This window comes from Nocardia sp. CA-151230 (assembly GCF_050942175.1).
Lineage (GTDB): Bacteria > Actinomycetota > Actinomycetes > Mycobacteriales > Mycobacteriaceae > Nocardia.
On the sequence record NZ_CP192061.1, the window covers coordinates 6,812,928 to 7,274,300 of the forward strand.

General features: G+C 67.7%; 403 protein-coding genes, 4 tRNA genes, 1 other RNA gene, 11 pseudogenes and 1 riboswitch (1 of these 420 cut by a window edge). Of the genes and pseudogenes, 205 read left to right on the plus strand and 214 right to left on the minus strand.

Features of this window, described 5'->3' with window-relative positions; genetic code table 11:
* Positions 1-192 precede the first annotated feature (192 nt).
* On the minus strand, positions 193-543 hold the full coding sequence (locus tag ACQP1O_RS32145; RefSeq protein WP_433562133.1) for a hypothetical protein: 351 nt from the start codon (positions 541-543) through the stop codon (positions 193-195).
* A 1-nt stretch (position 544) separates the two neighbouring features.
* Here ACQP1O_RS32145 and ACQP1O_RS32150 point away from each other — a divergent pair, with 1 nt between their 5' ends.
* Positions 545-865, plus strand: a complete 321-nt coding sequence (locus ACQP1O_RS32150; protein ID WP_433562134.1) for a hypothetical protein — start codon at positions 545-547, stop codon at positions 863-865.
* Between the two features lie 715 nt (positions 866-1,580).
* On the plus strand, positions 1,581-2,819 hold the full coding sequence (locus ACQP1O_RS32155) for a hypothetical protein (RefSeq protein WP_433562135.1): 1,239 nt from the start codon (positions 1,581-1,583) through the stop codon (positions 2,817-2,819).
* A 224-nt stretch (positions 2,820-3,043) separates the two neighbouring features.
* On the opposite strand, the gene ACQP1O_RS32160 is transcribed toward ACQP1O_RS32155, so the two are convergent.
* The 3 genes from ACQP1O_RS32160 to ACQP1O_RS32170 form a co-directional block, all read right to left on the minus strand.
* The gene (locus ACQP1O_RS32160) at positions 3,044-6,058 is read right to left on the minus strand and encodes a bifunctional [glutamine synthetase] adenylyltransferase/[glutamine synthetase]-adenylyl-L-tyrosine phosphorylase (RefSeq protein ID WP_433562136.1); all 3,015 of its coding nucleotides are present in this window, start codon (positions 6,056-6,058) and stop codon (positions 3,044-3,046) included.
* 281 nt (positions 6,059-6,339) lie between these two features.
* The gene (locus tag ACQP1O_RS32165) at positions 6,340-7,680 is read right to left on the minus strand and encodes a glutamine synthetase family protein (RefSeq protein WP_433562137.1); all 1,341 of its coding nucleotides are present in this window, start codon (positions 7,678-7,680) and stop codon (positions 6,340-6,342) included.
* A gap of 73 nt (positions 7,681-7,753) precedes the next feature.
* Positions 7,754-9,280 carry an alpha/beta hydrolase gene (locus tag ACQP1O_RS32170; protein ID WP_433562138.1) on the minus strand — a complete coding sequence of 509 codons (1,527 nt, stop codon included), beginning with the start codon at positions 9,278-9,280 and terminating at the stop codon, positions 7,754-7,756.
* 301 nt (positions 9,281-9,581) lie between these two features.
* Between ACQP1O_RS32170 and ACQP1O_RS32175 the strand changes: the two genes are divergently transcribed.
* The 5 genes from ACQP1O_RS32175 to ACQP1O_RS32195 all read left to right on the plus strand — a co-directional run bounded on the left by ACQP1O_RS32175 (position 9,582) and on the right by ACQP1O_RS32195 (position 14,258).
* Positions 9,582-10,721, plus strand: a complete 1,140-nt coding sequence (locus ACQP1O_RS32175; RefSeq protein WP_433562139.1) for a S1C family serine protease — start codon at positions 9,582-9,584, stop codon at positions 10,719-10,721.
* A gap of 185 nt (positions 10,722-10,906) precedes the next feature.
* Entirely contained in the window at positions 10,907-11,764 is an 858-nt protein-coding gene (gene panB / locus ACQP1O_RS32180) for a 3-methyl-2-oxobutanoate hydroxymethyltransferase (RefSeq protein WP_433567866.1), read from the plus strand.
* Between the two features lie 167 nt (positions 11,765-11,931).
* A complete protein-coding gene (locus tag ACQP1O_RS32185; RefSeq protein ID WP_433562140.1) occupies positions 11,932-12,405 on the plus strand; it encodes a hypothetical protein in 474 nt (157 codons plus the stop codon).
* Positions 12,405-13,361, plus strand: a complete 957-nt coding sequence (gene pip / locus ACQP1O_RS32190) for a prolyl aminopeptidase (RefSeq protein ID WP_433562141.1) — start codon at positions 12,405-12,407, stop codon at positions 13,359-13,361. Before ACQP1O_RS32185 ends, pip begins: the two co-directional genes overlap by 1 nt.
* A complete protein-coding gene (locus ACQP1O_RS32195) occupies positions 13,362-14,258 on the plus strand; it encodes a CHAD domain-containing protein (RefSeq protein ID WP_433562142.1) in 897 nt (298 codons plus the stop codon).
* A 15-nt stretch (positions 14,259-14,273) separates the two neighbouring features.
* On the opposite strand, the gene ACQP1O_RS32200 is transcribed toward ACQP1O_RS32195, so the two are convergent.
* Positions 14,274-14,966, minus strand: a complete 693-nt coding sequence (locus tag ACQP1O_RS32200) for a TIGR00645 family protein (RefSeq protein WP_433562143.1) — start codon at positions 14,964-14,966, stop codon at positions 14,274-14,276.
* A gap of 123 nt (positions 14,967-15,089) precedes the next feature.
* Between ACQP1O_RS32200 and ACQP1O_RS32205 the strand changes: the two genes are divergently transcribed.
* Positions 15,090-16,007: a DUF4436 family protein gene (locus ACQP1O_RS32205; protein ID WP_433562144.1), complete on the plus strand. Its 918-nt coding sequence runs from the start codon at positions 15,090-15,092 to the stop codon at positions 16,005-16,007.
* A gap of 1 nt (position 16,008) precedes the next feature.
* Here ACQP1O_RS32205 and dgoD read toward each other — a convergent pair whose 3' ends face one another.
* Genes dgoD through ACQP1O_RS32245 form a run of 8 tightly spaced genes read right to left on the minus strand, consistent with a single transcriptional unit; the run spans position 16,009 to position 24,208 of the window.
* Positions 16,009-17,154: a galactonate dehydratase gene (gene dgoD / locus ACQP1O_RS32210; RefSeq protein WP_433562145.1), complete on the minus strand. Its 1,146-nt coding sequence runs from the start codon at positions 17,152-17,154 to the stop codon at positions 16,009-16,011.
* Complete coding sequence (locus tag ACQP1O_RS32215; RefSeq protein WP_433562146.1) at positions 17,151-17,906, minus strand: SDR family NAD(P)-dependent oxidoreductase; 756 nt, start codon at positions 17,904-17,906, stop codon at positions 17,151-17,153. The genes dgoD and ACQP1O_RS32215 overlap by 4 nt, the downstream gene beginning before the upstream one ends.
* A gap of 17 nt (positions 17,907-17,923) precedes the next feature.
* The gene (locus ACQP1O_RS32220) at positions 17,924-19,012 is read right to left on the minus strand and encodes a sugar kinase (RefSeq protein WP_433562147.1); all 1,089 of its coding nucleotides are present in this window, start codon (positions 19,010-19,012) and stop codon (positions 17,924-17,926) included.
* Positions 19,009-19,650, minus strand: coding sequence for a bifunctional 4-hydroxy-2-oxoglutarate aldolase/2-dehydro-3-deoxy-phosphogluconate aldolase (locus tag ACQP1O_RS32225; RefSeq protein WP_433562148.1), 642 nt, complete (start codon positions 19,648-19,650; stop codon positions 19,009-19,011). The genes ACQP1O_RS32220 and ACQP1O_RS32225 overlap by 4 nt, the downstream gene beginning before the upstream one ends.
* Positions 19,640-20,542, minus strand: coding sequence for an SMP-30/gluconolactonase/LRE family protein (locus ACQP1O_RS32230; RefSeq protein ID WP_433562149.1), 903 nt, complete (start codon positions 20,540-20,542; stop codon positions 19,640-19,642). The genes ACQP1O_RS32225 and ACQP1O_RS32230 overlap by 11 nt, the downstream gene beginning before the upstream one ends.
* A gap of 16 nt (positions 20,543-20,558) precedes the next feature.
* The gene (locus ACQP1O_RS32235) at positions 20,559-21,626 is read right to left on the minus strand and encodes an ABC transporter permease (protein ID WP_433562150.1); all 1,068 of its coding nucleotides are present in this window, start codon (positions 21,624-21,626) and stop codon (positions 20,559-20,561) included.
* A gap of 6 nt (positions 21,627-21,632) precedes the next feature.
* Complete coding sequence (locus tag ACQP1O_RS32240) at positions 21,633-23,168, minus strand: sugar ABC transporter ATP-binding protein (protein WP_433562151.1); 1,536 nt, start codon at positions 23,166-23,168, stop codon at positions 21,633-21,635.
* Entirely contained in the window at positions 23,159-24,208 is a 1,050-nt protein-coding gene (locus ACQP1O_RS32245) for a substrate-binding domain-containing protein (RefSeq protein ID WP_433562152.1), read from the minus strand. Before ACQP1O_RS32245 ends, ACQP1O_RS32240 begins: the two co-directional genes overlap by 10 nt.
* A 155-nt stretch (positions 24,209-24,363) precedes the next feature.
* Between ACQP1O_RS32245 and ACQP1O_RS32250 the strand changes: the two genes are divergently transcribed.
* Complete coding sequence (locus ACQP1O_RS32250; protein ID WP_433562153.1) at positions 24,364-25,611, plus strand: ROK family protein; 1,248 nt, start codon at positions 24,364-24,366, stop codon at positions 25,609-25,611.
* A 54-nt stretch (positions 25,612-25,665) separates the two neighbouring features.
* Here the strand turns inward: ACQP1O_RS32250 and ACQP1O_RS32255 are convergent, their stop codons facing one another.
* The 5 genes from ACQP1O_RS32255 to rnpB form a co-directional block, all read right to left on the minus strand.
* The gene (locus ACQP1O_RS32255) at positions 25,666-26,244 is read right to left on the minus strand and encodes a Uma2 family endonuclease (RefSeq protein ID WP_433562154.1); all 579 of its coding nucleotides are present in this window, start codon (positions 26,242-26,244) and stop codon (positions 25,666-25,668) included.
* A complete protein-coding gene (locus ACQP1O_RS32260; protein WP_433562155.1) occupies positions 26,241-27,731 on the minus strand; it encodes an RNB domain-containing ribonuclease in 1,491 nt (496 codons plus the stop codon). Before ACQP1O_RS32260 ends, ACQP1O_RS32255 begins: the two co-directional genes overlap by 4 nt.
* A 14-nt stretch (positions 27,732-27,745) precedes the next feature.
* Positions 27,746-28,072, minus strand: coding sequence for a hypothetical protein (locus tag ACQP1O_RS32265; RefSeq protein ID WP_354838327.1), 327 nt, complete (start codon positions 28,070-28,072; stop codon positions 27,746-27,748).
* Positions 28,073-28,500: 428 nt separating this feature from the next.
* Positions 28,501-29,469 carry an SPFH domain-containing protein gene (locus ACQP1O_RS32270; RefSeq protein ID WP_433562156.1) on the minus strand — a complete coding sequence of 323 codons (969 nt, stop codon included), beginning with the start codon at positions 29,467-29,469 and terminating at the stop codon, positions 28,501-28,503.
* 272 nt (positions 29,470-29,741) lie between these two features.
* Positions 29,742-30,172, minus strand: an RNA gene (gene rnpB, locus ACQP1O_RS32275) — RNase P RNA component class A.
* 30 nt (positions 30,173-30,202) lie between these two features.
* Between rnpB and ACQP1O_RS32280 the strand changes: the two genes are divergently transcribed.
* Complete coding sequence (locus tag ACQP1O_RS32280) at positions 30,203-31,090, plus strand: alpha/beta hydrolase (RefSeq protein ID WP_433562157.1); 888 nt, start codon at positions 30,203-30,205, stop codon at positions 31,088-31,090.
* A 28-nt stretch (positions 31,091-31,118) separates the two neighbouring features.
* On the opposite strand, the gene ACQP1O_RS32285 is transcribed toward ACQP1O_RS32280, so the two are convergent.
* The 4 genes from ACQP1O_RS32285 to cobC form a co-directional block, all read right to left on the minus strand.
* Entirely contained in the window at positions 31,119-32,312 is a 1,194-nt protein-coding gene (locus ACQP1O_RS32285) for a bifunctional RNase H/acid phosphatase (RefSeq protein ID WP_433567867.1), read from the minus strand.
* 149 nt (positions 32,313-32,461) lie between these two features.
* The gene (locus tag ACQP1O_RS32290) at positions 32,462-33,199 is read right to left on the minus strand and encodes a zinc ribbon domain-containing protein (protein WP_433567868.1); all 738 of its coding nucleotides are present in this window, start codon (positions 33,197-33,199) and stop codon (positions 32,462-32,464) included.
* Between the two features lie 208 nt (positions 33,200-33,407).
* The gene (locus ACQP1O_RS32295) at positions 33,408-34,538 is read right to left on the minus strand and encodes a Nif3-like dinuclear metal center hexameric protein (protein ID WP_433567869.1); all 1,131 of its coding nucleotides are present in this window, start codon (positions 34,536-34,538) and stop codon (positions 33,408-33,410) included.
* Positions 34,539-34,592: 54 nt separating this feature from the next.
* A complete protein-coding gene (gene cobC / locus ACQP1O_RS32300; protein ID WP_433562158.1) occupies positions 34,593-35,657 on the minus strand; it encodes an Rv2231c family pyridoxal phosphate-dependent protein CobC in 1,065 nt (354 codons plus the stop codon).
* Between the two features lie 44 nt (positions 35,658-35,701).
* Here cobC and ACQP1O_RS32305 point away from each other — a divergent pair, with 44 nt between their 5' ends.
* The 4 genes from ACQP1O_RS32305 (at position 35,702) to sigJ (ending at position 39,270) form a co-directional block, all read left to right on the plus strand.
* Positions 35,702-36,187 carry a low molecular weight protein-tyrosine-phosphatase gene (locus ACQP1O_RS32305; protein ID WP_433562159.1) on the plus strand — a complete coding sequence of 162 codons (486 nt, stop codon included), beginning with the start codon at positions 35,702-35,704 and terminating at the stop codon, positions 36,185-36,187.
* A 17-nt stretch (positions 36,188-36,204) separates the two neighbouring features.
* Entirely contained in the window at positions 36,205-37,161 is a 957-nt protein-coding gene (locus ACQP1O_RS32310) for an SURF1 family cytochrome oxidase biogenesis protein (protein ID WP_433567870.1), read from the plus strand.
* Between the two features lie 60 nt (positions 37,162-37,221).
* On the plus strand, positions 37,222-38,163 hold the full coding sequence (locus tag ACQP1O_RS32315) for a cobalamin biosynthesis protein (protein WP_433562160.1): 942 nt from the start codon (positions 37,222-37,224) through the stop codon (positions 38,161-38,163).
* Between the two features lie 141 nt (positions 38,164-38,304).
* Positions 38,305-39,270 carry an RNA polymerase sigma factor SigJ gene (gene sigJ / locus ACQP1O_RS32320; protein ID WP_433562161.1) on the plus strand — a complete coding sequence of 322 codons (966 nt, stop codon included), beginning with the start codon at positions 38,305-38,307 and terminating at the stop codon, positions 39,268-39,270.
* Positions 39,271-39,329: 59 nt separating this feature from the next.
* Here sigJ and ald read toward each other — a convergent pair whose 3' ends face one another.
* A complete protein-coding gene (gene ald, locus ACQP1O_RS32325) occupies positions 39,330-40,439 on the minus strand; it encodes an alanine dehydrogenase (RefSeq protein WP_433562162.1) in 1,110 nt (369 codons plus the stop codon).
* A 175-nt stretch (positions 40,440-40,614) separates the two neighbouring features.
* Entirely contained in the window at positions 40,615-41,409 is a 795-nt protein-coding gene (locus ACQP1O_RS32330; RefSeq protein WP_433562163.1) for an MBL fold metallo-hydrolase, read from the minus strand.
* 71 nt (positions 41,410-41,480) lie between these two features.
* On the opposite strand from ACQP1O_RS32330, the gene ACQP1O_RS32335 reads away from it, so the two are divergent.
* From ACQP1O_RS32335 to ACQP1O_RS32365, 7 genes are all read left to right on the plus strand, one after another.
* Positions 41,481-42,476: a GlxA family transcriptional regulator gene (locus ACQP1O_RS32335; protein WP_433562164.1), complete on the plus strand. Its 996-nt coding sequence runs from the start codon at positions 41,481-41,483 to the stop codon at positions 42,474-42,476.
* 68 nt (positions 42,477-42,544) lie between these two features.
* Positions 42,545-43,060, plus strand: a complete 516-nt coding sequence (locus ACQP1O_RS32340; protein ID WP_433562165.1) for a gamma carbonic anhydrase family protein — start codon at positions 42,545-42,547, stop codon at positions 43,058-43,060.
* Positions 43,061-43,201: 141 nt separating this feature from the next.
* Entirely contained in the window at positions 43,202-43,375 is a 174-nt protein-coding gene (locus tag ACQP1O_RS32345) for a hypothetical protein (RefSeq protein ID WP_433562166.1), read from the plus strand.
* A 142-nt stretch (positions 43,376-43,517) separates the two neighbouring features.
* On the plus strand, positions 43,518-44,150 hold the full coding sequence (locus tag ACQP1O_RS32350) for a TetR/AcrR family transcriptional regulator (protein WP_433562167.1): 633 nt from the start codon (positions 43,518-43,520) through the stop codon (positions 44,148-44,150).
* Between the two features lie 68 nt (positions 44,151-44,218).
* Positions 44,219-44,935: a SanA/YdcF family protein gene (locus ACQP1O_RS32355; RefSeq protein WP_433562168.1), complete on the plus strand. Its 717-nt coding sequence runs from the start codon at positions 44,219-44,221 to the stop codon at positions 44,933-44,935.
* A gap of 666 nt (positions 44,936-45,601) precedes the next feature.
* A complete protein-coding gene (locus ACQP1O_RS32360) occupies positions 45,602-47,236 on the plus strand; it encodes a CocE/NonD family hydrolase (RefSeq protein WP_433562169.1) in 1,635 nt (544 codons plus the stop codon).
* Positions 47,237-47,439: 203 nt separating this feature from the next.
* The gene (locus tag ACQP1O_RS32365; RefSeq protein ID WP_433562170.1) at positions 47,440-48,222 is read left to right on the plus strand and encodes a helix-turn-helix domain-containing protein; all 783 of its coding nucleotides are present in this window, start codon (positions 47,440-47,442) and stop codon (positions 48,220-48,222) included.
* A gap of 83 nt (positions 48,223-48,305) precedes the next feature.
* Here the strand turns inward: ACQP1O_RS32365 and gndA are convergent, their stop codons facing one another.
* Both gndA and ACQP1O_RS32375 read right to left on the minus strand, forming a co-directional pair.
* Positions 48,306-49,748 carry an NADP-dependent phosphogluconate dehydrogenase gene (gene gndA, locus ACQP1O_RS32370; RefSeq protein ID WP_433562171.1) on the minus strand — a complete coding sequence of 481 codons (1,443 nt, stop codon included), beginning with the start codon at positions 49,746-49,748 and terminating at the stop codon, positions 48,306-48,308.
* A gap of 143 nt (positions 49,749-49,891) precedes the next feature.
* Positions 49,892-50,836, minus strand: coding sequence for a LysR substrate-binding domain-containing protein (locus tag ACQP1O_RS32375; RefSeq protein WP_433562172.1), 945 nt, complete (start codon positions 50,834-50,836; stop codon positions 49,892-49,894).
* A gap of 272 nt (positions 50,837-51,108) precedes the next feature.
* Between ACQP1O_RS32375 and ACQP1O_RS32380 the strand changes: the two genes are divergently transcribed.
* Both ACQP1O_RS32380 and ACQP1O_RS32385 read left to right on the plus strand, forming a co-directional pair.
* Positions 51,109-51,885 (plus strand): C1 family peptidase, encoded by a 777-nt coding sequence (locus tag ACQP1O_RS32380; protein ID WP_433562173.1) that lies wholly within the window; start codon positions 51,109-51,111, stop codon positions 51,883-51,885.
* 106 nt (positions 51,886-51,991) lie between these two features.
* Positions 51,992-52,723, plus strand: coding sequence for a hypothetical protein (locus ACQP1O_RS32385; protein ID WP_433562174.1), 732 nt, complete (start codon positions 51,992-51,994; stop codon positions 52,721-52,723).
* A 24-nt stretch (positions 52,724-52,747) separates the two neighbouring features.
* Here the strand turns inward: ACQP1O_RS32385 and ACQP1O_RS32390 are convergent, their stop codons facing one another.
* The 3 genes from ACQP1O_RS32390 to ACQP1O_RS32400 form a co-directional block, all read right to left on the minus strand.
* Positions 52,748-54,433, minus strand: coding sequence for an alpha/beta fold hydrolase (locus ACQP1O_RS32390; protein WP_433562175.1), 1,686 nt, complete (start codon positions 54,431-54,433; stop codon positions 52,748-52,750).
* Between the two features lie 71 nt (positions 54,434-54,504).
* Positions 54,505-55,062, minus strand: a complete 558-nt coding sequence (locus tag ACQP1O_RS32395; RefSeq protein ID WP_433562176.1) for a TetR/AcrR family transcriptional regulator — start codon at positions 55,060-55,062, stop codon at positions 54,505-54,507.
* A gap of 493 nt (positions 55,063-55,555) precedes the next feature.
* Positions 55,556-56,161, minus strand: a complete 606-nt coding sequence (locus tag ACQP1O_RS32400) for a TetR/AcrR family transcriptional regulator (protein ID WP_433567871.1) — start codon at positions 56,159-56,161, stop codon at positions 55,556-55,558.
* A gap of 109 nt (positions 56,162-56,270) precedes the next feature.
* Between ACQP1O_RS32400 and ACQP1O_RS32405 the strand changes: the two genes are divergently transcribed.
* Positions 56,271-56,756, plus strand: coding sequence for a nitroreductase family deazaflavin-dependent oxidoreductase (locus tag ACQP1O_RS32405; protein WP_433562177.1), 486 nt, complete (start codon positions 56,271-56,273; stop codon positions 56,754-56,756).
* A gap of 13 nt (positions 56,757-56,769) precedes the next feature.
* Here the strand turns inward: ACQP1O_RS32405 and ACQP1O_RS32410 are convergent, their stop codons facing one another.
* A complete protein-coding gene (locus ACQP1O_RS32410) occupies positions 56,770-57,552 on the minus strand; it encodes a helix-turn-helix domain-containing protein (protein ID WP_433562178.1) in 783 nt (260 codons plus the stop codon).
* 452 nt (positions 57,553-58,004) lie between these two features.
* Between ACQP1O_RS32410 and ACQP1O_RS32415 the strand changes: the two genes are divergently transcribed.
* Positions 58,005-58,943, plus strand: a complete 939-nt coding sequence (locus tag ACQP1O_RS32415) for a cutinase family protein (RefSeq protein ID WP_433562179.1) — start codon at positions 58,005-58,007, stop codon at positions 58,941-58,943.
* Positions 58,944-59,160: 217 nt separating this feature from the next.
* Entirely contained in the window at positions 59,161-59,871 is a 711-nt protein-coding gene (locus ACQP1O_RS32420) for a hypothetical protein (protein ID WP_433562180.1), read from the plus strand.
* Positions 59,872-59,935: 64 nt separating this feature from the next.
* Here the strand turns inward: ACQP1O_RS32420 and ACQP1O_RS32425 are convergent, their stop codons facing one another.
* From ACQP1O_RS32425 to ACQP1O_RS32435, 3 genes are all read right to left on the minus strand, one after another.
* Entirely contained in the window at positions 59,936-61,417 is a 1,482-nt protein-coding gene (locus tag ACQP1O_RS32425) for a glyceraldehyde-3-phosphate dehydrogenase (protein ID WP_433562181.1), read from the minus strand.
* Positions 61,418-61,533: 116 nt separating this feature from the next.
* A complete protein-coding gene (locus tag ACQP1O_RS32430; RefSeq protein WP_433562182.1) occupies positions 61,534-62,346 on the minus strand; it encodes a DUF4253 domain-containing protein in 813 nt (270 codons plus the stop codon).
* 112 nt (positions 62,347-62,458) lie between these two features.
* Entirely contained in the window at positions 62,459-62,701 is a 243-nt protein-coding gene (locus ACQP1O_RS32435) for a hypothetical protein (RefSeq protein WP_433562183.1), read from the minus strand.
* 366 nt (positions 62,702-63,067) lie between these two features.
* Here ACQP1O_RS32435 and ACQP1O_RS32440 point away from each other — a divergent pair, with 366 nt between their 5' ends.
* Positions 63,068-63,679 carry a hypothetical protein gene (locus ACQP1O_RS32440; protein WP_433562184.1) on the plus strand — a complete coding sequence of 204 codons (612 nt, stop codon included), beginning with the start codon at positions 63,068-63,070 and terminating at the stop codon, positions 63,677-63,679.
* Positions 63,680-63,852: 173 nt separating this feature from the next.
* Here ACQP1O_RS32440 and ACQP1O_RS32445 read toward each other — a convergent pair whose 3' ends face one another.
* Together ACQP1O_RS32445 and ACQP1O_RS32450 are read right to left on the minus strand one after the other, a co-directional pair.
* A complete protein-coding gene (locus ACQP1O_RS32445) occupies positions 63,853-64,260 on the minus strand; it encodes a VOC family protein (protein WP_433562185.1) in 408 nt (135 codons plus the stop codon).
* Between the two features lie 75 nt (positions 64,261-64,335).
* A complete protein-coding gene (locus ACQP1O_RS32450; RefSeq protein ID WP_433562186.1) occupies positions 64,336-65,415 on the minus strand; it encodes a Gfo/Idh/MocA family protein in 1,080 nt (359 codons plus the stop codon).
* 114 nt (positions 65,416-65,529) lie between these two features.
* On the opposite strand from ACQP1O_RS32450, the gene ACQP1O_RS32455 reads away from it, so the two are divergent.
* The 4 genes from ACQP1O_RS32455 (at position 65,530) to ACQP1O_RS32470 (ending at position 68,649) form a co-directional block, all read left to right on the plus strand.
* Positions 65,530-66,117, plus strand: a complete 588-nt coding sequence (locus ACQP1O_RS32455; RefSeq protein ID WP_433562187.1) for a TetR/AcrR family transcriptional regulator — start codon at positions 65,530-65,532, stop codon at positions 66,115-66,117.
* Positions 66,118-66,491: 374 nt separating this feature from the next.
* Positions 66,492-67,415 (plus strand): hypothetical protein, encoded by a 924-nt coding sequence (locus ACQP1O_RS32460; protein ID WP_433562188.1) that lies wholly within the window; start codon positions 66,492-66,494, stop codon positions 67,413-67,415.
* 235 nt (positions 67,416-67,650) lie between these two features.
* Positions 67,651-68,220, plus strand: a complete 570-nt coding sequence (locus ACQP1O_RS32465; RefSeq protein ID WP_433562189.1) for a GNAT family N-acetyltransferase — start codon at positions 67,651-67,653, stop codon at positions 68,218-68,220.
* Positions 68,221-68,247: 27 nt separating this feature from the next.
* Positions 68,248-68,649 carry a hypothetical protein gene (locus tag ACQP1O_RS32470; protein WP_433562190.1) on the plus strand — a complete coding sequence of 134 codons (402 nt, stop codon included), beginning with the start codon at positions 68,248-68,250 and terminating at the stop codon, positions 68,647-68,649.
* A gap of 12 nt (positions 68,650-68,661) precedes the next feature.
* Here the strand turns inward: ACQP1O_RS32470 and ACQP1O_RS32475 are convergent, their stop codons facing one another.
* The 3 genes from ACQP1O_RS32475 to ACQP1O_RS32485 all read right to left on the minus strand — a co-directional run bounded on the left by ACQP1O_RS32475 (position 68,662) and on the right by ACQP1O_RS32485 (position 70,611).
* Positions 68,662-68,787 carry a hypothetical protein gene (locus tag ACQP1O_RS32475; protein WP_433562191.1) on the minus strand — a complete coding sequence of 42 codons (126 nt, stop codon included), beginning with the start codon at positions 68,785-68,787 and terminating at the stop codon, positions 68,662-68,664.
* Between the two features lie 182 nt (positions 68,788-68,969).
* On the minus strand, positions 68,970-70,172 hold the full coding sequence (locus tag ACQP1O_RS32480; protein ID WP_433562192.1) for a lipid-transfer protein: 1,203 nt from the start codon (positions 70,170-70,172) through the stop codon (positions 68,970-68,972).
* On the minus strand, positions 70,165-70,611 hold the full coding sequence (locus ACQP1O_RS32485; protein ID WP_354838229.1) for a Zn-ribbon domain-containing OB-fold protein: 447 nt from the start codon (positions 70,609-70,611) through the stop codon (positions 70,165-70,167). Before ACQP1O_RS32485 ends, ACQP1O_RS32480 begins: the two co-directional genes overlap by 8 nt.
* A gap of 132 nt (positions 70,612-70,743) precedes the next feature.
* On the opposite strand from ACQP1O_RS32485, the gene ACQP1O_RS32490 reads away from it, so the two are divergent.
* Together ACQP1O_RS32490 and ACQP1O_RS32495 are read left to right on the plus strand one after the other, a co-directional pair.
* The gene (locus ACQP1O_RS32490; RefSeq protein WP_433562193.1) at positions 70,744-71,529 is read left to right on the plus strand and encodes a GTP-binding protein; all 786 of its coding nucleotides are present in this window, start codon (positions 70,744-70,746) and stop codon (positions 71,527-71,529) included.
* A 715-nt stretch (positions 71,530-72,244) separates the two neighbouring features.
* On the plus strand, positions 72,245-72,853 hold the full coding sequence (locus ACQP1O_RS32495) for a hypothetical protein (protein WP_433562194.1): 609 nt from the start codon (positions 72,245-72,247) through the stop codon (positions 72,851-72,853).
* Positions 72,854-73,140: 287 nt separating this feature from the next.
* Here ACQP1O_RS32495 and ACQP1O_RS32500 read toward each other — a convergent pair whose 3' ends face one another.
* Both ACQP1O_RS32500 and ACQP1O_RS32505 read right to left on the minus strand, forming a co-directional pair.
* The gene (locus tag ACQP1O_RS32500) at positions 73,141-73,395 is read right to left on the minus strand and encodes a pentapeptide repeat-containing protein (RefSeq protein ID WP_433562195.1); all 255 of its coding nucleotides are present in this window, start codon (positions 73,393-73,395) and stop codon (positions 73,141-73,143) included.
* Positions 73,396-73,492: 97 nt separating this feature from the next.
* A complete protein-coding gene (locus tag ACQP1O_RS32505; protein WP_433562196.1) occupies positions 73,493-74,020 on the minus strand; it encodes a hypothetical protein in 528 nt (175 codons plus the stop codon).
* Between the two features lie 397 nt (positions 74,021-74,417).
* Between ACQP1O_RS32505 and ACQP1O_RS32510 the strand changes: the two genes are divergently transcribed.
* Both ACQP1O_RS32510 and ACQP1O_RS32515 read left to right on the plus strand, forming a co-directional pair.
* Positions 74,418-74,843 carry a VOC family protein gene (locus ACQP1O_RS32510; protein ID WP_433562197.1) on the plus strand — a complete coding sequence of 142 codons (426 nt, stop codon included), beginning with the start codon at positions 74,418-74,420 and terminating at the stop codon, positions 74,841-74,843.
* A 219-nt stretch (positions 74,844-75,062) separates the two neighbouring features.
* Positions 75,063-77,693, plus strand: coding sequence for a protein kinase domain-containing protein (locus ACQP1O_RS32515; RefSeq protein WP_433562198.1), 2,631 nt, complete (start codon positions 75,063-75,065; stop codon positions 77,691-77,693).
* Positions 77,694-78,096: 403 nt separating this feature from the next.
* On the opposite strand, the gene ACQP1O_RS32520 is transcribed toward ACQP1O_RS32515, so the two are convergent.
* The 4 genes from ACQP1O_RS32520 to ACQP1O_RS32535 all read right to left on the minus strand — a co-directional run bounded on the left by ACQP1O_RS32520 (position 78,097) and on the right by ACQP1O_RS32535 (position 79,946).
* Positions 78,097-78,168 (minus strand) — tRNA-Val (locus ACQP1O_RS32520).
* Positions 78,169-78,232: 64 nt separating this feature from the next.
* On the minus strand, positions 78,233-78,697 hold the full coding sequence (locus tag ACQP1O_RS32525) for a peroxiredoxin (protein WP_354838203.1): 465 nt from the start codon (positions 78,695-78,697) through the stop codon (positions 78,233-78,235).
* A gap of 108 nt (positions 78,698-78,805) precedes the next feature.
* Positions 78,806-79,228, minus strand: a complete 423-nt coding sequence (locus tag ACQP1O_RS32530) for a DUF3052 domain-containing protein (RefSeq protein ID WP_354838512.1) — start codon at positions 79,226-79,228, stop codon at positions 78,806-78,808.
* Between the two features lie 160 nt (positions 79,229-79,388).
* The gene (locus ACQP1O_RS32535) at positions 79,389-79,946 is read right to left on the minus strand and encodes a hypothetical protein (protein ID WP_433562199.1); all 558 of its coding nucleotides are present in this window, start codon (positions 79,944-79,946) and stop codon (positions 79,389-79,391) included.
* 243 nt (positions 79,947-80,189) lie between these two features.
* On the opposite strand from ACQP1O_RS32535, the gene aceE reads away from it, so the two are divergent.
* The 6 genes from aceE (at position 80,190) to ACQP1O_RS32565 (ending at position 88,712) form a co-directional block, all read left to right on the plus strand.
* Complete coding sequence (gene aceE, locus ACQP1O_RS32540; protein WP_433567872.1) at positions 80,190-83,057, plus strand: pyruvate dehydrogenase (acetyl-transferring), homodimeric type; 2,868 nt, start codon at positions 80,190-80,192, stop codon at positions 83,055-83,057.
* Between the two features lie 45 nt (positions 83,058-83,102).
* A complete protein-coding gene (locus ACQP1O_RS32545) occupies positions 83,103-84,404 on the plus strand; it encodes a PucR family transcriptional regulator (protein ID WP_433567873.1) in 1,302 nt (433 codons plus the stop codon).
* 127 nt (positions 84,405-84,531) lie between these two features.
* Positions 84,532-85,446 (plus strand): ACP S-malonyltransferase, encoded by a 915-nt coding sequence (locus ACQP1O_RS32550; protein ID WP_433562200.1) that lies wholly within the window; start codon positions 84,532-84,534, stop codon positions 85,444-85,446.
* 98 nt (positions 85,447-85,544) lie between these two features.
* The gene (acpM, locus tag ACQP1O_RS32555) at positions 85,545-85,850 is read left to right on the plus strand and encodes a meromycolate extension acyl carrier protein AcpM (RefSeq protein WP_033086997.1); all 306 of its coding nucleotides are present in this window, start codon (positions 85,545-85,547) and stop codon (positions 85,848-85,850) included.
* 11 nt (positions 85,851-85,861) lie between these two features.
* Positions 85,862-87,112, plus strand: a complete 1,251-nt coding sequence (locus tag ACQP1O_RS32560; RefSeq protein ID WP_433562201.1) for a KasA/KasB family beta-ketoacyl-ACP synthase — start codon at positions 85,862-85,864, stop codon at positions 87,110-87,112.
* 169 nt (positions 87,113-87,281) lie between these two features.
* A complete protein-coding gene (locus tag ACQP1O_RS32565; protein WP_433562202.1) occupies positions 87,282-88,712 on the plus strand; it encodes an acyl-CoA carboxylase subunit beta in 1,431 nt (476 codons plus the stop codon).
* A 79-nt stretch (positions 88,713-88,791) separates the two neighbouring features.
* On the opposite strand, the gene ACQP1O_RS32570 is transcribed toward ACQP1O_RS32565, so the two are convergent.
* The 5 genes from ACQP1O_RS32570 to ACQP1O_RS32590 all read right to left on the minus strand — a co-directional run bounded on the left by ACQP1O_RS32570 (position 88,792) and on the right by ACQP1O_RS32590 (position 93,924).
* Complete coding sequence (locus ACQP1O_RS32570) at positions 88,792-90,183, minus strand: FAD-binding oxidoreductase (RefSeq protein ID WP_433562203.1); 1,392 nt, start codon at positions 90,181-90,183, stop codon at positions 88,792-88,794.
* Between the two features lie 173 nt (positions 90,184-90,356).
* Positions 90,357-90,761 carry a hypothetical protein gene (locus ACQP1O_RS32575; protein WP_433562204.1) on the minus strand — a complete coding sequence of 135 codons (405 nt, stop codon included), beginning with the start codon at positions 90,759-90,761 and terminating at the stop codon, positions 90,357-90,359.
* 98 nt (positions 90,762-90,859) lie between these two features.
* Complete coding sequence (locus ACQP1O_RS32580) at positions 90,860-91,393, minus strand: DUF3145 domain-containing protein (RefSeq protein WP_433562205.1); 534 nt, start codon at positions 91,391-91,393, stop codon at positions 90,860-90,862.
* 121 nt (positions 91,394-91,514) lie between these two features.
* Positions 91,515-92,327, minus strand: coding sequence for a serine hydrolase domain-containing protein (locus ACQP1O_RS32585; protein WP_433562206.1), 813 nt, complete (start codon positions 92,325-92,327; stop codon positions 91,515-91,517).
* A 148-nt stretch (positions 92,328-92,475) separates the two neighbouring features.
* Positions 92,476-93,924: an amino acid permease gene (locus tag ACQP1O_RS32590; protein WP_433562207.1), complete on the minus strand. Its 1,449-nt coding sequence runs from the start codon at positions 93,922-93,924 to the stop codon at positions 92,476-92,478.
* Positions 93,925-94,086: 162 nt separating this feature from the next.
* Here ACQP1O_RS32590 and ACQP1O_RS32595 point away from each other — a divergent pair, with 162 nt between their 5' ends.
* Together ACQP1O_RS32595 and ACQP1O_RS32600 are read left to right on the plus strand one after the other, a co-directional pair.
* Complete coding sequence (locus tag ACQP1O_RS32595) at positions 94,087-95,277, plus strand: serine hydrolase domain-containing protein (protein WP_433562208.1); 1,191 nt, start codon at positions 94,087-94,089, stop codon at positions 95,275-95,277.
* A 32-nt stretch (positions 95,278-95,309) separates the two neighbouring features.
* Positions 95,310-96,302, plus strand: a pseudogene (locus tag ACQP1O_RS32600) (agmatine deiminase family protein); the annotation flags it as partial.
* Between the two features lie 22 nt (positions 96,303-96,324).
* On the opposite strand, the gene ACQP1O_RS32605 reads toward ACQP1O_RS32600, so the two are convergent.
* A complete protein-coding gene (locus ACQP1O_RS32605) occupies positions 96,325-97,389 on the minus strand; it encodes a phosphotransferase family protein (protein WP_433562209.1) in 1,065 nt (354 codons plus the stop codon).
* Between the two features lie 81 nt (positions 97,390-97,470).
* Between ACQP1O_RS32605 and pabB the strand changes: the two genes are divergently transcribed.
* Positions 97,471-99,603 (plus strand): aminodeoxychorismate synthase, encoded by a 2,133-nt coding sequence (gene pabB, locus ACQP1O_RS32610; protein ID WP_433562210.1) that lies wholly within the window; start codon positions 97,471-97,473, stop codon positions 99,601-99,603.
* 29 nt (positions 99,604-99,632) lie between these two features.
* Here pabB and ACQP1O_RS32615 read toward each other — a convergent pair whose 3' ends face one another.
* Positions 99,633-100,121, minus strand: coding sequence for a hypothetical protein (locus ACQP1O_RS32615; protein ID WP_433562211.1), 489 nt, complete (start codon positions 100,119-100,121; stop codon positions 99,633-99,635).
* 87 nt (positions 100,122-100,208) lie between these two features.
* Here ACQP1O_RS32615 and ACQP1O_RS32620 point away from each other — a divergent pair, with 87 nt between their 5' ends.
* Positions 100,209-101,819, plus strand: a complete 1,611-nt coding sequence (locus ACQP1O_RS32620; RefSeq protein WP_433562212.1) for an HNH endonuclease — start codon at positions 100,209-100,211, stop codon at positions 101,817-101,819.
* Between the two features lie 145 nt (positions 101,820-101,964).
* Entirely contained in the window at positions 101,965-102,747 is a 783-nt protein-coding gene (locus ACQP1O_RS32625) for an SDR family oxidoreductase (protein ID WP_433562213.1), read from the plus strand.
* Between the two features lie 6 nt (positions 102,748-102,753).
* Here the strand turns inward: ACQP1O_RS32625 and ACQP1O_RS32630 are convergent, their stop codons facing one another.
* Positions 102,754-103,512 carry a hypothetical protein gene (locus ACQP1O_RS32630; protein ID WP_433562214.1) on the minus strand — a complete coding sequence of 253 codons (759 nt, stop codon included), beginning with the start codon at positions 103,510-103,512 and terminating at the stop codon, positions 102,754-102,756.
* Between the two features lie 109 nt (positions 103,513-103,621).
* Between ACQP1O_RS32630 and ACQP1O_RS32635 the strand changes: the two genes are divergently transcribed.
* The 3 genes from ACQP1O_RS32635 (at position 103,622) to ACQP1O_RS32645 (ending at position 106,959) form a co-directional block, all read left to right on the plus strand.
* Complete coding sequence (locus ACQP1O_RS32635; RefSeq protein ID WP_433562215.1) at positions 103,622-104,863, plus strand: MFS transporter; 1,242 nt, start codon at positions 103,622-103,624, stop codon at positions 104,861-104,863.
* A gap of 4 nt (positions 104,864-104,867) precedes the next feature.
* On the plus strand, positions 104,868-105,233 hold the full coding sequence (locus ACQP1O_RS32640) for an ArsR/SmtB family transcription factor (protein ID WP_379378476.1): 366 nt from the start codon (positions 104,868-104,870) through the stop codon (positions 105,231-105,233).
* Positions 105,234-105,351: 118 nt separating this feature from the next.
* Entirely contained in the window at positions 105,352-106,959 is a 1,608-nt protein-coding gene (locus ACQP1O_RS32645; protein WP_433562216.1) for a flavin-containing monooxygenase, read from the plus strand.
* Positions 106,960-107,020: 61 nt separating this feature from the next.
* On the opposite strand, the gene ACQP1O_RS32650 is transcribed toward ACQP1O_RS32645, so the two are convergent.
* Both ACQP1O_RS32650 and ACQP1O_RS32655 read right to left on the minus strand, forming a co-directional pair.
* Positions 107,021-108,046, minus strand: a complete 1,026-nt coding sequence (locus ACQP1O_RS32650) for an alpha/beta hydrolase (RefSeq protein WP_433562217.1) — start codon at positions 108,044-108,046, stop codon at positions 107,021-107,023.
* 214 nt (positions 108,047-108,260) lie between these two features.
* On the minus strand, positions 108,261-109,298 hold the full coding sequence (locus ACQP1O_RS32655) for an alpha/beta hydrolase (protein WP_433562218.1): 1,038 nt from the start codon (positions 109,296-109,298) through the stop codon (positions 108,261-108,263).
* Between the two features lie 301 nt (positions 109,299-109,599).
* Between ACQP1O_RS32655 and ACQP1O_RS32660 the strand changes: the two genes are divergently transcribed.
* On the plus strand, positions 109,600-110,985 hold the full coding sequence (locus tag ACQP1O_RS32660) for a serine hydrolase domain-containing protein (RefSeq protein ID WP_433562219.1): 1,386 nt from the start codon (positions 109,600-109,602) through the stop codon (positions 110,983-110,985).
* A 116-nt stretch (positions 110,986-111,101) separates the two neighbouring features.
* Here ACQP1O_RS32660 and ACQP1O_RS32665 read toward each other — a convergent pair whose 3' ends face one another.
* The 3 genes from ACQP1O_RS32665 to ACQP1O_RS32675 all read right to left on the minus strand — a co-directional run bounded on the left by ACQP1O_RS32665 (position 111,102) and on the right by ACQP1O_RS32675 (position 118,436).
* Complete coding sequence (locus ACQP1O_RS32665; RefSeq protein ID WP_433562220.1) at positions 111,102-113,618, minus strand: FHA domain-containing protein; 2,517 nt, start codon at positions 113,616-113,618, stop codon at positions 111,102-111,104.
* 156 nt (positions 113,619-113,774) lie between these two features.
* A complete protein-coding gene (locus tag ACQP1O_RS32670) occupies positions 113,775-114,671 on the minus strand; it encodes a class I SAM-dependent methyltransferase (RefSeq protein WP_433562221.1) in 897 nt (298 codons plus the stop codon).
* A gap of 627 nt (positions 114,672-115,298) precedes the next feature.
* A complete protein-coding gene (locus tag ACQP1O_RS32675; protein WP_433562222.1) occupies positions 115,299-118,436 on the minus strand; it encodes an ATP-binding protein in 3,138 nt (1,045 codons plus the stop codon).
* A gap of 232 nt (positions 118,437-118,668) precedes the next feature.
* Here ACQP1O_RS32675 and ACQP1O_RS32680 point away from each other — a divergent pair, with 232 nt between their 5' ends.
* The gene (locus tag ACQP1O_RS32680) at positions 118,669-119,085 is read left to right on the plus strand and encodes a PaaI family thioesterase (protein ID WP_433562223.1); all 417 of its coding nucleotides are present in this window, start codon (positions 118,669-118,671) and stop codon (positions 119,083-119,085) included.
* 12 nt (positions 119,086-119,097) lie between these two features.
* On the opposite strand, the gene ACQP1O_RS32685 is transcribed toward ACQP1O_RS32680, so the two are convergent.
* Entirely contained in the window at positions 119,098-119,712 is a 615-nt protein-coding gene (locus tag ACQP1O_RS32685) for a TetR/AcrR family transcriptional regulator (protein WP_433562224.1), read from the minus strand.
* 98 nt (positions 119,713-119,810) lie between these two features.
* Here ACQP1O_RS32685 and ACQP1O_RS32690 point away from each other — a divergent pair, with 98 nt between their 5' ends.
* The 6 genes from ACQP1O_RS32690 to ACQP1O_RS32715 all read left to right on the plus strand — a co-directional run bounded on the left by ACQP1O_RS32690 (position 119,811) and on the right by ACQP1O_RS32715 (position 125,438).
* Positions 119,811-120,704 carry a metal-dependent hydrolase gene (locus tag ACQP1O_RS32690; protein WP_433562225.1) on the plus strand — a complete coding sequence of 298 codons (894 nt, stop codon included), beginning with the start codon at positions 119,811-119,813 and terminating at the stop codon, positions 120,702-120,704.
* The gene (locus tag ACQP1O_RS32695; protein WP_433562226.1) at positions 120,701-121,756 is read left to right on the plus strand and encodes a PDR/VanB family oxidoreductase; all 1,056 of its coding nucleotides are present in this window, start codon (positions 120,701-120,703) and stop codon (positions 121,754-121,756) included. The genes ACQP1O_RS32690 and ACQP1O_RS32695 overlap by 4 nt, the downstream gene beginning before the upstream one ends.
* A 15-nt stretch (positions 121,757-121,771) precedes the next feature.
* Positions 121,772-123,271, plus strand: a complete 1,500-nt coding sequence (locus ACQP1O_RS32700; protein ID WP_433562227.1) for a flavin-containing monooxygenase — start codon at positions 121,772-121,774, stop codon at positions 123,269-123,271.
* Positions 123,271-124,197 (plus strand): short-chain dehydrogenase/reductase, encoded by a 927-nt coding sequence (locus ACQP1O_RS32705; RefSeq protein ID WP_433562228.1) that lies wholly within the window; start codon positions 123,271-123,273, stop codon positions 124,195-124,197. Before ACQP1O_RS32700 ends, ACQP1O_RS32705 begins: the two co-directional genes overlap by 1 nt.
* 264 nt (positions 124,198-124,461) lie before the next feature.
* A complete protein-coding gene (locus ACQP1O_RS32710) occupies positions 124,462-124,851 on the plus strand; it encodes a peptidase inhibitor family I36 protein (protein WP_433562229.1) in 390 nt (129 codons plus the stop codon).
* Between the two features lie 143 nt (positions 124,852-124,994).
* The gene (locus tag ACQP1O_RS32715) at positions 124,995-125,438 is read left to right on the plus strand and encodes a hypothetical protein (RefSeq protein ID WP_433562230.1); all 444 of its coding nucleotides are present in this window, start codon (positions 124,995-124,997) and stop codon (positions 125,436-125,438) included.
* A gap of 278 nt (positions 125,439-125,716) precedes the next feature.
* Here ACQP1O_RS32715 and ACQP1O_RS32720 read toward each other — a convergent pair whose 3' ends face one another.
* Complete coding sequence (locus tag ACQP1O_RS32720) at positions 125,717-125,929, minus strand: DUF397 domain-containing protein (protein WP_433562231.1); 213 nt, start codon at positions 125,927-125,929, stop codon at positions 125,717-125,719.
* Positions 125,916-126,833: a helix-turn-helix domain-containing protein gene (locus tag ACQP1O_RS32725; protein WP_433562232.1), complete on the minus strand. Its 918-nt coding sequence runs from the start codon at positions 126,831-126,833 to the stop codon at positions 125,916-125,918. The genes ACQP1O_RS32720 and ACQP1O_RS32725 overlap by 14 nt, the downstream gene beginning before the upstream one ends.
* A gap of 183 nt (positions 126,834-127,016) precedes the next feature.
* Between ACQP1O_RS32725 and ACQP1O_RS32730 the strand changes: the two genes are divergently transcribed.
* Entirely contained in the window at positions 127,017-127,400 is a 384-nt protein-coding gene (locus ACQP1O_RS32730) for a hypothetical protein (RefSeq protein ID WP_433562233.1), read from the plus strand.
* Positions 127,401-127,437: 37 nt separating this feature from the next.
* Positions 127,438-127,707: a hypothetical protein gene (locus ACQP1O_RS32735; RefSeq protein WP_433562234.1), complete on the plus strand. Its 270-nt coding sequence runs from the start codon at positions 127,438-127,440 to the stop codon at positions 127,705-127,707.
* 43 nt (positions 127,708-127,750) lie between these two features.
* Here ACQP1O_RS32735 and ACQP1O_RS32740 read toward each other — a convergent pair whose 3' ends face one another.
* Positions 127,751-128,227 (minus strand): Fur family transcriptional regulator, encoded by a 477-nt coding sequence (locus ACQP1O_RS32740; protein ID WP_433562235.1) that lies wholly within the window; start codon positions 128,225-128,227, stop codon positions 127,751-127,753.
* Positions 128,228-128,346: 119 nt separating this feature from the next.
* On the opposite strand from ACQP1O_RS32740, the gene ACQP1O_RS32745 reads away from it, so the two are divergent.
* The 7 genes from ACQP1O_RS32745 to ACQP1O_RS32775 all read left to right on the plus strand — a co-directional run bounded on the left by ACQP1O_RS32745 (position 128,347) and on the right by ACQP1O_RS32775 (position 135,377).
* Complete coding sequence (locus tag ACQP1O_RS32745; protein ID WP_433567874.1) at positions 128,347-129,468, plus strand: HoxN/HupN/NixA family nickel/cobalt transporter; 1,122 nt, start codon at positions 128,347-128,349, stop codon at positions 129,466-129,468.
* 193 nt (positions 129,469-129,661) lie between these two features.
* The gene (locus ACQP1O_RS32750) at positions 129,662-130,486 is read left to right on the plus strand and encodes a MerR family transcriptional regulator (RefSeq protein WP_433562236.1); all 825 of its coding nucleotides are present in this window, start codon (positions 129,662-129,664) and stop codon (positions 130,484-130,486) included.
* Positions 130,487-130,734: 248 nt separating this feature from the next.
* Positions 130,735-131,664 (plus strand): serine hydrolase domain-containing protein, encoded by a 930-nt coding sequence (locus tag ACQP1O_RS32755; protein WP_433567875.1) that lies wholly within the window; start codon positions 130,735-130,737, stop codon positions 131,662-131,664.
* Positions 131,665-131,738: 74 nt separating this feature from the next.
* The gene (locus ACQP1O_RS32760) at positions 131,739-132,386 is read left to right on the plus strand and encodes a DedA family protein (protein ID WP_433562237.1); all 648 of its coding nucleotides are present in this window, start codon (positions 131,739-131,741) and stop codon (positions 132,384-132,386) included.
* 2 nt (positions 132,387-132,388) lie between these two features.
* Positions 132,389-133,480, plus strand: coding sequence for a sensor histidine kinase (locus ACQP1O_RS32765; protein WP_433567876.1), 1,092 nt, complete (start codon positions 132,389-132,391; stop codon positions 133,478-133,480).
* Positions 133,468-134,136 carry a response regulator gene (locus tag ACQP1O_RS32770; protein WP_433562238.1) on the plus strand — a complete coding sequence of 223 codons (669 nt, stop codon included), beginning with the start codon at positions 133,468-133,470 and terminating at the stop codon, positions 134,134-134,136. The genes ACQP1O_RS32765 and ACQP1O_RS32770 overlap by 13 nt, the downstream gene beginning before the upstream one ends.
* A gap of 158 nt (positions 134,137-134,294) precedes the next feature.
* Positions 134,295-135,377 carry a serine hydrolase domain-containing protein gene (locus tag ACQP1O_RS32775; RefSeq protein ID WP_433562239.1) on the plus strand — a complete coding sequence of 361 codons (1,083 nt, stop codon included), beginning with the start codon at positions 134,295-134,297 and terminating at the stop codon, positions 135,375-135,377.
* 146 nt (positions 135,378-135,523) lie between these two features.
* Here the strand turns inward: ACQP1O_RS32775 and ACQP1O_RS32780 are convergent, their stop codons facing one another.
* Entirely contained in the window at positions 135,524-135,727 is a 204-nt protein-coding gene (locus ACQP1O_RS32780; RefSeq protein WP_433562240.1) for a zinc transporter Slc39a7, read from the minus strand.
* 292 nt (positions 135,728-136,019) lie between these two features.
* Here ACQP1O_RS32780 and ACQP1O_RS32785 point away from each other — a divergent pair, with 292 nt between their 5' ends.
* The 5 genes from ACQP1O_RS32785 (at position 136,020) to ACQP1O_RS32805 (ending at position 143,389) form a co-directional block, all read left to right on the plus strand.
* Positions 136,020-136,787, plus strand: coding sequence for a class I SAM-dependent methyltransferase (locus ACQP1O_RS32785; RefSeq protein WP_433562241.1), 768 nt, complete (start codon positions 136,020-136,022; stop codon positions 136,785-136,787).
* 182 nt (positions 136,788-136,969) lie between these two features.
* Positions 136,970-137,187: riboswitch (cobalamin riboswitch) on the plus strand.
* A gap of 138 nt (positions 137,188-137,325) precedes the next feature.
* The gene (gene metE / locus ACQP1O_RS32790) at positions 137,326-139,584 is read left to right on the plus strand and encodes a 5-methyltetrahydropteroyltriglutamate--homocysteine S-methyltransferase (RefSeq protein WP_433562242.1); all 2,259 of its coding nucleotides are present in this window, start codon (positions 137,326-137,328) and stop codon (positions 139,582-139,584) included.
* 213 nt (positions 139,585-139,797) lie between these two features.
* Complete coding sequence (gene prpD, locus ACQP1O_RS32795) at positions 139,798-141,300, plus strand: 2-methylcitrate dehydratase PrpD (protein ID WP_433562243.1); 1,503 nt, start codon at positions 139,798-139,800, stop codon at positions 141,298-141,300.
* Positions 141,300-142,214, plus strand: a complete 915-nt coding sequence (gene prpB / locus ACQP1O_RS32800; protein ID WP_433562244.1) for a methylisocitrate lyase — start codon at positions 141,300-141,302, stop codon at positions 142,212-142,214. The genes prpD and prpB overlap by 1 nt, the downstream gene beginning before the upstream one ends.
* Positions 142,214-143,389, plus strand: coding sequence for a bifunctional 2-methylcitrate synthase/citrate synthase (locus ACQP1O_RS32805; protein ID WP_433562245.1), 1,176 nt, complete (start codon positions 142,214-142,216; stop codon positions 143,387-143,389). Before prpB ends, ACQP1O_RS32805 begins: the two co-directional genes overlap by 1 nt.
* Positions 143,390-143,428: 39 nt before the next feature.
* On the opposite strand, the gene ACQP1O_RS32810 is transcribed toward ACQP1O_RS32805, so the two are convergent.
* From ACQP1O_RS32810 to ACQP1O_RS32840, 7 genes are all read right to left on the minus strand, one after another.
* A complete protein-coding gene (locus ACQP1O_RS32810) occupies positions 143,429-143,953 on the minus strand; it encodes a hypothetical protein (RefSeq protein ID WP_433562246.1) in 525 nt (174 codons plus the stop codon).
* Between the two features lie 86 nt (positions 143,954-144,039).
* Positions 144,040-145,389 (minus strand): WS/DGAT/MGAT family O-acyltransferase, encoded by a 1,350-nt coding sequence (locus ACQP1O_RS32815; RefSeq protein WP_433562247.1) that lies wholly within the window; start codon positions 145,387-145,389, stop codon positions 144,040-144,042.
* The gene (locus ACQP1O_RS32820; RefSeq protein ID WP_433562248.1) at positions 145,386-146,264 is read right to left on the minus strand and encodes an SDR family NAD(P)-dependent oxidoreductase; all 879 of its coding nucleotides are present in this window, start codon (positions 146,262-146,264) and stop codon (positions 145,386-145,388) included. The genes ACQP1O_RS32815 and ACQP1O_RS32820 overlap by 4 nt, the downstream gene beginning before the upstream one ends.
* Before the next feature lie 117 nt (positions 146,265-146,381).
* On the minus strand, positions 146,382-147,797 hold the full coding sequence (locus ACQP1O_RS32825; protein ID WP_433562249.1) for a phytoene desaturase family protein: 1,416 nt from the start codon (positions 147,795-147,797) through the stop codon (positions 146,382-146,384).
* A complete protein-coding gene (locus tag ACQP1O_RS32830; RefSeq protein WP_433562250.1) occupies positions 147,794-149,509 on the minus strand; it encodes a DUF3556 domain-containing protein in 1,716 nt (571 codons plus the stop codon). Before ACQP1O_RS32830 ends, ACQP1O_RS32825 begins: the two co-directional genes overlap by 4 nt.
* A gap of 8 nt (positions 149,510-149,517) precedes the next feature.
* Positions 149,518-150,990 (minus strand): class I adenylate-forming enzyme family protein, encoded by a 1,473-nt coding sequence (locus tag ACQP1O_RS32835; RefSeq protein ID WP_433562251.1) that lies wholly within the window; start codon positions 150,988-150,990, stop codon positions 149,518-149,520.
* 131 nt (positions 150,991-151,121) lie between these two features.
* A complete protein-coding gene (locus ACQP1O_RS32840) occupies positions 151,122-152,372 on the minus strand; it encodes a PucR family transcriptional regulator (RefSeq protein WP_433562252.1) in 1,251 nt (416 codons plus the stop codon).
* 481 nt (positions 152,373-152,853) lie between these two features.
* Here ACQP1O_RS32840 and ACQP1O_RS32845 point away from each other — a divergent pair, with 481 nt between their 5' ends.
* A complete protein-coding gene (locus ACQP1O_RS32845; RefSeq protein WP_433562253.1) occupies positions 152,854-153,240 on the plus strand; it encodes a type II toxin-antitoxin system Phd/YefM family antitoxin in 387 nt (128 codons plus the stop codon).
* A gap of 83 nt (positions 153,241-153,323) precedes the next feature.
* On the opposite strand, the gene ACQP1O_RS32850 is transcribed toward ACQP1O_RS32845, so the two are convergent.
* From ACQP1O_RS32850 to ACQP1O_RS32870, 5 genes are all read right to left on the minus strand, one after another.
* Positions 153,324-155,213: a glycoside hydrolase family 5 protein gene (locus ACQP1O_RS32850; RefSeq protein ID WP_433562254.1), complete on the minus strand. Its 1,890-nt coding sequence runs from the start codon at positions 155,211-155,213 to the stop codon at positions 153,324-153,326.
* Between the two features lie 555 nt (positions 155,214-155,768).
* Positions 155,769-156,605, minus strand: coding sequence for a class I SAM-dependent methyltransferase (locus ACQP1O_RS32855; protein WP_433562255.1), 837 nt, complete (start codon positions 156,603-156,605; stop codon positions 155,769-155,771).
* 1,068 nt (positions 156,606-157,673) lie between these two features.
* Entirely contained in the window at positions 157,674-159,020 is a 1,347-nt protein-coding gene (locus ACQP1O_RS32860; protein ID WP_433562256.1) for a serine hydrolase domain-containing protein, read from the minus strand.
* 419 nt (positions 159,021-159,439) lie between these two features.
* Positions 159,440-159,513, minus strand: a tRNA-Ile gene (locus ACQP1O_RS32865).
* A gap of 72 nt (positions 159,514-159,585) precedes the next feature.
* Positions 159,586-159,963 carry a DUF4234 domain-containing protein gene (locus ACQP1O_RS32870; protein WP_433562257.1) on the minus strand — a complete coding sequence of 126 codons (378 nt, stop codon included), beginning with the start codon at positions 159,961-159,963 and terminating at the stop codon, positions 159,586-159,588.
* Between the two features lie 133 nt (positions 159,964-160,096).
* Here ACQP1O_RS32870 and ACQP1O_RS32875 point away from each other — a divergent pair, with 133 nt between their 5' ends.
* The 3 genes from ACQP1O_RS32875 to ACQP1O_RS32885 all read left to right on the plus strand — a co-directional run bounded on the left by ACQP1O_RS32875 (position 160,097) and on the right by ACQP1O_RS32885 (position 162,356).
* Positions 160,097-160,525 carry a nitroreductase/quinone reductase family protein gene (locus tag ACQP1O_RS32875; protein ID WP_433562258.1) on the plus strand — a complete coding sequence of 143 codons (429 nt, stop codon included), beginning with the start codon at positions 160,097-160,099 and terminating at the stop codon, positions 160,523-160,525.
* Positions 160,526-160,716: 191 nt separating this feature from the next.
* Entirely contained in the window at positions 160,717-161,763 is a 1,047-nt protein-coding gene (locus ACQP1O_RS32880; RefSeq protein WP_433562259.1) for a TerC/Alx family metal homeostasis membrane protein, read from the plus strand.
* A gap of 107 nt (positions 161,764-161,870) precedes the next feature.
* On the plus strand, positions 161,871-162,356 hold the full coding sequence (locus ACQP1O_RS32885; protein WP_433562260.1) for a hypothetical protein: 486 nt from the start codon (positions 161,871-161,873) through the stop codon (positions 162,354-162,356).
* Positions 162,357-162,798: 442 nt separating this feature from the next.
* Here the strand turns inward: ACQP1O_RS32885 and ACQP1O_RS32890 are convergent, their stop codons facing one another.
* The 7 genes from ACQP1O_RS32890 to ACQP1O_RS32920 all read right to left on the minus strand — a co-directional run bounded on the left by ACQP1O_RS32890 (position 162,799) and on the right by ACQP1O_RS32920 (position 171,473).
* Entirely contained in the window at positions 162,799-164,568 is a 1,770-nt protein-coding gene (locus ACQP1O_RS32890; protein ID WP_433567877.1) for an SDR family oxidoreductase, read from the minus strand.
* A 23-nt stretch (positions 164,569-164,591) separates the two neighbouring features.
* Positions 164,592-165,701 carry a PDR/VanB family oxidoreductase gene (locus tag ACQP1O_RS32895; RefSeq protein WP_433562261.1) on the minus strand — a complete coding sequence of 370 codons (1,110 nt, stop codon included), beginning with the start codon at positions 165,699-165,701 and terminating at the stop codon, positions 164,592-164,594.
* Entirely contained in the window at positions 165,698-166,603 is a 906-nt protein-coding gene (locus tag ACQP1O_RS32900) for a metal-dependent hydrolase (RefSeq protein WP_433562262.1), read from the minus strand. The genes ACQP1O_RS32895 and ACQP1O_RS32900 overlap by 4 nt, the downstream gene beginning before the upstream one ends.
* Before the next feature lie 174 nt (positions 166,604-166,777).
* Positions 166,778-168,733 carry an amino acid transporter gene (locus ACQP1O_RS32905; RefSeq protein WP_433562263.1) on the minus strand — a complete coding sequence of 652 codons (1,956 nt, stop codon included), beginning with the start codon at positions 168,731-168,733 and terminating at the stop codon, positions 166,778-166,780.
* A 125-nt stretch (positions 168,734-168,858) separates the two neighbouring features.
* Positions 168,859-169,650: an N-acetylmuramoyl-L-alanine amidase gene (locus ACQP1O_RS32910; protein WP_433562264.1), complete on the minus strand. Its 792-nt coding sequence runs from the start codon at positions 169,648-169,650 to the stop codon at positions 168,859-168,861.
* A 37-nt stretch (positions 169,651-169,687) separates the two neighbouring features.
* Entirely contained in the window at positions 169,688-170,107 is a 420-nt protein-coding gene (locus ACQP1O_RS32915) for a MarR family winged helix-turn-helix transcriptional regulator (protein WP_433562265.1), read from the minus strand.
* A complete protein-coding gene (locus ACQP1O_RS32920) occupies positions 170,097-171,473 on the minus strand; it encodes an MFS transporter (RefSeq protein ID WP_433562266.1) in 1,377 nt (458 codons plus the stop codon). Before ACQP1O_RS32920 ends, ACQP1O_RS32915 begins: the two co-directional genes overlap by 11 nt.
* 142 nt (positions 171,474-171,615) lie before the next feature.
* Here ACQP1O_RS32920 and ACQP1O_RS32925 point away from each other — a divergent pair, with 142 nt between their 5' ends.
* The gene (locus tag ACQP1O_RS32925) at positions 171,616-172,284 is read left to right on the plus strand and encodes a class I SAM-dependent methyltransferase (protein WP_433562267.1); all 669 of its coding nucleotides are present in this window, start codon (positions 171,616-171,618) and stop codon (positions 172,282-172,284) included.
* A 145-nt stretch (positions 172,285-172,429) separates the two neighbouring features.
* Here ACQP1O_RS32925 and ACQP1O_RS32930 read toward each other — a convergent pair whose 3' ends face one another.
* Entirely contained in the window at positions 172,430-173,185 is a 756-nt protein-coding gene (locus ACQP1O_RS32930; RefSeq protein ID WP_433562268.1) for a hypothetical protein, read from the minus strand.
* 56 nt (positions 173,186-173,241) lie between these two features.
* A complete protein-coding gene (locus ACQP1O_RS32935; RefSeq protein WP_433562269.1) occupies positions 173,242-174,231 on the minus strand; it encodes a zinc-binding dehydrogenase in 990 nt (329 codons plus the stop codon).
* Between the two features lie 287 nt (positions 174,232-174,518).
* Here ACQP1O_RS32935 and ACQP1O_RS32940 point away from each other — a divergent pair, with 287 nt between their 5' ends.
* From ACQP1O_RS32940 to ACQP1O_RS32970, 7 genes are all read left to right on the plus strand, one after another.
* Entirely contained in the window at positions 174,519-175,151 is a 633-nt protein-coding gene (locus tag ACQP1O_RS32940; protein WP_433562270.1) for a TMEM175 family protein, read from the plus strand.
* Positions 175,152-175,351: 200 nt separating this feature from the next.
* On the plus strand, positions 175,352-176,788 hold the full coding sequence (locus ACQP1O_RS32945) for a sensor histidine kinase (RefSeq protein WP_433562271.1): 1,437 nt from the start codon (positions 175,352-175,354) through the stop codon (positions 176,786-176,788).
* Positions 176,785-177,198: a roadblock/LC7 domain-containing protein gene (locus tag ACQP1O_RS32950; protein ID WP_433562272.1), complete on the plus strand. Its 414-nt coding sequence runs from the start codon at positions 176,785-176,787 to the stop codon at positions 177,196-177,198. The genes ACQP1O_RS32945 and ACQP1O_RS32950 overlap by 4 nt, the downstream gene beginning before the upstream one ends.
* Positions 177,195-177,548: a DUF742 domain-containing protein gene (locus ACQP1O_RS32955; RefSeq protein WP_364615320.1), complete on the plus strand. Its 354-nt coding sequence runs from the start codon at positions 177,195-177,197 to the stop codon at positions 177,546-177,548. Before ACQP1O_RS32950 ends, ACQP1O_RS32955 begins: the two co-directional genes overlap by 4 nt.
* Positions 177,549-177,624: 76 nt before the next feature.
* The gene (locus tag ACQP1O_RS32960; protein WP_433567878.1) at positions 177,625-178,170 is read left to right on the plus strand and encodes a GTP-binding protein; all 546 of its coding nucleotides are present in this window, start codon (positions 177,625-177,627) and stop codon (positions 178,168-178,170) included.
* A complete protein-coding gene (locus tag ACQP1O_RS32965; protein ID WP_433562273.1) occupies positions 178,167-179,429 on the plus strand; it encodes a cytochrome P450 in 1,263 nt (420 codons plus the stop codon). The genes ACQP1O_RS32960 and ACQP1O_RS32965 overlap by 4 nt, the downstream gene beginning before the upstream one ends.
* A gap of 35 nt (positions 179,430-179,464) precedes the next feature.
* Positions 179,465-180,652 carry a cytochrome P450 family protein gene (locus tag ACQP1O_RS32970; protein ID WP_433562274.1) on the plus strand — a complete coding sequence of 396 codons (1,188 nt, stop codon included), beginning with the start codon at positions 179,465-179,467 and terminating at the stop codon, positions 180,650-180,652.
* Positions 180,653-180,722: 70 nt separating this feature from the next.
* Here ACQP1O_RS32970 and ACQP1O_RS32975 read toward each other — a convergent pair whose 3' ends face one another.
* On the minus strand, positions 180,723-183,872 hold the full coding sequence (locus ACQP1O_RS32975; protein ID WP_433562275.1) for a ferritin-like domain-containing protein: 3,150 nt from the start codon (positions 183,870-183,872) through the stop codon (positions 180,723-180,725).
* A gap of 260 nt (positions 183,873-184,132) precedes the next feature.
* On the opposite strand from ACQP1O_RS32975, the gene ACQP1O_RS32980 reads away from it, so the two are divergent.
* Positions 184,133-184,396 carry a GlsB/YeaQ/YmgE family stress response membrane protein gene (locus ACQP1O_RS32980; protein WP_433562276.1) on the plus strand — a complete coding sequence of 88 codons (264 nt, stop codon included), beginning with the start codon at positions 184,133-184,135 and terminating at the stop codon, positions 184,394-184,396.
* A gap of 216 nt (positions 184,397-184,612) precedes the next feature.
* Here the strand turns inward: ACQP1O_RS32980 and ACQP1O_RS32985 are convergent, their stop codons facing one another.
* Entirely contained in the window at positions 184,613-186,115 is a 1,503-nt protein-coding gene (locus ACQP1O_RS32985; RefSeq protein WP_433562277.1) for a PucR family transcriptional regulator, read from the minus strand.
* Positions 186,116-186,238: 123 nt separating this feature from the next.
* Here ACQP1O_RS32985 and gabT point away from each other — a divergent pair, with 123 nt between their 5' ends.
* Together gabT and ACQP1O_RS32995 are read left to right on the plus strand one after the other, a co-directional pair.
* Entirely contained in the window at positions 186,239-187,582 is a 1,344-nt protein-coding gene (gabT, locus tag ACQP1O_RS32990; protein WP_433562278.1) for a 4-aminobutyrate--2-oxoglutarate transaminase, read from the plus strand.
* A 34-nt stretch (positions 187,583-187,616) separates the two neighbouring features.
* Positions 187,617-189,071 (plus strand): NAD-dependent succinate-semialdehyde dehydrogenase, encoded by a 1,455-nt coding sequence (locus ACQP1O_RS32995; protein WP_433562279.1) that lies wholly within the window; start codon positions 187,617-187,619, stop codon positions 189,069-189,071.
* 25 nt (positions 189,072-189,096) lie between these two features.
* On the opposite strand, the gene ACQP1O_RS33000 is transcribed toward ACQP1O_RS32995, so the two are convergent.
* Positions 189,097-190,074: a zinc-binding dehydrogenase gene (locus ACQP1O_RS33000; protein WP_433562280.1), complete on the minus strand. Its 978-nt coding sequence runs from the start codon at positions 190,072-190,074 to the stop codon at positions 189,097-189,099.
* A gap of 90 nt (positions 190,075-190,164) precedes the next feature.
* The gene (locus ACQP1O_RS33005; protein ID WP_433562281.1) at positions 190,165-190,755 is read right to left on the minus strand and encodes a TetR/AcrR family transcriptional regulator; all 591 of its coding nucleotides are present in this window, start codon (positions 190,753-190,755) and stop codon (positions 190,165-190,167) included.
* A gap of 172 nt (positions 190,756-190,927) precedes the next feature.
* On the opposite strand from ACQP1O_RS33005, the gene ACQP1O_RS33010 reads away from it, so the two are divergent.
* The gene (locus ACQP1O_RS33010) at positions 190,928-192,424 is read left to right on the plus strand and encodes a cytochrome P450 (RefSeq protein ID WP_433562282.1); all 1,497 of its coding nucleotides are present in this window, start codon (positions 190,928-190,930) and stop codon (positions 192,422-192,424) included.
* Positions 192,425-192,463: 39 nt separating this feature from the next.
* On the opposite strand, the pseudogene ACQP1O_RS33015 reads toward ACQP1O_RS33010, so the two are convergent.
* From ACQP1O_RS33015 to ACQP1O_RS33030, 4 genes and pseudogenes are all read right to left on the minus strand, one after another.
* A pseudogene (locus ACQP1O_RS33015) lies at positions 192,464-192,637 on the minus strand (helix-turn-helix domain-containing protein); the annotation flags it as partial.
* An 81-nt stretch (positions 192,638-192,718) separates the two neighbouring features.
* Positions 192,719-193,654, minus strand: a complete 936-nt coding sequence (locus tag ACQP1O_RS33020) for a ParB N-terminal domain-containing protein (RefSeq protein WP_433562283.1) — start codon at positions 193,652-193,654, stop codon at positions 192,719-192,721.
* A 309-nt stretch (positions 193,655-193,963) separates the two neighbouring features.
* Complete coding sequence (locus tag ACQP1O_RS33025) at positions 193,964-194,980, minus strand: GAF domain-containing protein (protein WP_433562284.1); 1,017 nt, start codon at positions 194,978-194,980, stop codon at positions 193,964-193,966.
* Positions 194,981-194,994: 14 nt separating this feature from the next.
* On the minus strand, positions 194,995-195,810 hold the full coding sequence (locus ACQP1O_RS33030; protein ID WP_433562285.1) for an SDR family NAD(P)-dependent oxidoreductase: 816 nt from the start codon (positions 195,808-195,810) through the stop codon (positions 194,995-194,997).
* A gap of 161 nt (positions 195,811-195,971) precedes the next feature.
* Between ACQP1O_RS33030 and ACQP1O_RS33035 the strand changes: the two genes are divergently transcribed.
* Together ACQP1O_RS33035 and ACQP1O_RS33040 are read left to right on the plus strand one after the other, a co-directional pair.
* Positions 195,972-196,424 carry a cupin domain-containing protein gene (locus tag ACQP1O_RS33035; RefSeq protein WP_433562286.1) on the plus strand — a complete coding sequence of 151 codons (453 nt, stop codon included), beginning with the start codon at positions 195,972-195,974 and terminating at the stop codon, positions 196,422-196,424.
* A gap of 318 nt (positions 196,425-196,742) precedes the next feature.
* Positions 196,743-196,829, plus strand: a complete 87-nt coding sequence (locus ACQP1O_RS33040; RefSeq protein WP_433567879.1) for a hypothetical protein — start codon at positions 196,743-196,745, stop codon at positions 196,827-196,829.
* A gap of 89 nt (positions 196,830-196,918) precedes the next feature.
* Here ACQP1O_RS33040 and ACQP1O_RS33045 read toward each other — a convergent pair whose 3' ends face one another.
* From ACQP1O_RS33045 to dndB, 5 genes are all read right to left on the minus strand, one after another.
* Positions 196,919-197,350, minus strand: a complete 432-nt coding sequence (locus tag ACQP1O_RS33045) for a TIGR03667 family PPOX class F420-dependent oxidoreductase (RefSeq protein WP_433562287.1) — start codon at positions 197,348-197,350, stop codon at positions 196,919-196,921.
* Between the two features lie 742 nt (positions 197,351-198,092).
* A complete protein-coding gene (gene dndE / locus ACQP1O_RS33050; RefSeq protein ID WP_433562288.1) occupies positions 198,093-198,485 on the minus strand; it encodes a DNA sulfur modification protein DndE in 393 nt (130 codons plus the stop codon).
* Complete coding sequence (gene dndD, locus ACQP1O_RS33055; protein WP_433562289.1) at positions 198,475-200,466, minus strand: DNA sulfur modification protein DndD; 1,992 nt, start codon at positions 200,464-200,466, stop codon at positions 198,475-198,477. The genes dndE and dndD overlap by 11 nt, the downstream gene beginning before the upstream one ends.
* Entirely contained in the window at positions 200,453-201,961 is a 1,509-nt protein-coding gene (gene dndC, locus ACQP1O_RS33060) for a DNA phosphorothioation system sulfurtransferase DndC (RefSeq protein ID WP_433562290.1), read from the minus strand. The genes dndD and dndC overlap by 14 nt, the downstream gene beginning before the upstream one ends.
* Positions 201,958-203,088 (minus strand): DNA sulfur modification protein DndB, encoded by a 1,131-nt coding sequence (dndB, locus tag ACQP1O_RS33065; protein WP_433562291.1) that lies wholly within the window; start codon positions 203,086-203,088, stop codon positions 201,958-201,960. Before dndB ends, dndC begins: the two co-directional genes overlap by 4 nt.
* A gap of 59 nt (positions 203,089-203,147) precedes the next feature.
* On the opposite strand from dndB, the gene dndA reads away from it, so the two are divergent.
* Positions 203,148-204,284, plus strand: coding sequence for a cysteine desulfurase DndA (gene dndA, locus ACQP1O_RS33070; protein ID WP_433562292.1), 1,137 nt, complete (start codon positions 203,148-203,150; stop codon positions 204,282-204,284).
* Positions 204,285-204,294: 10 nt separating this feature from the next.
* Here the strand turns inward: dndA and ACQP1O_RS33075 are convergent, their stop codons facing one another.
* The gene (locus tag ACQP1O_RS33075; RefSeq protein ID WP_433562293.1) at positions 204,295-205,728 is read right to left on the minus strand and encodes a DNA phosphorothioation-associated putative methyltransferase; all 1,434 of its coding nucleotides are present in this window, start codon (positions 205,726-205,728) and stop codon (positions 204,295-204,297) included.
* A gap of 1,110 nt (positions 205,729-206,838) precedes the next feature.
* On the opposite strand from ACQP1O_RS33075, the gene ACQP1O_RS33080 reads away from it, so the two are divergent.
* Both ACQP1O_RS33080 and ACQP1O_RS33085 read left to right on the plus strand, forming a co-directional pair.
* Positions 206,839-207,561, plus strand: coding sequence for a hypothetical protein (locus ACQP1O_RS33080; protein WP_433562294.1), 723 nt, complete (start codon positions 206,839-206,841; stop codon positions 207,559-207,561).
* A 96-nt stretch (positions 207,562-207,657) separates the two neighbouring features.
* On the plus strand, positions 207,658-209,808 hold the full coding sequence (locus ACQP1O_RS33085) for a hypothetical protein (protein WP_433562295.1): 2,151 nt from the start codon (positions 207,658-207,660) through the stop codon (positions 209,806-209,808).
* A 289-nt stretch (positions 209,809-210,097) separates the two neighbouring features.
* On the opposite strand, the gene ACQP1O_RS33090 is transcribed toward ACQP1O_RS33085, so the two are convergent.
* A complete protein-coding gene (locus ACQP1O_RS33090; RefSeq protein ID WP_433562296.1) occupies positions 210,098-210,352 on the minus strand; it encodes an IS3 family transposase in 255 nt (84 codons plus the stop codon).
* Positions 210,353-210,402: 50 nt separating this feature from the next.
* Positions 210,403-210,648 carry a transposase gene (locus tag ACQP1O_RS33095; RefSeq protein ID WP_433562297.1) on the minus strand — a complete coding sequence of 82 codons (246 nt, stop codon included), beginning with the start codon at positions 210,646-210,648 and terminating at the stop codon, positions 210,403-210,405.
* 119 nt (positions 210,649-210,767) lie between these two features.
* Here ACQP1O_RS33095 and ACQP1O_RS33100 point away from each other — a divergent pair, with 119 nt between their 5' ends.
* From ACQP1O_RS33100 to ACQP1O_RS33110, 3 genes are all read left to right on the plus strand, one after another.
* Positions 210,768-212,225, plus strand: a complete 1,458-nt coding sequence (locus tag ACQP1O_RS33100; protein ID WP_433562298.1) for a DNA sulfur modification protein DndB — start codon at positions 210,768-210,770, stop codon at positions 212,223-212,225.
* 63 nt (positions 212,226-212,288) lie between these two features.
* Positions 212,289-213,764 (plus strand): hypothetical protein, encoded by a 1,476-nt coding sequence (locus ACQP1O_RS33105; protein WP_433562299.1) that lies wholly within the window; start codon positions 212,289-212,291, stop codon positions 213,762-213,764.
* 36 nt (positions 213,765-213,800) lie between these two features.
* On the plus strand, positions 213,801-214,118 hold the full coding sequence (locus ACQP1O_RS33110) for a hypothetical protein (RefSeq protein WP_433562300.1): 318 nt from the start codon (positions 213,801-213,803) through the stop codon (positions 214,116-214,118).
* 187 nt (positions 214,119-214,305) lie between these two features.
* On the opposite strand, the gene ACQP1O_RS33115 is transcribed toward ACQP1O_RS33110, so the two are convergent.
* The 9 genes and pseudogenes from ACQP1O_RS33115 to ACQP1O_RS33155 form a co-directional block, all read right to left on the minus strand.
* Positions 214,306-215,157: a hypothetical protein gene (locus ACQP1O_RS33115; protein ID WP_433562301.1), complete on the minus strand. Its 852-nt coding sequence runs from the start codon at positions 215,155-215,157 to the stop codon at positions 214,306-214,308.
* An 883-nt stretch (positions 215,158-216,040) separates the two neighbouring features.
* Complete coding sequence (locus ACQP1O_RS33120; RefSeq protein WP_433562302.1) at positions 216,041-217,783, minus strand: ATP-binding protein; 1,743 nt, start codon at positions 217,781-217,783, stop codon at positions 216,041-216,043.
* Between the two features lie 119 nt (positions 217,784-217,902).
* Positions 217,903-218,379 (minus strand): hypothetical protein, encoded by a 477-nt coding sequence (locus ACQP1O_RS33125; RefSeq protein ID WP_433562303.1) that lies wholly within the window; start codon positions 218,377-218,379, stop codon positions 217,903-217,905.
* Positions 218,380-218,680: 301 nt separating this feature from the next.
* Positions 218,681-220,519: a hypothetical protein gene (locus ACQP1O_RS33130; RefSeq protein ID WP_433562304.1), complete on the minus strand. Its 1,839-nt coding sequence runs from the start codon at positions 220,517-220,519 to the stop codon at positions 218,681-218,683.
* 196 nt (positions 220,520-220,715) lie between these two features.
* On the minus strand, positions 220,716-221,312 hold the full coding sequence (locus ACQP1O_RS33135) for a MazG-like family protein (protein WP_433562305.1): 597 nt from the start codon (positions 221,310-221,312) through the stop codon (positions 220,716-220,718).
* Positions 221,313-221,393: 81 nt separating this feature from the next.
* Entirely contained in the window at positions 221,394-224,270 is a 2,877-nt protein-coding gene (locus ACQP1O_RS33140; protein ID WP_433562306.1) for an MrcB family domain-containing protein, read from the minus strand.
* Between the two features lie 190 nt (positions 224,271-224,460).
* Positions 224,461-225,601 (minus strand): annotated as a pseudogene (locus ACQP1O_RS33145) (IS3 family transposase).
* Between the two features lie 586 nt (positions 225,602-226,187).
* Positions 226,188-226,856, minus strand: a complete 669-nt coding sequence (locus ACQP1O_RS33150; RefSeq protein ID WP_433562307.1) for a YdcF family protein — start codon at positions 226,854-226,856, stop codon at positions 226,188-226,190.
* 11 nt (positions 226,857-226,867) lie between these two features.
* Positions 226,868-227,641 carry a GntR family transcriptional regulator gene (locus tag ACQP1O_RS33155; protein ID WP_433562308.1) on the minus strand — a complete coding sequence of 258 codons (774 nt, stop codon included), beginning with the start codon at positions 227,639-227,641 and terminating at the stop codon, positions 226,868-226,870.
* A 252-nt stretch (positions 227,642-227,893) separates the two neighbouring features.
* Between ACQP1O_RS33155 and ACQP1O_RS33160 the strand changes: the two genes are divergently transcribed.
* The 20 genes from ACQP1O_RS33160 to ACQP1O_RS33255 all read left to right on the plus strand — a co-directional run bounded on the left by ACQP1O_RS33160 (position 227,894) and on the right by ACQP1O_RS33255 (position 240,935).
* On the plus strand, positions 227,894-228,154 hold the full coding sequence (locus ACQP1O_RS33160; protein WP_433562309.1) for a hypothetical protein: 261 nt from the start codon (positions 227,894-227,896) through the stop codon (positions 228,152-228,154).
* Positions 228,155-228,302: 148 nt separating this feature from the next.
* Complete coding sequence (locus ACQP1O_RS33165; RefSeq protein ID WP_433562310.1) at positions 228,303-228,599, plus strand: hypothetical protein; 297 nt, start codon at positions 228,303-228,305, stop codon at positions 228,597-228,599.
* Positions 228,596-228,892, plus strand: a complete 297-nt coding sequence (locus ACQP1O_RS33170) for a hypothetical protein (RefSeq protein ID WP_433562311.1) — start codon at positions 228,596-228,598, stop codon at positions 228,890-228,892. The genes ACQP1O_RS33165 and ACQP1O_RS33170 overlap by 4 nt, the downstream gene beginning before the upstream one ends.
* Positions 228,889-229,386: a hypothetical protein gene (locus tag ACQP1O_RS33175; RefSeq protein ID WP_433562312.1), complete on the plus strand. Its 498-nt coding sequence runs from the start codon at positions 228,889-228,891 to the stop codon at positions 229,384-229,386. Before ACQP1O_RS33170 ends, ACQP1O_RS33175 begins: the two co-directional genes overlap by 4 nt.
* Positions 229,383-230,459, plus strand: coding sequence for a hypothetical protein (locus ACQP1O_RS33180; protein WP_433562313.1), 1,077 nt, complete (start codon positions 229,383-229,385; stop codon positions 230,457-230,459). Before ACQP1O_RS33175 ends, ACQP1O_RS33180 begins: the two co-directional genes overlap by 4 nt.
* Positions 230,456-232,477, plus strand: coding sequence for a hypothetical protein (locus ACQP1O_RS33185; RefSeq protein ID WP_433562314.1), 2,022 nt, complete (start codon positions 230,456-230,458; stop codon positions 232,475-232,477). The genes ACQP1O_RS33180 and ACQP1O_RS33185 overlap by 4 nt, the downstream gene beginning before the upstream one ends.
* Positions 232,478-232,512: 35 nt before the next feature.
* Positions 232,513-233,142, plus strand: a complete 630-nt coding sequence (locus ACQP1O_RS33190) for a hypothetical protein (RefSeq protein WP_433562315.1) — start codon at positions 232,513-232,515, stop codon at positions 233,140-233,142.
* Between the two features lie 30 nt (positions 233,143-233,172).
* The gene (locus ACQP1O_RS33195) at positions 233,173-233,796 is read left to right on the plus strand and encodes a hypothetical protein (RefSeq protein ID WP_433562316.1); all 624 of its coding nucleotides are present in this window, start codon (positions 233,173-233,175) and stop codon (positions 233,794-233,796) included.
* A gap of 6 nt (positions 233,797-233,802) precedes the next feature.
* Positions 233,803-234,171: a hypothetical protein gene (locus ACQP1O_RS33200; RefSeq protein ID WP_433562317.1), complete on the plus strand. Its 369-nt coding sequence runs from the start codon at positions 233,803-233,805 to the stop codon at positions 234,169-234,171.
* 36 nt (positions 234,172-234,207) lie between these two features.
* Positions 234,208-235,191, plus strand: coding sequence for a hypothetical protein (locus ACQP1O_RS33205; protein WP_433562318.1), 984 nt, complete (start codon positions 234,208-234,210; stop codon positions 235,189-235,191).
* 2 nt (positions 235,192-235,193) lie between these two features.
* Positions 235,194-235,574, plus strand: a complete 381-nt coding sequence (locus tag ACQP1O_RS33210; protein WP_433562319.1) for a hypothetical protein — start codon at positions 235,194-235,196, stop codon at positions 235,572-235,574.
* Between the two features lie 3 nt (positions 235,575-235,577).
* Positions 235,578-235,970, plus strand: coding sequence for a hypothetical protein (locus ACQP1O_RS33215; protein WP_433562320.1), 393 nt, complete (start codon positions 235,578-235,580; stop codon positions 235,968-235,970).
* Between the two features lie 26 nt (positions 235,971-235,996).
* Positions 235,997-236,428 carry a hypothetical protein gene (locus ACQP1O_RS33220; RefSeq protein WP_433562321.1) on the plus strand — a complete coding sequence of 144 codons (432 nt, stop codon included), beginning with the start codon at positions 235,997-235,999 and terminating at the stop codon, positions 236,426-236,428.
* A 6-nt stretch (positions 236,429-236,434) separates the two neighbouring features.
* Positions 236,435-237,427 (plus strand): toprim domain-containing protein, encoded by a 993-nt coding sequence (locus ACQP1O_RS33225; RefSeq protein ID WP_433562322.1) that lies wholly within the window; start codon positions 236,435-236,437, stop codon positions 237,425-237,427.
* Positions 237,428-237,469: 42 nt separating this feature from the next.
* A complete protein-coding gene (locus ACQP1O_RS33230) occupies positions 237,470-237,889 on the plus strand; it encodes a hypothetical protein (protein WP_433562323.1) in 420 nt (139 codons plus the stop codon).
* 2 nt (positions 237,890-237,891) lie between these two features.
* Complete coding sequence (locus ACQP1O_RS33235; RefSeq protein ID WP_433562324.1) at positions 237,892-238,107, plus strand: hypothetical protein; 216 nt, start codon at positions 237,892-237,894, stop codon at positions 238,105-238,107.
* Positions 238,107-238,346, plus strand: a complete 240-nt coding sequence (locus ACQP1O_RS33240; protein WP_433562325.1) for a hypothetical protein — start codon at positions 238,107-238,109, stop codon at positions 238,344-238,346. The genes ACQP1O_RS33235 and ACQP1O_RS33240 overlap by 1 nt, the downstream gene beginning before the upstream one ends.
* A 4-nt stretch (positions 238,347-238,350) precedes the next feature.
* Positions 238,351-239,241 carry a DUF2637 domain-containing protein gene (locus ACQP1O_RS33245; protein WP_433562326.1) on the plus strand — a complete coding sequence of 297 codons (891 nt, stop codon included), beginning with the start codon at positions 238,351-238,353 and terminating at the stop codon, positions 239,239-239,241.
* 37 nt (positions 239,242-239,278) lie between these two features.
* The gene (locus tag ACQP1O_RS33250; protein ID WP_433562327.1) at positions 239,279-239,551 is read left to right on the plus strand and encodes a hypothetical protein; all 273 of its coding nucleotides are present in this window, start codon (positions 239,279-239,281) and stop codon (positions 239,549-239,551) included.
* 295 nt (positions 239,552-239,846) lie between these two features.
* Positions 239,847-240,935, plus strand: coding sequence for a site-specific integrase (locus tag ACQP1O_RS33255; RefSeq protein WP_433562328.1), 1,089 nt, complete (start codon positions 239,847-239,849; stop codon positions 240,933-240,935).
* A 65-nt stretch (positions 240,936-241,000) separates the two neighbouring features.
* On the opposite strand, the gene ACQP1O_RS33260 is transcribed toward ACQP1O_RS33255, so the two are convergent.
* Positions 241,001-241,073 (minus strand) — tRNA-Asn (locus ACQP1O_RS33260).
* A gap of 176 nt (positions 241,074-241,249) precedes the next feature.
* Here ACQP1O_RS33260 and ACQP1O_RS33265 point away from each other — a divergent pair.
* A complete protein-coding gene (locus tag ACQP1O_RS33265) occupies positions 241,250-241,495 on the plus strand; it encodes a hypothetical protein (RefSeq protein ID WP_040863090.1) in 246 nt (81 codons plus the stop codon).
* 206 nt (positions 241,496-241,701) lie between these two features.
* Here the strand turns inward: ACQP1O_RS33265 and dnaG are convergent, their stop codons facing one another.
* The gene (gene dnaG, locus ACQP1O_RS33270) at positions 241,702-243,618 is read right to left on the minus strand and encodes a DNA primase (protein WP_433562329.1); all 1,917 of its coding nucleotides are present in this window, start codon (positions 243,616-243,618) and stop codon (positions 241,702-241,704) included.
* 207 nt (positions 243,619-243,825) lie between these two features.
* Here dnaG and ACQP1O_RS33275 point away from each other — a divergent pair, with 207 nt between their 5' ends.
* Genes ACQP1O_RS33275 through ACQP1O_RS33285 form a run of 3 tightly spaced genes read left to right on the plus strand, consistent with a single transcriptional unit; the run spans position 243,826 to position 245,672 of the window.
* Positions 243,826-244,416: an energy-coupling factor transporter transmembrane component T family protein gene (locus ACQP1O_RS33275; protein ID WP_433562330.1), complete on the plus strand. Its 591-nt coding sequence runs from the start codon at positions 243,826-243,828 to the stop codon at positions 244,414-244,416.
* Between the two features lie 33 nt (positions 244,417-244,449).
* Entirely contained in the window at positions 244,450-244,998 is a 549-nt protein-coding gene (locus ACQP1O_RS33280) for a biotin transporter BioY (RefSeq protein ID WP_433562331.1), read from the plus strand.
* Positions 244,995-245,672 carry an energy-coupling factor ABC transporter ATP-binding protein gene (locus ACQP1O_RS33285; RefSeq protein WP_433562332.1) on the plus strand — a complete coding sequence of 226 codons (678 nt, stop codon included), beginning with the start codon at positions 244,995-244,997 and terminating at the stop codon, positions 245,670-245,672. Before ACQP1O_RS33280 ends, ACQP1O_RS33285 begins: the two co-directional genes overlap by 4 nt.
* Before the next feature lie 51 nt (positions 245,673-245,723).
* Here the strand turns inward: ACQP1O_RS33285 and ACQP1O_RS33290 are convergent, their stop codons facing one another.
* From ACQP1O_RS33290 to ACQP1O_RS33305, 4 genes are all read right to left on the minus strand, one after another.
* Positions 245,724-246,428 (minus strand): HalD/BesD family halogenase, encoded by a 705-nt coding sequence (locus tag ACQP1O_RS33290; RefSeq protein WP_433562333.1) that lies wholly within the window; start codon positions 246,426-246,428, stop codon positions 245,724-245,726.
* Positions 246,429-246,457: 29 nt separating this feature from the next.
* Complete coding sequence (locus tag ACQP1O_RS33295; protein ID WP_433567880.1) at positions 246,458-247,726, minus strand: deoxyguanosinetriphosphate triphosphohydrolase; 1,269 nt, start codon at positions 247,724-247,726, stop codon at positions 246,458-246,460.
* Positions 247,727-247,729: 3 nt separating this feature from the next.
* Positions 247,730-248,308 (minus strand): YdcF family protein, encoded by a 579-nt coding sequence (locus ACQP1O_RS33300; RefSeq protein ID WP_433567881.1) that lies wholly within the window; start codon positions 248,306-248,308, stop codon positions 247,730-247,732.
* A gap of 119 nt (positions 248,309-248,427) precedes the next feature.
* Positions 248,428-249,123 (minus strand): MBL fold metallo-hydrolase, encoded by a 696-nt coding sequence (locus ACQP1O_RS33305; RefSeq protein ID WP_433562334.1) that lies wholly within the window; start codon positions 249,121-249,123, stop codon positions 248,428-248,430.
* Between the two features lie 61 nt (positions 249,124-249,184).
* On the opposite strand from ACQP1O_RS33305, the gene ACQP1O_RS33310 reads away from it, so the two are divergent.
* On the plus strand, positions 249,185-251,182 hold the full coding sequence (locus ACQP1O_RS33310) for a TPM domain-containing protein (RefSeq protein WP_433562335.1): 1,998 nt from the start codon (positions 249,185-249,187) through the stop codon (positions 251,180-251,182).
* A 72-nt stretch (positions 251,183-251,254) separates the two neighbouring features.
* Here ACQP1O_RS33310 and ACQP1O_RS33315 read toward each other — a convergent pair whose 3' ends face one another.
* The 8 genes from ACQP1O_RS33315 to ACQP1O_RS33350 form a co-directional block, all read right to left on the minus strand.
* Positions 251,255-251,860, minus strand: coding sequence for a response regulator (locus ACQP1O_RS33315; protein WP_433562336.1), 606 nt, complete (start codon positions 251,858-251,860; stop codon positions 251,255-251,257).
* Positions 251,857-252,993 (minus strand): sensor histidine kinase, encoded by a 1,137-nt coding sequence (locus ACQP1O_RS33320; RefSeq protein ID WP_433562337.1) that lies wholly within the window; start codon positions 252,991-252,993, stop codon positions 251,857-251,859. The genes ACQP1O_RS33315 and ACQP1O_RS33320 overlap by 4 nt, the downstream gene beginning before the upstream one ends.
* Before the next feature lie 181 nt (positions 252,994-253,174).
* Complete coding sequence (locus ACQP1O_RS33325; RefSeq protein WP_433562338.1) at positions 253,175-253,945, minus strand: ABC transporter permease; 771 nt, start codon at positions 253,943-253,945, stop codon at positions 253,175-253,177.
* Entirely contained in the window at positions 253,942-254,892 is a 951-nt protein-coding gene (locus ACQP1O_RS33330; RefSeq protein WP_433562339.1) for an ABC transporter ATP-binding protein, read from the minus strand. The genes ACQP1O_RS33325 and ACQP1O_RS33330 overlap by 4 nt, the downstream gene beginning before the upstream one ends.
* 91 nt (positions 254,893-254,983) lie before the next feature.
* Positions 254,984-256,423 (minus strand): molybdopterin-dependent oxidoreductase, encoded by a 1,440-nt coding sequence (locus tag ACQP1O_RS33335; protein WP_433562340.1) that lies wholly within the window; start codon positions 256,421-256,423, stop codon positions 254,984-254,986.
* A gap of 84 nt (positions 256,424-256,507) precedes the next feature.
* Positions 256,508-269,923 carry an amino acid adenylation domain-containing protein gene (locus ACQP1O_RS33340; protein WP_433562341.1) on the minus strand — a complete coding sequence of 4,472 codons (13,416 nt, stop codon included), beginning with the start codon at positions 269,921-269,923 and terminating at the stop codon, positions 256,508-256,510.
* A 9-nt stretch (positions 269,924-269,932) separates the two neighbouring features.
* Positions 269,933-270,643: a DUF6875 domain-containing protein gene (locus tag ACQP1O_RS33345; RefSeq protein WP_433562342.1), complete on the minus strand. Its 711-nt coding sequence runs from the start codon at positions 270,641-270,643 to the stop codon at positions 269,933-269,935.
* 191 nt (positions 270,644-270,834) lie between these two features.
* Positions 270,835-272,226: a glycine--tRNA ligase gene (locus ACQP1O_RS33350; protein ID WP_433562343.1), complete on the minus strand. Its 1,392-nt coding sequence runs from the start codon at positions 272,224-272,226 to the stop codon at positions 270,835-270,837.
* A 203-nt stretch (positions 272,227-272,429) separates the two neighbouring features.
* Here ACQP1O_RS33350 and ACQP1O_RS33355 point away from each other — a divergent pair, with 203 nt between their 5' ends.
* From ACQP1O_RS33355 to ACQP1O_RS33365, 3 genes are all read left to right on the plus strand, one after another.
* The gene (locus tag ACQP1O_RS33355) at positions 272,430-272,654 is read left to right on the plus strand and encodes a hypothetical protein (RefSeq protein ID WP_433562344.1); all 225 of its coding nucleotides are present in this window, start codon (positions 272,430-272,432) and stop codon (positions 272,652-272,654) included.
* Positions 272,655-272,734: 80 nt separating this feature from the next.
* Positions 272,735-273,130: an ArsR/SmtB family transcription factor gene (locus ACQP1O_RS33360; RefSeq protein WP_040861788.1), complete on the plus strand. Its 396-nt coding sequence runs from the start codon at positions 272,735-272,737 to the stop codon at positions 273,128-273,130.
* A 3-nt stretch (positions 273,131-273,133) separates the two neighbouring features.
* Entirely contained in the window at positions 273,134-273,544 is a 411-nt protein-coding gene (locus tag ACQP1O_RS33365) for a Fur family transcriptional regulator (RefSeq protein ID WP_354835448.1), read from the plus strand.
* Between the two features lie 70 nt (positions 273,545-273,614).
* Here the strand turns inward: ACQP1O_RS33365 and ACQP1O_RS33370 are convergent, their stop codons facing one another.
* Complete coding sequence (locus ACQP1O_RS33370) at positions 273,615-274,580, minus strand: hypothetical protein (RefSeq protein WP_433562345.1); 966 nt, start codon at positions 274,578-274,580, stop codon at positions 273,615-273,617.
* A 102-nt stretch (positions 274,581-274,682) separates the two neighbouring features.
* Here ACQP1O_RS33370 and ACQP1O_RS33375 point away from each other — a divergent pair, with 102 nt between their 5' ends.
* Complete coding sequence (locus tag ACQP1O_RS33375; protein WP_433562346.1) at positions 274,683-275,318, plus strand: TetR/AcrR family transcriptional regulator; 636 nt, start codon at positions 274,683-274,685, stop codon at positions 275,316-275,318.
* 116 nt (positions 275,319-275,434) lie between these two features.
* Here ACQP1O_RS33375 and ACQP1O_RS33380 read toward each other — a convergent pair whose 3' ends face one another.
* The 3 genes from ACQP1O_RS33380 to recO form a co-directional block, all read right to left on the minus strand.
* Positions 275,435-275,842, minus strand: a complete 408-nt coding sequence (locus ACQP1O_RS33380) for a hypothetical protein (RefSeq protein ID WP_364617732.1) — start codon at positions 275,840-275,842, stop codon at positions 275,435-275,437.
* Entirely contained in the window at positions 275,839-276,642 is an 804-nt protein-coding gene (locus ACQP1O_RS33385) for an isoprenyl transferase (protein WP_354835454.1), read from the minus strand. Before ACQP1O_RS33385 ends, ACQP1O_RS33380 begins: the two co-directional genes overlap by 4 nt.
* Before the next feature lie 246 nt (positions 276,643-276,888).
* Positions 276,889-277,680 (minus strand): DNA repair protein RecO, encoded by a 792-nt coding sequence (recO, locus tag ACQP1O_RS33390; RefSeq protein ID WP_433562347.1) that lies wholly within the window; start codon positions 277,678-277,680, stop codon positions 276,889-276,891.
* Between the two features lie 272 nt (positions 277,681-277,952).
* Here recO and ACQP1O_RS33395 point away from each other — a divergent pair, with 272 nt between their 5' ends.
* Positions 277,953-279,368 carry an amidase gene (locus ACQP1O_RS33395; protein WP_433562348.1) on the plus strand — a complete coding sequence of 472 codons (1,416 nt, stop codon included), beginning with the start codon at positions 277,953-277,955 and terminating at the stop codon, positions 279,366-279,368.
* 203 nt (positions 279,369-279,571) lie between these two features.
* Here ACQP1O_RS33395 and era read toward each other — a convergent pair whose 3' ends face one another.
* From era to hemW, 10 genes and pseudogenes are all read right to left on the minus strand, one after another.
* Positions 279,572-280,525: a GTPase Era gene (gene era, locus ACQP1O_RS33400; protein WP_433562349.1), complete on the minus strand. Its 954-nt coding sequence runs from the start codon at positions 280,523-280,525 to the stop codon at positions 279,572-279,574.
* A 149-nt stretch (positions 280,526-280,674) separates the two neighbouring features.
* A pseudogene (locus ACQP1O_RS33405) lies at positions 280,675-280,980 on the minus strand (cytidine deaminase); the annotation flags it as partial.
* Entirely contained in the window at positions 280,973-282,298 is a 1,326-nt protein-coding gene (locus ACQP1O_RS33410; protein WP_433562350.1) for a hemolysin family protein, read from the minus strand. The pseudogene ACQP1O_RS33405 and the gene ACQP1O_RS33410, both read right to left, overlap by 8 nt.
* On the minus strand, positions 282,295-282,852 hold the full coding sequence (gene ybeY, locus ACQP1O_RS33415; RefSeq protein WP_354835462.1) for an rRNA maturation RNase YbeY: 558 nt from the start codon (positions 282,850-282,852) through the stop codon (positions 282,295-282,297). The genes ACQP1O_RS33410 and ybeY overlap by 4 nt, the downstream gene beginning before the upstream one ends.
* A 22-nt stretch (positions 282,853-282,874) precedes the next feature.
* Positions 282,875-283,945 carry a PhoH family protein gene (locus ACQP1O_RS33420; protein WP_354835996.1) on the minus strand — a complete coding sequence of 357 codons (1,071 nt, stop codon included), beginning with the start codon at positions 283,943-283,945 and terminating at the stop codon, positions 282,875-282,877.
* A 211-nt stretch (positions 283,946-284,156) separates the two neighbouring features.
* Positions 284,157-284,897 carry a 16S rRNA (uracil(1498)-N(3))-methyltransferase gene (locus ACQP1O_RS33425; RefSeq protein WP_433562351.1) on the minus strand — a complete coding sequence of 247 codons (741 nt, stop codon included), beginning with the start codon at positions 284,895-284,897 and terminating at the stop codon, positions 284,157-284,159.
* 4 nt (positions 284,898-284,901) lie between these two features.
* Positions 284,902-286,056 (minus strand): molecular chaperone DnaJ, encoded by a 1,155-nt coding sequence (dnaJ, locus tag ACQP1O_RS33430; protein WP_433562352.1) that lies wholly within the window; start codon positions 286,054-286,056, stop codon positions 284,902-284,904.
* A gap of 36 nt (positions 286,057-286,092) precedes the next feature.
* Positions 286,093-287,136, minus strand: a complete 1,044-nt coding sequence (hrcA, locus tag ACQP1O_RS33435; protein WP_379399297.1) for a heat-inducible transcriptional repressor HrcA — start codon at positions 287,134-287,136, stop codon at positions 286,093-286,095.
* A 220-nt stretch (positions 287,137-287,356) separates the two neighbouring features.
* A complete protein-coding gene (locus ACQP1O_RS33440; protein ID WP_433562353.1) occupies positions 287,357-288,214 on the minus strand; it encodes a lipase family alpha/beta hydrolase in 858 nt (285 codons plus the stop codon).
* Between the two features lie 171 nt (positions 288,215-288,385).
* Positions 288,386-289,546, minus strand: coding sequence for a radical SAM family heme chaperone HemW (gene hemW, locus ACQP1O_RS33445; RefSeq protein WP_433567882.1), 1,161 nt, complete (start codon positions 289,544-289,546; stop codon positions 288,386-288,388).
* Between the two features lie 211 nt (positions 289,547-289,757).
* On the opposite strand from hemW, the gene ACQP1O_RS33450 reads away from it, so the two are divergent.
* The 7 genes from ACQP1O_RS33450 (at position 289,758) to ACQP1O_RS33480 (ending at position 296,609) form a co-directional block, all read left to right on the plus strand.
* A complete protein-coding gene (locus tag ACQP1O_RS33450; protein ID WP_433562354.1) occupies positions 289,758-290,621 on the plus strand; it encodes an immunity 49 family protein in 864 nt (287 codons plus the stop codon).
* Between the two features lie 165 nt (positions 290,622-290,786).
* A complete protein-coding gene (locus ACQP1O_RS33455) occupies positions 290,787-290,879 on the plus strand; it encodes an Ms4527A family Cys-rich leader peptide (RefSeq protein ID WP_354835468.1) in 93 nt (30 codons plus the stop codon).
* 121 nt (positions 290,880-291,000) lie between these two features.
* Entirely contained in the window at positions 291,001-292,791 is a 1,791-nt protein-coding gene (locus ACQP1O_RS33460) for a nitrite/sulfite reductase (RefSeq protein WP_433562355.1), read from the plus strand.
* Positions 292,792-292,806: 15 nt separating this feature from the next.
* Positions 292,807-293,517 carry a phosphoadenylyl-sulfate reductase gene (locus ACQP1O_RS33465; protein ID WP_433562356.1) on the plus strand — a complete coding sequence of 237 codons (711 nt, stop codon included), beginning with the start codon at positions 292,807-292,809 and terminating at the stop codon, positions 293,515-293,517.
* Positions 293,496-294,422 carry a sulfate adenylyltransferase subunit CysD gene (cysD, locus tag ACQP1O_RS33470; RefSeq protein WP_433562357.1) on the plus strand — a complete coding sequence of 309 codons (927 nt, stop codon included), beginning with the start codon at positions 293,496-293,498 and terminating at the stop codon, positions 294,420-294,422. Before ACQP1O_RS33465 ends, cysD begins: the two co-directional genes overlap by 22 nt.
* Positions 294,422-295,711, plus strand: coding sequence for a sulfate adenylyltransferase subunit 1 (locus ACQP1O_RS33475; RefSeq protein ID WP_433562358.1), 1,290 nt, complete (start codon positions 294,422-294,424; stop codon positions 295,709-295,711). Before cysD ends, ACQP1O_RS33475 begins: the two co-directional genes overlap by 1 nt.
* A gap of 76 nt (positions 295,712-295,787) precedes the next feature.
* The gene (locus tag ACQP1O_RS33480) at positions 295,788-296,609 is read left to right on the plus strand and encodes a sirohydrochlorin chelatase (RefSeq protein ID WP_433567883.1); all 822 of its coding nucleotides are present in this window, start codon (positions 295,788-295,790) and stop codon (positions 296,607-296,609) included.
* A gap of 15 nt (positions 296,610-296,624) precedes the next feature.
* Here the strand turns inward: ACQP1O_RS33480 and ACQP1O_RS33485 are convergent, their stop codons facing one another.
* The gene (locus ACQP1O_RS33485) at positions 296,625-297,332 is read right to left on the minus strand and encodes a TIGR00266 family protein (protein ID WP_433562359.1); all 708 of its coding nucleotides are present in this window, start codon (positions 297,330-297,332) and stop codon (positions 296,625-296,627) included.
* Between the two features lie 136 nt (positions 297,333-297,468).
* Here ACQP1O_RS33485 and ACQP1O_RS33490 point away from each other — a divergent pair, with 136 nt between their 5' ends.
* The 4 genes and pseudogenes from ACQP1O_RS33490 to ACQP1O_RS33505 form a co-directional block, all read left to right on the plus strand.
* Positions 297,469-298,035, plus strand: coding sequence for a hypothetical protein (locus ACQP1O_RS33490; protein WP_433562360.1), 567 nt, complete (start codon positions 297,469-297,471; stop codon positions 298,033-298,035).
* Positions 298,036-298,059: 24 nt separating this feature from the next.
* Positions 298,060-298,707, plus strand: coding sequence for an HAD family hydrolase (locus tag ACQP1O_RS33495; protein ID WP_433562361.1), 648 nt, complete (start codon positions 298,060-298,062; stop codon positions 298,705-298,707).
* Positions 298,708-298,823: 116 nt separating this feature from the next.
* On the plus strand, positions 298,824-299,588 hold the full coding sequence (locus tag ACQP1O_RS33500) for an SDR family NAD(P)-dependent oxidoreductase (protein ID WP_433562362.1): 765 nt from the start codon (positions 298,824-298,826) through the stop codon (positions 299,586-299,588).
* Positions 299,589-300,243: 655 nt separating this feature from the next.
* Positions 300,244-300,891: pseudogene (locus tag ACQP1O_RS33505) on the plus strand (hypothetical protein); the annotation flags it as partial.
* Positions 300,892-301,521: 630 nt separating this feature from the next.
* On the opposite strand, the pseudogene ACQP1O_RS33510 reads toward ACQP1O_RS33505, so the two are convergent.
* From ACQP1O_RS33510 to ACQP1O_RS33540, 7 genes and pseudogenes are all read right to left on the minus strand, one after another.
* Positions 301,522-302,484, minus strand: a pseudogene (locus tag ACQP1O_RS33510) (hypothetical protein); the annotation flags it as partial.
* Positions 302,485-303,058: 574 nt separating this feature from the next.
* Positions 303,059-304,642: an FAD-dependent oxidoreductase gene (locus ACQP1O_RS33515; protein ID WP_433562363.1), complete on the minus strand. Its 1,584-nt coding sequence runs from the start codon at positions 304,640-304,642 to the stop codon at positions 303,059-303,061.
* Positions 304,643-304,658: 16 nt separating this feature from the next.
* Positions 304,659-305,663 carry an AurF N-oxygenase family protein gene (locus tag ACQP1O_RS33520; RefSeq protein ID WP_433562364.1) on the minus strand — a complete coding sequence of 335 codons (1,005 nt, stop codon included), beginning with the start codon at positions 305,661-305,663 and terminating at the stop codon, positions 304,659-304,661.
* 157 nt (positions 305,664-305,820) lie between these two features.
* Positions 305,821-306,831, minus strand: a complete 1,011-nt coding sequence (locus ACQP1O_RS33525) for an Hsp70 family protein (RefSeq protein ID WP_433567884.1) — start codon at positions 306,829-306,831, stop codon at positions 305,821-305,823.
* 335 nt (positions 306,832-307,166) lie between these two features.
* Positions 307,167-308,897, minus strand: a complete 1,731-nt coding sequence (locus tag ACQP1O_RS33530; protein WP_433562365.1) for an N-acetylmuramoyl-L-alanine amidase — start codon at positions 308,895-308,897, stop codon at positions 307,167-307,169.
* Between the two features lie 366 nt (positions 308,898-309,263).
* On the minus strand, positions 309,264-309,725 hold the full coding sequence (locus ACQP1O_RS33535) for a ubiquinol-cytochrome c reductase iron-sulfur subunit (RefSeq protein WP_433562366.1): 462 nt from the start codon (positions 309,723-309,725) through the stop codon (positions 309,264-309,266).
* 133 nt (positions 309,726-309,858) lie between these two features.
* Positions 309,859-310,416 (minus strand): sigma-70 family RNA polymerase sigma factor, encoded by a 558-nt coding sequence (locus ACQP1O_RS33540; RefSeq protein WP_433562367.1) that lies wholly within the window; start codon positions 310,414-310,416, stop codon positions 309,859-309,861.
* A gap of 183 nt (positions 310,417-310,599) precedes the next feature.
* Between ACQP1O_RS33540 and ACQP1O_RS33545 the strand changes: the two genes are divergently transcribed.
* The 3 genes from ACQP1O_RS33545 to ACQP1O_RS33555 all read left to right on the plus strand — a co-directional run bounded on the left by ACQP1O_RS33545 (position 310,600) and on the right by ACQP1O_RS33555 (position 312,618).
* On the plus strand, positions 310,600-310,980 hold the full coding sequence (locus ACQP1O_RS33545; protein ID WP_433562368.1) for a hypothetical protein: 381 nt from the start codon (positions 310,600-310,602) through the stop codon (positions 310,978-310,980).
* A gap of 73 nt (positions 310,981-311,053) precedes the next feature.
* Entirely contained in the window at positions 311,054-311,803 is a 750-nt protein-coding gene (locus tag ACQP1O_RS33550; RefSeq protein WP_433562369.1) for an SDR family oxidoreductase, read from the plus strand.
* A 62-nt stretch (positions 311,804-311,865) separates the two neighbouring features.
* On the plus strand, positions 311,866-312,618 hold the full coding sequence (locus tag ACQP1O_RS33555; protein ID WP_433562370.1) for an alpha/beta fold hydrolase: 753 nt from the start codon (positions 311,866-311,868) through the stop codon (positions 312,616-312,618).
* A gap of 18 nt (positions 312,619-312,636) precedes the next feature.
* On the opposite strand, the gene ACQP1O_RS33560 is transcribed toward ACQP1O_RS33555, so the two are convergent.
* The 4 genes from ACQP1O_RS33560 to ACQP1O_RS33575 form a co-directional block, all read right to left on the minus strand.
* Complete coding sequence (locus ACQP1O_RS33560) at positions 312,637-314,010, minus strand: bifunctional lysylphosphatidylglycerol flippase/synthetase MprF (RefSeq protein WP_433562371.1); 1,374 nt, start codon at positions 314,008-314,010, stop codon at positions 312,637-312,639.
* A gap of 112 nt (positions 314,011-314,122) precedes the next feature.
* Complete coding sequence (locus tag ACQP1O_RS33565; protein ID WP_433562372.1) at positions 314,123-315,085, minus strand: DUF5996 family protein; 963 nt, start codon at positions 315,083-315,085, stop codon at positions 314,123-314,125.
* A gap of 28 nt (positions 315,086-315,113) precedes the next feature.
* A complete protein-coding gene (locus ACQP1O_RS33570) occupies positions 315,114-315,770 on the minus strand; it encodes an FMN reductase (RefSeq protein ID WP_433562373.1) in 657 nt (218 codons plus the stop codon).
* A gap of 8 nt (positions 315,771-315,778) precedes the next feature.
* On the minus strand, positions 315,779-316,912 hold the full coding sequence (locus ACQP1O_RS33575) for an LLM class flavin-dependent oxidoreductase (protein WP_433562374.1): 1,134 nt from the start codon (positions 316,910-316,912) through the stop codon (positions 315,779-315,781).
* A 306-nt stretch (positions 316,913-317,218) separates the two neighbouring features.
* On the opposite strand from ACQP1O_RS33575, the gene ACQP1O_RS33580 reads away from it, so the two are divergent.
* The 4 genes from ACQP1O_RS33580 (at position 317,219) to ACQP1O_RS33595 (ending at position 323,670) form a co-directional block, all read left to right on the plus strand.
* Complete coding sequence (locus tag ACQP1O_RS33580; protein ID WP_433562375.1) at positions 317,219-317,581, plus strand: hypothetical protein; 363 nt, start codon at positions 317,219-317,221, stop codon at positions 317,579-317,581.
* Between the two features lie 112 nt (positions 317,582-317,693).
* Entirely contained in the window at positions 317,694-321,182 is a 3,489-nt protein-coding gene (locus ACQP1O_RS33585) for an AfsR/SARP family transcriptional regulator (RefSeq protein WP_433562376.1), read from the plus strand.
* Between the two features lie 35 nt (positions 321,183-321,217).
* Positions 321,218-321,598, plus strand: coding sequence for a nuclear transport factor 2 family protein (locus tag ACQP1O_RS33590; protein WP_433562377.1), 381 nt, complete (start codon positions 321,218-321,220; stop codon positions 321,596-321,598).
* Positions 321,599-321,600: 2 nt separating this feature from the next.
* Entirely contained in the window at positions 321,601-323,670 is a 2,070-nt protein-coding gene (locus ACQP1O_RS33595) for an MMPL family transporter (protein ID WP_433562378.1), read from the plus strand.
* 547 nt (positions 323,671-324,217) lie between these two features.
* Here ACQP1O_RS33595 and ACQP1O_RS33600 read toward each other — a convergent pair.
* Positions 324,218-324,709 (minus strand): annotated as a pseudogene (locus tag ACQP1O_RS33600) (transposase family protein); the annotation flags it as partial.
* 226 nt (positions 324,710-324,935) lie between these two features.
* Here ACQP1O_RS33600 and ACQP1O_RS33605 point away from each other — a divergent pair.
* Both ACQP1O_RS33605 and ACQP1O_RS33610 read left to right on the plus strand, forming a co-directional pair.
* The gene (locus tag ACQP1O_RS33605) at positions 324,936-326,387 is read left to right on the plus strand and encodes a DUF222 domain-containing protein (protein WP_433562379.1); all 1,452 of its coding nucleotides are present in this window, start codon (positions 324,936-324,938) and stop codon (positions 326,385-326,387) included.
* Between the two features lie 1,285 nt (positions 326,388-327,672).
* On the plus strand, positions 327,673-329,124 hold the full coding sequence (locus ACQP1O_RS33610) for a DUF1254 domain-containing protein (RefSeq protein ID WP_433562380.1): 1,452 nt from the start codon (positions 327,673-327,675) through the stop codon (positions 329,122-329,124).
* 101 nt (positions 329,125-329,225) lie between these two features.
* Here the strand turns inward: ACQP1O_RS33610 and ACQP1O_RS33615 are convergent, their stop codons facing one another.
* The 3 genes from ACQP1O_RS33615 to ACQP1O_RS33625 are packed head-to-tail and all read right to left on the minus strand — an operon-like array spanning position 329,226 to position 332,638.
* The gene (locus tag ACQP1O_RS33615) at positions 329,226-330,338 is read right to left on the minus strand and encodes a zinc-binding dehydrogenase (RefSeq protein WP_433562381.1); all 1,113 of its coding nucleotides are present in this window, start codon (positions 330,336-330,338) and stop codon (positions 329,226-329,228) included.
* Positions 330,338-331,462, minus strand: a complete 1,125-nt coding sequence (locus ACQP1O_RS33620; protein ID WP_433562382.1) for an acyl-CoA dehydrogenase family protein — start codon at positions 331,460-331,462, stop codon at positions 330,338-330,340. The genes ACQP1O_RS33615 and ACQP1O_RS33620 overlap by 1 nt, the downstream gene beginning before the upstream one ends.
* Positions 331,463-331,471: 9 nt before the next feature.
* A complete protein-coding gene (locus tag ACQP1O_RS33625) occupies positions 331,472-332,638 on the minus strand; it encodes an acyl-CoA dehydrogenase family protein (protein WP_433562383.1) in 1,167 nt (388 codons plus the stop codon).
* A 126-nt stretch (positions 332,639-332,764) separates the two neighbouring features.
* Between ACQP1O_RS33625 and ACQP1O_RS33630 the strand changes: the two genes are divergently transcribed.
* Positions 332,765-333,718: a patatin-like phospholipase family protein gene (locus tag ACQP1O_RS33630; protein WP_433562384.1), complete on the plus strand. Its 954-nt coding sequence runs from the start codon at positions 332,765-332,767 to the stop codon at positions 333,716-333,718.
* The gene (locus ACQP1O_RS33635) at positions 333,715-334,299 is read left to right on the plus strand and encodes a QsdR family transcriptional regulator (protein ID WP_433562385.1); all 585 of its coding nucleotides are present in this window, start codon (positions 333,715-333,717) and stop codon (positions 334,297-334,299) included. Before ACQP1O_RS33630 ends, ACQP1O_RS33635 begins: the two co-directional genes overlap by 4 nt.
* A gap of 22 nt (positions 334,300-334,321) precedes the next feature.
* Here the strand turns inward: ACQP1O_RS33635 and ACQP1O_RS33640 are convergent, their stop codons facing one another.
* Entirely contained in the window at positions 334,322-335,476 is a 1,155-nt protein-coding gene (locus ACQP1O_RS33640; protein ID WP_433562386.1) for an alkaline phosphatase family protein, read from the minus strand.
* 37 nt (positions 335,477-335,513) lie between these two features.
* On the opposite strand from ACQP1O_RS33640, the gene ACQP1O_RS33645 reads away from it, so the two are divergent.
* The gene (locus ACQP1O_RS33645; RefSeq protein WP_433562387.1) at positions 335,514-336,116 is read left to right on the plus strand and encodes a GNAT family N-acetyltransferase; all 603 of its coding nucleotides are present in this window, start codon (positions 335,514-335,516) and stop codon (positions 336,114-336,116) included.
* A gap of 294 nt (positions 336,117-336,410) precedes the next feature.
* Here ACQP1O_RS33645 and ACQP1O_RS33650 read toward each other — a convergent pair.
* Positions 336,411-336,569 (minus strand): annotated as a pseudogene (locus tag ACQP1O_RS33650) (HAD-IC family P-type ATPase); the annotation flags it as partial.
* Positions 336,570-336,606: 37 nt separating this feature from the next.
* On the minus strand, positions 336,607-336,900 hold the full coding sequence (locus ACQP1O_RS33655; RefSeq protein ID WP_433562388.1) for a hypothetical protein: 294 nt from the start codon (positions 336,898-336,900) through the stop codon (positions 336,607-336,609).
* Positions 336,901-337,111: 211 nt separating this feature from the next.
* Here ACQP1O_RS33655 and ACQP1O_RS33660 point away from each other — a divergent pair, with 211 nt between their 5' ends.
* Genes ACQP1O_RS33660 through ACQP1O_RS33670 form a run of 3 tightly spaced genes read left to right on the plus strand, consistent with a single transcriptional unit; the run spans position 337,112 to position 339,851 of the window.
* Positions 337,112-337,465 carry a YciI family protein gene (locus ACQP1O_RS33660; RefSeq protein WP_433562389.1) on the plus strand — a complete coding sequence of 118 codons (354 nt, stop codon included), beginning with the start codon at positions 337,112-337,114 and terminating at the stop codon, positions 337,463-337,465.
* Entirely contained in the window at positions 337,462-338,694 is a 1,233-nt protein-coding gene (locus ACQP1O_RS33665; RefSeq protein ID WP_433562390.1) for an RNA polymerase sigma factor, read from the plus strand. The genes ACQP1O_RS33660 and ACQP1O_RS33665 overlap by 4 nt, the downstream gene beginning before the upstream one ends.
* 41 nt (positions 338,695-338,735) lie before the next feature.
* On the plus strand, positions 338,736-339,851 hold the full coding sequence (locus ACQP1O_RS33670; RefSeq protein WP_433562391.1) for an alpha/beta hydrolase family protein: 1,116 nt from the start codon (positions 338,736-338,738) through the stop codon (positions 339,849-339,851).
* A gap of 4 nt (positions 339,852-339,855) precedes the next feature.
* Here the strand turns inward: ACQP1O_RS33670 and ACQP1O_RS33675 are convergent, their stop codons facing one another.
* Positions 339,856-341,280: a DHA2 family efflux MFS transporter permease subunit gene (locus tag ACQP1O_RS33675; RefSeq protein WP_433562392.1), complete on the minus strand. Its 1,425-nt coding sequence runs from the start codon at positions 341,278-341,280 to the stop codon at positions 339,856-339,858.
* Between the two features lie 113 nt (positions 341,281-341,393).
* On the opposite strand from ACQP1O_RS33675, the gene ACQP1O_RS33680 reads away from it, so the two are divergent.
* Complete coding sequence (locus ACQP1O_RS33680; protein ID WP_433562393.1) at positions 341,394-342,053, plus strand: TetR/AcrR family transcriptional regulator; 660 nt, start codon at positions 341,394-341,396, stop codon at positions 342,051-342,053.
* 77 nt (positions 342,054-342,130) lie between these two features.
* Here ACQP1O_RS33680 and ACQP1O_RS33685 read toward each other — a convergent pair whose 3' ends face one another.
* From ACQP1O_RS33685 to ACQP1O_RS33700, 4 genes are all read right to left on the minus strand, one after another.
* A complete protein-coding gene (locus tag ACQP1O_RS33685; protein ID WP_433562394.1) occupies positions 342,131-342,502 on the minus strand; it encodes a hypothetical protein in 372 nt (123 codons plus the stop codon).
* Between the two features lie 95 nt (positions 342,503-342,597).
* On the minus strand, positions 342,598-343,065 hold the full coding sequence (locus tag ACQP1O_RS33690) for a hypothetical protein (protein ID WP_433562395.1): 468 nt from the start codon (positions 343,063-343,065) through the stop codon (positions 342,598-342,600).
* A gap of 82 nt (positions 343,066-343,147) precedes the next feature.
* Entirely contained in the window at positions 343,148-343,459 is a 312-nt protein-coding gene (locus ACQP1O_RS33695; RefSeq protein WP_354835563.1) for a hypothetical protein, read from the minus strand.
* A gap of 93 nt (positions 343,460-343,552) precedes the next feature.
* Positions 343,553-344,194 (minus strand): TetR/AcrR family transcriptional regulator, encoded by a 642-nt coding sequence (locus ACQP1O_RS33700; RefSeq protein ID WP_433562396.1) that lies wholly within the window; start codon positions 344,192-344,194, stop codon positions 343,553-343,555.
* A 109-nt stretch (positions 344,195-344,303) separates the two neighbouring features.
* Between ACQP1O_RS33700 and ACQP1O_RS33705 the strand changes: the two genes are divergently transcribed.
* Both ACQP1O_RS33705 and ACQP1O_RS33710 read left to right on the plus strand, forming a co-directional pair.
* Positions 344,304-345,026, plus strand: coding sequence for an SDR family NAD(P)-dependent oxidoreductase (locus tag ACQP1O_RS33705; protein ID WP_433562397.1), 723 nt, complete (start codon positions 344,304-344,306; stop codon positions 345,024-345,026).
* A gap of 144 nt (positions 345,027-345,170) precedes the next feature.
* A complete protein-coding gene (locus ACQP1O_RS33710) occupies positions 345,171-345,821 on the plus strand; it encodes a double zinc ribbon domain-containing protein (protein WP_433562398.1) in 651 nt (216 codons plus the stop codon).
* 7 nt (positions 345,822-345,828) lie between these two features.
* On the opposite strand, the gene ACQP1O_RS33715 is transcribed toward ACQP1O_RS33710, so the two are convergent.
* From ACQP1O_RS33715 to ACQP1O_RS33735, 5 genes are all read right to left on the minus strand, one after another.
* Entirely contained in the window at positions 345,829-347,139 is a 1,311-nt protein-coding gene (locus ACQP1O_RS33715) for a serine hydrolase domain-containing protein (protein ID WP_433562399.1), read from the minus strand.
* A 123-nt stretch (positions 347,140-347,262) separates the two neighbouring features.
* On the minus strand, positions 347,263-348,558 hold the full coding sequence (locus ACQP1O_RS33720) for a CHAT domain-containing protein (protein ID WP_433562400.1): 1,296 nt from the start codon (positions 348,556-348,558) through the stop codon (positions 347,263-347,265).
* Positions 348,555-350,120 (minus strand): tetratricopeptide repeat protein, encoded by a 1,566-nt coding sequence (locus ACQP1O_RS33725; RefSeq protein ID WP_433562401.1) that lies wholly within the window; start codon positions 350,118-350,120, stop codon positions 348,555-348,557. The genes ACQP1O_RS33720 and ACQP1O_RS33725 overlap by 4 nt, the downstream gene beginning before the upstream one ends.
* A 1-nt stretch (position 350,121) precedes the next feature.
* Complete coding sequence (locus ACQP1O_RS33730; protein ID WP_433562402.1) at positions 350,122-351,240, minus strand: hypothetical protein; 1,119 nt, start codon at positions 351,238-351,240, stop codon at positions 350,122-350,124.
* Positions 351,237-352,757 (minus strand): hypothetical protein, encoded by a 1,521-nt coding sequence (locus ACQP1O_RS33735; protein ID WP_433567885.1) that lies wholly within the window; start codon positions 352,755-352,757, stop codon positions 351,237-351,239. Before ACQP1O_RS33735 ends, ACQP1O_RS33730 begins: the two co-directional genes overlap by 4 nt.
* A 146-nt stretch (positions 352,758-352,903) precedes the next feature.
* Here ACQP1O_RS33735 and ACQP1O_RS33740 point away from each other — a divergent pair, with 146 nt between their 5' ends.
* Together ACQP1O_RS33740 and ACQP1O_RS33745 are read left to right on the plus strand one after the other, a co-directional pair.
* Positions 352,904-353,458: a lipoprotein LpqH gene (locus tag ACQP1O_RS33740; RefSeq protein ID WP_433562403.1), complete on the plus strand. Its 555-nt coding sequence runs from the start codon at positions 352,904-352,906 to the stop codon at positions 353,456-353,458.
* 104 nt (positions 353,459-353,562) lie between these two features.
* Entirely contained in the window at positions 353,563-354,351 is a 789-nt protein-coding gene (locus ACQP1O_RS33745) for a hypothetical protein (protein WP_433562404.1), read from the plus strand.
* A gap of 81 nt (positions 354,352-354,432) precedes the next feature.
* On the opposite strand, the gene ACQP1O_RS33750 is transcribed toward ACQP1O_RS33745, so the two are convergent.
* Together ACQP1O_RS33750 and ACQP1O_RS33755 are read right to left on the minus strand one after the other, a co-directional pair.
* Positions 354,433-354,999, minus strand: coding sequence for a YbhB/YbcL family Raf kinase inhibitor-like protein (locus tag ACQP1O_RS33750; RefSeq protein ID WP_433562405.1), 567 nt, complete (start codon positions 354,997-354,999; stop codon positions 354,433-354,435).
* A gap of 27 nt (positions 355,000-355,026) precedes the next feature.
* The gene (locus tag ACQP1O_RS33755; RefSeq protein WP_433562406.1) at positions 355,027-355,896 is read right to left on the minus strand and encodes an alpha/beta hydrolase family esterase; all 870 of its coding nucleotides are present in this window, start codon (positions 355,894-355,896) and stop codon (positions 355,027-355,029) included.
* Between the two features lie 381 nt (positions 355,897-356,277).
* On the opposite strand from ACQP1O_RS33755, the gene ACQP1O_RS33760 reads away from it, so the two are divergent.
* On the plus strand, positions 356,278-357,072 hold the full coding sequence (locus tag ACQP1O_RS33760; RefSeq protein ID WP_433562407.1) for an SAM-dependent methyltransferase: 795 nt from the start codon (positions 356,278-356,280) through the stop codon (positions 357,070-357,072).
* A gap of 40 nt (positions 357,073-357,112) precedes the next feature.
* Here ACQP1O_RS33760 and ACQP1O_RS33765 read toward each other — a convergent pair whose 3' ends face one another.
* Positions 357,113-358,246 (minus strand): CapA family protein, encoded by a 1,134-nt coding sequence (locus tag ACQP1O_RS33765; RefSeq protein ID WP_433562408.1) that lies wholly within the window; start codon positions 358,244-358,246, stop codon positions 357,113-357,115.
* A 312-nt stretch (positions 358,247-358,558) separates the two neighbouring features.
* On the opposite strand from ACQP1O_RS33765, the gene ACQP1O_RS33770 reads away from it, so the two are divergent.
* On the plus strand, positions 358,559-359,170 hold the full coding sequence (locus tag ACQP1O_RS33770; protein WP_433562409.1) for a YbhB/YbcL family Raf kinase inhibitor-like protein: 612 nt from the start codon (positions 358,559-358,561) through the stop codon (positions 359,168-359,170).
* Between the two features lie 647 nt (positions 359,171-359,817).
* On the opposite strand, the gene ACQP1O_RS33775 is transcribed toward ACQP1O_RS33770, so the two are convergent.
* Positions 359,818-360,636: a GNAT family N-acetyltransferase gene (locus ACQP1O_RS33775; protein WP_433562410.1), complete on the minus strand. Its 819-nt coding sequence runs from the start codon at positions 360,634-360,636 to the stop codon at positions 359,818-359,820.
* A gap of 176 nt (positions 360,637-360,812) precedes the next feature.
* Positions 360,813-361,640: a helix-turn-helix domain-containing protein gene (locus ACQP1O_RS33780; RefSeq protein ID WP_433562411.1), complete on the minus strand. Its 828-nt coding sequence runs from the start codon at positions 361,638-361,640 to the stop codon at positions 360,813-360,815.
* Positions 361,641-361,801: 161 nt separating this feature from the next.
* On the opposite strand from ACQP1O_RS33780, the gene ACQP1O_RS33785 reads away from it, so the two are divergent.
* Positions 361,802-362,236 (plus strand): DoxX family protein, encoded by a 435-nt coding sequence (locus tag ACQP1O_RS33785; protein WP_433562412.1) that lies wholly within the window; start codon positions 361,802-361,804, stop codon positions 362,234-362,236.
* A gap of 18 nt (positions 362,237-362,254) precedes the next feature.
* Here the strand turns inward: ACQP1O_RS33785 and ACQP1O_RS33790 are convergent, their stop codons facing one another.
* Entirely contained in the window at positions 362,255-363,244 is a 990-nt protein-coding gene (locus ACQP1O_RS33790) for a cyclase family protein (protein ID WP_433562413.1), read from the minus strand.
* A 90-nt stretch (positions 363,245-363,334) separates the two neighbouring features.
* Here ACQP1O_RS33790 and ACQP1O_RS33795 point away from each other — a divergent pair, with 90 nt between their 5' ends.
* The 4 genes from ACQP1O_RS33795 (at position 363,335) to ACQP1O_RS33810 (ending at position 365,891) form a co-directional block, all read left to right on the plus strand.
* Positions 363,335-363,769, plus strand: coding sequence for a T6SS immunity protein Tdi1 domain-containing protein (locus tag ACQP1O_RS33795; protein WP_433562414.1), 435 nt, complete (start codon positions 363,335-363,337; stop codon positions 363,767-363,769).
* Positions 363,770-363,891: 122 nt separating this feature from the next.
* Positions 363,892-365,049, plus strand: coding sequence for an alpha/beta hydrolase family protein (locus ACQP1O_RS33800; protein ID WP_433562415.1), 1,158 nt, complete (start codon positions 363,892-363,894; stop codon positions 365,047-365,049).
* A 75-nt stretch (positions 365,050-365,124) separates the two neighbouring features.
* Positions 365,125-365,472 (plus strand): DoxX family protein, encoded by a 348-nt coding sequence (locus ACQP1O_RS33805; RefSeq protein ID WP_433562416.1) that lies wholly within the window; start codon positions 365,125-365,127, stop codon positions 365,470-365,472.
* 26 nt (positions 365,473-365,498) lie between these two features.
* Positions 365,499-365,891 carry a nitroreductase/quinone reductase family protein gene (locus ACQP1O_RS33810; protein WP_433562417.1) on the plus strand — a complete coding sequence of 131 codons (393 nt, stop codon included), beginning with the start codon at positions 365,499-365,501 and terminating at the stop codon, positions 365,889-365,891.
* 9 nt (positions 365,892-365,900) lie between these two features.
* On the opposite strand, the gene hutU is transcribed toward ACQP1O_RS33810, so the two are convergent.
* Both hutU and hutH read right to left on the minus strand, forming a co-directional pair.
* Positions 365,901-367,550, minus strand: a complete 1,650-nt coding sequence (gene hutU, locus ACQP1O_RS33815; RefSeq protein ID WP_433562418.1) for a urocanate hydratase — start codon at positions 367,548-367,550, stop codon at positions 365,901-365,903.
* A complete protein-coding gene (gene hutH / locus ACQP1O_RS33820) occupies positions 367,547-369,091 on the minus strand; it encodes a histidine ammonia-lyase (RefSeq protein WP_433562419.1) in 1,545 nt (514 codons plus the stop codon). The genes hutU and hutH overlap by 4 nt, the downstream gene beginning before the upstream one ends.
* Positions 369,092-369,249: 158 nt before the next feature.
* On the opposite strand from hutH, the gene ACQP1O_RS33825 reads away from it, so the two are divergent.
* Positions 369,250-370,041, plus strand: coding sequence for an SAM-dependent methyltransferase (locus ACQP1O_RS33825; RefSeq protein ID WP_433562420.1), 792 nt, complete (start codon positions 369,250-369,252; stop codon positions 370,039-370,041).
* A gap of 30 nt (positions 370,042-370,071) precedes the next feature.
* On the opposite strand, the gene ACQP1O_RS33830 is transcribed toward ACQP1O_RS33825, so the two are convergent.
* Positions 370,072-371,112, minus strand: a complete 1,041-nt coding sequence (locus ACQP1O_RS33830) for a hypothetical protein (RefSeq protein WP_433562421.1) — start codon at positions 371,110-371,112, stop codon at positions 370,072-370,074.
* A gap of 157 nt (positions 371,113-371,269) precedes the next feature.
* Here ACQP1O_RS33830 and ACQP1O_RS33835 point away from each other — a divergent pair, with 157 nt between their 5' ends.
* Both ACQP1O_RS33835 and ACQP1O_RS33840 read left to right on the plus strand, forming a co-directional pair.
* The gene (locus ACQP1O_RS33835; protein ID WP_433562422.1) at positions 371,270-371,587 is read left to right on the plus strand and encodes a hypothetical protein; all 318 of its coding nucleotides are present in this window, start codon (positions 371,270-371,272) and stop codon (positions 371,585-371,587) included.
* A 1-nt stretch (position 371,588) separates the two neighbouring features.
* Complete coding sequence (locus tag ACQP1O_RS33840) at positions 371,589-372,605, plus strand: alpha/beta hydrolase (protein ID WP_433562423.1); 1,017 nt, start codon at positions 371,589-371,591, stop codon at positions 372,603-372,605.
* Positions 372,606-372,628: 23 nt separating this feature from the next.
* On the opposite strand, the gene ACQP1O_RS33845 is transcribed toward ACQP1O_RS33840, so the two are convergent.
* Positions 372,629-374,134, minus strand: a complete 1,506-nt coding sequence (locus ACQP1O_RS33845) for an MFS transporter (RefSeq protein ID WP_433562424.1) — start codon at positions 374,132-374,134, stop codon at positions 372,629-372,631.
* A 183-nt stretch (positions 374,135-374,317) separates the two neighbouring features.
* Between ACQP1O_RS33845 and ACQP1O_RS33850 the strand changes: the two genes are divergently transcribed.
* Positions 374,318-378,103: an arabinosyltransferase domain-containing protein gene (locus tag ACQP1O_RS33850; RefSeq protein ID WP_433562425.1), complete on the plus strand. Its 3,786-nt coding sequence runs from the start codon at positions 374,318-374,320 to the stop codon at positions 378,101-378,103.
* 195 nt (positions 378,104-378,298) lie between these two features.
* On the opposite strand, the gene ACQP1O_RS33855 is transcribed toward ACQP1O_RS33850, so the two are convergent.
* Positions 378,299-379,429 carry an alpha/beta hydrolase gene (locus ACQP1O_RS33855; protein WP_433562426.1) on the minus strand — a complete coding sequence of 377 codons (1,131 nt, stop codon included), beginning with the start codon at positions 379,427-379,429 and terminating at the stop codon, positions 378,299-378,301.
* Positions 379,430-379,712: 283 nt separating this feature from the next.
* On the opposite strand from ACQP1O_RS33855, the gene ACQP1O_RS33860 reads away from it, so the two are divergent.
* Positions 379,713-380,414, plus strand: coding sequence for a hypothetical protein (locus ACQP1O_RS33860; RefSeq protein ID WP_433562427.1), 702 nt, complete (start codon positions 379,713-379,715; stop codon positions 380,412-380,414).
* On the opposite strand, the gene ACQP1O_RS33865 is transcribed toward ACQP1O_RS33860, so the two are convergent.
* The 5 genes from ACQP1O_RS33865 to ACQP1O_RS33885 form a co-directional block, all read right to left on the minus strand.
* Positions 380,411-380,776 carry a hypothetical protein gene (locus ACQP1O_RS33865; RefSeq protein ID WP_433562428.1) on the minus strand — a complete coding sequence of 122 codons (366 nt, stop codon included), beginning with the start codon at positions 380,774-380,776 and terminating at the stop codon, positions 380,411-380,413. The genes ACQP1O_RS33860 and ACQP1O_RS33865 overlap by 4 nt on opposite strands.
* 117 nt (positions 380,777-380,893) lie before the next feature.
* Positions 380,894-381,433 (minus strand): TIGR00730 family Rossman fold protein, encoded by a 540-nt coding sequence (locus ACQP1O_RS33870; RefSeq protein ID WP_433562429.1) that lies wholly within the window; start codon positions 381,431-381,433, stop codon positions 380,894-380,896.
* Between the two features lie 48 nt (positions 381,434-381,481).
* Positions 381,482-381,829, minus strand: coding sequence for a nitroreductase/quinone reductase family protein (locus ACQP1O_RS33875; protein ID WP_433567886.1), 348 nt, complete (start codon positions 381,827-381,829; stop codon positions 381,482-381,484).
* A gap of 477 nt (positions 381,830-382,306) precedes the next feature.
* A complete protein-coding gene (locus ACQP1O_RS33880; RefSeq protein ID WP_433562430.1) occupies positions 382,307-383,503 on the minus strand; it encodes a glycosyltransferase 87 family protein in 1,197 nt (398 codons plus the stop codon).
* Positions 383,504-383,589: 86 nt separating this feature from the next.
* The gene (locus ACQP1O_RS33885; protein WP_433562431.1) at positions 383,590-384,222 is read right to left on the minus strand and encodes a TetR/AcrR family transcriptional regulator; all 633 of its coding nucleotides are present in this window, start codon (positions 384,220-384,222) and stop codon (positions 383,590-383,592) included.
* Positions 384,223-384,396: 174 nt separating this feature from the next.
* Between ACQP1O_RS33885 and ACQP1O_RS33890 the strand changes: the two genes are divergently transcribed.
* Both ACQP1O_RS33890 and ACQP1O_RS33895 read left to right on the plus strand, forming a co-directional pair.
* Positions 384,397-385,332, plus strand: coding sequence for a metal-dependent hydrolase (locus ACQP1O_RS33890; protein ID WP_433562432.1), 936 nt, complete (start codon positions 384,397-384,399; stop codon positions 385,330-385,332).
* Positions 385,332-386,471, plus strand: coding sequence for a hypothetical protein (locus ACQP1O_RS33895; RefSeq protein WP_433562433.1), 1,140 nt, complete (start codon positions 385,332-385,334; stop codon positions 386,469-386,471). The genes ACQP1O_RS33890 and ACQP1O_RS33895 overlap by 1 nt, the downstream gene beginning before the upstream one ends.
* Positions 386,472-386,505: 34 nt before the next feature.
* Here ACQP1O_RS33895 and ACQP1O_RS33900 read toward each other — a convergent pair whose 3' ends face one another.
* From ACQP1O_RS33900 to ACQP1O_RS33910, 3 genes are all read right to left on the minus strand, one after another.
* Positions 386,506-388,197, minus strand: a complete 1,692-nt coding sequence (locus ACQP1O_RS33900; protein WP_433562434.1) for a BTAD domain-containing putative transcriptional regulator — start codon at positions 388,195-388,197, stop codon at positions 386,506-386,508.
* A 186-nt stretch (positions 388,198-388,383) separates the two neighbouring features.
* A complete protein-coding gene (locus ACQP1O_RS33905; protein ID WP_433562435.1) occupies positions 388,384-389,406 on the minus strand; it encodes an AraC family transcriptional regulator ligand-binding domain-containing protein in 1,023 nt (340 codons plus the stop codon).
* Between the two features lie 185 nt (positions 389,407-389,591).
* Positions 389,592-390,401 carry an SAM-dependent methyltransferase gene (locus ACQP1O_RS33910; RefSeq protein WP_433562436.1) on the minus strand — a complete coding sequence of 270 codons (810 nt, stop codon included), beginning with the start codon at positions 390,399-390,401 and terminating at the stop codon, positions 389,592-389,594.
* A gap of 176 nt (positions 390,402-390,577) precedes the next feature.
* On the opposite strand from ACQP1O_RS33910, the gene ACQP1O_RS33915 reads away from it, so the two are divergent.
* Positions 390,578-391,144: a hypothetical protein gene (locus tag ACQP1O_RS33915; protein ID WP_433562437.1), complete on the plus strand. Its 567-nt coding sequence runs from the start codon at positions 390,578-390,580 to the stop codon at positions 391,142-391,144.
* Between the two features lie 494 nt (positions 391,145-391,638).
* On the opposite strand, the gene ACQP1O_RS33920 is transcribed toward ACQP1O_RS33915, so the two are convergent.
* Entirely contained in the window at positions 391,639-392,394 is a 756-nt protein-coding gene (locus ACQP1O_RS33920; RefSeq protein WP_433562438.1) for a Mut7-C RNAse domain-containing protein, read from the minus strand.
* A gap of 162 nt (positions 392,395-392,556) precedes the next feature.
* Between ACQP1O_RS33920 and ACQP1O_RS33925 the strand changes: the two genes are divergently transcribed.
* Both ACQP1O_RS33925 and bfr read left to right on the plus strand, forming a co-directional pair.
* Positions 392,557-392,748, plus strand: coding sequence for a (2Fe-2S)-binding protein (locus ACQP1O_RS33925; RefSeq protein ID WP_433562439.1), 192 nt, complete (start codon positions 392,557-392,559; stop codon positions 392,746-392,748).
* 57 nt (positions 392,749-392,805) lie between these two features.
* Positions 392,806-393,285, plus strand: a complete 480-nt coding sequence (gene bfr / locus ACQP1O_RS33930) for a bacterioferritin (RefSeq protein WP_433562440.1) — start codon at positions 392,806-392,808, stop codon at positions 393,283-393,285.
* 20 nt (positions 393,286-393,305) lie between these two features.
* Here the strand turns inward: bfr and ACQP1O_RS33935 are convergent.
* Positions 393,306-396,056 (minus strand): annotated as a pseudogene (locus ACQP1O_RS33935) (aminotransferase class I/II-fold pyridoxal phosphate-dependent enzyme); the annotation flags it as partial.
* Positions 396,057-396,346: 290 nt separating this feature from the next.
* Here ACQP1O_RS33935 and ACQP1O_RS33940 point away from each other — a divergent pair.
* Entirely contained in the window at positions 396,347-396,820 is a 474-nt protein-coding gene (locus ACQP1O_RS33940; protein WP_433562441.1) for a hypothetical protein, read from the plus strand.
* Between the two features lie 200 nt (positions 396,821-397,020).
* Here ACQP1O_RS33940 and ACQP1O_RS33945 read toward each other — a convergent pair whose 3' ends face one another.
* Positions 397,021-397,275 (minus strand): hypothetical protein, encoded by a 255-nt coding sequence (locus ACQP1O_RS33945; RefSeq protein ID WP_433562442.1) that lies wholly within the window; start codon positions 397,273-397,275, stop codon positions 397,021-397,023.
* Between the two features lie 648 nt (positions 397,276-397,923).
* Here ACQP1O_RS33945 and ACQP1O_RS33950 point away from each other — a divergent pair.
* Together ACQP1O_RS33950 and ACQP1O_RS33955 are read left to right on the plus strand one after the other, a co-directional pair.
* The gene (locus ACQP1O_RS33950; protein ID WP_433562443.1) at positions 397,924-398,808 is read left to right on the plus strand and encodes an NAD(P)-dependent oxidoreductase; all 885 of its coding nucleotides are present in this window, start codon (positions 397,924-397,926) and stop codon (positions 398,806-398,808) included.
* Positions 398,809-399,270: 462 nt separating this feature from the next.
* Positions 399,271-399,402 carry a hypothetical protein gene (locus ACQP1O_RS33955; protein ID WP_433562444.1) on the plus strand — a complete coding sequence of 44 codons (132 nt, stop codon included), beginning with the start codon at positions 399,271-399,273 and terminating at the stop codon, positions 399,400-399,402.
* 12 nt (positions 399,403-399,414) lie between these two features.
* Here ACQP1O_RS33955 and ACQP1O_RS33960 read toward each other — a convergent pair whose 3' ends face one another.
* Positions 399,415-400,722, minus strand: a complete 1,308-nt coding sequence (locus ACQP1O_RS33960) for an NtaA/DmoA family FMN-dependent monooxygenase (RefSeq protein WP_433562445.1) — start codon at positions 400,720-400,722, stop codon at positions 399,415-399,417.
* A gap of 397 nt (positions 400,723-401,119) precedes the next feature.
* Here ACQP1O_RS33960 and ACQP1O_RS33965 point away from each other — a divergent pair, with 397 nt between their 5' ends.
* Together ACQP1O_RS33965 and ACQP1O_RS33970 are read left to right on the plus strand one after the other, a co-directional pair.
* On the plus strand, positions 401,120-402,010 hold the full coding sequence (locus ACQP1O_RS33965; RefSeq protein ID WP_433562446.1) for a fumarylacetoacetate hydrolase family protein: 891 nt from the start codon (positions 401,120-401,122) through the stop codon (positions 402,008-402,010).
* A complete protein-coding gene (locus ACQP1O_RS33970; RefSeq protein WP_433562447.1) occupies positions 402,007-402,771 on the plus strand; it encodes an IclR family transcriptional regulator in 765 nt (254 codons plus the stop codon). The genes ACQP1O_RS33965 and ACQP1O_RS33970 overlap by 4 nt, the downstream gene beginning before the upstream one ends.
* A gap of 96 nt (positions 402,772-402,867) precedes the next feature.
* Here ACQP1O_RS33970 and ACQP1O_RS33975 read toward each other — a convergent pair whose 3' ends face one another.
* Positions 402,868-403,617 carry an SDR family NAD(P)-dependent oxidoreductase gene (locus tag ACQP1O_RS33975; RefSeq protein WP_433562448.1) on the minus strand — a complete coding sequence of 250 codons (750 nt, stop codon included), beginning with the start codon at positions 403,615-403,617 and terminating at the stop codon, positions 402,868-402,870.
* Positions 403,614-403,973: a nuclear transport factor 2 family protein gene (locus ACQP1O_RS33980; RefSeq protein WP_433562449.1), complete on the minus strand. Its 360-nt coding sequence runs from the start codon at positions 403,971-403,973 to the stop codon at positions 403,614-403,616. Before ACQP1O_RS33980 ends, ACQP1O_RS33975 begins: the two co-directional genes overlap by 4 nt.
* 165 nt (positions 403,974-404,138) lie before the next feature.
* Here ACQP1O_RS33980 and ACQP1O_RS33985 point away from each other — a divergent pair, with 165 nt between their 5' ends.
* Complete coding sequence (locus ACQP1O_RS33985) at positions 404,139-404,819, plus strand: class II aldolase/adducin family protein (RefSeq protein WP_433562450.1); 681 nt, start codon at positions 404,139-404,141, stop codon at positions 404,817-404,819.
* Between the two features lie 40 nt (positions 404,820-404,859).
* On the opposite strand, the gene ACQP1O_RS33990 is transcribed toward ACQP1O_RS33985, so the two are convergent.
* A complete protein-coding gene (locus ACQP1O_RS33990; RefSeq protein WP_433562451.1) occupies positions 404,860-405,339 on the minus strand; it encodes an SRPBCC family protein in 480 nt (159 codons plus the stop codon).
* Entirely contained in the window at positions 405,336-406,238 is a 903-nt protein-coding gene (locus ACQP1O_RS33995) for an NAD(P)-dependent oxidoreductase (RefSeq protein WP_433562452.1), read from the minus strand. Before ACQP1O_RS33995 ends, ACQP1O_RS33990 begins: the two co-directional genes overlap by 4 nt.
* A 130-nt stretch (positions 406,239-406,368) precedes the next feature.
* On the opposite strand from ACQP1O_RS33995, the gene ACQP1O_RS34000 reads away from it, so the two are divergent.
* Positions 406,369-407,112, plus strand: a complete 744-nt coding sequence (locus ACQP1O_RS34000) for a GntR family transcriptional regulator (protein ID WP_433562453.1) — start codon at positions 406,369-406,371, stop codon at positions 407,110-407,112.
* A 12-nt stretch (positions 407,113-407,124) separates the two neighbouring features.
* Here the strand turns inward: ACQP1O_RS34000 and ACQP1O_RS34005 are convergent, their stop codons facing one another.
* From ACQP1O_RS34005 to ACQP1O_RS34015, 3 genes are read right to left on the minus strand one after another with little or no spacing between them, the layout of a single operon-like run.
* A complete protein-coding gene (locus tag ACQP1O_RS34005) occupies positions 407,125-407,979 on the minus strand; it encodes an alpha/beta fold hydrolase (RefSeq protein WP_433562454.1) in 855 nt (284 codons plus the stop codon).
* Between the two features lie 3 nt (positions 407,980-407,982).
* Positions 407,983-408,891 (minus strand): VOC family protein, encoded by a 909-nt coding sequence (locus tag ACQP1O_RS34010; protein WP_433562455.1) that lies wholly within the window; start codon positions 408,889-408,891, stop codon positions 407,983-407,985.
* Positions 408,892-408,930: 39 nt separating this feature from the next.
* Positions 408,931-409,473, minus strand: coding sequence for a VOC family protein (locus tag ACQP1O_RS34015; protein WP_433562456.1), 543 nt, complete (start codon positions 409,471-409,473; stop codon positions 408,931-408,933).
* A gap of 194 nt (positions 409,474-409,667) precedes the next feature.
* Here ACQP1O_RS34015 and ACQP1O_RS34020 point away from each other — a divergent pair, with 194 nt between their 5' ends.
* The gene (locus tag ACQP1O_RS34020) at positions 409,668-410,063 is read left to right on the plus strand and encodes a YciI family protein (protein ID WP_433562457.1); all 396 of its coding nucleotides are present in this window, start codon (positions 409,668-409,670) and stop codon (positions 410,061-410,063) included.
* Positions 410,064-410,551: 488 nt separating this feature from the next.
* Here the strand turns inward: ACQP1O_RS34020 and ACQP1O_RS34025 are convergent, their stop codons facing one another.
* The 6 genes from ACQP1O_RS34025 to ACQP1O_RS34050 form a co-directional block, all read right to left on the minus strand.
* Positions 410,552-411,010: a DUF6069 family protein gene (locus tag ACQP1O_RS34025; RefSeq protein WP_433562458.1), complete on the minus strand. Its 459-nt coding sequence runs from the start codon at positions 411,008-411,010 to the stop codon at positions 410,552-410,554.
* Between the two features lie 159 nt (positions 411,011-411,169).
* Positions 411,170-412,888, minus strand: a complete 1,719-nt coding sequence (locus tag ACQP1O_RS34030; protein WP_433562459.1) for a CocE/NonD family hydrolase — start codon at positions 412,886-412,888, stop codon at positions 411,170-411,172.
* Positions 412,889-413,192: 304 nt separating this feature from the next.
* The gene (locus ACQP1O_RS34035; protein WP_433562460.1) at positions 413,193-413,810 is read right to left on the minus strand and encodes a TetR family transcriptional regulator; all 618 of its coding nucleotides are present in this window, start codon (positions 413,808-413,810) and stop codon (positions 413,193-413,195) included.
* Between the two features lie 272 nt (positions 413,811-414,082).
* A complete protein-coding gene (dmpG, locus tag ACQP1O_RS34040) occupies positions 414,083-415,108 on the minus strand; it encodes a 4-hydroxy-2-oxovalerate aldolase (protein WP_433562461.1) in 1,026 nt (341 codons plus the stop codon).
* A complete protein-coding gene (locus ACQP1O_RS34045) occupies positions 415,105-416,088 on the minus strand; it encodes an acetaldehyde dehydrogenase (acetylating) (protein WP_433562462.1) in 984 nt (327 codons plus the stop codon). Before ACQP1O_RS34045 ends, dmpG begins: the two co-directional genes overlap by 4 nt.
* Positions 416,089-416,093: 5 nt before the next feature.
* Positions 416,094-416,903: a 2-keto-4-pentenoate hydratase gene (locus tag ACQP1O_RS34050; RefSeq protein ID WP_433562463.1), complete on the minus strand. Its 810-nt coding sequence runs from the start codon at positions 416,901-416,903 to the stop codon at positions 416,094-416,096.
* 144 nt (positions 416,904-417,047) lie between these two features.
* Here ACQP1O_RS34050 and ACQP1O_RS34055 point away from each other — a divergent pair, with 144 nt between their 5' ends.
* Positions 417,048-417,836, plus strand: coding sequence for an IclR family transcriptional regulator (locus ACQP1O_RS34055; RefSeq protein ID WP_433562464.1), 789 nt, complete (start codon positions 417,048-417,050; stop codon positions 417,834-417,836).
* 70 nt (positions 417,837-417,906) lie between these two features.
* Here ACQP1O_RS34055 and ACQP1O_RS34060 read toward each other — a convergent pair whose 3' ends face one another.
* On the minus strand, positions 417,907-418,302 hold the full coding sequence (locus tag ACQP1O_RS34060) for a DUF6463 family protein (protein WP_433562465.1): 396 nt from the start codon (positions 418,300-418,302) through the stop codon (positions 417,907-417,909).
* Between the two features lie 118 nt (positions 418,303-418,420).
* Complete coding sequence (locus ACQP1O_RS34065; RefSeq protein ID WP_433562466.1) at positions 418,421-418,975, minus strand: TetR/AcrR family transcriptional regulator; 555 nt, start codon at positions 418,973-418,975, stop codon at positions 418,421-418,423.
* A 131-nt stretch (positions 418,976-419,106) separates the two neighbouring features.
* On the opposite strand from ACQP1O_RS34065, the gene ACQP1O_RS34070 reads away from it, so the two are divergent.
* Positions 419,107-419,718 carry a DUF2867 domain-containing protein gene (locus ACQP1O_RS34070; RefSeq protein ID WP_433562467.1) on the plus strand — a complete coding sequence of 204 codons (612 nt, stop codon included), beginning with the start codon at positions 419,107-419,109 and terminating at the stop codon, positions 419,716-419,718.
* Positions 419,719-420,090: 372 nt separating this feature from the next.
* On the opposite strand, the gene ACQP1O_RS34075 is transcribed toward ACQP1O_RS34070, so the two are convergent.
* Complete coding sequence (locus tag ACQP1O_RS34075; protein WP_433562468.1) at positions 420,091-421,566, minus strand: MFS transporter; 1,476 nt, start codon at positions 421,564-421,566, stop codon at positions 420,091-420,093.
* Between the two features lie 127 nt (positions 421,567-421,693).
* On the opposite strand from ACQP1O_RS34075, the gene ACQP1O_RS34080 reads away from it, so the two are divergent.
* Positions 421,694-422,296 carry a TetR/AcrR family transcriptional regulator gene (locus tag ACQP1O_RS34080; RefSeq protein ID WP_433562469.1) on the plus strand — a complete coding sequence of 201 codons (603 nt, stop codon included), beginning with the start codon at positions 421,694-421,696 and terminating at the stop codon, positions 422,294-422,296.
* A 74-nt stretch (positions 422,297-422,370) separates the two neighbouring features.
* On the opposite strand, the gene ACQP1O_RS34085 is transcribed toward ACQP1O_RS34080, so the two are convergent.
* Positions 422,371-422,616: a hypothetical protein gene (locus tag ACQP1O_RS34085; protein WP_433562470.1), complete on the minus strand. Its 246-nt coding sequence runs from the start codon at positions 422,614-422,616 to the stop codon at positions 422,371-422,373.
* Between ACQP1O_RS34085 and ACQP1O_RS34090 the strand changes: the two genes are divergently transcribed.
* The 13 genes from ACQP1O_RS34090 (at position 422,615) to ACQP1O_RS34150 (ending at position 445,002) form a co-directional block, all read left to right on the plus strand.
* Positions 422,615-422,860 (plus strand): hypothetical protein, encoded by a 246-nt coding sequence (locus tag ACQP1O_RS34090; RefSeq protein WP_433562471.1) that lies wholly within the window; start codon positions 422,615-422,617, stop codon positions 422,858-422,860. The genes ACQP1O_RS34085 and ACQP1O_RS34090 overlap by 2 nt on opposite strands.
* Before the next feature lie 307 nt (positions 422,861-423,167).
* Positions 423,168-423,452, plus strand: a complete 285-nt coding sequence (locus ACQP1O_RS34095; RefSeq protein WP_433562472.1) for a hypothetical protein — start codon at positions 423,168-423,170, stop codon at positions 423,450-423,452.
* A gap of 1,404 nt (positions 423,453-424,856) precedes the next feature.
* Positions 424,857-426,341, plus strand: coding sequence for a recombinase family protein (locus ACQP1O_RS34100; protein ID WP_433562473.1), 1,485 nt, complete (start codon positions 424,857-424,859; stop codon positions 426,339-426,341).
* Positions 426,268-427,329, plus strand: a complete 1,062-nt coding sequence (locus tag ACQP1O_RS34105) for a hypothetical protein (protein ID WP_433562474.1) — start codon at positions 426,268-426,270, stop codon at positions 427,327-427,329. Before ACQP1O_RS34100 ends, ACQP1O_RS34105 begins: the two co-directional genes overlap by 74 nt.
* 3 nt (positions 427,330-427,332) lie before the next feature.
* Positions 427,333-431,310: an SDR family NAD(P)-dependent oxidoreductase gene (locus ACQP1O_RS34110; RefSeq protein WP_433562475.1), complete on the plus strand. Its 3,978-nt coding sequence runs from the start codon at positions 427,333-427,335 to the stop codon at positions 431,308-431,310.
* On the plus strand, positions 431,307-437,510 hold the full coding sequence (locus ACQP1O_RS34115; protein ID WP_433562476.1) for a type I polyketide synthase: 6,204 nt from the start codon (positions 431,307-431,309) through the stop codon (positions 437,508-437,510). The genes ACQP1O_RS34110 and ACQP1O_RS34115 overlap by 4 nt, the downstream gene beginning before the upstream one ends.
* A gap of 22 nt (positions 437,511-437,532) precedes the next feature.
* Positions 437,533-438,993, plus strand: coding sequence for a polyketide synthase (locus ACQP1O_RS34120; protein WP_433562477.1), 1,461 nt, complete (start codon positions 437,533-437,535; stop codon positions 438,991-438,993).
* Positions 438,994-439,051: 58 nt separating this feature from the next.
* The gene (locus ACQP1O_RS34125; protein WP_433562478.1) at positions 439,052-439,864 is read left to right on the plus strand and encodes an acyl-CoA thioesterase domain-containing protein; all 813 of its coding nucleotides are present in this window, start codon (positions 439,052-439,054) and stop codon (positions 439,862-439,864) included.
* Positions 439,865-439,878: 14 nt separating this feature from the next.
* Complete coding sequence (locus tag ACQP1O_RS34130) at positions 439,879-441,342, plus strand: flavin-containing monooxygenase (protein WP_433562479.1); 1,464 nt, start codon at positions 439,879-439,881, stop codon at positions 441,340-441,342.
* A gap of 4 nt (positions 441,343-441,346) precedes the next feature.
* Positions 441,347-442,294, plus strand: a complete 948-nt coding sequence (locus tag ACQP1O_RS34135) for an alpha/beta hydrolase (protein ID WP_433562480.1) — start codon at positions 441,347-441,349, stop codon at positions 442,292-442,294.
* A 223-nt stretch (positions 442,295-442,517) separates the two neighbouring features.
* Positions 442,518-443,726, plus strand: a complete 1,209-nt coding sequence (locus tag ACQP1O_RS34140; protein WP_433562481.1) for a cytochrome P450 — start codon at positions 442,518-442,520, stop codon at positions 443,724-443,726.
* Positions 443,723-444,193, plus strand: coding sequence for a nitroreductase/quinone reductase family protein (locus ACQP1O_RS34145; protein ID WP_433562482.1), 471 nt, complete (start codon positions 443,723-443,725; stop codon positions 444,191-444,193). The genes ACQP1O_RS34140 and ACQP1O_RS34145 overlap by 4 nt, the downstream gene beginning before the upstream one ends.
* Complete coding sequence (locus tag ACQP1O_RS34150; protein ID WP_433562483.1) at positions 444,190-445,002, plus strand: class I SAM-dependent methyltransferase; 813 nt, start codon at positions 444,190-444,192, stop codon at positions 445,000-445,002. The genes ACQP1O_RS34145 and ACQP1O_RS34150 overlap by 4 nt, the downstream gene beginning before the upstream one ends.
* 83 nt (positions 445,003-445,085) lie before the next feature.
* Here ACQP1O_RS34150 and ACQP1O_RS34155 read toward each other — a convergent pair.
* From ACQP1O_RS34155 to ACQP1O_RS34170, 4 genes and pseudogenes are all read right to left on the minus strand, one after another.
* Positions 445,086-445,679: pseudogene (locus ACQP1O_RS34155) on the minus strand (IS701 family transposase); the annotation flags it as partial.
* Positions 445,680-446,114 carry a hypothetical protein gene (locus ACQP1O_RS34160; protein ID WP_433562484.1) on the minus strand — a complete coding sequence of 145 codons (435 nt, stop codon included), beginning with the start codon at positions 446,112-446,114 and terminating at the stop codon, positions 445,680-445,682.
* Positions 446,115-446,329: 215 nt separating this feature from the next.
* A pseudogene (locus ACQP1O_RS34165) lies at positions 446,330-446,693 on the minus strand (transposase); the annotation flags it as partial.
* A gap of 109 nt (positions 446,694-446,802) precedes the next feature.
* Positions 446,803-446,875 (minus strand) — tRNA-Ala (locus ACQP1O_RS34170).
* A 188-nt stretch (positions 446,876-447,063) separates the two neighbouring features.
* Between ACQP1O_RS34170 and ACQP1O_RS34175 the strand changes: the two genes are divergently transcribed.
* Genes ACQP1O_RS34175 through ACQP1O_RS34190 form a run of 4 tightly spaced genes read left to right on the plus strand, consistent with a single transcriptional unit; the run spans position 447,064 to position 451,802 of the window.
* On the plus strand, positions 447,064-448,167 hold the full coding sequence (locus ACQP1O_RS34175; protein WP_433562485.1) for a serine/threonine-protein kinase: 1,104 nt from the start codon (positions 447,064-447,066) through the stop codon (positions 448,165-448,167).
* Positions 448,168-448,176: 9 nt separating this feature from the next.
* Complete coding sequence (locus ACQP1O_RS34180) at positions 448,177-448,320, plus strand: hypothetical protein (protein ID WP_356999350.1); 144 nt, start codon at positions 448,177-448,179, stop codon at positions 448,318-448,320.
* A gap of 9 nt (positions 448,321-448,329) precedes the next feature.
* Entirely contained in the window at positions 448,330-449,577 is a 1,248-nt protein-coding gene (locus tag ACQP1O_RS34185) for a hypothetical protein (protein WP_433562486.1), read from the plus strand.
* On the plus strand, positions 449,574-451,802 hold the full coding sequence (locus tag ACQP1O_RS34190; RefSeq protein WP_433562487.1) for a hypothetical protein: 2,229 nt from the start codon (positions 449,574-449,576) through the stop codon (positions 451,800-451,802). Before ACQP1O_RS34185 ends, ACQP1O_RS34190 begins: the two co-directional genes overlap by 4 nt.
* Here the strand turns inward: ACQP1O_RS34190 and ACQP1O_RS34195 are convergent.
* The 3 genes from ACQP1O_RS34195 to ACQP1O_RS34205 all read right to left on the minus strand — a co-directional run bounded on the left by ACQP1O_RS34195 (position 451,773) and on the right by ACQP1O_RS34205 (position 455,484).
* A complete protein-coding gene (locus tag ACQP1O_RS34195; protein WP_433562488.1) occupies positions 451,773-453,128 on the minus strand; it encodes a DUF2254 domain-containing protein in 1,356 nt (451 codons plus the stop codon). The two genes, ACQP1O_RS34190 and ACQP1O_RS34195, sit on opposite strands and share 30 nt — an antisense overlap.
* A gap of 126 nt (positions 453,129-453,254) precedes the next feature.
* On the minus strand, positions 453,255-453,479 hold the full coding sequence (locus ACQP1O_RS34200) for a hypothetical protein (protein WP_433562489.1): 225 nt from the start codon (positions 453,477-453,479) through the stop codon (positions 453,255-453,257).
* A 106-nt stretch (positions 453,480-453,585) separates the two neighbouring features.
* Positions 453,586-455,484 (minus strand): heavy metal translocating P-type ATPase, encoded by a 1,899-nt coding sequence (locus ACQP1O_RS34205; protein ID WP_433567887.1) that lies wholly within the window; start codon positions 455,482-455,484, stop codon positions 453,586-453,588.
* Between the two features lie 179 nt (positions 455,485-455,663).
* Between ACQP1O_RS34205 and ACQP1O_RS34210 the strand changes: the two genes are divergently transcribed.
* On the plus strand, positions 455,664-456,023 hold the full coding sequence (locus tag ACQP1O_RS34210) for an ArsR/SmtB family transcription factor (protein ID WP_354835904.1): 360 nt from the start codon (positions 455,664-455,666) through the stop codon (positions 456,021-456,023).
* Positions 456,024-456,073: 50 nt separating this feature from the next.
* Here ACQP1O_RS34210 and ACQP1O_RS34215 read toward each other — a convergent pair whose 3' ends face one another.
* Positions 456,074-457,405, minus strand: coding sequence for a putative glycoside hydrolase (locus ACQP1O_RS34215; RefSeq protein ID WP_433562490.1), 1,332 nt, complete (start codon positions 457,403-457,405; stop codon positions 456,074-456,076).
* A 123-nt stretch (positions 457,406-457,528) separates the two neighbouring features.
* On the opposite strand from ACQP1O_RS34215, the gene ACQP1O_RS34220 reads away from it, so the two are divergent.
* The 3 genes from ACQP1O_RS34220 to ACQP1O_RS34230 all read left to right on the plus strand — a co-directional run bounded on the left by ACQP1O_RS34220 (position 457,529) and on the right by ACQP1O_RS34230 (position 461,267).
* The gene (locus ACQP1O_RS34220; RefSeq protein ID WP_433562491.1) at positions 457,529-458,536 is read left to right on the plus strand and encodes a polysaccharide deacetylase family protein; all 1,008 of its coding nucleotides are present in this window, start codon (positions 457,529-457,531) and stop codon (positions 458,534-458,536) included.
* Positions 458,537-458,773: 237 nt separating this feature from the next.
* Complete coding sequence (locus ACQP1O_RS34225; RefSeq protein WP_433562492.1) at positions 458,774-460,147, plus strand: FtsW/RodA/SpoVE family cell cycle protein; 1,374 nt, start codon at positions 458,774-458,776, stop codon at positions 460,145-460,147.
* 46 nt (positions 460,148-460,193) lie between these two features.
* Positions 460,194-461,267, plus strand: a complete 1,074-nt coding sequence (locus ACQP1O_RS34230; protein ID WP_433562493.1) for an amidohydrolase family protein — start codon at positions 460,194-460,196, stop codon at positions 461,265-461,267.
* A 74-nt stretch (positions 461,268-461,341) separates the two neighbouring features.
* Here the strand turns inward: ACQP1O_RS34230 and ACQP1O_RS34235 are convergent, their stop codons facing one another.
* Positions 461,342-461,373: the 3' portion of a class I SAM-dependent methyltransferase gene (locus ACQP1O_RS34235; protein WP_433562494.1), read on the minus strand. It continues 781 nt past the right edge of the window; only the last 32 of its 813 coding nucleotides appear in the window; its start codon lies off the right edge, out of view; the stop codon is at positions 461,342-461,344.

Sequence of the window (461,373 nt, forward strand, 5' to 3'; positions counted from 1 at the left end):
TTGCATACCCCGGCCAGAGTGGCTTTCGCCGCACGAAAGCCGAAGCGGGCGAACACTATCCGGGGCGGCGATTGTCCGATCCGATCGGACGGAACCTGTACTGGGCTGCTGGTAACAGCCCAGTCCAGGCATATTCACCACACTTCGCCAGCGCGGATACTGACCGTCACGCTCTTCCGCCTACCCTCGGACTCAGCTGACAGCTGTGGTGGTGAGGGTCGGGGATGGATTCGGATAGCACGCGGTCGCGACACCGCCGATCCATTGCACATTGGTCGTCATGGTCATACCGGGACTGGCATAGCTGGTTCCCGCGTACTTGCTGGTGATCGGCGTTCCGGGAGTACCGGCCGTCACATTGATGGTCACCGCCGGTGGGGTGAAGCTCGAGCCGCCGGCGATCGGACCCGGCACGGTGAGAACGACATTCCCACCCGAGGTGGTGACGGTTCCGGCCACGGTCCCACCGGAAGCGGTAGCCGAGACCAGCGTCGAATTCGCCGGAGTCGGGAAGATCATCTTCAGGTTGCTGATACTCGTCACGGTGAAGCCCGAGGCCGAACTGGGAACCGTGGATACACCGGGGGTGAGGGTAATGGCCACCGCGGAGCCGGATGCCGCGGAGCTCGGCGCGGCACCGTCGACCGATGTGGTCATGCTCGAGGTTTGGCCTATCCCGAAGATCGTGCCCTGGCAACTCCAGTTCACGCTCACGGCGGTGGCATTTGCGGGTGCGGCTAAACAGAAGACGGTGGCCAGCGCCACCGGAGTAACAACTCCAGCACGAAGCAGCATGGATGCGGTCGATCTCATAACTATCTCCAAAATGCGAAGCAACGGTACGACCCGAGATGTCGCGCCGTAACCGTAAGGGATCTAAAATATAACCTGTTCTCATCTGACCGCGATCGGGATCCAAAATAACGTTTTGGCATCGATGGCCATGCCGGAGGGCACTTCCAGCAGATCCTTATCTGCTATTAAATATTCAGTTTGGAAAGTTAATTCCACTAAGACTTTGACACGAACCGACCGATCCCCCGCGACCCATCAGCGTCACCACCACAGGAACAATGCGCGGCAAGTTCGATCAAACATATGCCTGACCTGGTGTTATATGTGATGCCAACTATCAGTTGGACTGCACACCGTTGGCGAGCCCCAGGATTCCTCGACAGGAGAAGCAGCTTCCCGACAAATTCCGCCCACCAACTCGCCGAACCGGCAGGCGACCGTATCTCGGATCGAGATTTCGCTTATCAAGTGGCCATTATGCATATGTAGAGGGGTTTTGCCATAGGTTCACTCGACGACGGAATATCGCTTCAGCCCCTGGTGTCTCTATTGGACTCGGCAGTTGCCGGTGACGGCCTGTGGGCGGCCTTACTCGGCTCACTCGGCAACATCGTGAAGTAACCCCGCCCAGTGAATTATCTCTTTTTCAGGCCTTTCTGTATCCGGGCCCAGCCGGCCGGTCGAAACAGCCATGCGGGCGAGGGAAGAATTCGGTTCCGCGAAGCGGAACCGGCGTCCCGCCTCCGGCGTCCAAGTGGAAGAGACCGGGCGATAGGAGGACGCGAATGGAACCGGAAGCCTTGCGGCGCAGGGCCCGACTGAGTCAATCGGGTGCCGAACACGAGCAGTCGCGCATCGCCGGGCGCGGACTCGACCCGGATTACATCCGGCAGCTGGAGCAGTTCACCCAGTTCTCGCACGCGCAGATCCACGCCCGCGTCCAGGCCATGAATCCCGGCGACATGCACGCCGCCGCCCAGATCTGGGTGAGCATCGCCGACAGCATGTTCGGCGCCCTGAGCACCCTGCACGCCACCGTCCAGACCACACTCGCGGCCGCCATGTCCGGCCATATCGCCGACGCCGCCGAGACCGCCGCCCGCCAATTCGTCCGCGACGCCACGGATGTCGCCGAAATCGCCCACAGCACCGGCCATCGCGTGATCGCCGCCGCCTACGGCGCCGAAGCCGTCCGGAAGACCGTGCCACCACCTGTGCCCGACAGCCCCGCAGACACCAGAGACGAGCAGTACCACCTCGCCCTGGCCGCCCTGGACGCCAACTACATCCCGATCTACCCACCCGCCGGCACGGCCATCCCCGCCTTCTTCGCACTCAGATCTCCCGGCGACACCGCATCCGAAGACCTCGGCGGCACAACCGATCCCGCCCCGGACACAGGCCGGCCCACCACCCCGCTCTCGGATGCCCGGAGCGGCCCGGATGGCAGTCACGAGCCCGGACCTCAGTCTCCCGACACCACCGTGGCAACCAATCCGGCCGGTACCCAACACCTTCCAGGTTCCGGCACGGAAGCCGATGCGCAGGATCTGGCATACCGGAGTCCCGACCGTCGAACCCCCGACGGTCAACCCTCGACCGCCCCTCACCAGACCTACATCGACACCGACCCCGCCGCCACAACCCCACCCACTTCCCCGTTCACCCCGACCCCCGGCGGCCACCCGACGATCCCACCGTCCCCCGGCCCGACCCCCACTACCCCCGATCCGGGTCGCGGCTTCCCCGGCCCGCCCAGCCCCGAACCCCTCACCCAGCCGAGACAACCCAACTCCCCCAACCTCTCCGCCCCACCCGGCTCAGCACCCTCCGGCATGTTCGCCCCCGGCAGCCGCCCCACCGCCGACCCGGATTCATCCCACCGCACCCCGCCCTGGCTGATCCGCGACCGCCAGGACGAACTCCTCGGCAACCCCCTCCCCCACGTCCTACCGACGATCGGCGCCGAATTCCCCTCAGCCCGAAACGATCTCGTGCAAGCCAACAGCGACGCCCCAGGCTGATCCCCTCGACCGGACGAGCGCCGCGACCCAGCGATGGAACGCTTCCACCGTAGCCTCGCGCGGCACACCTGCGGCCTCGAACGGGTCCTCCACCGCGACAGCCCGTTCCCCGGCAGACGAGAAAGACCTCACCGTCACACTGTCGACGCGCGTCTACTGACGGCGACGGGCTGCAATCGCAAACAGACAGGGCGCGAGGAGGATTCGTCCCGTCGCCGGGGCTCCTATTCGCCGCCGAAGACGCGTTCCACGACCGTCTTCGCGCGGCGGGTGACGCGCATGTAGTGGTCGAGGAATTCGCTGCCGTCGTCGTTGGGCCAGCCGGCGACTCGGGCCACCGCGGAGAGGAGGGTGCCGGGGCCGGGGAGTTGGTCCGCCGGTTTGCCGCGGACCAGGACGAGGGCGTTGCGGGCCTTGGTGGCGGTGAGCCAGGCATCGCGCAGGAGGGCGGCGTCGTCGCTGTCGATCAGCTCGGCGCGCTCGATGGCGTCGAGGGATTCGAGGGTGGAGGTGTTGTGGAGTTCGGGGATCTCGTGGGCGTGCAGGAGCTGCAGGAGCTGGACGGTCCATTCGATATCGGCGAGGCCGCCGCGGCCCAGTTTGGTGTGGGTGGCGGGGTTGGCGCCGCGCGGAAGGCGTTCGGAGTCGACGCGGGCCTTGATGCGGCGGATCTCGCGGACGCCCTCGGGGGACATGCCGCCCTCGGTGTAGCGGATGGGATCCACGGTGCGCAGGAAGCGGATTCCGAGTTCGCGGTCGCCGGCGACCTGATGGGCGCGCAGCAGGGCCTGCACCTCCCACGACTGCGCCCACTGCGTGTAATAGGCGGAGTAGGCGGCGAGCGTGCGGACCAGCGCACCGTTGCGGCCTTCGGGCCGCAGACCGGCGTCGACCTGCAGCGGCGGGTCGGTGCTCGGTGCGCCGAGCAACCGCTGCACCTGCTCGGCGACGCTGATCGCCCATTTCACCGCGACGGTCTCATCCTCGCCGGGCCGCGGATCGCACACGAACAGCACGTCGGCGTCGGAGCCGTAGCCGAGTTCCATCCCGCCCAGCCGGCCCATGCCGATGACGGCGAAGTCGGCGGGCGCGGGCCTGCCGAGCTCGGCCTCACTGGCCCGGATCACGGCCTGCAGCGCCGCCTCCAGGGTGGCGATCCACACCGAGGACAGCGCCTCGCACACCTGCGGGACGTCGAGCATGCCCAGCACATCGGCCGAGGCGACGCGGGCCAGCTCGTGCCGCCGCAGCGAGCGCGCGGTCGCCACCGCCCGCCTCGGGTCGTCGTAACGCCGTGCGCCGGAGAGGATTCCGCGCGCCACATCCGAGGGCTTGGTGGCCAGCAGCAGCGGCCCGTCCGGCCCGTCGGCGTACATGCGAATGGTCTCGGGCGCATTGATCAGCAGATCCGGCAGGTACGCCGAGGACCCGAGCACGATCATCAGCCGCTGCGCGATGGCGCCCTCGTCGCGCAGTTCGCGCAGGAACCAGATCTCGTTGTCGAGCCCCTCCGACACCCGCCGATAGGCCAGCAGGCCCGCGTCGGGATTCGGTGTCTCACCGAGCCATTCGAGCAGGGTCGGCAGCAGCAGCGCCTGGATCCGCCCCTTGCGCCCGACCTCCCCGGTCAGCGCCTTCAGATGCCCGAGCGCGTTCTCCGGCGCCACATAGCCCAGCGCGGCCAGCTGCCGCACCGCCGCCTCGGGACTGAGTCGCAGACTGGCCGCGTCCAGGCGCGCAACCGATTCCAGCAGCGGCCGGTAGAACAGTTTGGCGTGCAGCCGCCGCACCCGCACCGCATTGCGTTTGATCTCGCTGGTGAGCACCCCGACCGCGTCCTGCCGCCCGTCGGGCCGCATGTGCGCGGCGCGCGCCAGCCAGCGGATGCCCTCCTCGTCCTCGGGGGCGGGCAGGGTGTGGGTGCGCTTGAGTCGCTGCAGTTGCAAGCGGTGTTCGAGCAGCCGCAGGAATTCGTAGGAGGCGGTGAGGTTGGCGGCGTCGTCGCGGCCCACATAGCCGCCAGCGGCGAGCGCGGTCAGCGCCTCCACCGTGCCCTGCACATGCAGCGATTCGTCGGCCTTGCCGTGCACCAATTGCAATAGCTGGACAGCGAATTCGACGTCGCGCAGACTGCCGTGCCCCAGTTTCAGTTCGCGTTCGCGCAGGTCGGCGGGCACCAGGTCCTCGACACGCCGCCGCATGGCCTGCACATCCGCCACGAAGTCCGGTCGCTCGGAGGCCGCCCACACCATGGGCATCAGCGCGTCGCGGTAGGCGGCGCCGAGTGCGAGATCGCCGGTGGCGGGCCGCATCTTGAGCAGCGCCTGGAATTCCCAGGTGCGCGCCCACCGCTTGTAGTAGGCGATGTGCGAGTCCAGGGTGCGCACCAGCGCGCCGGCCTTGCCCTCCGGCCGCAGCGCCGCGTCGATCTCGAAGAAGGCCGCGCTGCCCACGCTCATCATCTCGGCGGCCAGCCGGGTGGCGGTGGTGTCGGCCGGTTCGGCGACGAAGATGACGTCCACGTCGGAGACGTAATTCAGTTCCCGCGCACCGCATTTGCCCATGGCGATGACGGCCAGCCGGGCCGGCGTCTCCCGGTCGGGGCACACCCGCGCGATCGCCACCGACAGCGCCGCAGTGAGCGCCGCGTCGGCCAGATCGGTGAGGTGCCGGCCGACCTGCTGGTACGGCAGCACCGGTTCGTTCTCCACGGTGGCAGCCAGGTCGATGGCGGCCAGCAGCATGAGCTGATCGCGATACCGCTTGCGCAGCAAGGCGATCGCCTCCGGCCCTGCCACGCCCGCCCGGTGCATCATGGGCCCGGCGTTCTCCCCGGTCTCCGGGGTGGCGCGCACGGCGTCCAGCAGATCCGCGAGCAACTCCGCGCGATCGGGCAGGTTCTTCCGCTTCAGCAGCTGCCAGGAGCCCGGATCCGCCACCAGGTGATCGGCGAAGGCGCTCGACGAGCCGATCAGGGCCAGCAGTCGCCCGCGCAGCGCGGTGTCCCGGCGCAGCTCGTAATCCAAAGCGGCCCAGTCGTTCCCGAGTTGCTCGCGCAGCCGGATGAGCGTCAGCAGCGCCAGATCGGCGTCGGGGGACCGCGACAGCGCCCACAGCAGTGGCACGCTGTCCACGTTGTCCCACGCCAACTCTCGCAGAGAGTCGGCGGCCGACGGCTCGAGCAGACCGAGCCGTCCGACACCGGGGACAGCGGAACGAGCAGTCGGTGGCCGAACCATGCCCTTCAAATTACATGTCACGCTGATCGGACGTGCCGCCCATCCCTCCCAAACGGGACATCGTTGCCCGCTCGCAGCCGGTTCGACTCCCGAATGCACCCGCCCCGGTTCCGAAAATCCCGAGAGCACTCCACCCAGAGTTCGCGGCCCGCCTCGGCCTGGACTGCGCTCCGGCTCCCCGCGCTTGGAGCGGAGGAGAGAAGGAGAGAAGGCCGAGGTTCCGGCTCCATAGACCTACACCTCGGCCGCGAACCGCCCGGAGCGAAGCGGAGGGCAAATAGTTACAACCCCAGGTATTCCCTCAGCTCGTACGGCGTCACCTGGGCGCGGTAGCCCGCCCACTCGCGCCGCTTGTTGCGCAGGAAGAAGTCGAAGACGTGCTCGCCCAGCGTCTCGGCGACCAGCTCGGACTTCTCCATGGCCTTGAGCGCCTCGTCCAGCGACGCCGGCAGTTCACGGAAGCCCATGGCGCGACGCTCGGCGCTGGTCAGCGACCACACGTCGTCCTCGGCCTCCGGCGGCAGCGTGTAGCCCTTCTCGATGCCGCGCAGACCCGCGGCCAGCAGCACCGCGAAGGCCAGGTACGGGTTGCAGGCGCTGTCAGGGCTGCGGATCTCGACGCGGCGCGAGGCCGACTTGTTCGGCGTGTACATCGGAACCCGCACCAGCGCAGAGCGATTCGACCGGCCCCAGGAGGCGGCCGTCGGCGCTTCGCCGCCGTGGATCAGGCGCTTGTAGGAGTTCACCCACTGGTTGGTGACCGCGGAGATCTCGTGCGCGTGCTCGAGAATGCCCGCGATGAAGGCGCGCGCGGTCTCCGACAGGTTGTCCGGGTCGTCCGGGTCGGCGAAGGCGTTCTGCTCACCCTCGAACAGCGACATGTGGGTGTGCATGGCCGAACCCGGGTGATCGGCGAACGGCTTGGGCATGAAGCTGGCCCGCACGCCCTCGTCGATGGCGACTTCCTTGATCAGGTAGCGGAAGGTCATGACGTTGTCGGCCATGGACAGCGCGTCCGCGTAGCGCAGGTCGATCTCCTGCTGGCCCGGCGCACCCTCGTGGTGGCTGAACTCCACCGAGATGCCCATGGATTCCAGCGAGTCGATGGCGTGGCGGCGGAAGTTCGGGGCCTCGTCGTGCACGGCCTGGTCGAAGAAGCCGCCATTGTCGGCCGGGACGGGCATCGTGCCGTCGTGCGGGCCCGGCTTGAGCAGGAAGAACTCGATCTCGGGGTGCACGTAGCAGCTGAAGCCCAGGTCACCGGCCTTGTTCAGCTGGCGGCGCAGCACGTGTCGGGGATCGGCCCAGGACGGCGAACCGTCCGGCATGGCGATATCACAGAACATGCGCGCCGAGTGCTGGTGCCCCTTCGACGTGGACCACGGCAGTACCTGGAAGGTGGACGGATCCGGCTTGGCCACCATGTCCGCCTCGGAGACCCGGGCGAACCCCTCGATGGCCGAACCGTCGAATCCGATGCCTTCCTCGAAAGCGCCCTCCAGTTCGGCGGGCGCGATCGCGACAGACTTGAGATACCCCAGGACATCGGTGAACCACAGTCGCACGAATCGGATATCCCGTTCTTCGAGCGTCCGGAGCACGAATTCCTTCTGACGGTCCATGACCGCGAGCGTAGGGTCCTGGAGTTAAATCCGTGTTACATGAACGTCAGCAGGCGCGGCGAGTCGTGCGGACTCAACACGTGAGGCCCGCCGCAGGCTCTTTCAGATCAACGAGATACGAAATCACCGGGTCGTCGACGCACTGAACTCCGGAGAGCGACACGGTGTGTCGGGTGCCCTTGTAGGTGATCAGCGACGCGCCGAGCTGCTGCGCCAGGTTGACGCCGGCCTGGTACGGGGTGGCCGGGTCCTCGGTCGTGGAGATCACCACGGTCTTCGGCAGTCCCTGGATCGAAAGCTTGTGCGGCGCGCTGGTATTCGGGACGGGCCAGATGGCGCACAGTTCCAGCGGCGCGGCGTTGCTGCCGTGGCCGTCGTCGAGGAAGGGCGCGACACGGCGGTAGTCGGCGTCCTGCTTCGCGGCTACGGACCGGTCGGTAATGGCCGGGTCGTCGACGCAGCGAATGGCATTGAACGCGTCGGAACTGTTGTCGTAGGTGCCGTCGTCGTGGCGGCCGTCGTACATGTCGGCGAGGGCGAGCAGCGTGTCGCCGCTGCCCTGGGCCAGTTCACGCAGGCCCTTGGTGAGGGCGGGCCACAGACGGTTGGAGTAGAGGGTCTGCTGCACACCGGTGATGGCATCGCCGTAGTGCAGGCCGCGCGGGTCCTGGGTGGGAACCGGCTTGTCCCACAGCGGATCCACCAGCGAGCGGAACTTCTTGGTGGCCTGCCCCGGGTCATCGCCGAGCGGGCAGTTGGTCTTCTCCTTGGTCGCGCAGTCCGCGGCGTAGGCGTCGAAGGCCTTCTGGAAGCTGGCGGCCTGCGCCACCGACTCCTTGACCGGATCCTGCTCGGGATCGAGCGCGCCGTCGAGCACCAGCGCGCGCACGTGGTCGGGGAACTTCTCGGCGTAGGCGTAACCGAGGCGGGTGCCGTAGGAGTAACCCAGGTAGGTCAGCTTCTGATCGCCCAGCGCCGCCCGGATCACGTCCATGTCCTGCACGACCTCCCGGGTGCCGACGTGGGCCAGGAAGTCCTTGCCGGTGCGGTCGACGCACTTGCCGGCGAAGTCCTTGTTCTCGGTCTCCGCGGCCGCGATGCCCGCGGGCGAGTTGTCCTTGTTGGGCTCGGCGCGCTGGGCGTCGTCCTCGGCCGCGGTCATGCACTTGATGGCGGGCTGCGACGCGCCGATGCCACGCGGATCGAAGCCGATCCGGTCGAACCGTTCGGCCAGCTGGGTGCTGTCACCGAGAGTGACCATGTTCAATCCGGTCACGCCGGGACCGCCGGGGTTGAGCAGCAGCGAGCCGATCTTGTTGCCGGTGGCACGCACTCGCGAGATCGCGATCTTGGCGGTCGCCCCATTGGGATCGGCGTAGTCGACCGGCACCGTGACCCGCGTGCACTCGGAGTTCTTGGGCATCTCGTCTTCGCTGTAATCGGCACAGCTGCCCCAGGTCAGGGTCTGGTTGTAGAAGGAATCCATCCCCACCGGTGTGCTCGAGACGGGCTTGCCGTCCACCACGCTGGTGCACGCAGCCGCGGTCATCGCCAACGCCGTCACCAGGAGCACGACCCGGCCGGTTCGCATCAACGCCATCCCACGATCGTGCCATCCCGCCGAAATCACCCTCGCACCCCTCGTCCGGTCCATATATCTCTATATCTCTCTGTTTACATTCCGGCCGCCACCGTCGTTCACATTGCGGCCGCCATCGCTGTGTACATCGCGCCCGCCACCGCTGTGCGAAACGCACGCATGGCACGGATTCGGCAACGGTAGAGGTTCGGAGCCGAGCCCACCGAGTACGTGGGCGTTCACACGGTAAGTCCCCAGTCCGCTCTCAGAAACGGCATGCTTAATGGGAGGTGACCTGGGGGCTCTACTGATGAGGGATGCCATGACCGTGCAGCCACATTCACCGAATCGGTCCGCCGCGGCCGGTTCCGGTTCATCGCGTTCACGCACCATCCGGGCCGCGGCCGCCGCGGCAGTGGCACTGGCCGCCACCCTGGGTCTGGTGGCATGCGGGCCGTCGACGCTGCCGGGGAATCCGATCGCACACGCGCCGGGTGGCGTCACCCAGAGCCAGCCGATCGACTTCACCACGCCTCCGGCCGATCTCGACTCCGCCGTGCAGCGCGTGGTGCCGGGCATCGTGGACGTGAACACCGAGCTCGGGCTGCAGAACGGTGAGAGCGCGGGCACCGGCATCGTGATCGGTTCGGACGGCCACGTGCTCACCAACAACCATGTGGTCGAGGGCGCGACCAAGATCTCGGTCACCGATCTGGGCAATGGCCGGACCTATGACGCCACCGTGGTCGGCTTCGACCGCAGTGAGGACATGGCGGTCATCAAACTGAGCGGTGCGTCCGGTCTGCAGACCGCGCCGCTCGGCGACTCGGACAAGGTGGCGGTCGGCGACACGGTGGCCGGCCTCGGCAATGCGGGTGGACGCGGCACGCCCACTGCGGCCGCGGGCAAGGTGACCGCCCTGAACCGGGCCATCACCGCCAGCGACGACTCCACCGGCAGCTCCGAGCAGCTGACCGGGCTCATCCAGGTCGCCGCCGATATCGAACCCGGGGATTCGGGCGGCCCGCTGGTCGACGCGGCCGGACAGGTCATCGGCATGGACACCGCCGCCTCCAAGGGGTTCCGCTTCAGCATCGGCGGCGGCGAGGGCTTCGCCATCCCGACCAACAAGGCGCTGTCGGTGGCCAAGCAGATCGAGGCCGGCCAGGCCTCGGACCGCGTGCACATCGGCGACACCGCGTTCATCGGCGTCTCGGTCAGCTCGGTCACCGGCGGCGCGCAGATCCGGGGCGTGGTCCAGGGCGGACCGGCGGACCGGCTCGGTCTCGAGGCCCGCGACGTCATCACCGGCGTCGACGACCACGCGGTCACCTCTGCCAACGACCTCACCTCGACCATGGATCAGCACCACCCGGGTGACGCCGTCACCCTGAAGTGGACCGACCAGACCGGCCAGCCCCGGTCGGCTCAGGTCCAGTTGGGCAAGGGCCCGATCGGCTAGCGAGTAGTAGGGAGAAGAGGCGAGGGGTGCACCCCTCGCTCTTCTTCTGCGCGAGATGTCTCCAATCCGCGCGCGGTGTGAGGAATTGCATCCCTGCCGGGAACGGCCGGAATGGCAGACTGACATTCGTCAGAACAACCCGGGGACCCGGTCATGGGCCTCGAGGAACGACGAAAGGGACGATGATGTCCGTATCCGATGCGGAAACCCCTGTGTACGGGTCTGCGGCGCCGAAGACTCCCCCCGCTCGGCGGAAGACGCGAGTGCAGCACCTGCAGCAGATGAAGCAGGCCGGTGAGCGCTGGTCCATGCTCACCGCATACGACTACTCCACCGCCCGGCTCTTCGAAGAGGCCGAGATTCCGGTCCTGCTGGTCGGCGATTCGGCCGCCAATGTGGTGTACGGCTACGACACCACGGTCGCGATCACCGTCGACGAGCTCATCCCGCTGGTCCGCGGCGTGGTGCGCGGTGCGCCGCACGCACTGGTGGTGGCGGATCTGCCGTTCGGCAGCTACGAGTCCTCCCCCGAGCAGGCCCTGGCCACGGCCGTCCGCTTCATGAAGGAGGGCGGCGCGCACGCGGTGAAACTGGAGGGCGGCGAGCGGGTGGCCGACACCATCCACAAGCTGACCGCCGCCGGCATTCCGGTGATGGCGCACATCGGGTTCACCCCGCAGAGCGTCAACACCCTCGGCGGGTTCCGGGTACAGGGTCGCGGCGACGGGGCCGAGCAACTGGTCGCCGACGCCATCGCCGTGCAGGAGGCCGGGGCCTTCTCGGTGGTCATGGAGATGGTGCCCGCCGAGCTGGCCGGGCAGGTCACCCGCAAGCTGACCATTCCGACCGTCGGCATCGGCGCCGGCGCGGAATGCGATGCGCAGGTGCTGGTCTGGCAGGACATGGTCGGCTACACCGGCGGCAAGACCGCCAAGTTCGTCAAGCAGTTCGCGGATGTGGGCGGTCAATTGCGTACCGCCGCAGCCACTTACGCCGACGAAGTACGGCGCGGCGTGTTCCCGGGTCCGGAGCACAGCTACTGAGCCGACCGGCCGCGCAGTGATCGAGGACGCCCCCGCGAGCTCGCGGGGGCGCTTCTTTCATAGCAATCGGCTATTGGAATCTATTCGCCGCCGACCATCTAGGTCCACTGCGAACTTTTGGTGGCAGACTCGGAAGCCAACGAGCTGGATCGACCAAAGGGAAGTTCATGGATCGTGGAACGAGTCGCTGGATTCGGCGGGCGCCGCTACTGGTCGCGGCGGTGGCCACCCTCGCATTGACCGCGGCCTGCGGGGGCAACTCCTCGACGGGCTCGACGCAGCCGCAGGGCTCCTCCTCGCCGCTCTCCTCGACGCCGGGCAAGCCGACCACCACGGGCGGCCCGACCACGTCGGCGGGCAGTGGCTCGGGGCTGACCGTCTCCGATGAGGCGGCCAAGCAGCTGTGCGACCTGATGCGGCCGCAGCTGTCGGACTGGCGGGTGCAGACCCCGACCCTGGACAAGATCTCGCTGAACGCGACCGTGATCCAGTGGGCGACCCAGAACGGCTTCCTGCTGCAGTTGCCGAGCAATCGGGGCCTGGTCGACCAGGTCACCACCAAGGCCTGTCCGGATGTGCGCGATCAGGCCCTCTCCGCGATCGAGATCCCGGATCTGGCTTCGGGCCTGGCGGCCGGCTGATGCGCACCCTCTACCCGCCGATCGAGCCTTATGAGCAGGGGATGCTGGACGTCGGCGACGGCCAGCGGCTCTATTACGAGGTGAGCGGGAATGCGGACGGCAAGCCGGCGGTCTTCCTGCACGGCGGCCCCGGCGGCGGCACCTCGCCGTATCACCGGCAGTTCTTCGATCCCGAGGCGTACCGCATCGTCCTGTTCGATCAGCGGGGTTGCGGCCGGTCCACGCCGCACATCGCGGACGGGGCGAGCCTCGAGCACAACACCACCGGACATCTGGTCGCCGATATCGAAAGGCTGCGAACGCATCTCGGCGTCGAGCGGTGGCTGGTGTTCGGCGGATCCTGGGGTTCGACGCTGGCGCTGAGCTACGCGCAGGCCCATCCGGACCAGGTCACCGAACTGGTGCTGCGCGGGATATTCCTGTTGCGGCGCAAGGAAATCGATTGGTACTACAATGGCTCCGCGGGGTACGTGTACCCCGATGAGTGGGAGAAGTTCCTGGCGCCGGTGCCGGAAGCCGAACGCGGGCAGGATCTGATCGAGGTCTACCACCGCCTGCTGCACTCCCCCGATGCCGCCCTTGCCACCGACGCGGCCGTCGCGTGGTCCACCTGGGAGGGTGCCACGAGTTCCCTGCTGCCCCAACCGGAACGGGTCGCCGAAACCGCCGACCCGCGCTTCGCGCTGGCCTTCGCGCGCATCGAGAACCACTATTTCGTCAATCACGGCTTCCTCGACGAGGGGCAGCTGCTGCGCGACATCGGGCGCATCGCCCACATTCCCGGCGTCATCGTGCAGGGCCGCCACGACGTGGTGTGCCCGGCCACCAGCGCCTGGGATCTCCATCGGGCCTGGCCCGGTTCGGAATTGCACCTGGTGCCCGACGCCGGCCACGCCGCTCTCGAACCCGGCATCACCCACCATCTGGTGGAGGCCACGGACAAGTACAGGATGTAGATGAGTACCACAGCCGGTCCCGCATTGGTCGACGCCGTAGCCGCCGATGTGGACCGGCTGTGTACCGCCGAACCCGATGTGCGCCAGGACCTTCCGGATTCGGTGCACAAGATGCGGGTGGCCACCCGGCGACTGCGCAGTGTCCTCAAGTCCTATCGCCGGGTGCTGCGGCGCAAGCCGGTCGGCGAGATCACCGACGAATTGCGCTGGCTGGCAGGACTGCTCGGGGTGGCGCGCGACGCCGAGGTGCGGGCCGAACGGTTCGCCGCGCTGCTCGGCGACACCGGGGTGCCGTTCGACGAGCAGACCGTGCCGCTGGGTGAGAAATTCGCTCCCCGAAAGGATTTCGGCCAGCGGCTGGTCGACGAGGAGCGCCGGTTCTACGCCGCGGCACACCGGGCGGCGGTCGACGCCTTCGACAGCCGCCGCTACCGCAGCCTGATGAAGCGCCTGCACCGGCTGATCGCCGACCCGCCGCTGCGCGCCTCGCACGCCGACGAGCCGGCCGAACGGGTCTTCACCGGCGTGCTGCGCCACGACTTCCGGGATCTGCGCCGCCTGGTGCGCACGGAGCCCGGCCTGTCCGGGGAGGAACGCGTCGAGCGTCTGCACGATATCCGCAAGGCCGCCAAGCGATTGCGCTACTCGGCCGAGGCCGCCACCGAGGTGCTGGGCAAGCCCGCCGAGGAGCTCGGCAGGAAGGCCAAACGCCTACAGGGTGTGCTCGGCGATCATCGGGACGCCGTGGAGGCCCTGGACACCTTGCGCACCCACGCCTCCGAGGCCGCCGAGTCCGGCTATCAGCGGCTCTGCGATGCCGAGGAGGCGGCGGCCGCCAAGGCGCTCGAGGAGTACCCGGACGCGATCGAGTTCCTGCGCGAACAGCCCCTCGCTTGACCAGCGCCCGGCGGGCTAGTTGATGCGAATGCTCGCCGGGTCACCGTGGCCCCAGCCGCCGGGGTGCGCTCCCTCGACCGCGGACACCGTTTCGCCGTGCTGGCGCCCGTTCGGGTCTTCCTGGTGCCCCTTCGAGTCGTGGTGGTCCCGATGCGCGCCGTGCGGCATGATCCGGTCGATCCAGGCCAGCAGCACCGCCGAAACCACGAACGCCAGGTGGATGAGCACCGGCCACAGGTAGCGCGCACTGTGCGCGCCCGGGTCGGTGTCGGTGGTGATGGAGATGAACGTCTTGAGCAGGTGGATCGAGGAGATGCCGACAATGGACATGGCCAGCTTCACCTTCAGCACATTGGCGTTCACCTGGGCCAGCCACTCGGGCTGATCCGGATGCCCGTCGATGCGCAAGCGGGACACGAAGGTCTCATAGCCTCCGACGATCACCATGATCAGCAGGTTGGAGATCATGACCACGTCGATCAGCCCGAGCACCGACAGCATGATGCTGGTCTCGACATTGCCGTCGGCGAACAGCCCGTGCACCAGATCCCACAGCTCGCGCAGGAACTGCCACACGTACGTGGCCTGCGCCACGATCAGACCCAGGTACAGGGGTAGCTGCAGCCATCGGCTGAGAAAGATGAAATAGCCCAGACTGCGCTGCTGGGCGGCTTCGGGGGAATTCACGTTCGGGTATGGAAAAGCCATGGGACTCAATACAGCACGCACGAAATCAAGCACCGATCAGCAATCGATCACGGCCGCGGGCTCCGCTCGGGAATTGATGCCTTCCTGATCGATCGTTGATGTGCGCGCCGATAGGTTCGCCGCGTGCAACACGGAATTCAGCAGAAACGTCGCGGCCCGCTGTGGGTGGTCGCGATCGCGGCGGCGCTCATCGTGGGGCTGGTGCTCGCGCTGTCCACCTACGAGGTGGGCCGGACGCGGGCGGAGGCTTCGCATCCCTTCGGCAATACGGCGGTCGAGGATCGGGTGGACCTGGGCATCTGGGTCGCCAAGATCGACCCGGCCACCCAGACCACCACCGTCGAGGTACGGGCCGCCCCGCGCGGCGCGCTGGCGGACAAGAACGGCAATTTCGCCGCCGACACCCTCATCTACACCTCGGCGCTCAAGGCCGATCCGATCAAAATCAAGGCGGGCGAACCGATCTCCGCGGCCGAGGTGAAGGTCGTGGTGGAGGGCACGCTCACCGACTACCCGTTCGACGCGTACGACGCGGTGCTGGCCTTCGACGTGTTCAGCGGCGACCGGCGCCTGCCCACCGCCGCTACCGTGGCCAGCGGGGACACGCTGTTCGCGGTGAGCGAGCAACCGGAATCAGGCGCCGACAACGGCATCGATCTCGGCCTGCATGCCAGCCGGTCGGTCCCGTCGCTGACCTTCGCGCTGTTCATCATGATTCTCATGCTGGGTCTGGCACTGGCCGCGGCCATCGCCTGCTATTACGTCCTGGCGGGTGAGCGCGGTCTGATGTTCCCGGCCGTATCCATGATGGGCGCACTGCTTTTCGCGCTGGTGCCATTGCGCAATGCGGTGCCGGGCGGCGCACCGATCGGGTCGATCATCGATTTCACATCGTTCTTCATCGCGGAGGGCATTATCTCGGCGGCCCTGGTGGGCACCGTGATCGTCGGCTACCGCGTCGAAATGGCGAAGGAACGCGCGGACAAGGCGGCCACGCAGCATCCGACCGATCAATTCCGAATTCTCGCGCCGCAGCGGTGATTCACCATTCGGCGAGCGAACCGTCCCTGCGGTGCCAGATCGGATTGCGCCAGCGGTGCCCGGTCTCGGCGGCGCGGGCGACGGCACGCTCATCGATGCGGAGGCCGAGTCCGGGTTCGCGCGGCAGGCCGACGTAACCGTCGCGGTAGTCGAAAACCGTTGGGTCGAGCAGATAGTCGAGCAGATCGGAGCCCGTGTTGTAGTGGATGCCCAGGCTCTGCTCCTGGATGAGCAGATTCGGGGTGGCGAAGCCGACCTGCAGGCAGGCGGCGAGGGCGATCGGGCCGAGCGGGCAGTGCGGGGCCAGGGCGACGTCGCGGGCCTCCGCCAGTGCGGCGATGCGCCGGACCTCGGAGATGCCGCCCGCGTGGGACAGGTCCGGCTGCACCACGGCCACACCGCGATCCAGCACCGGGAGGAAGTCCCACCGCGAATACAGCCGCTCGCCGGTCGCGATGGGAATGCTGGTGCCGCCGGTGATCTCGCCGAGGCGGTCACCGGCCTCCGGCACCAGCGGTTCCTCGACGAAGAACGGCAGGTACGGTTCGAGCAGGGGCAGCACGCGCCGTGCCATGGCGACGGACAGGCGGCCGTGGAAGTCGACGGCGATATCGAAGTCGTCGCCGGTCGCCTCCCGCACGGCGGCCACCCGGTCGACGATGTCCAGGGTCGCGCGGGGCGTGTCGATCGGCTCCAGTTCGGCCGAGGCGTTCATCTTGATCGCGGTGAAGCCCTGGGCCTTTCGCTCCAACGCGGTGGCCGCGACATCGTCGGGGCGGTCGCCGCCGATCCAGCTGTAGACGCGAATCCGGTCACGCACCGCACCGCCGAGCAGCTGCCACACCGGTACGCCGAGCGCCTTGCCGGTGATGTCCCACAGGGCCTGGTCGATGCCCGCGACCGCGCTCGACAGGATGGGTCCGCCGCGGTAGAAGCCGCCCTTGGTGAGGGTCTGCCACTGTGCCTCGATACTCATCGGGTCCTTGCCGACGAGGTAGTCGGACAGTTCTTCGACGGCGGCGGCCACGGTGTGCGCGCGGCCCTCGATCACGGGCTCGCCCCAGCCGGTGATGCCTTCGTCGGTGTCGATGCGCAGGAAGCACCAGCGCGGCGCGACCAGGTAGGTGGTGAGTGCGGTGATCTTCACCGGGATTCCTTTCGCACGCTCCAGCCACCGTCGACGACCAGGTTCGCGCCGGTGATGAACGAGGCGTCGTCGGAGGCGAGGAAGGCGACCGCGGCCGCCACCTCCTCCGGCGCGCCCAGCCGGTCCAGCACCGTTGCCCGAGCCGACAATTCGCGCCCTTCGGCATCCACGTCGTCCCACACGGGCGTGAGGATGGGTCCGGGCAGCACGGCATTCACCCGCACCCGGTCCTGCCCGTACTCGACCGCCAGTTGCCGCACCAGCGCGGTCAGCCCGCCCTTGGCCGCGGCATAGACCGGATATCCCGGCAGCCCGAACTGGGCATGCACGCTGGACACCGCGACCACATTGCCGCGCCGGGCGCGCAGGTCATCGATGAACGCCCGCACGCCCAGAAACAGCGGCGTCAGATTCACCGCGAGCCCGTCGTCCCACTGCCGCCTGCTCAACTCGTGTGCCGGAACGATCGCCTGCCGAGAAGCATTGCTGCACAGGAAATCCAAGGGTCCGAACCGATCGTTCACCCGCGCCCGCAGCGCGTCCCACGACTCCTCGAGCGTCACATCGCACCACTGGAATTCGGCCTGCGCCCCCATCGCGCGAATCTTCTCCGCCACCTCACGCCCACCGACCTGATCGATATCCGCGACGACGACCGCGGCCCCCTCGGCCGCCAGCCGTCGCGCCGTGGCCGCCCCGATCCCCGAGGCCGCCCCGGTGACGACCGCGACCCGGTCCGCCAGACGACACATGCTCTTCCCCTTCGTCCTCATCGCTGAACATCGGCCCCATCGAGCAGCCCGAGCTCGTCCCGATAGGGCAGCCCCGCCCAATCCCCCGGCACCGAGACCGCGAACGCGCCGCAGATGGACGCCAACCGCAAACGCTCCGACACAGATCCGCCGTCCAGCAGCCCGGCCAGATACCCGGCGACGAACGCGTCCCCGGCACCGATGGGATCGACCGAGGTCACCGGCACCGCATCCTCGCGGCGAAACGCCCCGCCGGCCCAGGCCACCGCCCCGTCGGTCCCGAGCTTGAGCACGATCTCCGAGGGGCCGTGGGCCGCAAGCGATTCGGCCGTGGACACCAGGTCTGCCGATGCCACGTCCGGGCCCGGCGGCGACGTGGTTCGTGCGCTCGACGGGAAGTCCGGCGAAACACGCCGGCCCGCGATGCTTTTCACCAGGACAGTCGGTGACGTCGAGCCGCCGGCCGGCACGTGTGAGCTCGCTGGGCCTCCACTCCGCAGGAGCAGGGCCGCCTCGTCGAGGCCGGCGAAGAGGATGTCGGCCCGCGATACCAGCTCGGTCAGCTCCGTGGCGGCCCGGGCGGGCGTCCACAGCGCACGGCGATAGTTGACATCCAGGGACACCGGCACGCCCGCATCGACCGCGATGTCGACGGCCGAATCCACTGCGGCACGCGCCGAATCACTAAGGGCGGGAGTGATTCCTGTGATGTGCAGGACGCCCGCAGCGGCGATCCGGACGGTGTCGACCTCGTCCACCGACAAGTGGGAACCCGCCAGCCCGCGCCGGTAGTAGGTGACCCGGGTCCGATCGGCCGTGCGGCGTTCGCGCAGCATCAGCGCGGTGGGTAGTTCCGGATCGATGCGGCAGTGTGACACGTCGACCTGCTCGGCCCGCAACCGTTCCAGGATCATCCGGCCCACGGCGTCCGCGCCCAGACTGCCGATCCAGGCGCTCTCGTGCCCCAGCCGCCGCACACCGACCGCGACGGTGGCCTCCGCCCCGGCGAAGTCCATCCGCATGGGCGCGCCGGGGGCCAGCGGACCGGGGTCGGTCGCCGCCACCACGCCGAGCGCCTCCCCGAGCGTTACCAGTCCGCCCCTCATGACAGCTGGTCCCGAACGACGAGCACGCGCTCCCGCAGCGCGTCGAGATCGCCACCGGCACAAGCGTCCCCGATGAGCGGCGATCCGATCCCCAGTGCCGCGGCCCCCGCATCCAGATACGCGCGGACCGCACCGAGCCCGATCCCGCCGGTGGGCACCAGCGGAATATCGGGCAGCGGCGCACGAACAGCCTCGATGTACCCCGGCCCGCCCACGGCGGCCGGAAAGACCTTGACCATGGCGCTGCCCGCCGTCCACGCGCGATGAATCTCGGTGGGCGTGAACGCACCCGAGACCACCGGCACACCGAGTCGACGGCCCTCGGCGATCACCTCGGCGATCACCGCCGGAGTGATCAGGTACGCCGCACCCGCCTCGACCGCGAGCGCCGCATCCTTCGCGGTGAGCACGGTGCCCACTCCGACCGGATGCGCGAACCCCACGCATTCACGGACGGCATCCAACGCCCCGGTGGACGTCAGCGTGAATTCCACCGCGGTGATACCGGATTCGTGCAGCACGGCGGTCACCTCGGCGAACCTGTCGGCGGTCGGCGCGCGCAGAATCGCGATGACCGGAATCTCCGGCCGCAACGGGTCGACGGATGTCGGATTCGCACGCGGTGTCTCATCGGCCATCGACGGAGACCAGCCTTTCATCTGCGAACGGCGTCGACGGCAGGCCGGTCACTCCGGGGACGCAGGCGAACAGCCGGCCCGCATGGGGTTCTCGTGCGGCTCGGTCCTCCGCCGCGGTGGTTATCACCAGAACATCCAGGTCGGGTCCGGCGAAGGCGCAGCTCGAGACCTGGGAGGGGCCGACTTCGACCGTGGTGTGGAGGTTGCCGTAGGGGTCGAAGGCACGGACTTGTCCCGCACCCCAGACGGCGATCCAGACGTTGCCGTCGGCGTCCACGGTCAGGCCGTCCGGTTCGCCGTCGGGGAAGTGCGCGAATGGCCTGCTCTCGCCGAGGGTCCCGGTGTCGAGGTCGTAGTCGAACACGTCCACGCGGTGGGTGGGGCTGTCCGCGTAGTAGAGGGTGCGGCCGTCGCGGCTCCAGCCGAGACCGTTGGAGATGGTCACGCCGGTGCGGACGGTGGTCAGAGTGCCGTCGGAGTCGAGGCGGTAGAGGCCGGCGCTGCCCACCCCGTCGCCGGATTCGGCCATGGTGCCCGCGAGCAATCGGCCACGCGGGTCGACCTTGGCATCGTTCAGGCGGCGGCGTACCCCGTCGTCCGGCATGGGCAGGGTGACGACCGGACCGAGCGGCTGATCCACGCGGAAGATGGTGTCTCCCACCGTCGCCAGCAGCCCTCCGGAGGTGCACGGCAGTACCGCGCTGACCGGTGGGTCGAGGCTGATCGTCGCGGAGAGAACGAGGTCGGGGGTGTCGGTGGTGAGAGTGGCGCGGTGGATGTGGCCGCCGCGGATGTCCACCCACAGCAGTTCCCCGGTGCGCGGGTCCCAGACGGGACCTTCACACAGTCGGCCGGGCGGGGGTGCGCACACGTGTGCCCTGAGGGTTCTCATGGTGAGCTCCGGCCCGCTATGTCGGCAGTCCGACGGCACGTTCGCCGCTGCGCCGCTGTTGGATCACCACGGCCGCGACCAGCAGCGAGCCCTGGGCGACGTTCTGCCAGAACGTATTGACTCCCACCACGTTCAGGCCGTTGTCCAGCGCGCCGAGCAGAATGACCGCGAGCAGCGTGCCGCCGACCGTGCCCTTGCCGCCCTTGAGGGCGCAGCCGCCCAGCGCAGCCGCGGTGATCGCCTTGAGTTCGAGGCCCTCGCTACCGGAGACCGGCTGGCCGGAGCCGGTGCGGGCGGTCAGGATGATGCCCGCGATGGCCGCGACCACGCCCGCCAGCATGTACACCGCGATGAGGTACTTGTTGATGTTGATGCCGGAAAGTCGTGCGGCCGTGTCGTTTCCGCCGATGGCGTAGATATTGCGTCCGATGTCGGTGTACTTCAGCAGCACGTGCACGCCCAGCGCGACCAGGCCGAGGACGATCACCGGCACCGGCAGGCCGAGGATCTTGCCGCGCGCCAGGAAGATGAACACATCGTTGTCGAGGACGAAGCCCTGCGCCTTGCCGCCCGAGATCAATTGGGCCAGACCCTTGTACGCGGCCAGCGTGGCCAGGGTCGCGATGACAGGGTTGACCCGGCCGTAGACGATGATGATGCCGTTCGCCAGACCCAGCACCAATCCGACACCGATCGCGGCCAGGATCCCGGCGAAGGCGTTGCTCCCTGCCGAGGTGAAGGCCATCGCGCTGACGACCGAGGCGACACCCGCCTGCGAGCCGACCGAGATGTCCAGCGCGCCACAGATGATCACCACGGTCTGCACGACGGCGAGCAGCCCGAAAACCGTGACCGCGTCACCGATTCCGGCGATATTGCGCGGATCCAGGTAGCCGTCGTTGAGCCAGGCGAAGATCGCCACGACCACGACCAGCGCGCCGATCAGGCTGAGATTGCCGGTGCCGATGAACCGGATCGCCCGGCGCGGGGTGAGTGCGGTCAAACCGCCGAGGTAGCGGGCGAACAGCGGCGGTGGGGCGGAAACCGCGGCCTCCGTGTTCATTTCGATTCGTTGGTCGGTCATGATTTCCTAAGATCGCTGCGCGGTCGGGTCGTCGGCTCCCGCAATCTCGTCCGCGAGACCCATGGCGAGGGCGAGGATCGCCTCCTCGCCGGCGTCGGCGCGGTCCAGTTCGCCGGTGACGCGGCCCTGCTGCATGACGACGATGCGGTCGGCGAGGCCGAGGACTTCGGGGAGTTCCGAGGAGATGACCAGCACCGCTACGCCGGACTCGGCCAGTTCCTCGATGATGTGGTAGATCTCGATTTTCGCGCCCACGTCGACGCCCCGCGTGGGTTCGTCCAGGATGAGCACGCTGGGTTTGCGGGCCAGCCAGCGCGCCAGCACCACCTTCTGCTGATTGCCGCCGGAGAGCTTGCGCACCTCCTGCTCGATCGAGGGCGTCCGCACCCGCAGCGACTCGACGTACCGGAGAGCCAGCGCGCGTTCCGCACCGCGGCGCACGAAACGCCAGTGCCGCAGGCGATCCAGCATGGCGAGCGAAATATTGTCGCGCACACCGCGATGCAGCAGCAGCGCCTGCGCCTTGCGTTCCTCGGGCGCGTATCCCATTCCGGCCCTGACCGCGTCGCGTGGCTGGCGCAGCCGCACCCGGGTGCCATCGACCCGCACCTCCCCGGACCGGATCGGCAGGTCCCCGGCCAGCGCGCCCGCCAGCTCGGAGCGACCCGCGCCGACCAGCCCGGCCAGCGCCACCACCTCACCCGCACGCACCCGCAGGCTCACGTCACGCACATCGTCGGTGGTCACATGGTCCACCTCGAGCAGCACCCGCCCGAGTTCGGAATGCTTGCGCGCGAACACCGTCGAGAGATCCCGGCCGACCATCATCCGCACGATCTCCTGATCGTCGGTGTCGGCGGTGTCGCGGACACCGACCAGCGCGCCGTCCCGCAGCACGGCCACCCGGTCGGCCAGCTGGAAGATCTCCCGCATGCGGTGCGATACGTAGATGACCGCGAGGCCGCGGTCGCGCAGGCGGCCGATCAGCGCGAACAACGATTCGGTCTCGTGATCCGACAGCGAGGAGGTCGGTTCGTCGAAGGCGATGACCTTCGCGTCGGTGGTCAGCGCCCGCATGATCTCCACCAACTGCCGCTGTGCCGCAGTCAGTTTCGAGCCGAGCGTGTCCGGATCCAGATCCCGGTCGAAGCCGAGCCGGGCGAGATCGGCGCGAACGCGGGCCCGCAGTGCCGCACGATCCAGCAGTCGGCCCGCGCGGCGCGGCAGCGCGCCGAGATAGACGTTCTCGGCGACCGAGACGTGGGGCACGATCTCCGGTTCCTGGCCGATCACCCGGATGCCCGCGGCGCGCGCTGCCGCGGGACTCGCCAATTCCAGTGGCACACCGTCGAGTTCGAGGGTGCCGCTGTCGGGACGATGGTCACCGCCGAGGATCTTGATGAGCGTGGATTTCCCCGCGCCGTTCTCCCCCATCAACGCGGTCACCACTCCGGCGGGGAAGTCCAGGCTCACCTCGCGCAGCGCGGGCACGCCCGCGAAGCCTTTGGTGAGCCCGGAGACCCGCAGTCCCGTCAGCTGCACGTGACGCCTGCCTGCTGCCAGTTGGTGGCGTCCACCATCTTGGTCGGCGCGAAGGCCTCGGCGGGCATGGACTTTCCGTTCTTCAGGTAGTCGTACATGGTCTGTACGGCCAGCGCGCCGACATCCTTGCCATTGATGAACAGGGCCGCTTTGAAACCGGTGGGCTTGCCGCCGCGCCATTCCTTGCAGGCCAGGTACGCGCCGAGGCCGACGCCGAGCACATTGTCGGCGGAGTAGCCGGCGTTCTGGATGGCCGCGACACCGCCGCTGACGTTCTCGTCGTTGCAGCCCATGACGATCCAGTTCTTGACCGAGCGGTTGCCCGCGACGGTGGCGGAGATCTTGTTCTGCGCGTCCGACGGGGTGTTGTCGGTGCCGACCTCGATCACCTTGACGTCGGCGCCCGAAGCATCCTTGAAGGCCTTCTGATTCGCCTTCACCCGATCGGTGCAGACCGTCACGTCCTGCTTCCAGGCGTCGACGATCGCGGTGTCCTCCGCCTTCCAGCCCGCCTTCTTGAAGTCCTCGCCCGCGCGGGTGCCGACCTCGGTTCCCATTTGCGTGCCACTGAATCCGACACGCGGCACCAGATTGTCCTTGTTGCAGGAGGCCGGATCCGGGCCATTGGTGCAGACCTGATCGTCGGAGGTGAGCAGGGCGACGCCGCCCGATTTGGCCAGCTGCGCGACCTGCGGGCCGACCGAGGGATCCGGGACGACCACGATGACGCCATTGGCCTTCTGGTTCACCGCGTTCTGCACCTCGGTGACCGCCTTGTTGGCGTCATTGCCGAGGTTCACCACCTTCAGGTCGACGCCGAGTTCCTTGGCCTTGGCCTTGGCGCCGTCGGCCTCACCGATGAAGTACTCCTGGTCGCCTTGCTTCTGGGCATAGACGAGGTTGATGGTGCCCGAAGTGTGCTGCGGGCCTGTGTCGTTCGAGCCGGAATCCTTGCCCGACGAGCAGGCGGTCGCGGCCAGGGCCAGAGCGGCTCCGCAGACCAGCGCGCTGGTCCATCGGCGTCGGTGGGTCCAGGACATGAGCACTCCTAGGTGATCTGCCACACAGTAGGCATCGGTAGTGATGCCGGTTACAGTAGGACTTCGGATAACTGTTGTAAATACTGTTGGCAGAAGTAATCTCGGGCAGGGCTCGGGTATCTTCGCGGGCAGCAGCGAAAGGAGCGGGCGAGGCCGTGTACCAGTTGACCGCGCGGGATATCAGGCGCCGCAACAGGTTCTGCGTACTGCAGGCGGTGTACGCCGCGGCGGGGCACACCAGCCGGCAGGAGATCGCTCGAGCCACCGGGCTGTCGTTCGCGACGATCGGCAATATGATCGCCGAACTGCTCGAGGTGGGGGTGCTCGCCGAACTCGGCTACGAGGCAGCGGGAATCGGCAGGCCGCGCGCCCAGCTCGCCATCAATCCCGACCGCGGCAGGCTGATCGGCGTCGATATCGCCGAAACCAGCATCCACGTGGACGTTTTCGACCTCGCGATGTCGGTGCTGCGGTCGAGCGAGATCCCCGTCGATCCCGCCGCGACCACGCCGGACGACATCGTGGAGCTCATCGTGGAGGGCATCGACGAGGTCATCGCCGGCGATGCCGACAAGGTGCTCGGCATCGGCCTGAGCGTGCCCGGCCTGGTCGAACCCGAGACCGGGAAGTCGGTGTTCTCACCGTATTGGCACTGGCACGACGTCCCACTCAAAACCCTGCTCGAACAGCGGCTACCGTATCCCCTCTACCTGGACAATCCGCTCAAAGCCAGTACCGCAGCGCAACTCTGGTTCGGCGCCGGCCGCGATGTCGACGACCTCATCGTCGTCACCCTCCGCGCGGGCGTCGGCATCGGCGTCGTCATCGACGGCATGCTCTACCGCGGCGTCACCAACAGCGCCGGCGAATGGGGCCACACCAACCTGGTCCTCGACGGCCGGTCCTGCACCTGCGGCCGCAACGGCTGCGTCGAAGCCTATGTGAGCGCCCCCGGAATCGCCGCGACCCTGCGCGAAATCGACTCCGCGAGTGACCTTCTCGCCGGCGACGACGCCACCACCGTCGCGGCCGTCGCCACCGCCGCCGCCCGCGGCGACGAAACAGCCCACGCCGTAATCGAAAAGACCGGCCACTACCTGGGCGTAGCCATAGCCAACCTGGTCAACCTCTTCAACCCCCGCCGCATGGTCTTCGGCGACCTGGTCGCCCGCCAGCTCGGCACCCCACTGCTGGAAGCAACCCGCCGCGCCGCCGCCCACCACGCCATGTCCGACCCCTTCGCCGCAGTCACCCTCGAACTGGACACACTCCCCCACAACCCTTCCAGCCTCGGCGCGGCAACCTTCGCCCTGGAGGGATTCCTGGCCGACCGAGAAACTTTCGGCTCGGTAGCCGCCCGCCGAGCCCGACGAACCGACACCCCGCCCCTGACCACGGCCTGACCACGGCCGCACCCCGCCGTTGGCTACAGGCTCATGCCTCGGGTCGAGGCACGGTCAGAGATGGTCGATCTCGGTGAGATCGATGTCGATCTCGAACGGCACGGTCAGCTGAAGCCGATCGTGATGAATTCCGGTGAGCGCGTACGTACTTGTGGCCGGATCGAGCTCATAGACGTACACCACCGGGCGCCCGTCAACACTTTCGATGCGCCAGAAATGCGATATCCCCGCTCTGGCATACAGCTGAGGTTTGCGGTCTCGATCTCGTGTTCGCGATTCCGGCGAGACGATTTCGACGACCAGCACCACATCGTCGGCCTGGTATCCGGTGAGGCCGTGATCGCCGTCGCGATCTGCGCGTACGACGATCACGTCCGGCTCAGGGCGTTGGTCTCGGTCCAGGGTCACGGTCATCTCACCTCGGACCCGCATATCAGCTGGGACGTTCCGGCGCAGCCCTGCGTCGAGAAGGATGTTCGCCAAGCGGTGGAACTTCGCCTGCGGGCTGACGAAGACAAGGCTCCCGTCGATCAGCTCGGTGTGCGGCGGCAGGTCGGGCAAGCGGTCCAGATCCTCAGCGACGAATCCGCCCGGCGGCGGGCGCAACCACTGCGGAAACGGTTCGACGGTCATGTGTTCGAGAATGGCATCGAAAGCGCTGGTCCGGCGGGGTAGCCGAACATGACCGTGCGGGTCGCGGGGTCGGCCTCGGCAAGTCGCACTCGCACTGTCCCGCCTTCCGGGGGTGTGCCGGTGCACTTGGCGAGGACGGGTGGGTTAGCGATGAAGATTTCGGCGGGGCGGGTGGCGGCGGCTTCGCGGAGGACCACGGCGTCGAAGTCGGTGCCGAGGCGGGGGAACAGGACGGTGGCCTCGGTGAGGTCTACACAGGCGCGTTCGACCTTGCCGGCCATGGCATCGGTGCGGCGCATGGTGTCGGCGACAGCGGTGAGGTCGTCGCGGACCCAGTGCGGGACTTCGGTTTTCGCGCAGTGGGCCAGGCAGATCTCAGTGGCGTAGCGGTCGCCCAGACGGCGCAGGGGGGCGGTCACGTGGGCGTAGGGTGCGCCGATCGCGCTGTGCTGCAGGGCTTCCGGGGCCTGGCCGTTCAGGATGGTGTAGGACGCGCCGCGCAGCAGGCCGGTGGCCTCGGACATGAGCACCAGGGCGGCGGGAGTATTGCAGTCGAGTGTGGCCAGCATGCGGCCCGCGGACTCGTTCCGCGGCCAGGCCACCCCGACCGCGGCGGCGGTGTGGCGCATCGACTCGATGGCGGCCGGGGCGGGCGGTGGCATGGTGCGCAGCAAACCCACGTGATCGGGGTTGCCGGACCCGTTGGATTTATAGCCATCGAGCATGATTCGGGCCGCGCACATACCAGCCAGCAGGGAGACTTGTTCGTTCCAATCGTCGGCGGCGGTGCGCGGTTCGACGGCGAGTCGCCAATGGTCGATTCCGGTTTGCTCGCCGTCGCGCACCACGATCTGCGCCGGCAGCCGCAGGGTGATCGCACCGCGCTCGATTCCGGCGGCGATGCGCAGGCGGCCGAACTCGGGCAGCGCCGCGAGGGACGGGTGCAGGCGGCCGGCGTCGGCGTCGGCCTGCACACCCTGATAGTCGAGGCGGGCACGGGAGCGCACCAGGGCGCGCGTCACCGTGTAACGCACGGGCTCGGCGTGCGCGTCGCATTCGATGGTCCACAGCGCGACCGGGCGATCCACGCCGGGCAGCAGGCTGGCGCGGCCCTCGGACAGCACCGGCGGGTGCAGCGGGACGGTGCCGTCGGGAAAGTAGAAGGTCTGGCCGCGGGCCAGGGATTCGCGGGCCAGTTGCCCGCCGGGGACGACCACCGCGGCCACATCGGCGATGGCGTAGTAGAGCAGGAATCCGCCGACCGGCGTGCGCTCCAGATACAGCGCCTGATCCAGATCCATGGCGCCGGGGGGATCAATGGTGACCAGCGGAATCTCCCGCCGATCGGCCCGGGCACCCGCGAACGCGTCCACCGCGTCGCGGGCCTCCGAGACGGCCCCGGACGGGTAGTCCGAGGCCAATCCGAACTCGGTTCGGACGGCGCCGAAGTCCACCGGCGCCGACACGATCCGCTGATGCAGTTCCACTGCGGAGACTGTCCCTACTGCAGGGCCAGCATGGTGCCGTTCAGCTCGTTGAACGGACCGTACACGGTGAACACCACGCGGCCGTCCGGGTACTGGGACGACATCGCGGCCGCCGAGTCCAGAGCCTCCCCGAAGGACGCGGCCGACGGATGCGGCAGGCCCGCGATCGCCTGCCCGATGTGGGTCTGAGCCACCCACACCGTGTCCGCGGGGGTGAGATCGACCTGCACCCCACCCGGCAGCGGGGTCACGGTGGCCGCCGAGGCGGAACCGGCACCCAGCACAGCGGTAGCGGCGGCAGCGAGAAGTGCACCGACTGCCAGTTTGCGAGCAATTCGCATGTAGACGAGACCTGCTTTCCGACGTTTGTTGAGCCCTTCGCCCCGTTGCGGACCGCAACGGAACTTTCCAACGCGCAACACTTTATGACGTCGATCACGTTCGGTGCCAGTTCAGAGCAGATAACCCGCTCGACACGCCGAGCCGCGCCGCTACACGCCGTGTGGCGCGCCGCAATTCTCATCCAACCCGTCGGTCTGCGCACGCGAACGGGAGGGCGGCGTCGCTCACGCCGCCCTCCCGCCGGCCATTTCCCCGCCCGTGGTCGCGGGGTCTACTTTCCGCGCAGCCCGTCCGGGAACTTGGCGCTGAAGAGCTTGAATCCGTATGCGATACCGAACAGCACCACGATGGCCGCCGGCTGAATCAGACCCGCCATGGTTGTTTCCTCACCTCTTGCCGCCGGACGCGCACGGACCCGGTGCCCGCGCTACGCCGACTCCTCACCGCGGCCGGTGTCCCCGGCCGCGTTCGTCTTCGCCGGCGCACCGGGCTGTTCCAGCGCCGCCAGGGCCTCGCGGATGCCGGGCTGAGCGAGCGCCGCCATCAGCTCGCCGAGGGCGGCGGGCTCCAGGGCCGACTGCTCGGCGACCGGCTGCTCGGGCGCCGCTTCCGACCCGGCCGCCGCGACGGGTGCATGCCCGCTGCGTTCCAGGAAGCGCAGCAGTTCCACCGGGAACGGCAGCACCAGGGTCGAATTCTTTTCCGCCGCAACCTGAACCACGGTTTCGAGGAAGCGCAATTGCAGAGCGGCCGGAGCGTGGGCCATATTGGCCGCGGCCGCCGCCAGCTTCTCCGACGCCTGCAGCTCGCCCTGGGCGGAGATGATGCGGGCGCGGCGTTCGCGTTCGGCCTCGGCCTGGCGAGACATGGAGCGCTTCAAGGCATCCGGTAGCGCGACGTCCTTGATCTCGACGCGATCGATGTGCACGCCCCAGTTGATGGCCGGACTGTCGATCATGAGTTCCAGGCCCTTGTTGAGCTGCTCGCGATTGGACAGCAGATCATCCAGTTCGCTCTTGCCGATGATGGAACGCAGCGACGTCTGCGCCACCTGCGCGACCGCGAACAGATAGTCCTGCACCTCGATCAGCGCACGCATGGGATCGATGACCCGGAAGTAGACGACCGCATCCACCCGGACGGTCACATTGTCACGCGTGATCCCCTCCTGCGCGGGCACCGGCATGGTGATCACCTGCATGGAGACCTTCTGCATCTTGTCCACGCCCGGAATCAGCAGCCGCATCCCCGGCTCTCGCACCGCTCGCACCCGCCCCAGCCGGAATACCACCCCTTTTTCGTACTGCGTGACCACCCGTACCCCGGCCGCGAGTCCGATACCGGCGATCACCGCAAAGGCGGCGAGCCACCCCACCAACAGATACAGAACATCCATTGTTCGCTCCGCGAAACTATTTTCGCTCCACCGGAAATCCGATGGCGTGCCTCCATCATGGCACCGGAAGATCGCCCCCGCTGTGTCTATCTGCCTCCGCTTCGCTCCGGGCGGTTCGCGGCCCGGCTCGATTCTGGACTGCGCCCCGCCTCCCCGCCGCTTGGAGCGGAGGCGGGAACGAAGCGGAGGAGGGAAGAAGCGAGCTTCCGGCTCCATAGACCTGTGCCTTGGCCGCGAACCCGCCGGAGCGGAGCGCAGGCCAAAAATACGGGCGGACGAGTCGGTCTGTAAGCCGGATCCTGTCCCCGGTGGTTACCCACCGGGTGGCGACCATCCATCTGGACACACCGTTGCCGGGTGCCTCGAGCGGTCCACCCGCAGGCTCGGGCGAGCAGCCCTCGAACACCTGCGCAGCCGCACTCTCGCGAGTGCGGCCTTCGACCTTGCTCCGGGCGGGGTTTACCGAGCCGCGCCGGTCACCCGGCACGCTGGTGCGCTCTTACCGCACCGTTTCACCCTTACCGGCGGTGCACTTCTCGCGAAGTGCGTCCCACCGGCGGTCTGTTTTCTGTGGCACTGTCCCGCGGGTTGCCCCGGGTTGCCGTTAACAACCGCCCTGCTCTCCGGAGTCCGGACTTTCCTCGGCGAAAGGCGGCGGCACATGCGTGCCCGTTCCCTTCGCCGCGGCCGCCCGACCGACTCGTCCGCGGCCACCAGGGTACGGTAGGGCCCCATGGAGCGTGTGGAGGTGGGGTTCCCTTCGGGTGGCGAGCAGTGCGCCGCATGGCTGTATCTCCCGGATGGACCGCCCAAGCCGCGCCCGCTGGTGGTCATGGGTCACGGGCTGGGGGCGGACCGGGAAATGGGGTTGGACCGGTATGCGCGGCGGTTCGCGTCGGTGGGAATCGCGGCCCTGGCCTTCGACTATCGGCATTTCGGGGCCAGCGGCGGTGAGCCCCGGCAGGTGATCAACATCGCCCGGCAGCGCGCGGACTGGCATGCGGCCATCGCCTTCGCCCGCACCGTCCGGGGGATCGATGCCACGCGAATCGCGCTGTGGGGCAGTTCTTTCGGTGGCGGGCACGTGCTGGCGGTCGCGCCCGAAGATCACTACATCGCGGCCGTGGTGGCGCAGTGCCCGTTCACCAGCGGCTGGTCCTCGGCGCTGGTGAAGGGGCCGATCAGCCTGCTCAAGACCGGCACGCTGGCGGTCACGGATCAGGTTGTGGGACCGATCATCCGGCGCCCCATCAATGCCCGGCTGGCGGGCAAGAAGCATTCCGCGGCGCTGATGAGCGCCGCCGACGTGCCGGCCGGTTTCGGCCGCCTGGCCGAGGAGAGCGGGCAGTATCGGCCCAAGGTGGCGGCCCGCGTCGGCCTGTCGACGCTCTTCGACAATCCCATCCGGCACGTCAAGGACATCAAAGCGCCAGTGCTGTACGCGATCTGCGACAACGACTCGGTGGCCCCGGCCGGACCGACGCTCAAGGCCGCGGAGCGCACCAAGCACGCCACCGTGAAGCGTTACCCCATCGGGCATTTCGAGATCTATTTCGACGACTGGTTCGAGAAGGCCGTCTACGACCAGACCGAATTCCTGATGGCCACGCTGCGTCCCTGAACCCGAACCCCGGTGGGGCGCAGGGATTTCAGAGGTACGAGGTGTCGTTGACCAGGCGCACCGAGGAACCGCCGTCCGGATAGAACTCGGCAATGGACAGCGACGCCAGATCCAGGTGCAGCCGATACAGCAGCGAGGGCCCCACCCCGAGCGCCAGCTGCAGCAGCGTCTTGATCGGCGTGACATGGCTGACCACAAGCACATTCGCGCCCGGATACAACGCCACCAGATCCCGCCGCACCGCCTCGACCCGCTCCCGCACCTGGTCGAAGCTCTCGCCCCCGGGCGCCGGAATCGACGGATCCCCCAGCCAGCGGCCGTGCAGCTCGGGATCCCGCTCGCGGGCCTCCGGGAAGGTCAGCCCTTCCCACGCGCCGAAATCCGTCTCGGTCAACCCCTCCAGCACCCGCACCGGCAGTCCGAGCGCCCGGCCCGCCGCCTCGGCGGTCTCCTCGGCCCGCCCCAGCGGGGAGCACACGATCGCCTCGATCCCGCCCTTGCGCGCCAGCATGGCCGCCGCGTTGGCCGCCTGCTCCCGCCCGAGCTCGGTCAGCGCCGGATTTCCTCGCCCCGAATACCGCCGCTGCACAGAGAGTTCCGTCTGCCCGTGCCGGAGCAGCAACAGCCGCGTCGGCCGTCCCACGGCACCGGTCCATCCGGGCGAGTGCGCGGTGCTCGCCGCGGCAGACCCGCCGGCTTCCGGCACTTCGACGACACCGCCTGCGACCGCTGCGGCGATTTCCCCTACCGCCGAACCGCTTTCGACCGCTGCGGCACCGGCGGCCCGGTCGTTCGCCAGCGCGGTGCGGACTTCGGCGACCGTATCGGCGTCGTCCATGGCCTCGTTGGCCAGGCGGTCGGCGTGCGAGTTCTCCTTGCGCGGAATCCAGGTGAAGCTCACCCGATCGAACCCGGCGACCAGCCGCCGCGCCCGATCGGCCAGCGGAATCATGGCCTCGTGCTTCACCTTCCACCGCCCGGACATCTGCTCCACGACCAGCTTGGAGTCCATCCGCACGGAAACCTCACGCGCACCGAGTTCCGCCGCGGCTTCCAAACCGGCTATCAGCCCGCGATATTCGGCGACATTGTTGGTGGTGACCCCGAGGAACTCCGTGCGCTCGGCCAGCACCCGCACCCGCTCGGCATCCCACACCACCGCGCCGTAACCGGCAGGCCCCGGGTTGCCGCGCGACCCGCCGTCGGCCTCGACGATCACCATGTCCACCAACGCTGTTCACCTTCCGTGCCGGTCTGAAACTCCGCCTCGGACCGCCTCCCGGCTCGCTGCGTCGGGCTGCGAGCCGCCTTACCGTGTGCCGACGCCGCGGGCATGTGGATGCCGCGCGACCGCCTGCGCGTGGCCTCGAATCAGAGCCCGGACTGCTTGGTGCGCACCAGGATCGCGCCGCATTCGGGGCAGCGGACCACCACGTCGGGGGCGGTCTGGGAGATGCGGGAGATCTCGCCGCGGTCGAGTTCGATGCGGCAGGCGCCGCAGCGGCGGGCCTGGAGAAGGGCGGCGCCGACGCCGTAGGTGGTGCGCTGCTTGTCGTAGGCGGCGAGCAGCTCAGCGGGGAAGGAGTTGGTGAGGGCGACGCGGTCGGAATCGCAGCGCTGCTGGGCGACGTCCAGGTCGGCGACCGCGTCGTCGCGGCGGCGCTCGGCGTCGACCAGGTCGGCCTCGGCCTGGTCCAGGTTGGCGCCGGCGTGGTCGTGGTCGGCGGCGGCGGCCTCGCGGCGCTCCATCACCTCGATGAGGTCGTCCTCGAGGACCTTGCGGCGGCGTTCCAGGCTGCCCAGTTCGTGCTGCAGTTCGGAGAGCTGCTTGGCCGCGACCGACCCGGCGGTGAGCATGCCGCGGTCGCGGTCCTCGCGCTTGCGGACGGCGTCGATCTCGCCCTCCAGCTTGCGGATGTCGCGGTCCAGGTCGTCGATGAGGATCTCGACCTTCACCGCCGCGTCCTTGCGGGTGGTGCGCTCACCTTCCAGCCGCGCCACCTCCTGCTGCTCGGGCAGCACCTTGCGGCGATGCTCGATCCGTGTCAGCTCGGCATCGACAGCGGCGAGGTCGAGCAGCTTGGCCTGGATCGATGGTTCGGCATTCAACGCGAAGGTCTCCTGGACGCTCTGGACGAGTAAGACTCCCACCGTACCGTGTTCAATTTGCCCTACGCGTCGCTCCGGGCTGGTTCGCGGCCCCGAAGTCTCGATTCTTCCCTCCTCCGCTCCTCCGCTTCGCTCCCGCCTCCGCTCCAAGCGCGGGGAGGCGGAGCGCAGTCCAGAATCGAGACGGCCGCCAACCCAAAAGGCCTGATCAGCAGCCGGCCGCGCCGAGGGTCCACGGGTCGGTGCGCAGCGTCGAGACGCGGGTCTCGAGGCCGGGCCGTGCGGCGCGCACCACACCTTCCGCCTGCGCGCACCAGGGGAACTCGGTGGCCCAGTGGGCGGCGTCGATCAGGGCCGGGCCGCCCGCGCGCAGGTGCTCGTCGGCCGGGTGGTGGCGCAGGTCGGAGGTCACGTAGGCATCGACGCCGAGGCGAGAAACCTTGCCCAGGAACGAATCTCCCGCGCCGCCGCACACCGCGACGGTGCGGATGACGCGGTCCGGGTCCCCCGCGGCGCGCACGCCCCAGGTGGTGGCGGGCAGGCCGGCGCGGACGCGAGCGGTGAACTCGCGCAGGGTTTCCGGGGCGGGCAGCTCGCCGACGCGGCCGATGCCCAGGCCGGAAGGCAGCACGGCGCGCTCGGTCACGTGATAGAAGGGTTCCTCGTACGGATGCGCGGCCCGGAGGGCGGCCAGCATGGCGGCGCGACGGGACGGCGGGGCGACCACCTCGAGCCGGTCCTCGGAAACCTCGTGCAGCTCACCGACCGCACCCAGGGCCGGATTCGCGCCGTCGAGCGGCCGGAACTGTCCGGTGCCGGCGACCGTCCACGCCGCGTCGGAGTAGGTCCCGCTGCTGCCCGCACCCGCGGCGAACAGGGCGTCGAGCACTTCGTCACGGTGCGTGACGGGCACCGCCACCACCCATTTGTCCAGGGCGGTCCAGGGTTTCGGATCCAGCGGCCCGGTCACGGTCAGCCCGATGGCGTGCGCGAGCGCGTCCGAGACCCCGGGGTCGGCGGAGTCGGCATTGGTGTGGGCGGTGAACAGCGCGCATCCGGAGCGGATGAGCCGGTGCAACAGCGCGCCTTTCGGCGTACTGGCCGCGACGGTGTCCACGCCGCGCAGCAGCAGCGGATGGTGCACGACCAGCGCCTGCGCACCCCACTCGATCGCCTCGTCCACGACCGCGGCGGTGGCGTCGACCGCGAACAGCACGCGCGACACCGGCTCGTCCGGATCACCGGCGACCAGCCCCACCGAATCCCAGGATTCGGCCAGCCCGGGCGGGTACGCCGCATCCAGTGTCGCCATGAGATCCGCCAGCCGCACCGTCGTCACCACAACCGAACCTCCTGTTCGCTCACCAGCCTGCGCCTCATTCAAACCCACTGCTCACAGACCCACGTCACGAATGGCCGCGACCAGCCGATCCACCTCGGCTGCGGGCCGCACCGCGACTCGCAGGAAACTTCCGTTTGCCGAAGGCCCTGCCAGCCCCGGGAACGTATCACCGCGGCGCACCGCGATTCCCTTGTCCGCGAGCTTCTTTCGCAACAATTCCGCATCCGGCACCCGGAGCAGCAGGAACGGCCCGTGCGCGGGCTCGTGCACCTCGACGCCGAGTTTCCGCAACCGCGGAATCATGGCGGCCCGATCGGCCGCGACGGTCCCGGCCCGGTGCTGCGCCTCGGCCACCGCGGCCGGTTCGCTCACCGCCGCAATGGCTTCCAGCTGCAGGGTGCCCAGCGGCCAGTGCGGGCGCCCGTGATTCAGCCGCGCCAGCACCGGCGGCGCACCGAGCACATAGCCGCAGCGCAGCCCGGCCAGCGCCCAGGTCTTGGTGAGGCTCCGGAATACGAGCACATCCGGATGACTCTCTCCGGCAAGCGATTCCGGCTCTCCCGGCACCGCGTCGGCGAATGCCTCGTCCACCACCACGATGCGGCCCGGCCGCCGCAGCGCGTGGATACCGTCCGCCGGATGCAGCACCGAGGTCGGATTGGTGGGATTGCCCACCACCACCAGATCCGCGTCCTCCGGCACCGCGGCGGCGTCGAGGGTGTACGGCGGCGCGAGGATCACCCGTGCGACCGATACCCCGGCCTCCCGCAGCGCCAGCTCCGGCTCGGTGAACGACGGATGGATCACCGCCGCCAGCCGCGACCCCAGCCGCGGCAGCATGGCGAACCCTTCGGCCACCCCGGCCAGCAGCAGCACCTCGTCGATCGCCCGCCCGTGCCGAGCGGCCACTGCGGCCCGTGCCGCCCGCTCGTCCGCCTCGCTCGGATACCGCCCGAGCTCTCCCAGCCGTCCCGCGAGCCGCTCACGCAACCATTCCGGCGGCGCGCTCGCCTGGACGTTCACCGCGAAATCGACCATGCCCGGCCGCGCATCCACGTCCCCGTGGTGCCGCAGCCTGGCATGGTCGAAATCGGGAAACTCCGTGTCGTCCGGCACAGCCGTCCACCCTACGTGGCCGCCTCCCGCGCCCACCGGACAGAATGGCTGTCGTGGGCGAGCTGCATGTGACCTTCATCTGCACCGGCAATATCTGCCGGTCCCCGATGGCCGAGAAGATTTTCGCCGCGCACCTGGAACGCGCGGGGCTGACGGATCGGGTGCGGGTGAGCAGTGCCGGGACCGGCAGCTGGCATGTGGGGGACGAGGCCGATCATCGGACGAATCGGGAGCTGCACGCGCACGGGTATCCGACCGGGCACCGGGCCGCGGTGATCGGGCCGGATCATCGGGCGGCCGATCTACTGGTGGCGCTCGACACCGGGCACGAGCGGGAGCTGGCCCGGATGGGGGTGCCGTCGGATCGGCGGCGACTGCTGCGGAGTTTCGACCCGCACGCGGACGGGCGATCGGTACCGGATCCGTACTACGGCGACCAGTCCGATTTCGCGCTGGTCCGCGAGCAGATCGAGGCGGCGGTACCGGGCCTGCTGGACTGGGTGCGCGAACAGCTGGGTGAGGTCGCATGAACTCGGCAACCTCGCTGCTGCGACGCTTCACCTTCCTGCTGCGGCCCAGCTGGCTGATTCTCGCCGTGGTGGTCGCAGGTTTCGCCTACCTGTGCTTCACCGTGCTGGCTCCCTGGCAGCTGGGCAAGAACACCCGCACCTCCGAACGCAACGACCGCATCGCGAATTCGGTGCACGCCGACCCGGTCGACATCACCGGCATGCTGTCGGGCAGCGGCAAGAACACCGAGTGGCGACGGGTCACCGCGAACGGCGTCTACGTTCCGGATTCGACCGTGCTGGTGCGGCTGCGCCACCTCGACGGCCAGCCCGCCTACACGGTCCTGGCCGCTTTCCGCCTCGACGACGGCCGCACCCTGCTGGTGGACCGTGGCCAGGTGGCGGCGGCCGAGGGCGGCACCCGTCCGCCGGTCGTCACCGCCCCGCCCGCCGGCACCCAGCAGCTGGCGGCCCGCATCCGCGCCTCCGAGGGCGTGATCGAGAAGAAGCCCCCGACCACGGAGGACGGCTACCGCCAGGTCTATACGACCGACACCCAGCAGGAAGCCACGGTCCTCGGCATCCCCCTGACCCCCATTCCCACCGACGGCCTGGGCGGCTACCTCCAGCTCGAGTCCGGCCAGCCCGGCGCCTTCACCCCCGACCCGCTCCCCCAGCTGGACTCGGGCCCCTACCTCTCCTACGGCCTGCAGTGGCTGGCCTTCGGCGTCATGGCTCCCCTCGGCCTCGGCTACTTCGTCTGGGCCGAGATCCGCGCCCGCCGGCGCGAAAAGTTCGAAGCCGCGGCCCGACCGACCACCACCGGCGAGCCCGCCACGCCCGACAAGCCGACCGACACCCCTGAGTCGACCGCGGCTTCACCCGAATCGACCACCCCCGCACGCGCGGCGAAACCCAACGACCCGGCCCCCAAGCCGAAACCCACCACGAACGAAGCCCGCCTGGCCGACCGCTACGGCGGCACCCGGCGCTGAGCCCGGTTACCCGCTGCGGCTGAAGTCGGCCGAGCCTGTCGCCTCCGCTAACCTCGCCGGGTGCGAACGGGAATTGCCATTGCGGCGGGACTGCTGCTCGGGTTCGGGTTGGACCGGGCGCTGGGGGATCCACGGCGCGGGCATCCGGTGGCCGGATTCGGTTCGGCCGCAATGAAGGTGGAACGGCTCACCTATCGCGACAGCCGCGTGGCGGGGGTTGTGCACGAGATCGTTCTGGTCGGTGCGGTTTCGGGGCTGGGGATCGGATTGCGGCGGACGGTGGCCGGACGGGCGCTGGGCGAGGCGGTGCTGACGGCTGCCGCGACCTGGACGGTGCTGGGCGGGACGAGCTTGGCACGGACCGGGCGGGAGATGGCGGATCGGCTCGAATCCGGGGATATCGACGGGGCGCGGGCGCTGCTGCCGTCGCTGTGCGGGCGGGATCCCGAGGTACTCGACGCGGACGGGCTGGCCCGGGCGGCACTCGAATCCATCGCGGAGAACACCTCCGATGCGACTGTGGCGCCGCTGCTCTGGGGTGCGGTGGCGGGTGTTCCCGGCTTGCTGGCATATCGGGCGATCAACACTCTCGATGCCATGGTCGGCTACCGCAATGACCGCTACCGCAACTTCGGCTGGGCGGCGGCCCGCACGGACGATGTCGCGAATCTCGCGCCCGCCCGCATCAGTGGTCTCATCACCACCGCGCTGGCTCCGGTCGTCGGTGGCCGCCCCGCCGATGCGTGGCGGGCGTGGCGGCGCGATGCGGCCGAGCATCCGAGTCCGAATGCCGGTGTGGCGGAGGCGTCCATGGCGGGCGCGCTGGGCGTGACGCTCGGCGGCCGCACCGAATATCGGCACGGCACCGAGCTGCGGCCGACGCTCGGCGACGGTCCGGTCCCCCGGGTGCGTGATCTGCGCCGGGCGGTGCGGCTCTCGGAAGCGGTGCAGGTCGCGACCGTGGTCGCCGCCGCGACCGCCGCCTACCTGCGGCGACGCTGATCCGGCCGCGCGAATTCACGAACCGTTCGGTCGCCTTCGCTAGATTTTCCGGAAGGAATGTCACAGTCCGCCGACCTGTTTCGTCGATGCTGTGGACGGTTCGCCCCACCGGGGCGGACGTGAGTGAAGAGCGAGGGTGCGATGAGTGACGGACGGCCGGACGGGCCCGATCAGGTCGAGCTGGCGCGACGGTTCGAGGAGCATCGGGGCTATCTGCGGCGGGTCGCGTACAGCACGCTCGGCAGTCTCAGCGACGCCGACGATGTGGTGCAGGAGGCGTGGCTGCGGCTGGTGCGCTACTACGAGACCAGTCCCGAGGGCGCGGATATCGAAAACCTGCGCGCCTGGCTGACCACCGTCACCGGCCGCCTGGCCCTCGACCATCTGGGTTCGGCGCGGTCCCGGCGCGAACAGTATGTGGGCGAATGGCTTCCGGAGCCGGAGATCACCACCTGGGACGATCCGGCCGACCGCATCTCGCAGGACGAGCGCGTCACCACCGCCCTGCTGGTGGTGCTGGAATCCCTCTCCCCCGCCGAGCGCACCGCCTTCGTCCTGCAGGACGTCTTCGGTATGTCCGGCCCCGAGGTCGCCGAGGTGGTCGGCCGCACCCCCGCCGCCGTGCGCCAATTGGCCTCGCGCGCCCGCAAACACGTGGAGGACGGCACGCCCCGCTTCCCCGCGAGCGCGGACGAGCACGAGAAGGTGGTCTCGGCATTCGCGGTGGCCTGGCGTTCCGGTGATCTGAGCGCCCTGCTCGGCGTGCTGGATTCCAATGTCACCTTCACCTCCGACGGCGGCGGCAAGGTGCAGGCCTTCCTGCATCCCATGTACGGCGCGGAGAAGGTCGCCAAGACGCTGCTCGGTTTCCTGGACGTCGCATCGAAGGTCGGTGGCGCGTGGGGCCGTTCGGTGCTGGTCAACGGCCGCCCGGGCCTGGTGGTGTTCGACGGCAAGTACACCGGCGTCTTCGCGTTCACCATCGACGACGGCCGGATCACCAAGATCGACGTGGTCCGCAACCCGGACAAGCTGCACGGCATCCCGGCCGATGGCGCGGAGCCCGACTGGCTGCTCGGCGACACCGGCGGAGACAGCGACGCCTGAAACACCGAAGCCGCGGGCCCGCAATCGGATTCATCCGGCTGCGGGCCCGTCTTCGTCGATCAGGACGCGAGCCGCGTCACCGGCCGCAGCCCGTGCGCGGCGGCCACCTCCGGCGAGTAGAGCCGGCCGGCGTCGGCCGTGAGCCCCTGGGCCAGGCCGGGATCGGTGGCGCAGGCGCCGGACCAGCCGAGATCCGCGATGGCGCCGACATACGGCAGGGTGACATTGGTGAGCGCCACGGTGGAGGTGTGCGGGACCGCGCCCGGCATATTGGCCACGCAGTAGAACAGCGAATCCGCCACCTGGAAAGTCGGTTTCGCGTGCGTGGTGGGATGCGAACTCTGGAAGCACCCACCCTGGTCGATGGCGATATCGACCAGCACCGAGCCCGATCGCATATGGGCGACCAGGGTGTCGGGCACCAGTTTCGGAGCCCGCGCGCCCGGCACCAGGACCGAGCCGATCACCAGGTCCGCCGCCAGCACCGCCTTCTCGACCTCGGCAGCGTTGGAGCCGATCGTGGTCACGCGCCCGCCGAACCGGGCGTCGAGTTCCCGCAGTCGCGCGATATTGGTGTCCAGCACGGTGACTCGCGCCCCCATGCCGACCGCGACGGCCGCCGCATTGCTACCGGCCACCCCGCCCCCGAGGACCGTCACGTCCGCCGGCACCACCCCCGGCACCCCGCCGAGCAGCAGGCCCGCCCCGCCCTGCGGCGACATGAGGTGATAGGCCCCGACCTGACTGGCGAGCTTGCCCGCCACCTCGCTCATGGGCGAGAGCAGCGGCAGCGACCCGTCGGCTGCCCGGACGGTCTCATAGGCGATGGCGGTGATGCCGGAGCGCAGGATCGCGTCCGTGCACTCCCGCGAGGCGGCGAGGTGCAGGAAGGTGAACAGCACCTGTCCCTCCCGCATGCGCGAATATTCCTCGGCGATGGGCTCTTTCACCTTGAGCACCAGGTCCGCCGCTCCCCAGACCTCGTCCGGGCCCGGCAGGACCCGCGCGCCCACCGCGATGTACTCGGCATCGGCGAACCCGGACCCCACCCCCGCCCCGGCCTCGACCAGCGCCGCGTGCCCGTGCCGCACCAGTTCCCCGGCGCCGGCCGGGGTGAGGGCGACGCGATACTCCTGTTCCTTGACCTCCCGCGGTACCCCGATTCTCATACCGCCATCGTTCACCCGCGGGGGCCGCGCCGCCATGATCGCCACGACCTGATTTCGCCAACGGCAATCGGCTGGCAATTCTCGGCCGCCGGCCGGCGCCCGGCGGCGATCAGGACGTATGGCCGGGCGGGAAGCCGTCCCTCCCACCTCGATTCGGATCGGGACGGACGACCGATCAGGAGGCGATCGCTGCGACGGCCAAGACCTCGCCGGGGGTCGGAATGCGCAGCAGGTCCGCGCGGCCGGCGACGGTGAAGCGGTGGGTCAGGTAGTCGAGATGCTCGGAGAAGTGTGCCCAGCCCTCGGCGTGGACCGGCACGATCACCGCGTCACCCAGCGCCTCCGAGGCGTGGACCGCGGTGCGGCCGTTGAGGGTCAGGTCCTGATCGCCGAAGCGGTCGGTATTGGCCGCGCCCACATTGAGGATGGCGATATCGATGCGCCCGAAGTGTTCTGCGATCCGCCGCACGTAGTCGACCGAGGCGTTGTCCCCGGAGACGTAGACGGTCGGCAGCCCGTCGGCCTGCAGCACGAACCCCGTGACCACTCCGGTGAACGGCTCGCAACCCTCGGGTCCGTGCAGTGCGGGCACCGCGGTGACGGTTACCGCGCCGATGCGCACCGACTCCCATTCGGCCAGTCCGCGAACGCCTTCCATGCGCCCGGCAGCGTCCGGCGTGGACAGCACCGTCTCGACCCCCGCCATGAATTCCCGCCCGGACCGGTCGAGATTGTCCGCGTGCTGATCGTGCGAGAGCAGCACCACATCGACCCGTCCGATCTCGGCGACGGGCACGGCGGGCCCGCTCAGCTTGTAGAGCGTGACGCCGCCCGGGTACTCGCCAGGCTCGTCGAAGGTGGGGTCGGTCAGCCAGACCAGGTCGCCGTAGCCGAATCGCACTGTGGGGCCGCCGATGTGGAGGAGCTCGAGGGTGGAGGTGGCCGCTGCGGTGTCGATCGTGTTCGTCATGCGAACGAGTCTCGTCGCGGACCGTAGGTCGCGACAGTGGCCCGAAGGCCGCGCATCGATAAGATCGGGCCATGACTGCTGGATCCCGCGAAGCCGACACCGCCGATTCCGACGCCGTGCACACGGTGGCCATCGTGGTGTACGACGGGATCAGCCCGTTCCACCTGGCGGTGCCGACCCTGGTATTCGGCCGCATCGGCGCGGGCGGTCCCGCCGGCAGCCCCTACCGCGTGGTGGTGTGCGCCGAACGCCCCGGAACCATCTCCACCCCAGCGGGTTTCGATATCGTCGTCGCCCACGGCCTGGAGGCGACCGAGACCGCCGACACCCTGGTCATCCCCAGCTGGGAGCGCGATCTCCCACTGCCCGAACCCATCCGGGACGCCCTGCACCGGGCCCACGCCCGCGGCGCCCGCATTGTCGGCCTGTGCCTGGGCGCCTGGGCGGTGGCGGCCAGCGGCCTGGCCGACGGACGGGAGATCACCACGCACTGGTCGGCGGCGGTCGAGCTGGCCCGCGCCTATCCGGCGGTCCGGGTGCGCGCGGACACCCTGTGGTCCGACGACGGCGACCTCATCACCTCCGCCGGCACCGCCGCGGCCCTCGACTGCTGTCTGCATCTGGTGCGCACCGACCACGGCAGCCGGGTCGCCGCCGAGCTGGCCCGCCGGTTGGTGCTGGCCCCGCACCGCAGCGGCTCACAGGCCCAGTACATCCCGGTCGCCGTGCCCGAGGCGGCCGACCGGGACCCGATCGAGCACGCGATGGTCTGGGCCAGAACACATCTCGACCAGCCGGTGGATCTGGACGGCTGGGCCCGGACCGCGCTCATGTCGCGGCGCACGTTCACCCGCCGCTTCCGTGATCGCACCGGCACCAGCCCGCAGCAGTGGCTGCTGCAGCAGCGCGTGGACCATGCCCGGCTGCTGCTGGAGTCCACCGACGACACCATGGACCGCATTGCCACCGATTCCGGGCTGGGCACCGGTGTCAATCTCCGCCATCACTTCCACCGCCTGCTCGGCACCACGCCCGCCGCCCATCGCGCCCTCTTCCGCCGGGCTTGACCGAGCCGGGTCCGCCGCCGCGGCTCCCCGCGGCGGCCCGGCACCCGGCGGGGGCTAAGTTCGGGGCTATGAGGATTCAGCTGGGTGAGCACGTGCCGCAGATCGACGAGAGCGCGTGGGTCGCGCCGAACGCCACCGCGGCCGGGCGGGTTCGGCTGGAGGCCGAAGTGAGCGTCTGGTACTCGGCGGTGCTGCGCGGCGACATGGATCAGATCACCGTCGGGGCGCGCAGCAATATTCAGGACGGCTGTGTGCTGCACGCCGATCCGGGCTTCCCGTGCACGGTGGGCGAGGGAGTCTCGGTGGGGCACAACGCGATTCTGCACGGCTGCACGGTCGGCGACGATGTGCTGATCGGCATGGGCGCGACGGTGCTGAACGGCGCGGTCATCGGGGCGGGCAGCCTGATCGCGGCCAACGCGCTGGTTCCGGAGGGCGCCCAGATTCCGCCGGGCTCACTGGTGGCGGGGGTGCCGGGCAAGGTGCGCCGGGAGCTGAGCGAGGCCGAGCGTGATCACATTCGCCTGAATGCGACCGCCTACCTGCACAACACGGCGGTGCACCGCCAGGGTCAAGAGGCGTGACTGAAGGGGGCGTGTGAGAATCCCCACACTGAACAAGTGACCATAAAGGCCGCTGTTAGCATCGAGCGAAGCGTTCCCGGCGGCCCGGGCTGTGCCGCCGCTAGCCGGGTGCGCGCTCGGGGCTAGCAGGAGGTTTCAACGGTGTTGTACGAGCACGACAGTATGCACCGACGGCGCATCAGCGTGGCCGATATCGCCGCGCAGCCAGGGGGAATCGAGGCGCTCCAGCGCCGGGTGCACGAACTGCGTTCCAACGGCATCGATTTCGCCGCCAATGCGATAGAGAGCGAAATGGCCGCGCTCGACGTCCGCTGATCGGGCTCGGCGTTCACTGATCGGACGGGGTTGCGACCGCAACCCTCCGGCGATGCGATAATGCGGCTCGACCTGTGCGCCACTGCGCGCCTTGGCCGTTCACCGCAATGTCGCGGTCGCCAACCGATCGACTGGAGACTCGATGCCGTCCGTGCCCACCATCCTGCAACGCATCCTGGAGAAGCCGCGGGCCGAAGGCGAACAGCTGCTGGAGAGCGCGCTGTCGGCATTCCTCGACTTCGGGATCAAGCGAACCAGCATGGGGGAGATCGCGCGTCGCGCCGGCATCAGCCCGGCCACGCTGTACCGGCGCTTCGAATCCAAGAACGATCTGGTCGCCGCGGTGGGCGTACGCGAGGCGCAGCTGTTCATCGCCGAGATCGACAAGCGCGTGCAGGAGGCCACGGCCACCGGCGAATCCGGGGACGATCAGCTGGTCGAGGTCTTCGTCGCCTTCATCACCCAGCTGGCGAGCAACAAACTGCTGCGACGACTGCTGCGCACCGAGCCCGACACCATCCTGCCGCGCCTGACCACCGAGGCCGGGCCCGTTCTCGCACTCGGGCGCACCTACCTGGCCGAGAAGCTGCGCGTGCTGCAGGCTTCCGCCGACGTGCCCGCCTTCGATGCCGACCTGGTCGCGGAAGTGCTTGCCCGCCTGGGCCAGTCGCTGGTGCTGACCCCGGACGGCCTGATCCCGCTGACCGACGAGACGGCCGCGCGGGAGTTCGCCCGCCGCACCGTGCTGCCCATGGTCGGTGTGCAGCCGGCCTGAGCCGCCCGGAAACTCACTCGCCGGAAACTCACTCGGACGATTCGGCCGTTTCCGGCAGACTGGCGATCATGCAGTACCGCGCCGCCCTTCGCTCCGCCCGCATCCGGGTGGCCGCCTGGTTCCCGGCCCGCCGCGTCGTGAAGCTCGGTGCCGCACTGGTGGCGCTGGCCCTGGTCGTGCTGATCGGCTCGGATCTGTGGCTGCGCCTGGCCAATCGGAAGTACCAGTACAGCGCCGACACCGCGCCGCCGGCCGAGGTGGCCATCGTGTTCGGCGCGGAGGTCAAGCCCGACGGCTCGCCGTCGGCGTATCTGGCCGCACGCCTGGAACTGGGCCGCAGACTGCTGGCGGCGGGCAAGGTGAAGGCCCTGCTGCTCACCGGCGACAACGGCCGCCCGGCCTACGACGAGCCGACGGCCATGCGCGCCTGGCTGATCGCACACGGCGTCCCCGCCGCCAAGATCGCCCTGGACTACGCGGGTTTCAGCACCTACGAGTCCTGTGTGCGCGCCCACGACATCTTCGGCGTCACCTCGGCCATCGCGGTCACCCAGGACTTCAGCCTGCCGCGCACCATCGCCCTGTGCCGCGCCGCCGGTATCGAGACCACGGCGGTCGGCGACGATACCCAGGTGCACGGCGATGTCTACCGGAAGAACTGGCTGCGCGATCAATTGGCCGACACCAAGGCCGTCTACTCCATCCCCGTCCGCCCCGAGCCCACCTTCCGCGGCAGGCAGGAGACCTCGGTCCGCGATGCCATGGCGGCCGATCCGCACCAGTAGCCCGGATACGGCGAACCCCCGGATACGGCGAACCCCCTGCCCCGTACCCGGGTCAGGGGGTTCCGGCGGCCGTATCCGGGCGGCCGCCCGCTTCCGTGTGCCCGAATATCCTCGCGGGCCTAGATATTTCCGGCGAACACGCCCGCACTACCCGCCGCGCCCGCGGCGACCGCGCTGCCCGAGATGAGACCGACGGCGGCAAGGATCAGAGCAACCATTTCATGACCTTTCGACTGTGCACTTCGAAGACGCATGGAAAGTTACTGCCGCTCAATACCTCTGGACGAGACCCGAACCCGAACTCTGGGCGGACTCCATGGCGATACCCAGCAGCCTCACAGTTCACTATCCGGTGGCGGTGTGATATGCCGAGCACGGATCCACGGCACGGCGACCGATCACTCGATACCGACGAGTCGTTATTCCAAATCGGCTGGTACACAATGAAACTCACGATTTCCGAACCGGTCACCGCAACTATGCGACCGGCGTAGCATCGACGGTATTCGGGATTGGCAAAGGCCTTCCAGCCCTGAATGATTCGCGAATTCCCTTTCTCGCCGCCCGTCGGCGACGCAATGCGCCAGTCGAATTCTCCACCTCGGGAGGTCTATCGCGCGCTGCCCTCGAAGTTGTTCGGAACAACCAGGATCGAAGGGATTTGTCATGTCGCAATCACGCCCGGGTCAGTTGCGTCTGTTGGCCCCGGACCAGGAAGCCGATGCGCTCGCGGTCGTCGCCGACCTGCTCACCGGAAACGCCACCGGAGTGCCGGAATACCTCGCCGAGGACATCGCGGCCGTACGCAGCCGGTGCGGCATCCGCCAGGTGCGGATTCCCGGCCACGGCGGCGTCGAGCTCGACGCGCTCATCGCCTGGCCCCGCTCGGACGGGTCCAACCCGCTCATCGTGCTGCCCGCCGGACTCGACCAGACCGGCTGGAAGATGTACTCCGGCGCGATCATTCGCCTGCTCCTGCGCGGATACGCAGTCGTCGCCTACACCGAACGCGGCCTGGCGGACTCCGGGGGCGAGCTGACCGTCGCCGGCCCCGAGGACGTGGCCGACGGGTACGAGGTCATCGAATGGGCCCTGCAGCACGATGAGCTGCGCGCCGATCGGGAGAAGGTCGGCATGGCGGGCATCTCCTACGGCTCGGGCATCGGTCAGCTGGTCGCCAACGCGCACGAGGCGGTCAAAGCCGTTGTCGCGCTGAGCACCTGGGCAGATCTGGGTGAGGCCCTCTACGACAACGGGACCCGGCACATCAGGGCCGCCGAGGTGCTCGCCGGCATCAGCGACCATCCCAGCGCGGAACTGACAAAGGTGCTCGAGTCCTTCCAGGCGAATACCGATATCGACGAGGTGCTCGAGTACGCCCGGCCCCGCTCCCCCGCCAAGGCCGACAAGATCCGGCCGGTGCCAACGTTTTTCACCAGCTTCTGGCACGAGACGATCTTCCCGCAGAATCAGCTGCTCGATTACTTCACCCGGTTCCCCGGGCCGAAGCGACTCGATCTGGCCATCGGTGACCATGGCGCGGTGGAGATTCCCGGTTTGTTGCTGGGCGTCTACACCCGGACCACCGAGGCGGCCTACGACTGGTTCGACCACTACCTGCTCGGCGTGGACAACGGCATCGACAGCGACGGTGTCGTGCACACCGAAACCATGTACAGCTTCACCATGACGGCGTCGAGCGACCTGGCCTCGTGGTCGAAACCCGTCCGTCGCTACTACCTGGCCGCCCCGTCCGGCGCCTCCCCCGACGGCACCCTGGTCATCGATCAGCCCGCGAGCATGAGTCAGAGCTTCCATGCGGGAACCGAACAGGTCCAGGCGGCCACCGAACTGGTGATGGACGGCTTCCGCGAGCGTCTGCTGATGCCGAACCGCCAGCCGCTGGCCGAGGTCGACCGCACGCGGGCAGCGGTCTGGCGCACGCCGATCCTCCTCCGGCCGCATCACATCGCCGGCTTCCCCGAGGTCGCGCTGACCGTCACGCCGTCGGGCACACAGGCCACGCTCATCACGTACCTGTTCGACCTCGAGCCGTTGGCCGGAACACTGCGGATCATCACCCATGCCGCCGCGACCGTCACCAACGGGTGTCCGGCGCAGACCACGACCCTGCGAGTCCGCCTGCAGGCCACCGACTATCAGGTCCCTGTCGGCCACCGGGTCGTGCTGATCGTCGACACCAGCGACCACCTCTACGTCGACAAGCCCGACACCAAGAGCGTCATCACCCTGTCCAGCGAGCACGGGCCCTGCTACATCGATCTTCCGATAGCGCCCTGACGACTTGTTATCCGAACCCGCGGGCGGCCGTTGCACGGTGGTAGCACGGCCGCACCGCGGTCACAATGCCTGAAACCAACACAAACGGGATATTCCGAGTGTCGCCTCGGCATCACAGCCGTGTGGCAGCATCCGTATCGGGTTGCTCGTCGGTGACTGCGAGCGGGAACGGCGACGAGCGGGTGTTGGGAAGGTGGTCCTCGGTGTCCGAAGACGAGGAAAGCGGCTGGTTTGCTGAGGATATCGCGGTGCCGACCTTCGGCCAGGCGCTGCGACGGCTGCGCGACGAACGCGGTTACTCCCGGGAACACCTGGCGTACACGGCGGGCGTGAGCGCCAGCTACATCACGGCACTGGAGAAGGGCGAGCGGGGAAACCCGACGCGATCGGTGGTCGATTCCCTGTTGCGCTGCCTGAACCTGATGTCCCCGCTGACCCCCACCGACCGCCGGCATCTGCATGAACTGGCCGGACTGCGCATGCCCGAAACCCCCGCCCCGGAGGAACTGCACGCCGCCATCACGCCGGATCAGCAGCGCGCCCTGGCCCTGTTCGAACCGGCCCTCGCCGCCTACCTGGACCCGTGCGGAAACATCCTCGACGCCAACGACTCCTGGAACGCGGCCCTGCCCGGCCTCCGCGAGGACGGCAATGTCTTCCGCTGGATGTTCGGCAACGAACAGGCGAAAGTCGTTGAGGTGGACTGGGAATCCGAAGCCCGTCAATACGTCCAATGGCTACGCATGACGGTCGGTCGCGCCCCCGACGACCCCGTCTTCACCACCTTCGTCGCCGACCTGGCCCACTTCCCCGACTTCCACCGCTTCTGGTCCGAGGGCAGCGTCGACTTCACCCCACCCGTCCGCACCCAACGCCTCCGTAACCCCGACTCCGGCGACATCCGCGAATACAGCGTCCAGGCCGGCCCGGTCCACAACGAAACGTACCCCGACCGAATAACCCTGTTGCTGTGCCTGCCACTCTGATTCGATCCGGTCCTGAAACAGCAGCGGAGTTCGTGCCGATTCGGCACGAACTCCGCTCGTAGAACTTCTTGTCCTACCGGAAATTACGCGGGGACTTCGCTGCGGTCGCCGCTCCACAGGGTGTGGTACTTGCCTTCGGCGTCGATGCGCTCGTAGGTGTGAGCGCCGAAGAAGTCGCGCTGGCCCTGGGTCAACGCGGCCGGGAGGCGCTCGGCGCGCAGGGCGTCGTAGTACGAGAGTGACGACGCGAAGGCCGGGACCGGGATGCCGAGCTGGGTGGCGGTCACGACGACACGACGCCAGCTGTCGACGGCGTTCTCGATGGCTTCGCGGAAGTACGGGGCGAGGATCAGGCTCGGCAGGGCCGGGTCCGCTTCGTACGCCTCCTTGATGCGGTTGAGGAAGCGGGCGCGGATGATGCAACCGCCGCGCCAGATGGTGGCCAGGTCGCCGGGGTGCAGGTCCCAGTTGTACTCGGCGGAGCCGGCGGCGATCTGGTCGAAGCCCTGGGCGTAGGCGACGATCTTGGAGGCGTAGAGGGCCTGGCGGATGTCCTCGGTGAATTGGGCCACATCCGTGGGCTTTTCGCCGAGAGCGCCGGAGGCGAGGCCCTTGGCGGCGGCGCGCTGGGCGCGGGAGCCGGACAGGGCGCGGGCGAAGACGGCCTCGGCGATACCCGTCACCGGGATGCCCAGATCGAGGGCGGACTTGACGGTCCAGCGGCCGGTGCCCTTCTGCTCGGCGGCGTCCACGATCACGTCGACGAGCGGCTTGCCGGTCTTGGCGTCGACCTGCTCGAGCACCTCGGCGGTGATCTCCACCAGGTAGCTCTCCAGCTCACCGGAGTTCCACTGGGTGAACACGTCCGCGATCTGCTTGGCGTGCAAGCCCAGCGCGTCCCGGAACAGGTTGTAGGCCTCGCCGATGAGCTGCATGTCGGCGTACTCGATGCCGTTGTGCACCATCTTCACGAAGTGTCCGGACCCGTCGGGGCCGATGTGGGTGCAGCAGGGGGTGCCGTCGACCTGCGCCGCAATGGATTCCAGCAGCGGACCCAGCGACTCGTAGGACTCCTTCGGGCCGCCCGGCATGATGGCGGGCCCGTTCAGCGCGCCCTCCTCGCCGCCGGAGATGCCCGCGCCGACGAAGTTCAGGCCACGCGCCTTCATGGCCGCCTCGCGGCGGATGGTGTCGGTGTAGAGGGCGTTGCCGCCGTCGATGATGATGTCGCCGGGCTCCATGGCCGCGGCCAGCTCCTCGATCACGGCGTCGGTGGCGTCACCGGCCTTGACCATGATGAGCACGCGGCGCGGCTTCTCCAGCGCGGCCACGAACTCCTCGACGGTCTCGGTGCGCACGAAATCACCCTCGCCGCCGTGCTCGGCGAGCAGCGCGTCGGTCTTGCCGATGCTGCGGTTGTGCAGGGCGACGGTGTAGCCGTGCCGTGCGAAGTTGCGGGCGATATTGCTACCCATGACCGCCAGGCCGGTCACGCCGATCTGGGCGCGCGCTTCCGAGGTCGCCATGAAACAGCCTCTCCGTTCGAAGATGTGATGACCGCACGAAGTCTCCTCGGCGGCGGCATCGACGGATGCGTTCCACGACGCCATCCCTTTTCTACCCGGTCCAGCCTCCACCGCACCGAGGGACCCCGGCCACGCGCCCGGGCTCAACCCGCCAGGCGGCCGGTGATAGGCGAGAGCGCGGCCGCCTCGGGTTCGCGGCGGGAGGTCCAGCCGAGCCGCTCGCCCAGTACCCGCGCACAACAGCGGATGGAGCGCACGGCCTCGGTCTCGCCGTTCGCACGCCACAGCAGCGACCACGGATAGTAGGCGGGCTCGGCGATCGCGATCCAGTGCAGGCCCGGCAGCGGCGCACAGGACCGGGGCACGCACACCAGCGCGTGACCGTCGCGGACCAGCCGGCCCGCGCCCAGCACGCTGTGCACCGTGCCCGGGTAGGGCTTGGCCGCGAATCCTGCTGTGCGGCACAGCTCCCGGATGTACTCGTTGAATTCCGGCGCACGGGATTCGTCGGCGAACACCAGCGTCTCCCCGGCCAGTTCAGCGAGCGGCACCGCGTGCCGGTGCGCCCAGGGATGCTCCGCGGCGACCAGCACACCCAGCCGATCCAACCGGATGACCTCCGACGCCACCCCGTCCGGCAACTGTGCCGCGCGCCCGATGCCGACATCGAGCCGACCCTGGGCGAGCAACCGGCACTGCTCGGGGACCCCGGCCTCGACCTGATGCACCTCGACCAGTTCCGGATGATGATGCCGGACCGCGGCCAGCACCACCGGCATGGTGTCGAAACTGGCGTCCCCCTGCGCAACCCGCAGGACCGCGTCGGTCCCGGTCATGGTGCGCGCCGCGGTCGCGGCCCGGTCGACGTGGCTGAGGATCAGCCGGGCCTCGCCCAGCAGCAGCGTGCCCGCGGCGGTGAGGCGGACGTGGTGCGTGCTGCGCTCCACCAGCGGGACCCGTAGTTCGCGTTCCAGCCGCTGAATCTGCTGACTCAACGCCGACTGGACGATGTGCTCGCGCGCCGCGGCGCGCCCGAAGTGCAGTTCCTCCGACAGCGTCACGAAGTAACGCAGTTGCCGCAGCTCCACGACCGACCCCCTCGCGCCGTTCGGCACCGGTGGTCGATGACCGGTTGCCGTCGGCAGTTTCTCCTTCTCGTGCCCATCGAATATCGCGCGCACGGCCGTCCGGGTAACGAGTGGTGGGCTACCCGATTTTCGGGGGCATACCCCGATCAGTTCGAGTGAAGATGTTTTCGGACTTCGCTGGTTTCCGATCGTGGCGGTCCGGGCTGCACTGGAGGGCGTCAGAACTCGCCCCGCCGGGCGGATTCACCGTTTCCATCGAAGGACCGCCCGTCATGAAAGCAATCAGCATCAAGCAGAACAAAGGGCTCGGCTGGATTCCGGACCTGCCCGACCAGCGCGATCACCTCTATGCCGCGCCAGCCGCGACGATCGCCCAGCTGCCGCCGTCCGTGGACCTGACCTCGAAGTTCGCCCCCGTCTACGACCAGGGCAAGCTCGGCTCCTGTACCGGCAACGGCATTGCGGGGGCACTGCAGTTCGACGCCATGAAGGAGCAACTGGCCGACGTATCCGTGCCGTCCCGGCTGTTCATCTACTACAATGAACGTGTCATGGAGGGCACGGTCGGTCAGGACGCGGGCGCGATGATCCGCGACGGCATCAAGAGCGTGGCCACCGTGGGCGCCTGCCCGGAATCCGAATGGCCCTACGATATTTCGGAATTCGCGACCGAGCCACCGCAACCGTGCTTCACCGACGCGGCGAAGCATCGGGCCATCCAGTATTCCCGGGTGGCGCGCACGCTCTCGCAAATGCGCGGGTGCCTGGCCGACGGATATCCGTTCGTCTTCGGCTTCACCGTCTACGAGAGCATCTTCGGCCCGGAGGTCGACAAGACCGGCGACATCCCCCTGCCCGGCGCCAATGAACAGGTGGTGGGTGGACATTGCGTGGTCGCGGTCGGATACGACGACTCCCGGTCGGTATTCCGGATCCGCAATTCCTGGGGTACCAGCTGGGGCCGGAACGGATACGGCACCCTGCCCTACGCGTACATGCTCTCGGTCAACGCGTCGGACCTCTGGACCATCCGCACCGTCACCGGCTAACCGCCACGGGCAAGCCGAAACCGCTTGTCCGCCAGGCGGGATACCCACGGCAGCGACCGCCGAAAACCGGTGGTCGCTGCCGCGTGCGCACCGATACAGTGCCGGAATGACACGTTTGAATCAGATTGTCGCCGTCGAGAAAGGGATCAAGTCCCGGACCTTCTCCGACCTCACCGAGGCCCATCACAAACTGGCCAAGAACCCGCTGCTGAGCGGTATTTCGCGCACCTACCGCCCCAAGGACGAGGAGGGCGAGCAGCTGCCGCCCGAGTCGACGCGCGTCCAGGTGAGATCCGAGGAGGTCCTGCAGACCACGGCGGAGATCCTGAGCAAACTGTTCGACGTGGTGGCCACCAAGGACTGGGCGAACTGCACCGCCACCGCCGATGTGGTGGTGGACGGCCGCACCCTGGTGCAGGGCGCGCCCATCACCTACCTGCTGTTCCTGGAGAAGCAGCTGGTGGACCTGCACACCTTCGTGCGCAAACTGCCGGTGCTGGATGCCGCGGAGTCGTGGGAATACGATGCCGCCGCGGACTGCTACGCCACCGAGCCGGTACAGACGGTGCGCACCAAGAAGATTCCGCGCAACCACGTGAAAGCCGAAGCGACGGACAAGCATCCGGCGCAGGTCGAGGTGTATCACGAGGATGTGGTGGTCGGCTACTGGCGGACCATCAGGTTCTCCGGCGCGCTGCCCGCCAAGCGCGTCAACGAACTCACCGAGCGCGTCGAAAAGCTCCAGCACGCAGTCAAGTTCGCGCGCGAGGAGGCCAACAATGCCGAGATCACCCAGCGCAGGCTGGGCGATGAGATCTTCGGATATCTGTTCGGCTGATCCCCGCACCGGCCACGGCCGGAGTCAACGGCGGCGTGGGCCGGGGACCGGTTCGAGGTGGCCGGCAAGCTGGGCAGGGTGAGTGAGCTGCGGATAGTGTCCGGCGCCCGGCAGTTCGGTCACCGGATGGCCGACGGGCACGACCAGCGGATCGGCCGACCCGACGATGATCTCGACCGGGAAGCCCGCCCGGTCCAGCAGTTCCCGGGACCGCAACCGCTCGGCGTGCACGGTCCGCATCGCCTCGACCACCCGTCGCGCGACTCCAGGGCGGCGCAAATCCGCTGCGGCACTGTCGATCTCGGGACCGGAGGGCAGCCCCAGCATCTCGGCGAGCCGGTCGGTGGACATGCGCCGCAGGACCGACGCCGCCAGCGGTGAGCGGGCCGACTTCGGGCCGGGGGTCTGCAGGAACGGCGGTGAGATCAGAACGAGCCTGCTGATGCGGTCCGGATGCTCGACGGCATAGCGCAGTGCGGGCCCACACGCCAGCGAGTGCGCGACGAGCGCCGGCCGCGTCCGGACCTGGCTCAGCACCTCCCCCAGCCACACCTCCACCGGCTGGTCGGAGGCGGCCGAGCGGCCCAGTCCCGGCAGATCAGGCGCCAGGACCGAACCGCGCAGGCGAGCGGCGAGCGGCGCCCACAGATCGGCGTTCATCGGAAGCCCGTGCAGCAGCACGTGATCGGGAGTGTGCCTGTCTCCGGCGATCCAGGTCCGGCTGCCCGCCACGGTGTGGAAACCGTAGGGGCGCACCCAGGGTGATGTGGCGCCGAAGCGTTCGGCGACCAGATCGTCGGCCCACGCCCGCAGAGCATCGTCCGCGGAGGGCATCTCCAGACCCGTTGCGGCGGCGAAGGATCGAGCGGAAGCCGTCGGATAGCGGTCGGTCGAGAGGAAGGACAGCGTCTCGGGATCGGCTCCGGTGAGCCTGCGCGGCAGGCGCCGGAGCAGACCGACGGGAACGCTGCGCCGCGGCGCCCGCACCCCCATCTGGTCGGCGACCGTACGCACCAGCTCGGGCAGTCGCGGCGTGGTGTCGTCGAGAATCCAATAGTGCTCGCCCGCAGGAGATTCGGGAATGCGTGCCAGGAACCGAACGAAGTAGTCGATGGTGACGATCGGCACGAAGACCTCCGGACCGCCCGGGACCGCGGGCAGCCGTCCCTCCCACAGATCCCGGACCAGACCGGCGAGCCCGAGATGCTGTCCCGGCCCGATCACGGTGCTCGGGTTGGCGATGGTCAGCGGCACCCCGCGCTCGCGTGCCCGGTTCCGCACCGCGAGATCGCCCTCGAATTTCGATGCCTCGTACGCCCCCAGCCCGGCGTAGTCGGGCTCGCCGTCCAGCGCGCTCACCCGGTACCCGCTCACGTGCACCAGGCGCCGCAGCCCGGGCAGGGTCGCGGCCCAGTCGAGCACATTGATCGCCCCGATCACATTGGTAGCCCGCGCCTCTCGCACGTCGAGCCCGAACGCGTACCGTGCCGCGGCGTTGTACACGTCGCGCACCTCGGGCAAACCCGTGAGCGGTGTGGTGATGTCGGCGGTGACCACCGTCAGCCCGCCGATGTCGACCCCCTCGGCGACGAGCCACGGGGTGAGGGTGTCGTTCCGTACCACCGCCGCCACCCGTTGTCCCCTGCCGAGCAGCTGGGCGACCAGCGAACGGCCGATGAATCCGGTTGCGCCGAAGACGATTGCATCCATGCCCACTCCTAATAGACCGGTCTATATATTCTAGGGTCAAAAAGAGAGCCGGCGATCACGCCGGCTCGTATTCACCGCAGCCAGACGGCGATCTGCCTGCCGACCCGATTCAGCGGCTCCCTGCTGCGATGCGCCCTGGCCAGCAGCAGCGCACCCTCGATCAGGGAGAGAATCGCCGTGGCGAGGTCATCGGCGCCGGGCTGCCCGGCCAGCCGCGCACGCAGGGTCTCCTCCCACGAGGAGTAGACCTCCGAGCACGCCTGCTGCATCGAGTCATTGGCGGCGGCCGTCTCGAGCGCCACGGTGGCGACCGGACACCCCTTCCGCCACCCCGACGTCTCCAGCCTGTCCCCCAGCTGCCGCAACACCAGGTCGACGAATTCGGCCACCGGCAACTCGGAATCGGCAAGCGCCCCAAAGGAATCGCCGATCACCGCTCCGGCCCGGCGCACAGACTCCCCTACCAGCTGGTCCTTACCGCCGGGGAAGTGGAAGTACAGCGAACCGCGCGGCGCACCACTGAGCGCGATCACCTGGTTGAGCCCCGCGCCGAAGTACCCTCCGGCCTCGACCAGCTCCTGCGTAGCGTCCAGCAGCCGGTCTCGCGTCTCGGCGCCCTTCTGTCCCATGCGGAAAAACTAGACCGGTCTACATATTTATGTCAACCCCCGGCCCACTCGGCGATCCGGATAATCGCTTGGCCGACCGCCGCGGCGCCGTCTACAGTCGGCAATGCGCAAGGAGCGCAAGCTGAAACCGAAGTTCCCTGTGACGGGCACAGCGGCCCAGTGGAGGTTCGAGTCCTCCTCCCGCCATCCACGGCGGGATAGCCCAATTGGCAGAGGCACCGCGCCCTCAAACTCACACTCTCGCTCCAGTTTCAGCATTCGCCGCCGAACGCCGAATCGAGGGAACGGATTGTCAGCGTGAAGGTTGCGGGTTCAACTCCCGCCGGCTCAGCCACCAATGGGCCGTAGCTCAATCGCAGAGCGTCACGTTAACTTCAGACTCAACCCGTTCTTAAACGTGTCGGCGTGCCGCAAATGGGCGGACACCGAAACCCCGGGGCAGGCTAGGCCCCGGGGTTTCCCATCCCGCTACCCCGGGTGCGGCCGCAGCAATTCACGTGACTTCACGTGAGACCAGTGCGGGCGCAACCCATCTCGAGAGATAGCCGCGAATCTCCTTACCCCGCCGCGGCGGTCGGCCCGGGTCGATGATGAACGACTGCACGATCCGCAGCATGTGCTCGACGAGTTCGTCCAGATCGGCGCCGGAGATTCCGGCCGCGGCCCAATCCACCGAGAAACGTTCCAGCATCGAACGCCCGAAAGACCGTGCGGTATCGGAGGTTACGCCGGCCGAGAAAGCCCCGGCCCGTCCCGAACGCAACAGCAGGCCGAGGTATTTCTCCTCCGGAAGGCGCTCGAGCGTATAGGCGATACCCTCCACCACGGCGGTCGCCGGATCGCGGATATCACCGAGCCGCTCCGCCAGCACATCCAGGAAATGTTCGGTCTGAGCCAGGGCTGTGGCAGTCAAAAGTGCTTCGGCACTGGGGAAGTAGCGATACACCGTCTGACGAGTGACACCGAGATCGCGGGCCACCTCGGCAATGCTGAACTCGGCGCCGGAACGATCGATGGCCCGTCGTGCGGCGGCCACGATGCGCTCGACGGCCTCCGTGTCATCGGCCGGCGCCGCCCCCGACCATCCATGCGTGCGCACCGGATCGCCATCCCTTCGCTCGCGATTGTCCCGGCCGAGGTTACCGTCCGGCCTTGACCATACACATGGCCATGACTGTATGGTCAGTGGACGCCGCGAAAGGACTCCCATGACCACCACCCCGCCCCGGCCCCCGCAGCTCGACTCCCCCGTCCTGCCCAAGATCTTCAAGCGGGTCGGCAGGGCCCAGGTCTGGATCTACCGGCGCACCGGCGGCCGCATCGGCGGAAAGTGGCGCATCGGAGCGGGTTTCCGCAAACCGGTGCCGACCCTGCTGCTCGAACACCGCGGCCGCAAGACGGGCGCCGTCTACACCGTCCCGCTGCTCTACATCACCGACGGGTCCGACACCATCGTGGTGGCCTCGCAGGGCGGACTCCCCAAACACCCGCAGTGGTACCGCAATCTGTGCGCCGATCCGGACACCCACATCCAGATCCGCGCCGACCGGTTCCCGGTCCACGCCGTCACCGCCGATCCGCAACAGCGCGCCCGGCTGTGGCCCCGGCTCGTCGAGGCGTACGCCGACTTCGACACCTATCAGGCCTGGACCGAACGGGAGATTCCGGTCGTGATCCTGCGGCCCGCCGGCTGATCGCCGCGCCGCCTCAGACGGCCAGCCCGACCGTCGCGACGATGTGGCCCGGATAGAGCTCGGTATTCAGCACGCCGGCCTGCACCCGGAAGCTCCGCACCGCACCCGTGTTCCGATCGCGCAGCCGCATGGTGCGCACGGGCGGCGCGAATCCCACATCACCCGCGGCCCAGAAGCGCCGGAAATCCGGAAAGGCGCCGAGCTCCCGCATAATCCCGGCGAATCCGCCGGGATCCGCGGCCGACCCCACGGTTCCCCGCAGCCAGCCGACCGACTGCCGGACATCGGATTCCCAATCGGCCATCACCTCCCGGGCCATGGGATCGGCGAACATCCACCGGTAGAGATTCCCGCCCTCGCGCAGTCCGGGAAACGCCTGCGCCCAATCTTCGTTCCCGGCCAGCACATTTCCGCGGGTGTCGTACAGCGCGGCCAGGTTCGGCCGATGCATCGCGAGCACCCGCAGAGCGTCGGCATCGATCGACTTCCGCAACTCCGCGACCGTCGGATGGCCGCCGATCTCCAGCCCCGCCAGATCATGGAGATAACGAAGCTCCGTGGCCGACAATGGAATCCACGACTCCAGGCACCGTACCAGCGCGTCGACCACCGCCCGGGTCGGCTTGGCTTTCCCACCCTTCTCCAGCTGCGTGACATAGCTGGCGCTCACTCCGGCCGCGAATGCCAGGCGTTCCCGGGAGACGCCCCGATCATCGCGCAACCGGCGCAGCAGTTCGCCGAACGAGGGAAGCGCGACCGCCTGCCTCTCGTCGATACTTCCTACACGGCCCGTCATAGCCGCCCGGCTTCCTTCCCGCCCCCGCCGTATCGTCGGACAACACTCCGAGATTGCGGCCGGGGCAACGCCCAGGACAGAATGCTGCCACAATTTCCGCCGTCGTGTCCCGCAACAGCACCGGCAATCCGCTGAGGGCAAGGCCGAATCGGCAAACCCGCGGCATTTCGAGATCGACCTTTCACACCGACGGCGTTTCGATATCAGTGATGCCGGTCTCCGCAATTCCAGGAATTGGCGTCATCGAACTCGATACGGCGCAATCGAATTCGGGCGGAGCAACGTCGAACCGGGGTTCCCCGAAGGCAAGTCCGGGATATCCGATCTGTCCGGTTACCGGCGTTTCCCGCGCGATCAGCGGCGGGACCAGCCAGTTCCTTTGGTATGTTGCACCGAGCACGACCCTGCGGTGGAAAAGTCGTCCGAACAATTTCGAACAAAGGGTGTGGGCCTTGTCCTTTCGAGCATTGCGAACCTTCCGGGTAGTCGGCGGCGCCCTCACGGCGGTCGTGGCGGCCGCGGCCGGAATCCTCACGGCCACCGGAGCACCCAGCGGGCAGGCCGCGCCCGCCGACTGCCCGAGTCTCAATGTCATAGCCGTCCCCGGCACCTGGGAGACCTCCGTCGAGGACCCGAAGCAGGGCATGCTCGCGCAGGTCACCCGCGGGCTACCCGGCACGGTGCACACCGACTACGTCAGTTATCCCGCCACCGCCTTCCCCTGGGATGGCGAGGTCTACGGCAGCTCCAAACGGGACGCCGTGAATGCCGCGCGGGCGATGGTCGCCGGGACCGCGGCGCGCTGCGCCGCAACGCGTTTCGCGCTCATCGGCTACAGCCAGGGCGCCGACGCCGCGGGCGACCTGGCCGCCGAGATCGGCACCGGACTGGGAGTGGTCCCGCCCGATCGGGTGGCCGCGGTCGGGCTGATCTCCGACCCGCGCCGCTCTCCCACCGACGCGCTGATCGGCCCGCAGGTCCCCGGCACCGGCGCGGGCGGAGCGCGCGCAGGCGGCTTCGGCTGGCTCAGCCCGAAGGTCCGCACCTTCTGCGCCGCGGGCGACCTCTACTGCTCGGTCCCCAACGACGATCTGGCCGGGCGCTCGGCCGGCCTGCTCACCCAGCTGACATCGCAGGATCCGGTCCAGATCCCGAGTTACGCGATGACCCTGCAATCCATTCTCAACGAGGCCCTCTGGCAGGGCGGCGCCGCCATCCTGTCCGCCCCGGCCGACGACCCCGCGAGCGAGCAATGGCTCCGCCAGGTCCAGGATTTCCTGGCCTCCGGCGTCCACCAGTCCTACCCGCGCTACATCGTCGACGCCGACGGCACCACCGCCACCACCTGGCTCCGCAACTGGCTCGCCGAAACCGCCGACCAGAAACCCTGACGGCACGAAAACCCACGCGGGCCGTGTCACCCCGACCTACCGGGTGACGCGGCCCGCGCTGGTCGGACAAGCTCCTCTTCAGCCACGACTGCAACTCGTAGCCCGGCGCCTCCACAAATTTCCGGAACGAGTTCATTTCAAAACAGCCCGACCGGTCCCCGCCTCGGGGTACCTTCCTGCCCGTGTCCGTCAGCGGACCGGAAGGAATTGAAAGACAGTGTTCATTGGGCAAATCGGGTCGACCGCGATCCTTGCGGCCGACGCGGCCGACTCCTCCGGCGTTTCCGCCGGCACCCTGCTGATCCCGGCGGCCGGCGTGGCCCTGCTGGTGGTGGGCCTCGTTCTGCACAACCGGTCCAAGCGGCCCGCGGCCGACGCGGATGCCTCGGCCGGGCTGCCCAAACACACCGGCACCGTCGTCGCCGTCGCGGGCGTGCTGATCCTGGCGCTCGGCATCCTCGCCACCGTCACCAAGGGCACCAGCACGACCGCCGCCCACGATCCCGAACTCGCCGTGGGCAACTGCGTGACCGCCAGCGACTACCGCGGCGCCCAGATCGGCAAGATCCACCCCACCTCGTGTGACGACCGCACCGCCGTCTACGAGCTGGCCGCCTCGGTCACCAACGGCGCCACCTGCCCGGACGGCAAACTCCGGGACGCGGGCTACTTCGTGCTGACCGACGGCAACCACTCGCTGTGCTTCGCCCCCAATGTCAAGGTGGGCGACTGCTATTCGATGCAGGCCGACGTCAACCAGATCACCCCGGTCGACTGCGCCGGCAAGGCCGGGCCCGGCGTCACGGTCCAGATCGGCGGCCGCTTCGACGGCACCACCGACCCCAACCAGTGCGCCATCCCCGCCGGGGCGACCGTCACGCCGCAACCCGCTCGCGTGGTGTGCTGGCAGCCGGTCAAATCCAGCTGACCCGACATGTGAACGGGGCCGGGCAGTGTGACTGCCCGGCCCCGTTCACATCGTCGACCGGGAATTACACCGCCGCGGCCACAGCGGGCACGCCCTCGGCGAGGTCCTGCTCGCCCAGCCGCGGGTACGTCGGATACTCGATGCCCGAGATGTACTGCACCGTCCGCACGACCTGGCACGAATAGCCGAATTCGTTGTCGTACCAGAGGTAGAGGATCGCGGTGTCACCATCCACGATGGCGGCATTGGCATCCACGATCGACGCCGCCCGCGACCCGATGAAGTCACTCGACACCACATCGGTGGCCGCGGTGAAATCGAGATTGCGGCTCAGCGGACCCGACAGCGACACCTGCCGCAGGTACTCGAGCACCTCGGTCTTCGTGCTCTCCCGCTTCAGCTGCAGGTTCAGGATCGCGACCGAAACATCCGGCGTGGGAACGCGAATCGAGCTGCCGGTGATCTTGGCCTGGAAGTCCGGCATGGCCTTCTTCACCGCCGACTGCGCGCCGGTCTCGGTCAGCACCAGGTTGAACGGCGCGGACCGGCCACGGCGATCCGACTTGTGGAAGTTGTCCAGCAGGTTCTGGTCATTGGTGAACGAGTGCACCGTCTCCACGTGCCCGCGCACGATCCCGAACTCGTCGTCCATCGCCTTCAGCGGCGGCACGATCGCGTTCGTGGTGCAGGAGGCGCAGGAGAAGATCTGCTGCGACACGTCCTGGTCGCGGTGGTTGACGCCGTGCACGATGTTCGGCACATCGCCCTTGCCGGGCGCGGTCAGCACGACCTTCGCGATGCCCGGGCGCAGGTGCTGCTCGAGGCCCGCGCGGTCGCGCCACTTGCCGGTGTTGTCGATCAGGATCGCGTCGTTGATCCCGTACTCGGTGTAGTCGATCTGCGCCGGGGAGTCGCTGTAGATGAACCGGATCACGTTGCCGTTGGCGATGATCGTGTTGTTCTCGGCATCGACCTTGATGGTGCCGTTGAACTGCCCGTGCACGGAGTCCCGACGCAGCAGCGACGCGCGCTTGACCAGGTCCTCCTCGCCACCCTTGCGCACCACCACGGCCCGCAGGTTCAGCCCGTTTCCGGAGCCGACCTTCTCGATGAGCAACCGGGCCACCAGGCGGCCGATCCGGCCGAAGCCGTACAGCACCACGTCCCGCGGGCCCGGCGCCTCGGCCTTGTTCCCGTCGAGCACCTCCGCCAGCACCGTCGCGGTGAACTCGGGAATCGACAGCCCGCGGTCGTCGGCGCGGTAGGCGTGGACCAGGCGGCCGAGGTCGATCTTGCTCGGTCCCAGATCCAGCTCGCTGAGCACCTCGAGGAAGGGCAGCGTCTCGTCGATCGACAGCTCCTCGCCCTCGATCTGCCGGGCGAACCGGTGCGTCCGCAGGATGCTGATCACCGATTTGTTCACCAGCGACCGGCTGTGCAGCAGGATCGTCACCCCCTTGTCGCGATACAGCCTGCCGATAATCGGAATCATCGCCTCCGCGGCAGCCTCGTGAGCGTTCCAGCGGTCAAGATGGTCGGTAGTCAACACAAGTCCTCGGGGTTGCCTCGATGCGTACGTGCACCGATGCTATCCAGCCCCGCGGTATCACAAACCGCGGCTACCCGCATGTGAGATCCAGGTCGCGCCGGGGGCCCGCCGGGTCAGTCCCACCAGAACCACCACAGTGGCGCGGCCGCGTGCGGCTTCAGTTCGTCCAGCGTCCCCACGCCCTGATGCACCTGATCCGAGCAATACAGGAACCGCTCGAGCGAAACGGCAAGCGCCTCTTCATCATTCTGGGGCGGATTGCCCACCCGCAGGGCAATGGTGCCCAGACCCATCCCCATCAACTCCGCACCCCAGTGCCCCGCCCAGCGGCGCAGCATGGCGGCGTGATCGCTGCCGCCGAGATCGTAGTTGCATGCTCCCCACCAGTTCAGCAGGTGCGGCACCAGCCACGGCTGCGGCGCCGGGACGAGCGCCAGGTACTTGGTGTCGTCGTCGAGGACGGCCCAGGCGTCGGCCCAGCCGAATCCGTCGTGATCCAGATCGGCGGCGGTGAGCACGCGCGGGCTGCGTGGAATCGAGTCGACGCCCTCGGTGACCACCTGCGCCCAGGCGTGCTCCAGCCAGGCCCGGCCATCGGGTTCGGCGAGCTCGATACCCCGGTCGTCCGGATCCAGGTTCTCGAGCCCCTCGAGCGTCCGTTCTTCGATGAGCACCGGCCACAGCCCGGTGCGTGAATACAGGCCGCGCACCCGCTCCCAAGCATCGGCGGCCGAGTACCCCGCCTCGACCTCTCCCACCCAGATCGCCCGGCCCGCAACCGTTTTACCTGCGGGCATCAACGGCGGGACCTGCACGCCCAGCGCGGCCAGCAACCCGGTCGGGTCCTCGTCCCCGACCAGCATGGCAACCGGGTCGGCAGTGTCCCCATCCGCCCGGAAAGGCGGTACACCAATCGAATTCAGCACGCCCGGATCCAATCACCCCTGACCGACAATCCGCTGCTGCCGGGTTCCGAACCGGAGGCGGTCGCCGCGACGACGACCGCCCGCTACCCGATTCGCCGCTGCGCCGGGCGCCTCAGTGCAGTCCGGAGAGGCTGCTGAGCACCCCGCCCGCGTAGCCGCCACCGAAGGCGCTGCCGAGCGCCGCCGCCGTACTACCGACATCGACCGACCCGGCGCCGACGGCATTACCCAGATCGGCGGCCGAGCCCGGCGTGATGTCGATATCCGTCAGCGGGAGCCCGTCCGCCGCGGCCGTCCCGATGCCCGCTCCGAACAGAGCGCAGGCCACCGCACTCACAAGAATGGTTCGTTTCATGAAGCTGTTCCTCTTATCCACGTCGCGAAGCAGGTGCAGTCTTCCCCTGCTCCGCGCGCCAGAGCATATGAAATATTGGTAATTCAGATGAGCGTTTTGGACCGTTTGGTATGCCGACCTCGCGCGACGTTCGATCGGCCCGTGTCGATAAAACTGATTTGCGAATAGATCGCCGAGGCGCGTGCCCTGCGATTCCGAGCCGTGAAGACCGTGGTTCCGGCGGCACACCCCTGACGCGGAGTCGTTGCCCTGGGCGAATACCCATAGCCGCCAGCGCATTTTGGGAAGCCGGTCACATCCGTGTTGTACCCCGCGAGCCGCCGACGATGGTGGTGTGACAGCAGGCACTTGGAAAGGCGGATTGACATGGCAGGTCGGCATCGTGCGGTGAGCAAGCCCGGCAGAGTGCTGCGCGGACTTCCGGTAGCCGTGGTCGTCCCCGCCGCGGTCGGCGTCGCCGGGGTGGGGACTGCCGCGGCCGAGCCCGCCGCCCCTCGGGTCATCGAGCCCACCGCGATGGTGAACACCGCCGCGGACGTGGCGACCGACAGCCCGGTCGCCGAGCCGATCGCGCTCGCCGCGGCCACCCAGCCGTCCGCGCCGGTGGGCTTCGTCCCCGACGCCGCCGCCTCCGCCCCGGTCCTCGATCCCCTCGAAACCGTTGCGCCCCAGCCCATTCCGTCCGCCACCCCGATCGCCACAGCGGCTCCGATCGCGAGCCCCATCGAGAACGGCACCTACATCGGCCAGACAGCGGGCCAGATCCTCGGCGGCATCTCCGGCGCGATCCTCGGCGGCACCGCGGGCAGCGCCCTCGCCACCGCCCTCACCGCCGGCGCGGCCCTGCCCATCGGCGTGATCGGCGGCGGCATCCTCGGCGGCGTGGCGGGCACCTACATCGGCTACTACGCAGGCTCTTTCATCGGAACCTGGGTGGCCGAGCAGGCCCCGCAACTGATCCCGAACGTCCTCCCCTGACCCGGTTCACCATCCCTGCGGCACCGGCCCCGACAACGCACGGGACTGATCATCTGGGACGTCCGAATACGGCGAGGCGCTCGATCCCGCCCGCACGGTGGTCATCGGTGACGCCCCACGACATCGCCTGTGCCCGGCAGGGTTGAGCGCCACGATCCTCTCGCCTGCGCGGGTCAAGGCGCAGCGGGTTCGGGTGGCCCGAGCAGGTCCCACCGGTTTCCGGCGATGTCGAGGAAGACGGCAACCTGACCGTAGGGTTCGGTGCGCGGCTCGGTCACGAACTTCACACCGGCACCGACCATCCGGCGATACATCCCCGCGAAGTCGACGACCCGGAGAAAGAACCCGACTCGCCCGGCGGCCTGATCTCCGACTGCGCCGCGCTGCCTGTCCCCGTCCGCTTGCGCAAGCAGGATTCCGGTAGACGCGGCGGGTGGGCGGACGACGACCCACCGCTTGGGACGTCCATCATTGGTGAGCGATGGGGAGTCCTCGATCAGATCGAAACCGAGTGTCTCAACGAAGAACTCGATGGCGGAGTCGTACTCCTCGACGATGATCGTGATCAGCTCCAGATGCACTCTGTGAGCCTAGGGCGTCCCCGGACGGGCGTTCGGGTGAAATGCGTCAGCGGAAGTACTCGAACGGCGTGTCGGCTACAAGATGTGCCGGACGATTCCATCGGCTGCGGACTCTTCGATGGCGACAAGGAGCCGGTGGTGGCGCAGGGCTGACTCGAAGCTGGGATGTGGTTGGCGGGCTTCGGCTATGGCTCGGGCGACTTCCTGGTAGAGGGCTGCGATGTTGGCCGGTGGGCCGGACCGGACGCCGGCGGGGACGGTGCGATAGGCGTCGGGCACAGGCAGAGCTTCGTCGTCGATCCGGATGTTCCAGTCGCCCCAGTGGATGAATGTCCCAGGCTGGGCTGGAGTGGCGGTCAACGTGCCGTCGCTGCCGACGAGCTTCAGGTGGAACCCTTCTCGGGCGGGCCCGTTGCCGCCGTGCACGACGACGGAGGCGGTGGCGCCGCCGGCCAGCAGTCCGTGTAGCAGGACGTGGCTGGGCGTGGCATTGGGTACGGTCCGGTCCGTCCCTGCGATGAGAACGCGGTCGTGCATGCGAGGGAGTCGTGCGGTGACCTCGGTCAGCGGGCCCGCGACCCGTTCGAGTGCGGCCAGGAAATGACCGGCCATAACAGTCAGGATGTTGGTTCCCGTCGAAGGATCCAGGCCGAACACCAGATTCGGCCAAATTCGACTGCCGCCGAAGGGAGCCCCTTCCGCAACCAGCGCGACCGATTCGAGTGTGCCGATCCGGCCGTCTGCCAACAGGTCTGCGGCGAAGCGGGCACTCGGGGAATGGTGGCCCTGCAGGACAACCGCGTGAACGACGCCGGCGGTGGTGGCGGCCTCGGTCAACCCGCGCGCTTCGTCGGCGTCGACGCCCAAGGGCCACTCGGACACAACGTGCTTGCCCGCCTCGAGCGCTGCCCTGATCACGGCGGCATGGCCGGATGCCTTCACCGAGACGACGACCAAGTCCACCTCGGGGTGCGCGGCGAGTTCACGTGCATCGGCGAAGGCGTGCCGTGCGCCGTGGGCGGCAGCCGCCCGATCAGCGCTGGCCTGATTGGTGGTCGCGACCGCGGTCACGTCGAACTCCGCGAGCGCTGCGAGCGCGGGTAGGTGTGAGCTGTCCGCCCACCCGCCGGCCCCGACAACCCCGACTCGGATCATGTCCCACTCCTTAGTTATGTACCTTTCGGTAAGAAACTAAATGGCACGACAGGCACGCGCAAGCGGTAATGTACCGATAGGTAAAAAACATGGGATAGAGCTACGGAGGACGGCATGCCCGGCGGGCGCCCACGCGCATTCGACGCAGACACCGCGCTCGACCGCGCGCTCGAGGTGTTCTGGCGGAACGGTTACGAGGGCACCTCGCTGGCCGACCTGACCGCCGCGATGGGTATCAACAAGCCCAGCCTGTATGCCACCTTCGGCAACAAGGAAGAACTCTTCGGCAAGGTTCTCGCGCGCTACCTCGACGGCCCCGGCGCCTACACCGCCGACGCGCTGGACGCGCCCACCGGCCGCGAGGTGCTCGAACGACTGATCCACGGGGCCGTCGACCTGACCGCGGGCAAGAACACACCCCCTGGTTGCCTGTGCGTCAAGACCGTTCAAGCCTCAGGACCCGACGCACACGCCGTACGCCAGGCAGCCACCAAAGTACGAAGGGCCGGCGAGGCCGCGCTGCGCAGGCGGCTCGAGCAGGCCACCGACCTACCGTCGAGCCACGAACCGGCCGCCCTGGCCGCACTCGTCCACACGATCTCCGACGGCATCGCCGTCCAGGCCGCGGCGGGGCGCAGCCGCGACGAACTGCGGCGGATCGGCAACTCAGCGCTGCGCGCCCTGCTGGACGAAGGCAGATAGTCCGCGCCGCCAAAAGTTCAGCATTCGATCATCGTTTCGAATCACTCGACACGACAGCAGGATCGACTCAAGACGCACGGTAAATCATTGGCTAACAGCAGCTTTGGCCGCCGGTGCGCACTCATCGAGCGCCCCGACATACCGCGACCCGTGCGGTTCGACACACACGGCAGCCCGGACAGGTCCGGGCCTCCGCACATCTCGAAGTGCAGCCCAGCCGTTGACAACGCGCCATGCTGCCGAATTTCGTGCGCTTGCGGCCGAGCGGGAGGTCTGAACCGCAAATCTGTCCGACCCGGTCGCTACGGTGATCGGTACACAACCACTCATGGGGGCCAAATATGGGTTATGACATCAGCTTTCATCCTGTGGACATGCGGCTGACCGAGGAACGGGTCATACCGTTTCTGGCCGGCCGGGGCGGCGACGATGATCTGGACGATCTGATCGCCGATGCCGTGCGACAGGCGAAGGTTCGGTTTCGTGCGAACGCGTGGGGACTGGGCGTTCTGAAGGCGTCCGGCAGTGGGGATTTCGATAGCGGCCTCTACATCTGGGGTCGGCCGTTCTTCGTCACCGCCGATGATCCGGCGACCGTCGCCGAAACCGTTGTGCGCTATTGCAATTCCACTCTCGACGAGGTCGACGACCTGGCCCGCAGTCAGATCGACCTGCTCGATCCGGCCCTGTCGAACCACGTCGAGCCTGACATGGCAGGCACCCTGCCTGCCGACCGACACCTGGCCAAGGGCTTCCGCTGGAAGCTCGACCTGCTGCGCGAAGCGACGTCCGCAGTCCGCGCCGGCCGCCCGACCATCCGCAATGGCGATGGCGACGAGATCTCCGCCGCGGACGCACTGACCGGCAATATCCAATTCGTACTGATCGAATTCCTCGCCGCGCTGCTCCCCGGCTGGATCGAGCGCGGCCGGGTCTGGCCCACCGAACTGGCCGAACAAGCCACGACCAACGGCTATCCGCCACTATCCGACAACACCGCGTTGTTCGGTTCCTTCCCGGCCGAATTCCCATCGCTGGATTGGGTACCCAACTGGACCATCCCCTCCAACTACGCGATCGGCGGCTATGCCGCGTCATCGAACATCCAGCCCTTGCGAAACTGGCTGTCCCAGAATGTCGAAGCGCTCGCCGAGGTGGGCGACCAATGGAACGATCGGCCCTACGTCCGCAAGGCCCTCCGCAAGTTCGACGAAGCCTTGGCCCTGGCCGAACTGACCGGCTCCGCCTTCGTCGAAGCCGCCGAGATCTACTACCCCGGGATGGGCACCGTCAACTGACGCCCTCCCACTCCTTTACAAGTGTGCCGCCAGGCGTCCGCCTATGCCGCAACCCGCGCCGTGCGAAGTGGCCGGCGCGGAGCATCTGGCCACGAGACTGACTGCGGCCCAAATATTCGCATTGCCGACCTTCGCGTGATGCTGGATGCTCGGGGGTGGAGTCCTGCCGTTGCCGAATATCCTTTGGCAACAGGATATCCCGGCCGGATCGGTGACACTCCGCAGGGAGGTGATCATGATTGTCTGTGGGCGGCTTGCGGAGGTGGGGTTGGACGCTGCGCGGCGACTGGCTGTCGAGTATCTCCACGGTGCCGAGGGGGTCGACCGGTGCTGGGCCTGGCGTCCGGACCTGGTGGTGTCGGCGCTGCTGGGCGGGCAGGTGGTCGGCGTGTGTTTCGCGTCTCCGGGCTTCGGAACCGGGATCGTGGTCGACGGGATCGCGGTTGACGGCAACTTTGCGGGCCGCGGAATCGGTTCGAAGCTGTTGTCCGCATGGGAGGTTGCTGCCGGAGCCGCGGGGTTCACTGAGGTGACGGTCGGTTCGGCGGGCGGATACGTCGAGCATTTCTACGAGAAGAACGGCTACCGGCCGGTCGAGTACTGCGTGACGGTGCCCGGCGTGGTCGGAGTGGACGGGCCGGGCGGTGTGGAGATCACGAGAGTTCGTGTCTACGGCGACTTCTCGTTGGTGAACATTGCCTCGACCAATGGGCGCGACCCCGACGCCAAGGCCGCAGCCCTGGCTGCGTGCGGCGGCACCCATCTGTCGGTCATCTACGCAAAGTCACTGAGCCCCATGAGCTGAAGAGGTCGACGCATGTCAGGTCCAAGGATGGCCACAACCGACAGCTACCGACTGCTGATCGACCAGGCCGCGGCTTTGTCCGTGGCACAACCCCTCACGCGGCAGGTGACTGCGGGATACGCGGGCGCTGCCCTGCTGGCGGTCGACGGCCGGGTGTACACGGGCAGGAGCCTCACCGGAAACTGCGGAGTGGCGTTCTGCGCCGAAGTCGGTGCAGTACTGACGATGCTGAAGTCTGGCACGTCCCAGATCACCGCCCTCGCAACCGTGAGCAACGACCACCGTTTGATGCCCCCGTGCGGGAGGTGCCGGGAGATGCTGTTCCAGCTGCACCGTGAGAACCTGCACACCGTCGTGGTCCTCGACGACGCGCTCGTCACACTTGCGGAGCTGCTCCCGATGCGGTGGCAGGAGCTTTGGAACGACTGATCCACCGCTCGCTCACTGCCCGGGAACAGTCCATGCGATGTCGTCGGTGAGTACCGCGCTCATGCCGTCCAAGTCGCAGCGCGCATATGCCTCGAAGAAGTCGCTGATCGCCCGGATCTTCGGGTCCTGCTGTGTCACCACGTGATTCCATTCGAACAGGGGAATCCGCAGTTTGCGTCCGGACGCTGGCATCGGTTGCCAGCGACGGACGCTCACATCACGACCCAGGCGGCGGTCATCGAACGAAAACCCGGCAGATACCGTGCGGTACCTGCCGGTTCAGCGTCGTGTTCTACGAGTGGACCCGGGTGGCTCCGAAGTCAGCGGGTGGCGATGATCGCCGAGCCGTGACCGAAGAGACCCTGATTCACCGCGATACCCGCGCGCGCGTGCTCTACCTGCCGCCCGTCGGCCTGGCCGCGCAGCTGCCACGTGAGCTCGCAGATCTGAGCGATCGCCTGTGCGGGAATCGCCTCACCGAAACAGGCCAGGCCGCCACTGGGGTTCACCGGCACGCGTCCGCCCAATGTGGTTGCGCCACTGCGCAACAGCGCCTCCGCGCCGCCGGTCTCGCAGAGCCCGATGTCCTCGTACCAGTCCAGCTCCAGCGCGGTGGACAGGTCGTAGACCTCCGCGAAGGACAGCTCGTCCGGCCCGAGCCCGGCCTCCTCGTACGCGGCCTGCGCGATGGCGGAACGGAACGCGTGCGGCGGGGCCTCGACGGCCACCGCGGAATCGGTTGCGAAATCCGGCAGATCGATGACGGTCTTCGGGAACGTCGGCGTGACCGTCGACAGCGCCCGGATGCGGACCGGGTCGGCGATGCCGTGCCGGCGCGCGTAGTCCATCGACGTCAGCACCAGCGCGGCCCCGCCGTCACTGGTCGCGCAAATGTCGAGCAGCCGCAGGGGATCCGACACGATCGCCGAGGCCGCGACCTCCTCGGCCGCCACCTCCTTGCGGTACCGGGCATACGGGTTGTTCAGGCCGTGGCGGGCGTTCTTCACCTTGACGGCGGCGAAATCCTCGAGCGTGGCGCCGTGCAGCGCCATCCGGCGGCGGGCGTAGAGCGCGAAGTAGATCGGGTTGGTCGCCCCGAGCAGATGGAAGCGCAGCCAGTCCGGATCATCGCGGCGTTCACCGCCGACCGGCTGGAAGAAGCCCTTCGGCGTGGTGTCGGCACCGATCACGAGTGCCACATCGGTCAGTCCGGCCAGGATCTGCGCACGCGCATTGGCAATGGCCTGCGCGCCCGAGGCGCAGGCGGCGTAACTGCTCGAGATCCGCGCACCCGACCAGCCCAATGCCTGAGCGAAAGTCGCGCCCGCGACGAAGCCGGGGTATCCGTTGCGGATGGTGTCCGCGCCGGCGATGTACCCGACATCGAGGTGGTCCACCCCGGCATCGGCCAGCGCCGCACGCGCCGCGACCAGCCCGTACTCGACGAAGTTCCGCCCCCACTTGCCCCACGGGTGCATGCCCGCACCGAGGACGGCGATGTCCCGATCGTTCGTGTCAGTCATTGACCGGCCTCCACATCCACACCGTGTGCTCTGCCTCGTCGTCCTCGTACAGCGTGCCCACGGCCAATTCCACCGGCATGCCCACGGCCAGATCGTCCACGGTGAATCCGCGCACCACCTGTCCGAGAATCACCATCTGCTCGACCTCGAGCTCCACCGCCGCAACGACATACGGCTCGAACGGATCAGCCGAGACATAGGGCGCGGGCGGCTTGTACCGGGCGTCCGCGTACGACCAGATCCGGCCACGCGTGGAAAACAGGTATTCGGCCAGTTCGGAGCCGTCCTTCGCACCGGCACAGCGCGGGTTGCGACAGGCCAGCGTGTTCCGCGGGAAGTACGGTGTGCCGCAATCCTTGCACCGGCTCCCCTTGAGCCGCACCACACCGTCGTCCGCAGTGAACCAGTCAGCCACAGCGGGGCGTTGTTCTTTCTGCACAACCCCGACGGTATAGGAACACGTTCTACTTTGGGGCCGAATTCCACTCCGCGAATCCACGCCCGGAGGTACGGTGACTCCCGATGGAGGATGCCCCGACACCCTCGAGTCGATCTGGAGTACCACAACGCGATGGGCGCCAAAGCCATTGACCCGCAGTCGATCCGCAACGTCACCCTCCTCGGCGACCCCGCCGATACGGCCCGAGTGGCCCACCACCTGCTCCGCGGTTCCGGCACCCCCACCTCCAGCCCCGCGACCACGCTCCACTGGGCGACAGACGGCGTCGAACACACGATCCGCCTCGCCGAACTATCGACCCAGGCCCCCGTCGCAGCCCTGCAGCGCGCCATCCGAGTAGCCGACGGCGTGATCGCAGTGGTCGACGCCGCCACAAACCTCGCCCCCCGCCTCGAAACCATGCTCCGGGTAGCCGACGACCACCAGGTCGCCCGCCTCTGCCTCATCACCGGCCTCGACCACCCCGACACCGACTTCGACCGCTGCATCCGCACCATCGCCGACACCCGCGGCGCGGTCCCGCTGCCCCTGCAACTCCCCATCGGCACGGGCACCGACTTCGAGGGCGTCATCGACCTGATCTCGATCTGGGCCCTGGCACCGCTCGCCGCCGAAATCTACGGCCCCCACTGGCAACTCGCCGAACAGCAGTACCGCACCCTCGTGGCCACCGTGATCGAACCGAACGCCGATCCGAACGCCCTCGGGCTGCAACAGTTCCCGCTCGAACACCTGCATCACCGCATCCGCCACCTCACCCGCATAGGCGACATCGCCCCCATCCTCTGCAGTCCTCCCCCCGCAATCAACGACCCCACCCCTCTTCTCGACGCCATAACCCGCTACCTCCCCTCCCCCCTGACCGTCTGCCAGCCGGAACACGCCCTCGACTACTGACTTCCGTCCTCGGGGCGGCCGGCGCTCATGCGGGCACCGACTCGCCGTACTTACCAACGACTCCATCCGCGCCGACGAGTTCATCGCGGACACACTGGGCGACCTGGCCGGCGCCGGGCGCGAGACAATCGGGGCGCTCACCACCTACATCGAAGAACAGTGAGCATCGCCCGCACCGCAGACTGCCTCTACACCCACCGCAGTACGTGGTCCGCCGCCTGGCCCGAGCCGGCGAACTCCTACCCCGCCCCCTCGGAACCAATACCATCGCCGTCGGCGCAGCCCTCGACGTCCTCCGCTGGACCCGCTGACCACACCCTGCAGCGGAGATTGCCCCACGAAAGTCCTTGGCAGACATGCGTCTTCGAGAGACGACCAACAGGATTCGGCTCCGATCCCATCGTCGAGATCGAGATCGCCCATATAGCCATCGAGCGCAAACATATCGCGGGCACAGGCGCTCTGCAAATGTCCAATCGGTTGAAACCCGATTTCGCGTAAGCTGAAAGCGCACGCGCCGTACTGGTCACGCGGCCACCGGAAACTACTCGCATCGAGGTGAAAGAAACATGGCCTCCGATGTTTCGCTACAGCCCAGGTGAACAGGGCCCAGGTAATTTGTTTCGCCAGCAGACGAGAACGTCAGTAGTTTCTGGTTACATCCTGCTCGGGCCGGGCCGAACCCGGAAGCAAGAACAAAGAAGAAAGTACGATCATGCGTAGAGCAACGGCGCTCTTCGCCGCATTACTGTTGGCCATCCTCTTTTCCATTACCTACGCGACGAACCCGACGGCACGGGCCGCCGGCTGCGCCGTCGACTGGGCCATCGGAATCGGCGGCTCAGGCGACCCGTCTGTGTTCGCTCCGTACGTCGATCAGACCGTCGGGTATAACGCCGCCGATCCGATGTCGGCATTGAACGAAATCGACCGGCTCTTCTGGTCACACCGCACTGAATGTCCACGCGACCATATCCGGTTGATCGGGCACAGTGAGGGTGCCGGCATACTCCATGCCTGGGTCACCGCCCACCAGAATGTCGGCAATGCGAACGCCATCCTGCTGTCGGATCCCAAACGCGCTCCGGGACCCGGTTCGGGTGGACTGTCCTCGACTCCCGGGAATTGGCTCATCGGTTATCCACTGGCCGGCGTCGACGATTGGTTCGGCAACTTCCCGGTGCTCACCGTGTGCAACCACGACGACGAAATCTGTGACACATCGGCTGGTTGGTTGGGCTACGTGTTAGCGGGTGCACACGATCGCTACGATTTCAACGTCTGGGACTACGGCGATTGGAATGCCGGCGTCTGGTATCGGTAGTCGATAAATTGAGGTATCGAATCGGCAGCTGCATCCAGGATGCTTATGCGGAAAGAAATTCGCTATGCGGCAAATCTAACTGATTTCAGCGGCCATCGGCTCACGACGCACTCCGCGGGGGCAAGTCCAGCGCCCCGAAGGGAACAACCTGTTGCAGGGCAAGGGTTCTCAGCGACGCTGCGGGAACAGCGATCGCCTGGGAGGCTTTCGAAGGTCGGCGCAGCGGGGATCGAACCCCCGACCGCAAGTGCGGGGACCCTCGTTTCGTCAAGGTACTTCGAAACGGCTCAGAGAGAAGGACACTCGCGTGTTCGGGTAGGCGGAGGAACATATCCGTCCGGCCAGATCGTGGATGACGAGTAGCACACGGATTCCAGGTTCGCACCGGTTAGGTCTGCATCGGCCAGACCCGCGCCACTCAGGTCCGCACCTTTCAGGTGCGCCCCGGTCAAGTTCGCGCCGAACAGGCTCGTGCCGTTCAGATGCGCGCCGTACAGGTCCGCCCCGGCCAGGTTCGCACTGAACGCCAGTGCGCTGATCACGTGTGCCCCGCCTAGATCCGCGCCGGTCAGGTTCACGTGGTTCAGTTGCGCACCGTTGAGGTGCGCGCCGTTCAGATGCGCGCCCGATAGGTCTGCGTCAGTCGGGCCTGCCGCCTGTCAGATCCGCGGCGGTCAGGTTTGCGCGATCGAGCGGTGCCGTCGCCAGATCAACACCTGTGAGGCGCGAGGCTTTGAGGTCGATCGGATTGGGGCCGTCATGGCTTGTTTCGCGACGGCCGATGACCGCGACGGCGGCCTGTATATCGATCGGTAACGCCGATCCAGTATGAGTCCCAGGCTCGGGTGCGGCACACGGTGTGAGGGGCGAATGAGTTCGGACGAAGGCGGTGAGCACCTCGTACACGGTCGGATGGTCTGCGGGCGAATCGTGGGCCACGCGTTCCAAGGAGTAGATACCGCCAAGGCGTATGTCGATCGTGGTTGAACCGAGGTGCTCGATTGCTTTGCCGAACCGGTCGGCTATCTGGCCCTGCTCGGACAAAGCATATTGATTTTGGTTGGCGCGCAATGACTGGCCTGTAAACCATAGTGCAGATACGGCCGTGAACGCGGTGGCGAAAGCCGCCACCTTCACCCAGCCGTCCCAACCGATTAGCTTCGCCAAGAAATGGCCGAGTTTCTGCCGCCACCGTCGGAGTGGTGATCTGCTGGGCGGAGTTAACCGTAGTGTGCTGTATCGGCCCGCCACCTGGTGACGCAAGCGATTGGAAGAGCGGCCGCGCAGCCGGTCCGTAAAACGAGTCACCGCTCCTCCCAACCAGATTCGCCCGATCGGCATGGCGAACCATGTCGTCCGGTTCAGTTTTGGGAAAACTACCCCGATTACTTGTCGATATCACAAAGTCCCGCGGCATGGCGTTGGCACTGGCTCTCGAGCCATTATCTCTGTTGGAGGGTTCCGGTCACCTGAAGGTTTCACACCGTCGAGAACCCGCGACAGTTCAAGGGACTGCTGCACGATCAAGTGATCAGGTTCGGCTGCAAGCTAGAGGAGGCCACCCATGACTGCTTCACAACAGCCCGAGTTTCCCCCGCGCGACGGTTTCGTGGTCACCCATTTCCTCGTCGTCTCCGACCAGGACAGATCACGCGACTACTACCGGACTGTGTTCGGCGCCCAGGTTGTGCACGACCGTGACCCCGTCATCCTGCAGTTGGCCAACACCTGGCTGATCCTCAACGACGGCGGCGGTCCGACAGCGGACAAGCCGACCGTAACCCTCACTACGCCGCAGGACCCCGACACGGTCAACGCTTTCCTCAACATCCGTGTCGCCGATATCTACCGGTCGCAGCGTGAATGGGCCGCCCGAGGTGCGGTTTTTCTGACAGAGCCGGTCGACCACCCTCACGAAATCCGCGCCTACATCCGTGATCCCGACGGCCACCTCATTGAAGTTGGCCAATCGAAGGGGGCCCTAACCTGATCACCCGGCTCCTACTCCGCCGCGTACCTCGCGCGATGTAAGACGAGTGAAACGCGGATGGCTGCAATCCGAAAATACCTCTGGCCGTATGTCTTTCGAGGCGACAGCGTCGCTGAGCGCGCGCCGCGCTCTCTGAACCGCCCCGGTGAGTCCTGAGACTTATCGGGGTGGCTTGGGTCCCGTGCGAGTGCCGGTGCCGCTGATGGCTGATGATTAGCTATGCGGACTCGCTTCCAGGAGGACTTCGAGCAGCTTGCCGGGCAGTTGCGAGTGATGTGTCTGCGTGACCGCGCGGCTGTTGCCGCTGCCACGGATTCCGTGCTGAACGCCGATCTCGAGTTGGCCGAGCAAGCGATCGACATCTGCCGCGAGATCGACCTCACGCGTGATCACTGTGAGCGCGAGGCAATGCGGCTGCTGACCGTGCAAGCGCCCGTCGCCGGCGAGTTGCGGCAGGTGGTCACAGCCATTCAGCTCCTCGGCGACCTCGCCATGATGGCCACCCTGTCCGAACATATCGCTGACGTCGGCCGCCGCCGTCACCCAGCGCCGGCGGTTCCGGAATCGGTGAAGCCGGTCGTGGCCCGCATGGGCGCGGCCGCCACTGCGATGGCGACCAGCGCCGCTGCGGTGCTGGAGTCCGGTGATCCGGGCGATGCTGCACAGCTCGAGGGCCAAGACGACACCATGGATCGGTTGCATCACGACCTGCTGACCGCCGTGTGGTCCGACAACTGGACCGGCGGGATTACCGCCACGGTCGATCTGACCTCGCTCGGCCGGTATTACGAGCGATTCGCCGATCATGCCGTACAGGTCGGGCGGGGGACGGCGAACATGGTGACCGGTGGAGACGAGGATCAGAGCACGCAGCGGGTGAGTCCGGAACCGACGGCCAAGGTTTCCGCCGTTCCGGCGACCTGGTTGGCGGATGCCACGCGCACCACCGCCGACCTGTCCAGCGCGGTGGACAGCAGCGCGATCGGCGTCGACAGCTTGGACCGGATCGAAGTCGGTCGCCGCATCGATGATTTCGACCTGCTCACCGGCCTGGGCAGCGGCGCCTTCGCGCGGGTGTTCCTGGCCCGGCAGCGGTCGTTGCAGCGGCTGGTGGCAGTGAAGATCTCCGCCGATCGCGGCACCGAACCGCAGACTCTGGCCCAGCTCGATCACGACTACATCGTGAGGGTCTTCGATCAGCGGTTGCTCGACGAGGCGAGCCCGGACGAGCCCCATGCACGGCGGCTGCGGCTGCTGTACATGCAGTTCCTGCCCGGTGGCACGCTGCTGGGCGTACTGCGCTGGGTGCGGGCCACCCCGCCCGAGCAGCGCAGCGGGCGGCTGCTGCTGGCTGCGGTCGACGCGGCGATGGAGGAAAAGGGCGAGATCCGGCCCACCGATTCCAGTGTGCGCGCGGAGATCGCGGCGCTGTCGTGGCCGGAGACGGTCGCCTGGCTGGGCCGCCGGCTGGCCGAGGCGCTGGCCTACGCCGACGCACACGGGGTGCTGCATCGCGACGTCAAACCGGCCAATGTGCTGCTCACCGCGGAGGCGGTGCCGAAACTGGCCGATTTCAACATCAGTTTCAGCCGGGATCTGGCCGGCACAAACCCGGTCGCGTACTTCGGCGGTTCGCTGTCGTACATGTCGCCGGAGCAGCTGGAGGCCTGTCATCCAAGTTACGAACGCAGCGCCGACGATCTCGACACCCGCGCCGACATCTACTCCCTGGGGGTGGTGCTGTGGGAGCTGCTCACCGGAGCCAAGCCGTTCGACGACAGCACCGCAGGCAAACGCAGCGACGCCGCCACGCTGGCGGCCATGCTGCAGCGCCGCCGCGCCGGGGTGGATCCGGCGGCGTTGGAGCGCATCCCACCCGACTGCCCGACGGCCTTGCAGCGGGTCCTGCTGACCTGTCTGGCGCCCCAGCGTGACCAGCGCTGGGGCAGTGGGACGGCACTGGCTCAGCAGTTGGAGCTATGCCTGGACGAGCGGGCCCGCGATTTGGTCGACCCGCCGCCGGACAGCTGGCGGCTGCGGCTGCGGCCGTGGCTGGTGCCGTTGGTGGTGCTGGCGATGGGCGGACCGAGCCTGCTCGCATCGTTGGCCAACATCCATCACAACAAGGTGCTGATCGTCGACCGGCTGAGCCTGCCGGCGCAACACACGTTCTGGATCACCGTCGGCACGTTCAACGTGGTGGTCTTCCCGGTGGGCATCGCGACGGTGCTATATCTGTCGCGGCGTCTGCTCACGGTCCCGCCCGGCCTGCGCCGGGGACGCCGGTACGACCCGCGGGTGCTGGCCCTAGCTCGATCGGATGCCCTGCTGTTCGGCGACCGCACCGTGCTGGTGGCGTTCTCGCTGTGGAGCCTGGCGGCGATCGTATTTCCGATCGTGATGCACTTCGCGACCGGTGAGCTCACCGGACAGGCGGTCCTGCATTTACTGGTGGATCTGCTGGTCTTCGGCGCGATGGCGGTGGCGTATCCGTTCTTCCTGGTGACGTTCTACATGGTGCGCTGCATCTACCCGATGTTCCTGCGGCACGGCGACATCGGCGCGGGCGATGTGGCGCACCTGCACCGACTCGATCGCCACTGCACCCTGCTTCTGGCCGTGGCGGCGTCGGTGCCGCTGCTGGCGGTGGTGGCGGTGACGGTCCTGCCACCGGACGATATGCCGCTGGTGATCGTGGCGGTACGGGTGGTGTGCGTGGGCGCGATCGCCGCGTTCATCATCGCCTACATGCTGTTCCGGTCGATCGAGGCAGATCTGCAGGCGCTGGAACGTGTGGTGAATCCTGCCGGCGCGCAGCGGAAGCCGGATACCGCCGCCGGTCCACAATGAGTGCACAACACATCGGCTCGGACCACGGCAAGGCAGCTCCACGTCGTAGACAGCAACAATGAAGTGCCTCAACAACTCTTCCCGACGAAACCAACCCTCCCCGTCATCCCGGACAAACCGAACCAACCACGGCGGCTGACACCCCCAAGACCCGCTGCCCCACGGTTCGGTATTGACTCGGCACTGATCAGCGGGACTTCGAGGAACGCGAACAGTCGAAATTCGTTGGGGTACAGCGTTTTCCGGCACCTGAGGGTGTTTGGTGGAACCAACTCCCCGAACAGCAGGTTCGCGGTTCGAGCCCTTGGACACACCGCCGACCACGGTAGCCAGCATCGGATCAACAACAGAAACAAATGCAGCGGGCGGAGATCCGGACAACCGCTCACCAGCAATACAAGAGTGGGCGCAGAGGGGATCGAACCCCCGACCGCTGGTGTGTAAAACCAGTGCTCTACCGCTGAGCTATACGCCCCGGATGCCCGGCTTGCGCCGGGATCGGATATGCCGTCAGGACCTTGGGGTCCGCGGGCAACGGTTTATGAATCTAGTGTGGCGAGGGCTTTTTCCCAAGCGTGCTGGTCACGGGGCTCGCCGGGGCCGTTCATTTCGGCGAAGCGGACGATGCCGTCCTTGTCGACGACGAAGGTGCCGCGGTTGGGGTAGCCGGACTTCTCGTTGAAGACGCCGTAGGTCTGGGCTACGGCGCCGTGCGGCCAGAAGTCGGAGAGGAGGGGGAAGGTGTAGCCCTGTTCGGCTGCCCAGATCTTGTGGGTGGGCGGGGGGCCCACGGAGATGGCGAGGATCTCGGCGTTGTCGTTCTGGAACTTGGGGAGTTCGTCCCGGACCTTGCAGAGTTCGCCCTGACAGATACCGGTGAAGGCCAGGGGATAGAAGACGATCAGGACGTTTTTCTCGCCGCGGAAGCTCGACAGCGTGACTTCCTGATTGTTCTGGTCCTTCAGCGTGAAGTCCGGTGCGACCGAACCGACCTCGAGCGGCATACCTTCCCCTCCATCCTCATGTCCTGAGCGCAGCACCGAGCGACGCGGCGTGGAGACACGCGGAATCCACCGTTGTCACTCGGCTTACCTGAAACCTTAGTGGAGGCCTCAGCGCTGCTTGGAAGGTGTCTTGGGCTGGGTGAGTTTGGTGCCCGTCCAGGTGCCCAGGGAGACCGGGGTGGTCGCGGTGAGTCCGGCGGGGGTCGCCGACTCGCCGATTTCGCTCGGATCGACATGGCCGGGTTGACCGGTCTTGGGGGTGAGCACCCAGACGACGCCGTCGTCGGCGAGCGGGGTGATCACGTTCAGCAACTCGTCCACCAGGTCACCGTCACCCTCACGCCACCACAGCAGCACGACGTCGACCACCTCGTCGGTGTCTTCGTCGAGCAGCTCGGAACCGGTGGCTTCCTCGATCTCGGCGCGAAGCGCGTCATCGGTATCTTCGTCCCAGCCCAGTTCCTGAACCACCATGTCGTGTGAAATGCCAAGCTTCTGAGCGTAGTTCTGCGCGTCCGCCGCGGCGACCACGGTGGTGTCCTCCTCAACTCCCGACAATAGGTAGTTGCAAGCGAACATGGTAAAAGCGCCCAGCGCAAGCCGATCGGCCGAAATCGCACCCTAAATGTCGTATGTGAGACCGGTGAGATCCATTGGACAGCTCGGTTTCACACCATGTGAACGGCCCGATTCACTTGGCCGGGCAGGCGTTCCGGACCGCGGTCAGAGCATCGTTGACCTTGCGACTCGCGTCGTTCAGCGGCGCCACCGACGCGCTGGTCGTCATCTTCCGCACCTCCGCGGCCAACGACCGTGCGGCGGTCACATAATCGGTGAACTTCTGCCCCAGATCCGCCGGCAGGTCCGCACCCGACGCACCCACCTGAGTCTCGACCGTCTTAGCGGCGTCCTCGAGCCCGGACGCGGCCGCGTCGCGCTTGGCGATCTGGTCGGCCGCGTTCGCGTCGTGCGCGTCGACGAAGTCGTTGTAGTGATCGACAGCGGTCCCGGTGATCTTGCGGAACGGGTCGCAGTTGTCGGAGGTCGCCTTGGCGGTCGCCGCGGCCGCCTTCGAAGCGGCGGCGGCCGCCGAGGACGACGCGGCCGCGGCCCTGTACGACGTCACCTCAACCTGATTCACCGTCGGAGTACCCTCGACCGTGTTCGCGCACCCGGCCAGTACCAATCCCCCCGCCACCGCCGCGGACGCGCACACCAGTCCGAACCCCCGCGGGTTCAGCAGCTTCACTTGGTTCCTCCCCGATCCAGCCCGGCGGTGTTGGATGGCGTCGCTAGCGGCGCGATTCCCTGCGCAACCGTACTGGATTTCCGGCTGACATGATGACCTGGGCCGCATCATCGGCAAGGATGTGAGATGCGCCCCAGACCAATCGTTACGGGTATGCCGCCCACCAGCGGATATCCGGGGTATTGACGCCACACCAGATGTCCCACCCCATGTGTACGAGGAGCAAACGTCTTGACCGACTTGATGCACCCGACTTCGTCGAATTCCACCAATGGATCGGCACGCAAATCCCCGGCGGGAGGCCGGGTTCGAGTGATTCGCGAGGGGGTGGCGTCATACCTGCCGGACATCGACCCGGAGGAGACCAGCGAATGGCTCGACTCCTTCGACGAAATGCTCACCCGCGAGGGCCCCGGCCGCGCCCGCTACCTCATGCTGCGCCTGCTCGAACGCGCCGGTGAGCGCCATGTCGCCATCCCCGCGCTGACCTCCACCGACTACGTCAACACCATCCCCACCGAGAACGAGCCGTGGTTCCCCGGCGACGAGGAGGTGGAGCGCCGCTTCCGCGCCTACATCCGCTGGAACGCCGCGGTCATGGTGCACCGCGCCCAGCGGCCGGGAATCGGTGTGGGCGGCCACATTTCGACCTACGCGTCCTCGGCGGCGCTCTACGAGGTCGGTTTCAACCACTTCTTCCGCGGCAAGGACCACGCGGGCGGCGGCGACCAGGTGTTCATCCAGGGCCACGCCTCCCCCGGCATCTATGCCCGCGCCTTCCTCGAAGGCCGCCTCACCACGGACCAGATGGACGGCTTCCGCCAGGAGTACAGCCACGGCGGTCCGGGCCACGGCCTGTCGTCGTACCCGCACCCGCGCCTGATGCCCGACTTCTGGGAATTCCCCACGGTGTCAATGGGTCTGGGCCCGATGAACGCCATCTACCAGGCCCGCTTCAACCACTACCTGCACGACCGCGGTCTCAAGGACACCTCCGACCAGCATGTCTGGGCGTTCCTCGGCGACGGCGAGATGGACGAGCCGGAGTCGCGCGGCCTGATCCAGGTGGCCGCCAACGAGGGCCTGGACAACCTGACCTTCGTGATCAACTGCAACCTGCAGCGCCTCGATGGCCCGGTCCGCGGCAACGGCAAGATCATTCAGGAGCTGGAGTCGTTCTTCCGCGGCGCCGGCTGGAATGTCATCAAGGTGGTCTGGGGCCGCGAGTGGGATGCCCTGCTGCAGGCCGACCGCGACGGCGCGCTGGTGAACCTGATGAACAGCACGCCCGACGGCGACTACCAGACCTACAAGGCCAATGACGGCGCGTACGTGCGCGAGCACTTCTTCGGCCGCGACCCGCGCACCAAGGAACTGGTCAAGGGCCTGTCGGACGCCGAGGTCTGGAACCTCAAGCGCGGTGGCCACGACTACCGCAAGATCTACGCCGCCTACGCCGCGGCCATGGCACACAAGGGTCAGCCGACGGTCATCCTGGCCAAGACCATCAAGGGCTACGGCCTGGGCAAGCACTTCGAGGCCCGCAATGCCACGCACCAGATGAAGAAGATGACCCTCGACGATCTGAAGGCGTTCCGCGACGTGCAGCGCATTCCGATCACCGACGCCGAGCTCGAGGCCAACCCGTACCTGCCGCCGTACTACCACCCCGGCCAGGACGCGCCCGAGATCCAGTACATGATGGATCGCCGCAAGCAGCTGGGCGGTTTCGTCCCCGAGCGCCGCACGCTGGCAAAGCCGCTGCAACTCCCCGGCGACGAGGCCTACCGTTCGGTCCGCAAGGGTTCGGGCAAGCAGTCGGTGGCCACCACCATGGCGTTCGTGCGCCTGATGAAAGAGCTGTTGCGCGACAAGGAGATCGGCAAGCGCATCGTCCCGATCATCCCCGACGAGGCCCGCACGTTCGGTATGGACTCGTGGTTCCCCTCGTTGAAGATCTACAACCGCAACGGCCAGTTGTACACATCGGTCGACGCGGATTTGATGCTTGCCTACAAAGAGTCGACCATCGGCCAGATCCTGCACGAGGGCATCAACGAGGCCGGTTCCACGGCGAGCTTCACCGCGGTCGGCACTTCCTACGCCACCCACGGCGAGCCGATGATCCCGCTCTACATCTTCTATTCGATGTTCGGCTTCCAGCGCACGGGTGACGGCCTGTGGGCAGCGGCGGATCAGATGGCGCGCGGCTTCGTGCTCGGAGCTACCGCCGGGCGAACCACGTTGACCGGTGAGGGCCTGCAGCACAACGACGGTCACTCGCTGCTGCTGGCGTCCACCAACCCGGCCTGTGTCGCCTACGATCCGGCCTTCTCCTTCGAGATCGCCCACATCGTGCGCGACGGCATGCGCCGCATGTACGGCGGCGGCCCGGCCCAGGGCTATCAGGAGGCGCTGCCCGGCACCGATCCCGAATCGTGTTCGGTGCACCACGAATTCGGCGGCGAGGACATCTTCTACTACATCACCCTGTACAACGAGCCCTACGTCCAGCCGGCCGAGCCGGAGAACCTGGACGTGGCGGGTCTGCTCAAGGGCATCTACCTGTACCGGCCCGGCGGCGCCGGGGACCTGCGCGCCAATATCCTGGTCGCGGGCGTCACCATGCCCGATGGCATGCGCGCGCAGGAGATGCTGGCCCAGGAGTGGGGTGTGCAGGCCGATGTCTACTCCGTGACCTCATGGGGAGAGCTCCGCAAGGAGGCTCTCGCGAAGGAGATCGCCAAACTCCGTCACCCCGACCAGGATCCGGGCCTGCCCTACATCACCGAGGTGCTGTCCAACGCGCAGGGCCCGGTCGTCGCCGCCTCCGACTGGATGCGCGCGGTGCCCGACCAGATCCGCCAGTGGGTGCCGACCGAATACATCACCCTCGGTACGGATGGTTTCGGTTTCTCCGACACCCGCCCGGCCGCGCGGCGCGTCTTCAATGTGGATGCCGCGTCCATCGTGGTCGCCGCGCTGCAGGGTCTCGCTGCTCAGGGCCGGATTTCACCCGCCACGGTGGCCGAGGCGGCACGCCGCTACGCCATCGACGACGTGAACGCCGCGCCGAAGGCGGCACCCGGTACCGAAGGCGGCGACGCATAACCGAACATAAATACTGTGGAACGTAAACCGCCGAGGCCGCGCCGGATCAACGAAGAGGGCACCTCCTCCCACGAGGTCTATCTCCCGACCGGCGCGCTCTCCCCGAATCGGCAGACGCGCGACCCGCTTCCGGACACCCTCCTGAAACGGGTCAAGCAGTTCTCCGGTCGCCTGTCCACCGAGGCCGTGGCCTCGATGCAGGATCGGTTGCCGTTCTTCGCCAATCTGGACGCCGCCCAGCGGGCCGGCGTCCAGATGCTGGTGCAGACGGCGGTGGTGAACTTCCTGGAGTGGCTGCAGGACCCGGAGTCGGATATCCGCTTCAGTCTCGATGCCTTCCAAGTGATTCCGGACGATCTGGCGCGGCGGCTGACGCTGCGCCAGACCGTCGACATGGTCCGGGTGGCCATGGAGTTCTTCGAGCAGTGGCTGCCGGCCCTGGCGCGCAACGACCGTCAGCTGGTGGCGCTCACCGAGGCGGTGCTGCGGTACGGGCGGGAGCTCGGCTTCGCCGCCGCCTCGGTGTACGCCTCGGCCGCGGAGTCGCGCGGCGCGTGGGACACCCGATTGGAGGCCCTGGTCGTCGATGCCGTGGTGCGCGGCGACACCGGCCCGGAAATGCTCTCCCGTGCGGCCACTCTCAGTTGGGACGCGACCGCACCCGCGACGGTTCTTGTGGGCACGCCCCCCAAGGATCAGGTGGCTGTTGTCAGTTCCGTACATAGTGTGGCCGGCCGGCACGGCCGCAACGCGCTCGCCGTGGTGCAGGGTTCGCGGCTGGTGATGGTAGTCAGCGGACATCTCGGCGACCCGATGTATCCGTCGCAGTTCCTGGCGGACCTGCTCGCCGAGGCCTTCTCCGAGGGCCCGGTGGTGATCGGCCCGACCATGCGGGCGCTGTCCGCCGCGCACGTCAGCTCGGTGGAGGCGATGGCCGGCATGGAGGCCGTGGTGGGCTGGCGGGGTGCGCCACGCCCGGTGCACGCCTCCGAACTCCTGCCCGAACGCGCCCTGCTCGGCGACCGCGCGGCCATAGACGCCCTGAACGAGCACCTCGTGCTACCGTTGGCCGCCGCCAGCGCCGATCTATCGGACACGCTGGACGCGTATCTGGATTGCGGTGGAGCCGTCGAGACCTGCGCCCGCCAGCTGTTCGTTCATCCAAATACCGTGCGCTATCGACTCAAGCGAATCGCCGACATCACGGGCCGGGATCCGATGAATCCACGTGATGCCTATGTGTTACGTATCGCGGCCACAGTAGGTCGGCTGACACGAACCCGTAACGAATCACCCACTCCTGCCACTGATATGACTCCCGTCACAGATCCGAAGGATGGGGTGTAACGAGATTCGGGGATCGGGCGATCCGGACAGCCCACTTGGCCTTTTGTGGACTCCTCACAAAACTGCCAAGCAAGCTTCATTCGCGCCGACATCTCGTGAGAGCGGCCTCACAGTGTTTTCTTGAGTCGTGATCGCATTGCTCGCCCCTGGACAGGGCTCTCAGACTCCCGGCATGCTCACCCCTTGGCTCGAACTTCCCGGCGCTGCGGACCGCATCGCGCTGTGGTCGAAGGCCTCGGGGCTGGACCTGCTGCGGTTGGGCACGACTGCGACCGCCGAAGAAATCGTCGACACGGCTGTCACCCAGCCTCTCGTCGTCGCGGCCGCCCTCATGGCTTTCGCGGAAATCCCGCAGGATTCGCTTCCCGCGGATACAGTCGTCGCCGGACACTCGGTCGGCGAATTCGCCGCCGCTGCCGTCGCCGGAGTCATCTCCGCCGATGACGCGGTGGTCCTGGCCGCCATCCGCGGAGCGGAAATGGCCAAAGCTTGCGCACTCGAGCCGACCGGTATGTCCGCGGTGCTCGGTGGTGACGAAGCGGAGGTGCTCGCTCGTCTCGACGATCTCGGTCTGATTCCGGCCAACCGTAATGCGGTGGGTCAGATCGTAGCCGCGGGTAAGCTCGAGGCGCTCGAAGCCCTTGCCGCGAACCCGCCCGAAAAGGCCCGCGTCCGCGCACTTCCGGTCGCCGGCGCCTTCCACACCGCGTTCATGGCTCCTGCCCAGGACGCGGTCGCGGAGGCCATCGCCAAGATCGCGCCCAGCGCGCCGGTCCGGACCCTGCTGTCGAACTTCGACGGGCAACCGGTCAGCTCCGGCCAGGACGCGGTCGACAAGCTCGCTGCCCAGGTCACACGCCCCGTGCGCTGGGATCTGTGCACTGAAACGATCCGTGCGGCAGGGGTTTCCGCGGTGGCAGAGTTGCCGCCGGCGGGCACCCTGGTCGGCATCGCCAAGCGGGAGCTCAAGGGCACCCCGAATCTGGCGCTGAAGACCCCCTCGGACCTCCCCGCGCTCGCCGAACTCACCGCGGCAAGCTAGCTTGACTCGCGGCCCGCTCCTATCAACGGCGATGGAGCAACCGGGTCGCAAACAAATGAAAATCCACCCTCTACGGAAATAAGAAGGGAGCCACCACAGTGGCCGCTCTGACCCAGGAACAGATCGTCGAAGAGCTCGGCAAGATCATCGAAGAGGTGACCGGTATCGAGCCCTCCGAGGTGACCATCGAGAAGTCCTTCGTCGACGACCTGGACATCGACTCGCTGTCGATGGTCGAGATCGCCGTCCAGACCGAGGACAAGTACGGCGTCAAGATCCCCGATGAGGACCTGGCGAGCCTGAAGACCGTTGGCGACGCGGTGGCGTACATCCAGAAGCTCGAGGCCGAGAACTCCGACGCGGCCGCCGAGCTCAAGGCCAAGTTCGGCGCCGAGGGCGAGTAGGAACCGACACCGTGACCACTCCTTCCACCTTGAACGGGAACTTTCCCAACGTCGTCGTAACGAGCATGGCGGCGACCACGTCGATCGCCGGTGACGTCGATGCGACGTGGAAGGGCCTCCTCAATGGCGAGAGCGGCATCGACACTCTCGAGGACGACTTCATTGCGGAGTACGACCTTCCAGTTCGAATCGGCGGCCACCTGAAGGTGTCGCCGGACACGCTGCTCGATCGGGTCGAGATCCGTCGCATGGCGTACGTCGAGCGACTGGCGACCGTGCTCGGTCGCGAGGTGTGGAAGAACGCCGGCTCTCCCGAGGTCGACCCGCTACGGCTGGGTGTGGCCATCGGCACCGGTCTCGGCGGCGGCGACGCGCTGATCGATTCGGTGGACAAGCTGAAGAACGGCGGCTATCGCAAGATCTCGCCGCTGGCTGTTCAGATGGTCATGCCGAACGGCCCGTCCGCCGTCGTCGGTCTCGAGCTCAAGGCCCGGGCGGGAGTGGTCACTCCGGTCTCGGCATGCTCGTCGGGTTCGGAGGCCATCGCCAACGCGTGGCGGATGATCGTCATGGGTGACGCCGACATCATGGTCACCGGTGGCGTCGAGGGCTTCATCGATTCGGTGCCGATTGCCGCGTTCTCCATGATGCGGGCCATGTCGACCCGCAACCACGATCCGAAGGCGGCCTCGCGCCCCTTCGACAAGGATCGCGACGGCTTCGTCTTCGGCGAAGCGGGCGCGCTCATGGTCATCGAGACCGAGGAGCACGCCAAGGCTCGTGGCGCCACCATCCACGCCCGGCTGATGGGCGCGGGTATCACCTCCGACGGGTTCCACCTGGTGGCCCCCGATCCGGAGGGGAGCGGTGCGGCTCGCGCCATGCAGCGCGCGATGCAGACCGCCGGGTTGTCCCCCGAGGACGTCACCCACATCAACGCCCACGCGACTGCCACCCCCGTCGGTGACACCGCGGAGGCCAACGCGATTCACAAGGCAGGCGTCAAGCATGCCTCGGTCTACGCACCCAAGTCGGCCCTGGGCCACTCGATCGGTGCCGTCGGCGCCCTCGAGTCGGTACTCACGGTGCTCAGCATCCGGGATGGCATCGTCCCCCCGACGCTGAACCTGGACAACCAGGATCCGGCGATCGACCTGGATGTCGTGCACGGCGCGGCGCGCCAGCAGGACATCCAGTACGCGATCAACAACTCATTCGGTTTCGGTGGGCACAATGTCGCGCTCGCCTTCGGCCGGTACTGACACGGATTCACCCCGGTAAACCGGAAATCCGGCTCAGCTTTACCGGTCAGTAAGACAAGCGGTCCCGGCAGGGGTTCTCGGATGGAGATCCTGACCTGAAACCCCTGCCGGGACTTCGACATTCGCAGCCGCTCTCAGCGACCGCCTTTCCCTATGAGGAGAGTTTGCGATGACCATAATGGCCCCCGCTCACGCCGATACCACGACCGATCCCCGTGACCCGCTGGGCCGGTTGCAGCGCTTCTTCGATCCCGGAACCGTTCTCCCGCTACACCCGCGCGACAAGTCCGGCGTGCTCGCGGCCATCGGTGAGGTCGACGGCGTCCGCACGGTCGCCTACTGCTCCGACGCCACCGTGATGGGCGGCGCCATGGGCGTGGAGGGGTGCAAGCACATCGTCGACGCGATCGACACCGCCATCGATTCCAAGGTTCCCGTTGTGGGCCTGTGGCATTCGGGTGGCGCCCGGCTGGCGGAGGGCGTCGAGGCCCTGCACGCCGTCGGCCTGGTCTTCGAGGCCATGGTCCGCGCGTCCGGCCAGGTCCCCCAGATTTCCGTGGTGCTCGGCTTCGCCGCCGGCGGCGCCGCCTACGGCCCCGCGTTGACCGACATCGTCATCATGGCTCCGGAAGGCCGCGTCTTCGTGACCGGCCCGGACATCGTGAAGACGGTGACCGGTGAGAGCGTGGACATGGCGACCCTCGGTGGCCCGATCACCCACGGCAAGAAGTCCGGCGTCTGCCACATCGTCGCCGACGACGAGTCCGATGCCATGCACCGCGCCCGCCGCCTGGTGTCGATGTTCGCCGAGCAGGGCGAGTTCGATCTGGCCGCGGCCGCGCACGGCGACGTCGACCTCAAGGCCATGATGCCGGAGTCGGCCAAGCGCGCCTACGACGTCAAGCCGATCATCCACGAGCTGCTCGACAACGTCGACGGCGAGAGCACTTTCGAGGAGCTGCAGGGCGGCTACGCCCGCTCCATGGTGGTCGGTCTGGGCCGGCTCGGCGGCCGCACCGTCGGTGTGCTGGCCAACAACCCGATCCGCCTGGGCGGCTGCCTCAACTCCGAAAGTGCCGAGAAGGCTTCACGTTTCGTGCGCCTGTGCAACGCCTTCGGTATCCCGCTGATCGTCGTCACCGACGTGCCGGGCTACCTGCCGGGCGTCTCGCAGGAGTTCGAGGGCGTGGTGCGCCGCGGCGCCAAGCTGCTGCACGCCTTCGCCGAGGCCCGTGTCCCCCGCGTCACCCTGGTCACCCGCAAGATCTACGGCGGCGCCTACATCGCGATGAACGCCCGCTCGCTGGGCGCCACCGCCGTGTACGCCTGGCCGGGTTCCGAGGTCGCGGTCATGGGCGCCAAGGCCGCGGTCGGCATCCTGCACAAGAAGGCTCTCGCGGCCGCCCCGGAGGAGGAGCGCGAGGCCCTGCTGGAGCGTCTGACCGAGGAGCACGAGCGCATCGCCGGTGGCGTCCAGCGCGCCATCTCGATCGGCGTCGTGGACGAGGTCATCGAGCCCGCCAAGACCCGCTCCACCATCGCCGCCGCCCTGGCCGCCGCCCCGGCGCGGCCGCAGCACAACAAGAACATTCCGCTGTAATCGGTTACGCGGCAACGCGATAGCGGGCGGTCTTCTCGGAGACCGCCCGCTTTTCGTTGGCCGGGAACAGGTTTCGCTGTCAGGCCGGGGGGATGTTGGCGTTGTGGTGGAAGATGTTGTCGGGGTCCCAGGCGGATTTGAGGGCGACGAGGCGGGAGTACTTGTCGCCGTAGGATTCCCGGACACGGTGCTGGTCGTGGTCGACGAGGAAGTTGACGTATCCGGCGTCGGAGCGCGCGTGGGGGCGCAGGGCGGCCCAGAAGTCACGGGCCCACTCGCGTTCGGCCGGGAAGTCGGCGGGTTCGGCGCTGAGCGCGTTGATGTTGATCGCCCAGCACGGTTGGCGTGAACCGCCGAATGCGGTGTTGGCGTTGGCAATCGCGCAATAGGCACCGCGGAGGGGGAAGATCGGGACCAGGGAGTCGACCAGGCTGCGGCGCGGGAAGCGGTCCACGAGGGTGGCGAGCACCTCGTCGGTGAGCTCGTCCATGTAGAGCGACTTCTCGTAGGCGAACAGGCCCGCCGGGGAGGACTCGTCGAACATCCGCTGCAGGGCGGTGTACGGGATCGGAGTGACGAGCTCCCAGGCCGGAGTGGGAGCCACGGCCCGCAGGGGTGCGACGACCGCCTCCAGTTCCTGTGGCTCCCCGAATCCGATCACGACCACGACGAATCCGGGGCGGCCCTGGTGCTCTTCGGGCACGAAGGGCTCGGGCGGGCCGCTGACCGCCAGGATCGCGGCGCAGTAGCCGGTGGGGAGGGAAGCGATCAGATCGCGTCCGGCGGCGAGGCCGGCGACGGCGTCGGCGGGCGTCCAGCAGAGCATGGTCAGCTGCCCGATCGGCGGCAGGTCGTGCAGCGCGAAGGTGAAGGCAGTGACGATGCCGAAGTTTCCGCCGCCGCCGCGCAGCGCCCAGTACAGATCGGGATTCTCCTCCGGAGCGGCGGTCACGACACAGCCGTCGGCGGTGACCACCTCGGCGGAAGCCACACTGTCGCAGGTCAATCCGGCGCGCATGGTGAGCCAGCCCATGCCACCGCCGAGGGTCAGCCCGCCGATGCCGGTGCTACTGATGAACCCGCCCGTGACCGCGAGCGCGTGCTCGGTGGTGGCAGCGTCGACCTGCGCCCAGGTGCAGCCGCCGCCGCAGCGGGCGAGCTTGGAGACCGGGTCCACCGCGACCGAGTCCAGCGCGCGCAGGTCGATCATCATGGCGCCGTCGGCCACTGCGTGCCCCGCGTAATTGTGACCGCCGCCGCGCACCGTCAGATCCAGGTTGCCCGTGCGCGCGGCCACCACAGCGGCCGCCACTCCGGCCGGACTGGCCGGCCGGACGATCACCGCCGGCCTGCGATCGAAACATCCGTTCCAAACCTGGCGCGCCACATCGTATTCCGCGTCTCCCGGGGCGATGACCTCCCCGTCGACGCTGGTCCGCAAGCCTTCGATATCGATCCCCGCAGTGGTCATGGTCCCGCTCCTCCGATGGTTCCGCCGCCACGGCGAACCCCGGGCCATGTCCCGTGACAGCACCGGACCATCGGCCCCGCACCGTATCGACAGCCCTCGGTGTCCTGCCGCTACCCCGGCGTTACGCACGGGAGACACCCGGGGTTCATCGCGGGCCCGAGCGGGAGCCGACCTCAGGACTGGAGGCGGACCTTTTCGGCGGACTCGTTCTGGCTGGAGCATTCCTGATAGGGATTGGGGGTGGAGGGGCGTTCACCGCAGACCCACCGGACGGTGTCGACGGTGACGGCGATATCGCCGGTGGATTGTTTGGCGCGCTCGTCGGCGTAGGCGGTGACGACGGAAAGCGCGGTGGGGCAGAAGCCGGTGCCCTTGGCGGTGGAGACCACGACCGCCAGGCCCCAGGGGCCGGGGCCGCACTGGACGGCCTCGTGGCCCGCGGCCGGGAAGGCGGCGGCGGAGGTGGCGGGGTGGGCCGAGGTACCCGAGGCGACGGTAGGGCCGTTGTCGTTGCAGGCGGTGAGGGCGAAGGCCGTCGCCATGGCCAGGGCCGCACCCGCGATCGCTGTGGTCCGCACGAATCCTCCTCGTCGGCTACCCCTCCCCTGGGCATTGTGCCCGGTTTATGGCGTTCGGGAGGGCAGGCTCGCGTGGGTTCGGCGGCTGCGCGGGCGGATCAGCCGACGTCGCGGCGCAGCCAGGTGACTTCCGCGCCGTCGCCGCCGAGGCGATAGGGCTCGAGGATGTCGTCCCAGGCGGTGCCGAGTGCGCGGTCGATGTCGGCGGCGATCTCGGCGGCGGCGCCGCGGCCGTGGGCACGGGCCTCGGCGACGATGGCGCGCAGGCGCATCTCACCGACCATGATGTCGCCGCCGGCGCCGGTGACGCCGCTCCAGAGGCCGAGGCCGGGGACGAAGCTGAAGCGGGTGCCGTCGACGCCCTCGCTGGGGTCCTCGGTCACTTCGAAATACAGCACGGGCCAATCCCGCAATGCTCTGGCTAATTTGCCGCCGGTGCCAACCGGGCCGTACCAGTCGGTGGTGGCGCGCAGATGTCCGGGATCGACCGCCTGTGCGGTCCAGCGCAGTTTCGCGGGGGCCTTGAGAGTGGAGGTCAGAGCCCATTCGACATGCGGGCACAGCGCTGCCGGCGACGAATGGATATAGACGACTCCAGACGTCGCCTCCGCGAACTGACTAGACGCGTGCACCACTGACACCTCCGGCTCGACGAGGGACGTCTTCCCCAACGGCCCCTGTCCGAGCTCGGCGTTGCCCGAGTTTACTGGAGTGCCCGGTGTTGCGTGTGTTACTTGATGCCTGTGTCGGCCCCTACGCAAACTCCGCGATGACGGCGTCGCTGAGGGGTGGCCACGCCGCTCGGGCCCAGTCCCCGAAATTTTCGTCCGCCAGCGCGAGACACGCCATGCCGACTTCCGGATCCGCCCAGAGAAATGTGCCGGACTGCCCGAAGTGCCCGAAGGTCCGCGGCGAGTTCGCACCACCGGTCCAGTGCGGCGATTTGTGATCGCGGATTTCGAAACCCAATCCCCAGTCGTTGGGGCGCTGCGACCCGTAACCGGGGAGAACGCCATTGCATCCCGGGAATTGCACCGTGCTTGCTTCGGAAACCAATTCGGCACTCACGACAGCAGGTTCCAGCAATTCCTCGGCGAATCGCAGGAGATCTGCGACCGAGGAGCGGCCGGCATGTCCGGCCGAACCGACCAGCGCCGAGGAGTTCATGCCCAGCGGTTCGAAGACGGCCTCGCGCAGGTACTGATCGAACGGGATACCGGTCTGCGCCGCAACGAAATCCGCGAGGACCTCGAACCCGGCGCTGGAGTAGATCCGCTTCGCGCCGGGCGCGGCCAGCACCACGGTGGTGTCGAAGGCCAGGCCGGAGGTGTGGGCGAGCAGGTGCCGCACCGTCGATCCGGGCGGCCCGGCGGGCTGGTCCAGCTCGATCGCGCCCTCCTCGACCGCCACCAGGACCCCGTATGCCACAAGAGGTTTGGTCACCGAGGCGAGCGGGAAGACGTGCGCGGTGTCACCCTCGGCGTCCACCACACCCTTGCCGCGGACGACGACACCCGCCGCCGCGTTCCGGACCGGCCACTGTCGAATCTGCTCCAGCGCTCGCACGTATCGAGCGTACTGTGTTGGATTTTGCCCTTCGCTTCGCTCCGGGCGGGTTCGCGGCCCGGAGGTCTCGATTCTTCCCTCCTCCGCTCCTTCGCTTCGCTCCCGCGCTCCGTCGGTCCAGAATCGAGACGGCCGCGAACCTTTCGACTTATCGCCAGCTACGGATGCGCTGCGGCGTAGCGCTTTCGGTGGGAACGGTTGGATTCAACTTCGACCGCGGCCGCCCGTAGCCGAAGTACACCACCAGCCCGACCGCCGACCACAGCGTGAAAGCCAGCCAGGTCACCCCCGGCAGGTGGATCAGCAGCCACACGCACATGACCACGCCGATGACCGGCACCAACGGCACCAGGGTCCGGAACGACCGCGGTAGCTCGGGTTTGGTGCGGCGCAGCACCAGCACGCCGATGTTCACCAGCCCGAAGGACACCAGCGTGCCGATATTGGTGGCGTTCACCAGTTCGCCCAGCGGCACCAGCGCCGACAGCACCGCCACCACGCCGCCCACGATGAGCGTGTTGACCGTCGGCACGCGCTTCTTCCCGACCCGCGACAGCACGGCGGGCATGAGCCCGTCGCGGGACATGGAGACCAGGATGCGGGTCTGCCCGTAGAGCACGGTCAGCACCACCGAGGCGATGGCGATGACCGCGCCGCCCGCGAGGATGGTGGCGGGCCAGCCGCGCCCGGTGACCTGTTCCAGCACGGTGGCCAGCGACGCGCCCGAACTGCTGACGGCGTCCACGCCGACCGCGCCGACGGCGGTCAGCGCCACCAGCACGTAGACCAGCGTCACGATGCCGAGCGAAATGATGATGGCCCGCGGCAGATCTCGCTGCGGATTCTTGGCCTCCTCGCCGGCGGTGGAGGCGGCGTCGAAGCCGATGAAGGAGAAGAACACCATCGAGGCCGCCGCCCCGATGCCCGAGACGCCGGCCGTCGCGAAGGGGTGCAGGTTCGAGGAGTGGAAGGCGGTGACCGCCACGGCCACGAAGAACACCAGCACCGTGATCTTGATCAGGGTGGTGACGGTGGTGACCCGCGCGCTCTCCCGGATGCCGCCCAGCAGCACCACGGTGGCCAGCACCACCACGATGGCGGCGGGCAGGTTGACGATCCCGCCGTCGCCCGGCGGCTGCGCCAGCGCGTCCGGAATCCGCCGGCCGATGGTCGATCCCAGGAACTCGTTGAGGTACGCGCCCCAGCCGACCGCGACCGCCGCCACCGACACGCCGTACTCCAGCAGCAGGCACCACCCGCAGATCCAGGCGATGATCTCGCCCAGCGTCGCATAGGTATAGGAGTAGGCCGATCCGGACACAGGCACCGCGCCGGCCAGTTCCGCGTAGGACAGGGCCGAGAACAGCGCGGCCAGTGCGGCGATGACGAAGGAGACGACGACGGCGGGCCCGGCCAGCGGTGCGGCCTCGCCCAGGACCACGAAGATGCCGGTGCCGAGGGTGGCGCCGACCGACAGTGCGATCAGGGAGATCAGGCCCATGCTGCGCCGCAGTGCGGTGTGTTCTCCATCGGAGGTGAGCTGTTCGACTGGCTTGGTCCGCAGCAATGATGCGGTAATCCGATGGAGTCCGGGCATGTGCGGCCACGCTACCGGGTCGGACCGGTCGAAATGGCACCAGGGTGGCCCACCCGTCGGGCGATCCGCACTGCTCACAGCTATGTACTGGCGTCGCAGTGGTATTCAGAGCGTCGCTACAACCCCGCACAGACCGTATGCCCGGTTACGATCGGACCCATCATGAGTGAGCAGGTCACGATCCATGGCGAGGTGGACGCGGGTTTCGGCCCGGTCGCCGACGCGTTCCGCCGCAACTTCAGCCGGCACGGGGAGATCGGTGCGGCGGTGGCGGTCTACGACGGGGATCGGCCCGTGGTGGATCTGTGGGCGGGGCATCGCGATCGCAAGCGCCGGGTGATGTGGGAGCGCGACACCATGGCCCCGGTGTGGTCCTCGACCAAGGGCATGACCGCGTTCGCGGTGGCGTCGGTGGTGTCGCGGGGGCTGCTGGACTACGAGGATCCGGTGGCGCTGCACTGGCCGGAGTTCGCCGCGCACGGCAAGGAGTCCATCACCGTGCGGCAACTGCTGGACCATCAGGCCGGTCTGGCGGCGCTGGATCGGCCGTTCCGGCTCACGGATATGGCCGATCTGGATCGGATGGCGGTGGTGCTGGCCGAGCAGAAACCATTGTGGCGGCCAGGAACCCGGCACGGCTACCACCCGATCACGGCCGGGCTGTATCAGGGTGAGCTGCTGCGGCGGGTCGATCCGGAGCATCGCACGCTGGGCCGCATCTTCGCCGAGGACATTGCCGGACCGCTGGGCGCGGAGTTCTATATCGGCCTGCCGGACGAGGTTTCGCTGGATCGGGTGGCCGCCCTTTCCGCGACCGAGGGCCTCGACATTCTGCGCTATGAGCGAGATCTGCCGGTGCGCATCGGCATTCAGCTCTACAGCAAGCGCGGCTTGTCCTTCCGCGCGCTGAACAGCCCGCAGGTCGGTGCGCCCGCCCGGGCCGCCCGGCGCGAATTCCTGGCGGTGGAGAGCCCGGCCGCCGGCGGTGTCGGCACCGCGCGAGCGCTGGCGCGGGTGTACGGCGCGGCGGCGGGGCGGACCGGTGAGCTGCCCATCGAGCCGAGCCTGCTGGACCGCCTGGGCTCCCCCGACACCGCCGACGACGTCCCGGCCGAGGACCTGGTGCTGCTCACCCCGAGCCGCTACCACCTGGGCTTCCGCCGGTCGCGCGGCGGTTTCCGGTTCGGCTCCGACAAGCGCGCCTACGGCACCACCGGCTACGGCGGCTCGTTCGGATTCGCCGATCCCGCAACGGGTCTGGGGTTCGGCTATGTGATGAACCGCCTGGGTATGGCGGTGCTCGACGATGTCCGTTCGCGCAATCTCCGTGAGGCCCTGCTCCGCTGTCGCTGACCGAAAGGAATAGGTCCATGCCGCCGCAACCGTGGGTGATGCCCGACGAAGGACAGCCGCATCGGCGGACCTGGATGGCCTTCGGGGCCGATGAGCGGGTGTGGACGCCCGAGCTGCTCCCCCGCATTCGCGAGGATGTGGCCCGGATCGCCCGCACCGTCGCGCGATTCGAGCCGGTCTCGATGCTCGTGCGGCCGGAGGAATTCGATCTGGCCCGCGCGCTGGCCGGGCCGGAGGTGGCGCTGACGCCCGCGGAGATGGACGATCTGTGGCTGCGCGACAGCGGCCCGGTGTTCGTGGGCGGCGACGGCGCCATGGCAGCGGTCGATTTCAACTTCAATGCCTGGGGCGACAAGCAGGAGTATCGGGAGGATGCGCGGCTGGCCGGGCTGGTCGCCGAGCGCACGGGGGCTGAGCTGCTGACGACCGAGCTGATTCTGGAGGGCGGCGGCATCGAGGTCGACGGGGCGGGCACCGCCATCGTCACCGAGAGCTGCGTGCTCAACGACAATCGCAATCCCGGCTGGCAGCGCGAGGAGGTGGAGGCGGAACTGGCTCGGCTGCTGGGGATTTCGAAGGTCATCTGGCTGCCCGGCATCGCCGGTTACGACGTCACCGACGGGCACACCGATTTCTATGCGCGGTTCGCGGGCCCGGGCGTGGTGGTGGCCGGTCGCGAGGACGATGTGGACCGCTACGACTACGACGTCACCCGCCGCCATCTCGCCATCCTCCAGGACTCCGCCGATGCCCTGGGTCACCCGTTGCGAGTGGAGGTGATCCCCGGCCCGGCGCGGGTGCGCGACGAGTTCGCCGACGACGAGTTCGCGGCCGGTTACATGAACTTCTATGTCTGCAACGGTGCGGTCGTGGCCCCCGAGTTCGGAGATCCGGAGGCCGACGCCTTCGCCGAAGCCACACTGGCGCGGCTGTTTCCGGGCCGCCGGGTGGTGCAGATCGATATCGACGCGGTCGCCGCGGGCGGCGGCGGCATCCACTGCACGACCAAGCAGGAGCCGGCGTAGACCTCGGCCGTGTACGGTGCCGTCACTCCATCAGCTGGTGGGCCTTCTCGAACAGTTCGAGTGTGATGGCGTGCAGGAAGTCGCCGACCTGCTTGGGGGCCTTGCCCGCGCAGGCCCGGGCGTGCGTGCCCTCGAGCACGATGCCGAGCTTGAAGCAGGCCAGCACGGTGTACCAGGTGACGTGGGTCAGGTCGCGGTCGGAGAACTTCGCGTAGTGGGCGATCATCTCCTCGGGTGTGGGCAGGCCGCCGACCGCGCCGAGGGAGCCGACCAGTGCCGCGCCGGTGGTGCCGGGGACCGGGCGGGTGGCGATCTGCCAGCCCAGGTCCAGCAGCGGGTCGCCGATGGTGGACATCTCCCAGTCGACCATGGCCACCACCTCGGGGCCGTCGTAGGAGAACATCATGTTGGCGAGGTGGCAGTCGCCGTGCAGGATGCCGGCTTTCGGCTGGGTGGGTCGGTTGCGGTCGAGCCAGTCGCCGACCTGGGCGACGCCGGGGATCTCCGGGCCGGGATAGCCGACGTTGACGCTGTAGGAGTCGAGTTCCTTGAGCCAGCGCGGCACCTGGCGTTCCAGGAAGCCCTCCGGCTTGCCGTAGTCGGCCAGGCCGAGCGCCTCGTGATCGAGCGAGCCGAGGCGGGCGATGGCCTCGACCGCGGACAGGCCCATCTGCCGGCGCACCTCGGGGTCGGAGGCGTGCGGTTCGGGCAGCTCGTTCTGCGGGTTGAAGCCGACGATCGGTTCCATCAGGTAGAAGGATGCGCCGAGCACGGATTCGTCGGGGCAGGCGGCGATCACCTTGGGGGCGCGGATCTCGGTGTCGCCGAGCGCGCCGAGGATTCGGGATTCGCGCTGGATGACGGTATTGCTGGCGGCACGCAGATGTTTGGGTCCACGTCGCAGCACGTACTCGCGGCCGCCGCGGCGGAACCGGAGCATGATGTTCTGGGTGCCGCCGCCGAGCGGCTTCACCTCCTCGAACTCCCCGCCGGGCAGGCCCTGCTCTTCCATCCACTTTCCGACGATGGCGAAATCGACGACGTCACGATCCACTTCGACCGGCTGCGCAACAGACATGCCGCCCATTCTGCCGTAGCGGTCCACACAAACTGAAGGCAGTCGCCAGCAGTAACCGCAAATCGGACAGAGCGTAATGTGCGTGGTCAAATGCGCACCCTGTTGATCGACAACTACGACTCGTTCACCTACAACCTGTATCAGCTGATCAGCGAGGTGAACGGGGTCGAACCCGTGGTCGTGCGCAATGACGAGGCGGCCTCGATCGAAGAGCTCGGACTCGGGGAGTTCGACAACATCGTCATCTCCCCCGGGCCCGGACGACCGGATGTCCCGCGCGATTTCGGCATCTCGGCGGCCTTGATCACCGGAGCCGAGCTGCCGGTGCTGGGAGTGTGCCTGGGGCATCAGGGCATCGTGATCGCGGCGGGTGGGCAGGTGGTCGCCGCGCCGCAGGCCCGGCACGGGTACCCGGATCTGATCAGCCACGACGGCCGGGATCTGTTCGCCGGTGTGCCGCAGGGCTTCTCGGCGGTGCGCTATCACTCGCTGTGTGCGGCGCGACCATTGCCGGAGGACCTCGAAGTCACGGCGAACACGCCGGACGGGGTGATCATGGGCGTGCGGCACCGCACCCGGCCGCAGTGGGGGGTGCAGTTCCATCCGGAGTCGATCTCCAGCGAGCACGGGGAGCGGCTGCTGCGCAATTTCGCCGCGTTGACCGCCGACCATCAACGGCGGCAGGGCATTTCCCGACAGCCCATCCGAACGACGCCGATGCGCGGCCGGATCGGAGCCGAGACTTCGCCACCGCCTGCCGTCGGCGGGCCCGTCCGCTATCGGGTCGAGCAGACGGTCGTGGAGCGGGCGGTCGATGCCGAGGCCGTCTTCGACGCGCTGTATGCCGGTTCCCCGCATGCCTTCTGGCTCGACAGCGAGCATGTGGAGCCGGGACTGGATCGCTTCTCGTTCCTGGGTGACGCGTCCGGGCCGCTGGCGGAGGTGGTGCGGTATCGGGTCGGCAGCGGCCGGGTGGAGATCGAGTCGGCGGCCGGGCCGCGCACGGTGCCGGGCGGGGTGCTGGATTATCTGTCCGCCGAGCTACGCCGCCGGGAGATCGAATTCCCGGATGTGCCTTTCGATTTCGCCGGTGGCTATGTCGGCTATCTCGGCTACGAGATGAAGGCCGACTGCGGCGCCGAGGCCGTGCATCGCGCGGCCACGCCCGACGCCCAGTGGATCTTCGTGGACCGGCTCATCGTGGTCGACCACGAGGCGGGCCGCACCCATCTGCTGGCGCTGGCCGAGCCGGATGCCACTGCCGCCGCACAGGATTGGCTCGCCGCCACCCGGACCGTGGTGGAAACTCTTCCGACCTGGGAGAATCCGCGAGACCTCGAGCTGCGCGCCGACGAGGACACGGTCGCGCCGTTCCTCACGCGCGGCCGGGAGCGCTATCTCGCCGACGTGGCGGCCTGCCGGGAGCAGCTGCTCGCGGGTGAGTCGTACGAGATCTGCATCACCGACAGCGCCCATCCCCCGGGCGACGCCGACGGCCTTTCGGTGTATCGCACGCTGCGCCGGTGCAATCCGGCCCCGTACGCGGCATTCCTGCGCTTCGGAGGGCTGGAGGTGGCGTGTTCCTCGCCGGAGCGCTTCCTCAAGGTGGATCGCTCCCGCACGGTGGAGAGCAAGCCGATCAAGGGCACCGCCCCGCGCGGTGGCACCGCTCCCGAGGACGCCGAGCTGAAAGCCGAGCTGGCCCGCAGCCCCAAGACCCGCGCCGAGAACCTCATGATCGTGGATCTGCTCCGCAACGACCTGGGCCGGGTCTGCGAGATCGGCTCGGTGCGCGTGCCCAAGCTCATGGCCGTCGAGACCTACACGACCCTGCATCAGCTGGTCTCCACCGTGCGCGGCACCCTCCGTCCCGGCCTGGACGTCATCGACTGTCTCCGAGCCTGTTTCCCCGGCGGTTCCATGACCGGTGCCCCCAAACTCCGCACCCTCGAAATCATCGACTCCCTCGAAACCGAGGCCCGCGGCATCTATTCCGGCACCATCGGCTTCCTCGGCCTCGGCGGCACCGCCGACCTGAACATCGTCATCCGCACCGCCGTCCGCCACGACAATCGCTGGCGAGTCGGCGCGGGCGGCGCGGTCGTCCTCGACTCCGACCCGGCCGGCGAGTACCACGAAATGGTCTGGAAGGCCGCCGCCGCACTGCGCGCCCTCCCCGGCCTGGCCGTCCCGCCCCGCGACCGCATTCCCTCGGCCAGGTAGTCCGGGCCCGCCGCCGGGGTGCCGCGGTGTCATTTGCGGCGGGAGCGGCGGGACTTGCTCTCGGGCGGTACGGGTTCCGGATTCTCGCGGGTGCCGGTGAGGCGGCCGAGCAGGGAGACGCCGGGGAGTTTGTCGAGGCGGGTGAAGACCTCCTCGCCGAGAGCGGTGACCGCCTCGAGCCGGGTGAGGATCTTGTCGTAGGCGACGAAGGCGGGTTCGGCCAGGGCGAGGGTGCGATCGAGGCGGTCGATGGTGGAGTTGAGACGTTCGACGGCGATGGTGAGGCTCTGGATCAGGTCGGGCAGCTGGGCGGCGAGCTGAATCGAGGCGGGCGGGAGGCGGACGGCGGTGTCGAAGGCGGTCGACGCGGTCACCTGGGCGGAATCCAGGGCCTGACCGGCCGCGCTCTGGGCGGCTTCGACCGCGGCCTGGGCGGCCGCCAGGATGTCCCCGGCGGTGGGGACGCGCGAGGTCGAGGGTTTGGCGGGCTGACGGTCGCTCCCCTTGGGGTTGGTCATAGCTCTACTGTGCCGCACGATTTTCAGGTTGCACGGGAGGGCCGGGCATACGGTTTTGTCGGAGAGTCGTGGCATAGTTCGACCACGATGAAACTGACCATGGGTGGCCATACGACGGTTCCGACATCGCTTCTGACGGTTGTGCTTTCGTGGCGGTCGGAGCATGCGGTGCGGGCGCAGGCCGTGCTGGTGGCAGAGCACGGGCGGGCCCGGTCGGACCGGGATTTCGTCTGGTTCGACGCGCCCCGGCACGTCTCGCAGGCGGTGACGCTGGACCGGGAGCCGGCGCCGGGGACGGCACGGCTGTCGGTCTCGCTCCCGCGCACCGGGCCGGAGGTGGCGGGGATCGTGGTCATCGGCTCGGCGCCAGGCGGTTTCGCCGATGTCGCGGGCCTGCGGCTGACCGTATTCGACCACGACCACCCGGTCGCTCGATACGACATCGACACCCCGGACCCGGCACCGGCCCTGGTGCTGGGTGAGTTCACGCGCGCCGAGGAGGGCTGGGAGTTCCGGGCGCTGGCCGACGCCGGGGTCAGCCTGGCGGGGCTGGTGCGCGAGTTCGGGGTGCGGATCGATCCCGTGCACGGCTTCGAGCCCGAGCCGCGCCGCACACCGCCGCCCCCGGATCCCGAACGGGCGGAATGGCATCCGGATCCTCGCGATCCGGCCCGCCTGCGCTGGTGGGACGGCACGACGTGGACGGCCTCGGCACGCCCCGCCCCGCCGCAGGATGCCCGCCACTGCCCGCGCTGCGGGGCGCCGCGCCGCCGCCTGTTCGGCGCGGCGCTGTTCGGTGCCACGCTGTTGTGCCGCGAATGTTCCACCGAGACAGCCGAATACCTGCGCGGCTGGCGTCCCCGCGCCGAGCGCGCCCTGCGTGGCCTCACCCCGCACGACGACTGGGAGACGCTCTGGGCCGCGTTGCGCTTCCAGCGCGTCGACCGCGCCGCCGCCCTGGATCTGCTGCGCCCGCTCGCCCTCGATCAGCTGGAACGCCTGGTCGCCTTCACCTTCGCCGACGGCGTGGTGGACGAGCCCGACGTGGACGACTTCGAGGACACCGCCGCGGAGCTGTCCCTGTCGGGCCCCGTCATCGAGGACCTGCGCCGCCGCCTGCACCGCGGCCGCCTACTCACCCGGCTGCGGTCCGGCGAGCTGCCGCAGCAGCCCACCACGGGCCTGCATCTGGATCCCGACGAGCGGGTCCACCTGAACCTCCCCGCCGTGCACATCCGCCGGCTGGCCCGCGGCCCCAAGCGCACCGAGGGCCGGCTGATCGTCAGCAACCGCAAGCTGCGCTTCACGGGCGCGGATACCGGCACCGAAATGCCTTGGGCCCGTGTGGTTTCGGTGACCGCCGCCGATGGTCTGGTCGAGGTGTCGGCGACCTCCTCGCGCGGCGGCGCGATCCTCGAGGTCGCCGATCCCGACTTCGTGGCCGCCGCCATGGAGGGCGCGCTGCGCATCGCCAAGCGCCTGGCCCTCACCCCCGGCCGCCGCGACACCCGTTCCATCCCACCGGATGTCAAGGCCGTGGTCTGGCAGCGCGACGGCGGCAAATGCGTCGAATGCGGCGACAGCCACTACCTGGAGTTCGACCACATCATCCCGATCAGCCGGGGCGGCGCGACCAGCCCCGCCAACCTGCAGATCCTCTGCCGCGCCTGCAACCGCACCAAGGGCGCGCACATCTGACCCCGGCGACGCGGCACATCCAACCCCATCGACGCGCGGGGCACGGGCGAATGTGGGGAATCCGACGCCATGCGATGAATCATGTTGAGCGGCACACGGTGTGGTTCTAGCGTCCGAGGAAGGCCGGTCGAGGAAGGGATCCGACATGCAGGTGGCGGTTGTGGGCGGTACCGGGACGCTGGGTGCGCCGGTGGTGCGGGATCTGGTGGCGCGCGGGCATACGGTGCGGGTGCTGAGCCGGTCCGCACCCACCGAGCCGCTGCCGGGGACCACCCATCACGCGGTGGATCTGGTCACCGGCGCGGGGATGGACGCGGCGCTGGAGGGTGTGTACGCGGTGGTGGACGCGGCCTCCCATCGCGGGCTGCGCAGCGCACGGGTGATGGTCGACGGTGTGCGCACCCTGCTGGCCGCCGAGCAGCGCGCCCGGGTCGGCCACCATGTGGAGATCTCGATCGTCGGCTGCGAGCGGGTGCCGTTCAGCTACTACCGCACCAAGGTCGCCCAGGAGCGGGTGGTCACCCAGGGCCCGGTGCCGTGGACCCTGTTGCGCGCCACGCAGTTCCACGAACTCATCGACGAAATGGCCGGCGCGGCCGCGAAATTCCGCATCGCGCCGCGGACCGGCATGCGGTTCCAGCCGGTCGACGTGGTCGCGGTGGCGGGCCGGCTGGCCGACGCGGTCGAGGCGGGCCCGTCCGGCCGGATCCGCGATCTGGGCGGTCCGGTCGTGCAGACCCTCGGCGAACTGGCCGAGCTCCGCCGCCACGCTCTCGGCCAGGCGCTGCTGCCGCTGCCGGTGCCGCCGGTCGGCCGGATCGTGCGACGGTTGCGCGACGCCGCACTGTGCCTCGACGCCGATGGCGAGACCGTGTCGTACGACTATGCCGAGTGGCTGCGCCGACGGTATTCGAAGCCGGTGAGCTGACCTGCGTCAGCGCCTCACCCGAAGCACGGTTGGTTCGGCGCAGAACTGACCGGTGGCCTGGTCCGGGGTGAGCCCGGTGCGGTTCAACCCGCCGCTGTCGATCACCGTGCACTCGCTACCGCCGACGTGCCCGGTGCCGTCGTCGAGGAGCCGGACCTCGGCGGTGACCAGGGGTTGCAGTTTCTCGGCGTCGAAGGTCCAGAATTCGATGTTCCAGAGTTCGTAGCTGTCGCGGGCGGTCACGACGGTGTAGCCGGCCGCGGAGGTGTCGATGCCGATGCCCGCGAGTTCGCCCGCGCGCCGGAGCTGCCCGTCGCCGCCCGCGTGGTAGATGACGTAGCGAGTGTTGGCGCTGGCCAGCATGATCGGGATGATCAGCTCGTCGCGGCCGTCGTTGTCGAGGTCGCGCAGTCGTGGCTCGGTGGTGCCGACGGCCTGTTCGGTGAAGGTCTGCAGCTGTGCGCCGACGGGGTCCAGCACGGTGATGGCGACCGACCCCTGCTGTCCCGTACCGCGGTGCCGCACTTCGAAGGTCAGCCCGGCGGCGTCGTGGGATTGCAGGTAGCAGTCGGGAGGCGTGGCGGCCGAGGCGATATCTCCGCAGGGCGGGAGGTCGGAGACGGGGGTGACCGGACCGGGGACGACGTGATCGCTGGTGTGCGGGGCGAGGTTGCCGGCCATGGGTGCGGTGGCGGGGTGTTGTGCGCACGCGGCCAGCGTGAGCGTGGCGGCAGCCAGGACACCGGCCACGAGATTCCTCCCCATGGAAGGGAGGATAGCGACGAATGCGGGGCAATCGGACCAAGCGAGGCCGACCGCACATATATCCGACATCATGTGCACAACTGCGCACATATGGGCTTATAGTGGCTGTGTGCTCGACGTGCTCCGCGATCCCCGGTTCCGCAAGCTGTTCACCGCCCAGGTCGTCGCCCTGATCGGCACCGGACTGCTCACCGTGGCCCTGGGCCTGCTCGCCTACGAGGTGGCCGGGGGCCAGGCGGGCGCGGTGCTGGGCACTGCCCTGGCCATCAAGATGGTGGCGTATGTGGCCGTCGCGCCGGTGATCTCGGCGCTCACCCTGCGGCTGCCCCGGAAGCTGGTACTGGTGTCGGCGGACGCGGTGCGCGCGGGGATCGCGCTCATGCTGCCGTTCGTCACGCACACCTGGCAGATTTACGTGCTGATCGCGCTGCTGCAGTCGGCCTCGGCCACCTTCACTCCGGCGTTCCAGTCGCTGATCCCCTCGATCCTGGTCGACGAGGAGGGCTACACCCGCGGGCTGTCGCTGTCGCGGCTGGCCTACGACATGGAATCGCTACTGAGCCCGGTGCTGGCGGCCGCGCTGCTGACGGTCATCAGCTATCACTCGCTGTTCGTGGGTACCGCGGCCGGTTTCGTGGCCTCGGCGCTGCTGGTGGTGACCACCCGGCTGCCCCGGCTCGCCGCGCCCGAGCGGTCCGCCCCGCTGCCGCGGCGCATCACCGAGGGCGCCCGGATCATGATGAACCGGCCGGTGCTGCGCGGGCTGCTGGCCATGAACATGGTGGTGGCCGCGGCCACCGCGCTGGTGATCGTGAATACCGTTGTGTACGTGCGGGATCAGCTGGGCGGCTGCAATACCGCGGTGGCATTGGCGCTGGGCTGCTTCGGATTCGGCTCCATGGCGGTGGCGCTGTCGACCCCGCGATTGCTGGCGCGGGTGCCTGACCGCAGTTTCATGATGACCGGCTGTGTCCTGCTGCCACTGGGCCTGATCGCGGCGTCGCTGCCGACCCTGCTCCCTCGTGGGGCCGGTGCGCTCGTGCTGGCGGTGACCTGGGTGTTGCTGGGCGCGGGGACCTCGATGATCAACACCCCGTCCGCCCGCCTGCTGCGCGCCCAGTCCGAACCCGAAACCCGCACAGCCGTTTTCACCGCGCAGTTCTCCCTCTCGCACGCGTGCTTCCTGATGACCTACCCGGTCGCGGGCAAGCTGGGCGCGCTGGCGGGCCTGCCGACCACGGCTATCGTGCTGGCCGCCGTCGCTACACTGGCAGCTACGACGGCGGCCCGCGCCTGGCCCGCACACGTGCCGACGGGCCCCGAGGCGGTGACGGCGGCGGCAGGAAGGTGAACTGGTGAGCGAGGAGACCGAACCGGCACCTGCGGCGCCCAGCCTCATCCACCCGGTCCGTCCGGATCAGCCCCATCTGGACGTGGCCACCGCCACCTTCCGCATGCTGTCGGATCCGACCCGCCTGCACATCCTCTGGATCCTCGCCTCCGACGAGGCCGATGTCACCGCTCTCACCGAGGCCTGTGGCGCCTCCCGCACGGCGGTCAGCCAGCATCTGGCCAAACTCCGCTTCAGCGGCCTGGTCGACACCCGCCGCGAGGGCCGCCGCATCATCTACCGCATCCGCGACGGCCACCTGGCCCGCCTGGTCCGCGAGGGTTTGAACCACGCCGATCACATCGTGACCGGCGAACCTTCCCACGAATAGCGAGCATTTCCCGGGACTCGGCTCCTGGTCAGTGGGACGTGGTATCGCCGAGTGCCCGCATGCGCCGTGACGATATGCCTATTCGAAATATCTCGAGACGAATAGTGAGAGGTCGCGCATGCATCCCGAGCAGGGCAGCCCATTCGATGTGATCATCATCGGTGCCGGATTCGCCGGACTCTATGGCGTCCACCAGGCGGCGAAGGCCGGATTGAACGTGCTCGGCCTGGAGGCGGGCGAGGGTGTCGGCGGCACCTGGTTCTGGAACCGCTATCCGGGTGCGCGCTGCGACGTGGAGAGCGTCGACTACTCCTACTCGTTCGACGAGGACCTGCAGCAGAGCTGGACCTGGACCGAGCGTTTCGCCGCCCAGCCGGAGATCCTCGCCTACATCAACCATGTGGCGGACCGCTTCGAGCTGAAGCAGCGCTACCGGTTCGGTCAGCGCGTCGTCGGCGCCCGCTTCGACGACGAGGCGGCCGTCTGGACGCTGCGCACCGAGGCCGGCGACGAATTCCGCTCGCAGTTCGTGGTTTTCGCCACCGGCTGCCTGTCCGCGCCGATCAAGCCGAACATTCCCGGCATCGAAACCTTCGCGGGCGAGGAGCTTTTCACCGCGCAGTGGCCGGAGCAGGGCGTGTCCTTCGAGGGCAAGCGGGTCGGCGTCATCGGCACCGGCTCCTCCGGCATCCAGGTCGCGCCGATCATCGCGCGGGAGGCCGAGGCGCTCACCGTCTTCCAGCGTTCGGCCAACTTCAGCGTCCCGGTGCCCAACCGGCCGTGGACCGACGAGGAGCAGGGCGAGATCCGCGCCACCTACCGGCAGCGGCGCGAGAACTCCTACTACGCACCGGCCGCCACCCCGCACCGCTCGCTGGAGACCAAGGCCCTGGACCTGACCGCCGCGGACCGCGAGCAGGCCATGCAGGACCGCTGGGACGGCGGCGGCGTGCTGTTCAACAAGGTCTTCCCCGACCAGAACAGCGATCTGGCCGCTAATGAGCTGGTGCGCGAGTTCGCGGTCGCCAAGATCCGCGCCAAGGTGGACGACCAGGCGGTGGCCGACGACCTCATCCCCTACGACCACCCCATCGGCACCAAGCGCATCTGCACCGACTCCGGCTACTACGAGATGTTCAACCGGCCGAACGTGTCGCTGGTGAACCTGCGCCGCGAGGCCATCGAGGAGGTCACCCCGACCGGCATCCGCACCGCCGACAAGTTCATCGAACTCGACGCGCTGGTCTACGCAACGGGTTTCGACGCCATGACGGGTGCGCTGCTGCGGATCGACATGCACGGCGCGCAGGATGCTCGCCTCGGTGAGCTGTGGGCCGACGGACCGGTCACCTACCTGGGCTTCGGCATCCCCGGCTTCCCGAACATGTTCAGCATCAACAGTGTCGGCACCCCGTCGGTGATGGCGAACATGGTGCTGCACTCCGAGCAGCAGCTGGACTGGGTGCTGGCGCTGGTGGAGCACTGCCGCGCCAACGGGATCCGCAAGGCCGAGGCCCGCGCGGAGGCGGCGGTCAAGTGGACCGATCACCTGCTCGAGGTCGCCGAGGGCACGCTGTTCGTGAAGGCCAATTCCTGGTACATGGGCGCGAACATCGAGGGCAAGAAGCGCGTATTCATGCCCTACATCGGCGGTTTCGGCAACTACCGCCGCTACTGCGACGACGAGCGCGGCAACGGGTACCCGAGCTTCGAGCTCACCGCCTGATCACCGGCACCACGACTCCGGCTCGCTTCCCTTGGGGGCGAGCCGGTTTCGTCGTTTCCCCTCAGGCGGGCAGCCCCAGGCCGGCCGCCAGCACCGGCCAGGATCGCTTCACCGCGTCCTGCCAGTACCCCCACGAGTGAGTGCCGGTGAGCGTGAAGTCGACGGTGGCCGGGATGCCGAGCCGGTCGAGTTTCACCACGAGATTGCGGCTACAGAGGTCGGCGGCGGCCTCGAGTCCGCCACCGAGGGTCAACTGATTGATCCAGCCGTCGGTGCCGGGCAGGGTGAACGGGCCACCGGGGAGATCCCACCGGCCGGGCAGTCCGGAACCGCTGGAAATGAACAGCTTCAGCCCGCGCAGCCGGTCGGCGTGCACGTAGGGATCGTTGGCGGCCCACTCGGGATCGCCTTCGGGGCCGTACATGTTCCTGGTGTCACCGCCACCCTTCGCGACCACGGTATCGACGAAGTAGTGGCCGAGGGGGTCACTGATCTGGGCGCAGCCACTGTAGGCCGCCACCGCCCGATACAGCCCGGGTGCGGCGATCGGCAGCTGGAGCGCCGAGGTGCCCGCCATGGACAGACCGGCAATCGCGTTGCGGCCGTTGGTGTTCAGCGCCCGGTCGATGAGCGGTGGCAGCTCCTCGGTGAGGAAGGTCTTCCACTTGTTCACGCCCAGTATGGGATCGGGCTCACGCCAGTCGGTGTAGTAGGTGAAACCACCGCCGATCGGTTCCACCACGGTCACGTTCTTGCCGGCCAGGAAGTCCAGCACATCGGTCTTGGTCTGCCAGGTCACCTCGTCGACGCCGCCGCCCGAGCCATTGAGCAGATACAGGACCGGGGCGGGTTGTGTGGTGTCGGCGGCGCGCTGCACATCGAGATCGATGGTCTTGTCCATGGCGGCCGAATAGACCCGCATCCGCTGGATTCGGCCGTCGGTGGCCCCGAGGGAAGTGATGTGGGAGCCGTCGGCGGCGTTCGGCGAGGTGCCCGGGTCGGCGGCGGTGATGCCCGCCGCCAGCGGTAGGAGAACGGTTGCGGCCAAGGCCAGGACCGAGCTGCCGAAGAAGTTTCTCGAACGCACGCTGTCTCCTCCGGCGGGTACCCGGGTGTTTCGGAGTCAGCACTTCAGCGTGCCGAGCGGCGTCGGAAATGCTGGCCCGGAACTGAACTTCCTCCGAGGGTATGGTTCCGGGTCGCGGGTCAGGGTGCGATTCCCCGCCTCGTGACCGCACCGGGACACAAGACGAAACCGGCTCGCTTCCCCTGAAGGCGTGCCGGTTTCGTCGTTTTGCCGGTCAGGCCGGTAGGCCCAGACCGGCAGCCAGGACCGGCCACGACTTCTTCAGCGCGTCCTGCCAGTACCCCCACGAGTGGGTGCCGGTGGGCGTGAGGTCGTAGGTGGCCGGAATGCCGAGGCCGTCGAGCTTGGTCTTCAGGTTGTGGGTGCAGTAGTTGGTGGCGGCCTCGAGCGTGCCGCCCAGGGCCACCTGGTTCGCCCAGCCGCCCGCGCCGGGCAGGGTGTGCGTGCCGCCGAGGGTGTCCCACTGGCCCGGCAGGCCGGAACCGCTGGAAATGAACAGGTTCAGGCCGCGCAGCTGGTCGGCGTGCACGTAGGGATCGTTGGCGGCCCACATGGGATCGCGCCCCGGGCCGTACATGTTCGCGCTGTCGCCGCCGCCCGCGGCGACCACGGTATTGACCATGCTGTAGCCGAGCGGATCGCTGATCTGGGCGCAACCGCTGTAGGCGGCCACCGACTGGTAGAGGCCGGGCGCGGCGATGGGCAGCTGCAGCACCGAGGTGCCGGCCATGGACAGACCGGCAATGGCATTGCGGCCGTTGGTGTTCAGCGCCTGGTCGATGAGCGGCGGCAGTTCCTCGGTGAGGAAGGTCTTCCACTTGTTCACGCCCAGTGTGGGATCCGGTTCGCGCCAGTCGGTGTAGTAGCTGAATCCGCCGCCGACCGGCTGCACCACGTTGACGTTCTTGTCGGACAGGAAGTTCAGGACGTCGGTCTGCTTCTGCCAGGTCGCGGAGTCGGTGCCGCCGCCCGCGCCGTTGAGCAGGTACAGCACCGGAGTGGGCGCCGAGGTGTCGGCGGCGCGCTGCACATCGACCTCGATGTTCTTGTCCATGGCGGCCGAATAGACCTGCAGCGTCAGGGTGCGCTCGTCGGTGGCCTTGGTGGAGGCGATGCGTGAACCGCCGGCGGAGGTGCCCGCGGAGTTCAGCGAGGTCCCCGGGTCGGCGGAGGCGGCACCCGCGGCCACCGGTAGCAGAACGGTTGCGGCCAAGGCCAATGCCACGCTGCCCCAGGTCTTCGTTGAACGCACGCTTTCTCCTTCGGCAGTTTTTCTCTGGTTCGACTAGTTGTTTGTGCAGGTGCCACGAATCAGACCCCCACGTTGCCCACAGCCTCTTAGCAATTGCTGACTCGAAGCTGAGCTGCGCCTGAGAGGGTGAAGAGACCGCCGGTCGGAGCCGGAAATCGGTTCGGGTGACTTCACTCACGGCCGCCGCTGACCGGGATCCACGCCACTGACGAACGGCGGTCAGCGCACTGTCGGTGAGCTGTCAGCGCGGGTCGGCATCGTCATGGACACGCACGAACGGCCACCACCGAAAGGCACCACGATGTCGAAGAACGCGCACACCGATTCCGCCCTCACCGAGTTCGTCGCGGCCACCGCCGCCGAGTACGGGATGCCCGGCATGGCCGTCGGTATCTGGGTGGACGGGCGGGAGATCCACGCCAATGTCGGTGTGACCAGCACCGAGAACCCGGTGCCGATCACCGAGCACACGATCTTCGCGATCGGCTCGACCAGCAAGACCTTCACCACCACCGCCCTGATGCGGCTGGTCGCGGCGGGCCGGGTGGAGCTGGACGCGCCGGTGCGCACCTATGTGCCGGAGCTGGAGCTCATCGACGAGAAGTCCGCGGCGACGATCACCGTGCGGCAGTTGCTCAACCACACCGCCGGGCTGGAGTGGAACATCATCAACGACACCGGCGACGGTGCGGACGGGCTGGCCGCCCTCGTGGCCACGCTGGCCGAGCTGCCGCTGATCGGCGCGCCCGGCGAGCGGGCGTCCTACAGCCAGGCGGGCTTCAATCTGCTGGGCCGCGTCATCGAGAAGGTGACCGGGGAGTCGTTCGAAAAGGTCGTCGCCGACACGGTTCTGGAGCCGGTGGGGCTGGCCGAGAGCTTCTACTTCCAGGGCGATGTCATGACCCGCCGCTTCGCCACCGGGCACGAACGGCGGCAGGACGGTGAGCTCGAGGTGTCGCGGACGTGGAAAGGCAGCCGCGCCAACAACCCGGGCGGCGGGCTCGGCTCCACGGTGTCGGATCTGTTGCGCTGGAGCCGATTCCACCTCGGGGACGGCCGCACCGAGAGCGGCGTGCCGGTGCTGCCGGCGGAGCTGATGCACCGGATGCAGCAGCCGACCGTCGAGCTGCGGGCCAGCACCCTGGCCGACGCCTTCGGCCTGTGCTGGATGCTGCGCGATGTGGACGGGGTCCGCACGGTCGGCCACGACGGTTCCGGCTTCGGCCAGTTCGCCAACTTCCAGCTGGTTCCCGAACGCGATTTCGCGGTGGTCGTGCTCTCCAACGCCAGCCCCGACGGCATCCCCGCCAACCAGGCCATCATCCGCTGGGCCCTGGAGCACTACCTGGGCGTCGTCGACAAGGATCCCGAGCCGGCCCCCTTCGACGCCGCGCGCGCCCCGGAACTGTTCGGCGTCTACGACATCGACGCCATGACCATGACCTGCTACGCCGACGGCGACCAGCTCTACCTCGACTGCAAGGTCAAGCCCGAGATCCGCGCCGCCGCCGGCGCCGAGATCCCCCAGGACCACCCGCCCTTCCCCTTCGGCCTCTTCCCCGACAGCGACGAATACGTCATCACCGACGGCTCCTTCAAGGGCCAGCGCGGCTACTTCACCCGCGACACCAACGGCGACATCACCGCCATCGACCTCGCCGGCCGCGTCTTCACCCGAGTCTCCTGACCGACCCGCAAAGTGACCGCGGCCCTGCAGCCGCATGAGAAGGCAGAGCTTCCGCGCTGACCGCTTCGGTCAGCGCGGAGGTACAGGCGTGGGGAATGACGAGCAGTTGAGCAGGCTCAAATCTGCGCGGGGCGGGCGCCGCGCCGCCGGGGCCGCATCTGGTGCAGGCGATACCAGGCCAGCAGGAGGAAGATCGCCGCCAGACCGGCGACGACTCCCATATCGAGCAGCCATGTGCCGAGGGTGTGCTTCCACAGCGGGTCGGGCCCGCCTTGGTGTGGCGAGAGGGTGTCGAGGTCGATGCTCGCCGCTGCGGCGCCGTAGCCCCAACGGGACGGCGACAGGTAGGACAGCTGTTGCAGAACGGGCGTGCCGGGAAGCCGCACCAGCCCGCCGGTGAGCACCAGTTGTGCCATCGACAGCACGATCAGCAGCGGCAGTGTCTTTTCCGAGGTGTTCACCGAGGCGGACACCAGCAAGCCCAACGCCAGCGACGCGATACCCAGCATCGCCATCGCCAAGATCAACTCCAGCTGGACCGAGGTGAATATCCCCGTCGGCGGGAAACTCGTACCGATCGTGCCGATCAAGAACAACACCGCCGTCTGAAGGATGGTGATCACACCCAGGACCAGCAGTTTCGACATCAAATAGACCCCTGCCGACAGTCCTGCCGCGCGTTCTCTGCGGTAGATCGTCTGTTCCTTGACGATCTCGCGAATCGCATTGCCGGTGCCGACGAAGCAGGCGCCGAAAATCAGGAGCATGAGCTTGGTGGAGGCATCGGTGTTGGTTCCCGGCGCCCCGGTGAAGCCGGCGCCCGCCGGCACCGCGGCGATCAAACCGCCCAGCAGCAGCGGCATCACGCCGAGCAACGCCAGATAGCTGCGGTCCGAGGCGATTACCGCCAGATACCGCCGGCACAGCGTGCTGAGCTGGCTGAGTTTGGACTGCGGCGCGGGCGGCGGCGCCGGTGTGTGTACTTCCGCCGGTCCGATGTCGTTGGTCAACCCGACAGCGACGTAGTTCTCGAAGCGCGGGGAGTTCCGGAACTCACCGGCCCAGTCGCGGTCCTCCTCCCGGTCGAATGCCTGGAACACCTCGGCCCAGGTGCGCTGCCCGAACTCCTGTAACCCCTCTGAAGGCGGTCCGTAATAGGCCAGCTTGCCGCCGGGCACCAGAACCAGCAGGCGGTCACAGGAATCGAGATTCGCCACGCTGTGGGTGACGACGATGACGGTCCGCCCGTCGTGGGCGAGTTCCGACAGCATTTCCATGACCGTCTTGTCGAGGCCGGGGTCCAGGCCGGAGGTTGGTTCGTCGAGGAACAGCAGCGACGGTTTGGTCAGCAGTTCCAATGCGACGCTCACCCGTTTGCGTTGCCCGCCGGAGAGCCGATCGATGCGGGTGTCGGCATGCCGCGACAAGCCGAGTTCGTCGAGGACTTCGTCGACTCGCTGCTCGCGCTCCTCGCTGCGTGTGTCACCGGGGAAGCGCAGCTCGGCCGCATACAGCAGGGCACGTCGCGTCGGGAGCTCTTTGTGCAGGATGTCCTCCTGCGGAACCAACCCGATCCGGTGTCTCAGTTCTTCGTAATCGGTGTACAGGTCGCGTCCGTCGTAGCGGACGGTCCCCTCGGTCGCGGGCCGCAGCCCGGTGACCGCGCCCAACAGCGTCGACTTGCCCGCTCCGCTGGGTCCGATGACCCCGACGAGTGAGCGCTGCGCAATGGGGAAGCTCACCTCGTCGAGGAGCACCTTGCCTTCCGGTGTCCGCACGATGAGGTTCTGGACCGAGACCGAGATGTCTCCGGTGTCGACGGACTCGCGCAGTTCGTCGCCGACGAGCCGGTAGTTGGTGTGCCCCATGCCGATCAAGTCGTATTCGGACAGGTCCGCGGTCTCGATCCGGTGGCCGTTGACGTAGGTGCCGTTGTGGCTGTCGAGGTCGACGACTCGATATTTGCCTTCGGCGATCACCTGTAGTTCGGCGTGATGGCGAGAGACCATGAGGTCGGGCACGACGATGTCGTTGTCGGCGGCGCGCCCGATCCGGAGCATGCCCGAGAGGATCTGTACCACCGCGCTGGGGCGGGCGGCCGGAGGCGACGACCTCGACACTCGCCGGGGCAGGCCCGGCTCGTACTTGGTGACCGTGACTTCATCGTCCAAGTCATAGCCAGGATTCGGGACGACCATCGTGTCCCCGCCGGAATCGTCATCGGGCTCGGGCTCGGGTGATGCTTCCAACGAGCAGGACAGCCGCGCACCGTCTTTGGCATGCCCCAGGTTGAAGGTCTCGTCGTGGTCGATCAGCATCCGCTCGACGCGGTGACCGTCGAAAAAGGTGCCGTTCAGGCTGTGCGCGTCCTCGATTTCCCAACCGTCCGACCCCCGCTCCAGCACGGCATGCAAGGCGGAAACACGCGGATCGGTGACAACAATGTCGGCGGTCGGATCGCGGCCGATGTTGTATGCACCCCCGGCGCGCAGCCGATAGAGGTGTTCTCGCGTCTGCACCACAAGAATGGGCGACTCGGGGAATTCCGTGGAGGACCGCTCATCCGCCATAACGGGAGTATACGACCGTGCCGAACTTTCGCGGCGATGAGAGGCAATCCCGTTCGAGTTCACGGAATCCGCAGCGTAGCCGCTCAACGGCCATACGACCGAGCCCGGACCAAGAAATACCGACGGGATTTGAAATGCTGATCCGATAGAACATGACGCAAGATCGAAGCCGAATATTTCTCAATTTGTTTCATGTACCGAATTTTGTTACATGCGGGTTCACCGGCGCTTTTCGGCGCTCACGTAGTGCGCCTGCTGCATGAGGTCGAGTAGCTCGTCGGGCATGTCGGTGATCGGGTGGCCGTAGGCGGCGGCGAGGTCGACTGGGGCGTTGCTCTGGACCGACCAGCCGTGCCGCGCCAGCCAGTCGCCGGGAACAGCGCGGGCATCGTCGTACCAGAGGTCGCTCACGACCAGGTTGCCGAAGGGGTTGCTGCCGAAGAACTTTTCCTCCGCATCGGCGAAGCGTTGCGGGTCCAGGCCGCGGCCGAAGTCGTCGGTGGCCACGCTGCTGCCGGACGCGGACAGGGCGTCGATGCGTTCGAACAACGCGTCGTGTGCCGAACCCGGGAGGAACGGCAACAGCCCCTCGGCCGACCACGCCGTCGGCCGCTCCGGATCGAATCCCGCGGCGGTGAGCGCAGCGGGCCAATCGTCGCGCAGATCGACCGCGACCACGCGCCGATCGGCTTTGGCCACGGCATCGTGGTCGGCGAGAACCTGGTCCTTGAACTCCAGCACCCGGGGCTGATCGATCTCGAAGACGACCGTGCCCGCGGGCCAATCCAGCCGGTATGCCCGCACATCCAGACCGGATGCGAGGATCACCGCCTGCCGCACACCCCGCTGCCACGCCGCGGCGAAGAACTCGTCGAAGAACCTCGTCCGGACACCCATGAACCGCCCGAACCGCGTCATGTTGCCCACGGACGCCGGGTCCTCCAGCATCTGCGTGAAATGCGGTTCGCCCGCCGCCTCGACGAACCACGCCGCGTAGTCGTCGCGGATCATCGGCTCGGGATCGATCGTCTCGAGTGCCCGAAACGTGGCAACGCCCAAGGCGGTCAGCCCCACGCTCGTCACGATGTCCCAGCTGTCCCCGTCCGTTCGCATCAAGATCACCCCATCGGTGTCATCGATCGCCTGAGCTATCTCGACCGGAGCGAACGCCCCGGATCTTGCCCGGTCGATTCTGCTCCCATACAGAACCTCCCGGCAACCGACCGGTTATCGCACCCCAGCCGAGTCGACCGGGATGACCGGCGCGTCAGCCGACGTCCTGCCGGCCGATATTTCCTGCTCCGAGAATGCCGATGGTGCTGCGTGTGGTCATGGTGCTCGCCCTCGATCGTGCCGGGCCCGTCGGCGCTCACGCGCGATGCGGGTTGAAGTCCACGAGGACTTTGCCGTTCTTTCCGAGGTACGCGAGTGCACCGGGGAAGTCCGCAGCCTTGAAGACCCGGACGGCGGGCAGGACAAGCTTTCCCTCTGCGACGAGGCGCGCGGACTCCCGTTCAGACCCGGATGGCGGGGCAGATACTCGTCCTGGTAAATACTGACGCCACCCGGATGGAGATTATCGGTTACGTCTCTACCAATTTCCCGATGCCGCAAGAGGTAATTCGTCGAGGGGGCGGATCCCTGGAGATCCCGGTTTCAAGTCCCATATGTCGCGGCGAGTCCTGATGATCAGAGCACAGCGTCCAGCGCTTGGAGAGTCGCGGGTCGACTTCTTGGTTTCGATTACGGGGCAGGGGTGGCCTCTGTCGCGAGTCGGGCCAGGGCCTCTGGTCGGGGGAGGTCTGCGCCGAGGTGGTAGGCGCGGTGGTATTCGGTGTCGCCCAGGCGATTTGTGAGGGTGGCGGTCAGGGTGGTGAGTTCGGGTTCGCCGTGGTCTGCGGTGCCGCGGATTACCTGGCTGAGGCCGAGAGCGGTGGCGGCCGCGGACGGGTTGTCTTCCAGGAGGCGGAGTTTCGCCAGGAGTTCGGCGGCATGGGCTTGGGCCTGGGCGGTGGCGGCGGAGTCGCCGTAGATGAAAGCGCCTTCGATGGCGCGGGGTAGGAGGGCGCGGGCCGCGGCGGGCGAGCCTTCGCTGAGGCGGTTGCGCAGGCGGGCGACCGTTATGTGGTTGGCGGCCATGGCTTCTGGATAGGGCAGATGGCGGAGGCGGTGCTCGAGTTGGTCGAGGTCTTGGTCCGAGCGGGCGATATCGCCGGTGCGGCGGTGTAATTCGGCGCTGGTGAGGAGGATGACGGCGGAGAGGCGGGAGAAGCCCTGGTCGGCGGCGAGGCGCTGGGCGGCGTCGATGTCGCGGGCGGCTTCGGCGAGTTCGCCGCCGCGCATGCGTTCGTCGGCGAGGGCGGTGCGGGCCGCGACGATGTCGTCCTCGGTGCCGAGTTCGGAGGCGAGGGTGACGGCGCGGGCGTAGGCGGCGCGGGCCTGGTCGTGGTCGCCCTGCAGCGAGTGGGCGCGGCCGACGGCGAGGAGCGCCATGCCCAGCCCCCAGCGGTCGCCGACGATTTCGAAGCCGCGCAGGGCTTCCCGTCGCGCGGCGGCCCCCTCGTGCAGACGCCCCTGCCCCGTCAGGGCGATGTCGCGGGCGAGCTGCGCGCTGGCCCGCACCCACGGGTCCGGCCAGGTCAGCGCCTGTTCGAGCTGCTGTTCGGCCAGCTTCTCGTCGTCGGCGCGCGCCGCCAGGAGCGCCGTCCACAGCGGTACTGCCGCATGGAATTCCAGTCCTCCGGCCTGCACGCAGTCCTCGATGAGCCCGGTCAGCGAGCTCCCGGCGGGCGGCGAACCTGCCATCAGCGCGATCACCCGGAAGGCGGCCCGCGCGGCCGCCGGGAGCTCGTCCCCGAACCGCAGCACCGCATCGAGCGAGCTCTCGAACTGACTGCTCATCCCCCGGATTCCCCAGTACCAGAACATGGCCCGCACGAGCCGCATCGCCGTGTCCGGATCGGGGCGGGTGCCGAGGGAGGTACGCAGTGCCGCAGCGAGGTTGGCGTGTTCGGCGTCGAAAAGGGCAATGGCGGTGAGCTGTTCGGTGCCCCGAAGGTGGGGTTCGGCCTGTTCGGCGAGAGTGAGGTAGTAGTCGGTGAAGAGCGGGGTCAGGTCGTCGGATGAGCGGGTGAGCTGGTCGGCGGCGTAGGCGCGGATGGTTTCGAGCATGCGGTAGCGCGGCGGGTCGTCGGGGGTGACGGTGACGAGGGATTTCTCGACCAGGGCGTCGAGGAGGTAGAGGATGTCCTCGATGGGGAGGTCGCCGTCGGCGCAGATGGCTTCGACGGCCTCGGCGGTGGTGCCGCCCGGGAAGGCGGAAAGCCTTCGGGCCAGGATCTTTTCGGGTTCGTCGAGGAGGTCCCAGCTCCATTCCACCAGGGCGAGCAGGGTGCGTTGCCGGGGCAGGGCGGTGCGGCTGCCGGAGGTGAGCAACCGGAAGCGGTCGCCGAGCCGCCGGGCGACCTGGTCGACACTCATGGCGCGCAGTTTGGCGGCGGCGAGTTCCAGCGCCAGTGGGAGGCCGTCGAGTTGGCGGCAGATCTCCACGACGGGAGCGACAGTGGCGTCGTCGAGGATGAAGCCGGATCGGATGGCGGCGGCGCGATCCGCGAACAGCCGCACAGCCGGTGCACTCTGGGCCACAACGGGATCCGCTGTCTCGACCGGAACACCGAGCGGTCCGAGGTGGCACAGCGCCTCACCGGTGATGGCCAAGGGTTCCCGGCTGGTGGCCAGTACGCGCAGCTGCGGCAACCGATCCAGCAGCTGTTCGGCGAGGGCCGCCGCGGCCGCGATGACGTGCTCGCAGTTGTCGAGCACCAGCACAGCGGGCCCGACGTCCAGTAGTTCGGTCAGCCGGGCGGTCTTGTCCGGCCGCTCGGCGGAGTCGCTGTCGAGCGCCCCGGCCACCGCGTCCGCGAGCTGGTCGGGTGCACCCAGTTCGGCCAGCGGTACGAAGAACACCGCACCGGTGGCCTGCCGGTCCATGGCTTCCAGCGCGAGCCGGGTCTTGCCCGCTCCGCCGGGTCCGACAATGGTGACCAGCCGCGAATCCGCCAGCAGCCCGGCCAGTTCCGTGAGTTCCGCCTCGCGCCCGATGAATCCGGTCAGGCGAACGGGCAGCGCCCGGGTCACGGGTTCCCTACGCGGAGCAGGGATCTCGAGCTCGCCCCGGAGCAGCGCGAGATGCGTGTCCCGCAAGGTGGCCCCCGGGTCGATGCCGAGTTCCTCGTCCAGCCGCTCCCGCATCTCCTCGTACACGGCCAGCGCGTCCGACTGCCGTCCCGCCGCCGCCAACGCCCGCATGCGCAGCGCGGCCAGCCGCTCGCTGAGCGGATTGTCCCCTCCGGCGATCTCGAGATCGGTGAGCACATCGGCGTACCGGCCCAGCCGCAGCTCGGCCTCGAACCGGTCCTCGACCGCCGCGGCCCGCAGATCGTCCAGCCTGGTCGCGGCGGCTTGGGCGAACGGTGCGTCCTGCACATCGCCGAGCGCGGGTCCACGCCACAGCGCGAGAGCCTCGCCCAGCCGGCGGGTGGCCGCTTCCGCCCGCCCGGCGGCCAGCTCCTGACGGCCCTGTCGCACCAGGTCCTCGAACCGATCGGCGTCCACCGCCACCCCGGGCAGCCGGTAGCCGCCGGTTCCGAATTCGACCGTTCCCACGCCGCGCAATGCCTTCCGCAGCCGGGACACCGCGGCCTGCAACGCGCCGGCCGCCTCGGCCGGCGGCTCCTCTCCCCAGAGTCCGTCGATGAGCGCGGTCGCCGGCACGTCCCGCCCCGATTCCAGAGCCAGCCGAGCGAGCAGCATCCGCACTCGCACGCCGGGGATCTCCACCGGCGTCCCGTCCTCCGCATGGACCCGAACGGGCCCCAGCACACCGACCTGCACTCCTCCGCCTCTCTCCTCCGCCTCTCCGAGCCTTCAGCGGACAGCTGAGAGCCGCTGTCTGTTGCGCACCCGTGGTGGCGGTTGGGTAGCGAACCAATTTCGGACGTACCCGGCGAGTTACCCCGACCGTCACGAAATCAGTTGTCACGCTGGCATACGCAGCATCCCATTACCCGTAAGGTAATCGACTCGCGGCCCGGCGTCGGGCACAGTCGATCTCATGACCGACATCGAGATCGCCACCGCCCCGACGGGCGCCCAGCTGTTCGCCACCATGCCGTTCACCGAGGGCCTGGGCGTCCAGGTCCTCGAGTGCGGCCCGGAGCTGGTGCGCAGCCGCCTGGAGTGGCGCGAGAACCTGTGCACCCTGGGCGGATCGATGCACGGCGGCGCGCTCATGTCGCTGGCCGACGCCACCGCCGCGGTGTGCGCCTTCCTGAATCTGCCGGCGGGCAGGCAGGGGACGACCACGGTGGAGTCGAAGACGAACTTCCTGCGGGCCCTGCGCTCGGGTCACGCCACCGCCACGGCCCGTCCGCTGCACGCCGGGCGCAGCTTCGTCGTGGTGGAGACCGAAATCCGGGACGACGCCGGCAAACTCGTCGCCAAGGTGACCCAGACCCAGGCGGTGCTGTAGTCGGGCGACCACCTACCCGACGAGGATCGGCACCAGATACGTGCGCGCGAACTCCCCCAGCTCTTCCGGGGTTTCGAGGGTGGCCGCGCCGCCGCCGACGAGAATCAGCGAATGCACTATGCGGCAGCCGATTTCGGTGCGCGCGGCCAGATCGGCCGGGGCCTCGAACAGGCCCTGGGCGGCGGCCCGCTCCAGGATCTGGACGGTGGCCGCGACGGACATGGCGAAGGTGGTCGCGCCTTCGACGGTGAGTTTCACCAGGATTCGGTCAGGCTCGACCGCGAGCAGCCGCTCCACCAGCGGATGCGCCCGCCAGCGGGTGATGACGGTGACGAAGACGTCGGCAACCAGTCCGGGTAGGTCGTCGTGCCGGTCCGGCATGCTCGACAGTTCGGCCAGCAGGTTGCCGACCTCGCGGCTGACGACGGCCTGCACCAGGTCGTCGCGGGAGCCGAGCCGGCGGTAGACGGTCACCCGGTCGACCCCGGCCTGCTTGGCGACATCCTCGATCGTCGTCTTCTTGACCCCGACCTTCTGGAATTGCACGAGTGCCGCGTCGAGGATGCGCGTCTCGATGTCATCGGCAGCATCCGTGCGGGTCAGCGGGTTTTTCGACGCGGTCGTCACCGGATCCACGCTAGCAGGCGCCACCCTCGATGCAACAATCCAGAACAAATTGTAGCTGCAACATTGCAATGAGATTTGTTGCGCTGTACGGTTCGGTCATGGCTGACAAGGCTGGCGCGACGCAGCGCCACTACCGCGACGAGGCGCACGCCATCTCCGCCCGCGACGTGCGGTTCGATTTCGATTCCGTTCCGCTGCACTACATTCCGGGCGAAGTCCTGGCAACCCACATTGTCGATGTCATGCACCTGGTGCTGCCGGAGGGCGAACGGGCCATGGCGCAGACACTGGCGGAGGCCCTCCCCCACATCCACGACGAGCGGCTGCGGGAGGAGGTGACCGGGTTCATCGGGCAGGAGTCCATGCACGCCAGCAGTCACGAGGCGGCGCGCCGGCACCTGCAGTCCCTCGGGCTGGACGTCGACTCCTATGTCGATGCCATCGCCTGGCTGGTCGATCGGATTCTCGGCGATCACGGACTGAGCGGCCGGGCCCGGGAGCAGTGGCTCAAGGAGCGGCTGGGCCTGTTCGCCGGTATGGAGCACTACACGGCCGTCATCGGCGAGTGGCTGCTCAATGCCGACATTCTGGAGGCCGAGGGCATGCATCCGGCCATGCTGGACCTGGTGCGCTGGCACGGGGCCGAGGAGGTCGAGCACCGCAGCGTGGTCTACGACGCGTACATGTATCTCGACGGCGGGTATCTGCGAAAGGCGCGCACCGCGGTTCTGGCCAGCGCGACACTGCTGCCGCTGTTCATCATTTCGGCCGGATATCTGTATCGGAAGGATCCGTCGCCGCGGAAGGGTCGGTTCTGGGCTCGGCAGTTCCTGAGCGCGACGCGGCGCGGCGTGATTCCCAGCTGGACGGTGTTCTTCACCGAGATTCCGCGGTATCTGCGACCGGGATTCCATCCGTCGCAACTGGGTCCGATGGATGTGGCGCTGCGGTATCTGGCACATTCCCCGGCGGCCCGGGCGGCGGCCGAATGAGCGCGGAGGCAGTGCCCGTTCCAGCACGGGCGACGCCCGCGACCCTGCGGGTGCTGGGCGGGATGATGGACGCCTACAAGCGCGTGTTCGTGAGCGGGCGCGCCGCATCGGTGCTGTCGCCGTCGAATCCGGTGCGCCGCAGCGGTTTCGAGTTGGCCACCGTCGTGGAGCGGCTGGAGCGGCCCGCACCCGATGTGCTCACGGTGACACTGCGGGCCCCGGACGGGCGGGACCTGCCGAGCTGGCGGCCCGGGGCGCACGTGGACGTCTTCCTGCCGTCGGGGCGGCAACGGCAGTACTCGCTGTGCGGGGATCCACAAGATCGGGCGCGGTACCGGATCGCGGTGCGGCTGATCCCGGACGGCGAAGGCGGATCGCGCGAGCTGCACGAGTCGCTGTGGGTCGGTGACCGCATGCGAATTCGCGGGCCGCGCAATGCTTTCACGCTGGTGGACGCGCCGTCGTATCTGTTCCTGGCGGGCGGGATCGGCATCACCCCGATCCTGCCGATGGTGCGGGCCGCGGGGTCGCGCGGGCGACTGGTGTACGCGGGACGGTCGCGGGCGACGATGCCGTTCCTCGACGAGCTGCCCGACGCGGAGGTACGGCCCGACGACGAGGCCGGACCGCCCGATGTCGCCGCGATCATCGCGAGCGCGGAACCCGGTGCGGCCGTGTACGTGTGCGGTCCGCCCGCCATGCTGGCGGCGGCGCAGCGCTGCCGGTTCACGCTGGATCCGACGGGATCGCTGCACACGGAACGTTTTTCGGCGCCGCCCGTGGTGGACGGCCGGGCCTTCGACATCACCCTGGCCCGCAGCGGCAGAACGGTCCGGGTCGGCGCAGAGGAGACGGCGCTGACCGCGGTGCGCCGGGTGCTGCCCGATGTGAACTACTCCTGCCGCCAGGGCTTCTGCGGCACCTGCAAGGTCGGGGTCCGCGCGGGCGACGTGGACCACCGCGACCGGCTGCTCACCGCGGCCGAGCGGGAGAACCGGATGCTGCTCTGCGTGTCCCGCGCCTGCGGTGACGCGCTCGTGCTCGATCTCTGAACGCGGGGAACACTCATGTCGATTGATACGGAAACAGCTGTGGCCGAATCCGATTCGTTACCGGCCGAACATGTCGGGATCGCCGTCGTCGGGGCGGGATTCGGGGGCATCGGCCTGGCGATCAAACTGCGCGAAGCCGGGTTCGAGGACCTGGTGATTCTCGAGCGGGCCGAGGATCTGGGCGGGACCTGGCGGGCCAACACCTATCCCGGGTGCGCGTGCGATGTCCCCTCACAGCTCTACAGTTATTCGTTCGCGCCGAATCCGGACTGGTCGCGGACCTATGGGCGGCAGGCGGAAATCCTGGAGTATCTGCGCCAGGTCGCCACGGACCATGATGTGGTGCGGCACATCCGATTCGGCGCCGAACTGCTGGACGCCCGCTGGGATGAGACGCACTCGCGGTGGCGGGTGGAGACCAGTCTGGGTGCGCTCACCACCGATGTCCTGATTTCCGCCGCGGGCATCTTCGCGGAGGCCAAGTATCCCGAGCTTCCGGGACTGGATCGGTTCGCGGGCAAGGCTTTCCATTCGCTGCACTGGGATCACGACCATGATCTGACCGGCGAGCGGGTGGCCGTGATCGGGACGGGCGCGTCGGCGGTGCAGTTCGTGCCGGAGATCCAGCCGGTGGTGGACCGGCTGCTGCTGTTCCAGCGGTCCGCGCCGTGGATCGTGCCGCGGATGGATCGGCGCACACTGGGTCTGGAACGGACGCTCCTACGTCGGATTCCACTCGCCCAGAAGGCGATCCGCGGCGGCTGGTACGCAGCCATCGAGGGATTCGGCCTGATCTCACTGGTGGACAAGCGGTTCCGGCATCCGTACGAGGCACTGGGCCGGTTGCAACTGCTACGGCAGGTGCGCGATTCCGCGCTGCGCAGGACCCTGACCCCGGACTACGTCATCGGATGCAAACGCGCCATCTTCTCCGATGCCTATCTGCCCGCGCTGGATCAACCGAATGTCGAGGTCGTCACCGACGGCATCGCCGAGGTGCGCCCGCATTCGATCGTGCTGCGCGACGGCACCGAGCACGCGGTCGACACCATCATCTTCGGCACCGGCTTCACCTCGATTCCGTCGGCGTATCACCGCTATATCGGACGTCACGGGCAGTCCATCGCCGACCTGTATCACCACGAGCCGCAAAGCTATCTCGGGGCGGCCGTCGCCGGATTCCCCAACTTCTTCTGCACACTGGGGCCGTTCGGTGCGGCCGGGAACCAATCGGCCGTCTACATGATCGAATCCCAGATCGCCTACATCGTGGATGCGGTGAAGACCATGCGCGACAGGGGAATCGACCGCATCGAGCTGCGTCCCGAGGTGCAGGACGACTTCCTCGACGAGATGGACCGCCGCAGCGCCGACACCGTGTGGCTGACCGGCGGCTGCCAGAGCTACTACACCACCACCGACGGCCGCAATGCCGGCCTGTACCCCAACTGGAGCTTCGAATACCGCCGGCGCACCCGGCGTTTCGACGCCGACTCCTACGAAATGAGCCGCTGATGTCCACTCCGCGCTGTCTCCCCGGTCCCGGCCCCTTCCGTCCCGAGGGCCGGGTCGCCCTCATCACCGGGGCCGGTCAGGGTATCGGCCGCGAACTCGCCGGGGCGCTGTACCGGCGGGGCGCGTCGGTCGCCATCGTCGATGTCGATGCCCGGGCCGCCACCTCGCTGGCCGCCGCCCTGGGTGATCGGGCGCTGCCGGTGATCGCGGATGTCTCCGACCGGGCCGCCATGGCCGAGGCGATTCCGCAGGTGGTCGCCTACTTCGGGCATCTCGACATCGTGGTGGCGAACGCGGGCGTGGTGCCGCCACCGGCGACGCTGCGGACCATGGATCCGGCCGAGTTCGACCGGGTCATCGGCATCAACCTCACCGGTGTGTTCAACACCGTGCACCCGGCGCTGGACCACATCATCACCGCGCGCGGGCATGTCGAGGTCGTGTCCTCGTGCGCCGCTTTCGCTCCGGGGATGGGCGGCGCGCCGTACATGATCAGCAAGGCGGCGGTCGAACAGCTCGGCCGGGCGCTGCGGGTCGAGCTGGGGCCGCACGGGGCGTCCGCGGGCGTCGCCTATTTCGGGATCGTCGACACCGAGATGACCCACTCGACCCTCGACCGGGACGAGCTCGGTCGCCGCATCGAGGCGCTGCTGCCGTGGCCGCTGAGCACCCGCATCACCGCCGAGCAGGCCGCGCGCACCATTGCCGACGCCATCGAACACCGTGCACCGCAAGCTATTTCACCGCTGGCCTGGATGCCGTACTCGCTGCTGCGCGGCGTGATCAATACGGTGCTGGATTCCCGCCTGGCCCGCGATCCGCGAGTCCACGCGCTGCTGCGGGAAGTCGAGCGCCGCAGTCTCGAGAAGCCGCCCGCACCAGCGGCAACCCCCATGAACAGGCGGCGCGCGGGGGCCCATCACTGATCTCACATCACCCTGGCCGCCGATATCGGTCACGTCATGCCGCCTTCTGACTCGCCGGATTCAATTCCCTAGCAGCTCCGGCGAATACAGGACGAGACAGGTGCCGATGCCGATATCGATGGCACGGTCGAGACCACAGGCTCGCGGCCACCCACGTCGAATGAGTAGGCGCGGTGAGTAGTTCGGCGGACGTCCGGAACCGCCCACCTTCCATACGCTTCCCGGCAGCACCCCCAGTTGGGTGTCCCGCCAGAGGAGGAAAAAGTGTCCCGCTCGAACACCGCGCGTCTCGCGCCCGTCGCCGCCGTCGCCTTGACTTTCGGCGCGCTCACCGCCACATCCCTGGTCGCCGCGACCCCCGCGCACGCCTACGCCTACGACTGCCCCGGTGGCCTGTTCTGCGGATGGGAGGGTCGCGACGGCACCGGAAACCTGGTTGTCCAGGCCAACTCCGACTGCTTCCTCCACGACATCGGGAATGCCGGCAAGGGCGATCTGCTCACCTCGTACTGGAACCGGACCGGCAAGCAGGTCACCCTCCTCAACTGGATGGGCGACCACTGGGAAACCCTCGCGGTCATCCAGGACAGCGAGCGAGGCACCCTCTCCCACTTTGCAGACAAGAAGACCGACGCAGTCCAGCTCTGCGACTGACCGAGCACTTCGCGCGGCCGGACCGACCTGTGCGAATCAGGCTCGGCCAATTCTGAAGCGTGTTAATTTCACTACCTCGGCGCGGCCACGGACCGTGCTGGATGTTCGTGACCGCGCGGACATCGCGTAGTGAAAGGGACGCCATGACAACACTCCGGGTGCGCCGCGCGAAACTCGCCGTGACGGCGGTCGCGGGCACGGGCGCGCTGCTGCTGGCCGCGGCTCCGGACGCCGCGGCCGGCGGCATCGGCGATGTGACGCTGAAGGGCTCGAACCCGCAGGCCGGATGCAGCTACACGCTGACCAGCGGCGACCTGATCGGTGGCGGCAGTAGTTCATTCAACGCGATGCCCGTCACCTTCTACGACAACGGAGCCAGCATCGGAACCGGCAAGGTAGGCACCAGCCTGCTCGGAAACCCGGCCGAAGTCTCGTGGACACCGGCCACCCCGGGCCAGCACATCCTCACCGCCACAGCCGGTTTCAGCTTCAACACCCCCATGCCGCTGACACCGTTGACCGTCCAGGTCGGCGCAGCCGGCCCCACCGGCAGCTTCGGCTGCCCGCTCCCCAGCATCTCCGGCTAGCCGACGGATTCGGCCGACCCGGAACCCCCGGCCCGGCAGGAAGAATCGGCAGGCGCCCGCTCCCTCGTTTCCGACGGTGAGCGGGCCGGACCTTCGAAGGCGCCTCGGGTTGTCAACGAATCCAGCTCCGCCACGCCATGATCCGCACAACCGACATCACGCACGGCCACGCGCCCGCATGGTGTCGCTACGGTGACGAGCGTCATCGGATCGCGGAGCCTCGGGCCGAAACCCGATGATCTACTTGGCCTGTCACCTCAGCACCAGAGCGATACAGGTCAGGCCGGATGACCGAACTTCCCGTCGACCACACCGGACGTGAAGGCATCCCACTCACCCGGCCCGAAGACCAGAGCTGGACCGGTCGGATTCTTGGAATCGCGGACACCCACCATGCCGCCGTCCAGGTGCGCGACCTCGACGCAATCACCTTGACTGCCGCTGTAGCTGCTTTTGAACCACTTGGGCTCGAAGGGATCAATGCTGCTCACGCTCATACTCCTTCGTCACCCGGCGTACCAACTCCCGGGTGGGTCCATCGTCCAGTGCCGAGCTTCGAATCGCTGACGCAAGCTCACTATAGAGTCGCACTTCGTCGGGTTTTTCCAGGTACACGTCCTGGGTCGGCCCGCCCTCGATATACACGACGGGCGGTTCTACTGGTTCATGCCTCGAGTCAGTGTCGAACTCCAAGACCGTGAACGACCCTCGCGGCATTCCCCAGGTCATCCCTGCCGCGAACGGGTGAATTCGCACCGTAAGGTTGTCCAGCTTCGATACTTCGGCCAGGTGGCGCAACTGGGCGGCCATGGTCTGCCGGTTGCCGATCATCCGGTGCAGCGCCGACTCGTGCAGCAACACCTCCAGGACAACAGGATTGGTCTTGCGGGTAACGATCGCCTGTCGCCTCAATCTATGTTCGACTCGGCGGTCGACGTCGGCGGAATCGGCGAATCCTGGATACGCACCGATGATGGCGCGGGCGTAGTCAGCCGTCTGCAGCAGACCGGGAATGTGTTCATGGTAGGTGGTCAGTCGCCGCGCAGCTGCTTCGAGTCCCACATACATGTTGAACGCCTCCGAATACAGCCCGCCATACGCGTGATACCAGCCCTGCAATCTGGCCACGGCTGCCAAATCGGCTGCGGCAGCGGCATCGCCGGAGCCGACCCCGTAGACCTCACACAGTGCACGCACGTCTTGCTTACGCACCTTCTGGGTCTGGCCTGCCTCGATACGCTGCAGAGCCGACGCGGACAAATCGACCAGCTTCGCGGCGGTCGCGATGGTAAAGCCATTGGCTTCGCGCCATTCGCGTAGAAACCGACCTAATTGCCGCCTCGGCAGAGTCGAACTCGGAGTGTTCTCGGTGTCGTCTTCGTACGCACTGGTCATGTCGACGTCCCATCACAACGTGAAATCGGGTCGATCGGAGCACGAAATCGGATGCGGTCCACAGGATTTACGGGTTGGTTTATGGAGCTTTGGACGACTTCGGACCGGGTACCCGATATCACTGTATCCCCTGCATCGCCGGTGGTGTGCTGGAACCACAACGGCAGCAGGGAGGGCAGCGAGATGTCGAGCAGCAACCAATGGTCGGTGCGTGCGATCATCGACCGCATCGAAGGTGAGCGGAAAGTAGCCGACTCCAACCGCATTAACGCCGAACCTATCCGCGGCGGGTATGAGATCCGTGGGTTGTGGTCGTGCTACACGGATCCCGGCGAACTCACTGCCGCGCAAGCGCATACGGCCATGCAGCTGCATCTCGGGTGCGGCGTGGACACCTGCCGGGTGCGGCGGCGGGCACGCACCGCGCTGGTCGCGGCCGGACGCATGGTGCTGGACCCGCGTGCCGCGCGCCCCAGGGCCGCGCGGAGATCACCACTCGCCGTGCTACGCGACGCTCTGTCCGGTTGGGGTGCACTGTTTCTCGGCGGTCGCCATGCCCTGCGATGACTGCAGCCGAGATGACTACGACCGAGTCGAGATTCAGGTGATCCAAGATGTTCTCGATATCGTCGAGGTCCGCTTGCGCGAACGTGAGCGGTGCGGGTGGCGATTGACCGTGCCCCGCTCCCAGATCTACGCGATCGTCCTGCACGCGGTCATCGTCAGCGCGCGCGAATCACACCGAGTCCCGGCCACTCTCGACCGGGCCGCCATCCTCGACTTCATCCTCGACGGCGCCGATCCCCCGGACTCCGGCCCGACCCGGCACCCGGTCGACGACGTGATCCGACACCACATCGCGAACATGAATTGACCCCGCAAAACTCGTCGAGTGGTCGACCGCGGTTCTTGCCTGGTCAGTCCTCGGTGTCCTGCTGGCAGGCCGGGCACAGTCCGTGCAGGGTGAGTCCGCCGGTGTCGGGCAGGGCGAAGCGGCTGCCGTTGCGTGCTTCGGCCAGGGCCACGGTGAGATGCGCCGAGGGGACCTCGTCGATCGCGCCACACCGGGTGCACACCGCGTGATGGTGCGGGATATCGGTGAGTCCGTAACTGGTGATCCGTTCATCGATGACCAAGGCGTGCAGCACTTCCGCGTCGACCAGGGTCGCCACGGTCCGGTAGACGGTGGTGAGGTCGACCTCGTGGCCGGCCGAGGCGAGACCCTGCTGGATCTGGGCCACGGTCAGATGTCCCTGCTCGCGCGAGCCGTCCAGGATCGACAGCACTGCCAGTCGTGGTGCGGTGCACCGCAGTCCGTGGCTGCGCAGCAAATGGCGAGCGTTGTGCTCACCGGTCGGCGCCGGGACGTGAGTGAGGTGCGAAACGCGCGCCATGGCCCCAGTCTGCCGTTTCGACCCTCTCGACCGCCAACCCCCGTCTTGCCAATCAGTTGCAACAAGGCGGGATGCGTTCTACCTTCGATGAATTCGGCTCGCGCGGAGAGGGCATCGTGATGTCGCTGAACCTGAAACCCTTTCGCGCGGTCACCGATCGACTGGCGCTGACCCGCCCGGAATGGCTGCGGCTGGCCGCGATGGCCGGGGTCATCATCGGCTTGCACGTGCTGGGCTGGTTCACCCTGGTCGCGTTCGTCGCTCCGCAGCATTTCAGCCTGGGCGACCGGACCCTGGGTATCGGCGTCGGCTTGACCGCCTACACGCTGGGAATGCGGCACGCCTTCGACGCCGACCACATCGCCGCGATCGACAACACCACCCGCAAGCTCATGCACGACGGGCAACGACCGCTGTCGGTCGGATTCTTCTTCTCCCTCGGCCACTCCAGCGTCGTCTTCGGTCTGGCGCTGCTGCTCTCGATCGGCGTGAAGGCCATCGTCGGCCCGGTCGAGGACGACTCATCGGCACTGCACCACTACACAGGACTGATCGGCACGATCGTGTCCGGGACGTTCCTCTACATCATCGCGATCATCAATATCGCTGTGCTGGTGGGCATCCTGCGCGTGTTCCGGCGCATGCGCACCGGTGAGTTCGACGAGGCCGCGCTGGAAAACCAACTTGCACAACGCGGTCTGGTCAACCGCCTGCTCGGCCCGGTGATGAAGTCGGTCACCAAGCCCTGGCAGATGTATCCGATCGGCCTGCTGTTCGGCCTCGGCTTCGACACCGCCACCGAAGTCGCACTGCTTGTGCTCGCGGGCACCAGCGCCGCCGCCGGCCTGCCCTGGTACGCGATCCTGTGCCTGCCGATCCTGTTCGCCGCCGGCATGAGCCTGCTCGACACCATCGACGGCAGCTTCATGAACTTCGCCTACGGCTGGGCCTTCGCCAAACCGGTGCGCAAGGTCTACTACAACATCACCATCACGGCACTCTCGGTCGCGGTCGCCCTCATCATCGGCACCATCGAACTTCTCGGCCTGCTCGCCGACCAATTCGGCTGGACCGGGGGCTTCTTCGACTGGATCGGCGCCCTGGACCTCAACCTGATCGGCTACCTCGTCGTCGGCCTGTTCGTCGCAACCTGGGCCATCGCCATCCTCACCTGGCGCTTTGGACGCATCGAAGAGAAATGGACGGCCGGACTACAACCCCGAGCCGACCACCACGACTGACCAGCTGACGCCCACCAACCACACCGCAGCCGTGTTCCCGCGGACTGCACAAACAACGGTGTAACTCCGAAATAGGGAGTGGCACATGAGCTCTGATGTTCAGAGAACGGTGGCGCAGCAGTCCGAAGACGGCCACCGCTGAAGGTAGGTTCTTGACTCTTACACAGTGTCAGGCGGTCAGCTGGGAGGCGTCATGTTCATTATCGGAGACTTCGCCCGGCACGGCCGCGTATCGGTCCGGATGCTGCGTCACTACGACGCGACCGGCCTCTTGCACCCGGCTCGAGTCGACCCGGCCAGCGGCTATCGCTACTACAACGCCGACCAGCTGGCCCGCCTCAACCGCATCATCGCGCTCAAAGAACTGGGATTCACCCTCCAGCAGGTCGGGGAGATTCTGGACGAGACGGTCACCATCGCCGAACTGCGTGCCATGCTGCGGCTGCGGCGAGCGGAACTGGAAGCGACCATGCAGGCCACCTCGGCCAGGTTGGTTCAGGTCGAGGCGAGGCTCCGCTCGATCGAGAGCGAGGGGCAGATGCCCGAAAACGATGTGGTAGTGAAGAGTCTGCCGAGCGTGCGGATCGCCGAACTCACCGGTGTGGCACCGGACTTGGACAGTATCGGTCCGGTCATCCAACCGCTGTACGACGAACTGTTCCGGCGTCTGGAGGTCGCGGGCATCACGCCGTCGGGTCCCGGCATCGCCCACTACGACGACTCCCCCGACGGCGGGGTCCTCGTCCATGCCGGTGTCGAGGTGTGCGCGCCTCTCATGGAAGAGGACGGACTGCGGATCGTGGATCTTCCTGCCATCGAGCAGGCCGCGACCATCGTGCATCGCGGGTCGATGGCCGCCAGCCTGCCCACCTTCCAAACCTTGGCCCGATGGATCGACGCCAATGGCTTTCGCTCCATCGGCTATCCCAGGGAGACCAACCTGGAATGCCCCGCGAACCTCGACGACTGGGTCACCGAGTTCCAGGAACCGGTCGTCAGGGACCAGAGCACCCTCTGACCGGTCCACACTTCGTCTGTGCCGAACACGGTTTCCCGCAGGGAATTTCGGCGGTTTGCCGGATGGTCCAGGGTTCGGCCTGGCCATAGTTTCGGCGAGTGCGAATACTTCGACGGATATTGATAGTTGTGTTGTCCGTGGTGGTGGGGCTGCCGGCAGGAGTGGCCCTGTTGCTGATGGCCGACCGGGGAGACGTGATCGGTTTCATCGTGGATCGAAGTGCCGTTGGTCCGGTGACAGCCGCGATGATGCAGGTATCGGATAGGCACGGGACACAGATCTGGCATGCAGGCGAGACGGTGACCCCGCAAACACATTTCCGGATCGGGAGCGTGACGAAGACATTCGTCGCGACAGTTGTACTGCAGCTGGCCGAGGAGGGAATCCTCGACTTGGACGCTCCTATCGATCGCGCCCTGCCGGACGTCGTCCCCGGTGGCCGATCCATCACCGTAGGCCAGTTGCTCAACCACACCAGTGGTCTGTACGACTACATGAAAGAACCTGGGATGTCGACCAACCGGTGGCGCGGCGAGGATCGCTTCCGGCATCACGCGCCGACGGAACTGCTGGCCGCCGCGTTCTCACATCCTCCGTATTTCGCGCCCGGGACCGGCTTCCGGTACTCGAACACCAACTACATCGTGCTCGGCGTACTGATCGAGAAAGTCACGGGTATGCCGTATGCGGCTGCCGTCCGTCATCGCATCCTCGATCCATTGGGCCTGCGCGACACCTCACTACCCGGTGACGACCCCACGATCGGCGCCCCCGCCGTAGCGGCACGATACACATCCGGTTCGGGTGCCACCGTCGACGTCGCCGAACAGAATCCTTCGCTGGATTGGGCCGCGGGTGAGATGATCTCCACAACAAGGGATTTGAGCGTGTATATCGGTGCGCTCATGAGCGGTCACCTGCTGTCGGCGGCAATGCTCGAGCGGATGAAGCAGACGGTTCCGATGGGGCTGGGCTTTCACTACGGCTCGGGCGTCCAACGATTCGACTTGCCGTGCGGGGTGCGGCTGTGGGGACACGGTGGTGAGTTGCTGGGTTATCTCACCTATGTGTTCATCGGGCCGGACGACCGGGTCATGACCATGCTGCTGGCATCGGCGTCGGGTGACAGTTTCGTGGAGTTCGCCGCGGCTGCGGCGGCGGTTTTCTGCCTGCGGTAGGGTGCGGAAATCCACACATCGCCGTCCGGAAACCCTTACTGTTCTGCGGACATTCGGTTTCTAACGTGGCTGTCATGAACAATCTGACAGCCGTTTACGCCGCCGAGTCCGGCGGTGTCGCAGGGTGGGCTACGACGATCATGCACACTCTCGGAGGACCTGGCGCGGCGGTGGCAAACGCCGCCGACAGCGTGTTTCCGGCCATTCCAAGCGAAATCATTCTTCCGCTGGCCGGTTTCGCGGCCGCGCGTGGAGAAATGTCGTTGGCCGGCGCGCTGGTGTGGACGACCATCGGTTCAGTAGTCGGTGCGATGGTGCTGTACCTGCTCGGCCTGATGGTCGGAAGGGAGCGCATGTATGCCGTCGTGGCACGGCTACCGCTGATCCGGACCGAGGACCTCGAGCGCAGCGAACAATGGTTCGCCCGGCACGGCCGCAAGGCGGTGCTGATCGGCCGGATGGTGCCGGTGGTGCGATGTCTGGTCTCGCTGCCCGCTGGTGTCGAGCGGATGCCGGTCGGCTGGTTCATCGCGCTCACCGCCGCCGGTAGCGCGATCTGGAACACCTTGTTCGTGCTGGCCGGGTATCACCTGGGCGAAAATTGGGAACTGGTCCGCGACTATGCCGCGCGGTACCAACTGGCCATCGGAGTCGCCGCCGGCGTGGCAGTGATCCTCTGGGTGGTTCGCCGCGTACGCGCTCGGTCTAGCCTGGGTTCGTGATCATGATCGGTGAACTCTCGCTGCCGCGCCGAGCATGCTATCCCGTGGTCGGCGCGGTCATCGGGACCTTCACGGCACTGTGCGGCTTCGCGGCGCTCGCGCGCGGGGATGTCCTCGGCCTGCGCCGCCACGCCCGTCAGGAAAGGCATCGACTCGTGCGCTGGTTCCACGCCACCGCCGTGGCCGAGCTACCCGACCGCGACCCCGCCGGATACGTGCTACTGCGCGCGCTGCACGCCGTCACGGGCGGTGTCGTGCTGATCGCGGCCGGCGCGGCCGCGCTGGGATATTTCGCGTGGGCGCTGGAACTCACACTGGTGCATCGCATTCCGCTGATGACCAGTGCGGTGTCGCTGGCCGTGGGAGCCGTCGGCATATACCTGTGCCGCCAGTTCGCCCTCGCGCTCGGCCATGGTGACGCGGCCACGGCAATGCGGTGTCTGGGCGACGATGGCACTCAACGGCGGTTGCGGGAGCTCGAACGCACGCGCGCCGGTGTCATCGGCGCCGTCGACGACGAGCGCCGCCGCATCGAACGCACCCTCCACGACGGGGTACAGCAGCGAACCGTCACGCTCGCACTGCAGCTGGGCCGCGTGCGCCGAGTCCTGCAGCGGCAGAACGCAACCGCGCTGGCCGACGAACTCGACCACGCAGTCGACGAGGCGACCCGGTTGATCGCCGACCTGCGCGAAGTGGCGTGGCAGATCTATCCCTCGGTCCTCGACGAGCGCGGTCTCGAGGCGGCACTGCGGGACCTGCCCGCACACACCACCATGCGACTGTGGCTAGACCTGCATATCGATCGCGAACCACCGACCGCGATCGCGGCGGCGGCGTATTTCGTGGTCGCCGAGGCAGTCACCAACGCCACAAAACACTCAGGCGCGGAGGAGATCTCGGTGTCGGTCACCCAGCTGCCGGACCGGTTTGTGACCGTGATCCGAGACGAAGGTATCGGCGGGGCCGACCCCGAGGGCGGCGGCCTGACCGGGCTGCGGCGCCGGGTGGCCGCACTCGACGGCGTCTTCGAAGTGCACAGCCCCGTCGGCGGCCCCACGACTGTCACGGCGGAGCTACCGTGCGCATCGTGATCGCCGAGGATTCGGCACTTTTGCGCGAGGGTCTGCTGCGTTTGCTCACCGACGAGGGTCACGACGTCGTCGCAGTCGGCACGGCGGTCGAACTCGTCCACGAAACCGACCGCGCCACACCCGATCTCGTCATCGCCGACGTCCGCATGCCGCCGACGCATTCCACCGAGGGAATCGACGCGGCACGAGCGCTGAAAGCGCGGTACCCCGACCTCGGCGTGCTCGTACTGTCGCAGTACGTCGAACAACACAACGCGATCGAACTGCTCACCTCCGGTATCGGCGGAGTCGGATACCTCCTCAAAGACCGCGTCGCCAACGTCGATGCCTTCCTCGCCGACATCGAACGAATCGCGGAAGGCGGCACCGCATTCGACCCCGAGGTCGTCCGGCAACTCTTCGCGCAACAACGCCGGGCCGACCCGCTGGTGGCATTGTCCCCCCGCGAAACGGATGTACTCCAACTCCTGGCCCAAGGCTTCACCAACACCGGTATCGCCGCCCGACTGTCCCTGTCCACCAGCGCTGTCGAGAAACACATCAACTCCATCTTCGCCAAGCTGCACCTCACCAAAGACCCCGCTCACAGCCAACGTGTCCGGGCGATCCTGATCTACCTCGAACAAAGAACCACCACCCGTATCCCAGGAGAATGACATGCCCCAGCTCGCGCGCATATCCGAGTAGATCTTTCAGGGACGGCCTCAGGGTTTGTCCGGATGTTCGGAGCTGCAGCCGTCTCTACGGTCTGAACATGCGGATCGGGTGGATGATGACAGTGATGGCGCTGGTCGGAGCGACAGGGTGCACGAGTGTGACCACCTCGCAGCCGCAGCAGGTGTCCACTACCCCGATGGTGGTGTCGCCCAAGCGAGTCGAGCGGATTCAGGACGATATCGACCGGCTGGTGCGCGCGGGGACCACCGGGGTGATCGCGACCCTCACCGAGAACGGGCGGACCATCACTCTTACTGCCGGAGTCGGCGACCGGACCGGCCGAACAGCGATTCCGGTCGCACCCCCGCAGCAGGTGCGGGTCGGGAGCATCTCCAAAACCTTTGCGGCTGCACTCATCATGCAATTGGTATCCGAGGGGCGGCTGCGGCTCGACGAACCCATCGACTCCTACCTGCCCGGACTGCTGAACGGCGACGGCGTGGACGGGCGAAACATCACCGTCCGCCAGATCCTGCAACACCGCAGCGGACTTCCCGAAATGTCGAAAGACCCGGAACTCGATGTGGTCAAGGCCGCCGCCGACGGCCGCACTTTCACCCCAGCGCAGGAGATCGCCGTGGCGCTACGGCATCCGGCGCAGTTCTCGCCGGGTGAGCGGTTCAAATACACCAATACCAATTTCATCCTGGCAGGCATGCTGGTCGAAAAGGTGACAGACAGGCCGTATTCCGAGGTACTCGCCGATCGCGTCACCACCCCGAACCAACTCTCCGCCACCTATCTACCCGGACCGGGCGAGGTCGGCTTCCGCGGCCCACATCCACAGGGCTACACGCTGGTAGGTGGCGCCCCCACCGACGTAACCTCCATCGAGCCGTCAGTGGCCTGGTCGGCGGGCGCACTGATCTCCACCGGCACCGACCTGAACCGCTTCTTCACAGCCCTGCTCGCCGGAAAGATCATCGGTGACCCGCAACTGCGTGACATGCTGACGATGCTGCCCCGGTCGCCGGACAGCGCCTCCGAATACGGCCTCGGCATCGGCGCGATTCAGCTTTCCTGCGGTGTCAGATATTTCGGCCACACCGGCAACATCGCCGGCTTCACCACCATCTCCGGCGCCATCACACAGGGCCGCGCGGTAACGATTGCCATCAACGACTCCCCGGCCGACGAGCCGAACTTCACCGACGTGCTCAACGACGCCCTCTGCCCCTAGCCAACCATGTGGCGATCACGTGGTTCTGGGCGCTGGCGAGGAAGCTGGGGGCTTCGAGAGCGGATCTGGCCACTGCCGGGCACCAACCGTCCCGCCGCCAGTGCTGCCCGGGTAGGAGCCGTGGACCGCGCCATCACCGGTTCGACTCAGTCGTGGGTGTGTGAATGATCGTCGAGTAGATCGCTTTGATGTACATGGCGATGCGAATGTTCGGTCCCATCGTCATGTGTATGGGTGTGTTCGTGCTCGCTGTGGTCATGCTCGTGCGCGCTGTGCGCGTGGGTATGGGTCAGGGTGCCGTGACTGTGTGGGTGGGTATGGGTCTCGACGTGGGAATGTTCGTCGGTCATATCCCGGTTCCTTTTCTGTAATCGAGTGAGTTTTACGGCAATGCATGCATACCAGCACGACGCGGTGATATCCGGGATGCCCGGACCATCGGCGGGTGCGCACGAGTTGTGCCCGTATATCCGACTCTGTCGGTGAGCGGCCGCGGAAGTCTGTTCACTCCGAACAGGACTAAATGGTCTTGTATTGGGTTCGGCGCACTTATGCTGGGGCGTCGAAGCGCGGCGACCGGGGAGGACTCGGCGGCGGTTGTCGCAGAATGCGCGAAATACCTTACATTCGAGGAGGATTCGTGTGACGACCAGCAAACTCGATATGTCGCGGGCGCGGTACTGGGTCGGCCGGTGGGACCGTCAGCAGGAGCACTACATGCCCGATCGCGAACAGCGGTTCGAGGTGATCGGTGACGTCCTGACCGAACTCGTCGATCGGATGGACCCGTTGATCGTCGACCTCGGCGTCGGGCCGGGAACGCTGTCGGACCGGCTGCTCACGCGAATGCCTGCCGCCACCATCGTCGGCGTGGACGTGGATCCGCTGCTGCTGACGTTGGCCGAGATGACGCTGGGGTCACCGCGATTCCGTACGGTGAACGCTGATCTGCGCGAGCGCGATTGGCTCGACAGCCTCCGCTTGCATCGAGTACCCGATGCGTTCGTGAGCACCACCGCTCTGCACTGGATGAACCGTGAACCGCTTCGCGCGCTGATCCGTACCTGCGCGGACGCACTCGCACCCGGCGGTCTGTTCGTCGACGGCGACCATCTCCACGAAGGAGCCGCCGGCCCGCGATTGGACGCACTCGGCGAAGCCATGACCGCCCGTCGTGCCCAACGCATGGGAACCGCGAGTACCGAGGACTGGGACGCGTGGTGGGCCGCGGTCGGCCACGCTCCCGAACTGGCCGACCTGGTCCGCCTGCGCGACGGCGGATTCGCCCACCCGGTCGACGACCGGCCTACCGTCCACGACTACATCGCCTTCGCACGCGAGGCGGGCTTCGTCGAATCCGGAATCGTATGGCAGTACGGCGACGACCGCGTGGTCGTCGGGATCCGGTAACCCGCGTGAGCGCGGACTTGTCGTTGGCCACCGCCGACCGCGAGACGGGTACCGAGCACCAGTTCGCAGCGGCGGTGTATCGAGTTCGCCGCAACCTTCGCTATATTCGCCATCGCAGCTGGTTCGCCGGAGGTGGAGTCGAGGAGCCCCTGATCCATCCGATGGCGTCGAAGCCCGGCGGTGCGTTCGTGTGCCGAGCGGGTGAGAGGGAACCCGGTGAGAATCCGGGACTGTCCCGCAGCGGTGAGTGGGAACGACAGCCGTCATTCGCACTGGGCGCCACAAGTGATGCCTGGGAAGCGACGGCCAGTAGGACCAGCCCCGGCCTCGAGCGCCGGGGCCGACCCTTCCCGGGTCGATGCCCACGAGTCCGAAGACCTGCCCGTTGTGCCGGATACGCCGTATCCGGCGGTCGTCGCCTCGTGGATTGGGCGGTACGCCGAGTGGGACCCGGGCACGGGATCGATGCTTCGTGGGCTCCGTCAGCGTGCGCTCTGTGTGGGCGGCGGCCATCGGCTGCTGACCAAGGAGTTCATCGATGTTGAACCCTGACAACACTTTCACCGCCACGGTGCTCGGATTGCCGCGCATCGGGCCCAACCGCGAACTCAAGCGCGCGGTCGAGTCGTACTGGGCCGGGCGGATCGCCGCCGCGACCCTGCACGACATCGCGGCGGGCCTGCGCGCCGCACAGCTGCTGCGGATCCGCGATATCGGTCTGGATTCGGTTCCGGTGGGGACGTTCTCGTACTACGACCATGTGCTCGACACCGCGGCGCTGCTGGGCGCGCTACCCGACCGGGTGCGCGGCATCGAGGACGAGCTGGACCGGTACTTCGCCGCCGCGCGCGGCACCGCCGAGGTCGCGCCCTTGGAGATGACCAAGTGGTTCGACACCAACTATCACTACCTGGTGCCGGAGCTCTCGGCGGCGACGGAGTTCTCGCTGCATCCGGCGAAGCCGCTGGCAGAGCTGAAAGAGGCACTGGCACTGGGTGTTCCGGCCCGTCCCGTGATCCTCGGACCGATCACGTTCCTGAAACTGGCCAAGTCGGTGGACGGCAGCGACCTGCTGGACCGGCTGCCCGATCTGCTGCCGCTGTACGAGCGACTGCTGGGCCTGCTGGCGGAGACGGGCGCGCGCTGGGTACAGCTCGACGAACCGGTGCTGGTCACCGACCTGAGCGAGACCGAACTGGCGCTGGTGCACACCGTGTATCGCCGGCTGGCCGAGGTGTCCGCGCGGCCCGCGCTCCTGGTGGCCTCGTATTTCGGTCGCCTGGGTGCGGCGCTGCCGATACTGGCCGCGACCGGCGTCGAGGGCATCGCCGTCGACCTGGTCGCAGGCGGCGACGCGGATGTTGCTGCGGCGCAGCCGCTTCGGGACACGCTCGTCGTGGCCGGCATCGTCGACGGCTACAACGTGTGGCGCGTCGATCCCGATCGCGCGTTGCCCCGGCTGGCCGCCCTGCGCGAGGGCGGCGCTCAGGTCGCCGTATCGAGCTCCTGCTCGCTGCTGCATGTTCCCTACAGCCTGGACGCCGAGACCGCACTGGAGCCACGGCTGCGCTCGTGGCTGGCCTTCGGCGCGGAGAAGATCGAGGAGATCCGGATGCTCGCGAGCGCCCTGCATGAGGGGCAGGACGCGGTCAGCGAGCAGCTGGAGATCGCGCGAACGGCCGTGCAGGACAGGCGATCCGACACCCGGCTCCACAACGCGACCGTGCGGGCCCGCCTGGCCGGGGCGACCGATGCCCGGCGCGCCCCGGCTGCGGAGCGGCGGACCCTCCAGCAGCAACGACTGGACCTGCCGCTGCTGCCGACCACAACTATCGGCTCGTTCCCGCAGACCGGCCGGATCCGGGTGGCGCGCGCGGAACTGTCGCGCGGGGAGATCGATCGGACCGAATACGAGGCGCGGATGCGGGCCGAGATCGCCGAAGTCGTTGCGCTACAGGAGGATATCGGCCTGGACGTGCTGGTGCACGGCGAGCCGGAGCGCAATGACATGGTGCAGTACTTCGCCGAGCAACTCGACGGATTCGCCGCCACCGTGAACGGCTGGGTCCAGTCCTACGGCACCCGATGCGTCCGGCCCCCGATCCTGTTCGGCGATGTGGTGCGCCCCGCGGCCATGACGGTCGGCTGGAGCACTTACGCACAGTCGCTGACCACCAAGCCGGTCAAGGGCATGCTCACCGGGCCGGTCACCATCCTGGCGTGGTCCTACATCCGCGACGATCAGTCGCGCGCGGACACCGCACGCCAGATAGCGCTGGCGATCCGGGACGAGACGGTGGATCTGGAGGCGGCCGGTATCGGCATCATCCAGGTGGACGAGCCCGCGCTGCGGGAACTGCTGCCGCTGCGCCACGCCGACCAGGCTGCCTACCTCGACTGGGCGGTGGACGCGTTCCGGCTGGCGACCTCCGGCGTCGCGGACGCCACACAGATCCACACGCACCTGTGCTACTCGGAGTTCGGCGAGATCATCGGCGCCATCGCTGAATTGGATGCCGACGTCACCTCGATCGAGGCCGCACGCTCACATATGGAGGTGCTCGACGACCTCACGGCCGCGGGCTTCGACCTGGGTGTGGGGCCGGGCGTGTACGACATCCACTCGCCGCGCGTGCCGAGCCCGGAGGAGATCGGCAGGGCACTGGGCCTGGCGCTGAAAGCCGTTCCGGCCGAACGGCTCTGGGCCAATCCGGACTGCGGGCTCAAGACGCGTCGCACCGATGAGGTGACCGCCTCGCTGCGCAACCTGGTAGCAGCGGCACAGGCGCTGCGCTGACCGCGCGCCGGGGCGCTCCGCAGCACGGGGCGTCCCGGCTCGGTTTCCACAGCCCACCCGAAGACGCGGCCGACACGCGGTGTCTCCGCAACTTTCACAGATTTGCAGGGCCGGGTCCGCAAAAGTAGGCAATTGCGAGGTATTCAAGCCGAATACAGCGCTCGGTAGCGTCCGGAATGTACCGGTGAAATCGACGTCTGGGAGGACCCGACCGTGAAGCACCATCTCGTCCGCACCCACCGCTCCGCCGAGCACTTCCCCCGCGAGGAACACCTCGCGTGGCGGATCGCCGAGGTCGCCGCGGATGCCGTGGAGGTCACTCCGGAGGTGGAGGCGATGATCGTCAACCGGATCATCGACAATGCGGCGGTCGCGGCGGCCTCGATCGCCCGCCGCCCGGTCGCCGATGCCCGTGCCCAGGCGTTGGCCCACCCCTACCGGCCGGGCGCCACCGTATTCGCGGTCGAGGGCTCGTACTCCCCGGAGTGGGCGGCGTGGGCCAATGGGGTCGCGGTGCGCGAACTCGACTTCCACGACACCTTCCTGGCCGCCGAGTATTCGCACCCGGGCGACAACATCCCGCCGATCCTGGCCGTCGCGCAGCACACCGGCCGCACCGGCCGCGACCTGATCCGCGGTCTGGCAACGGGTTACGAGATCCAGGTCGACCTGGTGCGCGCAATCTGCCTGCACGAGCACAAGATCGACCATGTCGCCCACCTGGGCCCGTCGGCCGCCGCCGGTATCGGCACGCTCCTCGGCCTGGACCCCGAGACCATCTACCAGGCTGTCGGTCAGGCGCTGCACACCACCACCGCGACCCGTCAGTCCCGTAAGGGCGAGATCTCGAGCTGGAAGGCCTACGCACCGGCCTTCGCCGGGAAGATGGCCGTGGAGGCCGTGGATCGCGCCATGCGCGGTGAGGGTGCGCCCGCACCGATCTGGGAGGGTGAGGACGGTGTGATCGCCTGGCTGCTCGGCGGCCCGAATGCCGAATACTCGGTCCCGCTACCGGGTCCGGGCGAGCCCAAGCGCGGCATCCTCGACACCTACACCAAGGAGCATTCGGCCGAATACCAGAGCCAGGCCCCGATCGACCTGGCGCGGCGAATGCGGGAGCGGATCGGTGACCTGGATCAGATCGCGTCGATCGTGCTGCACACCAGTCACCACACCCACTACGTGATCGGCACCGGTTCCGGCGATCCGCAGAAGTTCGATCCCAAGGCCTCTCGCGAGACCCTGGATCACTCGGTCATGTACATCTTCGCGGTCGCGCTGCAGGACGGCACCTGGCATCACGAGCGCTCGTATGCGCCCGAGCGCGCGCAGCGGCCCGACACGATCGAGCTGTGGAACAAGATCTCCACCGCCGAGGACCCGGAGTGGACGCGTCGTTATCACTCGACCGATCCGAACGAGAAGGCGTTCGGCGCGCGCGCCGAGGTGACGCTGAAGAGCGGTGAGGTGATCGTCGACGAGTTGGCCGTCGCCGACGCGCATCCGCTGGGCGCGCGTCCCTTTGCCCGCGATCGATACATCGCCAAGTTCCGCACCCTCGCCGAGGGCATCATCGAGCCCATCGAGCAGGACCGCTTCCTCGAGGTGGCCCAGCGCGCGGGCGAGCTGTCCGCGAACGAGCTGCCGGAGCTCACCTTCACCGTCTCGCCGGATGTGCTCGCCCGCGCGCCCCGATCGCCGAAGGGACTGTTCTGATGACCGGCCTGCTCGCTGCCGCCACCTCGGCTGCCGGCAAACGTGCCGCCTTCAGGGCAGGCCTGAACTCCGGCACGATTCAACGGTTCCCGGGTGCGTTCAATCCGTTGGTGGCCAAGCTGATTCAGGAAATCGGCTTCGAAGGCGTCTACGTCTCCGGCGCGGTGCTCTCCGCCGATCTGGGCCTGCCCGATATCGGGCTGACCACCCTGACCGAGGTGTCCGGGCGCGGGCAGCAGATCGCCCGCGTCACCGACCTTCCGGTGCTCATCGACGCCGACACCGGGTTCGGTGAACCCATGAGCGCCGCCCGCACGGTCACGGTCATGGAGGACGCCGGGATCGCCGGCCTGCACCTCGAGGATCAGGTCAATCCCAAGCGCTGCGGCCACCTCGAAGGCAAGGCCGTGGTGCCCACCGCCGACATGGTGCGCCGCCTGCGCGCGGCGGTCTCGGCCCGCCGAGATCCGAATTTCGTGATCTGTGCGCGCACCGACGCCGCCGGGATCGAGGGCATGGACGCCGCCATCGAGCGAGCCGCAGCCTACGCCGACGCCGGTGCGGACCTGATCTTCACCGAGGCGCTGTACACCGCGGCCGACTTCGAGAAGTTCCGCGCCGCGATCTCGATTCCGTTGCTGGCCAACATGACCGAGTTCGGCAAGTCCGAACTGATTCCGGCGCGGACGCTCGAGTCGATCGGCTACAACGCCGTCATCTACCCGGTCACCACGCTGCGGCTGGCCATGTTCGCCACCGAAATCGGGCTCCGCGAGATCGCAACGACCGGAACCCAGTCCGGGCTGCTGGATCGCATGCAACACCGCGGCCGGCTCTACGAACTCCTGCGATACGAGCGATACAACGAATTCGATTCCGACATCTTCAATTTCACCCTGGGAAGGAACCAGTGATGGCCGCATCGCGCAGCGATTCGACGAGGGGTGGTGGTGGGGCGACGGGTGGGCCGGAGACCGCGATTCCGACCATCTACAAGGGCCTCGCCGGCGTTGTCGTCGACACCACCGCGATCTCCAAGGTGGTGCCGGAAACCAACTCCCTGACCTACCGCGGCTACGCCGTGCAGGATCTGGCGGCGCACTGCAGCTTCGAGCAGGTCGCCTACCTGCTGTGGTACGGCGAACTGCCCGGTGACGCACAGCTGGAGCGGTTCCTCCAGCAGGAACGGGCCGCGCGCCGGGTGGATCGGTCGTTGCTGTCGCTGGTCGCCAAGCTGCCGGAGAACTGCCATCCGATGGATGTCGTCCGCACGGCCATCAGCTACCTGGGCGCGGAGGATCCGGCCGAGGACGACAATTCGCCGCAGGCCAACCGCGCCAAGGCCCTGCGCATGATGGCGGTCCTGCCGACCATCGTGGCCGCCGATCACCGCCGCCGCCACGGCCTGGATCCCATTGCGCCGCACTCACATCTGGGCTTCGCCGAGAACTTCCTGAACATGTGCTTCGGCAAGGTGCCCGCACCGGAAATGGTGCGAGCGTTCGAGATCTCGCTGATCCTGTACGCGGAGCACAGCTTCAACGCCTCCACCTTCGCCGCCCGCGTGGTCACCTCGACGCTCTCGGATATCTACAGCGCGGTCACCGCCGCCATCGGCGCACTCAAGGGTCCGCTGCACGGCGGCGCCAACGAGGCGGTCATGCACGACATGCTCGAGATCGGCGACCCGGCACTGGCCGCGGAGTGGCTGCGCGACAAGCTCTCCCGCAGGGAAAAGGTGATGGGCTTCGGCCACCGGGTCTACAAGAACGGCGACTCACGGGTACCGACCATGAAAGAGGCGTTCCTGGACATCGCCGCCGCCACCGACGGCCGGCGCTGGGTACGCATATACGAGACCCTCGAACACACCATGGCCGAGACCACCGGCCTCGAACCGAACCTCGACTTCCCCACCGGCCCCGCCTATTACCTGCTCGGCTTCGACATAGAGTCCTTCACCCCGATCTTCGTCATGAGCCGCATCACCGGCTGGACCGCCCACATCATCGAACAGGGCACCTCCAACGCCCTGATCCGCCCGCTGAGCCAATACGTCGGCGTCCCACAACGTTCCGTCGTCGCCTGACGCATCGAACTCGACCGGCCTGCAACCGTTTCCGGCTCATCAGCACCTGCTCGGCCTCGGCTGCCCGGCCGCCAGTCGCGGCAGGATGCTGCCGATCAGTGCTGCGACTCCGAGTGCGGATTTGGGTTCGTAGGCGCTGCGCCACAGCCCGCCGTGCATGGCCTGGTCGCTGAACAACGTCTCGGGGTCGGCTCGTGGGGTGGGCTGGTGGTGCAGGTCGTGTACGAGCAGGGCGGCCATCAGTACACGGCAGGTGTCGGGTTCGAATACTTCGACGTCGAAGTGGTGTGCGCCGCGGTAGGCGCTGGCGAGAGCGCGGTTGCGGGTGACCGAGCGGGTCCATGAGGCGGGGGCGACGTTGAAGGAGACGGTGTGGCCGTCGCGTTCGGCGAGGACGCCGCGCCAGCGTTGCAGGCGTTTGGCCAGGGCGTAGCTGGGACCCTGTTGCGGGACGAGGATACCGGCGAGACCGGTACCGTCCTCGTGGACCGTGGTGTAGGAGGGCCGGAACAGCCGGCCGCCGGAGGCCAGGCGCGCAACGGTGTCGACCGGTTCGATGCTCATTTCATCCGTTCCTGCGAATAATGGTGCGGCAGTATGGTTCCGGAAGAACGACTGCACAGAAGGCCGGGTTGACCGTGTGCTCGTAGTCAGCGCGCTGCCTGCTCGAGGGCCACCAGTGAATCCTCGAGGTGACCGAGTAGCCGCTGCAGGTGCGGTACCGCTTTGCGGCAGCCGATGATGCCGAAATCGAGCGTTCCGGCGTTGCTGCACAAGGTGATGTTGAGGGCGGCGCCGTCCATGATCAGCGAGACCGGGTATACCCCCTCGAGCCGGGCGCCGTCCCAGTACAACGGGTTCTTCGGTCCGGGCACGTTCGAGATACACACGTTGAAACTCGGCGGCACCATCTGTGTGGTCCCGGTCAGGTTCGCGGTGGTGAAGCTGGTGAGCAGCCCGGCCGACACCGCCATCGCCTGGGCGGGAGTGAGGCCGGAGAGCAGTTCCTTTCCCTGCCGCATGGATCTGGTGACCGAAGCCATCCGCACGATCGGGTCGTCGGTGCTTGTTCCGAGGTCGGCGAGTACGGCGCCGACCGCGTTCGACGATTCGCCGCCGGAGTTGCGGTGCAGGGAGACCGGGACGAATGCGACGAGCGACTTGTCCGGCAGCGCGTTCTGTTCGATCAGGTAGGCGCGCAGCGCGCCACCGCACATGGCCAGGACCGCGTCGTTGAGCGTGCATCCCAGCGCCGACGCGACGCAACGAACCCGGGCGATCTCCCACGACTGGGCCGCGAATCGGCGCGCTCCTCCGATCGGGACGTTGAAAATCGTGCGGGGTGCGGTCATGGGCAGTGACATACCCCGTTCTGTGACGATCCGAGCGCCGATCCGGGCCGCCGCAGGGATCAATCCTGCCGCCTGACCGGACAGATCGAGGGCGTGGCGCCACAGTGGCTTGGCCGGGTGTGGCCGACGCCGGGGACGTGGTGCGAAGAATGGCGGGAGGCCGCGCGCGGCCGGATTCTCCGACAGTGAGGATTGCATGAGCTTCAGCGCTGTCACGCCGTCGCCGATCGCGTGGTGCATTTTGGTGTAGACGGCGATGCGCCCGTCGGCGAGCCCGTCGATGATGTGGACTTCCCACAGCGGCCGGTGCCGATCGAGCAGTGCGCTGTGCCAGTGGGAGGTCATCTCGAGGAGCTCGCGGATGCGGCCGGGGCGCGGTAGCGCCGACAGCCGCACGTGGTAGTCGAGGTCGATGTCGGAGTCGTCGGACCACATCAGTCGCCGCGGCGTCAGCGACACCGATTTCAGGCGCTGTCCGAAGCGCGGGGAGACCGCCGGCGTCTGCAGCATCGTGGCGTGCAGTTGCCGGGCGAACTCCGGGCCGCTGCCGTCCGGTGGTGTGAACAGCTGCAGGCCGCCGACGTGCAGCGGACGCTCCCGCCCCTCGAGGGCCAGGAAGACGTAGTCGGCCGGGTCGATGAGCTTCACTTGCGCCCCCGGGAGGGCGTGGCGAGCTCGATGGCGGTGGTGATCGTCTTCGTGGAGAATCCCACCGACTCGACCAATGGCCGGAACAGACCGGGCAGCTTCGCCACGAACGCCAGATGCGAAGGGGCGACGATGAACTCGGATCGCGATTCGATGCCGCGGACGATCTGGTCGACGACCGATTCCAGCGATACCATCCGCCACAACAGGTTCGAATGCCCTCCCCACAGTGTGCGGCCGGCGGGGTCGGCGACCATGTTGTCGGTCATCGGCGTGGGGAAGAAGGTGGGGTGCGCGCTCGCGACGGTCACGCCTTCGTGCCGGACCTCCAGCCGCAGGCTGTCACACAACGCCCAGACGCCGGCTTTGCTCGCCGTGTAACCGGTTTGCAGTGGCGAGTGCACGAATGCCGCCATCGACGAGATCGCCAGCAGATACCCGCGACGTTTGCGCGCGTGCGGCAATCCGGCCTTGAAGGTGCGCCATACACCGTTGAGGTTGATGTCGACGAGCCGGGCGAATTCATCGGGGTCGGTCTTCGATACCGGTGCCACGGCTTCGACACCGGCGTTCGCGATGACAACGTCGATGCCGCCGAAATGCTGTGCCGCGGCGTCCACGGCAGTCCGGACGCTGTCGAAGTCACGTACGTCGACCTGCCATCCGCGCGCTTGGTCCAGCGATCCCAGTTCGCCGCAGAGCTCGTCGAGTGCGGCCTGGTTGGTGGCCATCAGCGCGAGCCGGGCACCACCTCTGCGCAGTTCCGTGGCGAGCGCGCGACCGAGGCCGCCGGTCGCACCGGTGATGGCGACCGTTCTTCCTTCCAGGTTGTAACGCGGCATGCGGGGTTCCTTCTTGTCGTTCCATCTCGTCATACGGGGAGAATCGCGAGCGGTAATGCGGCTCTGGCGAATTCGGCACGACAATGTGCGCAACAGCAAGGCTGTGAGGCCGCGCGCTGTTCACGCGGGCACGCACGGCCGGGAAGGTTGTCAGTGGTGGATGGTCGATAGCGCTGCGACGGCCGCGTTGTAGCCGCTCATGCCGTGCGCGCCCGGCCCCGGCGGGACGGCTGCCGAGCACAGGAACATGCCGTCGGTGATGTGGTAGGGCCGCAGGGTGATTCGGGGTCCGCCGAAGACGAGCTGGCGAATGTTCTTGTCGCCGGTCAGGATGTCTCCCGTCACGTAATTCGGGTTGTAGCGGGCGAATTCGATGGGGTCGGTGATGGTCATCGCCAGAACCCGGTCCCGGAAGCCGGGGGCGAACCGCTCGATCTGGTTCATGATCGGGCCTGCGGCATCGCCGGAATAGTCTTGCGGCACATGGGCGTAGACGTCGATCGGGTGGACATCTCCGGCCGACCGGCCGGGGTCGGCCAGGTACTGCTGCCCGAGTACCAGGAAGGGACGCTCGGGCATCCGCCCGGCGCGGACGTCGCGTTCGGCGGCCCGGATCTCGGCGGCGCTGCCACAGACGTGCAGTGAGCCCGCGCGGCGGGCGTCCGAGTTGGTCCACGGGATCCCGCCGTGGACGGCGAGGCTGATCTTGTATGCGGCCGGCCCGTACCGGTACCGGCGGTAGGCGCGGGCGATGCGTGACGGCAGCCGCTCACCGAGGATGTCCGCGACCGCGGTCGGGGACAGATCGAACAGCACCAGGTCGGCGGGCGGGATTTGATCGGCGCTGCGTATCCAGGTTCCGGTTTCGATCTTGCCGCCGTGGTCGATGAGCACGGCGGCCATGGTGTCGGTGATGGCGCGGGATCCCCCGATCGCGACCGGCCAGCCGTGCCGATGGCCGGCGACGGTGATCCCGAGCCCGATCGCCGCGGACAGCACCCGGTGCTGGGGTTGCCAGCCGTGGGCCATGTTGCCCGCGAACAACGCCGCCCCTTGCGGGGTGCGCAGCAGCCGGGTCAGCTGCTCGGCGGGCACGAGGGTGGGCAGGCCGAAGCGGGCCATCCGGATCGGGTGCGACGGTATCCGCATCAGCGGCCGCATGAAGTCGTCGGACAGCGAATCGTAATGCCGCGCAGACGATTCGAAGAGTCGCCGCCAGGTCGGTCCGTCGGCGCCCAGACCTGTCGCGGTGTCGGTGACCGACCGGTACAGCAGCCCGGCGGTGCCGTCGTCGAGCGGATGCGCGCAGTCGATCGGCGCCCACCCCCATCGCAGCCCGTACCGTTCGCTGTCGATACCGGTCAGGAACGGGGAGCCGACGGCCATCGGATGGGCCATCGCGCAGTGGTCGTGCAGCAGACCGGGCAGCGTGAGTTCGCTCGAGCGGGTGCCGCCACCGATCTCATCGGCACCCTCGAGGACGGTGACCTCGACGCCGTTGCGTGCCAGGGTGACCGCCGCGGCGAGTCCGTTCGGGCCGGACCCGATCACGACCGCGGTGGTCATCGCGCCACCTCGGTACCGATCGGCTGCACCGGAACGGGGTCGGCCGCGTCGGGCCAGGGTTGCCGGGCGATCATGTCGGCCACCTGGACGTAGCCCTGCTCGATCAGTCCGGTCGCCGCGTCCACGATCCGGTAGTGCTGGCGCTGCCGGTGAATCGGCTGGGACTCGAGCACCACTACACGCAGTTCTCCGGGTGCGAAGCCGCAACGCCGCTGCAGGGCGGCGACCAGTTGTTCGTTGTGCAGGTGGCCGTCACCGAAATTCCAGCCCACCGTGACGCCGGCGACCGCTTCACCGTCGAGGACGGTGTAGTCGGCCAGGTCGTCGACGGCCCGCTCGACGAGCGTGTTCAGCGCCCGGCCGTGAGGGTGCATCGCCCGCCAGGTCATGCCCTTGGTGAGCATCAGATCCATGCCGTGTGGTCCGTACAGCCTCGCCAGCTGGGTGGTCACCACCGCCGAGCTCTTCGTGACGTGCTGTTCGATCTTGTCCTGGGCGCCGCCGCGGAACAGCCAGGTACTGGTGGGCCAGTTGCCCGCGTAGTAGCGCATCGACGGCAGGAACGAAATCCATTGCGGTTCAAGGTTTCCGATCATCGGGACCACGACCAGCGACAGCAGCAGGATGACAGCCGGCAGTGGGGAATCCAGGTCGAAAACGCTGACCGCCGCATGCTGCCCGAACAGCAACGGGATGCTGACGATGAAGAAGACGTTCCATTCCAGCGGCACTCCCATCGGCACGGTCGAGACGATGTGCAGGTGGAACACGATCATGGCGATGATCGCGATCCACGTCAGTGTGCCGCCGTGGCCGGCGAACACCAGGTAGGCCGGGATCAGGTATTCGATCACGGTACCGAGGTGGGCGAGGGTGAACGGCAGTCGCGACGCGCGCAGATCGTGCGGGAAGTCTCGGTACATCTTGCGTTTGAGCCACTTCAGCCGCATGACCGGGCTATTGCTCATCATCACCGATACGACGAACGGGAAGTGGTGATTCAGTTTGGATGTCGCCGCGCCCCACCACAGCGCCAGCATGATCAGCTTCCAGCCGATGATCTGATCGGTGGCGGGGAAGAAGAACATCACCACCGCGAGCGCGTAGTGCTCGCCGCGCGCGGCCAGGAACACCGTCTTGTCGCGCAGCCCGAGCAGCCCCAGCGCGACCAGCATCGGGATCACGGTGCGGACATCGAGCAGCCCGGCGTCCGTGCCGCTGCTCGACAGCGCCCAGCCGCCGGACCCCAGCACGACCGCATACAGCGCGACGTCGGCGACTGTGCGGCGGTCGCCGCGGGTGAACGGCACCTTGCCCGGCCACGGCGCCAGCCGGATGGTGCCCGGGCGCAGGAAGTACAGGATGCCGCCGATCGGCGGCAGGAACCGGAGCGTGAGCGGTCCGGAGCCGCAGCCCAAACCGATGATCTCCCACAGCAGGGTCCACACGATGAACTTCTGGTACGCCAGCGGCTGCGCCCACCAGTCGGCCAGATGGCCGACGCCATCGAAACCCGGTGTCAGCCCGATCACCGTCGCCGCGGCGGCGAGGTAGACCGCGCATTTGATCAGGTACAGCGGGAACACTCCCCACGGCGTGCCGAAACCGTGTTCGGCCCAGTGCACCGCCATGACACGCATCTTCTCGGCCCGAGAGGCCGCCTGCCACCGTGTCGGTTCGACATCCGGAAAGTCCGGAACCAGAAATCCCACGTGCGCACCTACTTCGCGATCTCGGCGAGCCGGCGCCGCAGTCCGGGCTTGTCGATCTTGCCGATCGGGTTGCGTGGCAGCCACTCGACGGTGATGAAGTCGGCGGGAATCTTGAACTTGGCCAGCAGGTTCCGCAGATGTGCGGTCAACTCCTCGGCCGCGACGACCTGACCGTCCCGGTAGGCGACGAATGCGACGGGCACTTCCCCGTACGTGTCGTCGGGCCGGCCGACCACCGCGGCCTCCTGCACCCGGGGGTGCGAGAGCAGGGCTCCTTCGAGCTCCTTGGGGTAGATGTTCTCGCCACCGCGGATGATCATGTCCTTGACCCGGTCCACCAGGACCAGGTAGCCGTCCTCGTCGAGGCTGCCGATGTCGCCGGTGTGCAGCCAGCCGTCGACGACCGCTTCGGAGGTCGCCTCCGGTCGGCCCAGGTAGCCGCGCATCACCATCGGGCCCTTGATCAGTACTTCGCCGGTCGAACCGCCGGTGACGAATTCGCCGTCGGCACCCAGGATCGCGATCTCGTGACCGGGCAGCGGCAGGCCGACCGTGCCGGGCTTGCGCAGCCCGTGCAGCGGGTTGAGCGTGCTCGCGCACGACGCCTCCGACAGCCCGTATCCCTCACAGATCGGCACCCCGAACCGGGACTCGAAACGCTCGATCGCGGCCGCGGTCATCGGCGCGGCGCCGCACGCGACGAATTTCAGCGACGACGTGTCCGGAGTGACGTCCGCCGGCAGCGCGGACAGCAGGTTGACGATCGTGGGCACCGCCGAGAAATAGGTCGGGCGGATTCGTTCCACGAGACCGAAGAACGTGTCCGGATGGAACCGTCCGGTAATGGTCACCCGGCCGCCCGACAGCAACGGAGTCAGGGTGCCGGCGACGATTCCGTTGACATGGAACAGCGGCAGGATCAGCATGCTGTGGTCATCCGCCGCGGCCCCGGTGACCGCTTGCAGCGCAACGCATTCGCCCATGATGTTCGCGTGCGTCAGCTCGACACCCTTGGGCCGGCCGGTGGAGCCGGAGGTATAGATCAGCAGGGCCAGTGCCGCATCGTCTGCCACCGGAACCGCGGTGGCATCGGCACCGCCGCCGCGGTTCAGTTCCGCCAACGCGAGCCGGACCGGCGCACCGATCTCGGCGGCCGTATCGTCGCCGCACACCAGCACACCGGCACCGGCGTCGTCGAGCTGGTATTGGGCTTCCTCCACCGTCAGCCACGGGTTCACCGGCGTGGCCGCTGCCCCGAGTCGCCACGCCGCGAACATCACCACGACCAGCTCGAGCCGGTTCGGAAGCATGATCGCGACGACGTCACCGGCACCGACACCGGCCCGCGCCAGCCGCCCGGCGCAAGAGGTGACCCTCGCCAGGAACTCGGCATTGGTGATCGAGCCCGACTCGTCGTCGGCCAGACAGAGCCCCTCGGGGGACTGTGCGGCCCGCACATCGGGCAATGTCGCGAAATGCATGCTGTGTTCCTGACCTCTCAACGCTGTGTGCAGTCAAGATAGGTCCCTTGCAGTGAGGCACACCACAGGCGGTCAGCCTGAACTTTTCCAACCCATTTGTGCTGTGCGCACAAGCCCTTGATGGCGGGTGACTATCCGGGCCGTAGTACGGCCGACCCCAGCCAGTGCGCGGCGTGCAGGGCCGCCTGCAGGTCGAGCGTGAGCGCGGGATCGTCGAAGGTGTGGCTGCACAGATCGAGCGCCTGCTGCACGCGGTACTGAACGGTGTTGCGATGCATGGTCAATTCGGCCGCCGCCGCGGCATAGCTGCGATTGTTCAGGAGAAAGACCCGCAAGGTCTCTCGCAGCCGGCCGGCCCGCTCGGAGTCGACAGCCAGCTCACCCAGAGCGCAGGAGACGAAGGCGCGCAGGGCATTCGGTTCGCCGATCAGCATCGCCAGTACCGCCACCTGATGCTGCGCGATCACCCGCGGTGCGTTCGGACCAGCCATTATCGACACCTCGCGGACCCGCTCCGCCTCGGACAGACTGCGCCCGAACCCGTCCACTCCGGAATACGGACCGCCTACCGCCGCCCGCACCGGTGCGGCGACATCGGCTATCGCGCCGTTGATCTCGACGGTATCGGGGAGTTCGGCCGAGGTCACCGCGAACCAGATCCGCGCCTCGTGGTCGTCGATCGGAACCAGCAGTGGCCGCTCGCCTGCCCGCAGCGCGCGGCGCAGCAGTAAGCACAGCTCGTCGAATGCCGTGGCCGCCACCGAGTTCGGCACGTCCGACGGCAGCCACGCGACCACGGCGACATGCCTCCCGGCCAGCGAGTACTCCAGCAGTTCCTCGGCTTCGGCCACATCGGCGACCGACCCGTCCAGCACCCGTTCCACCCACTGCCGGCGCAACCCTACCCGGCTGTCCACCCACCGGGTGCGTTCCTCGTCGTAGGCGCGGGCGACCTCCTCACACACCGCGTCGACGTACATCGCGGACCGGCTCACCAATTGGGCGATCACCACCCCGCTGTCCGCCCCGGACGTGCGGAGCACCTGCTGCATCACGGTGTCGAGCAATCGGGTATGGCCGATCCGGTAGGCCCGCAACAGTGCCGACAGCGGGATATCGCGCTGAGCGAGCAGTCGGGCATACGCCAACGCGGCCGCGGGCGCCTGGACCGATGGTGCGGGATTCTCCTCGTCGAGGTAACGCATGACCGCGAAGATGTTCTCGGTGATGCTCGCCTCGAGCAGCGTGCGCATACGGGCGTCCCGGTCCAGCACACTGATCCGCGCCCTCGTCGCCGAGGTCAGGTCCTGCGCGAATTCCGCACGCCGTTCCAGCATCTCGTGCGTCACGGCGCGCACGATCGCCGACATTGCGCTGTCCATCTCGAGTGTTCCCTATCCGATCGGGTGCGGGGCATGGTCGGGTCCTCACCGGTGAGTATCGATCGTGCCACGCGCAAACCGGCAGGATCGCAGCCCGCCGAATCGAGACCGCAGGTCAGGGCCCGCGGCGATCGTGGGGTCACAGGCCGCCGACAGGCAGGCCACCGCGCCGGTCGCCTCGCGCGTAATCGTGGGCAAAATGTCGGACAGATGCTCCGCCAACCAGCAGGTTTCCGCACTCGGGTGTTCGGACGGCGTGACGGTAGCCCAGGGCGGATCAGAGCCCGGCGATTTCGGCGAGGCGTGCCCAGAGCGCATGTTGAGCCGGATCGGAGCGGCTGACCACCGAGGGCAGCAAGTTGGTGACCGTCGTGCTGGGGAGCCGAGCGCTGGCGCCAATTTCGTGGTGACGGCACATGGTCAGCCGACGCGTGCGGCCCTAGCGTGAGAATCCCGAATCCAACCGAATCTCCAGGACAGCGTGAAGAGCATCGACACGGCGACACTGCGCGCAAGCTGGCGTGATGTGCTGGCCGAAGCCCGTACGGGCGCCGAGGCATTCGTCATCCTGCAGCATGGGCGTCCCGAAGCGGTGCTGCTGTCCGAAGCGGAATGGTTGCTCGGCGGCGCCACAGTCCCTGTGCTCGAAAGGGATCAACGGTGCTGGGCCGCATCGGATGTGCGCAGTTGCCTGCGCGCCGTCCGTACCGCGGCCCATATGCACGGACGGCACACGCTCATTCGGAAGCCCTACGGCTCGCTGTTCAAGGACGGCTCGGCCATGCAATTCGTTGCGGTGATCGCGCCGTACGAGTGGGTGCGGCAGGCGCTTCCGGAGCTGCGCGATGGTCGAGTTTCGGTTCATTGAGGTGGGAGAAGTGTGATTGGCCCGCACCGGACTTCCGGTACGGGCCAATCACTTACCTCACTGCCGCGGTCCGCGCGCCGAGCTCATTTCAGCTTGCGGCAGTAGAGGGCATCGGGGTGTCCACCGCGTGAGTTGGCCCAGGAGAAAGCGATGCCGGCGGCGTACTCATCGGCGTTGCACTGGCCCTTGTAATAGCCGTTCGCGTAATCGCCGCCCTCGCCTGAAGCCGGTCGATTGTCGCCGCGGTCGTCCCACACGGTGCGGTCGGCGCCCGCCAGCTGCCGCCGGGCGGGGGCGCAGAGAATGGCCGAGGTGCCGTCGCCGCGCAGGCTGTAGCCGATCATGAATTGGCCTTCGGCGCACTGGTATTTGGTGAACCCGCTCGCCCAGTCGGTCGTCACCTTCTCGGTGGAGACCTTGGTGGCCGAGGTGCCGGGCTGCCAGAGATCGCCCTCGGTGGCGTCGGTGCACAGGCCGCCCTGACCGCGCGAGCTGATGCCGATCAGGCGCTGGTCGTCCGGGCAGACGAGCTTGTGGGCGCCCGGATCCCAATCGTTCGCGGCGCGCAGCGAGGCATTGTCATCGTCGTGGATGGCATTGAGCATCGACCAGCTGCGGACCGACTCGACCTGTCCGGTCTTGCCGTTCGCGTCCAGCAGCCGCCGCACGTACGGCCCCCGCCAGTCGTCGGAATCGGTGATACTGCGTTTACTGCCATCGGTGTCGTAGCGCAGCAGGCCCCAGTCGTTGCCTTTGTCCTGGTGCTGGAAGCCGACGATCGGCCAGTACGCGAAGTCGAGGTCACGGTCGATCAGGTAGTCGACCATGTTCGGGAACCACGCCTTGTCGGCGCCCTGGGCGCCCTTACCGATGCCGAACTCGCTCACCCAGACCGGGGCGGTGAAGTGCTTGTCGGGTGTGGTGGCAACGTATCCGGCCAGCTCGTCCATGGAGTTGAACAGATCGCCGCGGGACATGTCCCGGAAGCGGGCGTCATGGGTTTCGCCCAACCCGGACGCACCGGTGTGGTTCGGTCCGATGTAACCGTAGAAGTGGGCCGCGTACACGAGCTTGTGGGATCGGACGAGCGTTTCCGACAGCGTCCGGACCGGCTTCAGTATGGGGCGTTCGTGCCACGTGAGATCGGTGGGGATGCCCATCCAGTTGATGCCCTCGATCATGACGAGCAGATTCGGGTTGGCGTCCTTCAGAATTCGGTCACCGGCCTGATGTGCGGCGGCCTCCCAGTCGTGGTCGTCGCCCATGCCCCAGTTGGGGTTGTCCCAGGTGTCGCGCCGCACCTCGTTGCGCAGATCCGCGCCGATGACACCGGGATTGCCCTTGTAGCGGGCAGCCATGAAGGCCCAGTCGTTCACCCATTTTCCGGTGTCCTGCCCGGAATTCCAGCGCTCGTTGCCGTCGACGGCACAGCACCAACGGGTGGAGGTGGTGTGGTTGTTGAGGATGACGCCCAGCCCGGCATCGGTGAGCGCCGCAACTGCGCGGTCGTAGACCTCGAGCGGCTTCAGGCCGTTCAGGCCTGGATTGGCCGTGAGTCCCTTGACCGGACGACTGTCGGTGATCATCTCATTGGAGAACGGCAGGCGAATGCTGTTGAGTCCCAGATCCTTGAAGTCCGCGACGATCTTGTCCAGCGGCAACCGGTCCAGCCCGAGCGGTGCGCGATGTCCGATCTCCTGGGAGAAATTGTTCGCCGGATCCTCGTCGTCGCCGCTGCCTTCCCAGGTACCGCTCGCGCCGTGCCAATTGCCGGACTTCAGCTTCACCCGGTTACCGGCCGCGTCGACGATGTAGCGGCCGCGGGTACTCAACGGGCCCTTCATCCCTGCGGGCTCGGCATGCGCCGACGGGCTGAAATGAATCGCTGGGACAGCCAGCAATCCGGCGACGAGCAGCAGGACAGCGACGGCGGGCCACGATCGCCGCAGCCTGAAATGCCATGAATTCAACATCAATTCGGGTTCCTCATCCGGGGACAGACAACCGTGCACGCATGTCGGTTGCATGACCAAGGGGATGGGTACCGCCGACCGCGAGGGGTCAGGGTCCACACGAGCGGCGGCACCCGGATCGCCTCATGCGGGACGAGGCGTTGCGAGCGGGGTGGAGGCCGCTCGCACCGGAAACGCTAGAGACCGACCGCCCGGAACAGAAACAACTGTCATCCGCGGATTCACCAGCAGCCGTTGTCAATCACCGGATCCGAATCCGTGTACGAGGTGGTGTTCGCTCGGGGAGGGTGAGCTGTCGGCCGGACGGCCGCGGGTCGAATACCCAGCCAGGTGGAAAGCTTGCCCGGTGCCGGAGTCCGCGGTCGAGGAGCTGCGCGTCGGTGATGGTGGCGACGGTGTCGGCTCATGGTGGAACAGTCGCTGGCCGTCGATGCGCACGGCTGCCCACACGATCGGCAACTTCACCTCTCGACTTCGCCCAGGCACCCTCCATGACCCCACGGCCCAATCAGGGGGCAAGGATCTCCAGCATCACCGCGGTCACGTCGCCGGTGCTCAGGCCGTTCCTCTCCCGTACCGACGGCCGGTGAAGTGACCGTTCGACGGCTTGGTGTAGAGCACGGCCACTTGCCCCTTGACCGGCAGGAAATCGACAGTGATCGCGGGGTCGGCCGCGCTGCCGAGTGCGATGAAAGCCGATGTGCTGTAGGAGCGCAGCATGCTGATATACGCGTCGTGCAGGATCGGGACGACCGCGAACGGCGAGGAGAAGGCCATCACGATCAAGAACATGGGGATGAGGGTGAGCACCGGCACCACTGCCAAGGCAATCGCCGGCGGCCTCATCACGTCGATGACGAGGAATCGCCTCCCGACACGGGTGGCTTCGGCGATGGCCTGGTACGCGAGGCTGGGCGGGAGATGATGCAGGGACGCCGCTAATACGACCAGGTCGTAGCTATGGTCGGGTGCGTCGATGGCGGTCGCGTCGGCGACCCTGGTGGTGGCACGGGGGTGGGTACCGAGGGGACCTGCCTCGATCGAGGCAACCGATTTCGGGTCCAGATCCGTCACCGTCACCGTCGCGGTGCCGTGCAGGTCCAGCACCCGTGCCGCCAGCCCGCCGTTACCGGCACCCAATTCGAGCACCCGCGGATTGCGGAGGCCAGTGAGCTGTCCGACGACCAATTGCGCGTTGCGGTTGTGGTCACCGAACAGTGTTCCGACTCGATCGAGGAACGTAACGATCCTCTGCCTGCGCTGCTCGGGCACGTCGTATCTGTCGAGGTATTCCAGCCTTCCGGTCTGTAGCCGCCGGTCGAGCCAAGACGCGTCCGGACCGCCACGAGGCATCGCGGCGATCATCTCGATATCAGGTAGGTTCTGAGTCATATCCCATCCCCTCGTGCCCAAATGTTAGTCCTGGTGTACTGCCAGGGCGACCCCGTGGCGCCAACCATGAGACGGCCCCGGAATCCCGAAGCCGACCCTTCCATCAATCGCAACTGATGCGAGAACGTCGCATCGTATTCGAGTGGTGGACGAATCCGCATGCAGCTGGGCCACACTCACCTCCGACGCACCGGGGGTCGCTACCATCACCAGTGCCGCAGCATCCGAAATCCACTGCCAGCAGCCGAAATTGCCCCCGAACCGGTCGATGTGCGCCCCGTCCCGAGTTCGTATCCGATGCAATAGCCCGACGAAACCAGCTTTCGTCGAAATCATGGTTCAACCGTAAATCATTGCTATCCAATGGATTACGGCATACTTGCCCGATTTTCCGCGAAGCTACAGGGGCCCAATAGCGGATACCCGGAAGACCACTACAAGGCTTTCCCCACCCGCCGCGCACGACTCCGGCAGCCGTCCGGATTTCAGGTCCGATGCCCACCCTGTGGTGGGGGACAGAACGAGGCGGAGTATCCGCAGATGAAAGCGGGTTTGCGGGGCGGGCGAGGCTCGAACCCGCAAGTACGTCGACTTCGAGAAAGTCCAGGGGCTGGCGAGTCAGCTTTACGAAGGCATTCCCGAAACACTTGAAGAATCTCCGAAGGACACCGGAAGAAAGCACCTTGGATACCGGTACATCGGATATCTTGCAAAGGATCACAAAACAGACATCGCAGATCGCAAGCTGATAGCCCACGCATTATTTCCCGCAATCGAGCGCGACCTCGAGGCCGAGCAGTATCTTGAGGATTTCCGACAGTTGATCAACGCTGAACCGCCCAGACCGATCCCCGAAACCCGTAAGCTTCAACAGGCCGTTACGGCGTGACCATTGGTGGAAGCTTGTAAGGAAGGGGATCAGTTGGCGAGTGAACAGAGGCTGGCTGCACCAGACGGATGCTCATCGCGGCACCGCCAGTGTGTCGAGGTTGGGGACCACAACAGTGGGTGACCATTTATTCGCGTACGGCGCGAAGGAAGGCGATATCCCTTTCTTCGGCATGTGATTCAGCGGATGCCGGGCGTGCGCGGGTCCGGACCGAGGCAGGCTTGAATGACGCAGCCCGGCGGGGTATCCGCGAACGGCGCTGCCAACGGGTAGTTCAGGCAGCTGAAGACATTGCAGCCCGGATATGCCGCAGGCCCGACGCCGAAGACCCCGATCAGCAGATCCGTATCCACGTGGCTCGGATCCGCGCGCAGCGGCGGTTCGACATACGGACCGGGATCGGGCACCAGATGGTCTTGGAATGCCGCGAACAATCTGCGGAAGAATTCGTGCGGCAGCTCCGCGGTGTCCTGCAGAGCCTCCACAATGCCCTGGTTGCTGACACTTCCGAAGACTCCGGTCCACACCACCGTCAAATCCAGGCTCGGCACGATGAAGACGTTCTGCATGCCGAGTCCGACCATGAAATACACGTCAGCGGGCTGGAAGTCCTGGGACTCTTCGCATCCGAGGCCGATCCAGAGCAGGTAGCCAAAGCACTTGTTCGCTGGTGACGGCTGGCGTGCCATGCGCAGATAAGTCTCGGATACGAGTTGCCGTGTGCCCCAGCGCCCGTTATTGCTCATCAGCAGACCGAGCTTCGCGAAATTGTTCGGCGGGATCATCAGATGTGCATATCCGTAGGTGTGCCCGGCGCGATCGCGCGCCCAGTAATAATCACCGCGTTCGATGCCGAGCGGATCGAAAAGCTCACGCTGCGCGAACTGCTGCAACGGCTCGCCGACGGCCAACTCGATGACATAGGCGAGCAGATCGACATCGCGCTCGCTGTAGCTGAATACCGCACCCGGCGGATTGTTCAACGGTACCCCGAGCGCCTGCACGGCACTATTCGGATCGATCGAAATCACCCCGGTGACACCCTCGGTAAGTATATCCGCCGCCAGGCCGGACGATTCGGTCAGCAGATTCTCCACGGTGATCGACCGATGCTGCTCATCACCGAGTCCGGGCGGCAGATACCGATCGATCGGCGCCTCGAGATCGAGTTTCCCCTGATCCCAGGCTATTCCGGCGAGCAGGGAGACAACGCTCTTCGTCGCACTCCAGATATTCCACGCGACATTGCCGGTCTCGTCGTTTGCCGGCCCCTCACCGATCAGGCAGTTGTGCCGGAACACCTGCACATTCAACCGATTACGCCCACTGGCGAACGTCAAGGCGTCCGCGAGCAGTCCCGAATTTAGTCCAACCTGTTCCGGAGCCGCCCGTTCCGGGTTCCGCCCGGACGACACCTCACACGACAGCTGCTCGGCGGGCGCGGACTGCGCACCCCCGGCGAAAACGCTCACAGCGACCATTGATATCGCCGCAGTTCCGGCCAGGAATCTGTAGATGCGACCCATAGCTGGAGGCTATCGCCCCCGACAGCGCCAGAGCGGCATGCAACGCCAGGATGCGCTCGTCGCGCGTAATCGGATCGTCGCTGTCGCGGGCTGTCGCAGGACTGTCGCCCGGTATCACGCCCGTCGCGTCGGGCTGTCGCGGCGTCGCATCCTGGTGTCGCGCATGCAATTCCGACCCGAGGACACCCCCAGCAAAACGCTTCAGGGCTGTCATACGGGGCTTACCGCGCTGACGGATGCGGCGGCCTGCCGCCGCGGCCGGAACTGTGCCGGGCGCGGTCTGTGCGGGAACGTCGACCACAACCGGAGGTGTGGGTGCGGCATCGCGGCCGGCGACGGGGGGACTGGATTCGGAGAGCAGGGCGAAGCCGCAGGCGACCATCAGCCCGGCGGAGTGTCCGCAGGTGAAAGGGGAGTTGTGGGGCGGGCGGGGCTCGAACCCGCGACCAATGGATTATGAGTCCACGGCTCTAACCGACTGAGCTACCGCCCCCGACCGCTTCAGATCACTGCGGGCTCCGCGAGATGCTACCGCCTCGGGAGGGTCGATGCCCAGTTGGACTCGCTATGCGGCGTCGCGGTCGGCGATCTTGTTGAGTTCGAGCTGGTAGTAGAGGACGCCGAGGCCGAGGATCAGGTTCAGGACGAAGCCGAGGATGGGGTTGCAGGTGCCTTCGAGGCCGGCGGCTTCCTGGGATTGGCGGATTCGGGTGCCGGTGCGCCAGAAGCTGATGATGGCGGCGATGCCGGTCCAGGAGAGGAAGAGCATGACCAGGAGGGGGCCCGCGACCGGGGCCTCGGGGTCGCGGCGGAGTTCGGCCATCTCCTTGTGGATCTTGTAGTACCAGACGAAGAAGTAGATGCCGAGGGTGATGAGGGGCCAGACCAGCCACACCAGCACCGGGTTGCGGGGCTTGATCGGCGTGGCAAGAGCGGTGGTCATGCGATGAATCCTTTTGTTGTCGTGCAGTTTTCGGAATCCCGGGGGGAACCGGCTCGGGAAACGTATCCACAAGATCGTGACCGGATCGTGAAGCGTTAATCTGGGGCAGTCCACGACCGCAGGGAGGAACACGATGGCGAGTCTGTTCGCGAACGTGCTGAAGGCACATCAGTGGATCTACGAGAACAGCAACGGCCTGGTCGGGCACAAGCTGCTGTTCGGCAACCCGACGCTGCTGCTGCGCACGGTCGGCCGCAAGACCGGCAAGGAGCGCACCAATGCGCTCACCTACGCGCAGGACGGCAAGGACTACCTGGTCACCGCGTCCAATGGCGGGTCGCCCAGGCCGCCGGGCTGGCTGGCCAATGTGAAGGCCAAGGCGGACTGTGACATTCAGATCGGCACCAAGCGGATTCCGGTCACCGCACAGGCCACCTATCCGGACGATCCGGAGTACACACGTCGCTTCCGGATCGTCGACAAGGTGAACCAGGGCCGCTACACCCAGTACCAGACGATGACCTCGCGTCCGATCGCCGTGGTGGTGCTCACACCGCGCTGACACCCGGGTCGAGTGGACCTCGCAGGTAAGGGTCGACTATCCTTCCTGACCTGAGGGGAGTACTTCCCACGAATCACTCCGGTCAGTACGGGTCGCGCCGACGCGTCCCCCGGATGGTTGCCTGCGGCTGTGGCATTCGACGACGCAGGTGAAGGAGACCTCGGCTGGTTTACCCTGCCCGAGGAGGTCCCATGAGTCCTACCCTGTCCGTTCTCGCGAGTTCCACCGCCATCAACAGCGTCGGTACGCCCTGGCTGTGGGGCGGGACGATCGCCGCGGTGCTGGCGCTGCTGATCTTCGACTTCGCGCTCACCCGCCGCCCGCACGAGGTGTCCATGCGCGAGGCCATCGCCTGGACGGCCTTCTACATCGCCCTGCCCATCGCCTTCGGCATGTTCCTGTGGTTCAACAACGGCGGCACCCCGGCCGTGGAGTTCTTCACCGGCTACCTGCTGGAGAAATCGCTGTCGGTGGACAACCTGTTCATCTTCATGCTGCTGCTGTCCGCCTTCGCGGTCCCGGCGGCGCTGGCGCAGCGAGTGCTGCTGTACGGCATCGCGGGCGCGTTGGTGCTGCGCGGCATCTTCATCGCGCTCGGTGCGGCCGCCCTCGCCACCCTGGACTGGGCGTTCCTGCTGTTCGGCATGATCCTGCTGGTGACCGCGGTGAAGCTGCTGGCCGACGCGGCCGGCGGCCACGCGCAGGAACTCGATGCCGCCAACATGAAGTCGGTGCGCCTGCTGCGCCGCATCTGGCCCGTCACCGACGACTACCGCGGCACCAAGATGGTGGTCCGCGAGGCGGACCCGGCCCGGCCGGGCAGGTTCCGTCGCACCCTCACCCCGCTGGCGCTGGTGGTCGGCGCGGTCATGGCCACCGATATCGTCTTCGCCGTCGACTCGGTGCCCGCGGTGTACGGCGTCACCGGCGACCCGTTCCTGGTGTTCGCCACCAACGCCTTCGCGCTACTCGGTTTGCGCGCACTGTATTTCGTCCTGCACGCCGCGCTCTCCCGGCTCGTGCACCTGGCCTACGGCCTGGCCGCCATCCTCGCCTTCATCGGCGTGAAACTGGTCCTGCACTGGGCGCACGGCATCTGGAGCGGTGTACCCCAGATCCCCACGGCCGCCTCGCTACTGGTGATCGTGGTGGTGCTCGCGGCGGTCACCTTCACCAGCCTCCGCTCCACCCGCGGCGACAAGGGACACACCGAGGAGCCCGCGGTCGACGCGCAGTGAGCCGCACGGCAGGGCCCCTGATGGCTACTCATCAGGGGCCCTGCTCATGCACAGGAACCGGCGAAGAACGCTCGCGAACCGCACCGCTATCGACGTAGCGTGAAACCATGCTGCTGCACCGTTCCCAGCCCCCTCGGCTCGAGCAGGTCAATCGCACCGTGGATGCGCTGGAACTTCCGGAGGCGGTGTTCAAGACCTGTCCGTGGCAGCCGCGCGAGCTGGTGGAAACCGGTCTGCGGCAATGGTTGCGCTGCTGCGGGGCGGCGATGCGCGACGATCGGGTGATCGGCATGCCCTCGCATGCGGTGGACGAGGCCTGGCACGGGCTCATCCTGTGCACGAAGCGGTATGCGCGGTTGTGCGACAGCGCGTATGGCCGGTTTCTGCATCACTTCCCCGACGGCGAGGGCACGGGTTCGGGTGACCCGATGGCGGAGCAATTGGGACGCACGGTGGTCGCCTGGTCGTTCGTGGCGCGACCGGGCGAGAAATGCGTGCTGTGGGACCTGGATACCGTTGTGGGAGTGGACCATCCGTGGGGCATCCCATCGGAGCGGGTCCACTCCATCGAGGCGGCGCTACGGGCGGGCTGACCGCCGCTCGGGCCGGTGTCGCTGCGGCCGGCTAACTGCCGCCGCCGCAACCACCACCTCCGCAACCACCGCCGCCGCAGCTGCTGCCACCGCCGCAACCGCTGTGCCCACCGCCGCACCCATGGCCGTGGCCGCCGCCCCCGTCGGCCCATCCACCGCCGCTCGAACCGCCGCCGCCATCCGAGCCGTATCCCCAACTCCTGCTGCGACTTCCACGGCGACGATCACGTTCGCTCCGGGTAGCGACAACCGCCACGACAACCAGAGCGATCACAATGGCGACACAGAATATTCCGCCAACCATGGTCGGCCTCCTCCCCCGCCTCACGGCCCCTCCGACCGCGAGATATAGCCGAAAGCTACGCCGGGGAGAATCGGTCCGACAAACCCATCTTCTGGGGGGCTCACCGCCGTTGTGAGCCCCCACGACAGTGGGTACCCGCTACGTCAGCTTCACCCGCGCCGCGAAGAAGCGGGCGACGGCCGGGGCGAAGCGGTTGAAGCGGTACTGGAGCCAGGCCTCGGGGGTGACCGGGACGACGTCGCGGCCCTGCTCGACGGCCTTGACGATCTGGGCGGCGACCTTCTCCGGGCCGTAGCGGCGGGCGGCGTAGAGCTTGTCGTAGCGCTGCTGCTTGGCGGCCTCCTCCTCGGCGGAGACACCCGAGAAGCGGGTGGTGGCAACGATATTGGTGTGGACGATGCCGGGGCAGATGGTGTGGACGCCGATGCCCTTGCCCGCCAGTTCGGCCCGCAGGCAGTCGGAGAACATGAAGACCGCCGACTTCGAGGTGGAGTAGGCGGCGAAACCGCGCTGGGGGGTGTAGGCGGCCATCGAGGAGAGGTTGACGATGCTGCCGCCGAGGCCGCGATCGGCCATGGCCTTGCCGAACGCGCGGCACCCGTTGATGACGCCGTGCAGGTTGATATTGAGGACCCGGTCGAATTCGGTTGCGGGAGTGTCGAAGAAGTCGCCCGCCGCGCCGACACCGGCATTGTTGATCAAAATGTCGGGGACACCGTGCGTGGCGATGACCGCGGCCGCGTGCTCGGCGACCGCTACGTCATTGGAGACGTCGAGCTGGTAGGCGTGTGCGACACCGCCTTCGGCGGCAATGAGATCCGCGGTCTCCTTGGCCGAGTCCAGGTTGATATCGGAGAGCACGACTTCCGCGCCCTTGCGGGCGAAGGCGAGCGCCGTCTCGCGCCCGATGCCGCTGCCGCCGCCGGTGATCACCAGCAGCTGGTGCTCGAAAGGCCGCTGGCCCCGACCGGCTTCGGCACGGCGCAGGGTGCGTGGCGAGTCCCCGGTCCGCAGCGAGTCGATGAGCTCGACGGTGGAGGTGGCCAGCAGCTCCGGGTGCGAGAACGGCAGCCAGTGCCCGCCGCCGACCTCGCGCCGGTACAGGTTGGGCGCCCAGTCCTTGGTGTCGTCGTAACCGGCCGGCCGCACCGCGACGTCGCGGCGCGCGATGATCAGCTGCACCGGCACCTCGGTGCGGCGTTCCCGCGGATCGCCCAGGCGCTGCAGGATATTGGCACGGTAGATGCGCATACCGTCGAAGAAGTCGCGCCGGAACTCCGGCCCGAGCTTGATGTTCGCCGGCGAGGTCTCGTTCATCAGCCCGACGAAACGCGACCACATCTTCTCGGTGCCCAGCGGCTTGAGCACCACCCGCGGCACGCCCGGCGTCATGAACAGCCCGGTGTAGGCCGAGGACAGCAGCTGGGTGAACGGCCCCCACACCTTGCCGCGCGACAGGCTCGACCGCACCCACGCGCCCAGGTGGTCCAGGTTGGGTCCGGACACCGAGGTGAACGAGGCGACCCGCCCGGCGGCCTGCGGCTCGCAGACCGCCTCCCACATCTGCACCGAACCCCAGTCGTGGGCCAGGATGTGCACGGGCGCATCGGGACTCACCGCGTCGGCCACGGCGAAGAAGTCGACCGCGAAGTGCTCGAGCCGGTAGTCCTCGGTGCGGTCGGTGCGGGTGGAACGACCGTGCCCGCGGGTGTCGTAGGTGACCACGTGGAAGCGGTCGGCCAGCAGCGGCACCACCCGGTCCCACAGATGGTTGTCGTCCGGCCAGCCGTGCACCAGCACAATGGTTTCTGCCGAGGGCTCACCGTATTCGTAGACGGCGATGTCGAATTCACCGCTGCGCACCAGGCGTTCGGCGGCGGGGATGACGGTGGGTTGATCGGTCACGATCTTCTCCTCGTTGAGAGACGGCGCTAGATGTCCAGCACCAAACGGTCCCCGCCGCAACGGGATACACAGATGAGCATGTCGCCGGCCGCGCGCTCGGCGTCGGTGAGCACGGTGTCGCGATGGTCGACCTCGCCGGAGCGCACCCGCACCACGCAGGTGCGGCAGAAGCCCTGCCGGCACGAATACGACGAGTCCGGACGGGTCTTCAGCACTTCCTCGAGCACCGACTTGTCGGCGGGCACGTCGAGGACCTCGCCGGTGCGGGCCAGCTCCACCTGGAAGGCGGTGCCGTTCACCACCGGCGGTGGCGAGAAGCGCTCGGAATACAGTTCCACGCCGGGCATTTCGCGCACGGCGTCGGCGATGAGCTGGGTCATCACGACCGGCCCGCAGCAGTAGACGGAGGTGTCGGGACCGACGCCCGGCAGCAGCTCCGCGGCCGTGGGAATGCCGTGCTCGTCATCGGTGCGCACGGTCACGCGCGAGCCGAACGACTCCACCTCCGACAGGAACGGAATGGTGTCGCGGGACCGCCCGGCGTACACCATGCTCCACTCCACGCCCAGCCGGTCGGCCATCCGGATCATCGGCAGGATCGGCGTGATGCCGATGCCGCCCGCCACGAAATGCACTCGTGCGGCGGAGGATCCGTACCCGGGCAGCACGAACGGGAAGGCATTGCGCGGCCCCCGCACGGTGACCGGAGTGCCGACCGAGAGCTCCTCGTGCACCTCGAGCGAGCCGCCGTTGCCGTCCGGAATGCGCCGCACCGCAACGCGATACGCGTGCCGGTCGGCCGGGTCGCCGCACAGCGAGTACTGGCGCACCTTCCCCGAGGGCAATTCGAGATCCAGGTGCGCGCCGGGCCGCCATTCGGGCAGCGCGCGACCGTCGGGCGCGGTCATCAGCAGGCTGATCACGTCGGTGTCGTGCGCCTCGACGCGGCGTTCGGCCACCACCAGCGGGATCCGCCAGTCGTTCACCCGCGCGTCGGGTTCGCGCCGGTTCACGAAAGTACTCCAGCGCAAACGGCTTTCGGCGATGAAGTCCAGTACCCGGGTGGTCCGGTCCGCGCGCCCCTTGCCGAACAGGTCCTGCGGCGGCACTACCGGAACGGGTCGGATCGCGCTCACGAGGCCAGCGCCCGGGCAGCCGGGGACTGCGCCAGGTAGGCCACCGCTTGCGCGGTCGAGCCGACGCCCTCCGGGCTGTAGCCCGGCTTGAAGGTGGACAGCGCGCTCACCAGCAGCGCGGGAATCCCGGGCAGCGAACCGCGCCACATGGCGGCGAAGATCCGCGCGATCAGCATGGGATAGCGGTGGTTGGGCAGCGACGGATCGGCGTGCACCAGGAACTTGCTGCCGCGCAACAGCAGGGCGATGAAGATCGGGAACACCATCAGCATGAGCGCGCCGCGGCGCACATAGCCCACCTTGAGGTACTCGGCCACATCATGGGCGACCATGCGGTGCTCGACCTCTTCAGCGCCGTGCCAGCGGAACAGGTCCAGCATCTGCGGGTCGGCGTCGAACTGCTCGAGGTCGGCGTTGATGACCCAGTCGCCGAGGAAGGCGAAGAAGTGCTCGAGCGCGGCGATGACGCCGAGCCGCTCGACCAGCTGCTGCTGCCGCGCGGCCGGGGTGCCCTCGGTCCGCGGGCCCAGGGTCTTGCGGAAGAGGAATTCCGCCTGCCGCACATACGGTTCCACATCGATGCCGTGGGCCTCGAGCACCGCTTCGAGCGCACCGTGGTGACTCTCGGCGTGCATGGACTCCTGCCCGATGAAGCCGATCATGGCCTCCCGCAGCTTCTCGTCCTTGACCAGTTCGAGGGCTTCACCGAAGGTCACCAGGAACATGCGCTCGCCTTCTGGCAGCAGCATGCTCAGGGCATTGAGGACGTGAGAGGCGATCGGTTCCCGCTTCATCCAGACCGGTTCGGTCCGGGACCAATCGAACTGCACATTCCGGGCATGCAGGGCTACCTCTCCGGGTTCGGTCACCGGTCGGCGGCCCAGCTTCGGAAGTAGCTTCATCGGTACTCCTGGTCTCGTATCGCTTTTGCTGCGTGAGCGTAGCAATATTCTACGCATGCATGAAACCCTGAGTTACACCTAAAAATGCGGGCCCTGCCCTGTACGAAACGACAAGGGAGCTCTCACTGCGGAAATTCGCCAGATTCCCCGCGGTGAGAGCTCCCTCGTGCGGAGCTAGCTGTCGACGTGGACGTGGGGACGCTGGGAGCGGCGCGGGATGGCGCGGCGGAGGATCTCGCGGGTTACGGGGGCGACCTCGCCCTCACCGAAGAACATGAAGCGCACCAGATTGACCAGCGGATTGCCCTCGGTCCATTCGAAGTACACGTGCGGGCACTCACCGGTGCGGTCGCGGATCGCGATCAGGATGGACGCGATGCAGTTCGGCACGGCCGCGGCCTCGACGGTGAGGATGTGATAGTCGTCCACGTCCACCTCGGTCACATGCAGCGTGGTGCTGAACTCCGACGGGTCCTTCACGATGACCTCGAGGAAGAGGATGGGCTCCGACTCCGGTATGTGGCTCTCGCGCCGCTGATCGGCTTCCTTCTCCGCGTACTCCTCGGGCGAGCGGCCGTCGGTGATGTCGTGGGTGACGATGCGGATCTCGCCACGCTCGGCCAGTTGGTCGATCATCCGGCAGGCCTTCTCGTCGAAGATCACCTCGACGGCCCGCAGCTCGAAGGCTCGGCGGATGCGCGAGGCGAACGACACCACCATGATCGCCACCACGAACAGGATGGCCAGATGCAGACCGGCCGGCTTCTCGATGATGTTGTCGATGGTGGTGTAGACGAAGATCAGCGACACCACACCGAAGCCCAGCACACGCGAGTACTGCTGCTTGCGCCAGGCAGAAATGGTCACCGCCACGGCTGCGGAGGTGATCAGCACCAACACACCGGTCGCGTACGCCGCACCCTGCGCGTCGACGCTCGCGTCGAAGTACCAGGTGATGGCGAAGGACACCAGCGCGAAAACCAGGACCAGCGGCCGGATCTGGCGCGCCCATTCGGGAGCCATACCGAAGCGCGGCAGGTAACGCGGCACCAGATTGAGCAGGCCCGCCATGGCCGACGCGCCCGCGAACCAGAGGATGGCGATGGTGCTGACGTCGTAGACCGTGCCGAACCCATTGCCCAGGTACTCATGCGCCAGGTAGGCCAGCGCGCGGCCGTTGGCCTGCCCGCCCTCCTCGAACTCCTTCTCCGGAATGAGGATGGTGGTGATGAAGCTGGTGACGATGAGGAACCCGCTCATGATGAGCGCGGCGGTGGTCAGCAGCTTGCGGGTGCCGTTGATCCGGGTGCGCGGGTATTCCTTGGAGTCGGCCGGATCGCCCTTGATCTGCGGCATGACCGCGACACCGGTCTCGAAGCCGGACAGACCCAGCGCCAGCTTCGGGAAGACCAGCAGCGCCACGCCGATCATGGCGAAGATATTGCCGTGCTTGGCCGTGAGCAGATGCGACCAGTCGGTCACCAGGTGCGGCGCCTGCAGCACCTTGACGATGCCGACCGCGGCGACCACCAGATTCAGCGCCAGATACGCGCCGACCAGACCGACCGCAATGCCGATGGCCTCACTGAAGCCCTTGAGGAACACCGCCGCCAGCAGCGCCAGCAGGACCAGGGTGATGGTCATGTTCTGGTCCTGCAGGAACCCGGGCACGTACGGGTTCTCGACGATGTGGGCCGCACCGTCGGCGGCCGACAGCGTCATGGTGATGGTGAAGTCGGTGGCCGCGAAGCCCAGCAGCACCAGGATGAAGATCTTGCCCCACCAATTCGGCAGGAAGTTGGCGAACATGGCGATCGAACCGCCGCCGTTGTGGCTCTCCCTGGCCACCCGGCGGTACACCGGGAGCGCGCCGAGGAGCGTGAGCGCGACCAGCACGATGGTCGCCAGCGGCGACAGCACGCCGGCGGCCAGGGCCGCGATGCCGGGCTGGTAACCGAGTGTCGAGAAGTAGTCGACACCGGTCAGGCACATGACCTTCCACCAGGAATGCTGATGCTCCTTGGGAGCCTTCTTGGCCATCGGCCCCTGAATCTGCGAGTGATGCTCACCCGCGTCCTCTAGTAGCCAGTTCGCAAAGCGCGAGCGCGGCTGTGCCTCGGTGGTGGTCAAGGAGTCCTCCCCGGAACTCTGTGGGTCCGGTTTCCCGAAATCGGTCGGTAAATGACGTGACGAATGTACTCACGGCAAATCGGGCGCCGACAGTGCCCGCGCCATGCGCTGTTCAGTCCGGTGTGCTAGCCCAGATAGGCCGCGATGGCGGTGGCGATGGCCTGCGCGAATCGCGCGCGGCCATCCGGTGATTCGATGACCGCGGCGTCGCCGGGATCTCGCATGTTCCCGCACTCGACGAGGGCGGTCGGGCGCTCGGAGAAATTCAGCCCGGCCAGATCGGCCCGCGGGTTCAGCCCGTCCGAGCCGACATAGGTGGAAGTGGTGAAGCCCGCGCCGACCATGGTGTCGCGCAGGGTGGTGGCCAGCTGCACCGACGGCCCGGACTGGGCGTCGTTCAGCGCGGGCGAGGAGTAGGCGACGTGGAAGCCGTGCGCGCCCGCGGGCGCGCCGTCGGCGTGGATGGAGACCACGGCCGCCGCGCCGACCCGATTGCCGAGGGTGCCGCGGTCGTTCACGCACGGGCCGACGCCGGTGTCGCTGTCACGGCTCATGATCACCTGGTAGCCGCGGGCGCTGAGCAGGTCGCGGACGCGCTGGGCCACATCCCAATTGAATTCGTGCTCGGTATAGCCGTCGTCGCCGCTGGTGCCGGTGGTGTTGCAGGGCTTCACGCCGCCGCGTCCGTCGGGCACCTGGGCATTGATCTCGTCGGTGTGGGCCGCGCCGCCGCCGTTGTGGCCGGGATCGAGGACCACGGTCTGGCCGGCGATCGGAAACAACGGGCGGACAGGGGCTTCCGGCGCCGGGTGCGCGAGCGACCCCGAAACCGGTGCGGCGGCGAGGCTCTGGCCGGTGCCCGCGATCAGCAGGACGCCGCAGAGGGCCGCGAGGGACTTCCAGGTTCGGTGTCGCACGGCACAAACGATAACGGTTGAATCACGAACGGGTAAGTCAGTGTTCGAGTTTGCGCAGGAGCCCGTGGAGTGTGCGCAGTTCAGCCGGGGTCAGGGCGGCCAATTCGGCGGGCGCCGGGTCCGGCGTGGCGAGGGCTTCGGCCACCACCTCCTGGCCCGCGCGGGTGAGCGAGATGAGCTTGCAGCGCCGATTGGTCGGGTCGATCTCGCGGATCACCAGGCCGCGCTCCTCGAGATCGTTGACCACGACCGTGGTGGCGGGTGCATCCATGGTGGCCGCCCGCGCCAGCTCCTTGGCGGTGAGCGGGCCGGGCAGCAGCCGGCGCAGGATGCGAATCCGGCTGAACGGCATGCCGGTTCGCTCCACCACCGCGCGCTTCCAGGTGTCGCGGGTGTCCATCACCAGGTGGGTGAGCTGCCGCCAGACCTCATCGGTCGTGGGCGTGTCATCCGGCATGAGCGGGGACCTTCTGTTCGAGCAGGGGGGCGACGCGATCTCGCGAACGGTACGCCCAGTCGGTATTGGCGGCCACGCCCAGCGCGGTGACCGCGGCGGCGAAACCGGCGATGGTCCACCACAATCCCGCACCCGTGAGCGCACCACACAGTGCCACACCGAGACTCACGCCGACCTGGCGGCTGGTGGAGGCCACCGCGGCCGCCGCACCCGCGCGATCGAGCGGCATGCCGCTCACCGCGGTGGTGGTGATGGGCGCGTTCACCATGCCGAAGCCGATGCCGAACAGCGCGAAGGTGATGACCAGCTGCCAGATCGGGGTGTCCGGGCGCAGCAGGGTGAGACCGATCGCGGCCACCGACATCAGGATTCCGGAGGCCAGCAGCGACGGGCGGGTGCCGTGGCGGCCCACCAGCCGCCCCGACAGCGGCGAGAAGAACAGCATGCCCAGCGCCATCGGCAGGTACAGCAGACCGGTGTGCACGGCCGAGAAGTGCCGGGTCCCTTGCAGATACAGCGACATGTCGAACAGGAACGCGCCCAGCGCGGCGAACGAGCAGACCGCGATGACCGTGGCCGAGGAGAACGGGAAGCTGCGGAAGAAGCGCAGATCGATGAACGGCGACGGGTGGCGCGCCTCGTGCCAGACGAATCCGGCCAGCGCCAGCGCGGACACCACGAAGACTGCGGGCTCGCGCTCGATCAGGCCGTACACAAGGGTGAACAGCAGCACGATCGCCAGCGCCTGACCGATCGGATCCATGCCGCGCGGCCTGGCCGACTTCGATTCCGGCACATAGACGGTGGTGAGCGCCAGCGCGACCGCCACGATCGGCAGGTTGATCCAGAACACCGACTGCCAGCCCAGGCTGTCGATGAGCACGCCACCGACCATGGGCCCCAGCGCGGTCGAGATGCCGACCACCGCGCCCCACACGCCGACTGCCCGGGCCCGCTCCACCCGGCCGGTGAAGGTGGTCGTAATGATCGACATGGCAACGGGATTCAGCATGGAACCACCGACGGCCTGCACGAACCGCGCACCGATCAGGATCTCGATGGTGGGCGCGATGCTGCACAGCAGCGAGCCGAGCGCGAAGGTGATCAGCCCGATGCGGAACACCCGCTTGCGCCCGAACCGGTCGGCTGCCGCGCCGGAGAGCATGAGCAGGCTGGCGAGGCTGAGCGTGTAGACGTCGACGATCCACTGCAGCCGCGACAGCGGCGCGCCCAGGTCGTCACGGATGGCGGGGATGGCGACATTCACGATGGTCGCGTCCATGGACGAGATCAGCAAGCTCAAACAGCAGGTGATCAGGATGATCGTTTTCCTGCGCGAGCTCAGCTCCTCAACAGTTGTAAGCACACAACGATTGTGAAGACACAACTGTTTCGAGCGCAAGGGACAGTGCCGATGGCACAGATCACATGTAAGGCGCACCGGTGCCACCGCCCGGCTCGACGGGCTGGGCATACGCGACTATGTCCGACGGCGTACCGTCGAGTCTGTGAGCAGTGGCGCCGTCCCGGCGGCAGGGGTGGAGAGCTCGGACCTGTGGGCCCGGGTTTTCGCGGCGCTGTATGACCCCCTGCTGTGGATGGGCGAGAAGGCGGGTATGGGCGCTCGTCGGCGAAATTTGCTCAGCCGTGCGAGGGGGCGGACTGTCGAGCTGGGCAGCGGTACCGGCCTCAACCTGGGGTACTACCCGGACGACCTCGACGAGCTGATCTTGACCGAACCGGAGCCCGCGATGCGTACGCAGTTGGCGCGGAGGCTGCGTGGCAGTCGACGTCGCGCACCGGTGCTCGACGCATCCGCGGAACAACTGCCGTTCGAGGATGGGACCGTGGATACGGTCGTCTCAACGCTCGTGTTGTGCACTGTCGATGACCCTGATCCGGTGTTGCGGGAGATCGGGCGCGTGCTGCGTCCCGGCGGCCAGCTGCTGTTTCTCGAGCACGTACGTTCCGAGTCGCCGCGACTTTCGTATTGGCAGGACCGCCTCGCCGGCCCGTGGCGCCGGTTCGCAGAGGGCTGCCACTGCAACCGCGCCACCCTCGAGCTGATCCGGGCGTCCGGGCTGAAGCTCGAAGACGTGCAGGAAATGCCGTGGCGGGCAATGCCTCCGATTGTTCGACCGCTGATCACGGGCGCGGCCACCAAAGGCGAAATCTGACTGAAGCTGCGTCTCACTCGGCCGCATCAAACGAGCAGTTCCGCCATTCTGCACAGCATGAATGAACGGGCCCAAATCCCGCGTTCGGACGGAACATGTGCCGCGACACCCGGCGGACGGTGACATCGACACATCACAGGGACTGTCAGTGTTTGGGAGCCATCGGGGCCGTCACCGCCGACCACGCCCCGAGCACATCCTCGGTCTGCTGCTCGGAGGTGCCGTAGGTGTGGGCCGCGACCGTGAATCCGGGGCCGAAGGACACCGATGCCACTTCCGGAGGGCCGACATCGGACCAGCCCCACTTGGTTCCGTACACCTGCGGCAGTCGCGCGGTGCCCCAGTCCTGGCGGGTGCCGTCGGACGCCCGCTCGCTGGGCTGCTCCATCCAGGCCAGGATCAGGCTGTCCGGTTCGTCACGGAGTTTCGCGGCCAGGAAGTCGGCCACGTCGGCGACGCTGGTGGTCGACAGTTCCCAGCCGCCGCCACCGTGCGTGGCACGCAGGCCGTACTCCTGGGCGATCGCGTCGATGGCATACGGATACTTCGCTGCGATCCGGTCGGCGGCCGCGTCGTCGGACTTGCAGACCATGCGCTCGCCCAGCTCGCGATCCTCGGCCGAGCCGTCGCCGTGCCGCAGGGCGAAATCCGCCATGAACAGCTTGGCGATGGACAGGGCCCCGCGCTCCTCGGTCTCGTTGTCGGTGCCCCAGCCCGCGCCCGGCACCAGCGTGCGCACCGAGAGCGCGGTGCGCGGCGGGACGTGGACGGACGGCGGGATGCCCGGGTCGAAGCCCGGTTGTGCGCACGCGGCGCCCGCCACGGCCATCCAGACCCCCGCCACCACGGCCGCGACCGCACCGGCTCTCGTACCCATCACCACCTCCGCGTCGCGTTCCACCCGATGCCACCTTGCTCTCGGAGGCCGGGCGGAGGCTCACGACACGCCGATAACTCTCAGACCGTGAGGATGGTCCGGCCGACGGCGGCGCGGGAGCCGATGGCGGTGTGCGCGGCGGCGGCCTGATCGAGGGGGAAGGTCTGGCCGATGACGACCTCGAGGCGACCGGCGGCGACCTCGGCCTGGGCCCGGTCGTGGAGGGTGAGCCAGTCGGTCTCGGGGGTCGCGATCTCGAACAGGGAGACGATGGTGATGCCCTGGGCGGCAGCGGATTCCGCGTCGACCGCGGCGAAGCCGCCGGCCGAGTTGCCGTAGGCGATGAGCAGGCCGCCGGGAGCGGTGGCGGCCAGGGCCGCGCGGCCGATATCGCCGCCCGCTCCGTCGAGGACCACCTGCACGCCGGCGGTCCGTTCCCGGACCTGCTCGGCCCAGTCGGGTTTCGAGTAGTCGACCACCTCGTGTGCGCCGAGCCGTTGCGCCAGAGCGAGTTTCGCCTCCCCACGCGCAGCGGCGATGACCTGCGCGCCGGCCGCGCGAGCCAGCTGGATGAGCAGGGTGCCCAGACCGCCCGCGGCGGCGGTGATCAGCACCCACTGACCCGGTTGGATCGCGGCCCGATCGGCGACGGCGAGCACGGTGCGTCCGTCGTGCACGAGGGCGGCGGCCTGCTCGAAGCTCAGCTCGCCGGGGATGACGGCCAGGGTGCCGACCTTGGCCAGGGCCAGTTCGGCATAACCGCCGACGGGCAGGCCGCCACCGATGCCGCTGGCCGCCGTCGGGGTGGCGACCCGCTTGCCGACCCACCCGGGGTCCACGTCGGGCCCGACCGATTCGACCGTGCCCGTGACCGCGCCGCCCGGCACGAACGGGGGCTCGACGGGGAAGTAGTCGCGCGCCCAGCCGCTGCGCAATGTCGTGTCCAGGAACATGACGTCGGCGGCCGCGACCCGCACCACCACTTCGCCCGGACCGGCGACCGGATCCGCGACCTGCCGCACGGTCAGTACGTCGGGTCCACCGAACTCCTCGGCCTGCACTACACGCATCTCGCTGCCTCCCTTTTACTTTCGACGGGGTGTCGATGGACTCCAGGATCGAACCTGTACTTATGTTGAGGTCAAGTGCGCGGGCCGCGATTCCGCTCTGGGCGAACCGTGGGTGATCCGGGTGGTGACGCTGCTGCGACCGGCGGGGCCGCAGGTGAATTCGTGGTCGCCGATCGTCGCCGTTCCGATTTTCGGATTCGCGCTGGGCTCGCTCATCGCTGGTGCGCGCATACGCGGACAGGAACTCGAGGACATCGAACCCGGCACGCGCACTCGATAATGACCGCATGCAGTACCCCGAATCGCGGCTTTCCGACACCACCCGCGTGGAAGCCTTCAGCGACGGCGTCATGGCCATCGCGATCACCCTGCTCGTGCTCGAGATTCGCATTCCGGAGCCCGATGACGGCTCGCTGTGGCATGAGCTGACCGGGCTGTGGCCCAGCTACCTCGCCTATGCCGGATCGTTTCTCACCATCGGTGTGATCTGGCTGTGCCATCACCGCTTCTTCGCCCGGGTCCGGCAGATGGACGGGCTGCTGCACTGCGGCAATCTGCTGTTGCTCCTGGCGGTGGCGTTCCTGCCGTTCCCGACGACCGTGCTGGCCCATCATCTGGAGGATGGGGGCTGGAATGCCAAGGTGGCGACCGCCTTCTACGGGCTGGCGGGTGCGGTGCAGGCGGCGGCCTGGTTCGTGATGTGGATTGCCCTGCGCCGCAACCCGGATCTGTTCGAGCCCGGCTACGATGCCGAGTACGCGCGGCGGGAGAGCCTGCAGGCGGTGATCGGTTTCGTGGGCTTCGATCTGATCGCGGCCGTCGGGCTGGCGCTGCCCGCGGTGGCGTTGCTGCTGTACCTGGCGGCAGTGCTGGGCTACGGGTACCTGAGTACGCGCCCGCAGGTCTTCGCCCGCGTCTGAACCGTCGTCCCGTTCACCGGAACTCGTGATCGCCAGGGTGTTCTCGCTCGGGTAGCGCGGCCCGCCCGGTGCGCTTATGCTGCGTCCGGCAGATCCGAATCCGCTTGCCGGGCCGGGCATTTGGCACGGCTCCCGGCGCGGGTGCGGTTGGGGGCATCGGGGCGTTCGCCCTGGTGGACGTCGGTTCGGAAGTGCGGAGCGTGTCGGAATCAGTGAATCCGCGGGGCGGGGAGCAGCAACCCGTCCCGCGACAGCGGCCGCCCCTGTTCACACTGGCCGGAACCCTGGCGCTCAGCGCGGGCGCAGTGGCGGTCGCGGTCTTCTACTCCCCCAACGATTTCCGGGTGCCGCTGGCCATCGGCTCTGCCGTGGCGGCGCTGCTGCTGACCGCCGCCGTCACGGTCGCCGCCCACTACCGGGGCCGGGTACAGGCTGTACGGCAGGAGGCGCTGGCCTACACGGCGCAGGCCGATGCGCATGTGGCCGCGACTGTTTCCGCCGCTCAGGCACGAATCACCGAGTCCGAGGCGAGGATTCACGGCATCCGGGAACAGGTCGGGGCGCAGGCCCGCGCGGCCAAGGAGACCGAGAGCCGGCGCGCCGCCGCCATGGCAGCGTTCGCCGGCGCGGCGGGGCGCATGCAGGCCATGAGCACCAGCATGCTGGCGGAGCTGCGCGAGATGGAACACCGGCACGCCGACCCGAAGGTGCTGGCCGACCTGCTGGAGCTGGACCACCGCACCGCGCAGGCCGGCCGGCTGGCCGACAGCATCGCGGTGCTCAGCGGGGCGCGCTCGGGTCGACGGTGGGCGAAACCCATTGCCATGGAATCGATCCTGCGCGGCGCCATGGGCCGGGTGGCGGGCTACCAGCGCGTGCGCCTGCGTGCGATCACCGAGATCGCCATCGCAGGCCACGCCGCCGAGGGCGTCATGCACGCCCTGGCCGAACTGCTCGACAACGCCTGCAACTTCTCCCCGCCCACCACCGAGGTCCACGTCTACGCCGCCGAGGTCCCCGCCGGTGTGGTCATCACCATCGAGGACTCCGGTCTCGTCATGAGCGAATCAGCCCTCCGGCGAGCCGAATCCGCCGTCTCCGGCCCCCGCGCCGGCTCCGACCTCTCCAGCCTCTCCGGCACCCGCCTCGGCCTGGCCGTGGTCGGTCACCTGGCCCGCAAACACGACCTCACCGTCAGCTACCGCCCCTCCGCCATCGGCGGCACCGCCGTGGTGGTCGTCATCCCCCGCGAACTCACCACCCGCCTGGAACGGCAATCCGGCACCTTCGGCCGCCTCACCCCGGTCACCACCCGACCGCACCCCGGCACTCCGGCGAGGGACGTCCCCACCACGACCGAAACGGCCCCGGCGCCGAAACCCGCCTTCGCCTCCACGGCCCAGGACCTGCTCCCGACCCCGCCCGAAATCGACCAGCACGCAGCGACTTCCAGTGGCCTGCCGAAGCGCCGTCGCGGCAGCACCCTGGCCGCCGTCCACCCGGACGGCCTGTCCGGCCCGGCGCAACCCGAGCCACCACGTGCGCCGTCCGCGTCCTCGGCCATGGCCGCCTTCCAACGCGCCTTCACCACGAACTCGCTCCCCGTCCCCACGACCCCATCGGAGACCGATCGATGACACCGCCCGCCGCACATCTGGGTTGGCTGCTGGAGCAGTTGCTGGCGCGTACGCCGCGGGCGCGGCATGCGCTACTGCTGTCGGGGGACGGGTTGAAGATCTGTCATACGGCCGGGTTGGGGAACGACAGCGCCGATCAACTGGCGGCGATCGCCGCTGGGATCCAGAGTCTTTCGCACGGGGCCTCGGTGGAGTTCGGGGACGGGCGGGGCGGGGTGCGCCAGTCGATGACCGAGTTCTACGGGGGAATCCTGTTCATCGTGGAGGCCGGGGTGGGGGCGCACATCGCGGTGGTCGCCGCGGAGGACGCCGATGCCGGGCTGGTCGGCCACACGATGCGGGAGCTGGTCGAGCAGCTCGGCGAGCATCTGGCCGCCGCCCCGCGAGTGCCGGGGGCGAGCGTGCCGTGACCAGGCCAGACGAGGATCCGGATCGGCTGTACACGCTGACCGGCGGTCGCAGCCAACCGGATTCGGACGCATTCGATCTGGTGACCCTGGTGGTCAGCGAATGCGATCCGGTGCGCGGCATGCAGTCCGAGCATGCCGCCATCCTCGACATGTGCCGCGCGCCGACGGCGGTGGTGGAGATCGCGGCCGAGTTGCGGCTGCCGGTCGGCATCACCGTGGTCCTGCTGTCGGACCTGCTGCACGCGGGCAAGATCACGGTCCGCCATCCGGATCATGCCGCGCGGCAATGGAATTCGCTGCCCGATACCGACATGCTGGAAAAGGTGCTCGTTGGACTCCGTAAGCTCTGACATCCGGTGCGCCGGCACCGAGGACGCGCGTCCGGCCCGCGCCGACGCCCCGCTGCACGCCGATGCCCGGCAGGGCCTGAAGATCGTGATCGTGGGCGGCTTCGGCGTCGGCAAGACCACCATGGTCCGCTCGATCAGCGAGATCCGCCCGCTGGACACCGAGGCCACCATGACCCAGGCCGGCCAGGGCGTCGACGATCCCGCGGGCGTGCCCGGAAAGACCACCACCACGGTGGCTTTCGACTTCGGCCGCATCACCATCGACACCGAGCACGTGCTGTACCTGTTCGGCGCGCCCGGCCAGGAACGCTTCTGGTTCCTGTGGGACCGCCTGTTCGCGGGCGCGCTGGGCGCCATCGTGCTGGTGGATCAGCGGCGGATCGCCGACTCCTGGTACGCCATCGACCGGCTCGAGCACCAGCGCACCCCGTTCATCGTGGCGTGCAACAACTTCGGACCCGGACCGGCCCTGCCCGCGGTACGCGAGGCGCTGGATCTGGACCCGCACATCCCGCTGCTCGACTGCGACGCCCGCGACCGCGACTCCTGCAAGAACGTCCTGATCGCCCTGGTCGAATACCTCTCCCACCCGGAGACCGCGATGTGGAGGAATCCCGCATGACCTCGCCCGCGCCGGGTTCCTGCCCCGTGCCCCACGAGCCCGGCGCGGTGCCGCTGAGCGGCCCGCGCTTCCACACCGACCCGCACTCGCTGTACCGGGAGATGCGCCGCGACCACGGGCCGGTAGCCGCGGTCGAGCTGCCCGGCGGGATTCCGGCCTGGCTGGTGCTGGGGTATCGGGAGATGCACCAGGTCACCAGTTCTCCCGAACTGTTCCCACGCGATGTCAGCCTGTGGAATCAGTGGCCGAACATCCCGCCGGACTGGCCGCTGCTGCCCATGGTCGGCTCACCCATGCCGTCGATCTATTTCACGGCGGGCGCGGAGCATCGGCGGCACCTGGCCATGGTCGAGCCCGCGCTGGAATCGGTGGATCCGTTCGAATTGCGCCGGGTCTGTGAGGGTTTGGCCGATCGGCTGATCGACTCCTTCTGCGGTCGCGGCCAGGCCGATCTGGTGGGCGAGTTCGCCGAACCACTGCCGGTGCTCGTCCTGGCCTGGCTGCTGGGCATTCCCGACGCCGAGGGCCCCGGGCTGGCGCGCGCCATGAAGGTGATGGCCGACGGCGGTGCGGACGCACAGGCGGCGCACCTGCAGTTCATGCAGTACATCCAGCATCTGCTGGCGGTGAAGAAGTCCACCCCCGGCGATGATCTGGTCTCGCGCATGCTGGCCTTCCCGGCGCCGTTCACCGACGAGGAGTACGTCAACGACCTGATGGCCGTGACGGCCGCGGGACACCTGCCGACCGCGGACTGGCTGGTCAATTCGGTGCGCCTGATGCTCACCGACGACCGGTTCGCGGCCGCACTGGGCGGCGGGCGGCGCAGTGTGGATCAGGCGATGAACGAGGTGCTGTGGGAGGACTCCCCCACCTCGATCCTGGCCGGGCGCTGGGCCGCGCGCGATACCCGCCTGGCGGACCGGACGATTCGCGCGGGCGACCTGCTGCTGCTCGGGCTGGCCGCCGCGAACACCGATCCGCATGTGCGCCAGGCGGTCGGCGAGGCCGCCACCCACGCCGGCAACAATGCGCACTTCGCGTTCAGCCACGGCGAGTACCGCTGCCCGTTCCCGGCGCAGCAGATCGCGGAGGTGGTAGCGCGCACCGGCATCGAGGTGCTGCTGGACCGGCTGCCGGACATCGATCTGGCGGTGCCCGCGCAGAACCTGGTGCGGCGGCCGTCGCCGTTCCTGCGCGGAATGACTTCCCTTCCTGTTGTTTTCACCCCTGTTCGTGCTCTCGGAGGTTTCCAGTGAGTTCCCCCTGCCCGCATGCGATTTCGATAGATCCGATGGTGGGTGATCTCGCCGGCGAGACCACCCGCCTGCGCGCCGCCGGGGCGATCACCCGGATCGATCTGCTCGGCGCCCCCGCCTGGACGATCACCGACCACACCATCGCGCGCCAGCTGCTCACCGACACCAGGCTGGTCAAGGACATCAATGCCTGGAAGCTGTGGCGGGACGGCGTCGTCACCCGGCAGTGGCCGCTGATCGGCATGATCGACGCCGGCCGCTCCATGTTCACCGTGGACGGCCCGGAGCACCGCCGCCTGCGCATCAAGACCACCCAGGCGCTGACCCCGCGCCGCCTGGAAGCCTTGCGCCCCACCATCGAACGGCTCACCAAGGAGCTGCTCGACGATCTGGACGAGGCGGGCCACGACGGCGCGGCGGTGGATCTCAAGCAGGTCGTCGCCTATCCGCTGCCCATGCGGGTGATCTCCGAGCTCATGGGGGTGCCGCGCGCGGACCACCCGATGCTGCTGGACTGGTACAAGAAGTTCTTCTCCATGGTCACCCCGCAGGACGAGCGGCTGCAGATCATCGCGGACATGGACGTCTACTTCACCGAGATGGTCCTTCGCAAGACCGCCGAGCCCGGCGACGATCTCACCAGCGCGCTCATCCTGGCCGACGAGGGCGGCGAACCGCTCACCGAAGAGGAGGTGGTCGGCAATCTGAAGGCGCTGGTCGCCGCCGGGCACGAGACCACCGTGAGCCTGATCCTGAATGCGGTGCGCGCCTTGCTGACCCGGCCCGAACAGCTGGCCCGGGTGCGCTCGCAGGAGGTGGAGTGGAAGCAGGTCATCGAGGAGACGCTGCGCTGGGACGGCCCGGTCACTCATCTGCTCATGCGCTTCGCCACCGAGGACATCACCGTCGGCGACACCGTGATCGAGCAGGGTGAGGGCGTGGTCATGTCCTACCGTGCCATCGGCCGCGACACCGCGGTCTTCGGCGAGGACGCCGACGATTTCGACATCACCCGGCCGAGCGCGCACCGCAATATCTCCTTCGGATACGGCCCGCACATCTGCCCGGGCGCGGCGCTGGCCCGCCTCGAAGCGGGCATCGCGCTGCCCGCCCTGTTCGACCGGTTCCCGGATCTGCGGCTGGCCACCCCGGTCGAGGAGATCGTCAACCTTCCGGTCATGACCCAGAACGACATCGCCGCCATGCCGATCCATTTGGGCTGAGCCGGGATTCAGTGCGCGGACGGCTGTCCGGGCCGCACGATCACGACTCGGTGATCGCGGCCCGGACGGATCACGGGCGCATGCCGGACTCGGTCCACCTCCTGAAGACGTCCACTTTCTCCGTCGACCAGGCGCCGTCGCAGGGCATGGTGCCGGCGGCCAGCCGGTCGAGGATCTCGGCGGCGTGCTTGGTGACGTCGTCGAGGGACCACAGGTCGAAGATCGAGCTCATGGAGCGCTGATCCTTGTCCCGGAACAGGGGTTTGATGTGGGCGGCGAAGCCCACGGCCGCTTCGGGTCCGGGCAGGGCAGGGCCGGATGATTGGGCGGCGGGCGGATGCGCCACGTACGACGGTTGCCCGGCCGGTCCCCAATCCCAGTCGGGCGCACGGCCTTCGGCGGTGACCGCCCATGCAACGAAAGCGGCGAAGGCGGAACGGAATTCGGGATCGTCCGGGAGTCCGGACTCGCGCGCGGCGCGCAGGATCAGCTGTACCCAGCGCTCCTGCTGCTGCTCGGTCAGGTCGGGCCTGGACCGCGGTTCGTCCGACCCTCGGGGCGCGCCGAATGCGATGGCCAGCCAATCCGCTTCCCGGCGTGCGTGATCGGCGGCAGAATCGCTGAAGGCCGCTGCCAGGACCGCATCGTCGGGGATCAACTGTTCGTAGAGCAGCGCGGTCATCCGCCGCAGTGCCGGATAGCCGCCCGCCCATTCGAACAGCGTCGGCTCCCGGCCGGGTGCGGGCACCGGATCCTGGAAGCCGACATACCAGTGCATGCCGCTGCAGAACGGCTTGTTGCGGGACTGCCCGCACCGGCACAGCGCGTAGTGCTCGGCGGAAGTGCCTGTGGCACGGTCGATATCGCCCCCTTCGGCGCCGGTCAGCGGGATCCCGCCGCGAATCCGGTAGGGCCCGTCCTTGGTCACCTCGACGACCGGCTCGCGGGTGCCGTGCCAATCGGTGACCTCGCGCGCCACGACACCGTCGAAGGCCATGCCGAGCGCACCCGACGGACAGGCGCGCACGACACGCACGATCTCATCCATGCGGGCGCCGTTCGGCGCGACGAAAGGCTCAGCGCCGGTGCGGAATACCGTGGCGAGGCGGTCGGTGCACAGGCCGGAGTGCTGGCAGATGCCGCGGTTGTCGAAGACGGTGACCTGCTCACCGGTATAGGTGTCACGCCGATCCGCCACCCGCGCCGGATCTTTCGCGTCATTGAAGCCGATGCGCGCGTGGCTGCCGTCGCACAGCGGTTTGCGCGCCGACGCGCCGCACCGGCACAGCGCGGCCGTCGGGCCGAGCTCGAGGGGCAGACCGAGGTGATCGACGACGGCCGCGTTGGTGGCCAGGTAAGGGCCGTTCTTCGCTGTTCGGATCGAATGAGGCAGCCCGGACTGCAGTTGCGCGAATTCCGCACGCAACCGGGGTCGTTCGCCGACCGCGGCGACCGCGCAGGCGAGATCCTGGAGCGCGGCGGTGGCCTCGAGGAGCTCGGGCAGGTCGGCCCCGACTCGCAGCCGGGTCGCCGAGAGGGCCAGCACACGCAGCCGCTTCGCCACCTCTGAACCAGGCTCTGGCGCAGGGCTTTTACCCGCACCGACATCAGCCGCGCCGCCGGACGGGCCGAGTCCATGGCGAATCAGCGCCTCCGACAAGGGACGCAGCACGCTGTCGGCCAATCGCGGCAGTACCACCGCCGGAGCGGGCTGCCGACTCAGGGCGTACACGGCGTGGAACAGCTCGGCGAGCTCCCCGCCGCCCCCGATTCCGGCCACTCGACCGGCCAATTCGTCGGCCCGCTGCCGTGCCGCGGCCTGCACGGCGGGATCGATGCCCAGGATTTCGGGCTGCGCGTGGGCGTTCCAGCTCGGGAAGTGCGCAGCGAGCGTGTCCCGGATATCCCCGAATGCCTTGGCCACCGGGACCAACCCGTCCGCCACCGCCCCTGGAATATCGGCGCGAATGGCCTCGGACAGGGCGACCGCCTCGCCGAGGCGTTCGGTCAGCAGCGTCCACGCCGCCTCCCGGTGTGGCATCAAATAGTCGGTCTCGTAGAACAATTCGAAGCTGGGGCCGACGGTGCGGCCGGGGTGGTCCGGGCCGGCGGGCAGGGTGGTGATGAGCTCGCCGAGCGGGCGGATGACGCCGAACATGAGCGAGACCGTGGCGTCGGCGAGGGTTTGCAGCTGGGCGTCGGTCTCCTCGGTGTGCGCGAAGAATCGCTCGAAGATCTGCAGGAGGATCTCGTAGCCGACATTGAACAGGTCGGTGACGCGCGCGGTACCCGGGTCGCTGATCAGCGGGACGGGGATATCGCGTTCGGGCGCACGGACATTGGCTGCCAGCACGGGACGCACCGGGTCGAAGTCCGGGTTCTCACGCAGGCACTGCTCGTACTCGTCGAGAATCTTGACGAATTGGCCGAAGTGGGCGTCGCGCCAGTCGCCGCGCGCGCCCTCGCCCTGTTCGAGAATGGTGTCGATGGCCAGCTTGGCCGAGGCCACATCGGTCACCGCCACCAATTCCGGCCAGCGGAAATGCTTTTCGGTGGCCTGGGCGCGACGGGGTCCGACGAACAGCCAGCGCTCGCCGTACTTCTCGGCCAGATGCTCGATGCCGTGTTCGATGGAGCGGTACAGGTGGCCGACGGTCGCGAAGTCCTGCAGTCGCGGCACGATCTCGCCCTGCTCCATGTGCGCGGCGGCGCGCCCGACCATGGCCATGCCCTCGGCGTCGTCGAGGGCCATGCCCTCCGGGCGTTCCAGGAATATGAAGTGCCGCAGCGCCTGCTCCCCGAACGGCAGCAGCGCCAGCTGCACCCCGGCCGGATAGTGGGCGGCGGGCAGCGGCAGGTTGGGCCGGGTCATGTGGGGCGCCGCGCCGATGGCGGAGAGCAGATTGTGCACCAGCGACAGGTGCAGCATCTCCTGGGTGGCCACGTGCGACACCAGTTTCCGCCAGCGCGTGACCTTCTCGACCTCGGCGGCGCTCAGGCCCTCCGTGGCCGAGGTCTCGAGCGAGAACGCCGCGAACAGGTACTGGCACATGATGCCGTGTTCGAGTTCGGCGGCCTGGCAGAGCATGTAGATGAGCGCTTCGCGGTGTTCGATGACGAACGGCGCCTCCGGGGCCGCCAGTCCGCCGCGGGCGGCGATGGTCCGGGCCAGGGCGCCCCGGCCGGTGAGAGAGGGAGTTTCGGGCGCATTCTCACTCATGCGCATGCCTTTCGGAATCGGCGGGCTCGCCGCGCCGCGCGGCCACGCTGCCGTCGCGCAAGAGCCACTGCCGTCATGACCTCGTCGGCCTCCATCATGGCCCGGAAAACCCAGCGTCGACGAGGGTTTCGCTGCCCGAGAACGCCGGTCCGGCCCCCGCCCCCGGGACGAAACGCGCACGCCGGTGCATTGCGACACGCTCATTTCGGGCGTCGGCCCTGCTACCTTCGAATGCGCCACCTCTAGGCAAGGAGCATGCCATGGGCATCATCACGATGATCATCATCGGCCTCATCGCGGGCGCGATCGCCCGCCTTCTGGTTCCGGGCAAGGAGGACTTCGGCATCATCTGGACCATCGTCCTCGGCATCATCGGTGGTTACGTCGGCGGCACCCTGGGCAGTCTGGTCTTCGCCCCGCACAAGTTCAGCGTCCATCCCCCGGTCCAGCACACCTTCCTCGGCGCCATCATCGGCGCCATCGTGGTGCTGGTCGTCTACAAGTGGATCAGAGCCCGCGTCTGACCTGCCGCACAACCGAATACGACAGAGGGGCGGGGCCGCTGATTCGCGGCCCCGCCCCTCGTGTGTCGACAGTCTTGCGCGTGATGAGGGGTCCGCACAATCCCGCCGCCACGACGCCGTCCCCACGGCGCCCTCAGCCGCAGGTGGTCTACGGCCGAGCCTTTCTACGTATCTACTAAGTAGATACGTAGAAGATAGCAGGCCCTGCCCCGTGGATCAATCGGGTTCGGCGAGAAGGGCGAGGAGGAGTTCGGCTCGGGTTCGGGCGTTGTCGAGGTTGCGGTCCAGGAGGGCGGCGGCGGTGGTGATGCGTTTGCGGAGGGTGTGGCGGTGGATGCCGAGGGTGGCGGCGGCGGATTCCCAGTGGCCGTTGGCCTCGAGGAAGGCTCGGACGGTGGGGATGAGGGCGGTGTGGTGGTGGCGGTCGTGGTCGCGGAGGGGGGTGAGGAGGGTGTGGGCCAGGGTGGTGAGGGCGTCGCGGGTGGCGGGGATGGAGAGCAGTGTCAGAGTGGTGACATCGGTGGGCGGGGAACCGCGTTCGGCGGCCGCGGCGGCCAGGTGGGCGGAGTCGACGGCGGCGCGGAGGTCGCGGACCGGGTGGGGGCCGGACAGGCCGAGTCGGATGAATTTTCGTGCGGTGCCCAGGGTTTCGGGTCGGGCGATGGCGGGAACCGCAGCGTCGGCGGGCAGCACGAGCAGGAGGCGGTTCGAATCCTGATGCAGGAACAGCGGAAGGCCGGCCGCGAGCACGGCGTCGGAGAGGGCTGTGCGCGCGGAGTCGGCGGCCTCCGTCGAATCACAGTCGGCGATCAGGACTCTGATGCGTCCGTGCGCATCGGCCGCATGGTCGAGTTGCTCCCACGCCGGAGCCGGATCGGCGGGCGCGCCCAGCAGCAGGCCCAGCGCCTGAGCGTTGAGCCGATGCTGCGTCTCGTGCAGCCGGGCGGGCTGCTCGAAATCCAGGGCCAGTAGGGAATTGGCGTGGCCGAGCAGGATCTGGTCCACGTGCCCGAGCGGGGTCTCGCTCACCACGACCAGGTCGCCGTGCTGGCGGCGGCCGACGCCGATGCGCTGATGGGTGATCGCGCCGGAGTCGTCGGTGTACACCCCGGCCCCGGCCGGGCCGCGCGACAGCACGGTGCGGACGCGGGCGAGCAGGGCGGGCCCGGGTCGGGCAGGGTGGCAATCGATCACGGTTCCGGCGGGGTCGAGCACCAGCACGGTCGCGCCGAGTGAATTCGCCAGTTCCCGCACCATGGCCCGGCTGCCGGATCGGATGAGTGCCCGGGTCAGGCGCGGCTGCGCGCGGCCGGCGCGCAGCACGGCCGCGTATCGGAGTTCGGCGATGCGGGCCGACACCTGCTTCACGATGGCGGCGAAGGCCGTCGCCAGGGGCACTTCGAACAGGGGGATGCCGATCTCGTCGGCGGCCTCGATCAGTTCCGGCGGCACCTCGTCGTGGGTCAGGCCGATGCCGAAGCCGATGCCCGCGACACCGCACCGATCCAGCCCGCGCACATACTCGGCGCGCCCGGGTCCGTCGGATGGCAGCCGCATGCCGGTGGTGAGCACCAGTTCGCCGCCCGAGAGCCAGCGGAACGGGCTGTCCAGTTCGGTGGTGACGACGAGATCGATCTCGCGGCGCACACCGGCGGCGCCGCCGCGCAACCGGGCCCCGAGGTCGGGCTGGGCCAGGACCCAGCCGATGGAAACGGACATAGGCCGAGTGTACAAATCGTCGATTCCTGCCCGGCGTGTTGTCCAATTCGGCACGGGTGATCGCCGGTGCCGTGGCGCAGACTGATGACCGGTGCCACCGACCCTCGACCGGGAGAATTCCGCATGTCCTCGATCGACTACCGCCTGCCCCAGCGTCGCGACCTCGTCACCGAGCTGCCGGGCCCGCGTTCCCGGGCGCTCACCGCGCGCCGGACGGCGGCGGTGGCGGCCGGGGTCGGGTCGTCGGTGCCCGTCTACGCGGCCGACGCCGACGGCGGGGTCATTCTCGATGTGGACGGGAATTCGCTGATCGATCTGGGCTCGGGCATCGCGGTCACCACGGTCGGCGCGTCCCATCCGGAGGTGGCGGCCGCGGTCGCCGGGCAGGCCGCACGGTTCACCCACACCTGCTTCATGGTCACTCCCTACGAGGACTACATCCGCGTGGCCGAGGAGCTGGCAGCGCTGACGCCCGGCGCCTTCGACAAGCGGACGGTGCTGTTCAACTCGGGCGCGGAGGCGGTGGAGAACGCGGTGAAGGTGGCGCGGCTGGTGACCGGCCGGCCGGCGGTGGTCGCGTTCGATCACGCGTATCACGGCCGCACCAACCTGACCATGGCGCTGACCGCGAAATCCATGCCGTACAAGGCGCATTTCGGCCCGTTCGCACCGGACATCCACCGCATGCCCATGTCCTACCCGTACCGCGACGAGCCGGGGCTGACCGGGGAACAGGCTGCGCGGCGGGCGATTTCGCGGATCGAGGTGCAGATCGGGGCCGATTCGCTGGCCGCGATCGTCATCGAACCGATCCAGGGCGAGGGCGGATTCATCGTGCCCGCCCCGGGATTCCTTGCCACGCTGGCGAACTGGTCCAGCGACCACGGGGTGGTGTTCATCGCCGACGAGGTGCAGACCGGATTCGCCCGCACCGGAGCATGGTTCGCGAGCGAGCACGAGGGCATCGAGCCGGACCTCGTCACCATGGCCAAGGGCATTGCGGGCGGCATGCCGTTGTCGGCCGTCACCGGCCGGGCCGAGCTACTGGACGCGGTGCATCCGGGCGGGCTGGGCGGCACCTACGGCGGCAATCCGGTGGCCTGCGCGGCGGCGCTGGCCAGCATCGAGGTGATGCGGTCGCTGGACCTGCCGGCCCGGGCGCGGGCCATCGAGGCGGCCGCTGTGCCGCGGCTGCGGGAACTGGCCGCCGCGACCGGCGTGATCGGTGACGTACGCGGCCGGGGTGCGATGCTCGCCATCGAACTGGTCCGGCCGGGCACCGACACCCCCGATTCGGATCTCACCAAAGCCATTGCCGCCGAGGCGCTCTCGCGCGGCGTGGTGCTGCTCACCTGCGGCACCTACGGAAACGTCATCCGGCTGCTGCCCCCGCTGGTGATCGGCGACGACCTGCTCGCCGACGGCCTCGGGGTGTTGTCCGAGACGGTGCGGGATCTGACCCGCTGAGTTCGAAATCCCTTGAGTATGAGGAGAACCCGCAATGCGTGAAGTGGCCGAACTGCTGGGGGTCGTCCCGGCCGGACTCTGGATCGGCGGCGAGCAGGTCGCGGCGAGCGACGGCGCGACCTTCCCCGTGCACGATCCGGCGACCGGCGAGGTCCTCGTCGAGGTGGCCGATGCCACCCCCGCCGACGGTGCGCGGGCGCTGGACGCCGCCGTGGCGGCGCAGCCGTCGTGGGCGGCCACCCCGACCCGGGAGCGGGCCGAGATCCTGCGCCGCGCTTGGGAACTGGTGATGGCCCGGCGCGACGACTTCGCACTGCTCATGACCCTGGAAATGGGCAAGCCCCTGGCCGAGGCGCAGGGTGAGGTCGGCTACGGCGGCGAATTCCTGCGCTGGTTCGGCGAGGAGGCGGTGCGCATCAACGGCCGCTATGCGCCCTCACCGTCCGGGACCGGCCGCATCCTGGTCACCAAGCGGCCCGTCGGGCCGACGCTGGCCATCACGCCGTGGAACTTCCCGCTGGCCATGGGCACCCGCAAGATCGCGCCCGCCTTCGCCGCCGGCTGCACCATGGTGGTCAAACCCGCCGCGGAGACGCCGCTGACCATGCTGCTGCTGGGCGCGGTCTTCGCGGAGGCCGGGTTGCCCGCGGGCGTGTTGTCGATCCTGCCGACCTCCCGGGCCGCCCGCCTGACCGATCCGATGTTCCAGGACGACCGCCTGCGCAAGGTGACCTTCACCGGTTCCACCCCGGTCGGCAAAGTCCTGCTCGCGCAATCGGCTTCGCGGGTGCTGCGCACGTCCATGGAGCTGGGCGGCAATGCCCCCTTCGTGGTGTTCGCCGACGCCGACCTGGACGCGGCGGTGGACGGCGCGATGGCCGCCAAGATGCGCAATATCGGCGAGGCGTGCACGGCCGCCAATCGCTTCCATGTCGACAACGCGGTGCGCGCGGAGTTCACCGCCCGGCTGACCGAGCGCATGCGCGGGCTGAAGATCGGGCCCGGCACCCTGGACGGCGTCCAGGTCGGGCCGCTGATCACCGAGAAGCAGCGCAACTCCGTCGCCGAGCTGGTGGCGGACGCCGTCGCCAAGGGCGCGACGGTCGCCACCGGTGGCGCGGCGATGCCCGGACCCGGCTGGTTCTACGAGCCGACCGTGCTCACCGAGGTGCCCGCCGACGCACGCATCCTGCGCGAGGAGGTGTTCGGCCCGGTCGCCGCCATTACCGGATTCGACGGCGAGGCCGCCGGTATCGCCGCCGCGAATGACACCGAATTCGGTTTGGCCGCCTACATTTACACCCGCGACCTGGACCGCGCGCTGCGGGTATCCGAGGCGCTGGAATCGGGGATGGTGGGCGTGAACCGGGGCGTCATCTCCGATGTGGCCGCGCCCTTCGGCGGCGTGAAGCAGTCCGGGCTGGGCCGGGAGGCCGGGGTCGAGGGCATCGAGGAGTACCTGGAGACCAAATACATCGCCCTGCCCTAGCGGAATCCGGCCCCGGCCGTCCGGACTAGCCGACGGCAACGGTCATCTTGCCGCCGGCGGTCCCGGACTCCATCACCTCGTGCGCCCGCACGATCTCGTCGAAGGTGAAGGTGCGCACCGGTTTCGCGTGGTACACACCGGCTTCGGCCTTGGCGACGAGGTCCGCGAGCGGGACCGCCGAGAGCGGGAATCCGGGCGTCCCGAAGACGAAGCTGCCGAAGAAGGACAGCTGGACTCCGCTGGGCAGGTCGGCGATCGGGTTGAACTCCGGCACGGGGGCCAGGCCGCCGAGGAATCCGGCCTGGCAGACGCGCCCGCGCGGTCGCACGGTCGCGACCGAATCACGCAGGACGGAGTTGCCGACCAGGTCCAGCAGGGCGTCGACGACGATTCCGGCCGCGCGCACGCGCTCCGACAGGTTGCCGTCCTCGGTGAGGACCATTGCCGCACCGATCTTTTCGAGCATCGCCGCATTCTCCTGCGATCGGGTGGTGGCGATGACCGTGGCCCCGAGGTCGGAGGCGATATTCACCGCCGCCTGTCCCAGTGACGAGGTCGCGCCGCGCACCAGCACCGTCTCGCCATCCGCGACGGCGAGATTGTCGTGCAGGGCGGTCCACGCGGTGGCGTAGACCTCCGGGACGGCGGCGAGATCGGTCCATTCCAAAGCCGTGTCGACCGCGACGACATTGTCCGCGGGCACGGTGACCAGCTCGGCGTAGGAGCCGTTGCGGGTGCGGCCCATGCCACCCATGATCGCCACGACCGGGGTCCCCGAGGGCAGCTTGCCCGAAGGGTCGGCGGCGACGACGCCGGCGGCTTCGATACCGGTCACCTGGGCGACATCGCCCCACTGCCCCGACCGCATGTAGGTTTCCGCATGGTTGATCCCGAAAGCCTTGACTTCGACCAGGATTTCACCTGCGGCCGGTGCCGGATCGGGCAGTTCGGTCACGGTGAGCACCTCGGGCGCACCGTAGTGGGAGATGGTGATCGCCTTCATGACATACCTTCATTCTTGAGTGAGTGTTCAAATATTGACGGGAAAGAAGGGCCGTCCACAAGGACGGCCCTGCAACGGTTTTCGCTGCGCCTAACCGGGCGACAGCCCGGCGAAGGCATTGTCGACAATCGCGCGCAACACCAGCTCGTCGGGATTCGCCTTGCCGACCACCATCAGCCCCTGCGACGTGGCCACCAAGCCCTTCGCAGCAGCGACGGGATCGACGTTCGATCGGACCTCCTTGCGACGCAAGGCATTCCGCAATGCGTCCCGCATCCGATCCTCCAGCCGCGCCAGATGCCCGCGCACCACGGCAGCGGCCGCGTCATCGGTGGCGGCGTTCTCGATGGCGGTGTTCACCAGCAGGCAGCCCATCCGCCCCTCCGGTGAGAGCAGGTCGGCCAGCAGGCCGTCGAAGTAGCCGCGCACCTGGGCCAGCGACGCGTTCGGATCATCGAGTTCGCCCAATTTCTGAGGCACGATCAGGTCCGAGTAACGCCGTAGCGAGGCCAGGAACAGCGCGTGCTTGCCGCCAGGGAAGGCGCTGTACAGGCTGCCGGGTTTCACGCCGGTCGCCTTGACCAGGTCCTCCACCGAGGTGGCCCGATACCCGCGCTCCCAGAAGCGGTGCATGGCGGCATCCACCACGTCATCGGGTTCGAATTCGCGAGTGCGGGCCATGCGGCCATGGTACTTGAATGATTGCTCAAGAATCAAGGTGGAGCTGTGACCAAACCCGTGACGCCCGGCGGACGCGGTTACACCACATCGCCTGCGCGAACCCCTACTCCCCAGTAGCATTCGAATGTAAGCCCCACGGGGCGAACGACTTTCGATCGCACGGGATGGTCTCATGACAGCACCGGCCACAGGAAGCACCGAACTCCACCCGCCGCGGTGGCAGCCCGCACCCATGCGCTGGCACAACACGCGGGTCACCTGGGGGCAGTCCTGGCGGCTGGCGCTGGGACTGCCCGGGCGGATCCGGGAGCGCACCATCATGCAGTACCTGGCGGCCGAGCTGCCGGGTCAGGACGATGTGCTGATCGCCCGCCTGCCGCTGGCGAAGTACGTCGTCGTGCGCAGTCCCGAGCTGGTTCGGCACGTGCTGATCGCCAATCACGAGAACTACGTGCGCGGCGCCGAATTCGATATGCTCGCCGTGGTTTTCGGCCAGGGTCTGGTGACCCAGCGCGACGATCGCCTCTACTACCGCAACAAGCGCCTGGTGCAGCCGATCTTCGCGCGCAGCGCCATCGACCAGTTCGATGTGCCCATGGTCGAGGCGGCCCAGGAGACGGCCCGGCGGCTGCGCGCGGCCGGGGCGCCGGTCGACGTGGGCGTGGAGATGACCCGCCTCATGCTGGATATCGTGGCGCGCACCATGTTCGGCACCGATCTGGACGGGCCCATCTCGAAGATCAAACTCAAGCGGCTGCTCAAATTCTTCGGCGTGGGTGTGGTCACCAATGTGAGCCGGACGCTGCGGCCGCTGTCCATGTGGCTGGTGCGCCGCACCGAGAAGCCCGAGAAGCAGGCGGGCTCACGGATTCCGATCCGGGCCGTCCGCGCCGCCTCCTGGATGGTGGCCCCGCACATCATGTTCGAGCTGCGCGGCATCGAGAACACCGTGGCCGGAATCATTTCCGATCACCGCCAAGGCCGCATCACCCGCAGGGACAATCTGCTCGGCCTGCTCATGGCGGCCACCGATCCCGAGACCGGGCACAGCTACACCGATCTCGAAATCCGGGACGAGCTCATGACATTCATCGGGGCCGGCATGGAGACCTCGGCCACCGCGCTGACCTGGGTGTGGAAGCTGCTCGCCGACCATCCCGAGGCCCGGCAGCGCCTCCACGAGGAGCTCGACACCGCGCTCGGCGGGCGCGCCCCCACCGCCGCCGACCTGGACAAGCTGGTGTGGACCAAGGCCGTCTTCCTGGAGACGATGCGGCTGTACCCGCCGATCATGGCCTTCAGCAAGGTGGCGCTGGGCGAGGACGTGCTGGCGGGCTATCGCATCGAACCCGGCACCACCATCATGATCAGCATGCACGGGGCGCACGGCAATCCGCGGGTCTGGGATCGGGCGGGGGAGTTCGATCCGACGCGCTACCTGCCGGAGAACATGACCCGGCCACATCGGGAGGCATCGCTGGCATTCGGAGCGGGCAAGCGGATCTGCATCGCGCAGAACTTCGCGACCATGGAGGTGGTGCTGTCGATCGCCACCATCGCCCAGCAGCTGGATCTGCGGATCGCCACGAACGAGCCCATCCGGCCGCAGCTTTCGTTCATCGGCGCGCCGGACAAGCCGCTGCTCATGCGGGCGGTGACACGGGACTGAACTGCGGGTGCGGGCAGCGCCTCCGGTCGCCCGGTAGGCGGCCGGGGTCATGCCCAGCTCGATGCGGAAGGCGCGGTAGAACTGCCGTTCGGTGGCGAAGCCGGAGTTGTGGGCGATGGCGGTGACGGGGAGATCCGTTCGAGCGGTGAGCAATCCGCAGGAGTATTCGATCCGCATCCGGCGCAGCTGGGTCGCAGGTATGAAGTACGCCAACGCCTTCGACGGGATCGGCCCCCTATGCGGCGCCGACCACCGACCGTCACCGACCCGATCGAACGCGGCCGGATCGAGCTGTCACGCGGCGGTGGTCTTCCCGGCCGCCGCGGTCCGGCCGGCGGATCGGGCCAGTGCGGCCCAGTGCCGCGCCTGCTGGGAGGCCAGTTCGGCGACCAGGGCAGCGCAGTACGGCGGGAGATCATCGGCCAGGTCCGGCCAGGCCACGGGGTCCGCGGGCAGCGCGTCGAACAGGCGTAGTAGTTGCCTGCCGGATTCCGTGCGGGTCAACGCCGGGTCGGAGCGCAGATTCCACAGTGCGCGAGCGGGATACGACAGGTCTTTCGCGGCAGCCCCGGGACCGGCCTGGGAACGCTCGTCGCGAATTCGCTCGGGGTGACACTGGCGCGGCTGTGGCGCGGGAGCCGCGAGTGCGCGCCGGGTGAGGTGGGGGCCGGGGCGCGCCGCCGACCGCTTCCGGACCGCGGCGATGGTCCGCTCGGGCAGGCCGATCACCTCGGCCAGCTTGCGGTCGGACCAGTCGGGATAGAACGACAGCGCCTGTTCGGCCGCGGCTTTGCGGTCGGCCGCGGACAGAGGCAGGCCGTGCCTGCTGTTCAGCCGGACCGCGAGCAGCAGGGCCTGCCCGTCGTCACCGTCGAAGTAGACCGCGTCGATCCACTGAGAGCCGCTGCACATTGCCGCGCGCACGCGATGGGCGCCGTCGATGACCGTCATGCGCGATCGATGCACGACGATCGGCGGCAGAGCCGCGGCGACCTCCGACAGCGCCGTGACATGCCGGGAGTTCTCGCCGGATTGCCGGATCATGGTGTCGATGTGCAAGCGATCCAGCGGAATTCGCACGATCTCCGTGGGATTGGGCTCCAGCAGCGGGAAATTCACGTCCAGGCGCGGCCGTACGTAGCTCTCCCCCACTCGGACCGCCCGGGTGACGATCCACTGCCAGATGCGGCCGCGCGGGTGCACCCACCACGCGTATGTCGGTCCGAGCACTGCGTCGCCTCCCAACGCCGAGCAGCCCCGATTCCCGGAGCACTTCGCGAGCGTTCCCGGGCAGGGCTTTCCTACGACGCGACAAGCGGCATCACAGGGGATCACCGGCAAGATTCCCGCTCACGCGGGTGCGTGTACGCGGCAGTGTATCGACGCGCACACAGTGTGATCAATTGAGCAAATCGTGTGCCTGCCTGCGTATTTACTGGCGAAACACGCTGACCTGGAGCAGCAGCCCGGGACCGATTCGGACGGTGTTAGATACACAACAAACATTGCCACTGGTCTGTTTGCTGGCGATCGGGTGACCTAGTCCACGTCCGGCATATCCGGATCCCGGACGGTGACCAGCGCGGCCGTCGTGTGCTGGTCCAGCGCCATGAGCACGGCCCGGGCCCGCACCGATTTCCAACCCCCGTCGAGGGTCCGGAGCCGCAGCCGCCCGGCGGTTCGGGAGTGAGCGAGGTTGCGGCTCATGGTCTTCGCCGTCTCGATATCGTCCGGGTGGATCGCCGGCTCCGGTTCGCCGGTCAGCGACTGCCACGCGATGCCCGGCATGGCCGGACCCATCCAGCGCAACAGCCGCAGGGTGCGCAGGTCGACAATGGCACGGAAATCGCCCTCCGCGGCGGCCGCGTCGAGCACGCGGTGCTCGAGGATCACCGGCGGCGGCGCGGCGCTGACGTCGGTGGCATCACCGATGTCATGGGTGACCCCACGCATGAACACCTCGGGATTCCCGGCGGCATCGGTCTCTTCGATGATGCGGCACGAGAAGTGCGCCGCGCGCAGGGCGCCGTCGTCGCGACGGACCGTCCACACCGCCTGATGCTCGGTACCCGGCGCCGACCGGACCACCTTGGCCAGGGCGTCGGACTCGTCGCTATTGGTGATGACGCGGGCGAACACGCCCGCGATGGCGTGCTCGCGCGCCCGATTCTCCGGCGCGACACCGTAGAGATCCAGCAGATCGTCCGAGCGCGTGGACTTCGAGGTGGACAGGTTGAAGTACCACGCCCCCACCGGATCTCGCGGCGGCACCGTCTCCTCCGCCGGCCCCGACCACACCAGCACGGCGTGCATGCGCTCGGGCGTGATCAGCAGCGGCGCGGTGAGAGTCCGCCGGCGGCCGCCATCGCTCATGACCTCCACCGGCGCCAGCGCCTCCGCGGTCGCCGCCACCGCCCCGCGGATCGTCGCCAGCGTCTCGCGCTGCCGGAAGATCTGCGTCAGCGGCACGAACTTCCTCGGCGCACTGCCCAGTCCGATGACGGTCGGCTCCCCACCACCGAACGTCTCGATCAACAGCCATCGTGTACCCGGCATCGTGTGTTCCCCTTTTATCCCCTGACCACGAGCCGAATCAGCTTCTCGTACTGCCCGCCCGCCACCCTGGCGGCGACTTCGGCAAGGATCGCGTCGGGTCCTATCAGTACACGACTCTTCCCCCGCGCGACACCACTCAGAATCACCTGCGCCGCAACACCGGGATCGGTGCGGGCCACATACCGGTCGAACCGCTGCGCCGCCCGCTCCGCATCCACCCCCGCCGCCGCCAACGCCGACCAGGCGATCCCGGTCTTCACCCCGCCCGGAAACACACAGCTGACAGCAACATTCGGCTGTCCACGCAATTCCGACCGCAGCGACTCGGTGAAGCCGCGAATCGCGAACTTGGCCGCCGTGTAGGGCGCGGCCCCGCCGAGCCCGATCAACCCGTACGCCGAGGAGAGATTCGCGATCCGCCCCTCGGGCGACTTCACGACATACGGCAGGAAGGCTTTCGTACTCACCACGGTCGCACCGAAATTCGCCCGCATCACCGCCTCGAAGTCGCCCGGTTCGGACTCGGCCACCCCACCGTAAAAGAGCTTCCCCGCATTGTTGATCAACACATCCACACCCCCGAGCCGCCCGACCACCTCGGCCGCAACCTCCCCCATCCGCACCGGATTCGCGACATCGGCAACCAGCGCCACCACCTCCCCATCCCCACCCCGAACCATCCCCGCCGTCTCCCCCAGCGCCGCCTCGTTCTGGTCGAGCAGCACCACCGAAGCCCCCTCCCGCCCCAGCCGTACCGCGAGCTCCCGCCCGATCCCGGCTCCCGCCCCGGTAACCACCGCAACCCGACCCGCATAGAAACTACGATCCATACCCGTGAGTCTGCACAGACTCCTGGCATCCCGCGAGACATGTTCCGCGCCAACCCATCCGATCACCGCGCCGCACGTCCACATGTCGTAACGTCGAAACAAGATCGCAGCGAAGATCTCGATGCTGCGGTAACCGCTCGAGTCGAAAACTGGTGTTGGACATGGCAAAACCTGGCGATGTGCTGACAATCCCCGGAACCGATTTCACGCTGCGGTTCATAACCACCGGTGAGGAAACGGATGGTGAGCTGCTCGTCACCGAGTGGTCCGCACCGATCTGGAGCGGCCCACCGCCGCACTGGCACAAATCGATGACCGAGTCCTTCCACGTGCTGTCCGGAGTCATGACCTTCACCCTCAACGGCGTCACACGATCCCTGAAGGCTGGCGACAGCGTCACCATCAACCCTGGCGAGCACCACGATTTCAGCAACGACGGTCCCGACATCCTCCACTGGCGCCAAGAAAACCGCCCCGCCCTCCAACACGAGGAACTGTTCGAACTGTTCCACGCCATCATGCTGCGCGAAGGCATCGCCGGCGCACCACAGATGGGCGAAGCCGTCCGCTTGTTCCGGTATCTGGACGGAGGAATCAGCCGAAGCCAGGGCTAGCGGCTCAACCGAACTCGAACCGCGTTTCGAGTGTCGTGCTGGCCGCCTCCCCTCCGACAGCCTGACCGGCAAGTCGGGCAGAGGTTCGTACGTACAGTTCGATCTCGCGAGGCTGGGTGATGGCGCGGTGAGATCGGCGGTCGCGGTGGTGACCAGGTCGGCCCCGATCCCACTGTTGATCTCCTTGGCCGCAGCTTCCAGCACGGGCGCCCGTCGCCCGACGACAGTCACCGCCACCCATCGGCAGCTGGCCTCCGTGCCACCGCCTTCCCGATCCCCCTCGGCCGCGCCGGAACACCCGACGAAATCGCCGCAGGCATAACCCACCTCACCTCACCCGACGCCGGATGGACCACCGGACAGATCCTGCAGATCAACGGCGGGACACTCCTCGGCCGCGGCTGAAGTAGCGCTTCCGGCCCACTGCACGGCACTTGGGACCTTCCTCTGATCCGAGCGACCGCCACGAATCGAGGGAACTGTTCCGCAACCCGTCAGAAGCCGCGGAGGCGATCGGGGGTGATGCGTACCGGGATCGAGTAGTCGGCGAATAACTGGTCTCTGGTCATGCCTATGTCGACCAGGGCGTCGGTGTACTTCTCGACGAAGGCGTCGCGTTCGGCGGGGGTGGTTTCGGTGTCGACACGGGCTGTGCCGGTGAAGACGATGACGTCGCCGCCGGAGGGGGTGGAATTGAGGTTCAGTGAAACCCGTGGGTTGGCAGCTATATTGCGCAATTTGGGGGTGCCGGGCTGGGTGAAGATCAGGAACTCTTCCTTGGCCCATTGGAACCAGACCGGGTTGGGTTGCGGTGTGGCGCTGGGGCTTACGGTGGTCAGCCAGATGATGGTGTCCTGGGCCAGATGTTTGGCGACTTTTACGCCGAAGTCGGTGGTCGAGTCGACGAGAGGGGCGGAACTGGACATTCGATCTCCTCGGGGGCCGGTCGAATCGGTTCAAAACTCGTAAACACCCGATACTCCGTGGACATTCCGCCGCAGGGATGTCGGCCTGGGGTGGCCGGGCGGATCCCGAGGTCGAGACCTTGTTCAGGGCCGGGCACTCACCTTCGACGGAACTGAGAAAGGTCGGCGAGAGATCACCCGAACCGAGATGACCGACGCCTCGCCGTCAGCCCGGAGGTAACCGGCTCAAAATAGTCGCGGCACCGGTCGAATGCGTATCGGTGGCTACTCTGGCGCAGAAAAAGGAAAACCCCCGATCGGAATGCCGATCGGGGGTTTGAGCTCCCCCATCTGGACTCGAACCAGAAACCTGCCGACTCACTGGACTGTGGACTACCACACACTACCGAGGCTGTCCCAATGTTGCCGAAATCTGTTGCAGCGCATTAAAATACTGAGCCACTTGACAACCGCGGGCTATCCGAGCCGTGCGCTCGCAATACTAACGTCACTCGAGTTTCTGGACACTTCATGGACGTGCTAGACATCGCCCCCGCGCCCCAGACACACTCGGATGATCTCATGATCTACACACGTCTCACGCACCGAACATCTTTGCCAGCCTCCGTCGCGACCAGACATTGTTCGCCGCTACCACAGGGTGTGTACGGGCCACGACGCTCTCCGACGGATTCTGAGCCCCAGAGGGGGTGGTGACCCTCAGGGACCACTGCCCCATCAGAGCAAGAAGAGCTGGCTGAAGCTAGCGCGGTTCAGCAGGCCGGACTGCCGAGGCGATGAGCTCGGTAATCGAGTTGATCTCCTTTGTGCCCGACAAATAGCCGATGCCGCGGTGCAGGTGGATGGTCAGTGCCCGACTCAGCGATTCATCGGTCAACGGTTCACCGTCCGTAGCGCACCGTTGCCGTAGCAGGGCCATGTAGACGTCGCCGTAGGACCCCGCGAAGGTCTTCCAGCTCATTTCGACGTTCGAGTCGGTGTTGATCTCTTTCACTGCTGGAACGGATGGCTCGCGCAATGAGAGAGCAAACGCCCAGCGGCACAGCACGTTCCAGTTCTTGATCTTGGTAGTTCGTTTGAGCCGAATCAACTGGTCGCGGGCGGGTTGGGAAAGTCGGATGGTGTCAAGCGACATGTTCGGCTCCGCTGGTCCACCAGTAGCCCGGTTGTACCGAGGTACTGAAGGTGGTGTCGTCGTGTGCGAGCGTGTAGGTGTGCGACAGGTGTGGTTTCAGCCGTTGCAGCAGGTTCTCGTCGATCTCTTCGTCGGTCGACAGCAATAGAACCTGGTGGCTCGCGTTCGGGAAGTAGCGATCGACCAGGTGCTCACGGTGTCGGCTATCAAGCCGACCCAACGGTGTATCGATCACACTGGGCAACCAGTTTCCGGCCACGCGTGCGAGGCCCCACAGCAGCGACACCGCCAGCAGCTGGCGTTCGCCGGCACTGAGACGAGCCGGGTCGATCTCGGTATCGTCGTCACCCATCAAGGTCAGCTGGAACCGTTCGGTATCGATACGCAGATCGCTTATCAAGCCCTGCTTACGCATCAGCGTGGTGAAACTGGACAATACTGCGACCTCGAGCTGATTGACGTGTCGGTTCAGCAGGGCTGTACCGTACTTGCCAAGAATCTCGCGCTGACGTTCACAGTGGTCGATGATGCGCTTGACTTCATCGGCTCGAATCAAAGCTTCGACTCGGGTCTCATGTGCTCGTTTCAGCTGCGCCTCAATGCCAGCCACCTGGTTCTTCTTGTTCTCATATTCGCTGGCCGCAGCCTTCTTGGCGGCGGTGAGGCGAGCAACGCTGCCCCTGGCTTCCTCCAGGTCGGCGATACGGGTGGCGATCACCGACTCGTCAGGCACACCTTCAAGTTGTTGGTCCAGGCCTGCGAGGCTCGTCGTGTGTTCCTGTGCCTGGCCGAGAAGTTCGCGTGCGCGGCGGGTCTCGTGGGCAAGAACCTGATCCACAGCGAGCAGCTGAGCGTGACCGTCGGCGTTCAGCCCCAACACCTGTTCGGTGTTGGCCACGTGTTCACGGCGGAGCCGGTCATCCTGCAGGTAGCTACTCAGTGATGTGAGTTCGTCGGTCGACATCACAGCACAGAGACGGTCGAGGATCGCCTTGTCGCGATCCTCAAGCACCTGCACAACTTGCGCGGAGTCTTGAGCATCCTTTTCGAGAATCGCTTGTTTATGCACGTCTGCGATCTGATCACTCAACAGCAGCAGCGGCAGGGGGCCCGCCGCTAGGCCGACGAGCGATTCTTCGACCACGGCGTAGGACTTTTTTATTTCGTCTTGGCGAGCATGGAGTTCACGGCGGCGTTCGTAGAGATCGCCACCGTCGCGTTCGAATGCACGCTCGGCCTTCTTCAATGCTTTCTTGGCAAGGTCGAGTTCGCTTTGCACGGCTGCCGTTCTCAGATTGGCATCGGCGACAGACCTGTGGGCCTCTGCGTGCGCCTTCTCCAGTTCGCGAATCTCGCGGGTCGCTTGCTCTTCCTCGCCAGTCAGTTTCTGGCGGCGCTGCAGCGACAGCAAATCGGCGCGCAGCTGCTGGACGACATTGACGCCGAGCAACGAGTGCACTGCCGACTCGATGACAGCAGAAGCCCGCTCCGGGTCTGCCAACGATTCGATCTTCTCGCCGTCGAAGAAGAACAGGGAGCCGATTTCGAGCGGCAAGAGGTCCTCGACGTGGTCTGCCCAGGAGTCGCTGATCACCTTGCTCGGTTTGTTGTTGATCTGAACGTCGACGTATTCGCTGAGACCTTTTCCCGTCGAAGCCCACGCTCGCCGCAGGTGGTACACGTTCTCTACGCCCTCTTCCGTGACGGAGAACTCCAGTTCGACCGCAGCACCGATGGTCGGATCCGCTCGCCGATTGATGCATTCACGCAGGTACGTCTCATAGGACCGGCCTATACGGCCGCTGCAGCGTGCCCGTGGCCCGTACAGCACCAACTGCAGAGCATCCAGCAAGGTGGTTTTGCCGCACCCGTTCATGCCACCGATCAGTACGATCGGCTGCTGTGGCGTCGTTGTCAGGGTCAGTGTTTGGGTTCCGCGGTAGGCGCCGAAGTCCTGCAGTGTGAGCTTATGCAGGAGCATCGGTAGCCTCTTCCAAACCTGCCAGCGGCAACATGTCGACGATCTCCTTCTTCAAACGCCGCTTGTTCAGGGCATACTCGTGAGCATCATCTTTGTTGTCGAAGAAGCCCTTCGTAACAGCTTCTTCCAATGCTTCAAATAGACCTGCTCGCCGAGTCATAGTCCGATATTTGCGTTCCACACCCAGGAGTTCGCGCGCAGTGGTGAATGCCAGTTCATCACCATCACAGATTTGGCGCAGCAACTCCATTTCACCGGCGCCCATCGCAAGATAGTCGTCGAAGGGTCGACCAGGGAACTTTTCGCCGGTCTCCTCTTCGTAGATACGCGGTAGCGAGTCCTCCACCTCATGCTTCGTGAACACCCAGTGGTGACGAATCTCGTGGAGCTCTTCCATGGTGATCAGCTCGATGTTACGGACGTGCTCGGGTGCGTTCGCGCGGACGTGTGCCTGTGCCTGCAGAAGTTCACGCAGCCATGTTTCTCGCGCTTGCTGGGTGTAGGGGCCGTGCACGATGTCATCGTTGATAGTGAGCTGCATTTTTCCGTTCATCTTACGGAAGTCGCGCAGCTTGTGTTCTTCGGGCCCGGTGACATCGAGCTTGTCGCGCAATTGCAGCAGTGGACGCATCCACTCCATTTCTTCGCTGTTGTTGACCATTGCCGCCATCGACTTGTCCTGCTCGACCAACGTGCAGGTCCAGCAGCCGAATCGGCTGTCACCACAGGACGGTGTGCTGCTGTCGACGACCAAGGGGCATTCCTGGTCGGCGGTCGCGCTCTGGTACATCGTCAGCAGATCCTTGTTGGGGTGTCCCCAAGGATTGTTCTGCTGCATCAGGAAGGTCCACACGTCATCGCTGGACCAGTCCTCGATCGGGCTGTACACCAATGAGTTGGGCAGATTGCCGTTCGGCGACAGGCGTTCCTGCACGCGACGCTTCTCGTGCTTGGCCATGGCGCGGGCACGGGCCTGGCTCTCTTGTTTACGGATGCCCAGCACGAGGATCGCCTCACCGTGCTTGCGAACCACCTTACGGATGAACGTGTTCGACGGGCGGATCTTCATACGCTCAGTGCACCACCGAAACTTCGGGCGCGGAGCAGGGTATCCACGCCCGATCAAGTTCACCCAGAAGGTCTCCGAGACCTTGGGCGTGAGTCGGTGTGGCTCGATCGGCAACTGCTGCTGCTCCGCGGCGCTGCGCATGGTATCCAGCGACTGCGTGACCCACGCCGCGACGACCGGATTCTCCACCAGCGTGTCCGTGCTGATGACATGCACAGTCTTGGTGCGCTTTTCCGCCGGCAACTGTTGCAACGCCAGCCACACCAGCTGCAGGGTGGCGGTGGAATCCTTGCCACCGCTGTAGCCAACGACCCACGGCACGTCGTCCGCGGTATACAAGTCTTGGACCTCAGCGGTGAGTTCTGCGATCACCTCCTTGAGAGTCCTGCCTTGGAACGGCGCGGCCGTCCGACTGGGGGCGCTCATGAGTCTCCTCGCTGGTATGCGTCTTCGATTCGCTGTTCTTCGGGACTGAGCCGCTGATCGAGCACGCGACGCAGATAATTCACTGTCAGTGTCACCTGGGTATGGCTCTTGGAGACTCGACCTCCGACGATGGCACGGCCTTCCCAATCAGGGTTGGTGCGAGCCCAGTCGACGTCGGCAAGGCTCTTGAGCCGCGGTTGCCAGTCGGCGACGTCGGTCGAGTCTCGCAACACCGCGTTGCCGACACGGCCGATCGCCTGCAGGGCGATGCTGTGGCTGTGCAGGTACTCGCGACGAACATCGGGCGCAGCCATACGACGTGTGCGCACCTGCTCCCATTCCGGGATGAGCGAGTCGATGAAAGCCCAGAAGCCCTGAGCCAACGAGTCCGCGTCATCACGGTCTATCGAAAGCCCTTGCAGCAACGATTGGTTGGCCGAGTACAGAGCACTCAAGGTGAACAGTTTGCGTGACCGTGCAGATAGCGTGCTCCTCTCCATTTCCACGTGCTGCTTGAACACACTCGACTTGAGTGCCAGTAGCCGTGTGAGTGCTGCGAGATCATCACGTTGGTCGTAAAGTACGCCGATCGACCGACATGGACGGACGGCGTGACGGTTGAGATCGGCGAAGAGCTGTTGGGAGCGGGCCAGTCCCACATCGTGGAAGAAGACCACTGCGATGGTTTCGTCTCCGAGGTCCGGTTGCTCCTTGAGCGCGTGCTCGATTGCTGCTCGCCGGTGCTGCCCGTCGTTGATCAGGAAACGTGCCGACATAGGCACGCGGATCTGCCCGATACGCATGCCGATTCCGTCCTCGGCAACCTGCTCGAACGTGACCGTGCCATCGATGGACGCGGTCAAGGCGCTGAAGACGTAGTCGTCGGGGTTGTCGAGGATGTAGCGCGCCAGCACAGGCACGCGGCTCTTGTTGAGCATCCGCTGAGCGCGCACTTCCGGCGCGATCTCTTCATCGTCGAAGACGAACATCGTCGGGATCAGTCGAAGCGGGCACATGGAGACGAAGTACTCGCGCCCTGCTTGTATTCCCCGGATGGCCGGGAAGACGTACTCGAAGCCAGCAAACGCTACCTCCGCCTTCCGTCGCGGCGCTCGTTGATCAACCACGCGGGCTATCGTACGTTATTTTCTAAACGTACTCGAGCAGGCTGAAAGAGGAGTTGACGATGTCGGTAACGTACCTCGATGTGGCGGCGACCACCCGGGTCGACCCCCGGGTAGCCGAGGTCGTACTTCATTGGATGACAGAGGATTTCGGCAACGCAGGCAGCCGAACCCACGAGTTCGGTTCTCGCGCAAAGAAAGCCGTGCAAGAGGCACGTACGCAGCTGGCCGAGCAACTCGGCGCCTCATCGGATGAGCTGATCTTCACCAGCGGGGCCACCGAGAGCAACAACATCGCGATCCTTGGCCTTGCCCCCTTCGGGGAGCAAACAGGGCGGCGCCACATTATCACCTCCGCGATCGAGCACAAGGCAGTGCTCGAACCGTTGGAGCATCTACGCACGCGGGGCTTCGACGTCGACATCATCGAACCCGACAAGCAGGGCCGTGTCGCTGCCGAGGCCATACTCGAACGCTTGCGCCCCGACACCCTGCTGGTGTCGTTGATGCACGTCAACAACGAAACCGGAGTAATCCAACCGGTCGCTGAACTGGCGAACGTCCTCCGCGGGACCGACACGTATTTTCACGTCGACGCCGCTCAAGGGTTCGCCAAGGTTCCACACGACTTGACCACACCGATCGACCTCATCAGCATCAGCGGCCACAAGATCGGTGCACCCAAGGGGATCGGCGCACTGCTGACCCGCCGACGGGGTTGGGACCGGCCCCCGTTGCAGCCGTTGATGTTCGGCGGCGGGCAGGAACGCAAACTGCGGCCGGGTACCCTGCCGGTCCCATTGATCGTCGGATTGGCCAAAGCCGAGGAGATCTTCCGCAAGGAACACGCGCAATGGTTGGAGGGTGCCCGCCAGTTCCGCGCTCGCCTGCTGTCGGGCCTGTCCGAAACCCACTTCCACCTCAACGGTGACCCGGACAACACGGTGCCGCACATCGTGAATCTGTCGTTCGCTGGGGTTGACGCCGAAGCGCTGATCGTGGGCCTGAAATCAGTGGCTGCTGTTGCCACAGGATCGGCATGCACCAGCGCCTCCTACACCCCCAGCCATGTACTGCGGGCGATGGGTCTTCCCGAAGAGGTTGCCTCGAACGGTCTGCGGTTGTCGTGGTCGCCCACACAGATCGATGGTTTCGACCCCAGCGAGCTGGTGTCGGTGGTGCACCAATTCCAGGACTGAGCCCAGCCTGTCACGTGACGCGGTTCACCAGCCTGTGGCCACGCAGCTCCCGCCGACAGCGGCGTAGTTCGGCTTCCCACCCCTGCTCGGTCCCGATCAGGTGTGGGAAGTCGTACAGTCCTGCCCGGACTTCGCTGGCGGTCAAGCGTCGATACTTCGGCACATCCGGGTCCTCGGGGGCCAAAAACTCGTGCTTGCGGTGAAGCAGGGGCCGGTTGGGTGAATCGTCATACGACTGGTGAGAGGTGTGCAGGCGCTGCATCTCGATCGAGTATGAGGTACGAAGCTTGGGGTGTGGGTCGATGTCGAAGGCCGGGTAGTCCAGCCAACTGACCGCGCGGCCTTCATGTTTGAGCTTGAGAACAGTCCATTCGACTGGTCGGCCGGCGGCGATGGCAGCGCAGTGCTCGTACAGCCTCAACACCACCGGAATCTGTTCGACGGCACTGCGATGCACATAGAGCGCACTCGGGGTGAGCTTGCCCGCACGGGAGCCTCGCATGGCGCCGCGCACATAACTGTCGTCGCGAAGCTTGAGCAGCAGGCGATCCGCGCGCCTGCACGCTTCGGTGTAGGAGGCGAAAAAGGCCCGAATATCCAACTGCACCGGCAGCGGCAGTCTGCCGAACGGCCCTCGACCATTGAACAGTTCGACGCCGAGAAACAGCAGCGTATTCAGTGTGCTGCGGGTACGTCCTTGCTCCACCTTCGCTGGATCGGCGGATCGGCGGATCAGTCGTTGCAGCTCGCTGCTCCGCAGGTGCCCGAGCAGCTGCGACAGTGGATCCGACATTTCCTCCAGCCGTGGCATCCGTCCTCGGCGCTCGGTGAAATCGACGGTGGCCGCGATCGCCGAGGTCGTGTCGGTGCAGTCGAGCCACTCGGCGTCGGGAACGACTCGCCGCGCCAGGAACGCCACGCGCGCCGCGTCGTTGCGAAAGGCATAGACCACGCCTGGTGCGGCAGAGACACACCGCCTGCCGATCGTCTCCTGCACGAAGTCACGGAGTTCACTGGCACCGAACAGATGTTGGAAAGTGTGACGGCCGGTGAGGATCCCGTCGCTGAACTCGTCGCCGGTGACTCGCCGCCGGTCCCAGACCAAGCGAGCGGAGACTACCAGCACCTCTCTCGCTAGTTCCCATGCGCGGCGCAGGGTTGCTCGGCGCTCGGCGGGATCTTCGATGACGTTGAGCACGTAGGTCAACAGCACGACGTCAGTCGATTGGGGTGCGTGGCCGGGAAAATAGTGAGGGTCCCAGCCACAGACATCGATATCGAGCTGACGCAGGCTCTGTACGTCATCTCCTCTGCCGCAGCCGAAATCGAGCACCCGCACGCCAGCCCGGACCTGTCGATCGATAACGGCTTGGCGGGCAGGCATCGACAATGACGACCGCTTGATCGCTGTCAGGCGGCGATCGCTGTTCCATCCCTGGAGCACTCGGCCAGGGTAATACCATCACCCGGCCGTGCAGCGCGAATGAAGAGCACGAACCGCCTCAGGATGAGTTGATGTTTGACCGAGACTGCCCCTCTCGCAGGCGAGGGACTCCCTCCGACGGGCACTGAGTCGCCTCAATGACCTTGCAGCAGTTGAAGATTACACAAACAGAACCAGCCGGTCTAGTAGAATAATTTCCCGGTCAGAACGCGATGTGCCAGACAAGGACCCAGTGCAGTTCTCCTCGTGAGACTCGTCATCCTGAACACGGGACCCGGTTTGACATAACGCATGTCGGTGCGCCGCGATATAAAGATCCAGAGAACTGGAAGGGAGAGCTTGGATGGCCGACGAGTGGTTCGCGGCAGAATCGCGTTCGCTCGACTGGATTGAGGTCTTTCCGTGGATGCGGGACGCCTCCGGGTTACACAGCGAGGCTTGGCAGATCAGCTCCGTGGTCAACGACGGTACCGATGCACCTTGGCCGAGGACAGCGTGGATCGCTGAACTGGCTATCGCCCATCGTGCCCGATCGGCAATTAGGAAGATCCCCTCCGGTCTGCAACTCGACCTCCAGAGGCACCTCCTCCCTCGACCTGCAAGCACTCTCAACCGACCGGCAATCCAAAGCAGCTCCTGCACAGCCCATCTCGGAGATTTCGCTATCGAGACGATCCCCTACTTCAGAGTGCAGCGCGCCGCACCGTTCGACGTAAGGTCCACAAGACACCCACACGAACAAGACGATGCTCGCAGGATTCCCCGCGCAGTGGTTCCACATCCGGACCGAAAGGTCGCCTTCGCGGCACCAGATGCTTCGCCCCTCCCCCGTCACCGGACGTCGCCTCGATCTAGCCAGCGTCGAGACGCTCCCGATGGATTGCCCGGCCGGATCCGCGCCCCTGCGATGCGCGAGCTGTAAACCACAGGGGCAGAAGCAATCTAGATAGGGGGTTAAACACATGGATGCCCCCCGCAAGCAAGAGTGGCATATCGAGGACTTCCTGATGGTGGCCATCCGACGTGATCGTTTGGGGGACAGTGAGTTCGGTGTTGTACCGGGTGTGTAGCACAATTTGAGTTGGAACATGAGAATGAGGTACATCGGACGTGACTGCTACTGAGAGGCTTTCACCTCGGCGATACTCGATGCTCGACGTCGATCAAGCTCCGCAGAGTCCGGGCTTGTATGCCTGGTATGTCGGTTTCCTAGCTGGTCCGCATGACTGGCGAACCGATCCGGGCCCGGACGGCGATATGGCTGTCGGCGGATTTCTAAGGCTGCTCACAAGGTATGCCAGCCACTTCGAGCCTCTACCCATCGCCCTCCGCAGCTCGGGATCGTATGGTTCTGTGTGGCAGGGGAGCCTTGAGCGCGACGCTCCACTTGGAGATGCGGAGGACAAATCCCAGGGATTGGAGCTCGAAGACAAACGACTTGACCAATTGATGGATTCGCTGGGGAACGAGGATAGGCGTCGAGCAATTTCCGAAATTCTCGCAATGGCGGCTCCTGTGTTTTCAACGCCTCTCTACATCGGCGTAGCTACCGACCTTCGGGAGCGACTCTGCGTTCATCGACGGGATTTCGGCAGAGCATACGAATGGCTTCGAGATCACCCGGACGATAGGGATAGACTCCGCCTAGAGGCGAAGAATTTCGGTTCTAGGGCTGCCGCGAGAAACATAACTATGGATCGCCTTGAGGCATGGGTGATTGATGTCGGAGAAGGCTCGGATAACGAGTTCAGCACTCAAAAGCTTCGGCAGATCGCTCAGACCGCCGAATGGCTACTTAACAGATTCCACACACCGATTCTTGGAAGGCAATAGGGCATGTTCGGTTCAGGTAACAAGCTTACATTTCGCGACTATGTGCAGGGCACATGGGGAACCTTCCATACACCCGCTGGGCGTGTGGACTATATCATGACCAAGGCTCGACTCGGCGACGATTCCGATGACCCAGAGCGACAGCTGACCAAGAGTCTTGCGCCTGTACGAGAGGTGATGGAGGCGGGTGATCTCGACTTCAATCAGCTTCTACAACGCGACCTGGACGACCATCGTGTAGCTGTTCAGCTCATCCCCTACCTGCTTAGCCGGAAGGCGAATGGACCTGCGTTCTTTCCGCCGATCGTCGCGGTGCTATTGCCTTTCCGCCACAAGAAGCCATCTTTCTTCGATCCGCTGGGCGGACTAACCATCGTTGAGGACGACGGCGCAAGATGGGAGCAAGAAAAAGCGGGTACAGCCTTCCAAGTCCAGCGATTGGTTATTGGTGAGGATGACAGCCGCCACCCGGCTAGTGTGGGAAAACTCTGGTGGAACAGGATCGAATCTCAGCTGGTTGTGCTGGATGGTCAGCACCGCGCAATGGCTCTCCTGGCAGTCGAACGTACCATGACAAAGAGTTGGCAGAACTCTGGCGTCGGAATGCGCTTCCGATCGTTTTATGAGAACCAGGTAAATCAGGTTCTCAAAGAGCTCGGCAACGAGGTAGATCTCGGGAGCATTGAGGTACCGGTAACGGTCTGCTGGTTTCCTGAACAGACAGGCCCAGACGCAAGGCCGCATGAAGCCGCTCGAAAATTATTTGTCGACGTCAATAAGGAAGCGCGGCAGCCCTCCGATTCGCGCATCATATTGCTGTCCGACGCCGAGTTGAGCAATGTGCTGACCCGTCAGATACTCAACCAGGTGCGCAATGATTCCGATCGTGCAATGTTGCCGATTTATGCAATTGAATACGACAATCCAGAGAACTCTGCACGCCCCGCCCGATGGTCGGTGCTGACGAATATTCACTTGCTTAAAACCGCGGTAGATCGATGCATATTCGGTCCCGGAAAATACTTGAGCGACGTAACGCAGAAGATATCCGGCGGACGTTATAGTCCGACACAGGCGGATGCTCTCATGAGAGATCAGCTCGATCTCACCAGCTTATTTCCAAGTGAATTTTCCGACGGCGGATTCGTGTATCAGCGCGACAAGCTCGGAAATAAGGAATTTCCACTGGGGCAGGTCGAGAAGATTGCAACTAGATTTGCCGACAGCTGGGGCCTCGCCATCCTTCAATTGCTCTCTTCAGTGAGCCCTTATGCGGCCCACTCCAAAGCCCTTACGAAATTGAAGGAAGGCTGGCACGTAGACGACACTGGACTTTCGCTCGCGCACGACGCGATGTTCGGAGGCGTGGGTGTCTACTGGACGTTGCGCGACAGCTACAACCACTACAAGGATGAAGTTGCGAATTCCAATGGTGTCGAGATTCCGAAATCGGATGTGATCCTTGCATGGGAGGCACTCGACCGACGAAGAGAGGCTTTCGAGGTTTATCGTTCAATGGCGTATCTCGATGCCGGAAATGCAAAAACGCTAGAAAGGTCCAAGGCGGCGTATTCGGTCTTCAATACGAATGCTTGCCAATTGGGAATGATCCTGGCCTTCGCGTCACTCTGGGAGATGCGCAAAGGTCAGCCCGGAGGCGTTGACATAAGAGATCTCCCCCGCTTCGCCGAATCGCTGACCCGCGCCTGGAACTCATACTTCGACACCGAGACCAGTCCGGCAAAAAGCCGCAAGTTGGTTTTTAACAGAAATGTCGAAACACCCCTGAATTACATCATTACCATGGATACACCCCAGGCGGTGTATTTCAGATATTTCTGGATTCAGCTGTTGGACGTCCCGGAGGCATGGGCCCATATTGAATCCTGGTTCGCCGATAAGGCTGGATTTAAGGAAATGCTCGGTGCCGCACGAAGCTTGTATTTGGACCTTTGCTCAGATCAACACCTCAAAGCTTTGAAGACGAGTAGATCGAATACTTCTGACGCGAAATTGCGACCGATAGCTAACGATTTGGCTCGTAGGCAACTGCAGAAAGCAATGAAAAAATGGTTCTACGAAAATGATCAACCCTACGTTGAATGGCTGGACCAGTTGAGCCATTCCGAATCTTCGGGATCATTCGACGATGATCAGATTTCCGATGATGTCGAGCACTCGTTGCGCGACGACACCAATACAGAGGATGGGCCTGCAGTCAGCTTGGAAGAACTGCTTGCAGAATGATCAACAGAAGGTTCCCTTCGCAGATAAACGCGCATTGAAACAGTCCGGTCTGTGACCGGGCGTAGGTATCTGGTCCGAATCTATTACGCCCGGTTCATGAGGATGGAGTACCGCGAGATTAAGCTCAGCTCCGGGCGAAGGATTAGTTACTAGGCGATCGAGTCGGTTTCCGGCGCATCGGCGGTGAAGCGCCGGTTCACCAGATCTGGGTACAGGCGCGGGGCCCCCCGGGGATCCGGCCCGCGCCTGCAGGGCGCCGGTAGGCGCCCTGCAGCCCGCGCGTACCGCATCAAGCGCTCAACCCGGGTTGCCGGCCCACCGGCATCCGGTAGCCGAGGCGCAGTTCCGCGTGCACGCGCGGGGAACCATAGGTGCCGCGGGAATTGCGATGGATCTCGGTGATCACGGCGGTGAGCTCGGCATCGGCCAACGCCCAAGCCGACGAGCCGCGGCCGCGCCATTTGTAGTACCCGGAGGTCGACACGCCCAGCACCCGCCACGAGATCGTGATCGGGACACCGGCTCGAGCCAGCTCGGTGACCACCGGGAACACTATTTCGGGAGAACATTCTCCCGCGCGAAATAGGCTGCGGCCTAGCGCAATCCCTCGTTCACAAGTTCGAGCAGTCGCGCATCGCGGTGCAGCTCGACCAGCTCGCTGCGCTCGGCGCCGGTCACGCCTTCGCGATTGCCGTCGTCGCTGTCAGCGCGCTTGACCCAGTTCCGTAGACACGATTCAGAGATGCCCAGGCTGGCGGCGATCTGGCCGATCGGGCGGTCACCGGCGCGGGCCAACTCGATCGCTCGTTCACTGAACTCACGCAGATGTACTGAAGGCATGCGGACTCCTTCCACAGGCAGGTATCCCGCCTCACGATCGGCGTCCGGAAGACCCGGGAAACCTCACTTCGGCTAGCTCGCCGACTTCTCCAACACGCCATGGCCAGGTTCTTCGGCATGTGGAACTGTTCCCAGTCCCGCTCGCGAGCGAAGGTCCGCTGAGCGGCAATCACGGCTGCGACGGCATCCACGCCGAGGCGGCCCCCGTCGACCTTGACAAGACTTCAAACTTGCGTACTGTTTGTGCAAACAGAATCATCGAGACAACCTGCAAGATGTTTGCGCAAACAGATTGGAGAGTCATGGCGACGACGGTACCCGCAGTGCGCGGGAAGATGGGCTCGATCGAGTACTACAACACCAAGATGCGGGTGTCGGACCTGACCGGGATCGCGCGGGCGGCCAGCAAGGGCGACGACTGGGCGAACCTGAGCATCGAGGAGCGGTTGCAGCGGCGGCTGAACGAGAACCGGGTGCGCAACGAGCTCGTGCCCTACTTGGCCAAGGCCGAGGACCGCTTCTTCGGTTCGATCATCATCCTGGTCTACAAGCCCGAGACCTTCGCCTACGAGGAGATCGGACAATGGCTGCGCGAGGACACCCCGGTCGCCTACAACAAGGTGATCCAGCAGCTCGGTGTTCTCACCATCGATGGTGGTGACCTCATCGTCCTGGACGGGCAGCATCGGTATTACGCGTTGCGGATGCTGGTGCACCGCAAGGATGACAAGGGGCAGAAGATCGACGGCCCGTTCGTGGGCGCGGTGCGTGACGACGAGATCAGTGTGATCTTCGTGCCGTTCTACGGCACCGAGACCACGCGCCGTCTGTTCAACAAGATCAACCGTTCGGCGAAGCCGAGCGGCCGCAGCGACAACATCGTCACCAGTGAGGACGACGGCTACGCGATCTTGACCCGCAAGATGCTGGCCAGCGGTGAAGTCCTCGGCGTCTCCAACGACAAGGGCGAGCTCATCGTCAACTGGAAGAGCAACACACTCGGTGACCGCAGTGCCCAGTTCACCACCGTGAGCGCGGTGTACGAGTCGGTGAAGGCCATCTGCCGGGCCAACAACCACTACTTCGAGGAGAAGGATCGTGTGGTGCGCCCGACGGAGCGCGAGCTGGACGATGCCTACGAGAAGGTGTCGCATTGGTGGACGTTGATGGTGGAGAACATCGTGCTGTTCAAGCGCGCGGTCACCGAACCCGACAGCATCCCTGTCCTGCGGCAGCAGAACGCCGACAACTTGATCCTCAAGCCGGCAGCTCAGATTGCGATGGTGCGCGGGCTGCTGGTCGCGGTGCGGCACGGTGTGAAGGACGCCCAGGCGGTCAAGCGCATCAACAGGATCGATTGGGATCTTAACGCCGACCACTGGCGTGACGTCCTGGTTGGGCCCAGCGGCCGGGTCGTGGCCCGCGCGGAGAACTACGCGCTGGCCGCCGAACTGATCGGGTACCTGATTGCCGGCAACGCGCCCGGCTACGCCGACGAGGACGCCATTTACCTGCGTAAACGCATCGCCGAGTTCAGAGGCGACCCGGACTACGCGTTGCCCGACCCGGTTGCCTGAGACCCCCGATGGCGCCCGCAGGGCGCCATCGCCGTGATCACACCCTTATATCAAGGTGGAGCTTTGAACAACCACGACGTCAGTAAACATCTGTATTTCGCAGAACATTTCGATGTCGACCCGCAGGTCCTCCGGGACTACGGTGCCTTCAACATCTGCATTGCCTCGGATCTACCGCTGTTTATCGACCCGTTCCTGTTGTTCAACAGCGACAAGCCCGAGTATCGGCAGCTGCACGACGGCATCATCGCCTACCTGCGGTTCCTTCGGTCCAAGGCGGACGTGGATCTGTCTCCCGGCCTCATCGATGCCTGGTATCGGTTCAAGGAGGTCAAGCAGAACTGGCTGGGGTTCACCGTCCTGGGTAACGACGGCAGCGGCCTCGGCCGCAAGTTCGCGGTCGCGCTCAACTCTGCTCTGGGCACCATCCTCGACAACATAGGCGAGGAGACGATCACCGAAAGCACCCACCTCGAGAAGCTGGCGTTGATCCAGGACCGCGTCGGCCGCGACAACATCAGCGACTTCACCACCAACCTGATCAAGGGCTATCTGGCTGAGTACACCCAAACGTTCGCAAAGAAGTACCTCGACCCGTCACGCTGTGAGGTGTTCGCAGTGGAGCGGGCGCGGTTCAACTACGACACCGAAACCTGGGAGACCCGCCGCTACCTGCTGCCGCGCCTGGGTGATGACTACGTCCTGCTGACCCCGAGCGACCTGTTGACCTGCGGTGAGACGTGGATCGCCCACGCGGGCATGCTGCGGGATTTCCGAAGCCTGCCCGCCGCGGTGCCCAACGCCGAGCTGCGTGCTCAGATCAACAACTACTTCCGGAGCCAACTGGGTAAGAGCCCTACCCGCGCCAAGGAGAAGGAGGCTGCGCAGAAGACGGTCAACGCCTACCCGGAGCTGATCGACTACTACATCAGGTCCAGGGAGAACCTCGGCGCCGACGCCACGGTGACCAGCCGTCTGCGCACCGATGCCGCGTTCGAGCTGTTGGTCAAGCAGTTGAAGTCGGCTATCGACGACCTGCAGGCCCGCACCAGCTTCTACACCACCCCCTGCACCAGCTACGACGAAGCGCTGCAGCGAGTCCGCGACTTCAAGGACTACATCGAACACAACGACGGATACCGCGTCATCAACCGCGGCAAGCTGCCTAAGGCCCACGAGCACGAAGTCCAGATCTTCTTCGGATTGATCTGGCGATACTCGCAGTTCGACGTCAACCGCGAACCCAACAACGGCCGCGGACCAGTGGATTTCAAGGTCAGCTACGGCTCCGGCGACAAGTCGCTGATCGAGTTCAAACTGGCCGCCAACACCAAACTGCGCCAGAACCTCGAAAACCAGGTCGAGATCTACCAGAAGGCCAACCGGACGAGTAAAGCCATCAAGGTCATCATCTGCTACACCGCCGCCGACCAGCGCAAGGTTGCCAAGATCCTGACCGAGCTCGAGCTACAGCACGAACCGTCGGTCGTCGTCATCGATGCGCGGGCAGACAACAAGCCCTCAGCCTCCAATGCCTGACCGGATGTGTCCGACGCCGCGCGTAGGCTCCGCTGCGTGGGCATCAATGTTGGAGGGCTCAGGGTCGAAGCGAAATACCTCGGGAAGAACGTTGGGATGGTCTATGTCCTGCTCGGCGAGCCTGAAGGGGGTCCGGCCTCGCGTGCTGAAACGACCGCGTACCTTCTCACACCGGAGCAAGCGTGGGAGTTGCCCGTGCGTATCGGGCGGAAGGTCTATCCGGAGGACACCGCATACGCGCTCGGGGGCCTGCCGAAGACGATAGTGGCGATTCTGGAGACCGAGTTCAGGGTGGAGCCGGGTACCTGGGCGGAGCGTCTCGGCACGCTGGCCCCGCTCATCTTCGCTATCTGAGGCGAGCAGGCAGGCCGGACTGCCTGCATCAAGTAACCTGGTGCCAGCTGGATTGAGCTGGGGTAACCCGGTTCTGAGGCGACTCCCCCACCTGCCCTTTTTTGTTGGCATCGTTTGGTCGGAGATGGGTCGACTCGTGGCCGCTGCGGACGGTTGCAGGGCCACGCGGCCGAAGGACGTGCACAGATCACGATCGGGGCCTACCCGGCCGTGGCTCGTCCGGGTGGAATCCCTGAGCCACAGACAGGTCCCAGAGGTACCGGTTATAGGTTGTCTCGACTTCGCTGTAGAGACCCCACGCGAAGTTCACCGGCTCCTTGTTGCCATCACGCAAGACACATGCGTTTACGGTGGCCTTCAATGTGCACCATGCGGCGAACAGTGCATGGGCCCATGCGTCCGTGACTTGGGTGTAGTGGTTCATTTGCTCTGAGATCGTAACCACGGTCACCGTGACAGCGTTTGCGTGAACGAGGCGACTCAACAGAGGGTATTCGCGAGGTCCAAGGTCGGGGGAAAGCTCTATCACGGAGTTTGTGAAGTTGGGAGGCCGAACCTTTGGTAGCTGTGTCTGGCTTCGCCATCGATTGATCCGCTTTGCAAGTTCAGCCTCTTCCGGGGTGGCGTCTTTGCTGTTGACGCCTATGTTCTGAAGCCCGTCCGCGAACAGGCGTTCCATCTTCGAGACCCTCATCTCGGGGCTGTCGTCGAGATTCGTCACAAAGTTCGCGCGGGCGGCGTATTCCGCAGCCGAGCGGGCCAGCACTCCGGGTGCGATCGTTGGCGGTGTGTCGAGTGAGATCAGATGGCCGATGGAGCGAACGAAGTTGCTTGCTCCCGCGAGGTAGAACCGCCCCAGTCGATGAGTGGTGAGAAGCGGATCCGGGAAGTCCTCGTTACCGTGTAGCTGGTCGAAGGCGTCTATATCGTGTCCAGGTTCACGATGCGGCAGGTAGGCGCACATGCGGGCGACTTCGCTCATGACTTCGCAGAGCCGAGCAGGAATATCCAGCGGCGGTGGCGGCATCGCGGACGGCATGACGAGGATGCTAGGACGCATGCCAGGATCGTGACGATCTCTTTTCCGCTCAGGACCAGGACCGCAGCTGGTTGACCGGGCAGGGCGCTGGCTGGAACCTGGGGACTGTTCTTCTCCCTGCTTCATACTGGCCGCTCTCTGGGGGAAGGGTACCGGGTCAATGGTGGGCGCAGCCCATCGGCGTAGCCGGCGCGAAGCGCCCTTGAGGCGGTCTCCTGGAGCGAGACAATTGGAGTTGCTCTCGCGAGGAGCTCCGGAGGCTGAGGCGGGACTCCGGTGGATGAGTCGGCCACCTTCGGACTCCGCGGCTGGAGATGCCGGCCGATTCGCCAGCGGAAGTCGGGCCAGCCGATCGGGCTCGGCTCCCAGGCTCGTCTGCTTTCCTATCCTGTCCGTTGCTCGAAGTGGCCCAATGGGATTCGCGGCGTGCTGGCGTGTGCCACAACGCGCCGACGCTCCGTGCACCCTTAGCGGAGCGGAGGGTGCACGGTGTGCGTCGTAGCGCGGGGCGGCGCGCGCATGCGCGCCGCTCTTGATCCTGTATGGCGGAATTCGGCAATGGATGCTGTCGAAAAGGACGAGATCGCTCGAAGCTGGAGAACGATGCGCAGGCTCGACGGTCTGAGCTGGATCGACCCGTACGGTCCGATCGGCCGTATCGACTGCGATCTCGCCGCCGGTCGGCAAGTCCGAGATCGCAGGGTATCGGCGAATTCTCACGTCGCCATCATCGACGGATCCTTGGAGCTGGTGGAGGGACTGGACCGCGATGACAACACTGACATGTTGTCTCTCTTCGGATTTCGCAGATCGCCGACAGCGACCGGCGTGACGGTCGGCCGCCGGTCGCGTCTAGGGCGTGTTGCCTCTCACAGTTCAGCGTCTACTCCAGCCCTTTGCCGAGCTCTTTCAGATAGGCCTGGGTCTGTTGTCCCCAGTAGGTGCGCAGATCCTCGTACACGCTCGGGTTGCGGTCCATGCTCTCAGCCTTGGCATACGCCATCAGCAATGCCTTCAGCGCCTCGGACGAACGCTGAATGAGCGTGTACATCTCCAGGGCGTCCTGATCGTCAGGATGAACCCCTGCAGAGGCTTTGAGCTGGCAATAGATATCCTTGACAAAAGAGTGACGAGTATTGAGTGTGACGATCGACTTATTGTTCAAATGTTCCGTCACGAACATCTCCTTGCCGGGCCACCCACCTTCCACCATCGTGATCGTGTACTCGCCAATCATCGTTCGAATGCTTTCGGCCTTCTCCTCGTCTTTCGCAGCACCCAGATCCTCGAGCACATGCAGGATCTTCTCCTCCGCCTCCTCGGTGCTGACATCGAAGCCCGCCTGCCCCTTCGGAGATTTCTGCTCGGCGCGCTCCACCGCCTCGGTGACGGCGTCGCCACCGGGTTGGAACACCTGTTCCTCGATCTTCGTCGTCGCCCACCGGAGGCGAATCTCCTTACGCGCCTCCCTGACGGGCTTGTCGAGCCACAGCCGCAGTTCCTGACGAAGTTTATCGACCGGTTCGGCACCCCGCTTTACATTTCGAACCTGAAAATATTCGTCGAGGTCTGCAGGGAACGTCACCTCGATACCCATGTAGCGGTCGACCTTATCCACTCCGGATGGAAGTAGTCGAGGGATGATGTCGTAGTAGATCTCGCGATTATTACGCATTATACTAATGCGTCCCGCATTATCCCGATTGATCTGGAACTCGCGGATATCGTTTCCATCCTTGTCCCTGTCGCCGCCAGCTTGTTGTCGCCAACGGAGAACTTGTGGAACGAGCGCCACGGTGACATGCACCGTGTGTCCTTCGATGTCGAGGTCTGCTTCCTCGATGACACGACCCTGGGTCATCTCGTCCCCGTAGTCGCGGTAGCGGGCCGCGATCCGCGGATTCATCTTGAGGAACAGTGGATCGTGGAGGGTGATCGACTTACCGTCCAGAGTGATTGATAAACCGGAATCCAGGTACTCCCGATAGGCACGCGCAATGAACTGCTGAAGCTCCGCCATCTTCGCATTCAGTGCCGTGCCATAACGGCCACCGTGAGCGAGTCGGTCGATGTTCTCCCAGAGCACCAGAGTCCCGCTCTCGAATGGGAGCCCTTTGTCGTCCACCATCAGATCTGCGTACTCAGCTGGCCAGCCATCGATCTCATCAATCTCGATGTACTCCTGGCGCCCCGCCTTGACCATATCCAGATCGATAAATACTCGGTGGTACTTCCCCGTTCCGGCGGCCAGCGATATAACCACAATGCGTTTCGCGACACTGAGTGCGGCGAGCTTTAATCCGACACCGAATCGACCAAGTCCTTTACGCTCACCATAGCGGGTGGAGAATCCCATCTTGAGGATCGCGGGCATAATTTCCTCGTCGACCCCCCTGCCGTCGTCTGCAAACGCGATTGTGGTGATGCTCTTCTTGTCGTTGCTGTAGATCGGCCGGATGCGGATCGTTCGAGCCCCGGCTTCAATCGAGTTGTCGATCGGCTCGCCGATGGCTGTTGCCAGGTTGAACCCAGAATCGCGCATGCTTTCAAGCGCACGGTCGACCGCAATAAGTTCGGATCGCGGACGGAAGTCGTCCGTATCGCTGAACAGGGGAAGTGTGTTCACGTCTTTCCTATCGAGATTCAGCACCTCACGGGTGCGGCTGAACGAAATGGCCCGATCCGGTCGGATCCGGGTTTCGACACCAGATCCGACCGAGTCAGGGCAGTAGTGGAACGAGCGGGCTAACTAGTCTCGGTCCGGTAAGCGCTGCGCCCGCGAGACCGCGTGCGCGAAATCCGTTCCCGCATACGGACAGTGGGTACGGCACAGCGGGGGCTGAGGCTCGCGGCGTCCTCACCGTCGGCGAGGTCCAGGAGCAGCTGCCGTTCCTCCGGGTTCAGGGCCCTGGTGGTGTTCAGCCACCGACGGAGGTCTACGACATCGAAATCGCCGTCCACCTCGCCCGGGTCGGGGGTGGTGCCGTCCGGCATGGGCTTGTCCAAGGACCGGAACGAGCGCACCGCACGACGCTTGCCGATCGCCTTACTGGCGTTGGACAAGGCGTTGCGACACTGGTACGCAGCCGGTGCGGTCCGGTCCAGATGGTTGACGATCTCGTCGAGAGCGCGATCGATCCGCTCGAGCTCCTCGATGTTACGCGTCTTCTCGGCGCGACTGTAGAGTTCCAGCATTGCCTTTTCAGCAGCACTGAAGGTCATGAAGCTTCCCTCGCAATCTGGAGGTGGCCCCCGTGCGGTGGGTCACGTCCTCGGATGGAACTACGTGTTCATTTGTCTTGCGTCCGGCTGCGCGCCTCAGCACCGATCACGGTCGGATATCGAAGCTGTAACGAACCGCCTACTCCAGTATGGGGCCCGAGATCATGAAAGATTGCGAATCCCTTCGGTTTTCGGTTCCCCTCTCACTCCGATAACAAACTGGACGGACGCTTATAGATGTCTGGTCGCCGCTCGTCGATCGCAGCGAGATGCCAGCTCCCACGCCCCCTGCTGCCTTTGTTCAGTCCGTCACTCCGAGGTACTCCTCGGCGAGTGGACTCAGATGGAAATCGCCGTCCTGCGGCCAGATGACGCCGATCTCGCGGTCGTCCTCCAGGTATCGACACCACTGCTCGGGGATGGGTTCGTCCGCGAGGAAGATCAGTCCCGAGTCTCGGTCAGCGACCTGGAAGTAGCAGTACTCGTACAGCTGCCCGACCGCGGCACGAATCGCATCGGCGAACGCTCCGTTCACGCATTTCGCTTCGATGACCGTGGGCGGGTCCTCCGTGCCCAGATCGACTGCGGCGTTGCGCATCGGCACCAGATCGTGCTCGGCGAGCCACTCGGCGAAGTTGTTGACCAGCGTCTCGTGCGCCCGAGTGCGGGTACTGCTGCCGCCGGCCATCGTGCTGATGTACTCGGTGTCGGCCTTCGGTTTGAACGGCTGCAGAAATCCTGTGGGTGGCGACAGCGGTGTAGGGGCTGGGGCGCCGGAAGACTGGCCGTCGAACAAGATGTTGATGATGGACCGCGGCAGCTTGGCGAAGTAGTTCGAGAGCATCCGGAACTCGGAGCGCTGCTCACGGAACTGGAACGGCAGATACAGGTTGTGTCCGGCGTAGAGCGCGGCCAGGCGGTCCCGTTCGGCGAAGAGAGCATCGGCTCTGCTGCGCATCACCGCCAGATCGATCTGCTCGTCGAACACTGAAAACCCGGTCAGCGATACAGAATACGCACCCTCGGCACGATCGTGTGTGGCGTCCTCGGCAGCGACGGACTGTCCGACGAACCGACGCTCGCGGGTGCTGTAGTGGTAGACGATGTCGCCTTTCCGGACAGCGGACACCAGATCGAACCACGGATCCCGGTGACCGTTCTGTCGGTGATCGGGACACTGGAGCGACAAGCCGATCCCGTCGACCGTGCGGATCTCCACCCACACGTTCTCGGTGTCGTCGCCGGACCACCAATACTCGTGCGGGTCCGTCTGAACGGGCACACCGCTGTCCTCGCTGTGCACGACATGGAACCCCAGCGCCTCGAGTCGGCGGGCCACGGTCTGGTTGCCGCAGCTGAACTCGCTCGGCCGCAGAGGTTTCCGCCCGGGCAGCTTGCCGTAGGCGACCCCGACGATCGCCTTCGAGTCGTACAGCTGGCCGTTGAGCGCGATGAAATAGTCGCGGGCTTTCCCGTATTTGTGGTGCGACAGAAACTGTTCGCGGCCGACGGCGTCGAACTCGGCGATCGCCGCATGCACGGCATCGGCGGTCAGCGCCGCCAACTGCACCGGCAGGGCAGGCGGGTGAGTCTGCGAGGAAGGCACCGAATCCGCCCGGGCCTGTCCGCAGGCGGTTTCGAGCTCCAGCGCGACCTCGCCCTCGACTACGGAGAATCCCTGCACGAACGAGCCGGCACTCCAACCGAGAATCGGTCGAATAGTGTCCATGGGGACATCGATCTCGTGCAGGTCGGTCAAGGCGTACATCAGCTCCCAGGTCTGGCCGTTCTCGTCCGTGCCCCACAAGCGTGTGGCGAGCTCCGGGTTGCGAAAAAGCACGGCGATCCGGCCAGCGTGATAGAGCTTCTTGCCGCCATAGAAGGCGACGCCGTCACCCTCGTGCAGTTTGTCGTACTGCGTCTTGTTGACGAGTGATCCATTGGATCGGGGCTTACCCGGGACGGCCCCCCACATCTGTGCTCGCCCGTCCGGAAAGTACTTCTCAAGCCTCGCGAGCTGATCAGCTTCCAGCACTGATCGGTGATCGTCGAACACCACCGAGTTCACGATGGTGTCCTGATAGTGGCGCGCAACGCTCTTCTTGCTCAGGTTCGCCGGCTGCAAGACGAACGCGACCATTTCCCCTCCTACTTCCACTGCCGCGGGTGCATCGAGACCACACTGCTCTATCTGTGCCAGTGATGGTCCAGATGCTAACTGCCCCAACGATATAGCCGGTGTTCATACCGTCGATCAATGTACTGTGTCGGCTGCTCGACAGCCGACCGTGAACCGCCGGCCCATTCAGAATTCCGCAGTTCGAGCCACTTTCGATCTATGACCCCGACGTCCCGGTGGTGAACGTCGTGTACTTGCGTGCCGACCCGAAACTGGCTGCGACGGGATACTTTTCGGCATTCTTCCTGAGTTTTGTCGTGGCCGCGGCAATGGGGTCGATGCCCAGACGGGCACTCAGCATCGACAGCTGCGCGACCACGGCAGCTAGACGCTCCGGTAGTTCGGCACCAATAGATTCGTCGATCGTTGCCGTGCACGACGTCCACTGGAACAGCTCCAGGAGACGGCCGGAGGCGGCGGTCAGAGCGCACACGGCCCGCATGACAGACATCGCCACGTCATCGTTCGACCCGCGGCCACAGTCGACGGGAGAGGGAGACGGCGGTACGGTCTGGGTGACATCATGCAGGCGAAGCAGGTAGAGCGTCACGTCGCCGATCTCTTCGATAAGACTCGTATCGTCCGCCCCTGGATCGTGCCGGTGCGGATCGAGCCTGTCAGCGACCGCTTCGGCTAACTCCCCGATCTCCCCACCCAACGCCATCGCCAGGTTCTTCGGGGTGTGGAACTGGTCCCAGTTCCGTTCTCTCGCAAAGGTGCGTTGCGCAGTGACGAGATGCCCGAGCGCGTCCATGCTCACCGACTGTACCCATGGGCACCGACATGCTGAGGCTGTGACCGAACATGCCTTCACCCGGTTTCCACTGTCCGTATCTCATGATGCGTACAAGATCACGAGTGCACGTTGGGCAAGTACTTCCTTCATGTGTATCTCAAGCAGAGATCCGCCGGTGTCGAGGAATTCCGAAGCCTGGACGGATTCGGCGCTGTCTGCATTAGATCTCATCTGTTTGATCCATTCGCCGACCGTCATGTCGACGTATCCCTCCTGGTAGGGAAGGCGCAAAACTGAACTGAAATGTCCCGGCAGGCCTACTAGTATCGCAACGGCTACCGCCAACACGGCCGCGTCGAACGGCTCGTTAGCAACCCTGGCACGCACTACCAGGTAGACACTGAGGAACCGTTTCGCACGGCGGGGTGTGGTCGCGACCAGTGGCGCAACACCATCGAGGATTTTCAGATCCGCCGAATCGAGTGTCAGCGCTTCAGCAATCTCTTGATCCGACGCCTCGTTAGGACCCTCGACTACCATCGTCAATTCCTCTGCGCCACCGAAGGTCTGGGTGACAAGACCCTCGTCGACCTCGGGAGCGTCGATGCGATTCAGCTCTTCGTCCACATCGTCATCTACCAGAACATCCGCCTCGGCCGCCCCGAGTTCGGCGGCCCCAACTGGTTGGATGATGCTTCGTCCGACTGCTCCACGCAGGATCTCGCGACAGCCAGCCGTCGACATTGCCGGCAGCGTGTAGCCGAGTTGAAAAATCTTCTCTAGATAGTCGGCAGGTGTCAGCGCCTGGCTGCTCTGCTCGTCGATCAGATCCGACAGGTGGACACGCAACGATCGGTCGACAACTCGACGGTTGACCCCAACGACAACGACGAACAGGTCCAATGCAAGAAGCAGATGTACGGCTTCCAGCACTTCCACAACGGTTTTCGGTGTACATCGATCCAGGTCGTCGATGTAGAGCACGATCCTCTTGATGGAGCTGTCGGGATCGTCTGCTGCCCGCCGCAGATGCTCGCTGAGGGCCAGCAGGTCACGGTGAACCACACCGATCACGCCGAGGTGTTTATCGTATTCGCCGCTGGCGACCCGTTCCGCCAGGTATTCCTGCAGCAGATGCTCAGGCGTCAGTTCCTTACGTGCCTGTTCGGCGGCGACGAGTTCCTCGTGCTTCGACTTCTCCAGCTCTCGGGCCACGGCGAGCAGTGCCTGCACGTCAGCATCGCGGGCTTCGAGCGCCTCGATCTCGGCAGCTTGTTCAATGCGTGCTTGCTCGACTCGCAGTTCGATCTGTTGTTGAAGGCGTTCCGCAGGTTCGAGCAACTGTCGAGCTGCCTTCGCCTGGTTCAGGATCCATGCAGCGACACCGCTTGCGACGGTTCCGAAAGAGGTGATAAACGTCCCAAGCGCTTTGAGAGAATCGGTTGCGGCAACCGCAAGGATCGACATGAGGACAGTGCCGACCACCGCAGCGACGACCGCACCGCCCAGCGGAGACGTCGCGAAACATTTACCAGTCCTTGCTGTCGCTAGGACCCTTGTTCGCGACCCAAGCGAGGTCACGGTGCGAGCGGCCTCAAGTAGATCGCGAGCGCCTTTGCCTGCTACATCGATGCCGAGGGTGGCAATCGCGTTCTCGAACTCGTTGCGAAGCTCGGGATCGGCGGTGACCTTCGTCCAAATGTCCTTCGCGCGGACGCTTCTCAATTCCTCCTGGATCTTCTTATGACGGATCATCTTCGTGGCGATTTCCCGGCGAATGTCTCGAGACTGTCCTTCGAGTGCTTTTACCCGCTTCTTGGCGGCCTCCAGAGTGGCCTCGATCGTTTCGATCTGTTGGGCGACATTCTCGAGCATCTTGTCGGTAGACGATTTGGGTGGGCACAGAGTCGAGAAAATATGGGAAAGGATGCTGGCCCAAAGATTCCCGCGGGCATAATGCCATGCCCCGAAATGCACGTGCTTGATGGCGGGCTCGAACACCTCGGGATCTCTGCGAGTCAAATCGCCGATGCTCGTTTCGATCTGGTTCATGAAGAAGGTCTTGCCACTGCCCCACTCGCCGTAAACAGCCACGGCCAGCGGTGGCTTCAGACTCTTCGATGCGATCAGGCCCGCCAAGGCCCGTGCGTCACGTGCAACGCCCAACCTGTCGGGACCGACAGCGCCGTCATCGGCGATCGCCGGTACCCGGAACGCTCGACGCTGGTCTCCTGCTGTCACCGTAGGGGCGACCGCAGCAGCACGCGCCTCGGCGACAGGCGCCTGAATTATGACCTCAGCGGACTCCTCGACACTAACCATGTCCTCTATGTCCGGGACCGCACCGAAAAACGCCGAGGCGCGCGGGACATCAGTATCCCGCTCGTACAAGCGCTCAAGCAGCTCCATCATCCGTTGGAAGTCGCTGGCGAGGGCGGGCTCATGCAGAGCGTCGCTACTCCGGTACTCAAGCGACCAAACGTTGCCGATCTCGTAGGCCTTGCCCAGCCGGCCTCGCGCGTGAAGCTCAATTTTTCCAAGCAGCTTCCGGTTACTGCGAAAGTTCAGTGGCCGTTCGATCGACTCGCGACGAGCCCATTCGACCCGACGTGTCAGATCTTCGTTCGAACGAAATCGGAAGTCCTTGCGCTCGGTGTCCCAGGTGGTGGTTCCTTGGTTCAGAGAGAGGTAAACCGCGCTCCCATCGGCAGCAAACAGGTAGACCAGATACCACCCGACGCCAGCCTTGGGACTGAACTCCGGCGCATAGACACGACTCCAAGGGATTTCAGCCGGCGCACCCTTACCTCCGCTGCCTTCGCTCGCCCAGCCCGAAGGGAGCGGTTGCTCTCGGATCCAATCGGGGATGGCTCGCTCAACCAGCGTCCGGCGGCGGCGCATCGCCTCATCTTTTGGATCGGACGTCCAATTCCGTTGCAGCAGAAGAGTTGACCTGAGATCGTCCCCCAAAGGCATGGTCAGCAATGTACCAACCCAGGCTCGTCGAATCACTCATCCCGGTGCGGGTCGACTCGATCACGGTACCGACGATCTACAGCAGCGGTTGAGACGATGACACGAATCTCACGGGACAGCACGTAAGGTCCTGAGCGCTCCCCGGTAACGAGACCACCCGGGAGTAGAGCCAGATGATTTCGTACCGTGTTCAGTTGGTCCCGCAGGCCACCGGATGGTGGGTGTGGATGCAGGCCGCAGCGTACTCGCCCGGCGTCAGGTAGCCCAGCGCCGAATGCCGGTGCCGCCGATTGTGGTCGACCTTGAAATCGCCGATCACGACGCGGGCCTCGAGCAAGGTGGTCCAGTGGTTGCGGTTGAGGCACTCGGTCCGCAGCCGCCGGATGAACGATTCGACGAAGCCGTTGTTCCAGGGCGTGCCCGGCGGAATGTAGGAGATCCCGACCCGGTCAGCGCAAAACCGTTGCAGAGCATGTGAAATCATTTCCGGACCGTTGTCCCATCCGCAGCACTCTCGGCGGGCCGCCGGCCGCGGCGAACACATTCTCCAACTCGGCGACCAGCCGCTCGGCGGTGATCGAGCGTTCCACCATGTGCAGCAGGGATTCGCGGGTGTGCTCGTCGATCATCGACGCGATCTTCACCGCCCGACCGTCGATGATGGAGTCGAACTGGAAATCCAACGCCCACACCACCTTCGGCGCATCGGCCTCGACTGAGGGCACCGAAGAGACCCCGGCCCGTTTGCGCGGATGGTGTTACCGGACCTGCAGGCCCTCCTCGCGCCAGAGGCGGTGGACCTTCTTGATGTTGACGCCTGCGCCCTCGTCGAACCGGAGGGCAGCCCAGGCACCGGACCGCGCCCTTGATGCTTGACCGCGTACGAGCGCAACCAGGCCCGCAGACCGGCGTCCGGATCGGTCGGGGTCCCCTTCACCCGCAGACGCCGGTAGGTGGACCGGTGAGCCCAACGACCTTGCACGCGAACCGTTCCGACACACTCTTCACTTCGCGGAGCATGTCGACGGCGCGACGCTTGGCCGCTGGGCTCAGAATTTTCCCTTGGCGATTTCTCGCAGCGCGTCCTTCTCCAACTCCGCGTCCGCCCACAGCCGCTTCAACCGGGCGTTCTGCTCTCGCAACTCCCTGAGCTCTTTCGCAGCGTCGGTGTCCACCCCGCCGTACTGGCGACGCCAGCTGTACAACGTCGCCGCCGACACCCCGATCTGCGCAGCGACCTCCTCGCCGGTCTTACCGGCGGCAATCAACTCGTCGGCACGGCGCAGCTTCCGCACGATGTCCTCCGCGGAATGCCGCTTGCATCCTGCCATGTCCCTCAGTGTCCCTTCTCGGCCCTCACCAGGCCAAACAGGACTCTAGTACCGGGTCTCATTCATTGGGGACGGCCCACGAGCACTGGTTCGTCAGCGGAACCCACTTGAATCACCGCATCGGCAACACGGTCTCGACGCGGTCCTGATGCGAACGTGTCGCGGTCTTGATGCGAATCCCATTCGCATCAGAATCGCATCAAAACCGGGTCAGCATGATCCTGACCTGCGCCTTCGGCGCATGGCTCCCGTGTGCTCGACCCCAACTCTCTACCGCTTCGCTGCAGAGAGTTGGGGTCGAGCACACGGGAGCCATCATCAACAGTTCAGAAGTCAAAGCAATCAAAGATGTTGGAAGAGAAGAAAACCACAAAGAAGGACCACAAAGGGATGACCACAAAGCGGGGGTTCGCGACGAACTTTCCGTTCGCAGAGCTGGGCGCGTTGAGAAGTCCGCCGCCTCCGGCGGCGCATTCGCGCGTCAGGACGTGCTCACGCGGTTGTCCAGCTGGTACATAACCGCACCGAGGATAGTGACCGCAAAGGGAAGATCAACTCGGTTGCGCGGTCAGCGAACCTACTCGCTCTACCCCGGAAGTAGGCGCCGGGTGAATCCGGCATCCACCAGCCTGGAGTAGGCCTTTCGCGTTTCAGCGGGTACGTCCTGCTCGATTGCCCACCCCTTTGCTGGGTAGGCCCAGACCCGCTGTGTGTCGCCGACCAACATGTTGATCACACGGTCCGTGTCGCCGATGCCAGCGACGTAGTCATCGAGCGCAAGCGGAAGTGATCCGCAGATTGCATCCACTTCTGGCCAACGCTTGCGGCAGATGGCGTAGCTGCGGCGCTGTTGATATGGCCGAGAGATCAGCATCACGGACTTGATCGAGTCGAGGTAACCGCGCTCGTCCAGTAAGGCATGGGTGAAGTCGATGTTGTCGCCGGTGTTCGTCGCGTTGGGCTCTATCAGGATTGCGTCAGCCGGCACTCCGAGTTCGATGGCCCGTTCGCGGAAGTGCACAGCCTCGCCACGCGGGAACCGGTCCACGGTGGTCGGCGCGTTCGCACCCGTGAACACGATCAGGGGGAAAATTCCCGCGTGGTAGAGGTCGGCAGCATAGGTGGCCACTCCTATGTCGTGACCGCCGAGACCGATACCCACATCGACGGGCCGCGGCTCGTGATGCATCTGGTTGTAGTCCCAGAGGGTTTCAACGTCCGAACGGTACTCCGCGGGCAGGGTCGTCGTCGGCATCGAGTGCTCCTCTACTCGGGCAGTTTGAAGTCGTAGGTCCACGAGAATCGTGATGCCGCATGGACGCCCCGGGCAAACTCGACCAGAACATCATTCGCCGTATAGGTGCGACGCATCAGGATCATCACGGGCTCGCCGGCTGGGAGCTCCAGACTTTTCGTCTCATCCGGGGTGGGCATCCGCGCGAAGATCGTCTCAGTCATATGGTCCGGTTCGTAGCCCTGCAACGTGAGGATCGAGAACCCGCCGCCAGGGCCAGCAGGACCGGGTGACGGGTCAACCAGAGGTGTGCCCTCGACGATCTCCGGGAGGTAATAGCTGGTGAGAGTATGGGTCGGTCGCCCGGCATCCCGTACCGTGCGAGCGCGTTCGTAGACGAGCGAACCCGGTTCCAGTCCATAGGCTTCCGCCACTTCGGCATCCGCCTCAACGAGCGCAACGGTCTGTGTTTGATCGGTCCGCTGCCAAGGCCGGCCGGAAGCCTCACGGTCGGCGATGAAAGCGACCGTGTCGCCGTACTTCCACTTCTTCTTCGAATACCGTTCGGCACCTTGTCGCCGCATGGGCGGACGCTCGCGGACGACCGTCCCCCGCCGCCGGATGGGTGTCACCAGACCTTCGGCTTCGAGCAGACCAACCGCCTGGCGAATGGTCTTGATGTTGACGTCGTAACGCTCCGCTAACTCCTCCTGTTTGGGAAGCGTTGCGCCAGGCAGGTATTCGCCCTGGTTGATGGCTTCGCGCAGGTTGGCCGCCACATCTCGGTATCCGCTCATATCGCTCATTGCTCTTTCGTAGCTGGTCTGCGGAGTCGTCTGACAATAAGAGTAGCCATAATCCAGCAATTGAGGAAAGCGGTCAATTAGAACCAGCTCTATTGCTCCATTGAGCTCCGCTTGCTCCAATAGGTCTACCCCTATTGGAAGCGTTGGCTCCAGGGGCTCGAAACCCCTCACTAGCTCAAAGGGAGTGGAGCCAATGGCTCTCCGAGATCTGACCCACTTCGCTCACCCCGTCGACCTGCAGGCAGGTGCGTGATGGCCGTGGGCGTGTACGTCAAAAGCCGCGATGACCAGCTGAAAGACGTTCGGTACGTCGCTGGGCACATGGTCTACTTCGGCGCAGCGAATCAGCACCGCGTACGGATCCCGGCGACCATCTCTGTCGAGTTCGGGGAAGGGTCCTTGGAGCTCGACATCGACGACGCGCGCAGCCTCATGTTCGGGTTGGCGGTCGCTCTGGTCCGAGACGCGGCGACGCCGAACGATGCTGAAGCCGAGCAGAGAGCAGTCGCGTGATGCGTATTCGCACCGGACTGCTCGTAGTTGCCTCTCTGGCGGTGACCTACGTCATCTTGCTCCACCCTGCCGTCGTGATTGTTCCGGCCTTCCTAATGACGCTGTACGCCGCTAATCGTCGGCGCAGGCGCGGAGCTTGGGGGCGGCGATGAACAGCCACGAGTCCGCGCGGCGGCAGATGGGATTGTCGACCTACAACCGGGTCGAGTACGACGCGAATGGGCTGTTGTTCAACGGATTCCAGGCAGTGCCGTTGCGCTGGCGACTGCCAGTGTTCTTCGGGCTGGTGTTGTTCGCCGCCGGGATCGTGGTCGGCATTGGGCTGGAGGAGCAGACCCCGGCGATGCCGGCGTCGGTGAACGTGTGCCGCGCCGACGAGGTCGATCGCATCGACTGTGTCCACGTGACCCAGCCCTCGCCGACCGTTGCGGCGGTGATCCGATGAGCACGGCGGACGAAATCCGGCAGGAACTGACCGCTTTGGAAGCCCAGCGCGATCGACTGCTCGTCGTCGACCTGGTGTTGACCGACATCCTCGCAGCGGCCAATGCCACGGCGCGGACGAAACGCATCGGGGACGGCGCGGCCGAGCAGGAGAAGCTGCAGCACTGGGACTCGGTCACGCCCTCGGTATGGGAGGAACAGCACGCGGTCGGGCAGCGCTGGCGCGAAGCCCACGACAGGCTGCTTGCCGAGATTACATCGAAGACGCGGCGCGGAATCGAGCGATCGCGATGACCCGCAAGGACATTCCCGGCACCGTCTATCTGCTGCATTTCGAGCATCCGTTCCGTCACGCCCGTCACTACACCGGCTGGACCACCGATTTGGATGCGCGGCTGGCCGAGCACAAGGCCGGCCGTGGCGCGCGGCTGTTGGAGGTGCTCCGCAACGGGATCGGTTGGAAGTTGGCTCGCACCTGGTCCGGTACCCGCGGACGCGAGCGCCAGCTCAAGCGCGAGGGCGGCGCTTCGCGGCGCTGTCCGAAGTGCGGAGTCCGGCCCCGTCATGAGTCGAGCATCGGAGACGCCGACGAGACGGGAGCCGTGATCCGGCAGGCCCGCCGCGACATCGCCACCCGCCACGCCGAGCGCGATCGGGCTCGGTCGCAGCAGGTTCCATCGTTGCCGAGCTGGGTGTCGCGGATGCCCGCCGACGAGTTGGAGCGGCGGCTGTGTGAGATCGAGGCCCGCCGCATCGATCGGCCGCATCGGATCGAGCGTTCCCGATGAGCGCCCACCACAACAAGAACAACCGCTACACCCGGCAGGAACTGCAATACCGGGCCCAGATCATCGGCGGGTTGCGGGATTACGGATGCCGCTACTCCGATATCGCCCGCACGCTTCAGATCCCGTTGAGCAAGGTCGAGAAGGTCCTGGGCGAGGCCGCCGCGTTACGGGCGCAAGGATTGACCAAGGCAGAGGTCGCAGCAGTGCTGGACGTGCCCTACGGGTCGATGGGGCGGATGCTGCCAGCCGCGCACTCGGCGACGATCACCGCCCGGCAGAACCAGGTGTTGGACGTGACCACTGACATGCGCGGAATGCAGGTGGATCTGATCGCCGCCTACCTCGACGTCGAACTCAGCACCGCCTACGACATCATCCGACCACTGATCAGCAACGGAGCCTTGTTCCCACTGACCCGAGTGGGACAGGGCAAGGCGTGGGCGGTGCCCACGAAGACCGTGACCGCACCGCGGCTGGGATGGCGGACCAAGGACTGGACCCCGTCGATGATGTGGGCCAACCACGACCGCGCCGCCGCGCAGGCTCGGATCATGCTCATCGGGTCCGACCCGCACCGATGGGTCTCCGAACGCCAGCTGCGCCACCGCGCCGAGGAGATCGCCGCCGCCACCCGAGCGGTGGCGGAATTCGGCTCCAGCCGCGAACCACGCCCTGGCAAGCCGCATGTGCACGACGGGTGGGTACTGCGCCGGATCAACGGCGAATTGCAGTGGTGGGCCGTGGAAGTCGAACTCACCCGCAAGGGCCCGACCGACATGGACATCGCCCTGCAGGGCGCCATGCGCGCCATCGTCACCGCGCCACCGTTTCGTCAGGTGACCGAGCTCGTCGGGCTGCTGTACCTGTGCCGCACCAGCCACGTGATGGATGGCGTCAATGCCGCGGTCGACCGCCTGCCGGCCGAGATCGCGGCAATCGACATCGATTTCGAGACTCGTGACTTCGACGACGACTGGACCGCGTTCCTGGCACGCCGCGCCGAACGCAAAGCCGCCGAGAAGGCCGAGCGCGAGAGCCACAAGCACATCCATTCCAGCAAGGAAGCCTCATGAGCGGCAGCGACTGTGTGCCCCTGATCACCCCCAAGGACTGCGGGCCCACCACCACACCGACACCCACCCCGTCCCCACCCCCGCCGAACGACACCGGACTGTTCACCGGCATCCACCCCGAAGCGCCACCTGGCACCCCGAAACCAGTACGCGACGCCACCGATTGGCATTGGCCCCACACATCTGGTCTACTCCACGGTCTCGGCACCGGAATGGCCGCCCTCGCAGTGATTTCCGTGGTCGTGCTAGCTGCGCTGACGGCGGCGTACCGGTGGCCGTTAACCGCGGCGCGGCTACGGAACTTCGCCGCCGCCACGGTGGCTTTGCCCGTGGTGTCTGCGGTGGCGAGCTGGTCGTGGTCGGTGCCGTTCGCGCTGTTCTGGACCGGTGCTTCCCAGCTCGCCGGTGGGAACTGGTCGGGGCTGCGGGCGATGCTGGTAGTCGCGGTCCCGGCGGGATCGCTGATCGCGATGTGGTGGTGGGCGAAGTTCCTGCTCAAGACCGACACCGTCTACCTGAAGTCGGTGGCGCACACCGAGCAGGTCAAAGCCGCGCTGACCGAACGCCGCTTCCGCGCCGCCGCCCGCGCCGCCAAGCTGGGCGCGCCCTACAGCGCCGGTGCACACATCGTGCTCGGCACCCACGCCGACCACACCGACGCGAGACCGCCCGGGCTGTGGCGGGCACTGACGTCACGGCACATGCATTGGCTGATGGTGCCGCACAAGGAGGTCAAGAAGCATCTGGGGATCATCGCGACCACCGGTAGCGGTAAGACCCAGTTGATCATCCGGTTCGTGCTGGCGGTGCTGGACTACGAGTGGCGTGCCTGGTGGCAGTGGAAAGACGTGCCCGGCATGCGGTCTCGGCATCCGCGACCGCTGATCGTGGTCATCACCTGCAAGGGCGGCCAGGACGATATCGAGCTCGGCAACGAGCTGGTCGGGTTCCTCACGGCCATGGGCATCGACCCCGACCGCATCGCCCAAGTCGTGCCCGGTGGAGACCGACTCGACATCTACCAGAACATGCCCGCCCGCGACATGCGCGCCATCCACCAGGACCTCATCGCGCCCGGCGAGGCCACCACCAGCGAGGGCCAGCATTTCGACGAGATGCGCCGGCGCATCGTCTCCATGGTCATCGACGCCCCAATCGGCCCGCCCGCCGGACCCGCGGAGTTCCTGCGGCGACTGAATCCCGAAGTGATCAAGGACATCTGGGGCCACGCCCCGGACATCGTGCGGCAGGTCAAGGCACTGCAGGCCGACAAGGTCCCGCAGATCGACGACGCGCTCATCCGCTGCACCAACCTGTTCGAGCTCCTGACCGACGCCGATGGGCGCATCGTGTTCGACGGCGGCAAGCAGCTCGAAGACATCGACTTCCTGTTCATGACCGTCCCCGCATTGGACCGGGACGCCGCCCGCGCCCAGGTCTCGGCCACGCTGCGGCTGATCATGCAGCGCGCCGGCCGCACCGCCAAACACGCCCGCCGCTCGGTCACGGTGTTCCTGGACGAGGCCAGCAAGCTCAACAGCAAGGCGGGCTCGATCGAACTGGAAGACATCGCCGAACGCGGACGCTCCCAAGGGGTTTCGCTGGTTTCCTCCAGCCAGTCCCCGGAGGGTTTGGCCGGGAACAAGTGGGAGCTGGACCGGCTGCTCAAGGCCTGCGCAGGTGGGCTGCTGCTCGGTTACTGCGAGAACGTCGGCGAGCTGTGCAAGCACTTCGGTTCGGTGCGGTATCTGCTGCCGTCGCGGCATCTGATCAAGGGTCAGCGCCATGGCGACGAGGGCCAGGTCTCTGTCGGTGAGCGGTGGCTGGTCGACCCGGATCGCGTGCGCCAGTTCGACATCGGCGAGTTCGTCTATGCCAAGGGCGGGCGCGCCGACTTCGGACGTGTCGTTCTCGCTGATCGCAGCACCATCACCCCCTTGCCTGGCACGCCAGCCGCCGATGCCACACGCCGCGGCGAAACAACTGGCGGCGCCGACACCGCCATAGCCGTGGCCTAACCAATTCCACCGAGATCGATTGGAGCGCAACAGTTATGCGACGAGTCAGCCGAGACGACGAGTTCGACGACGAGAACAACGAGCACCGCCGCAAGCAGCAGCGCGGGGCCAGCGAGTCGAGGGAGCTGCGCGAGGTTCTGCGCGGCGTTCCCGACGACCAGGTGGCCGACATCCTCGGCGACGAGTTCAGCGACTTTCTCGCCAAGGGGACCGCTGCCGCCGGCAAACCCCGCTTTCCGCTCGGGCAGGACGCGCCGAGCCCGCAGGAATCGGCGAAACCCGTTCTGCACCTGGTGAAGACCGAGGACGGCGAGAAGGTCACGGGCACCGCAACGACCAGTCCGGCCGGTGTGCGGCCGCAGTTGCTGCGCGCCGGGCTCGGCGGCTCACTGGCCGTGCTGGCGGTCGCGGTGGTCGCCGCGTGGGGTCAGCCCGCCGCGGTCGCGATCCCGCTGGCCGTCTACGGGCTCGGGTGGGTGGCCTACCTGTGGTGGAACGCCGCGCTTCGCCCGCCGCTGCCGCAGGCCGCCGCCACCGTGCTGACCGTCTTCGCCCGGGTGCTGGCCGCCGCCGCGCGAGGCATGTGCCGGCTGTTCACCGCTGGCGTCGCGCGCCTCGACAGGGCGCGGGCCCGCCACGAATCCACCCGCACCACCACCGCTTGAACCTCTCATCACCACAAAGGAAGTGATCCAATGTCCATGAACCGCAACAACATTCGCGCCGCCGTGATCGGCGTGACCGCAGGCGTGACCGCCGGGGCCGCCACGATCGCCGGGATCATCGCCGTCGACGACTACGACCTTTGGCACAAGGCCGGCCGCGCCGCGGCGCGGTGGCGGCTGTTGCCCGCCGACCGCGCCGAGCTGGACCGGCTGCGCGCCGACCGCACCGACCGCGACAGCGATCTGCGGGACACCCACATCACGCAGACCGCGATGACGCGGTGGGGGTTTCGGCCCGGGCTGCTGCTGCCGCACCACCTGGTCACCGAGCCGACGGAGTTGCTGGTACCGGCGCTGATCACCGAGATCGAACGCGCGGTACACCAGTGCACCCGCATGACCGGTGCGTCGAACTGGCCCGGTCACCGCGACGCGCTGATCGACGAGTTCCGACGCCGCCGCACCTGGGCGGTCGAGGTGACCTTGCCCGAGCTGGACCAGCTGCGCCTGGACGCGGCCGCGGACCACGTGCAGGGGCTGGCTGTCGACGCCGTGATCCGGTACCCGGCCCTGTCGGGCATGCCCACCGGGTCCGACTACCCGACGTTCGAGGGCCCGTTCGACACCAATCTCGCCGACACCGACAGGGAGTGAAAAGCCGTGCCCGATAACAGGAATGACCAGATCCTGCCGATTCCCTCGGATCTCTACACCGAAATCGGGCAGCTCGCGGACCGCGTCTACGAGCTGCGTCGCGACCTTCGACGCATCCGGAATCAGTACGCCGAGCTGAGGCAGTCCCCGGAATCGTTGCGCACCGACAACCTCGGCGAACCGATCGATCCGCGCGAGGCAGTCGAGGCCGCGTACCAGGGACTGGACGCCGCCGAATGCGACCTCGCCAACACCGGCGAGTCGATCAGCTGGGCCCACGGTCGCGCCAGCCGGTTGAGCCTCACCGACGCCGCCTGCGAACACCGCGAACAGCTGCTCGCGCGCCGGCGCCCGCCGATCGAACGCACCCGATAACCCAAACCCCTGAGCACCGAAAGGAATACAACGCTCATGTCCGAGATGGATGAGATCACCCACGAGACCGGCCGATTCACCGGCGCCATGGCCCAAGCCCTGACCCAGTTGGCGCACGCCTCCGGATGGTTGGAGCGCCGCCGGATCAAGAAGGACATCAGCCGCATGGTGCGCGAGCAGACCCGCCACGCTGAGCAGGCACGCGCGCTGGAGGTGCAGACCACGGCGTTGGCGATCGAGACCTACCGCCAGCACGCCGCGTTGGTGTCGGACCGGTCCCGCAACCCCGGCACCCACCCCGATCGGCGTGCCCACGACCGGCAGGCACTGACCCGCCACCACGACCAGCTGAAAAAGCAGGTGCTGCAGGCGGATCTGCTGACTCCGGTCGAGCAGGGCATCGCCCTGGACGGGATGACCGCGGCCACCACCTTCCCCGAGTTCAAGCTGGGCAACCTGTTCGCCAAGGCCCGCAAGGTCAAAGGTATGGACGCGCTGCGCTATCGCGCGCAGGTGGCCCGTGCCCACGCCGAGACCGGCGTCGAACGCCCGCCCATCTACCGGACCCTGCCCACAACGCCGGAACCCTCGCAGCCGGGTGCCGAGCAGCGGCTGGCGCAGGTCGAGAAGCAGCTGGCCGCGCTGACCGCGGATCGGGATCAGCAGGCACGGCAGGTGCAGGTACTGCAGCGCGGCCTGGATGCGGTCACCACTGACCGCGACACCCACAAGCAGCGCCTGGAATCCGCCGAGGCGGAGGTGGCGACGTTGAAGAACGCCAACACCCGCCAGGCCGCGGAGTTGAAGAGCTTGCGCGACACCGTGATCACCGTCGGTGTCGAACGCGACAAGTTCAAGACCGAACGCGACCAGGCCGTCGGCAAGCTCAAAGCCACCACCCCCGAACACGACCGCTACGGCAGCCGTGAGCGTGTCGCGGCCGAGAACAACGGCGTCCCGCCCGACCAGCAGCGCACGGGACAGCCGCAGCGGCCCAACGGGATCGAACGGAGCCGCTAATCATGCACCGCGAACACGAGGAACTCATGCGCAGCGAGTTCTTCGAACAGGCCCAACTCGCCCGCACCCAAGCCCATACCCACAGCGACTACCAGTACGAGCGTCTCGCCGCCGCCCGCGCCACCTACGACGACCGCTGGCTATCCGGCCCGCACGCCGAGGAATGGGCGTTCCTGTCCGCCAGCTATGAGGACTGGCAGCGCGACCCGAAATCCATGGCCCGGCTGATGGACAACCTCGACGCCATCCACGCACACCACGGCCAGGTGTTCGGGGTCACCGAGGTCCGGCGCCGCAGCCTGGCACAGGCCCGCGACCTGGTCACCATCGACCACACCCGGGCACCCGCCGAGCACGAGCACGGTATCGAGTGGGGGCGGTGAGATATGCACCGCGAACACGAAGACATGATGCGGTCCGACTTCCACGACCGCACCACCCTGGCATGGCAAGCCGACCGACCAGGCATCACCAACCACGAGCAACGCCACCTGCACGCCCAAGTCGCCGACTACGACCAGCGCTGGACCGCCGGCCCGCACGCCACCGAATGGCAGTACCTCACCAACGCCCTGCGGGACTGGCAGGACCGGCCCGACGACATGGACTCCTACCTGGCAGTCCTGGACTACCAGCGTCGCGCGTTCGGACAGCCCGAGGGCGTGAGCGAAACCCAGTGGCAGAGCCTGGTTCAGGCCCACAACATCGCCCACGAGGACCGCATCCGCCAGCGCATGCACCACCCCGACCGCGACCTGGGTTTGGAACGGTGGCGATAGGGATGCACCGCGAACACGAAGAAGCGATGCGTACCGACTTCGCCGAGCGAGTCCGGCTCACCGGCGAAATCGACCACGCCACATACGAGTTGGCGGCAACACCGCAAGAACTCGCCGACCTCGACGCGCGCCGCCGGCAACTCGATTCAGCGTGGGAAACCAGACCCCACAGCCGCGACTGGCACTACCTCAACACCGCGTTCCGCACCTGGGCATACGCACCCGAACACGGCCGGCAACACCTCGAATGGGCGCGCTACTACCGCGACGAGGTCGGGCAGGACCAGCTCACCGCGGTGCAGTGGCGCAGCATCGAGCAGGCACAAGAGTTGTCGGGCAACACCTTCGACGTTCCTTACGAACGCAACGCGCCCGACACCTATCGGTGCGCACCCGGCACACCCATCCCGAAATTCGGTGCCGACCGTCAGCGGCCACCAATCGAGCATCAGCGGTGAACGGCCATGCAACCCACACCATCCCAGGGCAATTCGTGGCAGATCATCACCGCAGCGCTCACCGCGCAAATGGGACCCGGACGGGCCGGACCGAAATGGACCAACTTCCTATGCCCGGTCCACGAAGCCGACGGCCGTCACCACAATCCCTCTCTTGGGCTGCGGTATGACCAGGTGCAGGGCAAGACCATTGTGCGCTGCTGGGCCGGCTGCGACGACCAGGACGTCCTGGCCAAGCTGAACCTGCAGGTCCGCGACATGTGGGACCAGCTACCCGAACGTGGGCACGGCAGCAGCCGCGGCCACGCTCCCGGTGGCAGACCCCAGCAGAGCCCGGCGCCACAGCGGATGTCTTTGGCGGACAAGGCCATCGACTACGCCCGGTTTCCGGTCCCACACAAGCCGCCCTTGGGTGAGCCGCTCGGTCCTCCGGAGAACGTGCACTCCTACGTGTACCGGTGGCCCGACGGCCGCATCGAGGGCGCTGTCATCCGCCAACGGGTGCCCTACGAGCACGGCTACGGCAAGGCCTTCACCCAACGGCACTGGACCGGAACCGAATGGGAAAACACCGGATTCGCGCCCATCCCGTACCGGCTCCCCGAACTCGCCAACGCGGTCGCCGGCGGACGGGAGATCTACGTCTGCGAAGGCGAACAGGACGTCCTGCGCGCGTTCCAGGCCGGCCAGATCGCGACATGCAACGCCATGGGCGCAGGTAGCTGGACCCGTGATCACGCCCAGTGGCTGGCCGGGGCGGGGCGGGTGATCGTGATCGCCGACCGCGACCGCCCCGGCTACCGCCACGCCGCCAAGGTCGCCGAGTCCCTGCATGGCCAGGTCGGCGAGGTTCGCGTCCTGCAGGCCGCCGCGGGCAAAGACCTCACCGATCACCTCGACGCCGGCCACGGCCTCGACCAACTCGCGCTGGTCCCGTACCTCGACCGCCACTACCGCCGACCCGTTCAGCCGCCGCGGCAGATAACCCGCAGTCGCTGAACGTCTTTCCCCTACCAGCCACAAACGAGAGGACCAACCGTCATGGACACCAACGATTTCGGGCAGCGGTTCAAGAACGCCGCCGCCAAACCGCCGAGCGCGTTCGGCAAGAACACCCAACCCAACACCACCGTCTACGGGCGCATCGTCGCTGTCGGTGAGCAGCCCCGGCTGAAGTTCAACGGCGCGCCCGGGGAGGTCGACACCGACAAGAAGGGCAACCCGATCCTGCAGGCCTACATCACCCTCGACACGCCCGCCGGACCGCGCAACCTGTACCCGACCTGGCGCATGGAACAGGCCATCGGTACCGCCCTGGAGAAGGCCGGCTCGCACTTCAACATCGGTGACACCCTGTCGATCACCTTCGTCGGCGCCGACCCCAACGAGCCGCGCGCCAAGCTCTACACGGCCGTCTACACCCCCGCCACCCCGGCGTCCGGACCGTTGGGAGCGGCGTAACCATGACCGTGCTCACCGCGCTGATCGCGCGCCTCGAACCCTGCCAGATGGGCACCTACGTCCTCTGGGCCCGCACCAAAGGGCGGCGCTGGCCGCGGATCGCCGAGGACCTGTGCGTGTCCACGCCCACGGTCCTGGTCTGGGCCGGCTGCGCCCAGCTGCGCCTGCACCTGCACCTGCACCTGCCCACCACCCACACCATCGAGGAGCTCCACTAATGCCCTACCTCAACATGGGCCTGCTGCCCGACGAGTCATCCAACATCGAGATCCAGTACCACCCGGCATTGACCATCGGCGAAGGCGAGCAGCTGCTGCAGCCCGTGGTCGAAATCGTGTGGAGTGCCGGCGGGTTCGTGCGGGTATCGATCAGCATCCACGAAGCCCGCGCTCTCGCCGACGGACTCGCCGAGGTCCTCGCTAAACACCGCGACGCGACCCAGAACCCGGCGGAGTGAACCCATGACCGGCAATGGCGCCGGTGCGGACGCGGTGCGCAGCAACGACGCTGCGCACCGCAACGCACCGAACAGTGCACACCGCCCCGGGCGCCCCGACGCCGAACGCTCCGCAGTCCAATTCTTCTGGGGCGAGCTGATCCTCATGGCACTCATGTCCATCGGCGGCAACACCGTTCACGCAGTACTCAACGCACCGCACGGGCTGGCCGTCGTCGCCGGATTCGTGGCCATGTTCCCGCCCGTCGCGCTGCTGGCCGCCACCCACGGCGTCGGGCTACTCGTCCGAGCACGCGCGAACGCGACGCTGGCCTACTGGTTTGTTGTTTTCCTGACCAGCGCAATCGCACTGATCGCGTTCCGGCTCTCGTTCGACGCCTTGCGTGCCTTGGCCATCCAAGTCGGCATGGCCAGACACCTCGCGTCTCTGGTGCCATTGATCATCGATGGCGCGATCGGACAGGCCACCATCGCCCTACTCGTCCTCGCCCGCAGCCCGCGCACCGCCGATGAGGCCGCCGCGCAGCCGATGCGCACCGACCACGACCCGGTGCGCACCACCGACACCGTGCGCACCATGTCGGTGCGCGAGGTCCACACCGAGACCCACTCAACCGCAACCGAACTACACGCTCCGCGGCCTGTTCCCGAGATCGAATCGGCGCAGCCTCGCGTGATCGAGGCCGGCAGTGCGCAGGATCGATGGGCCGAGATCGCCGAATCGGTGTGCAACGCCGACCCCGCTGGCCGCCGCGACCCGGACAAGGTCGCCACCATCTTGCGACTGAAGTTCGAACACAACTGGTCACATTCGCGGATCGCCGAACACGTTGAGCTCAGTTCGTCGGCCGTCACCCGCACCCTCACCGCCGCGCGCGAATTAGCTGCTGAGTAGAGCAGCCCAACCGTCAATTCGGGAAAGGATCCATCAAATGACCACCTACACAGACGAATTCGGTATCGCACCTATGGTCACTGCGAAGGACACGCCAGTGTCCTCGGAGTGGGCGTACACGAACGAGGCCGCTCGAATCATCCATTGTCACCCGGAAGTACTCCGGCGGTGGCACCGTGAGGGCAGCGCGCCGTTCGACCTGCCCAAGCCGAAGCGACGGGGACGGCGCTATCTCTGGAACGTCGGTGCCCTCCGCGCCGCGATGGAGGCGATGCAGACCGACGAAGGGCGAGATCACCGCCATGGCTAGGACCGGCCGACCGCCTCGCCCGCTGGGTGTCCCAGGTGCCGTGACTTTGACCGAACTCCGCCCAGGGCACTGGCAAGCAGCAACTTGGGTCAGAGATCGAAGCGGCAAACCTCGGCGGGTAAGGCGGGTATCGCCGGAGCGCTACGACAGCATCGGCCGCCGGATTCCCGATCGAGATGGAAGTCGAGCAGAGGCGGCGGTCCGGGCTGCTGCGGCACTATTGTCACCCGAGACCGATTCTCAGGTGACAGCGCGGACCACTGTGGCTCAGCTATGGACGTTCTACCGCGCGCACTTGATCAAGAAGGACCGTGCCGACGGCACTCTGCGCTCCTATGATCGCTGGGCCGCGATGCTGGTTCAGCAGTACGGGTACCGCCGCATCGGGGCCGACGAGTTCAAAACCGCTACCGCGGAAGCCTTCCTGGACTCGGTGGCCGACGGGCACGGGCGTGCATCGATGCTGAACGCACGATCGATGCTGTCGGGTATGTTCCGGTTCGCGGTGCGTAAGGCGGCAATCGACGTGAATCCTGTTCGCGAAGCGGAGATCCCGGAAAACGTCGCGCCCAAGGGTCGCACTGGCGGCGCCGGCGTCATCGAGGTCGAGGATCTGCGTTTCATTCTGGCCTCGCTGTACTGGTCGACCGTGCCGTGTCCACGCAAGCTCACCAAAGCCGAGCAGCAGCGTGGAATCCGTTCCTACACACCGCCGACCGTCGCCGAGTATTGCGAGGATGCAGATCTCGCGGACCTGATGGCGCTCACCGCGGCCATCGGGCAGCGCCCCAGCCAGATCTTGGGTTTGGCGTGGCCGTTCTACAAACGCAAAAAGAAGACGATCCGCACCGTCGGCAAGGTAATCCGCGTCAAAGGCAAGGGTCTCGTCCGAGTCGTCAAGGACAACGATCCGAAGAATCCACAGGGCGAGATCGCCCTGCCGGATTTCGCTGTCGAGATCCTCGACCGCCGCTGGGAACGGTTGGAAGCACGGAAGCGCGAAAACCCGCCGCCGCCGACCTATACGGTGGACCTTATTTTTCCGTCGTTCGACTGGACGCTGCGCGACCCAGTGAACGTCAACCATCAGTGGCAAAGAGTCCGAGAAGCGTTGGAGCTACCCGATGATCTGGTGCCCTACTCGTTCCGCAAGTTCATGGCACTACTACTCGATGACGCCGGCCTGTCCGCGCGCGTGACCGCTGATGTGCTGCAGCACGCCGATCCCGCGATGACTCAGCGCAAATACATGGCTCGCGGCCGAGTCCATCACCAGGCAGCTGCCCTGGTCCACGAAGCAGTGATGCATCGACACGACAATGCCGAACAAGATCACGACGAAAGTGGACGCGCCCGGAGTTTCTGGACACTTTCTGGACCATAGATAGATCCAGGTACGAATTAGGCCCCTGACCTTTTCGCTTGCGCGCTGGTCAGGGGCCTTTTCGGCTCCCCCATCTGGACTCGAACCAGAAACCTGCCGATTAACAGTCGGCTGCTCTGCCAATTGAGCTATAGGGGATTGTTTCCCTGGCTGGCCCTCTCGGACCGGCCGGGGAAAACTTTAGCGTATCGGTTGTACAGTTCCCAAATCGCCGCTCTACCTGCGTGGATGTGGGTGGGGTGCCGGATCGACAGGTGGGGGTGGGGTCGGGCAGGATGTGGGGGCAGGCTGGTCTATGGGAGGAGCTTCTCGGGATGCTGCGGTTGTTCATCGGTGTTGCGGCCGGGTATGTGCTCGGCGCAAAGGCCGGGCGGGCTCGGTATGAGCAGATCAGTAAGACGACCCGCGCTATCAGCGAGAGCCCGGTCACACGGAAGGTCGTGATGATGGGGCGGCAGAAGCTCGCGGACAAGCTGAGCACCCAGCCGAAGCTGGAACCGATGGTGCCGCTGGACGAGCGCACCACCATCCTCGTGCCGCAGGATCAGCTGCGCCGCTGACGGATTGGGGCCTCCCCCACCCACATCTCGAAACCCATGAACCTGCCGATCCACAGTCGGCAGGTCTATCGGTCGTGCCCTGAGGCACGCCACGCCCCTGCCTCGGCGGCGAGCTTCGCCGCCTGCCGACCGAGCGCGCCGCCTCCGGCATGAGAGCTACCCGCTCCCGGTATCAGAGCTGCCCGCTCACGGGGACGAGAGCGGCGTCAGCGGCCGACCGCGAAGTCGCCCGAGTTGCCCATGGCCTGGGTTAGAAGACTCTTCCGGTACTGCTCCAAGGCGACCAGGTCGCCGAACAATGCCATGTACCCCTCGGACTGTTCGGTCGAGGAGATGCGCTGGAGTTTGGACTTCAGTTCGGCGATCTGGCGGCCGACCCAGGACTCCTGCGTGCGGGCCAGGACGCCGGTCACGAAGCGGGGGATGTCGTCGGCGGACTTCACCGGGAGGGGCTCGGCGGCCAGTTCGGAGACCAGGGCCCGCAGGGTGAGGTCGTCGGTGTTGTCGGCGACCGAGGCGACCCATTCCGCGCCGGTCAGACCGCTGGCGGTGCCACCGGCCTCGGCAATGGCGGCACGGACCGCGATGTAGGCGGGCTGGGTGAAGGCTTCCGGCTCCAGGGCATCGAAGACGGGGCCCGCGAAGGCGGGGTACTGCAGTGCGGCGGCCAGGGTTTGGCGCTGCGGGAGCAGGGTGGGGTCGTGGGGGTTGGGGCGGGCGGCGGGGTGCTCGGTGACCTCTTGGCGCGCTTGACGTTCGGGGATGCCGGGCTTGGCGCCGGTGCGGGCGCCCTTGCGGGCTTCATCGCCGACGCGGCGCACGACCTGCTGGATGTCGTCCCAGCCGACCCAGCCGGCCAGTTTGGTGGCGTACGCCTTGCGGAGGGCGAAGTCCTTGATCTGGGAGACGACGGGGACGGCGCGGCGGAGCGCCTCGACCTGGCCCTCGGGGGAATCCAGATTGTGTTCGGCGAGCAGGCCGCGGATGACGAACTCGTACAACGGGACTCGGCGGGCGACCAGGTCGCGGACCGCGCCGTCGCCATTGCGCTGACGGAGTTCGCAGGGGTCGAGGCCGTCGGGGGCCACGGCGATGTAGGTCTGGCCGGCCAGTTTCTGGTCGCCGGAGAAGGCCTTCAGGGCGGCGGCCTGACCCGCCTCGTCACCGTCGAAGGTGTAGATGATCTCGCCGCGCCAGAAGTTGTCGTCCATGAGCAGGCGGCGCAGGATGGCGAGATGCTCGTCGCCGAAGGCGGTGCCGCAGGAGGCGACAGCGGTCTTGACGCCCGCCATGTGCATGGCCATGACGTCGGTGTAGCCCTCGACGACGACGGCCTGATGGCCCTTGGCGATCTCGCGCTTGGCGTGATCGAGGCCGAACAGCACCTGAGACTTCTTGTACAGCAACGTTTCCGAGGTGTTGATGTATTTGGCGGTCATGGTGTCGTCGTCGTACAGGCGGCGCGCGCCGAAACCGATGACCTCGCCGCCGAGATTGCGGATGGGCCACAGCAGGCGGCGGTTGAAACGGTCCATGGGACCGCGCTGGCCCTGCTTGGACAGGCCCGCGGCCTCCAGCTCCTTGAAGTCGAAACCCTTGCGCAGCAAGTGTTTCGTGAGCGTGTCCCAGCCGCCGGGGGCGTAGCCGCAGCCGAACTGGCGGGCGGCGTTGTGGTCGAAGTTGCGGTCGGTGAGGTACTTGCGGGCCGCTTCCGCGCCGGGCTCGCCGAGCTGGGAGACATAGAACTCGTGCGCGGCGGCATTGGCGGCGACCAGGCGGGAGCGGGTGCCGCGGTCGCGCTGCACGGAGGTGCCGCCACCCTCGTAGTTGATCTTGTAGCCGATGCGGTCGGCCAGCTGCTCGACCGCCTCGACGAAACCGACGTGCTCGATCTTCTGCAGGAAGGCGAAGGCGTCGCCGCCCTCACCGCAGCCGAAGCAGTGGAAGACGCCGTGATTGGGGCGCACATGGAAGGACGGGGACCTCTCGTCGTGGAAGGGGCACAGGCCCTTCATGGAGTCGGCGCCGGCGCGCTTCAGAGTGACGTACTCACCCACGACATCCTCGATCCGGACACGTTCACGAATCGCCGCGATATCGCGGTCAGGAAGTCGGCCTGCCACGCAGCGAGTCTAGCGCTCCCCCGCCTCCGGTCCCGCCTCCCCGAGCCTTCAGCGCACAACTGAGAGCCGTTGGCCGTTCTACACGCGTGGCGGCGGTCAGGGGCGACGAGAATTTTGGACGTACCCGACGAGTTACCCCACTCGCAGCGAGATCAGTTGTCCCGTCCCCGACGACGAACCATGGAACCGGGCTGCGAGGATCTACCAGTGCTCAGCCTCTATCACGACGCCCGGACGCCGGTGCATGCTGCGCCCGCCGGGGTGAAGGTGCTGGTGCTGGCGGTAGCGGGGACGGCGTTGTTCTTCGTGCCGTCGATCGTGTGGGTGGGGGTCGTGCTGGTCGTGGTGCTGGGTTTGTATGCGGTCGCGCGGATTCCGTGGCGGACGACCGGGCGGCAAGTTCTCGGGCTGGCACCGTTTCTCGTATTGATCGTGGTCGCGCAGGTGATCTTCACGGGCCGGCACACCGCGATCCTGGTCGGCGAGCGACTGCTCACGCTGGTTCTGCTGGCCAATCTGGTGACACTCACCACACGCACCTCGGCCATGGTCGAGACCATCGAGCGGGCGCTCGGTCCGCTCCGGCCGCTGGGTGTGCGCCCCGAGCGCGTGGGGCTGCTGGTCGCCATGACCATCCGATTCATCCCCGTCATCCGTGACCAGGCCGAACTCGTGCGCTCGGCCCAGCGCGCCCGCGGTATCGAACGCAGCACGGTCTTCCTGGTACCGCTACTGATCCGCACACTCCGCATGGCCGACGGGGTCGGCGAGGCGCTGGACGCCCGCGGCCTGGACTGAAGGGTGCGAACCGGGGCCATTTAGGATGCCTCGGTGCGTAGTAGGGATTTGGCGCAGATCGCGCTGTTCGCGGCAATCATGGTGGTGTTGGGATTCTTCCCGCTCATTCAGCTGCCGGGAGCCTTCGCGCCGTTCACCTCGCAAACCCTGGGCGTCATCCTGGCCGGGTCGATTCTGGGCGCCAAGCGCGGCGCGCTGGCCATCCTGCTGTTCGATGTGCTGGTCTTCGCGGGCCTGCCGGTGCTGCCGGGCGGACGTGGCGGGCTGTCGGTGATCATGGGCCCGACGGGTGGCTTCGTGATCGCCTATCCGATCGGAGCACTGGTGATCGGGCTGCTCACCGAACGCCTGTGGCGGTACTACAACCTGCCCATCGCCCTGCTGATCAACTTCCTGGGCGGCGCGATCGTGCTGTACGCCATCGGCATTCCGTGGATGGCCGCCGCCGCGCACATCTCGCTGGGCAAGGCGATCACCACCTCGGTCGCGTTCCTGCCGGGCGATGTGATCAAGACGTTCATCGGATCGGCGGCCGCCGTGGCGGTCCGGAAGGCGTATCCGATGATCCCGGCGCGCGCATGATCGAGCTCGACGGCGTCGCGCATCGGTTCGGGGAGCATGAGGTCCTCCGCGACCTCGATCTGCGCCTGAGCGAGAACCGGATTGCCGTGGTCGGCTCCAACGGGTCCGGCAAATCGACATTCGCGCGGCTGCTCAACGGGTTGCAGGTGCCCACCGACGGCAAGGTCCGCGTCGACGGCCTCGATACGCGTAAGCAGGGCAGGGCCGTTCGCAAACTGGTCGGATTCGTCTTCCAGGATCCGGACGTGCAGATCGTCATGCCGACCGTCGCCGAGGATCTGGCCTTCGGGCTCAAACACCACGGCGTCGCCAAAACCGAGATCCCGGACCGCGTCAGCGCGACCCTCGCCGAGTACGGCCTCACCGAATTCCGCGACCATCCCGCGCATCTGCTCAGCGGCGGGCAGAAGCAGCTGCTCGCGATCGCCGCGGTGCTGTCGGTGGGACCGAAGTACGTGGTGTTCGACGAACCCACCACCCTGCTGGACCTGCGCAACAAGCGTCGCATCTCCCGTCTGCTGCACGAACTTCCGCAGCAGCTGATCGTGGTCTCCCACGATCTGGACCTGCTCGCGGACTTCGACCGCGTACTCGTCTTCGACGAGGGCCGCATCGTGGCGGACGGCCCGCCCACCGAATGCATCGCCCGGTACGTGGCCATGCACTCGAACTGAGCGACCCGCTGGTTCGGCACGGGCGGATTCACGCGCCCCGAGATGCCCGGCTCACTCCTCGCGGCCGAACAGATGCCGACGCACGTGGGCGTTCAACCGCTGCCCCGGCCGCGAATTGAACGCCATGTGCACACTCACCCGCGGGATCTCCCCCTGCACCGGCGTCACCCGATGCCGTGATCGCCGCCCGGCGTGCAGCACCAGCGTCCCCGGCACGGTCGGCAGCATCTTCACCATGTGCCGGTGCCGCATGGGCAGCCCGCCCCCGCGCTCGATGAAAGCCCCGGGCAGCGGTATGTATTCGAGCGCCCCGCCCCGCTCCGGCGCGACGATGTGCAGCATCACGGTGTAATCGGACAGGTCGTAGTGCCAGTCCTGCACATCCCCGTTCTCGTGGATCTGCACCGTCATGGCCCCCAGCTCGTCGGCCGAGCGGTACGCCTGCTCCCCTACCAGGTGGGACACGAACTCCCGCAATGGTTCCCAGTGGTAGAGCGCCTTCAGGGGCGACAAATCCGGAATCCGATCGCACGCGACCGTGTACTCGAACCGCATGGCGTCGCCCAGCCCGTCCGAGAGCACATCCGCGGCCATCTCGGTCACCGCGGCGGGGCGCAGGAATTCGGGCAGCACGGTGACACCGCTGACCAGGAAGTCCGCCTGCGCCCGCTCGATCACCTCGCGCAGCCGCGCTACCGACCTCCGGTCCAGCGGGTAGCGATCCAGGTCGACTATGCCGTCCACCTCGCGTGTCATCACGCCCCCTGCCGCCGGTTCCACCGGATTCAGGGTATCGCGGCGGCGACCCGTTCCAGGCGGCTCTCGGTGTAGGACGCGATCTGATCGACGATCACCCGCACCCGCGCGGTGTCGTCGCCGGCCGCCTCCCACCACGGCAGCAGCAGCCGGTCCAGCCCGTGCGGGGCGGCGGCCAGCAGCCGGTCGGCGACCAGCAGGATGCGTTCGCGCTGCCCGGCCTGGCGCACCCGGTGGATCGGGTCGGAGAGCACGTAGCGCAGCGCCATGGTCTTGAGCACCGCGACCTCGGCGGCCACGATGCGCGGTACCTCCAGATCGGCGGTGTAGCGCGACAATTGGCGTCCGCCCCAGGCTGCGCGGGTGGCCTCCACGGCGGCGGTGGCGAAACGGCCGACCAGGTCGCTGGTCAGCCGTTTCAGGGCCACGGAGGCGCGCAGGGAACCGTCGTGTTCGACGGCGGCGGAGACCACCGGCATCTCCGAGAGCCGCTGCGCGGCGGCGACCAGCTCCTCCAGCGTCAGCGAAGGATGCTGGCGCGCACCGAGTTCCGCGAGCGCGACCTGTTCGACCGGGTCGGCCAGCGCCCGCAGATCGATGCGGCCCACGATCACCCCGTCCTCGACATCGTGCACCGAGTACGCGACATCGTCGGACCAGTCCATGATCTGCGATTCCAGGCACTGGCGGCGATCCGGCGCGCCCTTGCGCACCCAGTCCAGGCGGTCCATGTCGATGCCGTACGCGCCGAACTTGGATCCGGGACCCGTTCTGCCCCACGGGTATTTGATGACGGCGTCCAGTGCGGCCCGGGTCGGGTTGAGCCCGACGCTGACGCCCTGATCGTCGATGACCTTCGGCTCCAGCCGGGTGAGGATGCGCAGGTTCTGCGCATTGCCCTCGAAACCGCCGTGCGCGTCGGCGAATTGGTCGAGCGCCTGTTCGCCATTGTGGCCGTAGGGGGGATGCCCGATGTCGTGCGCCATCCCGGCCAGATCCACCAGATCGGGATCACAGCCCAGGCTGTCGGCGATGCTCCGGCCGATCTGGGCGACCTCCAGCGAGTGGGTCAGCCGCGTGCGCGGGGTGTCCCCATCGCGCGGACCCATGACCTGCGTCTTGTCCGCCAGCCGTCGCAGGGCCGCGGAATGCAGCACTCGCGCCCGATCCCGCGCGAATTCACTGCGGCGGGCCGGGCACGGCGACCAGCTCAGTCCCGCGGTCCGCTCGGTTTCGGGCACCATGCGCTCCCGATCGGCCTCGGAGTACACACCGTCATAGTCGATACGCGCGTTCATCACTCACTGATCCGCCGTGTATTTGAAATCCGCCGAAAAATGGGTCAGCTGGTACCAGAGCAAGGCGAAGGTCTCCCGGAAGATGCCGTGCGCCTGCGATTCCCGGGTGTACACCGCCGGGCCGGTGCGGGTGGGCGCGGTCCAGGCGGCCAGCCCGGTATCACGCATCATGGTGCGGGTGCGCAGTGAATGCCAGGGGTCGCTGACCAGCACCACCGACGACTTACCGCGCGCCAGCAGCGCTCTCGACACCGCCTCCACGCTCTGCAGGGTGTCGGAACCGGTTTCGACGGCCAGGATCCGATCCTCCGGCACGCCACGGTCTTTCAGATAGTTCTTGCCCGACGCCGCCTCGGTGTAGTTGTCACCGACCTGCTTGCCGCCCACGGTGACGATCATGGGCGCGATCTGCTTGCGGAACAGCTTGTACGCCTGGTCCAGTCGCGCCTCGAACACCGAGGACGGCGTGCCGTCGTATTGAGCCGCGCCCAGCACCACGATGGCGTCGGCCGGGGAATAGTCGTCGATGCGGGCCACCTGCCAGACCCGCACGGCGGTGCCGCCCACCACCAGGACACCCATGAGCAGCGAGCCGACCAGCAGTCGCCGGGCCCAGCGCAGCACGCCGTGTCCGCCCGGGGGGTTGGCGGAGGTGATGTCCCGGACCGGACAGTCCGGTTCGGTCGGGCGATTCCGGAGTTTCACCAACCGCGTCGCCGCCACTCGGGCAACTGCGGGCGCTCCACCCCGAGGGTGGTGTCGTCGCCGTGGCCCGGGTACACCGCGGTGTCGTCCGGGTAGCGGCCGAAGAGTTTGGTCTCGACATCGCCGAGTAGCGAGGTGAACTGCTCCGGTGAGAGGGTGCGGCCCACGCCTCCCGGGAACAGTGAGTCACCGGTGAAGAGGTGCGTGCGGCCGGCGCTGTCCTCGAGCGCCAGTGCGACCGAGCCGGGCGTGTGCCCGCGCAGGTGGATGGCTTCCAGCTCCAGCTCACCGACCTGGACACGGTCGCCGTCCGCGAGCAGGCGGGCCGGGGCGACGGGCAGCGGGTCGGCGTCCAGCGCGTGGGCGGCGGTGGGAGTCTCGGTCGCCTTCACGACATCCGGCAGCGCGATCCAGTGGTCCCGGTGCTGATGCGTGGTGACGATGAGTTCCACCCGGCCCGGCGCCTCCTGGCCGATCAGCTCGAGAATCCGGTCCGCCTCATTGGCGGCATCGATGAGCAGCGTCGCGCCGGTGGCGGCGCACTGCACCAGATAGGTGTTGTTGTCCATGGCGCCCACCGACATTTTCACGATGCGCGCACCCGGCACCTCACGCTGCTGCGGGTTGGAGCCGGGCGAGACGTGTCCCGTGTAGGGCGAATCGATCGTGATCACGTCCCCGATCGTAGTCATGGCCGTCGACACAGTGTGCGGAAGAAACCGACCCTCGGCGTTCCAGAGTTAGATTCGAGACATGCGGCTACCGAAGCAGCTGTTCCTCCTCGTGATCGGCTTGCTCCTGGCCTCGGCCCTCGTCGGCGGGCGGGCCGCACCGGCGACGGCCGACGCGCCGCTGCGGTTGGCCGGCTATGTGACCGACCGTGCCGGCGCGCTCGATCCGGGGCAGACCGCGGAACTGCAGCAGGCCATCGACTCGCTGTACTCGCACGACCATGAGCGGCTGTGGGTCGTCTACGTGCGCAATTTCAATGGGATGGACTCACATTCGTGGGGTGAGCAGACCGCGCGGCTGTCCGGGTTCGGGGATCGGGACGTGCTGCTGTCGGTGGCCGTGGACGATCGGGCCTACGCGTTCACGGGGACCCTGCCCAGGTCGGTCAGCGACAAGGACCTGGACAAGCTGCTGATCGACCAGGTCGAACCCAAGCTGCGGGCCGGGGATTGGGCCGGGGCCGGGCTGGCCGTGGCGAGCGGGCTGTCGCACGCCATGAGCGGGTCCGGCAGTGTCGGCATCGGGCCGCTGCTGATCCTGGCGCTATTGGTGGTGGCAGCGGTGCTGGGTGTGTGGCTGTGGTCACGGCGGCGCAAGACGCGGCGCGAACGCTCGATGATGGAGTCGGCTCGCAAGACCGATCCGACCGATACCGCGGCCTTGGAAGCCCTCCCCCTGGTCGTCCTGGACGCGTTGTCCAAGGAAACCCTCGTCGACACCGACAACGCCATTCGCACCAGCACCGAGGAATTGCGGCTGGCTACCGACGAATTCGGGACCACCGCCACCGCGCCGTTCACCGCCGCGCTCGCGGGCGCAAAGAACGCTCTGGCCAAGGCCTTCTCGATTCGCCAGCAACTCGATGACGACATTCCCGAGACGCCCGACCAGCAGCAGCGCATGCTGGTCGAGCTGATCAGCAGCTGCGGCAGCGCGAATCGGGAACTCGACGCCAAGGTCGGCGAGTTCGACGCCATGCGCGATCTGCTCATCAATGCCGGGGAGCGGCTGGACGCGCTGACCCGGGCCATGGTGGAGCTGACCGCGCGGCTGCCGAAATCGCAGGCCACGCTCACCCAGCTGGTGGCCGACCACCCGGCCTCGGTGCTCGCGCCCATCCGCGACAACGTGGGCATGGCGCAGGAGCGAATCGGGTTCGCGGAGCGGACGATCGAGGACGGGCGAGCCGCGGTCGCCAAACCCGTAGGCCGGCAAGGCGCGGCGGTCGGGGACATCCGCGCCGCCGAATCCGCCGTGGATGCGGCCCGCACGCTGCTCGACGCGGTCGACACCGCCGCCATCGATATCGACCAGGCCCGCGCCGGATTGCCCGCCATCGTCGAGGAACTGCGACGCGACCTGGCCACCGCCGCGGGTCTGTCCGACCACGGCGGGACCGAATTGCCCAGCGCCACAGCGGCTGCTCGCACCGCCCTGGACCAGGCCACCGCCGATGCCGCCACCAACCCGCTCGGCGTCTTCCGCCGGGCCGTCGCCGCCGATGCCACCCTCGACCAGGCCATCGCCTCGGCCACCGACCGCAAGCGCGCCGCCGATGAGCTGCGCCGCCGACTCGACCAGACCCTGACCGCTGCCCGCAGCCAGGTCAATGCCGCGGCCGACTTCATCAGCACCCGCCGCGGTGGCGTGGACGCCGAACCCCGTACCCGGCTCGCCGAAGCCCAGCGCAGCCTGGCTCGAGCCGAGCAGCAGGCCCCCGCCGACCCGGCCCAGGCCCTCCAATCCGCCCAGCGCGCAGCCGAACTCGGCGCCCGCGCCCTCCACACCGCCCAGGCCGCCGTCCGTGACTGGCAGGCCCAGCAGCAGCGCGTCACCTCCGGCTCCCAGACCGGCGCCATCCTCGGCGGCATCCTCATCGACGGCATGCTCCGCGGCATGGGCAACGAATACCGTCGCGGCGGAGGCGGTTTCGGCGGAGGAGGAGGCGGCAGCTACGGCCCCGGCTCCTTCGGCGGCTCCGACGGCTCCCGCCGCATCAGCCGTGGCGGCCGCTTCTGAGCACGTCGACGGCGGGCGCTCGATCCGTTCGGCCGTGGGCATCCCACAGCAATTGGCGCACGTACCGGATCGCTACAGCCAGCCGAGGCGTTCGGCGGCATTGACCGCTTCGGCGCGGGTTCGGGTGCCGGTCTTGCCTATTGCGGAGGAGAGGTGGTTGCGGACCGTGCCTTCGGAGAGGTGGAGTTGTTTGGCGATGGCGCCGGCGGTCGCGCCGGTGGAGGCCGCGGCGAGGACTTCGCGTTCCCGGGCGGTCAGGGGTGAGGTTCCGGCGGTGAGGGTTTCGGTGGCGAGGGCGGGGTCGACGACGCGCAGGCCCATGTGGACGCGGCGCACGGCGTCGGCCAATTCTCTGGCGGGCGTGTCCTTGACGACGAAGCCCGAGGCTCCGGCGTCGATGGCACGGCGGAGGTAGCCGGGGCGGCCGAAGGTGGTGACCATGAGAATGCGGACCTCGGGGTGGGCCGCGTGCACCTGAGCCGCGGCCGAGATGCCGTCCTGGCCCGGCATTTCCACGTCCAGCAGGGCCACGTCGGGGGCGGTGCGTGCGACGGCGGCGAGCACCTCGTCGCCCCGGCCCACCTCGGCGACCACCTCGAGATCGGGTTCGAGGCTGAGCAGGGCGGCGAGGGCGCCGCGCACCAGGGCCTGGTCGTCGGCGAGCAGCAGTTTGATCATTCCGGCTCCTTGATGGTCGCCGGAAAGCTTGCCAGCACCCGCAATCCGCCCTCCGGCCGGTTGGCGAGGGTGAGGCTGCCGCCGGTGGCCTGCACCCGCTCGCGCAGGCCGGCCAGGCCGGAGCCGGTGCGCGCCGACTCGCTCATGCCGACACCGTCGTCGGACACCTCGATGCTGGTGGGAGTGACCCGCACTCGGCAGTGGGCGGCGCCGCTGTGCCGCACCACATTGGTGACGGATTCGCGCAGTACCCAGCCGAACACCACGCTGTGACGGATCGGCAGATCGTCGGAATCCGGTAGCTCGGCCTCGATTTCGGCGGCGCGCAGCGCGGTGCGCGCATTGGCCAGCTCACCCGCCAGCGACACCTCGCGCAGGCCACCGACGGTGGTGCGCACCCCGGCCAGGGCCTCCCGGGCCAGTCGCTCCACATCAGCCATCTCGGCTTTCGCCCGGTTCGGGTCGAGATCGATGAGTCGTTGCGCCAGTTCGGTTTTCACCGTGATGACGGTCAGCGAGTGGCCGAGGATGTCGTGCACGTCGCGCCCGACCCGCAGCCGTTCCTCCGCCACGGCCAGCTCGGTGAGCTGCTTACGCGCCAGGTACAGCTGGTGATTGCGTACCAGGATCACGCGGATCCCGCCGACCGCGAAGCCCGCCAGTGCGATCGACTGGATGAGCCCGTAGTCCGGTGGCTGCCCGGTGGCCAGTTGCGGTGCCACCCCGAAGGCCACGATCAGCGCCAGCTCCAACGGGATCGCCAACCGGACCGGCGCGCTGAAGCCGATATAGGAGGCCAGGTAGACACCCATGCTCAGCACCGAGGAGTGCAGCGTGACCGCGGCCGCCAGGATCAGCGCCGTCTGCGCGGCCAGGGGAATCAGTACCGTCCGCACCTCCGGGTTCGGCGGCCATGCCCCGCCCGCCTGCCGGCCACCCCGGACCAGCTGCCAGTACGACCCGATGTAGCAGACGCCGAAGGCCACGATCACCGTGAGCGTGTATGCCCGGGCCACCGGGTTCTCCAACTCCCACCCGCGCCGCAGCGGCTCGATCAGATATACCGCCCACACCGCCGCGAACAGCGGCCCGAACCGCCGCCGTCGCTGAATGCCCTCGTCCTCCGCGTCCACAGAGCCGGACGCTACACCGAACAGGACCGGTCGCGGCGACAGCCGCCGACCGCCTGTGCGACGGGCGGATCGATCCCTGTCCGGGCCGCCATGGTCCACGGCGCCGTTCCACACCGCGCGGGCAGACGCGCCGAGATCCGGCCGGGCGGTGTGCTCGGCCGGACCGGTGTCCCCGAATCGTTCAGCGGGCGGTGTCACGGCGGAAGAGGTAAGCGGAGCCGAGGGTGAAAACGGCCGCCCAGGTCACGACGTTCACGATGGCCAGGACGATGCCCCCGGCACTGGGCTGGGCGAAGGGGGCACGGGCGAGTACCGCTATTCCGTTGGTGGGCACCAGTTTCGAGACGATCTCCAACCAGCCGTGCAGCGGGTTGAACAGGCCGCCGGCGAAGGACAGCAGGGCCAGGGAGACGCCGAGCAGCTGCATGACGTTCTCGGCGGGCAGCAGGTAGCCCATGAACAGGCCGAAGGCGGCGAAGACCAGCGAGCCCAGCCAGGCGATCAGGAAGCAGCTCACCCACGCCGACGCCGGCAGGTGTGCGCCGAAGACGGCTCCGGCCACGAAAACCACTGTCACCGAGAGCAATCCGAGCACCATGGCCACCAGGATCTTGGTGGCGATGTAGGCCAGCGGGTGCAGCGGGGTCAGACGCAACTGGCGGCTCCAGCCCGCCGCGCGCTCGACGGCCACCCGGGCCGCGCCGGTGGAGGTCGCCAGCAGCGCGCCGTAGACGGCCATGGAGACCATGACGTAGCCGGTGGCATTGCCGGTGCCGAAACCCTCGCTGCGATAGCCGGCGCTGGTGCCGAAGATGATGAAGAACAGCGGCGGCATGACCAGGGCGAACAGGACGGTGCGCTTGTCGCGCAGGGTGCGGCGCAGTTCCAGGCGCAGGAAGGCGGGCCGGAATCCGCCCAGCGGTCGTGCGGGCCAGGTGTCGAGGGTGATCATCGGTGGTCTCCCGTTGTGGTCAGGGCGAGGAACGCGTCCTCCAGGTTGTGTCCGGAGATCTCCAGGTCGACGGCTTCGGTGGCGGTCAGCAGGTGGCGGGCCACCACGTCGGAGTCCTTGGCGCGCACGATGATCCGGCTCCCCCGCTGCTCCACCTGGTCGACACCGGGCAGGGCCAGCAGTCGCGCCGGATCGGCGGCGGGCAGGGTGGCGCTGATGGTGCGGCCCGCGGCCAGGCTCTTGATCCGGGCGGCGCTGCCGTCGGCCACCACCCGCCCGGCCCGCACCAGCACGATCCGGTCGGCGTAGGCGTCGGCCTCGTCGAGGTAGTGGGTGGCGAACAGGACGGTGCGGCCGCGGCGGGCGTCGTCGCGGATGGCGTGCCAGAAGTCCCGCCGCCCTTCGACATCCATGCCGGTGGTGGGTTCGTCGAGCACGACGAGGTCGGGATCGGGCAGCAGGGCCAGTGCGAAACGCAGCCGCTGCTGCTGGCCGCCGGAACATTTCCCGACGGGCCGGTCGGCGATGTCGTCGATCCCGGCCCGCACCAGCACCTCCCGGACCGGGCGCGGGCGCGCGTGCAGGGTGGCGATCAGCCGCACGGTCTCGCCCACGGTCAGGTCCGGCAGCAGGCCGCCGGACTGCATTACCACCGAAACCCGTCCCCCGGCAATGGCTTCCGCGGGTGTCGCGCCGAAGACCCGCACCTCCCCCGCGTCCGGCCGGGCGAGGCCGAGCAGCATGTCGATGGTGGTCGTCTTGCCCGCGCCATTGGGCCCGAGGAAGGCGACGATCTCCCCCGGCCGCACCGTCAGATCCAGTCCGTCCACGGCGCGCACCGTCCCACCGGGCGCGGCGAAAGTCTTGACCAGCCCCCGTATCTCGATGGCCGGAGCAGTCGCGTACCCGGGCCGCTGGACCGCGATGCCGTCAGCAGTAGCGTTCATGGCTCTACTGTCGGCCGCCGGGGTCCGCGGCACCTCCGTCGTCCGTCACTACTCGGCCATGACAGATGTCATGGCCGGTGCCCGCGGTGGACTAGGCGGTGACCGTGACCGTGTGCAGACCGCCCGGGCCGAGCGGGAAGGGCGGACGTTCGACCGAGTCCTGGACCTCGCCGGAGCGGCTGGTCACACGGGCCTGGAGGGTGTGGGCGCCCGGCGGGAGATCGACGAGGGTGCGCCAGCGCCGCCAGGCGGCCGGCGCCAGTTCGGAGCCGAGCTCGACCGGGAACCATTCGGTTTCGTCGATACGGAGTTCGACACCCGCGACCCCGTGGGGCGGGGCCCAGGCCACACCCGCGACCGTGAACTTGCCGGAATCCGTGCCGCCGCAGGTGGCCACGTCGATGCGGGCCTGCGGGCGCACCCACAGCGGCTCGACCGGCCAGCCGCGCTTGCACCAGTAGTCGACATGGGTGTCGTCGGCGAGTTCGAGCTCGGTGATCCACTTCACCCCGGAGTACTGCCCGTAGATGCCGGGCACGAAAACCCGCGCGGGGAAGCCGTGTTCGGGCGGCAGCGGTTCGCCGTTCATGCCGATGACCAGGTAGCCGGGCCATTCGCCGGTGCGCAGCGGTTCCAGCGGCAGCGAGATGGTGTAGCCGTCGGCGGCGCGGGTGACCAGCCGGGTCGCCCCGGCTTCGGGGACGGCGTGGTCGAGCAGCGCGGTCAGCGGGACACCGAACCAGCGGGCATTGCCGCAGCGGCCCGAGCCGGCCGTATTGTGCACGCACACCATGACGGCGTCGAATTCCACGGCCTGCTCGGCCAGATCGGCCAGTGACAGCCGCAGGTGATGGGCCACCCGGCCGCCGATGGCCAGCCGCCACTGGGCGGGATCGATGCGCGGCGGCCGCGAATTCACGTCCGCCACATAGAATTTGCCCGCGGGTGTGATCAGTGGTGACAGTCCCGGTTCCAGCCCGATGCCGTCCTCGGGGACGGGCACGTGCGCACCCCACGACCCGGACCGCCGCGCCGCCTCGCGGTACCGCAGATCCTCGCGGCGCACCAGCACCTCGGCGGCGGCGAGCATGCCGATTCCCGCTGCCGCCCACAGCAATCCGTGACGAGGTGCGGTGGTCCGGCGGAGTCCGGCGCGCAGCAGCGCCGCCGCGGCCACGCCACCGGTCGCGCCGGGCACCGACCGGTTGGCGCTGCGCAGTGCCGCGGCCGCCGTTCCCGCGCCGAAGGCCACCGCGGCGGGGGTCCGCAGCCGCGGCGGCAGCAGGGCCATCCCGGCGGCCGCGGCGACGCCACCGAGGGCCACCCCGAACCGGGTCATCTCCTTGTCGTGCTCCCCGGCCTGCGCCACCATGGTCTCGACCACCGGCACGGGCGCGTAGTCCGCGGCCAGCCGCCCGATTCCGTCGAGCACGGACCCGCCCCTGGCCGCGGCGAGCAGCTCGCCCGCGCCGAGCGCACCCAGCCCCACCGCCGCCGCCCCCAGCAGCCGCCGTTTCCCGTTCACCGACACTTGCCCGAACCTTCCGTAACCGACCGGGTTTTCAGCGCCCATTCTTCCCCAGCGGCGGCGCGAGATCGCGCGCTTTGCGCGGCATCACCGCCGCAGGTAGGCGTCCACGAGGGGTCCGATGACGGCCAGCGCCTCGGCGGTGATCATCTCGTTGTGGCCGTACGGGAGCGGCCGGTCCGCGATGCTGCCGCCGATGTAGGGCCGCCAGGTGGTGACGTTCGGCTCGGGGTCCGGGTTGTGGGCGGCGGTGAAGAAGAGCAGGTCGCCGTCGAAGACCTCGTGCTCGTGGGCCCCGATCTGGCGCAGCAGGTGTTGCAGATCGGTGTAGAAGTTCTCCAGATCGTTTGCGGTGAAGGTGATTCCGGATGTGGCCAGCAGATCCGCCGCCTGGGCGGGCGTGAGGTGCTCGAGCTCCGGCGGGATGTCGATCCCGCCGAATTCGGCCAGCAGCATCGACAGCGGCGGCAGGGCGCTGTCGTCGGGCACCGCGACGTCGGCGCGCGAGTCGATCATGACCAGGGACGGCACCTGCGCACCGCGGCGGCGCAATTCGACGGCCATGGCGTGCGCCAGCGGCCCGCCCGCCGAGTACCCGAGCAGGTGGTACGGCCCCTCGGGCTGGACGTGGAGGATCTCCTCGACGTACCGGACGGCCAGCTCGCGCACCGTGCGGTCGGCGGTGCCGCCGTCGGTGACGCCGGGCGACTGGATGCCGTAGATGGGGCGGTCACCGCCGATGTACTGCACCAGTCCGCCGTAGCACCAGGCCAGTCCGATGGCCGGGTGCACGCAGAACAGGGCCTGCGCGTCACCCTGCGGGCGCATCGGCAGCAGCACCCGCATGGACGCCTCCACCCCCGGCTGGTCGGCGGCCTCGACCAGGCGTTCCGCCAGCGCGGCGGGCGTCGGGTCGAGGAACATCCACTGCAGGGGCATGGGGATGCCGGTGTGTTCGCGCACGAGGGTGACGAGGCGGACCGCGCCCATGGAGTTGCCGCCGATATCGAAGAAGTTGTCGTCCACGCCGATTCGCGGGGATTCCAGCACGGTCTCGAAAGCGTCGACGAGGGTGCGCTCCGCGTCGGTCCGCGGGGCGCGGTAGGCCCGGCGGGCGGGGGCGGGCCGCGCATTCACCACGACGGCGGCTTCGTCCTGGGGATGCACGGTGAGCGCGGGCAGCGGGGTTCCGTCGGCCGACGTCACGGCGAGTGTGCCGATCGCCCCCACCGGGGAGGCGGTCGCCGCGTCCAGCAGCGCGAGGAAGCCGTCCACCATGGTGGCGGCGGTGCCGCGGTCGAACAGGTCGGTGGTGAAGGTGAGGGAGGCGGTGATGCCCGCCGGTTCCCCCGCCGTCCCGAACTGTTCGGCCAGCATCCACTCCAGATCGAACTTGGATCCGGGTGCGGGCGCTTCCAGGGGTCGAATCTCCAAGCCGGGCAGCGTGGTCGCCTCGGTCTGCAGGTTCTGGAAGGCGAGCAGCACCTGGAACAGCGGGTGGTGCGCGGTGGAGCGGGCCGGGGCCAGCGCCTCGACCAGTCGCTCGAACGGCAGGTCCATATTGCCGTAGACGGCCAGGTCGGCCTGCCGCACGGCGTCGAGGGTGTCGGCGAAACCGGCGGCGGGATCGAGCTGCGAGCGCAGCACCACGGTATTGACGAACATGCCGACCAGGTCGTCGAATTCGCCGTCACCGCGGCCCGCGACCACCGAGCCGATGGCGATGTCGGTGCGGCCGGACAGCCGCGCCAGCAGCACGGCCAGCGCGGCGTGTACCACCATGAACGGGCTGGCACCGTGGTTGCGGGCGAGCACCTGGATACGGTCGTGAACCGGTGCGGGAATGGTGAATTCGATGCGGTCGCCGGACCCGGACGGAGCCTCCGGGCGCGGACGGTCGGTGGGCAGTGCGTGGACCTCGGGCACACCGGCCAGGGTGGTGCGCCAGAACTCCAGCTGACGGCCGGCCAGGCTGTCGGGATCGCGGTCGGAGCCGAGCAGTTCGTGCTGCCACAGCGCGTAGTCGGCGTATTGCAGCGGGAGCGGAATCCACTCGGGCGCCACACCGCTCGAGCGAGCGACGAAGGCGTACATGACATCCCGGGCCAGCGGGGCCATGGACCAGCCGTCCGCCGCGATGTGGTGCACGGCCATGGCCAGCACCGTGCGGTCCGGCGCGATGCGGAGCACGCAGACCCGCAGCGGCGTCTCGCGGCTGATGTCGAAGCCACGGGACAGCTGGGCGATCAGCGCCGCCGCGATATCCGCCTCCGCCACCTCGAGTTCGGTGATCGGCAGCGAACCCGCTGTCACGGGAAGGATCTGCTGGTACGGACGCCCGTCCGGCCCCACCGGGTAAATGGTGCGCAGTGTCTCGTGCCGGGCGATGACATCGTCGAGCGCGGCACGCAGCACCGAAATATCCAGTGCGCCGTTGATTTCGAAGGCGCCGGGGATGTTGTAGAGGGGCGAGGCGGGGTCGTAGCGGTTGAGGAACCACATGCGCTGCTGTGCCGCCGACAACGGGATGCGCTCCGGGCGTGGGCGCGGTCCCGGGCGCGGACGATCCGACGCGCCACCCGAGGCGACCAGAGCCGCCAGCTCGGCCACCGTCGGGGCGTCGAACAGTGCGCGCACCGGGACGGCGGTGCCGAGCGCCGCGCCGAGCCGCGCCACCACCCGGGTGGCGATGAGTGAATTCCCGCCCAGGGCGAAGAAATCGTCGTCACGCCAGACCTGGTCGACGCCGAGGACCTCGGCGAAGGCCGCCGCCACCGCCGTCTCGACGGGTCCCTCGGGCGGTCGCTGCTCCCCTGCCACCAGCTGCGGTGCGGGCAGGGCATCGAGGTCCAGTTTGCCGTTGGCGGTGCGCGGCAGGTCGGGCAGCACCGTGACGGCGGACGGCACCATGTAGGACGGGAGTCGTTGCGCGGCAGCCCTCTTCAGAGTTGCGGGGTCGGGCTCCGTGCCGTCCGCGGCGACCACGTAGGCGGAGAGCATGCCGCCGCGCCCGTGGTCACGGACCACCGCGACCGCGCGCGCGACCGTGGGCTCCGCGGTCAGCGCCGCCTCGACGTCGCCCAGCTCGATGCGCAGGCCGCGCAGTTTGACCTGGGTGTCGGTGCGGCCCAGGTATTCCAGGTTCCCGTCGCGACGCCGCACCAGGTCGCCGGTGCGGTACATGCGCCGGCCGGCCGGGCCATGCGGGTCGGCCACGAACCGGGCGGCGGTCAGGTCGTAGCGGTCGAAATAGCCGCGCGCCAACCCGATTCCCGCGAGGTACAGTTCGCCGACGACGCCGTCCGCGACCGGGCGCAGCCGGTCATCGAGGACGAGGGCCCGCATGCCGGGCGCGGCCCGGCCGATGGTGATCGGCGCACCGGGATGCACGGGCGCGCCGGCGGCCGTCACCGTGGCCTCGGTCGGCCCGTAGTCGTTGAAGTGGTTGCGGCCCTGGGCCGCCCACGCGGCGACCAGTTCCGGCGGGCAGGGTTCGCCGCCGGTGACGATCAGGCGCAGATCGCCCAGGCCGGACGGATCCACGGTCGACAGTGCCGAGGGCGTGAGCGCGATGTGCGAAACCCGTTCGCGTGAAAGCAGTTCGCCGAGCTCGGGTCCGGCGAAGACGGTGGGGGGCGCGATCACCAACGTGGCGGCCGCGCCCACCGCCATCAGCAGTTCCACGACGGAGGCGTCGAAACTCGGTGACGCCACGTGCAGGACCCGGGATTCCGAGGTGAGTGCGTCCCGGTCGCGCTGCGCGGCAGCGAGGTTCGCCAGACCCGAGTGGGAGACCACAACCCCCTTGGGCGCTCCCGTCGATCCCGAGGTGAAGATGACGTACGCCGGATGGGCTGTGTTCCTGCTGATTTCATGAACCGCGACCGGATACTCCTCCGCATCGCGGTCGTCCAGGCACCACCATTCCACCGTGCCCGGAAGTCGGTCCCACTGCGAGCGCACGGTGAGACCGAGACATACCCCCGAAACGTCGATGATCCGGGCGATCCGATCCGGCGGATAGGCCGGATCCACCGGGACGAAGGCCGCCCCGGCCCGCGCGACGGCCCAGACCGCCAGCACCGATTCGATGGAGCGCGGAATGCCCACGGCCACCAGTGTTTCCGGTCCGGCACCGGCCGCGATCAGCCGTCGTGCCAGCTGCTCGGCCCGGGCGTCGAGCTCACGGTAGGTGAGGCGGCGGTCCCCGCAGATGACGGCGAGGCCGTCCGGGTTCGCCGCGACCGCGTCGGCCATGAGGTCGGCCAGCATGCGCGGGGATGCGACGGGTTCGGCGGCCGCGTGCAGCCGCTCGTGCTCGGCGGCGGTGAGCAGGTCGAGATCTCCGACCGGGCGGGCGGGTTCGGCGGTGATCTCGGCCAGCACGTGGACGAGTCGGCCGGTGAAGTCCGCCATGGTCGACGCATCGAAGAGGTCGGTGGCGTAGCAGCAGCGCAGCTCCATGCCGTCGGTGTCCCCGATGACCGTGAGGCTCAGGTCGAAACGGCTGTTCGTCTGCGGCAATTCGAGCGGGGACACGGTCAGGCCGGGCAGCTGGAGCTCCGGCATGGCCAGGTTCTGGAACACCAGCATGACCTGGACGAGCGGGTGCCGCGACTCCGACCGGGCCGGGGCCAGCACCTCCACGAGCCGCTCGAACGGCACGTCCGCGTGTTCGAAGGCGGCGAGATCGGTGTCCCGCACCCGATCGAGCAGCGCGGCGAAACCCTCCTCCGGGCGAATGCCGGTACGCAGCACCAGTGTGTTCACGAACATGCCGACCAGGTCGTCGAGTTCACGCACACCGCGCCCCGCGACCGGGGTGCCGACCACCACGTCCGCGGTGCCGCCGAGGCGGGACAGCAGCACGGCCAGTGCGGCGTGCACCACCATGAACGGGGTCGCCCGATGCACACGGGCGCAGCGGTCGATCGCGGCGGTCAGGTCCCGGTCCACGCGGGCGGTGCACTCGGCCGCCCGATGGGAGGCGCGAGCCGGACGCGGCCGATCCGTCGGCAGCTCCAGGTGATCCGGCACCCCGGCGAGGGTGTCCGACCAGTATTCGAGCTGCCGGGCCGCCGGCGAGCCCGCGTCGGCCTCGGAGCCGAGCCGATCCCGTTGCCACAGTGTGTAATCCGCGTACTGGACCGGCAGCGGCTCCCACGCCGGCGCCTGCCCGGCGGCCCGCACCGCATAGGCGGCGGCCACATCGCGGGTCAGCGGGGCCATCGAGAAACCGTCCGTCGCGATGTGATGCGCGACCAGCACGACCACGTGCTCTTCGAACTGGCCGTCCGTCATGGCGCGCGGGCCGTAACCTGCTGTGGAAGAGCTGATTTCGCGATCGTCGACAACGAATACCCGGACCCGGAGCGGGACCGCCGCGGTGACGTCGAACCCACGGCCGATGGTGTCCGCGACGACCTCGGCTAGCCGGTCGAGGGACACCGGCACCGGTTCGAGGTCGAGCGGGACGTCCTCGGCGGGGAGCACCCGCTGCGTGCCGACACCGTCGATATCGGGGTAGACCGTGCGCAACGTCTCGTGGCGGGCCAGCACATCCCGCAGCGCGTCGCGCAGGGCTTCCTGGTCCAGGTGGCCCGAAAGACGCAGCGCCACCGGCACGTTGTAGGCCGGGGAAGCCGGGTCGTAGCGGTTGACGAACCACATGCGCTGCTGGGCCGGGGAGAGCGGGACCAGGTCGGGGCGCTCGGTCCGGGTGAGAGCGGGTGCGGCGGTGTCGATCTCGGCGGCCGACAGCCGCACGGCCAGGTCGGCGACCACCGGGGCCTCGAAGAGCAGGCGCACCGGAACGGTGCGGCCCAGGTGCGCGGTGAGACGGGAGGCGACGCGGGTCGCGATGAGCGAATCGCCGCCGAGCGCGAAGAAGTCGTCGCGGGCACCGACGCGATCCAGCCCCAGTACTTCCGCGTAGGTCTCGGCGATGGCCACCTCGGAACCGGCCGGGACGACGTATTCGGCCTGTACCAGTTGGGGTTCGGGCAGGGCGCGCAGGTCCACCTTGCCGCTCGCCGTCAGGGGTAGCTCCGGCAGCACCTGCAGGCCGGCGGGCATCAGGTAGCGCGGCAGCCGGCCGGAAGCCCAGGCCAGCAGCTCCGGCACCGAGGCCGGATCCGACAGCGCGACATACGAACACAGCGTCATCGCGCCGGCGGGATTGCGCCGGGCGACGGTCACGGCGGCCTCGATGCTCGGATGCCTCAGCAGGACGGCGTCGACCTCACCCGGCTCCACCCGGATGCCGCGGATCTTCACCTGGAAGTCGCTGCGACCGGCGTACTCGAAACCGTCCGCGGTGCACCGCATCAGGTCGCCGGTGCGGTACATGCGCTGCCCGGCGGTGAACGGGTCGGCGACGAACCGGCTCGCGGAAAGCGCTGCGCGACCGGCATAACCGCGCGCCAGCCCGGAACCGCACACATACAGTTCGCCGACCGCGCCGGGCGGTACCGGACGCAGCCAGGCGTCCAGCACGAGCAGGGTCGTCCCCGGCACGGGGTCGCCCAGCAGGGTCGAGGTGCCGGCCGTCATCGGGTCGCCGAAGCTCGCGGCGATCGTGGTCTCCGCCGGGCCATAGGAATTCACGAACACGCGACCCTGGCCCAGGCGTGTCACCAGTGCGGGCGGGCAGGGTTCACCACCCATGACGACCGTCCGCACACCGTGCAGGTCTGCGGCATCGAGGGTCGCGAGCACGCTCGGCGTACAGGTCAGGTGGGTGGCCGCGCCCTCGCGGACAGCGGCCGCCAGCTCCGCACCCGCACTCGCCTCCGGCGGTGCCACGACCAGCGTCGCACCGGCGGCGAACGCGGACATCCACACCAGCATGGCCGCGTCGAAAGCCGGGTTGAGGCAGTGCATCACGCGCGAATCGCGTTCGATGCCGCCGCGTTCCGCCATGGCCGCCGCCATATTGGCCAGCCCGGTGTGCGAGACCACGACACCCTTCGGCGTGCCCGTGGACCCCGAGGTGAACACCACATAGGCCGCATACTCCGGGCGCAGGGGCGCGAGCCGGTCGGCATCGGTGACCGGTTCGGCGGACATCGCCGCGCACTCGGCGACCAGGGCGTCACTGTCCAGCCGCAACCAGGCCACGTCGCTCGGCAGATCCGTCATCTGGTCCGAGGTGATGCCCAGCACCGCACCGCATTCCGAGGCGATGGCGCTCGTCCGCGCCGCCGGCTGCGTGACATCCACCGGCACGAACGCCGCCCCGGTCTTCGCAACGGCCCACACCGCGACCATCGACATCACCGACCGCGGCAGAGCCACCAGCACCGCCCGCTCGGGTCCGGCACCGTCTTCGATCAGCCTACGAGCCAACCGATTCGACGCGGCCGCCAGCTCGGCGTAGGTCAGCTCGGCAGCGCTGCGCCCGCTGTCGGCCGGCGATGCGGCGCTGACGATCGCCGGTGTGTCCGGGTATCCGTTGGCGGACAGGAGATCCGGGAGGAGCTGTACCTCGCGGGACTCGGCCCCGGGCCGGATCGAGACCAGCGCCTCGGGGTCCGTACCGCGTAGCCCGGCGGCGCGGCGGCGCGAGTCGCCGGTGAGGTCGGTCAGCAGGCGGGACAGCGATGTTGCCAGCGCATCGGCCTCGGAGGCGTCGAAATAGTGTGGGGAGCGGGTCAGTTCGAGGCGGAGGCCGTTGTTGGCATAGGCGGCCAGCGAGAGGGGGTAGTGGGTGCCGTCCTGGGCACGCAGGGACGTGACGGTGAGGTCGGCCTGGCGGGTGGCCGCGGTGAGGGTCGCGGCGTCCACCGGGTAGGACTCGAAGACGGTGGCGGTGTCGAAGAGCGGGCCCAGACCGGTGGCGGCCTGGATCTCGTCGAGGCCCAGGTGCTGGTGGTCGGCCAGGGCGGCCTGCTCGCGCTGCACGCGGGTGAGCAGGTCGGCTGTCGATTCGGCCGGGTCCAGGGCGATACGGACCGGGACGGTGTTGACCAGCATGCCGACCATGCGCTCGGACCCGGGCAGTTCCGGCGGGCGGCCGGACACCGTGGCGCCGAAGACGATGTCGGAGCCTCCGGTCTGCTCGGCCAGCAGCAGCGCCCAGGCCACCTGGACCAGGGTGTTGACGGTTACCTGGCAGGCCGCGGCCGTCCGGCGCAGGGCGTCCGGCAGGCCGTCGGGCAGGGGCACCTCGTGGGCGACCGGGGCGGTCGCGGCGTCGGCGCGCGGCGCGGTCGGGGCGATCAGGGTCGGGCCGTCGAGGCCGGACAGGGACTGCGCCCAGGCTTCCCGGGCCAGGTTGTCGTCGCGGGTGGCCAGCCACTCCAGATGCGTACGGAAGGGAGCAGGGGTCGCGAATCCGGTGTCGTCGCCGGAGGTTTCGTAGAGGGCGATGAGTTCCGCGAACAGCATCGGCATGGACCAGCCGTCGAGGATCAGGTGGTGGTTGGTGATGACCAGCCGGAAGCGCCGCTCCCCCGCCGCGATGCACAGGAATCGGATCAGGGGCGGGTGGTCGACCGCGAACGGCTCACGCAGTTCGGCCGCCGCGATCTCGTCGAGCTCCTCCGGGGTGGCGCCGACAGCCTCCCGATAGGCGCACGGCACCGCGACCTCGGCCGGAATCACCTGCACCGCACCGGTATCCGAGGCCAGGAAGCCGGCGCGCAGCACATCGTGGCGGCGGACCAGCGCCTCGGCGGCGGCCGTCAGCCGGTCGCGATCCAGATCGGCCTCGACATCGATGATCGCCTGCACCGAGTAGCCGTCCGGGCCGCCCGCGGCCAGTTGCGCCTGGAACAGCAGGCCGCGCTGCAGCGGGGTCAGCGGCCAGGCATCGGACAGGCGGCCGAAAGCCCGCTCCCACGACTCGATCTCCGGCTGCGCGACGGTCAGCAGCGGCAGATCGGCGGGGGTGAGGCCACCGGCACCGGGTCGCCGCACCAGCTCGGCGATCTCACCGATGGCCGAAAGCCATTCCCGCGCCAGCGCTTCCACGTCCCCGGCCGCGACCGCGTGGCCGGCGAACTGCCACACCGCCCGGATGCGCGGCCCGCTCTCCGACTCCAGCGTGACCGCATCCACCGAGATGACCGCCGCCAGCGGCATATCCGGATCGGCGTGCCCGCCCAGCCGATCCCCCATCGAGACCGGCAGCCAATCGCCCGCGGCGAGCTCGGGGATCTGCCCGAGGTAATTGAATCCGATCTGCGGATCCGGCAGTGCCGCGAGCTCCCGGGCCGTCCGCGTGTTCAGGTAGCGCAGCAGCCCGTAGCCGAAGCCGCCGCGCGGCACGGCCCGCAGCTGTTCCTTGACCGTCTTCAACGCGCTGTCCACGCTGTCCGCGCCCGAATCTTCTTCCACGGCCACGGGTCCCAGCCGCACCGGCACCTGCGTGGTGAACCAGCCGATCGTCCGCGACAGGTCCGCCCCGGGCACCGCGGCCTCGTCGCGGCCGTGCCGCTCGACCGTGACCACGGTGCCGGCGGCGACCGCATCCTGCCCGTCCGACCGGCGCGCCAGCGCCAGCGCGAGGGCCGCCAGCAGCGCGTCCTCGACGCCGCAGCGGTAGGTGCCCGCGAGCCGGGCGATCAGCGCCGCCGACACCTCGCCCGGCACCTCGATATCGATCCGCCGGGCGGTCCGATGGGTGTCCACCGCCACGTCCAGCCGGCGCCGCCCGATCAGGGCATCCGGGGCCAGCACGTCTCGCCAGTACCCGAGTTCGCCGACCGGCCAGGGCAATTCGACGGCGGCCGAGTCATCGGCCGGCGCGCTCGGGCTGCCCGGTGACGCCAGCGCCTCCAGCGCATACGCCCAGGTGCGCACCGAGGTCCCGGTCTCCCGCAGCTCGGGTTTCGTCCCCGCCGCGGCCTGCGTCCAGGCGGACATCAAGTCGGGCAACAGGATTCGCCATGAGATCGCGTCACAGGCCAGGTGGTGCACCGCGATCGCCAACCGGCCCGGCCGCGCCGGACCGGCGTCCAGCCAGTTCAGTGCGATCATCACACCCGCACGCGGATCCAACCGACCGGCGGCATCCGTCAGCGCTCGGTCGACCGCCGCCCCGGATACGTCGGCCGCCGTGCACTCGAAGTGTGTCAGCAGCGTCGCCGCCTCGGTGTCATCGGCCGGCGGAACGTCCAGGCGGAGCCCCTCGTCGGTGTCGACCAGGCGGGCGCGGAGCAGATCGTGGCGGTCGAGCAGCGCCTGGACGGCGCGCAGCAGCACCGGGAGTTCGACCCCGGCCGGCACCTGGACCACCATCGACTGGGCGAAATGCCGCCAGCCGGGACGGCCGAGCAGCCACGCCGCGATCGGCGTCAGCGGCAGGCGGCCGACGCCACCGCCCGCCAGTTCGGGCAGCCGCTGCGGACGGTCCTCCAGCCGGGTGACCACGGCCGCCAGGGCAGCCGGGGTTCGGTGCTCGAAAACCTCACGGGCGGAGAAGACCAGGCCGGCGGCGCGAGCGCGCGACACCAGCGTGATCGCCATGATCGAATCGCCGCCCAGGGCGAAGAACGAAGTGTCCGGGCCGGTCTCGGTCCCGAGAACCTCCGCGAACAGGCTGCAGAGCAGGCGCTCGGTGGCGGTGGCGGGCGCGCGACCCGACATCGGTTGCGCCACCACCGGTTCCGGCAGCGCCCGGCGATCCACCTTGCCATTGGCGGTGAGCGGCAACGCACCCAGCACCGTGAGGGTCGCGGGCACCATGTACGGCGGCAGGCGGTGGGTGGCGTGGTCCAGCAGCTCGGGCTCGGTGATCACCTGACCGGCGTGCGGAACCACATAGGCGGCCAGCACGGTGCCGCCACCGGGACCGGGCCGCGCCACCGTGACCGCGATCTCCACCGACGAGTGCGCGTTGAGCACGGCGTCGATCTCACCCAGCTCGATCCGCATGCCGCGCAGCTTCACCTGGAAGTCGCTGCGACCCACGTACTCGAGCACGCCACTCTCGGTCCAGCGCACCAGATCTCCGGTGCGGTACATGCGGGCCCCGGCTGGACCCGACGGGGCGGGCACGAAACTCTGGGCAGTCAACCCGGGACGGCCGACGTACCCGCGCGCCACGCCCGGCCCGGTCACGTACAGCTCCCCGGCCACTCCGATCGGCACCGGCCGCAGCCAGCGATCCAGCACCAGCATCCCGGCGCCCGGAATGGGGTCGCCGAGCCCGGCATTCACGCCCGGCACCAGCCCCCGGGTGTAGGTGACGGCCACCGTGGTCTCGCTGGGACCGTACGAGTTCAGCAGCTCCCGCCCGATCCCGAAGCGCGCCACGATATCCGGCGGCGTCGGCTCCCCGCCCGATGACACCGCGCGCACCCCGTCGAGCGCGTCCGGCTCCAGCGTGGACAGCACCGCGGGGGTCGAACACACCTGGGTGATGCCGAAATCACGGACCAGCCCGGCCAATTCGGCGCCCACCACCGGATCCGATTCGGCGACCACCAGGGTCGTCCCCGACGCGAACGCCATCAGCCATTCCAGTACCGACGCATCGAAACTCGGGTTCAGGCACTGCAGGACCCGCGCACCGGGCTCGACCCGGTACGCCGCCACGATCGCCGCGGCCAGCCCGGCCAACCCGGCATGGGTCACCGCCACGCCCTTGGGCACACCGGTCGATCCGGAGGTGAACACCACGTACGCCGGATTGCCGACCCGCGGCCGCCCCCGGACCTCGTCGTCGGTGAGCGGCGGATCGGACGGCGCCACGTCCTCGTCCAGCAGGCCGTCGAGGGTGATCCAGTGGACAGAATCCGGCAGCGCGGCAGTCGATTCCGCGAGTGTCAGGCCGATCGTCGCACCCGCCTCGGCGGCAATGCGCGCCATGCGGTCGGCGGGCAGCGCGGTACCCAGCGGCACGAACGCCGCGCCGGTCTTGGCCACCGCCCACAGCGCGACCATCGCCTCGATCGAACGGGGAAGTGCCAGCAGCACGGTCGATTCCGGTCCGACGGCCACGGCCTCCGGTATCCCGGCCCCGGATTCGGCAGCGCCCGCCCGCACGATCCGGCGCGCCAGCCGATTCGACAGCGCGTCCAGCTCGCCATAGGTCAGCCGCCGGTCGCGGCCCATGACCGCGACCGTCTCGGGTCCGGTGCGGCGCAGGCCGTCCGCCAGGATCTCCGGTAGCAGCTGCGGCTGCGGCACCGCCGGCCCGTGCGCGCCCGCCAGCACCGGCTGCTCGTCCGCCACCGTGTAATCCAGTGCCGCGACCGGTGTTCCGGCCTCGGCGTCCAGCAGCGAATCCAGCACGGCGAGGAATCGCCGGTGATGCCTGTTCAGCGAATCCTCGTCGTACAGGCGCGGATTCGCGGCGAAGTCGACATGGATCGGCGCGCCCGCGCCGTGCTGGTAGAAGTTGACGAACAGGTCCTCGATCGGGCCCGAGGTGACCACGTGCAGGCTCGAATCCACGCCCTCGAAATCGATCCCGGCCGGAAACATCATGATGTTGATGACCGGCCCGGTCATGCCGCGCCCGAACTCGTCCCGGTCACCCTCGTCCCGCATGGCCTCATGGCGGAAGCGCTGATGCCGCAAGGCCCCCGACGCCGCCACCCGCACGGCATCCAGGACCTCCCCCACCCGTCCCGCGCGCGGCACCGGCACCCGCAGCGGCACCACATTGGCGATCATGCCGCCGGAACGCCGCAGCACCGCGGTGGTGCGGCCGGACACGGGCAGGCTCAGGACCACGTCCTCGGTGGCCGTGAGCCGGGCGTAGTACAGCGCGACCGCGGCCATCACCACGCCCGCCGCACTGGTGTCGAAACGGCGGGCCGCGCTCGCCAGCCGCTCGGCCGTCCGCTCCTCCAGCCGGGCGCGCGCCTCGCGGGCCAGCGCGCTCGCGGGCGCCGTGGCCCCGACCAGGCTGCACCGGTCGGGCATCCCCGCGGTGACCTCGCGCCAGTAGCGCTCGTCGGTGGCGTACCGGCTCGATTCCCGGTACGCCATCTCCGACTCGTGCACGTCCAGCAGCGAGGCCGCGGTGCCGGGAGGCGCCGTTTGCCCGCGCACCGCGGCGTTGTACAGCTCAGCGACCCGATACAGCGTGGTCATCGAGCCGAATCCATCGATGAGGAGGTGGTGTGCTCTGGTGTACCACAGGTGATGGGACTCGCCGACCCGGATCACGGTGGATATTCCAGCCTGTGCACCGAACAGCTCGATCGGCGCCGCCACATCCGTGCGCATCCACTCCAGCGCGGCCGCAACAGGGTCCGGTCGGTCCTGGAAGTCCAGGAAACCGACCGTCGCGTCCAGCTCGGTATCGACCACCTGGTACGGCCGATCCTCGATCTCGACGAATCGCAGGACACCGGAACCGAATTCACGCGCTGCCTGCGCTCCCACGAGCCGCAGCACCGCGATATCCAGCGGTCCGTGCATCTCGATGTACTGGGCCTCCGACAGCGGCACCGCCGGATCCAGTTGCTGCGCATAGAACATCCCCAGTTGAGCCGGGGAGAGCGGGAAGACGGTGGCGGTCCGATCCGCCGCGATCTCACGCGTCATAACCACTACCTAACTGCTGGCCGGGCAGGATGCGTCGTCGACGGCGCCCACCTCGTAGGCGGGTACGAGGGCCGGATGAGATGTCAAGCGCTCCACCATGACCGAGCGCACGTGCGCGGGCAGCCCCGGCGCGAACTTGCGCACGAAGGCGTCGGCCCACTCCGGTCTGTCGAGCAGGAACGGAAAATCGGTCGTCATCATGCTGCGCACCACCAACATCGGCAGTGGTGCGTCCAACGGCCGAAAATCCTTGTTCCACAGGCCCGCCTGATCACAGCCCGGATAGAATTGCCCGAGCATGATGCCCCGTTCCACGAATTTGGTCTTGAATTCATCGTGGATCTCATCGATCAGCGAACTATCAGTCAAATTCGGGAATACGGTGATCAATGTGCGCAGCACGGACGTGGAACTGCCGTTCCCCGTGGGCAGTCCGGAATAGACCTCCAGCGCGTCACGGATGATCGCACGCACCCACGTCTGCTGCGGCTCCGCCGCTCGAACCTGCGCCAGCCACATCAGATCTCGCCGCATGGCCGGTCGTACATACGGGCAGACCGGCCCGTCGCGGCCCAGTTCGTCGCTGGGTCGGGTCAGATAGGAGTCGGCCCATGATCGAAATGCCGCCACCGTGGATCGGGCGGCAGGGCACGATGATCCGGTGTCCCCCAATGAGACCCATTGCAGCCCCGAGCGGGGGCCGATAACACGCTCGCTCATGACTCACCTCGGATGATCGAGCTACGGCAGATGATGCGCCGTTGCCCACATCCTTAAATAGTGCTCCGGTCATGGGCCGTTAACGTGAGTAGTCGGTTACCCAATTTCGTGACACCGCCCCGAATTTCGGGGGCAATGGAATAAAGAAAAGACCGGTCAGGCATTGACCGGTCTTTCCTGTGAACCTGGGATCAGGCGCCGACGAGGCGCGCCGCCAGGTAGCCCTCCACCTGGTCGAGAGCGATGCGCTGCTGCGCCATCGAGTCCCGCTCACGTACGGTGACGGCCTGGTCCTCCAGCGTGTCGAAGTCGACCGTGATGCAGAACGGGGTGCCGATCTCGTCCTGACGGCGGTAGCGGCGGCCGATCGCCCCGGCATCGTCGAAGTCCACGTTCCAGTTCCGGCGCAACTGCGCGGCCAGGTCCTTGGCCTTCGGCGACAGGTCCGCATTGCGCGACAACGGCAGGACAGCCGCCTTGACGGGCGCCAGGCGCGGGTCCAGGCGCAGAGTGGTGCGCGTCTCCATGGTGCCCTTGGCCGTCGGCGCCTGCTCCTCGTGGTACGCGTCGACCAGGAAGGCCATCAGCGAGCGGGTCAGACCGGCCGCCGGCTCGATCACGAACGGGATGAAGCGCTCGTTGGTGTTCTGATCGAAGAAGCTCAGATCCGTGCCCGAATGCTCCGAATGGGTCTTCAGGTCGAAGTCGGTGCGGTTGGCGACGCCCTCGAGCTCACCCCACTCGGAGCCCTGGAAGCGGAAGCGGTACTCGATGTCCACCGTGCGGGTGGAGTAGTGCGAGAGCTTGTCCTTCGGGTGCTCGAACAGCCGCAGGTTCTCCGGGTCGATACCCAGGTCGGTGTACCAGGCCAGGCGGGTGTCGATCCAGTACTGGTGCCACTGCTCGTCCTCGCCCGGCTTGACGAAGAACTCCATCTCCATCTGCTCGAACTCGCGGGTGCGGAAGATGAAGTTGCCCGGGGTGATCTCGTTGCGGAACGACTTACCGATCTGCGCGATGCCGAACGGCGGCTTCCTGCGCGCGGTGGTCTCGACGTTCTTGTAGTTCACGAAGATGCCCTGCGCGGTCTCCGGGCGCAGGTAGTGCATGCCCTCTTCGGATTCGACCGGGCCCAGGTAGGTCTTCAGCATCATGTTGAAGTCCTTGGGCTCGGTCCACTTGCCCACGGTGCCGCAGTCGGGGCACACGACGAGCTCCATGGACACCGAGTCCGGGTTGTCGATCTTGTTCTTCTCGGCGTACGCCTCCTGCAGGTGGTCCTGCCGGTGCCGCTTGTGGCAGTTGAGGCATTCCACCAGCGGGTCGTTGAACACGGCGACGTGGCCCGAGGCCACCCACACCGGACGCGGCAGGATGATCGACGAGTCCAGGCCGACCACGTCGTCGCGGCTGGTCACCATGGACCGCCACCACTGCCGCTTGATGTTCTCCTTGAGCTCGACGCCCAGCGGACCGTAATCCCAGGCCGACCTCGTTCCGCCGTAAATCTCACCGCTCGGGTACACGAGACCCCGACGCTTGGCGAGATTGGCGACGGTGTCCACCTTCGACTTGGGTGCCACTGAACAGTTCTCCATCCGTGTCCGGAAGATTGCAAAGGGTTGAGAGCAGCCTATCGGTCGCGGGCAATGGACTTTGCACCCACTGCCCCTACAAGCTGGGGATGCTGCCGTGATCACCACCGCGCGATAGTGGACGAACGACACCGGTCGGCCGTGCGGGCCCGGCGTCGGGGTGATCCACAATCGAACAGGGGGCGAGGCCCATGCAGAACTATTGGGTCGAGGACTCGTCCTACGACCAGGATTCGCAGGGCATGTGGTTCGGCGACATCCAGGGCTTCGCCTATTCGGTCAACTGCACCGTCCACGACCAGGGTTTCCTGGCCCCCAGCTACAGCAATGCGCGTCCGGCCTACGCCCCGGATCCGCATCATCCCGAGTACTATTTCGATCCCACGGTCCCGATTCCGCAGGACAGCAATTGCTGAGCCGACGCGCCGACTCGTTGTTTGACATGCGCACCCGTGCATATAAGAATGGCATCGGTTTCCAATAAGGAGTTGGTTCGATGACCACGGACAGCGGCGCGCCCCTGCGGCGCTCGCACGTCGCGACGGAGACCCCGGCCGCGATCCCCCATGACCCCTACCCCTACCGGTCTCCCCAGCCGCCGGCCGTGCCGTCGCGCACCATTCTGGACTCCGCAGGCGAACTATTGCGCGCACTCGCCGCGCCGGTGCGCATCGCCATCGTGCTCCAGCTCCGGGAATCGCCGCGCTGCGTGCACGAGCTGGTCGATACGCTCGGGGTGACCCAGCCGCTGATCAGCCAGCACCTGCGGATCCTCAAGTCCGCCGGGGTGGTCCGCGGTGAACGCACCGGACGCGAGGTCATCTACGAACTGGTCGACGAACATCTGGCACACATCGTCATCGACGCGGTAGCGCACGCCGAGGAAGGGTGAACCGTGGGAACAAGCGAGAAGACCGTCGGGGTCCGCAGTACCCGCCAGCGCAGCGCCATCGCCGCTCTGCTCGCGGACATCGACGAGTTCCGCTCCGCACAGGAGCTGCACGACGAACTCCGCAAGCGAGGTGAGGGCATCGGCCTGACGACCGTGTACCGGACGCTGCAGTCGCTCGCCGACGCCGGCATGGTCGACGTGCTGCGCACCGACACCGGGGAATCGGTGTACCGGCAGTGCTCCACCGGACACCACCATCATCTGGTCTGCCGCCAGTGCGGCCGGACCGTCGAGGTGGAGGGGCCGACCGTGGAGGCCTGGGCGGACTCGATCGCCACCGAGCACGGGTTCACCGATATCAGCCACACCATGGAGATCTTCGGCACCTGCCAGAACTGCTGCCACAAGAGCTGACAGCGAGCAGCCGCGCGCCCCTTGCTCATCGAGCGAGGGGCGCGCGGCTGCTGCCGTCCGGGTGGCGAGTTCAGGCCGCGGGCACCAGGTCCGGGGCAAGAGCCGGGACGGTCCGCCGAGTGCGGGCGATCCCCACACCGAGCAGGGCGAGACCGGCGGCGGCCCAGCACAGCAGGACCGTCAGCGGACCCGCGATGGCGGCGTCACCGAAGAAGGCCGTCGAGCGGAGCAGGGTGGCGGCGGCGCCGGGCGGCAGCAGCTGGCCGATCTCTCCCCACGGCTTGGGCAGCAGCTCGGGCGCGGAGGTGGCACCGGAGAAAGGGTTTCCGACCAGCAGCATGGTGAGCGCGCCCAGGCCGATGCCCGCCTGGCCGAGCACGGCGGCCAGACCGACCACGGTGCCGGCGACGGCGAGGGAGACCAGGCCGCTGATCGAGGCCATGGCCAGGTACGCGCCGGGCAGCAGGTGCAGCCAGCCCTGGACGATCGACATGCTCAGCAGCCCACCGGCGATCGCGAACACGGCCAGGCCGAGAGCGCGGGCGCGCAGCGACGGCACCAGCAGGGTCAGCAGCACGCCACCGGCGAGGCCGGACATGACCAGCGGGAGAACCATTGCGCCGAAACCGCTTCCGCGCGGATCGTGGACGTCGGCGGCGACCACGTCCTGCACCGGTGCCGCCTGCGCGCCGTTCAGCTGTTGCGCGAAGGCCGAGAGCTGCTGGGCCACAATCGGACTCGCGGCCGAGGCGATCAGGACGCGGGGCTGTCCACCGGTCAGGATGGCCCCGTACACATCTCGATGTTCGATGGCGTCGCGAGCGGTGGATTCATCTGCGACGGTGCGGATATCGAAGCCACCAGGCTCGCGATCGTTCAGCTGCCGGGCAACCGCGGCGGCCTGCGGGCCGGTGATGGCGATGGGGAGATCGCGGGGCGCGACGCGGGCGGCGGGCCAGGCGAAGGCGATGAGCATCAGGGCCTGAATGGCGGCAGCTACGAGACCGAGGGCGAGGGAGCGCTGGACTGTGTTCATGACCCATCCAAAGAAAGCGAAGGTTCGTTCTTTTTGATTAGGACAAGGCTGACACCCCAATGTCCCCTTGTCAAGAACGGATATTCGTTTTACTTTGGGCCCATGCCCAGAGTCAGCGAGGAACACCTGGAACGCCGCCGGCAGCAGATTCTCGACGCCGCGCAGTCCTGCTTCGCCCGCAAGGGACTGCACGCCACCACCATGCAGGACGTCTTCGCCGAATCCGGCCTCTCGGCCGGGGCGGTCTACCGGTACTTCAAGTCCAAGGACGAGATCATCGCCGCGCTGACCTCCGAAGTGGCCACCGAACTCCACGGTGCCCTGCACGAGGCGGTGCACAGCGATCCGCTACCCAGCCCAGCCGAACTGATCCGCACGGTCGCGGAGGCCATTGTCCGGCTCAGCGCCCCGGGCGGACCGGTCCGTCTCATCCCCCAGACGTGGTCACTGGCACTGACCGACCCCCACATCGCCGACTATGTCCGCACCACCCTCGGCGGCGTCCGTCGCCTGTGGCACGACTACGCCCTCCGCATGCGCGAAATCGGCTGGCTACCAGCCGATTCCGACACCGACGCGGTCGCCAAGACCATGTTCGGCATCCTGCCCGGCTTCATGCTGCAACACCTGATCATGGGCGATGTCGATCCCGACACCCTGTACCGGGGTGTCGAGCTCCTCGTCCCGGACCACCAGCGCGGCGGAAGGGTCGCTATCCCGGAAACCTCGTCCTCCTGAGTGAGATTCACCCGCGCGGGTGAATCTCGCCGGGCATCGACGGCACCCGGTCCGGAACGCCACGGCGGGTGTCCGAACTCCACGATCCGGGCGGCGGGCCGGGTGGGCCGAATCGCCTAGGGCAGCAAGCCTTGTCGAGCCCGGCCCGCGCCGGAGAGGGTCAGCAGCAGGATGGTCGCCAGGGGCTCGTCCTCGAGCCCGGCGGCCGGGAAGGTGTAGCGCAGGATGACATCCGCGAGCTTCTCGCGGGACACGACGGTGAGCGTGCCGAACTGGAGCGCGGCATTGCGTTCGGCGACCCGCTTGTGCAGCTGCGGTTTCACCGGACGATCCCAGGCCAGGATGCACATGAGCGCCAGCACGTCCAGGCCGGGCGAGAGGTTGACGCCGCGCAGCGAGCACAGCGCGCCCTCGTACTCGAAGCCGAGGCCGCCGTCCTCCTCGCGAACCTCCACGCCGTAGCGCAGCAGCAGGGCGCGGGCGCGGTCCTGGAGCGCCTCGGCGGGGGTGAGCTGGTCGGTCATTTCACGCCTCCGAAGCGACGGTCACGCTTGGCGTACTCCAGGCAGGCGTCCCAGAGGTTGCGGCGGTCGAAATCGGGGAAAAGCGTTTCCTGGAACACGAATTCGGCGTAGGCGGCCTGCCAGATCAGGAAGTTGGAGGTGCGCAGTTCACCGGAGGGACGCAGGAACAGGTCCACGTCCGGCATATCGGGTTCGTCGAGGTAGCGGGCCACTGTGGCCTCGGTGATCTTCTCCGGGTCGAGTTCCCCGGCGGCCACCCGGCGCGCGATTTCCCGTGCGGCGTCGGCGATTTCGGCGCGGCCGCCGTAGTTGACGCACATGGTGAGGGTCATCACCGTATTGTCCCGGGTGAGCTCCTCCGCGATCTCCAATTCCTTGATCACGCTGCGCCACAGGCGCGGCCGGCGGCCGGCCCAGCGCACCCGCACACCCATCTCGTGCATCTCGTCACGTCGGCGGCGGATCACGTCGCGGTTGAAGCCCATCAGGAAGCGCACCTCGTCGGGGCTGCGCCGCCAGTTCTCGGTGGAGAAGGCGTAGGCCGAGAGCCACTTCACGCCCATTTCGATACAGCCCTCGACGGTGTCCATGAGCACCGCCTCGCCGCGCTCGTGGCCCGCGGTGCGGGGCAGCCCGCGCTCCTGGGCCCAGCGGCCGTTGCCGTCCATCACCAGCGCCACATGCCTGGGCACGAACTCCGCCGGAATCGCCGGCGGCTTCGCCCCCGACGGATGCGGCGACGGCGGCCGCACAACACGCTGCTCAGTCGATGACTTCCGGTTCCCGATCACGCCCACCATCCTGCCCGACGCTCCGCGAGGCCGGACGGCGCCCACACCATTGCCACCGGACCTCCACATTTCCTCCACCGGACGGCGTACGGCGGCGGGGAAACCGGCATTTCCCCGCCGCCGAGCGCCCGGCCGGTCAGCTGGGGAAATTGTCGAGGTAGGCGCGGTAGCTTCCTAAGGGCAGGACGGCGTCGCGCTCCGGACCCGCTTTCCCGCGCCCGCTCACCGGGACTCCCAGGGTGATTCGGCCCGGCATCAGCCGATGGCGGCACGGGGACGCTCGGCCACCGCGTCGCGCTCGACGGCCTCGTGCGGGCGGGTGCGCTCGATGAGCGGGAGCGTGCGCAGCTGTCGTTCCAGATGCCACTGCAGATGCGCGGCGATGAGACCGCTGGCCTGGCGGCGCATGGCGTCGGAGACGGCGTCGACGCCGGACCAGTCGCCCCGATTGAGAGCGCTCATGTGATCGAGGACGCCGACCATGGGCGTGGCCGCGCCCGGCGGACGGCAGTGCACGCACACCGCGCCGCCCGCGGCCACGTGGAAAGCGCGGTGCGGGCCGGGGGTGGCGCAGCGGGCGCAGTCGTCGAGGGCGGGCGCCCAACCGGCGAAAGCCATGGCGCGCAACAGGTATGCGTCCAGGATCAGTTCGTGGGGGCGGCGGCCCAGCGCGATGGCGCGCAGCGCGCCGGCGGTGAGGGTGTGCAGGCGGGCGGCGGGTGCGCCCTCCTCGCCGGCCAGGCGCTCGGCGGTCTCGAGCACGGCGCAGGCGGTGGTGTAGCGGCCGTAGTCGGCGACGATGTCGGCGGCGAAGGTCTCGACCGTGTGCACCTGGGTGACGGTGTCGAGATTGCGGCCCGGATGCAGCTGCACATCCACGTAGGCGAACGGTTCCAGCCGCGCCCCGAACTTGGAGCGGGTGCGCCGCACACCCTTGGCGACCGCACGCACCAGACCGTGCTGGCGGGTCAGCAGCGTGACGATGCGGTCCGCCTCGCCCAGCTTGTGCTGGCGCAGCACCACCGCATGATCCCGATACAACCGCACGGCAACAGTCTCGCACGCGCGACCGACCGGACCACGACGAGCCACCGGGTGTGTGCCGATTAGAAGTTCATTGGCCGGCGATTGGCCGCACGCCGCATGCTGAGCGTGATCCTCGGACCGAGGATTCGGTCGTGTGACACATCGGCCGCGCCCTCGCCGCGATGCCGATGAGGCGTGATCGACCACTGCCCGGTCGATCACGCCGCCACACGTTGGACGTGTGACCAGAATCGCGCTATGTTACTCCCCGGTACAGAAGAGACGGGATTCACATGACACTGGCGTCGGTTGGCGAACTCGGGCTGGCGGAACTCGCGGCGGCACTGGCGGCAGGCACACTCACCTCGGTCGAGGCGACCAGCGCGGCGCTCGACCGGATCGAGGCCAGCCAGGGAGCGCTCAACGCTTTCCGGATCGTGCGGCGGGCCGAAGCGCTCGCCGAGGCGGCCGACGCCGACCGCAAACTCGCCGCCGGACAGCGCGAGCCCCTGCTCGGGGTGCCCCTGGCCATCAAGGACGACACCGACCTGACCGGCACCCCGACGGCTTTCGGCTGCGGCGGCGAATTCCACGCCAAGACCGAGGACGCGGAGGCGGTGCGGCGGCTGCGCGCGGCCGGGGCGGTCATCGTCGGCAAGACCAATACCTGCGAACTCGGGCAGCTGCCGTTCACCAGCGGAGACGCCTTCGGGCACACCACGAATCCCTGGAGCGCCGGCCACACGCCGGGCGGGTCGTCCGGCGGATCCGGCGCGGCCGTGGCGGCCGGATTGGTGCCCGCCGCACTGGGATCCGACGGCGCGGGCTCGGTGCGCATCCCGGCGGCCTGGAACAACCTGGTCGGCATCAAGCCGCAGCGCGGCCGCATCTCCACCTGGCCGCTGCCGGAAGCCTTCTACGGGCTCACCGTGAACGGCCCGCTGGCCCGCACCGTCGCCGATGCGGCGCTCCTGCTGGACGCTGCCGCCGGACCTCATCCGGGCGATCTGCACACCCCGCCCGCCCTGCGCGTCTCCGACGCCGTCGGCCGCGATCCCGGCCGCCTGCGCATCGCGCTCTCCCTGCGAATCCCGTTCACCGCCACCAGGACCACGCTCGACCGCGAGGTCGAGGCCCGGGTGCACGCCACCGCCGCCACGCTGCGCCGCCTCGGTCACGAGGTCACCATCGCCGACGTCCACTACGGCGTGCTGATGGGTGCGACCTTCCTCCCCCGCTCCATGGTCGGCATCCGCGAGGCGCTGGACCGCCTCCCCGGCGCGCAGGTGGATCCGCGCACCACCCACAATGCCGCCGTCGGCCGCATCCTCTCGCCGCTGCTGTTCGCCGCTCGCCGCGTAGAACCCCTGCTGCGCATGCGAACCGGCCGCATCTTCGACGACTTCGACCTGGTGCTGGCCCCCACCACGGCCACCCCGCCCCCGGGCGTCCACGAGATCGACGACATCGGCAGCTGGGCCACCGACGAACTCATCACCGCGGCCTGCCCCTACACCTGGCCCTGGAACGTCCTCGGCTGGCCCGCCGTCAACATCCCCTCCGGCTTCACCGCCACCGGCCTCCCCGTCGGCTCCCAGCTCATGGGACCGGCCAACTCCGAACCGCTCCTGGTTTCCGTTGCGGCCCAACTGGAATCGGAGCTGGAATGGCACAAGAACCGCCCGGCACCCTGGTGGCCCCGGCCCTGACCCGCAGCCAGGAGACGGCCCCGCCCGATGCACTGATGGCCTGGACTGGCACGCCGGCGCGTCCGCCCCACGGCACCACGGGGACATACGCCCCAGCCGACACCTGATCCCGCGCCGGCCGCGGACACCGAAATCGCCGGCAGCACAGGGCGATCCGCCGCATCTGCCCGCAGCCGCTCACGTGGCTGCGGGCAGAGAGCTGGTCAGAAGCCGAGCTTGCCGAGCTGTTTGGGGTCGCGCTGCCAGTCCTTGGCGACCTTCACGTGCAGGTGGAGGTAGATGCGGGTGCCGAGGATGTGCTCGATCTGCTTGCGGGCGTTGGTGCCGACCTCCTTGAGGCGGGCGCCGCCCTTGCCGATGATGATGGCCTTCTGGCTGGGGCGTTCGACGTAGAGAAGGGCGTGGACGTCGAGCATGCCCTCGGCGGAGCGGCGGCCGTCGGTCTCCTGGTCCTCGTTCTCCTCGCGCTCGAGAACCTCCTCGATCACCACCGCCAGCGAGTGCGGGAGCTCGTCGCGGACGCCCTCGAGGGCCGCCTCGCGAATGAGCTCGGCCATCAGGACTTCCTCGGGCTCATCGGTGAGTTCGCCGTCGGGGTAGAAGGCGGGGCCCTCGGGCATCTGGGAGGCGATGACGTCGACGAGCACCTCGACCTGCTCGCCCTTGACCGCGGAGACCGGAACCACCTCGGCCTCGGGGCCGAGCAGCTGGGACACGGCCATCAGCTGGTGGGCGACCTGGTCGCGACTCACCTTGTCGATCTTGGTGACCACACCGAGCAGGGTCGTCTTGGGCGCCATGGTCTTGATCTGATCGACGATCCAGCGGTCACCCGGGCCGATCTTCTCGTCCGCCGGAATGCAGACGGCGATGACGTCGACTTCCGAATACGTATCGCGTACCAGGTCGTTGAGGCGCTGGCCGAGCAGCGTGCGCGGCCGGTGCAGACCGGGGGTGTCCACCAGGATCAGCTGCGCGTGATCACGGTGCACGATGCCGCGAATGGTGTGCCGCGTGGTCTGCGGCCGCGAGGAGGTGATGGCGATCTTCTGCCCCACCATGGCATTGGTGAGCGTGGACTTGCCGGTGTTCGGCCGGCCCACGAAACACACGAAGCCGGACCGGAATTCGCCGCTGTCCTTACCCTTGCCGCTCACTCGAAAACCTCCGATTCGGTGTCCAGATCGAAGCCCGCCGGAAGCTCGCGTTCGCCGGCCGCGTCGCCCTCCGCGGGCCGCTGTGCCGCAATGGGATTCTCGACGCCGTAGTCCGCGGGCGCACCGGCCTCCAGCACGTCGAACACCGCGCCCTTGGCATCGGTGAAGATGATGCGCGCCGACGGCGAAACCTCACGCACGGCCGACACCCCGGGATCCGACAGCTTGCCCGCGACCACCACGGCCGCCTCGAAATCGCCTGCGCCACTGGAGATCGCGGCCGCCACCGCCGACTGCAACGCGGTCAGCTTCATTGCGGTCAGCTCCACGGTCCCGGCCGCGTAGGTGCGCCCGTCCGAATCACGCACGGCCGCACCGCCATTGCCGCCGGTGCGGCCCATGGCCCCACGGGCGAGGACCAACAGCTTGCTGTCCTCCGCATCCAACTCAATCATCGGCCTCTCCATCCTCGTGTGCGCCGTCGGCCGGTTCATGTTCCGCCGGTTCGGTTCTCGTCTGCTCCGGGCCCTTGCGCACCACCACGGTGTGAATCCGCATGCGGCCGCGCGCGTCGGCCGCGCCCTCCCCCTTCAGTTGCAGGCCGTGGATGACGGCCTTGGAGCCGGGCAGTGGAACGCGGCCCAGGGCGTGGGCGAGCAGACCGCCGACGGTGTCGACGTCCTCGTCCTCGATCGCCATGTCGAACAGCTCGCCCAGGTCGTCCACCGGCAGTCGCGCCGAGACCCGGAACTTGCCCGGGCCGATCTTCTCGATCGGCGCGATCTCGTCCTTGTCGTACTCGTCGGCGATCTCGCCCACGATCTCCTCGAGGATGTCCTCGATGGTGACCAGCCCGGCGATGCCGCCGTACTCGTCCACCAGTACCGCCATATGGTTTCTGCGACGCTGCATTTCGTCCAGCAGTGCGTCCAGCGGCTTGGAGTCCGGCATGAACACGGCGGGCCGCATGACCTGCCGTACCTTCACCTTCCGGCTCCGATCCGCGTACGGCACCAGGTCTTTCAGATAGACGACACCCAGAATGTCGTCGACGTTCTCGCCCACCACCGGAATTCGTGAATGCCCCGACCGCACCGCCAGCGACATGGCCTGCGCCGCCGTCTTCTCCGCCTCGATCCACACCATCTCGGTGCGCGGCACCATGACCTCGCGGGCCGGGGTGGTGTCGAGCTCGAAGACCGACTGGATCATGCGGCGCTCGTCGGCATCCACCACGCCGCGCTCCCCCGCCAGATCCACCACCTCGCGCAGCTCGATCTCGGAGGCGAAGGGGCCGTTGCGGAATCCCTTACCGGGGGTGATCGCGTTACCGATGAGAATCAGCAGCCGGCTGACCGGGCCCAGCAGCGAGCCGATGGCCTGTAACGGCAGCGACGCGCCCAGCGCCAGCGAATACGCGTGCTGGCGGCCCAGTGTGCGCGGCCCGACACCGATCACCAGATAGTCGACCAGCACCATGACCGCCGCGGTGATCAGCAGCGCCGGGGCCTCGTCCAGCCAGTCCATGAGCACCGCCGCCAGCAGCACCGTCGCGGTGATCTCGCACGTGAGACGCAGCAGCACCATGAGATTCACATAGCGCGGCCGATCCGCGATGATGCGCGCCAGCCGCGCCGCCCCGGTCCGGTCGGCACGCACCAGATCCTCCACGCGGGCAGGCGAAATCGTGTTCAGCGCAGAATCCAGCGCCGCGAACACGCCACCGGCGGGGACCAGGACGATCGCCAGCAGGATCAGAACGAATGAATTCACGCCGGGCCCAGCGGATCACCGGTGGTGTCGGTGAATCCGGTCTTGCCCAACAGCCGCTGGTCGCGCTCGGCGAGCTCCGCGCGGCGCATTTCCTGGCGCACGTTCTCGTACCAGCCCTCCAGCAGGGAGGCCTGCAGCGCGAACATCTCCTTCTCCTCCTCCGGCTCGGCATGGTCGTAGCCGAGGAGGTGCAGGACGCCGTGCACGGTCAGCAGCGCCAGCTCGTGATCCATGGAGTGCCCGGCCTTCTCGGCCTGCTGGGCCGCGAACTCGGGGCAGAGCACGATGTCGCCGAGCATGGAGGGGCCGGGCTCGGCGGCATCGGGCCGCCCGCCCGGCTCCAGCTCGTCCATGGGGAAGGACATGACATCGGTGGGACCCGGTAGGTCCATCCAGCGCATGTGCAGATCCGCCATGGTGTCGAGATCGACCAGCACCATCGATAGCTCGGCCGCCGGATGCACATCCATCTGAGCGATGACGAACCGCGCGACGCTGACCAGTTCTTCTTCGGATACCTCGATACCCGATTCGTTGGCGATCTCGATACTCACCCGAACAGCCTAGAGGGAGAGGTCAGCGTCGCTCTCCTCGGCTCGCGGCACGTCGCTGTGCCCGATTGCCGGGATAGTGGACCGCGGCCGGGGGCCGCGACTCCGCCTCGAACCGGTCGTAGGCGTCGACGATCTCCCCGACCAGGCGGTGACGGACCACATCGGCGCTGGTGAGCTCGGCGATATGGATGTCGTCGATGCCGTGCAGGATCTCCGTCGCCGCGCGCAGACCCGAGCGCGCGCCGTGCGGCAGATCGACCTGGGTGATGTCACCGGTCACCACGATCTTGGAACCGAAGCCCAGGCGGGTGAGGAACATCTTCATCTGCTCGGCCGTGGTGTTCTGCGCCTCGTCCAGGATGATGAACGAGTCGTTGAGCGTGCGACCGCGCATGTAGGCCAGCGGGGCGACCTCGATGACACCGGCCTGCATGAGCTTCGGGATCGCCTCCGGATCCATCATGTCGTGCAGGGCATCGTAGAGCGGGCGTAGATACGGGTCGATCTTCTCGTTCAGCGTGCCCGGCAGGAAGCCCAGCCGCTCGCCCGCCTCGACCGCGGGCCGGGTCAGGATGATGCGGTTGACCTGCTTGGTCTGCAACGCCTGCACGGCCTTGGCCATGGCCAGATACGTCTTGCCGGTACCGGCCGGGCCCACCCCGAACACGATGGTGTGCGCGTCGATGGCGTCGACATAGCGCTTCTGATTGAGTGTCTTGGGCCGGATGGTCCTGCCGCGCCGGGACAGGATGTCCAGGCTCAGCACCTCCGCCGGAGAATCCGAGGAGCCCTCGGTGAGCATGGAGTAGGTGTGCCGCACCGCCTCGGGCGAGACCACCCGATTACGCGCGGTGAGCGCGACCAGCTGCGCCACCACTCGCTCTGCCAGGGCGACATCGGCCGGTTTGCCGGTCAGCGTGACGGAATTGCCGCGAACGTGGATGTCGGCATCGAGGAGGCGTTCGAGTTCACGCAGGTTCTCGTCAGCCGAACCCAGGAAACCGAACACCGATTCCGGTGCCAATTCGATGCTGGAACGAACGGTCCGTCCCGCCGGTCCGGAACCGTTGACGCCGGCGCCGATGCCGGCAATGGGTGTGCTCTGATCGCCGATTTCGCCTGGTGTTCTCAAAAGTGGCTATGGCCTGCTTTCCGGTCTCGATGCCGTTTGCTGTGACAGAAGTTTACCGCCGCCCACCGACACCGCCCAGTGAATAAGGGGCTACCAGCAGGGTGAACGGTCCGGTGTCATGCAACTGCCGCAGGCCCGAATCCATTCCGTGGCGAACCGGGTCGCGACGCGCCTACCAGCGCGGGGTGAGCGCGCCCAGCGCGCCGAGGGCGACCGCGGCCGCGGTGGAGGTACGCAGCACGGTCGGGCCGAGCAGGACGATGTCGGCGCCGGCCTCGGCGAGGGCCTTCAGTTCCGAGTCGTCCAGGCCGCCTTCGGGACCGACGATCAGGATCACCTCGGTCGCCCCGTCGAAAGACAGCTCGGTCAAACGGGATTCGCCGGACTCGTGGAGGGCGGCGACGATCGCGCCGTTCGCCTTGGCGGTGCGGACCAGATCGAGCAGGTCGCGCGTGGTGTGCAACTCGGCGACATCGGGGATGTAGGCGCGGCGGGATTGGCGGGCGGCCTGCTTGGCCGCGGCCCGCCACTTCTCGACGCCCTTGCGCGCCTTGGCTTCCCAGTTGGAGACGCAGCGCAGCGCCTGCCAGGGGACGATGGCGTCGGCGCCCGCCTCCGTCATGAGTTCGACGGCCAGTTCCGAACGGTCGGACTTGGGCAGCGCCTGGACCACCGTCACCTGCGGGGTCCAGGGCGCCGCCGTCCGTTTGGCCAGCACCCGCAGTTCGAGCCGATCCTTGCCGGCCGCAACCACTTCCGAGTCGGCGAGGATCCCGTGCCCGTCGGAGAGCGTGATGGGTTCCCCGACCCGGATGCGGCGCACCGTGGCGGCGTGCCGGCCCTCGGGGCCGTCCAGCACCGCGGTCGCACCCGGTTCGGGAATCTCGTCGAGGTAGAAGACGGTGGCGGCCAACGGATCAGCGTCCGCTGAAGGAGGCGCGCAGGCGTGCGAACAGACCCGAGTTGTGCTCGGACTGAGCGGTCATCACCTCGGTGTGCTCGTTGACGCGCATGCCCTTGTACTTGCGCAGCAGATCCGACTGCTTGGAGTCGAGCTTGGTCGGCACCACGATGTCGAGGTGCGCGATCAGATCGCCGCGAGAGTTGGCGCGCAGCTTGGGCATACCGTGGCCGCGTAGCACCGACGCCTCGCCCGGCTGCGTGCCGGCCGGGATGGTCAGCTCCACCGGGCCGTCGAGGATGGTGTCGATGACGACGGTCGCGCCGAGCGCGGCGTCCACCATGGGGACGCGAATCGTGCAGTGCAGGTCGTCGCCGTCGCGCACGAAGGTGTCGTGCGGCTGCTCGACGATCTCCACGTACAGGTCGCCGGCGGGGCCGCCGCCGGGACCGACCTCACCCTGGGCCGCGAGGCGCACCCGCATGCCGTTGGCGACACCGGCCGGGATCGGCGCGGCGATCTCGCGGCGCGAACGCACGCGGCCGTCGCCGCCGCACTTGCGGCAGGGGTCCGGAATGGTCTCGCCCGCGCCGCGGCAGGTGGGGCAGGGCCGGGAGGTCATGACCTGGCCGAGGAAGGACCGCTGCACGCTCTGCACCTCGCCCGCGCCGCCACAGGTCTCGCAGCGCACCGGCTTGGAGTTGCCGTTGGTGCCCGAGCCCTGGCACAGGTCGCAGAGGATGGCGGTGTCGACGGTCAGGTGCTTGGTGACGCCGACGGCGCACTCCTGCAGCGAAAGCCGGGTCCGCAGTAGCGAATCCGCGCCCGGCTGCACGCGACCGCGCGGCTTGCGGGTCCCGCCGGAGGCGTTCATGCCGCCGAAGAAGGCCTCGAACACGTCGCCGAGACCGCCGAAGCCGGCGCCGGAGAATCCGCCGCCCATGCCGGCGCCGGATTCCAGCGGGTCACCGCCGAGGTCGACGATGCGGCGCTTCTCCGGATCGGACAGCACCTCGTACGCCGTCGAGACCTCGCGGAACTTCTCCTGCGCCTCCGGGTCCGGATTGACGTCGGGATGAAGTTCGCGCGCCAGCTTCCGGTAGGCGCGCTTGATCTCCTGGTCGGTCGCACCGCGTGCGACTCCGAGCAGTGCGTAATAGTCCCGTGCCACGTGCGCTCTCTAGTCCTGTTTCGTCTCTGTGCTCGCTCACCGTTCGGCGAGCACCTCACCGATGTATCGGGCGACAGCCGCCACCGAGGCAATGGTCCCCGGGTAGTCCATGCGGGTCGGTCCCAGCACCCCCATACCTCCGAGCACCGTACCGGTCAGCCCGTAACCGGTGGACACCACGGCCGTCCCGCGCATCTGCTCGACCTTGGTCTCCTCGCCGATCTGCACCGTCACGGTACCCGGGACCTGTGCCGCGGCCAGCAGCTTCAGCACGATCACCTGCTCTTCGAGGGCCTCCAGGACCGAACGCAGCGAACCCGGGAAACCGTTCCCGGCGAAATCGGAGGCATTGCGGGTGAGGTTGGCGGTGCCGCCCAGCACCAGGCGCTCCTCCGGATGCTCGACCAGCGTCTCGACCAGCACGGTGGAGACGCGGATGAGTACATCGCGGAGCTTGGGCGACGGGGAATGCTCGGGAAGTTCGGCGACCGACACGGACGCGGCGGCCAGGCGCTTGCCGTCCATGGCCTTGCCGAGCATGCCGCGCAGGGCGGCCAGATCGTCCTCGCTGACGACGGTGCCCAGATCGACCAGGCGCTGATCGACGCGGCCGGTGTCGGTGATCACGACCAGCAGCAGGCGGGCCGGGTTGAGCGCGACGACCTCGATGTGGCGCACGGTGGACGCGGACACGGTCGGGTACTGGACCATGGCGACCTGCCGGGTCAGCTGGGCCAGCAGGCGGACACCGCGGCGCAGCACGTCGTCGAGATCGACGCCGCTCTCCAGGAATTCCATGATCGCGCGGCGTTCCGCGCCGGACAGCGGCTTGACCTCGGAGATGTGGTCGACGAACTGCCGGTAGCCCTTGTCGGTGGGTATCCGGCCGGAGGAGGTGTGCGGCTGGGCGATGTAGCCCTCGGCCTCGAGCACGGCCATGTCATTGCGGACGGTGGCGCTGGAGACACCCAGGTTGTGCCGCTCGACCAGGGTCTTGGACCCGATGGGCTCCTTCGTCGCGATGTAGTCAGCGACGATGGCCCGCAGGACCTCGAGCCGTCGTTGCTCGGTGCTCGACATGATGGCCCCACCTCCTTGCTCGCCCTCGGGTACGCCTCGTGCACGCCCGAGCCCTCCGCCGGCAGGAAGCAGCCGATCATTCGGCACCGGCCACGCGGATTTCCCGGATTATCTCCTCCAGTTTAGTGTCCCCGACGCAAGTCGCTGTGCCACCGCCCGCCACCTGGGCGGAGTCGGCGCACGTACCGTGCCCCGGTGTCCGCACCTGCCGTGCCCGGTGTCACTGACCGGCGGCGGCCTCCACGACTGCGGCCACGTCGGCCGGGTGGGAGACGAGGCCGGCGTGGGAGGCGTCGATCGAGGAGGTGTGGGCGTTCATGCGCTTGGCCATATCCCATTGGGACGCAGGGGGAATCACGCGGTCGGCGGTGCTGACCAGATACCAGCTCGGTGTGGCGGCCCAGGCGGGCGAGCCCGAGGGTTCGAGGTTGGCGGACAGGGCCAGGGAGTGCTGGCGGGCGGCCATGGCGGCGGCGGTGGCCGGATCGACGTCCTGGGCGAAGACGTCGGGGAAACTGGCGGGGTCGATGTAGGCGTCCACATTCCGGCCCGCGATCCCCTGCTGGTCGGCCACCATCTTCAGCCGCAGGGCGAGGGTGAGTTGCGAACCGGGGTACTGGATCGGATTCAGTTCCAGCAGTGCGGCTTCACCCTGGACCGGCGCGAAAGCCGAGATATAGACCAGGGATTCGATCTTCGAGTCGTGCACGTTGCTGATCACGGTGCCGCCGTAGGAGTGACCGACCAGCACGATCGGGCCCGGGATGCCGTCGATCGTGCGCTGGATCGCCGCCGCGTCGTAGGCGGGCCCGCGCAATGGATTCTCCGGCGTCGCAACGGAATAGCCGTCGGCGCGCAGTTGGGCGGCCACGCCGTCCCAGCTGGTGGCGTCGGCGAAGGCGCCGTGCACCAGCACGATCGTGGGCAGGGCCGCGGCCGTGGCCGGTGCTACGGCGAGCGGAGTCACGGCCAGCGCCAGGGCCACCGCCGCGGCGCTCACGCTTCGGGAGGCCTGGCGACCGGCACGGATGCGGAGGCGATTCAGGAGCTCGATGTGGCGCACAGGTGGCTTCACCATGAGATGTCCTCGGGCCGAAGGTTGTTCGGGGCGCTGCCGTAGGTCGCCTCGGGGCGCTACGGGCCGCGGCCGAGGCTCCGACCGCGATACAGACCTTGCTGTACGAAATCTCCGTCCGTCAATCTAGTCCGGACCGCGCGGTTCCACCTGAGGTTCGAGGATTCCCGCAGGTCAGCTCAGCAGGGTGCGGACGACACCGTCGGCCAGCAGGCGGCCGCGGCCGGTCAGGATCAGGTGGTCGCCGGCGCGCTCGGCCAGGCCGTCGGCGATGACGCGGTCGGCGGCGGCGCGCCCGCCGGCGTCGAGGTCGGCGAGCGGCAGTCCGGTGCGGAGGCGGACGGTGAGCATGACGCGCTCGGTGTAGCGCTCCTCGGGCGTGAGGGACTCCCAGCCCGCGGCGGGGAGGGCGCCGGTGGTCACCCGATCCGCGTAGCGCGCGGGGTGTTTCACGTTCCACCAGCGAACGCCGCCGACGTGACTGTGCGCGCCCGGCCCGGCGCCGAGCCAGTCGCCGCCGTCCCAGTAGCCGAGGTTGTGGCGGCAGCGGGCCGCGTCGGAGGCGGCCCAGTTGGACACCTCGTACCACTCCAGGCCGGCCGCGGCCAGGCGGGTGTCGATGCGCTCGTAGCGGGCGGCGAGCACGTCGTCGTCGGGGGCGGGAAGTTCGCCGCGCCGGACCCGGCGGGCCAGGGCGGTGCCGTCCTCGACGATCAGGGAGTAGGCCGACACGTGGTCGACGCCCGCGGACAGGACGGCATCGAGGCTGGCGTCGAGGTCGGCGTCGGTTTCGCCGGGCGTGCCGTAGATGAGGTCCAGATTGACGTGCTCGATGCCCGCGGCACGAGCTTCCTTGGCGGCGGCCACGGCCCGGCCGGGCGTGTGGGTCCGGTCCAGGATCTTCAGCACGTGCTGGGCGGCGGACTGCATGCCCAGCGAGACGCGGTTGTACCCGGCCGCGCGGATGCGATCGAAGAATTCGGCCGAGGTGGATTCCGGATTGGACTCGGTCGTCACCTCGGCCCCGGGCGCGAGCGTGAAGTTCTCCCGAATGGCGTCGAGCACCCCCGCGAGCCCGTCCCCACCGAGTAGCGACGGCGTGCCACCGCCCACGAAGACTGTCTGCACCGCCGGCACAGCCGACCGCAGACCATCGAATTCCCGTGCCGCCGTGGCAAGTTCACCCTTCAGCGCCTCGAACCACGACTGCGGCGACGACGAGCTACCCAACTCCCCCGCCGTATAGGTGTTGAAGTCGCAATACCCGCACCGCGTCGCACAGAACGGCACGTGGATGTAGATCCCGAACGGCCCGCCCCCGAAATCGCGCAGCACCGGCACGCCGGCGTCGGCCGCCGCGGCTGTGCCGGAGGTCTGTTGGGGAGCAGTCGAGGTCACTCATCCAGTGTGACCGGTTGCCCCGATCACAGCGCACCCGCCTGCGCGGGGACGCTGCTCGGACTGCGGGGCACCTCGAATCCGGATACATTCCAAGGGATTTCGGCGAGCCGGGCGAGCGGCTCCAGGTGCGGACGGGGACGGGCCGATGATCGAGGTACCGCGGCACGGGGTCGATGCAAGGTCGATCAGGGAGGTCGACGAGGGCTCCGTGGCCCCGGTGGTCTATCGGTCGCGGATGCCGGTGCGGCCGGAGGGTCCGAACTTCTCGCGGTCGATGGACGGTGTGCTGCTGGCCACCATGCTGATGTCGGATCCGCCGGCGTTTCGGGCGCGGACCTGGTATTTCGCGCATTCGACCGAGCAGACGGTGACGCGCCGGTTCCGGGCGAGCGGTATCGAATCCGGCTTCGACAAGTACGACCGGGTCGCGGGCTGGCGGGCGGCGTTCTGGTGGACGCTCATCGCCCGTGATGCCGAGGCCATGGGTGAGCTGGTCGAGTATCCGATCGAGCGGCTGCGCGAGTTCGGCGACGGCGCCTTCGACGACTTCCAGTACGAGTGGGTGCGGTTGCTGCAGACGGCCTGGCGGTTCGGCCCGAAGAGCGTGTACGAGGCGGCCTGGGCGCTGGACACCACCAGCCGGGTGGGTGCGCAGCGGGTGACGGACCTGCTGTTCCGGCCGGCTGTGGAGGTGTTCCTGCGCCTGGCCGACGGCGATTCCGAGGGCTTCGACTGGGAGATGACAAACGCGCTGCGGCTGCATCGCGCCTTCTTCGACAACGACACCTGGCGAAACGATCCCGAGGGCGTCTTGGCGCTGCCGCTACTGGCCCTGGCCTGCTGGGCGCGGGATCTGGGCTATCGGACCGCCGTTCGCTCGCCGTACCTACCGGCCGGATTCATCGATCGCCCGGATTGGGCGATTTCCCCCGAACTGGCCGATGAGCTGGGCCGGCTGGCGGCGGCCAAGGCCCGCCTCGCGGCATCCGACGCCGATCGAATGACGTAGCCGCGCCGGGGCAGCCGTTCAGGTCAAGCGTCCAAAGGTTCGCCGGGCGTTGATCTATGATGCCCGTCACAAATCGGACAATATATCCAGGGGATTTCCCGGGAAACTGCGGAAAATTCGATCCGGCAGTCGGAACGACCCTCCTGACGTGGCACAATAACCCCCATGACTGGACTTGGGGTACGACTCGTGGCGCGTCGCCATGTCGACTTCAAGCGTGTCTGCAGCGCGAGCTGTCTGCCGGGAAGCCTCCGGTAGATCGGCTCCCATTCTCCCGGAATCCGGCGTCCACCTGACGCCGTAAGAGCCGGTTCTCTGATATCGGAGGCGTGAGCCAGCCCCTCCCGCCTGCCCGCAAGACCCTTCAGGAGCGACCCCCATGACGTCGAGCACCGACGCCACCAGTTCCGATAACGCTCGATCCGCCCGGCCCGAAAAGCCCGCCGCCGAGCGACGCGTGCGTCCGGATCGCCCGCGGTCGGAAGCGCCCGTCGCAACGCGGGAGCGCACCGCGCGACCGGTGAAGCGCAAGTCCGAGGGACAGTGGGCGCTCGGGTACCGCGAGCCGCTCAACGCCAACGAGCAGAGCAAGAAGGACGACAACCCGCTCAACGTGCGGGCGCGCATCGAGAACATCTACGCCAAGGGCGGATTCGACTCGATCGACAAGAGCGATCTGCGCGGCCGCATGCGCTGGTGGGGTCTGTACACCCAGCGCGAGCAGGGCTACGACGGCACCTGGACCGGCGACGAGAACATCGACATCCTCGAGGCCCGCTACTTCATGATGCGGGTGCGCTGCGACGCCGGTGCGCTGAACCTGAAGCAGCTGCGCACCCTCGCGCAGATCTCCACCGAGTTCGCGCGCGACACCGCGGATCTGTCCGACCGCGAGAACGTCCAGTACCACTGGATCGAGATCGAGAACGTCCCGGAAATCTGGCGGCGACTCGAAGCGGTCGGCCTGCAGACCACCGAGGCGTGCGGCGACTGCCCGCGCGTGGTGCTGGGCTCGCCGCTGGCGGGTGAATCCCTCACCGAGATCATCGATCCCACCTGGGCCATCGACGAGATCGTCAAGCGCTACATCGGCAAGAAGGAATACTCCAACCTGCCGCGCAAGTTCAAGACCGCCATCTCCGGTCAGCAGGATGTGGTGCACGAGATCAACGACGTCGCCTTCGTCGGCGTCGTGCATCCCGAGCACGGCCCGGGCCTGGATCTGTGGGTCGGCGGCGGCCTGTCGACCAACCCGATGCTGGCCCAGCGCGTGGGCGTATGGGTGCCGCTGAACGAGGTGCCCGACGTGTGGGAGGCGGTCGTGTCGCTGTTCCGCGACTACGGCTACCGCCGCCTGCGCACCAAGGCCCGCCTCAAGTTCCTCGTGAAGGACTGGGGCATCGAGAAGTTCCGCGAAGTGCTCGAGACCGAGTACCTGAAGCGGAAGCTCATCGACGGCCCGGCTCCGGAGCAGCCGAAGCGGCCCATCGACCACATCGGGGTGCAGAAGCTGCGCAACGGGCTGAACGCGATCGGCTTCTCCCCCATCGCCGGTCGGGTCTCGGGCACCATCCTGAGCCGGGCGGCCGACGCGATCGAGCGGGCGGGCTCCGATCGGGTCCGTTTCACCCCGTACCAGAAGCTCATCGTGCTCGACGTTCCCGACGACAAGGTCGAGCAGCTGATCGAGGAGCTGGAACCGCTGGGGCTGCACGGCCGTCCGTCGCACTGGCGGCGGAACCTGCTGGCGTGCAGTGGCATCGAGTTCTGCAAGCTGTCGTTCACCGAGACCCGCAAGCGGTCACAGGTGCTGGCACCCGAGCTGGAGACCCGGCTCGCGGATATCAATGCCGACCTGGACGTGCCGATCACGGTGAACATCAACGGCTGCCCCAACTCCTGCGGCCGGTCCCAGATCGCAGACATCGGTTTCAAGGGCCAGCTGGTCGACGACGGCGACGGGAATCAAGTGGAAGGTTTCCAGGTTCACCTGGGCGGCTCCCTTGGGCTCGACTCCGGCTTCGGCCGAAAGCTCCGGCAGCACAAGGTGACCAGCGAAGAGCTGGGCGACTACATCGAGCGCGTGGTGCGCAACTTCATCAAGAACCGTGATGAGGGTGAGCGTTTCGCGCAGTGGGCGGTCCGAGCCGATGAAGCAGACCTGCGGTAGTTGGGAGAAACGTCAATGACCACAACGAAACTCGCGGAATCCGAGCTGCGCGCCCTGGTCGAGAAGGGCAATGCCGAGCTCGGCCCGAACGCGACCGCGCAGGAACTGCTGCAGTGGACCGAGGACACCTTCGGCTCGAACTACATTGTGGCGTCCAACATGCAGGACGCGGTGCTGGTGCAGCTGGCCGCCCAGGTGCGCCCGGGCGTGGACGTGCTGTTCCTCGACACCGGCTACCACTTCGCCGAGACCATCGGCACCCGTGACGCGGTCGAGCTGGTGTACGGCGTGAACATCGTCAATGTGCAGCCGGAACACAGTGTGGCCGAACAGGATCAGCTGCTCGGTAAGGACCTGTTCGCGCGGGACGCCGCCGAATGCTGCCGCCTGCGCAAGGTGGTGCCGCTGAAGAAGTCGCTGACCGGGTACAACGCCTGGGTCACCGGCATCCGCCGGGTGGAGGCGCCGACCCGCGCCAATGCGCCCTTGATCTCCTTCGACGAGGGCTTCGGCCTGGTGAAGATCAACCCGATCGCCGCCTGGTCCGACGAGGAGATGGCCGCCTACATCGAGGCGAACGGCATCCTCGTGAATCCCCTTGTCGAAGAGGGATATCCGTCCATCGGTTGCGCTCCGTGCACGCGGAAGCCGGAACCTGGATCCGATCCGCGATCCGGCCGCTGGGCCGGGCTCGCCAAGACCGAATGCGGGTTGCACGCATCATGACTTCCATCGAGACCGAATTCGACACTCTCGCCGCCCTGGAGTCCGAGTCCATCCACATCTTCCGTGAGGTAGCGGGCGAGTTCGAACGCCCGGTGATCCTCTTCTCGGGCGGTAAGGACTCCACGGTGCTGCTGCACCTGGCGATCAAGGCCTTCTGGCCCGCACCGCTGCCGTTCGCGCTGCTGCACGTGGACACCGGGCACAACCTGCCCGAGGTCCTCGACTTCCGCGACAAGGTGGTCGAGAAGTACGGCCTGCGACTGCATGTCGCGTCGGTGGAGGAGTACCTCGCCGACGGCCGCCTGCAGGAGCGCCCGGACGGGATCCGCAACCCGCTGCAGACCGTGCCGCTGCTGGACGCCATCAACGAGAACCGCTTCGACGCGGTCTTCGGTGGCGGCCGCCGCGACGAGGAGCGGTCCCGCGCCAAGGAACGGATCTTCTCGCTGCGCGACGCCTTCGGCCGCTGGGACCCGAAGCGGCAGCGGCCCGAGCTGTGGAACCTGTACAACGGCCGGCACGCTCCGGGCGAGCACGTGCGCGTGTTCCCGATCTCGAACTGGACCGAGCTCGACATCTGGCGCTACATCGCCCGCGAGGACGTGGAGCTGGCCAGCATCTACTACGCCCACGAGCGCCCGGTGTACCAGCGCGACGGCATGTGGATGACCCCCGGCGTGTGGGGCGGCCCGGCCGACAACGAGGAGCTGCTGATCAAGTCGGTGCGATACCGCACCGTCGGCGACGGATCCACCACCGGCGCAATCATTTCCGACGCCGCCGACAATGACGCGATTCTGGCCGAGGTCGCCGCGTCCCGGCTCACCGAACGTGGCGCGACCCGCGGCGACGACCGAGTCTCCGAAGCCGCCATGGAAGACCGCAAGCGAGAGGGTTACTTCTGATGTCCGACCTATTGAGACTGGCCACCGCCGGATCGGTCGACGACGGCAAGTCCACCCTGGTCGGACGCCTGCTGTACGACACGAAGTCTGTTCTGGCGGACCAGATCGACGCGGTGACCCGCGCCTCGGTCGACAAGGGTCTGTCCACGCCGGACCTGTCGCTGCTGGTCGACGGCCTGCGCGCCGAGCGCGAGCAGGGCATCACCATCGACGTGGCGTACCGCTACTTCGCCACGCCCAAGCGGTCTTTCGTGCTCGCCGACACCCCGGGACACGTGCAGTACACCCGCAACACGGTGTCCGGCGCGTCCACCGCGCAGCTGGTGATCCTGCTCGTCGACGCCCGCAAGGGTGTCATCGAGCAGACCCGCCGGCACGCCGCAGTGATGGCGCTGCTGGGGGTGCCGAAGCTGGTGCTGGCCGTCAACAAGATCGACCTGGTGGACGATCCGGCCGGCGTGTTCGACAAGATCACCTCCGAATTCGCCGAGCTGACCGCCAAACTCGGCTGGTCGGCCGATGATGTGCAGGAGATCCCGGTCTCCGCGCTGCACGGTGACAATGTCGCCTCGCGCTCGGAGAACACCCCGTACTACGACGGGCCCTCGCTCATCGAGCACCTGGAGTCGGTGCCGGTGGACGCGGACGCGCACGGCCGCCACGAGGTGGGGCTGCGTTTCCCGGTGCAGTACGTGATCCGGCCGCGCACCGCCGAGTACCCGGACTACCGCGGCTACGCGGGCCAGGTCGCGGCGGGCGTGGTGTCCAAGGGCGACGAGGTCGTGGTGCTGCCGTCCGGCACCCGCACCACGGTCGAGCGCATCGATACCCCGAACGGTGAACTGGGTTCGGCCCAGCCGGGCCGCAGCGTCACCCTGATCCTGGCCGACGATGTGGACGTCTCGCGCGGTGACGTGATCGCCGCCGCCGCCGGCGCTCCCGAGCCGATCGAGGCCTTCGACGCCACCGTCTGCTGGCTCGGCGACAAGCCGCTGCGCCCGGGCGCACGCCTGCTGCTCAAGCACGGCACTCGCACCACGCAGGCCATTGTCGGCGCGCTGCTGGAGCGTTTCGACGAGCAGCACCTGGCCGCCGACCCGGACCCGGAGTCGCTGTCACTCAATGACATCGGCCGTATCTCGGTGCGCGTGGCCGACCCGATCGTGCCCGACGACTACAGCGTCAACCGCCACACCGGTTCGTTCCTGCTGATCGACCCCGCGGGCGGCAACACCCTGGCCGCGGGCCTGGTCGGCGACGCGCTGACCGCGGTCGAGGTCGGGGCCTGAGATGAATCCGCCCGGCAACGGCGCCGTTCCGGCCGTCCTGCCGGGCGGAGCGTCCGCCCACCGCGCGCCCGGGACGATGTCCACGGTGCGCGGCGGCCCGGCCCGCCCCCTCCGGACCGAGGACGCGCCCGCGCTCATCGCCGTGGCGCACGGCAGCCGGCATCCGCGCTCGGCCGCGACCATGCGGGCCGTGGTCGCAAGCATCGCGGCCCAGCGGCCGGATCTCGATGTGCGCCTGGCGTTTCTGGATCTGAGCACCCCGTCGGTGGATCAGGTCGTGGATGCGGTCGCGGCCGATGGGCATTCGCATGCGGTTGTGGTTCCGCTGCTGCTGGGCAGCGCCTTTCATGCCCGGGTGGACCTGCCCGGGATGCTGGAAGCCGCTCGCGCCCGGCATCCCCGGCTGCGGCTGACCCAGGCCGAAGTACTCGGCCCCGATCCGCATCTGATCATCGCCCTGCGCGATCGCATCGTCGCGGCCATGACCGCGGACGCCCCGCCCGCGACCCTGACCGACGTCGCTCACAGCGCGACCCGGCCCGCCGGTCCACGCTGGGGCATTGCCGTCGCCGCCGTGGGCTCCTCGTCCGCGGCCGCCAATACCCGCACCGGCGACGTGGCACGGCTGCTGACCGCCATGACCGGCTGGGACACCGAAATCTGCTTCGCCACCACCGAACCCACGGTGCAGCAGGCGTTCGCCCGGCTCCGGGCCCGCGGTGCCGACCGTGTCCTGGTCGCGCCCTGGTTCCTGGCCCCGGGCCTGCTCACCGACCGGCTGCACGACGCCCTGCCGCAGCTGCCGCACGCCGAAACCATCGGCGCGCACCCGCTTCTGGCCGAAGTGGCCCTGGACCGCTACGCCACCGCCGCCCTCCCCCTCGAACTCTCGGCCTGACCTCGCACGGGTGCGTCAGCGCTGCTGGGCGCCGACTTCCGGAATGGGCAGGTACGGGATGAGAGAGTGGGCGAGGTTGGTGATGGTCAAGGACTGCAACCAGACTCGACCGGGGCCGGTGAGGGCGGCGAGGAAGAGGCCGTCACCGCCGAAGAGCACATTGCGGATTCCTTTGACCATAGTGATGTCGAAATCGACCGAGGCGTCGAACAATCCGACGTGGCCGGGGTGGACGCGGAGGGTTTCGCCGGCGGCCAGATCGTATTGGACCACCTCGCCGGAGAGCTCCACCCAGGCGTAGCCGTCGCCGCTGAGTCGTTGCAGTGTGAATCCGGTGCCGCCGAAGATGCCCGCGCCCAGGCGGCGCTGGAAGCTCAGGGCGACCCGGACATCGCCTGCGGCGCAGAGGAATCCGTGCCGGTGCACCAGGTATTCACGGCCCTTGTCGATCGGCACGGGCAGGATCTGGCCGGGGAGTTTGGCGGCGAAGGAGACGCGGCCGGGATCGCGGTGGGCGGTGTACTCGGTCATGAACAGGCCCGCGCCCGCCATGGCGCGGCGGACCACGCCGAAGACGCCGCCCGCGGCGCCGCGGGTCGAGGTGCTGAGACGGATGGAGTCGGTCATCCAGGAGAGCTGACCGGCCTCGGCGATGAGCCGGTCACCGGGGTCCAGTGCGACCTCGAGCACCGGCATGACGGTTCCGCGAACCCTGGCGTCCATCAGGTTCTCCCCTCCCGCGCACGACAACTCACACCAGTGTGCCTCGACGAGCGCTGCCGCGGGATCGTTGCCGACTTGCCACCGGGACGGCCTTCTTAGTAGTTTAGGATTCCCTTACCTAACAGAAGGCTCGGCCATGCTCCAGACCAGTGACGCCCGGTATCACACCGGGACGGCGGGACTCCCGCACGATTCATGGCGAATCGTGTCCGCCGCGGCGCTACTGGCCACCGGCACCTTCGCGGCCGCCGTCTGGATCGCCGCCCACGTCACCACCAGCCCGGCCGTCCATACCGGCGGGCTGTTCGTCCATCTGGCCTCGCTGGTGGTGGGGTTCGGCGGTGTGCTCATGGCCGATTCCTTCGTCCTGCGGTGGGCCGCGGGACGTCTCGGACTGGCGGAGACACTGCAGGCGGTCGGCCGCCTGCACGTGCCGATCTGGCTGGGCCTGGCCGGGCTGGTGGCCAGCGGCTGCGTGCTCGAACCGAACCTCGCCTCCACCATGACCCGCACCAAGCTGGCACTGGTACTCGTGCTGACGCTCAACGGGATTCAGGCGTGCGCGCTCAACCGCCGGCTACAGGCCCGCGGCGAGAGCCCGCTGACGCCACGGCTGCTGGCCTGGGGCGCGGCCACCGGACTGGTGTCGCAGCTGTGCTGGTGGGGCGCGACCGCCATCGGCTTCCTCAACGCACAACACTGAACGACCGCCCGATACGCTGGGCGAATGATCAAGGCTGCGGTATTCGATGTGGGCGAGACGCTGATCGACGAGACGCGCATCTGGTGCCGATGGGCCGACCGGCTCGGCCTGCCGCGCTTCGCGTTCCTGGGCGTGATCGGCGGCATGGCGGCCACCGGGCGGCCGCTCACCGACGCCTTCGAATTGGTGCGGCCGGGCATCGATATCGAGGCCGAGCAGGTCGCGTGGGCCGCCGAGGAGCCGGAGAGCCTGCGCAACAACTTCGACGCCGACGACCTGTACCCGGATGTGCGGCGAGCGCTGGGCGAGCTGCGGGCGCGCGGCATCAGCGTGATCATCGCGGGAAACCAACCGCCGCAGGCGAAATCGGCACTGGAGCGGATGGAGCTGCCGGTGGACGCGGTGTACACCTCGGCCGAATGGGCGCTGGAGAAGCCGGATCCCGAGTTCTTCGCGCGGGTCGCGGAGGTGGCGGGGGTCATGCCCGGCGAGATCTGCTACGTCGGGGATCGGGTCGACAATGACGTGCTGCCGGTACTGGCGGCGGGCATGATGCCGGTGCTCATCCGGCGCGGGCCCTGGGGTTACCTGACCGCCGAGCAGCCCGACGCCGCGCGGGCGACGGTCGTCGACGGACTCGACGAGCTGCCGGATCTACTCGCACCCGCTTGATTCCAGTTAGATGACACATCAAGTGTGACGGCTGTTTTCCGCCAGCGACCACTCCCCTCGCGGCGTTGACTATGACATGTCAACGAAATCAGCTCTACCGCAAGGGGAATGCAGTCATGACAGATGCTCGATTCGAATCCAAGGTCGTTCTGATCACCGGCGCCACCTCGGGAGTCGGTGCGGCCGTGGCGCGGCGGATCGCCGCCGAGGGCGGGGCGGTCGTGCTCGGGGCACGCGGTAAGGACGCCGGCGACCGGATGGCGGAGGAGATCCGGGCCGCGGGCGGACGCGCTCTGTTCGTGCCCACCGACGTCACCGTCGAAGCCGACGTGGAACGGTTGACGGGGGCCGCCATCACCGAATTCGGCCGCCTGGACGCGGCTTTCAACAATGCGGGCGCGGTCAATGCCTTCGGCCCGGTGCAGGACATCGACGAGACCGGGTGGCGCGCGGATCTGGAACTCAACCTGACGGCCGTCTATTACGGCCTGCGCCACCAGGTTCCGGCGCTCGCGGCCGGCGGTGGCGGCGCGATCCTCAACAATGCCTCCAATCTCGGCGTCGTCGGCATGGCGCAGGTCGCGCCCTATGTCGCCGCCAAACACGGTGTGGTGGGCCTGACCCGGGCCGTCGCCATGGAAGCGGCCGATCGGTCCGTCCGCATCAATGCCCTGGTCTCCGGCGCGGTCGACACCCCCGCCTTCCGCGCCTCCATGGGCGCCACCCCGGAGGGCGAGGCCGCCATCGCCGCCCTGCACCCCCTCGGCCGCATCGCCCGCCCCACGGAAATCGCCGCCTTCTGCGCCTACCTGCTCAGCGACGAAGCGAGCTTCATCACGGGCGCGGCCCTCGCCATCGACGGCGGCTTCACCGCCCGCTGACCCGCGACAGGCCCACCCCCGCGCCCGGGCACAGGAAACGCGGGGTGGGCCGGTCACTTTCGACGATGGGGACGCGGACGTTGCAGGTCCGCCACTCCCGTATCGCCGGTCTGTGCGGGCGAGCTACCGCTCGCCCGAGCCCGGGGACGAGGTGGGGCGGGCTGGTCAGTCCCGCCGACCACCTACGTCACCGTGGGGAGCGGGCCGATGGTGGGACGCCACCGCCCGATCTCCCCCGCAACCCCCACCGGTGCACGGGACGACCCGCCCGACAGGGGATTCGTCGAAAAGCCTTCGCCCACGACGAATCGAGCCCACCACAGGTGCGGCCTCCGAACGATGCAGGCGCCCACCGAAGATCAGTGCCGCCAGGACCGCGGCGGCCGGATCGGCGGTGCGGCCGGACGACCCCGGCCGGCGGGATTCACAGCGCCACAAGGGATCAGTGATGTCCACCGCCGCCACCTCCGCCCTTGCCGCCGCCACCCATACCGCCGCCACCTATACCGCCACCACCCATGCCGCCGCCACCGATGCCGCTGCCACCCATACCGCCGTGGCTGCCGCCGAGTGCGGAGCCGCCCGGGCTGCCCATGCCGCCGCCGAGGCCGCCGCCTTTGGGGGAGCCGCCGCCGTAGGCATTGCCGCCGCCGGTATGGGTGCCGCCGCCGGTCGAGCCCTCCGGGGAACCGCCACCGGGGGTCGAGCCGCCGAGAGAGGTTGCGCCCGCTCCGGTTCCGCCAGGAGTGGAGCCGCCGGGCTTCGCGCCGCCAGGGTTCGAGCCGCCAGGGTTGGAACCACCGGGGTTCGTACCGCCAGGGTTCGAGCCACCGGGGTTGGAACCACCCGGGTTCGAGCCACCAGGGTTGGAGCCGCCCGGAGAACCACCCGTTTTAGCTCCCGCCGGGTTGCCGGTTGCGCCTCCCGGAGCGCTGCCGCCACCGCTTGCTGGGGTGCCGCTACCGGGGGTCGAGGTCCCGGGATTGCCGCCGGTGTTGGTTCCGCCGGTGGAGGTGCCCGGGGCGGAACCGCCGGGGTTCGAACCGCCCGCGGTTCCGTCTCCCGGTGTTCCACCGGGGGTACCGGGTTGGGTTCCGCCCGAAGTACTTCCGGGAGTTTTGCCACCCGGCTGGCCTGTGCCGGGTTGACCGGTGCCGGGCTGCCCCGAGCCGGGCTGGCCACTGCCGGGCTGACCGGTATCAGGCTGATCCGCACCGGGCTGACCCACACCAGGCTGACCCACACCGGGCTGACCCACACCAGGCTGACCCACACCAGGCTGACCCACACCAGACTGACCGGTACCAGGCTGACCCACACCGGGCTGACCCATACCAGGCTGACCCGCGCCGGGGTGGGTTCCGGGTTGCGTTGCGCCGGGGAGGGTTCCGCCGAGGAGGGTGCCGGGCGCGGGGGTGCCGAGGACCCTGACCCTGGGGACCTGGCCGGAGTACGAGTCGACGGTCCAGCCGCCGGGGGCGGGGTCCTGGAACGGGAGGGGGTTGGTGAAGTGCGCCGGGTTGCCGTAGGTACTGCCCGTGCCTGTGACAGCGCGGGTTTCGCAGTGGGTGCCGCCGCCGGTGGAGTCGACGGGGTGGCCGGCGACCCAGGTGGGGGTGACGGTCGGGGCCAGAGGGGAGTAGGCGCGGACCGCTGCCACGGTGGCGATGGCGTGGGAGCCGGTGCCGGGCGGCGCGCCGGCCTCGTCGAGAACGATGACATCGTGGGCGCCGAGGGCCGCGGGACCGGCGGAGGGGTCGGCGGGTTCGGGGGCGGCCTGGAGTCCGGGCGGTCCGGCGACGGGCCCGCCGAGCACACTGGCGGCGGACATGGCGAGCGCGGAAGCCACTGCGGCGCCGGAGATCACGGCGGCTCGGGGGGCGTATCGGGCGATGGCGGAGCCGGTGTCCGCGCTGCGAAAGGCCGCGATGGACGCACCCACCGCCACGGTGTTGGCCGGATCGGGCGACATGACGACCGGGCGGCCCAGATCCGACAGCACGCGGGCCACCTCGGCGGGGCGGGCCGCGCCGCCGATCAGCAGAACCCGGTCGATCTCCTCCATATGCAGCCCGGCCCTGTGCACGACCGAGCGCACCAACCGTAGCGAACTGCGAATGTGCCAGCTGCGCAGGCGATTCGTGTCGGCGGCGGGTACCACGGCCGAGACCGGCAGCGTCGAGCCGGGCGCGATGCTGCGCGCGTAGCGGGCCAGCAGGGTGCCCAGCGGCCGTCCGCCGTAGTCGTGCGAGCGTTCGGCCCGTCCGAGGATGCCACGTTCGTCGCGATCGGACTCGGTGCGCACGACCGCGACGTCCAGGGCGTTTCCGCCGAGGTCGTAGACCAGGGTGAGCCCGGATTCGGAGATGCCGTATTCCTCGTCGAGCCATTCCACCGCCGCCACCGGTTCGGGCATGAACATGACATCGGCGGCGCCGGACCAGTCCAGTGCCCGCCGCAATCGGGTGACGTGTTTGTCCGAATAGCAAGCGGGATAGGTGGTTACGGCGGGGGCCTCGGGGGCGTTGGCCTCGATGAGCCCGTTCACGACGGCCGCCACCAGGTCCTCCGGGGACCAGATGCGACCGCCGATGACCACCGGGTCCGGCTCGGTCGTGAGATCGGCGAAGTCGGTGACCACCGGGACGAAGTGGGGAATGCCCCCGATCTGCGGGCCGCCGGCGCTGTCGAAGGTGACGGCCGTCCGGCGAACGCGCACCGCGGGCCGGTTCCGATCACCGGCCGTGGTCGCCCAGACGGAGTTCACTGTGCCGATGCTCATGCCAAAGCCAACTGTCATTGCCATCCCGTCAACGCACCGAGACCACGGCCCACGGGCGTACCAACCATGTGGTCGCGGTCGTTTTCCAAACAGCGCATTCAGGTTAGCTGGCATTTGCGGTACTCGAATATCGGATTGGGAGAAAAGATTTCGCTCCCGGTAGCGAAGATAGCGAATCTACTGGTCATGCAACTGCCCGGACAAGATCGAATCCAGCTGCACGATGAAAGCAACCGAACAGTCTTTCTCAGTGGCTACAACTCAGCGAACCAATAATTCATACCGACCGGTAGGCGAAGAGTGTCCGAAAAATCAAACCGCAGTGTCAGTACGGGAGGGTGGATTACCGATCACTGGCCGGTAGCTACCCTGGGTCACCCGACGCGAGCCGCTTCACCGTCCGTTATTCGCAATGAAATCTTCTCTACCACCACAGATGTCGCAGCGAGCAAACACGGCATTACAACTCGCACAACATCATCGGTACCGTGCATCCGCACCGCCTCGAGAATTCGCAGTCGAGGTATGACCGGATACGTTGCCCGGCACGAAAAGTCATCACCGGCGACACGAGAAACCCACCGAGGCAGGGGAAATCCTGGCGCAAAATGGACGAAACGGCGAAGGCCGCCACACGCGCCGGGGGTTGGCGTGCGACGGCCTTCATGGGCGGCGCTGACAGGGTGGGTCAGCGGCGCACCATCAGGGAAAGCTTGCGGCGGGGGCGGTTGACCGCGCCGCCACGGATGGCGTGCGGTTGACGCTCACCGACCAGCCGGTCGAAATCGCCTGCGCTGTGCCTCGGTTGCGACAGGCGGCCGGCATTGAAGTCGTCCACCAGCTGACGCACGGTCTGCTGCGCACAGGACTTGTTGGTGCCGATGAACCCGGTCGGACCGCGCTTGATCCAGCCGGTGACATAGGCGCCCGGCACCACCGAGCCGCCGGACTCCTCGAGCACCCGGCCGTCCAGATTCGGGATGACCCCGGCCCGCTCGTCGAACGGCACGCCCGGCAGGGCCACACCCCGATAACCCACCGAGGTCAGCACCAGCCCGGCATCGAGGGTCTCGATCTCCTCGGTCGGGACCGCGTGCACCGCACCGTCATCACCGGTGACCACCTCGTTGCGCACCACCTCGACCCCGGTCACCCGGTCCACGCCCGTGATCGCGACCGGCGCCGACAGGTACCGGAAGACGATACGCTTGCGACCGCCCACGGGCCGATCGGCCAAGCCGCGCAACAGCTTCAACTTGTGCTCGACCTTCTGCGACATGCCCTCGACGATTTCGGGAATCTCGCCCTCGACCACGATGTCGACATCCGCGCCCAGCAGGCCCACGAATTCCGGCACGGTGAAGGCGGATTCGGCCGGTCCGCGCCGCCCGAGGATCACCACCTCCTCGATGTTGCTGCGCCGCAGGGCATTCAGCGCCCGCTGTGAGACATCGGTGCCGACCAGCAGTCCCGGATCGGCGGTGAGAATCCGCGCGACATCCAGCGCCACATTGCCGTTGCCCACGATCACCGCGCGCCGGTGCGACAGGTCGAAGAACCGGCCCGCCTGATCCGGGTGCCCGTTGTACCAGGCCACGATGTCGGTGGCAGAGGTGCTGCCCGGCAGCCCCTCCCCCGGAATCCCGAGCTTGCGGTCCGAGGACGCACCGACCGCGTAGATCACCGCGTGGTGGTGCGCCAGCAGTTCCTCGTGCGAGACATGCTGTCCCACATTCACATTCAGGTAGGACCCGAAGCCCGGCTGCGCCGAGATCACATCGAAGAGGTCCCCGACCTTGCGGGTCTTGGTGTGATCGGGCGCGACACCGAAGCGGGCCAGGCCGTAGGGCGTGGTCACCTTGTCGAACACGGTCACGGAAACACCGGGCTGCGTGAGCAGTTCGTCGGCCGCGTACATGGCCGAGGGCCCCGAGCCGATGACCGCCACCCGCAGCGGCTCCCGCCCGGGCTTGACCTCCGCGGCCGGAATCGGCTGCGCCAGCAGCGGCCGCGGCCGCTCCTGCCGGTAGAAGTCGGCATTGATCTCGATGAACGGCAGCTGCTCGGAAGTCAGCTTCTTCGACGACGTGATGGCGTCCACCGGGCACGCGGTGGCGCACGCCCCGCAGTCCACGCAGGCCTGCGGATCGACGTAGAGCATTTCCGCGGTCAGGAAGTCCGGCTCGTCCGGGGTCGGATGGATGCAGTTGACCGGGCAGGCGTAGACGCAGGACGCGTCGCTGCAACAGGATTGGGTGACAACGTACGGCACTGTACGTCCCCCTCCCCTACGCGGCCTTGCCGGAGCGGATCGGCTCCGAGCGGTAGCGCGAGGCCCGGCCGTCGATGCCGAGCAGCTTCCAGACCCGCTTGGAGATCGGGTTCATCAGGCCGATCTCGTGGGCCAGCGCGCGCACGTCGATGAAGTAGTCGCTGAAGACCTGCTTGGCCTCCTCGGAGCCGTAGAACAGCTCCTTGCGCACCTGCTCCGGAATGTCGAACTCCTGGAAGAACTTCTTCGGCGGGGTCGCGATGGAACGGCCCAGGATGAACATGACGATCGGCATGGCGATCGAGAGGATGAAGCGGTTGGCCGCGTTCTGCTCCGGCACGTGGTGCTTGAGGAACTCGTGCGCGAAGGAGATGTGGCGCGCCTCCTCGGCGACGTGAATGCTCATGACGCCGCGCATGATCGGGTGCACCTCCTCACCCGAGCGCAGGATCTGCTTCTGGATGTGGTCGATCGGCTCCTCGCCGGCGAGCACGGCCATGAAGAACAGGTTGGGGAACGCGATGGCGACCGGCACGCCGAACAGGCGCAGCTGCCGGACGAGCGGGCCCATGCCCGGGACGTCCGCGCCGATGCGGTTCACCATCTCCTGGAACATCAGGGTGTGGTTGAGTTCCTCGGCCATCTCGTGGGTGCAGTAGCGGAACTCCGCGTCACCGTTGGGCAGCGAGAAGGTGTGGTTCACCATGCCGCTGATCAGGATGGACTCGAACTGCAGGCCGACCTTGGCGATATTGGCCTGCCGGTACTTGCCGACCTCGATCTGCTGCTCCACCGTGAGCGACTGGTACCAGTCGTGGCGGCCGAGGGGGTCCGCGGACTCCGGCAGGATCCAGCGCTCGGGGCGGGCGTTGGCGTCGAAGTCGGGGTTGTCCCAGTCGATGTCCTCGTAGGGGTCGAAGTGCTTGTTCACCGACCCTTCCGAGAGCAGCAGCAGCTTGTTGGCGTACTCCTGAGCTTCGGCAACCACGGGGTCGTCAAGGGGGGTCGTGGTCGGAGACATCGTCGTCACCTCTCCAGTCAGTGGCGTTATGTGTACCCCATAGTTACACCAAACAGGAGAGGCGTCAACAGCCCGTTCGCAAGATGCTTGCACGAGTTAGCGCCGATCAGCACGCGAGGCCGCGGCGAACCGGCGAGTAGTAGGACAAACGATCACTTCAGAGCGCTGCCACCCTGGTGATACGCCGGAACAGACCCGTCAGTGAACGAGGCCGATGGCTCCCCGAATCCTCGACGATCAGCGCCTGCCGGGCCGCGATGGCAGCGCCATCGGCAATCGTGCGCTCCGGATCGGAGGCCACCACCACCGGACGCGCCAGCTCCTTGGCGAGCACCTGCGCCACCTCCGGAGGCCGCGCCGCACCGCCGACCACCAGGATCCGATCCACATCGGCCATGGTGACGTCCGCGGTGCGCAGGCACCGGTAGACCAGCGCCAGCGAACGACGAACGTGCTCGCTGCGCAACTCGCCCGAATCGGCGTCCGAGAGCCCGCGCGGCACCACCTGCGATCCGTCCGTGCGCCGCAGCGTGCGCGCCACCAGGTCCCCGAAGGCGCGGCCCCCGTATTCGACCGAGTGCAGCGACGATCCGACGATGGGATCGCGCGGCGCGCCCATGCCCACCCGCAGCAGCGTGACATCCAGCCCGGACCCGCCCAGGTCGTAGACCAGCGCCAAACCCGGTGTGAGCGGCCCGCGTTCGGCGGCCAGCCAGGACACGGCGGCGATCGGCTCGGCCACCAGGGTGGCCCGGGTGAGGCCGACGCCGTCGAGGGCGGTGCGCAGATCGGCGACCAGGGCGGCGGGGTATCCGGCCGGATGGGTCACCGTGATTCCGGTGTCACCGGCGCCCAGCGGCCCCGCCGGCGCCTGTCCCAGCACCTCCGCCACCACACTGTAGGCCACCGTCGCCACCAGATCCGCGGCCGACAGCGCCCGATGTCCGACCCGCGCGACCGGAGCCCCCCGCTGGGTGAGGTCCGCGAATTCGGTGATGACCCGCCCATGCCGGGGAATGCGGCCGACCCGGGCGGTGCCCGAACTGTCGAAGGCGAGAGTGGTGCGCCAGGTGGCCGGAGGCGTACCTCGACGGCCGCGCGGAAGCTTTCCGGATCGATCCGCTGCCGTGGAGCAGACCGTATTCACCGTGCCGATACTCAATCCCACACCGAGCGCCATCATCCACCTCGATCGATGAGTCGATTACACCGGCCGTCCGACCTGACCCGAGTTCATGCAACTCCTGAGCCGAATAATTGCCAACCACCGGACACGAGGTTGTCCGCTCGTGCGCCGGTGGGCCGCCACGACCACGCTATACAGGCGTTTGATGGCGAATCACCCCGCGCGCATTAGGATCGCGGAATGTTTGCCCAATGTCGGCCGTTCACCCGATGCGGGACACCTGATGCCGAGCGGTTCGGACGGGGCGGATGTGGCCGAAAATCGCCCCCGCTCCGGAGGATTCGGAGCGGGGGCGATCCGTAGCGCACTGATGCGGACTACTTGGTGGCCGTGCTCAGCAACGTGCTGCTCAGCACCGACACCAGGCTGTAGGCCAGGTTGACCACATCGGAAGCGAGACCGGAATCGCCCGTGAGCATCTTGGCGAGCGGGCCCAGGAATTTCACGGCCAGCTGCACCAGCGAACTCACGGAAATCCCGTCCAGACGACCGGTTTTGGAATTCTTGTCGGTCGCCGGGGCCTGCCTGCCCGGAGCCTGCGCGCCCGGGGTCGACTGCGTACCCGGGGCCTGCACGCCCGGGGTCGACTGCGTACCCGGGACAGCCGGCGTGGCCGGAGTCCCTTGACCGCCCGTCGTGCCCGGCGATTGCCGTTGCGGCGCAAGCTGATCCGCGATCGGCCGCGCGACGGGCTTGGTCTGCGCCGGCGGTGCGGGCTGCGCCGCCTGCGGCTGGGCGCCGGTCTGCGGCGGCGTGCCCGGCTGCGGCTGGGTGCCCGGCGTCTGCGACTGCTGCCAGTTGTGCAGGAACTGATCAGCGAGCTGCTGGGCGACCTGCAGACCGCCCTCGAGCGCCGCTTCATCCGGCTGCTGCGCCGGGGCCGGATTCTGTTGCACCGGAGCCGGATTCAGTTGCAACGGTGCAGGAGCCGCCATATACCCGGGAAGCTGCGCCGGGAACGTCGACGTCTGCCCCTGCTGAGCGGGCGTCGGCTCCGGTTGCGCCGGGGTCTGTCCCGGCTGGGCCGGAGCCTGCCCGGGCTGGGCCGGCGTCGCCGGAACGGCGGCCTGGGGCGCCTGCGCCGGCACCACGGCCGGCTGCGCCTGCGGAACCGCCGCCTGCGGTGTCTGCGCGGGGGCGGGGGCCTGCGCGGGCTGCACCGGGGCGGCCTGCGGCTGCGGCTCGGCGGGCTGCCCCGGAACCTGTTGTCCCGGTAGCGGTCCCGGCTCGGACGCCGGCCCGGCGTCGGTGGGCACCGGCACGCCGAGCAGGTAGGACGCGATCCCGGTGGTGATGGTGACGGCGTGCTTGAGCTGTCCCTCGGGGGATTCCATCTGCTGCGCGTCCTCGGCATTGGCACCGTTGCCCATTTCGAGGAATACATCCGGCACCGTGGTCAGCGCGGGCCCGGCGATGTCGGAGCGGGTCTGGAGTCCGTCGACCGCCCCGTTGTAGGTGGCGACCTGATACCCGCCCTGCACGTAGGCATCTCGCATGGCCTTGCTGGCGGTCAGTCCGGCGCCGGACTGCACCTCGGTGACCTTGGCGTCGACGACGGGCAGCGCCGGCACGATGAGGTGGAAGCCGTGCCCGTCGGCGGGACCGCTGTCGGCGTGGATGCTGAGGGCGATATCGGCGCCGGAGGCATTGGCGGCCTTGGCCCGATCGTCGATGCAGCCACCCCAGCCGGTGTCGTCGGGACGACTCATGACCACGTGCGCGCCCAGGCCCTCGAGCGAGGTGCGCACCAGCTGCGCGACATTCCAGTTGATGGTGTGCTCGGCAATGCCGTGCAGGCTGGTCATGCCGGTGGTCTGGCACGCCTTGGTGCCACCGCGACCATCGCTGACCTGCTTGTTCTCGTCCTCAGCGTGATTGGGGCCCTGATGACCCGGGTCCAGGAAGATGGTCTTCCCGGCGAGCTTCTGGGGTAGCTCCGGCAGCGCGGGCGCGGCCAGGGCGGCGACCGGGACGATCCCGGCCACGGTGGTGATCGCCGCCGCGGTGACGGCGGTGCAGATTCCGGCCTTAGTGATGCTTGGCTTCATAAGCGGACGGCGCTCGGGGCGGAGCGCCCCTCCCTTCCCACTAGTAACACCAGACCCAGCTGTTCACTCTGGCAACACCAGTTACTTTCTGGCAAGCTTTGTGATGGAACCGTTACCAGTGGTCAGACGTCCGGAAATCAGCATCCTGGGCGCTACCGGCCGCAATGGGCAAAAGACCACTGCGCCCACTATCCCGCACTTCGCAGCCTCCACCCGGGCGACGCGCCCGGACGGAATCCGCCCCCGCAGCTCGAGGCGTGCGGGGGCGGTCAGGTCGGTGCTGAGAGCAGGTAGCTCGACACGCCCCGAGCCGAGCTCGGGGCGGCTCGACACGCTCCCCGGCGTCGAGCCCGGTGACGGGTCGGATCAGGCCGAAACGATCTGATCCCCGTCGACGCGGATGGCCCTGGCGTCCAGCGCGCGCGGTGCGGGACCGCCGGCGACCGTGCCGTCCAGGTTGAAGGTGCTGCCGTGGCACGGGCACTTGATCAGGCCGCCCTCGACGGCATTCACCTTGCAGCCCAGGTGGGTACAGGTCGACGAGAACCCGTCGAAGGTGCCCGCGACGGGCTGGGTGATCACGGTGTCGCCGCTGATGATGCCGCCGCCGACCGGAACGTCGCTGGTATCGGCCAGGACATTGCCCTGCTTCTTGGCGGCGGCCGGATCGTTCTTGTCGGGGGCCGGATTGGGTGCGGCCGAGGCCGATTTGTCGGAGGTGCTGCTGCAACCGGCCACGGTGAGCGCGGTGGCGGCGACCGCGGTGGTGGCCAGGGCGGTCCGGCGGTCCATACGGAACCCGCCGGGAGCCGGGGTGGTGTCGGTCATCGGTAACTCCTCGCTCGGGGCCGAGCCGATGTGGATCGGCCGCTGCTTGTTCGACGTGTGGAGGGGGTCTGTGGGTTCACATATCCGCGACATGCCTGCGGCCGCCGAGGAAACTACCTCCTCCGGCGTCGGGTCACGCGCTGATCGGCAACCGGCGCAGCGAGCGCAGGGCGTAGTGCACCCGGGTCTTCACGGTGCCGACCGGTATGCCCAGGTCGGCGGCCACATCCTGGTAGGCGCGATCACGCAGGATCACCTGCACGACGGCGTCGCGCTGCGGCTGCGGCAGCTGGGCCAGCAGGTCGGCGACCAGCAGCCCGTCGGTCAGCGCCTCGGTGAAGTCGGGGCGGGCGCAGCGGTTCTCGGCCTGCTCCCCGATCTGGTCCCAGCTGGTGTCACCGGGGCGGGCGGCCCGGAAGCGGGCGGTATCGGTGAGCACATTGCGTTCGATGGTGAGCAGCCAGGTGCGCACACTGCCCCGATCCGGGTCGTAGCTGGCGCAGGCCCGCCACGCCCGCAGCAGGGTCTCCTGCACGGCGTGTTCGGCGAGGCCCGGGTCGCCGAGGCGGCTCATGGCCCGCCAGTGCAGCAGGCCGCGGTCGGAGGCCAGGACGGCCGCCAGGCCTGCGTCGGTGCACAGCCGGGCGCATTGGACGGCGCATCCGGTGCTGACCGGGCGAAGACTTCCCATACTTGAATATCGTCGCGGGAGCCGAAAGGGCATCGCTCGAGTTTGTGAATTCCCCGAAACCTCCCGATTTCCCGAAAACAGACCGCAACTTCTGATAGACCCTCCCCGGGAGATGCGGGGATCTCTCCCGACGCCGCACGCTGGGAACCGTGCGGTGCAGTGAGCTGCTCAGGGAGGAACACCGTGCGTGCAGGCGCGCTCGTGGTCGCGGGGGCATTCGCTTCCGCGCTGACAATGGCCGCAACCGGAATTGCGGCCGCCGAACCGGCCACCGATATCACGGTGGACGGGACGTATCTGGTCAATGTCGATATCAAGCCGGGCACGTATATCGGCGACGGGACGCCGGATCCGGGCGCCGGCGCGTGCTTCTGGCGGCGGCTGTGGAAGGTCCAGCAGCCGGGCGATTACCCGGACCCGAACTACTACATCATCGCCAGCGACTTCACCCGGACGAAGCCGATCACGGTGGAGATCAAGGCGACCGATGTGGGGTTCTCGACCGAGAACTGCGGGACCTGGCATCTGCAGCCCGCGCAGCCCGGTACGGGCTCTTTCGGGTGACCACGGTTCGGCAGGGGTCTCGGGGACTTGCCCGAGACCCCTGCCGAGCGCATCCCACGGCTAGGGTGGCCGCATGACCAGGCGGAAGATTCTCATCACCGGCGCCAGCTCCGGATTGGGCGCGGGCATGGCCCGCGAATTCGCGCGGCGGGGACGGGATCTGGCGCTGTGCGCGCGACGGGTCTCGAACCTCGAGCAGCTGCGCGACGAACTGCTGGCCACACACCCGGGGATCACGGTCGCGGTGCGCGCGCTGGACGTCGATGACCACGCGGCCGTCCCGAAGGTCTTCGACGAGCTGCGCGCCGAGCTCGGCGGGCTGGACCGGATCATCGTCAATGCCGGGATCGGCAAGGGCGCGCGCATCGGCACCGGCCGCGCCGACGCCAATCTCGCCACCGCCACCACGAACTTCGTGAGCGCGCTGGCCCAGGCCGAGGCGGCCATGAGCATCTTCCGTGAACAGCGGGCCGGGCACCTGGTGCTCATCTCGTCGATGAGCGCGGTGCGCGGGCTGCCAGGGAAGAAGGCGGCGTACGCGGCCAGCAAGGCCGGTGTGACGGCGCTGGGCGAGGGGCTGGCCATCGAGCTGCGCGGGACCCCGATCCGGGTGACCACGGTGCAGCCGGGTTTCATCGCCACCGATATGGCCGCCAAGGCCGGGGACGCGAAACTGGTTGTGCCGCTGGACAAGGGCGTGAATTCCATGGTGGCCGCCATCGAGCGGGAAGCGGTGCGCGCGTCCGTGCCCGAATGGCCCTGGCGGGTACTGGGATTGGCGATGCCGCTGCTGCCGCGCGCGATCATGGCGCGGATGGGCTAGGACCGCGGGCAATCGGCACGAAGACTGTCGCATGATCGAACCGCACCGATAGCATCGCGGCCATGGCGAAATTCACCACCTGGGACGGCTTGGAGCTCAACTACCGCGTGTGGGAGGGCGAGGGCGTTCCGGTGGTGCTGCAGCACGGAATCGTGGCCGACACCAATGCCAATTGGATGAGCGTGGGTGTGGTCTCGGCGCTGCAGCGGGCCGGCCATCACGTCATCTCGCTGGACGCGCGCGGCCACGGCCGCTCCGAGAAGCCACACGACCCGGCCCGCTACTCGTGGCAGGCCATGGCCGACGACATGCGCGCGCTGTTCGACGAGCTCGGGCTGGATCGCGTCGCGGTGGCCGGCTATTCGATGGGTGCGATCATCTCGCTGCTGGTCGCGGGCACCGACAAGCGGGTGGAACGGCTGGCCATCGGCGGTATCGGCAGCGGTGTGGTGGATTGCGGTGGAATCGATTGGCGCGTCATCACTGCCGCGGACCTCACAACCGCCATGTCCGGCAACGGCTCCGATGCGGTCCCCCAGGCTCGCATGTTCCGCATCCTGGCCGACGCCCTGGGCGCGGATCGCGAGGCGATCGCGTTGCTCGCCGCCGGATTGCACGAGGCCCCGATCGAATCTCTGTCCGGCATCACCATTCCCACCCTGGTGCTGGCAGGCGACAACGATCCGTTCGCGACCGAACCCGAACGCCTCGCCGCCGCCCTGCCCGATGCCACCTGCCTGGTGGTCCCCGGCGATCACCTCGCCGCGGTCGCCAACCCCGCCTTCTCCGCCGCGCTGGTCGACTTCCTGCGATGAAGACTGCCCGAGAGTCGGCTAATACTGCTTGCGGTGCGGGACGAACTCCAGGGTGAGCAGTGCCAGCGCCGCGATCAGGACCTCGCGCCAGCGGATCAGGACGTAGCGCTGATTGCCGAAGGCGTTGAACTTGCGCAGGAATCGGTACAGCGATTCCAGCCGGATGAGCGGATCGCCCAGCCGCACCGCGAGGTACACCGTCTGCATCGTCCGCGACCGGTGCTTGTCGGCGAAGATCTCCGGAAAAGGCGCGAAGGCCAGCGAGATTCGCTTGATCCCGTGTTCGCGCGCGTACTCCACCAGGTCCACGATGATGCGCTCGTCGAGCCCGTTGGGTGCGTCGCGCCGCCGCCACGGCACGTCCAGGCTGAGGTCCTGGCCGTTGCCGGAGGCGCCGTAGCGCTGGAATCCCACCACCTGGCCATCGGCGTCGCGGGCGATCACCACCAGCATGCCGGGATGCCGGCCGTCGAGCAGGTGGTCGAGGATCATGGAGAAGCCGCGGGTCTGCCGCCCGCTCCCCCACTCGTCGACGATGGACAGCAGCGTCTCGCGCTGGGGCTCGGTGAGCGCGACCTCGGGCAGGATCTCGGTGGTGACGCCGAAGTTCCTGGTGCGGCTCACCGCCTGCCGCAGGTTGCGGTACTTGCGGCCGACCATGTCGAACCGGTCGACGTCGACGACCACGTCCCGGCCGACGGCGATGGCCCGCAGCCCGCGGTGGTCCACCGCCCGCCGCTGCCACATCTCGGTGACCTCCGGACTGGCGCCCAGCACCGCGATGCGCCAGCCGTGGCTGCCCGCGAACAGCGAGAATTCGGTGAGCAAGTCGGGGAACCGGCCGGGGTCGCCGATCGGATCGCCGGAGACGACCGCCATTCCGAGCCGGGCCCGGTACGCGATGGCGGCGGAGCCGTTCTCGTTGAAGAAATAGGTCTTGGACGAGTGCAGCGCGAAGGGGGCCAGCGGATCCCCGTGGCTGCGCCGCACCAGTTCGGCCACCCGGGGCAGCTGTTCGGGCTGGGGTTTGCTGCCCTGCGGCAGCACCAGGATGGCGCCGCTGGCGGCGAGGAAGACGAAGCCGACCACCGGGTGGTCGGTGCGATAGCTGAAGTTCGAGACCACCAGGGTCAGCGCCGCGTAGGTGAGGTGCGGCAGAGTGATGGGCCGGCGCAGGTACAGCCCGCGGGCCACGAACAGTCCGGCGAAGGACACCGCCACGAACCAGCCGTGATCATTGCCCTCGCGGGAGGCCCGCTCGGCTGCCCAGACCAGGATGACACTGCCCAGGACCAGCGCGCCCATCAGGCCGACGCGGGTACTCGGCCCGGCGGTGAAGGTGGTTTCCCGATACGCGGTCAACGTCGGATTCGGTATGCGTTGCTCACGCATCTGGACCCCTTTTCTCCACACACGGAAGTCTCACGAGCCCTCTCCCCATCGTGATTCCTCCGCATCTCCCTCTTCGACACACTATGTCGGAGAGACGATTCGAGGCACCGAGTTATTCCGGCCAACCCAGCCGTGGCGAGGTGAGCACGGGGTCGGTAATGCCATTGTTGCAGGCCAGACCGATCGCGTCCCAGCCCGCGAGACTCGATCCGGCTTCGTATTGGGATTGGAAGAAGTCCAGGGCGGTGGCGACCGGGTCAGCGTCGACACGGACGTCGTCGTAGGGCAGGTAGGCGTTGTGTCCGGAGCCGGAGACCACCCAGCGGGCCTCGGCCGGTCGGAGCGGTCGGTCGCTGAGTCCGGCGGGCTCGGGGGCGGTGTAGGAGTAGAAGGTCGGGGCGGGGGTCTTGTCGTCGCCGAACCAGAATCCGGCGCTGATCACCTCTCGTGAATACGCCTCGCGGGTGACCGGATCCACACTGTCGGGCATCGGGACCTTGCGGTCGGAGAAGCGCTGCACGGACAGGTCGAAGGTGTGCCAGAACAGCTGCACCGGGCTGATCTTCCCGGAGTAGGTGGCGCTGAATTCTTCCAGGATGCGCCCGACCTGGCTGTGTACGTGGAATGCGCGCCGGGCGGCGGCGGGGTCGTAGGTGCGGTGTTCTTCGTCCTCGTCGAAGGGCCGGCCGTGGTCGGGCAGATCGAAGGGGGTGGGGTGGGCCAGGGCCAGGTCGACGCCGAGATTGCGCAGCGCGTTCATGGCCTCGACGTAGAAGCTCGCCACCGACTGGCCCGCGAGCGGGACCTCCTCCTCCGTGCCGCGGTCGTTGCAGATCCGCAGCACGTGGTCGAAGAAGTCGAAGGAGCAGGTGAAGACCGGGCCCTCGGTGGCGGTGCCGAGCGGGACGGTGGTCCAGCCGCGGGCGGTCAGCCGGTAGGTGAGGTGCCACCAGTGGTTGCGTCTGATGCCCTTGGCCAGTGCCACCTTGCCGATGATCTGGGCGTAGCGGTGCAGGGTCTCCTTGGTGGGCCGCCACGAGTCGAGCGGGATGGCGGGCAGTATTTCCTCGGCCATCCGCTCATGCTACTCAGCTATTGACCAGCTACCGACCGTCGCCGGCGTGCCCGGCCAGCAGCTCGCTGAACGGGCGCACCGCGCCGACGCCATTGCCGGAGCTGCGTCGGTGGACCGGCTCGTCCTGCAGGAAGCCCTGGACGCCGGTGGGTTCGGCGACCATGAGCTGGGCCAGTTCGGCGGCCGCGCGGTGGATGCGCTCGGCCAGTCCGGTGGAGCCGAAGTCCTCGGTGGCGGCGAAGACGCCGGTCGGTACCACCACGGACCGCAGGTAGGTGAACAGCGGACGCATGGCGTGATCGAGCACCAGCGAATGCCGGGCGGTGCCCGCGGTGGCGGCGATCAGGACCGGCATGCCATTGAGCGCATCGGTGTCGAGGACATCGATGAACATCTTGAACAGGCCGCTGTAGCTCGCCGTGAACACCGGTGTCACCGCGATGATGCCGTCGGCGTCGGAGACCCGCTGCCGGGCGGCGGCCACCGCGGGCGTGGGCAGCCCGCCGGTGGTCATCGTGGTGGCGAGATCGCTTGCCAGATCCCGCAGTTCGATGACCTCGACCTCGAGGCTCTCCCCGCGCCCGCCCACCGCCGCGGCGACCGCGGCGGCGAGCTGGTCGGCGAGCAGCCGGGTGGATGAGGGCTGCGAGAGCCCGGCGGTCAGCACTACGAGTTTGCGACTCATGCTCGTCCTCAGTTCTTTTCGGCGAGCACGCGCTCGCGGGCGGGCTCGACCAGGTGGTGCGGGGCGTCCGGTCCGGCGGCGACCAGCGAGGCGTGGGTGGGCGGATCGCTGGGCACTCCGGCGGGGCGGCGCGCCTCGAATTCCTTGCGCAGCACCGGGACGACCTCCTTGCCGAGGATCTCGAGCTGTTCGAGGACCATGTCCAGCGGGAGGCCGGCGTGGTCCATGAGGAACAGCTGCCGCTGGTAGTCGCCGACATTGTCGGCGAAGCCCAGGGTGCGCTCGATGACCTGTTCGGGGGTGCCGACGGTGAGCGGGGTCAGTTCGGTGAAGTCCTCCATCGACGGGCCGTGCCCGTACACGGGCGCATTGTCGAAGTAGGGGCGGAAGACCCGCTTGGCCTCGGCCTCGGTCTCGGCCATGAAGACCTGGCCGCCCAGTCCGACGATGGCCTGTTCGGCGGCGCCGTGCCCGTAGTGCTCGAAGCGGCGGCGGTACAGGTTCACCATCTGCCGGGTGTGCTGCTGGTCCCAGAAGATGTTGTTGTGGAAGAAGCCGTCACCGTAATAGGCGGCCTGCTCGGCGATTTCGGGCGAGCGGATCGAGCCGTGCCACACGAACGGCGGGGTGCCGTCGAGCGGTGCGGGGGTGGCGGTGAAGCCCTGCAGCGGGGTGCGGAACTTGCCCTCCCAGTCCACGCGCTGTTCGCGCCACAGGCGGCGCAGCAGGTGGTAGTTCTCCACCGCGAGCGGGATGCCGTCGCGAATGTCCTTGCCGAACCACGGGTACACGGGTCCGGTGTTGCCGCGGCCCATCATGAGGTCCACCCGGCCGCCGGCCAGGTGCTGCAGCATGGCGAAGTCCTCGGCGATCTTCACCGGGTCGTTGGTGGTGATGAGGGTGGTGGAGGTGGACAGCACGAGCTTCTCGGTCTGCGCCGCGATGTAGCCGAGCATGGTGGTCGGCGAGGACGGCACGAACGGCGGGTTGTGGTGCTCGCCGGTGGCGAAGACGTCGAGGCCGACCTCTTCGGCCTTGAGGGCGATGCGGACCATGGCCTGGATGCGCTCGGCCTCGGTCGGGGTCCGGCCGGTGGTGGGGTCCATCGTCACGTCGCCGACGCTGAAAATTCCGAACTGCACGGGTCCTCCTCGGGTCGCTGCCATTTTTGGTGGATATGGCAACCACTTGAACATAGGGGGTGGCGGGGGTATTCCGGGGCGTGAGCGCGGGGTGATTCGCGCCACTACCGCATCCGCGGAGCAACCCGAGCCATAACGCCGGAATTCCGCCGACACCTGGCCGATTCGGCCTACCAGAGACTGCGGAGTACTCGCAAACTACCTGCGGGTACAGCGAAAGACTCAGTAGTGCAAGATCTTTCGACGTATCCTGGGCATTCCCCGCGCAACGCCGGAGATCTCGAGCATGGACAGGGGGTAGATCCAATGGCGGACAACACCGTCGGTACGGCATACGCCGTTGTCGTCACCGCGGTCGCCGATCCGATGCAGGTGGAGGGCCTGGAATGGGATCGTGCGGTGGAATACCTGCCCAGTATCGATTCGAGCACCATGAAGACGTGGGTGCGCGCTCAGGAGACGGGCCCCGATCCCCGTCGCGGTGTGGTCATCCCGGGCCCGCAGCGCCGGGTCGGCCAACGACATCCCTACCGCGAGGTCTGTGTGCCCTCCGCGGAATATCAGCTCTTCAGCGCGGCGGTCCGCACCAGTCGCCGCCGGGCCCTGGCCACCGCCTGCACCGAGGACGACTCGCGTCAGCGAGCGCGCGTGCTGTACACGGTGCACTGACACCGTAGATACGGAGCACTGGCGGAAACCGTCGTCCGGCACGGTGCCCGGGCCGCTCGGGGGGTCGAGCGGAATTCGGGAGGCCGGTGCGGCGACGTGCCAGACTCGCGGTGTGCGCATCTCGATTCTGGGTCCGCTCGAGGCGACGGCCGGCGATCGGCCGGTGCCGGTCACCGGAACGCGGCTGCGCGGACTACTGATTCGCCTCGCCCTGGACGCCGGGCACACGGTGAGCGTGGGCGCGCTGGTGGAGGCGGTCTGGCCGGAGCGCACCCCGAAGCGGCCCGGACACGCACTGCAGGAACTGGTTTCCCGGCTGCGCCGTGCCCTGCCGGATGAGGCGGCGATCAGGTCGGGCGCCGGCGGATACCGGTTGGAGGTCGCGGAGGCGGCCCTGGACGCCAACCGCTTCGAGCGGCTGGCGCGCGGCGGCCTGCTGAGCCTGCGACGCGGCGACCTCGAACACGCGATCCACCAACTGCGCGAGGGACTCTCGCTGTGGCGCGGTCCCGCGCTGGTGGACGTCACCGATCTTCCCTTCGCCGCGGCGGCCGCCGCCCGGCTCGAGGAACTCCGCATCACCGCCGAGGAATCGGCCGTCGCCGCCGAATTGGACCTTCGCCCAGGCGATCCCCTGCTGATCACCGAACTGGAGCGGCTCATCGCCACCGCTCCCCTCCGGGAACGCCTGCGCCTGGCTCACATTCGCGCCCTCCACGACGCGGGCCGCACCGCCGAGGCCCTGACCGCCTTCGAGCACTACCGCAGTCTGCTGGCCACCGAACTCGGTATCGACCCCGGCCCGGAGGTCGCCGAGCTGCACCTCGAACTGCTCCGTGGTGAACTCCCGCGCAACCCGGCTTCCACTATTGAACCGGCACCCGCCCCGGCCGGGCGACAGCCAGGTTCCCCGGCGAACCCGGTGACCACACAGCCGGATTCGTGGACGGGCCCGGCCGGCGAGCGAACCCAGTCCGGACTGCGTGCGCGAGCCGAAGAGGGTGCGGGCGGGCCGCGGCGGTTGCGGGTGCCGTTGACGAGCTTCGTCGGGCGGGAGCGGGAGCTGGCCGAGGTGGGGGCGCGGGTGGGGCGGGCGCGGCTGGTGACGTTGGTGGGGCCGGGCGGGGCGGGAAAGACCCGGCTGGCGATGGCCGTTGCCGCGGAATTGGGCGAGCGGTTCCCAGGCGGGGTGGGGGTGGCGGAGCTGGCTGCGGTCGCCGATGTTTCGGATGTGCCACAGGCGGTGGCGACGAGCCTGGGAGTGGTGATGTCGCGCGGGCCCGACGCGTCGGGGGCGGATCCGGTGGGACTGCTGGCGGATGCGTTGCCGACCGCGCCGACGCTGCTGGTGCTCGACAATTGTGAGCATCTCGTCGACGGCGTGGCGGAGCTCGCCGCGGAACTGCTCGGCCGCGTACCCGAGCTGCGGATCCTCGCGACGAGCCGCCAATCACTGGGGATCACCGGGGAAACACTGTGGGAGACCGCGCCGCTGGCGGTTCCGCCGCCACACGCACCCGATGCCGAGAGCTACCCGGCCGTGCGGCTCTTCCTGGACCGTGCCGCGGCGGTGCGCTCCGACCTCGTGGCGTCCGGCCCGGACATCGAGACGGTCGCGGAGATCTGCCGCCGGCTCGACGGCCTGCCCTTGGCGCTGGAGTTGGCCGCCGCCAAGGTGCGCGGCATCCCGCTGTCCACGCTGCGCGCCCGGCTGAACGACAGATTCGCCGTGCTGGCGGGCGGCAACCGCGCGGCGCTCCCCCGGCATCGGACGCTGCGAGCCGTATTGGATTGGGACTGGGAGCTTCTCGGTGAGGCCGAACGCACCGCCCTCGCACGCCTGACGGTATTCACCGCGCCGTTCACTCCGCCCGCGGCCGAGTCGCTGGGCGTGGCCGCCGCCGAGCTGGAGGCCCTCTTGGACAGGTCGCTGGTGCAGCTGCTCGACGAGGGCCCCGATCCGGCGGATCCCGGCGCACCGCAGCCGCGCTACCGAATCCTCGAGTCGGTCCGTGAGTACGGCCTCGAAAAGCTCACGGCCCGTGGCGAGCTCGACGCCACCCGGGCAGCCCACACCGCCTATCACCTGGCACTGGCGGAGCGGGCACAACCGCGTCTGCGTGGCGGTGATCAGCTCCCCTGGCTGCGCCTGCTCGATACCGAGCGCGACAATCTGGTTGCGGCTCTGCGCTTCTCGCACGACCGCGGCGACGCCCACACGGCCGCGCGCCTGGGTTCCGCACTCGGCATGTACTGGGCCCTCCACGGCGCGCACGCCGATGCCGTCCACCTGCTTCGCCCGATCCTGCACCTGTCCACGGACCGGCCGTATCCACCGCTCGCAGCCGCGTTCGCCCTGCATTCCATGCTGGCCGCCCAGGCAGCGGAACTCAGCGCCGCCACAGACGACATCCGCCGCTGGATCGGCACAGACCGGTCCGGCCCGGCCATCGATCGCGAAAATACCTTGGAGTATGGCGATTTCGACATTGGATCCGCGGTGTCCGGATTCGACAGCCTGGTCGCACCCGGCAGCACCGTCGAGACCCGGCAGGGAGGAGGCGCTGCACCGGGCAGACACGGAGCCGGGCCAGGAGACAGGGTGGACCCGAGCGGCGATGGATCGGCCGAATTGGCATGGGCACTGGTGGAATTGGCGTCCGAGCGGATCGAGGCCGGGCTCGCGGTGGTGGGGCCTTGGCTGGGGCACGGGGATGCGTGGACGCGGGGGATGTTCTGGCTGGTGCGGTCGTTCCTGAACGCCAATGAGTCCGGGGTGGCCCGGCTGGATGAGGATTTGCGGACCGCAGCCGCGTGTTTCGAGGAGGCCGGGGAGCGGTGGGGGCGATCGATGGCGCTGACGTATCTGGCGTTCGCACGGGCCACGCTCGGGGATTTCGGTGGGGCGACCGACGCCATGTCGGCTGCCCTGGCGGCGGCCGAGGAGTTGGGCAACAGTGTCGCGCTGCGCATCTGGCTGGTCATGATTCGCCTGCACTCGGGCGAGGTGGAGGCGGCGAGCACGGATCTGACCACGGTGCTCGCCGAATCGCTCTCGGCGCGGGACACGGTGATGGCCCGACTCCTGGCGGCGGATATCGCGCGATTCGACGGCGAGGTACGAGAGTCGGCGCGGCAGCTGCGCATCGTGGAGGCCGATCTGAATCGGGTAATGACCGAGGATCGGTCGTTTCGGGCCATGTTCGGGTTGCGCATGGGGTTGTTGCGGGCGGCCGAGGGCTGGGTCGGGGCGGCGGTCGCGCACTGTGCCGACGCGTGGGCGAATGCGGTGGTCATCCGGGACATGCCCATGGCGGCCGAGGTGAGCGTCGGCGTGGCGCGGGCCTGTCTGGCCGCGGGATTGCCCACGGCGGCAGCGGAATCCCTCGGAGCCGGCCATGCCCTGCGCGGCGCACCCGATGCCCGGTATCCCGATATCGTCACGCTCCGAACGGAATTGGCGACAGCACTCGGCGCGGAAGCGTCGGCGGCGTACGAGCGTGGCCGGGCCCTCCCCCGTACCGAAGCCGTGACCGCGATCGAAACGTGCCTGTCGGCGGCACGCGACCGCCTGTCGGACGGCCGTATGAGCGGGATGTGAGCCCGTTGTGAGCGTGCCCCCGCACGGTGGGTCGCATGCGAAACGAATCCGATCTGCACGAGTACCTCACCACCTGTCCCTACGAGATGGCGTTCGGCGCCGACGACCCCGCCACCCTGGTCGACCGCTGGTTCACCCCGGACATCGACTACCGCAACGACGGCATCCACCTGAACCGGCACGCCCTGGTCGCCCACGCCCGCCCCGCACGCAAGAATGCCGAGTCGGTGCGGGTGGAGGTGCACCGCGCCCTGCTGTCGGCTGACGCCATCGCCGCCCACTACACGCTGTACGCCACCCTGCGCACCACGGGCCCGACGGCCACCGAGATCTGCATGGTGGGCCGGCTGGCCGCGGACGGCCGGATCGCGGAGGTCGATCAGCTCACCCGCGCGGTGCCGGTGGAGGGCGAGTAGTCGTGGGGAAGCTACTGCGCCGAATGGCGTGGGCCGCCATAGCTTTCTGGGTGGTGGCCATCGTCGCCACCGGCGGTCCGGCGGGCAAGCTGGGTTCGGCGGACCAGAACGACGCCACCACCTGGCTGCCGAAAAGCGCTGAGTCGACGAAGGTTTCGGAGCTGGCGGGCAAGTTCACCGGGACGGATGTGTACCCGGCGATCGTCGTCTACGACCGGAGTGGCACGGATCTGAGTACGGCGGACCGGGATCGGGTGGGCGTCGATATCGGCCGGTTCGCCGCCCTGCCGAACGTGCACGGTCGGGTCGAGGGTCCGATCGTGTCCGAGGACGGTAAGGCGATCCAGGTCGTGGTCCCGATCACCGTGGGGGTCAAGGGAATCAGCGACACCTTGCCGACGGTGAAGTCGATGCGGGCCATAGCTGCGGATTCAGATATGAGCGTGCACATCACCGGTCCGGCGGGTTATGGAGCCGATTCGGCGGACGCGTTCTCCGGGGTGAATTCCACCCTGCTGTACGTGACCATCGCGATCGTCGTGGCAATCCTGCTGGTCACCTACCGCAGCCCGGTGCTGTGGCTGCTACCGCTGCTCTGTGTCGGTGTCGCCCTTACAGTCGCTCAGGCTCTGATCTATCTGCTGGCCGCGCACGTCGGTCTGACCGTCAACAGCGACACCGAATTCCTGCTCACTGTCCTGGTTTTCGGTGCGGGCACCGATTACGCCCTGCTGCTCACCGCCCGCTACCGGGAGGAACTGCGACGCCAGGAGGACCGCTACGCCGCCATGGCCACCGCCATCCGCCGGGCCGGGCCCGCGATCGCCGCCAGCGCCGTCACGGTGGCGCTGAGTCTCCTCTGCCTGGTCGTCGCGGACCTGAATTCGACCAAGAGTCTCGGGCCGGTGATGGCGACCGGTGTGATCGCCGCCTTCGCGGTACTCACCACCCTGTACCCGGCCCTGCTGGTCTTGTGCGGGCGCTGGATATTCTGGCCCGCCGCACCATGTTTCGGCGATCCGGAGCCGTCCGGCGGTCGCTGGATGCGCACCCTCATCCGGTTGACGGTTGCCCGACCGCGCCGCGTCTGGCAGCTCACCGCCGCGGCCCTCGCGGTGCTGGCCCTGGGCCTGTTCGGCCTGCACGCGGCAGGCCTGAAGCCCCAGGACACCTTCAGGACCCGGCCGGAGGCGGTGGCGGGCGAGCAGATGCTGCTGCGTCACTTCCCGGGTGGATCGGGCGATCCGCTGCAGATAATCGGCCCGGCCGCCGAGGGTGAGCGGCTGCGCGCGCTGGCCGCCGAAGTCCCAGGTGTGGTCGCGGTGTCCGTACCCGCGACCGCCGACGGCCTGGCCTACCTCGAAGCGACCGCGGCAGACGCCACCGACAGCGGTGCCGCCTTCGCAACCGTCGACCGGCTGAGGTCGGCGCTGCACCCGGTGCCAGGCGCCATGGTGGGCGGCGGCAGCGCGGTGGCGCTCGACACGCTGAACTCCTCCCGCCATGACCGCAATCTCGTTGTGCCGCTGGTTCTCGCGGTCGTCTTCCTGATCATGGCAATCCTGCTGAGATCCGTCGTGGCGCCGGCGATGATCCTGGCGACCGTCGTGCTGTCCCTCGCGGCGGCGCTGGGCGTCAGCGCCGTGGCCTTCGACAGGCTCCTCGGCTTCCACGGCGCGGATGCGGCATTCCCCCTGTGGACCTTCGTGTTCCTGGTCAGCCTGGGCATCGACTACTCGATCTTCCTGATGGCCCGGATCCGCGAGGAGAGCACCCGCCACGACACCACCACCGCCACGGTCATCGCCGCCCGCACTACCAGCGGCACGATCACCGCCGCGGGCGTCGTCCTCGCGGGCACTTTCGCAGCACTGCTCACCCTCCCTCTGGTTTTCGCGGCGGAGATCGGCTTCGCCGTAGCCTTCGGCGTCCTCCTGGACACCTTCGTGGTTCGCACAATCCTGGTTCCCGCCCTGGCCATGGATCTGGGCGACCGCCTCTGGTGGCCACGACACCGGGCGAAAACAGCGGATGCCCGGCGAGAACTCGTCTCACCGGGCATCCCCGAGTAAGGACGGGGCAGGTGGCCGACACGATGGCGGCTCATCAAGTCGCTGTCGTGTTGTGGCGCAACCCATTCAACGGTGCGTCTGGCGATCGCTCTCGATGATCACCTTGCCGTGGTAGCCCTGCGGGGCCCAGCGGGTCCATTTGGGCCGGGTCGACGCTCCGGTGTGGCCGAAGTCGGTGATTCGGGAGAGCACCAGGGTGGGGAGGCCGACCCGGTGGGCGATGGAGCCGACCTACGAGCCGGACGCAGAGTTCCGAGAACCACTGCTGTACAGCCGATTCCGGCCAGCTTCCGATCGCCCGGTTCACCACCGGAGATCCGCCGTCGCCGTGCGGGCCGCACACGAGGTACACATAGCCGATGGCTCCTTCGACACCGCACCGGAATAGCGGACGACGGATTTCGCGAGACGAATTCGACGGCCTCGAAAGACGGCGGACACCGATGTCGACGCGGCCCCACGTTATTTCCTGCGGAAGCTTCGCTGCTGCCCCTTCAAAGCCGGCCAACTCTCCAGAGCCATCCATGTCCTACAGGACCGCGAACTCCAGGCCCCCCGCGGCCAGCTCGTGCACGATCCTCCAGATCCAGGCGGCCTTGCTGTCGTGCACGCTGCCCGGCAAGGCCGATGACACCCACACCAGCTCGCCCTCGGGCGTGGCGACTACCTGCACGTTCATGCCGTGTCGGCGATGTTTGCCGGAGTAGAACGGCCGATCTGCGGCCACTCGGTCGATCGGGATCAACGTACCGTCCAGAATCAGATAAGGGTGGCCCGCGGCCCTCGCGTGCCGTAGAGCGGGTCTCAGGGCAGGTGCGCGGCCCGCCAGCAGCTCGACCACTTCCTCCACATAGCGCCACGTGGTGGTGGTCGAGACCGCGAAACCGGTTCCCAGCTCGGCAAATTTTTCGCCTTTGCGCAGGTGGACCAGCACGAGCAGCGCTTGACGTCCCGGATTCAGCTGACGTTGTCGCGATCCGATCGCCCGGCGATGCCGGTAGATCACACCGGCCACGTAGTCGAGGGTCAGGCGTGACAACGGAAGCGCGGCACGCTAGAACAAGATGCTGAATCCTGTGGGAGACAGTCATTTTGGTCTACAACTAATTCACCAGGGGCTTCACCCATGTCCGCGACGACACGCCGTACCAATCCCCAGCGCCTCAACATGTCTCATGCCGAGGATGAAAATGGCTCGTTGAAATACGTTGCAATAAAGGACAATTCGCGTTCCTTCGAGTTGTTGATCGCGGTAGAATTAGCACATGGATTCGAAGGGGGTGACACTCAACGCATGCGGTATCGCCGAATTGGCGGCCGCTGTCGAAACCCTGTCGGCTTCTGTCCTGCACGGCAGCCTGAACCGGTTCTCCGACGCTGATGTCGTGGAATTGATGCAGCGCCTGGAAACCTGCAAACGCCAACTGTCCGCGCTGGATTCACGCCTGATCATCGAAGCCTGTAATCGTTCGCTGCCCGCATCGAGTGGGGCCAAGGATGTGGTGCCGTTCCTGCGGCAGACGTTGGGATTGTCGAGGTACGACGCGTCGGTGCGGGTGAAGATCACCCGCCAGTGCGGAGAATTCTTCGAACCCACCGGACACCTGCGCCCGGCCGCATTGGAGAAGACCGCTGAAGCCTATGAAACAGGCGACATCTCGCGTGATCACGTCCGCAACATCATCGACGTCATGAACCACCTGCCCACCGACATCCCCACCGAGACCCGCGCCGAAGCCGAGGACATCCTGGTCGGCCACTCCCGTATCGGGTGGCCCGATGACCTGCCCAAGATCGGCCGCGACATCCTCGCTCGCGTCGACCCCGACGGCAAGGTCGTCTCCGACGCCGACCGTCGTCGTCGCCGCGGCTTGATCCTGGGTCGTCCCGGGGTGGACGGGATGTCGTGGATCGAGGGCTGGATCACTCCTGAGTTGCGGGCGTTGTTGGATGCGGTGTTCGCCAAGCTCGCACGCCCGGGCATGTGCAACATCGACGATGCCGACAGTGTTGCCGCCACGGTCAAGATCGTCGATTCCAAGGTGCTCGAGGCCGCCGCCCGTCGTGACCGTCGCGATGCAGGGCAGCGCGCCCACGACGCACTGTTCGCGCTCCTGCAGCCTGGCGTCGACCCCGCCAAGCTCGGCTCCCACCGGGGTCTGCCGGTGCAGGCGATCTTGACCATGTCCGTCGCGGACCTCGAGCGTGGGGCCGGGGTCGCGACCACCGCCTCCGGCGGCCACGTGAGCATCAACGAGGCGTTGAAGATGGCCGAGGGCACCCGCCCGGTGTTGGCGGTCCTCGACGCGAACGGACTGCCGCTGTACCTGGGTCGCTGCGAGCGCCTGGCCACTCCCGCCCAGCGGTTGGCGTTGATCGCCCGCGACAAGGGCTGCACCCGCCCCGGATGCGACGCACCCGCGAGCATGTGCGCGGTGCACCACATCACCGACTGGGCCACAGGCGGACCCACCGACCTGACCAACCTGACCCTGGCATGCGATCACTGCCACGCGCTGGTGAACGACAGTGCCGAGGGGTGGAGAACCGTTGTCATGGGCAAGGATTCCCCGTATCGGGGGCGGACGGGTTGGATTGCTCCGAAACGTCTTGACCCGACCGGCATTCCTCGGGTGAACGATCGACATCACGTCGGGCAGTGGGTCGCCGCTGCCATCGATTTCAGTTGCCGGAGGTGGGGTTCACGGGCGGCGTGATTCCCGGACCGTTCGTGTGCTGCTGGTGTGCGCAGGGACGGGGAGGTGTGGTTGCGTCGCCTGCCCTGCCGGACTTGGGCTGACGCCGAGTTCGGGAGCCGTCTCCCGCCGATCCCGGCCCACGGACTGCACGCATCACCTTCTACAGACACAACCCACCGCAAACTCCTCACTGATCCCCGAACATCAAACGCCCACAGCAATATTGCCGCCGCCGTGCTCGGCACGGCCATCGCCCCTATAGCCACCATTTGGACCGCAATTACCGCGGCGACCGTGACCGCCCGCAACTACCTCCGGTCCCCGCCGGTTCACTTGTCATTGCCGAATCCAGCACGCCTGCACCGAGTTTCCCGTCAGTGTGATTGTGACCTGCATGTGCCATGGGTATCTCAGTCACCGCCGCGACCGTGGCTGCCTGCGACGACCCCCGCCCGCCGGCTCACCGCTGATCCCCGAACCCCAACGCCCACAGCAATATTCCTGCCGATCGGTACGAGCAGCGCCGCCACGACCACTAATGTGACCGCGACTCCGACCGCAGTCACCACCGCGACCGTGACCGCCCGCAACCACCCCCGGCCCCCACTACCTCACTTGTTATCCCCGAAACCCGAACGCCCGCACCACCCTTCCCGCCAGTGTGACTGCGACCTGCATGTGCCACGGGCATCTCAGCCACCGTTGTGACCATGACACCAGCTACCACCCCCCGCGCCACCGCTGGCTCGCCGGTTATCTCCGATCCCCGAACGCCCACACCGACATTCCTGCCACCGCCCATGCCTCCGCGACCACCGCCGCCACTGCTTCTCCGATCCCAACCGCCACTGCCACCACAACGACGCCGACAACCACCATGTGCCGACCCCAACCCCGCGATCTGAAGGAATACCTCCTGCAGCAACCCCACACGCGGCTTCAAAGGCGAGAGGGCTGGTAGGTGCAGGCGCCGACGTCAGCCCGGCCCCCTCCCTTCTCCAGGCGTCTTTGTCTTTCGTTCTTTGAGTCTCTGGTTCTTCGACGGTTGGTTCCTCGAGTCACATACGGCGAATGCTCGGCGCGGTGGCGGAGTCAGCTCCCCGTGATAGATGATCGCTATCTACTTGCTGACCACTGCCGAGATTCCAGTTCGAGAACGTCAACCGGCAGGGAAGGACTTGAAATGAGGTTGTGTCCTCTAAATTTCACGCTTCGATCCCACCGCTCGCTACTCTCGCTGAGGGTTTGCTGTCACTCAGCCAACTCGCGCTGCGTTCGAAAATAACCCAACCAGGAGGATGCGGTGATCAATAGTTCGAAATACCGGTGGGTCCGGGTGGCCATGGCGACGGGCCTGGTGGCCGCGGTCGCGGTGGGGTCCGCCGCCTGCTCGAAGAAGTCGTCGGATTCGTCATCGCCGACGTCGCCCTCGTCCGCGCCGAGCGCCGATGATCTGGCGATGCAGGCATACGCCTACACCTATCCGCTGGTGTCGGTCGAGGTCACACGGAGGCAGTCGACGAACCTTCCCGCGGCGGATCCAGCGACAGGCAAGGCGCCGATGAATCAGCTTGCACCCCTGCAGTTCCTGCCCGATGCGAAGTTCACCGGCGTGGTGCGCCCCAATGTCGACACCCTCTACACATCGATGTTCTTCGACGTATCCCAGGAACCACTCGTGGTGAGCGTGCCCGACATGGGCGGGCGGTATCACTTGTTCCCGATCCTGGACATGTGGAGCAATGTCGATGCTTCCCCGGGCTCCCGCACGCTGGGGGATGTGCACGGTTACCAGTTCGCGATCGTCGGCCCGAACTTCCATGGCAGCCTGCCCGAGGGCGTGCACGAATACCGTCTCCCCACCAATTCCGGCTGGATGATCGGCCGTATCAAAGTCGACGGCCCCGAGGACGTTCCCGCTGTGATCGGCATTCAGAACCAGATGACGGCGGTTCCGCTCAGTGCCAGCGGCACCGCGTACACACCGCCGCAGAACACCGATCCGCACCCGGACTGGCCCAAGGACCAAGAAGTCGGCCAATACATTCACAACCTGACTCCGCAGCAGTACTGGGATCTGTATTACTCGGCCTTGTCGCACAACGAGACTCGACCGGATGACAAGCCCCTGCTCGACAAGCTGGCGGCGATCGGCTGGACGCCGGACAGGAAACTCGACCTGACCACGGTGTCCGAGGCCGAGCGCACCCGCTGGGAGCAGGCCTGGCCCAAGGCGCTTTCACAGGTCGAAACCCTCCCCGGAAAGAACGAGGTCAACGGCTGGAAGATCACACGCAGCGATATCGGTGATTACGGCACCGATTACGCCGTCCGCGCCATGATCGCCTACGGAGGTCTGGGAGCCAACCTGCCACAGGACGCGATCTATCCGTCCAGTAGCGTCGACGAAAAGAAGATCCAGCTGAATGCGGACAACACCTACGTCCTGCACTTCGCCGCCGACCAGATACCACCGGTCAAGGGATTCTGGTCGCTGACCATGTACAACCAGCGCGGCTACTTCGTCGACAACCCATTGAACCGCTACGCGGTGCGCGGCGAACGCCTGACCAAAGGCTCGGATGGGTCGGTCGACATCTATGTTCAGCGCGAAAACCCGGGCCCGGAAAAGGAATCCAACTGGCTTCCGGCCCCCGAGTCGGGTGACTTCAACCTGATGCTGCGCACCTATTGGCCCGATCAGAAGATCGTCGACGGCAGCTGGAACCCGCCGGCGGTCACCCGCACCAACTGACCTTCGGCGCCGGAACCCGGCGACGGCGAAGGCCCGGCGAGAGGTTGGCTCGCCGGGCCCCGCCGGGGGCTGTCATTCCGTGCGGTGCAGCCACTCTCGGTTCACGAGTGGTCGAACTCGATGATTTGGCGAACGCCTACTCCGTCGGCCAGGAGATCCAAGGCCTCATTGATCTCTTCCAGCCCGATGCGAGAGGTGATCAATTTCTCCACCGGCAGCCGTCCCTGCCGCCACATGTGTTCGTAGCGCGGAATGTCCCGCGCGGGAACCGCGGAGCCCAGATAGCTGCCGACAATGGTGCGAGCCTCGGCGGTGATACTCAACGGCGGCAGGGTCACCGTCGAATTCGGTCCGGGCAGGCCGACGGTGATCGTCGTGCCACCGGGTTCGGTTGCCCTGTAGGCGGTTTCGAACGCGGACGGATGCCCGGCGCACTCCACCACGTACCGCACCCGGATCCCCTCGTCGGCGATCTGCTCGGGCGTATACGTCTCGGTGGCCCCGAGCTCCTTGGCCATGGCGCGCTTGGCCGCCATCCGGTCAACCGCGATAATCCGCTCCACGCCAACGGCTTTCGCCGTCAGCAGCGCCGCCATTCCGACTCCGCCGAGCCCGACCACCATGAGGCTGTCCTCCGGTCGCGGGTCGGCGACGTTCAGCACGGCTCCGCCGCCGGTCAGCACCGCGCACCCGAATAGTGCCGCGATCTCCGGTGGCACCGAGTTGCCGACCGGCACCAGGGAGGCCCGGTCCACCACGGCGTGTGTGGCGAAGCCGGAGACGCCCAGGTGATGACGTACCCGGTCGCCGCCGCGCGACAGGTGCCCGGCATGGTGCAGCAGTTCACCGGCGGTATTGGCGCGGGTGCCCGCGGTGCAGGGCAGCTGCCCGTCCCGCGCGCACGCGTCGCACTCTTCGCAGCGCGGCAGGAAGGACATCACCACTCGCTGTCCGATGAGCAGATCGGCGACCCGCTCGCCGACCGCCAGCACGGTGCCCGCGGCCTCGTGGCCGAGCAGCATGGGTAGCGGGCGTGGCCGATTGCCGTCCACCACACTCAGATCCGAGTGGCACAGCCCGGCTGCCTCGATGGCGACCAGCACCTCGGTGGGTCCGGGATCGCCGAGTTCGAGGTCGCACACGCTGATCGGCCGGGAGTCGGCGTAGGGCCGCTCGCGTCCGATCTCCTCCAGGACCGCGCCGCGAATGCGCATCAGATTTCGACCATCTGGTAGTCGGCCACGTACCCGCCCAGGTAGCGCAGGTGGTCGGTGGAGTCACCGAGGGTGTGCTCGATGGCGGTGAGCCGGGCGGTGTAGTGGCCGACGGGGTATTCGTCGGTCATGCCGATGCCGCCGTGCATCTGGATGGCCTCCTGCCCGATGTGCCGGGCGGAGCGCCCGATCCGCAGTTTGGCGCGGGAGGCGACGACCGGATCGACGATGCCGTCGGCCAGCGACATGGACGCGTACATGCTCATGCCGCGGGCCAGCTCCAGCGACACGTACATGTCGGCGGCGCGCTGGGTCAGTGTCTGGAAGGTGCGCAACGGCACCCCGAACTGCTTGCGCGTCTTCAGGTATTCCGCGGTGAGCCGCAGGGACTCCTCCATCGCGCCGATGGCCTCGGCGCACAGCGCGGCCTGCGCCCCGGCCAGCGCGGCCTGAATGGCGGCGGCGGCATCGACCGGCTCGCCGAGCGGTTGGGCCACCGCGCCGTCGAAGACGATGTCCGCGCCGCGCAGCCCGTCGTGGGTGGCGTAGGGGGTGCGCCGGACGCCCGGATCGGCGGGATCGACGAGGAACAGCCCGATGCCGTTGTCGAGCGCCGCGCTCACGATCAGCAGATCGGCGCAATCACCGTGGGAGACCGGGTGTTTGCGGCCGGTGATACGCCAGCCGTCCGGCTGCCGTACCGCCTGGGTGGCGGTCTCGGTAGCGGGCCAGCGCAGACCCGGCTCGCCGTGCGCGAAGGCGAGCTTGAGTTCCCCCTCGGCAATGCGCGGCAGCAGGTCCTTGCGCTGTGCGTCGGCGCCGACGGCGGAGACCAGCCCGCCCGGCAGCAGTGCGCAGTCCAGCACGGGTTCGGGGGCCAGGGCGCGGCCGATCTCGGTCATGACCAGCATGGCCTCGATGGGCCCGGCGCCCATGCCGCCGTCCTCCTCGGCGAAAGTCAGTCCGAGCAGGCCGATTTCGGCGAAGGTGGCCCAGATGTCGGCATCCCAGCCGAGTTCGGTGCCGACGATGTCGTTGCGGCGCTCGGGGGTGTAGCCGCGGGACAGCACGTCACGCACGGTGTCGCGCAGCATGTCCTGTTCGGGGGTGAGATCGAAATCCATGGTGCTGCCTCACAGTCCGAGGATCGTCGAGGCGATGATGCCGCGCTGCACCTCGTTGGATCCTCCGTAGATCGATGTCTTGCGGTAGTTCAGGTAGGTGGCGGTGCTGCGACGGGCCCAGTCCGGGTCCGACTCGTCCTCGCGCGCAACGGAATCCGGTCCGGCGATGTCGACCAGCAGTTCGGTGACGGCCTGCTGGAGTTCGGTGCCGCGCAGTTTGAGAATCGAGGAGACCGGGTTGGGCTTGCCGTCGGCCGAGCCCGCGGCCACCCGCAGCTGCACCAGTTCCAGTGCCAGCAGCTCGTTTTCGAGTTCGGCGAGGCGGGTCGCGAAGAGCTGATCGTCGAGCAGGGTCTTCTCGCCCAGGCGAGTCTGCTTGGCATGCTCCTTGGCCAGCCACAGTTTCACCTTGGTCTGGCCGACCGCGGCGATGCCGGTGCGCTCGTTGCCGAGCAGGAACTTGGCGTAGGTCCAGCCCTGGTTCTCCTCGCCGACAAGCTGATTCGCGGGTACCCGGACGTTCTCCAGGAACACCTCGTTGACCTCGTGGCTGCCGTCGATGAGCTTGATCGGCCGCACGGTCACGCCGGGGGTGTCGAGCGGGAACAGCAGCATGGAGATGCCGGCCTGCTTCTTGGGCGCGTCCGGGTTGGTGCGCGCCAGGCAGAACATCCAGTCGGCGGACTGGGCGGCGGTGGTCCAGGTCTTCTGCCCGTTGATCACGTAGCTGTCGCCGTCGCGGACCGCGACGGTGCGCAGCGAGGCCAGGTCCGAGCCCGCCTCGGGCTCGGAAAAGCCCTGGCACCACCAGATGTCGAGGTTGGCCGTGGGCGGCAGGAAGCGCTCCTTGAGCTCCTGGGAGCCGAAGTGCGCGATGACCGGGCCGATCATATTGGCATTGAAGGTGAGCGGTTCGGGCACCGAGGCCAGCTGCATCTCGTCGTGCCAGATATGGCGCTGGATGGGCGTCCAGTCCTTGCCGCCCCATTCCACCGGCCAGTTCGGGGTGGCCAGCCCGTGCGCGTTGAGGATGCGCTGGGTGGTGACGATGTCGTCCTTGCTCAGTTCCTGCCCGTGCCGCTGCCGGTTGCGGATGTCGGCCGGAATCTCGCTCCGATAGAACGCGCGCAGCTCGTCGCGGAAGGCGAGCTCGTCGTCGGTGAGCGCTAGTTGCATGCGTTGACCTCCAGTTTCATGGCTACCCACGCCATCGCCGGATATGATACACAGAGACATCAGTGTCTCAAATAGGGTCGTATACTCGAACGGCCGCGCACACCACCGACATCAAGGGAGCCATCCGTGCCCGACCATCACTGCACGCTCGGCGTCGGCGAGCTCATCGCCCACCGGCATCGCGAGGGCAGCGCGCCCGGGCAGCGCACGGACTCGCACCGGCTGGCTCTCGTCATCGAGGGCGGCTCCTCGCGCGGCGCGTACTCGCACGGCATGGCCATGGCCATCGAGGAATTGGGCATCCTGCCCTGCTTCGACGCGGTGTACGGGGCGTCGGCGGGCGCGCTGAACGCCGCCTGGCTGCTGTGCGGGCGCGCGGTGGATTCGCGGCGGGCCTGGAATCCCGAGGTGATCAACCGCGTGATCAATCCGGCCCGGGCCCTGCGCGGCGGCCGCGTGGTCGATACCGAGTACCTGGTGCACACCGTGTACGAGCGCATCGTGCCCATGGATTTCCCTGCGATCCTGGCCAATTCGATCACCTTCCACCCCATCGCCACCGACGCCGACACCGGCGCGGCCGTCGATCTACACCCGGAGCTGAGCGATGTGGGCTCGGTGCAAGCGGCGCTGCGGGCATCGACCTGCCTGCCGATCCTGGCCGGGCGGCCGGTGACGATCGGCACGCGCCGGTACGTCGATGCCGGGCTCTCCGAATCCGTCCCGGTGCGAACGGCGTTGACGCAGGGCGCGACCCGAGTCCTGGTGCTGCGCACCCGGCGTGACGACGAAACCATGCGTCCTCCTTCGAGTCTGGAATCCCGGGTGGTGGCCCGCTTCCTGTCCCGGCACGCACCGGGAACGGTCGGGTCGTGGCTCGATCGGGTCGCGCGACACCACAGCGACGAGCGGGACTTCGATTCCGATCCGGCCGTGCTGCAGATCCGCCCGCCGGCCGACGCACCCGAGATCGGGCGCATCGCCCGCGATCCCGGAGTGCTGCAGCAGGCCCTGACGCTGGGACGCGCGGCCACCGCCGGCACCCTGTCGCCCTACCTGGCCCCTGGGCTTTCCGCGTGACACGCGCGGAGGGGACCAGGGCGCCGGGCCGGCCCGCGTCGGCCAGCCGGGACGATGTGCTCGAGGCCGCCATCGTCGTGTTCCTGAGCGGGAAACGGGTGGACGTCAATGCCATTGCCGCCCAGCTGGGGGTGGGCCGGGCCAGCATCTACCGGTGGTTCGGATCCCGGGACGGCCTGCTGGGCGCGGCCGTGGCGCGGCAGCTGGAGCGGGTCGTGGCCCATGCCGATCGCCGCTCCCGCGGGTCGGGTGGTGAGCGGCTCACCGCGGCGCTCAACCGCACCATCGATCTGCTGGTCGAGAACGACGCGCTGCGTTCGTATTTCGACAATGAATCCACCGCGGCGCTGCGCCTGATCACCCGGAGTGACGGGGTCGTGCACCAGGCCGCGGTGGCCCTGGTCGAGCGGTTCATCGAACGCGCCGAATCGGAGGGCTACGAGCCTCCCATCGAGCGCGACACCCTGGCCTACGCCCTGGTGCGGCTGTGGGAGGCCTTCCTCTACAACGATGCCGTGGCCGGCTTCCGCGGCGATGTGGACCGCCTGCGCAAGGTCCAGACCGCACTACTGCGCACCTGAGTGCAGCTCCCTGATCTTGAAATCAGGGTGTGGCGATGAGGGGGACGAGTTGCTCGGCCGAGGTGCGGGCGCCGTGGTGACCCACGAGGGCCGACTCCAAGGGCTCGAGGGCGGGGCGGACCAGGACCGCGGCGCCCTCGGCGACGGCGATGAGATCGCCGATGCGGGAGGCGATCACCGGCGTCGGTGGGGTCGGGCCGAACCAGTGCTCGTCGAGCGCCTGCTCGCGGGTCACGACCGTTGCGTGCGTGGACAGTTCGGCGGTCCACGCGGAGTGGGCGTCGGCCAGAGCTTCGGGGCGGTCGAGGTAGATGTGGCGGACCCGCGCCTCGCCGCCGATCAACCGGACGTCGCGATGCAGCGCGGGCCGCGCGTCCAGATCGATGACGGTGTCCACGTGGATCATTCCGTGATCGCCGGTGATCAGCACCGTGCAGGTGGACGGTAGCTCAGCGAACAGGCCGGCGAGGCAGACGTCGATATCGCGGAGTACGGCCAGCCACTGCGGCGATTCGGGTCCGTACAGGTGACCGTTGGCATCGAGATCGGGGAAATACGCGTAGGCGAAGCGGGAGTTCGTGCCGGAATGCCTTGCGACAGAGAGGATTCCGGCGCGCAGCTCGTCGAGGGTGGTGGCCGGGTGCACGGTGCCCGGCGCGCGGAAGGCGGCCCGGGTCAGACCGGAGGTGCGCTGGTAGGCGGGTATCACGTAGTGCAGCTCGACGCCGTGGGCGGCGAGGTCCTCCAGCCGGCTGGTGTGCTGCTGCACCGACTCCGGCGGGTACGCGTCGCGGGCATCCTCGCCGGTCGCGCTGTCGAGACTCCAGCGCAGCGCATTCAGCAGGCGGAGACGGTCGCCGTCGGGCAGGGCGAAGCTGTAGCCGATGATGCCGTGTGTCGCGCAGGGCGCGCCGAGGGCGAGGCTGGCGAGACTGGTCGCGGTGGTGGCGGGGAAGCCCGCGGTGAGGGTGGTGCGGACGTGCGCGGCCAGGGTGGGCGCGCTGTCGGCGTGGCGGGCAAGGAGTTCCGCGCCGAGGCCGTCGATCAGCAGCACCACCACATCCCGGTTGGGTGCGAGGGCCAGCGGATTGCGCTGGTCGAGCCCGAAGGACGCGGCGACGGACGGCAGGACGTCGGCGAGCGTGGCCGGCGACGTCCCCGAGGGTGAACTGGCCATTCGCCGACTCTATTGATCTCGGCGCGATAATTCACCGGTGTTCGAATCCGCCGACTTTTCGATCAAGCCCACCCTGCCCGGCGCGAAAGTTCTCCTGCGGCCGTTCATCCCCGAAGACCTCGACGCCGTCCTCGTGGCCCTGCGCGATCCCGACGTGCGCAGGCTGACCGGCAGCGTTCACGAGGAGACCACCGAGCCCGTGCCGCAGGATCCGGCCGAGCACGAGCGCTTGCGCGACTGGTACGCCACGCGCGAAACCCAGCCGGACCGCCTCGATTTGGCCATCGTCGACATCGAGACCGGCCGCTGCGTCGGGGAGGCCGTCCTCAATCAGTGGGATCCCGGCAACGGCAGTTGCAACTTCCGCATCCTGATCGGCCCCGACGGCCAGGGCCGCGGGCTGGGCACGGAGGCGACGCGGCTGATCGTCGGCTACGGGTTCGAAAAGCTCGGCCTGCACCGAATCTCCCTGGAGGTCTATGCCTTCAACCCGCGCGCCCGCCGCGCCTACGAGAAGGCCGGATTCCGCCCCGAGGGCGTCCTGCGGGAATCCCTGCGCTACGGCGACGAGTGGATCGACGCGACCGTCATGTCCATCCTGGCCCGCGAATGGGCCGAGCACCGCGGCCATCCCGCATAACCCTGCCCGAAGACGCGAAAACCGCCTCCGAGGAGGCGGTTTTCGCGCGTTATCGGGCGAATCAGGCCAGTCCCCACGCCTTCAGAACGTAGGTGAGGTTGGCGGCGATTCCGGTGACGGTGCTGGCCAGGTCGATGGCGGCGGAACCGAGGTTGACGATAGGCATGTTTCAAGTCTTTCGGGCCGGGAACATGATGCAGTCTCACTGTATTAGCGACGGCCAACTTCCAGCATCATGAATAGACTCACCCCTCGGTCGAGGTGTAACCCAGCGCACAGCAGTATCGGTGCGGCTCAGTCCCGTCCGGGCAGGCGCAAACGCTTCAGGGACAGGGCGTTCAGGGCCACGATGATGCTGGACCCCGACATGGACATGGCGGCGATCTCCGGCCGGAGCGTGAAGCCGAAGGCGGGCTCGAAGACGCCGGCCGCGATGGGCAGGGCCAGGCTGTTCCGGGCCCGGCGGGGTGCGGGCCCGGACGCTCGGGCGTCAGGACATGGGGACGGGTTCGCCGACCTCCACGCGGCCGCCATAGGTCAGGCCCGGGCAGCCGGAGGCGAGTTTCACCGCCGAGTCGAGGTCGTCGGCCTCGACGGCGACATAGCCGGAGAGCCGGTCGGGGGCGGCGGGGTTGTCGCCCAGCATGACGGTCTGGCCCACGCGATTGCCGAAATCGGTGACGCGCTCCCCGATCTGGGCGAACCAGTCGGCCCACAGTTTCTCCTGCTCGGGCGTGGCTGCGCGGGTGGGGTCGTTGCGGAAGGCGAGGATGTAGGTGGACATTGTCGTTTCTCCTGTCGGATGGACGGCCCGGTCGGCCGACTCGTGAATCCGTCGCGCGGCTCCGGCCGGGAATCGACAATCCGGTCGAGAATCTTTTTTCGCGACCGTGTCGATTTCGCCGCCATCCCGAACGACGTTTCGAGTGACAACGACGTCAGCAGTGAAACGGCAACGGAGCCGTGCGATCCACCCCAGCGAAGGGAGCAGTGACATGCCCGAGTACCTGCTGCTGATCCACCAGGACGAACAGACCTGGCTGGCCGCGGATCCGGCCGCGCGGCAGCGCACCCTGAACGAGCACCTCGAGTTCATGGCCGCGCACGCCGACCGGCTGCGCGGCGGTAACCGCCTGCGCCCCACCTCGACCGCGACCACGGTCCGGCACGACGAGCACGGCCGGACGGTCATCACCGACGGCGTGTTCGCCGAGACCAAAGAGGTCCTGGGCGGCTACTACCTGGTCGAGGCGGCCGATCTGGACGAGGCCATCCGGATCGCCGTGGATGTACCGTCACCGTTCGGCTGCGTCGAGGTCCGGCCGATCCACCCGCACGACGAGCCGTGACGACGCCGGAGGTGGCCGCCGCGGTCGCCGACGCGCACCGGCGCGAGTGGGGCTTCGTGCTGGCGGCGACCGTGCGGGTGACCCGCGATATCGATCTCGCCGAAGAGGCCGTGCAGGAGGCGTTCACGCAGGCCCTGCAGGCCTGGCCGGAGTCGGGAATCCCGGATCGCCCCGGCGCCTGGCTGACCACGGTGGCGCGGCGGCGCGCCCTGGACGCCCTGCGCCGCGACATCGCGTTCGAGCGCTCGATTCCGCTGCTGGTGGAGGATCCGGCGCCCGACCCGGCCGCCCCGGACTCGGTGGCCGACGATCGGCTGCGGCTCATCTTCATCTGCTGCCACCCGGCCCTGTCGATGGAGGCGCGGGTGGCGCTGACCCTGCGCCTGCTGTGCGGTCTGTCCACTCCGGAGATCGCGCGCGCCTTCCTGGTCGCGGAACCGGCCATGGCGGCGCGCATCACGCGGGCCAAGAAGAAGATCGCCGAGGCGCACATCCCCTATCGCCTCCCGTCCGACGAGGAACTGCCCGACCGCGTCGACGCGGTGCTGACCGTGCTGCACCTGCTGTTCACCACCGGCCACACCGCCCCGGCCGGTGCCGAACTGGTCCGCCCCGAGCTGGTGGAACGCGCCCTCGACCTGGCCCGCATGCTGCGCCTGCTGCTGCCCAACGACCCGGACGTGGCGGGCCTGTACGCACTGCTGCTGCTCACCGACGCCCGCCGCGGCACCCGCACCGACGAGGCCGGACGTTTCCTGCCGCTGGCCGAGCAGGACCGCACCCACTGGGACCGCCGGGCCATCTCCGAGGGAATCGCCTTGGTGCGCAGGTCATTACGCGGCCGTACACCGGGCCGCTTCCCGCTCATGGCGGCCATTGCCGCCGTCCACGCCGAGGCCCCCGCCTTCGACGCCACCGACTGGCACGAGATCGCCGGCCTCTACGACCATCTCATCGCCGTCTGGCCCTCCCCCGTGGTCGCCCTCAATCGCGCCGTCGCCCTCGGCCACGCCCACGGCCCGCAGCGCGGCCTGGACGAGCTCGACCGCCTGGCCACCGAACCCCAGCTCACCGCCTACCACTACCTACCCGCCGCCCGCGCCGAATTCCTTACCCGCCTGGGCAGATTCGACGAGGCCCGGCTCGCCTATCAGGAGGCACTGCTGCTCGCCGAGAACACGGTCGAAGCGGACTTTCTCACCTCCCGCCTGCACGATCTCGGCTCCTGAATGGATTGCCGCGTCGCGCGGGGGCGGCTAGATTGCCGCTCATGGGGATCCGCGGGGCAGTGGCACTGGGGGCGATCGCGCTGGTCTGTGGCACCGGCGGTGTGGCCGCGGCGGAGCCCACGGTCGAACACGAGACCTTCACCTTCCAGTTCGGAGATTTCACCGGTTCGGGTGAACTCGACTACCCGGCGGGGGCGCGCAATGCGCCTGTGGTGGTGCTGATTCCGGGCTCGGGCCCCGAGGACCTCAATGCCGACCAGGCGTCCGGCTCCCACATCTTCCTCGATATCGCCGACGACCTGACCAGCCGCGGCTATGCGGTGATGCGGTACAACAAGCGTTACGTGCACGGCCCCGGCGACGTCGACAATGGCGACTATTGGTCCAAACTCGACCTGAACGGCATGCGCGACGACGCCGACCAGGTTCTGCGTGCCGCCGAACAGGATTCACACGTCGATCCGCATCACGTCTTCGTCTACGGCTGGAGCGAGGGCAGCACGGTCGCCGCCGCCCTGGCGACCACCCATCCGGAGCTGGCCGGAACCATCTTCCAGGGCCCGGTGGCCCTTCCGTGGCGGGTCACCTTCAGTTATCAGGGCGAGCAGGTCTACGCGCCGTACCTGTCGCGTTTCGCCGTGAACGGCCTGCTCGGACCCGAGGAACTGGCCAGTGCCTTCCACAGCGACGGCGGCCGGATGGCGAAACTCGCCCTCCGCTTCGCCTGCGTGAACGCCGACGCTGGAGACTTCACCGTCCGCCCCACCTGGGATCTGAATCGCGACGGCAAGCTGGACGTGAACCTCGAATTCCGTCCCGACTACCAGTTCTACCTGGAATCGGCCATGCGCCCCGGCGGCCTCTACGAGCTCTACGACCCCGCCCGAGCCCTCCCCACCGTCATCGAACAGGCCCCGAAACTGACCGCGCCGGTACTCATCCTGCAGGGCGCCCAGGACGCCAACGTCCCCCCGGCCGGCTCCACCACCCTCGACGCCGCCCTCTCCGCCGCCGGCAACCCCGACCACACGCTCCACCTCTTCCCGACCCTGGGCCACTCCCTCGGTCCCACCCCCGACGTCCTCCACGACGACTTCCAGCCCATCGCCCCCGCCGCTCTCGACGCCCTCGGCAACTGGCTCGACGCCCACCGCTGAGCCGCTAGCCGCGCCTTGCCCGGCGTTCGAGCACGGCCATCATGGCCGTCGGCAATACCGCCAGGGTGGAGGCGGCGAGTACCCAGGTGAAGGTCACCGCGAAGGCGGAAGCCCCGGCCGCAGTCGCACCATCCGTGGGCAGATGTCGCTGCAGGATCATCACGAATGCGGCCGTCCCGATGGATCCCCCGACCCGCTGCATGACGGTGAGTTGCGGTGTGGCGTCGATGATCTGGGACGGCGTGAGGTCCCGCATGGCGGCGGCCATCGCGGGCATGGCCGCCAGTCCGATGCCGAGACCGCGGACGGTCATGGCCGCGCCGAGCAGCCAGTACGGAGTGTCGCCGGCGATCATCATGAACGGGACGGTGGCGGCGCAGCAGACGAGCGTGCCGAGTAGGCAGGTGAGGGCGCCGATACGTTCGTAGAGGCGCGCGGACAGGCCCATGGCGAGGGCGGCGCCGATGCCCTGCGGCACCATCAGCATGCCGGTGTGCGCGGTGTCCTGGTGGCGGACGAGCTGAAAGTACAAGGGCAGCAACACCATCGCGCCGAAGGTCACCGCACCGATGACGAAGGTCGAGATCGTGCCCGCCGCGAAGAACCGGTCCCGCCAGAGCCGAAGGTCCAGCACCGGGTTCCGGGTCCGCAGTGAGTGTGCGACGAATGCCGCGACCAAAACCATTCCACCGCAGAGTGTGACGAGAACCAGCAGGTCGGACACCCCGCGCTGCGCCGCCTCGGACAACCCGTAGGTGATCCCGATCATCCCGAGCGAGATCAGGATCAGCCCGGGCGCATCCAGCGCTCCGGCGGCTTCGGCGCGGTCGTCCGCGGGCAGCAGCCGCGCGGCCAGCACCAGCCCGGCCGCACCGATCGGCGCATTGATCAGGAAGATCCACTGCCAGCCTGCATACTCGAGCAGCAGCCCGCCGATCGTCGGTCCGACCACCGGGGTCAGCACCATCGGAATGCCCGCCGCCGCCATGGCTTTCGCCATCCCGTCCCGCCCTGCTGCGGTCACCAGGATCATCTGACCGACCGGGATCATGACCCCGGCTCCCAGCCCCTGGGCCACCCTGGCCGCGATCAGCATGCCGACGCTCCCCGCGGCGGCACAGGCCACCGAGGCGAGCGTGAACAGCAGCAGCGCACCGAGATAGAGCCGTTTCCGCCCGATGCGCCGTGCGGCCCACCCGGTCACGGGCAGCACGGCCGCCTGCACCAGCAGGTAGACGGTGACGACCCACTGAATCGCGTCGAGCGTGCCGCCCAGATCGGCGGCCAGCGATCTCAGGGACACATTGACGACGGTCGCGTCGAGGAAGGCCAGTATCGCGCCGACCAGCACGACCACGATGGCCCGGCGTGCCTGCGGAGTGAGCGCGGACCGGTCCACCGCCGCGCCCGGGATGTTCGAGATGGTCACACCCGAAGTGTCATCCGTTTGGATAATCATGTCAACCAATTGGATGACAAACGGAGGTATGACACAGTTGATTCGGTGGATGACACAGTCATCCACCGCATTACAATCGGCGGATGGCAACCGCGCCCGACCCTGACACGGACCCCGTCCCGCCTGCCGCGGGCCGCCGGCCCCGGCGCGCGCCCAGCGCCGCCGATCGCCGCCGCGATGCCGAGCGCTCCCGCCAGGCCCTGCTGGACGCGGCCCTGGACGAGTTCGCCGCCAAGGGCTTCGACGGCGCACGAGTGCAGGAGATCGCCGATCGCGCCGGGGTCAACAAGCAGCTGATCGCCTACTACTTCGGCGGCAAAGAGGGCCTCTACCAGGAGATTCAGCGCGGCTGGCCCGCGGCGGAAGCCGAGCGCGCGGATCCGGAACTCCCGCTCGACGAGGTCGCCGCCCGCTATCTGTCCGCGGTGCTGGCCGATCCCCGCCCGGCCCGTCTGCTGGTGTGGCGCGGCCTCACCGGAAGTGGTTCCGCCACTGACTATTTGGATGGATCGGCCACTGTCGACGCCGATCTGGAGAACCTGACCCGAGCCCAGGAACGCGGCGAGATCTCCCCCGGGATCGACCCCGCCTTCATTCGTATGGCCCTGATGGGCATGATCCTGGCACCCGTCATGCTGCCCGAGACAGCCCTGCAGGCGACCGGAAAGCAGCCCGGCTCACCGGAATTCGAAGAGTATTACAGCGCGCAGCTGCGCAGATTGATCCAGCTACTCGGCCGGTGAGGTTTCGGAATTTACTGCGAGAGTAGCGATTCGGAGCGATCTCACCGAGAGCGAGTGGATTTTCGACTGCGGGGGGATTATCTGCAGACGGTGGAGTTTGGGGTGCACACCGTCCAGCCGGTGCCGTCGTGTCGGGTCGCGGGCGTCCAGGTGTGGTCCGCACCGCCGGGACCGAGCCGATTGGTGGTAGCCGGGTCCTGGGCGGCGGGTTGTGGGGCGGGGTCGACGTATTCGTACTGGTAGGAGTACCCGTAGGGGTCGGTCGAGTAAGTGATGACGGTGTGGTGGGATGTGCCGGGGGTGGTGGATCCGGCCCCCGAACCGCCCGAGATCGTCGAGCCCGGCGGTTCGGCCGCGGCGATGCCGGCGGCGGTGGCGAACAGTGCTCCGGCCGCGACCAGGCAGGTCAGCGGTTTCCGGACGGCGATCAGGGCGTTGCTGGTGTGCATCGAATGAACCTCCTCGTTCGCCCTAGATACGACGTCGGGTTACGTGGTGGTTCGGCAGTTGATCGAACAGTGAAGTCCGACAGCGGATTACGAGATCAGAAGCCAGGTCCGGGCGACGGCGGCAAGCGGCGCTCGCGGGGGATCAGCAGGAGCAGTAGCGACAGCACCAGCCCGCCGCCGACCAGGTACAGCCCCCAGGTCCCGCTGAGCAGATGCCGATAGTCGGTGCGCAGCTCGTGATCGAAGCGCTGGTCGAGCCGCCAGGTCAGCACACCGAGCCCGGCCAGGCCGACGAGGACGCCGATCCAGCCCAGGATTCGCGATCCGACCAGCGCGGCCACCAGCACCACGGCCGCCACCCCGAGCAGCCCGATGGCCAGGGAGGTCGTGAAGGACCCTGACTGCGCCCCGATCTGGTCCAGTGACCGGCCCGCGGCGAATCCGCTCCGCAGGTCGGAGAACTGGACATTCCGCGCGTCGACCGTGCCGACCAGCGGACCGAAAACCCCGACCGCCACCGCGATGGCGGCGGCGAACAGCAGCAGATGAACGAAAGTGCGCATACTCCACGGTATTGCGCTTCCGGTCCCCCGGCACGCCTTCGAACCTTACGGCCCGAAACACACCGGAGGACCGGCGGATGAATCAGGCGCGACGGTCCACCGCGGCCCACGCGGCCACCGCGACCACACCGGACACGACCGCAACCGACGGCCAGGCGCCGATCTTCTTGGCGAGCGGGTGCGAGGCCCCCATCGCGCCGACTGCGAGCCCGGTCAGCGCGGCCGCACCACCGGTGCCTACGGTCTTGCGCCAGCGCGGGAAGGCGGCCGCCGTGCCCGCCGCGAACACCGCGCCCCCGAGCTGACGCTTCTTGGTGGCCTGAGCGAGGGCGAAGCCACCGGTGAGCCCTCCGGCCACCAGCAGCGAGGTCGGTACCGCGGGAATCCCTGCCATTGTCACTACCTCCAACACACAAGCGAACGAACTATCCCCCCGACGGTAACCGGAGCCGATTCCGCCGCTTTTTCGGGGCGGCGATCCGGCCGGTCAGTCGCGGCCCGGATCGGCCACCAGCGACCGGTTCAGCTGCTCCTCGCTGATCGGCGGAACCGGCAGCGGGTGAGCGGCTTCGGCGCGCAGCCCGTCCAGCATGAGCGCCAGATTGCGCCGCCAGGCCTCGGGCGCGATGCCCGCGGTCTGCTCCACCACCCGGGTGTGCGACCAGGTGATGAAAGCGATGTCCTCGAGCGCCCAGTCGGCGCGCAGCACCGCGGCATCCTGTGCGCGCGTGATGATTTCGCGCATGACAGCATGCCCGCGGTCGCGCTGTGCCGCGATCTCCGGACTGGGCGCGGCCCGCAGCGCGAGCTCGTTGAGCAGCCGGTCGTAAGCCTGTAGCTCGCAGATCTTTTCGACCAGGTACACGAACGATTCCCACGGATCGTCAAGGGCCAGCGCCTCTTCCGCGATGCGTCCGCCCGCCTGGACGCGGTCCTCGACGGCCGCCGCGATCAGATCGTCACGGGTCGGAAACCGGTTGTAGAGCGTGCCGATGGCCACGCCCGCGCGGGCGGCGATCTCCTTGAGCGGCGCGTCGAGCCCGCGTTCGGCGAACACCTCGCGCGCCGCGGTCACCAGCGCGTCGCGATTGCGGCGGGCGTCGAGGCGGAGGGGTTTCTGCGCAGGCATTCGCCGATCCTACAAATCGGGCATCGGATTTAAGTTGAGCATAGGCTCAAGTTCGTGCTAGCGTCGGTCCCATAACTTGAACCATGGCTCAATTTAGTGAGGAACGAGCATGAGCAAGACCATCGCGATCTTCGGATTCGGCCCCGGCCTCGGCATGGGCGTCGCCCGGCGTTTCGGCCGGGAGGGCTTCCGGGTGGCCGTGATCGGCCGCAAACCCGACAAGGCCGAGCAGCATGTCGCCGACCTGAAAGCCGAGGGCATCGAGGCCGCGGCCTTCCCGGCCGATGTGACCGACGCGGCACAGATCACCGACGCGGTCGCGACCATCCGGAAGACCTTCGGCGAGATCGATGTCGCCCTGCACGGCGCGGCCGGTGAGATGGCCGACCGCATCCCGTCCACCCTGGCCCTGGATGTCCCGGACCTGAGCCTGCCGATGGCCCTGAAGCTGCACTCCCCCATACTCGTAACCCGCGCCCTGGCCCCCGGCATGATCGAGCGCGGGTCGGGCGCGCTGCTGTTCTCCTCGGGCTCCTCGCCGAAAGTGGTGCTGCCCTATCTGTCGAATTTCGGTGTCGCCCTCGCGGCTCAGCGCGGCTACCTGCTGCAGCTGGCCGAGGAACTGCGCGACACCGGCGTGTACGTCGGGCTGCTGAACATCGGAGTGCTGATCGGCGACAGCGCGGCCGAGCGGATCGTCGACGAGCATCCGGAGCTGGTTCCGGCGGGCGTCGACATCGCGCGCATGAGCAATACCGAACTGGGCGACCGGTATTGGGAGATGTACACGCGGCGCGACCGGACCGAGGTGGAGGTCGGCTTCACCGAGTGACCCGCTCCCCGGCCGCGGAAGATTCGTGGGATGTGTTGCGGGCGAGCTGAGTCATACGATAAGAACCTGACGAAACACGGTCCGGGGGGCTCCGGGCGCGTCCGTTCACAGAGTTCCGCTCAGCCGCAAAGGAATAACTCGACCATGACCGGTCCGGTCGTCTTCACCAGCTCTTACCACGACGAATCCAATGACGACGGATTCCAGTGGGAGTTCCGTTGTGATCGCTGCAGCACCACGTACAAGTCGCCGTTCGAGCAGAACTACTTCTCCCGCGGCCGGGGTGCGCTGCGTGTGCTGCGCGATCTCTTCGGCGATCAGGTGCGCGCCATCGACAAGATCTCCAATGCCGCGGAGAGCTACTCGAACCACTGGGGCGGCTCCTCCTCCAGCACCAAGGACAAGGCGTTCGCCCGCGCGGTCGAGCAGGTGCGCAGCGACTTCCGCCTCTGCGGCGGCTGCGGACGCTGGGTCTGCCACAGTGTCTGCTGGAACGAGCAGGTCGGTCAGTGCACCAACTGCTCGCCGCAGGTGGCACACCAGATCGCCCAGGCGCAGGCCGAGGCCCGCGGCTCGCAGATCCGCGAGGCCGCCTATCAGCAGGACTGGGCGTCCCAGCACGATGTGGCCACCCCGGCCCGGGTGTCCTGCCCGACCTGCGGCGCGCACACCACCGGCGGCAAGTTCTGCTCCACCTGCGGCACCGCCCTGTCCCTGCAATCGAATTGCCGGGGTTGCGGCCATCAGGTCCAGGTCGGGGCGGCCTTCTGCGCCAACTGCGGTCAGCCGCAGTAGCGTTCGGTCAGCGGATGCCGGGGGTCGCCGGGTCGGTCCCCACGCAGCCGAGGATGAAGCAGCCCGGCGGCCAGTCGCCGAACGGCGGATACAGCGGCTTGCCGAGGCATTCCAGAATGCCGCAGCCCGGATAGGCCATCGGGCCGAGACCCAGAGCGGACAGCGTGGCGTCCGGGTTCATGAACATCGGGTCGGTGAGGCTGGTGTCCGGCCGCGGTACGTACGGACCCGGGTCGGGCAGGCTCGGGGTCCGGAACGCGGTGGTGAGCCCACGCAGCACGTCGTGCGGAAAGCTCACCGCGCCACCGGGAACCGTGACACCGGTCCAGCTGACCAGCAGGCCCAGGCTGGGGACGATGAAGTTGTCCTGGCGCATCATCCCGGCCATCTGGAGGGCGTCCTTGGGCAGTCCGGGGAACAGGTCCTCGCAGTCCGGGCCGTTGACGGTGATCAGGAAGCCGTAGCAGGGATTGACATCGTTCGGCGTGGTGGCCTCGGCCAGGTAACCGGTGGAGATCAGCTGCCGGCCATGCCAATTGCCGCGATTCACCAGCAGCAGGCCCAGCTTGGCGTAGTCGTCGGGCGGCAGCACCAGGTGGGCATGGCCGTAGGTGTTGCCGCTGCGGTCGCGCGCCCAGAGATAGTCGGACTTCTGGATGCCCAACGGGTCGAAGAGGTTTCGCTGCGCGTACGCCTGGAAATCCTCGCCCACGGCCTGCTGGATGACGAAGACCAGCAGGTCCACGGCCCGCTGACTGTACTGCCAGGTCTCGCCCTGCGGATGCTGGATCGGCATGGCCAGCGCCTGCGCCACCACGTTCGGGTCGAGCCGGGCCAGCCCGGTGACGCCCTCGGAGGCGATGGCGACCTCCATGCCGGAGGTCTCGGTGAGCAGGCTGCGCACGGTGATCGCGCGATGCTCGTCGTCCCCGAGCCCGGCGGGCAGATAGGCGCCGATCGGATCGTCCACGCGCAGTTTGTGTTCGTCGACGGCGATCCCGGCGACCAGCGACACCACGCTCTTGGTCCCGCTCCACAGATTCCAGGCGACACCGCCCGCCCGCTGATTGGTAGGCCCACCGGCGATCAGGCAGTTGTTGCGGAATACCTGGACGGTGAATCGGGTCGGGTCGGAGGCGAAGTCGACGGCCTGCCGCAGTGCGGCCGAATCCAGTCCCACCGCTTCGGGTGTCGCGGTCTCGGGCTGCCGGCCCGAGCTGACCTCGCAGTGCCGGAGGCCGTCCGGTTCGGCGCGGCCGGCGGGTCCGGCAATCAGGGCCAGGGTGATCGCCAGTGTCGCCACCACGATGCTTGTCACGATTCGCGCCATATCGCCCTCCGCTCCCGATCTCTCGTGGAGCTTCATCGGAGAGCTGGTGGGGCCGTTATCTTTTCGTGACCCGTGAATTCCTGGGGCGATAGTTCTGGGGGCTCGCCCCGGTCAGCGGGTGTCGACCGTGGCGAAGGCGGCCCAGATCAGCGGGGAGTGCTGGATCTCGCCGGTGGTCCGCCAGGCGGCCAGGTGCGCGCGCTGCCACTCGTTGAGAGCGGCAACGGGATCGGGCGATTCGTGGGCGGCGTCGATGGCGCACACCGCTTCCTGGAAAGGATGCGTGGTGGCCGGCGTGCCCGCGAAGCGATGGAAGGCGAGATCGGTGGGCAGCGGCCAGCGTCCGGCCGTCACCACTTCCGCGCCGCCGGTGAGCATGGCCGCGACGAGACCGAGGGGCTCGGCGAAGCGGAGATCGCCGCCGCTCTCACAGGCGATCAGCGCGACCCGGCTCGGAATCGGCCAGATTTCGGGCCCGGTGCGAGGCCGCGCCCCGTTCCCATTGCCCGAATAGTCGTGGCCCGCACCGTCGGTGAGCGCGTGGGTGCCGAGCAGCAGGTCACGGGCCGAGAGCGGACGGTGGTCACGATAGGCCGGTGCGCAGCCGTGGCTGGCGGCGGTACAGGACAGATGCAGGGTGGCCGATTCACTGCGGCCGGATTCGGGGGCCGCGGCGGTGACGTGACCGACGTAGAGCAGCCGGGCCGCGCCCGCGTGCAGGGTGCGACTGAGCCAGGCCCGGTCGAGATCGGTGCGGCGGAAGGCCGCGAGCGGGTCGCCGACGGCCGGGCTCAGCCGATCGGCGGCGGCGTGCGCGGCGACCAGTTCGGCCAGCGGCGCGGCCGAATCCATCCGGCCGAGTACCGATCCCAGTGCGGAGTCGGCGCGGAAACCCGGCACCCGCGGATCGAGGATGGCGACCACCGGCAGGTTCCGGGTCTCCGCCCACGACCGCGTCACCCGGGCGGGCGCGCGCACGATGCCGGTGGGCGCGAGCACGCTCACATCGGCGATCTCCACCAGCCGCACCTCCGGATCGGGGGCGATGAGCTCCCACGGCAGCTGTGCCGTGCGCGGCGAGGGCTGAATCCGGATGCGCGGTCGCACGCCCTGCGAATCGAGCTCGTGCAGCCGAACCGCCAGATTGTAGGGCAGAAAGGTCGACGAGAGAGATTGGGCCAGCGTGTTTTCCGCCGGGTAGGAGGCCAGTTCACCGGTGGTGAGGGCGGATTCGAGGCCACCGGCCACCCCGGGCGCGGGCAGGGCCGCCGCGAACCGGGCCACAGCCGTCTCGACCTGTTCCTCCGGCACCACGCAGACGCCGCCGGGCGCACTCTCGTCGGCCCACCGCCAGGTCAGGTAGAGGTCGCCCGCGTCGGCCATGCGGACACAGACGGTCGGGGTCATGCGGTGATCACCCGCTCGGTGCGGACGCGACGGCCGTAGCGCTGTTCGGCGGCGTCCAGCCAGGCGGAAAGGGCGATATGCCCGTCCGGCGGAACGGATACCCGCGGCGGCGGGCTGACGGGCAGGCCCGCACCGGCCGCCACCGCGGCGACCGCGGTACCGAGTTGCAGTGCGTCCTGGACGGCGGCGGCCGATTCCGAGGGCGGTTCGAAGGGCTGGAACAGATCGAGCGGCGCGGGTGGTTCCGCCGGCAGCCTGCTGATGTCCAAGATGGTTCCCGCACACTGATTTTCGATGAGGTCGGCGACCAGTCGCGCATCACCGGCCAGATAGGAGTAGCGGAAGGCGAGCCGCAGCGCGGGATTCACGATGCGCCGGTTCCACGAATCGCGCTGTGCTCCGTCGGGGAGCTCGTAGCGGACGGCATCTAGCGCCAGCGCCGCCGGAATCGCCAGGTCCACTGCCCGCGCGAGCAATCCGGGCACCTGCGTGACGAGCGGCTCCAGCAGCCCCGCATGCCAGTGGTCGAGCTGGGCACAGTGCAGGCCGAGGCCGCGGGCCGCGTAGACAGCCCGCGCGGCGGCCAGTTCGAACTCCCCATCCTCGAACTGTCCCGAGGCAAATGCGGTTGCGGCCAGTCGAAGTCGGACATCCGCGGCGTCGATCACGGCCTGCGATTCCTCGAAACGCCGCAGCGCCTCGCGGTAGCGAGACCGGGCCGTCTCCAGCTGTCCGCGCTGCTCGGCGATGAACCCCATGACCTTGAGCCCGATTCCGGCCCGGTGCGCGGCCCCGGCCACCTCGAAGTGCTCCTGCGCGGCGGCGAGCAGCGGTTCCGCGGCATCGAAAGAGCCGGTACGCGTGTACATCAGCGCCAGGTTCTGCCGTGTCTCGGCGACCCCGGCGGTGTCGTCGACCGCTTCGAAGGCGGCCAGGGCCTGCCCCGCCAAGTCCTGTGCCAGCTCCCACCGGCCGGTCTCGAAATGCGCGGCGGCGAGGTTCATCAGCGGATGCCCGGCCTGCTCGGGCCCGAAACGCCGTGCCGCGTCCAGTGATTCGCCCGCCAGGTCCAGCGCCCGCCACCACTGCTGCCGATGCATCGCGACCGCCGTCGAGGACACCAGGCAGGCCAGCCGCAGATCCCCCGGCGCTTCCTCCCGGCCCAGCGCGGTCCGAGCCTGTTCCAGGGCCTCCTGCGCCCCGTCCAGATCCCCGAGATTCTGCAATGCCTGCGACAACCCGATCAACGCGCCCGGATACATCCGCGGCGCGTCGGAGGACATCTCTTCCAGCGCTGCAACGAACCGCTTCACCGCTGTCGCGTGGTCTCCCAGCCGGTCGGTCACCACCGCCGTGTCCACCAGGGCGCACAGTCGTAGATCCCCGGTTTCGGTCTCGACGGCTCGCTCGAAAATCCGCAGCCCCTCCCACAATTCGCCGCGGGCGACCGCCTCGGCTCCCGCGCGGAGCAGGGGGCTCTCCGCGTTCACGGTCTCGTCAGCGGGCGGGGCCGGTGCCTCCGACCGTTCGGCTGTGTCGCCGCCGGCCTCGTCATTCGGCATGTCAGAAGTCCGAATCCCCAGCTGCGGCCGCGATTTCGGCGAGCAACGGGGCCAGCGGGCCGGAGTCGTCGGCGTCCGGGCCGGCCGCTGTGCGGAGCCGGGCGGCCGCGAAGTCGCGGATCTGCCGGCGCAGGGCGGCCGCGGTGTCGGTGGCCGGGTCATCGGCCGGGGCCGGGCCGATCTCCGAATCCGGTCCGAAACCGGGGACGTGGATGGCGACCCGGACGGCGGAAGCCGGTGCGGACAGGACGGATTCGCCGATCCAGGTGTCGTCGGCGGCCCGCAGTTCGGTGTCGAGCTCGCCACGGCCGGTATCGATGCGGGCCCAGGGCCGCAGGTGGACCGGAACCGCATCGGGCAGGCCCGGGTGCGCCGCCACCGCGATGGCCACGCTGGTCGCTCCGGCGTCGCGGACGAGTTGCCAGGACACCGCGGATTCGGAGGCGTCGACCAGCCCGGGCGGGCAGCGGCGCCAATCCCACCCGCCGGTGCCGCGGGCCAGTACCAGGGTGCCGCCGGGCCGGGCTTCGTCACCGGCGGCGAGGGCGTAATCCGAAGCACGCAACGATGTTTCGAGATAGGCGGGAGCCGGCGGGGCGAGCGCGTCCGCGCCGTCCACCAGCAATTCGCACTCCTCGGTCAGCAGCGCGATGTCGCGGTCCAGCAGTGCCGGGTCGAGGTCGGCGATGCCGTCCAGGGTGGACCCCGGCCACCACCGGGATGCCCAGTGCGCGTATGCGAGTCGGCGGGCGCTGACGGCCTGGGACCGGAGCACCGGAGCGGCGGGAACTTCGACCGGGCGCTCGTCCGCGGCGACCGCCGGTACCGGCTGCTCGTCCGCTGTCGCCACCGGCCCGCCCGGCCGGACGGAGTCGAGGGCCAGGGCGGCGGATTCCCCGTAGAGCGCCCACACCCATTCCTGTGCGGCATCCACATCGTCGATCAGCGCCGCCGGAAGTTCTTGTCCGGCAAGCACACTCCAGATGAGGTGACCACCGACGACCTCGAGCACCATGGAGTCGGGCCCCGGGGCGGTGTGCAGGGCGGCCGGGTCGCCGACCGGGACTATGCCGCGCAACCCGTCGGGGTAGCGGTGGATCGTGACCGCCGAGTTCGTCATCCCACCCTCGATTCCCGATCGCCGGGCTCGGCCGCCGCGCCGGCGGCCAGGGCCCGTTTCACCCGCATCCGGTGGTCCAGGATCACCGACCGGGCCACGCCGTCCAGCAGATCCCAGAGCTCGTCCATGGCGCACACGGGGAACTCACGTACGTCTCGCCCGTGCAGTCGCGCCCATAATCTGCGCAGGTAGGGACGCCACGGCACGCGCAGATCCGCCGCTATCGCCCCCAGTGGACCGTCGACCGCATCCACCCGCACCGCCATGCGCCGCGCCTGCAGCACATAGGCCTCGCGCTGCCATCGCCCATTGATCAACCGTGCCGCCGCACCGCCGCTCGACGGAGCGCCCGGCCGGGTCGGACCGGCTGCGGCACTGGTCAATCCGGCGACCGCGCCCGTCACGCCCGCCGCGGTACCCGCCAGTCCGGTCGAGCCGGCGAGCAGGCCGGCGGCCGTGCCGGTCAGGCCGACGGCCGCGCCCAGCAGACCGGTGGCCGCACCGGCCAGGGTGACAGTGGATCTGGGGGTAGGGGCGGCGTCGCCGTCCGGGGCGTAGCCGATGGGAAGCGGGGCGCCGAGGGGGCGGAGGTCGACCGCCAGGGTGGCACCGGCGGCAGCGGCCACCCGGAGGGATTCGTCCAGCAGGGCCCAGGGGGCGCAGGCGCGGGCGATTTCGGCGGCGACCAGTTCGGGGATCGCGGGCAGATCGGACCGTTCGCTGGAGGCTTGCAGAACGGTGAAGATGCGCTCGTGGACGGTCCGGTCCAGGGGCAGGCCGAGGGTGGCGGTGGAGGCCGAGAAGCCGACCTGGGGCGGGAGCGGGAGGGGGTACAGCGTGAGTCCGAATTCCTGTGCGGTGCAGCCTATTTCATTGAGCCACAGTCGGATTCCGGTGTGGGTGCCGACGTATGCGTCGATGACGGCGTCGATATCGGCGGGGTCACCGGTGCTGTCGAATCTGGTTGCGGCGCAATCCTCCAGTAGTCCGGCGAGCAGCTCGGAGTGGTCGGGCACCTCGGTCAGCGGGCGCCGCCGCCAGGCGGTCTGGATCAGTTCGGTCAGCTCGCCCACCCGGGCCGGTTCGGACAGGTATTCCTTGAGCGCCTGGGTGGTGCGGCCGGCAGCGAGCCCATGGATCTCGCGCAGCGCGGCTTCCGCGACGGCCCGGTCTCCGACCGGGTCCGGCAGGCCCGAGACGGTCGCGAGTTCGAAGCAGCGCTGGAAGTACAGGTCCTGGGCATTGCCCTCGGTGATCCGCAGCGCCCGGCGCGTCTGCTTGAGCAGTGTGAACCAGGCCGCGGTGGCGCGCAGGACATCGGCGGCGGCGTGAATCCGGGTGGCCAGCAACACCGCTCCGTCGGCGGAGAGTATCGAACCCGCGCACTGCGGATGCTGAACCGGGCGGATGACCAGCGGATCCAGGATCAGCTTGACGGTCCGCCGCAGGGGTCCGCCGTGCGGTCCGCTCAAGGGTTCGACCCCGTCGAGGCGGCGCCACACCTCATCCAGCACCATGGCCCGCGGTCGTCGCATTCGCCCAGGTTAGCCCAGTTTCACCAGCTTTCGCGTGCCGGAAGTTGGGATCGGTAGGCCGGGTGCCGATTTCTACGGTTCTGGCATCGGTTCCACCACGGAGCCCATCACGAGAACGAGGAATGACCATGAACTCCAAGCCCGTCCGCCTGACCACCGCCGTCCTCGCCGCCACCGCCGCGGCGGCCCTGCTGGTCACCGGTTGCTCCAGCAACTCGAGCAGCTCCAAGTCCAGCCCGACCACCGCCGCCCCCGCGGCCACCTCGGCCCCGGGCTCCGCGGCCCCCGCCGGCGGCGCGTCCTCGGCCTCGGTCGACGGCAAGGCGATCACCGCCAAGTTCGAGACCACCTGCGCCAAGCAGGGCGGCAATCTGGCGCTGGCACTGACCGACAGCGGCAACTCCACCTACGGCACGCTCGGCGCGAGCGCCACCATCACCGGTGACACCACCGTGCAGGCGGTCGGCATCACCGGCACCAAGGGCGGCGACAACGGCCAGCCGTACGCGCTCGGCTTCGGCAACGGCATGCCGGGCGGCAACGCCAAGGTGACCAGGAGCGGCAACACCTTCACCGTCACCGGCGAGGGCGTCGGCACCCCCGATCTGTCCAACCCGATGGCCGGCCCGAAGACCGCGAAGTTCGAGATCGTCTTCGCCTGCGGCACCATCGTCGGCGGCTGAGCCGGTCCGTCCACCGGCCCCCGACGCGGGGCCCTGTTCTCCCCGCTCGTGCCACCGGGCATGAGCGGGCTCCTCCTCCCCCACGTCTCCGATCCGGAAAGCTCATGAAGAACCAAATCCGCTACGCAGCACTCGCTCTCGGCGTCCTGGCCATCGGCTACTACCTGTGGCACGGCCTCACCTCCGACAGCGTCTTCGGCTGGGTCGGCCCGCAGATGGCCCTGCCGATCATCGCCCTGACCATCGTCCCCATCGCCTTCGCCTTCACCGGCGACGGCATCATGTCGGCCTTCACCGGCAACAACAGCTCCCAGTTCCGCAATGGCCTGGTGGGTCTGGGCACCGTCGAGGGTGTCCGCCAGACCGGCGTCTACCTCAACGAGCAGCCGCAGGTGCGCATCGACTTCCGGGTCGAGGGCGCCGACGGCAAGGTCTTCGCCTCGCACGCCAAGATGATCGTGCCGCTGACCCAGCTGGCGCTGTTGCGGCCCGGCGTGGTGTTGCCGGTCCGCTACCTGCCCGACCGGCTCGAGAAGGTCGAGGTGGACATGTCCGGTGATACCTCCGCGGCACAGGAGGCCATGAACGCGGCCAACATCCGCAAGGGCTTCACCACCCCCGCCAAGATCGATATCGCCCGGCGCGGCATCGCGGCCCAGGCCGTGGTGCGGTCACTGTCGGTGCCCGGGGAGATCCGCGACGGCCACTCGCGGCTGGATCTGGTGCTGGTGGTCACCCGCCCGGACGGCAGCACCTTCGAGACGCGCACCGAGAAGTTCCTGCCCCCGGCGGCGGTCTCGATGGTCCAGGTCGGCCGCGTGGTGAACGTCCACTACCTGCCCGGGAACGAGCAGGAGGTGGTGCTGTCGCTACCGGTCAACACCGCCAACTGACAGTGGTATCCGAAAAGAACAGAGCCGCAGGCCTATCGGGCCGCGGCTCTTCGTCATGTCTCGGGGGCCTTTGCCGTCCCGTCAGGGACGCTCGTAGAAACCGTCGATCCGGCCCCGGGCGCGCGCCCTGGCAGCCGCGAGCACCGCTCGGGGCTTGGCCGATTCGGGAGCGCCGCCGCCGGGAATGGTGACCGGTTCTGTCAGCGCGAAGACCTGGAAGACGTACCGGTGCGGCCCGTGCCCCGGGACCGGACCCGGACCCAGGTATCCGCGCCCCCAGCTCGAGCGCAGCACCTCGACACCGTCGATGGTGGAGCCGGAAGCCAGTGCGCCACTGGGCAGTTCGCCGATCTTCGGATCGAGCAGCGCGAGCGCGTGTACGAAGGGACCGCCGAACGGCGCATCCTGATCCTCCACCACCAGCAGCAGCTGCGCGGTGTCCGCGGGGACTCCCGACCAGGCCAGCGCCGGCGACAGGTCCTGTCCGCCGACCCGCTTCATGGCGTGCCGGACGTCGAGCGTCGCCTCGTGCTCGAAATCCGCGCTGGTCACGTCGAAGACGTCACCCGCTGCCAGATTCGGCCGGCACCAGGCCAGGTCCTCGGGCGCGGCGCGCCGGTTCCGCAGCAGTCTGCCGATGATCGCCATTCCGTTCTCCTTCGGCGGATAGAGCTTTCAGAGCTTGCGGGCGTCCGCGGACAGCAGCAGCGGTTCGGCGAAGCGCCAGATCTGCTCGGCGGCATCGAATTCCAGCGACACCGCCGAGCCCGGGCTGCCGGCCCAGCGTTCCGGCACGGGGGTGCCGGGCCAGGTGTGGCCACCGCCGAAGACCGTCCACTCCGATACCACGGTGCCGCCCACGCCCTGGCTCACCGTGGTGCGGGTCGACCGGTCGGTGGTGACGGTCTCGCCGGGCCCGGCGCAGCCGTCGAGCTCGCGCCAGTGTCGCGCCGATTCCGCCAATCCCCTGATGCCGCCCCGTGATTCGCCATCCCGACCGAGATGGCGCGAAAAGCCGCCGGTGATCGGCACCACCGGATCGGCGTCGCCGTTGATGAGCATGGCCGACACCGCGTGCCCGGGCCGGATCGCGGTCAGTGCCTCCGGCAGCGCGCCCGCGACGGCGGCGAACACCGCCACCCGATCGCCGGCCGCGAGGGCCATCCGGTGGGACATGAAAGCACCGTTGGAGATGCCGGTGACGACCGCGCGGTCGTCGTGGGTGTCGAATTGCGCAGCGCACCAGTCGATCACGGCCCGCAGGAAGGCGACATCGTCCACGCCCGCCTCATCCGCCGTGGTGACCCCGCGACCGTCGGCCCAGCAGCCTTCCCATCCGTCCGGGTAGACGACCCCGATCCCCCACTCGTCGGCGTGCCGGGCGAAGCTGGTCCAGTCGTACATCAGCCGCTCGGTCGTCGACGGGCCCTGGTTTCCGTGCAGCGCCAGCACCAGTGGCGCGTGCTTCCGCCGCGGTGGGCGCACACCGAAGGTCCGGCGCAATCCATCGATGCCCAGTTCGCCCTCGACCAGGTCAGCGGCCACGGTCGTCCCTCCTACCAGAACGGCGCGGCCTGATGTCCCGCGAACTCGAACCCATGTTCACCATGTGCGGCTGCCATGGTAGTTCAAGTCGAATGTCCAGCTGGACGGGATGATCCGGCGGCACGCGGGCATGTATGTCGAGCAATCCGCTCGCACCCTCTGTGTCGAACTACCACAGGAACCCACCCTGAGGCGCCGACGCCGAACATGCAGGTTCGGCTGATCATGGAAGTCGCGGTGGGGCAACATGTTCGGACTACTATGCGTGCCGAGCTGCGCCTTGTAGTGTCGGAGGACGCCGGGAGGTGCACGACCGGGGTTCGGGGGCGGGCAGCACGGCTGGTTTGGGGCGTGCGCATCGACGAAGGAGTGGGATTCGGCATGAACGAGACCGGACCGGTGATCCGTACCGATATCCCGCATTCGGCGCGGATCTGGAATTTCTGGATGGGCGGCAAGGACAACTACGAGATCGACCGGGAGGTCGGTGAGCAGAGCCTGAAGATCGATCCCGACATCGCGACCATGGCGGTGCAATCGCGCGGGTTCCTCATCCGCGTGGTCCGCCACCTCGCCCGCGAAGCCGGTATTCGCCAGTTCCTCGATATCGGCACCGGCCTGCCCACGATGCAGAACACCCATGAGGTCGCCCAGTCCGTAGCGCCGGAGGCCAAGATCGTCTACGTCGACAACGACCCCCTGGTTCTCGCCCACGCGCGCGCGTTGCTGACCGACACCACCGATGAGGGTGTCACCACCTATATCGAGCGCGACTTCCACGATCCCGAGCAGATCGTCGCCGAGGCCCGCACCGTGCTGAACTTCGACCAGCCCATCGCGGTGATGTTCATGGGGGTGCTCGGACACGCCCGCACCTACGACGACATGCTGCGGATCGTGCGCACGGTTATGCAGGCGGTACCGTCGGGCAGTTATCTGGTGCTGTGGGACGGCACCACCGACAGTCGGCCGTACGTGGAGTTGTGCGAGGAATACGCCAAATCCGGTGGCGTCCCGTACTACCCACGTACCCGGGAGCAGATCCGGGCAGCCTTCGACGGCCTGTCCTTCGACGACCCGGGGTTCGTGCGCATCACCGAATGGCGCATCGACCCCGCCCGAATCGGCGAGCCCGCCCCGATCGCCGCCTACGGCGGACTCGCACACAAGGCGTGACCGTCCTTCGCTCGGAGCCGGAAAGACACTCGAGTTCGATTCAGCCCCAGCGGATCTCGAGCAGGTCGTCGGCCCCGTGGTCGATCCGGGTGTGGAACCGGCGGCTGATGTGGGTGAGTGTCTCACTCAGCCAATCGGCATCGGCCCGGGAAGCACGTTCGAGCCGCATGCGGCGTATCCGCATCGGCAGCATCCGGATTCCGGTCGGCTGCCCGCCGGGCTCGACCGAAACCAGGTAGAGCAGCCGCAGTTCGGGACGGTAGGACTCGTATCCGGGTATGCCTTCGTAGTCGTCGATGACATCGCCGCAGCCGTAGAGAATCGGTTTGCCGTGGTAGATCTCGACGGGGCGAGGATGGTGGGACGAATGCCCGTGCACGATGTCGACGCCGGCGTCGATGAGCCGTTGCGCGAACTGGATTTCGCCCCGCCCGACCCCGTAGCCCCAGTTCGGGCCCCAATGCACGGACACGATCAGAATATCGCCGGGCCGCTTGTGCGCCACCGCTTGCGCTGCGACTTGGTCGGCGGTACCACCGCCCGACGAATCACCGATCAGCCACACGCCCGGCCGATCGTGCTGCGCGGCCCACGCCGACGGCACGCCGCTGCTGGTGCTGGCGATCGAGACGATGACCACCCGCCGCCCGGCGGCCGGCTCCACCACCACCGGGCGGCAGGCCGCGGCGATGTTCGTCCCCGCCCCGGCTGCATGAATACTCGCCGCGGCGAGCGCGTCGAGAGTATCGCGCAGGCCGCGGTCCCCGAAATCGAGAATGTGATTGTTGGCCAACGCGCAGGCGTCGGGCCGAAACGCTTTCAGCGCCGCGATATTGGCGGGGTTCATCCGATAGTGGATGCCCTTGGCGGGCGCGAATACGCCGTCGATGGTGATCGTGGTTTCGAGGTTGATCAGCCGGACCTCGGGCGCCAGCTGGTCGACCATCGGCCCGACGTCGCCCCACGGCCAGTCGGAGTCGACCGGGTACGGTATCGGCCCGTTCGTCTTCTCGGCCAACTCGACGTAGCGGCGGGCGTCGTCGACCCACGGTTCGGACAACAGCGGATCACCCGGATGCGGCTGGATCTGGTCGACGCCGCGACCGAGCATCACATCACCGCCCAGCAGCACGGTGACCGGGCGCTGTTGCGGTGGACTACTCGTCTGCATCATCGTTTTCGGCCCCACAGCAAGACCTGCCCGAGAGTGGTTCACCCGTCTGTGACGACGGATGTCTCGATCGGGCTCAGCGTCCCGGATCGATCGATTCGCCACGTCGGGCAGGACACCGGGCTTCCCCGGCACCATCAATGATTCACGGCCCAGCCGGATTCACTCGGGCCGAAGGTCCCCGATCCGGCGACCGAATGTCACCCGAAGAACACGTCGCGGCGGAATGGTCCCATCGACGAGCTATGTTGATTGCACCCTCATCGCCACCTGAATCGCGGAGGCCTATCGGCCGCACGAGTGGAAGGCATCGTTATGAAGGTTCGAAGTGATTCATTCGACGACAATGCCCGCATTCCGGGCGCGTTCGCCTACGGCGTACCGGATGCCGTGCACCATGTCCGGGCGGGCGCCAATCACAACCCGCATCTGGCGTGGGACGGCGTGCCGGCGGGAACGCGATCCTTCGCGGTCGTGTGCTGCGACATCGACGTACCCAGCACCGGCTCGGATGTGAACATCGAGGGGCGAACGGTGCCGAAGGAATTGCCGCGCAACGACTTCTACCATTTGGTGCTGTTCGATATACCGGCCGACGTGCGGCAGATCGCCGCAGGCAGCCTCCGGAGCGCCGTGACCACGCACGGCAGGCCAGGTCCGGCTGCACCCCATGACGCGCGGTACGGCCTCAATGACTTCAGCAGTGGAGGAAACGATCACTACGGCTATGACGGCCCCTGCCCGCCCTGGAACGACCAGCGCATCCATCACTACGTGTTCACCGTCTGTGCCCTCGATGTCGAGCGGCTGTCGCTGCGACAGGCAGTGACCGGGGAACGGCTACGCCAAGCGATGATCGGCCACATCCTGGGCCGAGCCGAGCTCGTCGGCACCTACACACTCAACTCCGGTCTGAACTCGAACTGAGCCCCGCTAGCGCCCGGCACGCGGGGGCGATGGCCGGTCAGGGCAGCTGGATCGTACGCTCGTGGTTCGCGATGGCTTGTTGGAGTCGGAATCGCGACAGTGTGCGCGGCCCGCATTCGCAGGAAGCGGGCAACGCGTCATCGACGAAGCCGTCACCGGCAAGCAGATCCGCGTACCGGGTGCCTTGCCGGTGAGCGCCGTGCGCAGCATCGACGAAATCACGCGACCCATGTGCGTGCTGCCCGGTCGCCGATCGATACACCGGACCGGCCGATGTATCGAACACCGCCGCCACGTGGTGACCGCAACCGCACCGTACCTGCGTCAAGATATGCCCCGCCCGGTCCGTCAGTGAGTCCAGCGTGTGCTGGGCCAGCCGGCGTCGTTCCGGTGCGGACAGATTCGAAACATTCGTCATCGATCTACCATCGCTGCTCGCGGGTCTCAGCGGCAGGGCCCAATGACCCGAGAGGAAGGACGATCGGCCCGCTTTCCATGTGCTGCCGCTTGCTCCGACCCGCTGCTCGAGCGTAGGCCGCCACGCCGCGGCTTCCTCCAGACGATGTCATCCGGTCGACCGGTCGCTGGAACTGGGGACTTTCGTCCCTCGTCCGATTACCGGGCCGCACCGATGACGAGGTCGACGCTCACTCGAAGGCGTAGTGCACCTCGTCGACGACGGCCTCGAATCCGATGGCGCGGTAGATCTTGTTCGAGGTCGGGTTGTCGATGTCGGCGTACAGGCAGACCTCGGCCCCGGTCTCCCGCAGCCGCCGGGAAACCTCCGCGACCAGTGCCGAGGCATAGCCGTGGCCGCGTGCTGCCCGGGGGGTGAAGACCGGCCCGATCCGGGCCCAGCCGCCGACGGGGATCTGATGTGCCGTCAGGGACACCGGCTGCCCGTTGTCCTCCCACAGCCACCAGCGTCCGGCCTCGATGCGGGCGCGGATTCCTGCTTTGTTCATGGCCAGATGTGTATCGCCCAGTTCGCGAGCCATCTCGGCGAGCCAGCGCCCGCTGATCTCGATATCGGCCGCGGTGGCGGGGCGGGGCCTGCCCGGGGGCGCGAGCGGCATGCGCAGCGGCCCCAGCCGGTACAGCCGCGCACCGTGGTCCGCATGATAGGCCCTGCCGCGCAGCGCACTCCACGCCGCCGCGAACGGTCCGGCCAGGGGCTCGGTGCCGTGCACGTCGTCGATCTGCGGCAGGAGCTCGGCGAACCGGGTCACCAACAGCGGCACCGCGTCGATCGGCAACTGCCCCAGCCACACTCCGCGCCCGGCGCTCCGCATGGCAACGCCCACAATGTCATCCGTGTGCACGGACGCGAAATAGGAAGGTTCACCGACAACGGTGAGACCGGCGATCTCATTGGCGAGGACCGTCGACATCACCGTGTGCCGCAAGGGATCACGCCTCAGAAACCCGGCCACCCGCCGCTGGAATTCCACCGGATCGCTCGTCATCTCCACCCGCACCGGCCCAACCTAACGCGACGATCCGAGAGGTCACAGCCGAATCGCCCGGCACTCGCAAAAATCCCCGAGACGACCGGACACGAGTCCGCATCCGGTACGTACGTCTCGTCGGACTCGAACAGCATGCCGCCGGAGTCGCGGTGATGCTTCGCCGCGGGCCGGATCTATTGCCCGGTGAGGTCCAGGCGGAAGCGGGTGGGGGTGGTGGCGGTGTTCGCGCGGAAGAACTTGGTGAAGTTGGCCGGGTCGTCGAAGCCGAGGCGGCGGGCGCATTCGGTGGTGGTGACCGGCTCGTGGGCGAGCAGGCGTTTGGCTTCGAGGGTAACGCGGGCGTTCAGGTACTGCTTGGCGGTGGCGCCGGTCGCCGATTGCACGGCACGCGAGAGGGTGCGCGGCGAGTAGCCGAGTTGGGCCGCGTACCAGGCGACTTCGCGGGTTTCGGAGTGGTACCGCTCGGCCAGGCGGGCGAAACGATCGAAGAGGTCGGTGGGGTCGGGCAGGGCGGGCAGGCCCGCGGCCAGCCGGAGCGTCACCGCGCTGAGCAGATGGTGCAGGATGGCCGTATTCGGCGGATCGACGGCGTATTCGCCGGTCAGATGTTCGAAGGCGGAGTCGGTCAGGGGATTCGCGGTCACCACCGGGGGTGCGGCCGGGGACGGCAGGTGCCCGAGGGCCGCGGCGGGCACCAATTCCGAGCGGCACAGGACGAGATCGCCCTTCAGCTCGGCGATGTCGTCCCAGCGGTGGGTCCAGCCGGGGCGGATCCAGGCGACCGTATCCGCGGCCAGGTCGTGCGCGACGAAATCGATGGTCATGCGCCCGCTTCCGGCGGTGCAGCGGGCCAGGACGTGGAAGTCGCCGCGGATCACCTCATGGCCGGCGGCCACCGGCATCCGGCGCAGCTGGTCGAAGGTCAGCAGTTCGAGACCGGTGGGGGAACCGGCCGTCGGCGCATACTGCAGTGTCCGGATGGGCTGTCCAATTTTGACCATGAGCGTTGCTGAATCTACCGGGCCGGCCCAGGTTTCGGGCCCATACCGCCGAGTCTCGTCCCGCCGTCCGGTCGGTCTGCCATCGTGGATATCCGGAATAAATGGTCAATGATGATCATTCATGTCCCCGTCAAGATTGTTCTCCCCCAGAGGAGTCCGCGATGGCACCGCTCATCGTTCTCGTCGTCGTCTCCGGCCTGGCCCGCCTGGCCGGGTGGCTCGATCTCACCGATTGGCTGAACTCCTGGCCGCACGCCGCCAGGATCGGCCTGGCCGCCATGTTCGCGCTGACCGCGTCGGCGCACTTCCTCCAACCCCGCCGCGACGGCCTGATCGCCATGGTCCCGCCGCGCCTGCCCGATCCGGCGGGCCTGGTGACCCTGACCGGCGTCCTCGAATTGGCCGGAGCCATCGGCCTGCTCGTCCCGTGGGCCGCGCCCCTGGCGGCCGTCTGCCTGGCCGTCATGCTGGTCTTCCTGTTCCCGGCGAACATCCGGGCGGCCCGCGCCGACCTCGGCATCAAGTCGATGCCGCTGCCGCTGCGGGGCCTGGTGCAGGTGGTCTTCATCGCCGCCCTGGTGCTGGCGGCGTTCTGAAAGGTGTTGCCGGCCGGTCTATTTGATGGCGACCGGACTGATCGGGGTGCCCACCGCTCCCGGGATCCGCAGGGCGGGCGCGCACAGCAGGAAGTCGTGGACGCCGTCCTCGGCGCAGTCGCGGGCCAGGGCTTCGAGGTCCCAGATCTCGCCGAGCGGCAGTCCCATGTCGCGCAGCGCGAGCATGTGCAGCGGCATCATGACGCCGTCCTCGGGGCGCATGACCTCGACGGCCGGATTGTCCACCGCGACCGCGGCGATGTCGTGCTCGTGCAGCCATTCCGCGCAGCGCCAGCTCAGGCCGGGACTGCCGCCGAACCATTCTGCGGCCCTGCGGGTTTCGAGGAATCGGGTCCACCAGCCGGTGCGCACCAGCAGGATGTCGCCGGGGCGCAGCTCGACGTCCTGCGCCTCCGCCGTCGCCTGCAGGTCCTGCGGCGTGACGACGGTCCCGGCCTCGAGCCGATCCAGATCGTGGTGCCGGGCGACGTCCAGCAGCACGCCGCGGCCCACCACGCCGCCGCGCTCGGCGACGTGTTCGATGCCGAGCTCGGCGGCGCCGAAACTGGTGACGGCCGCAGCCGGATAGCCGTTGTACAGCAGGCCGTCGTAGTACACGTGGGAGAGCGCGTCCCACTGCGTGGCCGTCTGCAGCGGCATCATGATGTAGTCGTCGTTGTAGCGCATCGGGCCGGCGGCGTACATGCCCGCCACCTGTGCCTCGTTCCGGCCACCCCAGCCGTCCAGGGCGGTCGCGAGGCCGGCGTCGCCGCCGTCCACCGCCATGAGGTGGATGGGGTTGCGCCGGAAGCCGCTCGAGCCCTGCGGGCCGTACGCGTCGAACGGGATGCCCAGCTGGATGGTGCGGCCCGCGCGCGCCCGGGTGGCGGCAAAGGCGATGCGATCCGGGGTCAGCAGGTTCAGCGTGCCGAGCTGGTCGTCCTCACCCCAGCGGCCCCAGTTGCGGACGCGCTCAGCGACTTTGCGCCATTCTTCGGTCACGGGCACCTCCACTGCGACGGGTGATTCGATCTTCGCGCGGTGCGGCCGGACCTGTCGAGGATCGGTCCCGGTCGCCGGTCTGGTTGGATGGGCGCAGTGACCAGCGTTCCCTTCCGTTTGATCGGCGACCAGCGTATGGACCGGGTGATGCCGGCCTGGGCCGAACATTATCCGCAGTTCGACATGGTGGTCGGCTACTCGGATCTGGGGTACGCGTTCCTGATGAGCAGCCGGACCGGCGAGTACGGGATCCTCGATCCGTACAGCCCCGGCGTGAAGCCGTACGGCGTCTTCACCGAGATCACCGAGTTCGTCAGCCGGGTTCTGTTCGACCCGAACGTCATCACCTATGTCCTCCAGCCGGGGCACGTCGCCGAGATCCGCCGGCGCCTGGGCCCCCTCGCCGACGACGAGGTGTACATCGCCACCCCGTACCCGTTCCTGGGCGGATCGGAGACGCCGGACGCGTATCAGAAGGGCGGCGTCTGGGTGTTCTTCGATCTGGTGGCGCAGGCCCACGGGATGGAATGACGGCCGGTTTCGACGACACCACCGCCGAGGTCGCGGCGCGCCAATAGAGCTCGAGCGCCCGTCCGGGGTGCGTGGCGGGCGGTATGGTCGGGGGCGTTGCCCGCCGAAAGGGAGTGATGGCCATGCCGATTCGTCGCAGGTTCGCAGCCGCGGTCCGGCAGGCCGCACTGGCAGCGGGCGCGGTGAGCGCCTGTGCCGCGCTGACCGTGACGGCGGTGCCGGCCGCGGCCGACAGCAATGATCTCGGGCGGCTGAGCGGGATCGAATTGCTCAATGGCGCATGGTCTTTCGACAGGGCCGCGGAGTCGCTCGGCTTCACCTACACCACCGTCGATCAGCGGGAGAATCCGGCCCGGGCCGGCGCGGCGCTGTATCTGCCGTCCGGGCTACCGCCGCAGGGCGGCTGGCCGCTGGTGGTGTGGGCGCACGGCACGACCGGGATCGGCAATGACTGCGCGCCCTCGCATCGGCCGCAGTCGGATCGAAATCGCAGCTATTTCAACCAGATTCTGGACCAGGGCTACGCCGTGCTGGCGCCCGACTATCAGGGTCTGGGCACCGGCGGCAATTTCAGCTACTACAACACCGCGGTCGAGGGCCGCTCCATTCTCGACTCGATCACGGCGGTCCGCGGTCTGCCCGTTCCGCTGTCGGCGCACTGGGTACTCATCGGCCAGTCCGAGGGCGCGCACGCCGTCATGAGTGCGGCCGCCCTGTACGCCCGGAACCCGTCCGCCGTCAGCGGACTCACCGGCGTGATCGCCACCGGGCTGCGCACGAATCCGGCCAAGAGCCTGCGTGAGATGTTCCGCCGCGGCTCGACCGGCTCCGAGAACCAGGTCGGCTACGCGGGCTACTATCTCGCCGCTCTGGAGGAGCTCACGCCCGGCACCGTCACCCCGTACCTGTCCGAGTTCGGCAGGCAGTACGTGGAAAAGGCTGCCACCGCATGCCTTTCGGACCTGGTGGCCGCCGCCGGGGGCCGCCGCCCCGAGGCGCTCGTCGCCGATCCGGACAACCCCACCCCGACCTTCGAGGCCGACATCAGATCACTGGTCTCCTATCAGGAGGACCTGGTCCCCGCCGACCTCATGATCGGCTACGGCACCGCCGATATCGACGTCCCCCCGGCCGACACCCCCGCCTACGCTGCCGCCCTCCAGGCCCACAACCCCTGGGTGCACGTCTCCGTCACGGCCTACCCCGACAAGGACCACAGCGGCGCGTTCCTCGCCTCCCTGCCCGACGCCCTCACCTTCCTGCAATCCCACCTCCCCTGACCCCGATGTCACTCCTCGGGCTCCCGCTTCGTCATTCGGGTAAGAGCACAGCAAACCTGAAAGGACGTGGCTCCCATGAACCTCGCGTACCACATCGTCGGTGTCGTCTCGGCCCTCTGGATCGGCTTCTCCGGCTACTCCCTGATCACCGAGCAGCAGTTTGTCGTGGACCCGCTGATCGACTACGGCGTCCCCCGCACCTGGTGGAACTGGCTGGCCCTGGCCAAGTCGGCCGGTGCGCTGGGCCTGGTGGCCGGGTTCTTCGTCCCGCCCCTCGGCATCGCGGCCGCCATCGGCCTGATCCTCTACTTCACCGGGGCCGCGGCCACCACCATCCGCGCCCACTCCTACAAGACCACCCCCTTCCCCCTGCTCTACCTGGCCCCCGCCGCCGCCACGCTGGCGTTGCAACTGGCCCGGTGAGCCGCGACCGGTGCTAGCGTCGGCCCATGCCGAGCCGACGCGATCTGCAACATGCCATGGTCACGACATTTCAGCGGAGGGTGGGCAACCCGATCCTGGGCCGCCTACCCATCCAAACCCTGCTGGAGACCACCGGCCGGGTCAGCGGCCGCCCCCGCCTCACCCCCATCGGCGGCCGCCGCTCCGGCGCGTCCTTCTGGCTGGTCTCCGAGTTCGGCACCCGCTCCCAGTACATCCGCAATATCGAAGCCGACCCCCGCGTCCGCCTCCGCCTCCACGGCCGCTGGTACACCGGCACCGCCCACCTGCTACCCGACGACGACCCCATCGCCCGCCTGCGCACCCTCCCGAAGGCCAACAGCGCAGCCGTCCGAGTGATGGGCACCGACCTCCTGACCGTCCGCATCGACCTGGATTGAGACGCCGGATCAGCGCTCCCACAGCGGAATTCGAATGTTCTTCGCGCGGGCGACCGATTCCGCTTCCGGATATCCGGCGTCCACGTGACGTAGCACGCCCGTGGCCGGGTCGTTGGTGAGGACCCGGTCGATCTTCTGCGCGGCCAGCGAGGTGCCGTCGGCGACCGTGACCTGACCGGCGTGGATGGAGCGGCCGATGCCCACGCCGCCGCCATGGTGGATGGAGACCCAGCTCGCGCCGGACGCGGTGTTGACGAGGGCGTTGAGCAGTGGCCAGTCCGCGATGGCGTCGGAGCCGTCGGCCATGGATTCGGTTTCGCGGTACGGCGAGGCGACCGAACCGCAGTCGAGGTGATCGCGGCCGATCACGATGGGGGCCGCGACCTGACCGCCGGCGACCAGCTCGTTGAATCGGAGTCCGGCGGACCGGCGTTCGCCGTAGCCGAGCCAGCAGATGCGGGCAGGCAGGCCCTGGAACGCGACCCGATCCCGCGCCAGGCGGATCCACCGGGCAAGGGACTCGTTCTCGGGGAACAGGTCGAGGATGGCGCGGTCGGTGGTGGCGATATCGGCCGGGTCTCCGGACAGGGCGACCCAGCGGAACGGGCCCTTGCCCGCGCAGAAGAGGGGCCGGATGTAGGCGGGCACGAAGCCCGGGAAGTCGAAGGCGCGTTCGTATCCGGCCAGCTTCGCCTCGCCGCGAATGGAATTGCCGTAGTCGAAGACCTCCGCGCCGCGGTCCAGGAAGCCGACCATGGCGCCGACATGGATGGCCATGGAATCCCTTGCGCGCCTGGTGAATTCGTCGGGCTTGCGGCGCGCATAGTCGTCCCAGTCCTCCAGAGCGACACCGATCGGCAGGTAGGTCAGCGGGTCGTGGGCCGAGGTCTGATCGGTGACGATGTCCACCTCGACCTCGCGACGCAGCAGTTCCGGCAGCACCTCGGCGGCATTGCCGATGAGCCCCACCGACAGTGCCCGCCGTTCGGCCTTGGCGGCGAGCACCCGGGCCAGGGCGTCGTCGATGTCGTCGGCGATCTCGTCCAGGTAGCGGGTCTCGACCCGGCGGCCGGCATGCCGCGGATTGCATTCGACGCACAGCGCCACACCGCCGTTCATGGTGACGGCCAGTGGTTGCGCCCCGCCCATGCCGCCCAGACCCGCGGTGAGCGTGAGGGTTCCGGCCAGGGTGCCGCCGAATCGCTTGGCGGCCACCGCCGCGAAGGTCTCATAGGTGCCCTGCAGGATCCCCTGGGTGCCGATATAGATCCAGGACCCGGCGGTCATCTGCCCGTACATGGTCAGCCCGGCCGCCTCCAGGCGGCGGAACTCCGGCCAGTTCGCCCAGTCCGGAACAAGATTCGAGTTGGCGATGAGCACGCGCGGCGCCCACTCGTGGGTGCGCAGCACGCCGACCGGCCGGCCGGACTGGACCAGCAGGGTCTCGTCCTCACGCAGGTCGAGCAGGGTGCGCGCGATGGCGTCGAAGCTGGGCCAGTCCCGGGCCGCCCGGCCGGTCCCGCCGTAGACGACGAGATCCTGTGGCCGCTCGGCCACCTCGGGATCCAGATTGTTGTGCAGCATGCGCCACGCCGCTTCGGTCTGCCAGGTGCGAGCGGTGAGCGTGGCGCCGCGGGCAGCCCGGACGATTCGGGTCATGACGAAACCCCCTTGTCGAGAAGGTGATCCGCCGCACCCGACCGCACCAGGTCGGCCACGGCGGCGATATCCGGTGCGAGGTGGCGGTCCGGCCCGGGTCCCGGCACCCGGGCCCGCACCAGATCCCGCAGCGACCCGGTGACCGGCGCGGGCCGCAGGGGTGCGCGGAGATCCAATGCCCTTGCGGCGGTCAGCAATTCGATGGTGAGCACGGTCGTCAGCCCGTCCACCGCGCGTCGCAGCTTGCGGGCCGCCGTCCAGCCCATGGACGCGTGGTCCTCCTGCATGGCGCTGGAGGGTATGGAATCCACCGAGGCCGGTACCGCGTACCGCTTCAGCTCGGTCACCACCCCGGCCTGGGTGTACTGGGCGATCATGTAGCCGGAGTCCACGCCCGGATCGGCGGCCAGGAACGCGGGCAGCCCGTGTGATCGGTGCATGTCCAGCATGCGGTCGGTGCGGCGTTCGGCCATGCCGGCCACGTCGGCGACCGCGATGGCCAGGAAATCCAGTACGTAGCCGACGGGAGCGCCGTGGAAGTTCCCGTTGGACTCCACCCGGCCGTCGGCGAGCACCACGGGATTGTCGATGGCGGACCGCAATTCACGTGCGGCGACGGTCTCGGCGTAGTCCAGCGTGTCCCGCGCCGCACCGTGCACCTGCGGCGCGCACCGCAGCGAATACGCGTCCTGTACCCGCGGGCAGTCCTCGCCCCGGTGACTGGCCACGATCTCGGACCCGGCCAGCGCCGCCAGCATGCGCGCCGCCGACACCGCCTGTCCGGGATGCGGGCGCAGCTCCTGCAGGTCCGCGGCGAACACCCGATCGGTGCCCAGCTGCGCCTCCACGCTCATGGCCGCGGTCAGATCGGCCAGGTCGAACAGCCGCCGCAGGTCCTCGATGGCCAGCACCAGCATGCCCAGCATGCCGTCGGTGCCGTTGGTGAGAGCCAGGCCCTCCTTCTCCGCCAGGGTTATCGGCGTCAGCCCGTACTCGGCCAGCGCGGGCCCGATCGGGCGCGGACCGCCGGGCCCCAGCACCGATCCCTCCCCCATGAGCGCCAGCGCCACTGCCGCCAGCGGGGCCAGGTCACCCGAGCAGCCCAGCGAACCGTATTCCGGCACAACCGGAATCAGTCCGCTGTCGAGCAGTCCGGCGAGCGCCCGCGCGGTTTCGGGCCGCACCCCGGTGTGCCCGGACAGCAGGGTGCGCAAGCGCAGCAGCATCATGGCCCGCACCACCTCCGCCTCCACCGGCGCACCGGCCCCGGCGGCGTGCGAGCGAATCAGCGAGCGCTGCAGGTCGGTTCGCCGATCCGGCGGTATGTGCCGCAGCGCCAGCGCTCCGAATCCGGTGGACACCCCGTAGACCGGCCGATCGCTGTGTGCCAGCGCGTCGATGTGCTGCCGCACCCGCGCCAGCTCCGTCAGCGCGTCCGTATCCAATTCCACTCGCGCGCCGTGCCGGGCCACCGCCACCACGGCCGCCCGCGTCAGGGGTCCCGCTCCCACCGGCACCCGTTCGGCTCCGATTCGAGTCATGGGCACCATTCCAGCGCTTCCGGCCGCGCAGATCGAGCACCCGCGGCCCGGTTTCGCGAGCTTTTTCCGAAACCTGGCCGGTTGGCGACAAGCTCAGCGTTTCTCTCTGGCGTGCGCCGCAGATTGTTACGATCGGCGGAGATGTCGAGGGAGGTGCGGTGTCTGAGCTCAATCGAGCACCGGTGGGCGTGGATCCATTCCGGCCGAACGCTGCTCGCGTGTACAACTACATGCTCGGTGGCAAGGACAATTACGATGCCGACCGCGCGCTCGGCGACAAGATGCTCGAGGTCGCCCCGGACACCCGGGAGACCGCCTGGCACAGTAGGAAATTCCTGCTGCAGGCGGTGCGACGCGCGGCAGAAGACGGCATCCGTCAGTTCGTGGACATCGGCGCGGGCATTCCGATCAGCCCGAATGTGCACGAGGTGGCACAGGAGGTCGACCCGTCCGCCATCGTCGCCTCCATCGATTACGACCCCGTGGTGTACGCCCACAGCAATGCGCTGCTCACCGGCGCACCGGGCGTCACGCCCATCCTCGCGGACATTCGCGAACCGGACAAAATTCTCGAATTAGCGCGCACCGAGGGCGGAATCGACTTCGCCCTGCCGGTTGCCGTTGTGATCGTCGGCGTCCTGCACTTCGTCATGGACGACGAGAAGCCCTACGAGGCCGTGGCACGCCTGCGTGACGCCATGGCGCCGGGCAGCCTGCTGGTCATCCAGCACGCCTCCACCAATACCCACCCGTTCTTCCAGAACGCCTCCACCAGCGACACGGTCGGCAGCCCCTCCCAGGTCGACTTCCGGCCGCCGGAGCGGATCGAGCGCTTCTTCGAGGGCTTGGAGATGCTGCCGCCGGGCCTCGTGCCCGCCAATGAATGGCTCGAAGGCAACCTACAGCCCACCCGCCTGGTGGCTCTCTGCGGCATCGGCCGCAAGAACTGACCTCCGGGGCCGAACCCGCTGCGGCGCCGATCAACCCACAGCGGCCAGCGCATCCGCCCGCGCGACCAGCGCATCGGCGGTCGAGCGAGGACGCCGACCGAGGCCGCACGCGCTGGCGACGCCATCGAGCGGACGCCGCAGCACCGACTCGATGGTGCGCAGCGTCTGGATCTGCTGGGCCTCGGTGGGGATTTCGTGCACGAAACCCGCATAGAAGCGGGTAGCCGGCGGCAGGTCCAGTCCCGCGAGCGGGGCATAGAACTCCGGGCGGGTGGAGGGCGGGATGTCACCGGCCGCGAGGGGGCCGTGGATGAACTCCAGGGCACGGCCCGAGGGCCAATGCCGGGCAACAGAATTAGCCAGTTCGACCAGCGGCCGGGCATCGCGCAGTGTCGCCCGGGCCTTGTTGCGCATGCTCCCCAGGCACAGGTGCACACCGATGCGGGTACCCTCCGGGGTGGCCGCCGCGAGCTCGGCGATGCCGCGGCCCAGGCCCAGGGCCACATCGATACGCCGGTGCAGTGGCCGGGTTTTGGCCATCAGCACCATTTCGGCGGTGGCCTCGAACTGCAGCACCACCTGATCGCCGGCCCGCACGCGAATGGCCTCGATATCGCGAATCATGGCGTCGCGAAACGCTTTCCGATACCGCCGCACCCCGCCCACCCCCATTGCGATGAAGGCCATCGTGAAATCGGTCGGCATGCCGATCTGCAGCGACAGCTCGGGTAGATCCCGTTCCGCGCGTAGGGTTTCGAAGGTCGGCAGCGCTTCCTCGGCCTCGCCGCGGTAGCCGAGCTCCATCATGTCTCCGGTCAGCCCGGCGTCCCGGGCGGCGCGGTGGATGGTCCGCTTCCGGCTCGACGACCATGAACCGCTGCGTTTCACTTCCAGCGCACCCTGAGCGACCAGATCGTCGATGATCGGCTGGATGTACCACTCGTAGCGTCTGGTCTCCCCGGTCGGCAGCGTCCGCAACCGGGTGCCCGCACCGTCGAGCATCGCCCGCATCGCATCGCCGGTGCTCTCGGCCGGAAAGCTCCCCACGAAGTGCACATTTCGCGCGCCCATACCGTGCATCGTAGATCTTCGACCGCGTTCCCGAATGCACCGTTCGCGGATCATTGTGTGGGGTATCGTCATTCGCCAGAGAATGGCCGAACTCGGAACCGCTCCTGGGAAGTGATTCGGTGATGAAGGAGCTCTATGCCCGTTTGATGAAGGCCTCATGCCCCGTCGATCCGGAGTCGATGGCCGTCAATCTCCCCATCATCAGGATGAGGTCGTCCCGTACGCCATGTCGGATCCGGGTGCACGCCAGATCTTCTTCTTCCTGGACGAACAGGACGGGACCATGTTCTCGATCACGCTGTACGACACCGAAAAAGACCTCGAACACGCCATGCGGGACGCCGACAGCGAGCACCGCCACACGACGCTGGCGCGGCTGGGCTGCACGCCCATCGACGCTCGCACGCTCGAGGTGGTGGCGGGCGCGGTCGCCGACGACGCGGCGAAAGTCGATTTCAGCCAAGGGATTTCCTGACGTGCGCACCTCGTTGCGGGCGCTGGCCGTCTGCGCGGCCACCACCCTGCTCTCCCTCACTCCGGTACTGGCTCAGGCCGATCCCGCGGCCCCTGCCGATCACTGCCAGAACGTGACGTTCCCGGTCCCGCAGGGCACCATCGCGGGCACCCTGTGCCTGCCGGACGGGCCCACGGACACGGTGATGATCCTGATGTCGGGATCCAACTACAACCACCTGTACTGGGATTTCCCGTACCAGCCCGACACCTACAACTTCCGGCGCGCCATGAACGCGGCCGGCTACGCGACGCTGGTGGCGGACCGGCTCGGCAATGGCGCGAGCAGCCGGCCGCCCAGTCTCAGTCTGACGGCCTCCGAGACCGCGGAAGCCCTGCACACCATGGTGCAGGCGCTGCGCGGCGGCCTCGCGGGCAACGCCCCCTTCACCACGGTGGTCACCGCCGGTCACTCGCTGACCTCCGGCACCTCGGTCATCGAGGCCACCAGCTACCACGATGTCGACGGCGTCCTGCTGACCGGCTACTCGCACACGCTCAGCGTGCCGGACGTGCTCGGCGTCATCAGCACCTACTACCGGGCGATCGATGATCCCGAATTCGCCGGGCGCGGTTACGATCCCGGCTATCTGGTCACCCGTCCCGGCACCCGCGCCGCCGATTTCTACGGCATGAACCCGGACCCCTGGGTCGTCGCGCTCGACGAGGCCAACAAGGAGACCTTCTCCCTCACCGAGTACCCCGACGGCCTGCTCTCCACCCTGCCCGGCATGTCCAGCTTCATCACGGCGCCGGTGCTCATCGTGAACGGGAGCCGGGATCGCATGACCTGCGGCCCGGGTTTCGGCACCTGCACCGACACGGCCACCCTGGATGCGGCCGAGCGCCCGTACTTCTCCCCCGCGGCGAAGCTGCGCACCTTCGTGCTGCCCGACAGCGGCCATGCCATCAATCTCGCGCCGAATACGGGTGACTACCGCGCGGTGGTCCTCGACTGGATGAAGTCGCTCGCCAACTGAGATCCGGTGCGGGCCTTCCGGGCTCAGGTCGAGAACGGCGAGCCCCCGCCCTCCGCCCGGGCCGTGCCCTCACGCCGGGTGTCCGCCAGTGGCAGGGCGATGTCCTCGAGGGACCGGCCCTCGGCATCCACCGCGAGGAGCTGGGCCACCACGCCGCCCGCGATCATGACCGCCGCGCCGAGCAGATAGCCGAGGAACAGGCGGAGCGGATGTGAGCCGTCGCCGATCAGCGCACCGTAGATGACGGGTCCGAGCGCGGCGAAACACTGTGCGATGGCGAAGAATACGGCGATCGCCTTGGCCCGGACCTCGAGCGGGAAGATCTCGCTCACGGTGAGATACGCCGAACTCGCGCCCGCCGAGGCGAAGTAGAAGATGACGCACCAGCACGCCGTCTGGGTGATCGCATTCAGGACCCCTGCGTAGAACAGCACCGCCGAGATCGCCAGCAGCACACCGGAGAGGATGTAGGTGCCGGCGATCATGCGACGGCGGCCGATGGTGTCGAAGAAATGCCCGATGGTGAGCGGCCCGGCCAGGTTTCCGACCGCGAAGGCGATCAGATAGATGGGCGTGGAACCGGAGGGCACCCCGTAGAACTTGCCGAGCACCAGCGTGTAGGTGAAGAAGATCGCGTTGTACAGGAACGATTGGCTGATCATGAGACTCGCGCCCAGGATCGCGCGCTGCGGATACTCACGGAACAGCACCCTGGTCAGCGCCAGATAGCCGATGCGATCCGCGGGTTTCACCGCCATGGCCCGGGATTCGTCGACCCGCGGCAGCGACACCCCCGTCGCCGCCACCTCGCGCTCGATCTCCTCGATCGACTGCTCGGCGTCGCGGGCGTGGCCGTGCATGATCTGCCAGCGCGGGCTCTCCGGGAGATGGCGGCGCACGAACAGGATCACCAGGCCCAGCACCGGGCCGATGAGGAAGCCCAGCCGCCAGCCCAGCGACAGGCTCCAGTGATTGAGCAGAATATAGGTTCCCAGGGTGCCGATAATTGCTCCGGCCCAATAGGTTCCGTTCACCGCGATGTCGACGCGGCCGCGATAGCGAGCCGGAATCAGCTCGTCGATGGCGGAGTTGATGGCCGCGTACTCGCCGCCGATGCCGGTGCCCGCAATGAAACGCGTGACGTACAGGTAGGCCACCCAGCCCGCGCCATTGCCGAGAGTCGCTGCGGTGAGCCCGCTTCCGAGCAGATAGATGCCCAGGGTGATCAGGAACAGCTTGCGCCGGCCCAGGCGATCGGAGAGGTTGCCGAACACCAGCGCGCCGACCACCTCACCTGCCAGATACACCGTCGCGATCAGGCCGACCGCGGTCGAGGACAGGTGCAGGGTCTCGGGTTTGGTGAGGGTGTCGGCGACCGCGCTGGCCACCGTGATCTCGAGGCCGTCCAGAATCCATGCCACTCCCAGCGCGGCCACCAGCCGGGTGTGGAATCTCGACCACGGCAATCGATCGATCCGGGCGGGCACCAGGGTCCGCACCGCGCCGCCGCTGTCGAGCGCCTCCGCCATCACGACTCCTGAGTCCGGTTACCGCGTCCTCTGTCCACCAACGAATGCCCCGACAAACGATAGGCCAATCCTCGAGGATCACCGCTCGAACTGCGAAGATGCGGGTCGATCGGGGGAGGCAAACGTGCCGGTTCGAATATTCCGCGATGAGTTTCGCGGAGGCTATGGCTAGCATCGGCGTTCGTGCGTTCAGTTTCCGGGGGAGTTATTCCAATTCGACTGATCGCCCTCGTGGCGGGGGTGCTCGGTGTTCTGCTGGCGGTGCTCACACCGCTGCTGCCGGTCCGGCAGGATCGGACAGGCCTCGATTGGCCACAGGCACAGGCGGTTCAGATGACCGCGCCACTGGTGGATTATGTGCCGCTGTCGATGGATATGAGCGTGCCGTGCGCGGTGCTGCGGGACATGCCCGGCGGGACAGCGCTGTCCACGGTGCCCGCACAGGCCCCCGGCGCCGCCGCCGAAGGTCTGATCGCCCGCGTCGAGGACCGACCGGGCACCGGCCGCACCCTCTCGGTGACGCTGCGCAATCTCCCGCTGCTCACCGCCTCGATCTTCGAAATGACCGGCGTCGGAACAGCTTCCGACCCTGCCATCACCTCCCCCTCCGGTGTCACCCCGCAATCAGGTACCACGCCGATCCCGACCCCCGGTGCCACACCGCCCGCCGGCGTGAACCCCACGCCTGGCGCCACACCGCCGCCCGGCGCGAAACCCGCACCCGGAGCGGCACAACCGTCCGGCGCGAACCCTGCACCCGGTGCCGCACAACCTTCGGGCGCGAATCCGGCCCCGGAAGCGACACCACCCTCGGGCGCGAATCCGCCTGCGGGAGCGACACCGCCGCCAGGGGCCACGCCACCGGCGGGAGCCGCACCGATAGCGGGTTCGAATCCGGCGCGAGGAGCAACCCCGCCGCCCGGTGCCACACCGCCGCCGGGGGCGAATCCGCCTGCCGGAACGACACCGCCGCCGGGAGCCGGCCTGCCGGCGGATGCGCCACTGCCGCCCGCCGGTAGCACCGATCCCGGTACGGCTGCCGGGCCCGGGGCCGGCAGCGGGTCGAATCCGAATCTCGTGCCGCACGCCGGTTGCGGTGCGCTGGTTGTACATTCGAATGCGGACATCACCACCGCCGAGTTGACCGGGTTGACCAAATCGGACGGCTCGCCGTTCCGGACCACGGTCACGCGGGATGTGCGGCCCCAGATCGTCGGGGTGTACACCGATCTGGATCGGACCCGGCTGAGTGATGCCAAGCTGCACGCCGAGGTGGATTCGCGGTTCTCGTCGAGCCCGAGCGCTCTGAAGCTGGCGGCCATGGCGGGTGCGGTGCTGTGCACCCTCGTCGCGCTGGTCTGCCTGTACTTCCTGGATGCGGCGGACGGGCGGCGGAGGCGGCGGTTCCTGCCGGCGCGCTGGTGGCGGTTCACGCTCACCGATGCGGTCGTGCTTGCGACGCTGAGTGTCTGGCATGTGATCGGGGCCAATACCTCCGACGACGGCTACATCCTCACCATGGCGCGGGTATCCGAGTACGCGGGATATACCGCCAACTACTACCGGTGGTACGGGGTGGCGGAAGCGCCCTTCGGGTGGCCGTACGAACTGCTGGCGCAGATGACCCGGGTCACCGATGCCGGTGTCTGGATGCGGTTGCCGGCGCTGCTGGCCGCGGTGCTGTGCTGGTGGGTGATCAGCCGGGAGGTGCTGCCGCGCCTGGGTTCCCGGGTGCGCAGCGCATCGGGTCCGCGCTGGGCGGCCGCGCTGGTGTTCCTGGCGCTGTGGCTGCCGTTCGACAACGGTCTGCGGCCGGAACCGCTGATCGCGCTGGGCGCGTTGCTGACCTGGTGCTCCATCGAACGCGCGATCGCCACCGGGCGTTTGCTGCCCGCCGCGGTCGCGGTGCTGATCGCCGCGTTCTCGCTGGCGGCGGGACCGTCCGGATTGATCTGCCTGGCAGCACTTTTCGCGGGTTCGCGACGGGTGCTGCGGATTCTCCTGACCCAGGTGCGCGCCGAAGCCGGCGGGCTGCTGGGCCTGCTCGCGCGTATCGCTCCGGTACTGACGGCGGGCACCCTGGTCCTGACGGTGGTCTTCGCGGATCAGACCCTGGCATCGGTCGCCGAGGCCACCCGGGTGCGAAAGCTGGTGGGCCCCGATCTGTCCTGGCCGGACGAACCCACCCGCTGGATCTCGCTGCTCTCCCTGACCCCGGACGGCTCCCTGTCGCGGCGCTTCGGCGTGCTCGCCATGCTGCTGTGCCTGGCCGTCTGCGTCGCGGTGGCGCTGCGCAAGGGCGGCCGGATTCCGGAGACCGCCCGCGGGCCGGTGGCGCGGGTGCTCGGCATCGCCGTCATGTCACCGCTGCTCATGGCCTTCACACCGACCAAGTGGACCCATCACTTCGGCGTGTATTCCGGGCTGGCGGGTGCGCTGGCCGCGGTGACGGCGGTCGCGATGGGCGGCAAGGGAATCCGGCTGCCTTACCTGCGCTCGCTGTTCGCGGCGGCGGTGCTGATTCTGGTGGCGTTCTGCTTCACCGGCTCCAACGGCTGGTGGTACGTGTCCGGCTACGGCGTGCGCTGGCCGGATCGCGCACCCGTGGTCGGCGGTACCAGCGTCGCCTCGCTGATCCTCGGGCTGGGCGTGCTGTGCCTGCTGGTCGCGGCCTGGCAGTACTACCGCGAACCCCATCGACCGGCCGGAAACGGCGTGGCAACACGGGTTTTCGAGCGGGTCGCCATCCGGCCGCTCACGGTCGCTGCCGCTCTGGTGGTGCTGTTCGAGGTGGCGACCATGGCCTCGGCGGCGTGGACGCAGTACCCCGCGTACTCGGTCGCATCGTCGAATCTGCGTGCCCTGCAAGGCAAACCCTGCTCCATGGCCGATGACGTGCTCGTGGAGACCGAGCCCGAGGAATCCCTGCTCACGCCCTACACCGGAACCGCGGCCGACGGACTCGCCGCGGACAACGGCGGATTCACCGCCAATGGGGTCGGAGACCTCGCGCCCGAGGGCGGTGGCCCCGGCGGTGGCAGCGGCGGTCCCGGCGGTGGCAGCCGGCAACAGGGCACTCCCCCGCCCGGCGGAGGTCCCGCGGACAAACCCGAGACCGACCCCGGCATCAACGGCAGCACCATCGCCCTGCCCTACGGCCTCGACCCCAAGCTCACGCCCATCCTGGGTAGCTACACCACCGGACAACCACAGCCCGCCCATCTCACCACCCAGTGGTACCGCATGGATCTTGCTGCGGTACAGCGTGATTTCAGCTACCACATCCTGGTGCTGACCGTGGCCGGCCGCATCGCCGGCGAGGAACAGGGCCACCGGATCGACGGCGCTCAACTGCACCTCGAGTTCGCACACCGAGCCGACGACGGCACCATCGAACCCCTCGGCGCCCTGGCGCCCCCGGCGGTCGGCGGCGCCCCCGGCTGGCGCAACCTGCCGATCCCCCTTGATCGAATCCCTGCCCGCACCACCGCGATTCGCCTGGTTGCCACCACCGACGACCCGACCGGCAAGCAATGGCTCGCCCTCACCCCACCCCGCCTGCCCCACCTGGCCACCCTCGACACCGTGGTCGGCCACGACGCCCCGGTCCTGACCGATTTCCATGTCGGCCTGGCCTTCCCGTGCCAGCACCCACTCGACCACCGCGACGGCATCGCCCAGCTCCCGTCCTGGCGCATCCTCCCCGACAAGCTGAACGCCCAGGTCTCCGAAACCTGGCAGGGCGCCACCGGCGGCGGCCCCCTCGGCTGGTCCTCCCTCCTCCTCCGGTCCCAGCCCGTCCCCGCCTACCTCAACCATGACTGGACCCGAGACTGGGGCGAACTCCAGAAACTCACCCCCTACATCGACGCACCCCCGGCCCTCACCACCGTCCACCTCGAAACCCGCTGGGGCTGGACCAATGACACCCCCATCAAGGCCGCCCCCGACCCCACCCGAACTCACTAGAACTCGACCGCCCGGGCCTTCGGGCCCGGACCCGTCTGTGTATCACCGAAATTCGTGAAGGACTTCGATCGGGACCCACCACCGCCACACAATTCGCGCGTGGCCGGGAGGGCCGGAGACGAGACCCGCCGCCGTCCGAATGCTCGGGCGGCGGCGGGTGTTTCGATCTGGTGTTGTTGATTCAGTTGGGTGCGGTCAGTTCTGCGGGGCCGGGGCTCCGGCGGGCGGGGCGCCGTTCGGGGGCTGGCCGCCGGCCGGGGCGTCGGCCGGGGGTTGGGCGGGCTGGGCGCCCGGGGGGAGGGGCTTGCCGATGTGCTGGGCGATGTCGGGGAGCATGCGGTTGGCGACCTGCTCCCAGTTGCCCCAGTTGTGGACGCCGATGCTCGGGAAGTCGTAGCTGACGTTGTCGTAGCCGAGGGACTGCAGGCGGGACTGGAAGGCCTTGGTGTTGGCCAGGGCGATGCCCTCCAGGGGCATGCCCTGGATGACCGCGTCCGCGGAGGACAGGTCCTGCTGAGCGGGGACGGCGCTGCCCGCTGCGATGTAGAGGCGGGTGTTGTTGTCGATCAGCTGCTGGACGAAGCCGTACGGGTCCATCCGCTGCCACTTGGCGCTGCCCGCGGCCGCCATGGAATCGATGTTGTAGCCACCGGCCGCGAGCAGGGCCAGGCGCAGCGCGTCACGCATGCCGGGCGCCGACATGTACAGGTAGCCCGACAGCGAACCGGCGTAGTTGAACTGGTCGGGGTGGTAGGCGGCCATCAGCAGGGCCGCGCTGCCGCCACTGGACAGTCCGAAGATGCCATTGCGAGAGTCGCTGAACCCCAGTCGATCTCGCAGCGCATCGCGCAGATTCTGGGAGAGGAAGGTCTCCCACTGGTAGGTGTAGGACTTGCCGGAGGTCTCGTCCCAGCCCGCGACCGCCGAACCGGAATCCCGGCTCGGGAACAACGACGCATCGGGATTGGCGCCGCCGAAGCTGCTCGGGGCATCCCAGTCCTGATAGAAGCTGGATTCGCCGCCGACCGGCATCACCACATTGATATTGAACTTGGCCAGCGCTGCCGGGATGCTGGTGTGAATCTCCCAGCCGTTGTAGTCGTTCTGCGCGCGCTCGCCATCGAGCAGGTACACCACTCGGTCGGTATTTCCGTCGGCCGCGCGCACGATCCGGGACTTGATCGAACCCATGCTGGAGTCGACATAGAAGTCGAACGCATCCGGATTCGTATCCGCCGCAGCCGGTCCGGCCGTCAACGCCCCGAACGGCAGCAATACGGCCACCGCGGCTCCCGCCAGGCCCCGCTTGGCCCATCCACCCCGCATATCCTGTTGTGCCTTTCGCTCCACGGCCGAACCCGGCCGCACCCCTCGATCCTCCCCCGCTCCCCTGTTCCCGGTGCGGCGGTTCGCCGAGCAGCATAGCCGCTGCCGATGGATCGGGTCCCCTCGAATCAGATTGCGGCACTGGGCCGGATCGGATCGCATGCCGGCCGATACCCCTGCGGCGCAATGATCTGTTAAGCGAACCTGAAGGTTTCACACGAAGGCTGGCACCGCGAACAGTTCGAGTCCCCCGAGGACCGAACGCCGGTGGAAGGGGACGGAGATGGAGGCGACGGTGCTTGTCTTCGGTGCGTTGTTCGGGATCCCGCTGGTAGTGCTGATGGTGTTGCTGCCCATCGCGATTCTGGCCGAACGGGATCGAAAAGCGCGACTGCGGGATTGGGCGGTGGCCAATGGCTGGACCTTCCGGGAACGATCGGCCGCGCCGTGGACCGCGCGGCTCCCGGGACACAATCGCCGCGGGCTCGGCGTCACCCTGACCGGACGGGTGGGCGGGCGCTGGGTGACGGTCGCCGAGTACTCGTACGAAACCACTTCGAGCACAGGCCAATCCACGACCACTACCACGCACCGCTACCTGGTGGCGCTGGTACTGCTGGACCGGTCGCATCCCGCCCTCGCTGTGCGGCAGCGCGGGCTGATGTCGCAGTTCGGCCGGGCCCTGTTCGGCGACAAGCCGACCGCCACCGGCAATGTGCTGTTCGACGCCCGCTTCCGGATCGATGCGATGGCCCCGGCCCACGCCAAGGCCGTGGTCGGACCGGCACTGGTCGCCGCGCACATCGCGGGCACGGTGCCGCAGTGGAGCCTGGTCGGCAACGAGCTGCTCACCTTCGCGCCCGGCGGAAGGCTGAAGGACCCGAACCTGATTCCCTGGTTCGCGGGGAAACTGTGCCAGGTGGCCGACCTGCTCGGTCCGGTCGACTTCGCCGCCCGCCCCGGGGCGCCGGACGCACCGCGCTAATCGGCACCGGCGGATTCGGCTGCCTCGGGCTCGACGGTGAAGACCGGGCTGCGCCCACGGGCGTCCAGCCGGCCGTCACCCCAGCTGGCACTGCCGTAGGCGTCGATATCGATGGCGTACGCGCCGGCGGGGAGCGCCTCGGGCAGCTGGATCGAAGTCCGATCCAGCCCGTCGACCAGCCCCAGATAGGTCCGGCAGGGCCGGGAACCGATCGCCACCAGGAAGATTCGCGCTGATTCGAACCGCCGGTAGGCCGCCGTGTCCACCGACCAGCCAACCCCCAGCGACCGATGGGCCGCATCGGTGAAATCGACGGTGACGCGCAGCGCCGAGCGCTCCTCGAGTCCTGCCCGGTCCTTCACGGCTGCCTCCTCGAGCACCGGCCGGACGCACATCGACATGCCCGGGCGGATGTCCCACTGCAACCAGGCTGGCACGGACCCCGCGGCACGGCAACGCGAATCCGCCCGGGGAGACGCTCAGCGGCGTGGTACCGCGTTCTCGAGATAGGCCATGGCGTGCGCGCCGTCGGTGGCGAAGTACACGAGGTCGGCCAGCGGCAGCGGTAGGAAGCCCTCCGCCTCCATGCGCTCGAACTGCTGCATCAGCCCGTCGTAGAACCCGGCGGTGTTCAACAGCACCACCGGCTTCCGATGCATCCCATGCTTTTTCATCTCGAGGATCTCGGTGGCCTCGTCGAGGGTCCCGGTGCCGCCGACCATGATGACCACACAGTCGGCGAGCTCGAGCAGCTTCGCCTTCCGCGCGGCCAGATCGGCGGCGATGATCATCTCGTCGGCATTGTCACGCGCCTTGCCACGCAGGAACTCCGCCGACACCCCGACCAGCCTGCCGCCGCTCTCCTGGACCCCGTCGGCGACGACCTTCATCAACCCGGCTTCGGACCCGCCCCACACCAGCGTGTGCCCGCCCTTCCCGATCAACTCCGCGAACTCGCGGGCGGGCCCGGTGTAGCGCTCGTCGAGGTCGGCTGCCGACAGAAACACGCAGATGTTCATGCAGCCACTGTATTGCCGAAATGGGTCACGGCCCGGCCGCGGTGGCGCTCAGGCCTTGTCGTCGAGGGTGACCCGCACCGAGACCCGGCCGTTGTCGCGCTGGGTCACCGCGTGGCCCGTGCGATCGACGCCGTTCAGGTGCAACGAGATCGGCGCGCCCTCGCCCTGGAAGTTGCGCCACCAGCTCTTCTTGTCCGCCATGCCGACGCCGATCACGACGTCGTCGCCCGAACGCCAGTAGTTGACCGGCGTGGAGAAAGTCTTGCCCGAGCGGCGGCCGGTGTAGGTGATGACGACGAATCCGCGGCCCATGAGCGGGCCGATCACCGGGAGCTTGGTCAGCGCCACGATACCGGCATTGACCCCGCCCACAACCTGTGCCACAACATTTTTCACCATGTGTGCCCTCCTGTTCCGGGGGCACCGTAGCACGCACGAGGACCCGGGGCCCGGGGCGGCAGACCGCCCCGGGCAGGCGGCTCTACGGGAGGAACCACTTCGCGATGAGGGTGTTCACAGCGTCGATGAAGTCGCCGATGAAGTGCGGAATCATGGGCCTTTCCTCCTTTATGGAAAATACTGAACAAATAGCCGTTACCAGTCGGTTCGTACCCGAACCGCCAACGGCGCTGATCACCTATTCGTTGCCAGAGACTGGACGGATGGCAATCAACTCAATTCCTGCCGGAATAGTCCGGGAAATACCTTGCAAAGGAACAAAATTCGCCACCGGACACCTGTGACCCCAGCAGCGAGTTTGCTATAAATTTCCCAGGCTATCCAATCCCCGGTACCGCATCGTCACGGCAAATCACGATGAATGAATCGGAGTATTTGATCATCGACCATCGCGCGCTGCGAAACTCGTGCGTGTCAGCCGACGCGGATCGGATCCGCGACCAATGACCGGGGCCGCTCGACCTCGGCGCGACGCGCCACCGACAGGCCGTACAGCAGGGCGAACACGTACACGATCACGTGGGCGTTCTCCAGAATCGGCTCGGTATGCCAGGGCTTGGGCAGGACGAAGACGCCGACCGAGGCGAAATCCGTGGTCCACTGGTACGTCCATGCCCCGGTGGCCACGAACAGCAGTGCCGCCGCGAGCCACCACAGCGGCCGGGTCTGCGCCCGATGCACGAGATGGACCAGCAGCGGGACGAACCACACCCAGTGGTGTCCCCACGAGAACGGCGACACCGCACAGGCCGTCATCCCGCCCAGCGTGACCGCGAGCAACCGCTCGCCGCAGCGGTCCAGCACGGCGACGAGCGTCAGGCCCGCGCCCGCCGCCACGCCCGCGAGGATCAGCCACAACCAGACGGGCGCACCGCCCCCGGTCAGGTGCGCGAGCACGCCGCGGACCGATTGGTTGGCCGGCTCGGTGTCGGGCGCGATGCGCTCGGAGTGGAAGAAGGTCGAGAACCAGTACTCGCGGGAATCGCCGGGTGAGACGAGCCAGGCCAGGGCGACCGTCGCCGCCAGCGTCACCGACGCCGTTGCGGCCGAACGCCATTGGCGCAGTATCAGATACACCACGATGAAGAAGGCCGGCACCAGCTTGATCCCGGCGGCCACCCCGACGCCGAGGCCACGCAGCCGCCCGCCCTCGGGCCGCGCGAAGTCCCACAGCACCAGCAGCATGAGCACCAGGTTGATCTGCCCGTAGAACAGCGTGGTGCGCACCGGTTCGAGGAAGACGCACGTAATCGCCAGCAGCGCACCGATACTCGCCAGGCGCGCGCTCATCCGGTACCCGAGCATCCGCCAGCACAACAGGACGCACGCATACAGCACACCGAGATTCACCAGCAGGAACGCATCGGTGATCCAGACCGCGGGCACGGCGAGCCCCGGGATGAACACCATGGCCGAGAACGGTGTGTAGGTGTAGAGCAGCCCGCCGACGGTCTCGTCCCGATACAGCGAATGCCCGTGCAGCAGACGCCAGGCGCCCTCGCGGTAGATGTGCACATCGAGCCCGCCCGCGAGAATTCCCGCCTTCTCCAGCCAGGGATCGACCGTCGTGGACACCAGCGCCAACGCCAGCAACGCACTCAGTGCGAGCACGAAAAGCGTTGTCCTGGATCGGGAATCCTCCATCGAGCGTGAAACCGACACAACCAGTTAGCCTAGTGAATGACCTGGCGCGATCACTACCGCCCGTTCGGCGCACCCGGCACGGTGCTCGCCTGGGCGATGATCGCCGACCCCATCCAGCGGCGCAGGTATCGCCGCAACTCCGCGTCTTCGCGCGGCGGATTGCCCGGCGAGATGAAGAACGATTGCATGGTGCGCAGCAGGAATTCCACCAGCTCGCGCAGGGATTCGTCGTCGTAGCCGTAGTGCCGCCAGTCCACGTCGAAGCGCTTGATCATGGTGATGCCGAAGGCCTGCGCCTCCGCGGAGGTGATCCCGGCGGGGTCGGCATTGGAGTAGGTGGCGGCCAGCAGGATGCCCAGGTGCGGCGTCCGGCGCACCTCGGCGAGGGTGTAGACGACGCCCTCGGTCATGGCCTCGACCGGATCGGTCATGCCGCTGACCTGTGCGGCCAGCCGGTCCAGGAAATCGTCCACCGAGGCGATGGCCGAGGCCCGCATGAGCGCGTCCGCACTGGGGAAGTACCGGTACACGGTCTGCCGGATCACCCCGAGCGATTCCGCGACGTCCGCGATGCTGATCTCCGCACCGGTGCGCGCGATCAATTCGACTGCGGTGGCGACGATTCGACGGGACGCCTCCTCGTCGTTCTCCGGCGGACTCCCGCCCCACCCGCGCCTTCGTGCCACGGCCCGACCGTAACACGCTGGACTGCCCCGTCCAGTACTGCATACGGCCTGAGCTGGGTTTTCCAATCATACACTTGTACGCTCGTGTGTATGTTTGTATGTTCACAGCGGCATCGGAGCGCGCGACCGGGCCGCCGGACCCATCCACCTCCGGAAGACGAGGTATCGCCCGACATGACGGACTTGATTGTGCGGAAGCTGACTTTCGCGTTCGAGGAACACGATGTGCCGTTTCTCTGGAATCCCGAGAACCCGGCCTTCTCCAGCATGGCCAACGCGGTGTCGTTCCTGGCCATCGGTTTCGAGAAGATGATCGTGCAGATGATCACGCAGGCCAAACCGCGATTCACCGACCCCGCCGTCGCCGAGGAGGCCGACGCCTTCATGCGGCAGGAGGGCCAGCATTCGACCGCGCACCGGCAGCACGTGCGCGGATTGATCCGCGCCTATCCGGGATTGCAGGAGACCCTCGACGAGGTGGTAGCCGAATTCGATCGGCTCACCGCCGAGACACCGCTCAAATACCGGCTCGCCTACACCGCCGATCTGGAAGCCACCTTCACCTCGGTCTTCAAGCTCATGCTGGACAACGAGGCGTCGCTGTTCCGGCCCGGGGACGACCGGATCGCGTCGCTGTTCATCTGGCATTTCGTCGAGGAGGTCGAGCACCGCAGTTCCGCGCTCATCATCTTCGATTCGCTGGTGGGCAGCGATCTCTATCGCATGCGGGTGGCACCGTCCATCTTCCGGCATGTGCTGCGGGTTGTGCGCATCGCCTGCGCGGGGTTCAACAAGCATGTGCCACTGGAGGATCGGAAGATCGACGCCATGTCGATGTTCGCGACCTACCGCTACCAGCAGTTGCTGGGCAAGCTGCTGCCGCGCTTCGCGCTGCCCTACGCGGGCCCGGGGCCGCGGGCCTTCGACGACCTGCCGCTGGGCGAGCAGCTCACCGCGCTGCGGGGCATCATCCGCAGCCAGCTGCCCAACCATGATCCGGCACACGAGAACACGCCGGCACTGGCCGATGTGTGGTTCGAGCGCTACCGCGACGGGTACGACGTCACGCGCTGGTACACCGCGGCGTCGACCGGGGCGGAGGCGAACTGATGGCGGGCCACTGCGCACCCACCTTCGACCAGCTCGCCCGATCGCTCGGCTTCTCCTGCGACACGGCGGGCGGGTTGATCGAGGTGAGAAACCCGCTCGCACTGGAGAACTGGACGCTGCCCGTCCTCGAGCTGACCGTGATCCTCGGCTCGGTGCTCGCGCTGGTGTGGGCCATCGTGCGGCTGCGCCGCCACGGCGATCCCACCAACCTGGTGCTGTGGTTCGGCGCCACCGCATACCTGTTCATCATCGAGCCACCGCTGTATTTCCCTGCGGCGTTCGGTATTTCGGGGCATGTGGACACGATGTTCGCGCACAACGTCTTCACCGTGGATTTCCTGTGGGGGCGGTTGCCGCTCTACATCGTGGCGATCTATCCGTTCATGGCGACGCTCGCGTACGAGATCGTGCGCATGCTGGGGGTCTTCCGGACCTACGGCGCGATCGCCGGGGCGGCCTGCGTCGGATTCGTGCACCACGCGTTCTACGAGATCTTCGATCAGATCGGGCCGCAGTTGCGCTGGTGGGAGTGGTCGACCTCGAACCCGCTCAACCAGCCGATGTTCGATTCGGTGCCGCTGCCGAGCGTGGTGGTCTTCGCCGCGCTCTGGCCGATGTCGCTGGCGTTCTGTGTGTACTGGTTCGTCGGCCGCCGCGTCGACGGCGGCGAGCGCTTCACCGGCCTCCAACTGGTGTGGCGCACCATCGTGATCGGCCTGCTGGCCTCACTCGGAACCTTCATCCTCCCGCTGCCCGCCACCGTGCTCGGAGCCGGCAGCACGACCGTCCGCGGCACCATCTACGCGCTCGAACTGATCGTCCTCACCCTGGCGGCGATCGCGCTGATGTACCGCCAATGGATACGACGACGACAGCCCGGATCGACCGACCCCGGCTACGACAACCAGTTCGTCCGTGTCTACAGCGTGGTCTACCTCCTCGTCATGGCCGTCCTGTGGGCCACCGCCCTCCCCGACTTCCTCGACGCCTCCGGCGGAGTCACCCGCAACGGCGACCCCATCGGCAACCTCTGGTACACCCTCGCCTGCTTCGTCATCGGCATCCTCTGCGTCGCAGCCGTTTTCACCCTGCCCACCACCGCCGCCTGGGAGAAGGAGGAATCACCCGCGATTGCTTGATCGAATGCGGTACCGGTGCAACCGATCCCGGTGACTACGCGACACTCTGCTCGGAGCAGACGGTGGAACCGACGAAAGCCCGGATGGTTTCCAGCATTCGGTAGCGGCGGCCGTCGAACTCGACCAGGGATTTGTTCACCAGGCGACTCAGCGGGGCCAGGATGTCGCCGGGGCCGACCTCCTGGAGGGTTTCGAGGGTCGCGCCGTCAGGGAACAGCCAGAGGCGTTGGGCCAGAAGGCGTTCCCGGGCGGCGAGGGTGTCCCAGCTCCATTCGATGGCGGTGTAGAGGGAGCGGTGCCGTTCCACGGCGGAGCGTTTGCCGGTCAGCAGGCGGAAACGGTCGTCGAGGCGGCGCAGGATCTGGGCGGGAGTCATGGTGTGGACACGGGCGGCGGCCAGTTCCAGGGCCAGCGGGATGCCGTCCAGGCGACGGCAGATGGCGGCGATCGTCTCGTAGTTCTCGTCGGTCAGGGTGAAGCCGGATCGAATGGCGCGGGCCCGGTCCAGGAACAGGTGTACTGCGGCGGAGCCGAGCGCCTCGGCGGGGGCCGACCCGGGTGGCGGTGACGCCAAAGGCGGGACGGGGAACAGGGTTTCGCCATTGATGCCGAGGGGCTCGCGGCTGGTGGCGAGCACCGTCAGGTCGGGGCAGCGGCTGAGCGCGTCCGCGACCAGCTCCGCGATGTCGAGCACGTGCTCGCAGTTGTCGAGGACGAGCAGCAGCTTGGCACCGCCGGCCGGGTGGTGAATCGGGCAGGCGTGCAACGAATTCGGGTCGGCGCGCAGCCCGAGCGCGGCCAGCAGGTGCTCGCCCGCGGTGGCGGCGTCGCCGATCGCCGCCAGCTCGACCAGGCGGCAGCCGTCCGGCCAGCGAGTGGCCAGACGGGTGGCGGTCTCCAGGGCGAGGCTGGTCTTGCCGATCCCGCCGGGACCGGTCAGGGTCAGCAGCCGGGTCGAGGACAGCAGGGCCGCAAGGCGGTTCAGGTCGGATTCCCGGCCGATCAGGCTGGTCAGGCGGACCGGCAGGGCAGGCGTGGGAGCGGCTGCCGCGCTCTCGCCGCGGTCGAGGGCAAGGACCAGCTCGCGGGACGGCGGCACGCCGAGCTCGCGGCGCAGCTGCGTACGGGTGGCGTCGAAGACCTCCCGGGCCCGGCCGGACCGACCGGCCGCGGTCAGCGCGTGAATCACCCGCACCGCCAAGGACTCTCGCAACGGCTCGTCGCGGAGTTCCGCTTCGAGGGAGGCGACCAGCTCCTGTCCCCGCCCCAGCGCGATGTAGGCGTCGGCGCGGGCCTCGACCGCGTGCAGGCGCAGCTGGTTCAGCCGGTCCGCGTGCCAGTACAGGTCCGGATGGTCGGCCAGGTCCGCGAAGGCCGCACCGCGCCACAGGCCGAACGCGCCATCGAGGGTCCGGGCGGCGGCGCTGACCTCACCGGCCGCCAACCGGACGATGCCCTCCTCGGCCAGGCGTGTGAAGCGGTGCATGTCGATGTCGTCGGCCGCGATGCGCAGCCGGTACCCGCCGCCGTCCGATTCCACCGCCGTGTGCTCCGGCAACACCGCGCGCAGCCGTTTCACCAGTGTCTGCAGGGCATTCGCCGGATCGGCCGGCAGGGTGTCACCCCAGATGGCGCCGATCAGCGCGTCGCAGGTCGTCGCCCGGCCGGGCTGCAGGGCGAGCAGTGCCAGCAGGGTGCGCACCCGCGGGCCACCGACCCGTTCCACCTGCCCATCGGCCGAAATGCCCACTCCACCAAGGACCGTTATCTGTCCCACACGTCCCTCGCTCGACATCAACCCCACTCGATTCGGCTCCCCCGCATCGTCAGTTTCACGGGACGACCGGTCCGTCGACGAGGGTCGATTGCGCCAATCACAAGGCAAAAACGTGCCAATCCGGACGAGAGTGCGTCAGTCCTGCCACCGTTCCACCGCGCGGCGGGCCGACCGAAGATCCTTGTAACCGAGCAATTCCGCCTGTTCGGACCGGGTGAGCGGGCCGTCCACCGCGGCCTGCTCGTACCGTCGGCGCCGGGCGCGCTCGAGCTCGGTGCGCCAGGTCGTGCCGTGCTCGGCCAGTCGCCGCTGCAGCGAGCGGCGGCTCAGGAACAGGCGGGCGGCGACCTGGTCGACGGTGACCGAATCCTGCTCCAGGGCGGCCGAAATGACCAGGCCCAGATGGTCGGTCCAGGTGGTGGCGCGTGGCGGCACCACGGGCTGGGTGGTGGCCGCGTACCGCTGGAGGATCTCGGCCAGCCGCGGGTCCGCGGTGCGCAGCGGGCGGGCCAGATCGGCGGTGCTGACCGTGATGCTGTCCGCGGGGGCGCCGAAATCGATGGCGTCGGTGCCGAACAACTCGATCAGCCGGTCGTGGTTGCGCGGCGCCCGCTGGTGGAACGCGATACGCACCGGGCTCACCGGCCCGTCCATGACCAGCCTGCTGCGCGTGAAGATCGCGGCCAGCCCCCACTGCGCGGCCAGCTCCCGGCCCCGGCCCTCGCCATTGATCATGCCGATCTCGAAGGTGACCTCCTCCTCGGTCTCGAGGCCCGGCTCCATGCGGAAGTTCGTGGTGATGGCCCCCAGGTACGTTCCGCACAGTTCCAGCCCCGCCCCCAGTGTCGGCGCGGTGCTGAAAAGGTAGTCGTACAAACCCACTTGGCCCAGGACGTACCGCTCGGCGATCTCGAGCGCCGCGTCCGGGCTACCGAGCCCGTGCTCGACCACCTCCCAGGTGCGCAGGTATCCGGCACTGGGGACGCGATACTCCTCGCCGTCGCTCAGCGACCAGGTGGGTACCCCGGAGTCCCGGGTGAGCTGTCGCGGTTCCAGTCCCGCCGAAACCGCGTGCCGCAGGATCGATTGCGGCAGCCGGACATTGTCGGTCGCCTCGACCTGCACGTGAAGCTCCTGCTCCGCCGAAACCACAACCATCGGCCCACCTCCCTACCTCGCGCACACGCCAGGTTCAGCGCGTTCGCCCTCACATAGCTTGTGGCGCGGCAGGATCCGGAACAAGAGCGATCGTCGACAAGAGCATTCGAGCCCGGCACCGAACCGGTGCGCTGAGAGGCCCGATGCAGCCGGTATTCGCGGCAGGGTCGCGGCGGACGCGGCGCTCAGATCTTCTTGCCCACGGCGCCGTAGAGCGACACGATCTTGTCGTGGCCGGGTGGGTCGTCGATGCCCTCGCTGCGCCAGCGGTGGATCACCTCGACGCCGGGGGGCACCAGTTCCAGGCCGTCGAACAGGCGCTCGACCTCGACGCGGGTGCGGGGGCGGACGGGAATTCCGCGGTCGATGTAGACCTGTAGCAGGCGGGCCATGCCGTCGGGATCCGAGTCGCCGTCGTCGAAGTCCGTTGTCACATGCGAGATCGCGAGGTGGGAACCCTGCGCCAGGGGCTCCATGAGGGTCTTGACGATCTCGTGGACGTCGCCGGGCACGAAATGGAGCAGGGCCATCAGGGAGACGGCCACCGGCTGCGAAAGATCCAGTGTCTCGCGCAGTTCCGGGGCTGCGAAGATATCCAGCGGACGCGCGGCGTCGGCCTGGACATAGGCGATGCGGCCCTCCGGCGAACTCACCAGCAGTGCTCGTGCATGCGCGAATACGAGCGGATCGTTGTCGACGTAGACGACCCGGGATTCCGGCGCCAGTTCTTGCGCGACCTGGTGCAGATTCGGCTCCGTCGGGATACCCGTGCCGATGTCGAGGAACTGCCGAATCCCCTGCCCGGCGAGAAAACGCGTGGCATGCCGCATGAACTCACGATTGGTGCGCGCGGTCACCCGAACCGCGGGAAATTCCTGTAGCGCTTTTTCGGCGGCATCACGATCCGCTTCGTAATTGTCCTTGCCACCGAGGAAGTAATCGTACATACGAGCCGAATGCGGCACGTCGGTGTGCAGATCGATCGGACCGGACATCGGCAAGCCCCCTCTGTACGCTGTGAGATCTGAAAACCCGTATACGGCAGGTATACCTCAGCCGGACATCCCACACGACACGATCACGAACAAGTGGCGCAACGGGGACGCCGCGTCGAGGGACAGTCGGGCATCCGCCGCCCGCACCGCTGTTTCGAGGCTTCTAGAATCCCGGCGTGGCTCTTACTCCTGCTGACCTCGCCGGCTACACCGAACGTGATCTCGACGCCGATTTGGACCGCTGGTTCTCCGACGCCCCGACGGTTCAGGTACCGGCGGAAACCCGTACGGTGGCACCGTTTCTCGCGCGTCTCGCGCCGGAGGATGCCGCTGCTCTGGAGACATTCGATCGCCGAGTGCGCTCTGGCCGGATGCCGCAGTTCTTGGACATTTTCTTCTGGTCGTACGGATTCGACTTCGCCGGAAACGATTGCGGTATCCGCGATTCGGACTACACAACCGAGCTCACCGACGACGATGTGTACTCGATCGGCGCGGACGGTGGCGGAAACCTGTACGTCGTGCTGACCAATGGTCAAGTGGCCGTGTGGTTCCACGAGGAGGAGGTGCTCGAGGCCGACACCCGCTTCGACAACCTCGATGTCTTCCTCTGGTCCTTCGTGCGCTACCGCGCAGTGCGCGCGGGGAAACTCCCGCTCTCGGCAGTCCAGGCCGACTTCCTCGCACTCGGCCAGGACGGCGCGCTCGTCCCCGACCTCGGCTTGCTGAGTCTCATGAGGTAGATCGGGGGCTGTTGACGACATTCGCCGTGCAGTTGTTCATCCGGACCGTGATGCGGGTCCGGCTCGACCCAGACCTCGAAGAAGGAGTCCCGCGCCGGCGTCGATCTCGACCCCACGATGATCACCGCCGCAGAGGCCATCACCGCTGACGCCGCACTCGGCTACACCGCGGCGATCGCCGAACAACGCCACAGGAGAAACGACGGCGCGGCGACCCCGGTTGGTCGCCGCGCCGTCGTACGTTTGCCCCCGAACAGATCAGTCCCCGGTAGTCTCTATCGAAATCTCGAGTCTCAGTCGTCGCTGACCACTCGATTTTCCAATCGACTTGCCGGGGGCCTGGCCGAATCCTGTGGGCTCCACCGCTCATTTTGACGGACGTCTCCATCGCCATTGCGGCGTTCTCCGGTGTTTCGGTGTATACACAAGTCTCCTCCACCTTTGCCCGGAGTCAATACATGCGGGCACATTGGTGGCAATTTTTTCGCGGCCCGCTACGGCGAGCCGATCGCGGCGCGGATTCGGGCGACGAGGTTGTTCAGGCGGGGTTGATGCGAACCCTCCCAGAAGATCCGGCCGCAATCCGGGCACTGGTGGAAGGTGTCGTAATAGCGGCGGGTGAGGGGCTGGAGCCGATCGATGATGTCCTGCTTGGGCACCTCGGCGAGCAGGCCGCCGCAGCGCGGGCAACGGGTGAAGGGGGCCAGCCGATCGGCCAGGTCGAGGCGGCGGATCACCTCCACTATCTGTTCGAATGGACGGTCCGCGCGGACGAAGACGCCGTGGGTCACATTGCGTCGCTTCAGAAGTCCGCGGTCGCGGGTGAGCAGGATGCGGTTCTCCGCGGCGGCTGTCGCGGCAAGAGTGGCGTCGTCGGCGTCCCACTCACAGCGAGCGTCGAGTCCCATCAGTCGCAGCAGCGGCGCGAGCCCGCCGAGATTGACATCGACGACGAAACGCGGATCACGCAGCGGATGGGGACGTACCCGGGTCAGCGGGCCGATGTCCAGCGTCTCGAACATCGGATAGGCGACGAGTCGATCGCCCGGCTGCGGGTGGTGGCCGAAGCCGACGGATTCGCCGTTCACCAGGATCAGATCGACCTCGGTGTGCGGGATACCGGCAGCCTCGACGACATCCTTCACGGTCTGATGGGGACGGATCGGCCGAGGCTGAGCCGTGTATCGAACGTCCTGATGCAGGAAGTCGTTCAGCTCGGCGTACACGCGCAGTTGGACACTGCCGGTCATATGACCATTGTCGGCCCCGGCAGCGGCACCGGGGTGCCGAGCGGCGATGCGCGCGAGGGCGGCCTTCCCGATTCCCTCGTGCGGTGCTATAAATTAGGGGAGGCTTACCTCTATGAAAGGTGAGCCTCTTCGGAATATCACTCCCGCCAGCGAGGCCCGCCCGTGTATGTCTGCATTTGCAACGCCGTCTCCGAAGACGATGTGCACGACTGCGTTTCGCGCGGCGCCCAGTCCGTCCGACAGGTGAAGCGCGCTTGCGGCTGGCGACCGGGTTGCGGCAACTGCGCGAAGCGACTGGCGGAGGTTCTCGGCCAGGCTCAGGCATCCTCCGGCGCCGAGTCGTCAGCGGCCTGATCCGACACGCACGCTCACACCTCGCCACCGCGTGTGATCTGTGCCACTATCACGCCCATGAAGGGCGACAAGGACATCATTGCGCTGCTCAATGACCAGCTGACGGCCGAACTCACCGCGATCAACCAGTACTTCCTGCATGCCAAGATGCAGGAGCACTGGGGCTTCCCGAAACTGGCCCAGCACACCCGCCACGAGTCGATCGACGAGATGCGGCACGCGGAAGTCCTCACCGATCGAATCCTGTTTCTCGATGGGCTTCCCAACTACCAGAAACTCGGCCTGCTACGTATCGGACAGACCGTCACCGAGCAGCTACAGGCCGATCTCCAGATCGAAATCGAGGCCGTCGACCGGCTGCGCCCGGGCATCGAGCTGATGCGCTCGCGAGGCGACGCGACCTCGGCTCGCATTTTCGAGCAGATCCTCGAGGACGAAGAGGAGCATGTCGACTACCTCCAGACCGAACTCGACCTCCTCGAGAAGCTCGGCGAACCGCTCTTCCTCCAGCGCTATACCGACACCCCGGAGTCCTGACCCTGCCTCGTCACGGTCGGCGCACCGTTGACCGTGGCGACACCCAGGCGCCGGGCCGTGAGCCGCGCGAGCGCGGCGTCGGTGAAGACCGACAACCCGAGGTCGGGGTTGTAGCCGTGGATTTCCTTGACGTCGAGCTCGGCCAGGAAATAGAGAATCTCCCGCGAGATCACCTGACCCGGGACCAGCACCGGGAAACCGGGCGGGTAGGGGACGACGAAAGTCGTCGACACCAGGGTCTTTCCCTGGGCGATCCGGCGCCCGGCCTCGCCGAGCAGGATGTGTTCGCGATCGGACTCCTCGTATCCGGCGTAGAAGGCCGAGCGCATGTCGCCGAACGAGCTGGCGCCGTCTGGACGGAAGGCGGTATCGAACTCGCTGAAGTCGGGTAGCGCGGGCAGATCCTTGGTGATCGCGTCGACCCGGCGCAGATGCAGCGCGCGATCGGCCTTGCCGGCCGCGCTCTCACTGCGCTCGAAGTCGGAGGCGATCCGCCGCAGCACGTCGAGCAGATACTGCACGCTCGACCAGGTGACGCCGATCGTGAAGATCAACAGCACACTGTTGATCGAGGTCTTGTTGATCTGGATGCCGAACCGGTCCATCAGGATCTTCCCGCGGAACTCGTATCCGTTCATGCCGGTCTTGCCGATGAACAGGGTGACCCGCGTCGCGTCGAGCACGAACTGATCGGACCGCCACGCCTCGTTCCACTCCGCCAACCCACCCTGCCTGACCTGGCGGTACGAGCTGACTTCGGAGGCCCGGAACTCCTCGGGTACCAGATCGGCCTCGTCCAGGATGCGGAACCACTTGCCGATCAGCCGGTCCTTGCGGACCCGGTGCCGGAAGACCAGCGCCATGTCGTAGACGTTCCGGACCAGCTGGAAGCCCTCGATGTCGACCTGCCGGCGCGCCAGGTCCAACGACGCCAGGAGTTGCTGGTTCGGCGACGTCGAGGTGTGAGTCAGGAACGCTTCGGTGAACGCCTCGCGGACGAGGGACGCGAAATCCTGGTCTCGGATATGGATCATCGACGCCTGCCGAAGCGCCGACAGCGACTTGTGGGTGGAATGCGTCGCGTACACGCGCACCCGCGCGCGCCCGGGGTCGGGAAGCAGCCGGTGGTCGGCCCACTCGGCGCGGTCCACACCCTCCATCGACGCCTTCCACCGGCGGTACTCCTCGGCGTACCCGGGCGAGGACAATGTCGATTCGAGTTGCTCGGCGGCGACCATCGCGGTCCGCTGCCGGGCCCACGGCACCGCCGTCGCGAACGCGTACCACGCCTCGTCCCACAGGAAGCAGATGTCCGGCTTGATCGCCAGGACCTCCTCCATCACCCGCCGGGGGTTGTAGACGATGCCATCGAAAGTGCAGTTGGTGAGCAGCAGCATGCGCACTCGGTCCAGCAGCCCGGCAGCCTCGAGGTCCAGCAACGCCTTCTTGATGGTGTGCAGGGACACCGCTCCGTAGATCGCGAACGGCGCGAGCGGGTATGCGTCCAGGTACATCGGGTAGGCGCCGGCGAGCACCAGGCCGTAATGGTGCGACTTGTGGCAATTGCGGTCGATCAGGACGATGTCGCCCGGCCGGGTCAGGGCCTGTACGACAATCTTGTTCGCGGTGGATGTTCCGTTGGTGACGAAGTACGTCTGATCGGCACACCAGGTCGCGGCGGCCTTGTTCATGGCCGCCCTGATCGTGCCGTGCGGGTCCAGCAGCGAGTCCAGCCCGCCGGAGGTGGACGACGTCTCCGCCATGAAGATGTTGCGACCGTAGAACTCGCCCATGTCCTGCAGCGACTTGGAGTTGAAGATGCTGGCGCCGCGCGCGACGGGAAGGGCGTGGAACTGGCCGACCGGTGCGGCCGCATAGGCCCGGAGAGCATCGAAAAACGGTGTGGCGAAACGATTCCGGATACCGGCGAGCACTGTGCTGTACAGGTCGGTGACATCGTTGAGCCGGTAGAACGTGCGATCGTAGACGTCCAGCTCGCCCTCGGTCTCCGCCGCGATCGACTCGTCGGTCAGCAGATACAGGTCGATATGAGGCCGCAGCTTCCTGATCCACTCACCGCATTCGACCCAGTCGTGGGTGCGGTCGGTCACGACCACGTCCTCGTTGGCGCCGAGCAATGTGTTCATCAACGGCACCCGGTCGCGGGAACGCAGCGGCAGGTCATGCCGGATGATCGCCGCCTGAATCTCGCCGTTCAGCGCGACGGCGGTGATGGCGTCCTCGATGCTCGTGACGACGAGCAGCTCGAACTGCACATCGTCGGACGGGTCGCGAAGTGCCCGCAGGCTCTCCGCCAGGCTCTCGGGAGCCTCGGGCGGGGAATCGTCGCCGAGCACGACGGTATAGAACTGCTGCTGTTTGGTCCGAGCCACGAGTTCCTGATCGGCCAGGGGCGCGGAGGTGTCGAACAGGGCTGTGCGGTCGCCGTACTCGGAGAGCAGGCGCACGGCCAACGACACCTCCTCGGTGAGCCGCGCCGTGGCAAGGTCGGCGACATACCTGTGAAACGCCGCGAGTCTCTCCGCTCCCGGATACAGCCAGTACCGCTCGTAGGCGCCGAGACGATCGAGGAGACGTCGCACCACGGCGGCTTCGTGTGTGGTGTCCTGACCGGCGCGGTCGACATCGGCCAGCTGACGGCACGCGTCGTCGAGCAGATTCCAGGTATCGATTCGCGAGTACGACGGGTTGGCTACCGCCGCCAGCGCGGAAACACTGAGCCGTTTGGGTCGCTCACCGTCTCGGTGCATGTCGGTTCCGCCCCAATCAGTGCCGACGAGGTGGGTCTGTCGAAAATGACAGATCGCCCTGGAACAGTCATCCCTGCAAGTATTGTGTCCCGTTGTCGAGCAAATTCCTAGCTCGCGTTCGGCGGCAGTGCGCCGCCACCGGGTTGCCCCGCGGCGACGCGCGGGGCGATGCCGCGAATAACGGATCTCGGGTTGTTTTACTGGCAGGGTGCTCGTTCAGGGCAGTCGTCAGCACGTCGCCGATCTCGATGCACGCAGGAATCATCAGGAATCAACTGTGAGGAGGGCTAGTGACGAACAATGTGATTCGCCGGGTTGCCGGCGCGGTCGGCAAGCTGGGTTTCGCAGGTGCAATCGCAAGTGCGCTGGTTCTGGGGCAGCACGCCGTCGCTCACGCCGCGGAGACGACCATGTTCCAGCTCCCGTTGATGGAAGTATCCCAATCAATGGGCTTTCCGAAGCAATTCACGATCGCATTGACGGCGACCGTCGGCGAGCAACGCGGAGTCACCACCTTCGGTGTCGCCAACCCACCACAGTTCGAGGGTGGCAGCATTCTCGACCCGGCCGTCCAGATCCGGTGGGCGAACCTGACGACCGGAAAAACGGGTGTGACCGCCCTGCCAATTCGAGCAACAGCGCAGCAGCCCTGTGACTGCGCCCCGGCATCGGTGTCGGTGTTCACCGGAGCAGGCCGGATCGTCGCTGCCGCCACCTCCGACGGCGTAGTGTTCTCGGGGCTCGGTACGTTCATGACTCCTTGAGCGGGCCGATGTAGCCGGTACCGGCTACCCGAAATCACGTCGACAGCTCACCCTGGCCCGAGACTGCAGGAGCAGGGCGGATTCGACCGGCTCGTCGGCGACCCCCGCGCGAGGTTCGATCTGCGTTGGCGCGCACCGGGGTTCGCCGGCGGGTGCGGATGGCGGATACCGCAGCCCGAATCCTGAATCCGCTCGCTCCGTTACCACCCGGCAGGCCCGACAGGTTGCGGATCGAGGAACAAGCGCTCATTCGGCAGGCGCGTTTCCGGCAGCGATTCCTCGATCTCCTGCATGATCAATTCGATTGCACACCAACACTTCCGGCGACAATCACGAATCAAGTTCAGCGCGGCATCCAACGTCGCCCGGTAGTCGAACACCGTTCCGCCCAACCAGATCCGCAAGTGCACATCGCCCTGCGCCAGGAGCCCGGCTCGCTCGGCGAGGGTCAGCATCGAACATCTCCGGTCGTGGTGCGGCCATGAGGGCGCCACGCCGATGTCAACGCGTCCGACAACCTCTGCTTGAACCACCGCTGCTCCGAGCTGTCGGAGCGCCGCGTCCACAACCCTTTCTCGAGCAACGTCATGAACCGCCGCCGGTCGACACCGAATGTCACGAACAGATCGCCCGCACTCGCACCGCCGTATGGCGCCCACCGGATCGCGAATTCGATCACCGACCTCGACTCCGGTTCGATCGATCTGCCGGACGCGAGAAACTCCAACTGACTCAGCGCCGAGCGGACCCAGAACGCGTCGCGACCTCGCTGTTGATTCCGTCCATCCATGATGTTCCCGAGCGGTAGTGGCTGACCTGTCCTCCACCACCTTCTTCGGGAACAGCCGCTCGGACGACGGGAGATCTACCTACCCACATACCTGTTTTCAGCGCGCCGACCTACCTGGTTCCGGCGCGCGATCGGGCGATCGGGCGCAGACGAGGCTGTTCCGCACCGTGGGGTGGACCGCGGCGATGTCGGACGCGGCCATGCCGGACGAGGGGTGGACGATGAATCAGGCTCGGCCCGGCCCCACGGGCCTTCGACCTGGAAACGGCCGCCGTTCAGCCGGTCGGTCGACGACGACGACGAGGAGTGTGCGATGACCGGAACGACCGTTGGTTTCATCGGGCTCGGCGCGATGGGACAGGGCATGGCGGCCAGCCTGCTTCGGGCAGGCCATCGGCTCCGCGTCTGGAACCGCTCCCCCGAGCCGGTCGCCGCGCTGGTCGCCCAGGGCGCCGACGCGGCCGGGAGCCTCGCCGACGTGTTCGCCGCGGAGGCGGTCGTCTCCATGCTCGCCAACGACGACGCCGTCGAACAGCTGCTGCTCGACCCGGCGCTGCTGGCCGGTGCGAAGGCAGCCGTGCACGTCAACATGGCGACGGTCTCGATCGCGCTCGCCGACCGGGCCGAAGCTCTGCACGCCGAGCACGGCATCGGGTACCTCGCCGCGCCCGTCCTCGGCCGGCCCCAGGTAGCCGCCGCGGGCGAACTGAACATCCTCGCTGCCGGCGGTGACACGGCGCTCGCGGAGGCGGCACCGTTGCTGTCCGCGATGGGCCGGCACACCTGGCATTTCGGCACCCGCCCCAGCCACGCCAACGCTGCGAAGATCAGCGCCAACTTCCTGATCGCCTGCGCCATCGAGTCCATGGCCGAGGCATGCAGTTTGGCGGAGTCCCACGGTGTCCGGCCCATGGACCTGATCGAAATGCTCAGCGGCACACTGTTTCCCGGTCCGATCTACTCCGGCTACGGCGAAATGGTCGCCGACCGCCGCTATGAACCGGCCGGCTTCCGGCTGCCGCTCGGCCTCAAGGACGTCACCCTCGCCCTCACCGCCGGCGCCGCGGCGAACGTCCCGCTGCCCTTCGGCAGCGTGCTGCGCGACGCCTTCCTCGACGCCCTCGCCCACGGCGACGGCGACAAGGACTGGGCCGCCGTCGCCGCCGTCGCACGCCGCCGGGCCGGGCTGCCGGCGTAGCGTGTCATGTCCGCCGCCAGGCGCCGGATGCCCCCGGCGGCTGGGTCGATCCGGGCTTCGACTGGATCGAGTAGTGCACAACTCGGCTGGTCAAGGGCCTATAAAACGGAACTGCAGACACCGAACCGGTCCCACGGAGTAGCGTGCGATCCATGAGCGCATGTGAGGTTTGCGGTAATGATTACGCGATGCCGATCGTCGTCGAAGCTCAGGGAGTGCGGCACGTCTTCGACTGCTTCGAATGTGCGATCCACCTTATGGCACCCATCTGCGAGCACTGCAAGTGCAAGATCATCGGTCACGGTGTGGAGGCAGACGGCCGGTTCTTCTGCTGCGCACACTGCGCACTGTCCGAGGGTGCCAGAGGTCTGGTCGACCACATCTGAAATCCCCAACCCGACAACGAGAACGGGGCCGGCGCTGCAAAACCTGCAGCATCGGCCCCGCCGGGATCGTTCCGGTGTGATCAGAACGATCACCCAGGCGACGCCGACGGTGAAGGACCTCACCGGCAGCCCTGTCGCCTCCTTCGCCCAATTCCTGGCCCGAGAACGAGGCGCCCTGCGCCACTGGCCTCCTCGCCACTACATCTGACCCACGCGGAGACTACGACCGGGCGGGAGGCAGAGGCGGCAGTTCCAGGTTCTCCCGGAAAGTGGTGCCGCGGTGGTCGTTACCCACGATGCCGCGGCGGCGCAGCTCCGGAAGCAAACCGTTGAGGAGGAAGTCACGGGTGCGTGAGTCGTCGAGGCCGCCGAGACCGATGAGGTCGAGGACGCCTGCGGCATAGCGTTCTTCGATCGCGTCGGCGAGCTGTTCCGGGGTGCCCGCGGCGGCCCAGTGACCGGTGTCCCTCGCCGCGATGATCAACTCGCGCAGCGTTTTCCCGGATCGTGCGAGTTCGGTGAAGATCTCCACGCGGCCACGGCGGCGGTTCACCGAGCCCGGCTCCGGGAGCCTGTGCCCCGGAATCGGCTTGTCCAGGGGCAGATCCGACAGATCCACGCCACCACCGAGCATGTCCTCGAGCAGACGGCGTCCCGCCTCGAAGTCGGTGGCTTCCTCCCGCTCCCGCACCAGCCGCCGCGCTTCGGCCTCCGACGCACCGTAGGTCGCGTGCAGTGAGCTGAATACCAGCGGCAGCCCGCCGGGACGACCCAGCTCGGCGGCGCGCGTCCGAATCCGCTTGGTGTAGGTCACCGCGTCCTCCAGCGTCGCCAGCGAGGTGAACACGACCTCGGCATGCCGTGCGCCGAGTTCGACGCCACCCTCGGACTGCCCGGCTTGGAACTGCACCGGACGCCGCTGCGGCAGCGGCGGAATGTTCAGCGGACCGCGAACCGTGAAGAACTTGCCGGCGTGCTCGATCGGCCGTACCGACTCCGTGTCGAGCACGACCTCGCCGTGTGCACCCGTGGTCAGCGCGCCGGGCCGCCAACTGTCGAACAGCGCGTTGACCACCTCGATCGATTCGGCGGCTCGGGCGTAGCGCTCCTCGGGGCTGGGCAGATCCTGATCGCTGTAGTTCTCCTCGCCCACCGACGAGGTCACCGCGTTCCATGCCGCGCGGCCATTGCTGATGTGGTCCAGGGTGCCGAACAACCGGGCCAGGTTGTAGGGATGATGGAAGGTGGTCGTGACCGTCGCGATCAGGCCCACACGTTCGGTGACGGCGCTCAGCGCGGACAGATAGACCAGCGGCTCCTGCGCCCCGATCGCTCCCTGCGCCCCGAAGCTCAGCAGATCCGCCGCGAACAGGGCGTCGAAACCGTTGGCTTCGGCGAGTTCGGCAATCGCCACCGCGTCGGCGAGCGTGGACCTCGACGGGTCGAGCGCCGCAGCATAGACACTCGGCGATCCGCTCACTCCCGTAACAATTTTCAGCTTTCGGCGTTCCCCGGAGATATCGGCCATTCTTCCGACGCTATCTCCGCCGGTCCCGCTGTTCACCGGTTGTAATCATCGAGAGCTATTCCGGGGCAAGGGATATGGCGATCGCTTCGAAAAGCGGCCGGTCGAGGGCTCCGGGGACGGCTACCTGCACCAGTTGCCGGCCGGCTCGGTGTGGACGAGCGTCTTCGCGCGTCCTCCCTGCCCGGCCCGAGGGCAGGGAGGACCGATATCGGGCCGCGCCTACTGGTTTCGGGCCTGGTCCCCGGCGGCCTGGCTCGGACCAGCCGGATCGGCCGGCGTGTCGAGGGCGTTCATCGCCGCCGAGCCGCTCGAGACTCCGACCGGAATGCCGAGCAGCTTGACAACCTCCGCAAAAGTGTGTGCACTTTAGGGAGCTTACCGATCTTAAGGGGTTTCCATGTCGTCGCAGCGTTGGTGTCTCGTCCAATTCGTCGAGAACAACCGAGCCGAGCCGAGCATCGGCGTGCTCGCGGACGGCAAAGTCAGCCGAGCGCCGCAGTCGCTGTCCGGTCGCACCCTCCTGGAAGTCTGCGACCGGTGGGAGGAGTTCACACCACTGCTCCGCAATCTCGAGCTCTCGGCACTCGAGGCCGCGCCGGACGCCGAGCTGGTCGCCCCCCTCACCTATCCCCGCAAGATCCTCTGCGCCGGGGCGAACTACTACGGACACGCGCAGGAAATGGGCACCCAGCGCCCGGACCCCGACAGCGAGCCGTTCTTCTTCCTCAAGCCACCGACAACGACAGTTGTGAGTGCGCACGACGACGTGCGGCTGCCGGACAACGCAGACGTGGACTGGGAGGCCGAGCTGGCCGTCGTCATCGGCACGGGCGGGCGCGACATCGACGAGCGAACAGCCCTCGAGCACGTCGCGGGCTACACCATCGCCAACGACCTGTCCGCACGCGGACGGTTCCCGAGGAAGGATGCGGTCCTCCCGCCATTCGGCTGGGACTGGTTCCAGCACAAGGCATTCGACGGATCATGCCCGCTGGGGCCCGGAATCGTCCCCAGCTGGCAGATCGGCGACCCGCACGACCTCACACTTCGGCTGACCGTCAACGGGGAGATCAAACAGGAAGCGTCCACCGCCGACATGGTGATCACGGTGCCACGGCTGATCGCCGCCGCGAGCCGCGTTCTGACACTTGAGCCAGGTGACGTCATCCTGACCGGAACACCGGCCGGGGTGGGCATGCCGCACAAGACCTTCCTGCACGTCGGCGATCTGGTCGTCACCGAGATCGACGGCATCGGCCGACTGGAGAACACAATGGTCGCGTCATGACCGCGGCGACAATGCCGTCGCACGAATCGGTCTCCTCGGCCGAGAACGTCCTCACACTCCTCATCGCTCTCCGCGAGCACGGCCGGTTGCGAGTGGCCGACGCCGCCGAACTGCTGTCGGTGACGCCCCCTACCGCACACCGGCTGTTGTCCACCCTCAAGCGGCATGAGTTCGCCGAACAGGACCGGAAACGCGTCTACCTGCCCGGACGTCGGCTGGCGCAGTTACCGTCGGGCACCGAGCCGCCGCAAGACCTGGGCGTCCTGGCCCACCCCTATCTGGCGGCGCTGTCGCACAAGGTAGGCAACACGACTTTTCTGGTGACGTTGCAGGGCAACGGCTGCCGCTTCATCGACGGCGTGGAGAGCACCCGCGCGCCCCGAGTCGGCAGTCGGGTCGGACTCCTGCTCCCCGCCCACACCACATCGGGTGGCAAGGTGCTCCTGGCCCAGCTTCCGGACGCCGAACTGGTCGCGCTCTACCCCAACCGCCATATCCGTCTGCGCGATGGCTCGATGCGTGATCTTGTCACGCTCCGTCGTGAGCTCGGTGTCGTCCGCCGGAAGGGTTATGCCCTCAGTCTCGAGGAAAACGAGCAATGCGTGAACGCCGTCGGCGTCCCGGTCACCACCCGGTCGGGCAGGGTCATCGCCGCGGTTGTGGCAGCGTGCCCGTCGGCGAGCTCGAGCCGCCGACACCTCGTCGATCTCGTGCCCGACGCCAGGGCCACCGCGAACGCGATCGCCGAGAACCTCACCTGACAGCCGTGGCCCGCCCATCGCCGCGATGGGCGGGCCCGATGACCTGCTACATCACCTCGCCGGGCAGAGCCACTGTCCGATCGTCCTTCACTTCGGTCATGCCCGCATCCATCCGCCGTCGACAACCAGGGTCTGGCCGGTAATGAAGGCCGCGTCGTCCGAAGCCAGAAACGACAGTGCCCCGACCAGGTCACGAGGCTCCTGGGTCCGTTTGACCGCCTGCAACTGGGCGAGCGCATCGAACCATCCCGCTTGCGGGCCGTTCTCGGTGGTGGCCGTTCGCACCAGACCCGGGGCGATCGTGTTCACCGTGACCCCGTGCTCTCCGACCTCGGCCGCTAGGGACCGGGAGAACCCGATCACCCCGCCCTTGCTCGCGGTGTAGTGCGTATTGAGTCCGATCCCGGAATGGAAGGTGGTCGAGGAGACGCTGATGACGCGACCCCAACCCCGCTGGACCATGCAGGGAACGAAGGCCTGCCCCAGCAGGAACAGCGAGTTGAGGTTCACGCCCAGCACCCGCTGCCATTCCGCCCAGCTCATCCCTATGAAGGCGGTGGCCGGGTAGATGCCCGCATTGTTCACCAGGACGTCCACCGGCCCGAGCTCGCTCTCGACCTCGGCGGCGAATGCGCGCACGGATCCGGGCGAGGAGACGTCGCAATGGGCAGCGAACCCCCGGCTGCCCGCCTTCTCGATCAGGCGCACGGTCTCGTCCGCGGGTCCGACGTCGGCGACGGCAACCACATGTCCGTCCTCGGCGAGGCGCTCGGCGAACGCCTGCCCGATGCCGGCAGCGCCGCCGGTGACGACCGCGACGCGTCCCTTCGCGTTGCGCGTGGTCATGCGAACACCGGCGCCAAGTCGAAGAAGACCCGATATTCGTCGATCAGGCCGCTGTCACCGACGGTCAGGATCGACGCCACCGGGATCGAGACCTTCCCACCATCCTTACGCGTGTACGTGACCGTGAGTTCGACGATCGTGTCGTTGCCCACGACCCACTCGTTGACGATGTCGTGATGCATCCCGCCGATCGTGCCGAAGAAGCCGGCGCAGCCCGCCTCGACCGCATTGCGGCCTTCCAGAGGGGGGATATTGCCGAAGGTGAGCTTGCCGTCAGGTGCGAAGAACTCGGCAAAGCCCTCGGCGTCGAGAGTGTCGACCGCCTGTAAGGCTGCGGCGGTCAAAGCGCTGGTCATGGTGAATCCTTTCGAGTAGAAGTGCATACACCTTGACCCTCGATAGTGATGCCGGTCACGTTGGATGTTCGCGGATTTCACCCAGCGGAACGAGTCCTCGGCACGGCTGCCGACTTTTGCTTCCACCGTGGTGCTGCCGCCTCCGGGTGCATACAGTTACCTCTCATGCGCTCCCCCACCACCCGGTCCCTCGATAACCACGTTGTCGACGCGGCGCGAGCCCTGGCCGCGTTGGGGCTCGTCGACGCGTTCGGGCACGTGTCCGCCAGGGACATCGACCACATGGTCATCACACCCGCGGCCGATTTGGCGACCGTCACGACTTCGGACTGCCTCCGCGTCCCGTGGACCGCCACGGCTCTGCCATCCGGATGCCCGGCTGAAGCGTGGGCCCACCTGGCCCTCTACCAGCGCTACCCGGCGACCGGAGCGATAGCTCGCGCGCAGCCGGCGGCGTCGCTGGCCGTCGGCATGAGCACCGACCGCGTCGCCCCGACACACGGTCAGGCGTGCTGGCTCGGCGACTCCATTCCGGTGTATCCGTCCGCGCTGCTGATCCGCGAGGCGGACCTGGGCCGCAGGCTCGCGGAGGCGATGGGGTCGGCCAACGCGATGATTCTGCGTGGCAACGGTGCGATCGCGATGGGCAGCGACCCGGCGACGGCGGTGGCCACGATGTCGGTGCTGGCGGCAGCATGCACCGTCTGGCTCGAGACGAGGGGCGAACCCGCCGCACCGCTGTCGGCAGAGGAGATCCGCTCCTGGCAGGCCGTCAAGCCGGAGTTGCTGCCCCGGCTGGGAGCGCACCTGCTGCGCAAAACGGCAGCGGTGGGCCCGGCTCACTGAGCCGGGTCTCACCGCTCGGGGACGAGTCGTTCGACGGACGTCAGGTCGCGGGCAACGCGACCGGCGCCTCTCCTCGTGCGACGCGACGCATGGCGTTGAGCGTGGCGCCGACAGCCGCTACGTAATGCCCCCTGGTCTCGTCGGCATAGGCCGACTCCTCCGCCGAACCGCTCTGAGCGCCGTCGAGCACGAGCGCGAAGCTGAACCGGAGGAACAGGCCCTCCGCGTCCTCCTCGATGTCATTGGTGATTGTGCCGAGGACCGGACCCGCGAGGCGCGTGAACACCACCCGCCGCTGGGGCTGCAGGGCGATCCGCTCGATATAGCGGTCACCGAACGCCTCGATCTCACGCTCGAAAGTCTCGTCGTCGAAACGAGCGATGACCTCGCAGTGCGTCATGATCGGCACGAAGGGCAGCGCGTTGTTGGCCTTCATGACCAGTCCCTGCCACACGGCGGTCCGATCGAGAGTGGGCTCGCCCGGCTCGTTGACCGGGAGGCGGTGGGTGACATAGATCATTTACAGACTCCTCGAGTAAGAGCGTCTTCGATGGAAATTTGGTCGTGCACGCTGGCTATATCGAGCTCACCCCAGCCATCGGCCATGGCCTGGTCGAACACCGCTTTGGCCGCCTCGAACACCGGCCGGCGCTCGCCGAGATCATGCAGGTGCACCTCGATCTGGTCGAGGATCTCGTGCAAGGTCGCGATGGGCCCGGGGGCCGGCAGCCATGAGCGGTGCGCCATGAGGGGCCCTCGCTGCGCGAACAGCGCCGAGCCCGCGATGGACGTCTCCAGGGTGTGCTGGACCAGGTCCAGGTCCAGGTTGTTGCGGCGGGCCAGCACGATTGCTTCCGCCGCCGCGACCGTATGGGTCGCGACCAGCATGGAGGAGATGTACTTCAGGTGGGTGCCGGAGCCGAAGTCACCGGTTCTGACCCAGGGCCCCGAGATGGCGTCCAGGACATCGGCCACTCGATCGATCGCCTCGGCCGCTCCGGAGGCGAAGACGGTGGCCAGACGCGCGCCGACCATTCCGGGACTACCACTGATCGGGCAGTCGAGCATGGTGGCCCCGGCATCCTCGAGCTGACGCTTCAGTCCGAGTTTGCTCAGGACCGGGATCGTGCTCATCTCGAGGTGGACCGCCCCGGGGCGTATCGCCGACAGCATTCCCTCGGGCCCGCGGATGATGTGCTCGACGTCGTCCGCGGTCGGCAGGATCGACACGATGACCTCGCACGAGGCAGCCAGGTCCGCCGGCGACGCCGCGACAGCGCCACCCGCGGCCTCGAGTTCGGGACACTCGATGCTGCGCCGGTACCCGACGACTTCGAAGCCGCGGCCCAGCAGGTTCTCAGCGATCGGCAGGCCCATCTTGCCCAGGCCGATCACCCCGATGGTTCTCACATTCGTCACGTCCTCACGGGTTTTCGTGCGGGGATGGGGCGGCTTCACCCATATCGCCGCCCTTCAATACTGTATGCACTTTACTCGGCGACTGGGCCAAAGAGAAGGAATATGTATACACATCGCTTAAGCTATGGCCATGAGTCGCAAAGTGCTCGTCCCTCACATCACCAAAGTCGAGCTGCCCGAGGCACGCCAGGCGATCCCGCATGTGCACGCCTACCTGCGCGAACGGATTCTCGACGGCACGCTGCGACCTGGGACGAAGCTCTCGCAGGTATCGCTGGCCGAGCAGCTCGGCATCAGCCGCACGCCGTTGCGCGAGGTACTGCGGATGCTGCAGGAGGAGGGCCTGGTCCAGATCGAGCCGAACCAGCGCACCCGCGTCTCCATCCTCGACCCCCGCGAGCTCGACGAAATCTATGCGAGCCGAGTCGTCCTCGAGTCCCTGGCCGTGGCCATGACAGTGGGCAACTTCGACACCGAGGCCCGGCAGCAGGCGGCTGAGCAGCTGGCGGCCATGCGAGCGGCCGCGGAGGCCGGCGAGACCGACCGCTGGTTCGTCATCCACTCGGCGTTCCATCGCACGATCACCTGCGGCGCCAGCGACACCATGCAGAAGCAGTTGCGGCAGCTGGCCGACCGATGCGTCCGATACATCCGGATCTACCAGGGCGGCGAGCCGAACAGCTGGCATCAGGCCGGTGATCACGAGCACGCGCAGATCCTGTCCGCGCTGGAGGCGGGAGACAAAGCCGTCGTCCAAGCCCGCATGGCCGGCCACCTGGCCCACACCGCCCTCAAAGTATTGAGCGACACCTCGCCCGACTACCAGCCGACCGCCGTGCCGTTGGCGCTGGAGATGGTCGGCGTTCCGGACTGACGGTGCGCCGGATCAGGCCTCGGCGGAGAGGAAGGGTTCCACGACGCCGAGGAACTCGGTGGTCTTCTCGATCATGGTCCAGTGCCCGCAGTTGCCCAGCACGTGCAGGCGGACGTCTGGAAGGAGTTCCAGCAACGCCCCCGAGGATTCCTTCCATGGCACGACCCGGTCGTCGCGCCCGTGGATCATGAGGGTCGGCTGCGCCACCCGGGTCAACTCGGCACCGGACAGCGCCAGGTCATCGACCCAGCGTTGACGCGGTTCGGGGAACATCGCTTCCCAGGATTTCGCGACGACGGGCGCGGCACTTGCCCCGTATCGCATCTCGACCAGCTGATCGGTGATGAGCCCGCGATCGTGGGCGAACAGCCCGATGATCTCGCGCATGTTCTCCCTCCCCGGCCGATAACTCCACACCGTGTCCAGCCCGGGCGGGAGCGCCATCGCGACACCCATCGAGCCCATCAGGACGAGGCGGCGCACGGCCGCGGGGCGCTCGGCCGCGAGCGAAAGGGCGATTGCCCCGCCCATCGAGTTGCCGATGACGTCGAAGGTCTCGATGCCGAGTTCGTCCATCAGCGCGAGTGCGTGCCGGGTCCACGCCTGCCGACCCCACGTTCGCGGCTCACCGGTGGCCGTGCCACCGAAGCCCAACTGGTCGGGGGCTATGACACGCCGGGTCTGCGACAACGACGGCAGCACGGGACGCCAGTTGGCCGCGGCACTGACACCAGGACCGGATCCGTGCAGGAGCAGCAGCGGCGGCTGCGCTCTCTCTCCGCTCGGTTCCCCGGTGTCGATGACGGCGGTGGGTACCCCATCGACCTCGCGCATCGATGCGGTCAGCTGATCGCTGGTGACGGTCACGTGCTAGCTCCTTGCTGGGGTGGGATCAGTTGCGGTCATCGGGGCCGGACGCTGCGTCGAGACCCGCTCGACCGGGCCCAGCCACATATCGATCGAACCCGGTTCGTCCGGATCGAACGTGCGTGGTCGCCAGGTCGCGTCATCCTCGATGCGCCGCACCCCGAACGAGTACTCGTAGGTGAAACCCTCCGGGCCGAGGAAGTAGAGGAACACGGCTGTCGACTGCGGGTGGCGACCCGGGCCCATTTCGATCCGGACGTCGTGCTCTTGCAGGAAGTGCCAGGAGCGGAATACATCGTCAATGGACTCGACCTGGAAGTTCATGTGGCACAGACCAGCGCTCTCACCCTGGAACACAGCGAGCTTGTGGTGCACGGGATCGATCCGCATCAGGCACGCGGCGTTGCCGATCCAATCCGATACGCGGGCGTTGAAATGCCCGTTCCAGAACCGGTAGGCCTCGTGCACATCCGGGGCGTCGAGGCAGAGGTGCCCGAACTCCGTGATGCCGGCCGGCCGAGTGAAAGCGACCGGGCGGGTGATCGTCTCCTGCTGGCTGACCAGCTCGATGCGATTGCCGAAGGGGTCGTCGAAGCCGATGAACTCGGCCACGCGCCGCGAACGAGCCTCCTGCTTCGATCCTCGCCGCACGGCGAAACCGGCCCGCTCGAGATCACTCTCGGCCACGTCCAGCGCATCCGAGTCGGCGACGGTGAACCCGGAGGCCAGGACCCCCGACACCCCCTCGACCAGGGCGAGACAGTGGTGGCGGGAGTCGGCGCGAAGGTGTGCGACGCCCGGTTCGGTCTCGCCGGCGAGCTCGAGACCGACGATGCGAGTCGCGAAATCGACGGCGGTCCTGAGATCGGCGACTCCTGACCGCACGTAGGCGATGTCGGTCAGCGTGATCATGGGCTTCCTCTCCTGTGGAACCGTGCCGAACGCGCGCTGTCAGGCGTCGATCGCGTCCGGGATGAGGTTCTTCACCAGCCCCGGCTGCAGATAGCCGGTCTCGCCGTACCGAGCGACCAGCGACGCGTTGTCGGCCAGCAGCTTCTCGATCGGCTCGGTGAGATCGATCGCCGCCAGGAATGGCTGACGGGCCGGCAGCCCGGTCTGCCAGTACACCTCGCACCGGTTGCCCTCGGGATCGAAGAAGTAGATTCCGAATGCGTTGCCGTGCGTCACGATCATGTCGAAGTCGACATCGTGCTCGATGAATCTGCGGTGCAATTCGAGCAGCTCGGTCAGATGATTGACCCGGAACGAGACCTGCTGGATGAGCTTGGTGTCCTCGTCGGCGCGTCCCACGGTCCGGCCTTCGATGAGCTGGAATTCGTGGTGCTCGAAGTTCGGCCGGGCACTGAAGAACCGCATGCCCAGATTCAGATCCTCGTCGGTGACGGTCAGTCCGAGGACATCGCGGTAGAACGCTGTGCTGGTCTCCAGGTCATTACAGAAAACTCCGAAATGACCGAGTTCGGCGATCGGCATGGTGAACCTTCCTTTCCATGGATGACGGCCGGGTCATGTGGTGGTCGATGAACTGGGCCTCGAATGGCTCGGCCGAGGAGTCCGCATGTGGCGCCACTCCTGCTCTGCTATTTGCGACCGTAATGTGTATGCACTTTCACTGTCAAGGTTCCTCCGGATGTTGACACTGGGCTCAAATTGCATACAGTTTTCGGATGGATTCCTTGCAGCCCGCTACGGATACCGACGCTCCGGATCTCACCCGGCTCCTGGGACGGGACTACTGGATGGTCACCTCGACCCCCCTGGACGGGACGACCGCCGAGGCCATCGCCGCCCTCGCATCGGCGCACATCGCCTGGCTGCTGGACCTCGAGGAACGCCACCTCGTCTTCCTGTCGGGACCCCTTGTCAGCGGCCCCGGCGCCGGTCCGGGATCGGGCGTCACCGTCTTACGTGCCTGCGACGAGGCCGAGGCGACCGCCATTGCGTCAGCGGATCCCTTCGTCATGGCGGGTCTGCGAACCTTCGTTGTCCATCGGTGGCGCCTCAACGAAGGCAGCGTCTCGATGCGGCTGTCACTCGGTCGCGGTACCTACGAATGGCAGTGAGCGAGTCGGGCATGCGGCCTTCCCTATGAGGTCCGGCCACCGCGCTGTGCACTCATCCCGGCATACACATCGCTCGATACACCATGCGCCCCAACGAGTCCGCCACCGCACAAGGCACCGTTGGCGATCGGCATGTGGGGCGCCCGAGTCCGAGTCGAGTTCGGCCGAATCTCGAACTGGCGTGCACGGCAAGGCATCCGGCGCCGACCGACCCCATCAGATGCTGCAGCCCGTGGCGTCGATCATGTTTGTTCATCGCCAGAGCCGCTGACAAGGCATGGGCTGCAATGCTTCCCGCATATCCTGATCGATTTGAATTGCTGCCAGTCCCATTTCATACGCTGCCCTCGCGAAAGTGTGCGCTGCCACGAAGTCGGCCCGGTAGTGCAACGGCGGCCAACCCGGGAAGTGGACTGTGACATGGCATTGCGTCACTGTGCACGGCTCCTTCGACAATCCGGGCCGGCGACCCGATCACGGCCCGCGCTTCAACGGATCGATTCGTTGTTTCCGGCGGGCTGCGGCGTTCCGGGCCGATCGCCGCTTCCGCGGGCCAGGAGCGGAACGAGTACGACCGCGACCGCCAGGTGCATCAGGGCGAGTGTGGCTTTGGCGCTGCCCGATGCTTGGACGTACGCCATGGGCGCGAGCGACACCAGCAACACGGTGACGGCCAGTCGGATCCAGACGGTCGGGGCCCGATCGGCGAAGCGGTCCAGCCACTTTCGTGTCGCTGAGGCGAGCAGGGAGACGACGAGCGTGCTGCCGACGACGAGGGTCGGGCCGACGACCTGGGCCGGCTGTCCGTTGCGCGCATCGACGCGAAGTTCGACGCCCAGACTGTGGGCTGCGGCCCACAGCACGGCGGTGACCAGGACGGCGCCGCCGATCGCGGATGCGTAACGCGGAAGGGTCGGGCTGGCCTGGCGGGTGGAGGTTTTGGTCATCAGGCCACTCCAATCAGGGGTTGGGACGGTCTCACCGAGGCGGGGGCGCCGGGGCGAACAGGGGTGGGTGAGGCGCCACACGTTCCGGCCGGGGGCTCACCGGGAGGGGTGATCGAGACGAGCGGACCGCCGGGTGGTCGTGGCCGGAGGGCGTCCCGTTCATTCGCCCTCCAGGATCGGAAGGAGCAGGCGTGATCTGGAGTGCACCGTGTTGACGCCCGCGAAGCCGACGGGGGCGTGACTGAACTGCAGCATGGGCTGGAAGTCCTTGCGATTGTCGTCGCTGGTGAGGGTCAGCCGGATGCGGTGCCCGCGCTGGAACCGGCGGGCGTTGGCGACCAGCGGGATGCGGTAGTCGACCGGCTCGCCCAGAGGGATGGGGATCAGCGCCCGCGACGGGAGGACGGGCCGGCCCGTCGCACTCGCGTCCTCGTCGACGTGGCGCATGCCGGCGCGCAGCCAGCCCTGGGTGATGTCGGTGGCCCTGCCGTCCGGGTCGACGTCCTGCAGGAGCAGGATCCATGCCGTGTCGGTCGCGCTGCTGGTGGCGGTGAGCCGTAGTTCGGGGTGGCCGACCATCTCGATGTCGCCGGGAAGCGGGTCGCTGGTCCAGCTCAGCTGTGCGGGCATCGCGTCCGCGCCGTCGGTGGCGTAGCTGCGCTCGCCCGGCCGCTCGTCGGCCGTGAGGGAGCCGTCGGCGTTGAGGGCAAGGGCGGTGTGGGTGGACGGCGGGGGCCAGGAGTCGGCGGTGCGCCACTGTTCGGCTCCGGGCAGCCAGTAGCGGATGGCAGGGCCTTCGAGAATGCCGGTGTCTCGCCCCTTGAGCCAGTGGTCGAACCAGGCGAGGGCCTCGATGTGCATGCTTTCCCAGGGCCAGGGCAGGCCATAGGCCCCGAGCATGGCCATGCGCACGTGCGGGTTGTGGGCGAGGGCGTCCCAGGCTTCGAAGAGGCCGGGCAGGTGGAGGGGGACGCTGGACCACTCGCCGCCGAGGTAGACGGGTATGTCGACATCGGCGAGCAGTCCGATCAGGTCACGGTCGTCCCACCACGCATCGCGGGTGGGGTGGTCGATGGTCACTGCCTCGAGCAGGGCATCCCATGGGTCGGCGGCGTGGCGGAAGCGGCTGACCTGCTCCAGGCGGTGGTGTACCTGGACGGCGTCGCTCCGGCTGAACCGCCGGTGGACGGCGGGGATGGCGAGGAACCGGCGCAGGAGGCGGGACAGGCCCTTGCGGTAGAGGCGGTCGCCGTGGGCGGACAGGACTCCCAGCGCATGGATCCAGGGAGTGAAGAAGGCCGAGCTCAGCAGGCCGTTGTGGTAGGCGGCTTCCCGTGCCTGGACGGTGATGTTGAAGGGGAACAGGGCCTTGAGGTGCGGCGGGCGCTGTGTGGCTGCCTCCAACTGGCTCATGGCGTAGTAGCTGATGCCGATCATGCCGACGTTCCCGTCGCACCACGGCTGCCCGGCGACCCACTCGACCAGGTCGAACAGGTCCTTGCGCTCCTGCTCGTCGAAGAAGGTGTAGACGCCGCCGGAGCCGACCGTGCCGCGGAGGTTGGCGATGACATGGGCGTAACCGCGTGGCACCCAGAAGTCGCTGTTGCCGGCCTCGATGATGGCTGCCGGGGCGCCCAGGTCCTGGAGCTGGCGGGGGTAGGGCGCCGCCGCGACGAGGGCGGGGAACCTCCCCTCATCGTCGGGCCGGTGAATGTCGGCCAGGAGCCGGGTGCCGTCACGGACCGGGACGGGCACATTGTTCTCGCGGGTCGTCCCGTGCAGCGCTGTGGACAGGTTGCGGTACTGACGACCGGTCGTCTGTGGCCCGTTGAGCTGGCGCTGCCCGGGCTCCACTCCAGCGGCTTTGAATCGAGCCATGACACCTTCATTTCCACGTATACAGAAATTAACTGCCCTCACCGTACGCGCACCGACTCGCGGCGGGCAAGCATAATTTCCATATGTCGTGAAAATAAGGTGAGCCCGAGCGCGGTGCCCCTGTCGTACGAGTCGGGTCCGTGAATGGCCCGAGGGGAGCCCGGGGGCGCGAACTGGGACCGCCGCATCGCCCTAGCAGGTCATCCCCTAAATCGGGTGGAAAATCCGGGGTACTGACGACCGGCGGTCCGCGCTGGAAATCGGCGGGCCGACGGGCGATGTTCACCCGGGCAGTCGCTTGCGGTCAGGCGTTCCCCGGGATGCCCTCGCCCAGGGCGCCCGTGAGGTAGTGCTGCACGGTCGGCGCGATCAGGTGGATGACCTGCTCGGTGGGGATGTCGGCGATGCGGTCGATCGCCCAGACGTAACGTGTCATCGCCAGGCCCACGATCTGCGTGGATACCAGACTTGCGCGCACCTCGGCCTCGTCGTGAGGAAGGCTCGCCGACACGACCTGCACGACGAGCGCGGAGAAGACGGACCGGAGGCGCTCCATGGCGAAGGGCTCATGACTTGCCGCGAGGATGATCGAGCGCAGGACCTCCGCGGTGGCCGGGTCTTCCCACATGCGCAGCGCCGCCTCCACGAAGGCTCGCCCGCGCTCCTCCAACGGCGCCTGGGCGGCCTCGGCAATGCGCTCGCCGAAGGCAGCCGGCGGCTCCAGCGCCGCTTTCAGCAGTCCCGCCTTGTTGGAGAAGTAGTAGTTCACCAGGGTGGGATCCACATCGGCGGCCTGAGCAACCGACCGCAATGATGTCCCGTTGTAACCCCGCTCGGCGAAGGACTTGCGGGCTGCCGTCAGGATGCGGTCCGCCTGCGCGCCACGTTCCCCCCGCGGACCTCTTCCCGCTCGTGCCGCCATGTCCTACTGTCCCCCTTTTGTCCGTTCCATGAGCCCATGACTGCCTGCCGATGCTGCTTCAGCACCTGCTCGAACATATTTCAGTATAGCGTGAAATTGCAACCACAGGCTGGGACGGACACCCAGCCCGACCTGGGCCACTGCCGGACGGAGCTCGGCATCGGCCATGCATGTTCGACCGGCTCGGCCGCCGCGATTGCGTCACGTCCGCGCGGCGCCGTCCCAGTGTGCGATGACCTGGGCAAGGTGCCGCGCCGGGACGCTGCCCTCCGTCAGACTGTCGCCGGGCCGGAGGCGTGGAGCAAGTCCAGGGCTATGTCGACGATGAGGTCCTCCTGTCCGCCGACCAGCCCTCGGCGTCCCACCTCGAGCAGGATCGTGCGCACGTCGATGCCGTAGCGCCGCGACGCCGTTTCGGCATGGCGCAGGAAGGACGAGTAGACCCCGGCGTACCCGAGCGTGAGCGTTTCGCGGTCTACCCGCACCGGGCGATCCTGCAGCGGCCGCACCAGGTCATCGGCGGCGTCCTGCAGGGCGAACAGATCGCAGTTGTGCTTCCACCCGGACAAGTCGGCGACGGCTACGAAAGGTTCGATCGGGCAGTTGCCGGCTCCCGCACCGTGTCCGGCGAGCGAGGCGTCGACCCGGGTGACGCCCTCTTCGACCGCCACGACGGAATTTGCCACCGACAGCGAGAGGTTCTCGTGCGCGTGGATGCCGATCTCGGTGCCCGGATCGAGCGCCTGACGGTAGGCGCGGACCCGGTCACGGACTCCGTTCATGGTCAACCGGCCACCGGAATCGGTGACGTAAACGCACTGTGCCCCATACGATTCCATCAGTTTCGCTTGTTCAGCGAGGCGAGCCGGTTCGGCCATGTGCGACATCATCAGGAATCCGGAGACGTCCATGCCGAGTTCCCGTGCGGTGGCGATGTGCTGGGCCGACACATCGGCTTCGGTGCAGTGGGTGGCCACCCGCACCGACCGCACGCCCAGCCGGTAGGCGTGCTTCAGTTCTGCGATGGTGCCGATGCCGGGCAGCAGTAGCGTGGTCAGCCGAGCGTTCGTGAGATTGGCGGCGGCGGCTTCGATCCATTCCCAGTCGGTGTTGCTCCCTGGCCCGTAGTTCAAGCTGCCTCCGGCGAGACCGTCGCCGTGGGCAACTTCGATGCCGTCGACACCCGCGGCGTCGAGCGCGGCCACGATCCGGCCGACGTCGTCGGGCGTGATGCGATGGCGCACAGCGTGCATGCCGTCGCGGAGTGTGACGTCTTGGATGAACAGCCGGGTGGTCACCGGAGCGCTTCCTGTCCTGCCGGCGCGGCGGCGATAGTGTCGGCGATGGATTCGGCGTAGCGCACCGCCGCCGAGGTCATGATGTCGAGGTTGCCCGCGTAGGCCGGGAGATAGTGGGCGGCTCCTTCGACTTCCAGGAAGACCGTCACCTGATGGGTGGGCGCGGCCGCCGGGTCCGGACCGAGCAGGGTGCGCACCGGTTGATCCTGCGGGACGGCGCTGATCTGAACCTGTTGCTTGAGGCGATAGCCGGGCACGTAGGTGGCCACCTGCGCGACCATCTGCTCCACCGATTCGCGAATCGCCTGGTGTGTGCCGGGATCGGGCGCTGTGATCAGGCACAGCACCGTATCGCGCATGATCAGCGGCGGGTCCGCGGGATTGAGGATGATGATGGCCTTGCCGCGCTGGGCGCCACCGACCGTTTCGATCGCGTGCGCGGTGGTCTCGGTGAACTCGTCGATGTTGGCACGGGTACCCGGGCCCGCGGACTTCGAGGCGATGGACGCGACGATCTCGGCGTAGGCGACCGGTGCGACGCGGGAGATGGCGGCGACGATCGGGATGGTGGCCTGCCCGCCGCAGGTGACCATGTTGACGTTGGGTGCGTGGCGATGTTCGTCGAGGTTCACCGCCGGTACGACGAACGGGCCGAGCGCGGCCGGCGTCAGATCGATCAGGCGTTTGCCGAGCGGTTCGAGCACCGCGGCGTGGGCGGCGTGGGCTTTGGCGGAGGTCGCGTCGAAGACCACGTCGATCTCGTCGAAGTTCGGCAGCTTCAGCAGACCTTCGACGCCATCGGCAGTGGTCGGGACCCCGAACCGGCGGGCGCGGGCGAGGCCGTCGGATTCCGGGTCGATGCCTACCATCGCACCCATCGTCAGCACGTCCGAGTGCCGGATCACCTTGATCATGAGATCGGTGCCGATGTTGCCCGACCCGATCACCGCGACCTTCAGCTCGGCGGGTTTGTCGTTCATGATTCTCACTCCTGGATGAAGTTCGCGGTCACCGAGCCGAGTCCGGTGATGTCGGCGGTGACGGTGGCAGGGCCTGCGATCGCGGCCATCGGTCCGAGCGCTCCGGAGAGCACGATCTGCCCGGCGCGCAGTGGCCGACCGAACTCGCGGGTGGTCCGGGCCAGCCAGGCCAGGGCGTGCAGCGGATCGCCGAGGCAGGCGGCGCCGGTTCCCGTCGACACGTGGACACCGTCGATCGCCATCTGCATCTGCACCGAAACAGGGTCGAAGGCATCGAGGGTGCGGCGTTCGGCACCGAGGACGAACAGGCCGCTGGAGGCGTTGTCGGCGACGGTGTCGCCGAACGTGATGTCCCAGCCCGCGATGCGGCTGTCGACGATCTCGAGCGCGGCCACGGCGTAGCCGACCGCGCTGCGAACCTGCTCGTCGTCGAGCGGCCCGTCCACCAGGTCGTATGCGAGCACGAACGCGATCTCGGCTTCGACCTTCGGTTGCAGCAACCGGCTCAGCGGCACGGGCGTGTCCTGCCGGTAGCGCATGTCGTCGAACAACACTCCGAAATCCGGTTGGTCGACGCCGAGCTGCTGCTGCACCGCCGGGGAGGTCAGGCCGATCTTGCGCCCGACGACCTCGGCGCCCGCTGCGATGCGCTCGGCGGTCAGCAGTTCCTGCACCGCATAAGCCGCGGCGACGTCGTCGGCACCGATCAGATCGCGTACCGGCGCGCACGGGGTGCCGGAGCGGGCAGCAGCGCCGAGCAGGTCGGCGGCCGCGATCGCGGCGGAGCGTCGGTCAAGGCTTGGAGGTATTGGCATCGGAAACCCCGGATTCGTGACGAAGGCTGGAACAGCGATCTCACTGTCACCGCGGGCAGGACGGACCCGCCAGCGTTGCGTTCCACTGAGCCGAACGCTCTGCACGTAGAGTGAGCCGTGGGCCCGGATGATTGGAGGTCGACGATGTCACCTGCGGTTGCCGGTCGGGCGGTGGACGGTTCGACCGTGCTGGGCAAGACCATGGCGGTCCTCGAGGCGTTCTCGATCGACGACACCCAGTTGAGCCTCGCCGAACTCGCGCGGCGGACCCGCATCCCGAAGGGCACCTTGCACCGGGTCCTGTCGGACATGGTGGCGGTGCGGCTGCTGGACCGGTCCGAGGCCGGATATCGGCTCGGCGGGCATCTTTTCGAGCTGGGAATGCGCGCGTCGGTCGAGCGGAGCCTGCTCGAGGTGGCAATTCCCTTCCTGGAGGAGCTGAACGCGCGGATTCACGAGACCGTGCATCTGGGTGTCCTCGACGGCACGGATGTCGTGTATCTGACGAAGATCGGCGGACGCCGGCAGGCCAGGGCTCCGTCTCGGATCGGAGGCCGCATGCCGGTGCACTGCACGGCCATCGGCAAGGTGCTGCTGGCCAACGCCGATGCGGCGCTCCGAGATCAGGTCCTGGCAGGACCGCTTCGTCGCTACACACCGCGGACGATGGTTCAGCCGGGCACGCTTCGCAAGCAGCTCGATCGGATCGCGGCCGACGGCGTGGCCTTCGAACTCGAGGAGTCGGCCCCCGGCCTCGTGTGTGTGTCCGCCCCGGTCCGCGACGCGGGCCAGGTGGTGGCGGCGATCAGTGTGGCGGGCCCGTCCCACCGGTTCCACCCGGAGGCCCACGCGGCATCGGTCCGCGCGGCCGCCGACGGAATCGGACTCACCCTCGCCCGGCGGACCCGGCTGATGAGCACGCCCACCGCCTGAACCACTGGACTGCACAGCACGCCGGCTTGCTCGGCTACTGCCAAAACCGTTGCGGCGAAAGGGGAACCGATCACACAGCCGGAATACGCTGTGGCCCGGGGGACTTGGCTGCGCGGCGGATGCCGCGCAGCAGCAGGCCGGCGGCGATCACCACCACCGGGGCCGGGGTCGGCTCGACGATGAAGGCACACACGGCGCCCCAGACCAGCACCGCCCAGGCCAGGAAGGCCGGTGGAACGACGCCGTTCCGGTCCATCCACACCACGAGCAAGCCGACGAGCACCAGCGGCAGACCGAAACCGGCCGGGTTGGACCAGAAGGCCATTGCCGGCGTGGTGTCCTCCCACCAGTGGCCCCAAAGCCGCAACGACAACCAGTCCCCGAAGTAGGCCGAACTGGCCAAAAGCCCGACAGTGAGGTGCCCGGCACCGATGAACGCGAGAATTCCGCCGGCCCACTTGATCATCCGATTCTCACACGGCTGCTCCATCGCGACCCTCCCAGATCTATACGGTACCGTATAAGTCGCAGCGTATCCTCGCATATACGGCTCCGTATAGATGCTTGAAGCGTGACACGGGCCACTAAACGCGGCGGTTGAGCACAATCGCCGATGCCCGGGCACGGACCTCGTCGCGGGTGCGACCGTTGTGGTCGGCGGCGAGGAATTGGTTTCCGATGGCCAGACAGAAGGCGAGCAGGCTGCGGGCTTCGATTTCGTCGGGGTCGGAACAGAAGGTGCCGATCATCTCGCGCGCCAACCTCATGCGCTCGTTGTCGACCCGGCGCAGTCGCGCGGCGACCGCCTCGTCATGGCGAGCCCAGTTGCGGATCGCAAGGTCGACCCCCAGCAGACGATCGCTGGACAGGGTCAATCGGCCGGCCAGAGCAACTTTGTCGCGGGGGTCGTCCTCGCTTCGCACGACCTCGAGCACCTCATCGACACTCTCACGCTCCCATGTGTCGAGCATTGCGGTCAGCAGTGCCTCGCGGTCGGCGAAGTAACCGTAGAACCCACCCTTGGTCACCCCGAGCGCCTTGGCCAGCGCCTCGATGCGGACCGCCTCCACGCCGCTGGCGGCAAGTGTCCGCAAGCCCTGCTCGATCCACGCCTCGCGCGGCGTGCGGGCCACACCCATGACATGACTCCTTTCACATCCCCGTATCTATACGCCACCGCATAAGAGGGTCTAACCTCCATTTTATACGTTGCCGTATAACAGTCGGTACGCCCAGCCGCGAGCCGACGACCGCCGCGAAGGACACATCGATGAGACTCCCTGTCACCGAGCACACCCGCCGCCCGTGGCGGATCCACGACATCGCTTCCGACTTCACCGTCGAGGACGTGTGGGCATTCCGGACACCCGGAGCCGGGCCGGACGACTTCCCCGTCATGCTCGCGGCATTACGGACGGCCGGCGGACCTTCGGGACAGCCACTGCTGGCCCGGTTCCTGTTCGCGGTGCGTTGGCGGCTCGGCAGCCTGTTCGGCTGGGACGAGCCGGGGCAGAGCCTCGGCGCCAGGGTCGAATCCCTGCGCCAGCGGCTACCGCATGACCTGAGCGAGCGCCCAGCCGGGACTCCCCTGCCGAACACCCCCTTCACCGGCGTGTACGAACTCGACGACGAATGCGCGCTGGAGCTGGCGAACAAGACCGTCCACACCGTCTGCCACCTCGGCCGGGTGCGGGTCGGCGACGGAGCGTACGAATTGCGGATGGCAGCCCTGGTCAAACCCAACGGCCTGTTCGGCCGGATGTACATGGCGGGGATCAAACCGTTCCGGTACCTCCTCGTCTACCCGGCCATGACCCGGCAATGGGAACGCGCGTGGCTCGACCGCACGCGTCCGGACACCGAGTCACGGTCGGGCAGGTGAACGCGCAAGGCATCGAACGAGCCTGCCGGAGTGAGATATTCGCGAACAGGATGGAGTACGGGACCGCACTCCACCCCGGCTCATTCGACGGCAGACATGAGGACCCTCCTCACCCACAGAGCGCATCCCGGCATCCCGCGCTCCCACGACCCGCGCGCTCCGGGACGGAAGTCATTGCCTGACAGCACATTCGGCATCGCGGCTGAGGCCACTTGGATGCCGACCCTCAAATGATTCGGATCGGCGCTTTGCAATTCGAACCGAACAGACCGAATTTCATGCCCCAAAAGGAAGTAAGAGGACCGGCCTCGTCGGTGAGAAACCCTGAGAACCGCAGGCCTGAAACCTGCGGTTCTCAGCACTTGGAACAGGCTAGTGCTGACCGGCCAGATCCGGCTCGGCCTCCTTCTGCACCGCCGGAGCCGGCGCGGCGGCAACCGCCGTGGGTGAGGTGAAGAACACCGCGGCGACCGCACACACCACCAGCAGGATCACCGTGAGGTACAGCGAGTCGGTCAATGCCGAGGAGTAGGGCGCCTTGACGAGATCGGGAATGTGGCCGGCCTCGGCGGGCGAGGCGGGCAGCCCGTGCGCCGCCATGCGCGCGGTGAGCAGCGCGCCGATGCCCGCGCTACCGAGCACCGAACCGACCTGGCGGGTGGTGTTGTAAATGCCAGAGGCCGCCCCCATCTGCCGCAGCGGCAGGCTGCGCAGCGCGGTCGCTGGGAGCGGCGCCCAGATGCAGGAGCTGCCGATGCCGCAGAGCACCGACATCACCAGCATGAGCGGGATGGACCCGTGCGGGGTGGCGAGGGCGACGAACCACAGCACCGCCGCCGTGAACAGGGTGAAGCCGAAGGTCAGCAGATAGCGCGGCGGCACCTTGTCCGAGAGCTTGCCGACGACCGGCGACAGGATGGCGGAGACGACCCCCATCGGGGCGAATACCAAGGCCGCCTTGGTCGGTGACAGATCACGCACGGCCTGCAGGTAGAAGTACGACGGCACCATCTGCGCCGTCATGGCCGCGCCCAGCGCACCGGTCGCCACATTGCCGAGCGAGAAGTTGCGGTTCCGGAAGAGCCCGACCGGCACCAGTGGTTCGTCCTTCACGCGGCCCTGGTAGACCAGGAACAGCCCGAGCACGACCAGACCGCCGATGATCAGGGCCCACACCCAGCCCGCCCAGTGGTAGCCGTTGCCCTCCTGGATGCCGAACACCAACGCCGACATACCGATTGCGACGACGATCACCCCGGGGATGTCGAAGCGGTGAGCGTTCGTCGGCAGCGCCGGAACCAGCCACATGCCAAGAGCGAACGCCAGCAAGCCGATCGGCACGTTGACATAGAAGATCCACTGCCAACCGCCGTTGTCGATGAGCGCACCGCCGAAGATCGGGCCGACCAGCGTCGCGATGCCCGCGACCCCGCCCCACACGCCCATGGCCGCACCGCGCTTGTCCCACGGGAAGATTCGGCCGATCACCGCCATCGTCTGCGGCGCCATCAATGCCGCGCCCAGGCCCTGCACCGCGCGTGCGGCAATCAGCGCGCCGATGCTGCCCGCGAGGCCACACCACAGCGACGCCAGCGTGAAGATCGCCAGCCCGCCCAGATACAGGTGCTTCGGTCCGAACCGGTCGCCGAGGCGCCCGGTGATGAGCAGCGGCACCGCGAAGGTGAGCAGATACGCGCTGGTCACCCAGATCACTTTGGACATATCGGTGTTCAGGCCACTCATGATCGCCGGATTCGCCACCGCGACGATCGTCATGTCCAACAGGATCATGAAGTAGCCCACGCAGAGGGCGCCCAGCGCGCCCCAGGGGTTCCGTTCGGTCGTCATTTCCCACCCTCGATTTCTATGTTGATCGACACAGAAATGGGTATCAGTGCGCCGGAAGCCGCGTCAAGAGATATCTTTGGTGAACGACACAGAATTAATCCGGAGCCACAGAAGGCTGGGTGCAGGAATGGGAGAGCGTGGTCGCCCGCGCGGCTTCGACCGCGATGCGGTGCTACGGCAGGCGATGGTCGCGTTCTGGCGCAACGGGTATGAGGGCACGTCGATGACCGACCTCACGGCCGCGATGGGGATCGCCTCACCGAGCATCTACGCCTGCTTCGGCTCCAAGGAACAGCTCTTCCGTGAGGCGGTGCAACTCTACGACTCGATCGCGGGAAACCCCGCACGACTGGCGCTCGAGCACGCACCCGGCGCCCGCGAGGCGGTGCACGGAATGCTGTCCACCAGCGCCGATTTCTACGCCGATCCTACGACGCCGCCCGGATGCATGGTCGTCATGGCCGCGCGGACCGCCATCAGTCAGGACGTCCAGGTCTACCTCGCGGATCTCCGGCACGGCATGCAGGCCGCGATCGCGGCCCGGCTGCGACGCGCGGTGTCCGAGGGCGACCTGCCCGGCGAGGCGACCGTCGACACCATGGCGGCGTTCTACACCACGGTCCAGCAGGGCATGTCGATTCAGGCCCACGATGGCGCCACCCGCGCCGACCTGGATGCCATCGTCGCAGCCGCCATGGCCGCCTGGGAACCGTTGGCGGGCATACGCTGACGCTCCCTTTCGCCGAGACGGCGCCGCTCCACAGCTCATGGAGACGACGCCGCCGCACCACGCACCGGTGAAATTCAGTGCGCCGCAGCGCTTTCGGTGACCTGTACGGCATCGCGCAACGTTTCGGCGAGCGCGCCGACCAGAGCGTCCGCGCGTTCTGCGGACAGCAGTCCCTCGACATAGCCCAGGTTCAACGCGATGGGTCGCGCGGCAAAGAAGGGCAGTGACTCGAGGTCGCACCGGCCATGAGCTGACCACACAAATGACAGTGGGCCGGCACCGCTCTCGCGATACCGGCCCATTGGGAAACGTTCGGGCATGAAACCCGTGGTGGACCTGACGGACCAGCATACGAACCGGGCGGTGCTGGTCGACGGGCCGGACATCATGGTCCGGGCGGTAGGTGTCCGATCGAATTCGATCGAGGATGCCCGATTATTGCAACCGCTCCGCACGCCCGACCACAACGAATCCACTGCGTCTCAAACCACCCACGCGACGGCGAGGCTCCGGCCAAGCCGCCGTTTCAGTGTTGGCAAGAAGTACACGATCCGGAGCGGCTGAACGCGCATTCGCAATTCGGCAAAACGCGCACACGGATATGCAAGGGCTGTCCGGCGCTGGAGGTGAGCACCGCGGCCTCGCGGCGGGTCAGAGGGAAGGTGGTGCCGGGGCGGTGAGCCGGTGCGCCCCAGTACTTCGCGCCTGACGATCCACAAGCCGATACTTACAACCTCATGGTCCGAACGCTAGGTTGAGATGCCACCACATACGAGCCGCGCCTGCGCCATACCCGGCTCCGCCGGGCGACAATCCCCCTCACCCCTTCTCGAACCCTGATCCCCCAATCACTTTCACCGCTAGGACACGCATGCGTCCGTCTCGACGCTCCCTGGGAATCGCCCACCGCATCGGCATCGGTGTGGGCCTGCTGTTGCTCATCGCCGGAACGGCACGGCTGCTACTGGTACCAGTGAATTGCGCCGGACACCGCATGGAATCCGATCAGGTGTGCACCACCACCGAAAAGGGCCGCACCATCACCAGAACCTTCGATCAGCAACGGACTGTTCGCTATTCGACGGATGGTTTCCTGATCATCGGCGGCCTCATCGTCACCGCAGGATCGGCCGTGCTCCTGCGTAGGGATACCTAGCGACCAGCGCGGCCATCGGGGTGGGCCATAACAACGGATCGGCGGTGCCGGAAGGCGAGGACGGTGATCAAGAGGAAACTCCGCAAAGTTGCCTATGCCAAGTGTTCGCGTTGTGACGATCGGTGGACCTGACGGACCAGCATACGAACCGCGCGGTCCTGGTCGACGGGCCGGACATCATCATCCGGGCGGTAGGTGTCCGGCAACCGGTTGGCGGTGATGCCCGATGAACGGCCACTACGACAACCCGGCTGCGGATGGGGTGGCGTTTGGTGGCGCGGATGGGTCAGCGTCTGCTCGGCGTCCTATAGCCGCCACCCCAAACGCCGAACACGGTGTCAGCATCCGCGCCGCTCAACGGCAGGATCCGGGTGTTGGCTCGAAATCCCGACTCAGTATCAATACTGAGGGTTCATCGCGTAGGGGGCGGCGCGGCGGCCGTGTCGTGCACTGCGGCGGGCAGCCGCGCACAGGACCGGCTGGCCAAGCTGCAAAGCGCCCCAGGGACAAGACGATCGCCCGTGGGGCGCATTCCTGCGGCGACTCCGATCATTATTGAACTGTTTCGCACTGAAATATCGAAATCGGGCCCCTTCTTTGCAGTTAACGGGCGCGACACCGCCAAATACCGGAACCCAGCGGACCCCGTGATTGATGCCGAACTTTGACCGCGGAACACGGAATTGCATCAATTCCGGTCTCATACGCGGATAAACGCGGGTTCTCCTGCCAGTACAGGGTGACGCCACGCCAAACGCCGAACATCTCACAGGAGCCCCGATGGAACGTCCCGAACCCGGAAAACACTCCCCGACAGGTACAGAACCCGCCGGGCCACCTGCTCGTGACCGCGCCCACCAACGCTGGCACATCGACCGAGTCGACACCGACCCCTCACCGCCACCCAACACGACCATGCCGTCACCCTCCTCACTGACCTTCTCACCGCATGGATCCACCGTCACCCCGACAACGGCGAACGGGATGCCGCATGAAACGCCACGACCGAAATAGCCGCCACACCAATACATTCGAAACCCGATCGAGGGACAATAGGATCGGCGACATACCGGACCCAATCCCGCACCCGAATTCCGTACCGTCACAGGTTGTTTCGGATATCCACCTTTGCGAGAAACGTGTATAGATGGGAAGGACCGGCAGCATGGCAGGCAGCAAGAAATCCTCAAACTCGCGTATCGCCACTGACACGGCCGACTGGGGGCAGGACGTGCGGGTAGGGACTTACACCCGCCGCTCCACCACCGAAGACAACCAGCCCTACTCCATCGAAGCCCAAGACGCCCGGCTGGCCTCCTACATCGATTCCCAACCCGGCTGGCGACACACGACGTCGTTCACCGACGACGCTTCCGCCGAGCACCGAACGGCCCGCAACGCGCCTTGCAAGCCGCGCGTGCCGGACTCATCGATGTGCTTGTGGTCTACCGGGTCGACCGCTTCTCCCGCAGCCTGCGCGACCTGGTCACCCTGCTGGACGATCTGGACCGGGCCAGAGTCGTGTTCCGCTCCGCCACAGAACCATTCGATACCTCCACACCCATGGGCCGCTTGCTGGTGCAGATGCTGGGCATGTTCGCCCAATTCGAACGCGACACCATCATCGACGGCGTCATCGCGGGCATGGAACGCAAAGCCGCCAAAGGACTGTGGAAGGGCGGCAAACAACCCTACGGCTACCAAGTCGACAAAACCACACAGACGCTAGTGGTCGACGAAGCCGAAGCCGTGGTGGTGCGCATGATCTTCGACCTCTATTCCTGCCGCCGTCTCGGTGCCCGTGCCGTCGCCGCAGAGTTGAACACGCGGGGTCATCGTGCCAGCACTGGCCGGGAGTGGTCCGGCCATCACGTGCTGCGGATCCTCAGCAGCCGGATCTACCTCGGCGAGTTGACCTTCCGTGGCACCACCGTCACCGACACCCATCCCGCCCTCATCGACGCCACCACCTTCGAGCACGCCCAGTCAATCCTCGACGCCTGCGGGGAGTCCCACGCCCACCGCGCCGCGAACTCATCGGACTACCTGTTGACCGGCCGCTTGCGCTGCCCGCGTTGCGGGCGCGCCATGATCGGCACCCGCGCCACCGGGCGGTCCCGTTCCTATCGCTATTACGCCTGCTTCAACCATGCCCGCTACGACACCGATAAATGCGTCTTCACCCGACTCGACGCAGACTCCGTCGACGCCGCCGTCCTCGAAGCTCTGGGCAAGTTCTACCGCACTCGCCACGATCTGATTGACCAAGCCATCACCGCCCAGAAGCGCCACCACCAAGACACCAGCAGCGACACACGCGCCGAACTGACCACTGTCACGGGCGAGCTCACGAAAGCCCAGCAGGCGATCGACCGCTACCTGAACGCTTTCGAAAACAGCACTCTAGACCCCGAACTCCTCGCCGAACGACTCGGCGAATTGCGCACCAAGACAAGCCAACTTGCCACCCGCCGCGACCAACTCACGATCACGCTCGACAACGAACCCGTCGCCCACGTCGCCATCACCGGTCCCGATCGCTTGGTCCCCACCTTCCGCATCCCCCAACCCGGAAACGACATTGGGGCTGGTACCGCTTCTGCGGTACCAGCCCCAATGGAGTCGGAGCGGCGCGGTAGCGTCCGATCGCCGGAACTCCTCGAGAACCGGAGAAGAACCCAGCTCGATGAAGATTCCCACGTCGCGGAACGATTCGCGACGAAGGATCTCCGGGACGCCTTGACAGTTTCTGTAACCAGTTCTAGATTTGGTGCTGCGCCCCATGCAGCGGGCAGTGCTACTTCACAGATACGCAATGCATTTGGGGGCTTCTTCTTCCGTCTATACGCGCTTCGCGTGGCGGAACTGTTACGCAACCGAATTTTCTGAGCGGTTGGCATCGGGGGGGACTTCGCGACCCTTTGTCGACCGGAAGGGTCCGAGTGTGGCTACATCCTATTTGCTCGGTGGTCATATCCCACTGACAGATTCGTCCGTCCAAGAATTCTATGACCGCTATGCGACAATTCGCCGCGCATTCGACGAGGTCGCCGAATGGACGGAACTTTCCGTCCAGAATCTGCTCGTCGGCGGCGGCAGCAGTCAAGGCAAGGAAGCGTTGCACGCTTTCGACGGATTGCGGCAGGCGACGCTGGTCGTGGGTATGTACGACGTGCTCGCCGAGCGCGGCATTCATCCCGACGCCGTCGGCGGTATCAGCCTCGGCGGCGTGATCGCCGCCAGTCTGGCCGGTGCGGTCGAGCGCAGTGAACTGTTCCAGATGCTGCACCACCACCGGCTCATTCCACCGCAGTCGCCCGACTCGCGACCGCAGGGAATGGCGGTGGCCGCCTTGCGATTCGGTGACGACCCGCTCGACTACTACGGCGAGCGTCGCCCCGGAATCTATCTCGCGGCCGACTACGACGCCGCCCACGGCGGCGATGTGCACGTCATCGTGCTGTCGGGATATGTCGACGCGCTGGAGGAGCTGGTCGCCGAGCATCCGCGTCGCATGCAGATGCTGGAGGAGTATCCCGGCGCGTTCCACAGTCCCCTCGCGCAGTACGCGACGGACTTCATGGAACCCTATGTCGCCGGGATGACCTTCCGGGATCCGAAGATCACGCTGTTCTCTTCGCACACCCCGGATACCGTGTCCACGGCCGAGGAAGTGCGACAGTTCTTCCGGGACAACCACATTCGTTCCGCCGGCGTCAAGCCACTGATGACGCAGGTCGAGCGAATCGGAACCACCACGGTGATCGGACTCGGGCCGGGTCTACCGCAGCGTCTGGTGGTGGAGCCGCTGACCATGACGTTGATTCTCACGCCCGATGAGCTGGATGCGGCCACGTCGACGCAAGCGCTGGGGTGACACATGTCGGAATATGTCCCTACCGGTGACGCCATCGCGATCGTCGGCCTGGCCGCCAGTGCGGAACCGGGCGCGTTCGACGCGGAGTTCTTCGGATTCGATCAGGCGGCGGCCGAGGCCACCGATGGCCGGCTCCTGATGCTGCTCGAAACCTGCTGGCAGGCAGTGGAATACGCGGGTATCGACCCGACGACGCTGCACGGGAGCGACACGAGCGTCCATATCGGCGCCGCTGGCGGCGATTTCGGCCGCGCCGCCACCGTGCTGGGCCTGCGCGGTCCGGTGCTGAGCATCGACACCGGCGCGTCCGCCACGCTGGCCGCCCTTGCGCTCGCGACGCGTTCGTTGACCGCCGGTGACTGTTCGCTCGCGCTCGCGGGCGGCGTCGGCGGCCTGGCCGAGGGCGCGGCGGTCTTCGTGCTGGAGCGATTGTCCGACGCCCACGAGCGCGGCCACCGGGTGCTCGCCCTGGTCCGGGGCTCCGTGATCGATCAGGGCGATTCCACCGACACCCTGTTGCACGCGGCCGGCACCACGGCCGCCGACCTCGATGTCCAGGAAGAGTTGCGGGGTGATTCCCCGATGACGGGCATCTCGGCCGTGCTCGACCTGATTCGCGCGCTGGGCGAGGACCCGATGCCGCGCCGGGGCACGGTATCGGTGTTCGGCACCGGTGGCACCGGTGCCCACGTGCTGCTGGAGCGGGCACCAGAGTCCGCGCCAGCCATGCTGTCGGACCGCGGTCACCGGGTGCCGTTGGTCATCTGGCCGCTGTCCGGCAAGTCGCCCGAGGCGCTGGTCGCGCAGGCCGCGCACCTCGCCGACCACGTCCGGGCGCACCCCGAGATCACCGCGCGCGAGGTAGGCCACGCGCTGACCACGACCCGGTCGACCTTCGACCACCGTGCGGTGGTGCTGGGGCGCAATCGGGTCGAATTGCTGGCCGGGCTGGCGGCCGTGGCCGCGGGCAATCCGGCGGGGCCGCCTCGGGGCCGCGCCGTGCCCCGCCGGGTGGCGTTCGTCTTCCCCGGCCACGGCCCGCAATTCACGGGTATGGCCGCGCAATTGCTGTCCGAATCCCCGGTTTTCGCGGCGTCCATCGCCGAATGCGATGCGGCTCTGTCCGAATTCGTCGACTGGTCGTTGATCGACGTGCTGAACGAAGCGCCGGGCGCACCCTCGGTCGAACGTCCCGACGTCGTGCAGCCCGCCCTGTTCGCCGCAATGGTTTCCCTTGCGGCACTGTGGAAGTCGTACGGAATCGTGCCCGCCGCGGTGATCGGGCACTCACAGGGCGAGATAGCGGCCGCGTATGTCGCGGGTGCGCTGACCCTGTCCGACGCCGCCAGGATCGTGGTCTCGCGCAGCAAGCTCCTGGTCGAGCTGAAGGGGACCGGCGGGATGGCGGCGGTCAACGCCTCCGCCGCACGGGTGCGTGAACTGATGTCCGGCATCGCGGATCTGCACATCGCGGCCGTCAACTCGCCGTCGGCCACTACCGTCGCGGGCGGGGTGGCGGCGGTGGAGCGAATGCTCGCCGCGTGCGAGCGGGAAGGCGTGCGGGCGCGTCGGCTCGCGGCCGAGGCCGCCGGGCACACCGAATACGTGGATGTGCTGCGCGAACGCTTTTCCGCCGCGGTCGCCCCGGTCACGGCGCGCGCCACCGACGTCACCTTCGTCTCCACGGTTGTCGGCGGCGTGCTGGCGGGCGAGGAACTGGGTCCGGACTATTGGTTCCGGAACATGCGCGAGCCGGTGAATTTCGACGATGGCTGCCGCAGCGTCCACGCGGCGAGCTGCGACGCTCTCCTCGAGTTGAGCGTGCACCCGGTCCTGGCCGCCGCCATGCACGAATCGCTGGGCGACGCGGCGGATTCCTGCCTGATTCTCGGCTCGCTCCGGCGCGACGACGCCGGTATCCGCCGGGTGTTGACCGCCATCGGCGAGGGGCATGTCGGCGGTATGTCCCCGGCGTGGCCGACGATCTACCCGGTCGGCTCCGAGCGGCCGATCGAACTGCCCACCTATGCTTTCCAACGTCGCCGGTATCGACATACGGTCGTATCCGACGCCGGCCCCGACATGGGGAACGAGGCTGCGGTCGACGGCTCGCGCCCCGCGTTCTTCGGCGTCGAATGGCTGCCCCTCCAGGCGTGGCGCGGACGCTACTCCGACAGCCGGGGTGAATGGGCGATTGTCGGCGCTGGGCCGCTCGGCGTGCGAGGGGCGGTCGGCACGCACCGTGACCTCGAATCCCTCTATGCCGCGGTGCATCACGAAGACGCCGTGCCGCCCGTGGTGGTGTGGTCGCGGCTGGTCTCCGGGGACACGGGATCCGATGCGCAGCCGCCGCAGGCGCTGCGCGCCGAACTCGCCGGGATGCTGAAGACGATCCAAACATGGCTGGCCGAGCCACGATTCGCCGAGAGCAAGCTCGTCATCCTCACCCGCGGTGTGCATTCGGCCGAGGCCGACGCGGGTGTCTCCGCGCTGGTGGACGCCAGCGCGTGGGCGCTGGTGCGCACCGCGCAGTCCGAACATCCGGACCGCATCGTGCAAATCGATCTCGACGCGGACGACATCAGCCTCGACGAGATCGCGACCGCCCTGCGCCTAGAGGAGCCCGAATTGGCGATGCGCCGTGGCGAATTCCTCGGCCGCCGCCTCCGCTCAGGGGCCGATGTCGCGCCCCCGCCCGAGGCGGCCGCCGCGCCGCCCGCCTTCGATCCGAACCGCACCGTGCTGATCACCGGTGGCACCGGTGCGATCGGTGCGATCATCGCCGGGCACCTGGTCCGCGGCTACGGCGCGAAGCATCTGCTGATCACCAGCCGCAGCGGTGCGGGAGCGGCCGGAATCGCGGAACTGACAGCGGAATTGGCCGCGATGGGCGCGCAGACGACCGTTGCCGCCTGCGATGTGAGCGATCGCGACGCGCTGACCGCCGTGCTGGCCCGGGTGCCGGACGCGCATCCGGTCGGGGCGGTCGTCCATCTCGCCGCGGCGCTCGCCGACGCGACCTTCACCGCGCTCACCGCCGACCAGCTCGATACCACGCTGGCCGCGAAGGCCGTCGGCGCGTGGCACCTGCACGAACTCACCGCGCACCTGGACCTGTCGATGTTCGTGCTGTTCTCCTCCGCGGCAGGGGTATTCGGCTGGCCCGGTCAAGCCAACTACAGCGCCGCCAATGTCTTCCTCGACGGTCTGGCCGGGTACCGGCAGCGGCGCGGACTGCCCGCAACCGCACTGGCCTGGGGCTGGTGGGGAGACACGTCCAGTCTCGACGAACTCAACGACGCGGACCGCGCCCGGTTCGGCCGCTTGGGGCTGACCCCGATCACATCCGCGGAGGCCGTCGAATTCTTCGATGCCGCACTGCGCACCGGGGTGCCCTACGCGCTTCCGGTCGGATTGGACATCTCGGTGGTGGCCGACGGGTCGACCGGCAAACCCGCGCCACTGTTCCGGGCGCTGCCGCACGCCGGGGGCCGAGCCGCGGCGAAAGCCGACGACCCGGCCGCGCTGACGGCTCGGATGGCGGCGCTCGGTCCGGCGGAGCGGCTCTCCGCCATGACCGAACTGCTCAAAGCGCCGGTCTCGATGGTGCTCGGGCACGCCACACCCGATGTGGTGCAATCGGATCGGCAGTTCGCCGAGATGGGTCTCGACTCCCTGGGTTCGATCGAACTCGGTGCGCGGTTGCGGGCGATGACCGGCGTGCGGGTGGGCAATGCCGTGATCTACAAGCATCCGACGGTCCGGCTGCTGGCCGGCCACGTGCTCGAACAGATCATCCCGCGGCCCGCCGACCTGGCCGCCCCGATCGTCGTCGAGGTCGAACAGCTCCTCGATCGCCTATCGGCCATCTATGACGGAGAGCCCTTGCCCACCGACCTCATCGCCCGCCTCACCGAGGCGACGGACCGACTGCGCGACACCGCGGTCGTGACGGCGGAGTCGGTCGGGAGCGTCGGATGACCACCGCGGGGATGGAGCCCGTCGCGATCGTCGGCATGGCGGGCCGATTTCCGGGTGCGGCGGATATCGAGGCGCTGTGGGAGCTGCTGAACACCGGCGGCGACGCCATTCGCCCGGTGCCCGAACAACGCTGGGACACCGACGCCCCGCTGGACCGAGAGCACAGGATTCAGGCCGTCGGCGGGTTCATCGACGGCGTCGCGGAATTCGACGCGGCGTTCTTCGCCGTGTCGCCGCGCGAGGCCGTCGATATCGATCCGCAGCAGCGCCTGATGCTCGAAATGGCCTGGCGCGCGGTGGAAGACGGCCGTGCGCGCCCGGATGACCTCCGTGGCTCCCGCACCGGCGTCTATATCGGCGCCTCGTGGCACGACTACGAGATTCTGCGCAAGCAGCGCGGCCTCGGCGCCAGCCAGCACAGTTCGGTCGGCAATGCGCTCGATGTCATCGCCTCGCGGGTCTCCTACACCCTCGGGTTGACCGGACCGAGCATGACCGTCGAGACGGGTTGTTCCTCGGCCCTGGTCGGATTGGACCTGGCGGTCCGGGCCATCCGGTCCGGGGATATCGACGCGGCCCTGGTCGGTGGCGTGAATCTGATTCTGGCACCGGATGTTTCGGTCGGCCTCACGTATTTCGGCGGGCTGTCGGAGGACGGGCGGTGCGCGGCCTTCGGGGTCGGCGCGAACGGATTCGTCCGTGGCGAGGGCGTGATCGCGATCTATCTCAAGCCGTTGCGGGCGGCCCTGCGCGACGGCGACCGGGTGCGGGCAGTCATCGCGGAAACCGTCGTGAACAATGACGGCGGCGGCGAGAGCCTGGTGACACCCTCCTCCGAGGGCCAGCGGGATCTGCTGCGGCGGGCCTACACGACGCGAACGCTGGACATCGACACGCTCGCCTATGTCGAGGCCCACGGAACCGGAACGCGCCGAGGCGATCCCATCGAGGCGCGGGCGCTCGGTGAGATCCTCGGAGCCGGGCGCGCCGCCGCGAGTGGACCGCTGCTGATCGGTTCGGTGAAGACCAATATCGGTCACCTGGAAGCCGCAGCGGGTATCGCCGGACTGGTGAAGGCCGTGCTGTGCCTCGAGCACGGCGTGGTGCCGCCGAGCCTGCACTCCGAAGAGCTCAGTCCCGATATCGACTTCGACGAGCTGAATGTGCGAGTCGTGCGGGAGCACAGCGTGCTCCCGGACGGTGATGACGTCCGCATCGGCGTGAACTCGTTCGGCTGGGGCGGCACCAACGCGCACGTGGTGTTGCGTCGCGCGCCCCGCATCGCACCGGAGACGGCACCGAGCACCGAGGTCGCGGGGTTCCTTCCGGTGTCGGCGCATACCGCGACCGCACTGCGGCAGCGGTGCCGCGATCTCGCGGATCTGCTCGACGCCGAACCCGACCGCGTGGCCCCGATCGTCGCCGCGCTGAGCCTGCGCGCGCCCGCGCAACCGCTGCGGGCGGCGGTGCTGAGCACCGCCCCGGACGAACTGGCGGCGGCACTGCGCGCGCACGCCGACGACCCGGCCGCCGAATCGCCGTCCACGCTGTCCGGACGAGCCCGCGAAATCGGCCGTACCGCTTTCGCTTTCCCCGGCCAGGGCGGGCAATGGCACGGCCTGAGCGCCGCGCTCTACGGCCGGGACGCGGAGTTCACCGCGGCCGTGGACACGTGTGCCGCCGCGCTGCGACCCCACGTCGACTGGGATCCGGTCGCGGTGCTGTCGGGCGCCGCGGGCCCGGGCTGGCTCGATCGGGTGGATCAGGTACAGCCGGTGTTGTGGGCGTTGTCCCTGGGCATCGCGGCCTGCTGGCGACGGGCGGGCATCGTGCCCGACGTCGTCGTCGGACACAGCCAGGGCGAAATCGCCGCGGCCACGGTGGCCGGTCTGCTCAGCGTGGACGACGCCGCGCTCATCGTGGCTCGGCGCAGTGCCCTGCTGCGGTCGGTCGCGGGGACCGGACGCATGCTGGCCGTCGAGCTGCCGGTCACCGAGATTCCCGCCGCCATCGCGGGATTCGAGGATCTGGTGGCGCTGGCCGTGCACAACGGCCCGACCTCGTGCGTGCTCTCCGGTGACGCCGACGCCATCGAGGCGCTGAGCGAGATACTCGGGGCCGACGGCGTCTTCTGCCGAATGGTCAATGTGGACTACGCCTCCCACAGCCCCGGGATGGCGGCCGTACGGATTCCCTTGCAGGCCGAGCTGGCCGGTGTCGCGCCCCTACCGGGCGAGCGGGAGATGTTCTCGACGGTCCGGGTGGGCACCGTCGGACCGGAAGACCTCATCGGCGACTATTGGGTGGCAAATCTTTGCAACCCAGTACTTTTCGCCGACGCGATGAACGCGCTGTTCGATACCGGCGTCACCCATGTGGTCGAGATCGGCCCGCATCCGGTGCTGTTGCCAGCGGTGGAACAGCTGGCCGCCGAGCGCGCCGACGCGCCGCGGGTGCTGCCGTCGTTCTATCGGGACTGTGATCCCGGCATCGAGTGGCCGCGCAGTCTGGCGCGCGCCTTCGTCGCCGGGCTGCGACCCTTCGCGGCGGTCGGCTCGACGACGCAGGCGCTGCCGCGGTATCCGCTGCTCCCGCAATCGCATTGGCTCCCCGCCGCCGGTCCGGCGCGGCTCGAACCGGCGGTAGGAAGGCATCGAATCCCCTTGTACCCCAGCACTATCGAAGCCGGGACCTGGCACGCGACGCTGCCGGTCGACCCGGCGGGGATCCCCTGGCTGGCCGATCATGTGGTCGGCGACGCGGTGGTGGTTCCCGGCGCGTTCTGGGCGGTGCTGGCGCTCGCGGTGGCGCGCACCCGATTCGGTGCGGACGCGGTGTCGTTGTCAGGGTTGCGGTTCGTGGAAATGCTCACCCTGGGCGCGATGCCGTCCCGGGTCGAAATCACGCTGCGGCAGGACTTCGCGGCCGGGGCGAGCTTCGAGATCGCGGTGCTGGACACGGACGCCGAGACGTGGACGGTGCATGCGCGCGGACGTGCGCTGCGGACCCCCGACAGCGGCGCCGCGCCGCGACCGTTCCCGTCCCTACCCGGCGAACCCTTGCCCGGCGACGAACTGCCGGTGGCCGAGTTCTACGCCACCTGCGCCCGGCGCGGGGTGGACCTGGGGCCGAATTTCCAAGGGCTGCGCGAGCTCCGGCGCGGGCGCGACGAAGCGGGAGAGTTCGCGCTGGGCAGGATCGTGCTCAGCGAGAGCGCTCGCGCCACGTCGCATCCGGGCGAGTTGCACGCCACGCTCGTGGACTGCGCCATGCAGACGGCGCTGGCTGTGTTCGAGGGTGAGCACACCATTCTGCCCGGCGGCATCGATGAACTGCTGCTGGACGGCCGACCGGCCGGACACCTCGACACCGCCTGGGCCTATGCCGTCCGACGCTCCGATGCCACGGCCGATATTCACGTCTTCGACGACGAGCGTGCGCCGCTGGCCCGCATCCTGGGCCTCGAACTGCTCGCGATCGAGGACGGGCGCGCCGAGACCGGGACGCACGAGCGTGAACTGTCCTTCCTCTGGCAGGCGGCCACCCGCGTGGAAACAGGCGGGCCCGCAGGCACTTTCGCCGTCACCGGGTTCGGAGACGCCGTCGCCGAGCTGACCGCGGCGCTGCGCCGCGGTGGGGCCACCGTCGGCGTCGAGCAGGCCGACACGATAGTGCACCTCGCGCCCCCGGCCGACGCGGGCTTGGATCTCCAGCGCCGAGGGCTGCTCGAACTCCGGGACCTTGTCACCGCGTGCGTCCGATCATCCGCTGCGACACCACGGCTGGTGGTGGTGACCACGGCGGCCCAGGCGATCGACCCCGCCGAGTGCCCCGACCCAGGTGGCGCGTTGTACTGGGGATTCGCTCGGGTCCTGCGCCGCGAGCACCCCGAATTGTCCACCGAGATCATCGATCTCGCCGCGCCCGATCTCGGCGCACCGTACCGGCGGTTCGATGAGTGCGCCGCCGAACTCCTGGCGCGAACCGGCGAGGACCAGATCGTGCTGCGCACCGGAGCCGGGCGGTACGTGGGCCGTCTGGAACAGGGAGAGCAGCCGGAAAACACTGCGGCAGTGCGTCCTTGGCATGCCACGACGCGTACGTTCCAGCTCGTCGGCGCTGCCGGACGGATCGGAGCCCAGCCGCACCTGCGGCCGTTCGAGGTGCGTTCACCCGAGTCGGGCGAGGTGGTGATCGACATCGAAGCGGCGGCGGTGGATTACCTCGACGCGCTACGGGCGGTGGGGACGTCTCCCGGCGACGCGGTGGACCGGAATCCACTGGGCCTCGCGTGCGCGGGTGTCATCCGCGCGGTCGGTCCCGGGGTCACCGATCGCGCCGTCGGCGACCGGGTGGTGGCCTGTGGGTTCGGTTCCCTGGCAACGCATCTGACCGTGCGGGCCGATCACACGCAACCGATTCCGGACGCCATGTCGGCCGAGCTCGCCGCGGCCTTGCCCATGGCGATCACCACCGCCTGGTACGCGTTCACCGCCCTCGCTCGACTGGAGCCGGGAGAGACGGTGCTGATCCACTCCGCCGCAACGGTGTCGGGACGAGCCGCACTCCGCGTCGCCCGCGAACTCGGGGCGCGGATCATCGCCACCACCACCACCGCGGCGGAGCGGGACGAGCTGCGTCGCGACCACGGCCTCGAGCATGTCTTCGATTCCCGGACGCCGGAGTGGGCGGACGCGGTGCGGGCGGTGACCGGCGGCCGTGGGGTCGACGTGGTGCTCGATCCGCTGACCGGGTCGACCGTCGAGCTCGGCCTGCGGATGCTGGCCGAGGACGGGCGCTTTCTCGCGGTCGGCGCATCGGATATCCGGATCGATCGTCGGATCGGGTTGCGGCAGTTCGCGAACGGGATCACCCTCGCGGCAGTCGATGTCCCCGGATTGATGGTTCGTCGTCCCGAACGGTTCGCCGCCGCACTGCGGGAGGCGTGGCACCGGGTCGGTGTCCGGGCCGCAGCCCCGGGGGCCATCACCGTCGGTGAATTCACCGGGGCAGCGGCCCTGCTGGCGGCTTTCGCCGGGATCGAGCAGGAGAGCCGGGGCGCGCTCGTGCTCACCGGACCGAGCCGGGTCACCGACATCGCTCCGGATCCCCTGCCGGAGGGGCGTTTCCGCGCACGCGGCACCTATGTCATCACCGGCGGTCACGGTGCGCTGGGCCGCAGTCTGGCCGACCACCTGCTCGCCAATGGTGCGGGCGCGGTGGCGTTGATCGGCAGGAACGCACCTGACGCGGTGGAAGCGGCCGGGCTGCACAGCTATCGGGCCGATGTGGCGGACGCGGCCGAGCTCGCCTCGGCACTGGACGCGATCCGCGCGCAACTTCCGCCGCTGCGCGGGGTTTTCCACGCCGCTGGCATCCTCGACGACGCCACCATCCTGGGGCTCGAGGCGGACCGGTTGGAGCGCGTGCTTCGGCCCAAGATCGATGGCGCCCGGCACCTGGACACGCTCACCGCCGACGATCCACTGGACCTGTTCGTCCTGTTCTCCTCGGCCGCCGCATTGATCGGCAGCTCCGGACAGGCCGCGTACGTAGCGGCCAACGCCTATCTCGACGCGCTCGCGTTGGCGCGTCGGCACGCGGGGCGGCCCGGGTTGAGCATCCAATGGGGATACTTCGCCGACGTGGGTCTGGCCGCGGCACAGGATGATCGGCGTGCTCGGCTCATCGAACGCGGAATCACCAGCTACACCACCGGCGAGGCGTGGCACGCCATGGCCGGCTTCCTCGCTCAGGACCGAGCCGTGGCCGGGTATATGGCCTTCGACCCACGACTGTGGTTCGATGCGTATCCCGACGCCGCCGCCCAACCGAGCTGGCAGCTGCTGCGGCAGCGGAGCGCGCTCGTGTCGGCGGTGGCGGGGGCGGGCGAATTCCACGCGGCGCTGGCGGATTCCACCGCCGCCGGTCGGCACGTCCTGGTCCGGGACAAGATCACCGATGTGGCCGCGCGCGTACTGCGCATGCACGCGGCCGAGCTCGATTCCCGCACGCCGTTCAAAGCGCTCGGGCTCGATTCCCTCATGAGTCTGGAATTGCGCAACCGCCTGGAATCCGCGTTCGGACTGCGGCTTTCGCCCACCCTGCTGTGGACCTACGGCACCGCCGAGACGCTGGCGGGCGCGATCGGCGAACGACTCACCGACACACTGCCCACGGTCCCCGTGACCGTCGGCTGACATGACATCAGGAGACACTCCCATGGACGATCCGGATTCGACGGCGGCCCTGCGCGCGGCGCTGCGCCGCGCCACCGCGACGATCAAGGAGCTACGCGAGCAGTCGCCGTCGACCCCGGTCGGCGGGCCCATCGCGGTCATCGGGGTGGGCCTGCGCTTCGCCGATGGCATCGAGGATCTGGACGCCTACTGGGCGGCACTGCGCGCAGGGCGCAGCCTGATCACCGATATGCCCAGGCACCGGCGCTGGCCCTTCGAGGACGAATGGGACTACCTGCCGACGCGGGGCAGTTTCGTCACCGACCCGCTCTCCTTCGACCCCGGTTTCTTCGGCTTCGCCCCCAAGGCGGCCCAGGCCATGGACCCCCAGCATCGACTGATGCTGGAGGTGGCCTGGGAGGCGCTGGCGCACGCCGGGATGGACCCGAACGGGGAGCTTCCGGAATCGGTCGGCACCTACGTGGGCATTGCCGGACGTCAGGACTACGCGGCCTGGGAACCCGAACAGGTCGATCCGCACTGGGCGCTGGCCATCGGCGGTGGTTTCGCCGCGGGCCGCATCGCCTATCACTTCGGATTCAGCGGCGGCGCGGCCGGATTCGACACCGCGTGCTCCTCCTCGCTGGTGGCCGTCCACCACGCGGTGGCCGCGCTGCGGCGCGGTGAATCCGACCTCGCGCTCGCGGGCGGTGTGAGCCTGATGCTGTCGCCGCGCTCCACCGCGGTCATCCAGCAGACCGGCGCCATGGCCCCCGACGGCTTGTGCAAGGCCTTCGACGCACGGGCCAACGGTTATGTCCGGGGCGAGGGCGGCGCTTTGCTCGTGCTGAAGCGGCTGGCCGACGCCGTCCGCGACAACGATCGGGTGCTGGGTGTCATTCACGGCACCGCGGTCAACCAGGACGCGCGCTCCTCGGGTTTCACCGCGCCGAACGCCGAGGCTCAGCGCCGGGTGATCGAGGCGGCGCTGGCCGACGCCGGATGCAAGCCCGAGGAGATCGGACTGCTGGAAGCGCACGGCACCGGCACTTCCCTCGGCGATCCCATCGAGGCGAGCGCCATTGTCGCCGCGCTGGGTACCCGAAACGGCGGCAAGCCATTGCATGTGGGCGCGGTGAAGGCCAACCTCGGCCATCTCGAGGCCGCCGCCGGAGTGGCCGGGCTGATCAAGGCGCTGCTGTGTGTTCGCGAACGCACGGTGCCGCCGCTGGCGCACTTCCAGACGCTTAACCCGCGAATCGATCTGGAGGGCAGCGATATTCGGTTCTCCGGGCACGAAGTCCCGTGGTCGCTCGAAGAGGCGGGCCCGCTCGCCGGGGTGAGTTCGTTCGGCGCCATCGGCACCAATGCGCATGTCATCGTCGGCCCCGCGCCGGAGGGCACCCCGGCGCTGCCGCCGGGCGGCGACATCCAGCGACCCGGATGGAATCGGATCCCTTGCGCCCCCGCATTTCTCGGTACGGCGCCGAGAGTTCCGCGGTAGCGACCGGCTGAAACATGTCCAACTCAGTGCAATTCGAGATCGATAGGGGTATGGCGTAGTGGCTGCCTTCTTCGAAAGTGTCGGCGGACAGTATGTCGCGACCGAATGGGCGGTCAGCCCATGGGCGCCGTCGCAGGTGGCCGGGACGGCGGTCTGCGGGCTCCTGGCGCGGGAAGCCGAAACACACGATCCCGGACCGCTGTTCGTGCCGGCGCGGTTCACGGTCGATCTGTTCCGACCGGTGGTCTACGAACCGATCCGGTTTCGCAGCGAGGTGGTTCGCGACGGCAGGCGGGTGCGTGTCGTCGATGTCGCGCTCGAGCAGGCCGGTGAGGTCCGGGTGCGTGCGACCCTGATGTACTTGGCCGCAGGGGAGCAATCGCCGGGACAGGTCTGGCAGCCGGACCGGCAGTTCGCGGCGCCGCCGCCGAGCGCCGAATGGAATCCGATCCAGTTCAAATTCGGCGAGCAGGACTGGACCGGTGATTTCGCGGCGGGCCTGAACGGCGATCGCAAGTCCGTATGGCACGACGTGGCCCCGATGGTCGAGGGTGAGTCCAACTCGCCGCTCCAGATGGCCGCCTATGCCGCCGATACCACCAGCATGCTCTGCAATTGGGGAAGCGCGGGCATCGGGTACATCAATTGTGATGTGACCCTTACGCTTTCGCGCCCGCCTGAGAGCTCCGAGGTGGGCTTGCAGGCCCAGGAACGGATCACCGCGGGTGGCATCGCGATCGCCGCGGCCACCCTGTACGACCGGAGCGGCCCGCTGGGCGTCTCCGTCGCGTCCGGCATCTCGAACACGCGCCGGGCCGTGGACCCTGCCGCCTTCGCCGCCGAGGTCTCCGCGACAGCGCAGGCCCAGTGAGCGATGGCCATCGGATGAGAACTCCACGGATCGCCGTCATCGGCGCCGGAATCTCCGGCATCTGCATGGGAGTTGCGCTGCAGCGGGCCGGATTCACCGACCTCGTCATTTATGAGAAGGCTGATGATTTCGGCGGCACCTGGCGGGACAACACCTATCCCGGGCTGGTCTGCGATGTGCCGTCGCGGTATTACCAGTTCACCTTCGCCCCGAATGCGCAATGGCGGCACATGTATTCGTCGGGCCCGGACATCCAGCGGTATCTCCTCGGGGTGGCCCGCGCGCAGGGGCTGCACCAATGGACGCGTTTCGGTGTGGAGGTGACCGGCGCGACGTTCGACGGCGTGCGCTGGCAGGTCAGCGCCTCGGACGAGACGGTCGAGGATTTCGACTTCGTGCTGTGCGCGACGGGTTTTCTGCATCACCCGAGTTGGCCCGATATCGCCGGCCTGGACGAATTCGGCGGCGACGTCATGCATTCGGCGCGCTGGCGGCACGATATCGAGCTGACCGGCGCGCGGGTCGGCGTGATCGGCACCGGATCCACCGGCACGCAGCTGGTCGGTGCGCTGGCGGGCAAGGAAGCCGAAGTCGTTGTGTTCCAGCGAACTCCGCAGTGGATTCTGCCGACCGTCAATCGGAAATACACGCCGCTGTCGAAGGCGCTGTATCGGCGGGCGCCGGTGCTCGGCGTGGCGTCCTACTGGTTCTTTCGCGCCGCCTTCGCCGCCGCCTCGCAGGGTCTCGTGCATCCGGGCCGGATGCGCCGGTTCATCCAGTGGGTGGTGGAACAACATCTGCGGTCGGTCCGGGATCCCGAGCTACGCCGCAAGCTGACACCGGACTACCAGGCCATGTGCAAGCGCATGGTGGTGTCGGACAGCTTCTACCGGGCCGTTCAGCGTCCCGATGTCACCGTGGTGACCGACGGCATCGACCGCGTCGAGAAGCGCGGCGTGGTCACGGTCGACGGGCGGCTGCGTGAACTCGATGTCCTCGTGCTGGCCACCGGGTTCGACTCGCACGCGTACATGCGACCGATGGCGATCACCGGCCTCGGCGGCCACACCCTGGATCAGGCGTGGGCGAGCGGCCCGCGCGCCCACGAAAGCGTCATGATCCCGGAGTTCCCCAACCTGTTCATGCTCATCGGCCCGCACAGCCCGGTCGCCAACCATCCGCTGACCGCGATCGCCGAGGCGCAGTCGGTCCGCATTGTCGGCTGGTTGCGACGATGGCGCGCGGGCGAATTCGAGACCGTCGCGCCGACCCGGGACGCCACCGACCGCTATAACGCCCGCATGCGCGAGGCCGCGCCGAATACGGCATTGGCTACCGGCTGCCGCAGCTGGTATCTGGGCGCGGACGGCGTGCCGGAAGTGTGGCCATGGAGCCCGCACCGCTACGAGAAGCTGATCCGCAGCGCTCCGAACCCGCTCGACTACCACCTGACGCCGTGCCCGGCGGAACGGAAATGACACTGTGGACACGCTGCTCTGGCGCTTCCTCACCTGCGTGGTGAGCCGCTGGTGGTTCGGCCCGGCCCCGGACTGGCCCACGGTCCGTGCCCGGATCGACGCGGGCACGACCTACGCTCGTGCCCCGCGCGGTGTCGCCGTGCGAACCGGTCGGCTCGGCGGCCTACCGGTCGAAGTCCTGAAGCCCCGCGCGGCTCCTCCGGACGCTGCCGTGCTCTATCTGCACGGTGGCGGGTACGCTCTCGGCACACCGCGCATGGCCCGCACCCTCGCCGGTGCGCTGGCCGCCGCAATGGACACCACGGTGCACGTCCTGGATTACCGCCTGGCTCCCGAACACCCCTATCCGGCGGCGATCGAGGACACTGTGGCCGCGTATCGGGCGCTCGTCGATGCTGGAATACCCGCTGAACGCATTGCGGTCGTGGGTGATTCGGCCGGAGGGGGACTGGCGGTGGACCTCGCCCTGCAGCTGCGCGGCGAACCCTTGCCGCAGCCCGCCATTCTGGGACTCATCTGCCCGATGCTGGACATGACTTCGAATTCCTCTGCTTTCCAAGGTATTACGAACAGAGACGTGGTATTGACTCCGTCGTTGCTGGCCGGGCTGATCGACGCTTATCTGCCGGGTGTCCCGGAGTCCGAACGGCGAGACCGCTCGCCGCTCTACCGCGATATCGCCGGGGTTGCCCCGATCGTCATGCATTCGGCCGGTGACGACCTGCTGAGCGGGGACGCCCGCCGCTTCGCCGCGCACGCGGCGGAATTCGGTGTGCCCCTGCGGCATCGCGAATTCCGCGGGCTGTGGCACGTCTTTCACAGCATGCCCATCGGCGTCGCCGAGGCAGCCGTCGAGGATTTCGCCGCCGCCCTTTCGGAAGGTATCTACGGCCGCGCCGGTGCGCTCGATCGGGTCAGGGGCGCACGCGCTTGTTCACAAGTCATTTCATGATCGAATCACTGTACACTGATCTAGAACACGTTACAGCGCAGGGGAAGTCGAAGAGGGGCACCAGCGATCTTCGAAAGATATTGAGCCATCGTTAAATTCGCGCAATTCAGCCCAGTGAATATTGAGAAAGGTTGGCGCAGTGGCGTATTCGAACGCATGCGTCGATGGGGAGGGTCCAATGGACATAACGCAATGTCCCGTACATCGGTATCCCTCGGAGACGATGAGATCGTTGCACCTGGATCCGGTCATGGACGAGGTCCGGGGATCGGGCGGCATCGCGCGGGTGCAATACCCCTACGGTGACGCGGCATGGCTGGTCACCGGATACGAAGACGTACGAACCGTCTACTCCCAGAAGGCATTCAGCCGCACCGGCATGTCGCAGGAGTCCGCACCGCGGCTCACCGCCGGCCTGCTGCTCCAGGGCGGTATCGGCAGCCTCGACGACAGCATCCACACCAAACTGCGGCGGGTCATCGGCCGGGAACTGACCCCGGCGCGGATGGCCGCGTTGCGCGCCGCCGCCGCGGCGATCATGACCCGGCGGCTCGCGGAACTGGCCGCGGCGGAACAGGGCGACTACGTATCCGTTGTCGCCAAACCCTACTCGCTGAATGTGCTGGGGGAGCTGGTCGGCATCGCCGAGGGCGATCAACAGGACGTAGGGGAGTGGGTGAGCGCGCTGCTGGCCGATGCCTCGGTGGCGGACGCTGGCGCGCGCAGCGCCGAGACCGCACTGCAGGATCTCGGCAAGTACGTACTGGGGCTCATCAAGGCCCGGAGGACCACGCCCACCGGCGATTTCGTCTCCGACCTGGTGCTGCACGGCGACGACCTGGAGAAGTGGGAACTGGTCACCGTCGTCTTCGCCCTGATCGTCGGCGGCTACGAATCGTCCGCGCACATGCTGAGCAAGATCGTGCTGCGGCTGCTGCTCAGCCCCGACCTCCGCGCCGAACTGCGGGTACATCCGGATCGGATCCCGGGTGCGGTCGACGAGCTGTTGCGCACCATCGCCCTGGCCGGCGGTGAGGGACTGCCGTGGCGGGTTCGTGAGCCCATCTCGCTGGGCGGCGTGGACATGATGCCCGGCGACTTCGTTGTCCCGTCCATCGGCGCGGCCAATTTGGATCCGACCGTATACGCCGATCCGGAGCGGGTGGACCCCACCCGAAACGCGAAGCCCCACATGGCCTTCGGCTACGGCGCGCGCTACTGCCTGGGTAACCAGATCGCGCGTACGGAACTCGAGGTCGCGATCGGCATGCTACTGCGCGATTATCCCGACGCGCGGCTGGCCGTCGAGCCCGAACAGGTGCGCTGGCACGACGGATCGGCGGTATGGCAGCTGGCCGAACTGCCGGTCGCGCTGGGCGCGCCTTCCTACGCCGATGAGGCGATTCTCGAAGTCAATGGAGGTGTGATGTGAGCCTGACCAATCAGCGCAACAACCCGTTCACCGAACCCGAGCGAGCCAAACTCATCGAGCTCGGGCGCAAACATGTCATGGGCTTGGAATTCACCGATATGGAGGAGGTCTGGATCAGCTCGGGGATGGAGCATCTACTGTTGCAGACGGTCGGCCGCAGAAGCGGGAAGACCCACAAGGTGGCGCTGCCCTTCTGGGTGGACGGGGCGGGGCACCGCATCGTGGTGGCGTCCTTCATCGGAGCGCCCCAGCATCCGGCCTGGTACTGGAACCTCACCGACACCGGTGCCAATGCCGAGGTGCGGGTCAAGGTGCGGTCCGCCTCCTTCCAGGCGCAGCCGGAGATCATCGAAGAACCCGAGTACGAACGGCTTTGGGCGGCCTTGACCACAGACCGGCCGTTCTACCAGGAGTATCAATCCCGCACCGAGCGCCGGATTCCCCTCGTGCGATTGCGCGAACTGTGAGCGAGATTTCCGTGGCGGCGTTGCAGGGGGTTCCGGTCACGGCCCTGTGGACGCTGTGGACCCGGGCGGTCGAATCCGCGGCGTCCTATACGGATTTTCGTGACATCCTCGCCGAAGAGCTGTGCGAAGCAATCGATTTCGACTTCCGGACCTTCGGGCACCCCGCCCGAACCCAGGTGCTGCGGGCACGCACCATCGACGCGGAAATACAGCGCTTTCACCGGGATTCGCCCGGAGGCACCGTCGTGGCGCTCGGTGAGGGTCTCCAGACGACCTACTGGCGACTCGGCGCACCGGACCTGGACTGGATCTCGGTGGATCTGCCGGAGATGATCGACCTGCGGCGGCAGTTGTTACCGACCGAAGCACGGATGCGGTCGGTGGCCATGTCGGCCCTGGACCGCGCCTGGTTCGACCTGGTCGACGGCACGGATGTGCTGATCACCGCCGAGGGGCTGTTCATGTACCTGTCGCCGGATGAGGTCTTCGCCCTCATCGGTGATATGGCCCAACGGTTTCCGGGTGCGAGCCTGATCTTCGACGTGCTGCCGCCCGGGTTCACGAAGCGCACGGCGAAGGGCGTGCGGCTATCGCGCAAATCGGACTACATGGTTCCGCACATGCCGTTCGGCCTCACCGTGCCGCAAACTCGCGCACTGCCGCAACGAATTCCGGGAGTCGCGTCCTACCGAGAGCTTCGGATGATTCCGGGGCGCGGCTGGTCCGGTCCGCTGGCTCTCGGGGCCCAACGTCGGCTGCCGCTCATTCGCGACCATCGGCACCTGATCGCGCAGTTGACCTTCCGGTAGCCGCCGGCGCGAACCCAGTCGACTGGTACCCTGCCCGAGCAGACGTCGGATTTCTGCGATAGCGAGTGGAATGAGGTCGCTGCCTACGCTTTTGGGGAGATCGCGGCGGTGACGGCGAGATAAGTGTGGGCGAGCATCGCCAAGGAGATGTGCCGGTACCAGGCGTCGTAGCGGCGGACCTGGTACCGGTCGAGCCCAACATCGGTTTTCGCGGTCTGGAAACAGTCCTCGACCGCCCACCTGGCGCCGGCGACGCGGATCAGTTCCTCGTCGGTCGTGCCGATCGGAGCGCCGCAGAGATAGTAGGCGATCTCGAACTCGCCCTTGGTATTGCGGGTCAGTGAGCGCCTGGCCAGCAGCCACCGTCGGCAGCCTGGACCCGCCTCGCTGACCGACCCGAGCGTGGCGACCCACCGGGCCGGGACACCGGCATCGAGAGCACGGCCCAGCATCCGCTGCGCCAGAACCTGTTTGGTCGCAAAGACAACCTCGTCGGGCACATTCGCCGCCTGGCAGCGGTCGCGGTCCTCGGTCCAGGATTTCGGCAGATACAACTCCGCATCGATCAACGTGCGACCCTTATCGGAGGCGTAAGCGCAGAACACCCCGAGCTGACAGTTTTCGACGCGACCTGCCGTTCCCGAATATTGCCGTTGCACCCCAGCAGATTTCGTGCCTTATGACGAGCCGGCGGTAATGCCGACGAGGGATGCAATGCCGCGGGCAGGCGTTGCCTGCCTGCGGCATTGGGCTGCCGACAACCCCCGTTCGGACTCCAGATAACGGCGATACTCGCTCAGCAGAACATCCTGCGCAGTGGCCGCGACAACCGCCGAACATGGTGGGGCAACCCGCAATTCGCGCAGATACCCCAGTATCGGCATGACCGCGCGAACGGTCACGCCGATGCGCAGGCCCCGAGCGCGACGGTCCCGCAGGAACTCCCCGGCCACCTCGCTCGTCAGTCCCGCGCCGGTCAGACCGCGGCCGGACAGCCAATCACTCAGATCCGCCAACAGATGCACGTGATCGACGATCGTGTCCAGGGCATATCCCTGAGCTGCCAGTTCACGGCGTAACCCGTCAGCGAACGGCGCCAGCGGGCCATCCACAGCGATCGAACCCCAGCACCGTGCTCCGTCTCGAGATTCCATGGTCGTCTCCTGTCATCGATGGGACTCATCGACAACCAGAGACACCCGAACCGGACCCACCACCACGAAATGCCCCTCAATCAGCCTCGGACAGCGACCTCAGAGCCAATCTCCTGGCCGCACTTCGGCATTACCGCCGGCTCGTCATAAGGCACCAAATGCCGACATCGGCATTTCACTCCCTTCTTGACGAATCCTGTCTCGTCGACGATCAGCACACCGTCTCGGTCACCCAGGTGTTCGACCGCGTACGCGCGAACATCATCACGCACCCCATCGACGTCCCAAGCCGCCTTGTTCAACAGTCGCTGCATCCCATCCGGGGTCTGATCGCCCGCAGCCTTCGGCCAAGGTCCAGCCGTTCTTCCCGGCCAGCGGCGCCAACAGGCCACGCACATACGCCCTGGCCCGCAACCGCGGCTCCGCCCGGAAGAACCGGCCAGCCACCCGCCCGAGCAGATCATCCAACCCGGCCACCCACGCAGCCAGGTCCTCTGACTGTGACTGGTCATCACGGTCAGGCAGGGCGTTCGTCATGTGGGCACCATGAGCACGCCACCCGCGCATCCCGCCAGCGATGTTGCACGTGTATTGCACGAAAAACGGCCGGTCACCGCAAAACCTGCGATGACCGGCCGTTTCTCTGTGGAGCTAAGGGGACTCGAACCCCTGACCCCCACACTGCCAGTGTGGTGCGCTACCAGCTGCGCCATAGCCCCGGATGGTTGCCGCGCGGTTTCCCGGGCGACTGGGAGAAGGTACACCACGGGACCCCCTCTAGTGCAAATCGGCTGGAAATATGGGTGGGCAGGGGGTGGGCGCGCGCGCGTACAGTGGGCGGTGATTCGTTGTCGTCCGGGGTGGTTCGCGGGGAAGGCGGCCGCTCCGCGGGGAAGGTCGGACGCCGGTGAGGCTGATCAATGGCCGGTACGAGCTGCGGGAGCTGGTCGGCAAGGGCGGGATGGCCGAGGTCTGGGATGCCTGGGATCGGCAGTTGCGCAGGCAGGTTGCGGTCAAGGTGCTCGATGCGGGCAGTGTCGCGGTGCGGGCGCAGGACGAGCAGGTGGCGTGGCAGCGGTTCGAGCGGGAGGCGCGGATCGCGGCGCAGATGAACTGCACCAATGTGGTGATGCTGCACGACTCGGGGGTGTTCGCCGAGAACGGGTGCCGCTCACCGTTTCTGGTGATGGAGTTCATTCACGGGGAGAATCTGCGGCAGTTCATGCGGGCCCAGGAGAACTGGTCGTTGCCGGCGCTGGCCCGGATTCTCACCGACGCGCTCAGCGGGCTGGTGTACGCGCACTCCAAGCAGGTGGTGCACCGCGATATCAAGCCCGAGAACATCATGATCTGCCGCGACGGCACGGCGAAGCTGGCGGATTTCGGCATCGCCATCGAGATGCGAGAGAACATGCTGCGGCTCACCCGCACCAACCAGGTGGTGGGCACGCAGAACTATTCCGCGCCCGAGTATCTCGAACACGGCAGGTTCACCCATCTCAGTGACGTGTACTCGTTCGCGGTGGTGTGCCATGAGGTACTGGAGGCGGTGTTCGCGCCGGCGCCGCTGCCCGGCCGGCTGAAATCGGTGCTGGATCAGGCGCTTTCGCCGGATCCGTCGCTGCGTTTCCAATCCGCGGCCGAATTCCAGCACTATTTCCGGGACGCGGTCCACTCCGAGACCCGCAACCTGACCCGAACCATCAAGGGCCCCAGGCCGGAACCGGTCACCGTGCCGGTGCGCGCGCGGACGAGCGTCCTGACCCCGGGCCCGCCGGTGCGGCCGCCGGAGGAACGGCACGGCGTCGACCTGCCGGCGACCGGGTTGTGGGGCATCTTCGTCCGCCCGGCCCTGGAATACCGCCAGCGTGTCCTGGCGGGACTGACCCGCGACGACCCCCGCTACATCGGCGGCGTGCTGCTCGGCGCGGCCGGTGCCGGAATCGCGTTGGGCTGGCTGGTTTTCGTGCTGCTCGCCTGGGTGATCCTGTCGATCGCCCACCACCTGTGAGGAACTGCGATGAACAACCGACGGGCCGGCCTGGCCTGGCAGCAGTACGTGTACGCCGGATCCCGCTCCTGGCACTGGCTGCGGGTGGCGTCCGCGGTCGGTGGGGCCTTTTTCCTGGCCACGCTGCTGTGGCTGACCTACACCGTGCTCTGAGGGGTGCCCGTGCGAATCGTCTGCCTGAACTGCCTGGCGGAGTTCAAGTTCGATACCGCCCGCCGCTCCTGGATCTGGGTGTTGCGCCAGCCCAACGGCGGTTTCGCGACCCGCGTCGGGGACTATTCTCGGCGCCTGGACCGGCGCTGCCCGAACGGCTGTGAGATCGACGAGGAGATCCTCGACCATCCGACCACCGTGATCGGCTTCGTCGGCGAATCCGCCTCGTCCAAGACGCATCTCATCGTGTCGATGATCTATTCGGTCATGAACGACCCGATGCTGGCCCGCGAATGGTCCATCGTGCCGTCCCGCCGTTCGACGAAAATGCTGGCCGCGCTGGAGAACACGCTGATGAACCGGCAGGCCATCGGCTACACCCAGAAGCGGGGCTACGTCGGCGCGCAGCAGCGCCAGGAGAACGGCATCGGGCCGCTCGGCTCACCGCAGCCGACGGGTCTGCCGCAGGCCCCACGCCCGCCGCAACCGCCGATGGCGCAGCAGCAGACCCGGACCCACGCCTGGAGCGGCTGGCAGGTCCGCACCCCGATCCTCATCAAGTTCACCTCGCTGTCCACCAGGCGCACAGTGAATCTCGCCTTCGTGGATGTCGCGGGCGAGGATGTGGCCGACGCCGAGATCGCGGCCAAGGTGAGCCCGCACCTGGCCATCGCCGACTTCCTCTGGTTCGTGGTGCCGTCCACGCTGAACAAGCAGTACCTGGCCATCATGCGCGAGCACGCGGGACCGGCCAACGAGGAGAGCCTGAACAACAATGTCGAGCACTCCCAGACCGTGGGCCGCACCAAGATGATGATCGACCAGATCGCCAAGCTGTGGCGCACCGCCAACAGCTATCCGCTGGATCTGCCCATCGAGCCGCCGCGCCTGCACGCCTCGACCATCATCGCGAAATCGGATCTGCTGTCGCTGATCAACCTGCCCGAGGTCGGCCTGGTCGCGCCGCCGCCCGACTGGGCCGATACGCCCTACAGCCTCAATGGTGCGGGCAACCTCTATCAGCCCGGCCAGATCGACTATCGCTCCGACGCGACCAGAAGCCTGGTGCGCAAACTGTTTCCGGCCGTCGACGCCACGCTCTCCATCCATTTCCCGCACAACCGCTACTTCCCGGTCTCGGCGGTCGGGTGCGGCAAGCGGGCCGACAACACCTATCCGGTGTTCAAGCCGTTCGCGGCCGTGGACCCGGTCATCCACATGCTCGACCGCATCGACCGGCTACGGGCGGACCGATGACGGGTTTCGCGCAACTGCTGTGCGGCTGGGCCATGGTGACGCTGGAGTCCTCCGGGACCGGGGTCGGCGTGGTCGCCAGATCCGGAAACTGGTCCGCCGCACTGGGATCCACCACGCGGGAGCTGGGGTCGCTGGTCAGCTGGGATGGTTCGCCCGCGTCTCCGGAGGCGTTCGCGCTGGAGTTCACCGTGGTGCGGGGACTCGCGGTGGCAGTGCTGAAGACGCCCGCCAATGACCGGCCGGGCACCTGTGTGGCACACCTCGTCGCGGGTGATCGCGGGACACTCGACGGCGCAACGACTTTGAGCCTCTATGACGCGGGACGATTCCGCACTTCGCTCGACGACGCCGAATTTCCCACCGATCACTGGCCGCCGCTGCCGAATTCCGTGGAGCACAGTCCGGCCGTCACCGCCGCGGCCGACGCCTACCTCGACCTGGACTGGCTGCCCGCGCTGCTCGGCTACACCCTGGCGCATCTGGCCGGGCGCGGACCCGCCATCGAACTGCACGTCGAGAGCGGCACGGACGCCGTGGCCATGCTGCGGGCGCTCTACGGCCTGCTGCCCCGGAACAGCCTGCGGGACTTGACCTTCTGCACGTCCAGCACGCCGTCCTCGGCTCCCGCCGCGATCACCGCGGTGACCCGCGACAGCCCCGCCGCGCCCGGCGGCGCGCGCCGCATCGTCACACCGGGCGATCCCGGCGACGAATCGGACCCGTTCGTCCTGCTGGGGCAGCAGATCATCGGCCACCGGCGCGCCGGTGTCACGCTTCCCGAATCCCTGTCCACCGCGGACGAAATCGGCCACTGGTGCTTTCGACGGCACCTGCGCACCCTGAGTCCCGCTGAGCTGGACGACGACCACCTGGCCGAGGTGATCACCGACCCGGAGCTGAACCCCGACTGGCTGCGCGACGACGCGGTGGCCGGGCGCGTCGTCCGTCTCGCCATCGGGAGACCCAGCGTCGCACAGGCATTGGCGCGACTCGACCACCGTCCCAGCGTCCGCCGCACCTTCGAGCAGGTTCTCACCGACCGCGTCCTCACCGACGGTCGCGACCGCACCCGCACCGTCGAGGTGGCCCGGCAGCTCGGCATCGATCTCAGCGACGCGCTGGCCACCTCCGCATGGCAACGCCTGGAATCCGGGACCGCGCCGCTGACCTCTTCCGACGCCGAATCGGTGTGGCCGCGCCTCCAGCGGGACTGGGCCACCGGCGACGTCGAGCATCGTCGAAACATCGCCGCCCATCTGCTGCGCCACCGCGCCCTGCGCGAGCACGCGATCGGCTCCCGCGACCGGGCCCTGGTCTACGCGGCCCTCACCGCCGAGGTCGATGATCCGGGCACTCACACCGGCGGCAGCCGTATCCTGCGCCGGGCCGTGTACACAAACCTCGGCATCGTCGCCCAGCTGGTGGTGAACGTCTCGTGCAGCGGCCGCGATCGCTATGCGCTGGAACAGATCCTGGCCTGCGCCCCCGCCGACCTGCTGCCCACGCTGCTGGCCGAGGCCACCCGCTACCCCGCGATCGACGCCACGGCCCTGCTGAAGGCCCTCACCCTCACCCGCTCCGAACCGGCCGAACTGGTGGCCGCCCTCCGCCCCGCGTGGCGCACGCTACGCAAGATCCTGGACCTTCCGGAACCGATCGCGGCCCTGGTCGTCCTCGCCGTCCCGGCGCCCGCCGACGATCAGCAGCGAGACGGACTCCGCCTGCCCCGCAGAGCATTCGGATGGAGCAGGCAGCGCGGCACCTGGTCCCGCGCCGAACTCTCGGCCCTGCTGCGCACCCCGGCCGAGCAGCCACTGGAAGCCGAATCCCCCACCGAATCCCTGTCCGCCGCTCTGACCGCGGACCTCGAATTCGTCGTCTCCGCCCTGGTCTCCCGCTCCCGGACCCCCGACGCCGTCCCCGCCCTGCGCCGAATCCTCGCCCTCACCCCCAGCGATCAGCTCCCCACCCTGGTCACCGCCTGCGCCCGCCAATGGGACATGCCCCCGTCCACGCTCCTGTCCGCGGTGGCAGCCCTCGACCTCCCCCCGGCCGACCTGACGGAAACCCTCACCGGCGGCTGGCCCTGGCTGCGCACCCGCCTGGACCTCCCCCAGGCCATTACCGCCCTGCTGGTCCTGGACCCCGCGGACAGCCTGCCGGCCGCGGCGACACTCATACCGCAAGAACAGGATTCACGCCGTGCCTGGCAGTTCTGGCGTTGACACGGCCTGAATCAGCGGCAGCTCCGCGTCGCCGACCAGCACCCGATACCGTCGCAGCACGTCCTGGAGATCAGCGTCCTCCGGCACCGACTCGCGCGCCGACCGCTCGATCATCTCCGCCTGCTCCAGCAGGATGCTGCGCCGCTCGGGATCGGTTGTGTGATCCGCGATCTGGGCCAGCGCTTCGAGCTGCCGGATCATGACCGCGGGCATGCCGCGCGCCGACTGCCGAATCTTCTCGAAGGCCCGCTGCACCAGCCGCTCGTAACTCGCCTGCGCCGCGATGACGCGGATATAGCCGTTCTTGCCGCGGTAGACCGGGCTCGGCTCCCACACCACCGCGATCCGCGAAAGGCAGTCACCGAGCCAGTCGATACAGGTCAGGGCGGTGAAGGTGTCGTTCACCGCGGTGGACAGCGCGCGCACGGCGATTTCGACCAGCTGGTCTATGCCGAAGGAAATGTCCTGGGTCAGCGACCGGGTGGGCCCGGCCACGTGCCCGCGCGAGAAGTTCTCCGCTATCCGCCCGGCCGCCGACGCGGGCCAGACGGTGGCCACCACCTGCCCCTCGGTGAGGAAATGCCCGGGCCGGTAGGGCAGGTGAATCACCGCGTCGGCCTCGGTCGCGAGCCGGACCAGCTGCTCGTAGCGGATGTAGCGCAGGTATCCGCTGCCGGTCACCCGGACCTCGCCGCCCTCGCCCGCCATACGATCCAGCAATTCGGCCGCCGTCGGCCCGCAATGCGGGGTGGTGGGCGCGTCGTTGCGCTGCGCCTCGATTCCGGCCGCCACCTCACCCGCGATCTCGGCGATGACATTGGGCAACTGGATCGCCATGGCGATGTGATTGATGAAGTAGATCAGCACGGCGAGATCGAGCACCAGCGACGCGATCGACACCGTCATGGTGATGTGCGGCACGAAATCCGATCCGATGGACACCAGGGCGGCGATGGCGTAGACGAAGGTCGCCACGAAGGTACCGAGGGTGACCTGGGTGCCCCGATCGCGAATGAAGGTGCGCAGCATGCGCGGACCGAACTGGGTGGAGGCCAGCGTCAGCGCCAGGATGGTGATGGAGAAGACCACACCCACCACGGTCATGATGGCGGCGGCGATGGCCGTCAGCACCTGCCGCGCCGTGTCGGGCGGGCCGCCGATCACCCAGGACGGAAAGGTGAACCCGCCCTGATATGCCGCCCGGTCCAGCAGGTAGGTGATCCCGAACAGCCCGATGGCCGCGAGCACTTCCACGGTCGGCACGAACCACAGATTGGTCCGCAATGCCTCACGGTGGCGGTCGAATTCGAGGGGTATGCCGGCCACAGTCGAGCCTCCTGCGCTGTTCCGGCGTCATGTCCTGACGCCGACCAGACTTCCCGGCTCACCCATCCGAGATCCCCGGACGTCTGATCACCGTACCCCCTGCTCAGCGCCACGCCGCGCCCAGGGTCAGCGAACGGCGTCCATCCGTTGCAGGTCGAGCTGCCGATCGCCCCGGAGGAATCGGCTCACCTCCGGGGCGAGTTGATCGGAAATCACGACCAGACCCAGATGGCCGTCGTGGTACACGTGCAACCGCGCGTCGGGCATGAGCCGGGCCATGATCTTCGCGTTCACGAGCGGAATGATCGGATCGTCGTCGCCCGCCAGGATCAGCGTCGGCTGGCGGATCAAACCGAGGAACGGCAGGCTGGTCCACCGACCGCTCCGGTGAGCCGGCGCCCGTACCGGCGAATCTCGGTAACGCCCGATACCAGCCGATCGAGGCCGCCCCGGGCAGTTACGTGCTGGACAGATAGGGGGCGGACTGCCGCCAGGCCGCGCGGCGCAGCAGGCGCAGACCATTGAGGCCGACGATCACGGTCGAACCCTCGTGACCGGCGACGCCCAACGGCAACGGCAGGGTACCGACCAGGTCCCAGATCACCAGGACCGCAATGAAGGTCGCGGCGATCGCCAGATTGGCGACCACCACCCGGCGAGCGCGCCGGGACAGGGCGATGACGGCGGGGATGGCGGTGAGGTCGTCGCGCACGACCACGGCATCGGCGGTCTGCAGGGTCAGGTCGGAACCCGCTCCGCCCATGGCGATTCCGGTGTCGGCGGCGGCGAGAGCGGGTGCGTCATTGATGCCGTCGCCGACCACCGCGACCCGGTCACCGGCCGACTGCAGGGCCCGCACCGCATCGACCTTCTGGTGCGGGAGCAATTCGGCGCGGGCGTCGATCAGCCCGACCCGAGCCGCGAGACGATGCGTGGCGCGGCTGTTGTCCCCCGTCAGCAGAATCGGGGCGGCCCCGGTCACGCGTGCCGTGAAATCGATTGCGGTGGCGGCCTCGGGGCGGAGCTGATCGGTGATCGCCAGTACTCCGATCGGGCGCGCGTCACAGGCGACGACGACCGCGGTGAATCCCTCCTCCTGCAATCCGTCCACGGCCGTGCGGGCAGCCCGGTCCGCGTCGGGCGCACCCTGCCCGGAGTTCGACAGCAGCGCCGCCGGAGAACCGACCGCGATCCGACGCTGCCCGATCCGGGCACTGACACCACGGCCGGGATCTGCGGCGAATCCTTCGACGGCCGGCAGCTGCTGCCCAGCGGCGCGAGCCGCGCGCACGATGGCCGCCGCGAGCGGGTGCTCACTGTCGAGTTCGGCGGCCGCGGCCAGCCTCAGCACCTCCGACTCGCTGAATTCCGAATCGACACTGCGGATTTCGTCGACGTGCGGGGCGCCGCGGGTCAGCGTCCCGGTCTTGTCGAAGGCGACCCGCGTGGTCACGCCCAGCCGCTCCATGACCACGGCCGACTTGACCAGCACGCCGTGCCGCCCGGCATTGGCGATGGCGGCCAGCAGGGGCGGCATGGTGGCCAGCACCACCGCGCACGGGGAGGCCACGATCATGAAGGTCATGGCGCGCAACAGGGCTCGCTGCAGCGGGTCGCCGAAAGCGAGGGGAATCGCGAACACCGCCAGGGTCACCGCGACCATGGCGAGGGAGTACCGCTGCTCCACCCTCTCGATGAAGAGCTGCGTGCGCGCCTTGGTGTGCCCGGCCTGTTCGACGAGGACGGCGATACGCGCCACCACCGAGTCCTCGGCGCGGCGATCCACCCGGATCCGCAGTGCCCCGGTGCCGTTCAGGGTGCCGGCGAACACCTCGTCGCCGGTGGTCTTGTCCACGGGCAGCGGTTCGCCGGTGATGGTGGCCTGATCCACTTCGCTGCCGCCGTCGATCACGGTGGCGTCGGCGGCGATTCGCTCGCCGGGGCGGACCAGGACCACATCGCCGATGCCCAGGTCGGCGGCGCGCACGGTCTCCTCACCGGCGCCGGTGAGCCGGGTCGCGGTCTCGGGCGCGAGGTCGAGCAGGCCGCGCACCGAATCCTCGGTGCGCGCGGTGGCCAGCGCCTCCAGCGCCCCGGAGGTCGCGAAGATGACGATCAGCAGGGCCCCGTCGGTGATCTGCCCGATGGCCGCCGCACCGAGGGCCGCGACCACCATGAGCAGGTCGACGTCGAGGGTCTTCTCACGCAGCGCCCGGAGCCCGGCCGAGCCCGGCTCCCAGCCGCCCGCGGCGTAGCAGGCCAGGTACAGCCCCCACCACAGCCAGCTCGGCGCGCCGGCCGGCTGGGCGACCAGCCCGAGCAGGAACAGTGCGAGGGCCACTGCGGCCCATCGCATCTCGGCCAGCTCGAACAGGCGGGTCCGGCGGACCGCCACTTCCGGCTGCGCGGATGCCTGTACCGGCGTCGCCACGACCACGACTCACCTCCATTGCTACCCCTGACCGCGGCGACAATACCAGAACACATGAAGACGTCTTCATGTGTATAAAGTTCCTCGAGGTACCCTCCTGTGTTATGGGACATGGCGTCGAGGGCCGCGATCGGCCGACGGCACGGCTGGACGCCGAGGCCGCCACCCATGTCGCGACCACCCTGCAGGCGCTGGCCACGCCCAGCCGGCTACTGATCCTCAGCGAGCTGCGCCAGGGCCCGCTCGCGGTCACCGAGCTGGCGTCGTCGATCGGTATGGAGCAGTCGGCGGTCTCGCATCAGCTGCGCCTGCTGCGCAATCTCGGGCTGGTCGTGGGCACCCGGACCGGCCGCAGCATCGTCTACAGCCTCTACGACAACCACGTCGCGCAACTGCTGGACGAGGCCATCTACCACAGCGAACACCTGCGCCTGGGGCTCGCGGACCGTCCCACCACCGCCTGACCCCTACGCGATCGGCGGGGCCGACCCGACGAGAAGCGTTGCGAGGCAGGTCAGTTGGGCGCGAGAGCCCCGGGGTGATAGCTGACCGCGGGATTCCAGAGGAAGAAGCCGTTGTAGCCCGCCGCGTAGGTGGCGTCGATCTGCGCCTTCACCTCGGCGTCGCCGTAGGCCACGCCGAGGCTGAAATCCTGGAGCCACGGGATGATCTGGGCGTCGGTGCCCGCGGTGCGGGCGCGGAAGTCCTGCAGGGACCGGAAGATGATGTCGTAGGGCTGGGCGTTCGGGTTGGCGACGTCGTATTCGCCGGTGTGCCAGTGGCTCGGGTAGAGCATCGGGGCCAGGAAGTCGGCGTAGCGGGCCATGGACGGGATGTCCTGGGCGATCTCGTCGGGGCGGGTGGCGGCGATGCCGAAGACGGCCGCGCTCAACGAGGCTCCGGCGTCGTGCACGGGTTCGCGGCAGTCGCGCAGGAAGTTGGCGATGGAGTCCGACGGCGATTCGGCCAGGCCCGGGAACTGCATGCCGGCGAGGTCGCCGTCGGGGCGGCGGATGTAGTCGTACATGACGCCGTCGAAGCCGAGCCGGGCCGCCTCGACCGCGAGATCACGGTTGTAGGAACGGATTTCGGGGCTGGCGAAGTTGGTGAAGGCGATCGCGCCGTAGCCGCTGGAGTACGGCTGGCCGGACGGGTTCTGGATCACCCAGTCGGGGTGGCCGTTGTGCCAGGCCCAGCCGGCCAGGGTGGGGTCGCGGAAGGCGACGATCCGGCCGACCACCTTGATGCCCATGTCGTGCAGTTGCTTCAGCGCGGCGGACGCGTCGTAAATCGTGGTGGCGGCGCCGGATTCGCGGGCCAGCGGCACCTGCGAGTCGTAGCCGACCATCCCGTCCTCGTCCTTGATATCGAGTTCGACGGTGTCGATGCGGCCCTCGCGCGCCATGTCGAGCACGGCATCGCGCATGGGGTCGTAGGCCCAGGCGTAGGCGGTGACGTGGACGGCCCGGATGCGCGGCAGGGCCACCTCCACTTTCAGCGGCGTTGTGACGTGGTCGCCCGCGGCGCCGGTGGCCACGACGGTGGTGTCGAGCGGTGCGTGCGGCAGCTGGATCTCGAAGGATCCGTCCTCGGCCGGCTGGACGGACCGGTCGCCCACCGACACCTGCTTCGCGCCGATCGCCGTGCCGCGCACCGTCACCGGATCACGGTAGGAGGTGGCGGCCGGAGTCGGGGCCAGCTCCAGGCGGGCCGGCCGGGCGTCGGCGCCGGCGGCCGAGGGGCGGCCGCGGCCGAAGACGAACACCAGCGCGGCGAGCACCAGAACCACGACCGCGCCGATCGCGAGCAGGGTGGACCGCCGGCGGCGGATCGACCGGAGTCGCATGAGCAACGTACACACCAACTTCCACTGACAGCTGTTGGCATCACTATCGCGCCTGCACCCAGGTGTCGGCCGTTTTTCGCCGAGATCACCTCAAAACCGTTGTCGCCGCGTAGCGTTGCGGCGATGAGGGCGTCGACGACGCTGCGGATGGTCGCGGCGGCGCTGCTGTGCACGACCGCCACTGCCTGCGGAGCAACCACCACCGCCACCGTGCCGCGCCCCGCGGCCGTCACCGCACCCCCACCGACCTCGAGACCGCCGGATCCGGCCTCGGTGGCCGCCAATGAGCTGGGTCGGATCCCGATCCTCATGTACCACCGCATCGAGGCCGAGCCGGGCAGCGAATATGACCAGACGCCAACGAAATTCACCGCCGAGCTGAACCGCCTCTACACCGACGGCTACCGCCCGATCACCATCGCCCAGTATCTGGCGGGCGCCATCGACCTACCCGCGGGCACCCACCCGGTGGTCCTCACCTTCGACGACTCCACCCGAACCCAGCTCACCCTCAGCGATTCCGGCGATCCCACCCCCGACTGCGCGGTCGGCCTGCTCGAGCAATTCCATTCCCGCCACCCGGATTTCGCCGCCACCGCCACCTTCTACGTCAACAACGAGCCGTTCGGCGACGACCCCCGCGCCCTGGCCTGGCTGGTCCGCCACGGCTACGACATCGGCGCCCACACCGCCACCCACCCCAACCTGGCGCACCTGTCCCCCACCGACGTGCAGCGCGAACTGGTCCAGAACGTCCGGGCCATCGCGACCGCCGCGCCCGGCACCGTCGTCCGCTCCATGGCCCTCCCCCTGGGCGTCTACCCCGCCGACCACGCCCTCGCCACCGCCGGCACCTGGGACGGCACCCCGTACGCCTTCGACGCCGTCCTCCTCGTCGGCGCCGACCCCGCCCCCTCCCCGTTCACCGCCGCCCTCGACCCCAGCGGCCTCCCTCGAATCCGCTCGGGCCGCACCGCGGTTCCCTTCGACTCCACCTACTGGCTCGACTGGTTCGCGGCGAACCCCACCGCCCGCTACACCTCCGACGGCGACCCCGCCCACCAGTCCTTCCCCCGCCCCCTCACCGACCAGCTCTCCCCCCGCTTCTCCGCCGCCGCCCACCCCTACTGATCCACCCGGCGCGGCACGGCACGGCTCAGCCCAGGCAGCCGACGGCACGACCTCGCACCACCACGGTTCTTTCAGCCAATTTCTCACCGTGTTCACCGCCATAGCCGAAGCACTACTGCTTTGGCTCCTCATCCGCTACCGCACGCGATACTGTTCGGTGTGAGCGCATTTCGGCACAGCCCTCCCCCGGCGAGGTCGAGAGGGCGTGTTCCGCGCAATGCCGAGTTGCTACTCTGCGTGGCCGCACTGGCCCTGATCGCCTTCGCCTACCTGGCCATGACCTCGGCCACCGGCAATGGCTTCGACGGTCAGAGTGTTCGCGCGCTCGGCGTTTTCACGGTCTTCGTACTGGTCACCCATCTGGCCGTGCGCCGCTGGGCGCCCGCCGCCGACCCAGTACTGCTGCCGTGCGTGGTGCTGCTCAATGGCATCGGGCTGGTCCTCATCGACCGGCTGGACCGCGCCGAGGTGGTGAAGGCCAAGAACGCGGGCGAGCCGATGCCGTCCTCGGACTCGGCGCATCAGCTGATCTGGACCGGCCTGGGCATGCTGCTGTTCGTGCTGGTGCTGGTCTTCGTGCCCGACCACACCAAACCGGCCCGCTACGGCTACACCTGCGGCCTGGCCGGGGTGGTCGCGCTGCTCATTCCCGCCCTGCTGCCCTCCCGGTTCAGCGAGGTCAACGGCGGCAAGAGCTGGATCCTGATCAGCGGATTCTCGATTCAGCCCGGTGAGTTCGCCAAGGTGCTGCTGATCATCTTCGTGGCCGCCTTCCTGGTCGCCAACCGGGACCTGTTCACCACCGCCGGAAAACGCTTCCTGGGCATGACCTTCCCGCGCCTGCGGGATCTGGCCCCGCTGCTGCTGGTCACCTTCGTCGCGGTGCTGGTGCTGGTGTACGAGAAGAACCTCGGCTTCTCGCTGCTGGTCTTCGGCACCGTGCTGGCCATGATGTACATCGCCACCGGGCGGGCCTCGTGGCTGCTCATCGGCCTGGCCATGTTCTCGGTCGGCGCGGTCATCGCCTACCAGCTGTACGGGCACGTGCGGGTCCGCGTCGAGGTGTGGCGGGACCCGTTCGCCACCTATTACACGACCGGATACCAGATCTCGCAGGGCCTGTTCGGCATGGGCACCGGCGGACTGGCCGGGACCGGGCTGGGCAGTGGGCGACCACAGGACGTGCCGTTCGCCGGAACCGATTTCATCATCTCCACCATCGGCGAGGAGCTCGGACTGATCGGCCTGGGCGCGGTGCTGGCGCTGTTCCTCATCCTGTGCATCCGCGGTTTCAGCGCCGCTCTCACCACCCGCGACGCCTTCGGCAAGCTGCTCGGCGGCGGGCTGGCGTTCTCGATCGGCTGGCAGCTGTTCGTGGTGGTCGGCGGTGTCACCAAACTGATTCCGCTGACGGGTCTCACCACCCCGTTCATGTCCTACGGCGGTTCGTCGCTGCTGGCCAACTACATCATCCTGGCGCTGCTGATCCGTATCTCCGCCGACGCTCGCTCGGCCCCGCCGCCACCCACCCGGCCCACGCCGACGGTGCCGCCGATCGCGGACGCCATGACCGAGCACGTCTCCCGCCGCCTGCTGCCACGCCGCCGCTGACCCGAATCGCGGTGTCGCCCTGCGTGAATGAGAGGAAGCTGGTTCGGTGACCTCTTCAAGCTCAGCGAGCCGGACCGCGCTCGACAATGTCCGCGTCTTCGACGGCCGCGCGCTCACCGAACCGACCACGGTCGTCATCGACGGCGACCACATCGGCACCGACGACACCGGCGCCGAACGCCTCGACGCCGGCGGCGCCATCCTGCTGCCCGGCTTCATCGACGCCCACGTCCACATCCACGATGCGCAGACTCCAGGGCTGCTCGCCGCCCACGGGGTCACCACGGGGCTCGATATGGCCAGCCTCGCCGAGGTGGTGGCCGAGCTCCGGAATACCGTCGGCACCAGCGATATTCGCAGTGCGGGCATGGCCATCGTCGGCCCCGAGGGCATGCACGGCAAGTTCCTCGGCGAACCCGCCATCATCCGCAGCGCTGACCAGGCCGAATCCGCTGTCTCCCAGCGTCATTCCACCGGCTCCGACTACATCAAGCTGGTGCTGGAGGCCCCCGGCGACGGCGGCCCCGACGCGGCTGCGGCCAAAGCCGTTGTGGCCGAAGCTCATGCCCGCGATCTGCTGGTCATCGCCCATGCCACCAACCCGGCCGCATACATCATGGCCCTCGATGCCGGCGTCGACATCATCACCCACGTCCCCGTGGTCTCAGCGCTGCCGCAGCCAGTGATCGCCCGCCTGGCCGCCGAGGGCAAGGTCGTCGTCCCGACCCTGACCATGATGGAGGGCATGGCCGCCGCGCACGGCGTCCCCGGAGCCTTCGCCGACGCCCTGGCCAATGTCGGTGCGCTGCGGGCCGCGGGCGTCCCCATCCTCGCGGGCACGGACGCCAACTCCTCCCCCGGCGTGCCCATGAACCCGGCCTTCGGCGCGAGCCTGCACCACGAGCTGGAGCTGCTGGTCCGCGCGGGCTTGTCCCCCGCCGAGGCCCTCGATGCGGCAACCGCCCTGCCCGCGAAGCACTTCGGCCTGACCGATCGCGGGGCCATCGCCCCGGGCCTGCGCGCCGATCTGGTTCTGCTCGACGCCGATCCGCTCGCCGACATCACCGCCACGACGCAGATCCGCGGCGTCTGGTCTGCGGGAATCCCCGTCCCCCGGTAACTTTCCTGATCGGGGAGCTCCGGCTGCGGCCAACCGCGCAAACCCGCACTCGGAGCTCCCCGATCCGGCCCGTGCTACGGCAGAGCGCGCGCGAGGGCGCGAACGG

Bases quoted from the DNA above. Each gene is read 5' to 3' on its own strand.
- ACQP1O_RS34025 (WP_433562458.1), bottom strand. From the start codon at position 411,010: ATGACCAAAACCTCCACCCGCCAGGCCAGCCCGACCCTTCCGCGTTAC.
- ACQP1O_RS32615 (WP_433562211.1), bottom strand. From the start codon at position 100,121: ATGACCAACCCCAAGGGGAGCGACCGTCAGCCCGCCAAACCCTCGACC.
- ACQP1O_RS32725 (WP_433562232.1), bottom strand. From the start codon at position 126,833: ATGACCAGTGCGTACGAAGACGACACCGAGAACACTCCGAGTTCGACT.
- ACQP1O_RS33910 (WP_433562436.1), bottom strand. From the start codon at position 390,401: ATGTCCGGTCCGATCGATCTGCACACCGACGTGCCGCATTCGGCTCGT.
- aceE (WP_433567872.1), top strand. From the start codon at position 80,190: ATGCACCCGACTTCGTCGAATTCCACCAATGGATCGGCACGCAAATCC.
- ACQP1O_RS32380 (WP_433562173.1), top strand. From the start codon at position 51,109: ATGAAAGCAATCAGCATCAAGCAGAACAAAGGGCTCGGCTGGATTCCG.
- ACQP1O_RS33240 (WP_433562325.1), top strand. From the start codon at position 238,107: ATGCCCTACCTCAACATGGGCCTGCTGCCCGACGAGTCATCCAACATC.
- ACQP1O_RS33710 (WP_433562398.1), top strand. From the start codon at position 345,171: ATGACCGGTCCGGTCGTCTTCACCAGCTCTTACCACGACGAATCCAAT.
- dndD (WP_433562289.1), bottom strand. From the start codon at position 200,466: ATGCTCCTGCATAAGCTCACACTGCAGGACTTCGGCGCCTACCGCGGA.
- ACQP1O_RS33640 (WP_433562386.1), bottom strand. From the start codon at position 335,476: ATGGCCAGTTCACCCTCGGGGACGTCGCCGGCCACGCTCGCCGACGTC.
- ACQP1O_RS33175 (WP_433562312.1), top strand. From the start codon at position 228,889: ATGACCCGCAAGGACATTCCCGGCACCGTCTATCTGCTGCATTTCGAG.
- ACQP1O_RS33225 (WP_433562322.1), top strand. From the start codon at position 236,435: ATGCAACCCACACCATCCCAGGGCAATTCGTGGCAGATCATCACCGCA.
- ACQP1O_RS33560 (WP_433562371.1), bottom strand. From the start codon at position 314,010: ATGCGTGAGCAACGCATACCGAATCCGACGTTGACCGCGTATCGGGAA.
- ACQP1O_RS34030 (WP_433562459.1), bottom strand. From the start codon at position 412,888: ATGGCTCGATTCAAAGCCGCTGGAGTGGAGCCCGGGCAGCGCCAGCTC.
- ACQP1O_RS33220 (WP_433562321.1), top strand. From the start codon at position 235,997: ATGCGTACCGACTTCGCCGAGCGAGTCCGGCTCACCGGCGAAATCGAC.
- ACQP1O_RS33005 (WP_433562281.1), bottom strand. From the start codon at position 190,755: ATGGCCCGCACTCGCGAATTCGAACCCGATGACGTGGTGGATGCCGCC.
- ACQP1O_RS33670 (WP_433562391.1), top strand. From the start codon at position 338,736: ATGGGGATCCGCGGGGCAGTGGCACTGGGGGCGATCGCGCTGGTCTGT.
- ACQP1O_RS33950 (WP_433562443.1), top strand. From the start codon at position 397,924: ATGACCGGAACGACCGTTGGTTTCATCGGGCTCGGCGCGATGGGACAG.
- ACQP1O_RS32950 (WP_433562272.1), top strand. From the start codon at position 176,785: ATGACACCGCCCGCCGCACATCTGGGTTGGCTGCTGGAGCAGTTGCTG.
- ACQP1O_RS34015 (WP_433562456.1), bottom strand. From the start codon at position 409,473: ATGCCGATCGCCGAACTCGGTCATTTCGGAGTTTTCTGTAATGACCTG.
- ACQP1O_RS33800 (WP_433562415.1), top strand. From the start codon at position 363,892: ATGCCGATTCGTCGCAGGTTCGCAGCCGCGGTCCGGCAGGCCGCACTG.
- ACQP1O_RS32630 (WP_433562214.1), bottom strand. From the start codon at position 103,512: ATGGGGAGGAATCTCGTGGCCGGTGTCCTGGCTGCCGCCACGCTCACG.
- ACQP1O_RS34095 (WP_433562472.1), top strand. From the start codon at position 423,168: ATGCGTCCGTCTCGACGCTCCCTGGGAATCGCCCACCGCATCGGCATC.
- ACQP1O_RS34045 (WP_433562462.1), bottom strand. From the start codon at position 416,088: ATGAACGACAAACCCGCCGAGCTGAAGGTCGCGGTGATCGGGTCGGGC.
- ACQP1O_RS33745 (WP_433562404.1), top strand. From the start codon at position 353,563: ATGAAGAACCAAATCCGCTACGCAGCACTCGCTCTCGGCGTCCTGGCC.
- ACQP1O_RS33130 (WP_433562304.1), bottom strand. From the start codon at position 220,519: ATGGTCGCGTTCGTCTTGCAGCCGGCGAACCTGAGCAAGAAGAGCGTT.
- ACQP1O_RS33085 (WP_433562295.1), top strand. From the start codon at position 207,658: ATGACCAAGGCTCGACTCGGCGACGATTCCGATGACCCAGAGCGACAG.
- ACQP1O_RS33115 (WP_433562301.1), bottom strand. From the start codon at position 215,157: ATGCCGTCCGCGATGCCGCCACCGCCGCTGGATATTCCTGCTCGGCTC.
- ACQP1O_RS33250 (WP_433562327.1), top strand. From the start codon at position 239,279: ATGACCACCTACACAGACGAATTCGGTATCGCACCTATGGTCACTGCG.
- ACQP1O_RS32850 (WP_433562254.1), bottom strand. From the start codon at position 155,213: ATGTTGAATTCATGGCATTTCAGGCTGCGGCGATCGTGGCCCGCCGTC.
- ACQP1O_RS33785 (WP_433562412.1), top strand. From the start codon at position 361,802: ATGGCACCGCTCATCGTTCTCGTCGTCGTCTCCGGCCTGGCCCGCCTG.
- ACQP1O_RS33890 (WP_433562432.1), top strand. From the start codon at position 384,397: ATGACGGACTTGATTGTGCGGAAGCTGACTTTCGCGTTCGAGGAACAC.
- ACQP1O_RS33380 (WP_364617732.1), bottom strand. From the start codon at position 275,842: ATGACCGACCAGCTCACCCCCGCCGAGGCGCTCCAGGACCGCGCCCGC.
- ACQP1O_RS33150 (WP_433562307.1), bottom strand. From the start codon at position 226,856: ATGCCGACGACGACCCTGCCCGCGGAGTACCGTTCGGACGTTGAAACC.
- ACQP1O_RS32590 (WP_433562207.1), bottom strand. From the start codon at position 93,924: ATGCCCGGACTCCATCGGATTACCGCATCATTGCTGCGGACCAAGCCA.
- ACQP1O_RS33315 (WP_433562336.1), bottom strand. From the start codon at position 251,860: ATGATCAAACTGCTGCTCGCCGACGACCAGGCCCTGGTGCGCGGCGCC.
- ACQP1O_RS32200 (WP_433562143.1), bottom strand. From the start codon at position 14,966: ATGGCTTTTCCATACCCGAACGTGAATTCCCCCGAAGCCGCCCAGCAG.
- ACQP1O_RS33485 (WP_433562359.1), bottom strand. From the start codon at position 297,332: ATGGACGCCAGGGTTCGCGGAACCGTCATGCCGGTGCTCGAGGTCGCA.
- ACQP1O_RS33025 (WP_433562284.1), bottom strand. From the start codon at position 194,980: ATGCCGGGTACACGATGGCTGTTGATCGAGACGTTCGGTGGTGGGGAG.
- ACQP1O_RS32175 (WP_433562139.1), top strand. From the start codon at position 9,582: ATGACCGTGCAGCCACATTCACCGAATCGGTCCGCCGCGGCCGGTTCC.
- ACQP1O_RS32390 (WP_433562175.1), bottom strand. From the start codon at position 54,433: ATGGATGCAATCGTCTTCGGCGCAACCGGATTCATCGGCCGTTCGCTG.
- ACQP1O_RS32355 (WP_433562168.1), top strand. From the start codon at position 44,219: ATGCAGTACCGCGCCGCCCTTCGCTCCGCCCGCATCCGGGTGGCCGCC.
- ACQP1O_RS32470 (WP_433562190.1), top strand. From the start codon at position 68,248: ATGGCCACAACCGACAGCTACCGACTGCTGATCGACCAGGCCGCGGCT.
- ACQP1O_RS32480 (WP_433562192.1), bottom strand. From the start codon at position 70,172: ATGACTGACACGAACGATCGGGACATCGCCGTCCTCGGTGCGGGCATG.
- ACQP1O_RS32820 (WP_433562248.1), bottom strand. From the start codon at position 146,264: ATGACGAGATGGAACGACAAGAAGGAACCCCGCATGCCGCGTTACAAC.
- ACQP1O_RS33730 (WP_433562402.1), bottom strand. From the start codon at position 351,240: ATGACGAACTCGGCGGTCACGATCCACCGCTACCCCGACGGGTTGCGC.
- hrcA (WP_379399297.1), bottom strand. From the start codon at position 287,136: ATGTCGAGCACCGAGCAACGACGGCTCGAGGTCCTGCGGGCCATCGTC.
- ACQP1O_RS33155 (WP_433562308.1), bottom strand. From the start codon at position 227,641: ATGAGCGATATGAGCGGATACCGAGATGTGGCGGCCAACCTGCGCGAA.
- ACQP1O_RS34075 (WP_433562468.1), bottom strand. From the start codon at position 421,566: ATGACGACCGAACGGAACCCCTGGGGCGCGCTGGGCGCCCTCTGCGTG.
- ACQP1O_RS34180 (WP_356999350.1), top strand. From the start codon at position 448,177: ATGAACAACCGACGGGCCGGCCTGGCCTGGCAGCAGTACGTGTACGCC.
- ACQP1O_RS34065 (WP_433562466.1), bottom strand. From the start codon at position 418,975: ATGGGTGTGGCCCGCACGCCGCGCGAGGCGTGGATCGAGCAGGGCTTG.
- pip (WP_433562141.1), top strand. From the start codon at position 12,405: ATGCGCACCCTCTACCCGCCGATCGAGCCTTATGAGCAGGGGATGCTG.
- ACQP1O_RS32360 (WP_433562169.1), top strand. From the start codon at position 45,602: ATGTCGCAATCACGCCCGGGTCAGTTGCGTCTGTTGGCCCCGGACCAG.
- ACQP1O_RS32465 (WP_433562189.1), top strand. From the start codon at position 67,651: ATGATTGTCTGTGGGCGGCTTGCGGAGGTGGGGTTGGACGCTGCGCGG.
- ACQP1O_RS33310 (WP_433562335.1), top strand. From the start codon at position 249,185: ATGCGGCTACCGAAGCAGCTGTTCCTCCTCGTGATCGGCTTGCTCCTG.
- ACQP1O_RS34110 (WP_433562475.1), top strand. From the start codon at position 427,333: ATGTCGGAATATGTCCCTACCGGTGACGCCATCGCGATCGTCGGCCTG.
- ACQP1O_RS32280 (WP_433562157.1), top strand. From the start codon at position 30,203: ATGGAGCGTGTGGAGGTGGGGTTCCCTTCGGGTGGCGAGCAGTGCGCC.
- ACQP1O_RS33660 (WP_433562389.1), top strand. From the start codon at position 337,112: ATGCCCGAGTACCTGCTGCTGATCCACCAGGACGAACAGACCTGGCTG.
- ACQP1O_RS32455 (WP_433562187.1), top strand. From the start codon at position 65,530: ATGCCCGGCGGGCGCCCACGCGCATTCGACGCAGACACCGCGCTCGAC.
- ACQP1O_RS33855 (WP_433562426.1), bottom strand. From the start codon at position 379,429: ATGCGGGGTGGATGGGCCAAGCGGGGCCTGGCGGGAGCCGCGGTGGCC.
- ACQP1O_RS33700 (WP_433562396.1), bottom strand. From the start codon at position 344,194: ATGCCTGCGCAGAAACCCCTCCGCCTCGACGCCCGCCGCAATCGCGAC.
- ACQP1O_RS33210 (WP_433562319.1), top strand. From the start codon at position 235,194: ATGCACCGCGAACACGAGGAACTCATGCGCAGCGAGTTCTTCGAACAG.
- ACQP1O_RS33550 (WP_433562369.1), top strand. From the start codon at position 311,054: ATGACCAGGCGGAAGATTCTCATCACCGGCGCCAGCTCCGGATTGGGC.
- ACQP1O_RS32620 (WP_433562212.1), top strand. From the start codon at position 100,209: ATGAAACTGACCATGGGTGGCCATACGACGGTTCCGACATCGCTTCTG.
- sigJ (WP_433562161.1), top strand. From the start codon at position 38,305: ATGAGTGACGGACGGCCGGACGGGCCCGATCAGGTCGAGCTGGCGCGA.
- ACQP1O_RS32805 (WP_433562245.1), top strand. From the start codon at position 142,214: ATGGCCGCATCGCGCAGCGATTCGACGAGGGGTGGTGGTGGGGCGACG.
- ACQP1O_RS33290 (WP_433562333.1), bottom strand. From the start codon at position 246,428: ATGACACGCGAGGTGGACGGCATAGTCGACCTGGATCGCTACCCGCTG.
- ACQP1O_RS33235 (WP_433562324.1), top strand. From the start codon at position 237,892: ATGACCGTGCTCACCGCGCTGATCGCGCGCCTCGAACCCTGCCAGATG.
- ACQP1O_RS33460 (WP_433562355.1), top strand. From the start codon at position 291,001: ATGACGTCGAGCACCGACGCCACCAGTTCCGATAACGCTCGATCCGCC.
- hutH (WP_433562419.1), bottom strand. From the start codon at position 369,091: ATGACTCGAATCGGAGCCGAACGGGTGCCGGTGGGAGCGGGACCCCTG.
- ACQP1O_RS33735 (WP_433567885.1), bottom strand. From the start codon at position 352,757: ATGGTGCTGGATGAGGTGTGGCGCCGCCTCGACGGGGTCGAACCCTTG.
- ACQP1O_RS34090 (WP_433562471.1), top strand. From the start codon at position 422,615: ATGAAACCCGTGGTGGACCTGACGGACCAGCATACGAACCGGGCGGTG.
- ACQP1O_RS33620 (WP_433562382.1), bottom strand. From the start codon at position 331,462: ATGGATTTCGATCTCACCCCCGAACAGGACATGCTGCGCGACACCGTG.
- ACQP1O_RS32690 (WP_433562225.1), top strand. From the start codon at position 119,811: ATGGCTGACAAGGCTGGCGCGACGCAGCGCCACTACCGCGACGAGGCG.
- panB (WP_433567866.1), top strand. From the start codon at position 10,907: ATGTCCGTATCCGATGCGGAAACCCCTGTGTACGGGTCTGCGGCGCCG.
- ACQP1O_RS32460 (WP_433562188.1), top strand. From the start codon at position 66,492: ATGCGGCTGACCGAGGAACGGGTCATACCGTTTCTGGCCGGCCGGGGC.
- ACQP1O_RS33685 (WP_433562394.1), bottom strand. From the start codon at position 342,502: ATGCACACCAGCAACGCCCTGATCGCCGTCCGGAAACCGCTGACCTGC.
- ACQP1O_RS33185 (WP_433562314.1), top strand. From the start codon at position 230,456: ATGAGCGGCAGCGACTGTGTGCCCCTGATCACCCCCAAGGACTGCGGG.
- ACQP1O_RS32765 (WP_433567876.1), top strand. From the start codon at position 132,389: ATGATCGGTGAACTCTCGCTGCCGCGCCGAGCATGCTATCCCGTGGTC.
- ACQP1O_RS33265 (WP_040863090.1), top strand. From the start codon at position 241,250: ATGCTGCGGTTGTTCATCGGTGTTGCGGCCGGGTATGTGCTCGGCGCA.
- ACQP1O_RS34115 (WP_433562476.1), top strand. From the start codon at position 431,307: ATGACCACCGCGGGGATGGAGCCCGTCGCGATCGTCGGCATGGCGGGC.
- ACQP1O_RS33705 (WP_433562397.1), top strand. From the start codon at position 344,304: ATGAGCAAGACCATCGCGATCTTCGGATTCGGCCCCGGCCTCGGCATG.
- ACQP1O_RS32995 (WP_433562279.1), top strand. From the start codon at position 187,617: ATGCGTGAAGTGGCCGAACTGCTGGGGGTCGTCCCGGCCGGACTCTGG.
- ACQP1O_RS32880 (WP_433562259.1), top strand. From the start codon at position 160,717: ATGAGTCCTACCCTGTCCGTTCTCGCGAGTTCCACCGCCATCAACAGC.
- ACQP1O_RS32715 (WP_433562230.1), top strand. From the start codon at position 124,995: ATGACAACACTCCGGGTGCGCCGCGCGAAACTCGCCGTGACGGCGGTC.
- ACQP1O_RS32350 (WP_433562167.1), top strand. From the start codon at position 43,518: ATGCCGTCCGTGCCCACCATCCTGCAACGCATCCTGGAGAAGCCGCGG.
- ACQP1O_RS34105 (WP_433562474.1), top strand. From the start codon at position 426,268: ATGCATTTGGGGGCTTCTTCTTCCGTCTATACGCGCTTCGCGTGGCGG.
- ACQP1O_RS32810 (WP_433562246.1), bottom strand. From the start codon at position 143,953: ATGAGCATCGAACCGGTCGACACCGTTGCGCGCCTGGCCTCCGGCGGC.
- ACQP1O_RS32940 (WP_433562270.1), top strand. From the start codon at position 174,519: ATGCAGTACCCCGAATCGCGGCTTTCCGACACCACCCGCGTGGAAGCC.
- pabB (WP_433562210.1), top strand. From the start codon at position 97,471: ATGCGCACCCTGTTGATCGACAACTACGACTCGTTCACCTACAACCTG.
- ACQP1O_RS33625 (WP_433562383.1), bottom strand. From the start codon at position 332,638: ATGCAACTAGCGCTCACCGACGACGAGCTCGCCTTCCGCGACGAGCTG.
- ACQP1O_RS34215 (WP_433562490.1), bottom strand. From the start codon at position 457,405: ATGCGACTCCGGTCGATCCGCCGCCGGCGGTCCACCCTGCTCGCGATC.
- ACQP1O_RS34220 (WP_433562491.1), top strand. From the start codon at position 457,529: ATGAGGGCGTCGACGACGCTGCGGATGGTCGCGGCGGCGCTGCTGTGC.
- ACQP1O_RS33325 (WP_433562338.1), bottom strand. From the start codon at position 253,945: ATGATCACCCTCGACACCTGGCCCGCACGACCGCTGGGCGGATTCCGG.
- ACQP1O_RS33010 (WP_433562282.1), top strand. From the start codon at position 190,928: ATGACAGCACCGGCCACAGGAAGCACCGAACTCCACCCGCCGCGGTGG.
- ACQP1O_RS33095 (WP_433562297.1), bottom strand. From the start codon at position 210,648: ATGCCTTCAGTACATCTGCGTGAGTTCAGTGAACGAGCGATCGAGTTG.
- ACQP1O_RS33305 (WP_433562334.1), bottom strand. From the start codon at position 249,123: ATGACTACGATCGGGGACGTGATCACGATCGATTCGCCCTACACGGGA.
- ACQP1O_RS32965 (WP_433562273.1), top strand. From the start codon at position 178,167: ATGACCTCGCCCGCGCCGGGTTCCTGCCCCGTGCCCCACGAGCCCGGC.
- ACQP1O_RS33205 (WP_433562318.1), top strand. From the start codon at position 234,208: ATGTCCGAGATGGATGAGATCACCCACGAGACCGGCCGATTCACCGGC.
- ACQP1O_RS32730 (WP_433562233.1), top strand. From the start codon at position 127,017: ATGTCGAGCAGCAACCAATGGTCGGTGCGTGCGATCATCGACCGCATC.
- ACQP1O_RS33775 (WP_433562410.1), bottom strand. From the start codon at position 360,636: ATGACGAGCGATCCGGTGGAATTCCAGCGGCGGGTGGCCGGGTTTCTG.
- ACQP1O_RS33215 (WP_433562320.1), top strand. From the start codon at position 235,578: ATGCACCGCGAACACGAAGACATGATGCGGTCCGACTTCCACGACCGC.
- ACQP1O_RS32985 (WP_433562277.1), bottom strand. From the start codon at position 186,115: ATGTCCGTTTCCATCGGCTGGGTCCTGGCCCAGCCCGACCTCGGGGCC.
- ACQP1O_RS33180 (WP_433562313.1), top strand. From the start codon at position 229,383: ATGAGCGCCCACCACAACAAGAACAACCGCTACACCCGGCAGGAACTG.
- ACQP1O_RS33330 (WP_433562339.1), bottom strand. From the start codon at position 254,892: ATGAACGCTACTGCTGACGGCATCGCGGTCCAGCGGCCCGGGTACGCG.
- ACQP1O_RS32165 (WP_433562137.1), bottom strand. From the start codon at position 7,680: ATGGACCGTCAGAAGGAATTCGTGCTCCGGACGCTCGAAGAACGGGAT.
- gndA (WP_433562171.1), bottom strand. From the start codon at position 49,748: ATGGCGACCTCGGAAGCGCGCGCCCAGATCGGCGTGACCGGCCTGGCG.
- ACQP1O_RS34210 (WP_354835904.1), top strand. From the start codon at position 455,664: ATGGGACATGGCGTCGAGGGCCGCGATCGGCCGACGGCACGGCTGGAC.
- ACQP1O_RS33495 (WP_433562361.1), top strand. From the start codon at position 298,060: ATGATCAAGGCTGCGGTATTCGATGTGGGCGAGACGCTGATCGACGAG.
- ACQP1O_RS32625 (WP_433562213.1), top strand. From the start codon at position 101,965: ATGCAGGTGGCGGTTGTGGGCGGTACCGGGACGCTGGGTGCGCCGGTG.
- ACQP1O_RS33540 (WP_433562367.1), bottom strand. From the start codon at position 310,416: ATGGGAAGTCTTCGCCCGGTCAGCACCGGATGCGCCGTCCAATGCGCC.
- ACQP1O_RS33345 (WP_433562342.1), bottom strand. From the start codon at position 270,643: ATGAGCGAGCGTGTTATCGGCCCCCGCTCGGGGCTGCAATGGGTCTCA.
- ACQP1O_RS33690 (WP_433562395.1), bottom strand. From the start codon at position 343,065: ATGCGCACTTTCGTTCATCTGCTGCTGTTCGCCGCCGCCATCGCGGTG.
- ACQP1O_RS32755 (WP_433567875.1), top strand. From the start codon at position 130,735: ATGCAGGTATCGGATAGGCACGGGACACAGATCTGGCATGCAGGCGAG.
- ACQP1O_RS33295 (WP_433567880.1), bottom strand. From the start codon at position 247,726: ATGAACGCGCGTATCGACTATGACGGTGTGTACTCCGAGGCCGATCGG.
- ACQP1O_RS33570 (WP_433562373.1), bottom strand. From the start codon at position 315,770: ATGAGTCGCAAACTCGTAGTGCTGACCGCCGGGCTCTCGCAGCCCTCA.
- ACQP1O_RS32900 (WP_433562262.1), bottom strand. From the start codon at position 166,603: ATGAAGCTACTTCCGAAGCTGGGCCGCCGACCGGTGACCGAACCCGGA.
- ACQP1O_RS33165 (WP_433562310.1), top strand. From the start codon at position 228,303: ATGAACAGCCACGAGTCCGCGCGGCGGCAGATGGGATTGTCGACCTAC.
- ACQP1O_RS33440 (WP_433562353.1), bottom strand. From the start codon at position 288,214: ATGGTGAAGCCACCTGTGCGCCACATCGAGCTCCTGAATCGCCTCCGC.
- ACQP1O_RS32395 (WP_433562176.1), bottom strand. From the start codon at position 55,062: ATGGGACAGAAGGGCGCCGAGACGCGAGACCGGCTGCTGGACGCTACG.
- ACQP1O_RS33985 (WP_433562450.1), top strand. From the start codon at position 404,139: ATGCGCTCCCCCACCACCCGGTCCCTCGATAACCACGTTGTCGACGCG.
- ACQP1O_RS33975 (WP_433562448.1), bottom strand. From the start codon at position 403,617: ATGACCACGCGCAACGCGAAGGGACGCGTCGCGGTCGTCACCGGCGGC.
- ACQP1O_RS33475 (WP_433562358.1), top strand. From the start codon at position 294,422: ATGTCCGACCTATTGAGACTGGCCACCGCCGGATCGGTCGACGACGGC.
- ACQP1O_RS32970 (WP_433562274.1), top strand. From the start codon at position 179,465: ATGGTGGGTGATCTCGCCGGCGAGACCACCCGCCTGCGCGCCGCCGGG.
- ACQP1O_RS34080 (WP_433562469.1), top strand. From the start codon at position 421,694: ATGGGAGAGCGTGGTCGCCCGCGCGGCTTCGACCGCGATGCGGTGCTA.
- ACQP1O_RS34120 (WP_433562477.1), top strand. From the start codon at position 437,533: ATGGACGATCCGGATTCGACGGCGGCCCTGCGCGCGGCGCTGCGCCGC.
- ACQP1O_RS33395 (WP_433562348.1), top strand. From the start codon at position 277,953: ATGACACTGGCGTCGGTTGGCGAACTCGGGCTGGCGGAACTCGCGGCG.
- ACQP1O_RS32745 (WP_433567874.1), top strand. From the start codon at position 128,347: ATGTCGCTGAACCTGAAACCCTTTCGCGCGGTCACCGATCGACTGGCG.
- ACQP1O_RS32195 (WP_433562142.1), top strand. From the start codon at position 13,362: ATGAGTACCACAGCCGGTCCCGCATTGGTCGACGCCGTAGCCGCCGAT.
- ACQP1O_RS32215 (WP_433562146.1), bottom strand. From the start codon at position 17,906: ATGTGTCGTCTGGCGGACCGGGTCGCGGTCGTCACCGGGGCGGCCTCG.
- ACQP1O_RS32840 (WP_433562252.1), bottom strand. From the start codon at position 152,372: ATGGACAGCGCAATGTCGGCGATCGTGCGCGCCGTGACGCACGAGATG.
- ACQP1O_RS32855 (WP_433562255.1), bottom strand. From the start codon at position 156,605: ATGACTCAGAACCTACCTGATATCGAGATGATCGCCGCGATGCCTCGT.
- ACQP1O_RS33655 (WP_433562388.1), bottom strand. From the start codon at position 336,900: ATGTCCACCTACATCCTCGCCTTCCGCAACGACCCCACCCGCGCAGCC.
- ACQP1O_RS34085 (WP_433562470.1), bottom strand. From the start codon at position 422,616: ATGCCCGAACGTTTCCCAATGGGCCGGTATCGCGAGAGCGGTGCCGGC.
- ACQP1O_RS32695 (WP_433562226.1), top strand. From the start codon at position 120,701: ATGAGCGCGGAGGCAGTGCCCGTTCCAGCACGGGCGACGCCCGCGACC.
- ACQP1O_RS32435 (WP_433562183.1), bottom strand. From the start codon at position 62,701: ATGAAACGAACCATTCTTGTGAGTGCGGTGGCCTGCGCTCTGTTCGGA.
- ACQP1O_RS34205 (WP_433567887.1), bottom strand. From the start codon at position 455,484: ATGCGATGGGCCGCAGTGGCCCTCGCACTGTTCCTGCTCGGGCTGGTC.
- ACQP1O_RS33045 (WP_433562287.1), bottom strand. From the start codon at position 197,350: ATGTCCAGTTCCGCCCCTCTCGTCGACTCGACCACCGACTTCGGCGTA.
- prpB (WP_433562244.1), top strand. From the start codon at position 141,300: ATGACCGGCCTGCTCGCTGCCGCCACCTCGGCTGCCGGCAAACGTGCC.
- ACQP1O_RS32265 (WP_354838327.1), bottom strand. From the start codon at position 28,072: ATGCGAATTGCTCGCAAACTGGCAGTCGGTGCACTTCTCGCTGCCGCC.
- ACQP1O_RS32680 (WP_433562223.1), top strand. From the start codon at position 118,669: ATGACCGACATCGAGATCGCCACCGCCCCGACGGGCGCCCAGCTGTTC.
- ACQP1O_RS32760 (WP_433562237.1), top strand. From the start codon at position 131,739: ATGAACAATCTGACAGCCGTTTACGCCGCCGAGTCCGGCGGTGTCGCA.
- ACQP1O_RS32870 (WP_433562257.1), bottom strand. From the start codon at position 159,963: ATGACCACCGCTCTTGCCACGCCGATCAAGCCCCGCAACCCGGTGCTG.
- ACQP1O_RS32510 (WP_433562197.1), top strand. From the start codon at position 74,418: ATGACTGCTTCACAACAGCCCGAGTTTCCCCCGCGCGACGGTTTCGTG.
- ACQP1O_RS33725 (WP_433562401.1), bottom strand. From the start codon at position 350,120: ATGCCGAATGACGAGGCCGGCGGCGACACAGCCGAACGGTCGGAGGCA.
- ACQP1O_RS33960 (WP_433562445.1), bottom strand. From the start codon at position 400,722: ATGGCCGATATCTCCGGGGAACGCCGAAAGCTGAAAATTGTTACGGGA.
- ACQP1O_RS33555 (WP_433562370.1), top strand. From the start codon at position 311,866: ATGGCGAAATTCACCACCTGGGACGGCTTGGAGCTCAACTACCGCGTG.
- ACQP1O_RS33905 (WP_433562435.1), bottom strand. From the start codon at position 389,406: ATGGTTGTGGTTTCGGCGGAGCAGGAGCTTCACGTGCAGGTCGAGGCG.
- ACQP1O_RS33990 (WP_433562451.1), bottom strand. From the start codon at position 405,339: ATGATCTATGTCACCCACCGCCTCCCGGTCAACGAGCCGGGCGAGCCC.
- ACQP1O_RS33490 (WP_433562360.1), top strand. From the start codon at position 297,469: ATGCTCCAGACCAGTGACGCCCGGTATCACACCGGGACGGCGGGACTC.
- ACQP1O_RS33285 (WP_433562332.1), top strand. From the start codon at position 244,995: ATGATCGAGCTCGACGGCGTCGCGCATCGGTTCGGGGAGCATGAGGTC.
- dndE (WP_433562288.1), bottom strand. From the start codon at position 198,485: ATGTCGCTTGACACCATCCGACTTTCCCAACCCGCCCGCGACCAGTTG.
- ACQP1O_RS33300 (WP_433567881.1), bottom strand. From the start codon at position 248,308: ATGGGTGTCCTGGTGGTGGGCGGCACCGCCGTGCGGGTCTGGCAGGTG.
- ACQP1O_RS34130 (WP_433562479.1), top strand. From the start codon at position 439,879: ATGAGAACTCCACGGATCGCCGTCATCGGCGCCGGAATCTCCGGCATC.
- ACQP1O_RS33920 (WP_433562438.1), bottom strand. From the start codon at position 392,394: ATGACCGGCAGTGTCCAACTGCGCGTGTACGCCGAGCTGAACGACTTC.
- ACQP1O_RS32160 (WP_433562136.1), bottom strand. From the start codon at position 6,058: ATGGTTCGGCCACCGACTGCTCGTTCCGCTGTCCCCGGTGTCGGACGG.
- ACQP1O_RS32645 (WP_433562216.1), top strand. From the start codon at position 105,352: ATGCATCCCGAGCAGGGCAGCCCATTCGATGTGATCATCATCGGTGCC.
- ACQP1O_RS33980 (WP_433562449.1), bottom strand. From the start codon at position 403,973: ATGACCAGCGCTTTGACCGCCGCAGCCTTACAGGCGGTCGACACTCTC.
- ACQP1O_RS33160 (WP_433562309.1), top strand. From the start codon at position 227,894: ATGGCCGTGGGCGTGTACGTCAAAAGCCGCGATGACCAGCTGAAAGAC.
- ACQP1O_RS32230 (WP_433562149.1), bottom strand. From the start codon at position 20,542: ATGAGAACCCTCAGGGCACACGTGTGCGCACCCCCGCCCGGCCGACTG.
- ACQP1O_RS33750 (WP_433562405.1), bottom strand. From the start codon at position 354,999: ATGGCGATCATCGGCAGACTGCTGCGGAACCGGCGCGCCGCGCCCGAG.
- ACQP1O_RS32705 (WP_433562228.1), top strand. From the start codon at position 123,271: ATGTCCACTCCGCGCTGTCTCCCCGGTCCCGGCCCCTTCCGTCCCGAG.
- ACQP1O_RS32330 (WP_433562163.1), bottom strand. From the start codon at position 41,409: ATGACGAACACGATCGACACCGCAGCGGCCACCTCCACCCTCGAGCTC.
- ACQP1O_RS34020 (WP_433562457.1), top strand. From the start codon at position 409,668: ATGGATTCCTTGCAGCCCGCTACGGATACCGACGCTCCGGATCTCACC.
- ACQP1O_RS32565 (WP_433562202.1), top strand. From the start codon at position 87,282: ATGACCATAATGGCCCCCGCTCACGCCGATACCACGACCGATCCCCGT.
- ACQP1O_RS33245 (WP_433562326.1), top strand. From the start codon at position 238,351: ATGACCGGCAATGGCGCCGGTGCGGACGCGGTGCGCAGCAACGACGCT.
- metE (WP_433562242.1), top strand. From the start codon at position 137,326: ATGTTGAACCCTGACAACACTTTCACCGCCACGGTGCTCGGATTGCCG.
- ACQP1O_RS34055 (WP_433562464.1), top strand. From the start codon at position 417,048: ATGTCACCTGCGGTTGCCGGTCGGGCGGTGGACGGTTCGACCGTGCTG.
- ACQP1O_RS32605 (WP_433562209.1), bottom strand. From the start codon at position 97,389: ATGGGCGGCATGTCTGTTGCGCAGCCGGTCGAAGTGGATCGTGACGTC.
- ACQP1O_RS32875 (WP_433562258.1), top strand. From the start codon at position 160,097: ATGGCGAGTCTGTTCGCGAACGTGCTGAAGGCACATCAGTGGATCTAC.
- ACQP1O_RS34010 (WP_433562455.1), bottom strand. From the start codon at position 408,891: ATGATCACGCTGACCGACATCGCCTACGTGCGGTCAGGAGTCGCCGAT.
- ACQP1O_RS32495 (WP_433562194.1), top strand. From the start codon at position 72,245: ATGCGTAGAGCAACGGCGCTCTTCGCCGCATTACTGTTGGCCATCCTC.
- ACQP1O_RS33455 (WP_354835468.1), top strand. From the start codon at position 290,787: ATGACTGGACTTGGGGTACGACTCGTGGCGCGTCGCCATGTCGACTTC.
- ACQP1O_RS33835 (WP_433562422.1), top strand. From the start codon at position 371,270: ATGCCCCGTCGATCCGGAGTCGATGGCCGTCAATCTCCCCATCATCAG.
- cysD (WP_433562357.1), top strand. From the start codon at position 293,496: ATGCGGGTTGCACGCATCATGACTTCCATCGAGACCGAATTCGACACT.
- ACQP1O_RS33945 (WP_433562442.1), bottom strand. From the start codon at position 397,275: ATGCTGACCCTCGCCGAGCGAGCCGGGCTCCTGGCGCAGGGCGATGTG.
- gabT (WP_433562278.1), top strand. From the start codon at position 186,239: ATGTCCTCGATCGACTACCGCCTGCCCCAGCGTCGCGACCTCGTCACC.
- ACQP1O_RS34035 (WP_433562460.1), bottom strand. From the start codon at position 413,810: ATGGCGGCACGAGCGGGAAGAGGTCCGCGGGGGGAACGTGGCGCGCAG.
- ACQP1O_RS33765 (WP_433562408.1), bottom strand. From the start codon at position 358,246: ATGATGCAGACGAGTAGTCCACCGCAACAGCGCCCGGTCACCGTGCTG.
- ACQP1O_RS32170 (WP_433562138.1), bottom strand. From the start codon at position 9,280: ATGGCGTTGATGCGAACCGGCCGGGTCGTGCTCCTGGTGACGGCGTTG.
- ACQP1O_RS32225 (WP_433562148.1), bottom strand. From the start codon at position 19,650: ATGGCCGATGAGACACCGCGTGCGAATCCGACATCCGTCGACCCGTTG.
- ACQP1O_RS32270 (WP_433562156.1), bottom strand. From the start codon at position 29,469: ATGGATGTTCTGTATCTGTTGGTGGGGTGGCTCGCCGCCTTTGCGGTG.
- ACQP1O_RS32235 (WP_433562150.1), bottom strand. From the start codon at position 21,626: ATGACCGACCAACGAATCGAAATGAACACGGAGGCCGCGGTTTCCGCC.
- ACQP1O_RS33605 (WP_433562379.1), top strand. From the start codon at position 324,936: ATGGATTCGAAGGGGGTGACACTCAACGCATGCGGTATCGCCGAATTG.
- ACQP1O_RS33770 (WP_433562409.1), top strand. From the start codon at position 358,559: ATGAAGGTTCGAAGTGATTCATTCGACGACAATGCCCGCATTCCGGGC.
- ACQP1O_RS33000 (WP_433562280.1), bottom strand. From the start codon at position 190,074: ATGAAGGCGATCACCATCTCCCACTACGGTGCGCCCGAGGTGCTCACC.
- ACQP1O_RS33590 (WP_433562377.1), top strand. From the start codon at position 321,218: ATGCGAAACGAATCCGATCTGCACGAGTACCTCACCACCTGTCCCTAC.
- ACQP1O_RS33720 (WP_433562400.1), bottom strand. From the start codon at position 348,558: ATGACCCCGACCGTCTGTGTCCGCATGGCCGACGCGGGCGACCTCTAC.
- ACQP1O_RS32980 (WP_433562276.1), top strand. From the start codon at position 184,133: ATGGGCATCATCACGATGATCATCATCGGCCTCATCGCGGGCGCGATC.
- ACQP1O_RS32660 (WP_433562219.1), top strand. From the start codon at position 109,600: ATGTCGAAGAACGCGCACACCGATTCCGCCCTCACCGAGTTCGTCGCG.
- ACQP1O_RS32975 (WP_433562275.1), bottom strand. From the start codon at position 183,872: ATGAGTGAGAATGCGCCCGAAACTCCCTCTCTCACCGGCCGGGGCGCC.
- ACQP1O_RS32385 (WP_433562174.1), top strand. From the start codon at position 51,992: ATGACACGTTTGAATCAGATTGTCGCCGTCGAGAAAGGGATCAAGTCC.
- ACQP1O_RS33125 (WP_433562303.1), bottom strand. From the start codon at position 218,379: ATGACCTTCAGTGCTGCTGAAAAGGCAATGCTGGAACTCTACAGTCGC.
- ACQP1O_RS34190 (WP_433562487.1), top strand. From the start codon at position 449,574: ATGACGGGTTTCGCGCAACTGCTGTGCGGCTGGGCCATGGTGACGCTG.
- ACQP1O_RS32155 (WP_433562135.1), top strand. From the start codon at position 1,581: ATGGAACCGGAAGCCTTGCGGCGCAGGGCCCGACTGAGTCAATCGGGT.
- ACQP1O_RS33375 (WP_433562346.1), top strand. From the start codon at position 274,683: ATGCCCAGAGTCAGCGAGGAACACCTGGAACGCCGCCGGCAGCAGATT.
- ACQP1O_RS33030 (WP_433562285.1), bottom strand. From the start codon at position 195,810: ATGGATCGTAGTTTCTATGCGGGTCGGGTTGCGGTGGTTACCGGGGCG.
- ACQP1O_RS32835 (WP_433562251.1), bottom strand. From the start codon at position 150,990: ATGCATTTCGCGACATTGCCCGATGTGCGGGCCGCACAGTCCCCCGAG.
- ACQP1O_RS33355 (WP_433562344.1), top strand. From the start codon at position 272,430: ATGCAGAACTATTGGGTCGAGGACTCGTCCTACGACCAGGATTCGCAG.
- ACQP1O_RS33190 (WP_433562315.1), top strand. From the start codon at position 232,513: ATGCGACGAGTCAGCCGAGACGACGAGTTCGACGACGAGAACAACGAG.
- ACQP1O_RS32780 (WP_433562240.1), bottom strand. From the start codon at position 135,727: ATGACCGACGAACATTCCCACGTCGAGACCCATACCCACCCACACAGT.
- ACQP1O_RS34060 (WP_433562465.1), bottom strand. From the start codon at position 418,302: ATGATCAAGTGGGCCGGCGGAATTCTCGCGTTCATCGGTGCCGGGCAC.
- ACQP1O_RS33760 (WP_433562407.1), top strand. From the start codon at position 356,278: ATGAACGAGACCGGACCGGTGATCCGTACCGATATCCCGCATTCGGCG.
- ACQP1O_RS33230 (WP_433562323.1), top strand. From the start codon at position 237,470: ATGGACACCAACGATTTCGGGCAGCGGTTCAAGAACGCCGCCGCCAAA.
- ACQP1O_RS33500 (WP_433562362.1), top strand. From the start codon at position 298,824: ATGACAGATGCTCGATTCGAATCCAAGGTCGTTCTGATCACCGGCGCC.
- ACQP1O_RS33830 (WP_433562421.1), bottom strand. From the start codon at position 371,112: ATGGGCGCGCGAAATGTGCACTTCGTGGGGAGCTTTCCGGCCGAGAGC.
- ACQP1O_RS32410 (WP_433562178.1), bottom strand. From the start codon at position 57,552: ATGACGGGCCGTGTAGGAAGTATCGACGAGAGGCAGGCGGTCGCGCTT.
- ACQP1O_RS33780 (WP_433562411.1), bottom strand. From the start codon at position 361,640: ATGGTCAAAATTGGACAGCCCATCCGGACACTGCAGTATGCGCCGACG.
- ACQP1O_RS32825 (WP_433562249.1), bottom strand. From the start codon at position 147,797: ATGACCACCGCGGTCGTGATCGGGTCCGGCCCGAACGGACTCGCCGCG.
- ACQP1O_RS32935 (WP_433562269.1), bottom strand. From the start codon at position 174,231: ATGCGTGTAGTGCAGGCCGAGGAGTTCGGTGGACCCGACGTACTGACC.
- ACQP1O_RS33140 (WP_433562306.1), bottom strand. From the start codon at position 224,270: ATGCCTTTGGGGGACGATCTCAGGTCAACTCTTCTGCTGCAACGGAAT.
- ACQP1O_RS33695 (WP_354835563.1), bottom strand. From the start codon at position 343,459: ATGGCAGGGATTCCCGCGGTACCGACCTCGCTGCTGGTGGCCGGAGGG.
- ACQP1O_RS33970 (WP_433562447.1), top strand. From the start codon at position 402,007: ATGACCGCGGCGACAATGCCGTCGCACGAATCGGTCTCCTCGGCCGAG.
- ACQP1O_RS34070 (WP_433562467.1), top strand. From the start codon at position 419,107: ATGAGACTCCCTGTCACCGAGCACACCCGCCGCCCGTGGCGGATCCAC.
- ACQP1O_RS33170 (WP_433562311.1), top strand. From the start codon at position 228,596: ATGAGCACGGCGGACGAAATCCGGCAGGAACTGACCGCTTTGGAAGCC.
- ACQP1O_RS32750 (WP_433562236.1), top strand. From the start codon at position 129,662: ATGTTCATTATCGGAGACTTCGCCCGGCACGGCCGCGTATCGGTCCGG.
- ACQP1O_RS33580 (WP_433562375.1), top strand. From the start codon at position 317,219: ATGGCGGACAACACCGTCGGTACGGCATACGCCGTTGTCGTCACCGCG.
- ACQP1O_RS32340 (WP_433562165.1), top strand. From the start codon at position 42,545: ATGAGGATTCAGCTGGGTGAGCACGTGCCGCAGATCGACGAGAGCGCG.
- ald (WP_433562162.1), bottom strand. From the start codon at position 40,439: ATGAGAATCGGGGTACCGCGGGAGGTCAAGGAACAGGAGTATCGCGTC.
- ACQP1O_RS32490 (WP_433562193.1), top strand. From the start codon at position 70,744: ATGGGCGCCAAAGCCATTGACCCGCAGTCGATCCGCAACGTCACCCTC.
- ACQP1O_RS34140 (WP_433562481.1), top strand. From the start codon at position 442,518: ATGAGATCGTTGCACCTGGATCCGGTCATGGACGAGGTCCGGGGATCG.
- ACQP1O_RS33465 (WP_433562356.1), top strand. From the start codon at position 292,807: ATGACCACAACGAAACTCGCGGAATCCGAGCTGCGCGCCCTGGTCGAG.
- dndC (WP_433562290.1), bottom strand. From the start codon at position 201,961: ATGAGCGCCCCCAGTCGGACGGCCGCGCCGTTCCAAGGCAGGACTCTC.
- ACQP1O_RS34000 (WP_433562453.1), top strand. From the start codon at position 406,369: ATGAGTCGCAAAGTGCTCGTCCCTCACATCACCAAAGTCGAGCTGCCC.
- ACQP1O_RS33385 (WP_354835454.1), bottom strand. From the start codon at position 276,642: ATGGTGGGCGTGATCGGGAACCGGAAGTCATCGACTGAGCAGCGTGTT.
- ACQP1O_RS32525 (WP_354838203.1), bottom strand. From the start codon at position 78,697: ATGCCGCTCGAGGTCGGTTCGGTCGCACCGGACTTCACGCTGAAGGAC.
- ACQP1O_RS33535 (WP_433562366.1), bottom strand. From the start codon at position 309,725: ATGACCGACACCACCCCGGCTCCCGGCGGGTTCCGTATGGACCGCCGG.
- ACQP1O_RS33370 (WP_433562345.1), bottom strand. From the start codon at position 274,580: ATGAACACAGTCCAGCGCTCCCTCGCCCTCGGTCTCGTAGCTGCCGCC.
- ACQP1O_RS33565 (WP_433562372.1), bottom strand. From the start codon at position 315,085: ATGGCCGAGGAAATACTGCCCGCCATCCCGCTCGACTCGTGGCGGCCC.
- ACQP1O_RS34050 (WP_433562463.1), bottom strand. From the start codon at position 416,903: ATGCCAATACCTCCAAGCCTTGACCGACGCTCCGCCGCGATCGCGGCC.
- bfr (WP_433562440.1), top strand. From the start codon at position 392,806: ATGAAGGGCGACAAGGACATCATTGCGCTGCTCAATGACCAGCTGACG.
- ACQP1O_RS32305 (WP_433562159.1), top strand. From the start codon at position 35,702: ATGGCTGTCGTGGGCGAGCTGCATGTGACCTTCATCTGCACCGGCAAT.
- ACQP1O_RS33450 (WP_433562354.1), top strand. From the start codon at position 289,758: ATGATCGAGGTACCGCGGCACGGGGTCGATGCAAGGTCGATCAGGGAG.
- ACQP1O_RS33845 (WP_433562424.1), bottom strand. From the start codon at position 374,134: ATGGCGGAGGCGCTCGACAGCGGCGGCGCGGTGCGGACCCTGGTGCCC.
- ACQP1O_RS33340 (WP_433562341.1), bottom strand. From the start codon at position 269,923: ATGACGCGTGAGATCGCGGCGGATCGGACCGCCACCGTCTTCCCGCTC.
- ACQP1O_RS32335 (WP_433562164.1), top strand. From the start codon at position 41,481: ATGACTGCTGGATCCCGCGAAGCCGACACCGCCGATTCCGACGCCGTG.
- ACQP1O_RS32245 (WP_433562152.1), bottom strand. From the start codon at position 24,208: ATGTCCTGGACCCACCGACGCCGATGGACCAGCGCGCTGGTCTGCGGA.
- ACQP1O_RS32885 (WP_433562260.1), top strand. From the start codon at position 161,871: ATGCTGCTGCACCGTTCCCAGCCCCCTCGGCTCGAGCAGGTCAATCGC.
- ACQP1O_RS32915 (WP_433562265.1), bottom strand. From the start codon at position 170,107: ATGCCGGATGACACGCCCACGACCGATGAGGTCTGGCGGCAGCTCACC.
- ACQP1O_RS32570 (WP_433562203.1), bottom strand. From the start codon at position 90,183: ATGACCACTGCGGGGATCGATATCGAAGGCTTGCGGACCAGCGTCGAC.
- ACQP1O_RS33860 (WP_433562427.1), top strand. From the start codon at position 379,713: ATGGAGGCGACGGTGCTTGTCTTCGGTGCGTTGTTCGGGATCCCGCTG.
- ACQP1O_RS32740 (WP_433562235.1), bottom strand. From the start codon at position 128,227: ATGGCGCGCGTTTCGCACCTCACTCACGTCCCGGCGCCGACCGGTGAG.
- ACQP1O_RS32595 (WP_433562208.1), top strand. From the start codon at position 94,087: ATGAGTGAGCAGGTCACGATCCATGGCGAGGTGGACGCGGGTTTCGGC.
- ACQP1O_RS33520 (WP_433562364.1), bottom strand. From the start codon at position 305,663: ATGTCTCCGACCACGACCCCCCTTGACGACCCCGTGGTTGCCGAAGCT.
- ACQP1O_RS32185 (WP_433562140.1), top strand. From the start codon at position 11,932: ATGGATCGTGGAACGAGTCGCTGGATTCGGCGGGCGCCGCTACTGGTC.
- ACQP1O_RS33740 (WP_433562403.1), top strand. From the start codon at position 352,904: ATGAACTCCAAGCCCGTCCGCCTGACCACCGCCGTCCTCGCCGCCACC.
- ACQP1O_RS33870 (WP_433562429.1), bottom strand. From the start codon at position 381,433: ATGAACATCTGCGTGTTTCTGTCGGCAGCCGACCTCGACGAGCGCTAC.
- ACQP1O_RS33035 (WP_433562286.1), top strand. From the start codon at position 195,972: ATGGCAAAACCTGGCGATGTGCTGACAATCCCCGGAACCGATTTCACG.
- ACQP1O_RS33895 (WP_433562433.1), top strand. From the start codon at position 385,332: ATGGCGGGCCACTGCGCACCCACCTTCGACCAGCTCGCCCGATCGCTC.
- ACQP1O_RS32285 (WP_433567867.1), bottom strand. From the start codon at position 32,312: ATGGTGATCGTCGAGGCCGACGGCGGGTCGCGCGGCAACCCGGGGCCT.
- ACQP1O_RS32860 (WP_433562256.1), bottom strand. From the start codon at position 159,020: ATGGGTCGCATCTACAGATTCCTGGCCGGAACTGCGGCGATATCAATG.
- ACQP1O_RS33360 (WP_040861788.1), top strand. From the start codon at position 272,735: ATGACCACGGACAGCGGCGCGCCCCTGCGGCGCTCGCACGTCGCGACG.
- ACQP1O_RS32515 (WP_433562198.1), top strand. From the start codon at position 75,063: ATGCGGACTCGCTTCCAGGAGGACTTCGAGCAGCTTGCCGGGCAGTTG.
- ACQP1O_RS32405 (WP_433562177.1), top strand. From the start codon at position 56,271: ATGACCACCACCCCGCCCCGGCCCCCGCAGCTCGACTCCCCCGTCCTG.
- ACQP1O_RS32255 (WP_433562154.1), bottom strand. From the start codon at position 26,244: ATGACCGTCGAACCGTTTCCGCAGTGGTTGCGCCCGCCGCCGGGCGGA.
- ACQP1O_RS33480 (WP_433567883.1), top strand. From the start codon at position 295,788: ATGTCCACGGTGCGCGGCGGCCCGGCCCGCCCCCTCCGGACCGAGGAC.
- ACQP1O_RS33965 (WP_433562446.1), top strand. From the start codon at position 401,120: ATGTCGTCGCAGCGTTGGTGTCTCGTCCAATTCGTCGAGAACAACCGA.
- dndA (WP_433562292.1), top strand. From the start codon at position 203,148: ATGTCGGTAACGTACCTCGATGTGGCGGCGACCACCCGGGTCGACCCC.
- ACQP1O_RS32700 (WP_433562227.1), top strand. From the start codon at position 121,772: ATGTCGATTGATACGGAAACAGCTGTGGCCGAATCCGATTCGTTACCG.
- ACQP1O_RS33680 (WP_433562393.1), top strand. From the start codon at position 341,394: ATGGCAACCGCGCCCGACCCTGACACGGACCCCGTCCCGCCTGCCGCG.
- hutU (WP_433562418.1), bottom strand. From the start codon at position 367,550: ATGACCCGAATCGTCCGGGCTGCCCGCGGCGCCACGCTCACCGCTCGC.
- ACQP1O_RS33530 (WP_433562365.1), bottom strand. From the start codon at position 308,897: ATGAAGCCAAGCATCACTAAGGCCGGAATCTGCACCGCCGTCACCGCG.
- ACQP1O_RS33810 (WP_433562417.1), top strand. From the start codon at position 365,499: ATGCCGAGCCGACGCGATCTGCAACATGCCATGGTCACGACATTTCAG.
- ACQP1O_RS33195 (WP_433562316.1), top strand. From the start codon at position 233,173: ATGTCCATGAACCGCAACAACATTCGCGCCGCCGTGATCGGCGTGACC.
- ACQP1O_RS32440 (WP_433562184.1), top strand. From the start codon at position 63,068: ATGGCAGGTCGGCATCGTGCGGTGAGCAAGCCCGGCAGAGTGCTGCGC.
- ACQP1O_RS33135 (WP_433562305.1), bottom strand. From the start codon at position 221,312: ATGGACGCGCTCGGGCATCTCGTCACTGCGCAACGCACCTTTGCGAGA.
- ACQP1O_RS32220 (WP_433562147.1), bottom strand. From the start codon at position 19,012: ATGAGGGGCGGACTGGTAACGCTCGGGGAGGCGCTCGGCGTGGTGGCG.
- ACQP1O_RS33805 (WP_433562416.1), top strand. From the start codon at position 365,125: ATGAACCTCGCGTACCACATCGTCGGTGTCGTCTCGGCCCTCTGGATC.
- ACQP1O_RS32450 (WP_433562186.1), bottom strand. From the start codon at position 65,415: ATGATCCGAGTCGGGGTTGTCGGGGCCGGCGGGTGGGCGGACAGCTCA.
- ACQP1O_RS33615 (WP_433562381.1), bottom strand. From the start codon at position 330,338: ATGCGCATTCGCGGCGCGGTCCTGGAGGAGATCGGACGCGAGCGGCCC.